At 71.2% G+C, this 461,373-nt stretch carries 375 protein-coding genes, 6 tRNA genes, 3 rRNA genes, 5 pseudogenes and 1 riboswitch (2 of these 390 running past the window's edge); of the genes and pseudogenes, 114 read left to right on the top strand and 275 right to left on the bottom strand.

Annotation, left to right across the window (positions count from 1 at the left end; translation table 11 throughout):
- The 5 genes from dxs to ACQEVM_RS09870 all read right to left on the bottom strand — a co-directional run.
- On the bottom strand, nt 1-1,844 hold the 5' portion of the coding sequence (gene dxs, locus ACQEVM_RS09890; protein ID WP_433077015.1) for a 1-deoxy-D-xylulose-5-phosphate synthase. It extends 73 nt beyond the left edge of the window; the window shows 1,844 of its 1,917 coding nt (coding positions 1-1,844); the start codon lies at nt 1,842-1,844; its stop codon lies off the left edge, out of view.
- Nucleotides 1,845-2,094: 250 nt separating this feature from the next.
- Nucleotides 2,095-3,384 carry a sugar ABC transporter permease gene (locus ACQEVM_RS09885; RefSeq protein WP_433079909.1) on the bottom strand — a complete coding sequence of 430 codons (1,290 nt, stop codon included), beginning with the start codon at nt 3,382-3,384 and terminating at the stop codon, nt 2,095-2,097.
- 26 nt (nt 3,385-3,410) lie between these two features.
- Nucleotides 3,411-4,199, bottom strand: a complete 789-nt coding sequence (locus ACQEVM_RS09880) for an ATP-binding cassette domain-containing protein (protein WP_053684862.1) — start codon at nt 4,197-4,199, stop codon at nt 3,411-3,413.
- A gap of 202 nt (nt 4,200-4,401) precedes the next feature.
- Nucleotides 4,402-5,514 carry a sugar ABC transporter substrate-binding protein gene (locus tag ACQEVM_RS09875; protein WP_433077012.1) on the bottom strand — a complete coding sequence of 371 codons (1,113 nt, stop codon included), beginning with the start codon at nt 5,512-5,514 and terminating at the stop codon, nt 4,402-4,404.
- A 117-nt stretch (nt 5,515-5,631) separates the two neighbouring features.
- Entirely contained in the window at nt 5,632-6,846 is a 1,215-nt protein-coding gene (locus ACQEVM_RS09870) for an ROK family transcriptional regulator (protein WP_433077009.1), read from the bottom strand.
- 591 nt (nt 6,847-7,437) lie between these two features.
- On the opposite strand from ACQEVM_RS09870, the gene mgtA reads away from it, so the two are divergent.
- Nucleotides 7,438-10,155, top strand: a complete 2,718-nt coding sequence (gene mgtA / locus ACQEVM_RS09865; protein ID WP_433077007.1) for a magnesium-translocating P-type ATPase — start codon at nt 7,438-7,440, stop codon at nt 10,153-10,155.
- An 82-nt stretch (nt 10,156-10,237) separates the two neighbouring features.
- Nucleotides 10,238-10,960, top strand: a complete 723-nt coding sequence (locus ACQEVM_RS09860) for an MgtC/SapB family protein (RefSeq protein ID WP_433077005.1) — start codon at nt 10,238-10,240, stop codon at nt 10,958-10,960.
- Nucleotides 10,961-10,968: 8 nt separating this feature from the next.
- Here ACQEVM_RS09860 and ACQEVM_RS09855 read toward each other — a convergent pair whose 3' ends face one another.
- The 5 genes from ACQEVM_RS09855 to ACQEVM_RS09835 all read right to left on the bottom strand — a co-directional run bounded on the left by ACQEVM_RS09855 (nt 10,969) and on the right by ACQEVM_RS09835 (nt 18,561).
- Nucleotides 10,969-11,898, bottom strand: a complete 930-nt coding sequence (locus tag ACQEVM_RS09855) for a carbohydrate ABC transporter permease (protein WP_433077003.1) — start codon at nt 11,896-11,898, stop codon at nt 10,969-10,971.
- Nucleotides 11,899-11,910: 12 nt separating this feature from the next.
- Nucleotides 11,911-12,855, bottom strand: coding sequence for a carbohydrate ABC transporter permease (locus ACQEVM_RS09850; protein WP_433077001.1), 945 nt, complete (start codon nt 12,853-12,855; stop codon nt 11,911-11,913).
- A gap of 43 nt (nt 12,856-12,898) precedes the next feature.
- A complete protein-coding gene (gene ngcE, locus ACQEVM_RS09845) occupies nt 12,899-14,350 on the bottom strand; it encodes an N-acetylglucosamine/diacetylchitobiose ABC transporter substrate-binding protein (protein WP_433076998.1) in 1,452 nt (483 codons plus the stop codon).
- A gap of 339 nt (nt 14,351-14,689) precedes the next feature.
- On the bottom strand, nt 14,690-17,404 hold the full coding sequence (gene acnA, locus ACQEVM_RS09840; protein WP_433076995.1) for an aconitate hydratase AcnA: 2,715 nt from the start codon (nt 17,402-17,404) through the stop codon (nt 14,690-14,692).
- 155 nt (nt 17,405-17,559) lie between these two features.
- Nucleotides 17,560-18,561, bottom strand: a complete 1,002-nt coding sequence (locus ACQEVM_RS09835; RefSeq protein ID WP_433076993.1) for a LacI family DNA-binding transcriptional regulator — start codon at nt 18,559-18,561, stop codon at nt 17,560-17,562.
- Nucleotides 18,562-18,760: 199 nt separating this feature from the next.
- Here ACQEVM_RS09835 and ACQEVM_RS09830 point away from each other — a divergent pair, with 199 nt between their 5' ends.
- From ACQEVM_RS09830 to ACQEVM_RS09815, 4 genes are all read left to right on the top strand, one after another.
- Complete coding sequence (locus ACQEVM_RS09830; protein ID WP_433076990.1) at nt 18,761-20,839, top strand: amidohydrolase; 2,079 nt, start codon at nt 18,761-18,763, stop codon at nt 20,837-20,839.
- Nucleotides 20,840-20,896: 57 nt separating this feature from the next.
- Nucleotides 20,897-22,426: a helix-turn-helix domain-containing protein gene (locus ACQEVM_RS09825; protein ID WP_053684679.1), complete on the top strand. Its 1,530-nt coding sequence runs from the start codon at nt 20,897-20,899 to the stop codon at nt 22,424-22,426.
- 191 nt (nt 22,427-22,617) lie between these two features.
- A complete protein-coding gene (locus tag ACQEVM_RS09820) occupies nt 22,618-23,106 on the top strand; it encodes an NUDIX domain-containing protein (protein ID WP_433076987.1) in 489 nt (162 codons plus the stop codon).
- 17 nt (nt 23,107-23,123) lie between these two features.
- Nucleotides 23,124-24,530 carry a cytochrome P450 gene (locus ACQEVM_RS09815; RefSeq protein ID WP_433076985.1) on the top strand — a complete coding sequence of 469 codons (1,407 nt, stop codon included), beginning with the start codon at nt 23,124-23,126 and terminating at the stop codon, nt 24,528-24,530.
- A gap of 22 nt (nt 24,531-24,552) precedes the next feature.
- Here ACQEVM_RS09815 and ACQEVM_RS09810 read toward each other — a convergent pair whose 3' ends face one another.
- The 6 genes from ACQEVM_RS09810 to ACQEVM_RS09785 form a co-directional block, all read right to left on the bottom strand.
- Nucleotides 24,553-26,034 carry an MFS transporter gene (locus ACQEVM_RS09810; RefSeq protein WP_433079907.1) on the bottom strand — a complete coding sequence of 494 codons (1,482 nt, stop codon included), beginning with the start codon at nt 26,032-26,034 and terminating at the stop codon, nt 24,553-24,555.
- A gap of 313 nt (nt 26,035-26,347) precedes the next feature.
- Nucleotides 26,348-27,358, bottom strand: coding sequence for an ABC transporter ATP-binding protein (locus tag ACQEVM_RS09805; RefSeq protein WP_433076982.1), 1,011 nt, complete (start codon nt 27,356-27,358; stop codon nt 26,348-26,350).
- A complete protein-coding gene (locus tag ACQEVM_RS09800; RefSeq protein ID WP_433076979.1) occupies nt 27,358-28,359 on the bottom strand; it encodes an ABC transporter ATP-binding protein in 1,002 nt (333 codons plus the stop codon). The genes ACQEVM_RS09805 and ACQEVM_RS09800 overlap by 1 nt, the downstream gene beginning before the upstream one ends.
- Nucleotides 28,359-29,345 (bottom strand): ABC transporter permease, encoded by a 987-nt coding sequence (locus ACQEVM_RS09795; protein WP_433076976.1) that lies wholly within the window; start codon nt 29,343-29,345, stop codon nt 28,359-28,361. The genes ACQEVM_RS09800 and ACQEVM_RS09795 overlap by 1 nt, the downstream gene beginning before the upstream one ends.
- On the bottom strand, nt 29,342-30,376 hold the full coding sequence (locus tag ACQEVM_RS09790; protein WP_433076973.1) for an ABC transporter permease: 1,035 nt from the start codon (nt 30,374-30,376) through the stop codon (nt 29,342-29,344). Before ACQEVM_RS09790 ends, ACQEVM_RS09795 begins: the two co-directional genes overlap by 4 nt.
- Nucleotides 30,377-30,408: 32 nt before the next feature.
- A complete protein-coding gene (locus ACQEVM_RS09785) occupies nt 30,409-32,154 on the bottom strand; it encodes an ABC transporter substrate-binding protein (RefSeq protein ID WP_433076971.1) in 1,746 nt (581 codons plus the stop codon).
- Between the two features lie 202 nt (nt 32,155-32,356).
- On the opposite strand from ACQEVM_RS09785, the gene ACQEVM_RS09780 reads away from it, so the two are divergent.
- Nucleotides 32,357-32,629 carry a DUF6400 family protein gene (locus ACQEVM_RS09780; protein WP_433076968.1) on the top strand — a complete coding sequence of 91 codons (273 nt, stop codon included), beginning with the start codon at nt 32,357-32,359 and terminating at the stop codon, nt 32,627-32,629.
- Entirely contained in the window at nt 32,616-32,873 is a 258-nt protein-coding gene (locus ACQEVM_RS09775; protein ID WP_433076966.1) for a hypothetical protein, read from the top strand. Before ACQEVM_RS09780 ends, ACQEVM_RS09775 begins: the two co-directional genes overlap by 14 nt.
- Before the next feature lie 57 nt (nt 32,874-32,930).
- On the opposite strand, the gene ACQEVM_RS09770 is transcribed toward ACQEVM_RS09775, so the two are convergent.
- From ACQEVM_RS09770 to ACQEVM_RS09730, 9 genes are all read right to left on the bottom strand, one after another.
- Nucleotides 32,931-33,641, bottom strand: coding sequence for a GntR family transcriptional regulator (locus ACQEVM_RS09770; RefSeq protein ID WP_433076964.1), 711 nt, complete (start codon nt 33,639-33,641; stop codon nt 32,931-32,933).
- Between the two features lie 55 nt (nt 33,642-33,696).
- Nucleotides 33,697-34,614 carry an ornithine cyclodeaminase family protein gene (locus ACQEVM_RS09765; RefSeq protein ID WP_433079905.1) on the bottom strand — a complete coding sequence of 306 codons (918 nt, stop codon included), beginning with the start codon at nt 34,612-34,614 and terminating at the stop codon, nt 33,697-33,699.
- Between the two features lie 23 nt (nt 34,615-34,637).
- Nucleotides 34,638-35,675: a proline racemase family protein gene (locus ACQEVM_RS09760; protein WP_433076962.1), complete on the bottom strand. Its 1,038-nt coding sequence runs from the start codon at nt 35,673-35,675 to the stop codon at nt 34,638-34,640.
- Nucleotides 35,672-36,676 carry a proline racemase family protein gene (locus ACQEVM_RS09755; protein ID WP_433076960.1) on the bottom strand — a complete coding sequence of 335 codons (1,005 nt, stop codon included), beginning with the start codon at nt 36,674-36,676 and terminating at the stop codon, nt 35,672-35,674. The genes ACQEVM_RS09760 and ACQEVM_RS09755 overlap by 4 nt, the downstream gene beginning before the upstream one ends.
- A 17-nt stretch (nt 36,677-36,693) precedes the next feature.
- Nucleotides 36,694-37,611: a dihydrodipicolinate synthase family protein gene (locus tag ACQEVM_RS09750; protein ID WP_433076957.1), complete on the bottom strand. Its 918-nt coding sequence runs from the start codon at nt 37,609-37,611 to the stop codon at nt 36,694-36,696.
- A gap of 90 nt (nt 37,612-37,701) precedes the next feature.
- Nucleotides 37,702-39,156, bottom strand: coding sequence for an NAD(P)/FAD-dependent oxidoreductase (locus ACQEVM_RS09745; RefSeq protein ID WP_433076955.1), 1,455 nt, complete (start codon nt 39,154-39,156; stop codon nt 37,702-37,704).
- Entirely contained in the window at nt 39,137-39,514 is a 378-nt protein-coding gene (locus ACQEVM_RS09740; RefSeq protein ID WP_433076953.1) for a (2Fe-2S)-binding protein, read from the bottom strand. Before ACQEVM_RS09740 ends, ACQEVM_RS09745 begins: the two co-directional genes overlap by 20 nt.
- Nucleotides 39,511-40,683, bottom strand: a complete 1,173-nt coding sequence (locus tag ACQEVM_RS09735; RefSeq protein WP_433076951.1) for an NAD(P)/FAD-dependent oxidoreductase — start codon at nt 40,681-40,683, stop codon at nt 39,511-39,513. Before ACQEVM_RS09735 ends, ACQEVM_RS09740 begins: the two co-directional genes overlap by 4 nt.
- Before the next feature lie 92 nt (nt 40,684-40,775).
- Complete coding sequence (locus tag ACQEVM_RS09730; RefSeq protein ID WP_433076949.1) at nt 40,776-43,199, bottom strand: collagenase; 2,424 nt, start codon at nt 43,197-43,199, stop codon at nt 40,776-40,778.
- A gap of 187 nt (nt 43,200-43,386) precedes the next feature.
- On the opposite strand from ACQEVM_RS09730, the gene ACQEVM_RS09725 reads away from it, so the two are divergent.
- Nucleotides 43,387-44,757 carry an aminopeptidase P family protein gene (locus ACQEVM_RS09725; protein WP_433076947.1) on the top strand — a complete coding sequence of 457 codons (1,371 nt, stop codon included), beginning with the start codon at nt 43,387-43,389 and terminating at the stop codon, nt 44,755-44,757.
- Nucleotides 44,758-44,795: 38 nt separating this feature from the next.
- Here ACQEVM_RS09725 and ACQEVM_RS09720 read toward each other — a convergent pair whose 3' ends face one another.
- The 3 genes from ACQEVM_RS09720 to ACQEVM_RS09710 all read right to left on the bottom strand — a co-directional run bounded on the left by ACQEVM_RS09720 (nt 44,796) and on the right by ACQEVM_RS09710 (nt 46,827).
- Nucleotides 44,796-45,167 carry a hypothetical protein gene (locus tag ACQEVM_RS09720; RefSeq protein WP_433076945.1) on the bottom strand — a complete coding sequence of 124 codons (372 nt, stop codon included), beginning with the start codon at nt 45,165-45,167 and terminating at the stop codon, nt 44,796-44,798.
- A 143-nt stretch (nt 45,168-45,310) separates the two neighbouring features.
- Nucleotides 45,311-45,709 carry a RidA family protein gene (locus ACQEVM_RS09715; RefSeq protein WP_433076943.1) on the bottom strand — a complete coding sequence of 133 codons (399 nt, stop codon included), beginning with the start codon at nt 45,707-45,709 and terminating at the stop codon, nt 45,311-45,313.
- Complete coding sequence (locus ACQEVM_RS09710) at nt 45,706-46,827, bottom strand: acyl-CoA dehydrogenase family protein (RefSeq protein ID WP_433076941.1); 1,122 nt, start codon at nt 46,825-46,827, stop codon at nt 45,706-45,708. The genes ACQEVM_RS09715 and ACQEVM_RS09710 overlap by 4 nt, the downstream gene beginning before the upstream one ends.
- 181 nt (nt 46,828-47,008) lie before the next feature.
- Between ACQEVM_RS09710 and ACQEVM_RS09705 the strand changes: the two genes are divergently transcribed.
- Together ACQEVM_RS09705 and ACQEVM_RS09700 are read left to right on the top strand one after the other, a co-directional pair.
- Entirely contained in the window at nt 47,009-48,619 is a 1,611-nt protein-coding gene (locus ACQEVM_RS09705; protein WP_433076939.1) for an AMP-binding protein, read from the top strand.
- A 4-nt stretch (nt 48,620-48,623) separates the two neighbouring features.
- Nucleotides 48,624-49,424: a PaaX family transcriptional regulator gene (locus ACQEVM_RS09700; protein WP_433076937.1), complete on the top strand. Its 801-nt coding sequence runs from the start codon at nt 48,624-48,626 to the stop codon at nt 49,422-49,424.
- A gap of 8 nt (nt 49,425-49,432) precedes the next feature.
- Here ACQEVM_RS09700 and ACQEVM_RS09695 read toward each other — a convergent pair whose 3' ends face one another.
- Both ACQEVM_RS09695 and ACQEVM_RS09690 read right to left on the bottom strand, forming a co-directional pair.
- On the bottom strand, nt 49,433-51,691 hold the full coding sequence (locus ACQEVM_RS09695; RefSeq protein ID WP_433076935.1) for a bifunctional salicylyl-CoA 5-hydroxylase/oxidoreductase: 2,259 nt from the start codon (nt 51,689-51,691) through the stop codon (nt 49,433-49,435).
- Between the two features lie 4 nt (nt 51,692-51,695).
- On the bottom strand, nt 51,696-52,523 hold the full coding sequence (locus ACQEVM_RS09690) for an enoyl-CoA hydratase family protein (protein WP_433076933.1): 828 nt from the start codon (nt 52,521-52,523) through the stop codon (nt 51,696-51,698).
- Between the two features lie 198 nt (nt 52,524-52,721).
- On the opposite strand from ACQEVM_RS09690, the gene ACQEVM_RS09685 reads away from it, so the two are divergent.
- Nucleotides 52,722-53,159: an ATP-binding protein gene (locus tag ACQEVM_RS09685; protein ID WP_433076931.1), complete on the top strand. Its 438-nt coding sequence runs from the start codon at nt 52,722-52,724 to the stop codon at nt 53,157-53,159.
- Nucleotides 53,160-53,249: 90 nt separating this feature from the next.
- On the opposite strand, the gene argF is transcribed toward ACQEVM_RS09685, so the two are convergent.
- From argF to ACQEVM_RS09660, 5 genes are all read right to left on the bottom strand, one after another.
- Entirely contained in the window at nt 53,250-54,272 is a 1,023-nt protein-coding gene (gene argF / locus ACQEVM_RS09680; protein WP_433076928.1) for an ornithine carbamoyltransferase, read from the bottom strand.
- Between the two features lie 115 nt (nt 54,273-54,387).
- Nucleotides 54,388-55,614, bottom strand: coding sequence for an arginine deiminase (locus ACQEVM_RS09675; RefSeq protein WP_433076925.1), 1,227 nt, complete (start codon nt 55,612-55,614; stop codon nt 54,388-54,390).
- 76 nt (nt 55,615-55,690) lie between these two features.
- A complete protein-coding gene (locus tag ACQEVM_RS09670; protein WP_433076923.1) occupies nt 55,691-56,194 on the bottom strand; it encodes a hypothetical protein in 504 nt (167 codons plus the stop codon).
- A gap of 166 nt (nt 56,195-56,360) precedes the next feature.
- A complete protein-coding gene (locus tag ACQEVM_RS09665; RefSeq protein ID WP_433076921.1) occupies nt 56,361-58,967 on the bottom strand; it encodes a polynucleotide kinase-phosphatase in 2,607 nt (868 codons plus the stop codon).
- Entirely contained in the window at nt 58,964-60,502 is a 1,539-nt protein-coding gene (locus tag ACQEVM_RS09660) for a 3' terminal RNA ribose 2'-O-methyltransferase Hen1 (RefSeq protein ID WP_433076918.1), read from the bottom strand. The genes ACQEVM_RS09665 and ACQEVM_RS09660 overlap by 4 nt, the downstream gene beginning before the upstream one ends.
- 173 nt (nt 60,503-60,675) lie before the next feature.
- Between ACQEVM_RS09660 and ACQEVM_RS09655 the strand changes: the two genes are divergently transcribed.
- Complete coding sequence (locus ACQEVM_RS09655) at nt 60,676-61,551, top strand: excalibur calcium-binding domain-containing protein (RefSeq protein WP_433076915.1); 876 nt, start codon at nt 60,676-60,678, stop codon at nt 61,549-61,551.
- A gap of 36 nt (nt 61,552-61,587) precedes the next feature.
- Here the strand turns inward: ACQEVM_RS09655 and mmuM are convergent, their stop codons facing one another.
- The 6 genes from mmuM to ACQEVM_RS09625 all read right to left on the bottom strand — a co-directional run bounded on the left by mmuM (nt 61,588) and on the right by ACQEVM_RS09625 (nt 66,387).
- Nucleotides 61,588-62,496 carry a homocysteine S-methyltransferase gene (gene mmuM, locus ACQEVM_RS09650; protein WP_433076913.1) on the bottom strand — a complete coding sequence of 303 codons (909 nt, stop codon included), beginning with the start codon at nt 62,494-62,496 and terminating at the stop codon, nt 61,588-61,590.
- Between the two features lie 14 nt (nt 62,497-62,510).
- Nucleotides 62,511-63,434: an LLM class F420-dependent oxidoreductase gene (locus ACQEVM_RS09645; RefSeq protein ID WP_433076910.1), complete on the bottom strand. Its 924-nt coding sequence runs from the start codon at nt 63,432-63,434 to the stop codon at nt 62,511-62,513.
- A gap of 264 nt (nt 63,435-63,698) precedes the next feature.
- On the bottom strand, nt 63,699-64,184 hold the full coding sequence (locus tag ACQEVM_RS09640; RefSeq protein ID WP_351373845.1) for a DUF6099 family protein: 486 nt from the start codon (nt 64,182-64,184) through the stop codon (nt 63,699-63,701).
- Between the two features lie 122 nt (nt 64,185-64,306).
- Entirely contained in the window at nt 64,307-64,678 is a 372-nt protein-coding gene (locus ACQEVM_RS09635; RefSeq protein WP_433076907.1) for a nucleotide pyrophosphohydrolase, read from the bottom strand.
- Nucleotides 64,675-65,925, bottom strand: a complete 1,251-nt coding sequence (locus ACQEVM_RS09630; protein WP_433076905.1) for an AAA family ATPase — start codon at nt 65,923-65,925, stop codon at nt 64,675-64,677. The genes ACQEVM_RS09635 and ACQEVM_RS09630 overlap by 4 nt, the downstream gene beginning before the upstream one ends.
- Nucleotides 65,926-65,991: 66 nt before the next feature.
- Nucleotides 65,992-66,387 (bottom strand): cell division protein SepF, encoded by a 396-nt coding sequence (locus ACQEVM_RS09625; protein WP_053684615.1) that lies wholly within the window; start codon nt 66,385-66,387, stop codon nt 65,992-65,994.
- Between the two features lie 226 nt (nt 66,388-66,613).
- Here ACQEVM_RS09625 and ACQEVM_RS09620 point away from each other — a divergent pair, with 226 nt between their 5' ends.
- Together ACQEVM_RS09620 and ACQEVM_RS09615 are read left to right on the top strand one after the other, a co-directional pair.
- Nucleotides 66,614-67,339: a DUF2470 domain-containing protein gene (locus tag ACQEVM_RS09620; RefSeq protein ID WP_433076902.1), complete on the top strand. Its 726-nt coding sequence runs from the start codon at nt 66,614-66,616 to the stop codon at nt 67,337-67,339.
- Between the two features lie 101 nt (nt 67,340-67,440).
- Entirely contained in the window at nt 67,441-68,358 is a 918-nt protein-coding gene (locus ACQEVM_RS09615) for an NADP-dependent oxidoreductase (RefSeq protein WP_433076900.1), read from the top strand.
- 48 nt (nt 68,359-68,406) lie between these two features.
- Here the strand turns inward: ACQEVM_RS09615 and ACQEVM_RS09610 are convergent, their stop codons facing one another.
- The 6 genes from ACQEVM_RS09610 to ACQEVM_RS09585 all read right to left on the bottom strand — a co-directional run bounded on the left by ACQEVM_RS09610 (nt 68,407) and on the right by ACQEVM_RS09585 (nt 74,257).
- Complete coding sequence (locus ACQEVM_RS09610) at nt 68,407-69,738, bottom strand: LLM class flavin-dependent oxidoreductase (protein WP_433076898.1); 1,332 nt, start codon at nt 69,736-69,738, stop codon at nt 68,407-68,409.
- Between the two features lie 101 nt (nt 69,739-69,839).
- Nucleotides 69,840-70,826, bottom strand: a complete 987-nt coding sequence (locus tag ACQEVM_RS09605; protein ID WP_433076896.1) for an ABC transporter permease — start codon at nt 70,824-70,826, stop codon at nt 69,840-69,842.
- Nucleotides 70,823-71,662, bottom strand: a complete 840-nt coding sequence (locus ACQEVM_RS09600) for an ABC transporter ATP-binding protein (RefSeq protein ID WP_433076893.1) — start codon at nt 71,660-71,662, stop codon at nt 70,823-70,825. Before ACQEVM_RS09600 ends, ACQEVM_RS09605 begins: the two co-directional genes overlap by 4 nt.
- Nucleotides 71,663-71,671: 9 nt before the next feature.
- Nucleotides 71,672-72,703, bottom strand: coding sequence for an ABC transporter substrate-binding protein (locus ACQEVM_RS09595; RefSeq protein ID WP_433076891.1), 1,032 nt, complete (start codon nt 72,701-72,703; stop codon nt 71,672-71,674).
- Between the two features lie 27 nt (nt 72,704-72,730).
- Nucleotides 72,731-73,288: an NADPH-dependent FMN reductase gene (gene ssuE / locus ACQEVM_RS09590; protein ID WP_433076889.1), complete on the bottom strand. Its 558-nt coding sequence runs from the start codon at nt 73,286-73,288 to the stop codon at nt 72,731-72,733.
- Nucleotides 73,289-73,315: 27 nt separating this feature from the next.
- Nucleotides 73,316-74,257 (bottom strand): TauD/TfdA dioxygenase family protein, encoded by a 942-nt coding sequence (locus ACQEVM_RS09585; protein ID WP_433076887.1) that lies wholly within the window; start codon nt 74,255-74,257, stop codon nt 73,316-73,318.
- 621 nt (nt 74,258-74,878) lie between these two features.
- On the opposite strand from ACQEVM_RS09585, the gene ACQEVM_RS09580 reads away from it, so the two are divergent.
- The 4 genes from ACQEVM_RS09580 (at nt 74,879) to meaB (ending at nt 81,305) form a co-directional block, all read left to right on the top strand.
- Nucleotides 74,879-76,186 carry an ROK family protein gene (locus ACQEVM_RS09580; protein ID WP_433076885.1) on the top strand — a complete coding sequence of 436 codons (1,308 nt, stop codon included), beginning with the start codon at nt 74,879-74,881 and terminating at the stop codon, nt 76,184-76,186.
- 79 nt (nt 76,187-76,265) lie between these two features.
- Nucleotides 76,266-78,125, top strand: a complete 1,860-nt coding sequence (locus ACQEVM_RS09575) for a methylmalonyl-CoA mutase family protein (RefSeq protein ID WP_433076883.1) — start codon at nt 76,266-76,268, stop codon at nt 78,123-78,125.
- The gene (scpA, locus tag ACQEVM_RS09570; protein ID WP_433076881.1) at nt 78,122-80,311 is read left to right on the top strand and encodes a methylmalonyl-CoA mutase; all 2,190 of its coding nucleotides are present in this window, start codon (nt 78,122-78,124) and stop codon (nt 80,309-80,311) included. Before ACQEVM_RS09575 ends, scpA begins: the two co-directional genes overlap by 4 nt.
- A gap of 10 nt (nt 80,312-80,321) precedes the next feature.
- Nucleotides 80,322-81,305: a methylmalonyl Co-A mutase-associated GTPase MeaB gene (gene meaB / locus ACQEVM_RS09565; protein WP_361782611.1), complete on the top strand. Its 984-nt coding sequence runs from the start codon at nt 80,322-80,324 to the stop codon at nt 81,303-81,305.
- A gap of 84 nt (nt 81,306-81,389) precedes the next feature.
- Here the strand turns inward: meaB and ACQEVM_RS09560 are convergent, their stop codons facing one another.
- Nucleotides 81,390-82,391 (bottom strand): asparaginase, encoded by a 1,002-nt coding sequence (locus ACQEVM_RS09560; protein ID WP_433076878.1) that lies wholly within the window; start codon nt 82,389-82,391, stop codon nt 81,390-81,392.
- 123 nt (nt 82,392-82,514) lie between these two features.
- Between ACQEVM_RS09560 and ACQEVM_RS09555 the strand changes: the two genes are divergently transcribed.
- On the top strand, nt 82,515-82,970 hold the full coding sequence (locus ACQEVM_RS09555) for an Lrp/AsnC family transcriptional regulator (RefSeq protein WP_351762359.1): 456 nt from the start codon (nt 82,515-82,517) through the stop codon (nt 82,968-82,970).
- A 99-nt stretch (nt 82,971-83,069) separates the two neighbouring features.
- On the opposite strand, the gene ACQEVM_RS09550 is transcribed toward ACQEVM_RS09555, so the two are convergent.
- A complete protein-coding gene (locus ACQEVM_RS09550) occupies nt 83,070-84,275 on the bottom strand; it encodes an MFS transporter (protein WP_433076875.1) in 1,206 nt (401 codons plus the stop codon).
- 111 nt (nt 84,276-84,386) lie between these two features.
- On the opposite strand from ACQEVM_RS09550, the gene ACQEVM_RS09545 reads away from it, so the two are divergent.
- Complete coding sequence (locus ACQEVM_RS09545) at nt 84,387-85,286, top strand: LysR family transcriptional regulator (protein WP_433076873.1); 900 nt, start codon at nt 84,387-84,389, stop codon at nt 85,284-85,286.
- Between the two features lie 179 nt (nt 85,287-85,465).
- Here the strand turns inward: ACQEVM_RS09545 and ACQEVM_RS09540 are convergent, their stop codons facing one another.
- The 3 genes from ACQEVM_RS09540 to ACQEVM_RS09530 all read right to left on the bottom strand — a co-directional run bounded on the left by ACQEVM_RS09540 (nt 85,466) and on the right by ACQEVM_RS09530 (nt 91,467).
- Complete coding sequence (locus ACQEVM_RS09540) at nt 85,466-87,391, bottom strand: GmrSD restriction endonuclease domain-containing protein (protein WP_433076871.1); 1,926 nt, start codon at nt 87,389-87,391, stop codon at nt 85,466-85,468.
- Between the two features lie 503 nt (nt 87,392-87,894).
- Nucleotides 87,895-89,226, bottom strand: a complete 1,332-nt coding sequence (locus ACQEVM_RS09535) for a class I SAM-dependent RNA methyltransferase (protein WP_433076869.1) — start codon at nt 89,224-89,226, stop codon at nt 87,895-87,897.
- Nucleotides 89,227-89,415: 189 nt separating this feature from the next.
- Nucleotides 89,416-91,467, bottom strand: coding sequence for an APC family permease (locus ACQEVM_RS09530; protein ID WP_433076867.1), 2,052 nt, complete (start codon nt 91,465-91,467; stop codon nt 89,416-89,418).
- 209 nt (nt 91,468-91,676) lie between these two features.
- Here ACQEVM_RS09530 and ACQEVM_RS09525 point away from each other — a divergent pair, with 209 nt between their 5' ends.
- Both ACQEVM_RS09525 and ACQEVM_RS09520 read left to right on the top strand, forming a co-directional pair.
- Nucleotides 91,677-92,345, top strand: coding sequence for a potassium channel family protein (locus tag ACQEVM_RS09525; protein ID WP_053676315.1), 669 nt, complete (start codon nt 91,677-91,679; stop codon nt 92,343-92,345).
- Nucleotides 92,342-93,004 (top strand): potassium channel family protein, encoded by a 663-nt coding sequence (locus ACQEVM_RS09520; RefSeq protein WP_351373912.1) that lies wholly within the window; start codon nt 92,342-92,344, stop codon nt 93,002-93,004. Before ACQEVM_RS09525 ends, ACQEVM_RS09520 begins: the two co-directional genes overlap by 4 nt.
- Before the next feature lie 120 nt (nt 93,005-93,124).
- Here ACQEVM_RS09520 and ACQEVM_RS09515 read toward each other — a convergent pair whose 3' ends face one another.
- The 7 genes from ACQEVM_RS09515 to ACQEVM_RS09485 all read right to left on the bottom strand — a co-directional run bounded on the left by ACQEVM_RS09515 (nt 93,125) and on the right by ACQEVM_RS09485 (nt 99,787).
- Nucleotides 93,125-93,898: a DUF3159 domain-containing protein gene (locus ACQEVM_RS09515; protein WP_433076863.1), complete on the bottom strand. Its 774-nt coding sequence runs from the start codon at nt 93,896-93,898 to the stop codon at nt 93,125-93,127.
- Nucleotides 93,899-93,901: 3 nt separating this feature from the next.
- The gene (locus ACQEVM_RS09510; protein ID WP_078998499.1) at nt 93,902-94,321 is read right to left on the bottom strand and encodes an OB-fold nucleic acid binding domain-containing protein; all 420 of its coding nucleotides are present in this window, start codon (nt 94,319-94,321) and stop codon (nt 93,902-93,904) included.
- Between the two features lie 24 nt (nt 94,322-94,345).
- The gene (locus ACQEVM_RS09505) at nt 94,346-95,026 is read right to left on the bottom strand and encodes a response regulator (RefSeq protein WP_433076860.1); all 681 of its coding nucleotides are present in this window, start codon (nt 95,024-95,026) and stop codon (nt 94,346-94,348) included.
- Nucleotides 95,023-97,713, bottom strand: a complete 2,691-nt coding sequence (locus ACQEVM_RS09500) for an ATP-binding protein (protein WP_433076858.1) — start codon at nt 97,711-97,713, stop codon at nt 95,023-95,025. The genes ACQEVM_RS09505 and ACQEVM_RS09500 overlap by 4 nt, the downstream gene beginning before the upstream one ends.
- Before the next feature lie 154 nt (nt 97,714-97,867).
- Nucleotides 97,868-98,656 (bottom strand): DUF3710 domain-containing protein, encoded by a 789-nt coding sequence (locus ACQEVM_RS09495; protein ID WP_053676263.1) that lies wholly within the window; start codon nt 98,654-98,656, stop codon nt 97,868-97,870.
- Nucleotide 98,657: 1 nt separating this feature from the next.
- Nucleotides 98,658-99,203: a dUTP diphosphatase gene (dut, locus tag ACQEVM_RS09490; RefSeq protein WP_433076855.1), complete on the bottom strand. Its 546-nt coding sequence runs from the start codon at nt 99,201-99,203 to the stop codon at nt 98,658-98,660.
- A complete protein-coding gene (locus ACQEVM_RS09485) occupies nt 99,203-99,787 on the bottom strand; it encodes a PaaI family thioesterase (RefSeq protein ID WP_267828290.1) in 585 nt (194 codons plus the stop codon). Before ACQEVM_RS09485 ends, dut begins: the two co-directional genes overlap by 1 nt.
- A gap of 58 nt (nt 99,788-99,845) precedes the next feature.
- Between ACQEVM_RS09485 and ACQEVM_RS09480 the strand changes: the two genes are divergently transcribed.
- Entirely contained in the window at nt 99,846-100,325 is a 480-nt protein-coding gene (locus ACQEVM_RS09480) for a DUF3093 domain-containing protein (RefSeq protein ID WP_433076853.1), read from the top strand.
- Nucleotides 100,326-100,362: 37 nt separating this feature from the next.
- On the opposite strand, the gene ACQEVM_RS09475 is transcribed toward ACQEVM_RS09480, so the two are convergent.
- From ACQEVM_RS09475 to ACQEVM_RS09460, 4 genes are all read right to left on the bottom strand, one after another.
- Nucleotides 100,363-101,280 (bottom strand): hypothetical protein, encoded by a 918-nt coding sequence (locus tag ACQEVM_RS09475; RefSeq protein ID WP_433076851.1) that lies wholly within the window; start codon nt 101,278-101,280, stop codon nt 100,363-100,365.
- 12 nt (nt 101,281-101,292) lie between these two features.
- Nucleotides 101,293-101,589, bottom strand: coding sequence for a DUF4193 domain-containing protein (locus tag ACQEVM_RS09470; RefSeq protein WP_053676268.1), 297 nt, complete (start codon nt 101,587-101,589; stop codon nt 101,293-101,295).
- Nucleotides 101,590-101,972: 383 nt separating this feature from the next.
- A complete protein-coding gene (locus ACQEVM_RS09465) occupies nt 101,973-103,220 on the bottom strand; it encodes a sensor histidine kinase (RefSeq protein ID WP_433076848.1) in 1,248 nt (415 codons plus the stop codon).
- Between the two features lie 5 nt (nt 103,221-103,225).
- The gene (locus tag ACQEVM_RS09460) at nt 103,226-103,879 is read right to left on the bottom strand and encodes a response regulator transcription factor (RefSeq protein ID WP_030008767.1); all 654 of its coding nucleotides are present in this window, start codon (nt 103,877-103,879) and stop codon (nt 103,226-103,228) included.
- A 250-nt stretch (nt 103,880-104,129) separates the two neighbouring features.
- On the opposite strand from ACQEVM_RS09460, the gene ACQEVM_RS09455 reads away from it, so the two are divergent.
- Nucleotides 104,130-104,315: a hypothetical protein gene (locus tag ACQEVM_RS09455; RefSeq protein WP_433076845.1), complete on the top strand. Its 186-nt coding sequence runs from the start codon at nt 104,130-104,132 to the stop codon at nt 104,313-104,315.
- Between the two features lie 94 nt (nt 104,316-104,409).
- Here the strand turns inward: ACQEVM_RS09455 and ACQEVM_RS09450 are convergent, their stop codons facing one another.
- Both ACQEVM_RS09450 and ACQEVM_RS09445 read right to left on the bottom strand, forming a co-directional pair.
- Entirely contained in the window at nt 104,410-105,213 is an 804-nt protein-coding gene (locus tag ACQEVM_RS09450) for an inositol monophosphatase family protein (RefSeq protein WP_433076843.1), read from the bottom strand.
- Nucleotides 105,214-105,237: 24 nt separating this feature from the next.
- Nucleotides 105,238-106,398 (bottom strand): ferrochelatase, encoded by a 1,161-nt coding sequence (locus tag ACQEVM_RS09445; protein ID WP_433076841.1) that lies wholly within the window; start codon nt 106,396-106,398, stop codon nt 105,238-105,240.
- 170 nt (nt 106,399-106,568) lie between these two features.
- Here ACQEVM_RS09445 and ACQEVM_RS09440 point away from each other — a divergent pair, with 170 nt between their 5' ends.
- Together ACQEVM_RS09440 and ACQEVM_RS09435 are read left to right on the top strand one after the other, a co-directional pair.
- Nucleotides 106,569-107,840 carry an MFS transporter gene (locus ACQEVM_RS09440; RefSeq protein WP_433076839.1) on the top strand — a complete coding sequence of 424 codons (1,272 nt, stop codon included), beginning with the start codon at nt 106,569-106,571 and terminating at the stop codon, nt 107,838-107,840.
- Entirely contained in the window at nt 107,773-109,119 is a 1,347-nt protein-coding gene (locus ACQEVM_RS09435; protein ID WP_433076837.1) for a D-arabinono-1,4-lactone oxidase, read from the top strand. The genes ACQEVM_RS09440 and ACQEVM_RS09435 overlap by 68 nt, the downstream gene beginning before the upstream one ends.
- A 7-nt stretch (nt 109,120-109,126) precedes the next feature.
- Here ACQEVM_RS09435 and ACQEVM_RS09430 read toward each other — a convergent pair whose 3' ends face one another.
- Nucleotides 109,127-109,984: a hypothetical protein gene (locus tag ACQEVM_RS09430; protein ID WP_433076835.1), complete on the bottom strand. Its 858-nt coding sequence runs from the start codon at nt 109,982-109,984 to the stop codon at nt 109,127-109,129.
- A gap of 538 nt (nt 109,985-110,522) precedes the next feature.
- Here ACQEVM_RS09430 and sepH point away from each other — a divergent pair.
- Nucleotides 110,523-111,533: a septation protein SepH gene (gene sepH, locus ACQEVM_RS09425; RefSeq protein WP_433076833.1), complete on the top strand. Its 1,011-nt coding sequence runs from the start codon at nt 110,523-110,525 to the stop codon at nt 111,531-111,533.
- 70 nt (nt 111,534-111,603) lie between these two features.
- On the opposite strand, the gene ACQEVM_RS09420 is transcribed toward sepH, so the two are convergent.
- Nucleotides 111,604-112,446, bottom strand: coding sequence for a sulfurtransferase (locus ACQEVM_RS09420; protein WP_433076831.1), 843 nt, complete (start codon nt 112,444-112,446; stop codon nt 111,604-111,606).
- 189 nt (nt 112,447-112,635) lie between these two features.
- Here ACQEVM_RS09420 and ACQEVM_RS09415 point away from each other — a divergent pair, with 189 nt between their 5' ends.
- Nucleotides 112,636-113,421, top strand: coding sequence for a VOC family protein (locus tag ACQEVM_RS09415; protein ID WP_433076829.1), 786 nt, complete (start codon nt 112,636-112,638; stop codon nt 113,419-113,421).
- 41 nt (nt 113,422-113,462) lie between these two features.
- Here ACQEVM_RS09415 and ACQEVM_RS09410 read toward each other — a convergent pair whose 3' ends face one another.
- From ACQEVM_RS09410 to ACQEVM_RS09395, 4 genes are all read right to left on the bottom strand, one after another.
- Complete coding sequence (locus ACQEVM_RS09410) at nt 113,463-114,113, bottom strand: thymidine kinase (protein ID WP_433076827.1); 651 nt, start codon at nt 114,111-114,113, stop codon at nt 113,463-113,465.
- 65 nt (nt 114,114-114,178) lie between these two features.
- On the bottom strand, nt 114,179-115,381 hold the full coding sequence (locus tag ACQEVM_RS09405) for an alkaline phosphatase family protein (protein ID WP_433076825.1): 1,203 nt from the start codon (nt 115,379-115,381) through the stop codon (nt 114,179-114,181).
- On the bottom strand, nt 115,381-115,977 hold the full coding sequence (locus tag ACQEVM_RS09400; protein ID WP_053676318.1) for a DUF5998 family protein: 597 nt from the start codon (nt 115,975-115,977) through the stop codon (nt 115,381-115,383). The genes ACQEVM_RS09405 and ACQEVM_RS09400 overlap by 1 nt, the downstream gene beginning before the upstream one ends.
- 51 nt (nt 115,978-116,028) lie before the next feature.
- Entirely contained in the window at nt 116,029-118,923 is a 2,895-nt protein-coding gene (locus ACQEVM_RS09395) for a GNAT family N-acetyltransferase (RefSeq protein WP_433076823.1), read from the bottom strand.
- 184 nt (nt 118,924-119,107) lie between these two features.
- Here ACQEVM_RS09395 and ACQEVM_RS09390 point away from each other — a divergent pair, with 184 nt between their 5' ends.
- A complete protein-coding gene (locus tag ACQEVM_RS09390; RefSeq protein WP_053676283.1) occupies nt 119,108-119,389 on the top strand; it encodes an HPr family phosphocarrier protein in 282 nt (93 codons plus the stop codon).
- 292 nt (nt 119,390-119,681) lie between these two features.
- Here the strand turns inward: ACQEVM_RS09390 and ACQEVM_RS09385 are convergent, their stop codons facing one another.
- From ACQEVM_RS09385 to ACQEVM_RS09370, 4 genes are all read right to left on the bottom strand, one after another.
- Nucleotides 119,682-120,347, bottom strand: a complete 666-nt coding sequence (locus tag ACQEVM_RS09385) for a GntR family transcriptional regulator (protein ID WP_433076821.1) — start codon at nt 120,345-120,347, stop codon at nt 119,682-119,684.
- Nucleotides 120,348-120,500: 153 nt separating this feature from the next.
- Nucleotides 120,501-121,301 carry a M23 family metallopeptidase gene (locus ACQEVM_RS09380; RefSeq protein ID WP_433076819.1) on the bottom strand — a complete coding sequence of 267 codons (801 nt, stop codon included), beginning with the start codon at nt 121,299-121,301 and terminating at the stop codon, nt 120,501-120,503.
- 13 nt (nt 121,302-121,314) lie between these two features.
- Nucleotides 121,315-121,473: riboswitch (cyclic di-AMP (ydaO/yuaA leader) on the bottom strand.
- A 183-nt stretch (nt 121,474-121,656) separates the two neighbouring features.
- Nucleotides 121,657-123,024 (bottom strand): M16 family metallopeptidase, encoded by a 1,368-nt coding sequence (locus ACQEVM_RS09375; RefSeq protein ID WP_433079903.1) that lies wholly within the window; start codon nt 123,022-123,024, stop codon nt 121,657-121,659.
- 20 nt (nt 123,025-123,044) lie between these two features.
- Entirely contained in the window at nt 123,045-124,388 is a 1,344-nt protein-coding gene (locus tag ACQEVM_RS09370; RefSeq protein WP_433076817.1) for a M16 family metallopeptidase, read from the bottom strand.
- A gap of 248 nt (nt 124,389-124,636) precedes the next feature.
- Here ACQEVM_RS09370 and ACQEVM_RS09365 point away from each other — a divergent pair, with 248 nt between their 5' ends.
- Both ACQEVM_RS09365 and ACQEVM_RS09360 read left to right on the top strand, forming a co-directional pair.
- Nucleotides 124,637-127,093 (top strand): DNA gyrase/topoisomerase IV subunit A, encoded by a 2,457-nt coding sequence (locus tag ACQEVM_RS09365; protein ID WP_433076815.1) that lies wholly within the window; start codon nt 124,637-124,639, stop codon nt 127,091-127,093.
- Nucleotides 127,094-127,259: 166 nt separating this feature from the next.
- Nucleotides 127,260-129,437 carry a restriction endonuclease gene (locus tag ACQEVM_RS09360; RefSeq protein WP_433076813.1) on the top strand — a complete coding sequence of 726 codons (2,178 nt, stop codon included), beginning with the start codon at nt 127,260-127,262 and terminating at the stop codon, nt 129,435-129,437.
- Here the strand turns inward: ACQEVM_RS09360 and ACQEVM_RS09355 are convergent.
- Together ACQEVM_RS09355 and ACQEVM_RS09350 are read right to left on the bottom strand one after the other, a co-directional pair.
- The gene (locus tag ACQEVM_RS09355) at nt 129,434-130,621 is read right to left on the bottom strand and encodes a CobW family GTP-binding protein (protein ID WP_433076811.1); all 1,188 of its coding nucleotides are present in this window, start codon (nt 130,619-130,621) and stop codon (nt 129,434-129,436) included. The two genes, ACQEVM_RS09360 and ACQEVM_RS09355, sit on opposite strands and share 4 nt — an antisense overlap.
- Before the next feature lie 35 nt (nt 130,622-130,656).
- Nucleotides 130,657-131,808: a citrate synthase gene (locus ACQEVM_RS09350; protein WP_433076809.1), complete on the bottom strand. Its 1,152-nt coding sequence runs from the start codon at nt 131,806-131,808 to the stop codon at nt 130,657-130,659.
- 70 nt (nt 131,809-131,878) lie between these two features.
- Between ACQEVM_RS09350 and ACQEVM_RS09345 the strand changes: the two genes are divergently transcribed.
- Complete coding sequence (locus ACQEVM_RS09345; RefSeq protein WP_433076807.1) at nt 131,879-133,138, top strand: citrate synthase family protein; 1,260 nt, start codon at nt 131,879-131,881, stop codon at nt 133,136-133,138.
- A gap of 165 nt (nt 133,139-133,303) precedes the next feature.
- On the opposite strand, the gene ACQEVM_RS09340 is transcribed toward ACQEVM_RS09345, so the two are convergent.
- The 5 genes from ACQEVM_RS09340 to ACQEVM_RS09320 all read right to left on the bottom strand — a co-directional run bounded on the left by ACQEVM_RS09340 (nt 133,304) and on the right by ACQEVM_RS09320 (nt 139,604).
- Entirely contained in the window at nt 133,304-134,911 is a 1,608-nt protein-coding gene (locus ACQEVM_RS09340; RefSeq protein WP_433076805.1) for a glycoside hydrolase family 13 protein, read from the bottom strand.
- 59 nt (nt 134,912-134,970) lie between these two features.
- Entirely contained in the window at nt 134,971-135,846 is an 876-nt protein-coding gene (locus ACQEVM_RS09335; RefSeq protein WP_433076803.1) for a carbohydrate ABC transporter permease, read from the bottom strand.
- A gap of 13 nt (nt 135,847-135,859) precedes the next feature.
- Entirely contained in the window at nt 135,860-136,834 is a 975-nt protein-coding gene (locus ACQEVM_RS09330; protein ID WP_433076801.1) for a carbohydrate ABC transporter permease, read from the bottom strand.
- A gap of 148 nt (nt 136,835-136,982) precedes the next feature.
- The gene (locus ACQEVM_RS09325; RefSeq protein WP_433076799.1) at nt 136,983-138,383 is read right to left on the bottom strand and encodes an extracellular solute-binding protein; all 1,401 of its coding nucleotides are present in this window, start codon (nt 138,381-138,383) and stop codon (nt 136,983-136,985) included.
- Nucleotides 138,384-138,593: 210 nt separating this feature from the next.
- A complete protein-coding gene (locus ACQEVM_RS09320; RefSeq protein ID WP_433076797.1) occupies nt 138,594-139,604 on the bottom strand; it encodes a LacI family DNA-binding transcriptional regulator in 1,011 nt (336 codons plus the stop codon).
- 219 nt (nt 139,605-139,823) lie between these two features.
- Here ACQEVM_RS09320 and ACQEVM_RS09315 point away from each other — a divergent pair, with 219 nt between their 5' ends.
- Complete coding sequence (locus tag ACQEVM_RS09315; protein WP_433076795.1) at nt 139,824-140,690, top strand: alpha/beta fold hydrolase; 867 nt, start codon at nt 139,824-139,826, stop codon at nt 140,688-140,690.
- Nucleotides 140,691-140,877: 187 nt separating this feature from the next.
- Here the strand turns inward: ACQEVM_RS09315 and ACQEVM_RS09310 are convergent, their stop codons facing one another.
- The gene (locus ACQEVM_RS09310) at nt 140,878-145,167 is read right to left on the bottom strand and encodes a discoidin domain-containing protein (RefSeq protein WP_433076793.1); all 4,290 of its coding nucleotides are present in this window, start codon (nt 145,165-145,167) and stop codon (nt 140,878-140,880) included.
- A gap of 229 nt (nt 145,168-145,396) precedes the next feature.
- Here ACQEVM_RS09310 and ACQEVM_RS09305 point away from each other — a divergent pair, with 229 nt between their 5' ends.
- Nucleotides 145,397-146,998 carry an ATP-binding protein gene (locus ACQEVM_RS09305; RefSeq protein WP_433076791.1) on the top strand — a complete coding sequence of 534 codons (1,602 nt, stop codon included), beginning with the start codon at nt 145,397-145,399 and terminating at the stop codon, nt 146,996-146,998.
- Nucleotides 146,995-147,702 carry a DUF7342 family protein gene (locus ACQEVM_RS09300; RefSeq protein WP_433076789.1) on the top strand — a complete coding sequence of 236 codons (708 nt, stop codon included), beginning with the start codon at nt 146,995-146,997 and terminating at the stop codon, nt 147,700-147,702. Before ACQEVM_RS09305 ends, ACQEVM_RS09300 begins: the two co-directional genes overlap by 4 nt.
- A 31-nt stretch (nt 147,703-147,733) precedes the next feature.
- Here the strand turns inward: ACQEVM_RS09300 and ACQEVM_RS09295 are convergent, their stop codons facing one another.
- From ACQEVM_RS09295 to ACQEVM_RS09285, 3 genes are all read right to left on the bottom strand, one after another.
- On the bottom strand, nt 147,734-149,326 hold the full coding sequence (locus tag ACQEVM_RS09295) for a solute symporter family protein (protein ID WP_433076787.1): 1,593 nt from the start codon (nt 149,324-149,326) through the stop codon (nt 147,734-147,736).
- Nucleotides 149,323-149,814, bottom strand: coding sequence for a DUF485 domain-containing protein (locus ACQEVM_RS09290; RefSeq protein WP_433076785.1), 492 nt, complete (start codon nt 149,812-149,814; stop codon nt 149,323-149,325). Before ACQEVM_RS09290 ends, ACQEVM_RS09295 begins: the two co-directional genes overlap by 4 nt.
- 158 nt (nt 149,815-149,972) lie before the next feature.
- Nucleotides 149,973-152,093, bottom strand: a complete 2,121-nt coding sequence (locus ACQEVM_RS09285) for a DNA gyrase/topoisomerase IV subunit B (protein ID WP_433076783.1) — start codon at nt 152,091-152,093, stop codon at nt 149,973-149,975.
- 445 nt (nt 152,094-152,538) lie between these two features.
- Between ACQEVM_RS09285 and ACQEVM_RS09280 the strand changes: the two genes are divergently transcribed.
- Nucleotides 152,539-152,775 (top strand): DUF7455 domain-containing protein, encoded by a 237-nt coding sequence (locus ACQEVM_RS09280; protein WP_030239625.1) that lies wholly within the window; start codon nt 152,539-152,541, stop codon nt 152,773-152,775.
- Between the two features lie 201 nt (nt 152,776-152,976).
- Here ACQEVM_RS09280 and ACQEVM_RS09275 read toward each other — a convergent pair whose 3' ends face one another.
- The 7 genes from ACQEVM_RS09275 to ACQEVM_RS09245 all read right to left on the bottom strand — a co-directional run bounded on the left by ACQEVM_RS09275 (nt 152,977) and on the right by ACQEVM_RS09245 (nt 163,356).
- A complete protein-coding gene (locus ACQEVM_RS09275) occupies nt 152,977-153,843 on the bottom strand; it encodes a serine protease (RefSeq protein WP_433076781.1) in 867 nt (288 codons plus the stop codon).
- 106 nt (nt 153,844-153,949) lie between these two features.
- Nucleotides 153,950-155,524, bottom strand: a complete 1,575-nt coding sequence (locus ACQEVM_RS09270) for an RNA polymerase sigma factor (RefSeq protein WP_433076779.1) — start codon at nt 155,522-155,524, stop codon at nt 153,950-153,952.
- A gap of 364 nt (nt 155,525-155,888) precedes the next feature.
- Nucleotides 155,889-156,830 (bottom strand): FadR/GntR family transcriptional regulator, encoded by a 942-nt coding sequence (locus ACQEVM_RS09265; protein WP_433076777.1) that lies wholly within the window; start codon nt 156,828-156,830, stop codon nt 155,889-155,891.
- Between the two features lie 150 nt (nt 156,831-156,980).
- Entirely contained in the window at nt 156,981-158,933 is a 1,953-nt protein-coding gene (locus tag ACQEVM_RS09260; RefSeq protein WP_433076775.1) for an ATP-binding cassette domain-containing protein, read from the bottom strand.
- Nucleotides 158,934-159,118: 185 nt separating this feature from the next.
- Entirely contained in the window at nt 159,119-159,865 is a 747-nt protein-coding gene (locus ACQEVM_RS09255; protein ID WP_433076773.1) for an NUDIX hydrolase, read from the bottom strand.
- Between the two features lie 69 nt (nt 159,866-159,934).
- Nucleotides 159,935-161,902 carry an amylo-alpha-1,6-glucosidase gene (locus ACQEVM_RS09250; protein ID WP_433076771.1) on the bottom strand — a complete coding sequence of 656 codons (1,968 nt, stop codon included), beginning with the start codon at nt 161,900-161,902 and terminating at the stop codon, nt 159,935-159,937.
- A 188-nt stretch (nt 161,903-162,090) separates the two neighbouring features.
- Nucleotides 162,091-163,356 (bottom strand): DUF4192 domain-containing protein, encoded by a 1,266-nt coding sequence (locus ACQEVM_RS09245; protein ID WP_433076769.1) that lies wholly within the window; start codon nt 163,354-163,356, stop codon nt 162,091-162,093.
- Nucleotides 163,357-163,499: 143 nt separating this feature from the next.
- Between ACQEVM_RS09245 and ACQEVM_RS09240 the strand changes: the two genes are divergently transcribed.
- The gene (locus ACQEVM_RS09240) at nt 163,500-165,659 is read left to right on the top strand and encodes a RecQ family ATP-dependent DNA helicase (protein ID WP_433076767.1); all 2,160 of its coding nucleotides are present in this window, start codon (nt 163,500-163,502) and stop codon (nt 165,657-165,659) included.
- 214 nt (nt 165,660-165,873) lie between these two features.
- The gene (locus ACQEVM_RS09235) at nt 165,874-166,503 is read left to right on the top strand and encodes a hypothetical protein (protein ID WP_433076765.1); all 630 of its coding nucleotides are present in this window, start codon (nt 165,874-165,876) and stop codon (nt 166,501-166,503) included.
- A gap of 324 nt (nt 166,504-166,827) precedes the next feature.
- Here the strand turns inward: ACQEVM_RS09235 and ACQEVM_RS09230 are convergent, their stop codons facing one another.
- From ACQEVM_RS09230 to ACQEVM_RS09220, 3 genes are all read right to left on the bottom strand, one after another.
- The gene (locus ACQEVM_RS09230; protein WP_433076763.1) at nt 166,828-167,475 is read right to left on the bottom strand and encodes a hypothetical protein; all 648 of its coding nucleotides are present in this window, start codon (nt 167,473-167,475) and stop codon (nt 166,828-166,830) included.
- A 42-nt stretch (nt 167,476-167,517) separates the two neighbouring features.
- On the bottom strand, nt 167,518-168,228 hold the full coding sequence (locus ACQEVM_RS09225; protein WP_433076761.1) for a ribonuclease HII: 711 nt from the start codon (nt 168,226-168,228) through the stop codon (nt 167,518-167,520).
- An 82-nt stretch (nt 168,229-168,310) separates the two neighbouring features.
- A complete protein-coding gene (locus ACQEVM_RS09220) occupies nt 168,311-168,913 on the bottom strand; it encodes a TetR/AcrR family transcriptional regulator (RefSeq protein ID WP_433076759.1) in 603 nt (200 codons plus the stop codon).
- Between the two features lie 141 nt (nt 168,914-169,054).
- On the opposite strand from ACQEVM_RS09220, the gene ACQEVM_RS09215 reads away from it, so the two are divergent.
- Nucleotides 169,055-170,608 carry an MFS transporter gene (locus ACQEVM_RS09215; RefSeq protein ID WP_433076757.1) on the top strand — a complete coding sequence of 518 codons (1,554 nt, stop codon included), beginning with the start codon at nt 169,055-169,057 and terminating at the stop codon, nt 170,606-170,608.
- A 97-nt stretch (nt 170,609-170,705) separates the two neighbouring features.
- Here the strand turns inward: ACQEVM_RS09215 and ACQEVM_RS09210 are convergent, their stop codons facing one another.
- The 5 genes from ACQEVM_RS09210 to ACQEVM_RS09190 all read right to left on the bottom strand — a co-directional run bounded on the left by ACQEVM_RS09210 (nt 170,706) and on the right by ACQEVM_RS09190 (nt 175,967).
- Nucleotides 170,706-172,322, bottom strand: coding sequence for a DUF4153 domain-containing protein (locus ACQEVM_RS09210; RefSeq protein ID WP_433076755.1), 1,617 nt, complete (start codon nt 172,320-172,322; stop codon nt 170,706-170,708).
- A 484-nt stretch (nt 172,323-172,806) separates the two neighbouring features.
- Nucleotides 172,807-173,721 carry an ADP-ribosylglycohydrolase family protein gene (locus ACQEVM_RS09205; protein WP_433076753.1) on the bottom strand — a complete coding sequence of 305 codons (915 nt, stop codon included), beginning with the start codon at nt 173,719-173,721 and terminating at the stop codon, nt 172,807-172,809.
- Nucleotides 173,722-173,732: 11 nt separating this feature from the next.
- Nucleotides 173,733-174,392 (bottom strand): histidine phosphatase family protein, encoded by a 660-nt coding sequence (locus tag ACQEVM_RS09200; protein WP_053676307.1) that lies wholly within the window; start codon nt 174,390-174,392, stop codon nt 173,733-173,735.
- Nucleotides 174,393-174,465: 73 nt separating this feature from the next.
- Nucleotides 174,466-175,071, bottom strand: a complete 606-nt coding sequence (locus tag ACQEVM_RS09195) for a YdbC family protein (protein ID WP_053676308.1) — start codon at nt 175,069-175,071, stop codon at nt 174,466-174,468.
- Nucleotides 175,072-175,103: 32 nt separating this feature from the next.
- Nucleotides 175,104-175,967: an arylamine N-acetyltransferase family protein gene (locus tag ACQEVM_RS09190; RefSeq protein ID WP_433076751.1), complete on the bottom strand. Its 864-nt coding sequence runs from the start codon at nt 175,965-175,967 to the stop codon at nt 175,104-175,106.
- A gap of 35 nt (nt 175,968-176,002) precedes the next feature.
- On the opposite strand from ACQEVM_RS09190, the gene ACQEVM_RS09185 reads away from it, so the two are divergent.
- Entirely contained in the window at nt 176,003-176,962 is a 960-nt protein-coding gene (locus tag ACQEVM_RS09185; protein WP_433076749.1) for a DUF1152 domain-containing protein, read from the top strand.
- A gap of 162 nt (nt 176,963-177,124) precedes the next feature.
- Here ACQEVM_RS09185 and ACQEVM_RS09180 read toward each other — a convergent pair whose 3' ends face one another.
- Nucleotides 177,125-180,013 carry a vitamin B12-dependent ribonucleotide reductase gene (locus ACQEVM_RS09180; protein WP_433076747.1) on the bottom strand — a complete coding sequence of 963 codons (2,889 nt, stop codon included), beginning with the start codon at nt 180,011-180,013 and terminating at the stop codon, nt 177,125-177,127.
- A 156-nt stretch (nt 180,014-180,169) separates the two neighbouring features.
- Nucleotides 180,170-180,685 carry a transcriptional regulator NrdR gene (gene nrdR, locus ACQEVM_RS09175; protein ID WP_267803481.1) on the bottom strand — a complete coding sequence of 172 codons (516 nt, stop codon included), beginning with the start codon at nt 180,683-180,685 and terminating at the stop codon, nt 180,170-180,172.
- A gap of 469 nt (nt 180,686-181,154) precedes the next feature.
- Here nrdR and lexA point away from each other — a divergent pair, with 469 nt between their 5' ends.
- On the top strand, nt 181,155-181,946 hold the full coding sequence (gene lexA / locus ACQEVM_RS09170; RefSeq protein WP_267827719.1) for a transcriptional repressor LexA: 792 nt from the start codon (nt 181,155-181,157) through the stop codon (nt 181,944-181,946).
- A 115-nt stretch (nt 181,947-182,061) separates the two neighbouring features.
- Here lexA and ACQEVM_RS09165 read toward each other — a convergent pair whose 3' ends face one another.
- The 5 genes from ACQEVM_RS09165 to ACQEVM_RS09145 all read right to left on the bottom strand — a co-directional run bounded on the left by ACQEVM_RS09165 (nt 182,062) and on the right by ACQEVM_RS09145 (nt 191,746).
- Complete coding sequence (locus tag ACQEVM_RS09165) at nt 182,062-184,032, bottom strand: ATP-dependent DNA helicase (protein WP_433076744.1); 1,971 nt, start codon at nt 184,030-184,032, stop codon at nt 182,062-182,064.
- 52 nt (nt 184,033-184,084) lie between these two features.
- On the bottom strand, nt 184,085-185,941 hold the full coding sequence (locus ACQEVM_RS09160; RefSeq protein WP_433076742.1) for an IucA/IucC family protein: 1,857 nt from the start codon (nt 185,939-185,941) through the stop codon (nt 184,085-184,087).
- Nucleotides 185,942-186,034: 93 nt separating this feature from the next.
- Nucleotides 186,035-186,718, bottom strand: a complete 684-nt coding sequence (locus tag ACQEVM_RS09155; RefSeq protein ID WP_433076740.1) for a GNAT family N-acetyltransferase — start codon at nt 186,716-186,718, stop codon at nt 186,035-186,037.
- A 31-nt stretch (nt 186,719-186,749) separates the two neighbouring features.
- Nucleotides 186,750-188,486 carry an IucA/IucC family protein gene (locus ACQEVM_RS09150; RefSeq protein ID WP_433076738.1) on the bottom strand — a complete coding sequence of 579 codons (1,737 nt, stop codon included), beginning with the start codon at nt 188,484-188,486 and terminating at the stop codon, nt 186,750-186,752.
- A gap of 1,940 nt (nt 188,487-190,426) precedes the next feature.
- A complete protein-coding gene (locus tag ACQEVM_RS09145; RefSeq protein WP_433079901.1) occupies nt 190,427-191,746 on the bottom strand; it encodes a diaminobutyrate--2-oxoglutarate transaminase family protein in 1,320 nt (439 codons plus the stop codon).
- A 487-nt stretch (nt 191,747-192,233) separates the two neighbouring features.
- Here ACQEVM_RS09145 and ACQEVM_RS09140 point away from each other — a divergent pair, with 487 nt between their 5' ends.
- Complete coding sequence (locus ACQEVM_RS09140; protein WP_433076736.1) at nt 192,234-193,412, top strand: trypsin-like serine peptidase; 1,179 nt, start codon at nt 192,234-192,236, stop codon at nt 193,410-193,412.
- A 219-nt stretch (nt 193,413-193,631) separates the two neighbouring features.
- Here the strand turns inward: ACQEVM_RS09140 and hflX are convergent, their stop codons facing one another.
- The 6 genes from hflX to miaA form a co-directional block, all read right to left on the bottom strand.
- Nucleotides 193,632-195,137 carry a GTPase HflX gene (gene hflX / locus ACQEVM_RS09135; RefSeq protein WP_433076734.1) on the bottom strand — a complete coding sequence of 502 codons (1,506 nt, stop codon included), beginning with the start codon at nt 195,135-195,137 and terminating at the stop codon, nt 193,632-193,634.
- A 222-nt stretch (nt 195,138-195,359) separates the two neighbouring features.
- A complete protein-coding gene (locus ACQEVM_RS09130) occupies nt 195,360-196,808 on the bottom strand; it encodes a M1 family metallopeptidase (RefSeq protein ID WP_433076732.1) in 1,449 nt (482 codons plus the stop codon).
- Between the two features lie 177 nt (nt 196,809-196,985).
- Nucleotides 196,986-199,064, bottom strand: coding sequence for a RelA/SpoT family protein (locus tag ACQEVM_RS09125; RefSeq protein WP_433076730.1), 2,079 nt, complete (start codon nt 199,062-199,064; stop codon nt 196,986-196,988).
- 140 nt (nt 199,065-199,204) lie between these two features.
- The gene (gene dapF, locus ACQEVM_RS09120; protein WP_433076728.1) at nt 199,205-200,080 is read right to left on the bottom strand and encodes a diaminopimelate epimerase; all 876 of its coding nucleotides are present in this window, start codon (nt 200,078-200,080) and stop codon (nt 199,205-199,207) included.
- Between the two features lie 93 nt (nt 200,081-200,173).
- Nucleotides 200,174-200,707, bottom strand: a complete 534-nt coding sequence (locus tag ACQEVM_RS09115; protein WP_433076726.1) for a hypothetical protein — start codon at nt 200,705-200,707, stop codon at nt 200,174-200,176.
- Nucleotides 200,708-200,812: 105 nt separating this feature from the next.
- A complete protein-coding gene (miaA, locus tag ACQEVM_RS09110; RefSeq protein ID WP_266950300.1) occupies nt 200,813-201,751 on the bottom strand; it encodes a tRNA (adenosine(37)-N6)-dimethylallyltransferase MiaA in 939 nt (312 codons plus the stop codon).
- A gap of 164 nt (nt 201,752-201,915) precedes the next feature.
- Between miaA and ACQEVM_RS09105 the strand changes: the two genes are divergently transcribed.
- Together ACQEVM_RS09105 and ACQEVM_RS09100 are read left to right on the top strand one after the other, a co-directional pair.
- Entirely contained in the window at nt 201,916-202,122 is a 207-nt protein-coding gene (locus ACQEVM_RS09105) for a hypothetical protein (RefSeq protein ID WP_433076724.1), read from the top strand.
- Nucleotides 202,123-202,145: 23 nt separating this feature from the next.
- Nucleotides 202,146-202,391, top strand: coding sequence for an antitoxin (locus tag ACQEVM_RS09100; protein WP_433076722.1), 246 nt, complete (start codon nt 202,146-202,148; stop codon nt 202,389-202,391).
- A 79-nt stretch (nt 202,392-202,470) separates the two neighbouring features.
- On the opposite strand, the gene ACQEVM_RS09095 is transcribed toward ACQEVM_RS09100, so the two are convergent.
- The 3 genes from ACQEVM_RS09095 to ACQEVM_RS09085 form a co-directional block, all read right to left on the bottom strand.
- A complete protein-coding gene (locus tag ACQEVM_RS09095; protein WP_433076720.1) occupies nt 202,471-203,178 on the bottom strand; it encodes a hypothetical protein in 708 nt (235 codons plus the stop codon).
- A gap of 131 nt (nt 203,179-203,309) precedes the next feature.
- On the bottom strand, nt 203,310-204,836 hold the full coding sequence (gene miaB, locus ACQEVM_RS09090) for a tRNA (N6-isopentenyl adenosine(37)-C2)-methylthiotransferase MiaB (RefSeq protein ID WP_433076718.1): 1,527 nt from the start codon (nt 204,834-204,836) through the stop codon (nt 203,310-203,312).
- Nucleotides 204,833-205,465 (bottom strand): maleylpyruvate isomerase family mycothiol-dependent enzyme, encoded by a 633-nt coding sequence (locus ACQEVM_RS09085; RefSeq protein ID WP_433076716.1) that lies wholly within the window; start codon nt 205,463-205,465, stop codon nt 204,833-204,835. Before ACQEVM_RS09085 ends, miaB begins: the two co-directional genes overlap by 4 nt.
- A gap of 71 nt (nt 205,466-205,536) precedes the next feature.
- Between ACQEVM_RS09085 and ACQEVM_RS09080 the strand changes: the two genes are divergently transcribed.
- The gene (locus tag ACQEVM_RS09080; RefSeq protein WP_433076714.1) at nt 205,537-206,538 is read left to right on the top strand and encodes a LysR family transcriptional regulator; all 1,002 of its coding nucleotides are present in this window, start codon (nt 205,537-205,539) and stop codon (nt 206,536-206,538) included.
- A gap of 55 nt (nt 206,539-206,593) precedes the next feature.
- Nucleotides 206,594-207,598, top strand: a complete 1,005-nt coding sequence (locus ACQEVM_RS09075) for a TAXI family TRAP transporter solute-binding subunit (RefSeq protein WP_433076712.1) — start codon at nt 206,594-206,596, stop codon at nt 207,596-207,598.
- A gap of 67 nt (nt 207,599-207,665) precedes the next feature.
- Here the strand turns inward: ACQEVM_RS09075 and ACQEVM_RS09070 are convergent, their stop codons facing one another.
- Nucleotides 207,666-208,667: an ROK family protein gene (locus tag ACQEVM_RS09070; protein ID WP_433076710.1), complete on the bottom strand. Its 1,002-nt coding sequence runs from the start codon at nt 208,665-208,667 to the stop codon at nt 207,666-207,668.
- A gap of 27 nt (nt 208,668-208,694) precedes the next feature.
- Nucleotides 208,695-209,801: a LacI family DNA-binding transcriptional regulator gene (locus tag ACQEVM_RS09065; protein ID WP_433076708.1), complete on the bottom strand. Its 1,107-nt coding sequence runs from the start codon at nt 209,799-209,801 to the stop codon at nt 208,695-208,697.
- Between the two features lie 437 nt (nt 209,802-210,238).
- Here ACQEVM_RS09065 and ACQEVM_RS09060 point away from each other — a divergent pair, with 437 nt between their 5' ends.
- Together ACQEVM_RS09060 and ACQEVM_RS09055 are read left to right on the top strand one after the other, a co-directional pair.
- Complete coding sequence (locus ACQEVM_RS09060; RefSeq protein WP_433076706.1) at nt 210,239-211,540, top strand: glycoside hydrolase 5 family protein; 1,302 nt, start codon at nt 210,239-210,241, stop codon at nt 211,538-211,540.
- Between the two features lie 49 nt (nt 211,541-211,589).
- Nucleotides 211,590-213,737: an endo-beta-N-acetylglucosaminidase gene (locus tag ACQEVM_RS09055; RefSeq protein ID WP_433076704.1), complete on the top strand. Its 2,148-nt coding sequence runs from the start codon at nt 211,590-211,592 to the stop codon at nt 213,735-213,737.
- 35 nt (nt 213,738-213,772) lie between these two features.
- Here the strand turns inward: ACQEVM_RS09055 and ACQEVM_RS09050 are convergent, their stop codons facing one another.
- Both ACQEVM_RS09050 and ACQEVM_RS09045 read right to left on the bottom strand, forming a co-directional pair.
- Nucleotides 213,773-215,212: an ATP-binding protein gene (locus ACQEVM_RS09050; protein WP_433076702.1), complete on the bottom strand. Its 1,440-nt coding sequence runs from the start codon at nt 215,210-215,212 to the stop codon at nt 213,773-213,775.
- 12 nt (nt 215,213-215,224) lie between these two features.
- Complete coding sequence (locus ACQEVM_RS09045; protein ID WP_053682267.1) at nt 215,225-215,929, bottom strand: response regulator transcription factor; 705 nt, start codon at nt 215,927-215,929, stop codon at nt 215,225-215,227.
- Nucleotides 215,930-216,247: 318 nt separating this feature from the next.
- On the opposite strand from ACQEVM_RS09045, the gene ACQEVM_RS09040 reads away from it, so the two are divergent.
- The 8 genes from ACQEVM_RS09040 (at nt 216,248) to ACQEVM_RS09005 (ending at nt 222,496) form a co-directional block, all read left to right on the top strand.
- Nucleotides 216,248-217,033, top strand: a complete 786-nt coding sequence (locus ACQEVM_RS09040) for an amino acid ABC transporter ATP-binding protein (protein ID WP_433076700.1) — start codon at nt 216,248-216,250, stop codon at nt 217,031-217,033.
- Nucleotides 217,034-217,142: 109 nt separating this feature from the next.
- A complete protein-coding gene (locus tag ACQEVM_RS09035; RefSeq protein WP_433076698.1) occupies nt 217,143-217,997 on the top strand; it encodes a glutamate ABC transporter substrate-binding protein in 855 nt (284 codons plus the stop codon).
- A gap of 83 nt (nt 217,998-218,080) precedes the next feature.
- On the top strand, nt 218,081-218,755 hold the full coding sequence (locus ACQEVM_RS09030) for an amino acid ABC transporter permease (protein ID WP_433076696.1): 675 nt from the start codon (nt 218,081-218,083) through the stop codon (nt 218,753-218,755).
- Nucleotides 218,752-219,636 carry an amino acid ABC transporter permease gene (locus tag ACQEVM_RS09025; protein WP_433076694.1) on the top strand — a complete coding sequence of 295 codons (885 nt, stop codon included), beginning with the start codon at nt 218,752-218,754 and terminating at the stop codon, nt 219,634-219,636. Before ACQEVM_RS09030 ends, ACQEVM_RS09025 begins: the two co-directional genes overlap by 4 nt.
- Nucleotides 219,637-219,805: 169 nt before the next feature.
- Nucleotides 219,806-221,392, top strand: coding sequence for an FAD-dependent monooxygenase (locus ACQEVM_RS09020; RefSeq protein ID WP_433076692.1), 1,587 nt, complete (start codon nt 219,806-219,808; stop codon nt 221,390-221,392).
- 33 nt (nt 221,393-221,425) lie between these two features.
- Nucleotides 221,426-221,512, top strand: coding sequence for a putative leader peptide (locus ACQEVM_RS09015; protein ID WP_311318651.1), 87 nt, complete (start codon nt 221,426-221,428; stop codon nt 221,510-221,512).
- 76 nt (nt 221,513-221,588) lie between these two features.
- Nucleotides 221,589-222,107 carry a cysteine dioxygenase gene (locus ACQEVM_RS09010; protein WP_433076690.1) on the top strand — a complete coding sequence of 173 codons (519 nt, stop codon included), beginning with the start codon at nt 221,589-221,591 and terminating at the stop codon, nt 222,105-222,107.
- Nucleotides 222,104-222,496: a rhodanese-like domain-containing protein gene (locus ACQEVM_RS09005; protein ID WP_433076688.1), complete on the top strand. Its 393-nt coding sequence runs from the start codon at nt 222,104-222,106 to the stop codon at nt 222,494-222,496. The genes ACQEVM_RS09010 and ACQEVM_RS09005 overlap by 4 nt, the downstream gene beginning before the upstream one ends.
- Nucleotides 222,497-222,620: 124 nt before the next feature.
- Here the strand turns inward: ACQEVM_RS09005 and recX are convergent, their stop codons facing one another.
- Together recX and recA are read right to left on the bottom strand one after the other, a co-directional pair.
- Nucleotides 222,621-223,208: a recombination regulator RecX gene (gene recX, locus ACQEVM_RS09000; protein ID WP_433076686.1), complete on the bottom strand. Its 588-nt coding sequence runs from the start codon at nt 223,206-223,208 to the stop codon at nt 222,621-222,623.
- Nucleotides 223,209-223,211: 3 nt separating this feature from the next.
- Nucleotides 223,212-224,324: a recombinase RecA gene (recA, locus tag ACQEVM_RS08995; protein WP_433076684.1), complete on the bottom strand. Its 1,113-nt coding sequence runs from the start codon at nt 224,322-224,324 to the stop codon at nt 223,212-223,214.
- Between the two features lie 402 nt (nt 224,325-224,726).
- Here recA and ACQEVM_RS08990 point away from each other — a divergent pair, with 402 nt between their 5' ends.
- Nucleotides 224,727-225,236: a DUF2199 domain-containing protein gene (locus tag ACQEVM_RS08990; RefSeq protein WP_433076682.1), complete on the top strand. Its 510-nt coding sequence runs from the start codon at nt 224,727-224,729 to the stop codon at nt 225,234-225,236.
- Nucleotides 225,237-225,341: 105 nt separating this feature from the next.
- On the opposite strand, the gene ACQEVM_RS08985 is transcribed toward ACQEVM_RS08990, so the two are convergent.
- Both ACQEVM_RS08985 and ACQEVM_RS08980 read right to left on the bottom strand, forming a co-directional pair.
- Nucleotides 225,342-226,181: a S1 family peptidase gene (locus ACQEVM_RS08985; RefSeq protein WP_433076680.1), complete on the bottom strand. Its 840-nt coding sequence runs from the start codon at nt 226,179-226,181 to the stop codon at nt 225,342-225,344.
- 281 nt (nt 226,182-226,462) lie between these two features.
- Entirely contained in the window at nt 226,463-226,915 is a 453-nt protein-coding gene (locus ACQEVM_RS08980) for a DUF3052 domain-containing protein (protein WP_053682257.1), read from the bottom strand.
- A 187-nt stretch (nt 226,916-227,102) separates the two neighbouring features.
- On the opposite strand from ACQEVM_RS08980, the gene ACQEVM_RS08975 reads away from it, so the two are divergent.
- Nucleotides 227,103-227,867, top strand: a complete 765-nt coding sequence (locus ACQEVM_RS08975; protein ID WP_433076677.1) for a Clp protease N-terminal domain-containing protein — start codon at nt 227,103-227,105, stop codon at nt 227,865-227,867.
- Here the strand turns inward: ACQEVM_RS08975 and ACQEVM_RS08970 are convergent.
- A complete protein-coding gene (locus tag ACQEVM_RS08970) occupies nt 227,818-228,909 on the bottom strand; it encodes an AI-2E family transporter (RefSeq protein ID WP_053682255.1) in 1,092 nt (363 codons plus the stop codon). The two genes, ACQEVM_RS08975 and ACQEVM_RS08970, sit on opposite strands and share 50 nt — an antisense overlap.
- 174 nt (nt 228,910-229,083) lie before the next feature.
- Nucleotides 229,084-229,278 (bottom strand): DUF3046 domain-containing protein, encoded by a 195-nt coding sequence (locus ACQEVM_RS08965; protein ID WP_433076675.1) that lies wholly within the window; start codon nt 229,276-229,278, stop codon nt 229,084-229,086.
- Nucleotides 229,279-229,359: 81 nt separating this feature from the next.
- On the opposite strand from ACQEVM_RS08965, the gene ACQEVM_RS08960 reads away from it, so the two are divergent.
- Nucleotides 229,360-230,343 carry a hypothetical protein gene (locus ACQEVM_RS08960; RefSeq protein WP_433076673.1) on the top strand — a complete coding sequence of 328 codons (984 nt, stop codon included), beginning with the start codon at nt 229,360-229,362 and terminating at the stop codon, nt 230,341-230,343.
- Here ACQEVM_RS08960 and ACQEVM_RS08955 read toward each other — a convergent pair.
- The 3 genes from ACQEVM_RS08955 to ACQEVM_RS08945 form a co-directional block, all read right to left on the bottom strand.
- Nucleotides 230,312-230,620, bottom strand: a complete 309-nt coding sequence (locus ACQEVM_RS08955; protein WP_433076671.1) for an AzlD domain-containing protein — start codon at nt 230,618-230,620, stop codon at nt 230,312-230,314. The genes ACQEVM_RS08960 and ACQEVM_RS08955 overlap by 32 nt on opposite strands.
- Nucleotides 230,617-231,318, bottom strand: a complete 702-nt coding sequence (locus ACQEVM_RS08950) for an AzlC family ABC transporter permease (protein WP_267828399.1) — start codon at nt 231,316-231,318, stop codon at nt 230,617-230,619. Before ACQEVM_RS08950 ends, ACQEVM_RS08955 begins: the two co-directional genes overlap by 4 nt.
- Nucleotides 231,319-231,432: 114 nt before the next feature.
- A complete protein-coding gene (locus ACQEVM_RS08945; protein ID WP_433076668.1) occupies nt 231,433-232,281 on the bottom strand; it encodes an AraC family transcriptional regulator in 849 nt (282 codons plus the stop codon).
- An 80-nt stretch (nt 232,282-232,361) separates the two neighbouring features.
- Between ACQEVM_RS08945 and ACQEVM_RS08940 the strand changes: the two genes are divergently transcribed.
- From ACQEVM_RS08940 to ACQEVM_RS08925, 4 genes are all read left to right on the top strand, one after another.
- Nucleotides 232,362-236,954, top strand: coding sequence for an ATP-dependent helicase (locus ACQEVM_RS08940; RefSeq protein WP_433076666.1), 4,593 nt, complete (start codon nt 232,362-232,364; stop codon nt 236,952-236,954).
- Between the two features lie 174 nt (nt 236,955-237,128).
- Nucleotides 237,129-237,806 carry a hypothetical protein gene (locus tag ACQEVM_RS08935; RefSeq protein WP_433076664.1) on the top strand — a complete coding sequence of 226 codons (678 nt, stop codon included), beginning with the start codon at nt 237,129-237,131 and terminating at the stop codon, nt 237,804-237,806.
- A 99-nt stretch (nt 237,807-237,905) separates the two neighbouring features.
- Nucleotides 237,906-238,730, top strand: coding sequence for an Fpg/Nei family DNA glycosylase (locus tag ACQEVM_RS08930; RefSeq protein WP_433076662.1), 825 nt, complete (start codon nt 237,906-237,908; stop codon nt 238,728-238,730).
- Between the two features lie 36 nt (nt 238,731-238,766).
- A complete protein-coding gene (locus ACQEVM_RS08925; protein ID WP_433076660.1) occupies nt 238,767-239,531 on the top strand; it encodes an SDR family NAD(P)-dependent oxidoreductase in 765 nt (254 codons plus the stop codon).
- 480 nt (nt 239,532-240,011) lie between these two features.
- Here ACQEVM_RS08925 and ACQEVM_RS08920 read toward each other — a convergent pair whose 3' ends face one another.
- The 8 genes from ACQEVM_RS08920 to ACQEVM_RS08885 form a co-directional block, all read right to left on the bottom strand.
- The gene (locus ACQEVM_RS08920; RefSeq protein WP_053682245.1) at nt 240,012-240,392 is read right to left on the bottom strand and encodes a helix-turn-helix domain-containing protein; all 381 of its coding nucleotides are present in this window, start codon (nt 240,390-240,392) and stop codon (nt 240,012-240,014) included.
- 109 nt (nt 240,393-240,501) lie between these two features.
- Nucleotides 240,502-241,002 (bottom strand): CinA family protein, encoded by a 501-nt coding sequence (locus ACQEVM_RS08915; RefSeq protein ID WP_433079898.1) that lies wholly within the window; start codon nt 241,000-241,002, stop codon nt 240,502-240,504.
- 65 nt (nt 241,003-241,067) lie between these two features.
- Entirely contained in the window at nt 241,068-241,736 is a 669-nt protein-coding gene (pgsA, locus tag ACQEVM_RS08910) for a CDP-diacylglycerol--glycerol-3-phosphate 3-phosphatidyltransferase (protein WP_351374152.1), read from the bottom strand.
- Nucleotides 241,733-243,223, bottom strand: a complete 1,491-nt coding sequence (gene rimO / locus ACQEVM_RS08905; protein ID WP_433076657.1) for a 30S ribosomal protein S12 methylthiotransferase RimO — start codon at nt 243,221-243,223, stop codon at nt 241,733-241,735. The genes pgsA and rimO overlap by 4 nt, the downstream gene beginning before the upstream one ends.
- Before the next feature lie 115 nt (nt 243,224-243,338).
- Entirely contained in the window at nt 243,339-244,232 is an 894-nt protein-coding gene (locus tag ACQEVM_RS08900) for a helix-turn-helix domain-containing protein (RefSeq protein ID WP_433076655.1), read from the bottom strand.
- 249 nt (nt 244,233-244,481) lie between these two features.
- Nucleotides 244,482-247,310, bottom strand: a complete 2,829-nt coding sequence (locus tag ACQEVM_RS08895) for a DNA translocase FtsK (RefSeq protein WP_433076653.1) — start codon at nt 247,308-247,310, stop codon at nt 244,482-244,484.
- 152 nt (nt 247,311-247,462) lie between these two features.
- Nucleotides 247,463-248,143, bottom strand: coding sequence for a response regulator (locus ACQEVM_RS08890; RefSeq protein ID WP_053682241.1), 681 nt, complete (start codon nt 248,141-248,143; stop codon nt 247,463-247,465).
- Nucleotides 248,144-248,417: 274 nt separating this feature from the next.
- Nucleotides 248,418-253,940 carry a HAMP domain-containing protein gene (locus tag ACQEVM_RS08885; RefSeq protein WP_433076651.1) on the bottom strand — a complete coding sequence of 1,841 codons (5,523 nt, stop codon included), beginning with the start codon at nt 253,938-253,940 and terminating at the stop codon, nt 248,418-248,420.
- Between the two features lie 248 nt (nt 253,941-254,188).
- On the opposite strand from ACQEVM_RS08885, the gene ACQEVM_RS08880 reads away from it, so the two are divergent.
- Nucleotides 254,189-256,711: a SpoIIE family protein phosphatase gene (locus tag ACQEVM_RS08880; protein ID WP_433076649.1), complete on the top strand. Its 2,523-nt coding sequence runs from the start codon at nt 254,189-254,191 to the stop codon at nt 256,709-256,711.
- Between the two features lie 141 nt (nt 256,712-256,852).
- Here ACQEVM_RS08880 and ACQEVM_RS08875 read toward each other — a convergent pair.
- The 7 genes from ACQEVM_RS08875 to thyX form a co-directional block, all read right to left on the bottom strand.
- A tRNA-Thr gene (locus ACQEVM_RS08875) sits at nt 256,853-256,925 on the bottom strand.
- 5 nt (nt 256,926-256,930) lie between these two features.
- Nucleotides 256,931-257,048 (bottom strand): 5S ribosomal RNA (rrf, locus tag ACQEVM_RS08870).
- 74 nt (nt 257,049-257,122) lie between these two features.
- Nucleotides 257,123-260,245 (bottom strand): 23S ribosomal RNA (locus ACQEVM_RS08865).
- A 290-nt stretch (nt 260,246-260,535) separates the two neighbouring features.
- Nucleotides 260,536-262,060, bottom strand: a 16S ribosomal RNA gene (locus tag ACQEVM_RS08860).
- Together the 16S, 23S and 5S rRNA genes with 1 tRNA gene alongside form the textbook arrangement of a ribosomal RNA operon.
- A gap of 617 nt (nt 262,061-262,677) precedes the next feature.
- On the bottom strand, nt 262,678-264,363 hold the full coding sequence (locus ACQEVM_RS08855; protein WP_053683878.1) for a ribonuclease J: 1,686 nt from the start codon (nt 264,361-264,363) through the stop codon (nt 262,678-262,680).
- Nucleotides 264,364-264,476: 113 nt separating this feature from the next.
- Entirely contained in the window at nt 264,477-265,376 is a 900-nt protein-coding gene (gene dapA, locus ACQEVM_RS08850; protein WP_433076646.1) for a 4-hydroxy-tetrahydrodipicolinate synthase, read from the bottom strand.
- A 198-nt stretch (nt 265,377-265,574) separates the two neighbouring features.
- Nucleotides 265,575-266,315: an FAD-dependent thymidylate synthase gene (thyX, locus tag ACQEVM_RS08845; protein WP_433076644.1), complete on the bottom strand. Its 741-nt coding sequence runs from the start codon at nt 266,313-266,315 to the stop codon at nt 265,575-265,577.
- A gap of 226 nt (nt 266,316-266,541) precedes the next feature.
- Between thyX and ACQEVM_RS08840 the strand changes: the two genes are divergently transcribed.
- Together ACQEVM_RS08840 and ACQEVM_RS08835 are read left to right on the top strand one after the other, a co-directional pair.
- On the top strand, nt 266,542-266,781 hold the full coding sequence (locus ACQEVM_RS08840; protein WP_053683883.1) for a hypothetical protein: 240 nt from the start codon (nt 266,542-266,544) through the stop codon (nt 266,779-266,781).
- 48 nt (nt 266,782-266,829) lie between these two features.
- Nucleotides 266,830-267,384: a PH domain-containing protein gene (locus ACQEVM_RS08835; RefSeq protein ID WP_433076642.1), complete on the top strand. Its 555-nt coding sequence runs from the start codon at nt 266,830-266,832 to the stop codon at nt 267,382-267,384.
- 34 nt (nt 267,385-267,418) lie between these two features.
- Here ACQEVM_RS08835 and ACQEVM_RS08830 read toward each other — a convergent pair whose 3' ends face one another.
- From ACQEVM_RS08830 to eccD, 6 genes are all read right to left on the bottom strand, one after another.
- Nucleotides 267,419-267,871 carry a hypothetical protein gene (locus ACQEVM_RS08830; RefSeq protein ID WP_433076640.1) on the bottom strand — a complete coding sequence of 151 codons (453 nt, stop codon included), beginning with the start codon at nt 267,869-267,871 and terminating at the stop codon, nt 267,419-267,421.
- Nucleotides 267,872-267,890: 19 nt separating this feature from the next.
- Complete coding sequence (gene dapB / locus ACQEVM_RS08825) at nt 267,891-268,646, bottom strand: 4-hydroxy-tetrahydrodipicolinate reductase (RefSeq protein ID WP_433076638.1); 756 nt, start codon at nt 268,644-268,646, stop codon at nt 267,891-267,893.
- Between the two features lie 81 nt (nt 268,647-268,727).
- Nucleotides 268,728-270,107 (bottom strand): M16 family metallopeptidase, encoded by a 1,380-nt coding sequence (locus tag ACQEVM_RS08820; RefSeq protein ID WP_433076636.1) that lies wholly within the window; start codon nt 270,105-270,107, stop codon nt 268,728-268,730.
- Nucleotides 270,104-272,326 (bottom strand): polyribonucleotide nucleotidyltransferase, encoded by a 2,223-nt coding sequence (locus tag ACQEVM_RS08815; protein WP_433079896.1) that lies wholly within the window; start codon nt 272,324-272,326, stop codon nt 270,104-270,106. Before ACQEVM_RS08815 ends, ACQEVM_RS08820 begins: the two co-directional genes overlap by 4 nt.
- A 286-nt stretch (nt 272,327-272,612) precedes the next feature.
- Complete coding sequence (gene rpsO / locus ACQEVM_RS08810; protein WP_433076634.1) at nt 272,613-272,900, bottom strand: 30S ribosomal protein S15; 288 nt, start codon at nt 272,898-272,900, stop codon at nt 272,613-272,615.
- 172 nt (nt 272,901-273,072) lie between these two features.
- Nucleotides 273,073-274,584: a type VII secretion integral membrane protein EccD gene (eccD, locus tag ACQEVM_RS08805; protein WP_433076632.1), complete on the bottom strand. Its 1,512-nt coding sequence runs from the start codon at nt 274,582-274,584 to the stop codon at nt 273,073-273,075.
- A 209-nt stretch (nt 274,585-274,793) separates the two neighbouring features.
- Here eccD and eccCa point away from each other — a divergent pair, with 209 nt between their 5' ends.
- Nucleotides 274,794-278,756, top strand: a complete 3,963-nt coding sequence (eccCa, locus tag ACQEVM_RS08800; RefSeq protein ID WP_433076630.1) for a type VII secretion protein EccCa — start codon at nt 274,794-274,796, stop codon at nt 278,754-278,756.
- 100 nt (nt 278,757-278,856) lie between these two features.
- Nucleotides 278,857-279,090, top strand: coding sequence for a DUF397 domain-containing protein (locus tag ACQEVM_RS08795; protein WP_053683900.1), 234 nt, complete (start codon nt 278,857-278,859; stop codon nt 279,088-279,090).
- Nucleotides 279,091-279,198: 108 nt separating this feature from the next.
- Here the strand turns inward: ACQEVM_RS08795 and ACQEVM_RS08790 are convergent, their stop codons facing one another.
- The 4 genes from ACQEVM_RS08790 to eccB form a co-directional block, all read right to left on the bottom strand.
- Nucleotides 279,199-279,504, bottom strand: a complete 306-nt coding sequence (locus tag ACQEVM_RS08790; protein WP_433076627.1) for a WXG100 family type VII secretion target — start codon at nt 279,502-279,504, stop codon at nt 279,199-279,201.
- Between the two features lie 68 nt (nt 279,505-279,572).
- A complete protein-coding gene (locus ACQEVM_RS08785) occupies nt 279,573-279,893 on the bottom strand; it encodes a WXG100 family type VII secretion target (RefSeq protein WP_433076625.1) in 321 nt (106 codons plus the stop codon).
- Nucleotides 279,894-280,106: 213 nt separating this feature from the next.
- On the bottom strand, nt 280,107-281,435 hold the full coding sequence (mycP, locus tag ACQEVM_RS08780; protein WP_433076623.1) for a type VII secretion-associated serine protease mycosin: 1,329 nt from the start codon (nt 281,433-281,435) through the stop codon (nt 280,107-280,109).
- Nucleotides 281,436-281,446: 11 nt separating this feature from the next.
- Complete coding sequence (gene eccB, locus ACQEVM_RS08775; protein ID WP_433076621.1) at nt 281,447-283,021, bottom strand: type VII secretion protein EccB; 1,575 nt, start codon at nt 283,019-283,021, stop codon at nt 281,447-281,449.
- Between the two features lie 287 nt (nt 283,022-283,308).
- Between eccB and eccE the strand changes: the two genes are divergently transcribed.
- The 3 genes from eccE (at nt 283,309) to ACQEVM_RS08760 (ending at nt 287,899) form a co-directional block, all read left to right on the top strand.
- Nucleotides 283,309-284,580 carry a type VII secretion protein EccE gene (gene eccE, locus ACQEVM_RS08770; RefSeq protein WP_433076619.1) on the top strand — a complete coding sequence of 424 codons (1,272 nt, stop codon included), beginning with the start codon at nt 283,309-283,311 and terminating at the stop codon, nt 284,578-284,580.
- Complete coding sequence (locus ACQEVM_RS08765) at nt 284,577-285,293, top strand: hypothetical protein (RefSeq protein WP_433076617.1); 717 nt, start codon at nt 284,577-284,579, stop codon at nt 285,291-285,293. The genes eccE and ACQEVM_RS08765 overlap by 4 nt, the downstream gene beginning before the upstream one ends.
- Nucleotides 285,294-285,547: 254 nt before the next feature.
- The gene (locus tag ACQEVM_RS08760; protein ID WP_433076615.1) at nt 285,548-287,899 is read left to right on the top strand and encodes an SCO5717 family growth-regulating ATPase; all 2,352 of its coding nucleotides are present in this window, start codon (nt 285,548-285,550) and stop codon (nt 287,897-287,899) included.
- 89 nt (nt 287,900-287,988) lie between these two features.
- Here the strand turns inward: ACQEVM_RS08760 and ACQEVM_RS08755 are convergent, their stop codons facing one another.
- The 9 genes from ACQEVM_RS08755 to rimP form a co-directional block, all read right to left on the bottom strand.
- Nucleotides 287,989-288,945, bottom strand: coding sequence for a bifunctional riboflavin kinase/FAD synthetase (locus tag ACQEVM_RS08755; protein WP_351380617.1), 957 nt, complete (start codon nt 288,943-288,945; stop codon nt 287,989-287,991).
- A gap of 162 nt (nt 288,946-289,107) precedes the next feature.
- A complete protein-coding gene (locus ACQEVM_RS08750; RefSeq protein ID WP_433076613.1) occupies nt 289,108-293,082 on the bottom strand; it encodes a serine protease in 3,975 nt (1,324 codons plus the stop codon).
- 478 nt (nt 293,083-293,560) lie between these two features.
- A complete protein-coding gene (gene truB, locus ACQEVM_RS08745) occupies nt 293,561-294,469 on the bottom strand; it encodes a tRNA pseudouridine(55) synthase TruB (RefSeq protein ID WP_433076611.1) in 909 nt (302 codons plus the stop codon).
- Nucleotides 294,466-294,915 carry a 30S ribosome-binding factor RbfA gene (rbfA, locus tag ACQEVM_RS08740; RefSeq protein WP_433076609.1) on the bottom strand — a complete coding sequence of 150 codons (450 nt, stop codon included), beginning with the start codon at nt 294,913-294,915 and terminating at the stop codon, nt 294,466-294,468. Before rbfA ends, truB begins: the two co-directional genes overlap by 4 nt.
- Before the next feature lie 27 nt (nt 294,916-294,942).
- Entirely contained in the window at nt 294,943-295,236 is a 294-nt protein-coding gene (locus ACQEVM_RS08735; RefSeq protein WP_053675255.1) for a DUF503 domain-containing protein, read from the bottom strand.
- Nucleotides 295,237-295,427: 191 nt separating this feature from the next.
- Nucleotides 295,428-298,559: a translation initiation factor IF-2 gene (gene infB, locus ACQEVM_RS08730; RefSeq protein ID WP_433076606.1), complete on the bottom strand. Its 3,132-nt coding sequence runs from the start codon at nt 298,557-298,559 to the stop codon at nt 295,428-295,430.
- Nucleotides 298,560-298,707: 148 nt separating this feature from the next.
- Entirely contained in the window at nt 298,708-298,995 is a 288-nt protein-coding gene (locus ACQEVM_RS08725) for a YlxR family protein (protein ID WP_433076604.1), read from the bottom strand.
- 156 nt (nt 298,996-299,151) lie between these two features.
- Complete coding sequence (nusA, locus tag ACQEVM_RS08720) at nt 299,152-300,234, bottom strand: transcription termination factor NusA (RefSeq protein WP_433076602.1); 1,083 nt, start codon at nt 300,232-300,234, stop codon at nt 299,152-299,154.
- A gap of 2 nt (nt 300,235-300,236) precedes the next feature.
- Nucleotides 300,237-300,734 (bottom strand): ribosome maturation factor RimP, encoded by a 498-nt coding sequence (gene rimP, locus ACQEVM_RS08715; RefSeq protein ID WP_267797553.1) that lies wholly within the window; start codon nt 300,732-300,734, stop codon nt 300,237-300,239.
- A gap of 277 nt (nt 300,735-301,011) precedes the next feature.
- Between rimP and ACQEVM_RS08710 the strand changes: the two genes are divergently transcribed.
- From ACQEVM_RS08710 to ACQEVM_RS08695, 4 genes are read left to right on the top strand one after another with little or no spacing between them, the layout of a single operon-like run.
- A complete protein-coding gene (locus tag ACQEVM_RS08710; RefSeq protein ID WP_433076600.1) occupies nt 301,012-301,518 on the top strand; it encodes a hypothetical protein in 507 nt (168 codons plus the stop codon).
- Nucleotides 301,515-301,973 (top strand): ferritin-like domain-containing protein, encoded by a 459-nt coding sequence (locus ACQEVM_RS08705; protein WP_433076598.1) that lies wholly within the window; start codon nt 301,515-301,517, stop codon nt 301,971-301,973. Before ACQEVM_RS08710 ends, ACQEVM_RS08705 begins: the two co-directional genes overlap by 4 nt.
- Before the next feature lie 16 nt (nt 301,974-301,989).
- Nucleotides 301,990-302,892 carry an aminoglycoside phosphotransferase family protein gene (locus ACQEVM_RS08700; RefSeq protein ID WP_433076596.1) on the top strand — a complete coding sequence of 301 codons (903 nt, stop codon included), beginning with the start codon at nt 301,990-301,992 and terminating at the stop codon, nt 302,890-302,892.
- Between the two features lie 42 nt (nt 302,893-302,934).
- A complete protein-coding gene (locus tag ACQEVM_RS08695; RefSeq protein ID WP_433076594.1) occupies nt 302,935-303,900 on the top strand; it encodes a slipin family protein in 966 nt (321 codons plus the stop codon).
- A gap of 46 nt (nt 303,901-303,946) precedes the next feature.
- Here ACQEVM_RS08695 and ACQEVM_RS08690 read toward each other — a convergent pair whose 3' ends face one another.
- The 12 genes from ACQEVM_RS08690 to ACQEVM_RS08635 form a co-directional block, all read right to left on the bottom strand.
- A complete protein-coding gene (locus tag ACQEVM_RS08690; RefSeq protein ID WP_433076592.1) occupies nt 303,947-305,641 on the bottom strand; it encodes a proline--tRNA ligase in 1,695 nt (564 codons plus the stop codon).
- A 42-nt stretch (nt 305,642-305,683) separates the two neighbouring features.
- A complete protein-coding gene (locus ACQEVM_RS08685) occupies nt 305,684-306,256 on the bottom strand; it encodes a GNAT family N-acetyltransferase (protein ID WP_433076590.1) in 573 nt (190 codons plus the stop codon).
- Between the two features lie 128 nt (nt 306,257-306,384).
- Nucleotides 306,385-307,230 (bottom strand): GNAT family N-acetyltransferase, encoded by an 846-nt coding sequence (locus ACQEVM_RS08680; protein ID WP_266950198.1) that lies wholly within the window; start codon nt 307,228-307,230, stop codon nt 306,385-306,387.
- 147 nt (nt 307,231-307,377) lie between these two features.
- The gene (gene ispG, locus ACQEVM_RS08675; RefSeq protein WP_053675232.1) at nt 307,378-308,535 is read right to left on the bottom strand and encodes a flavodoxin-dependent (E)-4-hydroxy-3-methylbut-2-enyl-diphosphate synthase; all 1,158 of its coding nucleotides are present in this window, start codon (nt 308,533-308,535) and stop codon (nt 307,378-307,380) included.
- A gap of 206 nt (nt 308,536-308,741) precedes the next feature.
- The gene (locus tag ACQEVM_RS08670; protein WP_433076587.1) at nt 308,742-310,043 is read right to left on the bottom strand and encodes a M50 family metallopeptidase; all 1,302 of its coding nucleotides are present in this window, start codon (nt 310,041-310,043) and stop codon (nt 308,742-308,744) included.
- On the bottom strand, nt 310,040-311,293 hold the full coding sequence (gene dxr, locus ACQEVM_RS08665; protein WP_433076585.1) for a 1-deoxy-D-xylulose-5-phosphate reductoisomerase: 1,254 nt from the start codon (nt 311,291-311,293) through the stop codon (nt 310,040-310,042). The genes ACQEVM_RS08670 and dxr overlap by 4 nt, the downstream gene beginning before the upstream one ends.
- A 20-nt stretch (nt 311,294-311,313) precedes the next feature.
- Nucleotides 311,314-312,576, bottom strand: a complete 1,263-nt coding sequence (locus ACQEVM_RS08660) for a hypothetical protein (protein ID WP_433076583.1) — start codon at nt 312,574-312,576, stop codon at nt 311,314-311,316.
- 115 nt (nt 312,577-312,691) lie between these two features.
- Entirely contained in the window at nt 312,692-314,644 is a 1,953-nt protein-coding gene (locus ACQEVM_RS08655; protein ID WP_433076581.1) for an acyl-CoA dehydrogenase family protein, read from the bottom strand.
- A gap of 184 nt (nt 314,645-314,828) precedes the next feature.
- Nucleotides 314,829-316,274: an aldehyde dehydrogenase family protein gene (locus ACQEVM_RS08650; protein ID WP_433076579.1), complete on the bottom strand. Its 1,446-nt coding sequence runs from the start codon at nt 316,272-316,274 to the stop codon at nt 314,829-314,831.
- A gap of 178 nt (nt 316,275-316,452) precedes the next feature.
- Nucleotides 316,453-318,033 (bottom strand): PucR family transcriptional regulator, encoded by a 1,581-nt coding sequence (locus ACQEVM_RS08645; RefSeq protein ID WP_433076577.1) that lies wholly within the window; start codon nt 318,031-318,033, stop codon nt 316,453-316,455.
- A 169-nt stretch (nt 318,034-318,202) separates the two neighbouring features.
- Nucleotides 318,203-319,726, bottom strand: coding sequence for an ATP/GTP-binding protein (locus ACQEVM_RS08640; RefSeq protein ID WP_433076575.1), 1,524 nt, complete (start codon nt 319,724-319,726; stop codon nt 318,203-318,205).
- Nucleotides 319,684-320,286 (bottom strand): hypothetical protein, encoded by a 603-nt coding sequence (locus ACQEVM_RS08635; protein ID WP_433076573.1) that lies wholly within the window; start codon nt 320,284-320,286, stop codon nt 319,684-319,686. The genes ACQEVM_RS08640 and ACQEVM_RS08635 overlap by 43 nt, the downstream gene beginning before the upstream one ends.
- A 531-nt stretch (nt 320,287-320,817) precedes the next feature.
- Between ACQEVM_RS08635 and gabT the strand changes: the two genes are divergently transcribed.
- Together gabT and ACQEVM_RS08625 are read left to right on the top strand one after the other, a co-directional pair.
- Nucleotides 320,818-322,152 (top strand): 4-aminobutyrate--2-oxoglutarate transaminase, encoded by a 1,335-nt coding sequence (gene gabT, locus ACQEVM_RS08630; protein WP_433076571.1) that lies wholly within the window; start codon nt 320,818-320,820, stop codon nt 322,150-322,152.
- Nucleotides 322,153-322,522: 370 nt separating this feature from the next.
- Complete coding sequence (locus ACQEVM_RS08625; RefSeq protein WP_433076569.1) at nt 322,523-323,134, top strand: phosphatase PAP2 family protein; 612 nt, start codon at nt 322,523-322,525, stop codon at nt 323,132-323,134.
- Between the two features lie 48 nt (nt 323,135-323,182).
- Here the strand turns inward: ACQEVM_RS08625 and ACQEVM_RS08620 are convergent, their stop codons facing one another.
- From ACQEVM_RS08620 to ACQEVM_RS08585, 8 genes are all read right to left on the bottom strand, one after another.
- Nucleotides 323,183-324,979, bottom strand: coding sequence for a chitinase (locus ACQEVM_RS08620; RefSeq protein WP_433079894.1), 1,797 nt, complete (start codon nt 324,977-324,979; stop codon nt 323,183-323,185).
- Nucleotides 324,980-325,079: 100 nt separating this feature from the next.
- A complete protein-coding gene (locus ACQEVM_RS08615) occupies nt 325,080-325,541 on the bottom strand; it encodes a hypothetical protein (RefSeq protein ID WP_433076567.1) in 462 nt (153 codons plus the stop codon).
- A 248-nt stretch (nt 325,542-325,789) separates the two neighbouring features.
- Entirely contained in the window at nt 325,790-327,208 is a 1,419-nt protein-coding gene (locus tag ACQEVM_RS08610; protein ID WP_433076565.1) for an NAD(P)/FAD-dependent oxidoreductase, read from the bottom strand.
- A gap of 21 nt (nt 327,209-327,229) precedes the next feature.
- A complete protein-coding gene (locus tag ACQEVM_RS08605; RefSeq protein ID WP_053675209.1) occupies nt 327,230-328,036 on the bottom strand; it encodes an ABC transporter permease in 807 nt (268 codons plus the stop codon).
- On the bottom strand, nt 328,036-328,965 hold the full coding sequence (locus ACQEVM_RS08600; RefSeq protein WP_433076562.1) for an ABC transporter permease: 930 nt from the start codon (nt 328,963-328,965) through the stop codon (nt 328,036-328,038). Before ACQEVM_RS08600 ends, ACQEVM_RS08605 begins: the two co-directional genes overlap by 1 nt.
- Nucleotides 328,962-330,113, bottom strand: a complete 1,152-nt coding sequence (locus tag ACQEVM_RS08595) for an ABC transporter ATP-binding protein (protein WP_433076560.1) — start codon at nt 330,111-330,113, stop codon at nt 328,962-328,964. The genes ACQEVM_RS08600 and ACQEVM_RS08595 overlap by 4 nt, the downstream gene beginning before the upstream one ends.
- A 131-nt stretch (nt 330,114-330,244) precedes the next feature.
- The gene (locus ACQEVM_RS08590) at nt 330,245-331,495 is read right to left on the bottom strand and encodes a polyamine ABC transporter substrate-binding protein (protein ID WP_433076558.1); all 1,251 of its coding nucleotides are present in this window, start codon (nt 331,493-331,495) and stop codon (nt 330,245-330,247) included.
- A gap of 47 nt (nt 331,496-331,542) precedes the next feature.
- A complete protein-coding gene (locus tag ACQEVM_RS08585) occupies nt 331,543-333,057 on the bottom strand; it encodes a gamma-aminobutyraldehyde dehydrogenase (protein ID WP_433079892.1) in 1,515 nt (504 codons plus the stop codon).
- A gap of 194 nt (nt 333,058-333,251) precedes the next feature.
- Here ACQEVM_RS08585 and ACQEVM_RS08580 point away from each other — a divergent pair, with 194 nt between their 5' ends.
- Both ACQEVM_RS08580 and ACQEVM_RS08575 read left to right on the top strand, forming a co-directional pair.
- Nucleotides 333,252-333,806, top strand: a complete 555-nt coding sequence (locus ACQEVM_RS08580) for an NADAR family protein (protein ID WP_433076556.1) — start codon at nt 333,252-333,254, stop codon at nt 333,804-333,806.
- Nucleotides 333,803-334,288, top strand: coding sequence for an NUDIX domain-containing protein (locus tag ACQEVM_RS08575; RefSeq protein WP_433076554.1), 486 nt, complete (start codon nt 333,803-333,805; stop codon nt 334,286-334,288). The genes ACQEVM_RS08580 and ACQEVM_RS08575 overlap by 4 nt, the downstream gene beginning before the upstream one ends.
- 63 nt (nt 334,289-334,351) lie before the next feature.
- Here ACQEVM_RS08575 and ACQEVM_RS08570 read toward each other — a convergent pair whose 3' ends face one another.
- Complete coding sequence (locus tag ACQEVM_RS08570) at nt 334,352-335,056, bottom strand: DUF4190 domain-containing protein (RefSeq protein WP_433076552.1); 705 nt, start codon at nt 335,054-335,056, stop codon at nt 334,352-334,354.
- Nucleotides 335,057-335,164: 108 nt separating this feature from the next.
- On the opposite strand from ACQEVM_RS08570, the gene ACQEVM_RS08565 reads away from it, so the two are divergent.
- The 5 genes from ACQEVM_RS08565 to ACQEVM_RS08545 all read left to right on the top strand — a co-directional run bounded on the left by ACQEVM_RS08565 (nt 335,165) and on the right by ACQEVM_RS08545 (nt 340,169).
- A complete protein-coding gene (locus ACQEVM_RS08565) occupies nt 335,165-336,190 on the top strand; it encodes an adenosine deaminase (RefSeq protein ID WP_433076550.1) in 1,026 nt (341 codons plus the stop codon).
- 21 nt (nt 336,191-336,211) lie between these two features.
- Nucleotides 336,212-336,901 carry a glycerophosphodiester phosphodiesterase gene (locus tag ACQEVM_RS08560; protein WP_433076548.1) on the top strand — a complete coding sequence of 230 codons (690 nt, stop codon included), beginning with the start codon at nt 336,212-336,214 and terminating at the stop codon, nt 336,899-336,901.
- Nucleotides 336,898-338,064, top strand: coding sequence for a sensor histidine kinase (locus ACQEVM_RS08555; RefSeq protein WP_433076546.1), 1,167 nt, complete (start codon nt 336,898-336,900; stop codon nt 338,062-338,064). The genes ACQEVM_RS08560 and ACQEVM_RS08555 overlap by 4 nt, the downstream gene beginning before the upstream one ends.
- Nucleotides 338,061-338,789, top strand: coding sequence for a response regulator transcription factor (locus tag ACQEVM_RS08550; RefSeq protein WP_433076544.1), 729 nt, complete (start codon nt 338,061-338,063; stop codon nt 338,787-338,789). The genes ACQEVM_RS08555 and ACQEVM_RS08550 overlap by 4 nt, the downstream gene beginning before the upstream one ends.
- Before the next feature lie 156 nt (nt 338,790-338,945).
- Complete coding sequence (locus ACQEVM_RS08545; RefSeq protein WP_433076542.1) at nt 338,946-340,169, top strand: serine hydrolase domain-containing protein; 1,224 nt, start codon at nt 338,946-338,948, stop codon at nt 340,167-340,169.
- A gap of 93 nt (nt 340,170-340,262) precedes the next feature.
- Here the strand turns inward: ACQEVM_RS08545 and ACQEVM_RS08540 are convergent, their stop codons facing one another.
- Entirely contained in the window at nt 340,263-341,441 is a 1,179-nt protein-coding gene (locus ACQEVM_RS08540; RefSeq protein WP_433076540.1) for an ABC transporter substrate-binding protein, read from the bottom strand.
- 104 nt (nt 341,442-341,545) lie between these two features.
- Nucleotides 341,546-342,985, bottom strand: a complete 1,440-nt coding sequence (locus tag ACQEVM_RS08535; protein ID WP_433079890.1) for a gamma-aminobutyraldehyde dehydrogenase — start codon at nt 342,983-342,985, stop codon at nt 341,546-341,548.
- A 170-nt stretch (nt 342,986-343,155) separates the two neighbouring features.
- Between ACQEVM_RS08535 and ACQEVM_RS08530 the strand changes: the two genes are divergently transcribed.
- From ACQEVM_RS08530 to ACQEVM_RS08505, 6 genes are all read left to right on the top strand, one after another.
- Entirely contained in the window at nt 343,156-343,659 is a 504-nt protein-coding gene (locus ACQEVM_RS08530; protein ID WP_053675186.1) for an Lrp/AsnC family transcriptional regulator, read from the top strand.
- Entirely contained in the window at nt 343,644-345,023 is a 1,380-nt protein-coding gene (locus ACQEVM_RS08525) for an aspartate aminotransferase family protein (RefSeq protein ID WP_008737612.1), read from the top strand. The genes ACQEVM_RS08530 and ACQEVM_RS08525 overlap by 16 nt, the downstream gene beginning before the upstream one ends.
- Nucleotides 345,024-345,205: 182 nt before the next feature.
- Nucleotides 345,206-345,943 (top strand): ABC transporter ATP-binding protein, encoded by a 738-nt coding sequence (locus ACQEVM_RS08520; RefSeq protein ID WP_433076537.1) that lies wholly within the window; start codon nt 345,206-345,208, stop codon nt 345,941-345,943.
- A complete protein-coding gene (locus ACQEVM_RS08515) occupies nt 345,925-347,007 on the top strand; it encodes a hypothetical protein (protein WP_433076535.1) in 1,083 nt (360 codons plus the stop codon). The genes ACQEVM_RS08520 and ACQEVM_RS08515 overlap by 19 nt, the downstream gene beginning before the upstream one ends.
- A 26-nt stretch (nt 347,008-347,033) precedes the next feature.
- On the top strand, nt 347,034-348,125 hold the full coding sequence (locus ACQEVM_RS08510) for an LOG family protein (RefSeq protein ID WP_433076533.1): 1,092 nt from the start codon (nt 347,034-347,036) through the stop codon (nt 348,123-348,125).
- An 80-nt stretch (nt 348,126-348,205) separates the two neighbouring features.
- Entirely contained in the window at nt 348,206-349,111 is a 906-nt protein-coding gene (locus tag ACQEVM_RS08505; protein WP_433076531.1) for a DMT family transporter, read from the top strand.
- 93 nt (nt 349,112-349,204) lie between these two features.
- On the opposite strand, the gene ACQEVM_RS08500 is transcribed toward ACQEVM_RS08505, so the two are convergent.
- From ACQEVM_RS08500 to rpsB, 9 genes are all read right to left on the bottom strand, one after another.
- Nucleotides 349,205-350,230 (bottom strand): ABC transporter ATP-binding protein, encoded by a 1,026-nt coding sequence (locus ACQEVM_RS08500; protein WP_433076529.1) that lies wholly within the window; start codon nt 350,228-350,230, stop codon nt 349,205-349,207.
- Nucleotides 350,230-351,846 carry an ABC transporter permease gene (locus tag ACQEVM_RS08495; RefSeq protein WP_433079888.1) on the bottom strand — a complete coding sequence of 539 codons (1,617 nt, stop codon included), beginning with the start codon at nt 351,844-351,846 and terminating at the stop codon, nt 350,230-350,232. Before ACQEVM_RS08495 ends, ACQEVM_RS08500 begins: the two co-directional genes overlap by 1 nt.
- A 53-nt stretch (nt 351,847-351,899) precedes the next feature.
- A complete protein-coding gene (locus tag ACQEVM_RS08490) occupies nt 351,900-353,003 on the bottom strand; it encodes a thiamine ABC transporter substrate-binding protein (RefSeq protein WP_433076527.1) in 1,104 nt (367 codons plus the stop codon).
- Nucleotides 353,004-353,254: 251 nt separating this feature from the next.
- Nucleotides 353,255-354,367: a 23S rRNA (adenine(2503)-C(2))-methyltransferase RlmN gene (gene rlmN, locus ACQEVM_RS08485; RefSeq protein ID WP_433076525.1), complete on the bottom strand. Its 1,113-nt coding sequence runs from the start codon at nt 354,365-354,367 to the stop codon at nt 353,255-353,257.
- A gap of 74 nt (nt 354,368-354,441) precedes the next feature.
- A complete protein-coding gene (locus tag ACQEVM_RS08480) occupies nt 354,442-355,518 on the bottom strand; it encodes a phosphatidate cytidylyltransferase (protein WP_433076523.1) in 1,077 nt (358 codons plus the stop codon).
- A complete protein-coding gene (frr, locus tag ACQEVM_RS08475; RefSeq protein ID WP_053675274.1) occupies nt 355,518-356,075 on the bottom strand; it encodes a ribosome recycling factor in 558 nt (185 codons plus the stop codon). Before frr ends, ACQEVM_RS08480 begins: the two co-directional genes overlap by 1 nt.
- A gap of 83 nt (nt 356,076-356,158) precedes the next feature.
- The gene (gene pyrH / locus ACQEVM_RS08470; RefSeq protein WP_053675272.1) at nt 356,159-356,938 is read right to left on the bottom strand and encodes a UMP kinase; all 780 of its coding nucleotides are present in this window, start codon (nt 356,936-356,938) and stop codon (nt 356,159-356,161) included.
- A gap of 162 nt (nt 356,939-357,100) precedes the next feature.
- Nucleotides 357,101-357,937 carry a translation elongation factor Ts gene (gene tsf, locus ACQEVM_RS08465; RefSeq protein ID WP_053675167.1) on the bottom strand — a complete coding sequence of 279 codons (837 nt, stop codon included), beginning with the start codon at nt 357,935-357,937 and terminating at the stop codon, nt 357,101-357,103.
- 135 nt (nt 357,938-358,072) lie between these two features.
- Nucleotides 358,073-359,011 carry a 30S ribosomal protein S2 gene (gene rpsB / locus ACQEVM_RS08460; protein ID WP_433076520.1) on the bottom strand — a complete coding sequence of 313 codons (939 nt, stop codon included), beginning with the start codon at nt 359,009-359,011 and terminating at the stop codon, nt 358,073-358,075.
- 251 nt (nt 359,012-359,262) lie between these two features.
- Between rpsB and ACQEVM_RS08455 the strand changes: the two genes are divergently transcribed.
- Nucleotides 359,263-359,724, top strand: coding sequence for a M23 family metallopeptidase (locus ACQEVM_RS08455; protein WP_433076518.1), 462 nt, complete (start codon nt 359,263-359,265; stop codon nt 359,722-359,724).
- A gap of 39 nt (nt 359,725-359,763) precedes the next feature.
- Here ACQEVM_RS08455 and ACQEVM_RS08450 read toward each other — a convergent pair whose 3' ends face one another.
- The 29 genes and pseudogenes from ACQEVM_RS08450 to proS all read right to left on the bottom strand — a co-directional run bounded on the left by ACQEVM_RS08450 (nt 359,764) and on the right by proS (nt 384,943).
- The gene (locus tag ACQEVM_RS08450; RefSeq protein ID WP_433079886.1) at nt 359,764-360,321 is read right to left on the bottom strand and encodes a TetR/AcrR family transcriptional regulator; all 558 of its coding nucleotides are present in this window, start codon (nt 360,319-360,321) and stop codon (nt 359,764-359,766) included.
- Between the two features lie 62 nt (nt 360,322-360,383).
- Nucleotides 360,384-361,220 (bottom strand): RNA polymerase sigma factor WhiG, encoded by an 837-nt coding sequence (gene whiG, locus ACQEVM_RS08445; RefSeq protein ID WP_433076516.1) that lies wholly within the window; start codon nt 361,218-361,220, stop codon nt 360,384-360,386.
- A 209-nt stretch (nt 361,221-361,429) separates the two neighbouring features.
- The gene (gene dprA / locus ACQEVM_RS08440) at nt 361,430-362,611 is read right to left on the bottom strand and encodes a DNA-processing protein DprA (protein WP_433076514.1); all 1,182 of its coding nucleotides are present in this window, start codon (nt 362,609-362,611) and stop codon (nt 361,430-361,432) included.
- A pseudogene (locus ACQEVM_RS08435) lies at nt 362,608-363,246 on the bottom strand (ATP-binding protein); the annotation flags it as partial. The pseudogene ACQEVM_RS08435 and the gene dprA, both read right to left, overlap by 4 nt.
- A 151-nt stretch (nt 363,247-363,397) precedes the next feature.
- Nucleotides 363,398-363,733, bottom strand: coding sequence for a hypothetical protein (locus tag ACQEVM_RS08430; RefSeq protein WP_433076512.1), 336 nt, complete (start codon nt 363,731-363,733; stop codon nt 363,398-363,400).
- 555 nt (nt 363,734-364,288) lie between these two features.
- Complete coding sequence (locus ACQEVM_RS08425; protein WP_433076510.1) at nt 364,289-364,921, bottom strand: DUF6262 family protein; 633 nt, start codon at nt 364,919-364,921, stop codon at nt 364,289-364,291.
- On the bottom strand, nt 364,912-367,281 hold the full coding sequence (locus ACQEVM_RS08420) for a tyrosine-type recombinase/integrase (protein ID WP_433079884.1): 2,370 nt from the start codon (nt 367,279-367,281) through the stop codon (nt 364,912-364,914). The genes ACQEVM_RS08425 and ACQEVM_RS08420 overlap by 10 nt, the downstream gene beginning before the upstream one ends.
- Nucleotides 367,282-367,526: 245 nt before the next feature.
- Nucleotides 367,527-368,498: a tyrosine-type recombinase/integrase gene (locus tag ACQEVM_RS08415; RefSeq protein ID WP_433076508.1), complete on the bottom strand. Its 972-nt coding sequence runs from the start codon at nt 368,496-368,498 to the stop codon at nt 367,527-367,529.
- 340 nt (nt 368,499-368,838) lie between these two features.
- Nucleotides 368,839-369,823: pseudogene (locus ACQEVM_RS08410) on the bottom strand (ATP-binding protein); the annotation flags it as partial.
- Nucleotides 369,823-370,065, bottom strand: a pseudogene (locus ACQEVM_RS08405) (YraN family protein); the annotation flags it as partial. The pseudogenes ACQEVM_RS08405 and ACQEVM_RS08410, both read right to left, overlap by 1 nt.
- Nucleotides 370,066-370,193: 128 nt before the next feature.
- On the bottom strand, nt 370,194-370,874 hold the full coding sequence (locus ACQEVM_RS08400) for a hypothetical protein (RefSeq protein ID WP_433076506.1): 681 nt from the start codon (nt 370,872-370,874) through the stop codon (nt 370,194-370,196).
- The gene (locus ACQEVM_RS08395; protein WP_433076504.1) at nt 370,871-371,188 is read right to left on the bottom strand and encodes a PadR family transcriptional regulator; all 318 of its coding nucleotides are present in this window, start codon (nt 371,186-371,188) and stop codon (nt 370,871-370,873) included. Before ACQEVM_RS08395 ends, ACQEVM_RS08400 begins: the two co-directional genes overlap by 4 nt.
- A gap of 93 nt (nt 371,189-371,281) precedes the next feature.
- Complete coding sequence (locus ACQEVM_RS08390; protein WP_433076502.1) at nt 371,282-373,570, bottom strand: XRE family transcriptional regulator; 2,289 nt, start codon at nt 373,568-373,570, stop codon at nt 371,282-371,284.
- Nucleotides 373,567-373,893 carry a helix-turn-helix domain-containing protein gene (locus tag ACQEVM_RS08385; protein ID WP_433076500.1) on the bottom strand — a complete coding sequence of 109 codons (327 nt, stop codon included), beginning with the start codon at nt 373,891-373,893 and terminating at the stop codon, nt 373,567-373,569. The genes ACQEVM_RS08390 and ACQEVM_RS08385 overlap by 4 nt, the downstream gene beginning before the upstream one ends.
- Nucleotides 373,890-374,918, bottom strand: a complete 1,029-nt coding sequence (locus ACQEVM_RS08380; protein WP_433079882.1) for a tyrosine-type recombinase/integrase — start codon at nt 374,916-374,918, stop codon at nt 373,890-373,892. Before ACQEVM_RS08380 ends, ACQEVM_RS08385 begins: the two co-directional genes overlap by 4 nt.
- Nucleotides 374,919-375,168: 250 nt before the next feature.
- A pseudogene (locus tag ACQEVM_RS08375) lies at nt 375,169-375,312 on the bottom strand (YraN family protein); the annotation flags it as partial.
- Nucleotides 375,313-375,426: 114 nt separating this feature from the next.
- Complete coding sequence (locus ACQEVM_RS08370; RefSeq protein WP_005311352.1) at nt 375,427-375,735, bottom strand: DUF2469 domain-containing protein; 309 nt, start codon at nt 375,733-375,735, stop codon at nt 375,427-375,429.
- A gap of 55 nt (nt 375,736-375,790) precedes the next feature.
- Complete coding sequence (locus ACQEVM_RS08365) at nt 375,791-376,291, bottom strand: NUDIX hydrolase (protein ID WP_433076498.1); 501 nt, start codon at nt 376,289-376,291, stop codon at nt 375,791-375,793.
- Nucleotides 376,281-377,045 (bottom strand): signal peptidase I, encoded by a 765-nt coding sequence (gene lepB / locus ACQEVM_RS08360; RefSeq protein ID WP_433076496.1) that lies wholly within the window; start codon nt 377,043-377,045, stop codon nt 376,281-376,283. The genes ACQEVM_RS08365 and lepB (ACQEVM_RS08360) overlap by 11 nt, the downstream gene beginning before the upstream one ends.
- A gap of 62 nt (nt 377,046-377,107) precedes the next feature.
- The gene (lepB, locus tag ACQEVM_RS08355) at nt 377,108-378,022 is read right to left on the bottom strand and encodes a signal peptidase I (protein WP_433076494.1); all 915 of its coding nucleotides are present in this window, start codon (nt 378,020-378,022) and stop codon (nt 377,108-377,110) included.
- Between the two features lie 115 nt (nt 378,023-378,137).
- A complete protein-coding gene (gene lepB / locus ACQEVM_RS08350; protein ID WP_433076492.1) occupies nt 378,138-378,944 on the bottom strand; it encodes a signal peptidase I in 807 nt (268 codons plus the stop codon).
- 82 nt (nt 378,945-379,026) lie between these two features.
- Entirely contained in the window at nt 379,027-379,737 is a 711-nt protein-coding gene (gene lepB / locus ACQEVM_RS08345; protein ID WP_433076490.1) for a signal peptidase I, read from the bottom strand.
- Nucleotides 379,738-379,781: 44 nt separating this feature from the next.
- Nucleotides 379,782-380,132 carry a 50S ribosomal protein L19 gene (gene rplS, locus ACQEVM_RS08340; protein ID WP_351754257.1) on the bottom strand — a complete coding sequence of 117 codons (351 nt, stop codon included), beginning with the start codon at nt 380,130-380,132 and terminating at the stop codon, nt 379,782-379,784.
- 133 nt (nt 380,133-380,265) lie between these two features.
- On the bottom strand, nt 380,266-381,087 hold the full coding sequence (trmD, locus tag ACQEVM_RS08335) for a tRNA (guanosine(37)-N1)-methyltransferase TrmD (protein WP_433076488.1): 822 nt from the start codon (nt 381,085-381,087) through the stop codon (nt 380,266-380,268).
- Nucleotides 381,087-381,689: a ribosome maturation factor RimM gene (gene rimM, locus ACQEVM_RS08330; RefSeq protein ID WP_433076486.1), complete on the bottom strand. Its 603-nt coding sequence runs from the start codon at nt 381,687-381,689 to the stop codon at nt 381,087-381,089. Before rimM ends, trmD begins: the two co-directional genes overlap by 1 nt.
- Nucleotides 381,690-381,784: 95 nt before the next feature.
- A complete protein-coding gene (locus tag ACQEVM_RS08325) occupies nt 381,785-382,024 on the bottom strand; it encodes an RNA-binding protein (protein ID WP_030708535.1) in 240 nt (79 codons plus the stop codon).
- 2 nt (nt 382,025-382,026) lie between these two features.
- Nucleotides 382,027-382,467: a 30S ribosomal protein S16 gene (gene rpsP / locus ACQEVM_RS08320; protein ID WP_053675137.1), complete on the bottom strand. Its 441-nt coding sequence runs from the start codon at nt 382,465-382,467 to the stop codon at nt 382,027-382,029.
- A 261-nt stretch (nt 382,468-382,728) separates the two neighbouring features.
- On the bottom strand, nt 382,729-383,328 hold the full coding sequence (locus tag ACQEVM_RS08315) for a hypothetical protein (protein WP_053675136.1): 600 nt from the start codon (nt 383,326-383,328) through the stop codon (nt 382,729-382,731).
- A 202-nt stretch (nt 383,329-383,530) separates the two neighbouring features.
- Nucleotides 383,531-384,943 carry a proline--tRNA ligase gene (gene proS, locus ACQEVM_RS08310; protein ID WP_433076483.1) on the bottom strand — a complete coding sequence of 471 codons (1,413 nt, stop codon included), beginning with the start codon at nt 384,941-384,943 and terminating at the stop codon, nt 383,531-383,533.
- Nucleotides 384,944-385,075: 132 nt separating this feature from the next.
- On the opposite strand from proS, the gene ACQEVM_RS08305 reads away from it, so the two are divergent.
- The gene (locus ACQEVM_RS08305; RefSeq protein ID WP_351754266.1) at nt 385,076-385,753 is read left to right on the top strand and encodes a methyltransferase type 11; all 678 of its coding nucleotides are present in this window, start codon (nt 385,076-385,078) and stop codon (nt 385,751-385,753) included.
- A gap of 22 nt (nt 385,754-385,775) precedes the next feature.
- Here the strand turns inward: ACQEVM_RS08305 and ftsH are convergent, their stop codons facing one another.
- From ftsH to nsdA, 6 genes are all read right to left on the bottom strand, one after another.
- Nucleotides 385,776-387,698, bottom strand: coding sequence for an ATP-dependent zinc metalloprotease FtsH (gene ftsH, locus ACQEVM_RS08300; protein ID WP_433076481.1), 1,923 nt, complete (start codon nt 387,696-387,698; stop codon nt 385,776-385,778).
- A gap of 150 nt (nt 387,699-387,848) precedes the next feature.
- On the bottom strand, nt 387,849-389,423 hold the full coding sequence (gene ffh, locus ACQEVM_RS08295; RefSeq protein ID WP_351380764.1) for a signal recognition particle protein: 1,575 nt from the start codon (nt 389,421-389,423) through the stop codon (nt 387,849-387,851).
- Between the two features lie 204 nt (nt 389,424-389,627).
- Nucleotides 389,628-392,054 (bottom strand): [protein-PII] uridylyltransferase, encoded by a 2,427-nt coding sequence (locus tag ACQEVM_RS08290; protein WP_433076479.1) that lies wholly within the window; start codon nt 392,052-392,054, stop codon nt 389,628-389,630.
- 17 nt (nt 392,055-392,071) lie between these two features.
- Nucleotides 392,072-392,410, bottom strand: a complete 339-nt coding sequence (locus ACQEVM_RS08285; protein WP_053675124.1) for a P-II family nitrogen regulator — start codon at nt 392,408-392,410, stop codon at nt 392,072-392,074.
- Nucleotides 392,407-393,744, bottom strand: coding sequence for an ammonium transporter (locus ACQEVM_RS08280; protein WP_433076477.1), 1,338 nt, complete (start codon nt 393,742-393,744; stop codon nt 392,407-392,409). The genes ACQEVM_RS08285 and ACQEVM_RS08280 overlap by 4 nt, the downstream gene beginning before the upstream one ends.
- 292 nt (nt 393,745-394,036) lie before the next feature.
- Entirely contained in the window at nt 394,037-395,527 is a 1,491-nt protein-coding gene (gene nsdA / locus ACQEVM_RS08275; RefSeq protein WP_433076475.1) for a transcriptional repressor NsdA, read from the bottom strand.
- A gap of 409 nt (nt 395,528-395,936) precedes the next feature.
- Here nsdA and ACQEVM_RS08270 point away from each other — a divergent pair, with 409 nt between their 5' ends.
- Nucleotides 395,937-396,605 (top strand): bifunctional DNA primase/polymerase, encoded by a 669-nt coding sequence (locus ACQEVM_RS08270; protein ID WP_433076473.1) that lies wholly within the window; start codon nt 395,937-395,939, stop codon nt 396,603-396,605.
- A gap of 79 nt (nt 396,606-396,684) precedes the next feature.
- Here the strand turns inward: ACQEVM_RS08270 and ftsY are convergent, their stop codons facing one another.
- A complete protein-coding gene (gene ftsY / locus ACQEVM_RS08265; RefSeq protein ID WP_433076471.1) occupies nt 396,685-397,899 on the bottom strand; it encodes a signal recognition particle-docking protein FtsY in 1,215 nt (404 codons plus the stop codon).
- Nucleotides 397,900-398,096: 197 nt separating this feature from the next.
- Here ftsY and ACQEVM_RS08260 point away from each other — a divergent pair, with 197 nt between their 5' ends.
- Nucleotides 398,097-399,569 (top strand): cytosine permease, encoded by a 1,473-nt coding sequence (locus tag ACQEVM_RS08260; RefSeq protein ID WP_433076469.1) that lies wholly within the window; start codon nt 398,097-398,099, stop codon nt 399,567-399,569.
- Between the two features lie 62 nt (nt 399,570-399,631).
- Complete coding sequence (locus ACQEVM_RS08255) at nt 399,632-400,618, top strand: LLM class flavin-dependent oxidoreductase (RefSeq protein ID WP_433076467.1); 987 nt, start codon at nt 399,632-399,634, stop codon at nt 400,616-400,618.
- 49 nt (nt 400,619-400,667) lie between these two features.
- On the opposite strand, the gene ACQEVM_RS08250 is transcribed toward ACQEVM_RS08255, so the two are convergent.
- The 4 genes from ACQEVM_RS08250 to ACQEVM_RS08235 all read right to left on the bottom strand — a co-directional run bounded on the left by ACQEVM_RS08250 (nt 400,668) and on the right by ACQEVM_RS08235 (nt 407,205).
- On the bottom strand, nt 400,668-402,098 hold the full coding sequence (locus ACQEVM_RS08250) for a sugar porter family MFS transporter (protein ID WP_433076465.1): 1,431 nt from the start codon (nt 402,096-402,098) through the stop codon (nt 400,668-400,670).
- Nucleotides 402,099-402,353: 255 nt separating this feature from the next.
- Entirely contained in the window at nt 402,354-406,127 is a 3,774-nt protein-coding gene (locus ACQEVM_RS08245) for an AAA family ATPase (protein ID WP_433076463.1), read from the bottom strand.
- A gap of 230 nt (nt 406,128-406,357) precedes the next feature.
- Nucleotides 406,358-406,573 (bottom strand): hypothetical protein, encoded by a 216-nt coding sequence (locus ACQEVM_RS08240; RefSeq protein ID WP_030227372.1) that lies wholly within the window; start codon nt 406,571-406,573, stop codon nt 406,358-406,360.
- A gap of 350 nt (nt 406,574-406,923) precedes the next feature.
- Nucleotides 406,924-407,205 carry an acylphosphatase gene (locus ACQEVM_RS08235; protein ID WP_053675108.1) on the bottom strand — a complete coding sequence of 94 codons (282 nt, stop codon included), beginning with the start codon at nt 407,203-407,205 and terminating at the stop codon, nt 406,924-406,926.
- Between the two features lie 131 nt (nt 407,206-407,336).
- On the opposite strand from ACQEVM_RS08235, the gene ACQEVM_RS08230 reads away from it, so the two are divergent.
- Nucleotides 407,337-408,314, top strand: coding sequence for a CAP domain-containing protein (locus ACQEVM_RS08230; RefSeq protein WP_433076460.1), 978 nt, complete (start codon nt 407,337-407,339; stop codon nt 408,312-408,314).
- Between the two features lie 33 nt (nt 408,315-408,347).
- On the opposite strand, the gene ACQEVM_RS08225 is transcribed toward ACQEVM_RS08230, so the two are convergent.
- A complete protein-coding gene (locus ACQEVM_RS08225; RefSeq protein WP_433076458.1) occupies nt 408,348-408,953 on the bottom strand; it encodes a flavodoxin family protein in 606 nt (201 codons plus the stop codon).
- A 129-nt stretch (nt 408,954-409,082) separates the two neighbouring features.
- Here ACQEVM_RS08225 and ACQEVM_RS08220 point away from each other — a divergent pair, with 129 nt between their 5' ends.
- The gene (locus ACQEVM_RS08220; RefSeq protein ID WP_433076456.1) at nt 409,083-409,487 is read left to right on the top strand and encodes a winged helix-turn-helix transcriptional regulator; all 405 of its coding nucleotides are present in this window, start codon (nt 409,083-409,085) and stop codon (nt 409,485-409,487) included.
- Here ACQEVM_RS08220 and mutM read toward each other — a convergent pair.
- From mutM to ACQEVM_RS08175, 9 genes are all read right to left on the bottom strand, one after another.
- Nucleotides 409,460-410,320, bottom strand: a complete 861-nt coding sequence (mutM, locus tag ACQEVM_RS08215) for a bifunctional DNA-formamidopyrimidine glycosylase/DNA-(apurinic or apyrimidinic site) lyase (protein ID WP_433076454.1) — start codon at nt 410,318-410,320, stop codon at nt 409,460-409,462. The genes ACQEVM_RS08220 and mutM overlap by 28 nt on opposite strands.
- A 131-nt stretch (nt 410,321-410,451) precedes the next feature.
- The gene (rnc, locus tag ACQEVM_RS08210; protein WP_433076452.1) at nt 410,452-411,297 is read right to left on the bottom strand and encodes a ribonuclease III; all 846 of its coding nucleotides are present in this window, start codon (nt 411,295-411,297) and stop codon (nt 410,452-410,454) included.
- Between the two features lie 19 nt (nt 411,298-411,316).
- Nucleotides 411,317-411,490 carry a 50S ribosomal protein L32 gene (gene rpmF, locus ACQEVM_RS08205; RefSeq protein ID WP_053675094.1) on the bottom strand — a complete coding sequence of 58 codons (174 nt, stop codon included), beginning with the start codon at nt 411,488-411,490 and terminating at the stop codon, nt 411,317-411,319.
- 2 nt (nt 411,491-411,492) lie between these two features.
- The gene (locus tag ACQEVM_RS08200) at nt 411,493-412,203 is read right to left on the bottom strand and encodes a YceD family protein (RefSeq protein WP_433076450.1); all 711 of its coding nucleotides are present in this window, start codon (nt 412,201-412,203) and stop codon (nt 411,493-411,495) included.
- Nucleotides 412,204-412,293: 90 nt separating this feature from the next.
- Complete coding sequence (locus ACQEVM_RS08195; protein WP_433076448.1) at nt 412,294-413,379, bottom strand: DivIVA domain-containing protein; 1,086 nt, start codon at nt 413,377-413,379, stop codon at nt 412,294-412,296.
- Nucleotides 413,380-413,482: 103 nt separating this feature from the next.
- Nucleotides 413,483-413,962 carry a pantetheine-phosphate adenylyltransferase gene (coaD, locus tag ACQEVM_RS08190; protein WP_199826417.1) on the bottom strand — a complete coding sequence of 160 codons (480 nt, stop codon included), beginning with the start codon at nt 413,960-413,962 and terminating at the stop codon, nt 413,483-413,485.
- 29 nt (nt 413,963-413,991) lie between these two features.
- The gene (rsmD, locus tag ACQEVM_RS08185) at nt 413,992-414,570 is read right to left on the bottom strand and encodes a 16S rRNA (guanine(966)-N(2))-methyltransferase RsmD (RefSeq protein ID WP_351380803.1); all 579 of its coding nucleotides are present in this window, start codon (nt 414,568-414,570) and stop codon (nt 413,992-413,994) included.
- Between the two features lie 61 nt (nt 414,571-414,631).
- Nucleotides 414,632-416,842 carry an ATP-dependent DNA helicase RecG gene (gene recG / locus ACQEVM_RS08180; protein ID WP_433076446.1) on the bottom strand — a complete coding sequence of 737 codons (2,211 nt, stop codon included), beginning with the start codon at nt 416,840-416,842 and terminating at the stop codon, nt 414,632-414,634.
- A 37-nt stretch (nt 416,843-416,879) separates the two neighbouring features.
- Entirely contained in the window at nt 416,880-418,538 is a 1,659-nt protein-coding gene (locus ACQEVM_RS08175; RefSeq protein WP_433076444.1) for a DAK2 domain-containing protein, read from the bottom strand.
- Between the two features lie 241 nt (nt 418,539-418,779).
- On the opposite strand from ACQEVM_RS08175, the gene rpmB reads away from it, so the two are divergent.
- Nucleotides 418,780-418,965, top strand: coding sequence for a 50S ribosomal protein L28 (gene rpmB / locus ACQEVM_RS08170; protein ID WP_007266795.1), 186 nt, complete (start codon nt 418,780-418,782; stop codon nt 418,963-418,965).
- Nucleotides 418,966-419,124: 159 nt separating this feature from the next.
- Here rpmB and thiD read toward each other — a convergent pair whose 3' ends face one another.
- Nucleotides 419,125-419,925: a bifunctional hydroxymethylpyrimidine kinase/phosphomethylpyrimidine kinase gene (gene thiD / locus ACQEVM_RS08165; RefSeq protein ID WP_433076442.1), complete on the bottom strand. Its 801-nt coding sequence runs from the start codon at nt 419,923-419,925 to the stop codon at nt 419,125-419,127.
- Nucleotides 419,922-420,905: a thiamine-phosphate kinase gene (locus tag ACQEVM_RS08160; RefSeq protein ID WP_053675082.1), complete on the bottom strand. Its 984-nt coding sequence runs from the start codon at nt 420,903-420,905 to the stop codon at nt 419,922-419,924. The genes thiD and ACQEVM_RS08160 overlap by 4 nt, the downstream gene beginning before the upstream one ends.
- Nucleotides 420,906-421,150: 245 nt before the next feature.
- On the opposite strand from ACQEVM_RS08160, the gene ACQEVM_RS08155 reads away from it, so the two are divergent.
- Both ACQEVM_RS08155 and ACQEVM_RS08150 read left to right on the top strand, forming a co-directional pair.
- Nucleotides 421,151-421,384, top strand: a complete 234-nt coding sequence (locus ACQEVM_RS08155) for an Lrp/AsnC family transcriptional regulator (protein ID WP_030011290.1) — start codon at nt 421,151-421,153, stop codon at nt 421,382-421,384.
- A gap of 23 nt (nt 421,385-421,407) precedes the next feature.
- A complete protein-coding gene (locus ACQEVM_RS08150) occupies nt 421,408-421,908 on the top strand; it encodes a DUF3515 domain-containing protein (RefSeq protein WP_433076439.1) in 501 nt (166 codons plus the stop codon).
- Nucleotides 421,909-422,009: 101 nt separating this feature from the next.
- Here the strand turns inward: ACQEVM_RS08150 and ACQEVM_RS08145 are convergent, their stop codons facing one another.
- From ACQEVM_RS08145 to ACQEVM_RS08135, 3 genes are read right to left on the bottom strand one after another with little or no spacing between them, the layout of a single operon-like run.
- Nucleotides 422,010-423,167: a D-alanine--D-alanine ligase family protein gene (locus tag ACQEVM_RS08145; RefSeq protein WP_433076437.1), complete on the bottom strand. Its 1,158-nt coding sequence runs from the start codon at nt 423,165-423,167 to the stop codon at nt 422,010-422,012.
- A gap of 39 nt (nt 423,168-423,206) precedes the next feature.
- Nucleotides 423,207-424,217: an NAD(P)H-dependent glycerol-3-phosphate dehydrogenase gene (locus ACQEVM_RS08140; RefSeq protein ID WP_053675076.1), complete on the bottom strand. Its 1,011-nt coding sequence runs from the start codon at nt 424,215-424,217 to the stop codon at nt 423,207-423,209.
- Entirely contained in the window at nt 424,214-424,966 is a 753-nt protein-coding gene (locus tag ACQEVM_RS08135) for a lysophospholipid acyltransferase family protein (RefSeq protein WP_433076435.1), read from the bottom strand. Before ACQEVM_RS08135 ends, ACQEVM_RS08140 begins: the two co-directional genes overlap by 4 nt.
- 241 nt (nt 424,967-425,207) lie before the next feature.
- Between ACQEVM_RS08135 and cofC the strand changes: the two are divergent.
- Nucleotides 425,208-425,807 (top strand): annotated as a pseudogene (cofC, locus tag ACQEVM_RS08130) (2-phospho-L-lactate guanylyltransferase); the annotation flags it as partial.
- Nucleotides 425,808-426,132: 325 nt separating this feature from the next.
- Here the strand turns inward: cofC and ACQEVM_RS08125 are convergent.
- The 4 genes from ACQEVM_RS08125 to leuC form a co-directional block, all read right to left on the bottom strand.
- The gene (locus ACQEVM_RS08125) at nt 426,133-426,819 is read right to left on the bottom strand and encodes an HU family DNA-binding protein (protein ID WP_433076433.1); all 687 of its coding nucleotides are present in this window, start codon (nt 426,817-426,819) and stop codon (nt 426,133-426,135) included.
- A gap of 144 nt (nt 426,820-426,963) precedes the next feature.
- Nucleotides 426,964-427,191, bottom strand: coding sequence for a hypothetical protein (locus tag ACQEVM_RS08120; protein WP_053675071.1), 228 nt, complete (start codon nt 427,189-427,191; stop codon nt 426,964-426,966).
- Between the two features lie 137 nt (nt 427,192-427,328).
- Nucleotides 427,329-427,922 carry a 3-isopropylmalate dehydratase small subunit gene (gene leuD, locus ACQEVM_RS08115; protein ID WP_433076431.1) on the bottom strand — a complete coding sequence of 198 codons (594 nt, stop codon included), beginning with the start codon at nt 427,920-427,922 and terminating at the stop codon, nt 427,329-427,331.
- Nucleotides 427,923-427,925: 3 nt separating this feature from the next.
- Nucleotides 427,926-429,350 (bottom strand): 3-isopropylmalate dehydratase large subunit, encoded by a 1,425-nt coding sequence (gene leuC / locus ACQEVM_RS08110; protein WP_433076429.1) that lies wholly within the window; start codon nt 429,348-429,350, stop codon nt 427,926-427,928.
- 184 nt (nt 429,351-429,534) lie between these two features.
- Between leuC and ndgR the strand changes: the two genes are divergently transcribed.
- Nucleotides 429,535-430,251: an IclR family transcriptional regulator NdgR gene (gene ndgR, locus ACQEVM_RS08105; protein WP_053675064.1), complete on the top strand. Its 717-nt coding sequence runs from the start codon at nt 429,535-429,537 to the stop codon at nt 430,249-430,251.
- Nucleotides 430,252-430,427: 176 nt separating this feature from the next.
- Here the strand turns inward: ndgR and ACQEVM_RS08100 are convergent.
- From ACQEVM_RS08100 to ACQEVM_RS08060, 9 genes are all read right to left on the bottom strand, one after another.
- Nucleotides 430,428-430,500: transfer RNA gene (locus ACQEVM_RS08100), tRNA-Glu, on the bottom strand.
- 21 nt (nt 430,501-430,521) lie between these two features.
- Nucleotides 430,522-430,593 (bottom strand) — tRNA-Gln (locus ACQEVM_RS08095).
- Between the two features lie 24 nt (nt 430,594-430,617).
- Nucleotides 430,618-430,690, bottom strand: a tRNA-Glu gene (locus tag ACQEVM_RS08090).
- Nucleotides 430,691-430,751: 61 nt separating this feature from the next.
- Nucleotides 430,752-430,824: transfer RNA gene (locus ACQEVM_RS08085), tRNA-Glu, on the bottom strand.
- Between the two features lie 26 nt (nt 430,825-430,850).
- Nucleotides 430,851-430,922, bottom strand: a tRNA-Gln gene (locus ACQEVM_RS08080).
- Between the two features lie 86 nt (nt 430,923-431,008).
- Complete coding sequence (locus tag ACQEVM_RS08075; protein WP_433076426.1) at nt 431,009-431,737, bottom strand: HAD family hydrolase; 729 nt, start codon at nt 431,735-431,737, stop codon at nt 431,009-431,011.
- Between the two features lie 79 nt (nt 431,738-431,816).
- Entirely contained in the window at nt 431,817-433,292 is a 1,476-nt protein-coding gene (gltX, locus tag ACQEVM_RS08070) for a glutamate--tRNA ligase (protein ID WP_433076424.1), read from the bottom strand.
- On the bottom strand, nt 433,285-434,091 hold the full coding sequence (locus ACQEVM_RS08065) for a fumarylacetoacetate hydrolase family protein (protein ID WP_433076422.1): 807 nt from the start codon (nt 434,089-434,091) through the stop codon (nt 433,285-433,287). The genes gltX and ACQEVM_RS08065 overlap by 8 nt, the downstream gene beginning before the upstream one ends.
- A 99-nt stretch (nt 434,092-434,190) precedes the next feature.
- Nucleotides 434,191-434,373, bottom strand: a complete 183-nt coding sequence (locus ACQEVM_RS08060; RefSeq protein ID WP_433076420.1) for a hypothetical protein — start codon at nt 434,371-434,373, stop codon at nt 434,191-434,193.
- A gap of 579 nt (nt 434,374-434,952) precedes the next feature.
- Between ACQEVM_RS08060 and ACQEVM_RS08055 the strand changes: the two genes are divergently transcribed.
- The 8 genes from ACQEVM_RS08055 (at nt 434,953) to ACQEVM_RS08020 (ending at nt 445,400) form a co-directional block, all read left to right on the top strand.
- Complete coding sequence (locus ACQEVM_RS08055) at nt 434,953-438,732, top strand: nitrate- and nitrite sensing domain-containing protein (protein WP_433076418.1); 3,780 nt, start codon at nt 434,953-434,955, stop codon at nt 438,730-438,732.
- Between the two features lie 9 nt (nt 438,733-438,741).
- Nucleotides 438,742-439,155 (top strand): roadblock/LC7 domain-containing protein, encoded by a 414-nt coding sequence (locus tag ACQEVM_RS08050; RefSeq protein ID WP_008739864.1) that lies wholly within the window; start codon nt 438,742-438,744, stop codon nt 439,153-439,155.
- 151 nt (nt 439,156-439,306) lie between these two features.
- The gene (locus tag ACQEVM_RS08045; RefSeq protein WP_266997214.1) at nt 439,307-439,699 is read left to right on the top strand and encodes a DUF742 domain-containing protein; all 393 of its coding nucleotides are present in this window, start codon (nt 439,307-439,309) and stop codon (nt 439,697-439,699) included.
- Nucleotides 439,680-440,264: a GTP-binding protein gene (locus ACQEVM_RS08040; RefSeq protein ID WP_266573764.1), complete on the top strand. Its 585-nt coding sequence runs from the start codon at nt 439,680-439,682 to the stop codon at nt 440,262-440,264. Before ACQEVM_RS08045 ends, ACQEVM_RS08040 begins: the two co-directional genes overlap by 20 nt.
- A gap of 292 nt (nt 440,265-440,556) precedes the next feature.
- On the top strand, nt 440,557-443,760 hold the full coding sequence (locus tag ACQEVM_RS08035) for a nitrate- and nitrite sensing domain-containing protein (RefSeq protein WP_433076415.1): 3,204 nt from the start codon (nt 440,557-440,559) through the stop codon (nt 443,758-443,760).
- Between the two features lie 10 nt (nt 443,761-443,770).
- Complete coding sequence (locus ACQEVM_RS08030) at nt 443,771-444,184, top strand: roadblock/LC7 domain-containing protein (RefSeq protein ID WP_030037347.1); 414 nt, start codon at nt 443,771-443,773, stop codon at nt 444,182-444,184.
- Between the two features lie 93 nt (nt 444,185-444,277).
- Nucleotides 444,278-444,838, top strand: a complete 561-nt coding sequence (locus ACQEVM_RS08025; protein ID WP_053675050.1) for a DUF742 domain-containing protein — start codon at nt 444,278-444,280, stop codon at nt 444,836-444,838.
- On the top strand, nt 444,819-445,400 hold the full coding sequence (locus ACQEVM_RS08020; protein WP_327278743.1) for a GTP-binding protein: 582 nt from the start codon (nt 444,819-444,821) through the stop codon (nt 445,398-445,400). Before ACQEVM_RS08025 ends, ACQEVM_RS08020 begins: the two co-directional genes overlap by 20 nt.
- Before the next feature lie 189 nt (nt 445,401-445,589).
- On the opposite strand, the gene ACQEVM_RS08015 is transcribed toward ACQEVM_RS08020, so the two are convergent.
- Nucleotides 445,590-445,793: an acyl-CoA carboxylase subunit epsilon gene (locus ACQEVM_RS08015; RefSeq protein ID WP_433076412.1), complete on the bottom strand. Its 204-nt coding sequence runs from the start codon at nt 445,791-445,793 to the stop codon at nt 445,590-445,592.
- 21 nt (nt 445,794-445,814) lie between these two features.
- Complete coding sequence (locus tag ACQEVM_RS08010) at nt 445,815-447,398, bottom strand: acyl-CoA carboxylase subunit beta (RefSeq protein WP_433076410.1); 1,584 nt, start codon at nt 447,396-447,398, stop codon at nt 445,815-445,817.
- A 265-nt stretch (nt 447,399-447,663) separates the two neighbouring features.
- On the opposite strand from ACQEVM_RS08010, the gene ACQEVM_RS08005 reads away from it, so the two are divergent.
- Nucleotides 447,664-448,278, top strand: coding sequence for a YceI family protein (locus ACQEVM_RS08005; protein WP_433076408.1), 615 nt, complete (start codon nt 447,664-447,666; stop codon nt 448,276-448,278).
- A 61-nt stretch (nt 448,279-448,339) separates the two neighbouring features.
- Here the strand turns inward: ACQEVM_RS08005 and ACQEVM_RS08000 are convergent, their stop codons facing one another.
- The 4 genes from ACQEVM_RS08000 to ACQEVM_RS07985 all read right to left on the bottom strand — a co-directional run bounded on the left by ACQEVM_RS08000 (nt 448,340) and on the right by ACQEVM_RS07985 (nt 453,387).
- Nucleotides 448,340-449,683, bottom strand: coding sequence for a hypothetical protein (locus tag ACQEVM_RS08000; protein WP_433076406.1), 1,344 nt, complete (start codon nt 449,681-449,683; stop codon nt 448,340-448,342).
- Nucleotides 449,684-449,801: 118 nt separating this feature from the next.
- Complete coding sequence (gene cimA, locus ACQEVM_RS07995; RefSeq protein WP_433076404.1) at nt 449,802-451,421, bottom strand: citramalate synthase; 1,620 nt, start codon at nt 451,419-451,421, stop codon at nt 449,802-449,804.
- A 280-nt stretch (nt 451,422-451,701) separates the two neighbouring features.
- A complete protein-coding gene (locus tag ACQEVM_RS07990) occupies nt 451,702-452,310 on the bottom strand; it encodes a TetR/AcrR family transcriptional regulator (protein ID WP_433076402.1) in 609 nt (202 codons plus the stop codon).
- Between the two features lie 30 nt (nt 452,311-452,340).
- On the bottom strand, nt 452,341-453,387 hold the full coding sequence (locus ACQEVM_RS07985; protein ID WP_433076400.1) for an agmatine deiminase family protein: 1,047 nt from the start codon (nt 453,385-453,387) through the stop codon (nt 452,341-452,343).
- A 381-nt stretch (nt 453,388-453,768) separates the two neighbouring features.
- On the opposite strand from ACQEVM_RS07985, the gene ACQEVM_RS07980 reads away from it, so the two are divergent.
- Nucleotides 453,769-455,199 carry a cytosine permease gene (locus ACQEVM_RS07980; RefSeq protein WP_433076398.1) on the top strand — a complete coding sequence of 477 codons (1,431 nt, stop codon included), beginning with the start codon at nt 453,769-453,771 and terminating at the stop codon, nt 455,197-455,199.
- A 97-nt stretch (nt 455,200-455,296) separates the two neighbouring features.
- Here the strand turns inward: ACQEVM_RS07980 and ACQEVM_RS07975 are convergent, their stop codons facing one another.
- From ACQEVM_RS07975 to ACQEVM_RS07965, 3 genes are all read right to left on the bottom strand, one after another.
- Nucleotides 455,297-456,382 carry a branched-chain amino acid aminotransferase gene (locus ACQEVM_RS07975; RefSeq protein WP_351384706.1) on the bottom strand — a complete coding sequence of 362 codons (1,086 nt, stop codon included), beginning with the start codon at nt 456,380-456,382 and terminating at the stop codon, nt 455,297-455,299.
- 230 nt (nt 456,383-456,612) lie between these two features.
- The gene (locus tag ACQEVM_RS07970) at nt 456,613-457,653 is read right to left on the bottom strand and encodes a 3-isopropylmalate dehydrogenase (RefSeq protein WP_351384709.1); all 1,041 of its coding nucleotides are present in this window, start codon (nt 457,651-457,653) and stop codon (nt 456,613-456,615) included.
- 124 nt (nt 457,654-457,777) lie between these two features.
- Entirely contained in the window at nt 457,778-457,909 is a 132-nt protein-coding gene (locus ACQEVM_RS07965; RefSeq protein ID WP_266950054.1) for a hypothetical protein, read from the bottom strand.
- Between the two features lie 761 nt (nt 457,910-458,670).
- Here ACQEVM_RS07965 and ACQEVM_RS07960 point away from each other — a divergent pair.
- Nucleotides 458,671-460,698 (top strand): phosphocholine-specific phospholipase C, encoded by a 2,028-nt coding sequence (locus ACQEVM_RS07960; RefSeq protein ID WP_433076395.1) that lies wholly within the window; start codon nt 458,671-458,673, stop codon nt 460,696-460,698.
- A 33-nt stretch (nt 460,699-460,731) separates the two neighbouring features.
- Here the strand turns inward: ACQEVM_RS07960 and ACQEVM_RS07955 are convergent, their stop codons facing one another.
- Entirely contained in the window at nt 460,732-461,286 is a 555-nt protein-coding gene (locus tag ACQEVM_RS07955) for a GNAT family N-acetyltransferase (RefSeq protein WP_433076393.1), read from the bottom strand.
- A protein-coding gene (locus ACQEVM_RS07950; RefSeq protein WP_433076391.1) for a tyrosine-protein phosphatase crosses the window boundary here: on the bottom strand, nt 461,283-461,373 show its final stretch. The gene runs 641 nt beyond the window's last position; 91 of the gene's 732 nt are visible here — the last part of the coding sequence; its start codon lies beyond the right edge, outside the window; its stop codon occupies nt 461,283-461,285. Before ACQEVM_RS07950 ends, ACQEVM_RS07955 begins: the two co-directional genes overlap by 4 nt.

Here is a 461,373-nt window from a genome sequence, read left to right as displayed (position 1 = left end):
GCGATGTCCGGGGCGGTCAGGCCGATCTCGGCCAGGATCTCCTTGCGCAGCGCGTGGTCGAGGAAGCGCTGCGGGATGCCGAAGTCCCGCAGCGGTACGTCGACGCCCGCGTCCCGCAGTGCCTGCGAGACGGCGGCGCCCACGCCGCCGGTGCGGCCGTTGTCCTCGACGGTGACGACGACCCGGTGCTGCTCCGCGAGCGGGGCCAGGGCCTCGTCCACGGGCTTGACCCAACGGGGGTCGACCACGGTCGTGGAGATGCCCTGCTTGTCGAGCAGATCGGCGATCTCCAGGCACATCGGGGCGAGCGCGCCGACGGACACGAGCAGTACGTCCGGACGGGTGACCTCGGGGGCCGGGGTGCGCAGCACGTCCATGCCGCCGATCCTGCCGACGGCCGGCACGGCCGGGCCGACGACTCCCTTGGAGTAGCGCACGACGGTCGGCGCGTCCTTGACCTCGACGGCCTCGCGCAGTTGGGCGCGCAGCTGCTCCGCGTCGCGCGGGGCGGCGAGCCGCAGGCCGGGCACGACCTGGAGGATCGACATGTCCCACATGCCGTTGTGGGAGGCGCCGTCGTCACCGGTGACGCCCGCGCGGTCCAGGACGAAGGTGACCCCGCACTTGTGCAGGGCGACGTCCATCAGCACCTGGTCGAAGGCGCGGTTGAGGAAGGTCGCGTACACGGCGAAGACCGGGTGGACCCCGCCGGTGGCCAGTCCGGCGGCCGAGGTGGCGCCGTGCTGCTCGGCGATGCCCACGTCGAAGATGCGCTCCGGGAAGGCGTCCGCGAACTTCTTCAGGCCGACGGGCTGGAGCATGGCCGCGGTGATCGCGACGATGTCCGCGCGCTCCCGGCCGAGCTTGACCATCTCGTCGGCGAAGACGGAGGTCCAGCTGGCGGCGGCCGTCTTGACCGGGAGGCCGGTGTCCGGGTGGATGACGCCGACCGCGTGGAAGCGGTCGGCCTCGTCCTGGACGGCCGGCTGGTAGCCGCGGCCCTTCTGGGTGAGGCAGTGCACGATGACCGGGCCGCCGAAGCGCTTCGCGCGCTGGAGCGCGGACTCCAGGGCCTCGATGTCGTGGCCGTCGATGGGGCCGACGTACTTCAGGCCGAGGTCCTCGAACATGCCCTGCGGGGCGATGAAGTCCTTGAGGCCCTTCTTGGCGCCGTGCAGGGTCTCGTAGAGCGGCTTGCCGACGACCGGCGTGCGCTCCAGGAGGTCCTTGCCGCGGGCCAGGAACCGCTCGTAGCCGTCCGTGGTGCGCAGGGTGGCCAGGTGGTTGGCGAGGCCGCCGATCGTGGGGCCGTACGAGCGCTCGTTGTCGTTCACCACGATGACCAGCGGGCGGTCCTTGGCGGCGGCGATGTTGTTCAGCGCCTCCCAGGCCATGCCTCCGGTCAGCGCGCCGTCGCCGATGACGGCGGCGACGTGGTGGTCATCGCGGCCCAACACCTCGTTGGCCTTGGCCAGGCCGTCGGCCCAACCCAGCACGGTGGAGGCGTGGGAGTTCTCGATGACGTCGTGCTCGGACTCGGCGCGTGAGGGGTAGCCGGACAGGCCGCCCTTGGTGCGCAGGCCGCCGAAGTCCTGGCGGCCCGTGAGCAGCTTGTGGACGTAGGCCTGGTGGCCCGTGTCGAAGAGCACCTTGTCCTTGGGCGAGTCGAAGACCCGGTGCAGGGCGATCGTCAGCTCGACGACACCGAGGTTGGGGCCGAGGTGCCCGCCGGTCTTGGAGACGGCGTCGACGAGGAAGGACCTGATCTCGGCGGCGAGCTGTTCGAGCTCCTCCTGGCTGAGCCGGTCCAGATCGCGCGGTCCCTTGATGCGGGTCAGCAGCACCCGTGCCTCCTTGCAGTTGCTTGCTGGTCTGTCGAGTCTAATGTTCCGCTCGCGACGAGCGTCATCGGGCGGTACCGGGAGGGTCACGCCTTTGTCATACCTGTACACCTGATCGCCAAATCACACATCCCAAACGGGTGTATACCCGCACAGTTGTACCCACGAATGTACGCACGAGCGCCCGGCACCACTGGAAGTGGCACCGGGCACTGTGACGGGTCTTACCGCCGGGTACTGCCTGGGACGGAGGTCAGGCGCGGCCGGCCGTCTTCTGGGTCTTGCGGGTGACCGAGTCGATCACGACCGTGGCCAGCAGGACCGCACCCGTGATCATGTACTGGATCGGCGTGGCGATGCCCTCCAGGGCCAGACCGTACTGGATGGAGGTGATGACCATGACGCCCAGGAGGGCGTTCCAGGTCCGGCCCCGGCCGCCGAAGAGGCTGGTGCCGCCGATGACGGCCGCCGCGATCACGTTCATCAGCAGGTCGCCGGCGCCGGCGCTCTGGTTGGCGGCCGCGATCTTGGAGGCCCAGAAGAGCCCGCCGACGGCGGCGAAGGTGCCGGCGATGGCGAAGACCGTGATCCGCACACGGTTCACGTTGATGCCGGCGCGACGGGAGGCCTCGACGCTGCCGCCGAGCGCGAACACCTGACGGCCGAAGGAGGTGCGGCGCAGGAGGAAGTCCGTGCCGACGAGGGCCAGCAGGAAGAGCACCACCGCGAGCGGCAGACCCTTGTACTGGTTGAACACGACGGCGGGACCGAAGGTGAACACCGCGAGGACGCCGGTGCGCAGCAGGATCTCGGTGAGCGGCCGGGCGGGGACGCCCGCAGCCTGTCGGCGCCGGTTGTCGAAGTAGGTGGCCAGGAAGTATCCGGCCACGGCCAGGGCCGCGAGGCCGTAGCCGACCGCCACGTCCGAGAAGAAGTAGGTGGTCAGCTGACCGACCACGCCCTCGGAGTCGAGGTTGATGGTGCCGTTGCTGCCGAGGATCTGCAGCATGGCGCCGGACCAGAACAGCAGGCCCGACAGGGTGACGGCGAAGGCCGGGGCCCCGATCCGGGCGAAGAAGAAGCCGTGGATCGCGCCGATGAGGGCGCCGCCCGCGACGGCGGCGAGGATCGCGAGCCACTCGTTCACGCCGTGGGTGACGGCGAGGACGGCGACGATCGCCCCCGACACACCGCTGACCGAGCCGACCGAGAGGTCGATCTCGCCGAGCAGCAGCACGAAGATGATGCCGACGGCCATCATGCCGGTGGCGACCATCGTGATCGCGATGTTGGTCAGGTTCTCGGCGCCGAGGAAGTTCGAGTTCAGGCTCTGGAAGATGCTCCAGATGACGATCAGACCGACGACGACCGGGAGGGATCCCAGGTCACCGGCCTTCATCTTGCGGCCGAACTCGCTCAGGTAGCCGGCGAAGCCCTGCTCGCGCACGAGCAGGCGGGGGTCGACGGCCGGGATGGCGTCGGCCGCCGCCGCCGGGTTGACCGGGTCCACGTGCCCGACGCGGTCGGCCGGGCCCTTGTCCAGCGGTCCGGCGGCAGGGTTCTGGGTGCTCACTTGCGGGCCTCCCCGGTGCGGGCCGCCCGGCGGGTCACGGCGTTGTCCGTGGCACCGGTGATGGCGGAGATGATCTCTTCCTGCGAGGTGTCGGCGACACTGAAGACGCCGTTGTTGCGGCCGAGCCGCAGAACCGCCACCTTGTCGGCGACGGCCTTCACATCGGCCATGTTGTGGCTGATGAGGATGACGGCGTGACCGCGTTCGCGCAGCCGCTCCACCAGGTCGAGGACCTGTGCGGTCTGCTCGACGCCGAGGGCGGCGGTCGGCTCGTCGAGGATGACCAGCTTGGGCTCGCCGAGCATCGAGCGGGCGATGGCCACGGTCTGGCGCTGACCGCCGGAGAGCGAGGCGATCGGGATGCGGACACTGGGGATCCGGATCGACAGGGTGGTCAGGAGCTCGCGGGCACGCCGCTCCATCTCCACCTCGTCGAGGATGCCGCGGCGCTTGAGCTCGCGGCCCAGGAAGAGGTTGCCGACGACGTCGATGTTGTCGCACAGCGCGAGGTCCTGGTAGACGGTCGCGATGCCCAGGTTCTGGGCGTCGTGGGGCTTGCCGATGGAGACCGGGCGGCCCTCCCACTCGATGACCCCGTCATCGATGGGGTGCACGCCGGCGATGGTCTTGACCAGCGTGGACTTGCCGGCGCCGTTGTCGCCGACGAGGGCGACCACCTCGCCGGAGTGGATCTCGAGTTCTACGTCGGTCAGGGCCTGAACGGCGCCGAACCGCTTCGAGACCCCTCGCAACGCCAGCACGGGCGCAGCGGACACATGAACCATCTCCTTCGCCGCCTGACCGGCGGGGATGTCGTGCAAAAGAGCAGGAACGCGAATGGGGGGTGGAGCGGTGGAGCGTGGGGTGGAGCGTTGAGTAAACGTTTCTGCCCGGCGCCCCGCGGTGGCGGGGAAGAGAGGGGCGGGGCGCCGGACAGGCGTGGGGGTCTGCTCGCCTCGACGACTCGAGGAGGGGAGCGACGGGGCCTTACTTCAGGCCGAGGGTGGTGCAGTTGGCCGCGTACTTGTCGCTGCAGATCTCGTCGGCCGTGTAGACGCCGTCCTTGATGACGGTGTCCTTGATGTTGGCCTTGGTGAGCGAGACGACCGGGATCAGCACGGACGGGACGCCCTTGGTGGTCGGGCTGTCGACCTTCTGGTTGATGATTCCGTCGATCTTCTCGCCCTTGGCGAGGGCGACGGCCATCTCGGCCGCGGCGGCGGCCTCCGGGGCGTACGGCTTGTACACGCTCATGAACTGCTCACCGGCGACGATGCGCTGCACACCGGCGAGTTCGGCGTCCTGACCGGTGACCGGGGGCAGGGGGGACAGGCCGGCCGCCTTGAGGGCGGTGATGATGCCGCCGGCCATGCCGTCGTTGGCGGAGTAGACGCCGACGACCTTGTCCTTGCCGATCGCGGAGAGCGCTCCCGCCATGTTGGTGTTGGCGTTCTCCGGCTTCCACTCCTTGGTGTCGTACTCCTTGCCGACGGTCACCTTGCCGTCGAGGACGGAGTGCGCGCCCTTCTTGAACAGGGCGGCGTTCGGGTCGGTGACGGAGCCGTTCATCATGACGATCTGGCCGTCCTTGGCCTTGTCGCCCAGCGCCTCCAGGAGCGCCTTGCCCTGGACCTTGCCGACCTCTTCGTTGTCGAAGGAGGTGTAGGCGTCGATCGGGCCCTCGGCGAGGCGGTCGTAGGCCACGACCGGGATGCCGGCGTCCTTGGCCCGCTTGACCGAACCGGCGATGGCCTTGGCGTCCACGGCGTCGATGATCAGGACGTTCACCTTGTTGGTGATCATCGTGTCGACCTGCGAGTTCTGCGTGGTCGCGTCCTGCTTGGCGTTCGCGTAGACGACCTCGGCCTTGCCGCCCGTGAGGTCGGCGACCTTCTTCTCGATCAGCGGCTTGTCGAACTTCTCGTAGCGCGCGGTCTGGTTCTCCGGGAGGAGCAGACCGATCTTTATCGCGTCACCCTTGGCGGCGCCCGAGTCCTTCGGCTTGTCGCCGGCCTCCTTCGCACTGCCACAAGCGGCAAGCGACACGGCCATGGCACCGGCGGCGACGGCTACGGCGGCTCTACGCATACGAGTGTTCATTACTTGAACCTCCCTGACGAGGCCGCAACACTGCGGCCGAGGTGGATGTGAGTCAACCCCGGCCGCGTTTTGCCGTCAAGGAGTGAATCCTTAACGAGATGACAACGGTGCCATCCGTTATCTAACTGAAGACATGGTCGTCAGCGTGCGCAGGCCTACCCCGTTCTCCGCCAAAAGCGTCGAATCGCCCATCTCGCTGAGGACGAGGGCCAGCGCCCCCAGCACCTCCGCACGCCCGCCCAGCGACCCCGTGAGGACCGACAGCTGTCGGGCGGCGCTGGGGATCGCGTACCTCCCCACTGATTCACGGATGGGGGCCAGCACCAGTTCACCGGCGTCGGCGAGGGAGCCGCCGAGGACCACCCGGCTCGGGTTCAGGAGATTGCACAGGCTCGCCACACCGCTGCCGATGTGCCGACCGACGTCGGTGATGACCCGACGGCAGCCCGGGTCGCCCTCGCGGGCCAGCTCCACCACCCGTTCCATCGTCAACTCCGGGCCGTGGGTGCCCTGGAGGAGGGGCAGCACGTACCGGGCCGCGGCGAAGGTCTCCAGGCAGCCCCGGTTGCCGCAGCGGCAGACCGGGCCCGACTCGTCGAGGGTGATGTGCCCGATCTCGCCGGCCGTGCCGCCGGGGCCCCGGTAGATCTGACCGTTGATCACCAGGCCCGCGCCGACGCCGCTCGCGACCTTGATGTACGCGAGGTCCTTGACCCCGCGACCACTCCCCCAGACCAGTTCCCCGAGGGCTCCGAGGTTCGCGTCGTTGTCCACGTACACGGGTACGCCCAGCCGCCGCGAGAGCTCCTGGCGGGGGTTGATGCCCGCCCAGCCCGGCAGGATCGCGGTCGAGCCCAGGGTTCCGGACTCCACGTCGATCGGGCCGGGCACGCCGAGCCCGACCCCGATGACCTTGTCCCGACCCACCCCGATGCCCTCGATCAGGCGCCCGACCAGCGCCTCGGCCCGGTCGAAGCCCTCCACCCAGGACGCGTCCACGTCCAGCGGCTCGGATTCCTCGGCCAGCACCTGGTGCGCGAGGTTCCCGACGGCCACCCGCAGGTGGGTGTGGCCGAAGTCCACGCCGATCACGATGCCCGCGTCGCCGCTGAGCGAGACGCTGCGCGCCCGCCGGCCACCGGCCGAGGTGTCGGTGACCTCGACGGTCCCGGCCTCCTTGAGCTCGCGGACGATGTTGGAGACCGTGGCCGCCGACAGTCCGGTGGTACGGGCGATCTCCGCCTGGGTCAGCGAACCCGCGAGGCGCACCGCCCGCACGACCCGTTCAAGATTCGCGCGATGCAGCGAGGACTGCGATCCGGGAGTCTGCACGACTCATCCACTCCTGCCCTTTAGCGACGGCGAGCCGTCGCCCCCCGGCCGGCAGTCGCGGCTGTGTGCTCCGAGACACCGGCGTCTCTCCAACTTGTGAACCTTAAGTCGAGCCTTTGGCCCTCCACACGTCAAGAGGCTGACGCAGCACGAAACGGCCACTACCGGTCATAAGCATGAAAGAACCCCCTCAACATCGTGCTACGGTCGCTGAGGCGCCGATCCTCTGCGGCCTTTCCGGCCGGACCGGGCGCCTCATGTGACGGCGCTATGCAAGGAGGTGTTCGGGATGAGTCCCGATCGAAGTCCTTGCCGCGCCCTCGCCGGCTGACCAGTCCGTCGACTGATCCACTTCCTCTCGTACGCACCGTCGCGGCCCCACGCCGTCACCGCGCGTCCGGCGGCCCCTCGGGCCCGCCATCCCTCCCCTTCCGCACGTCCCGGATCCCCCCGATCCCTCGACGGATGTGCGTCATCCATGCCCGTCGGCGTACCCGTGGCCGCTTCGCGCCGCCTCGCGCCGACCTGTGATCACTCCACGTGACCGCGCGGCTTCGCGCTGCCCGGACGCCGTGGAGGGAGGTATTTGCCATGACCATGCTCACCCCGCGCACCCCGACGAAGCTCGCGCCGCCGGGCCGGGCCCGCCGCGAACGCAAGGCCGCCGAGCTGGAGGCGCGCACCCGCCTCGTCGGCGAGCGGCTCGCCCAGCTCAGCGCCCGCCCCGGCGATCAGGTCCTGCGGGACCTGTCCGCCGGCCGCCACGGCCTCACCCACGACGAGGCCTCCCTGCGCCTGGAGCGACACGGCCCCAACGTCGTCGCCCGGGAGCGCGCCCCGCGCTGGTACGCCCAGTTGGCGAAGGCGTACGCCAACCCCTTCATCGCCGTCCTGGTCTTCCTGGCCGGGATCATGTACTGGCAGGACCCGGCCGACCCGGGCGTCGTCATCCTCTCCGTGATGATCGGCATCAGCGGACTGCTGCGGTTCTGGCAGGAGTTCCGATCGGGCCGGGCCGCCGACGCGCTGAAGAGGCTCGTCACCACCACCTGCGCGGTACAGCGTCGCGCCGGCGGGGGCTCGGCTCCGACCACCTTCGAGGTGCCCATGGACCGGGTGGTCCCGGGCGACCTGGTCAGGCTGGCCGCGGGCGACCTGATCCCGGCCGACCTGCGACTCGTCACCTCCAAGGACCTGATGGTCTCTCAGGCCGCCCTGTCCGGCGAGTCGTTGCCCGTGGCCAAGGCCGACACCCGCGCGGACGACCCGGGGCAGACGCTGACGCGCGACCCCGTCGAGGCCGACAACCTGGTCCTGATGGGCACCTCGGTCACCTCCGGCACCGCCACCGGGGTCGTCGTCGCCACCGGCGCCGACACCTGGTTCGGCTCGATGGCCGGCTCGCTCGTCGGCGAGCGCCCGCAGACCAACTTCGACACCGGGGTGCGCAAGGTCAGCTTCCTGCTGATCCGCTTCATGCTGGTCATGGTCCCCGTGGTCTTCATGATCAACGGCTTCACCAAGGGCGACTGGGACGAGGCGTTCCTGTTCGGCATCGCCGTCGCGGTGGGCCTGACCCCCGAGATGCTGCCGATGGTCGTCTCCGCCAACCTGGCGCGCGGCGCGGTCGCCATGTCCCGGCGCAAGGTGGTCGTCAAGCGGCTCAACGCGATCCAGAACCTGGGCGCGATGGACGTGCTCTGCACGGACAAGACCGGCACCCTCACCGAGGACCGGATCGTCCTGGACCGCTACCTCGACGTGCACGGCGACGAGGACGACGAGGTCCTGGAGTACGGCTACCTCAACGCGCACTTCCAGACGGGCCTGCGCAACCTCATGGACCGGGCGGTCATCGACCGCGTCGACGAGGCCGAGGAGGTTGTCGTCGACGCACGGTTCTCGATGGTCGACGAGATCCCCTTCGACTTCGCCAGGCGCCGGATGTCCGTGGTGCTGAACCGCAACGGCATCGTGGGCGGCGCTCGCGTCGAGCACGTCATGGTCACCAAGGGCGCGGTCGAGGAAGTCCTCTCCCTGTGCACCCACATGACGGACCGCGGTGAGAGGGTCGAGCTGACCGAGCGGCTGCGCGGTCACGTCACCCGGATCGCCGAGGACAACAACCGTCGGGGCCTGCGCGTCCTCGCCGTCGCGACCCGTACGTTCGCCGGCCCGCGCGACACCTACACGGTCGCCGACGAGGACGGGTTGACCCTGGTCGGCTTCCTCGCCTTCCTCGACCCGCCGAAGGCCGACGCGGCCCGGGCCCTGCGGGCCCTCGCCGACAAGGGCATCGAGGTCAAGGTGGTCACCGGGGACAACGACCTGGTCGCGGCGCGGGTCTGCGCGGACGTCGGCCTCGACGTCGGGCGCGTGGTGCTCGGTACCGAGATCGACGCCCTGGACGACGCCGGGCTGCGCGCGACGGCCGCCGGCACGACCGTCTTCGCGAAGGTCAACCCGGTCCAGAAGGCCCGGATCGTACGGGCCCTGCAGACGGACGGTCACACCGTCGGCTTCCTCGGGGACGGCATCAACGACGCCGCCGCGCTGCGCGACGCCGACGTCGGCATCTCGGTGGACACCGCCGTCGACATCGCGAAGGAGTCGGCGGACATCATCCTGCTGGAGAAGGACCTGACCGTCCTGGAGCAGGGCGTGATCCAGGGCCGGACCACCTTCGGCAACACGATCAAGTACATCAAGATGACCGCGTCCTCGAACTTCGGCAACGTCTTCTCGGTGCTGGTGGCGAGCGCGTTCATCCCGTTCCAGCCGATGCTCGCGATCATGCTGCTGGTGCAGAACCTGGTCTACGACATCTCCCAGTTGGCGACCCCGTGGGACCGGATGGACGAGGAGTACCTGCGCAGGCCCCGCAACTGGGACGCCAAGGGCATCGGCCGCTTCATGGTGACCATCGGCCCCGTCAGCTCGATCTTCGACATCTCGATGTTCCTGATCATGTGGCACGTCTTCGGCGCGAACAGCGAGGCCGGGCAGGCGCTCTTCCAGTCCGGCTGGTTCATCGAGGGACTGCTGTCGCAGACCCTGATCGTCCACATGATCCGCACCCGGAAGATCCCCTTCATCCAGTCCCGCGCCTCGTGGCCGGTGATGGTGATGACCGTCCTCGCGGTGCTGACCGGGCTCTGGCTGCCCTTCTCGCCGCTGGCCGGCTCGCTGGGCTTCGTGGCCCTGCCGGCGGGGTACTTCCCTTGGCTGATCGGCGTACTCCTCGCGTACTGCACGCTCACTCAGGTCGTGAAGACCTGGTACATCCGCCGGTTCGGCACCTGGCTCTGATCGACACGACCGAGGGACTCGTCACGACCGCGGAACTCGCCACGACGGCGGGAATCCGCGCGAACGCGGGAGGGAGGGGCGCATGGCGCTCGACGAATGGGTGATGGCCGGGCACCTGGCCGCCGCGCTCGGATTCGGGTCGGCGATCGGCCTGGAACGTCAGTGGCGGGCCCGGATGGCGGGCCTGCGGACCAACGCCCTCGTGGCGGGCGGGGCGGCGCTGTTCGTGCTGCTCTCGCAGTACGGGTTCATGGGCACCGTCTCCGAGGTGCAGTACGACGGCTCGCGCGTCGCGGCCCAGATCGTGTCGGGGATCGGCTTCCTCGGCGCCGGCGTGATCATGCGTGACGGGCTGAGCGTTCGGGGCTTGAACACGGCCGCCACCCTGTGGTGTTCGGCGGCGGTGGGCTGCCTGGCCGGGACCGGGATGTTCGTCCTGGCCGCCTTCGGCACGGTGGGCGTGGTGGGGGCCAACCTCCTGCTGCGCCCGCTGGGCCGGCGCCTGGACCGGCAGCCGCGCGGCGGCGCGGAGGTGGCCACCGACTTCCACTTCGAGGCCGTGTGCCTGGAGGAGGACGAGGCCCACATCCGCCGCCGCGTGGTCGACGCCCTGACCCGACCCGGCCACCAACTGCGCTCGATCCGCAGCCAGGACGGCCCGGTGCCGGGACGGGTGACGGTGTCGGCGCTGCTGACCGCCGAGGGCGAGGGGGGCCGGGCGTTGGAGGAAGCGGTCAGCACCCTCTCGCTCGACCCCTCGGTCTCGGCGGCCGGCTGGTCGGTGGTCCCGACGCCTTCCTGCTGAGAGCGGGACTACTTGAGGGTGGCGGAGGTCAGACCGGCCTGGATCTGTCGCTGGAAGGAGAGGTAGACCACCAGCATCGGGATCATCGCGATGGTCACGCCGGCGAACAGCACCGGCAGGTCCGTCTCGTAGCCCATCTGGTACTGGAGCTGGATCAGGCCCTGGGTGAGCATGTAGCGCTCGGGGTCCGATCCGCTCTGGGGCTGCATGAGCACCGAGGGCAGGATGTACTGGTTCCACTGGCCCAGGACATTGAATATCCCGACGCTGATCAGGCCGGGCTTGGCCATCGGCAGCATCACCTGGAAGAAGATCCGGGTGTCGGACGCCCCGTCGATGACCGCCGCCTCGTGCACCGCCGTGGGCAGCGTGCGGAAGAACGAGTACATGAAGAAGACGGTGAAAGGCATCGAGTAGGCGACGTACACCATGATCAGGCCCTGGTACGTGTTCAGCATGTCCAGGCGCTTGACCATGAAGAACAGCGGTACCAGCGCCAGGAACACGGGGAACATCGCCCCGGACACGAAGAAGTAGTAGATGGCCCGGTTCCCCCGGAAGGGGTACCGGGCCAGTACGTACGCCGCCATCGAGCCGAGCAGCATGGTCAGCGGGACGGAGAACACCATCACGATCATCGTGTTGGCGAAGTAGTCGCCGATGCCCTTGTCCCAGGCGCGGGAGAAGGCGTCGAGGTGCCAGTTGGAGGGCCAGCCGAGTGCCGAGCCGCCGATCTGGGAGTCGGTCTTGAAGGAGCCGAGCATCAGCCAGGCCAGCGGCAGGACGATCAGCACCGCCCAGACGGCCAGGAAGCCGTGCGAGAAGACATTGAGCGCCACGCCCTCGGACGGGGGGCTCCCGCCGTCCTTCCTGACGCGTCGGCCTCCGCCGGACCGCTCGGCCTCGCTCGTGCCGGCGGTCTTGGTCACTGTGGTCATCGTGTCTCCCGCTCAGAACTCGATGCGCTCGCGGCGGGTGGCGCGCAGCGTGACGAGGGAAAGGATCATGGTCAGGATCAGCATGACCACGCCCATGGCGCAGGCGTATCCGCTCTTGCCGAAGTAGAGGAAGTTGCGCATCAGTACCGTGGCCATGACCTCGCTGTGGTGGTCGGGTCCACCGCCGAACTGGCCCGAGGTCATGGTGGACACGAGGACGAACATGTCCATGGCGGCGATGCCCAGGTAGACCGCGGAGGTCTGCACAGAGTCCCACAGCAGGGGCAGGGTGACCTTGAAGAAGGTCTGGGCGCGTCCCGCCCCGTCGAGCAGCGCGGCCTCGTAGATGTCCCTCGGCACGGACTGCATGGCCGCGGAGAAGAGCACCAGGTAGAAGCCCACGCCGTGCCAGACGACCACCATCAGCAGGCACCAGAGCACCAGGTCGGGTTCGTTGAGCCACTCGACGGGGTGGGCCGCGTCGACGAGGCCGACCTTGGTGAGGAAGCCGTTGAGCAGGCCGCCCTCGTCACTTCGGTACACGGCGCCGAAGAGCACCGCGAGGATGGCGAGGGAGAGGACCTGCGGGAAGAAGTAGACGACCTTGTAGAGGGCCGAGCCGCGGACGCCCTTGACCCCGCCGGCCCCGCCGCGTCCGCCCGCGTTCAGCATGAAGGCGAAGAACAGGGACAGCAGGATGGTGATCGTGGGGACGAACACCAGGAGCAGCAGGTTGTGCCACAGGGCGCCTCGGAAGACCTCGTCCTTCATCAGGGCCGTGTAGTTCTCGACGCCGACGAACCGGAACGTCGGCGACTGGCCCGACCAGTCGGTGAAGGAGTAGCCGAACGTCTGGATGTACGGCCAGATGACGAAGGTCAGGTACAGCGCGAGAGGCAGGACGAGGAAGCCGGTGATGAAACCGAGCCTTCCCCTGCTCTGGGCTACTTGGCTCATGGTGTCCGTCCCTGGAGGTGCCGGGTGACCGGTGGACGCGGTGTCAGCTGCGCTTGTTGTTCTTGGCGTTCGGGCTCTTGGCGGCCTTGTCGACCGCGGCCTGGGCCCGCTTGATCCATTCCTTGGGCTGGATGCGCTTGGCCATCAGCTCGTTGGACGCGTTCTGGATGTCGGCGTCCATCTCGCTGTACCAGTCGGGGTACAGGTAGTTGAACGTGTTCGTGCCGGCTCCCTTGAGGGCGGTGACGGCCGACTGGGTGCCCGGCCGCAGCTTGACGTTCGGGTCCACGCCGTCCTTGACGACGGTGAGGGAGTTGGCCTGCTGCGCGAAGAGGGTGGACCACTCGCGGGACAGCATCGAGCGGAGGAACTCCAGGCCGCCGGCCTTGTTCGCGGCCTTCTCCGGGACGATGAACGGCTCGCCGGCGCCGGCGCGGATCGCCTCGAAGGGCAGCTTGCTGTCCGCGAGCACCGGGACCGGGAGGAACTTCATGTCGAAGTCCTCGGGGGTCTGCTTGAGCTGCTCGTTCTCCAGCCAGGAGCCGGAGGGGATGAAGGCGGCCTTGTACTGGTTCCAGGCCGTCTGGGACTCCGTGTGGGTGAGGCCGTTGGTGCCCGGCATCAGGAGGCCCTTCTCCACCACCTCGTACACGGCCTCGACCGCGGCGAGGGCGGCCGGGTTGCCCTCGAAGGCGTTCGATTCGAGGTTGTCGATCGCCTTCATGGCGTCCAGACCGCCCTTCTTGGCGATCAGGTCCATGATGACGACGTTGATGTAGTACGGGAACTTGCCCTGGTGGGCGAGGCCGCCGATGCCGGCCTCCTTGGCCTTGGCGCAGACCGCGAGGAACTCGTCCCAGGTCTTCGGCTCGGTCCAGCCCTTCTCCTTGAAGAGCTTGCCGGAGTACCAGAGGCCGAACACGGTGTAGACGTAGTTGAGGGCGACGAACTTGCCGCCCTGGGTGCCCTGTTCGACGGTGCCGGCGATGAGGACGTCGCGCACCTTCTTGCTCGGGTCGTCGAGCGAGGGCGAGTCGAGCACCTGGGTGAGGTCGGCGAGCTGACCGGCCTTGGCGAGCACGTCGATCTTGATCTGCTGGGCGCCGGAGTCGTCGACGACGTCCGGCGGGGTGCCGCCGTTGAAGCGCGGCTGGAGCTTCGCGGTGATCTCCTGGGTGCCGAGGTGGGTGCTGGTGGTGCCCCACTTCTTGTCGAAGGCCGCTTCCCAGGCCTTCGCGTAGTCGTCACCGAATCCGCCCTTGAAGACGACGACGTCCATCTTGCCGCCCTTGGCCACGCCGAAGGGGTTCTCCTTGGTGACGGCGCCCTTGGGGGCGCCGCCCTTGGGGGTCTCCTCACCGCCGGAGGCGCAGGCGGACAGGAAGCTCATCGTCGGTACGGCGATCAGGCCGAGTGCCGCGGAGCGCTTGATCAGGTTCCGGCGGCCGAGGCCCTCACCGGTGCTGTTCTCGCCGTGGGCGGAGGTGGATCCCATGCTCAAGTCCTCGCCTTCGTCAGGGGTGTGAAGGAGGGAGGGAAAACGACAGCCGCAAGCGGTAGCCGCGCATGCGGACATCGCCGCAGGTCCCCGCCGTCCCCCGGTCCGGGGCCGCTCGTTTCGCGGTGGCCCGGACGGGCACAGGTATAGTCCACTTCCGCTCGGGTGAGCAAGATCGTGCACAAGTATCTGCCCCGGCTTTTCCGAGTTGAGACCTCACCGTCACCTGCCTGGCCGATACCCGACCGCCCGGACAAGCGGAAGGGCCGCACCCCCTTGACGGGGGTACGGCCCTATGGTGCCGACTGCCGGCGGATCGCTCCGCCCGGCGCGCTATCAGCCTCGGATGAGGTTCCGGAGCACGTACTGCATGATGCCGCCGTTGCGGTAGTAATCCGCCTCGCCCGGCGTGTCGATGCGGACGACCGCGTCGAACTCCACACCGGTGTCGGTGGTCACCTTGACGGTGCGCGGGGTGGTGCCGTTGTTCAGCTCCTCCACACCGGTGAAGGCGAAGGTCTCCTCGCCGGTGAGGCCCAGCGAGGCGGCCGTGGCACCCTCGGGGAACTGCAGGGGCAGGACGCCCATGCCGATCAGGTTCGAGCGGTGGATGCGCTCGTAGGACTCGGCGATGACGGCCTTGACGCCGAGCAGCGCGGTGCCCTTGGCCGCCCAGTCGCGGGACGAGCCGGAGCCGTACTCCTTGCCCGCCAGGATGACCAGCGGGATGCCGGCGGCCTGGTAGTTCTGCGAGGCGTCGTAGATGAAGGCGACCGGCGCGCCGTCGACGGTGAAGTCGCGGGTGAAGCCGCCCTCGGTGCCCGCGGCGATCTGGTTGCGCAGGCGAATGTTCGCGAACGTGCCGCGGATCATGACCTCGTGGTTGCCTCGGCGGGAACCGTACGAGTTGAAGTCGCGGCGCTCGACGCCGTGCTCCGTGAGGTACTTGCCGGCCGGGGTGTCGGCCTTGATGGCACCGGCCGGGGAGATGTGGTCGGTGGTGACCGAGTCGCCCAGCTTGGCCAGGACGCGGGCGCCGGCGATGTCCGAGACCGGGGTGGTCTCCATCGTCATGCCCTCGAAGTAGGGGGGCTTGCGGACGTAGGTGGACTGGGGGTCCCACTCGAACGTGTTGCCGGTCGGGATCTCCAGCGCCTGCCACTGGGCGTCGCCCGCGAAGACGTCCTGGTAGGACTTGCTGAACATGTCCTCGCCGATGGCGTTCGCCACGACGTCGTTGACCTCGGCCTCCGACGGCCAGATGTCGGCCAGGAAGACCGGCTTGCCGTCGGTGTCGGTGCCCAGGGCGTCCCGGGTGATGTCCACCTTCATGGAGCCCGCGATGGCGTACGCGACGACCAGCGGCGGGGAGGCCAGGTAGTTCATCTTGACGTCGGGGTTGATGCGACCCTCGAAGTTGCGGTTGCCCGAGAGCACCGAGGTGACCGCGAGGTCGGCCTCGTTGATCGCCTTCGAGATCTCCTCGTCCAGCGGACCGGAGTTGCCGATGCAGGTGGTGCAGCCGTACCCGACGAGGTTGAAGCCCATCTTGTCGAGGTACGGGGTCAGGCCGGCCTTGTCGAAGTAGTCGGTGACGACCTTCGAGCCCGGGGCCAGGGTGGTCTTGACCCACGGCTTGCGGGTCAGGCCCTTCTCGGACGCCTTCTTGGCCACGAGCGCCGCGGCGACCATGACGTAGGGGTTCGAGGTGTTGGTGCAGGAGGTGATCGCGGCAACGGTGACGGCGCCGTGGTCGATCTCGAAGGAGGTGCCGTCGGCCAGGGTCACCGGGGTGGGCTTGGTGGGCACACCGTTGGAGGACGCGGGGGCGTCGGACGCCGGGAAGGACTCCTTGCCGGCCTCCTCGTCGTCGCTGACGTAGTTGCGCACGTCCGCGGCGAACTGCTCGGCGGCGTTCGCCAGGACGATGCGGTCCTGGGGGCGCTTCGGGCCGGCGATGGAGGGGACGACCGTGGAGAGGTCGAGCTCCAGCTTCTCGGAGAAGTCCGGCTCGGCGGCCGGGTCCAGCCACAGGCCCTGGGCCTTGGCGTACGCCTCGACGAGGGCGACCTGCTGGGCGTCACGGCCGGTCAGGCGCAGGTACTTCAGCGTCTCGTCGTCGATCGGGAAGATCGCGGCGGTGGAACCGAACTCCGGCGACATGTTGCCGATGGTGGCGCGGTTGGCGAGCGAGGTGGCGGCGACGCCCTCGCCGTAGAACTCGACGAACTTGCCGACGACGCCGTGCTTGCGCAGCATCTCGGTGATCGTGAGGACCAGGTCGGTGGCGGTGGTGCCGGCCGGCAGCTCGCCGGTCAGCTTGAAGCCGACGACGCGCGGGATCAGCATGGAGACCGGCTGGCCGAGCATCGCGGCCTCGGCCTCGATGCCGCCGACGCCCCAGCCCAGCACGCCCAGGCCGTTGACCATGGTGGTGTGCGAGTCGGTGCCGACGAGGGTGTCGGGGTACGCCTGGCCGTTACGGACCATGACCGTGCGGGCCAGGTGCTCGATGTTGACCTGGTGGACGATGCCGGTGCCCGGGGGGACGACCTTGAAGTCGTCGAAGGCGGTCTGGCCCCAGCGCAGGAACTGGTAGCGCTCCTTGTTGCGGCCGTACTCCAGCTCGACGTTCTGCGCGAAGGCGTCCTTCGTGCCGAACTTGTCGGCGATGACCGAGTGGTCGATGACCATCTCGGCGGGCGAGAGCGGGTTGATCTTCGCCGGGTCGCCACCGAGGGCCTTGACGGCCTCGCGCATGGTGGCGAGGTCGACGACACAGGGCACACCGGTGAAGTCCTGCATGATCACGCGGGCCGGCGTGAACTGGATCTCCTCGCTGGGCTGGGCCTGCGAGTCCCAGTTGCCGAGCGACCGGATGTGGTCGGCGGTGATGTTCGCGCCGTCCTCGGTACGGAGCAGGTTCTCCAGCAGGACCTTCAGGCTGTAGGGAAGGCGGGCGGAGCCCTCGACCTTGTCCAGCTTGAAGATCTCGTACGACTCGTCGCCCACCTGCAGCGTGCTGCGGGCGTCGAAGCTGTTCGCCGACACGACAGTCTCCTTCATGCATGAATTCGCGCGTATTACCGCAATCCTGCCGCCACGCCCCTTGGCCAATCCGCTAAGGTAAGGCTAAGTTAGGTAACCCTTACCAGCGGGGGCGGCTGCGGTACGCCTTCGGCAGATATCTCGATGTCGAGATAACTCTAGTACATGTCCGGGGGAAGGGACGAGGCGCGCACCCGCATGCCCGCCGGAACGGTCAGCTGGCCGGGGGATTCCGCATGCCCGGATTCCACCAACTTGACCAGCAAGGACACCGCGCATGCGGCGATCCGTTCGGGATTCAGCGTGACGGTGGTCACGGAGAGTTCTTTCTCCCCGTACACCGGATCCTCACTCGCGCAGACCAGCAACAGGTCCCCGGGGGTCCGCAGGCCGTGCCGCCGGGCCGCCGCGAGCACCTGCCTGCCGCCCGGGTCGTACACCGCGTAGACCGCGTCGGGCCGCTCCCGCGCCGCGAAGGCGCCGTCGAAGGCGTGGCCCGGCGCGTCCTCGGGGTCGAAGGGGACGACCAGCTCGGGGGCGCCCCGCTCGGCGCACCACCGGGCGTAGGCGGCGGTGACGGCCCCGGTGTAGAACTCCCGGCCGTACCCGGCGTGCAGGGCGATCCGGCGGGCTCCCGAGGCCGCGAGGTGGTCCAGCACCTCGCGGGTGGTGGCGACGTGGTCGTTGTCCACCCACGCGTCCCCGGGCCACGGGTCGGCGGGCCGGCCGTCGAAGACCACCGGCAGACCGCGCGCCCGCAGCGCCCGGAGCACCGGATCCCCGGCCGGGCTGTCCAGCAGCAGCATGCCGTCGACGGCGAGGGTGTGCCAGAGGGGATCGCCGCCCCGGGCGGCGGGCAGGGTGGTCAGGGCGTAGCCGCGGGTGTGCGCGGCCGAGGTGGCGGCGGTGAGCAGCCGGGAGAAGTAGGCGACGCCGGCGAAGTCCCAGGGCGAGCCGGCGTACGTGGTGACGGCGATGCCGAGGCTCCGGGTGAGCGGCCCGCGCCGGGTGCCGTAGCCGAGGGCTGCCGCGACCTCGCGGACCCGGCGGCGGGTGCCCTCACCGAGCCGGCCGGTGCCGCCGAGCGCGTGGGAGACGGTCGCGGTGGAGACCTCCGCGGCGCGCGCGATGTCGGCGAGTGTCGGTCCGGGGCCTGGCACGCGGACATCGTACGGAGCGGGGCGCGGCGGGTACAGGTGCGGGGGACGGGGGCGGATGCCGGGTCCGGGTGTGGGGTCCGGGTGCCGGGCAGGGGTGCCGGGGGCGGTCCTCGGCTGCGGATTCCGTTGTCCGGGGCGGGTTCCGGTTAAGGGGTTAACCACCGAGTCTCCAGGCCACCGACCGACTCTGGGAGTGGCCATGACCTCTTCATCCCTGTCCCGCCGGGGACTCCTCTCCGCCGTGGGGGCCGCCGGCGCCGCGGGCCTGCTGGGGGCCGGCCCGGCCTCGGCCGCCGGCGCCCCGTCCGCCCGGCGCGGCTCGGCGGCCCTGGTGTTCCACAACGCCCGCGTGTTCACCGGCCTGCCCGGCGGGCGGCCGGTGGAGGCGGTGGCCGTGGGACGGGACGGGCGGATCCTGGCCACCGGCAGCGGTTCGGTGGTCCGGCGTCACGCGGGCCGGGACACCGAGGTCGTCGACGCGCGCGGGAACACCGTGATGAGCGGCATCCACGACGGGCACACCCACCCGCTGGGCGCCGGGGAACGGTCGCTTCGACCCTCCCTGGAGGGGGCCGAGACCACCGTGGCCGAACTCTCGGAGATCCTGCGCGGATTCCTCGCCGACACCGGCGGCCCGGGTGCGGAGCCCGACGGCTGGCTGGTCGTGGAGGACTGGAACCCGGTCGGCCTGCTGCCCGTCGGCACTGCCCCGCACCACTCGCTGCTGGACGCGCTGCCCACCCGCCGACCGATCGCACTGGTCGGCGGCGACGGACACAACCTGTGGGCCAACAAGCGGGCCCTGGACATCGCGGGGATCACGGCGGCGACCCCCGACCCGGTGGGCGGCAGGATCGTCAAGGGGCCCGACGGACAGCCGACGGGCGTGCTCAAGGACGACGCCCAGGCACTGGTGAAACGGCACGTGCCGGAGCCCTCCCGCGCGGAACTCGTCGCGGCCTGCGCCGAGGTGCTGGGGCTGGCGGCGGCCTCCGGGGTGACGACGATGATGGACGCCCTCGTCGGGCGGCACGAGCTGGAGCTGTACCGGGCCCTGTCCGCGGCGGGGCGGCTGCCGCAGCGCATCGTGCCGGCCATCCGCCTGGAGGTGGGGCACACCAAGGATCCCGCGGCCGCCCTGGCGTACGCGCGCGGGCTGCGCCGGGAGTTCGAGGGCGTGCCGGGCCTGCGGTTCGGGATGGTCAAGGTGTTCCTGGACGGGGTCATCGAGCACCCGGCGCAGACGGCCGCCCTGTTGGAGCCGTACCTGGACGGCGACGGCCGGCCGACGGCGAACCGGGGCGAGCTGTACACGTCCGCGGCCGAGTACGGCCGGCTGACCGCGGCCTTCAACACCGCCGGGTGGCAGATGCACGCCCACGGCCTCGGGGACCGGGCGGTGCGCACCGCTTTGGACGGGTACGAGTACGCCCTCCGGGCGACCGGGCGGCGGGACCCGCGGAACGCCGTCGCGCACCTCCAACTCGTCGACCCGGCGGACCTGCGGCGCTTCGCGCGACTCGGCGTGGCCGCCTGCATGCAGCTCCAGTGGGCCGCGAAGGACACCTGGACCATGGAGGCCCTGTTGCCGTACATCGGGCCGGAGCGGCACCGGTGGATGTACCCGGCGCGCAGCCTGGAGAAGGCGGGGGCCCGTCTGACGGGCGGCTCCGACTGGCCCGTGGACGCGCTCCAGGTGTGGAACCAGCTGCGGACCGCGATCGACCGACAAGGCGCCCACGGCGCGGGCGAGCTGTACCGGAAGCTGGAGGGCCTCGGTCGGGACACGGTGCTGCGGATGCACACCTCGGGGACGGCGTGGCAACTGCGCCAGGAGGCCCTGACGGGCACGGTGGAAACGGGCAGGGCGGCGGACCTGGTGCTGCTGGACCGCGACGTGACCCGCTGCCCGGTGGCCGACATCAGCGGAACGGGCGTACGGATGACCCTGGTCGGGGGCGTGTCGCACACGACGCCGACTCCTCGGCGGGGCGGGAGGCCTCGGCGCGGGCCTCGCGCGCGCGGACCTCGCCGCGCCCGGCCTCGTACGCGGCGGTGCACGGCGGCCGACACCACGCCTGCGGGCACTGAACGAGCCCGGCCCGGCCACGCCGGGCCGGCGCAGACCACTCGAAAAGGAACAACTCCCCCATATGACGCAGGAGGAACGCGCGACACCCTCACCGTGACCGGGCGGGAGCGGCCCCCACGGCCTCCCGCTCGGCCCCTCGGGCACCGCGCGCATCCCCACGCGGGGCCGCGATCTGACGGTCGGTGACACCCGTCCGCCACACCCGACGCGATCACCATCTCATATCTGAGATACCGTGCACCCATGGCAGACGACTACCTCGTACGCATCGGCAAGCTCATCCGTGACGCCCGGCAACACCGTGGCTGGACACAGAGTCAGCTTGCCGATGCTCTCGGCACCAGCCAGAGCGCCGTGAATCGGATCGAACGCGGCAATCAAAACATCAGCCTTGAGATGATCGCCCGAATCGGTGAAGCTCTCGACAGCGAGATCGTCTCTCTGGGCTACGCGGGGCCGATGCACCTGCGCGTCGTCGGCGGGCGGCGGCTGTCCGGCGCCATCGACGTCAAGACGAGCAAGAACGCGTGTGTCGCGCTGCTGTGCGCCACGCTGCTCAACAAGGGTCGTACCGTGCTGCGGCGCGTGGCCCGCATCGAGGAGGTCTACCGCCTGCTGGAGGTACTGAACTCCATCGGCGTGCGCACCCGCTGGATCAACGACGGCGTGGACCTGGAGATCGTCCCGCCGGCCCGCCTCGACATGGACGCCATGGACGCGGACGCGGCCCGCCGGACCCGGAGCATCATCATGTTCCTGGGCCCGCTGCTGCACCGTATGGACCACTTCAAGCTGCCCTACGCCGGCGGCTGCGACCTCGGCACCCGCACCATCGAGCCGCACATGATCGCCCTGCGCCGGTTCGGCCTGGACATCACCGCGACCGAGGGGATCTACCACGCGCAGGTCGAGGCCGGGGTCTCCCCCGACCGACCGATCGTGCTGACCGAGCGCGGGGACACGGTCACCGAGAACGCCCTGCTGGCCGCCGCGCGCCACGACGGCGTGAGCGTCATCCGCAACGCCTCCTCCAACTACATGGTCCAGGACCTGTGCTTTTTCCTGGAGGCGCTCGGCGTCAAGGTCGAAGGCGTCGGCACCACCACCCTGACCGTCCACGGCGTCCCGAACATCGACGTGGACGTGGACTACTCCCCCTCCGAGGACCCGGTCGAGGCGATGAGCCTGCTGGCCGCCGCCGTGGTCACGGAGTCCGAGCTGACCATCCGCCGGGTTCCGATCGAGTTCATGGAGATCGAGCTCGCGGTCCTGGAGGAGATGGGCCTGGACCACGACCGCTCCGCCGAGTACACCGCCGACAACGGGCGCACCCGCCTGGTGGACCTGACGGTCCGCCCGTCGAAGCTCGAAGCCCCGATCGACAAGATCCACCCGATGCCGTTCCCCGGGCTGAACATCGACAACGTCCCGTTCTTCGCGGCCATCGCCGCCGTCGCGCAGGGCCAGACCCTGATCCACGACTGGGTGTACGACAACCGGGCGATCTACCTGACCGACCTCAACCGCCTCGGTGGCCGCCTCCAGCTGCTGGACCCGCACCGCGTCCTGGTGGAGGGCCCCACCCGCTGGCGGGCGGCGGAGATGATGTGCCCGCCGGCCCTGCGCCCGGCGGTGGTCGTCCTGCTGGCGATGATGGCCGCGGAGGGCACCTCGGTGCTGCGCAACGTCTACGTCATCAACCGCGGATACGAGGAACTGGCCGAGCGCCTCAACTCGGTCGGCGCCCAGATCGAGATCTTCCGCGACATCTGAGGCGCTTGCGTCCGGCCGATCGGACGCGAGCGGTTCGAGCCCCCGTTCCTCCCGCGCCGGAGGAACGGGGGCCTCGGTCGTTCTTGCGCCGTTGTCCCCCGAACCGGTGGCCGGTTTCGCGAGAGGCGTCGACGCGGCGGGCGGGGGCGGGACAATCGGGGTCCACGCCGCAAGCCGTGAAAGGGGTCCGCATGGCGAACGTCTGGCTTCCGCCCGCGGAGTACATCGAGACCATCGCGCGGGCGACCAGTTACGCCTGTCTCTACTTCACCGACGACGCGGGACGCCCGGTGCAGTTGCGGGCCACCTACGCGACGGAGACCTGGCAGTGGCCGGGCGGGAACATGGATCCCGGCGAGACGCCCTGGCAGTGCGCGGTGCGCGAGTGCCTGGAGGAGACCGGCATGGCCTTCGAGGGCGAGCCGCGTCTGCTGGCCGCGCACTTCATCTCCCACCAAGGCGCGGCCTGGCCGGCGAACCACATCGGTTTCGTCTTCGACGGGGGAACGCTCACGGACGAGCAGATCGGCGCCTTCGTCCTCGATCCCTCGGAGCACACCGAGGTGAGCGTACGGACGATGGAGGAGTGGCGGGCGACCATGACCCCCGTCAACTTCGACCGCCTGCGGGAGATCGACGCGGCCAGGCGGGCGGGCACCGTGGTCTACATGGAACGCTAGAGAGGCGGGGGTCGGTCATGGCGGCGAAGGGCATCGCGGACACCGGCGCGCCGGTGCCGCCACCGCTGCTTCCCGGGGGTGCGTTGCTCGGCTCGCTGCGGGAGCTCAGGGCGGACGCGCTCGGCACCTTCGTGCGGGCCCGCCGGGAAGCGGGTGACATCGTGCGGATCGGCGCCGGACCTCCCGGGTTGCGCACCGAGCTGTACTGCGTCTTCTCGGCGGAGGGCGTCCGGCAGGTGCTGGCCTCGCGGTCGGCCGAGTTCCGCAAGGACAACGTCTTCTACCAGGAGGTTCGGGAGGCGTTCGGCAACGGGTTGTTGACCAGCCAGGACGAGGACTACCTGCGCCAGCGCCGGTTGATCCAGCCGTTGTTCACGCGGCAGCGGGTGAACGGGTACGCGGACGCCGTCGCCGCCGAGACCCGCTCCCTGTCGGCCGCCTGGGCCGATGCCCCGGACGGGATCGTGGACGTCGGCGCCGAGATGCGGCGCCTCGCCCTGCGCACGGTGGCCAGGGTCCTCTTCGGCGCCGACGTGGACGCAGCCGTCGAGGTGGTCGACCGGTGCTTCCCCGTCATCACGGAGTACGTGTTGCGGCGCGGGTTCTCCGCCGTCGCCGTTCCCCGGACCTGGCCGACCGCGGCCAACCGGAGGGCGAACGCCGCGATGGACGACCTCCACGCGGTGTGTGATCGCATCGTGGCGGGGCGGCGGCACGGCGGCCCACACGGCCGGGACCCCGACGGCGTGGCGGCGGGGGACCTGTTGACCCTGCTCGCCTCGGCGCGGAACGCGGACGACGGGACCTTCGACGCCGGCGAACTGCGCGCCCAGGTACTGATCTTCCTGCTCGCGGGGCACGAGACGACCGCCACCTCCCTCGCCTTCGCCCTGCACCTGCTGGCCCTCCACCCCGACGTGCAGGCGCGGGCCCGCGAGGAGGTCTCCCGTGTGCTGGGCGACCGTACGCCGCAGGCCGCCGACCTGGACCGGCTCCCGTACCTCACCCGGGTCCTCAAGGAGACCACGCGCCTCTACCCGGCCGCCCCCGTCTTCGGGCGCCGGGCCCGCGCCGCCACCGTGGTCGGCGGCCATCTGATACCGGCGGGCGCCGAGGTGATCCTGGCGCCGTGGGTGACGCACCGGCACCCCGCCTACTGGCCCGACCCGGACCGCTTCGATCCCGACCGTTTCACCGAGCGGGCACAGGCCGGCCGGCCGCGCCACGCCTGGTTCCCGTTCGGTGCGGGCCCGCGCGCCTGCGTCGGACAGCACTTCTCGATGCTGGAATCGGTGCTCGCGGCGGCGATGGTCCTGCGCGAGTACGCCTTCGAGGCCGTGGACGAGGTGGTACCGGTCAGTGCCGGCATCACGTTGCGGACGCGGGGGCCGGTGCGCTGCCGGATCCGAAGGGTGGCCGGGTAGGGCGTCCGCTGCCCCGGCGGCCTCATACGGCCGTCTGGGTGTGTTTGCCCTGGAGTCGTTCCAGGTCCGAGGGGCGGACCTGGATGACGAAGAGCGCGATCAGCGCGGTGAGCAGGGTGAAGGCCGCCGCGGCCACGAACGCCGCGCTCACGCCCGAGGTGAGGACCTGGTCGCTCCAGGGTTTCGGGAACTGCTTCGTCCGCGCGAAGAACGCCTTCTGTTCCGGGGTGGCCGTGCTCAGGAAGGAGCCCACCTGGCCCTTGGCCTCGTTGCGGCTGGCCGTGCCGAAGACCGTGACCAGGATCGACAGGCCGAGCGAGCCGCCCACCTGCTGCATGGCGTTCAGCAGGCCGGAGGCGGCGCCCGACTCCCGGTTGGGGACGTTGGAGAGCGCCATCAGTGTCAGGGAGACGAACTGCATGCCCATGCCCGCGCTGAACAGGAGCATGGGGCCCAGGATGCTGCCCAGGTACGTCGAGCCGACGTCGATCTGCGTCAGCCACGCCAGCCCGCCGGCCGCGCACAGCGAGCCGGTGACCATGAACGGCTTCGGCCCGTACTTGGGCAGGAGTTGGGAGGTGGTCCCCGCCATCACCGCGATCATCGCGCTGACCGGCAGGAAGGCGAGGCCGGCCCGCAGGGGGCTGAAGCCGAGCACGTTCTGCACGAAGAGCGTCAGGAAGAAGAACATGCCGAAGATCGCGCAGGCGAAGAAGAGCATGATCGCGTAGGTTCCGGCGCGGTTCCGGTCGGCGAACATGTGCAGCGGGGTGATCGGCTGTGGCGAGCGGCGCTCGTTGGCGATGAACAGGGTCAACAGGGCGACGGCCGCGCCGAAGGACCCCAGCGTCACCGGCTCGGACCAGCCGTCCTGGGACGCGCTGATGAACCCGTAGACCAACGCGACCATGCCGAAGGTCGACAGCAGGGCGCCGGCCAGGTCGAAGTGTCCGGAGTGGCGTTCGGACTCGCGGATGACCCGGGGCGTCACGAAGGCGATGATCAGCGCGATGGGGACGTTGACGAACAGCACCCAGCGCCAGTTGAGCCATTCGACGAGGATGCCGCCGGCCAGCAGGCCGATGGCGCCGCCGCCGGCCGAGACGCCGGCGAACACGCCGAAGGCCCGGTTGCGTTCGGGGCCTTCGCGGAAGGTGCTGGTGATCAGGGCCAGGGCCGTCGGGGAGGCGATGGCGGCGCCGACGCCCTGGAGGGCCCGGGCGCCCATCAACTGCCCGGCGTTCTGGGCGAATCCACCCAACAGCGAGGCCAGGCCGAAGAGCAGCACGCCGAAGATGAACACGCGTCGGCGGCCGAGGATGTCGCCCGCGCGTCCGCCGAGGAGCAGCAGTCCGCCGAAGGTCAGCGTGTAGGCGTTGACGACCCACGAGAGGCTTTCGGTGGAGAACCCGAGGGCGGTCTGGATGTGTGGCAGCGCGATGTTCACGATGGTGATGTCGAGGACCACCATGAGTTGGCACGAGGCGATCACGAGCAGCGCGATCGTGTGCCCCCCGCTTCGGAGCCTGCCGTCGGTCCCGGCGCCGCCGGGCTGTTGGTTCGGGTCCACCTTTTCGACGCTAAGCCCGGGCGCCGGGGGCCACCACTCGAACGGCCTAGCCTATGTGACATTTCACATGCCATACGCTCCATGTCGGAGCGGGGAATCGCACCCACCGCGGACGAACCGCCAAGACCCGCGCAACCCGAACCCGCACTCCGCGTCCCGCACCCGCACCCGGCGCGGACGGGGCGAAGGGCCCGGCGCCGATCGTGTCGGCTCCGGACCCTTCGTTCTCCCTTCCCTGGGATCCCCGTCAGTCACCCGGGAAGTGACAGGCCACCTCTCGCGAGGCGGCGGACCGGAGCACGGGCCGCTCCGCCCGGCAGATCTCCCGCGCCTTCGGGCACCTCGGGTGGAAGGCGCAGCCGTCTGGCGGGGCGGCCGGGCTCGGCGGGTCGCCGAGCAGCACGATCCGCTCGCGCCGCCGCTCGGCGGCCGGGTCCGGCAGCGGCACCGCGGACAGCAGGGCCCGGGTGTAGGGGTGCTGGGGGCTTTCGTACAGGGCGCGCTTGTCGCCGATCTCCACGATCCGGCCCAGGTACATGACGGCGACCCGGTCGCTGATCCGCTTGACGACGGAGAGGTCGTGGGCGATGAACACGTACGCCAGGTCCAGCTCCGCGCGCAGCCGCTCCAACAGGTTGACGATCTGGGCCTGTACGGAGACGTCCAGGGCGGAGACGGGCTCGTCCGCGATGACCAACCGGGGGCCGGTGGCCAACGAGCGGGCGATGCCGACGCGTTGGGCCTGACCACCGGAGAACTCGTGCGGGTAGCGGTCGACGTGTTCGGGGACGAGGCCGACGAGTTCCATCAGCTCGACCGCCCTGCGCCGGGCGTCGGCCGCCGACCAGCCCTGCACGAGCAGCGGGTCGGAGATGATCCGGGCCACCGTCTGGCGGGGGTTGAGGGAGGAGTGCGGATCCTGGAACACCATCTGGAGGCTGCGCCGCAGGGGCCGAAGGGCGCCCTGGGAGAGCCGACTGATGTCCCGGCCGTCGAAGACGACACTGCCCGAGGTGGGCTCCAGCAGCCGTACGAGCATCCGGCCGGTGGTGGACTTCCCGCAGCCCGACTCGCCGACCAACCCGAGGGTCTCGCCCGCCGCGAGGTCGAAGGAGATCCCGTCGACGGCGCGCACGGGCGCCCCCCGGCGCCCGGTCACCGATCGCCTGCCGGGGAAGGTCATGGTCAGGTCGCGTACGGACAACAGGGTGTCCGCGGCGGCGTCCGCGGTCGTGGGCGTGGTGGTGGGCGTGGCCATCAGGCCACCTCCTTCGCGTGCCGGGCCCCGGTGTGGTGGCAGGCCACCGTCCGCCCGCCGGCGTGGGGCACGGGTTCCGGTCGTACTTCCGTGCACAGCGCGGTCGCCATCGGGCAGCGGGGGGCGAAGGCACAGCCCGGCGTCGGGGTCGCGGGCGAGGGCGGGGAGCCGGCGATGGCCCGCAGCGGGGCGTCGTCCGGGTCGTCGAGCCGGGGCAGCGAGTCCAGCAGCCCGCGGGTATAGGGATGGGCGGGGTCGGCGAACAGCGCGTCCACGCCCGCCCGTTCGGCGACCCGGCCGCCGTACATGACGAGCACCTCGTGGGCGACGCGGGCCACCACCCCCAGGTCGTGGGTGATCATCACGACGCCGAGGCCCCGGTCCTGCTGGAGCCGGGCGATCAGCTCCAGGATCTGGGCCTGCACCGTGACGTCGAGCGCGGTCGTCGGCTCGTCGGCGATCAGCAGGTCCGGTTCGCAGGCCAGGGCCATCGCGATCATGGCGCGCTGACGCATGCCCCCGGAGAACTGGTGCGGGTACTCCCCCGCCCGCCGGGCCGGTTCGGGGATGCCGACCTCGCCGAGCATGTCGACCGCCCGTTTGCGGGCGGCGGCCCGCCCGGACCGCAGGTGCACGCGGACGTGCTCGGCGATCTGCTCACCGACGGTGTAGTACGGGTGCAGGCTGCTCAGCGGGTCCTGGAAGATCATGGCCATCCGACGGCCGCGGATCCGGGACAGCCGTTTCTCGGACATCCCGGTGAGTTCCTGCCCGTCGAGGGCGACGGATCCGCCGACCTCCGCGCCGCGGTGCAGACCCATGACGGCGAGCGAGGTGACGGACTTGCCCGAGCCCGACTCCCCGACGATGCCGAGGGTGCGGCCGGCCTCGACGGTGAAGCCGAGCGAGTCGACGGCCCGTACGGTCCCGCGCGGGGTGGTGAACGTGACGCGCAGATCGCGGACTTCCAGCAGGGGTGGCGGTGGTGCGGGGGCGTCCATCAGTACCTCACCCTCGGGTCGACGACGGCGTACAGGAGGTCCACGGCGAGATTGGCGAGGACGATGAAGAAGGCGGCGAGCAGGGTGACTCCCAGGACCACGGGCTGGTCGGAGCTGACGAGCGCCCCGTAGAACAGCCTCCCGACACCCGGGAGTCCGAAGATGGACTCGGTGATGACGGCGCCGGCGAGGAGTCCGCCGAGGTCCATGCCGAAGATGGTGAGGATGGGGGTCATCCCGGAGCGCAGCCCGTGTTTGACCACGACGGTGCGTTCGGGCATCCCCTTGGCGCGGGCGGTGCGGATGTACGGCTCGGCCATCGCCTCGATCATCGAACCCCGGCTCTGGCGGGCGTACATGGCGGCGTAGAGCAGGGCGAGCGCGGTCCAGGGCAGGAGCAGGTTGGAGGCCCAGCCGAGCGGGTCGTCGGCGAGGGCCCGGTAGGTCGGGTAGGGCAGCAGTCCCGCGACGCGGATGACCCCGAAGATCAGCATCACCGAGGTGAAGTAGACGGGCAGCGAGGCGGCGGCGACGGCGCCGACCATGAGCGTCCTGTCGGTGGCGGTGTCCTTGCGCAGGGCGGCGGTGACCCCGGCGCCGAGACCGAGGACGAGCCACAGGACGGCCGCGCCGACGGCGAGGGAGGCGGAGACGGGGAGCCGGTCCATCAGCAGGTCCCAGACGGGCAGGGAGTTCTCGTACGAGTAGCCCAGGCAGGGGAAGTCGCAGCGGACGGCGTACTGCCCGGTGCCGAGGGTGCGGCCGGTGAAGATGCCGGCGAGGAAGTGGACGAAGCGACTCCAGACGGGCTGGTCGAGGCCGAGGTACGCGCGGACGTCGGCCAGTCGTTCGGGGCCGCAGGTCTTGCCGCAGGCCGCGGCGGCCGGGTCGGACGGCAGGACCTGGAAGATGACGAAGGTGACGGCGGCGATGGCGAGGAGCACGCCCGCGAGGGCGAGCAGCCGGCGTGCCAGGTAGAGGATCACGTCCGTCCGCCCCTCGGGTCGAGGATGTCGCGCAGGGCGTCGCCGAGCAGGGTGAAGGCGAGGACCGCGAGGAAGAGGAAGACGCTCGGGATGACGAAGTACACGGGGTCGGTCTCGTAGTAGGCCACGGACTCGGCGATCATCTGGCCCCAGGACGGGGTGGGCGGGCGGACCCCGACACCGAGGTAGCTCAGGGCGGCCTCGGTGCTGATCATTCCGGGGATCAGCAGGGTGGTGTAGGCGATGACCGGCCCGGCGACGCCCGGCAGGACGTCGCGGGTCAGGATGCGCCAGGAGCCGGCGCCTGCGACGCGGGCGGCGTCCACGTACTCGCGGTGCTTGAGGGAGAGGGTCTGGCCCCGGACCACGCGGGCGACGCCGGGCCAGCCGAAGAGGCCGATGACGGTGGTCATGAGCACGATCCGGTTGACGTCCTTGGCCACCGAGAGCATGGCGATCATGAAGATCAGGGACGGGAAGGACATGGTGAGGTCCATCAGGCGGGAGAGCACCGCGTCGACGCGTCCGCCGAAGTAGCCGGCGACGATCCCGGCGGCCGTGCCGACGGCCACCACGATGGCGGTGGCGGCGAAGGCGATCAGGAGGGAGACCTGGGCGCCGGCCACGACGCGGGCGAACAGGTCGCGGCCGGTGACGGGTTCGACGCCCAGCCAGTGCGCGGAGCCGATCCCGCCGAAGGAGCCGAGGGGTTGGCCCGCGAGGTAGGGGTCGATGGCGGACTTGTCGAACTCGTTCGGGGACCAGCCGCCGAGCGAACCCAACCAGGGGGCTCCGACGGCCATCAGGACGAAGAGGAGGACGACGCAGAGGCTGACGCGGACGGTGGGGCGACGACGGAGTTCGCGTCGGGCGAGCTGCCAGGGGCTGCTGCCCGGGGAGACGTCCTTGGTCGGGGCGGCGGCGGGTCGGGGGGCGGCGGGGCCGGGGTCGGTGAGCCGGGAGGCGGCGGATCGGGACTCGGCGGGTTGGGATGCGGCGGGTTGGGATGCGGCGACTCGGTTGTCGGTCATGGCTCGACGGGCTTCCGGGTGTCCGTCGGGCCTCAACCCCGGCTCTTGGAGGGGTCCTTGAGGCCGATCGCGGCGTAGTCGACGGTGCCGGTCCACACCGGGTGGCCGAAGGCGCCCGCGATGTTGGTGCCGATGAGCAGGGGCTTGCGCTCCAACAGGACGGGAACGGACGGGGACTTCTTCATGATCTCCGCGTCGAGTGCGATCCAGGCCCGTTCGGCCTGCCCGGCGTCGGCCATGGCGTTGATCTCGTCGATCCGCTTCATCGTCGCCTCGTCGCGGAACTGGCTGTAGTTGCCCTGGTTGCCCTTCTCCTTGACGGTGCGTCCGTCGAAGACGAAGGGGATCCAGGTGGAACCGGAGGGGTAGTCGGGGCACCAGCCCGCGAGGGTCATGTCGGGGGTGGTGGAGAGGTCGCCGATGACGTCGTAGTACGCGCCCGGGTCGATCGTGTCGATGACGACCTCGACGCCCGCCCGGGAGAGGCCCTGTTGGATGGCCTCGGCCTTGCCCTTGTCACCGGTGGAGACGGCGAGGGACACCTTCAGCTTCTCCTTGCCCGCGGCCTTGAGGAGCTCCTTGGCCTTGGCCGGGTCGCCGGCGGGCGGGATCTGGAGGGTGTCGGCCTGTCGGCCGCCGGAGAGGGCCGGGGGCAGGTAGGCGGTGGCCCGCTCGTTGAGGGCGGGGCCGCCGCCGGCCGTGACCACGGCCTCCTTGTCGACCGCGTACTGCATGGCCTCGCGGACCCGGGGGTCGTCGAAGGGGGCGCGGGAGTTGTTGAGGTGGAGCATCTCCGTACAGCCCTGGGACTCGGCGAGCAGTCGGGCCTTGACGTCCGCCTTGGGCAGGACCTTCGGCGCGCTCTCGGGCCGCATGTCGGAGTACTGGACGGCGGAGGCGTCGGCCCCCTCCCCGGCGATGATGCGGTCGTCGATCTGGCCGCCCTTGAGGCCCATCACGACGACGAAGCGGTCGGGGTAGGCCTTGCGGACGGTGTCGGTGCGGGCGTCCCAGTGCTCGTTGCGGACCAGGACCAGCTTCTTGTCCCGGTCGTACGACTCGATCTTGTAGGGGCCGGAGGAGAAGGGGCGGGCGTCGTAGCCGGTGCCCGTCTCCTTGGACCGGGGTACGGGCGCGAAGGTCGGCAGGGTGGCGGTGGCGGAGAAGTCGGCCACCGGGCGCCCCAGTTCGAAGACGATCGTGCGGTCGTCGGGCGTCTTGATCGAGTCGAGGTGTTGCCCTTGGAGCGGGCCCTTGTACTTCTCGCCGCCGGCCAGGTACCGGGCGGCGTAGTCGGGTCCGCCGGTGAGGTCGGGGGCGAAGGAGCGCTCGACGTTGTACTTGACGTCCTGGGCCCGGACGGGGGTTCCGTCCTCGTACTTGACGCCCTCCTTGAGGGTGAAGGTCCAGGTTCTGCCGCCGTCGGACGGGGTGCCGAGGTCGGTCGCGAGGTCGGGGACCAACTCGCTTCCGGCCTTGCCGGGTTCGGCCTTGAAGGTGACGAGCGTGCGGTAGAGCAGGCGGGTGCCGAAGTCCATGGTCGGCATCGTCCAGTTGCGGGCCGGGTCGAGGTGGGAGAAGTCCTGGTTGGACAGGACGGTCAGGGTGCCGCCCTTGGTCGGGGTGCCGCCGAGCGTCTTGCCCTCGTTGGCGGCGGCGGGGTTGGCGGCGGGGCCGCCGGCGGAGCCCTTGCCGCCGGCGTCGGAGCAACCCGAGGCGCCGACGGCGAGTGCCGCCACCAGAGCGGTGGCGAGGGCGAGTTGGGTGCGCTTGGTCATGGGTCACTCCAGTGAGGGGCACTCTCTACGATGTGACCGGTAACATAGTAATGTGAAATTGCACTGACAAGGGTTCGGTCACGCCGTTACCCAGCCGTGCTCAAAGGGCGTCGACAACGGACCCTCCGGGGGCCGCCGACCCGTTGTGACATGCCCCACCCCCTCTTGCCGCGAGAAGGAAGGGTTACCTAAGTTCGACCGTATGCCCCCACATGACCCCACCCCCACCAACGGCCCGGACGACCCGGCGCTCGTCGGATTCGACGTCGACCTCACCTCGCACGAGGTGCTCCGGCGGGCGCACGTCCTGGACGCCCTCGGCGACGACTGGGATCCCGTCGAGGTGCTCCGCGGCGAGGAGGCGGCCTACGACCTGCTGTACTCCGGCCTCGACGAGGAGCAGCAGCGCGTGCACGACCGGCTCGTGGCCGCCGGTGTGCTCTCCCCGCGCGGGGGCGGCCGTGCTGCCGCTTGACCCGCAGGCGGATCCCGGACGCCGCGCCTGGGTGCCCTGCCCGAGCTGCGCGGACGACCGCGACTGCGCGCCGTGCGGGCAGGGACGGACCTGTTCCGCCCACTGGCGCTACCTGCTCTCCAACAACGGGAGCCTGCTCCACCTCCAGTGCCCGGCCTGCGCCCACCTCTGGGCGCACGAGAGCGGCTTCGGCGCCACCCGCTCCCTGTGGAGCCGGGTCACCGGCGACCGCTCGCGCCCCTGACCCCCACGGGTTCGGGAGGGGCCGGCCCGCGAGGGCGGACCCCCCGGACGGGCCGCCTCAGACGCCGGAGCCGAGCCGACCCGGTGTGCGTCCCACCGGCTCGTCGCGGCCCTGTGCCCAGAGGGAGCGCACGTGGCCGAGGTGGCGGACCATGCACGCCTGGGCGGCCTCGGCGTCGCCGCTGATCATGAGGTCGAGCAGTTCGACGTGTTCCTCGGCGGAGGAGACCAGCTTCCCCGCCTCGTCCAGGCCGGTCAGGCCGTAGAGCCGGGAGCGCTTGCGCAGGTCGCCGACCGTCTCGACGAGGCGGTCGTTGCCGGAGAGGGCCAGCAGGCCCAGGTGGAAGCGACGGTCCGCCTCCAGGTAGCCGATGAGGTTGTGCTCCCGGGCGCTGGTGACGATCTCCAGCGCGATCGGGCGCAGCGCCTCCAGTTGCTCGGGGGTGGCGATCTCGGTGATCCGGCCGATGGTCGGCACCTCGATCATGGTGCGCAGTTCGGTGTACTGGTCGAGGTCGCGTTCACTGACCTCGGTGATCCGGAAGCCCTTGTTGCGGACCGGTTCCACCAGGCCCTCGCGGGCCAGGTCGAGCATGGCCTCGCGCACCGGGGTGGCCGAGACGCCCAGCTCGGCGGCGAGACCGGGGGCGGAGTACACGCTCCCGGGGCGCAGTTCACCCGCTATCAGGGCTGCTCGCAGGGCATGGCCGACCTGGTCCCGAAGTCGTTCCTGGGCCTTGATGAGACTGTGCTGCTTCAGGTCACCCATTGCGTTTTCCTCCGAGACCACTACACCAGCGGCGAGCAGAGGCCAGCGTACAATGTCACGTTGCGCCGCTCGCCCCGGCGGCCCGGAACAGGGCGACCGCCACGGCGAGATCCTCCCAGGCCATGCCCACGCTCTTGAAGAGTCGCGGGGCGTCCGCCCGGCCCGGCGGCGGGACGCGTCCCGCGACCAGGTCGGCCAGGGTGCCCGCGACGTGACCGGGCCCCAGGAGGCCCTCCGCCTCCGGGATCAGCAGGTCCCCCGCCTCGCGCAGGGCCGCCGCGCGCGACTCCACGTACACGATCGCGCGCCGCACCAGGGCGCTGTCCGTCTCCCGGGCGTCCGGCTCGTGGGAGCCGACGGCGACGACGGTGGCGCCCGGGGCGACGAGCCGGCCGTCGAAGAGGGGTGTGCGGGCCGTGGTGCAGCAGACGATCAGGTCGGCCTCCGCCACCGCGGACGCCGTGCCCGTCCGGGCCGTGATCCCGAGGGAGCGGGCGTGCGCGACCAGTTTCGCGGCGCCGGCCGGGTCGCGGGCCACCACCACGACCTTCGCCGTCCCCCGCTCGGCGAGGACGGCTTCGAGGTGTCCGTACGCCTGTGGACCCGACCCGAAGAGGACCGTGTTCGGTGGCCCCTCTCCCCGGGCCAGGTGCCGCAGCGCGAGCGCCGACACCGCCGGGGTGCGCAGGGCGGTCAGGGCGGCCCCGTCGAAGAGGGCGAGCGGGCGCAGTGTGGACCCGTCGAGGAGCAGGTACGAGCCGGTGATCCGGGGCAGCTCGCGCGCCGGGTTCCCGGGGGCCACCCCGGCGACCTTCACGCCGGCGTACCCCCCGAACGCGGCCGGCATCAGCAGCAGCTCCCCGCCGGGCACGGGCAGGGCGGTGCGGGGCGGGCAGGCCTCGGGGTCGAGCCCGGCCCGCAGCGCGTCGGCGAGGGCGTCCGCCGCACCGGTCGGGGTGAGGAGCGCGGCCATCCGCGCGGCGGACCACTGGGGGATCACAGCAGGAACCCGGTACCCAGGTCGTCGTGCGGGTCGACGGTGAAGGTGTGTTCGCCGGTGCGGTGGGCGGTGCCGGTGACCTCGGTGACCGGGGCGTCGGGGGCGGTCCCGGGCACGAGCCGGCCGGTGAACTCCGTTCCCACGATGGATTCGTGCAGCAGTTCCTCCCCCGGGCGCAGCCGCCCGTCCTGGGCCAGCAGCGCGAGCCGGGCCGAGGTCCCGGAGCCGCAGGGCGAGCGGTCGACCTGCCCGTCGGCGAAGACGGTGACGTTGCGCTGGTGCGGTCCGCGGGGGGTGTCCGGCAGTTCCTCGTGGAGGATCACCCCGTACACCCCGGAGAGCAGCGGTCCGTCGGGGTGCCAGGTGCCGGGGTGGGTGGCGAGGGCGGCCCTGATCTCCCGTCCGGTGCGGACCAGTTCGGGCAGCGCCGCGCGGGAGACGTCCAGCCCGAGGTCGCGTGCCCGGACGGTGGCGTAGCAGGCGCCCGCGTGCGCGAGGTCCACCTCGACCGGGCCCAGGGTGGTGGCCACCGGGACCTTGCGGGCGCCGATCCGGGCCGGGACGTTGCGGAAGGTGATCCCGGTGGTGCGGGCCGCCTCGCGGTGCACGGTGACGGTGACCCGTCCGGAGGGCACGTCGATGCGGACCTGTGCGTCACCGGTGTCCGGGGCGGGGACCCGGCCGCTGTCCACGGCCCAGGCGCCGAGGGCCATGGCGCCGTGCCCGCAGGCCGTGGAGTAGCCGTCCTTGTGCCAGAACAGCACCCCGAAGTGGGCGCCGTCGTCGTCCGGGGGCACCACGAACCCGCCGTACATGCCCGCGTGCCCGCGCGGTTCCCGCACCAGCAGGCGCCGTACGTCGTCCAGCGCGCCCCGGCGCGGTGCCGTCCCGGAGCCGCCGGGCCCGATGGCGGTGGCGCAGCGCTCGGCGACGGTGTCCCCGGGGATCGGCGGGAGGCCGTCGCCGACGATGCGGAAGGGTTCGCCGCCGGTGTGGTAGTCGACGGCGTGGACCGGGCGGGGCGCGGTGATCACAGGAGGAACCCTCCGGGGAAGGGGTCGGACGGGTCGAGGAAGTACTGGGCGGTGCCCGTGATCCACGCCCTGCCCGTGACGGTGGGGACGACGGCCGGGAGTCCGCCGACGGTGGTCTCCCCGATCAGCCGACCGGTGAACTCGGTCCCGATGAAGGACTCGTTGACGAAGTCCGCGCCCTGTTCCAGCAGGCCGCGGGCGTGCAGTTGGGCCATGCGCGCGCTGGTGCCCGTGCCGCAGGGCGAACGGTCGAACCAGCCGGGGTGGATGGCCATGGCGTGGCGGGAGCGGCGGGCGTCGGATCCGGGGGCGGCGAGGTAGACGTGTTTGACGCCGGCGATGGAAGGGTCCTCGGGGTGGACGGGCCGGTCGTCCGAGGCGTTGACGGCGTCCATGACGGCGAGCCCGGCGGCGAGCAGTTCGTCGCCGCGGGCGCGGTCGAAGGGGAGCCCGAGGGCGTCGAGTTCGACGAAGGCGTAGAAGTTGCCCCCGTAGGCGAGGTCGTGGGTGACGGTGCCGTAACCGGGGACCTCGACCTTCAGGTCGAGGCCGACGGCGAAGGCGGGGACGTTGGTGAAGGTGGCGGACAGGGCGGCGCCGTCCTCGACCCGGACGTCCACGCTCACCAGCCCGGCCGGGGTGTCGAGGCGGACGGTGGTGACCGGTTCGACGGCCGGCACCATGCCGGTCTCGACGAGCACCGTGGCCACCCCGATGGTGCCGTGTCCGCACATGGGGAGCAGGCCCGACACCTCGATGTAGAGCACGCCGAAGTCGGCGTCGGGTCGGGTGGGGGGCTGGAGGATCGCGCCGCTCATCGCGGAGTGTCCGCGCGGCTCGTACATGAGCAGCGTGCGGACGTGGTCGAGGTGCTCGATGAAGTGCAGCCGTTTCTGCGCCATCGTGGCTCCGGGGATCACCCCGACACCGCCGGTGATCACGCGGGTCGGCATGCCCTCGGTGTGCGAATCGACCGCGTGGTAGATGTGTCGCGTACGCATGTGGACTCCCGACGGGGCTAGTTGAGGCCTTCGGCGAGGGCCTTCTCGGTGGCGGCCCGGACCGCCGCCTCGGTCTCGCCGGTCAGCGGCAAGCGGGGCGGGCGGGTGGCGCCACCGGGGCGGCCGGCCAGGTCCATGGAGAGTTTGATGGCCTGGACGAACTCGATCTTCGAGTCCCAACGCAGCAGGCTGTGAAGGGACTTGTAGAGGGGAAGTGCGGTGTCGAGGTCGCCCGTGACGGCGGCCCGGTAGAGGGTGGCGCAGGAGCGGGGCAGGGCGTTGGGGTAGCCGGCGATCCAGCCGACGGCTCCGGCGAGGGCGAGTTCGAGGAGCACGTCGTCGGCTCCGACGAGCAGGTCGAGTCCGGGGGCGAGTTCCGCGATCTCGTAGGCGCGGCGGACGTCGCCGGAGAACTCCTTGACGGCGACGATGCTGCCGTCGGCGTACAGCCGGGCCAGCAGGGTCGGGGTCAGGTCCACCTTGGTGTCGACGGGGTTGTTGTAGGCCACGACGGGCAGGCCCGCGCGGGCGACCTGGGCGTAGTGCTCCCGTACGGCCCGCTCGTCGGCGCGGAAGGCGTTGGGGGGCAGCAGCAGGACGGAGCCCGCGCCCGCCTCGGCGGCCTGGTCGGCCCAGCGGCGGGCCTCGGCGCTGCCGTAGGCGGCGACGCCGGGCATGACCCGCTCGCCGTCGCCGGCCGCCTCGACGGCCGTACGGACGACCCGGGCGCGCTCCTCGTCGGTGAGGGTCTGGTACTCCCCGAGGGAGCCGTTGGGGACGACGCCGTCACAGCCGTTGGCGATCAGCCAGGCCACGTGTTCGGCGTAGGCGTCGTGGTCGACGGTCAGATCGTCGCGCAGGGGCAGCGCGGTGGCGACCATGATTCCGTGCCAGGGGCGGGTGCGGGCGGGCGCGGGGGTGTGCGCGTGGGTCATGAGAGCTCCCTAGTGTGGTGTGTGACATTTTACTAGTGGGCGCAGGAGGCCCACAAGGGTCCCGGGATCCCGGATCGGGGTCGATCAGCCTCAGGTCGTCCCTTTCGGATCTTGCCCGGCGCGGGTCCGGCAGGATCCGGAAGAGACGGCCTGGTCGTCGGACAGTTCGGCGAGCCGGCGCAGCGGGACCGGGCAGGACAGCGGCCTGCGGTCCGGGTCCGGGTCCCGCCCCGCGAGGGCGGCGACGGCCGGGCCGCACATCCGGCCCTGGCACCAGCCCATCCCCGCCCGGGTGAGCAGTTTGACGGTACGGGCGTCCCCCGCGCCCAGATCGCGCACCGCCTCGCGGATCGGGCCGACGGGCACCTCCTCGCAGCGGCACACCTCGGTGTCCTCCCGCAGCCATCCGGTCCACCCCGCACCCGGACGGTGGGCCGCGCCCATCGCCTCGGCGAACGCCCGCAGCCGCGCACGCTGTCGGCCGAGCGCGGCGGGGACGGGCCGGCCGGCGATCGTGTGGGCCGCGATCTCCCCTTCCACCAGGGCCAGTCGAGCGCCGCCGATGCCCCCGGTCTCCCCCGCCGACCAGACGCCGGGCACCGAGGTCCGCTGCCGCGCGTCCACCTCCAGGGCGACGGCGCCGTCCGCCCCGAGCCGGGTGGCGCAGCCCAGGCCGGTCGCCAGTTCCAGTTGCGGCACCAGCCCGTGGCCCACGGCAAGGGCATCGCAGGGGACGCGGCGGCCGGTGCCGGGCACCGGTCGCCACTGCCGGTCGAGTCGGGCCACGGTCACCGCCTCGACCCGGTCGGCGCCGTGCGCCTCGGTGACGGCGTGCCGGGTGAGCAGCCGGATCCCGTGCCGCAGCATGGCCCCGCCGTACGTGGCGGCCTCGCCGAGCTTGCCGGGGTTGCGCAGCAGTGCGGGGAGCCGTCCGGCGTACGCGGTGTAGGCGGCGGCCTCCACCACCGCCGCGACGGTGGCGCCGGCCGCCGCGAGGGACCCGGCCACGGCGAGCAGCAGCGGCCCGCTCCCGGCGACGACGATCCGCCGGCCCGGCAGCACGAGCCCGCCCTTGAGCATGGCCTGCGCACCGCCGGCCCCGATCACCCCGGGCAGTGTCCAGCCGGGGAAGGGCAGTTGACGCTCGAAGGCGCCGGTGGCGAGGAGCACGGCGCGGGCCCGGACGGCGACGGCCTCCTCCTCGGGACCGGCGACGGCGTGCAGCAGCAGCTCGGTTCCGGCGGGGACGACGGTCCACACGTGGTGGAGCGGGAGGTGGGTGATCCGGCCCGCCGACGCGTGGGCGCGCAGGGCGGCCTCGCGGGTGGCGAAGGCGGCCCAGTCATGGTGCAGGACCTCGGGGCGGGTCGCGCCGAGGTCGGGTGCGGGGCGCCGGTAGTACTGGCCGCCCGGCCGCTCCCCCGCGTCCAGCAGGGTGACGCGCAGCCCGAGGTCGGCGGCCGTGACGGCGGCGGCGAGCCCTGCGGGGCCCGCTCCGACGACGGCGAGGTCGCAGGGCGCGCCGTCAGACGCCGAGTTCGGCACGGCCGGTCCCTTCCTGGGTGGTGACGGTGTCCCCGGGGCGGGCCGGGGTCAGGCAGGCGCGCCGGTTCGGGCGCCCGTTGACGGTGACGAGGCAGTCGTGGCAGCTCCCGATCCCGCAGAACACCCCGCGCGGTGCGCCGTTCCCCCGGGTGGTGCGCCAGGCGAGGACGCCCGCGCCCCAGAGGGCGGCGGCGATGCTCTGGCCCGCGCTCGCGGGCAGTTCGCGGCCGTCGAAGCGCAGGACGTACGTGGCCCGGGGCGCGCCGCCGACCAGGTCGCGGGGCGAGCGGACGGGGCCGCGGAACAGCCGGCGCAGGGGGCCGCGCGGCGGGCGGTCGGGATCGGTGGTGCCGGTCATCGCCTGGTCTCCTTCGGTTCGCCGGTGGCGGGGCGGCCGAACCGGTCCGGGCGGAACGGGCGCGGGTCCAGCGGGGGTTCGCTCCCGGTCAGGGCCGCGGCGATCAGCAGCCCGGTGGCCGGCGCAAGGCCGATGCCGGCGCCCTCGTGGCCGCAGGCGTGCAGCAGCCCTGGGGCCCGGGGGTCGGGGCCGATCGCCGGGAGGTGGTCGGGCAGGTAGGGCCGGAAGCCGTGGTAGGTCCGCAGCACCCGTACGTCGGCCAGTACCGGGAACAGCGCCGCCGCCTGCGCGGCGAGCCGGCCCAGCGCCCGCGTGGACAGGCCCCGTTCGAAGCCGACCCGCTCCCGGGTCGCCCCGATGAGCACCGGCCCCGAGGGGGTGCCCTCGACGACCGCCGAGGACTGGAGGGCCGCGGAGCCGCTGGCCACGTCCGCGATGTAGTCGGCGGCGTACACCTTGTGCCGGACCACCCTCGGCAGCGGCTCGGTCACCAGGACGAAGCCCCGGCGCGGCAGCACCGGCAGGGTGGTCCCGGCCAGTGCGGCGATCCTCCCGCCCCAGGTGCCGGCGGCGTTGACGACGGCCGGCGCCCGCAGCTCCCGGCGGTCGGTGCGCACCCCGCACACCCGGCCGCCCTCCGTGAGCAGCCCGGTGACCTCCTCGCCGAGGTGGATCCGGGCGCCGGAGGCGGCGAGCAGTCGCGCCGCGGCCTGCGCGGGGTGGACCTGGGCGTCCTGCGGGTAGTGGAAGCCGCCCGCCTGCCCCGGGGCCAGGTGGGGTTCCAGCTCGCGCAGTTCCCCCGGTCCCACCTCGACGGCGTCGACGCCCGCGCCGCGTTGGCCCCGGGCGAAGGCGCGCAGGGCCTTCAGGGTGGTGTCGTCCGGTGCGACGACCAGTCCGCCCTTGGCCTCGTACTCCACGGCGTCCGGGAGGACCTCGGCGAGTTCGCGCCACAGCCTCGCCGACAGCAGGGCCAGGTCGAGTTCGGGCCCGGCCTCCTTGTCGGAGACGAGCAGGTTGCCCTCGCCGGCGCCGGTGGTGCCCCCGGCCACGGGGCCGCGGTCCACGACGGCCACGGAGAGTCCGGCGCGGCCGGCGTGGTACGCGCACGCGGCGCCGACGACGCCGGCGCCGATGACGACGACGTCCAGGGAGTGTCTCTGGGGCACGGCAGTAATATGTCACATTCTTCATAGGGTGCCTAGGCACTCCGGGGCCGGTCCCGCCCCCCGTTCACGACGGGACCGACCACCGGCGTCGGTCAGTCGCGCAGCGGTCCCTCACAGCTGTAGGGGGAGGTCCCCGCGACCTTGTTGGTCCAGATCTCCACCGGGCCGAAGGAGCAGTTCATGTCGGCCAGGTTGTTGGAGGCCGCGCCCGCCCGGTCGAGGAGGAAGTAGTCCACCGTCTCGGACATGTCCTTGAAGTTCTGGTCGTCGTTGCGCCAGTTCTTCAGGTTCGCGGTGATCCGGCCGGTGCACGTGAACCGGCGCTTGCCGGGCTCGCCGTTCTCCACGCAGTCCGGGGTGTTGTACGTGGCCGTCGCGAAGGTCGACTTCACCGAGGCGAGCGCGGAGTCGCGCAGCCGGTCGTTGGCGGTGAAGGTGGTGTTCGGCACGTACAGCTGGTCCACCTTGGCGATCTGCGCGTCCAGGAAGCGGTTGTAGTCGCGCTGGAGGTAGGTGTCCGCGCCGGTCCGGTGGCGCCAGGCGTCGTACGCGGCGACGTCGTCGCCCCGCAGGTGGGTGTACATCTCGCGCAGCAGCATGGGCTTCTCGGTCCACAGGAACTCGAAGAAGGTGCCGGCGTAGCTGTAGAAGCGGAAGCCGTCGCCGTCGTAGGTGGCGTTGAGCAGCTGCTCCACCGTCATCCGGGGGCCGCCGCCCGCCGTGTCGGCGATGACGCTCTTGACCAGGGACTTGCGCACGGCGATGCCGTTGTCCCGGGTGGCTCCGTCGAAGAACTCGGCCGTGCCCTCGTCCATGGCGGTCGTGCGGTCGCCCTCGTACCAGGGGCCCTCGCCGAAGAAGCCGGGGACGGCGTAGCGGCCGTTGAGGTAGTGCGTGTACTCGTGGCGGAACAGCTCCTCCAGCGTGAGGGAGGAGTCCTGGGGGACGCGACGCTGGTAGGTGTAGAAGGTGGCGCCGTTCTCGATGTAGATGCCGCCGTTGTTGGTGCCGTAGCCGGTGAGGATGGGGTGGTAGTTCTCGTAGTCGGCGCGGGAGGCGTACAGCACGATGTTCAGCGTGGTGTTGGGGTCGCCGGCGAGCGGCTGTTCGGTGCCGAGCACCCGGTGGTACTGGGACTTGACCTGCTTGCTCGCGTAGTAGAGCTGGTCGACCGTGGCCCGGTCGAGGGCGGTGCGGACCTTGATGGCGCCGTTGTCGTAGGAGTACGTGTAGGGGAAGAGCTGCTTCTCGATGTCCTCCTTGCACACCCCGTACGGCTTGCACGCCTCGTAGAAGTTGAGCCAGGAGACGATCTTGGCCCACTGCTCGCTGCCGTTGCCGAAGCCGGACCGGACCGGTTCCAGCAGGGCGCCGAGGTCGGCGACGACCTGGCTCTTGAGGGCGTCGATCTGGCCGAAGCGGCCGTACTCGCCGAGCGCGTCGCGGGCCACCCACGCGTTGCCGCCGCCCTTGAGGTGGACGTAGCCGCCGAAGGCCTTGAAGGCGGCGCGGTAGGCCGGGTCGGCGGAGACCGCGGCCTGGAAGGCGGCGTCCTGGTTGCCCGGGTAGACGCCGAGGTAGTTGACGGAGAGCGCCGCGAGGGCCGCGCCGCCCCAGGAGGCGTCCTGGCTGGTCGCGGGGTGCGCCGGATCCATGGTGGCGAGCACCTTCTTGATCAGGCCGAGTTGGTGCTGTCGCAGGCCGGGGGCGCTCGCGGCGTAGAGGGCCTCGCGCAGGGTGCGGGCGTTGGTCGGGGTGGCGTCGAAGGTGCGGGCGGCGGCGCCGAAGTCCGCGACGGCGCGGCGCATGGCGTCGACGGTCGGGGCGTCGGTGACGTCGATCTCGTCGCGGGAGTAGTCGTGGTAGGCGACGGCGTGCAGGTAGGTGAACATCTCCTCCAGGTGTGAGGAGTTGCGGCCGTCGTGGGCGGCGGCCGCGGCGGATATCCGGCGGGACACGGCCTGGACGTGGGCGTCGGACATGACCGGCGCGAGGCGGGCGTCCCAGGTCCAGATCAGGCCGCGCAGACAGCCGTCGGCGAGGACGGCCGGGTCGCCGAGGAAGTCGGCGAAACGTTCCGGCGAAAGGCCGGTGATCCCGTCGAGGGTGCAGGGGACGGCGACGGCCTGGTTCCGGGTGGTGGGCGCGGCCTGGGCGGTGGCCGCCTTGCGACTCCTCTCCGACCGCTCGCCGGCCGAGGCGGAGGCCGCGTCGAGGGGCTTCGTGGCGGGGCGCGCGGCGCCGGGGATCGCGCCCGTGTCGACCGCGAGGCCGCCGGGGGCGGTGGCGGGGGCCGGTACGGGCTCCCGGGCGTCGGCAAGGCGGTCGACCTCGTCGAAGGGGTTCGGCGCGGCGGCGCCGGGGGCGCCCGCGGCGGGGGCGCCGGCCGCGAAGGTCGCGGGAACCGTCGCGCCGTTCTCGGCCGCCCGGGTCACGGCCTGCCCGGCGGAGGCGAGGAGCGTGACCGCGACGGCGGCGGAGAGGAGAGACGTACGCACAGCTCTGTGCTGGGACACCGAGAACTCCTGGTGGGGAGGGGAGGTGGGGGAAGTGGTGCGCGAACTGCCTGCGGTGAACTGCCCTGCGTCACACGGCGTTTGACGGGGATTAACGTGCCGCGGTGTGAGCTGTAACATAGTAATGTGAAATTGCACTGACAAGACCTGTGCGACCACCAGTTCGCTTCTTCTGCAGGGAGCCCCCGTGACCGACACCCCCTCCGGCCTCCGCGTCGGCAGCCACGATCTGCCCGTCTCGCCGGAGTTGTCCCGCTTCATGGCCGCCGACTGGACGGCCACCCCGCTCCCCGACCGGGGCCTCGCGCCGGCATCCGCCGTCACCCCGGCCCGCCGCGCCCGACTCTCGGCTCGCTTCCCGGGCGAGCGACTCATCGTCCCTGCGGGCGAGTTGAAGGTCCGCTCCAACGACTGCGACCACCGCTTCCGGCCCCACAGCGCGTACGCCTGGCTGACCGGCCTGACCGGCGAGGACCAGGTGGGTCACGTGCTGGTGCTGGAACCCTCCGGTGCGCACGGGCACGAGGCCGTGCTGTACCTGCGACCCCGGTCGCCGCGCGCCGACGGCAACGAGGAGTTCTACCGGGACCGCCGGTACGGGGAGTTCTGGGTGGGGCGCCGCCCCGACCTGGCGGAGACCGAACGGCTGACCGGACTGCGCTGCGCCCACCTGGACACGCTCGGCTCACCGCCGGCCCGCGACGCCTCCCGCGATCCCGAACTCGCCTCCGCGCTTTCGGAGTTGCGTCTGGTCAAGGACGCCTGGGAAGTCGAGCAGCTGCAACGGGCGGTGGACCACACCACGGCCGGGTTCGAGGACGTCGTACGCGCACTGCCGCGCGCGTTGGCCCATCCGCGCGGGGAGCGCTGGATCGAGGGGGTCTTCGGCCTGCGCGCCCGGGCGGAGGGGAACGGCACCGGCTACGAGACGATCGCCGCGTCCGGCGCCCACGCCTGCGTCCTGCACTGGATCCGCAACGACGGCCGCCTGAACCGCGACGAACTGCTGCTGCTGGACGCGGGCGTCGAGACGGACACCCTCTACACGGCGGACATCACCCGCACCCTCCCCCTGTCGGGCCGGTTCTCGCCGGTGCAGCGCCAGGTGTACGAACTGGTCCTGGCCGCACAGGACGCGGGGATCGCGGCGTTGCGCCCGGGCGCGGGCTTCCGCGACTTCCACCGGGCCGCGATGCGGGTGATCGCGGAGGGGCTCGCCGAGTGGGGCGTCCTGAAGAACGCGGCGGGCGACCTGCACCGGCGCTACACCCTCTGCGGCAGCGGGCACATGCTGGGACTGGACGTCCACGACTGCGCGAAGGCGCGGGCCGACACCTATCCGGACGGCACATTGGAGGAGGGGCAGGTGCTCACCGTGGAGCCGGGTCTGTACTTCCAGCCCGACGACGAGACCCTGCCGGCGGAGCTTCGCGGCATCGGCGTCCGCATCGAGGACGACCTGGTGGTCACCGCGCAGGGCGCCCGACTGATGTCGGGCGCCCTGCCGAGGTCCGTGGCGGACGTCGAGGAGTGGATGGGCCGCCTCCTGGCGGGGTGAACGGGCGCCCCGGTCACCGGGGCGGGGACGGGCGGCGGCTAGTGGTTCCAGTTGTTCCGGTAGCCGCTGTCGTGCCAGTTGCCGTCGTACCCGTGGCCGCCGTCGTGCCAGTCGTCGTTCCAGCCGCCGTTGTTCCAGCCGCCGTCGCGCCACCCGTTGTCGCGCCACCCGTCGTTCCAGTTGCTCCAGTTGTTCCAGTTCGGGTCGTAACTGGCGTCGCGCCAGTTGCCTTCGTTGCGACCGCTGTCGTCCCAGCACCAGCCCGGCCGGTAGTTGCCGCGTGCGGGGTCGCAGCAGGCGGACCACTCTCCGTACCGCGAGTCGGAACACCAGTCGGTCTGCGGAAGGCTTTTTGTCGCGAGACTTGTTGTCGCGAGACTTGTTGTCGCGAAGGCGCCACTGACGGGCATCAGACCGAGCGTGAGCCCGGCCGCCCCTGTCACGGCTGCCGCAACGAACCCACGGCGCATGTCCATGCACCTCCGAGTGTTGGTGGCGAAGCATGCCAAAACGGTCTTATCCACATTCCCCCGGGTTTGGGTCGCTGTCAAAATCACGGCAGGACGGCGATGCCGTCGAGCTCGACCAGCGCCTCCTCGTCCCAGAGTCGGACCACGCCGACGACGGCCATCGCCGGATAGTCCCGCCCCGCCAACCGGCGCCAGATGCGGCCCAGTTCACCGGCGTGCTCCCGGTACGAGGCCACGTCCACCGCGTAGACGGTGACCCGGGCCAACCCCCCGGGGGTACCGCCGGCCGCCGCCAGGGCGGCCAGCAGGTTGGACAGCGCCCGCTCGAACTGTTCCGGCAGGCTCTCGCCCACGACCTTGCCGGAACCGTCCAGCGCGGTCTGGCCCGCCAGGAAGACGAGCCGGCCGCCCGTCATGGCCACGGCGTGCGAGAAGCCGGTCGCCGGGGAGAGCTCCTGCGGGTTGTGGCGTTCCAGGCTCATCCCGCCACCTCCCGGTAGAGCTCCTTCGCGATGATCGTGCGCTGCACCTCGCTGGCCCCCTCGTAGATCCGCGGCGCCCGCACCTCCCGGTACAGGTGCTCCAGCAGGTGCCCCCGCTGGAGGGCGACGGCCCCGTGCAGTTGGACCGCGTGGTCCACGACGTACTGGGCGGTCTCGGTGGCCAGCAGCTTCGCCATGGCCGCCCGCCGCGGGACCTCCGGCGAGCCGCTGTCGTAGGCGGAGGCGGCCGCGTAGACCAGCAGGCGGGCCGCCTCCACGCGGGTCGCCATCTCCGCCACCCGGTGCGCGACCGCCTGGAGGTCGGCGAGGACCCCGCCGAAGGCGGCCCGGCCGGCCGTGTGCGCCAGGGTCGCGTCGAGCGCCGCCCGCGCCATGCCGACGGCGAAGGCGCCGACACTCGGCCGGAACCGGTTGAGGGTGTCCATCGCGACCCGGAAGCCGCGCCCCGGCTCCCCCAGCACGTCCTGCGGCCCGACCGGCACCCCGTCGAAGGCCAGGGCGCCGATCGGGTGCGGGGACAGCATCTCCAGGGCCTCGCCCGTCAAGCCGGGCCGGTCGGCGGGCACCAGGAAGGCCGTGATCCCCCTGGAGCCCGAGCCCTCACCCGTTCGGGCGAAGACGGTGTAGAAATCCGCCTCCGGGGCGTTGGAGATCCAGCGCTTCTCCCCGCGCAGCCGCCATCCCTCGCCGTCCCGCTCGGCGGCCAGGGTCAGCGCGGCCGCGTCCGAGCCGGCCGCCGGCTCGCTCAGCGCGAACGCCGCCACGAGCCGGCCCGCCCGCACACCGGGCAGCCAGCGCTCCCGCTGGGCCGGGCTGCCGGCGCTCAGCACCGGGTGGGCGCCCAGGCCCTGGAGGGCGAGCGCCGTCTCCGCCTCCGTACAGCCGTAGGCGAGGGATTCCCGCAACAGGCACAGGTGCAGGGCGCCGGAGGTGAACACCCGCTCCAGCAGGCCCTCTTCACCCAGTGCCGCGAGCAGGGGGCGGTTCACCCTGCCCGCCTCCCCCTTCTCGGCCAGCGGTCTCAGCCGCTCGGTCGACAGCGCGCGCAACCGCCCGCACCATTGCTCGTCTTCCGCTTCGAGCGCGAATCCGGTCATCCGAATGTCCCCGCATCTATCGCGTCCTGTTGACTGCCGTCACCATCACGATACGCTCGTGTTGCCCACGCACGGACAGCTCCACCCCGTTCGGTTCCACACATTCGGTTCCATACAGCAGGGGCCGGCCCCCCACACCGGGGCCGGACCGTCGCAAGGGGGCGAACCCGCCTTGGAGCTCATGCCTTCCGCTCACGTCGACACCTTTGCCCGTGACCATCTGCCGGCCGCGGACGCCTGGCCGCACCTGCTCTTCGAGTTGCCCGAGCTGGCCTACCCGGACCGGTTGAACTGCGGCGCCGAACTGCTCGACGCCACCATCGACCGGTTCGGACCCGACCGCCCGGCCTTCCGCGACGGCGCCGGCGCGGTGTGGTCGTACGGGGAACTGCGCGAGCGCGTCGACCGGATCGCCCACGTCCTCACGGCCGACCTCGGTGTGGTGCCCGGCAACCGGGTGCTGCTGCGCGGACCCACCGGGCCGTGGCTCGCCGCCTGCTGGCTGGCGGTGATGCGGGCGGGCGCGGTGGCCGTGACCGTGCTGGCCGGACAGCGGTCCCAGGAACTGGCCACGGTGTGCGCGATGGCCCGGGTGGGACACGCGCTGTGCCACGTGGACGCGCTGGACGACCTGGTGAAGGCGGAGGTGCCCGGGCTGCGCGTCACCCCGTACGGCGGGGAGGCCCCCGACGACCTGCTGCGGCTCGTCCAAGGACATACGGAGCCCTTCGAGCCCGTCGAGACCTCCGCGGACGACGTGGCCCTGATCGCCTTCACCTCCGGCACCACCGGGCGCCCCAAGGGCTGCATGCACTTCCACCGGGACCTGCTCGCCGTGGCGGACACCTTCTCCCGCCACGTGCTGCGCCCCCGCCCCGACGACGTGTTCGCGGGCAGTCCGCCGCTCGGGTTCACCTTCGGCCTCGGCGGACTCGTGGTCTTCCCGCTGCGCGCCGGGGCCTGCGCACTGCTGCTGGAGCGGGCGGCCCCGCGCGCGCTGCTGCCCGCGCTGGCCGAGCACCGGGTGACCGTCCTGTTCACCGCGCCCACCGCCTACCGGTCGATGCTCGACACCCTGGGCCCCTACGACACGGGCGCCTACGACCTCTCCGCGTTGCGCCGCTGCGTCTCGGCGGGCGAGAACCTGCCCGCCGCCACCTGGCGGGCCTGGCACGAGCGGACCGGGCTGCGGATCATCAACGGGATCGGCGCCACGGAGCTGCTGCACATCTTCATCTCCGCCGCGGACGAGGACGCCCGGCCCGGTGCGACCGGCCGGGTGGTGCCCGGCTGGCAGGCCCGGGTGGTGGACACGTCCGGCCGGCCGGTGCCGGACGGCGTGCCGGGGCTGCTGGCCGTCCGCGGGCCGGTGGGCTGCCGGTACCTGGCCGACCCCCGGCAGCGGGACTACGTACGGGACGGCTGGAACCTGACCGGAGACACCTACGTACGCGACCCGGAGGGGTACTTCCGTTACGTCGCCCGCGCCGACGACATGATCATCTCCTCGGGCTACAACATCGCCGGTCCGGAGGTCGAGGAGGCCCTGCTGCGCCACCCCGACGTGGCGGAGGCGGCGGTGGTCGGCCGGCCGGACGAACGGCGCGGGCAGATCGTCGTGGCGTACACCGTCCCCCGGGACGGCGCCGTCCTCTCCGAGGACGCGCTGCGGGCGTTCATGCGCGAGGAACTGGCCCCGCACAAGTGCCCGCGCTCGTTCGTCTTCCTGCCCGCCCTCCCCAGGACCGCGACCGGGAAACTTCAGCGGTTCCGGCTGCGCGATCTAGAGTGAACCCGTGGTCGAGCAGCACACTCCGCGATCCCTGATCGTCACGTTCTACGGTGCCTACGGGCGGGCCTTCGAGGGCGCCGTCCCGGTGTCCGCGCTGATCCGCCTGCTGGGCGCGGCCGGCGTGGACGCGCCGTCCGTCCGCTCGTCGGTGTCCCGGCTGAAGCGGCGCGGCTTCCTGCTGCCCGCACGCACCGCCGACGGGGCGGCCGGGTACGAGCTGTCCCCGGAGGCCCGCCTGCTGCTGGAGGACGGCGACCGGCGGATCTACGGGTCCCCGCGCCTGTCGGAGGAGTGGCTGGTCGCGGTGTTCTCCGTACCGGAGCAGGAGCGGCACAAACGCCACCTGCTGCGCTCCCGGCTGGCCCGGCTGGGCTTCGGCTCGGTCGCGCCGGGCGTGTGGATCGCGCCCGCGCACCTGCACGGGGAAACCGGGCGCACGCTGGAGCGGCTGCACCTGACGACGTACGTGGAACTCTTCCGCGGCGCGCACCTGGGTTTCGCCGCGACCTCCGAGGCGGTGGCCCGGTGGTGGGACCTGGCCGCCCTCGCCAAGCAGCACGAGGAGTTCCTGGACCTGCACGAGCCGGTCCTGCGGGCCCTCCAGTCGGGCCCGGCCCCCACCCCCGAGGAGGCCTACCGGGGCTACCTGCTCGCGCTGGACACCTGGCGGCGGCTCCCGTACGCCGACCCGGGGCTGCCCCGCGAGCTGCTCCCGGCGGACTGGCCCGGGGACCGGGCGGCGGCGGTCTTCGCCGAGCTGCACGCCCGGCTGCGGGACGTCGGCGCGGGCTTCGTGGAGTCGTAGCCGCCGGGTCAGCCCCGGCCCGTCGGGGGTGTGCGGCTGCCGGCGCGGTAGGGGGCCGGCCAGGGGGCGGCCGGGCCCTGGTAGGCCTGGTCGGCGGCGGCGTGCAGGGTCCAGTGCGGGTCGTACAGGTGGGGGCGGCCGACCGCGCAGAGGTCGGCGCGGCCCGCGAGGAGCAGCGAGTTGACGTCGTCCCAGGAGGAGATCGCGCCGACGGCGATGACGGGGACGCCGAGGGCGTTGCGGATCCGGTCGGCGTAGGGGGTCTGGTAGGAGCGCCCGTACTCCGGGGCCTCGTCCGCCACGACCTGGCCGGTGGAGACGTCGATGGCGTCCGCGCCGCGGGCGACGAAGGCGGCGGCGATCCGTTCGGCGTCCTCCGGCGTGGTGCCTCCGGGCGCCCAGTCGGTGGCGGAGAGCCGGACCGTCATGGGGCGGTCGTCGGGCCAGACCGCGCGGACCGCGTCGAAGACCTCCAGCGGGAAGCGGAGCCGGTTCTCCAGCGGCCCGCCGTAGGCGTCGGTGCGGTGGTTGGTGAGCGGGGAGAGGAACCCGGAGAGCAGATAGCCGTGCGCGCAGTGCAATTCCAGCAGGTCGAAGCCGCAGTCGGCGGCCCGGACGGCGGCGGCGGCGAAGTCGGAGCGGATGGCCGGCAGGTCCGCGGCGTCCAGGGCGCGGGGTACCGCGGAGATCCCCGGCCGGTAGGGCAGGGCGGAGGCCGCGACCAGGGGCCAGTTGCCGTCGGGGAGGGGGTCGTCCATGCCCTCCCACATCAGGCGCGTCGATCCCTTGCGGCCGGAGTGGCCGAGTTGGACGCCGAGGGCGACGCCGGGCGCGGAGGTGTGGACGAAGTCCGTGATCCGCCGCCAGCCGGCCGCCTGTTCGGCGGTGTACAGGCCGGTGCAGCCGGGGGTGATGCGGCCCTCGGCGTTCACGCACACCATCTCGGTCATGACCAGCCCGGCGCCGCCGAGGGCGCGGGAGCCGAGGTGCACCAGGTGGAAGTCGCCGGGCACGCCGGTCCCGTCAGGCGCCGAGTACATGTCCATCGGCGAGACCACGACGCGGTTGCGCAGGGTGAGTCCGCGCAGGGTGAACGGGGTGAACATCGGTGGTGTGTGCGTGTCCGGGCAGCCGAAGTCCCGTTCCACGGCGCCGGTGAACCGCGCGTCGCGCAGCCGCAGGTTGTCGTGGGTCACCCGTCGGCTGCGGGTCAGCAGGTTGAAGGCGAACTGCCGGGCGGGCTGGTCGACGTACCCGGCGATCTCCTCGAACCACCGCATGCTGGCGGCCGCGGCCCGTTGGGTGCTGGCCACGGCGGGCCGCCGGGCCGCCTCGTACGCGGCCAGCGCGGCCGGTACGTCCGGTTCGGCCGCCACGGCCTCCGCGAGGGCCAGCGCGTCCTCGACCGCGAGTTTGGTGCCGGATCCGATGGAGAAGTGCGCGGTGTGCGCGGCGTCGCCGAGGAGGGCCACGTTGCCCTGCGACCAGCGCGCGTTGACGACGGTGTGGAAGCGGGTCCAGGTCGAGCGGTTCCCGCGCAGGGGTCGGCCTCGGAGCGCCTCGCTGAAGATCTTGGCGCAGCGGGCCGCCGACTCGTCCTCGTCGCAGAGGTCGAGGCCCGCCGCCCGCCACACCTCCTCGCGCATCTCGACGATCACGGTGGAGGCGTCGGCGGCGTAGGGGTAGGCGTGCAGTTGCATGACCCCGTGTTCGGTCTCCGCGATCTCGAACCGGAAGGACTCGAAGGCGAAGTCGGCGGCCAGCCAGACGTACCGGCAGCGGCCGGGCGTGACGCTCGGCCCGTAGTGGGCGGCGCCGTTCTCCCGGGTCGCGCTGTGCACCCCGTCGGCCGCGACCACCAGGTCGTGGGAGGCCGCGAGTTCCCGGGTGTCCGGCGCCTCGGCCCGGAAGCGGAGCCGGACCCCGAGCCCGGCGCAGCGCTCGTGCAGGATCTCCAGCAGCCGGCGCCGTCCGAGGGCGGCGAAGCCGTGGCCGCCGGAGGTCAGCAGGCGCCCGCGGTGGACGACGTCCACGTCGTCCCAACGGACGAACTCCGCACCGAGGGCGGCGTGGACGACCGCGTCGGCCCGCTCGATGCCGCCCAGGGTCTCGTCGGAGAGCACCACGCCGAAGCCGAAGGTGTCGTCCGGGGCGTTGCGCTCCCACAGCTCCACGGCGTGGCCCTGTCGGGCCAGCAGCGCCGCCGCGTACAGTCCGCCCGGCCCGCCGCCCACGACGGCGACCCGCAGGGTCTTCTCGACGGCCACGGGGCTACCTGCCCTTCCACTGCGGGGGGCGCTTGCCGGTGAAGGCGGCGTGGAACTCCGCGTAGTCGTCGCCGTGCATCAGAAGTGCCTGGGTGTTGGCGTCCAGCTCGACCGAGGCGGCCAGCGGCATGTCGAGTTCGGCGGTCAGCAGCGCCTTGGTCTGGGCATAGGCCAGGGCCGGGCCGGCGGCCAGGTGGGCGGCGAGTTCGGCGGCCCGGGTGTGGGCCTTGCCCTCCTTGGTCATCTCGCTGAGCAGGCCGATCCGCTCGGCCTCGGGGGCGCGTACGGGTTCTCCGAGCATGAGCAGCCGGGTGGCGTGGCCGAGGCCCACGACCCGGGGCAGCAGGTAGGCGGCGCCCATGTCGCCGCCGGAGAGGCCGACGCGGGTGAAGAGGAAGGCGAAGCGTGCGGTGGGGTCGGCGATGCGGAAGTCGGAGGCGAGTGCGAGGACGGCGCCGGCGCCGGCGGCCACGCCGTGGACGGCGGCGATCACCGGGAACGGGCACTCGCGCAGGGCCCGCACGACCTGGCCGGTCATCCGGTTGAAGTCGAGGAGCTGGGCGGTGTCCATGGCGAGGGTGGCGCCGATGATCTCGTCCACGTCTCCGCCGGAGCAGAAGCCGCGCCCCTCGCCGCCCAGCACGAGGGCGCGCACGGAGCGCTCACGGGACAGTTCGGCGAGCAGATCGCGCAGGTCGGCGTAGGCGCCGAAGGTGAGCGCGTTCAGCTTGTCCGGTCGGTCGAGGGTGACGGTGGCCACGCCGTCCTGCCGGGTCACCCGGAGGTGGCGCCACCGTTCGGTCGCTGGGGTGGAACCGAGGAAGGGGCTCACCCGACCGACGGTATCACCGCCTCGTGACTCCCGTCACAGAAACGCGACACCTCTCGGAGGGCGTGTCCACGCCCCGCGCCAGAGGTCCCCTCCACCGGCGGCACTGGTCCCCCACGTTTCGGACGGGGTGCCCTACGGGGCCACGTTTCGGGTTCGTATCGTTGAAACCGGGAGTTACCCGCCCCCGCCCGTCTCCCCATGGATAAGGACAGTCCCGCCTTGCCCGACCCATCCGCCTGGCGGATCGCCCTGCCGCACACGGCCGCCGCCGTACCCATCGCGCGCGCCCTGGTCCGTACCGCCCTGGCCGACGTCGAACCGTCCGCGGACAGCGACACCGCGGAACTGCTGACCGCCGAGCTGGTCGCCAACGCCGTCGAGCACACCGCGGGCCGGGCCCCGATCGAGCTGGTCGTGGAACTGCTGGCGAACGGCTGCCAGGTCGAGGTGCACGACGGCGACCCCCGGCCGCCCGGCGATCTCTCGACGCGCCGGGACGACGCGCACCCCGACCCCTGGCAGGAGCACGGCCGGGGCCTGCTGTTGATCCGCACGCTGAGTTCCGCCTGCGGCCACCGGCCCACCGGGCGAGGCAAGGCGGTGTGGTTCACGCTGCCCGCACGCCGGCACGCGTGACGGGGCGGCGCGACCACCCGGGAGGCACAGGACCGGCGCCGCGCGCCTCGGGCCCCGCGACCCGCGACCCGCGACCCGCGACCCGCATGACTATGCGGGGAGGTCCGCTCCGGGCTCGGCCAGCGTCGCGACCAGGACGGCCTTGATGGTGTGCAGGCGGTTCTCGGCCTCGTCGAAGACCAGCGAGTGCTCGGACTCGAACACCTCGTCCGTCACCTCCAGGGACTCCAGCCCGTGCCGCGCGTGGATCTCCCGCGCCACCGCCGTCCCGAGGTCGTGGAAGGCCGGCAGGCAGTGCAGGAACCGCACGTCCGGGTTCCCGGTGGCGCGGAGCACGTCCATCGTCACGGCGTAGGGGGACAGGGCCGCGATCCGCTCGTCCCAGACCTCCTTGGGTTCGCCCATGGACACCCAGATGTCGGTCACGACGAAGTCGGCCTGGGCCACGCCCTCGGCGATCTCCTCGGTGAGGGTGATCCGCGCACCGCTGCGCGCCGCGAGGTCGCGGGCCGCGGCCACCACCGACTCGGCGGGCCAGTAGGCGCGGGGCGCGACGATCCGCACGTCCATGCCCAGCAGCGCGCCGGTCACCAGGTAGGAGTTGCCCATGTTGAAGCGGGCGTCGCCGAGGTAGGCGAAGGTGATCCGCTCCAGCGGCTTGGCGCAGTGCTCGGTCATCGTGAGCACGTCGGCCAGCATCTGGGTGGGGTGCCAGTCGTCGGTGAGGCCGTTGAAGACGGGCACGCCGGAGTACGCGGCGAGTTCCTCGACGATCTCCTGGCTGTCGCCCCGGTACTCGATGCCGTCGAACATCCGGCCCAGCACCCGGGCGGTGTCCTTGACGGACTCCTTGTGCCCCATCTGGGATCCGGTGGGGTCCAGGTAGGTGGTGTGGGCGCCCTGGTCGGCGGCGGCGACCTCGAAGGCACAGCGGGTGCGGGTGGAGGTCTTCTCGAAGATCAGCGCGATGTTGCGCCCCTGGAGCAGGCGCTGCTCGGTCCCGGCCCGCTTGGCGGCCTTGAGGGCGGCGGCGAGCTCGATCAGGCCGCGGAACTCGGCGGCGGTGAAGTCGAGCTCCTTGAGGAAACTGCGGCCGGCGAGTTCGGGGGCCATGGGGACGCTCCAGGGTGACACTGACAGGGGATGCTGGAAGTCTATACGATACTCCGCATTGCTATACAGCCCACCCCGGGTCGGGCCGCCGCCCGTCGGCGTCCTCCGGTCGATGTCAGACCGGGTCCCGCTCCACCGGGCAGCTCATGCAGCGCGGGCCGCCCCGCCCCCGCCCGAGTTCGCTGCCCGGGATCTCGATCACCTCGATGCCCTCCCGGCGCAGATGGGTGTTGGTGGTGACGTTGCGCTCGTAGGCGATCACGACCCCCGGCTCCACCGCCAGCACGTTGCAGCCGTCGTCCCACTGCTCCCGCTCCGCCGAGTGCACGTCCTGGGTCGCGGTCAGCACCTTGATCGAGTCCAGTCCGAGCGCGGCCGCGATGGCCCGGTGCATGTGCTCCGGCGGGTGGTCGGTCACCTTGAGTTCGCTCGCCTCGGCTCCCGGCTCGATCGTGTACGAGCGCAGCATGCCCAGTCCCGCGTACTGAGTGAACGTATCTGCGGCCACCATCGTCATCACCGTGTCCAGGTGCATGAAGGCCCGCCGCTTGGGCATGTCCAGCGCCACGATGGTGGTCGCCGACCCGGCGGCGAACAGTCCGCGCGCCAGCATCTCCACGGCCTGCGGGGTGGTCCGCTCGCTCATCCCGATCAGCACGGCGCCGTTGCCGATGACCAGCACGTCCCCGCCCTCGATCGTCGACGGGTAGTCGGCCTGCCCCTGCGACCAATAGTGGAAGGCGCCGGAAGAGGTGAAGAGGGGGTGGTGCTTGTAGATCGCCTCGAAGTGGACGGTCTCGCGCTGCCGGGCCGGCCAGCGCATGGCGTTGATGGACACCCCGTCGTAGATCCAGGCGGAGGTGTCGCGGGTGAACAGGTGGTTGGGCAGCGGTCCCAGCAGGAAGTCGTCCAGTTCCATCGCGTGGAAGCGGACCGACACCGGCTCGGCGTGCGCGTCCAGGAACTCCCGCTTGGTCATCCCGCCGACCAACGCCTCCGCGAGCGCGTGCGCGGGCAGCCCGTCGAAGACCGACCGCAGATGGTCGGTGGCCAGCGGCCCGTACTCCTTCTCGTCGAAGACCCGGTCGAGGACGAGGTGTCTCGCCTCCGGGATGTCGAGCGCCTCCCGGAGCAGGTCGCCGAAGAGGTGCACCGCGACGCCCCGGTCGCGCAACACGTCCGCGAAGCCGTCGTGTTCCTGGCGGGCCCGCCGCACCCACAGGACGTCGTCGAAGAGCAGGGCGTCCTTGTTGCTTGGTGTGAGCCTCTTCAGCTCCAGGTCGGGCCGGTGGAGGATGACGCGGCGAAGCCGCCCGGTCTCGGAGTCGACATGGAATCCCATGCCGTACACATTCCCAGACCGGGCGGCTTTTTGACCTGGCGTCGGCTCAGCGGCCTCGGCGCAGGCCGAGAAGCCCTCAGCGCAGGCCGAGAAGCGCCGCCGGGGTACCGGTCAGCTCGGGGGCGGTCAGACCCAGCTTCGGGGTGGTGAGGCGCGGGATCCCGTAGTTGCTCCCGTCCGGCATGGCGAGCGGGGCGCCGATCACCGCGCCGGGGCTCTTGGCGAGCAGGGTGGTCGAGGGAGCCTCCACCGAACCCTCGCCGTCCGTCTCGGGGCTGCCCGCCAGGTTCGGCACCGGGGAGGTCACGAGGGTGTGACCGAGGTCGGTGCCGATCGGGACCACCGGGAGCAGTGGGGTCGGAAGCAGGTCTCCCGTGTGGTGGCGCGGGGCTTCGGGGGCGCCGACGACCGGCACCGGAACGCCGGTGGCCACACGCGGGGCGTCCACGCCCAGCGTGGTCTCGACGGCCTCGAGCGGGACGGCGACGGGTACCGCGTCGGCCAGGGCCGGGGTGGTCGCGCCGGCCGCCGCCATACAGGTCATGAGCGCCGCAATGCTTCCGCGCGCGGTCATCTTCATAGGTGAGGTTCCGTCCTTTCGGGTCGCGGACGTTCCGCTGCCCTGGATGAACGATCCCGCCGGTCGTTTTCTCGGAGTTCTCCGCGAAAGTTCCCCCATACGACCTAATTCCAGGCCGTACGGGGGCCCTTGCTTTACGCGCCGTGCGGCGGCCCGGGGCGCGGGGTCACAGCCGCGGGTCGACCGGCTCCGACTCCAGCGCGAGGACGGCGAACACCGCCTCGTGCACCCGCCACAGCGGCTCCCCGGCCGCCAGCCGGTCCAACGCCTCCAACCCCAGGGCGTACTCGCGCAGGGCGAGCGAACGCTTGTGCCCGAGGAACCGCCCGCGCAGCCGCTCCAGGTTGTCCGGCCGCGTGTACTCCGGGCCGTAGATGATCCGCAGGTACTCGCGCCCGCGCACCTTCACCCCCGGCTGGACCAGGCGCCCCTTGCCGTCCCTGGCGTACGCGACGAGCGGTTTCACGACCATCCCCTCGCCGCCGGCGGCGGTGAGGTCCAGCCACCAGTCGGTGCCCGCCCGCACGGAGGCCTCGTCGCCGGTGTCGACCACGATCCGGCCCGTGCGGCGCAACAGCCCGGTGCCGGCCGCCTCGTCGGCGGCGACGAGCCGGTCCAGGAGTGCCAGCTGCTCGTCGTGCGGCACGGCGGCCAGCGAGCGCCCGGCGACCGCCAGGACCTGGAACGGCGCGAACCGTACGCCGTCCAGCCCGTCGGTGCTCCAGCAGTAGCGCCGGTAGGCGTCGGTGAACAGGGCCGCGTCGCCCGCCCGTTCGCGCTGACGGACGGTCAACGCGGCGGTGTCCACGCCCCGGGCCCCGGCCGCCTCCAGGGCGGCGAGGGCGTCGGGGAACACGGCGCGGGAGGCGGCGCCCACGGCGGCGTACTGGTTGCGCAGCAGGCCGGTGGACTTCAGCGACCAGGGCAGCAGTTCCCCGTCGAGGAGCAGCCAGTCGGTGTCGAGTTCCTCCCACACCCCGGCGTCGGTGATCGCCCGGCGGATCCGGGTGAGCACCTCCTCGGTGACCTCGGGGTCGTGGAAGAAGGGGCGTCCGGTGCGGGTGTGGACGGAGCCCGTGGGGCCGTCCACACCGAACCGCTCGCGGGCTGCCTCGGCGTCCCGGCACACCAGGACGGTGGCGCGGGACCCCATGTGCTTCTCCTCGCACACCACCCGCTCGACACCGTCGCCGCGGTACTGCGCGAAGGCCTCGGCGGGGTGTTCCAGGTAGCCCTCCTGCCGCGAGGTGGCCGTGGGCGCCATCGTGGGCGGCAGGTACGGGAGCAGCCGCGGGTCCACCGCGAAGCGGCTCATGACCTCCAGGGCCGCCGCCGCGTTCTCCTCGCGGACGTTGACGTTGCCCAGGTGACGGGTCTCGACGATCCGGCGGCCGATGACGTCGTTCAGGTCGAGCGGGCGTCCGTCGTGTCCGCCCGGGGTCTCGGCGGCGAGCGGCCTGACCGGCTCGTACCAGACCTTCTCGGCCGGTACGTCGACGAGTTCGCGCTCGGGCCAGCGCAGGGCGGTCATCTTCCCGCCGAAGACGGCGCCGGTGTCGAGACAGATGGTGTTGTTGATCCAGGACGTGTTCGGGACCGGGGTGTGGCCGTAGACCACGACGGCCTTGCCCCGGTAGTCCTCCGCCCACGGGTAGCGCACGGGCAGGCCGAACTCGTCGGTCTCGCCGGTGGTCTCGCCGTACAGGGCGTGCGAACGGACCCGTCCGGAGGTGCGGCCGTGGTACTTCTCCGGCAGCCCGGCGTGGCAGACCACCAGCCTGCCGCCGTCGAGCACGTAGTGGCTGACGAGGCCGGCGATGAACGTGCGGACGTCCCGGACGAACTCCTCCGGCTCGCGGGCGAGCTGCTCGATGGTCTCGGCCAGGCCGTGGGTCCGCCGGACGTCGGATCCCTTGAGGTGACGGCCCAGCTTGTTCTCGTGGTTCCCCGGTACGCACAGGGCGTTGCCCGAGCCGACCATGCCCATGACGCGACGCAGGACTCCGGGACTGTCCGGGCCCCGGTCGACGAGGTCGCCGACGAAGACGGCGGTGCGGCCCTCGGGGTGGACGCCGTCCTCGTAGCCGAGTGTGGTGAGCAGGGTCTCCAGCTCGGACGCGCACCCGTGGACGTCGCCGATGATGTCGAAGGGGCCGGTGAGGTGGGTGAGGTCGTTGAAGCGCTTCTCCAACACCACCTCGGCCGTCTCCACCTCCTCGACGGTGCGCAGGACGTGGACCTTGCGGAACCCCTCGCGCTCCAGCCCGCGCAGCGAGCGGCGCAGTTCGCGCCGATGCCGCTGGATGACCTGGCGCGGCATCCCGGCCCGGTCGGGGCGGGTGGCGTTGCGTTCCGCGCAGACCTGCTCGGGCAGGTCGAGGACGATGGCGATGGGCAGCACGTCGTGCTCGCGGGCCAGCCTGACCAGCTGTCGGCGGGACTCCTGCTGCACGCTGGTCGCGTCGACGACGGTGAGGCGGCCCGCGGCGAGGCGCTTGCCGGCGATGTGGTGCAGGACGTCGAAGGCGTCCTTGCTCGCGCTCTGGTCGTTCTCGTCGTCGGCCACCAGGCCGCGGCAGAAGTCGGAGGAGATGATCTCGGTCGGCTTGAAGTGGCGGCGGGCGAAGGTGGACTTGCCCGATCCGGTGGCGCCGATGAGCACGACGAGGGACAGGTCGGTGACGGGGAGCACGCGCCCCCGGTCGGTGGTGTCGTGGTCCTCGGTGACGGTGGTGTCGTCTTCGCCGGCGGTGGTGCCGTTCTCGGTGGTCATGCTGCCTCGCCCTCCTTCGGGGTGTCGGTGCGAGTGTCGGTGCGGATGTGGGCGTGGGTGGTCCTGCCGGTGTCGGTCGCCTCGGCCGCGGCGCCGCCCTCGCGGGTGAAGACGGCCATCTGGGTCGGCGGCCCGACCTGCGGGTCCTCGTCCCCGACGGGCACGTGGGTGACGGAGTAGCCGTGCCGCCCGGCGACCCGGTCCGCCCAGGCGCGGAACTCCTCCCGGGTCCATTCGAAGCGGTGGTCTCCGTGCCGGACGTGCCCGGCGGGCAGGGACTCCCAGCGGACGTTGTACTCGACGTTCGGGGTGGTCACCAGGACCGTGCGCGGGCGGGCCGCGCCGAAGACGGTGTACTCCAGCGCGGGCAGCCGGGGCAGGTCCACGTGCTCGATGACCTCGCTGAGGACGGCCGCGTCATAGCCCGCCAGCCGCTTGTCGGTGTACGCCAGGGAGCCCTGGAGGAGGGTGAGCCGGGAACTCTGCCGCTCCCCCATCCGCTCCGGTCGCAGCCGCTTGACGGCGGTGCCGAGCGCCCGCATGGACACGTCCACGCCGACGACCTCCGTGAAGGACGCGTCCTTGAGCAGCGCCTGCAGCAACTGCCCCTGGCCGCAGCCCAGGTCGAGGACACGGGCCGCGCCGGCGGTGCGCAGGGCGCCGAGGATCGCCTCGCGGCGTCGAACCGCGAGCGGCACCGGACGCTCCTCGGTGTCCTTCGTCTCGTCCACGGCGTTGTCGATCTCCTCGACCTCGCTGCCGTCCACCTCGGCGAGACGGACCAGCTCCAGCCGTTCCAGGGCGTCCTGGGTGAGCCTCTTGTGGCGGGCGAGGTAGCGGGCGGTGATCAGCCCGTTCTCGGGGTGCCCCGCGAGCCAGCCGTCACCGGCGCGCAGCAGCTTGTCCACCTCGTCGGGCGCCACCCAGTAGTGCTTGGCGTCGTCGAGCACGGGCAGCAGGACGTACAGCTGGCGGAGCGCGTCGGCCAGGCGCAACTCGCCCTCCAGCACGAGGCGTACGTACCGGGATTCGCCCCACTCGGGGAACCGTTCGTCGAGGGGTACGCGCGTCACGCCGACGGACTCCCAGCCCAACGGGCCGAACAGCCGGCGCACCAGCTCCTCCCCGCCGCGGGCGGGCAGCGCCGGGATCTCGATCCGCAGCGGTCGGGTCTGTTCCGGCAGCTCCGGACGGGCGGGGCACTGCCCCTTGAGGGCGCTGCGGAAGACCCCGCTGAGCGCGACGGCCAGCAGCGAGGACGCCGCGTACGGACGGTCGTTGACGTACTGCGCGAGGGCCGCGTCCGGCGCTCCGCCCCGCCCCTTGCCCCGCCCGCGGCGCACGAGCGCGACCGGGTCCACCTCCAGCAGCAGCGCCGCGGTGCACTCCTCGTCCGACGCCACGGGGTAGAAGACGTGCGCGGTGCCGTGGGAGGTGGGGAACGCCTGCGCCTTCCCGGGATGCTTGTGGAGCAGAAAGCCCAGGTCGGTGGCAGGACGTGCGGCGGTACCGGTCGTGGAGATCGTCAGGAACATGCGCTCGAGTATGTGTGGATCGCGGCTTCCCGGACAACGGAATTCCGGTCGGGGGAGGCACCCCCGCCCCTGCTCGATCCGCCTTCCGTCCCATTCCCCGTACACCGGGCGGCACGTTTTGGCATTCTCGCTGCTCTGAACGCCTTTCGACCCTCGCGCATCCCGGGAGAACCATGTACCCGCCACCCCACGCCCACGCGCCCTTCCACCCCGTCAGACGGTGGTGGCAGCACCCCGCGCTGATCATCGGCGCCCTGGTCCTGCTGCCCCCGGCGGGCATCGTCCTCGCCTGGACGAGTCGTTGGAACCGGACTCAGAAGATCGTCGCCACCGTCCTGTCCGGTGTGTGGTTCCTGTTCGCGATGCTGTCGGACCCGCCGAAGGAGCCCGTGGACGACGCGAAGCCGAAGGCCGCCGCGGTCGCCACGACCTCCCCCGCCGCCACCCCCTCGGCGAGCCCGAGCCCCACGCCCACCCCGAGCGCGGAGCCCGTGATGCCGGCGGTCGTCGGCAAGCCGTTCGCCGCGGCGGAGAAGGCGGTCGAGGCCCTGATCAAGGGCGAGTTGACCGCGCGCAGCGCGTACGCGGACGTCCCCCTCCCCGCGGACCACACCACGTGGCTCGTCTGCTTCCAGGGCGTGGGCGCGGGCACGCGACTCGCCGCGGACACCGCCGGCACGGACGTCCACCTCGTCGCACCGGGCACCGCCTGTCCGGCGTCGGTCGGCGCCGTGCTCCACCCGAAGCCGGTGCCGAAGCCCAAGCCGACACCCACCGAGACCGACGACGACGCGAACGGCACGGGCTCCGGTTCCGCGTCGAGTTCGGGCTCCTCGACGACCGGAGGCGGCTCGTCCTCGACCGGTGGTGGCTCGTCGACCACGACCGGCGGCTCCTCGACCGATGGCGGCTCCTCGACCGGCGGCGCAGACGTCTCCTACCGGAACTGCGCTGCCGTGCGGGCCGCGGGCGCCGCCCCCATCCACCGGGGCGACCCCGGGTACGGCCGGCACCTCGACCGGGACGGCGACGGCATCGCCTGCGAATAGCCCTCCGGGCGGGGCGCCCTCCGCGCCCGTTGCGTCCTACCCCTCCCGCAGTCGCCCGGCCAGGGCCGCGATCCCGGCCGGGCCGATGCGGCAGCAGCCTCCGACGAGTCGGGCTCCGGCGGCCCGCCAGTCCTCCACGGGCCAGGGGGGCGGCGTGGCCGGGGCCTGCCAGGTGTCGGTGTCGGCCCGCCACACGGAGCCGTCGTTGGGGTAGGCCACGAGTGGTTTCCCGGTGGCCTCGGCCGCGACCCGCAGGGACGGCAGCACCTCCCGCGGGTCACAGCAGTTGACCCCGACCGCGATGATCCCGGGCACCCCGGCGGCCAGGGCGAAGGCCTCGGCGAGCGGCTGCCCGGCCCGGGTCCGGCCGTCGGCCGGCGTGTAGCTCAACCAGGCGCGGGCACCCGTCTCCGCCACGACCGTGAGCAGCGCCTCGGCCTCGACGGCGTCCGGGACGGTCTCCAGGGCCAGCACGTCCGGTCCGGCCGCCCACAGTGCCTCGATGCGGGGCCGGTGGAAGTCGACCAGCTCGCGGACCCCGAGGCCGTAGCGGCCCCGGTACTCGGAACCGTCCGCGAGCACCGCCCCGTACGGGCCGACGCTCGCGGCCACCCAGACGTCCCGCTCGGCGGCTTCGGCGGCAGCCGCGGCCAGCCGCACGCCGAGCCCCAGCAGGGCCGTGGTCCGGTCCCGCCCGTACCCCCGGGCGGCGAAGGCCTCGTACCCGACCTGGTAGCTCGCGGTGATCAGCACCTGGGCTCCGGCCCGCGCGTATGCCGTGTGGGCGGCCTCGATCAGGTCCGGCCGCTCGGCGAGCACCCGGCCCGTCCAGAGGCCGCCGGACAGGTCGCAGCCCTCGGCGGCGAGCTGGTTGCTCAGCCCGCCGTCCAGGAGCACGGTGGCGCCCGCCAGGGCTTCGGCGAGCGGCTCGCGGGCACGGGGCATCGGATCCGCCTCCCTCAGCCGAGCTGGGACAGTACCTGGGCGGAGATCAGCTCCAGGTGGTCCAGGTCGTCGAGGTCGAGCAGCTGGAGGTAGACCCGGGAGGCGCCGACGGCCCCGTAGGCGCCGATCTTCTCGACGACCTCGGCCGGTGAACCGGCCAGGCCGTTGGCCTTGAGCTCGTCCACCTCGCGGCCGATCGCCGCGGCCCGGCGGGCCACCTCGGCGTCGTCCCGGCCCACACAGACCACGAGCGCGTTGGAGTAGACGAGGTCGCCGGGCTTGCGGCCCGCCTGCTCGGCGGCGGCCCGGACCCGACCGAACTGCCGCTCGCTGTCGGCGATCGACGCGAACGGCATGTTGAACTCGTCCGCGTACCGGGCCGCGAGACGGGGCGTGCGCTTCGCTCCGTGACCGCCGATGAGGACGGGCACCTTGGCCTGGGCCGGCTTGGGCAGCGCCGGGGAGTTCTCCACCTGGTAGTGGGTGCCCCGGTGGTCGAAGGTGGCCCCGGGCGCGGTGGCCCACAGTCCGGTGACGATGGCCAGCTGCTCTTCCAACCGGGCCATCCGCTCCGCCGGGAAGGGAATCCCGTACGCCTTGTGCTCGTCCTCGAACCAGCCCGCGCCCAGGCCGAGTTCGACACGGCCGCCGGACATCTGGTCGACCTGGGCCACCTGGATGGCGAGGACACCGGGCAGCCGGAAGGTGCCGGCCGTCATCAAGGTGCCCAGCCGGATCCGCCTGGTCTCGCGGGCCAGGCCCGCGAGGGTGATCCAGGCGTCGGTGGGACCGGGCAGGCCGTCGGCCGACCCCATCCGCAGATAGTGGTCGGAGCGGAAGAACGCGTCGAAGCCGAGGTCCTCGGTGGCCTTGGCGACGGTCAGCAGGGTGTCGTAGCTCGCACCCTGCTGGGGCTCGGTGAAAATGCGGAGGTCCATGCTCCCATCCTGCCCCTCCAGCCCCGCCCGGGTGAATCTCCGTCAACCGGACGGTCCACCCGGACCCCGCCGGTGACCGGCCCGGACCGGGATCGACGCCCGGACGAAGCCGAACCGCCGACCCCGCGCGCCGGTCGACCCGCCCGGGAAGCCCCGCCCCCGGCAGGCCCGGCCCGGGCACCACACCGACATCCCGCCGACCCGCCGCCGGAACCCCGCCGCCGGAAAACCGTCGCCGTAACGCCGCCGCCGGAACCCCGCCGCTCAGGACACGCCCGAGGCGGAACCCCGTTCACGGACGGACATCTTGCGCAGTATCGCCCGCACCCGGTCGCTCGACTCGTCGGCGGCGTCGATGGACTCGATGCACTGCCAGTACAGACCCTCGTCGTCCGTTCCACAGGCCACCCCGACCAGTGCTATGCCGACCTCGCCGAGCAGCGCCTGGAGCCCCAGCAGCGCCTGTCGGACATCCGCCACCCCGGCCAGTTGCGCCGCTCTCGGCGGCAGCTCGGGCGTGCTGCCCTCGCCCCGCAGTGCCGCGCGGTCGAGCACTCCGCAGCCTCTGCCACCCGCTTCTCCCAGTCCCCGTGCCTCCGCTCTCAGCTCCGGCGGCCCGGTGACCGCCAGCCAGCTCCCTATCCCCTGCGCGAGCGCCTGGGCCTGCCAGGCCTCGCCCACGATGTCCCACGCAGCCCCACTCTGTGCCAGCGCGTGCCGGCCGGCCGCGATGAGCCGTACCGCATCCATATGCCGTCCCCCGTCCGCACGACATCCCACCGTTCTCCACTACCCAGAGTGAAGGCAACGAGCCAGTAAAGCCAGGGGTATTCGGAAATCTATGGACACAAACATGGTTGTGGACGACGCCATCACTCCGAAGAGTGACGATTCCGGCTCGAACCGCCCGGCGTCGGGAAGCGGAGCTCGTTCCTCTCGATCTTCGCCGCGAGCGCGTCCAGCACATCCACCCCGAGGACCTCACAGAATTGCAGCAGATACGCGAGCACGTCGGCCACCTCGTCGGCCACACGGTGCGCGCTTTCCGGCTTCTCCATGACCCTCGCCGACTGCTCGGGCGTCAACCACTGGAAGATCTCGACCAGTTCGGACGCCTCCACGCTGAGGGCCACGGCCAGGTTCTTGGGCGTGTGGTAGGGGGCCCAGTCGCGGGCCGCCGCGAACTCGGCGAGCCTTCGCTGGAGCAGGTACAGGCGCTCTTCCCGGGGTTGCGTGTCACTCATGGGACCAGGTCTACCACCGAGACGCCGGGGAGTCCGCGCGCGGTTCCCGCGCACCCCTCCCCCACGGAGGCCACCAGCCTGACCTGCCCGCGCGCACAGCAGAGCTGGGCCAGCCGCAGCAGTTCGGCTCCCTGCCGCCGGTCCATCCCGCGGTCGAGGTCGTCGGCGAGCACGGTCAGGGCCTGCCGCGCGGACAGCAGTTCGGCGGCCGGGTCCATGGCCAGCACCCCGGGTCCGGTCAGCAGGACGAGCGCCAGGGCGAGGAAGCGCAGTTCGCCCGAGCCGAGGCGGTCGAGGCCGGTTCCGGGCCTGCCGGGTCCCCGGTCCAGCAGCGCGGCGACGGAGCCGTCCGACAGGTCCCGTACGGTCAGCCCGGCCACCGGCCCGGCGCAGCCGGTGCGCGCCGCCGCGGTCAGGAGGGCGTGGCGGGTGCCGCATTCGTGACGGGTGCGGCGCAGGACGTCGGCCAGGTTCGCGCAGTCGCCGGCGAGCCGCCCGGCGCCGGGCGGGACGGCGGCCCGCATCCGCTCCGGGCGCGGGTCGCAGGGGAACACCGAGCGCAGCGCGACCACCACCTGCTCGGCGGCGGCCAGGACGCGCCGCTGTCCGGCGGTGGCCCCGGCGACGCGCAGCGGCAGCAGGGCGGTTCCCAGGCGGTCGTCCGGCAGCGGGGCGCGGGTCACGCCGACGGAGCCGCCGGTCAGCCAACTCGCCTGCACGGAGCGCCGGCCGGGGTCGCGCAGGGCCGTGCCGAGCAGGACCTGCCCGTCCTGCGCGAGCCGTTCGCCGACGACGCGCAGCGTGGGTTCGGCCTGGACGGCGAGGTCGAGCCGGACCGGTCCGGCGGGTCCGTCGACGGTGCAGCCGATCCGGAATCCGCGCCGGCGCTGGGCGTCGGGCACGGCCCGTTCGGGGACCCGGGCCGAGGGGTCGGGGAACACGGACTCCAGGGTCGCCCCGGAGGCGAGGTCGGCCAGCGCCTCGTAGGCGCTCAGGGCCTGGGACTTGCCGCTGCCGCTGGGTCCGGCGAACAGGGTGACGGGGCCGAGCGGGAAGACGGCCGAGCGGTGCGGGCCGAAGGCGGAGAGCCTCAACTCGGTGATGGCGGGCCGCTGGTGCGCGACGGGCCGCGCGGGGGCGGGATCCCCGGGGACGTCCCGGACGAGGGCTTCGGCGACGAGTGTTTCGGTGGCTGAGGTGTCGACGGCGGGGGCTTCGGCCAACCCTGTGCCCGCAGTGGCTTCCATGGGCCGGACGGTACGGCCGCCGGTGACCCCTCGGCCCCGGCGAACCGTTCCGTCGCGCGGACCTTCCTACGATCGGGGTACGGCCGCCGCGGCGATGCCCTCGACCTCGGTGCCGACCGGCGCGAGCAGGAAGACGTTCCGGTCGACCCGGTGCATCCCGCTGCCCAGCCCGAAGACGACGCCGCTGCTGAAGTCCAGGATCCGCTTGGCCACCTCGGTGTCCGCGCCCGTGAGGTCCAGCAGCACCGGGATCTGGGCGATCAGATACTCGGCCACCTCCCGCGCGTCGGCGAAGATCTGGACCCGGATCACGACGAAGCGCCGCTGTTCCGCCGCCGACGCCCCGGGGGCCGTGGGGATCGTGCGGTGGTCCACCCGGGAGGGCCACTCGTTGCGACTGCGCAGGGGGACCACCTGCGCGAGTCCCTCCCACTGTTCGTCCGTGACGTCGTACCTGCTCACCGGGCCGCCTCGGCCGTGCGCTTCATGTGCATCGGGCCATCCTCTCGTGTTTCACCCGTTCAGCCCAACACCGACACGGCGGGTGTCGGGGCGGGCCGCCGCGGGACCCGAATCTTCACCCGAACAAATCGCCGAGCCTTCGGGTCGACCCGGGCGTGGGGTACTGCCCGGGAGACGGATGGGTTAGGTTAGGCATACCTAACCTTCGGACGATGGAGAGATCCGCATGCGCATGTCCGGTGCCCCTGCCACGCCCGCCGCCGCGCCCACCGACGCCGAGCGGGTCCGGTCCATCCTGGCCGCCGCCCACTCCATGACCGTGGTCACGGACGGACTGCGCAGCGAGGTCCACCAGATGGAGGGCGAAGACCTGCTCGGTCGGCTGCACCTGCACCCGGCCGCCCCCGCCGCCGGCCAAGGGGTCACCGCCCCCGCCGAGGACCGGCCGGTCATCCGGCTGGAGTTCACCGACATCGCCCCGACCCCGGTACGGGACCGGGTGCGCGCCCGGGTCACCGTCATCGGCCACCTGCTCACCCCGTACACCGAGAACAGCGCCGAGAGCACCTGCGTGGAGTACGGCCAGGCCATCCTGGAGACGGCCGAGGGGACCTCGCACATCGGGCTGGAGGAACTGGACCAGGCCTGGCCCGACCCGCTCGCCCCGTACGAGGCCGGGATGCTCACGCACCTGCTCGACGACCACCCCGAACTGGTCACCCTGCTGCTGCGACTGGTCCGCCCGGCGCCCGCGGCCGCCGTGGTGCGCGCCCTGCCGCTGGCCCTGGACCGGTACGGCATCACCCTGCGGCTGGAGGAGGCGAACGGCCACCGTGACGCGCGGCTGCCCTTCCCCTCCCCCCTGGACGACGTCGAACAGTCGGGGGCGCAGATCCAGGCACTGCTCAGCGCGGCCCGGCGGCGCTCGCACCGCAACACCCTGCCCGCCTGAGCCCGCGCCCTACCCGAACTCCCTTGAGGAGCAGACGAGTTCCGACGGACGTCCGGGCCGTGCGGGAATAGGGAGCCACGGGACCCGGGTTGGCGATGATCATGAAAGCCATCACTTACAGCGCGTACGGACCCGCCGAGAACCTCGAACTCACCGACGTGGCGGAGCCGAGGGTCGGACCGGGCGAGGTCCTCGTCCGGGTCAAGGCCGCCGGGGTCAACCCGGTGGACTGGAAGCTCGCCCTCGGATACCTCGACCCCGTCCTGGAGGTCCGCCACCCCGTCATACCCGGCTGGGACGTCGCGGGGGTCGTCGAGGCGGTCGGCCCCGACACCTTCGACCACGCCGTCGGTGACGAGGTGTACGGCTACGTCCGCAAGGAATGGGTACAGCTCGGCACGTACGCGGAGTTCGTCTCCGCGCCCGTGCGCACCCTCGCCCGCAAGCCCCGCTCGCTGAGCTTCGAGCAGGCCGCCGGCCTCCCGCTGGCCGGCCTCAGCGCCTACCAGTCGCTCCTGCGCGTGGGGGCCGGGGCGGGCGAGACCGTCGTCATCCACTCCGCGGCGGGTGGCACCGGTTCGCTGGGCGTGCAGATCGCGGTCGCGCTGGGCCTGCGCGTCATCGGCACGGCCGGCACGCACAACCACGACTACCTGCGCGGGCTCGGGGCCGAGCCGGTGTTGTACGGGGAGGGGTTGGCGGAGCGGATCCGCGCGCTGGCGCCCGACGGTGTCGACGCGGGCCTCGACTTCCACGGCGACGGGGTGGAACTCCTCCAGTCGCTGGTCAAGCAGCGTGACCGGGTGTCCTCCCTGGCCGATCAGGAGGCCGCCGCCAAGGGCGCGCACCAGCCGTGGGTGCGGCCCGACACCGCCGACCTGACCTTCCTGGCCGAGCTGGCCGACGCCGGGCGGCTGACGGTCGAGGTGGCGCACGCGCTGCCGCTGGCCGAGGCCGCCCGGGCGTGGGAGCTGAGCGCCTCCGGCAGGACCCGGGGCAAGATCGTCCTGACCGTCTGACGGCGCACGGGCGCGCCGCCCGGCGTCGGACCCGGGCGGCGCCCCCGCTCAGGCCGTCGGCGCGAGGTGACGGTTGGCCGGGCGGGCGAGGCCGTAGTTCTCGCGCAGGGTGGTGCCGGTGTACTCCGTACGGAAGAGACCGCGCTTCTGGAGGATCGGCACGACGTGGTCGACGAACGCGGTCAGGCCCGTCGGAAGGGCCGGCGCCATGATGTTGAAGCCGTCCGCCGCGCCCTGGGTGAACCACTCCTGGAGCTGGTCGGCGATCTGCTCGGGCGTGCCGGCGTAGACCCGGTGGCCGCGTCCCGCGCCGAGCCGGGCGATCAACTGGCGCAGGGTCAGCCCGTCCCGCCGGGCCAGTTCGGCGACGAGCGTGAACCGGCTCTTGTTGCCGTTGATGTCCCGCTCCTCGGGCAGCTCGGGCAGCGGGCCGTCGAGGGGGTGGTCGGAGAGGTCGACGCCGAGCATCCCGGAGAGCTGGGCGAGCCCGTACTCGGGGACCTGGAGGTCGGTGAGCTGCTGCTCCAGCGCCTTGGCCTCGGCCTCGGTGGAGCCGATGACGGGGGCGATGCCGGGCAGGACGAGCAGGTCGCTCTCGGCGCGGCCGTACCGGGCCAGCCGGGACTTGAGGTCCTTGTAGAAGGTCTGGCCGTCGGCGAGGGTCTGCTGCGCGGTGAAGACCGCCTCGGCGTACCGGGCGGCGAACTCCTTGCCGTCCTCGGAGGATCCCGCCTGCACGAGGAGCGGGTGTCCCTGGGGTGAGCGGGGCACGTTGAGCGGTCCGGCGACACCGAAGTACTCGCCCCGGTGGGCGGCCGGGTGCAGCTTGTCGGTGTCCGCGTAGACGCCCCGCTCCTTGTCGAGGACGATCGCGTCGTCCTCCCAGCTGTCCCAGAGCTTGCCGGCGACGTCCAGGAACTCGCGGGCCCGCTCGTAGCGCAGGTGGTGGGCCAGGTGCTCGTCCTGGTTGAAGTTGCGGGCCTCGTCGACGGTGCCGGAGGTGACGATGTTCCAGCCGGCGCGACCGTTGCTGATGTGGTCGAGCGACGCGAACTTGCGGGCCGTGTGGAACGGCTCGTTGAAGGTCGTGGAGACGGTCGCGATGAGTCCGATGTGCTCGGTGACGGCGGCGATGGCCGAGAGCAGGGTCAGCGGCTCGAACCCGCCGAGGGCGTTGTGGCGGGCCTTGCCCCACAGGGCCAGGCCGTCGGCGAAGAAGATCGAGTCGAGCCGTCCGCGTTCGGCGGTGCGCGCCAGCTCCTGGAAGTAGCGCAGGTCGGTGACCCGTTCGGGGCTGCTGTCCGGGTGTCGCCAGGCGGCGTCGTGGTGACCGGCGTTCATGAGGAAGGCGTTGAGATGGAGGGTGCGGGGAGCGGTCATGTCGGTTCCTCGGGTCGGGTCGGCGCGCACGGGGCACCGCCGGGGGGGTGTGCGGGCGGCGCGGGGCGGCGGCCCCGGGCCGCCCCGCGGGGGCACCGGTGTCAGGCGGGTACGCGCCAGAGACTCAGGCGGCGTTCGATCGCGACGAGGAGCTGGTTGAACGTCAGCCCGATCGCGGAGATGGTGACGATGCCCGCGTACATCTGCGGGATCGCGAAGTTGAACTGCGAGGCGTTGATCAGATAGCCCAGTCCCGCCTTGGCGCCGATCATCTCCGCCGCGACGAGCACGAGGATCGACACCGCTCCGGCCAGCCGGATCCCGGTGAAGATCGCCGGCACCGACGACGGCAGGATCACCTTCTGGAAGAGCCTCGGCGTGGACAGGTCCATCGACCGGGCCAGCTTCACCAGGGTCGGATCGGCGTTGCCGACCGCGCTGATCGTGTTGAGCAGGATCGGCCAGACGCACGCGTAGACCACGATGGACACCTTCGAGGTCTCCCCGATGCCCAGCAGCAGCACGAACACCGGCAGCAGCGCCAGCGCCGCCGTGTTGCGGAAGACCTCCAGCAGCGGCCCGAGCAGCGCCGCGACGGGCCGGTACCAGCCGATGAGCAGGCCGAGCGGTACCGCGATCACGACCGCGATGCCGAAGCCGCCGAAGGAGCGGACCAGGCTGGCCCCGGTGTGTTCGGCGAGCTGCCCGTCCTCCAGCAGCTCCCACCAGGCCGTGGCGACCTCGCTGACCGGCGGCAGGAACGTGGCGTCGACCAGGCCGAGCCGGGGCGCCGTCTCCCACAGGGCGAGCAGGGCGAGGATGGCGGCCGAGCGCAGTACGGCGGCGCTCAGCCGGCGCCCGACGGCGGCGAGCAGGCCGCGCCCCGGGCTCCGTACGGGGGCCTTCGACGCGACCGGCTCCGTACGGGCGGCGGCCGTGCCCGCGGGGGCCGGTGTCCCGGCGGGCGCCGCCGGCTGCGCGGGTGCCCCGCCGCTCCTCTGTCCCGGGGGCCGGGCCGGGCCCTCGGTCTCCGGCGGGGTTGCCAGGCCGGTCGGGGCGGCGGCGGTGATGTCGGTTCCGGTGCTCATACGGCGACCTCCTCCTTCTCCAGTTGCCGAGCGCGGGCCACCTCGTCGTGGAGCAGGGTCCAGATCTCGTGGCGATGACGGGCGAACTCCGTGCTGGAGCGCAGGTCCTCGCCCGTGGCCCCGGTGGCACGGTCGCCGAGGTCGACCCGGACGACCTCCTTGACGCGGCCGGGGCGCGAGGTGATGACGGCGACCTTCTGCCCCAGGTACACGGCCTCTTCGATGCCGTGGGTGATGAACACGATCGTCTTGCCGGTCCGCTGCCAGATGCGCCGCAGTTCGTCCTGGAGGGATTCGCGGGTCTGCGCGTCCAGGGCCGCGAACGGCTCGTCCATCAACAGCACGTCGGGGTCGTAGGCGAGCGAGCGGGCGATGGCCACCCGCTGGCGCATGCCCCCGGACAGTTCGTGGGGGTGGCGGTCCTCGAAGCCGGTGAGTCCGACGAGGTCCAGGAACTCCCGTGCCCTCTCGGTCCGTTGCCGGCGCGTTGCCCCGGTCGCCTCCAGGCCGAACTCGATGTTTCCCAGTGCGGTGCGCCAGGGCAGCAGCGCGTACTGCTGGAAGACGATGCCCCGGTCGAGCCCGGGCCCGGTGACGGGTTCGCCGTCGAGCAGGATCCGGCCGGAGGTGGGGCGGGTCAGGCCGCCGAGGAGGTCGAGCAGGGTGGACTTGCCGCAACCGCTGGGACCGACGACGACCACGAACTCCCCCGCCTCGATCTCCAGGTCGATGCCGTCGAGGGCGGTGAACTCCTGCCTGTTACTCCTGTTTCTCCTGTTCTTCCTGTCCTTCGTCGGGAAGGTCTTCGTCACGGAGTCGAACACGATCTTCGCCATGGCAGTCGGTCAGCCCTTCCCGTTGCCGTTGAACTCGTTGGTGTAGAGGTCGGCGGCCTTGAGCCGGCCCTTCTTGACCTCGCCGCGCTCACCCAGCCAGTCGATCCAGAGCTGGAATTCCTTGTCGGCGATCCGGCCGCCCGGTTCGGCGACCCCGTACGAGCGCCAGTAGCGCAGCGTCGAGGTGTCCTCGTTGCGTCCGCGCTTCTTCACGATGTCGGTCAGCCGGGCGATGACCTGCTCGCGCGGGGTGGTGCGCGACCAGTCGATGGCCTTGCCGACGCCGGTGGTGAACGTCCTGACGGTATCGGGGTTCTCCTTGATGAAGCGTCGGGTCATCACGTAACTGCCGGCGCTGAACGCCCCCAACAGCTCGAAGTCCTTGAACAGCGGGCGTATCCCGCCCGCCGCGAGCGCCTTGTCGCGGAGCACCCCGCTGAGGACGCCGACCTCGATCTGCTTCTGGCGCAGGGCCTGTTCGGTGTTGACGGGCGGGACGACGAGGGACTCGACCTTGCCGGCGTCGGCCTTGGAGAGGCCGTTGCGCTCCAGGTAGATGTCGAGCAGGGCCTGCGCGTGGGCGCCCAGGGTGTTCATGCCGACCTTCTTGCCGATCAGGTCGCGGGCGGACCGGATCGGGCTGTCCTCCAGGACGTAGTAGCCGAGGTAGGTGTTCTCGTCGGAGCCGTAGTAGGAGATGACGGCCTGGATCTGCGCCTTGCTCGCCGCGAGTTTGACGATCGCGCCGTTGAAGGCGCCGCCGAAGTGGGTCTGGCCGGTGGCCGCGGACTGGATGTCCTGGGGGCCGCTGATGGTGTTGCCGACCCAGTCCAGGGTGAGGTTCCCGAGGTAGCCGAGGTCGGCGGCCAGCTCGGGGAGCGTGACCGCGCCCACCGAGCCCTGGTACTTGAGGGACGTGACCTGCTTGCCGGAGCCGCCGGTGGCGGTGGCCGTGCCGCAGCTCACCGCGGCCGCCGAGATGCCGAGCAGGGCGAGGAACTGGCGTCGGGAGGTGGGGGACGGGGCGAAGGCTGCGGGCATGACGGGTCCTTGTCGGTGCGTACGGGGTCAGTGAGCGGTGGTGAGGGCACCCGCGGGGGCGATGCGCAGCGCGTCGGCGAACTCGTCGACGGCCTGGTACAGGTCCAGCTCCGCCTCGGGCCGGAGCCGGTCCGGGCCTTCCCCGCGCTCGACGGCGGAGTCCAGGACGAAGCGGCCGGCGGTGACGTGCCGGGCGCCGAGCGCGGAGAGGACCGGGCGCAGGGCGTAGTCGATGGTCAGGACGTGGGCGAGGCTGCCGCCGGTGGCGATCGGCAGGACCGTCTTGCCCGCCAGGCCGTCCTGCGGGAGCAGGTCGAGGAAGGCCTTGAGCAGGCCGGTGTACGAGGCCTTGTAGATCGGGGTGGCGATGACCAGGCCGTCCGCCTCGGCCACGGCCTCCACCGCGCGGCGGATCTCGGGCTCGCCCCGGCGGGCGGAGAGCAGGTCGGCGGCGGGGAGTTCCCGTACGGCGAGGTGCGCGGTCTCGTACCCGGAGTGGGAGAGACGACGCAGCACCTGGTCGACGACCACGGCGGTACGGGAGTGGACGGAGGGGCTGCCGGTGATGGCGAGCAGCTTGGGCACGGGGCTCTCCTTGTGACGGCGGGCGGGTCAGACAGAGGCGGAGGAGGCGCCGGAGGCGATGCCGAACTCCGGGTCGGGCACGGTCTCCGGGCTGATCAGGCGCGACGGGCGTCCGTCGGGGCCGACGGGCACGTCGCCGTCGACGGTGACGCGGCGCAGGGTGCGCTCGTGGTCGTCGGAGTCGTCGACGCCGTAGTGCTGGGTGGCGCGGTTGTCCCAGATCGCGACGTCGCCGGCGCGCCACTGCCACCGGACGGTGTTCTCGGGGCTCTCGATGTGCGCCTGGAACAGGTCCCGGAGGACGCGGGAGTCCCGACCGGTGAGGCCGGTGATCCGCTGGACGAAGTTGCCGAGGAGCAGGGCGCGTTCGCCGGTCTCGGGGTGGACGCGGACCACCGGGTGCTCGGTGAGGAACGTGGTGGAGGTGAACACCTCGCGGTACTGGGTGAGGGCCTCGGGGAGCGCGTCGGGCCGAAGGGCCGCGTAGTCGTACTCGTTGGAGTGCACGGCGCGCAGGCCGTCGGCCAGGACCCGGAGCGCCTCCGGGAGGCCCGCGTAGGCGGTGGCGGTGTTGGCCCAGAGCGTGTTGCCGCCGTACGGGGGGATGGTGACGGCGCGGAGGATGGAGAAGGCGGGGTAGGCGGGGACGAAGGTGACGTCGGTGTGCCACTGGTTGGCGCGGGCGCCGTGGTCGGAGTCGATGCCGAGGGCGTACCGGCCGTCGGCGGAGGGCACGGTCGGGTGGGCGACCGGCGCGCCGAGCAACTGGGCGAACGCCTCGTGCGCGGCCTCGTCGAGGTGGTCCTGGCCGCGGAAGAAGACGACCTTGTGGGCGAGGAGGGCGGCACGGATCTCGGCGACGGTCTCGGCGGGCAGATCGCCGCCGAGGCGGACGCCGCCGATCTCGGCGCCGATGCGGCCGCCGATCCTGTCGACGGAGACAGCGGTGACAGCGGTGACGGTGGTCATGGGAACTCCCGGGTCAGAGGTTTATTTCCGCAGGGGAAGAAATGCCGGTACGCGAACGGGTCGCCCTGCGCGGCAATGGGCACGCACAGGGGACGGGGCGGAGGCGGTTCGGGCGCGGGGCGGCCTCGGCGGGCCGAGGGGTCACAGGACCCCGGAGCGGCGTCGCTCAGGCGCGGCGCGGGGCCGGAAGGCGGCCCTGACACTCGCCCGGCGCGGTACAGAAGCCGGGGGTGTGGAGCCGCGGGGCGAGGTGCTCGATCGCGGACATGGCTCGGAGCCTGTCAGCGCCCCCCGCCGGGGTCAACCCCCACCGCAGCCCCCGCCCCCACCCGCCGCCGAAACCCCGCCCAGCCGCCCTGACCTGCCGATTCCCCCCGCCGGAAACCCCCCGGGGCGCCCCGGACCCCGGCCGAAAACCATGGCCGGATTTCACGCCCCCGCAACGCCGCCGCCACGTCACCGGCCCCGGCCCCGGCCCCGACCACGACCACGAACCGCCGCCCGACCCCCACCCCCGGCCCCGCCGGTGCTTGAGGCGCCCGGCGCAGCCGGGACACACGGCAGACGACGGCAAGGCGGCCGGGCAGCGGCCCCCCGCCCGGCCGGGGTTACGGTCGCCCCATGCCCCCCACCCCCGGCGACAGCCGCGCGGCCTCCAACGCCGCCACCGTCCTGCGGACCGTCCTCGTACACGGCCCCGTCGCCCGCAGTGACGTCTCGGCGCTGAGCGGTCTCAGCCAGGCCGCCGTCTCACGCCAGACCACCGGACTGCTCCGCAGCGGCCTGCTGCGCGAACTCCCGCAGCCGGGCGGAACGGGCGAGGCCGCCGGGCCCGGCACCGCCGGCCGTCCCCGGATCCCGCTGGACCTGCACACCGGCGCCGTCGGTGGAGCGCTCGCCGCCGGACTGCACATCGGCGTGCCCGCCTCGAACTTCAGCCTGGTCGACCTCCGCGGCCACGTGGTGGCCCGCCGCACCCTCCCGCACACGGACGGACCACCGACCCCCGCCCACCTCGCGACGGAGCTGGGCCGTTTCCTCCGCGAGCACGGCCACACCACGCACGGGCACACCGGAACCACCGCAGAGCGGGCGTCGAAGCCCGCCCGCCGCCCCCTCCTGGGCGTCGGCGCGGCGCTCGGCGGCTGGATCCGCCCCGCCGAGGGGACCGTCGTACGGCACGAGGCGCTCGGTTGGTACGACAAGCCGCTCGCGGCCGAGCTGTCGGCCGCCCTGGGGTTGCCGGTGCACCTGGACAACCACGCCCGGGCCGTGGCCCGAGCCGAGATGCTGTTCGGGCACCCGTCGGCTCGCCGCAGCCTCGTGCACCTGTTCATCGGCAACGTGGTGGACGCCGCGTTCGGCATCGAGGGCACCGTCCACCAGGGCCCCGGTGCGGCTGCCGGCGACGTCGCCCACCTGCCCGTCCCCGAATCGACGGTCCGGTGCGCGTGCGGTCGTACGGGGTGCCTGCAGGCCACGGCGTCCGACACGGCCCTGGGCGCCGAGGCGGTGCGCCTGGGGATCGTTCCGGAGCCGGCCATCGGGTTGATCGTGGACGCGGCCGCCACTGGCGATCCCCGCGCCGACCGGCTGCTGCGCGGGCGGGCCCGCGCGGTGGGGCGGGCGGCGGCCCTGCTGCTGGACGTGTTCAACCCGGCGGTGCTGCTGGTCTCGGAGCTGTCGAGCATCCTGCACGAGGGCTATCTCGACGAGATCCGCGAGGCGGCGACGGCCCGGTCGCACGTCTGCGACGACCCGGCCCGGATCATCGGCCCGTACGCGGGCCCGGCGGTCCTCACCCAGGCGTCGGCGACGGTCCTGCTCGGCCCGCTGTTCCAGGACCCCGCCACCGCGCCCGTCCTCGCCGCCGCCACCGCGCCCACCGGCCTGTCCGAGATCGCCCCCCATACCCCTACTCGTGGGTAACTCACCCGCTGACCTGCGAGTGCGAGATCACATCCGGCGGTTCTGGTCTCGATTGAGCGACCCCCCTAGCATTCGAGCCATGACGGTCCTGCCTGACGACGGGCTCTCCCTGGCCGCCGAGTTTCCTGACGCGACACATGAGCAGTGGCAGCGCCTGGTTGAAGGCGTACTGCGCAAGTCGGGCAAGGAAGCCTCCGGCGAGGCAGCTGAAGACGCGTTGTCCACCACGCTTGAGGACGGGCTCCGCACCCGCCCGCTGTACACCGCACGCCCCGACGCGGAGGACACCGGCTTCCCCGGGTTCGCCCCCTTCGTCCGCGGCGGCACGCCCGAGGGCACGAGCGCGTCGGGCTGGGACGTACGCCAGCGACTCGCCGGCGGCGACCCCGTTCGGGTGAACGAGGCGGCCCTGGCGGACCTGGAGAACGGCACCACCTCCCTCTGGCTCACCCTGGGTCCCGGCGGGCTCCCGGTGGAAGGTCTCGCCCGCGCCCTGGACGGCGTCTACCTCGACCTCGCGCCCGTCACCCTCGACGCGGGCGCCGCGTACGCCGACGCCGCCCGCGCGCTGCTGGACCTGTACGCCGACCGCGGGGTGGCCCCCGAGGCCGCCCGTGCCTCGCTCGGCGTCGACCCGCTGGGGCACGAGGCCCGTACGGGTGAGCCGCTCGACCTCGCCGAGGCCGCCGCGCTCGCCCGGGAGACGGCCCCCGACTGGCCCCACGTGCGCACCCTGGTCGCGGACGCCCTGCCCTACCACGAGGCGGGCGGCAGCGCCGCCGAGGAGCTGGGGCTGTCCCTGGCCACCGGCGTCGCCTACCTCCGCGCCCTCACGGACGCCGGCATGGGCACCGAAGCGGCCTTCGGGCAGCTGGAATTCCGTTACGCGGCCACCGCCGACCAGTTCCTCACCATCGCCAAACTGCGCGCCGCGCGCCGGCTCTGGGCCCGGATCGGCGAGGCCTGCGGGGTCCCGGAGGCCGCCGCACAGCGCCAACACGCCGTCACCTCACCGGTGATGATGACCCGGCGCGACCCGTGGGTGAACATGCTCCGCACCACCGTCGCGTGCATGGCGGCGGGCGTGGCCGGCGCGGACTCCGTCACCGTGCTCCCCTTCGACCACGACCTGGGCCTGCCCGACGCGTTCGCGCGTCGCATCGCCCGCAACACCTCCACGATCCTGCTGGAGGAGTCGCACCTGGCCCGGGTGATCGACCCGGCCGGCGGTTCCTACTACGTCGAGCAGCTCACCACCGAACTCGCAGCAGCCGCATGGGAGTTCTTCCGTACGGTGGAGAAGGCGGGCGGTCTCCCCGAGGCCCTGCGGTCCGGGCTGGTCGCCGAGCGCCTGGCGGCCACCTGGGCCGAGCGTTCCAAGAAGCTCGCCAAGCGCCGCGAACCGATCACCGGCGTCAGCGAGTTCCCGAACCTGTCGGAGAAGCCCGTCGTACGCGAACCCGCGCCCGAGGGGCCGACCGGCGGACTGCCCCGCGTCCGGCGCGACGAGGCGTACGAGGCCCTGCGCGCCCGCGGTGACGCGCACCTCGCGGTGACCGGGGCCCGACCCCGGATCTTCCTGGCGGCCCTGGGGCCGGCGGCCGCGCACACCGGCCGCGCCACCTTCGCCTCGAACCTCTTCCAGGCGGGCGGCGTCGAGCCGGTGCACGACCCGGTGTCGGTGACCCCGGAGACGGCCGCCGCCGCCTACGCCGCGAGCGGCGCGGACGGCATGGCGGTGCTGTGCTCCAGCGACGCGCTGTACGAGGAGCAGGCCGAGGCGGTGGCCGCGGCCCTGCGCTCGGCGGGCGCCACGACCGTGTTCCTCGCCGGCAGGCCCGGTACCGCCGGGCAGGCCGTGGACGAGTACGTCTTCGCCGGCTGCGACGCGGTCGCCGTACTGTCCTCCGTACTCGACCGGATGGGAGTGGCCCCGTGAGCGGCATCCCCGACTTCTCCGAACTCGCACTGAACGGCGACGCGACGGCCGGTGTCTCCGAGGAGCAGTGGCGCGCCGCCGTCAAGGAGTCCACCGGCAGCGGCGCCTCCGACCTGCTGTGGGAGACGCCCGAGGGCATCGGCGTCAAGCCCCTGTACACCGGGCGGGACCTGGAGGGCCTGGACTTCCTGCGGACGTATCCGGGTGTGGCCCCGTACCTGCGCGGCCCCTACCCGACGATGTACGTCAACCAGCCCTGGACGATCCGGCAGTACGCCGGTTTCTCCACGGCCGAGGAGTCCAACGCCTTCTACCGGCGCAACCTCGCGGCCGGCCAGAAGGGTCTGTCGATCGCCTTCGACCTGCCCACGCACCGCGGCTACGACAGCGACCACCCGCGCGTGACGGGCGATGTCGGCATGGCGGGCGTGGCCATCGACTCGATCTACGACATGAGGCAGCTGTTCGACGGGATCCCGTTGGACAAGATGACGGTGTCGATGACGATGAACGGCGCCGTGCTGCCGGTCCTCGCGCTGTACATCGTGGCGGCGGAGGAGCAGGGCGTCTCCCCCGAAAAGCTCGCCGGGACCATCCAGAACGACATCCTCAAAGAGTTCATGGTCCGCAACACCTACATCTATCCGCCGAAGCCCTCGATGCGGATCATCTCGGACATCTTCGCCTTCACCTCGCAGAAGATGCCCCGGTACAACTCCATCTCGATCTCCGGCTACCACATCCAGGAAGCGGGGGCGACGGCCGACCTGGAGCTGGCGTACACCCTCGCGGACGGCGTGGAGTACCTGCGGGCCGGGCAGGCCGTGGGGCTGGACGTGGACGCGTTCGCTCCCCGGTTGTCCTTCTTCTGGGCCATCGGGATGAACTTCTTCATGGAGGTCGCCAAGCTGCGCGCGGCCCGGCTGCTGTGGGCGCGCCTGGTCAAGCAGTTCGACCCGAAGAACCCCAAGTCGCTGTCGCTGCGCACCCACTCGCAGACCTCCGGTTGGTCGCTGACGGCCCAGGACGTCTTCAACAACGTCACGCGCACCTGCATCGAGGCGATGGCGGCGACCCAGGGGCACACCCAGTCGCTGCACACCAACGCCCTCGACGAGGCCCTCGCCCTGCCGACGGACTTCTCGGCGCGCATCGCCCGCAACACGCAGTTGCTGCTCCAGCAGGAGTCGGGGACCTGCCGGTCGATCGACCCGTGGGGCGGCAGCGCGTACGTCGAGAAGCTGACCTACGACCTCGCGCGGCGGGCCTGGCAGCACATCGAGGAGGTCGAGGCGGCCGGCGGCATGGCCCAGGCCATCGACGCGGGCATCCCGAAGCTGCGCGTGGAGGAGGCCGCGGCCCGTACGCAGGCGCGGATCGACTCCGGCCGGCAGCCGGTGATCGGCGTGAACAAGTACCGCGTGGAGACCGACGAGCAGATCGACGTCCTCAAGGTCGACAACTCGTCGGTGCGCGCGCAGCAGATCGCCAAGCTGCGGCGGCTGCGCGAGGAGCGCGACGAGGCGGTCACCCAGGACACCCTGCGGGCGCTGACGAACGCGGCCGGCAGCGGCGAGGGCAACCTGTTGGCGCTCGCGGTCGACGCGGCCCGCGCCAAGGCGACCGTGGGTGAGATCTCGGACGCCCTGGAGAAGGTCTACGGGCGTCACGCGAGCCAGATCCGTACCATCTCGGGTGTGTACCGCATGGAAGCAGGCGAGTCCCCGTCCGTGGAGCGCACCCGTGCGCTCGTCGACCGGTTCGAGGAGGCGGAGGGCCGTCGTCCGCGCATCCTGGTCGCCAAGATGGGCCAGGACGGGCACGACCGCGGCCAGAAGGTGATCGCCACCGCCTTCGCCGACCTGGGATTCGACGTGGACGTCGGCCCGCTGTTCCAGACCCCGGCGGAGGTGGCCCGCCAGGCCGTCGAGGCGGACGTCCACGTGGTGGGCGTGTCGTCGCTGGCGGCCGGTCACCTGACCCTCGTGCCGGCGCTGCGCGAGCAGCTCGCGGAGGAGGGGCGCGAGGACATCATGATCGTGGTGGGCGGGGTGATCCCGCCCGCGGACGTGCCGACGCTGCTGGAGATGGGTGCCACGGCGGTCTTCCCGCCGGGCACGGTGATCCCGGACGCGGCCCACGACCTGGTGACGCGGCTGGCCGCGAATCTCGGGCACGAGCTGTAGGCGGGCGTCGATGCCGAAGATCGACATCGAGGCGTACGCGAAGGGGGTCCTCGACGGGAAGCGCGCGTTCGTCGCGCGCGCCATCACGCTCGTCGAGTCCACCCTGCCCGCCCACCGGGCGTTGGCCCAGCAGCTCCTGACGGAGTTGCTCCCCCACTCGGGGCGCGCGCGCCGGATCGGCATCAGCGGCGTCCCGGGGGTGGGCAAGTCCACCTTCATCGACGCCTTCGGCACGATGCTCACGGCACTGGGCCACCGGGTGGCGGTCCTGGCCGTGGACCCGTCCTCCACCCGCACGGGCGGCTCCATCCTGGGCGACAAGACCCGGATGGAGCGCCTCGCGGTGGATCCGGCGGCCTTCGTCCGGCCCTCCCCCTCGGCGGGCACGCTGGGCGGGGTCGCCAAGGCCACCCGTGAGTCGATGATCGTGATGGAGGCGGCGGGCTACGACGTGGTCCTCGTCGAGACGGTCGGTGTCGGCCAATCGGAGACGACCGTGGCCGGCATGGTCGACTCCTTCCTCCTGCTCTCGCTGGCCCGTACGGGCGATCAGCTCCAGGGCATCAAGAAGGGCGTCCTGGAACTGGCCGACGTGCTGGCCGTGAACAAGGCGGACGGCCCGCACGAGCGCGACGCGAAGGCGGCGGCGCGTGAACTGGCGGGCGCGCTGCGGCTGATGCACCCGGCGGACGCGGCCTGGACCCCGCCGGTCCTGACGTGCAGCGCACGGGAGTCGGCGGGTCTGGACGAGATCTGGAACCGCCTGGAGCAGCATCGCCGGCTGCTGGAGGCGGGGGGCCGGCTGGCCGCGAAGCGGGCCGCGCAGCAGGTGGAGTGGACCTGGTCGATGGTGCGCGAGGAGCTGTTGGAGCGGCTGCGCGCCGATCCGGCCGTACGCGATCTCGCGCCCGCGCTGGAGGCCTCGGTGCGGGAGGGCACCCTGACGCCCACGCTGGCGGCGGACCGGATCCTGAAGGCCTTCCACGCTTCCTGACGGGCCCGGGGCGGCGGAGCGCGGGGCCGTACGGCGAGGGGGCGGGTACGGGGATCCCCGTACCCGCCCCCTCGCCGTACGCGGTCAGGCCTCGACCAGCACCGGCCCGCCGGAGGCCAGGGCGTCGCGCAGGACCCGTACCCGTTCGCCCGGCTCGACGTCCGCGAGCAGTGCGGACAGCACGGCGATGCGCACCTGACCCGCGCGCAGCGTTCCGGAGGGGACGGCGCCGGCGGCGACGAGGTCGACCGCCCCGCCGTGCGTGTAGATCTCCGTGACCGGCCCGGCGGCGACGCGCGTGGTCAGGGCGACCAGCACGCCCCGCTCGACGGCGTCCCGTACCGCGTCGACGATCTCGGGCGTGGCGTTGCCCGCCCCGGTGCCGACGAGGACGATGCCGCGCGCGCCCGCCTCGACGGCGGCGTTCAGGAGCACCGGATCGCCGTCGGCGTGGTGCATCACCATGTCCACGCGGGGCGGCAGTTCCGGCATGGAGGGCAGGGCGAGCGGGGTCGGCCGCTGCGGGGTGCGCAGCATGGTGACCTTGCCGAAGCCGATCTTCCCGAGCAGTTCCTTCGAGGGGTCGGCGAACGCGTCCGGGGCCACGGCCTGGGTCTTCACGGTCCCGCGCGCGGCGTGCACCCGTCCGGCGAAGGTGATCAGGACGCCGAGCCCGCGGGTGGAGGCGGCTGTGAGCAGCGCGTCGTACAGGTTGCCCGGTCCGTCGCCGTCCGCGGAGCCCATGGGCAGTTGCGAGCCGGTGAAGACGACGGTGCGCGGGTCGTGGTGGTGGAGGTCGACGAGGAAGGCCGACTCCTCCAGGGTGTCGGTTCCGTGGGTGACGACGATGCCGTCGACGTCGGGGTCGGCGAGGACCTCGTGGACGGTGCGGAGCAGGGTCAGCTGGTGGGCGGTGGTGAGCCGGGGGCTGTTGACGCTGAACAGGTCCACCACCTCGACGGTGATCCCCTCGGGGAGCGGGGCGGTGGCCATCACCTCGCTGCCGTCGGCGTCGGCCGCGAAGCCGGACCCCTGCCAGCGGCTGGCTATCGTTCCGCCGGTGCTGATGACGACGATGCGTCCCATGCCCGCCCTTCCCTCACGCCTGATCGCACACAATTCCGATAAAGGCAATGATAGTAAGATCTACGCGCAATGAGATTGCCACTTTGGGCACCGCCGTAACATTCGGTGGTGGATGATTGCGCCATGGATGCCATCGATCGCGAAATCTTGCGCGAGCTTCAGCAGGACGGCCGCCTCAGCAACCAGGAGCTGGCCCAGCGCGTCGGTCTGACCCCCTCCCCCTGCATGCGCCGGGTACGCCAACTGGAACAGGACGGGGTGATCCAGGGCTACCGCGCGGTGATCGACCCCGAGGCGGTGGGCCGCGGCTTCGAGGTGCTGGTCTCCGTCGAGGTGCGGCGCGACCGCGAGGCGGTCGAGGCCTTCGAGGCGGCCCTCCAGGACATCCCCGACGTCATCGAGGCCTACCGCCTGTTCGGCAGCCCGGGCTGCCTGCTGCGCATCGCCGTCGCCGACCTGCGCGCCTACGAACGCCTGTGGATCGAACAGCTCACCGCGCTGTCCGGGATCACCGAGGTCAACTCGCAGATCATCATGAAGCGCGTCAAGGACCACACGGGCCTGCCCGTGGACCTGTGACCGCGGACCCCGGGCCGGACCGAGCGGTCAGCGGCGGAAGTCCGACGGGTCGATCGAGGCCAGCCGCTTGACGAGCGCAGTCCCCGCGCGGCGGTCGGCTCAGAGCCGGCCGCTGTCGGGGGCCCGGCCCAGGGCCGTGACCAGCAGGGCGCCGGCCGCGAGCGCGCCGCCCAGCCACATCACCGCGCTGACCCCGGCGCCGTCCGCCGCGAGGCCGCCGACCAGCGCGCCCAGGGCGATGGCCCCGTTGAACACGCCGACGAACAGCGAGGACGCCGCCTCCCGCGCGTCGGGCGCGGCGGCCAGCAGCCAGGTCTGCGTACTGACGGACACACCGCCGTAGGACAGCCCCCACACCGCGAGCAGCACACCGGCCGTCAGCACGGAACCGCCGAGCACCGGCACCAGGGCGACCGTCGCCGCGAGGACCACGCTGATCACGAGCAGGGTGGCGCGCGGGGAGCGCCCGGCACCGGAGCCCGCGGCGAAGTTGCCGATGACGCCCGCGACCCCGTACACGAGGAGCAGCGTGCCGATCAGACCCGCGCTCGCGCCGGAGACCTCCTCCAGCACGGGCCGTACGTACGTGTAGGCGGCGAAGTGTCCGGTCACCAACAGGGCCACCACCATCAGCCCGGTCCGTACCGGCGGCCGGCCGAACAACCGCATCACCCCGCTCAACCGGACCTCCTGCTCCGCGGGGAGCCGCGGCAGCAACACCGCGAGCGCCACCAGGACCACCAGGGCCAGGGCCGCGATCACCACGAACGCGGTCCGCCAGTCGGCGAGTTCACCGATGTACGTGCCCGCGGGGACGCCGAGCACGGACGCCACGGCGATACCGCTGAAGACGAGCGAGGTCGCCGGACCGATCGACTTCGGCGGCACCAGCCGTACCGCCAGCCCCGCCGCGATCGACCACACACCGCCCATCCCGATGCCGACGAGCACGCGCGCCACGACCATCACCGCGAAGTTCGGGGCCCAGGCCGCGATCAGGTTGCCGGCGGTCAACACCAACATCAACGCGCACAGCACGGTCCGCCGGTCGAACCGACCCAACAACGGGGTCAACAGCGGCGCGGACAACGCGCCGACGAGCCCGGTGATGGTCAGCGTCAGCCCGGCGGTGCCCTCGGTCACCCGCAGCGCGTCCCCGATGGGCGTCAGCAGGCCCACGGGCAGCATCTCGGACGTCACCACGGTGAAGGTCGCACTGGCGACCGCCACGACGCCCAACCAACCGCGGGTCGCCGAGCGCTCCGACACCCCGGCGGTGTCTGCAATTTCCTCAGTCTGTGCCATGCCCTCAGCCAACCCGTCGCGACCTGCGGGAACAACGGCCGATCCCTCATCCTTCGATGAGCGGGACTACTCGATCGGCCGCCGAGCGGCGGCAGTGTAGAAAGGAACACCATGAGCGGTGTGGAGATACGCGAGCTGGAGGTGTTCCTCGCCCTCGCACAGGAGTTGCACTTCGGACGGGCGGGCGAACGCCTGTACGTCTCACAGAGCCGGGTCAGTCAACTGCTGCGCTCGCTGGAGAGCCGCATCGGCGCCCCGCTCGTCGAACGCACCAGCCGCCGGGTCAGCCTGACCCCCCTGGGCGAGAACTTCCTGGCCGCACTCCGACCCGCCTACGACGCCCTGCGCGCCACCGTCGACGACGCCCGGGCCGCCGCCCGCGGCATGGGCGGCACCCTGCGCATCGGCTTCCAGGGCACCGTCGACGACTACCTCAGCCAAGCCATCGCCCGCTTCGGCGACCGCTACCCGGACTGCGCGATCGACATCGTCGAGGTCCCGCTCTCCGACCCGTTCGGACCGCTGCGCCGCCAAGAGGTCGACTGCGCGGTGGTCCTCCTCCCCGTCTCCGAGGACGACCTCGTCCTCGGCCCCGTCTTCTCCCGCCAGCCGCAGACCCTCGCGGTCTCCGTCCGCCACCCCTTCGCCGCCCGAGACACCCTGTCCGCCGAGGAACTCGCCGACTGCAGACTCATCGGCATCGACGGCACCGCCCCCGCCTACTGGCGCCAGGCCCAGGCCCCCGACCACACCCCCGGCGGCCTCCCCGTCCCCGCCGGCCCCAGCGTCAACACCCTCCAGGAGGGCCTCAGCCTGACCGCCGCCGACCGCGGCGCGATGCTCCTGTGCCGCTCCACCGCCGACTACCACGGCCGCCGCGACTCCCTGACCTTCGTCCCCGTCCAAGGCCTCCCCGACTCCGAACTCGGCCTGGTCCGCCCCCGCACCCGCCCGTCCCCCCAATCGGAAGCCTTCGCCGAAGCCCTGACGGAAGCAACGGGCACGCCCTGAACGGACCCCTGGTCCACACTCGGACCAGATCGGCCGGCCTCCGGTCGGGTGAAGGTCCCGGGCGGCGTCGGCTGGTCGGAGGTTGCCGATCCGGGCTCCGGCCCGCGTTGCGCGCTTGGCTCGGTCGCCGGCGTCGCTTAACCGACGCGTGTACGCACCCGCTCAGGGCCGAGGCCCCCCTAGCGGATGCTCTGGAGCAGATTCCCCGTGGCGGTGACCGTCCAGAACGCCCACCCGTTGCGGTTCGGATTGACTTGCGGGTTGATGGCCCGCACAACGGCGACTGCCGCTCCACTGGGCGACTCGTGCTCGCCTCGGCCGGGCCCGGAGTGAATCGTCACGATGCGTGATGAGGGATCGTAGAAGGCCTGGGTACGCCGCCCCTCGTAGATCGCATGGATCTCGATGCCGTGCTCTGTCCTGAGCCCCTGAATCCGCGCTCCAACGAGCGTGGGTGCGGTTCCGTCCTCTGCGATCACCGCCTCGTCGTCCGGCAGTTCGTCGATGTGCTGGGGGGCTGCCTGCCCGACGTAGGCAGGAAGCCCCAGCATCCCGTTGAGGACGTTGGCCAGCAGGGCTCTGCGCGCGCCCAGGAAGTCCGGGAAACGTTCGAGGGACCGCAGCTCCGGGCCGCCGGGAATCCACTGTTCGGCCAGCCGCTCGGAAGCGACGCTCTGCATGTATTCGTCGGGGAGCCTGGACGAGATCATCTTGTTCGTCTGACCGGTGATGAAAGCCAGGTTGGCCAGACTGTTCCACTCCTCCTTCGCATAAACCGACTGCACCCGAGCGCGCGGGAACACGTGATGGAACTCGATCTTCGCACCGGTGTTCATCGGCTGGTCGTTGATCGTGATGTTGGTCGCCCAGTCCCGCGCTCCGCCCCGCAGCGCGGCGATGTACAGGAGCCTGAAGAACGGATGGGTGGAGTACTTCTGCTCCAGGTCTCTGGGATGGAGAGAACTGTCGGCGGAACGGGGCCCGGAGGCCCGACGGATGAGTTCAACGAACAGGTCCTCTCCGCCCCGTGCTCGGATCAGCCTGGCCTCCGCTTCCAGCTTTCCTTCGACTTGCAGCGAGTAGTGACTGAATGCCATCGCCGTGTAAACCCACCTGCGTAGCAACTGCGCCTCACCCGGACGCAGTTTGCCGCCTCGATCATGCAACAGGAGTGCCGGCACGATCGTGAGATTGGGGGACGAGAGGATCTCGGACCGGGGAATCGAGCACTCAGCCCGCAGAAAGTCGATGGCCAGGCGCAACGCCGCTTCGGTGGCCTGCCAGGCTTCCTTCAGGGCGGCTTCGTCGACCTCCGCCCCGATGAGCTTGATGTGGTGTGCGCCGGCCCCAGCGAGAAGGCTCATGAGGCGAAGCACGGCCTCCCTGTTCAGCGCGAAGTTGCCGTCCTGTAGTTCCTGATGGAATGCATCCATGGTGTCGAGGCCGTCGGACCAACGCGCCGCGATGGCGCTGTACACGAGATCCCCCTTGGACAGCCGGCGACCGCCCTTGTTCAGGCGGGCAAAAAGCTCCGCGACCTCCTCGTAGTCATCGGACTCGTAAGTGATGACGGCGATCTGATGGTGCCGGATGTTGTTCACCTTTTGCAGCCGATGCGTCCACGCGGAAAAGCTCGGATCCGTGAGAGGCACGCCGGCGTCGTGCAGCACCTGATAGAACTGCACGTTCTCCTGCAACAGCAGCGACACGGGAAACAGCAGGGGATCCTTGCGCTGAACCGCGCTGGGATTGACGAACTCCTCGGTACGCACATCGAAGCGCAGATCGATGAGACGTCCGTCGGCCTTCGATTCCGGCCGGTACACCCAGGCCAGGGAAGTCAGCCGCTGCTGGCCGTCCAGCAAGTAAAGCGGCTGGTGCTGCGACTTGGCGGTTTGGACGACGGCAGCTGTTTTGAAGGGAACGGTCAGGTTGGTCTTCCACAGCAGCAGGGCACCGACCGGGTACCCCCGGTAGAGCGAATCGAACAGGTCCCGAACGTCGGGCCGCATCCATACGAAGTCACGTTGGATGGAGGGGATCACGACCCTGCCGGTCAGCAGGTCCTCCACCTGCGTGATGATCTTGTCGTTCGCCAATCCCATGACTCCCCCAACTCACTTGCCGGCCAGGGGGCATGCTACCGATCGCGAGTAATGCAACGTCAGGAATGTTGCAGAGCGGGCAGCCCCAGCACCCGCCCGCAGATCGCCGACCGGCCCCGATCGCAGCCCTTCAGAGCAGTCACGTCCGGTTCGCGGCCGAAGGCGGTGCACGGACGCCAACCAGCCGGCCGGGCATCCCGGGAGGCGCCACTGCGCATCGCCTGCAGACGGGGCAAGGATGCGGAAGCGGCCCGGTCACGATCGTGGCCGGGCCGCGCGGGCAGACCGCTACAACGCGGCCCGAGACGCTTCTGGTTGACGTCCCACCAGGACTCGTGCGTCGAGCGTCAAGGTGCTGGGCAATCCGATGAAACACGACGGCCGAACGTCCGCCTTGGCCAACCAGAACCGCTGTTCAGGGCGCGGCTGTTGTGGCTGTCGGCGCCCGCCTGACACCCGCCCGAATCAGGCGGGGTGGACTGCCGGAACGGAGAAGCCCCAGCTCAGGCGCCCTTCGCCACCGGCTCCAGGATCGCCACGCACTCCACGTGGTGCGTCATCGGGAACAGGTCGAAGACGCGCAGCGTGCGGACCTTGTAGCCGTTCTCCTTGAAGTAGCCCAGGTCGCGCGCCAGGGCCGCCGGGTCGCAGGCCACGTACGCGATGCGGCGCGGTGTGAGGCCGGCGATCTGCTTGACCGTCTGCTTGCCGGCGCCGGCGCGGGGCGGGTCGAGGACGACCAGGTCGCACTCGGTGATGCCGGTCTTCGGGAGGATCTGCTCGACCTTGCCCTGCTCGATCCGGACCCGGGGGAAGTCGGTCAGGTTGTGGCGGGCGTCCTCGACGGCGCGCTTCGTCGACTCGATGCCGAGTACCGCGCCGGTCTCGCCGAGGCGTTCGGCGAGCGCGCCCGCGAAGATGCCGACGCCGCAGTAGAGGTCGAGGGCCATCTCGCCCTTGCGCGGCATCAGGCCCTGCATGACGGCCTTGATCAGGGTGTCGGCGGCCTGGGGGTGGACCTGCCAGAAGCCGCCCATGCCGACGCGGTAGGTGCGGCCGTCGGCGCGCTCGCGGACGAAGGGGCGGCCGTGGACGCGGTGGACTCCGCCGTCCTTCTCCTCGACGCGCAGGACCGAGACGGGCTTGTCGAGTTCGACGAGCGGGAGCCGGCCGCCGGGGCGGGGGGTGAGGACCACCTGGCGGTCGTTCGAACCGGAGGCGGCGATGGCCTCCACCGACGCCATCTGGGGCCAGTCCTGCTGTTCGATGCCGAGTTCGCTGACGCCGGGGGCGGCGATCATGCAGTGGTCGACCGGCTCGATGTCGTGCGAGCGGTGCTTGCGCAGGCCCACCCGGCCGTCGTCGTCGATCGCGAACTGGACCCGGGTGCGCCACTGCGGTACCTGGCCGGCGGGCAGCTTGTCGCCTTCGGCGGGCATGACGGTGCCGTCCCAGCCGGCTTCCTCCGGGGTGAGGCCGGCGAGGCGCTTCAGCTGCTCGGCGACGACCTCGCCCTTGAGCCGGCGCTGGGCGCCCGGCTTGGCGTGCTGCCAGTCGCAGCCGCCGCACTTGCCGGGGCCGGCGTACGGGCAGGGGGCCTCGACGCGGTCCTTGGAGGGGTCCAGGACGGTGATGGCGTCGGCGCGCAGGAAGCGGGAGTCGACGTCGCCTTCGGTGACCTTGGCGACGACCTTCTCGCCGGGCAGGGTGTGGCGGACGAACAGGACCCGGCCCTCGGCGGTGCGGGCGATGCAGTGGCCTCCGTGCGCGACGGGGCCGACCTCGACCTCGTACTCCTCCCCGACCAGTGACTGCTTCTCGATCTGCTCGGTCATGGTGGGGAGACTCCAAAAGCTGAAAGCTGAAAAGGAACGGCCGGACGACCGACCCACCAGTTTACGTGGATCTCGTCCGGCCGTTCACCAACCCGGACCCGGGGCGTTCGCGGGCACTGCCGCGGCGATCCCGGGCGCTGTCGTGGCAGCTCCCGGGGCCCCGCAGGGCCGCTCCCGCCGCCCCGGGCCCTACTTCGCCGAGTCCTTCGGCCTCGACCGCGGGGTGTCCACCGGTCCGCGGCGGACCGCGCCCGGCGCGTTCCAGTCCTGGCGCTTCTTCGCCCGCCGCTTGGCGAGCTCCGAGGACTCCAGCTGGTAGGGCACGGAGGTGACCATCACGCCGGGTGTGAAGAGCAGTCGGCCCTTGAGGCGCAGCGCGCTCTGGTTGTGCAGGAGGTGTTCGTACCAGCGGCCGACGACGTACTCGGGGATGTAGACGCTGACGGCGTCGCGCGGGTTCTCGCTGCGCAGTCCCTTGACGTACTCGACGACCGGCCGGGTGATCTCGCGGTAGGGCGAGTCGAGGATCTTGAGCGGGACGTTGATCCCGCGCTGCTCCCAGTCGGCCTTCAGTGCCTTGGTCTCGGCCGGGTCGACGCTGATGCTGAGCGCTTCCAGGGTGTCCGAGCGGGTCAGCTTCGCGAAGGCCAGGGCCCGCAGCGTGGGCTTGTGGACCTTGGAGACGAGGACGATGGAGTGGACCCGGGAGGGGCGCACGCTGTCGTCGCTGGGGCCTTCGGCGGCGGCGATCTCGGCGGAGACGCGGTCGTAGTGCTTGCGGATGGCGGTCATCGTTCCGTAGAAGATGACCATGCCCAGCAGGGCCACCCAGGCGCCGTGCGTGAACTTGGTGGCGAGGACGACGACGAGCACCATGCCGGTGAAGAAGGCGCCGAAGGTGTTGATCGCCCGCGAGCGGTGCATGCGGCGGCGGGCGGCCTGGTCGCGCTCGGAGCGCAGGTGGCGGTTCCAGTGCCGGACCATGCCGATCTGGCTGAGTGTGAAGGAGACGAAGACGCCGACGATGTAGAGCTGGATCAGCTTGGTCGAGTCGGCGTCGTACAGCCACACGAGCAGCATGGCGGCGCCCGCGAGGAGCACGATGCCGTTGGAGAAGGCGAGGCGGTCGCCGCGGGTGTGCAGCTGGCGCGGCAGGTAGCGGTCCTGGGCGAGGATCGAGCCGAGCAGCGGGAAGCCGTTGTAGGCGGTGTTGGCGGCCAGGAAGAGGACGAGCGCGGTGGCGATGGCCAGGATGATGAAGAGGAAGCTGCCACTGCCGAAGACGGCCTCGCCGACCTGCGAGATCACGGGGTGCTGGACGTAGTCGGTGCCGACGGGGACGCCGTTGTCCAGGAGGTCGACCGGGGGGTTCTCCGCCATCTTCACGTCGGTGGCCATGGCCAGGCCGATGATCCCGCAGAACATGGTGACCGCGAGGCCGCCCATGAGGGCGAGGGTGGTGGCGGCGTTCTTGCTCTTGGGCTTGCGGAAGGCGGGGACGCCGTTGCTGATGGCCTCGACGCCGGTGAGGGCGGCACAGCCCGAGGAGAAGGCGCGCAGCAGCAGGAAGACGAGGGCGAATCCGGCGAGCCCCTGGTGTTCGGGTTTGATCTCCAGATCCGCGGTGGGCGCCTTCATCTCGTCGCCGAGTACGAGGCCCTTGAAGGCGCCGTAGGCGATGAGGACGAAGACGGCTCCGACGAACACGTAGGTCGGGATCGCGAAGAGTTTCCCGGATTCCTTGACTCCGCGCAGATTCATCAGCGTGAGAAGGATGATCATGATCATCGCCGAGAGCACCTTGTGCTCGATGACGAAATCGACGGCGGATCCCAGGTTCTCCACGCCGGAGGAGATGGAGACGGCGACCGTGAGGACGTAGTCGACGAGCAGGGCGCTCGCCACGGTGAGACCGGCTTTGGGTCCGAGGTTGGTGTTGGCGACCTCGTAGTCGCCGCCGCCGCTCGGGTAGGCGTGGACGTTCTGTCGGTAGGAGGCGACGACGGTGAACATGAGCACCACGACCGCGACCGCGATCCAGGGGCTGAAGTGGTACGCCGACACACCCGCGATCGAGAGGACCAGCAGAACCTCGCCCGGGGCGTAGGCCACGGACGAGAGCGGGTCGGACGCGAAGACAGGAAGGGCGATCCGCTTGGGGAGGAGCGTTTCTCCGAGGCGGTCGCTGCTTAGCGCCCGGCCGATCAGGATCCGTTTGGGCACGTCGGTCAGTTTGGACACGCAGAGGATCGTAAGCGTTCGAAATCCGCCTGACGAACCCCCGGCCCCTTTACAGGGCAATGAGCGGCCAATGAGGGGCTCCCTGCACCCCAAATGGTCACACTGGTGACCGCCCGTGTGTAGCTTGGGCCATGGTCTGAGACCCTGTTTAGCCAGAGCATGCAATGAGGCTGGAAACCAGCGAGCCGCTGTCAGCCGGAAGGACGGCCGTGCACATCGTCATCATGGGTTGCGGAAGAGTGGGCTCCGCCCTCGCGCAGACCCTGGAACAGCAGGGGCACACGGTCGCGGTCGTCGACCAGGACCCCACCGCATTCCGTCGACTGGGGGCATCGTTCGGCGGCCGCCGCGTCACGGGGGTCGGCTTCGACCAGGACACCCTGCGGGAGGCCGGCATCGAGGAGGCGGGTGCCTTCGCCGCCGTCAGCAGTGGTGACAATTCCAACATCATCGCGGCTCGGGTGGCCCGTGAGATGTTCGGCGTCGAGAACGTCGCCGCCCGCATCTACGACCCCAAGCGCGCCGAGGTCTACCAGCGCCTCGGCATCCCCACCGTCGCGACCGTGCGGTGGACCGCCGACCAGATGCTCCGCCGGCTGCTGCCCTCGGGCGCGGAACCGCTGTGGCGCGACCCGAGCGGCGGTGTCCAGCTCGCCGAGGTGCACACCTCCGAGGCGTGGATCGGCCACAAGGTCAGCAAGCTCCAGGAGGAGACCGGCGTACGCGTCGCGTTCCTCACCCGTCTGGGTGAAGCCACGCTGCCGACGTCCGCGACCGTCCTCCAGGAGGGCGACCTCGTCCACGTGATGATGCGTACGGACGAGATCGACAAAGTCGAGGCGGCCTTCGCCGAGGGGCCTGAGGAGGCACACGCATGAGGGTCGCGATTGCCGGAGCCGGCGCGGTCGGCCGCTCCATCGCGGGTGAGCTGCTGGAGAACGGCCACGAGGTGCTGCTGGTCGACAAGGCGCCCACCGCCATCTCCGTGGAGCGGGTCCCGCAGGCGGAGTGGCTGCTGGCCGACGCCTGCGAGATCACCTCGCTGGACGAGGCCGCGTTGCAGCGCTGCAACGTGGTCATCGCCGCCACGGGTGACGACAAGGTCAACCTGGTCGTCTCGCTCCTGGCCAAGACCGAGTACGGGGTTCCCCGGGTCGTGGCGCGGGTGAACAACCCGAAGAACGAGTGGCTCTTCAACGAGTCCTGGGGCGTCGACGTCGCGGTATCCACCCCGCGCCTGATGTCGGCCCTGGTCGAGGAGGCCGTCAGTGTCGGCGACCTCGTGCGGCTGCTGCGCTTCAGCCACGGTGACGCCAACCTGGTCGAGCTGACCCTGCCGGCCGACTCCTCGGTCGCGGGCACCCAGATCAGTGAGATCAACTGGCCCGAGGACACCTCGCTGGTCACGATCATCCGCGGCAACCGGGTCCTGACCCCGCACGGCGAGGAGACTCTGGAGCCCGGCGACGAGCTTCTCTTCGTGGCCGCCCAGGCCCGCGAGGAGCAGCTGGAGGACCTCCTCCAGGCCCGCCACTAGGTCTCGGCGTCGACGTGAGGGGGGCGGGGCGGCCGATCGGCCGCCCCGCCCCCCTCACGTCGCCTCGTCGGCTCTCATGTCGCCTCGTCGCCTCGTCGCCTCGTCCGCGCGTCCCGGCGGCTACGGCGCCCGGTGGCGTCCTTCGGTGGAGGCGTTGGCCGCCTTCGCCGCCTTGGCGGCCGCCTTGGTCTCCTTCTCGGCGGCCTCCTCGGCCTCCCACTCCGCGATCACGTCGATCGGCGGCGGCGCCTTCGCGAGGAACACCCACGTGAAGTACACGGCCAGCACCATCGGCGGGAGCTTGAGCGCGATGAGCACCCACCCCAGCTGGGTGGCGTCCCCCCACCAGTACAGCGGGAAGAGGATCGCGTACTTGGCGAGGAAGATGAGCCCCCACGCCAGGCTGGCCTTGGTGTAGGCCTTCTTGCGGCCCGGGTTGCGGGTCCGCCAGGACAGGTTCTCCTTGAAGACCGGTCCCAGGATCACGCCGAGCAGCGGGAAGCCGACCAGCGCCGAGAGGGTGAACGCGAAGCCCAGGCCGACGCCGTAGATCATGCCGGGCAGGTAGAAGCCCTTCGCGCTGCCCGTGAAGAGGGCGAAGGCCACGCCCACGCCCACGCCGAAGACCCCGCTGAAGGCGTGCTTCACGGTGTCCTTGCGCAGCAGGCGCACGATCACGAGCAGGACCGCGACGGCGCCCGCGGCGATGGCGGAGCTCTTCACGTCCTTGTTGATCGTGTAGATCATCACGAAGAGCAGGCCGGGGAGCATCGTCTCCACGGTGCCGCGGATGCCGCCGAAGGCGTCGAAGAGCGCCGCCTGCGTCACCGCCTTCTGGTCCGCCGCGGGCCCCGGCGGGTCCGCCGGCGTGGTCGGTTTGTCGAGTGACGTCACCGGTTACTGCTCCTGTCCGAGCGGTCGGAGTTCGTACTTCGGGTTGAAGAGGACCCGACGCCCATGGCTCATCGAGATCCGGCCGGAGGCGATCATGCGCCGTCCCGGCTCGATTCCCACGATCGAGCGACGTCCGAGCCACACCACGTCCAGCGGGGCCGAGCCGTCGAACAGCTCCGCCTCCAGGGCGGGAACCCCGGCGCGAGGCCGCAGGGTCACGGTACGCAGCGTTCCGGTCACCTTGACTATCTGGCGGTCGTCGCAGTCGCAGATCCGCGTGCATCCCGCGGCTTCTGCGTCCTCCTGCAGCTCCGCCGAATGCAGCTCCTCCTGCGAGGTGGAAAGCCGCTCTATCATCCGGCGGAACCGGCCCGCCGGCCTGGCCGGTTTCGCGGGCTTCTCGGGACGCGGTTCAGCACTCATACAGGAAGCGTACCGGCGCTCCCGCTACCTCTCGAAGCGGTATCCCATGCCCGGTTCGGTGATGAAGTGGCGGGGATGCGAGGGGTCCGCCTCCAGCTTGCGCCGCAGTTGCGCCATGTAGACCCGCAGGTAGTTGGTCTCCGTGCCGTACGAGGGCCCCCAGACCTCCTGGAGCAGCTGCTTCTGGCTGACGAGCTTGCCGCCGTTGCGGACCAGCACTTCCAGCAGGTGCCATTCCGTGGGGGTCAGGCGTACGTCGCGCCCCGCGCGCACCGCCTTCTTGGCGGCCAGGTCCACGGTGAAGCCGTCGGTCTCCACGATCACCTCGTCCTCGCCCGCGGCCGGCTCGGCCCGGCGCACGGCCGCGCGCAGCCGGGCCAGCAGCTCGTCCATGCCGAAGGGCTTGGTGACGTAGTCGTCGGCGCCGGCGTCCAGTGCCTCGACCTTCTCGTCGGAGCTGTGCCGGGCGGACAGGACCAGGATCGGCACACGGGTCCATCCGCGCAGCCCCCTGATCACCTCGACGCCGTCCATGTCGGGCAGGCCGAGGTCCAGGACGACCACGTCGGGGTGGCGGGCGGCGGCGAGTTCCAGCGCGCTCGCCCCGTCGGCGGCGGCGTCGACCTCGTACTTGCGCGCCTTCAGGTTGATCACGAGGGCTCGGACGATCTGCGGTTCGTCGTCCACCACGAGCACCCGGGTCATTGAGGGCCTGCCTTCTGTCGTACGGAGGGGTCGACCGGTCGATCGAACGAGTGAGAGGGAGAGGGAGAGGGAGGGAACGAGGGAGGGAACGGTTCGGGGGGAGGGCGGGACGCGGGGGACGAGGCGGCGGCGGGAGGGCCGGTCCCGACCTCGCCGTCCACGGTGACGCGCGAGGGGCCGCGCTCCCCCGTCACCGCGCGCAGGGTGAGCACCATGGTCAGCCCGCCGCCGGGGGTGTCCTCGACGTCGAGGGTGCCGTCCATGGCCTCCGCGAAACCGCGGGCGACGGCCAGGCCGAGGCCCACCCCGGCGCCCCGGGGGGAGTCGCCGTGTCGTTGGAAGGGGGCGAAGATCCGGTCCTTGGCCTCGTCGGGCACCCCGGGTCCGCGGTCCACGACCCGTACCTCGACGCGGTCGCCGAGGAAGCTGGCCGCGACCAGAACCCGCTCCCCCGCCGGGCTGTACTTGACGGCGTTCTCGACCACGTTGGCGACGGACCGCTCCAGCAGCCCCGGGTCCACGGCCACCATCGGCAGGGTCTCGGGGACGTCCAGGACCACGCTGTCCTCCGGTACGCCGCCCAGCGCCATCGGGACCACCTCGTCGAGGTCGATCTCGCGGATCAGGGGGGTGACCGTGCCGGTCTGGAGGCGGGACATGTCGAGCAGGTTGCCGACGAGGTGGTCGAGCCGGTCGGCGCCGTCCTCGATGCCTTCGAGGAGTTCGGCCCGGTCCTCCTCGGACCATTCGACGTCGTCGGAGCGCAGCGAGCTGACCGACGCCTTGATGGAGGCCAGGGGGGTGCGCAGGTCGTGGCTGACGGCGGCCAGCAGCGCGGTCCGGATGCGGTTGCCCTCGGCCATCCGGCGGGCCTCCTCGGCCTGTCCGACCAGCCGCTGCCGGTCCAGGACCACGGCGGCCTGGGCGGCGAAGGCGCCGAGCACACGGCGGTCGTCCGCGGGCAGCACGCGCCCCGACAGGGCCAGCGCCATGTGGTCCCCGATCGGCATGTCCACGTCCGCGTCCTCGGGCCGGGCCGCGGGACGCGGGCCCACGCTGCCGGCCGGGAGCCAGGGCTCGACGTCGCTCTCCCGCTCCAGCAGGGCCACCGACTCCATGGCGAAGGTCTCGCGCACCCTTTCCAGCAGCGCGTCCAGGGTGGTCTCGCCGCGCAGGACGCTGCCCGCGAGGAAGGAGAGGATCTCGGACTCGGCGCGCAGGCGGGCGGCCTGTTGGGTCCGCCGGGCGGCGACGTCCACGACGGACGCGACGGCGACGGCCACCCCGAAGAAGACCGAGATGGCGACGATGTTCTTCGGGTCGGAGACCGTGAACCGGTGCACCGGTGGGGCGAAGAAGTAGTTCAGCAGCAGCGAGCCGAAGGCCGCCGAGGCCAGGGCGGGCACGAGTCCGCCGAGCAGCGCGGCGGCCACGGTGAGCGCCAGGAACAGCAGCATCTCGTTGGCGAGTCCGGGGTCGCCGTCGATGTTGGCCAGGACGAGGGCGAGGAGGGCGGGGAAGAGCACGCCGACCACCCAACCGGCCACGATCCGGGGTCGCCCGAGGCGGGCGGCGGTGCGGACCACGGGCAGTCCGCGCCCCTTGGCGACCTCTTCGTGGGTGACGATGTGGACGTCGAGGTCGGGCCCGGATTCCCGGGCCACGGTGACGCCCACGCCCGGCCCGAAGACGTACTGCCAGGTCTTGCGGCGGCTGGAGCCGAGGACGATCTGGGTGGCGTTGACCCCGCGGGCGAACGCGAGCAGGGCGTCGGGGATGTTGTCGCCGATGACGTGGTGAAACGTTCCTCCGAGGTCTTCGACCAGGGTCCGCTGGACCGCGAGCTCCTTCGGGGAGGCCGCGGTCAGACCGTCGCTGCGGGCGATGTAGACGGCCAGGATCTCGCTGCCCGAGCCCTTGGCCGCCATCCGGGAGGCGCGCCGGATCAGGGTGCGGCCCTCCGGCCCGCCGGTGAGGCCGACGACGATCCGTTCGCGGGCCTGCCAGGTGGAGCGGATGTCGTGCTCGCCCCGGTACTGCTGGAGGTACTCGTCGGCCCGGTCGGCCACCCACAGCAGCGCGAGCTCGCGCAGGGCGGTGAGGTTGCCGGGGCGGAAGTAGTTGGACAGGGCCGCGTCGACCTTGTCGGGCTTGTATATGTTGCCGTGCGCCATCCGGCGGCGCAGGGCCTGCGGGGACATGTCGACCAGCTCGATCTGATCGGCCCGCCGGACCACCTCGTCCGGTACGGTCTCCCGCTGCCGCACGCCGGTGATCGACTCGACCACGTCCCCGAGTGATTCCAGGTGCTGGATGTTCACGGTGGACACGACGTCGATGCCCGCGCGGAGCAGTTCCTCCACGTCCTGCCAGCGCTTGGCGTTGCGCGAGCCCGGCACGTTGGTGTGCGCGAGCTCGTCCACCAGTGCCACGGCGGGCCTGCGGGCCAGCAGCGCGTCCACGTCCATCTCCGTGAACCCGGCGCCCCGGTGGGTCAGCTCCCTGCGCGGCACCTGTTCCAGTCCGTGCAGCATGACCTCGGTGCGCGGCCGTCCGTGGTGCTCGACGAAGCCGACGACGCAGTCGCCGCCGCGCTCCACCCGACGGTGGCCCTCGGAGAGCATGGCGTACGTCTTGCCCACACCGGGTGCCGCGCCGAGGTATATCCGTAGCTTGCCGCGTGCCATGCGCCCATTCTCAGGGACGTCCCCGCAGTCCACGCGCCGATGTACGGCGATGGGAGCATCCCTGACGGATCCCTGACGCGTCCGCCGGGAACGGCGGTGGGCCGCACCCCCGCGAGGGTGCGGCCCACCGACCGGTATCGACCGTCGAGCGAGGTCAGCGGACCTCGGTGATCTCCGGACCGCGTTCCAGCTGGCCCATGCCGCCGCCGAAGCGGGAGCCCTCGGGCTCCTCGGTCGTCTGCACGCCGTCCGGCACCATCTGGGCGTCGTTCGGCAGCTTCAGGACGATGGGGTCGCGGGGGGCCATGGGGCCGTCGCCGCGGAGGACGACGGTGTCCCGGAAGATCTGCTCCAGCACGCCGGCCGAATCCGGGCGCACCGCGCCCTGGCCGGAGATGACACCGCGCAGGAACCAACGGGGACCGTCGACGCCGACGAAGCGCACGAGCTGGGCGCCGGTCTGGCCGTCGGGCAGCGGCACGGGGACCTGCGCGCGCAGCTCCCAGCCCAGCGGGCCCTGGACCTCGTCGATGATGCCGCCCTGTTGGGTGATGCCCGTGGCGATCTCGTCGCGGACCTCGCCCCAGATGCCTTCCTTCTTGGGCGCCGCGAAGGCCTGCAGCTGCACGGCGCTGTCGCCGAGGACCACGGTCGCGGCCACGATCGCGTCACCGGCGACCTCGACGCGCAGCTCCATGCCCTCGACACCGGGTACGAGGATGCCCCCGAGGTCGACACGGCCGTCCTCCGGATTGCCGATCACCTCGGAAACGTCCCAGGGGCCGTCCGGCCTGGGGGCCGGCGGCAGGTTCATCCGACGCGGCTTGGCGTCGTCGTCGAGCGCCTCGGCGTCGTCCCGCTCATCGGCGCGTGCGCCGTCGACGACCTGCTCGGCCGCGCCGCCGTCCCTGACGGAGTCGTTCTTCTTGCGACGTCCGAACACGTCACTGTCCTTCCCGGTCGGTTACGACCGAAGCGTAGCCATTCCCACCCTGCTGACCAGCCTCGGATCCGGCCACGGCCGCATGACCGCCGGTGGAGCCGAAACCCCCCTCGGCCCGGGCCGAGCCGGGAAGTTCCGCCACCTCGTGGAAGCGCACCTTCTCGACCCGCTGGACAACCAGCTGGGCAATGCGGTCGAAACGCTCGAACCTGACGCTCTCGCGCGGGTCGAGATTGACCACGATCACCTTGATTTCCCCACGGTACCCGGCATCCACCGTCCCTGGGGCATTCACCAGCGCGAGGCCGCAACGGGCGGCCAGGCCCGAGCGCGGGTGCACGAAGGCGGCGTACCCGTCGGGCAGGGCGATGGAGATGCCCGTGGGCAGCACGATCCGCTCGCCGGGCGCGAGCTCGGCGGCCTCCGTGGTGACCAGGTCGCAGCCCGCGTCACCGGGGTGACCGTAGGCCGGCAGGGGCACCTCGGGGTCGACGCGGCGGATCAGCACGTCGACGCCCCGGCGGGCGTCGTGGTTGTTCTGAGACATCAGGGGTTCACCTCGAAGGCGCGTGCGCGCCTGACCTGGTCCGGGTCGGCCATCGCCGCCCGGATCTCCTCGGGCCGTCCGTTGTCGATGAAGTGGTCGACCTTCACCTCTATGAAGAGGGCGTCGGCGCGTACGGCGACCGGCCCCTCGGGACCGCCTATTCGGCCGACCGCGGAGCAGTAGATCTTCCGCCCGGCCACGGCGGTCACCTCCGCCTCCAGGTACAGCACGGTGTCCACGGGAACGGGCCGTACGTAGTCGGTCTCCAGCCGGCCGGTCACCGCGATGACGCGCAGCAGCCAGTTCAGCGAGCCGAGCGTCTCGTCGAGGGCGGTGGCGAGCACGCCTCCGTGGGCGAGACCGGGGGCGCCCTGGTGTGCCTGCTTGACGGTGAACTCGGCGGTGACGCGCACGCCCTCGCCCGCCCGTGCCTCCAGGTGGAGCCCGTGGGGTTGCCCCTCGCCGCAGCCGAAACAGTGCTCGTAGTGCGCGCCGAGGAGTTCGCCGGGGCCCGGGGCATCGGGGTGCCGGACCGGCGCCGTGGCATCGGCCGGCGGCGTCAAGGCTGTGTTTCGTCCACTCACAGCCGCTGACCTTACCCGCGCGGCGGTTCGGCGGTCGCCTCGTGGCAGGCTTGGACCCATGCAGCCCTCCCCCGCGCACCACGACGAACGCCTGACCGCTCCCCGCGCCTGGTGGGGCATCGCCGTGCTCCTCGGCATCGCGTGCGCGCTGATGCTGTTGCCGCTGGGCACGCTGCCGATGCTGCTCGGTCTGGTCGGGGGCAGTGCGCTGGCGGGGATGGTGGTGAGTTCGTACGGCTCCGCGCGCGTGCGCGTGGTGAACGGTGCGCTGGCGGTGGGTGACGCGAGGATCCCGGTGACGGCGCTGGGCGAGCCCGAGATCCTGGAGGCGGAGGAGGCGCGCGCCTGGCGCACGTACAAGGCCGACACCCGCGCCTTCATGCTGATGCGCAGCTACGTGCAGACGGCGGTCCGCGTCGAGATCACCGATCCGGCCGACCCGACTCCCTACGTGTACGTCTCCACCCGTGAGCCGCAGGCCCTGGTCGCGGCGCTTCGCGCGGCGAAGAACAGCCCCGCCGCGCCGGCGGCCGGCTGAGTCCGGGGGGTCGGGCGCGGCGCCCCGGGGGCGGTCGTCAGCCCCGTCCCTGCGCGTCCGGGCCCTCGATGGCCCTCCTGGCGGCCTCGGGGAGGGGCTGGGTGGGCCGCTCAAGGGGCGGCAAGTGCGGGAGTGCGTCCCAGGCCACGGCGCGGGTCCGCAGGTCCGCACGCACCTTCTCGGCCAGTTTCCGGGTGTCCCGACGGTTCATGACGGCGCCGACGGCGGCGCCCACCATGAACGGCATGAGGTTGGGCAGGTTGCGGAACATCCGCTTCATGATCTGTTGGCGCAGTTCGCGCTTCATCTGACCGCCGAGCGCCGCGTTCAGCGTCGTCGGCTTGGTCAGGTCGACTCCGCGTTCCTCCGTCCACGACGTCAGGTACGCGAAGCTGCGTTCTCCGAGGTTGCCCGGCGCCCGGAGTCCGTAGACCTCGTGGAGTTCGGCGAGGAGCTTCAGCTCGATCAGCGCGACCCCGGTGATCTCCGCGGCCATCTCGGCCGGCATCGCGGGCGGCACCGGAAGCATCGCCGCCGCGCCGATGCCCGCGCCGACGGCGGACGTGGCGTTCGCGGCGCCGGTGATCAGTTTGTCGGCGAGCCGATCGGGGTCGAGGTCCGGGAACTGCGCGCGCAGGGTCGCGAGGTCCCGAACCGGAACGCGCGGTGCGTTCTCGATGATTCGGTCGGTGATGTACAGGGCGGCGGCCTTCGCACCTTCGCCGCCCTTGCGCACACCGTTCTTGACGGCTTGCACCCGACGAGCCCCGAACCACTCCCGGGACTCCTCGTCGGCCGCTGTGGCCGACGGCACCGCCGCGGCGGTGTCGGAGGGCACGGCGGGTACGCCGGGGGCTCCAGGGCCCGTTGCCGGGTCCGTGGTTCCCACCTGCGTCTCCGCCGGATCACCAGACTTCCGGAAGCGTCGCTTCCGAAATGGCGTCGAGCCTGTCACGGCCGACGCCTCTCAGTCGCAGTCGCGACAGATCGGCTGACCGTTCTTCTCACGTGCCAGCTGGCTGCGGTGGTGCACCAGGAAGCAGCTCATGCAGGTGAACTCGTCGGCCTGCTTGGGCAGGACCCGTACGGCCAGCTCCTCATTGGAGAGGTCCGCACCGGGAAGCTCCATGCCTTCGGCCGCGTCGAAGTCGTCCACATCGACGTTCGACGACGACTTCTCGTTGCGCCGGGCCTTCAGCTCTTCGATGCTGTCGTTGTCAACGTCGTCGTCGGTCTTGCGTGGGGTGTCGTAGTCCGTTGCCATTGTTCGCTCTCCCCCTCTGGGATTTAGCGGTGTCTCAGCGCACGTAACGCGCGAGAGGCCGGACTTGTGCCCGACCTGAGGCGGAGATTTTGCCTCACATCAAGGTCTGTTACTCAATCGACACCCAGCCGCACGCCCGAAGGCGCATTTGGCTGGGATGACGACCGGGACCGTACACGGTCCGGGGGCCGTCTTGCACAAACGCCACCCCGTGTATTTCCCGCCATCATGGGGGCCGGAAACCCGGACGTCCCGGGCTTTCCGGCCTTCTCGGGGTCACTGAACGCACATGACCCGACACTCGACAATGTGATCGATCACACAGATCCCCTGGCCGCGACCGTTGGTCCATTCAGCCAACAGCGAACACGCGGGACCGCAGGTCACAAGGGCAACGTGACACGCATCACGAGGCCACCGCCCTCGCGGGGCGTCGCCTGGATGCGGCCGCCGTGTGCGCGGGCCACGGAGCGCGCGATCGAGAGACCGAGCCCCACACCCTTGTCACTGCCCGTTCGTTCGGTACGCAGCCGCCTGAAGGGCTCGAAGAGGTTCTCCACCTCGTACGCGGGAACAACGGGACCCGTGTTCGATACGAGCAGCACCGCGTGACCGTGCTGGACCTCGGTGGTGACCTCCACCCAGCCACCCTCCGCGACGTTGTAGCGGACGCCGTTCTGCACCAGGTTGAGGGCGATCCGCTCCAGCAGCACGCCGTTGCCCTGGACGACCGCCAGGGCGCGTTCGCCGCGGATCTCCACGCCCTTGGCGCCCGCCTCGCCGCGCGCCTGGTCGATGGCCCGCGAGGCGACCTCGGCCAGGTCCACGGGCTTGCGTTCGATTATCTGGTTGTCGCTGCGGGCCAGCAGGAGCAGGCCTTCGACGAGCTGCTCGCTGCGCTCGTTGGTGGCGAGCAGCGTCTTGCCGAGCTGCTGGAGCTCCACCGGGGCCCCCGGATCGGAGAGGTGCACCTCCAGGAGCGTCCTGTTGATCGCGAGCGGCGTCCGCAGCTCGTGCGAGGCGTTGGCCACGAACCGCTGCTGGGCCGTGAAGGCCCGCTCCAGCCGGTCGAGCATCTCGTCGAAGGTGTCGGCCAGCTCCTTCAGCTCGTCGTCCGGCCCGTCCAGCTCGATCCGCCGGGTCAGGTCGGAGCCGACCACCCGACGGGCGGTACGGGTGATCTTCCCGAGCGGCGAGAGCACCCGGCCGGCCATCGCGTAGCCGAAGGCGAAGGCGATGATGCTGAGGCCCAACAGGGCCATCAGCGACCGGCTGAGCAGGTCGTCCAGGGCGTGCCTGCGCTGTTCCAGGACGCAGGCGTTGATGGCGGCGTTGAACTGGTCGAGCGGCTGGCCCTTGCCGGCCACCCCGGGGCAGGTGTTGCTGATGACCGTGACGTCGGTACCGTCCACGATCTTGAAGGGCGCGCCGTTGCCCTCGCGCAGCGCCTGCGCCGCCAGCAGGTAGATGATCGACAGCAGCAGGATGCCGGCGATCAGGAACATCCCGCCGTACAGCAGGGTGAGCCGTATCCGGATCGTCGGCCGCAGCCAAGGGAAGGGACCCTCGGGCTGGCCGGGGTCCCAGGTGGGCTTCGGTGGCGCCGCGGCCGGCGCCGGTGTCGCTGCCATGCCCGTCAGATCCGGTATCCGGAGCCCGGCACGGTGACGATCACGGGCGGCTCGCCGAGCTTGCGCCGCAGGGTCATGACGGTCACCCGGACCACGTTGGTGAAGGGGTCGGTGTTCTCGTCCCAGGCCTTCTCCAGCAGCTGCTCGGCGGAGACCACCGTGCCCTCGCTGCGCATGAGGACCTCCAGCACCGCGAACTCCTTCGGCGCCAGCTGCACCTCCTTGCCCTCGCGGAAGACTTCGCGGCGGTTCGGGTCCAGCTTGATGCCGGCCCGCTCCAGCACGGGCGGCAGGGCCACGGTCGTACGCCGCCCCAGGGCCCGCACCCGCGCGGTGAGCTCGGTGAAGGCGAAGGGCTTGGGCAGGTAGTCGTCCGCCCCGAGCTCCAGCCCCTCGACCCGGTCGCTCACGTCGCCGGAGGCGGTGAGCATCAGGACGCGGGTGGGCATGCCCAGCTCGACGATCTTGCGGCAGACGTCGTCGCCGTGCACGAGCGGGAGGTCCCGGTCGAGCACCACCACGTCGTAGTCGTTCACTCCGACGCGCTCAAGGGCCGCGGCGCCGTCGTACACGACGTCCACGGCCATGGCCTCCCGGCGCAGGCCGGTGGCCACCGCATCGGCGAGCAGCTGCTCGTCCTCGACGACGAGTACGCGCACGTCGTTTCCTTCCTTCGAGCCCAGACGGGCACACCTGTGTTGCGTCGACCATCCTGCACGTTTCGGCGGTAAACCGGCTGTAAGGCGCCGCTCGGCCGCCTTCCCCCGGGTGGAAGTGGGGATTCCCCGGCCCCGCGAGGTTTCTGGGCCCGAGGTGCCGGGGAGGACGACTGCACACCCCGACCACTCCCTGACGGCGGACTGCCACGTGCCACCCGTCGCCGACCCATGAAGAGGGGGCGCACCCACCATGGACGCATTCACCGCAGGCCTTCTGCAGCGCATCGAGGCCACCCAGTCCGACCTCAGCAAGGCCCGTGAGACGGGCGACGACCACCTCGCGGATGTGGAACAGGCGGAGTTGGAGGACCTCCAGCGCCTGGCCGCCGAACACGGCGTACCCGTGGAACGCGGCATCTCCGTCACGGCCGCCTGATCCCACCCCGCCCCGGACCCCGACCCCGGCCGCCCACAGGGCGCCCGGGGTCTTTCCGTGGGCCCGGCCGCCGGAGCGGGCCCACGGAGGGACCTCAGTCGCGCCAGGCCTGCGCCTCGTCCAGCAGCGGTTGCAGCGAGGCGAACACGGCCGGGGTGGCCGCCAGCGCCAGTTCGCCCGAGGCGGGCCGCCCCGGGCGGCCTCCGGTCAGCGCCCCCGCCTCGCGCGCGATCAGCTCGCCCGCCGCAAGGTCCCAGGGGTTCAGCCCCCGCTCCCAGTACCCGTCCAGCCGTCCGGCGGCCACATCGCACAGGTCTACGGCCGCCGAGCCGCCCCGCCGGATGTCCCGGACCAGCGGGATGATCCGCCGGGCGACCTCGGCCTGGTGCGCCCGCCGCGCCTGCACGTACGCGAATCCGGTCGCGATCAGCGCCTGGTCCAGCGGCGCCGCCGGCCGGCACGCGAGGCGGGCGTCGCCCAGCCACGCCCCGCCGTCGAGCACCGCGTGGAACGTCTCCCCGCGCATCGGGGCCGCCACGACCCCGACCACGGTCTCGCCCCGGTACTCGGCGGCGACCGACACGGACCAGCTCGGCAGCCCGTACAGGTAGTTGACGGTGCCGTCGAGCGGGTCCACGACCCAGCGCACGCCGCTGGTCCCGGGGGTGTCCGCGCCCTCCTCGCCCAGCAGCCCGTCCTCGGAACGCCGCCGTCCGAGGATCTCGGTGATCAGCTTCTCCGCCGCGATGTCCATCTCGGTCACCACGTCGATCGGGCTGGACTTGGTCGCGGCCACCGCGAGGTCGGCCGGTCGCCCGTCGCGCAGCAGTTCACCCGCCCGGCGGGCCGCCTCCAGACCCACGTCGAGCAGCTCGGCCTTCAGTTCCGCGGAAATCATGGTGGTGCCACTCCCTGGGGTCGGTCAGGCGTACGGACTGTCCGCTCCGGCGGCGGCCGGCCGCGGGGCGCGCGCCGGGCAGCAGCCCACCGCGCACCGATCATGACTCGGGCCGAGCAGCCCCAGCGCGCACCGTTCGACCGGCACGCCGCGCTCGGCCGCGGCGCGCTCCAGCAGCAGGTCCCGTACCGCCGCCGCGAACCGCGGGTCGGCGCCGACCGTCGCCGAGCGGGCGATCGGCAGGCCCAGTTCGGCGGCCTTGGCCGTGGCCTCCGTGTCGAGGTCGTAGAGGACCTCCATGTGGTCCGAGACGAACCCGATCGGCACCATCACGACCGCCGGGGTGTCCTTCGCGCGCAGGGCCTCCAGGTGGTCGCAGATGTCGGGCTCCAACCACGGGATGTGCGGGGCGCCGCTGCGCGACTGGTAGACGAGGTCCCAGGGCAGTTCGGTGCCCGTCTCGGCGCGGACGGCGTCCGCGATCACGGTGGCCACGTCCAGGTGCTGGCGGACGTACGCACCGCCCTCGCCGTGCCCCTCCACCGGGCCGGAGGTGTCCGCCGAGGCGGTCGGGATCGAGTGTGTGGTGAACACCAGGCGCGCCCCGGCCCGCACGTCCCGCGGCAGCTCGGCCAGGGAGGCGAGCACGCCGTCGATCATCGGCTGCACGAATCCCGGGTGGTTGAAGCAGTGCCGCAGCTTGTCCACGCGCGGCAGCTCCTCCACCCCCTCCTCGGCCAACTGCGCCAGGGCGTCGGCGAGGTTCTCCCGGTACTGCCGGCAGCCGGAGTACGAGGCGTACGCACTGGTCGCGAGCACCGCGATCCGGCGGCGACCGTCGGCGGCCATCTCGCGCAGCACGTCGGTGAGGTACGGGGCCCAGTTCCGGTTGCCCCAGTAGACCGGCAGGTCGAGCCCGTGCTCCGCGAAGTCCTTGCGCAGCGCGTCCAGCAACGCGCGGTTCTGCCCGTTGATGGGGCTGACCCCGCCGAAGCCGAAGTAGTGCTGCCCGACCTCCTTGAGCCGCTCGCGCGGGATGCCGCGCCCCCGCGTCACGTTCTCCAGGAACGGAACGACGTCGTCGGGGCCCTCGGGGCCGCCGAAGGAGAGCAACAGGAGGGCGTCGTAGGGGGCGGCGAGGCCCTCTGCCGCTCGGGGGGCGCAGGCGCGGAGCTGGTCGGACATGCTCGAATCCTGCCACCCGCCGGGCCGGGCCGGGAAACGGACCCGGCGCGCCCGAGACCGAAGATCAAAGGTAAGGTCACCCTAACTTCCTGTCTGGATTTTCCCCATGCGGGCGCCTTGTCGGCGACCGTGACCAGTGGGGGCCACAGACGTCCCTTACGGAGCGCAACGTGCCCAGTCCCTACCGCGCGATCTTCGCGACCCCCGGCACCAAGGGGTTCACGGCCGCCGGCCTCATCGGTCGGATGCCCCTGTCCATGGTCGGCATCGGCGTGCTGACGATGATCACCGAGCTCGGCGGCAGCTACGCCCTCGCGGGCGGGATCACGGCGACCATCGCGCTCTCGGCCGCCGCCGTGGGCCCCCAGGTGTCCCGACTGGTGGACCAGCACGGACAACGGCGGGTGCTGCGCCCGGCGACGCTCGTCGCGGCGGGGGCCGTGACGGGTCTGCTGCTCTCGGCGGCGAACGAATGGCCCCGCTGGACCCTCTTCGTCTTCGCCGTCGTCGCGGGCTGCGTGCCCAGCGTCGGCTCGATGGTGCGCGCGCGCTGGACGGCGCTCTTCCGGGACACCCCGCAACTGCACACCGCCTACTCGTTCGAGTCGATCCTCGACGAGCTGTGCTTCATCGTCGGTCCGCCGCTCGCCGCGACCCTGTCCGCGAGCTGGTTCCCGGAGGCCGGCCCGGTGGTCGCGCTCGTCTGCCTGCTCACGGGTGTGTGGTGGCTGACCGCGCTCACCGCCACCGAGCCCGAGCCCCATCCCCGTCACCCCCAGTCGGACCGGTCCTCGGCGCTGCGCTCCCCCGGTCTCCAGGTCCTGGTCGCCACCTTCGCGGCCACCGGCGCGATCTTCGGGTCCGTGGACGTGGCGACGCTGGCCTTCGCCGAGGAGCACGGCAACAAGTCCCTCGGCGGGGTGTTCCTGGCGATCTGGGCCTTCGGATCCTGCCTCGCGGGCATCGTCTTCGGCCTGCTGCACTTCAAGGGCAAGGCCGAACCTCGGTGGATGCTGGGCATCAGTGCGATGGCCGTGAGTATGATCCCCCTCCTACTGGCCGGGAACCTTCCGTTTCTGGCCGTGGCGCTCTTCGTCTCGGGCCTCGCCATCGCTCCCACGATGATCACCACGATGGCCCTGATCGAGGCGCACGTACCTCACGCGAAGCTGACCGAGGGCATGACCTGGATCAGCACCGGCCTCGCGGTCGGCATCGCGATCGGGTCCTCCGTGGCCGGCTGGGTCGTCGACGCGGCCGGTGCGCGGACCGGGTACGTCGTCTCGCTCTCGGCGGGGGTGACCGCGGCCGCGGTGGCGTTCGCGGGATTCCGCCGGCTGACGAGGCCGGCGCAAGGGGAGGAGCCAGGCACCGATGGGGACGGCGACAGCAGGGCAGAACGGGTACGCCGGGGCGGCGAGGACGCCGGCCACGTGGCGTAACTGGGCGGGGAACGTCAGTGCCACCCCCGCCCGCGTGGTGACCCCGACCTCGGTCGGGGAGCTTCAGGAGGCGGTCCGTCGGGCCGCCGAGGACGGGCTGAAGGTGAAGGCCGTCGGCACCGGCCACTCCTTCACGGCGGCCGCCGCCACCGACGGCGTGCTGATCCGTCCGCAGTCCCTGGCCGGCGTCCGGTCCGTGGACCGCGCGGCCGGGACCGTCACGGTGGCGGCGGGCACGGTCCTCAAGGACCTCAACCAGGCCCTGGCCGGAGAGGGCCTGTCGCTCACCAACATGGGCGACATCATGGAGCAGACGGTCTCCGGCGCCACCAGCACCGGCACCCACGGCACCGGCCGCGACTCCGCCTCCCTCTCCGCGCAGATCCGCGGGTTGGAGCTGGTCACGGCCGACGGCCGACTGCTGGCGTGCTCGGAGAAGGAGAACCCGGAGGTCTTCGCGGCGGCCCGACTCGGCATCGGCGCGCTCGGCATCCTCACCTCGGTCACCCTCGCCGTGGAGCCGATCTTCTTCCTGACCGCCCGTGAGGAGCCGATGCCCTTCGACCGGGTGACGGCCGAGTTCGACGAGCACTTCGCGGAGAACGAGCACTTCGAGTTCTACTGGTTCCCGCACACCGGCAACTGCAACACCAAGCGGAACAACCGCAGCCAGGGCCCGGCCGCCCCGCCCGGGGCGGTGAGCGCATGGGTGGAGGACGAACTGTTGTCCAACGGCGTCTTCCAGGCCGTCAACTCGCTGGGGCGCGCCGTCCCGGCGGCCGTCCCCGGCATCGCGCGGATCGCCAGCCGCGCCCTGTCGGCGCGCACCTACACGGACATCCCGTACAAGGTGTTCACCAGCCCGCGCCGGGTCCGGTTCGTGGAGATGGAGTACGCGCTCCCCCGTGAGCACGTCGTCGGGGCGCTGCGCGAGCTGAAGGCGATGGTCGACGGATCCGAGCTGCGCGTCAGCTTCCCCGTGGAGGTCCGCACCGCGCCGGCCGACGACGTCACCCTGTCCACGGCGTCGGGCCGGGAGACGGCCTACGTGGCGGTCCACATGTACAAGGGCACCCCGTACCAGGCCTACTTCACCGCGGCGGAGCGCATCTTCACCGCGCACGGCGGCCGGCCGCACTGGGGCAAGGTGCACACGCGGGACGCGGAGTACCTCGCCGGGGTGTACCCGCGCTTCGGCGAGTTCACGGCGCTGCGGGACCGGCTGGACCCCGACCGGCTGTTCGGCAACGACTACCTGCGGCGCGTGCTCGGGAGCTGACCCCGGTTCAGGAGGGGTTCGGCGCGGGCCCGGTACCGGTGCTTGTCCCACCGGAACCCGATCCGGAACCGGACCCCGAACCACCGGTCGACTTCCCCGGAGTCGGGGTCGGGGTGGGAGTGGGCGTCGGTGTCGGATCGGGCTTCGGCGGCGTCGGGTCCGGGCTCGACTCCCCGGAACGGGAGGGCGTCGGGTCCGGTCCCGGGCTTTCGTCGCCGGGGGAGGTCGAGGGGTCCGGGGAACCCTTCCCGGTCCCCGGGCTCTCGCCGCGCCCGCCGTCCTGCCCGCCCTTGCCTCCGTCGCCGTCGTCGGCGCCCCGACCGGGGTCCTCGCGCGGCACGCTCGGCTTGTGGTCGGCGGCCTTGCGGGTGCCCCCGGACAGGATGGTGCCGCCACCCTGGCTGACGGAGGTGCCGGCAATCGCCTCGTAGGTGCCGAGTCCGCCGAGCGCGATGGCGAAGGCGGCTCCGGAGGCGACGGCCGTTCGCTTCCAGCCCCGCACCCGGGTGCCGTGCACGGTCGCGTCGCCGAACTCCTCGGAGGGCAGCGCCGCACCCGGCAGCAGCGAGCCGTCCGCAGCCTGGTCCTTGTGCACCACGGGCACCTGACGGGCCTTGGGGCGGGCGGTCTCGCGCAACTGATCGCCGGTACGTCGGAACAGGTGCTGGACGACGGGCCCTCCCGCGGTGGCGACCACGCTCACCACGCCGGCTCCGAGGATCGTGCCGTAGACCCCCATCTGTGAGGCGAGCAGGGCCGCCGCGACGGTGGCGGTGGAGGTGCCCGCGATCTGCGCCACGCTCAGATCGAGTTTCTTCTTCTCCGGTACCGGGTCCACCGTGTCCCGCGTCGTCTTCTGACCCATCGCCATCCCCTGCGTGCCCTGCCTCTCGCGCTTCTCCTCTTCCAGCAGTTACTGACACCTGAGCGAAACGGAAAGTTCCATTTCGGGGGATTCTGTGAAGCAAGACACCCTCAAACCGACCGGGGCGCAGGTCCCGCCGGATACCGACCGCATTCAGGGCAGCTCAACTCCCGCCGCCCGAGACAAGTTCGGCGGCGCGGCGGTCCACCTGCGTGGCCCGAATGGAGTACTGTGGCGAGCCCTGGGGCCGTCCTTCCTTTCGGATGTCCGGACTCGGGAGAGGGGGCCGGACGATGGAGAAACGGCACTCGAGACCGGCGATGCCGCGGTGTTGCACGGGTTCCTGCTGCGCACAGTAATCGTTCGGTCACTGTGCGTACCCAACAGGTAACCGTGCCATAACGGCGATCAAGGGCGCATGCCCGACACGCCGGTTTAACTCGGCAAGGTTGTGGCAGGCTGCACCCGGGCAGGCCACACTCGACTAGCGGAAGCAGCGACGCACGTGACGTCGGCAGGCACCACCCGGGAGGTCCCCATGCCCGAACTGCGTGTCGTGGCCGTCTCCAATGACGGCACACGACTGGTGCTCAAGGCTGCGGACAGCACGGAGTACACGCTTCCGATCGACGAGCGTCTCCGGGCTGCCGTACGCAACGACCGTGCGCGCCTGAACCAGATCGAGATCGAGGTGGAGAGCCACCTCCGCCCTCGCGACATCCAGGCCCGCATACGAGCCGGCGCCTCCGCGGAGGAGGTCGCTCAACTCGCGGGCATCCCCGTCGACCGGGTACGCCGGTTCGAGGGCCCCGTGCTCGCGGAGCGCGCGTTCATGGCGGAACGCGCCCGCAAGACTCCCGTGCGCCGCCCCGGCGAGAACACCGGCCCCCAGCTCGGCGAGGCCGTGCAGGAACGGCTGACGCTGCGCGGGGCCGACAAGGAGTCCGTGCAATGGGACTCCTGGCGCCGCGACGACGGCACCTGGGAGGTCCTGCTGGTCTACCGGGTCGCGAGCGAACCGCACTCGGCGAGCTGGACGTACGACCCGCCCCGCCGACTCGTCGTGGCCGTGGACGACGAGGCCCGCTCCCTGATCGGCGAATCGGACGATCTGCCCGCGGCACCCGAGCCGAGCTTCCCGTTCGTCCCGAGGATCGCGCGCCTGCCCCGCGACCGACCGCTCGACCGCGCGCTCGACCGCCAGATGGAACGCCCCGCCCCGCCGCCGGAACCGGAGGAGGAGCGGGACACCTTGACCAGCCTGCTGGAAGCCGTGCCCAGCTTCCGCGGCGACATGGTGGTTCCGGAACGCGTCGACCTGCCGGCCGAGGAACCGGAGGTCGTCGAGGAGGCGCCGGCGGCCTCCGCGGGAGCCGGCAGCGCGTACGCCGACGTCCTGATGCCGCGCACCGTGGCGGGTCACCGCGACCGGTTGACCGGCACCACCGACCGGCAGGCCGAGGCGGACGGGGTGCGCCCGGGCCGGCGCGCCGCGGTGCCGAGCTGGGACGAGATCGTCTTCGGCACCCGACGCAAGAAGCAGGAATAGCGGGAACACCCGCACGAGAAGGTCGGGGGCGCGGCATGCGCGGCGCCCCCGACCTTCCGTGTGTCCCGCTCTACGGCGTCGGGCCCGTGGCGACCGGGCGGGCCGGGTCCGAGGACCAGTCCGACCAGCTGCCCGCGTACAGCGCGGACGCGATGCCCGCGACGTCCAGGGCCAGCACCTCGTGCGCGCCGGAGACCCCCGAGCCGCAGTAGACCGCGACCGGGGCCCGGCCTGCGGCGCCGAGCGCCTCGAACCGTGCGCGCAGGGACGCCGCCGGCAGGAATCGTCCGTCCGCGTCCACGTTCTCCGAGGTCGGAGCGGACACCGCGCCCGGCACATGGCCGCCGACCCGGTCGATCGGCTCGACCTCACCCCGGTATCGCTCCCCCGCCCGGGCGTCCAGGAGGACACCCGAACGGGCCAGTGCGGCCGCCCCGTCCGCGTCGAGGACCTCCAGCGCGCCCGGGTTTGGCTTGAAATCACCCTCGGTGGGGGTGGGTGTGACGGTCGTCATCGCGCCCCCGGCCGCCGTCCAGGCCTTCGGACCCCCGTCCAGGACCCGAACGTCCGTGTGCCCCGTCCAGCGCAGCAGCCACCACGCCCGGGCCGCGGCCCAGCCCTGTCCGCCGTCGTACGCGACCACCGGCACGCCGGCGCGGACCCCGGCCCGGCGCATCACCGCGCCGAACGCCTCGGGGTCCGGAAGCGGATGCCGCCCGCCAAGTCCCGTCGCGCTCACGGGACCTGCCAGTTCGTGGTCCAGGTCCACGTACACGGCACCGGGCAGGTGCCCCGCCTCGTACGCGGGCCGCTGGTCGGGTCCGCCCAGTTGCCAGCGGACGTCCAGGAGCACCGGTGGGGCGCTTCCGGTCATTTCGCTCATCAGTTCGGAAGCCGAGAGGATCGCAGTCATGGGGCACATCTTCCTCCCCACCCCGGCACCCCGTGTAACAAGCCGGACATCAACGCGCCGCGACGGGCCGCATTGATTCGGTCATCTCTCCTCCGCTCCCGGGAAACGCGGCCCGGTCGAGGCGCGCCGAACCCCTCGGAGTGGAAGCATCACTTCGAGGACAGGACCACGACTGAGGAGACGGCTGACATGACCGAGGCAGCGAAGGCAACCAGGCGTGAGCCCGGTACACCGTGCTGGGTGAGCCTGATGGTGCACGGCCTCGGCCCCACCGAGGAGTTCTACGCCGACCTCTTCGGCTGGGACTACCAACCGGGCCCGGAGCAGTTGGGCCCCTACGTCAGAGCGGTGCTCGACGGCCGGGAGGTGGCCGGCGTCGGCGAGATGCCCCCGGACCGGGACCTCCCGGTCGCCTGGACCACGTACCTCGCCACGGACGACGCCGACGCCACGGCCGAGGCGATCCGTGCCTGCGGGGGCACGGTCGCGGTGGGCCCGCTGGACGCCGGCGTCGCGGGCCGGGTGGCGATCTGCTCCGACCCGCTCGGCGCCATCTTCGGCATCTGGCAGGCGGGCAGTCACCTCGGCACCGCGCTGCACGGCTCCCCCGGCACCCCGGTCTGGAACGAGTTGGTCACGCAGGACACCACGGCCGTCGGCAAGTTCTACGAGCACGTCTTCGGCCACGAGGCCCGCCAACACCCGGACACGACGGACGACTTCGACTACCTGACCCTGCGCCTGGACGGCCACCCGGTCGCCGCCGTGCACGGGGTGGGCCGCTCGCTGCCGCACGACCGGGGGCCGCACTGGATGACGTACTTCGAGGTCGAGGACACCGACGCGGCCACGGCCCGGGTGATCGACCTCGGCGGCCGCGTCGTCGAACCGCCCCGCGAGGGCTTCAACGGCCGACTGGCCACCGTCGCGGACCCGGAGGGGGCGGTCTTCACCCTGGTCCACTCCCGGAACTGACCCCTCGTCGCGCCCGCGGTGGCACCCGCGACGCGGGCCGCTCAGCCGTGGTTGACGGGGAGGACGTCCGGGGAGAGGGCGCCCGCGTGGGCCGCGGCGGAGGTCATGTGGCGGCGGTGGTGGCGGCGGCAGAGGACCTCGTAGCCGATCTCCTCGGCCGGGCGGTTCACGTCGCCGACCACGACCTGTTCGCCCTCCACGACCATCACGCCCCCCACCGTGCGGGCGTTGTGGGTGGCGCGGGCGCCGCACCAGCACAGGGCCTCGACCTGGAGCTGCTCGATCCGGTCGGCCAGCTCGATGAGGCGCTGCGAGCCGGGGAAGAGCCTGGTGCGGAAGTCGGTGGTGATGCCGAAGGCGAAGACGTCCATGTCGAGGTCGTCCACGATGCGGGCGAGCTGGTCGATCTGTTCGGGGGCCAGGAACTGGGCCTCGTCCACGATCACGTAGTCCGCCCGGCCGCCCTGGGACAGCTGGGCGACCAGGTACGCGTACAGGTCCATGCCCTCGCCGGCCTCGACCGCCTCCGTCACCAGACCCAGCCGCGAGGACAGCTTGCCCTCGCCCGCCCGGTCGTCGCGGGTGAAGATCACGCCTTGCAGCCCCCGGGCGGAGCGGTTGTGCCCGATCTGGAGCGCCAGTGTGCTCTTTCCGCAGTCCATCGTTCCGGAGAAGAACACCAGCTCGGGCATGGGAAGTACGGGACCTTTCGGTTCGGGGCACAGGGGTGGGCGGTGACGGTGGGGCGGCGCGTGGGTCAGGTGCGGATTTCGAGGAGGGGGACCAGTTGCTCGGCCGCGGTCATGGAGCCGTGCATGCCGACGAGCGCCGACTCGTTGGGCTCCTTGCGGGACGCGGTGATCGCGACGTCGGCGTGGGCGGCGGCGACGACGTCGCCGATCCGCCTCAGCACACGCTCGTCGCACTCTCCCGGGGCGCCGAACCAGCCGAGTTCCAGGGCCTCTTCGCGGCTCGCGATCCAGAAGCGGTCCCCGAGCACCTCGCGCCACACGGTGAGCACGTCGGCCTCGGCTCCCGGTACCGCGTAGACGTGTCGGGCCCGTCCCTCGCCGCCCAGCAGGGCCACGCCCGCGCCCAGTTCCCAGTCCTCGTCGAAGTCGATCCGCGAGTCCTCGTCGAAGGGCACGTCCACCATGCCGTGGTCGGCGGTCACGTACAGGGCGGTGCGGGGCGGCAGTTGCTCCGCCAGTCGCTGCACCAGTCGGTCGACGTACATGAGTTGACCGCGCCACACGTCGGAGTCGACGCCGTGCCGGTGACCGGCTCCGTCGAGTTCGCTGTAGTACGTGTACACGAGCGAGCGTTCACCGGCGGCGAGTTGGATGGCCGCGAGATCCATCCGCTCCTCGCCGGTCATCCGGCCGTGGAAGGTGCCGCCGCTCAGCGCGATCTTGGTGAGCGGGGTGGTCTGGAAGCCCGGCGCGGACACCTGCGCGGTGTGCACGCCGGCGGCGTCCGCGAGCTGGAAGACGGTGGGGTACGGCTGCCAGGTCTTCGGCTGGGTCCACGGCTGCCAGCGGAGCTGGTTCATCAGTTCGCCGGAGGCCGGGTTGCGCACGGCGTAGCCGGGCAGGCCGTGTCGGGCCGGCGGCAGTCCCGTGCCGACGGAGGCCAGCGAGGTGGCGGTGGTCGCCGGGAAGCCCGAGGTGATCGGGCGACCGGTGCCGCCGCGCGAACCGGCGAGCAGGGAGGCCAGGTACGGGGCCTCCTGCGGGTGGGCCTTGATCTGCTCCCAGCCCATGCCGTCGACCAGGAAGACGCAGTTCCGGTCGGCCGGGGTCAGTTCGGCGATCCCGGCGGCGAGGCCGGGAACGCCCTGTCCGGCCGCCAGGGTCGGCAGCAGGTCGGCGAGCGAACCGGTGCCGTAGTGCGGAACGGGGGCGCCGGCGAGGTCCAGCGGCTCGGGCTCGTCCCAGTTCGCGGGTACGGAGGAGAACATCAGCGGCCGGCGGCGGGCGAGGCCGCGGTGGCCTCGGACAGGGCCTGGGCGAAGACCAGGGTCTGGCGGACCGTCTCCGGGCCGTCGCCGGCCTCGCTGACCCGCAGGCTGAGGTCGTCGGCGGTGGAGTTGCCGGTGTAGCCGTGGTCGGAGTCGCAGTTCGGGTCGCCGCAGGCGGCGGGCTCCAGGTCGATGCGCGAGACCGCGCCCCAGCCGATGGTCAGCACGACCTCGCGCGGCAGGGTGCCGGCGGTGTACGACTCGGGGTTGGCGACGACGCGGCTGAGCACCACCGAGGAGATGCTGCCGAGCTTGACCGACTCGGTGGAGGTCGTCGCGTACGGGGACGGCGACCCGGCGTCGGCGGCCTGCTCGTCGGTGTGGCTCACGATGAAGCGGTTGCCGGTGAGGACCAGGACCGTGACGTGCCGGCGCACCTCGTTGGAGTCGAAGGTCGTCTCCTGGTGGACCAGGTACGACGAGATCGGCTCGCCGCCCACCGCGGCCTCCACGGCCTCGGCCACGAGGGTCGGGTAGTAGCCGCTGCGCTCGATCGCCGCGCGCAGCCCCTGGGTCGTCGTACCGGATTTCGCCATGAGGTCCATCCTAAGGCCCGTCCGGGGCGGCCGGACCGCGCCGGACCGGTCCTAGTAGCTGGGGAGGGTGCGCGGTCCGAGGTCGGTGCGGACGGGCGGGCGGGCCACGCGGACGGTGGCGCTCAGCACGGAGAGTCCCTCGGTGGCGACGACGACGGGTTCCAGGGACACCCCGATCACCTCGGGGTGGTCGTGGACCAGTCGGGACAGGCGCAGCAGCAGCTCCTCCAGGGCGGGCGTGTCCACGGGGTCGCTGCCGCGCCAGCCGAAGAGGAGGGGCGCGGCGCGGATGGACCGGAGCAGGGCGGCGGCGTCCCGGTCGGTGGCCGGGACGAGCCGGTGGGCGGTGTCACCGAGCAGTTCGGAGGGGACACCGGCGAGACCGAAGGAGAGGACGGCGCCCGCGGTGGGGTCGATGACGCTGCGCACGACGGTGTCGACGCCGCGGGGCACCATCGCCTGGACGACCGGGAGCAGCTCGGCCGGCTTGCCGAGGGCCTCGGTGAGTTCGTCGTAGGCGCGCCGCAGCTCCGCCTCGGCCGTCAGGGCCAGGCGTACGCCTCCCAGATCGGCGCGGTGGCGCAGGTGCGGGGCGGTGGTCTTCAGGGCCACCGGGTAGCCGAGCGTGCGGGCGGCCCGTACGGCGGCGCCGGCGTCGGGCGCGGGCAGGGTGGGCAGCACCCGGATCCCGTACCGGGCGAGGAGCGTGATCGCGTCCGCCTCGTCGAGGGTGATCGCGGAGTCCGCGGGGCCGGCGAGCAGGGCGGCGAGCTGCGTGGCGGCTCCGGCCTCGTCGATGTCCTCGTACTCGGGCACCTGGCCGGCGTCGGCGAGGGACCGCCGCCACTGCGCGTATCGCACGGCTTCGGCGACGGCGCGGACGGCCCGCTCGGCGGCGGGGTAGGCCGGGATCCGCCCTTCGCCGGCGGTGCCGGGTCGAGTGGCGGGGTGGGCCGTCGCAGGGGTGTCGGCCTGCCGCGGGGCGCCCGGCGGCGGGGGCGGCGTGAGGGGGATGCCCGCGACCGGGCTGGTCGGGGCCGGGGCTGTCGGGGACGGGGGGGTGGTGGCCGCCGGGGCGGTCGGCGTGATCGCGTTCGCGGGGCGGGGCGCGACGGTTCCGGCGGCCGTCGAGAGGGCCTCGGCCAGCGCGCCCAGCTCCACGTGCACCACCGCGACCGGCTTGCCCGGGTGCTCGGCGACGGCGTCGCGCAGGGCGCTCGCCAGGTCGTCGGCCGGCGCGTTCTCCCCCACCCAGGGGATCGCCGTCACGACGACCGCGTCGCAGTCCGGCGAGGCCAGGGCGTCGGCGAGGGCGGTACGGAAGTCCTGCGGCGTGGCGGCGGTGGTCAGGTCCAGTGGTGGCAGGGGCCGCAGCCCCCGGGTCAGGCAGGCGTCGTAGGTGAGCACGCCCAGCGATTCGGAGTTCCCGAGGATCGCCACCCTCGGGCCGGCGGGCAGCGGCTGACCGGCCAGCAGCAGCCCGACGTCGACCAGTTCCGTGACCGTGTCGACCCGGATGACGCCCGCCTGCCTGAGCAGTTCGGAGACGGTGGACTCGGGCAGCCGGGTGCCGGGGACCACGTGTCCGGCCGGGGTGTGCCGGCCGCCCCGGGCCACGACCACGGGCTTGACGGCGGCCGTGCGTCGGGCGAGGCGGGTGAACTTGCGGGGGTTGCCCAGGGTCTCCAGGTACATCAGGGCCACGTCGGTGGAGTCGTCGTCGTACCAGTACTGGAGGATGTCGTTGCCGGAGACGTCGGCCCTGTTGCCGGCCGAGACGAACGAGGACAACCCCTCGCCGCGCCGCAGCAGCCCCGAGAGCAGGGCGATGCCGATCGCGCCGGACTGGGTGAACAGGCCGATCCGGCCGCGCGCGGACGCCGGGGTGGGGGCCAGCGAGGCGTTCAGCTCCACGTCCGCAGCGGTGTTGATGACCCCGAACGCGTTCGGGCCGATCAGCCGCATCCCGTACGAGCGGACCTGGCGCACCAGCTCGCGCTGCCGTTGCAGCCCGGCCGGGCCGCTCTCGCCGTATCCGGCGGACAGCACCACCAGCCCCTGCACTCCGTGCTCTCCGCACGCGCGGACCGCGTCCGGGACCCGGTCCGCCGGGACGGCGACGACCGCGAGGTCGACCGGGGCGCCGATGTCGGCGACGGTGCGGAAGGCGCGTACGCCGTCGAGCAGGTCGGCGGAGGCCGCCTCGTTGACCGCGTACAGGTGGCCGTGGAAGCCGGTGTCCCGAAGGTTGCGCAGCGCCGCGGCGCCCACGCCTCCGCCGGAGCGGCTGACTCCGATCACCGCCACGGAGCCGGGGGCCAGGAGCCGCTGGACGGAGCGGGCCTCGGCGCGCTGTTCGCGGGCCCGCTGCACGGCGAGGGACTCGGCGGTGGGTTCGAGGTCGAGGGTGAGACGGACGGCGCCGTCCTCGAAGCTGCGCTTCTGCTGGTACCCGACGTCCGTGAACACTTTGATCATCTTGCTGTTGGCGGGCAGGACCTCGGCGGCGAACCGGCGGATGCCGCGCTCCCGGGCCACCGCGCCGATGTGTTCGAGGAGGGCGGAGGCGACTCCGCGGCCCTGGTGCGCGTCCTGGACGAGGAAGGCGACCTCGGCCTCGTCGGCGGGCGCGGAGGCGGGCCGGCCGTCGGGGCCGATGCGGTCGAAGCGGACGGTGGCGATGAACTCGCCGCCGATGGTCGCCGCGAGGCCGACGCGGTCCACGTGGTCGTGATGGGTGAAGCGGTGGACGTCGCGGTCGGACAGGCGGGGGTACGGGGCGAAGAACCGGTAGTACTTCGACTCGTCGGAGACCTGTTCGTAGAAGCTGACCAGGCGGCCCGCGTCCTCGGCGGTGATGGGCCGGATCCGGGCGGTGCCGCCGTCGCGCAGCACGACGTCCGCTTCCCAGTGGGCCGGGTACGAGGGGTCCGACTCGGTGGTCATGGCCACACCTTAAGGGGCGGGCCAACCGAACGGTGCGCGCGCGGCGCGTGCGGCACAGGGGGGCAAATCAGTGCAAGCTGGGGAGGGTCCAACGGCGGTGGATCCGGGCCGAAGGCCGGTTCGAGCATTCCGGGTGCCGTGAGAGACTGGTCTAGACAACCGCTAGCACCTGAAGGGCATCACCATGGCAGAGCGCCGCGTCAACGTCGGCTGGGCCGAGGGCCTGCACGCTCGTCCCGCCTCGATCTTCGTCCGGGCGACGACCGCTTCCGGCGTCCCGGTGACCATCGCGAAGGCCGGCGGCGACCCCGTCAACGCCGCTTCCATGCTGGCGGTTCTGGGCCTGGGCGCCCAGGGCGGCGAGGAGATCGTCCTCGCGTCCGAGGCCGAGGGCGCCGACGTCGCGCTGGACCGCCTCGCGAAGCTTGTCGCCGAGGGTCTCGACGAGCTCCCCGAGACCGTCTGACCCGAGACGGTCCCGACCCTTCGGGTCACACACGCGCGGCGAGGCCGCGGCCCCGGTGCGTCGGGGGCCGCGGCTTCGTCGTTTCAGGAATGCGCCGCATGGCTTCGGGAATGCGCCGGCGCGAATGCGACACGGCGCGGGACGTCGGGGCGGCCTTTACCGCACGCCGGAAATTCCGGCTCGGAATCCGCCCGCCGAAAAGAGCGGGGCGAAATCGGGCCGGCCGGAATCGGGCGGGTGATTCCGGGGCGCCGAAACCCTCCGCATATCCGTCCTTTGTATACGGGCCTTGTTAATGCGGGCCACTCGCCATGTTTACGGCAGGTTGCGAAGTCCTCACGCGCCGCCGGTGCGCCGCGGCCGCGCGCTCGGCGTGCAGGGCCGTGAGGGACCGGGCCCGCTCGGCGTCGCCGCGCGCCACCGCGTCCACGATCGCTCCGTGCTCGGCCCAGGAGTCCACGGGGCGCGTCGGGGCCTCCACCGAGAACATCCAGGCGATCTTGTGGCGCGTCTGCGTCAGCAGGGCGATCAGCCCGGGGCTCGCCGACGCCTGGGACAGCGTCTCGTGGAACCAGCCCCCCAGGGACCGCAGATCCTCCCCCTGGCCCCTCCTGGCCCGTTCCTGGCCCAGCCTGACCAGTCCGCGCAGCACCTTCAGATGCGCCTCGGTGCGTCGGCGGGCCGCCCGGGAGGCGGCGAGGGGCTCCAACAGCATCCGCAGCTCCAGGAGGTCCGAGGCCTCCTGCTCGGTCGGCTCGGCCACACAGGCTCCGGCATGTCGGCGGGTGGTGACGAAGCCCTCCGACTCCAGGGTGCGCAGGGCCTCGCGGACCGGGACGCGGGAAACTCCGTAGCGACGGGCCAGCACTTCCTCGGTGAGGCGCCCGCCGGGCCCGAAGACGCCGGAGATGATGTCGTCGCGGATTGCTGTGCATACCGCGTGCGCAGGAATTCGCAAGACCGGACCTCCGCTTGATTTCGTGACCGTGCCGCGACTCTATTGCAACACACGATAATTTCCGAGGACGGCCCCTGATGTGAAACATTTCCCGCCAACGCGAAAGGCCCCGGCTCGATGAGCCGGGGCCTTCAGCGAAGAGGTGCGAAGCGATCACACGTTGACGTCGTGCGAGCGCAGGTACGCGATCGGGTCGATGTCCGAGCCGTACTGCGAGCCGGTGCGGGCCTCGAAGTGCAGGTGCGGGCCGCTGGAGTTGCCCGTGGAGCCCGACAGGCCGATCTGCTGGCCCGGGGTGACCTGCTGGCCGACGGAGACGTCCAGCGAGGACATGTGCCCGTACTGGGTGTACGTGCCGTCGTTGTGCTTGATGACGACGTTGTTGCCGTACGCGCCGCCGTAGCCGGCCTCGACGATCGTGCCGGCGCCCACGGCGTGGACCGAGGTGCCGGACGCCGCGTGGAAGTCGATGCCCGTGTGGCTGCCGGAGGACCACATGCCGCCGCCCGCGTGGTACTGCGTGCTGACGTAGGAGCCGTCGACGGGAGCGACGAAGGTGTTGAGGCGCTTGCGCTCGGCCTCGCGGGCCGCACGCTCGGCGGCCTCGCGCTCGGCCTTCGCCTTGGCCTCGGCGAGGCGCTTGGACTCGGCGGCGCGCTGCTTGGCGTCGGCCTCGGCCTGGGCCTTCGCGGCGGTGATGTCGGCGGCGCGCTGCTGGGACTCGGCCTGGGTCTCGATCTCGCCCTGCAGGTCCTCGGCGACGACGACGGCGTTGAGGCCGGTGTCCTCCACCGTGGAGGCGGCGGGCTCGCCCGCGGCGAACGCGGGGCCGGCCAGCGTGCCCACGACGCCGGTGGTGGCGAGGGCGGCTATACCGGCGTAACCGGCGGTCTTGCGGCTCAAACGGCTGGAACCACGGTGCTTACCGGCGACACGACTGCTGCCAAACGCCATGAAGAGGTTGATCCTTTCCTTCCTTCTCGCCTACCGGGTTAGCTGACGGGTTCGGAGCAGGAAGGTCTCCTACGGGCCCCCTCTTGCGAGGCGGTCCGATTCACCCCAGGGACACATGTGGGTCCCCGGCTCCCCAGGCTCGCGCCTGACGGGGACTCGGCGATTGCTGTCCGGTGCCGCGGGTGCGGCGGGCACAACTGACGAACAGCACGGCCGACGCTAGGCGGATCATCAGGCAATCACCAAACACGTGCGCTCTTTTGTTACCTACGCCACACCACATACAAGCAACCTCACCACTAAATGGACAAAAGGGGCTCAGGCGACAAGTCGCCTGAGCCCCTTTGATTTCAGGTCAGTTGCCGACGACGCTCACTTCGCCGATCCCCAGCGCCCGCACGGGCTCGGCGATCTGCGACGCGTCGCCCACGAGGATCGTGACCAGCCGATCCACCGGGAAGGCGTTCACCACGGCCGAAGTCGCCTCCACCGTTCCCGTCGCGGCCAGTTGGGCGTACAACCGGGCCTGGTAGTCGTCCGGCAGCTCCTGCTCCACCTGGTCCGCGAGGGTGCCCGCGACCGAGGCGGCCGTCTCGAACTTCAGCGGCGCCACCCCCACCAAGTTCTGTACCGCCACGTCCCGTTCGGCATCGGTCAGACCGCCCTCCGCGAGGGTGCGCAGCACCGTCCAGAGGTCGTCCAGCGCCGGGCCGGTGTTCGGGGTGTCCACCGAGCCGCTGATGGCCAGCATGGACGCGCCCTTGCCGTCGGCGGTGGAACGCAGCACCTGCCCGAAGGCGCGCACGCCGTACGTGTACCCCTTCTCCTCGCGCAACACCTTGTCGAGGCGGGAGGTGAGGGTACCGCCGAGGCAGTACGTGCCGAGCACCTGGGCCGCCCAGACGCGGTCGTGCCGGTCCGCGCCGATCCGGCCGATGAGGAGCTGCGTCTGGACCGCTCCGGGGCGGTCCACGATGACCACGCGACCCGTGTCGTCGGCCGTCACCGGGGGCACCGGGAGCGGATCGGCGGAATTGCCGGTCCAGGCGCCCAGGGTGTCCGCCAGGATGGCGTCCAGGTCGATCCCGGTCAGGTCGCCCACGACCACCGCGGTGGCGGTCGCGGGGCGCACGTGGGCCTCGTAGAAGGCGCGTACGGCACCGGAGTCGATGCGGGCGACCGTCTCCTCGGTGCCCTGGCGGGGCCGGGAGATCCGCAGGTCGGCCGGGAACAGCTCCTTGGAGAGCTGCTTGGCGGCGCGGCGCTGCGGGTTGGCCGACTCGTGCGGGATCTCGTCGAGACGGTTGCGCACCAGCCGGTCGACCTCGCTGTCGGCGAAGGCCGGGGCGCGCAGCGCCTCGGCGAGCAGGCCGAGCGCCTTCGCCAGGCGGGAGGCGGGAACCTCCAGCGAGACCCGCAGGCCCGGGTGGTCGGCGTGCGCGTCGAGGGTCGCCCCGCAGCGCTCCAGCTCGGCCGCGAACTCCTCGGCGGAGTGCTTGTCGGTGCCCTCGGACAGGGCGCGGGCCATGATGGTGGCCACCCCGTCCAGCCCCTCGGGCTCCGCGTCGAGCGGCGCGGCGAGGTTGATCTCGACGGCGACGACCTGCTGCCCCGGACGGTGGCAGCGCAGCAGGGTCAGCCCGTTGGCGAGCGCACCGCGCTCGGGGGCCGGGAAGGCCCAAGGCCTGGCCTCGCCGGCCTCCGGCCGCGGGTGGAAGGTCATCGTGACGGCTGCGGTGTCGCTCACTGCTCCGCCCCTTCGTTCTCGTCGTTCTCGTCGGACTCGTCGGCCGCCAGGGGCTCGTACACGAGCACCGCGCGGTTGTCCGGGCGCAGTCGGGCGGCGGCCACGGCCTGCACCTCCTCGGCGGTGACGTCCAGGACGCGGCCGACGGCGGTCAGGGCGAGCTGCGGGTCGCCGAACAGCACCGCGAAGCGGCACAGTTCGTCGGCGCGGCCGGCGACCGTGCTCAGCCGGTCCAGCCACTCCCGTTCCAGCTGGGCCTGGGCGCGCTCCATCTCCTCGGCGGTGGGGCCCTCGGCGGCGAACCGCGCGAGTTCCTCGTCCACGGCCGCCTCGATGGCGGGCACCTCGACCCCGCTGGAGGTCTTCACGTCCAGCCAGCCGAGCGACGGCGCGCCCGCCAGGCGCAGCATGCCGAATCCTGCGGCCACGGCGCTCTGGTCGCGGCGGACCAGGCGGTTGTGCAGCCGCGAGGACTCGCCGCCGCCGAGGACGGTCAGCGCCACGTCGGCGGCGTCGCACTCCCGGGTGCCGTCGTGCGGCAGTCGGTAGGCGGCCATCAACGCGCGGGCCGGGACCTCCTCGACGATCTCCTCGCGCAGCTGGGCGCCCATGACCTCGGGCAGCGAGCCGTCGCGCGGCGGCTGCTTGCCGTCGTGCGAGGGGATGGAGCCGAAGTACTTCTCGACCCAGGCGAGCGCCTGCTCGGGGTCGATGTCACCGACGACCGAGAGCACCGCGTTGTTGGGCGCGTAGTACGTGCGGAAGAAGTGGCGCGCGTCCTCCAGGGAGGCGGCGTCCAGGTCGGCCATGGAGCCGATCGGTGTGTGGTGGTACGGGTGCCCTTCGGGGTACGCGAGGGCGGTGAGCCGCTCGAAGGCGGTGCCGTACGGCACGTTGTCGTACCGCTGGCGGCGCTCGTTCTTGACGACGTCGCGCTGGTTCTCCATGGACTCGTCGTCCAGGGCGGCCAGCAGCGAGCCCATCCGGTCCGCCTCCAGCCAGAGGGCGAGCTCCAGCTGGTGGGCCGGCATCGTCTCGAAGTAGTTGGTGCGCTCGAAACTGGTGGTGCCGTTCAGCGAACCGCCGGCGCCCTGGACGAGCTCGAAGTGCCCGTTGCCGGGTACGCTCGCGGACCCCTGGAACATCAGGTGCTCGAAGAGGTGAGCCAGACCGGTCCGGCCCTTGACTTCGTGGCGCGAGCCGACGTCGTACCAGAGGCAGACCGCGGCGACCGGGGTCAGGTGATCCTCGGAGAGCACCACGCGCAGGCCGTTGGCCAGCCGGTGCTCGGTCGCTGTCAGGCCGCCGGAGCCGGCCTGGGCTGTGGCCGTGTGACCCATGGGCATGTGGTCCCTTCGATCGCGATGCAGAGATTTCTGTCAGACCTGCCACTGTATGCAAGCGCGTCGACCACCGGAGAAGTTCCCGGGTTCACTCCTGGGTCGGAGTCGGCGTTGTCGGTGCCTCGGGACACAATGGTCCGCGTCACCACTGTCCGCAGGGCCGACCCAGCCTTGCGGTCACAGCCCGTCAGTCCCCGTCAGACCCCGAGTACACCCCCCTTTCATGGTTAAGGAGCCGCGCAGCGATGGCCCGCCGCAGCACGAAGACCCCGCCGCCGGAGGATTTCGAGGAGAAGATCCTCGACATCGACGTCGTCGACGAAATGCAGGGCTCCTTCCTCGAGTACGCGTACTCGGTGATCTACTCCCGCGCCCTGCCCGACGCCCGTGACGGCATGAAGCCGGTGCACCGGCGCATCGTCTACCAGATGAACGAGATGGGCCTGCGCCCCGACCGCGGGTACGTGAAGTGCGCGCGCGTCGTCGGCGAGGTGATGGGCAAGCTCCACCCCCACGGTGACGCGTCGATCTACGACGCCCTGGTGCGCATGGCCCAACCCTTCTCGATGCGGCTGCCGCTGGTCGACGGCCACGGCAACTTCGGTTCGCTCGGCAACGACGACCCGCCGGCCGCGATGCGTTACACCGAGTGCAAGATGGCCGACGCCACGTCACTGATGACGGAGTCGATCGACGAGGACACCGTCGATTTCACCGCCAACTACGACGGCCAGGAACGGGAACCGGTCGCGCTGCCCGCGGCATACCCGAACCTGCTGGTCAACGGCGCCTCCGGAATCGCCGTCGGCATGGCCACCAACATGGCCCCGCACAACCTCGGCGAGGTCATCGCGGCGGCCCGCCACCTGATCCGGTACCCGGAGGCGGACCTGGAGGCGCTGATGCGCTTCGTGCCGGGTCCCGACCTGCCGACCGGCGGGCGCATCGTGGGGCTCGCCGGCATCAAGGACGCCTACGAGAACGGTCGAGGCACTTTCAAGATCCGCGCGACCGTGGCCGTGGAGGACGTGACCCCGCGCCGCAAGGGCCTGGTCGTCACCGAACTGCCCTTCACGGTCGGCCCCGAGAAGGTCATCGCGAAGATCAAGGACCTGGTCGGCTCCAAGAAGCTCCAGGGCATCGCGGACGTCAAGGACCTCACCGACCGCTCGCACGGCCTGCGCCTGGTCATCGAGATCAAGAACGGCTTCCACCCGGAGGCCGTCCTGGAGCAGCTCTACAAGCTGACGCCGATGGAGGAGTCCTTCGGCATCAACAACGTCGCGCTGGTCGACGGGCAGCCGCTCACCCTGGGTCTCAAGGAACTGCTGGAGGTCTACCTCGACCACCGCTTCGAGGTCGTCCGGCGGCGCAGCGAGTTCCGGCGGGGCAAGCGGCGCGACCGACTGCACCTGGTAGAGGGGCTCCTCGTGGCGCTCCTCGACATCGACGAGGTCATCCGCCTCATCCGGGACAGCGACAACTCCGCGCAGGCGAAGGAACGCCTGATCGAGCGTTTCTCCCTCAGCGAGATCCAGACCCAGTACATCCTGGACACCCCGCTGCGCCGGCTCACCCGCTTCGACCGGATCGAGCTGGAGTCCGAGCGCGACCGGCTGGCCGGCGAGATCGACGAGCTGACCGGGATCCTGGACTCCGACAACGAGCTGCGCAAGCTCGTCTCCTCGGAACTGGCGGCGGTGGCGAAGAAGTTCGGCACCGAGCGCCGGACGGTGCTGCTGGAGTCGGCGGGCACGGCCATCACGGCGGTTCCGCTGGAGGTCGCGGACGACCCGTGCCGGGTCCTGCTCTCGTCCACGGGTCTGGTGGCCCGCACGGCGAACGCCGCGCCGCTGCCCGAGGAGGCGGACGGGGCCCGTGCGAAGCACGATCTGATCCTCTCCCAGGTGGCAGCGACCGCCCGCGCCGACGTGGGAGTCGTCACCTCGTACGGTCGCCTGCTGAGGCTGTCGGTGATCGACCTGCCGCAGTTGCCCGACACCCACTCCGCGCCGAACCTGGCGGGAGGCGCGCCCGTCACGGAGTTCCTGACCGGGCTGGAGGCGGACGAGACGGTGGTCTGCCTGCTCTCGCTGGACGAGTCCTCCCAGGGCCTGGCCCTCGGTACCGAGCAGGGCGTGGTCAAGCGGGTCGTGCCGGACTATCCGGCGAACAAGGACGAGCTGGAGGTCATCACCCTCCGGGAGGGCGACCGGATCGTCGGAGCGGTCGAGTTGCGCACGGGCGAGGAGGACCTGGTCTTCATCACCGACGACGCCCAACTGCTGCGCTACCCGGCGGCCCAGGTGCGTCCGCAGGGCCGCCCGGCAGGCGGCATGGCGGGCATCAAGCTCGCCGACAACGCCAAGGTGATCCACTTCTCGGCCGTGGACCCGGGCCGGGACGCCATGGTGTTCACGGTCGCGGGCTCGCACGGCACCCTGGACGACTCGCTGCTGTCGGCGAAGCTGACCCCCTTCGACCAGTACCCGCGCAAGGGACGCGCCACCGGCGGCGTCCGCTGCCAGCGGTTCCTGAAGGGCGAGGACGTGTTGGTGCTCGCGTGGGCCGGGGGCGCCCCGGTCCGGGCGTCCTCCAAGAACGGGGCCCCGGCGGCGCTGCCGGCCGTCGACCCGCGCCGTGACGGGTCGGGTACGGCGTTGCCCGCTCCCGTGGGGGCACTGGCGGGCGGCGCCCTGTAGCGGAACGCGTCGTGCGGGGACGCCCTGTGGGGCGACGCCCGCGACACGTGGCCACTGACGTGTCAGGGGCCGGGGCGTGCGGGGTGCGGGGTCTTCGGGCCGCGCACCCCGCACGCCCATGAGTGTTTTCCTGGTACATGTCGGTGGGGGCGGGAGAGCGGAACTGATGAGTCGTCGGTCGAGCGGGTTGATCGGGGTCTGGGCCGAGGCCCAGCGCCAACAGCAGCGGACCCAACTGATCCAGCAGCGCGAGGCCGAGCGCAGACAGCGCGCCCACGAACGGGACGTGGCCCGCGGGCAGCGGGAACAACAGGCCGCGTACAAGCAGCACCGTGAAACCGAGGCCAGGCGCAGGACCGAGCGCCTCGACGCGGAAGTGGCGGCCCTTCAGGGGTTGTTGGCGGCCGGCTGCCGGGCACCGGCCTTCCGCATGGCCGCCCTGGTCCGCTCCGAGCGGCTGGAGCCCTTCGACGCGGGCACACTCGCCCACCCCGTGCCGATGCCACACCTCCAGCAGTTCCAGCAGCAGAGCGGCGGCTGGGGAGCCGGCCCGAGCCGGCGGGCGCAGGCGGAGCGCGAGGCGCACGAGCAGTACACCCGGGCCTGGCAGGCGGCCCACGCGGCGGAGCAGCGGCGACAGGGACAACTGGCCTCCCACCGGCGGCAGTACGACGAGTGGGCGGCCGGGCAGCTCGCCGACGTCCGGGCGCACAACAGCGGCCTCGCCGAGTTGGCCGAGGCCCTGCGGGCCGGGGACGCCGAGGCCGCCGTGGAGTACTTCTCGGCGGCGCTGTACTCCTCCACGGCATGGCCCGAGGACCTGCCGAGACAGGTGTCCGCCGCATACGACCCGGCGGCCCGGCAGTTGGTGCTGGACTGGGAACTGCCTCGGTACGCAGTGGTCCCCGAGGCCAAGTCGGTGCGCTACGTGCCGAGCACCGACCAGGACAAGGAGACCGCCAGACCGGCCGGCCCGCGCCGGGCCGTGTACCGGGACCTCCTGGCGCAGTGCGTGCTGTTGGTGCTGCGCGAGCTGTACGCGGCGGACGAGTTCGGCGCGCTGGACTCGGTGGTGGTCAACGGTTTCGTGGACGACCACGATCCGGTGACCGGCCGGGAGGCGCAGATCGTCCTGGCCACCGTGCTCGCGGGGCGCTCCGACTTCACCGGGCTGCGCCTGGAGCAGGTCAGCGCGGTGGACTGCCTCGTCGACGGGCTGCGGGGGCAGCTGTCGACCCGGCCCGACCAGCCGGCCGGCGTACGGGCGGGCCGCAGGCCGGGAGAGGTCGGGGCGGTCGTCAGCCATGGCGGGCACGCGGGCGGCGGGGCGGAGGAGCCGGACCTCTTCACGATGGATCCCATCGCTTTCGAGAACCTGGTCGCCGAACTGTTCCGGGCGATGGGCATGGAGGCGGTGACGACCCAACGGTCCGGGGACGGCGGGGTGGACGTGGAGGCGCTGGACCCGGCCCCGATCCGGGGCGGTCGGATCGTGGTGCAGGTCAAGCGCTACCGGAACACCGTCCCGCCGACGGCGGTGCGGGACCTGTACGGCACGGTTCAGGACGCGGGGGCGAACAAGGGGGTGCTGGTCACCACCTCGTCCTTCGGACCCGGGTCGTACACCTTTGCCAACGGCAAGCCGCTGGAGTTGGTTCCCGGGGTGGACTTGGTGGACCTGCTGCACCGGTACGGGCTCCGGGGGCGTCTCGGCGGTACGGCGACCGGCGGGGCGGGACGGGCTTCGGGTTCGGGTTCGGTGTCGGCCTCGGCTTCGGAGGCGGTCACGGTCGCCGTCGCGATGCCCGCGTCGGCGTCCGCCCCGGTGCCCGCGCAGCGTACGGGCACGGCCTCGGCGGACGATCACAACATCCTCGGCATGAACTGGTCGGGCGGTGTGGCGCTGGACGTGTGCGCGCTCGTCTGCGAGGGCAACCGGGTGCTGAGCGAGGACCACTTCGTGTTCTTCAACAACCCCCGCACGCCGGACGGCTCGGTCCGCTCCCGCGAGCGGGCCGCCCCCGACAAGGCCGCGGTCGAGGTCGACTTCGACGGGCTGCCGCGCCAGGCCGACCGCCTGGTACTCGCCGCCGCCATCGACCCGGAGGTCAACCCGGACGCCGATCTGGCGGGCTTCACCGACGCCCGGATCCGCCTCCTCACGCCGGACGGCCGGGAGATCGACCGGTTGGAGGTCTCCGACGGCCGGGCGGGCGAGACCGCCCTGGTGCTCGGATCGTTTCGGCGCCGGCCGAACGGCGACTGGAAGTTCGTGATCGGCGGCAAGGGCTACCGGGGCGGTCTGGAGGACCTCCTGCGCGAGTACGGCATCGAGGTCGCCTAGCCGGCCTGGACCCCGGGCACGCCGTCGGGGCCCGGGTCGGGCTGGTCGGCAGCGGGCTCCGGGTCGGGGCCCGGGTCGGCGTCGGGCTCCGGGTCGGTGTCGGGGTCCGGCCGCTCCTCCTGCGGGGGCCGGGCCACGTAGCGCAGGACGCCCCACATGCTCTCCGGGCCCGCGAGGTGCGGTCGCGGTTCGCGGCAGGCCTCCAGTTCGCGGAGCAGGGCGGGGCCGTCCGTGCCCGAGCCGATCAGGACGAGCCGGGTCACCCTCGGTTCACCCCTCCCCCAGGGGCCGGGGGCGAAGCGGAGGAAACGGCCGACCGCGTGGACCTCGTGGCGCTCCTCGTGGCCGGGGACGCCGAAGTGGACGAAGCCCTTGATCCGGTAGAGCCCGGCGGGACGGCGGTCGAGGAAGTCGATGAACCGGCGCGGGCTCAGGGCCTGCTCGGAGACGAACTCCACGCTCTCGTAGGCGGCGTGCGCATGCCCCGTGTGGTCGCCGTGTTCCCGTTCGTCGTCCGCCGCCTCCGCCAGCAGGTCCTCGAAGGAGAGCTGGCCGCGTGTCACCGTCCAGGGGCGCGCGTCGAACAGCAGCTCCGGGTCGATCCGCCCGTGGTCCGCGCCGATCACGGGGGTGCCGGGCGCGCAGAGGCCGGCCAGTTCGGCTTCGATGCGGGCGCGCTCGGCCGGGTCCACCCGGTCGGTCTTGTTGAGCACCACCAGGTCGGCGACGCCGAGGTGGCGGTCGGTTTCCGGGTGCCGGGCCCGGGTGGCGTCGAACTCCGCCGCGTCGACGACCTCCACCATCCCGCCGTAGCGGATGGCCGGGTTCTCGCTCGCCATCAGCATGCGGATCAGTTCCTGGGGCTCGGCCAGCCCGCTCGCCTCGATGACGATGACGTCGATCCGGTGGACGGGGGCGGCGAGCTTCTCCAGGTACGCGTCCAACTCGCTGCCGTCGACGGCGCAGCACAGGCAGCCGCCGCCGAGCGAGACCATGGAGTCGCCGAGCTGCCCTGCCACCGACATGGCGTCGATCTCGATCGAGCCGAAGTCGTTGACCACCACCCCGATCCGGGTGCCGCCCCGGTTGGCGAGGAGGTGGTTGAGCAGGGTGGTCTTGCCGGATCCGAGGAATCCGGCAAGGACCACGACGGGGATGGTGGGGTGGGACTGCCTGCTGTTCACCCGGTCGATGGTAGCCGGCGTGGCACCGTGACGGCTCAGCCGAGCGACGGGACCGGTTGGGGCGGGGTCGGCCCGGTGTAGCGGGCGGCCGGGCGGATGATCTTCGAGTCGGCGGCCTGTTCGAGGACGTTGGCGCTCCAGCCGACGACGCGGGCGGCGCAGAAGGTGGGGGTGAACATCTCGCGCGGCAGTCCGCACAGTTCCATGACCACGCCCGCGTAGAACTCCACGTTGGTGTGCAGTTCCCGACCAGGCTTGAGTTCGGCCAGGATCGCCTCCACCTGCTGTTCGACCTCGACGGCGAAGTCGACCAGTGGACCGCCGAACCGGCGGGCGATGCCGCGCAGCATCCGCGAGCGCGGGTCCTCGGTGCGGTAGACCGGGTGACCGAAGCCCATGATCCGTTCGCCGGCGAGCACTCGTTCGCGGATCCACGGCTGGATCCGGTCGGTCGTGCCGATGGCGTCGAGGGTGTCCAGGGCGCGGCTCGGGGCGCCTCCGTGCAGCGGCCCGGACAGGGCCCCGATCGCCCCGGTCAGGCAGGCCGCGACGTCGGCGCCGGTGGAGGCGATCACGCGGGCGGTGAAGGTCGAGGCGTTGAACCCGTGGTCGATGGTGGAGATCAGGTACTGCTCCACCGCTCGGGCCCGGACCGGGTCGGGTTCGCGCCCGGTCAGCATGTGGAGGTAGTTGGCCGCGTACGGGAGGTCGTCGCGCGGTTCCACCGGCTCCAGCCCCTGTCCCAGCCGGTGCAGGGCGGTGAGCAGGGTGGGCACCGCGGCGCAGGCGGCGAGGGCGTCGGCGGCCCTGCGGGCGGGGTCGAGATCGTAGACCGGGCGGAAGCCGGCGGACGCACCCAACAGCGAGAGCGCGGTACGGAGACCGGCGAGCGGCCCGGACAGGGCGGTGGCGCGGGCGAGGGCGGGCAGGGCGTCGCGCACCTCGGCGGGGAGTCGGCGCAGGGGGGCGATCTCGGCGGCGAAGGCGTCCCGCTCGGCGAGGTCGGCGGGCAGCGCCCCGCGGAACATCAGGTGCCACACGTCCTCGAAGGTGCGGCCCTCCGCGAGGTCGACGGCCGAGTACTGGCGGTAGTGGTAGAAGCCTTCTCGGCCTCGGACGTCACCGAGTGCGGTTTCGGTGACCACGACTCCCGCGAGACCGCGGGGTACTTCGACGGTGGTGTTCATGGATTGACCATCGATGATGGATTGAATGCCTGTCAATGTTGATTGAATCAATCTATGTAGGGTGTGCGTCATGAATTCCGAGACCGACGAGGCGGACGGCCAGCGCCGGATCAACACCCGGGAGGCGGCGCGACTGCTCGGAGTGAAGCCCGCGACCGTGTACGCGTACGTCAGCCGCGGTCAGCTCGGCAGTCGCCGCGACCCTGTCGGGCGTGGCAGCAGCTTCGACGCGGCCGAGGTGGAGGCGCTGGCCCGGCGGAGCCGGCGCGAGGCGGCGGGCCCCACCGGGAGCCATGCCGGCGAGCTGTCCGTTCGCACCTCGCTCACGCTCATCGAGCCCGATCGCTACTACTTCCGGGGCGTGGACGCCGTCGAGTTGGCCGCGCGGCACCCCTACGAGGAGGTGGCGGAGTGGCTGTGGACGGGCTCGCTGAAGCGCGGCGCCCGGTTCGTCGCTCCCCCGGATCCGCTGGCCGCCGCCCGGCGGGCGGTGGCCGCCCTGCCCGAGCACGGCGGACCGCTGGACCGGCTTCGGGTGGCCGTCGCCGCCGCCGCGGTGGCGGATCCCCTGCGCTTCGACCTGTCCGAGGAGGCCGTACTGGGCTCCGCGCGCTGCCTGATCCCGACGCTGGTCGGCGCCCTGCCCGAGCAGGGCGCCGCCCGGTGGGCCGGCGACACGCGGCTGGCCCGCCTGTTGTGGTCGCGGCTGACGGCACTGGACCCCGACCCGGACGCGCTGTCCGTGCTGGACCTCGCCCTCGGTCTGCTGGTCGACCACGATCTGGCGGCCTCGACGCTGGCCGTACGGGTGGCCGCGTCGGCGCGGGCCCATCCGTACGCGGCGGTCTCGGCCGGACTCGGCGCGCTCGAAGGCCCGCTGCACGGCGCCGCCGGCCGGCTCGCCCACCGGATGCTGGTCGAGGTCCTGGAGCGGGGCGGAGCGGCCCCGGTGGTGTCGGAGTACCTGCGCGCGGGGCGTCGGGTACCGGGCCTGGGACATCGGCTGTACCGCGGCGAGGATCCTCGTGCCACGGCCCTGTTCGCCCGGCTGGAGGACCTGGGCCAGGCCGGCCCGGCGCTGGGCGCGGCCCGCGACGTGGCCTCGGTGATGGCCGGGCACGGCGGCGGGCTGCACGCCAATGTGGACCTGGCCCTGGCGGTGCTCACCGTGTCCTGCGCCATGCCCGCCGAGGCCGGGGAGACGGTGTTCGCGGTGGCCCGGACGGCGGGGTGGATCGCGCACGCGCTGGAGGAATACCAGGAACGGCCGCTGAGGATGCGGCCGAGCGGGCACTACGACGGCCCCCGCCCGCCGCGGCCGATGCCGTGACGGGTGGGGAGCACCGGGACGGGAGCCGGACGGCGGAGGAGCGCACGGGCCTCGGTCTCGCCGATCCGGCCGCCGGCCGGGCGATCGGCGCCCCGCCGCGGGGGCGCGCGTCGGTGTGGTCCGGCCCCGATCACCGAACCGGTGCCGGGCGGTCCGGCCGCGGCGTCAGGTCCGCAGCCAGACCGCCGTGTCCCGCGGCAGCCGCCCCGTGTCGTCCGGCACGGAGCTGCTCAGCAGGAGTCTCGTGTGATCGGGCAGCGGGACCGGGCCGTCGGACAGGTTGGCCACGCACACCAGCCCGTCGGGGCGGGAGAAGGCGAGCACCCCGGGCGGCGTGTGCAGCCACTCCAGCGAGCCCCCGCCGAAGCCTGCCGCGGCCCGGCGCAGCCCGAGGGCCGTCCGGTAGAGGGTGAGCATCGAATCCGGGTCGCCGTCCTGGCGGTCGGCGGCGTACCTCCCCCAGTCCGCGGGCTGGGGCAGCCACGGGTCGGTCCACGGCTCGGCGGTCCACGGCAGCGGCACCCGGCACCCGTCCCGCCCGGGGTCGGTGCCGCCGGACCGGAAGTGCATCGGGTCCTGGATGCGGTCGAGCGGCACCTCGACCTCCGGCAGGCCCAGCTCCTCGCCCTGGTAGACGTACACGGCGCCGGGCAGGGCGAGTGTCAGCAGGGCCGCGGCGCGTGCCCTGCGGGTGCCGAGATCGAGGTCGGTCGGTGTCCCGAAGGCCTTGGTCGCGAAGTCGAAGCCGGTGTCGGCGCGGCCGTAGCGGGTCACGGTGCGCGTGACGTCGTGGTTGCACAGCACCCAGGTGGCGGGCGCCCCGACCGGGGCGTGCTCGGCGAGGGTCTCCTCGATGGAGGTGCGCAGCCGGTCCGCGTCCCACGGGCAGCTGAGGAAGGAGAAGTTGAAGGCGGTGTGCAGCTCGTCGGGGCGCAGGTAGCGGGCGAAGCGTTCGGAGTCGGGCAGCCAGACCTCCCCGACGAAGACGGCGCCGTACTCGTCGGCGACGGCGCGCCAGGAGCGGTAGACGTCGTGGAGTTCGTCGCGGTCGATGTACGGGTGGACCTCTCCGGGCCGGGGTTCGGGTGACCGCCCCGCCAGATCGGGCAGTGCCGGGTCCTTGGCGAGCAGGGCGGCCGAGTCGATCCGTACGCCGGACACCCCGCGCTCGAACCAGAAGCGCAGCACCTCCTCGTGCTCCCGGCGGACGGCGGGGTGGCCCCAGTTCAGGTCGGGTTGCTGCGGGGTGAAGAGGTGCAGGTACCACTCCCCGTCCGGTACCCGGGTCCAGGTGGCTGCTCCGTTGAACTGTGAGGGCCAGTCCCCGGGCGGGAGTTCGCCGTGTTCCCCGCGCCCGGGCCGGAAGTGGAACAGCCCCCGCTCGGGGCTTCCCGGGCCGGCGGCGAGGGCCGCCCTGAACCAGACGTGTTGGTCGGACACGTGGTTCGGGACGACGTCGACGATGGTCCGGATGCCCAGCTCGCGGGCTTCCGCGATGAGTTTCTCGGCCTCGGCCAGTGTGCCGAAGGCGGGGTCGATGGTGCGGTAGTCGGCGACGTCGTATCCGCCGTCCGCGAGCGGGGACAGGTACCAGGGGGTGAACCACAGGGCGTCCACGCCCAGGTCGGCGAGGTACGGGAGGCGGGCCCGGACGCCTGCGAGGTCACCGGTGCCGTCTCCGTCGCCGTCCGCGAAACTGCGTACGTACACCTGGTAGATGGCGGCCGAGCGCCACCAGTCGGCGTCGCGTGCGGGGAGGGGAAAGTCAGCCACAAGGGGTCCTTTCGCAGGGGGCGGCCGGGTACGGCGATGGGCGTCCCGCGGGCGGCTGGTCAGCCCTTGAGGGAGCCTGCCGTCAGGCCGCTCATGATGTTGCGCTGGAAGATCAGGAAGATGACGAGCGTCGGGGCGGAGGCCATCGCGAGCGCGGCGATGAGATGGTTCTCGGGCACTCCCGTGGAGAGCGAGTAGATGCCGACGTTGAGCGTCTGCAGGGCCGGGTCGGGGAGGGTCAGCATCGGCCAGAGGAAGTCCTTCCACACCCCGACGATCGCGAAGATCGACACGACGCCGAGGATGGGCCGGCTCATGGGCAGGACGACGGAGCGCAGGGTGCGCAGGGCGCCCGCGCCGTCGATGGAGGCGGCGTCGAGGATCTCCTGGGGGATCGAGTCGAAGAAGCGCTTCAGCAGGAAGATGTTGAAGGCGTTGGTGACGGACGGCAGCCAGATCACCCACGGCGAGTCGAGCAGGTTCCGCTCGATGATCGGCACGTCCAGCACCGTGAGGTACTGCGGCACGACCAGGACGGTGGCCGGGATCATCAGGGTGGCGAGCATCATCCCGAGGACGGCCTTGCCGAAGACGGGCCGCAGCCTGGAGAGCGAGTAGGCGGCTGCGACGTCGAGGACGAGTTGGAACGCGAGTGCCCCGAAGGCGTAATAGAGGGTGTTGAACAGCAGCTTGGCCAGGTCCATGACCTGCCAGGCGGCCGTGTAGTTGGCGGCGTGGAGGGAGTCGGGCACCAGGGTCGGCGGGACCTCGGCGAACTCCTCGGTGCTCTTGAGGCCGTTCGCGACCATCCAGTAGAGCGGGCCGAGGAAGACGACGGTGAAACCGACGACGACCAGGCCGAGCACGGCCCGGTAGAGGAACTTCCCTCGGGCGCGGCCCAACCGGGTGGGCGAGATCAGCGTGCGCTCTGCCATGGGGGGCTCCAGGTCAGCTCTCGTTGTCGCGGCTGAGGCGGACGTACAGCGCGGAGAAGCCCGCGAGCAGGACGAGCAGGCACAGCCCCAGGGCCGCGGCGCCGCCGTACTGGTTGAAGTTGAAGGCGTACTGGTAGATGAGGACGACCACTGTGGTGGTCGAGCCCTCCGGGCCGGCGCCGCCGGTCAGCAGGAACGGTTCGACGAACACCTGCATCGTCGCGATGATCTGCATCAGCAGGAGGAGCGAGAGGATGAGTCGGGTCTGCGGGATCGTGATGTGCCAGACCTTGCGCAGCAGTCCCGCCCCGTCGAGTTCGGCCGCCTCGTAGAGCTCTCCGGGGATGCCCTGGAGCGCGGCCAGGTAGATCAGGGTCGCGCCGCCCATGTTCATCCACGTCGAGGCCAGGACCACGGAGAGCATCGCGGTGTCGGTGGACTGGAGCCAGTCCTGCGCCGGCAGGTGCAGGAACTCCAGCACCCTGTTGAAGAGGCCGTGGCCCGGGTCGTAGAAGTACTTGAACAGCAGGATCGAGGCCACCGGGGGCATCATCACCGGGAGGTAGACCAGCATGCGCAGATAGCCCTGCGCGTGCCGGAACTCGTTGAGGACGACGGCGACCACGAAGGGGACGGCGAAGCCGAAGACCAGGGCGAGCCCCGTGAAGAGCAGGGTGTTGCGCCAGGCCTGCCAAAAGCTCGGATCGTTGAAGACGTAGGTGAAGTTGTCCCAGCCCACCCAGCGGGTGGCACCGCCCTCCGTCTTCTGGAAGGCCAGCAGGAACTCCCGGACCATCGGGTACCAGGAGAAGAACGAGAAGCAGAGGACGGCGCCGATCAGGAAGCCGTGGGCCGTGAGGTTCCGCCTGACCGCCCGGCGGAACGCGTCGCGCGACGGTCCGTCGGTACGGAACTCGCGGATCCGGGTCCCCGGGTCACGGGGTCCGGCGGTCTTCCCGGTGGATCCGGGCAGGGTGGGGGCCGACATCGCCGCTCGCTCCTTGGTGGGTCGTCGCCATCGATACGCGGGACCGGCGGGGGCGGTGCCCGGGGGCGCGGGGCGCGTGCCCCCGGGGACCGCGGGCCGGGCGGGCGGCGCCGGGCCGGGGAGGTCCACCCGGCGCCGCCCGGGACGGCTACCGGTCGGCCAGCACCTGGTTGACCGCCTTCTCGGCCTCGCCCAGCAACCGGGCCGCGTCCGCGCCCTTGTTCGTGAGTACCCCGGACATCACCTTGTCGAGGACCTTGTAGACCTCCTGCGCCTTCGGCGGCTCCGCCTTGCCGGGCACCGGGTTGTCCAGGAAAGGCTTGAAGTTGGCGACCGGCATGGTGGCGCTCGCCGCCTTCAGCTCGTCGTCCTCGGCCTTGCTCGCGCCGGTGAAGAAGGCGGGCTGCGGGAGACCGACGGGCAGGCCGTCGGCCTTGCTGCGGTCGTACCGGAACTGCCCCTTGCCGACCGCGAGGGTCTTGAAGTTCAGCCAGGCGACGGCCGCCTTGACCTTGTCGGGCGAGCTGCCCTTCTTGATCATGTAGCCGTTGCCGCCGGCGAGCGTGGACGCGCCACCGGGCATCGGGCCCATGCCGAAGTTCTCGTACTCGGCGCCGAGTTGCTGGACCATGTAAGTGATGTCATCGGGTGCGGCGAGGAACATGCCGAGCTTGTCCGAGGCCATCTGCTTCTGCAGGTCGCCCCACTTCAGCAGCTGGGTCTTGCCCATGCTGTCGTCCTCCCAGCGCATGGCGTGGAGGTTGTCGACGATCTGCCGACCCGTGGCGTTGTTGAACGCGGCCTTGCCGTCGGCGCCGACGATGTCGCCGCCCAGGCCGTACATGGCAGCCGTGTAGTGCCAGCCGCCGGTGTTCTCGACGCTGTACTCGCCGTAGCCGGCGACCCCGTCGCCGAGGGCCGCGATCTTCTTCGCGCCGGCGCGGACCTCGTCCCATGTCCGGGGCGGGGTGTCGGGATCGAGGCCGGCCTGCTGGAAGAGCTTGCGGTTGACGAGCAGGCCCATCGTGTAGTTGCTGGTGGGGACGCCGTACAGCTTGCCGTCGCTCTTCAGGACGTTCAGGACGTTCTTGTCGATGTCGTCGAGCGCGGGGACCGTCTTGGGGGTCACGTACGCCGTGATGTCCTCGGCCCCGTCGTTGTCGAGCACCTGCTTCAGGTCGGTGAAGTAGGCGTAGAAGACGTCCGGTTGGGACTTGGCCTTGAGCATCGCGGTGAAGCGCGGGGGTTCCAGACACTGGCCGGGCGTCGAGCGACCCTCCACGGTGACGTTCGGGTACGTCTTGTTGAACTCCGCCACGTCCTCCTTCCACTCCTTGAGCTCGGCCGCCTTGGCCGCGGGCGGCATGCAGTCGATGGAGAGGGTGACCTCGGTCTTCGGGTCGAGCGGGGCGGAGACGTCGGTGACACCGCCACTCGGCTGCGGCTTCGGGTCGTCACCGCTGCTGCTCGTGCCACACGCCGCGAGGGCGGAAACGGCGAGCGCGGAGACGAGGGCGGCCGCGACGTTGCGGCGGACGTGGGTTCTCATCGGTGGTCCCCTTCGTGCATCAACAGAAGGCGTGGGGCGAGCGGGGCACACTCAACCACCGCCCACAGATGAACGCAATATCTCGCGCAGATTCCGGAAGGAACTGACATTGAGATGTTGGGCGGCTCGGACACGGGACGCAAAAAAGGGCTCCGGAACGTCCATGGGACGTCCCGGAGCCCTTGCCAGAGCGGACGGGGGCGGTACGGGCTACCTGCGGGGCGCCTGCGCGGTGGACCCGCGGACCACCAGCTCCGGCTCGAAGAGCAGCTCTCCGGGCTGTACGGCGGCCCCCTGGATCTGAGCCGTGAGCAGTTCCACGGCGGCCCGGCCCATGGCCTCGATGGGCTGCCGGACGGTGGTCAGCGGGGGCTCGGTGCAGTTCATGAACGCCGAGTCGTCGTAGCCGACCACGGAGACGTCCCGGGGCACGCCCAGCCCCCGGCGACGCGCGGCCCGCACGGCGCCCAGGGCCAGCGGGTCGCTCGCGCAGATGATGCCGGTGACCCCGCGGTCCAGCAGCCGGGAGGCGGCCGCGTGCCCGCCCTCCAGGGAGAACAGGGTCCGCTCCACGTGGGCGGCGGGCAGTTCGGCGCCCGCCGCGGCGACCACGGCCTGGGCGGCCACCAGCTTGCGCAGGGAGGGCATGTGGTCGGGCGGGCCCAGCACGAGCCCGATGCGTTCGTGCCCCAGGGAGGCCAGGTGTCGCCAGGCCTGCTCGACGGCGACGGCGTCGTCGCAGGCCACGCACGGGAAACCGAGGTCCTCGATGGAGGCGTTGATGAGCACCACCGGAACCTTGCGCTCGGACAGCAGCCGGTAGTGCTCGTGCGGGGCGTCGGCCTGCGCGAAGAGCCCGCCGGCGAAGACCACGCCCGACACCTGCTGCTGGAGCAGGAGTTCCACGTAGTCGGCCTCGGAAACCCCGCCGGTGGTCTGGGTGCACAGCACCGGGGTCAGCCCCTGTTGCGCCAGCGCACCCCCGATGACCTCGGCGAAGGCCGGGAAGATGGGGTTCTGGAGCTCCGGCAGCACCAACCCGACCAGCCGGGCGCGTTCGCCGCGCAACTGGGTGGGGCGCTCGTAGCCGAGCACGTCGAGAGCGGTGAGCACGGACTGTCGGGTCGCCTCCGAGACGCCCGGCTTGCCATTGAGCACCCGGCTGACCGTTGCCTCGCTGACTCCCACCTTCTTCGCCACTTGAGCAAGTCGTCGCGTCATGAGCGCAAGACTAGCGCAAGGACTGCAAGTCGCTTGCGATTCCCTTCTGGTCAGTCCGGGTCACGCGGGCCCCGTCCGGGAAGACCCCGTATCGCTGCCGGCGCCCGCTCCGCCGCACCGCACCCCGCCCGCCGGGCGGGCTCCCCGATCCGGCCGGTGGCCCGGAGCACACTGGCGGCAGAGCGCCCCGCATCCCCACGACCACCAGGAGGAACAGCCATGGCCCCGCCCGAGAAGGCCGTCCGCACCAACGGCGTCACCCTCGCCACGCAGGCCTTCGGCGACCCGACCGACCCGACGGTACTGCTCGTCCCGGGCGCCGAGGCCACCATGGACTGGTGGGACGAGGAGTTCATCGCCCGGCTCGGCGCCGCCGGCCGCCACGTCATCCGCTACGACACCCGCGACACCGGGCGCTCCACCGTCTTCCCGATCGGGGAGCCCTCGTACACCGGGGACGATCTCCTCCTCGACGCCCTCGGTGTCCTCGACGCGCACGGCGGCGCCGCGGCCCATGTCGTCGGCGTCTCCATGGGCGGCGCACTCGCGCAACGCCTGGCCGTCCTGCACCCCGAACGTGTCGTCACCCTGACCCTGATGTCCACCAGTCCCGACGGCCCCGCCGGCCCCGGCCTGCCCGATCTGCCGCCCATGGGCGAAGCCCTGGCCCGATGGTTCGCCGAGCCCCGGCCCGACCCCGACTGGGCCGACCGTGACGCGGTCGTCGCGTACTTCCTCGCGGGCGAGCACGCCTTGGCCGGTCGGATCCCCGTGGACGAGGAGCGCCTGCGCGCCACCGCCGGGCGCGCGTACGACCGCAGCCCGGTGCCGGCCGCCGCGTGCAACCACTGGAGCGTCGAGGGGGGCGAGCCCGTTCGGGCCCGCCTCGGCGAGATCACCGCGCCGACGCTGGTCCTGCACGGTACGCACGACCCGCTCTTCCCCTACGGTCACGCCGAGGCCCTGGCCCGGGAGATCCCCGGCGCCACGCTCGTCCCGCTCGCCGGGATGGGCCACCAGATGCCCGTGCCGGAGGTGTGGGACACGGTGATCCCGGCGCTCGTGCGCCACACCGCCGCCCGGTGACGGCGGGCGCGGGAGGGGCCGTCCCTCGCGGCGAGCCCGCCTCCCTCGGATCCTGCCGGGCCCGACCCCGCGTTCCGATCGCGCCCGGGCCGATCCGGGCCCCGTACACGTGCCCCGGGCCCCGTACACGTGCCCGGACGGGCGGGGCGCCCCCGAGGGAACGCCCCGCCCACCCCGGCGCCGCCCGCTACGGCAGCTGGTTGATCCTGAACGTGGAGGTCGTGTTCCGCACGTCCACGGCGTTGTCGTTCATGCGCAGGTTCCGGATCGTGACCTCGCCGACCGCCGGCCCCTGGCCCGCCTCGGGCATCTCGTTCGCCCAGAGCCCGAAGCCCGACTTGGCGTCGAATGCGTCGCCGCTCTTCTTCGCCCCGGTGATGGTGATGTCCTTGAGGATGGTGTCCTTGATCGGATTGACCGGTCGGCCTCCCACGTACTGGGTCTGGAACATGATTCCGCTGTAGGTCGGATCGACGATGTCGACGTTGTTGATCCTGATGCCCTGGAACACCTTCGAGGCCGAGAAGACCCAGATCCCGGGGAACGTCTGCGCGCCCCAGAAGTGGCCGCCGGAGCGGACGATCGAAATGTTCTCGAAGGTCGTCGGATCGGTCCCGAAGCCGTTCATCGGATACCCGAAGTCCAGGGAACTGATGGTGATTCCGGAGTAGACGAGCGTGTCCGCGATGTGGATGTTGCGGAAGGTGTTGTTGAAGCCGCCGTAGACGGCGACGCCGGCCGCCCGCCAGGTCAGGACCGTGGTCAGGTTCTCGTAGACGTTGTTCTTCATGTCCGCGCCACCCGCGTCGATCGCGGAGAACAGCGCGAAGCTGTCGTCGCCCGTGGCCCGCGCCTCGTTGTTGGTCACGAGGTTGTCGGTGCTGCCGTTGGTCATGTTGATGCCGTCGGCGAACATGTCACGGATCCGCGAGTTCTTGATGGTGATCCGGTCGGTGTTGGCACCCCAGTAGAGGCACACCATGTGCTCGTTCCAGATGTTGTCGATGGTGATGTCGGAGACGTTCGCGAAGTCGAAGACCTTGCCCGGGCCGTCGATGCGCGAGGTGTAGTTGCCGAAGTAGGCGAAGCCCGAGAAGGCCGAACCCTTCGCCGTGCCCTCCGCCCGCCAGCCGATGTCGGTGTTGTCCTGGGACGAGGGGGCCTGGAAGCGGGTGAACCACGGTCCGGCGCCGACGACCTGCACGGCCTTGCCGTACACCTGGAACTTGGAGGCCGTCTGGTAGTCGCCCGGCGGCAGGTACACGCCGACGAGCTTGCCGGTGGGGTCCATCCGAACCTTGTCCAGGGCGTTCTGCACGTCCTGGTGGGTGAAGCCGGCGGGGACCGTGTACGTCGCAGGGTCCGGGTTGGCGATGGTCGCGGCCAACTCCAGGCTGACGAAGTCGATCGCGTACGTGCTGGTGTTGGCCGCGTCCTTCTGGAGTCGGATCCTGCTGCCGGCCGGAACGGTCTCGCCCAGCAGGATGTTCGCCTCGTCGTAGATGTGGCGCGGGGCTCCGGAGCCCGGCGAGTTCCCCGGGGACGCCTCGGCGCCGTACAGCCAGGCGTACTTGGAGGTCAGCGGCAGGGCCTTCTTGAGGGTGCCGTTGACGTACACGTTGATCGTGGAGTCGATGCCGCCGCCGCCCGGGGCATCGGGGATCGAGAAACGGGTGACCAGGGTGTTGGTGGCCGCACGGGTGGTGAACTCGACGTACTCCCCCGTCGCGTCGAGGTTGACGGCCTTGCGGCCCGAGGCCTCGCCCGCGATGTCGCCGATGGTCCGGTTGGGCCCGACGACGCCCGCCCCGCCGCCGACCGCGCCGTCCTCGGCCTCGTAGGTGTCGAAGGGCATGTTCGCCCCGCGACCGACGAAGAAGGACTTGGTGGAGGTGTTGTTGGCGCGCTTGACCGGCAGCTCGTTGGAGTCGTCGGCCAGGACCACCTTCACCGTGTACTTGCCGTTCGCCGCCGGCCAACTTCCCAGTGCGATCGGCGCCGAGGAGGCACCGGCCGCGAGGGATCCGCCGAAGGATCCCGTCAGCGTACGGACGGTCGCGCCGCCCGCGTCCAGCAGCGTGAGGGTGACGCCGTGCGCGCCGGAGGCCGCGGCGGCGGTGCCCTGGTTCTTGACCGTGACGGTGAAGTCGACCGTCTGACCGGCGGACGGTGAGGCCGGCGACCAGGTGACGGCGGATGCCACCAGGTCGGAACTGTCCACCGGGCGGACCACGAGCGGGGTCCCGGTGAAGGTGTTGTTGGTGTCGTTCTGCTCGATGACCGTGTTCGCCTCGTCGACGACCGCACCGAGCGGATACGTCCCCGCGTCCCGTGCGCCGATCCCGGCGCCGACGGCGGCCGTCGCGCCGGCGGCGAGCGCGGGCACGGAGGCCGTACCGACCTTCGTGCCGCCGAGCCGGAAGGTGACGGCGGTGGCGGGGGCCGCAGCGGGCCCGCTGTTCTTGACGGTGGCCGTCAAGGTCACCGGGTCCGACTCCACCGGCGTGGCCGGGGTGGCGCTCAGGCCGGTGATCTCCAGGTCGGGATTGGGCGCGGGCACGCCGATGACCTGGAACTCCGCGATCTGGCCGTTCCCGGAACCGGTGTTGGAGGTGAAGCGCAACTGGACGTCGGCGACACGGGAACCCACCGGGATGGAGACCGTGTTGCCGCCGGACGCCGGGTTGAAGGTGTAGTCCTTCGCGGCGACCAGGCCGGTGAACCCGGAGGCGCCCTGCTCACGACCGAGGACCTGGATGTTCTGGGTGCGGGTGCCCCAGGAACCGTCCGGGTTGATCTTGAGGACCAGGCGGTCGACGTCGGCGTTGGCGCCGAGCCTCACCGTCAGCGTGCTGGGGTAGGCCCCGGCCGCGCCCTCCCAGTAGGTGCTGGTGCTGTTGTCGTTGGCGTTCTCCGCGACGAAGGTGTGGATGACGGAGGAGCCGGTGATGGGCTTGCCCACGGCCAGGTTGGAACCACCTCCCCCGCTGCCGTTGCGGGTGACGGTGTCGCTGTCGCCCGAGCGGTTGCCGGCGGCGTCCTTGGCCCGGACGAAGTAGCTGACGGTGGCGCTCGCCGGCTGGGTGTCCGTGTAGGTGGTGACGTTGCCCGCGACCGTCGTACGCAGCACGTTGTTCGCGTACACCTCGTAGCCGGTGACGGCCACGTTGTCGGTGGAGGACTGCCAGGCCAGCCTGATCTGGTCGGCGGCCGGCTCGGTGAGCGTCAGCGAGGCCGGGGAGGTCGGGGCCTGGGTGTCCCCGGTGTCCCCGGTGCGGGTGACCGCGTTGCTGTTCGGCGACTGGTTGCCGGCCGCGTCCTTGGCTCGAACGTGGTAGGTGACGTTCGCGCCGGTCGGCTGCGTGTCGGTGTAGGTGGTGACGTTGCCGGCGACGCTCGTGCGCAGCTGGTTGTCGGCGTAGACGTCGTAGCCGGTGACGGCCACGTTGTCGGTGGCGGCCTTCCAGGTGAGCGTGATCCGGCCGGTGGCCCGCTCGGTGTAGGCGAGCTCGGTGGGTGCGGTGGGAGCCTGGGTGTCACCGCTCTGCGGACCGTAGACCTCCAGCTCCGAGAGCTGCCCGCCGGGCTGTACGGAGTTCGCGGATATCCACACGCGCAGGTGGCGGGTGGTGGCGGCGTCGAAGGCGAGGGTGACGGCGTTGCCGCCCGCGGCGTTGAACTCGTACGCCTTGGAGGCGGTCAGGTCGGTGTAGTCCGAGCCGTTGACGCTGCCCTGGATCTTCAGGGTCTGGGTGCGTGCCCCCCAGTTTTCGGGCAGGCGCAGCACCACACGGTCGACGCGTACCGAAGCGCCGAGGTCCGCCTTGATCCATTGGGGCATCGCGTCGTTGACGCTCTCCCAGTAGCTGGCCGTGTTCCCGTCGTTGGCGTTGGCCGGCACGTACACCTGGGTGTTGCTGCTCGCGGTCAGGGTCTTCCCGAGCGCCAGGTTGACGGAGGACTCGCCGGGGGCGCGCACCTCCAGCTCGGAGAGCTGGGCGGCCGGCCGGCCGGAGTTCGCCGTGATGGCGATCCGGACGAAGCGGGTCTGAGTGGCCGGGAGGGTGATGGTCACCGTGTTCCCGCCGCCCTGGCCGAAGGTGTACGTGGCGGAGTTCACCAGGGTGGCGAAGGCGGTGCCGTCGGCGCTGCCCTGGACGGACAGGGTCTGGCTGCGGCTCTCCCAGGCGGCGGGCAGCTTGAGCACCACCTGGTCGACGCGGGTGGTGGCCCCCAGATCGGTCTGCACCCACTGCGGAAAGGTGCCGCCGGCGCTTTCCCAGTAGGTGGACTGGTTGCCGTCGGTGGCGTTGGCGGCGATGTAGGAGCCGTTGGTACTGCTCGCGGTCGCGGGCCTGCCCGCGGCGATGCTCGGACCGCCGGCGGCCGCGGCGGTCAGGGCGGGCCAGGTGATCATCATCAGCGCGGTGCTGAGGAGGGCGGCCAGGACCCGCCATCTCCAGTTGAGCCTTCTCATATGCCCTCGTCCCTCGACATGAGTTTTCTGAACCAGGTGAGACAGGAATTTGCGGTCTGCCGTGCGAGAGTTGCAGAGGTTTGCCGAGTCGTCTACTCCTCTGACCGCACTTTGGTGCCTTCATCACTTGCGCAAGCTGGGCGCAAATCACGCAAGGGATTTGCGTTCCCGGGAGAATTCCGCTTACGCCGAAGCCCACCTACGGTTGCTGGTCATGCGGTTCCCCCACATGAGCGCTCGGCGCCTCGGGCTGCCCAGAAGGGCCGTCTCCCAGATCCTGCTGACCCAGCTCGCCATCGCGGCCGGCGTGGCGGTCCTGGCCACCGGCCTCTTCCTGGCGCCGCTCGGTGCGCAACTGGACGACCAGGCCATGCGGCGCGCCCTGGCCATCGCCCAGAGCGCCACCGCCGACCCCTCACTGGCCGCCGACCTCCTCGATTCGGGTCCGGATGGGGACGGCCCCGTACAGTCCGCCGCCGAACGGATCCGCACCGCCACCGGCGCCGAGTACGTGGTCGTCGTCGACCTCCGGGGCATCCGTCGCTCCCACCCCGACCCGAGACGCATCGGCCTGCCCGTCTCCACCGACCCCGGCGACGCCCTGGCGGGCCGCGAGGTCATGGAGATCGACGACGGCACCCTGGGACGCTCCGCCCGCGGCAAGGTCCCGCTCCTGGCCGCCGACGGGGAGATCGTCGGCGCGGTCTCCGTCGGCATCGCCTACGACAGCGTCCGCGAGCGACTGCTGGGAGCCATCCCCGGCCTGCTGGCCTACGCGGGCGGCGCCCTGGCCGCGGGCGCCCTCGCCGCCTACCTGCTCTCCCGCCGCATCCACCGACAGACCCGCGACCTGGCCTTCTCCGATATCGCCGGCCTCCTCGCGGAGCGCGAGGCCATGCTGCACTCCATCCGCGAGGGCGTGATCGCCCTCGACCGGCACGGACGGATCCGGCTGGTCAACGACGAGGCCGCCCGGCTGCTGGGCCTCGACCCCGCCGCATCGGGCACCGTCGCCGGACGCGCGCTGGACGAGGTACTCGGCGCCGGCCGTACCACCGACGTCCTCGCGGGCCGGGTCGACGGCCGGGACCTGCTCACCGTTCAGGGGCCCCGCGTCCTGGTCGCCAACCGGATGCCCACCGACGACGGCGGAGCCGTCGCCACGCTGCGCGACCGCACCGAACTGGAACACCTCGGACGCGAGCTGGACTCCACGCGCGGGCTGATCGACGCCCTGCGCGCCCAGGACCACGAGCACGCGAACCGGCTCCACACCCTGCTCGGTCTCCTGGAGCTCGACTTGTACGAGGAGGCCGCGGAGTTCGTGACCGAGGTCGTCGGGGTGCACCGCAGCACCGCCGAGCAGGTCACCGAGAAGGTCCGGGACCCCCTGCTGGCGGCCCTCCTGGTCGGCAAGACGACCGTGGCCGCGGAGCGTGGCGTCCCGCTCCGCCTGGCCCCCTCCACGCTGCTGCCCGACCGGGTGGTGGATCCCGGCGGCCTCGTGACCATCACGGGCAATCTGGTGGACAACGCCCTCGACGCGGCGGCCGGCTCGACCGCCCCGCTGGTCGAGGTCGAGCTGCGCGCCGAGGGACGTACGGCGATCCTCATGGTCCGGGACAGTGGCCCCGGCGTACCCGCCGAGCGCCGCGAGGAGATCTTCACCGAGGGCTGGTCGACGAAACAGCCCACGGCCCACCGCGAACGCGGACTGGGCCTCGCACTCGTTCGCCGCCTCGCGGAGCGGCAGGGCGGTACCGTCCGGGCCGGCGAGAGCGCGGACGGAGGGGCGGAATTCTCCGTCGTGCTCCCGGAGGCCCTGCGATGAACGAGTCCCCGGTACACGTATTGGTCGTCGACGACGACATGCGTGTTGCCCGGATCAACGCGGCGTACGTGGCGAAGGTTCCCGGATTCCGGGTGGTCGCCCAAGCGCACTCGGCAGCCGAGGCGTTGGCCTTCCTGGACACCCACTCCGTGGACCTGATCCTCCTGGACCACTACCTCCCGGACGAGAACGGCCTCGACCTGGTCCGGCGGCTGCGCCAACGGGGCCACCACACCGACGTCATCATGGTGACGGCCGCCCGCGACCTCGCCACCGTGCAGGCCGCCATGCGTCTCGGCGCCCTCCAGTACATGGTGAAGCCGTTCGCCTTCGCCGGGCTGCGCGCCCGCCTGGAGGCGTACGGCGCCCTGCGGCGCACCCTGGAGACCGGAGGGGAGGCGGAACAGGCCGAAGTGGACCGCATCTTCGGCGCCCTGGCCTCGGCCGGCACCCCGAACGACCTGCCCAAGGGCCACTCGCCGCCGACCGCCGACCTGGTCCGCCAGGTGCTGCGCACCGCCGAGGGCCCGCTCTCCACCCAGCAGATCGCCGATCGCGCCGGCATCAGCCGTCAGACGGCCCAGCGCTACCTCAAGCTCCTGGACCGCGCGGGTCGCGTCACCCTCGCCCTGCGCTACGGGGAGACGGGCCGCCCGGAACACCGTTACGCCTGGCGCCGCTCCGATCCCGGCGCCGCGCACTGAACCGGGCGACCGTCACGGCCGACCGGGTGGGTCACACCGCCCCGGCGCCCGTCAACGAACGAACCTCCGTCTCCGCGTGCTTGCGGATGTCCGGCGCCTCCGTCGAGGTGACCGTGCCGAGCCATCCCGCCAGGAAGCCCAGCGGGATCGAGACGATCCCCGGGTTCTGGAGCGGGAAGTACTGGAAGTCCACGCCCGGGAAGAGCGACTCCGGACTGCCGGACACCACGGGTGACAGCACCACGAGCAGCACCGCCGGCACCAGTCCCCCGTAAACGGACCAGACGGCCCCGCGGGTGGTGAACTCCTTCCAGAACAGCGAGTACAGCAGCACCGGCAGGTTCGCCGAGGCGGCCACCGCGAAGGCCAAGCCCACCAGGAAGGCCACGTTCAGGTCCTGCGCGATCAGTCCGAGGCCGATCGCCGCCGCGCCGATCCCCACCGCGGCGACCCGCGCCACCGCGACCTCGCTGCGCTGCTTGGCGTGACGACGCTTGAGCGAGGCGTACAGGTCGTGCGCCACGGAAGCCGAGGACGCCAGGGTGATCCCGGCGACCACGGCAAGGATCGTCGCGAAGGCGATGGCCGCCACGAAGGCGAACAGGACCGCGCCCCCGGTGCTCTCGGCGCCACCTCCCAGGAACGCCGCCAACAGCGGAACCGCCGTGTTCCCCGAGGCGTTGGAGGCCCGCACCTGCTCGGGGCCGAGCAGGGCGGCCGCCCCGAAGCCGAGCACGATGGTCATCAGGTAGAAGCCGCCGATCAGGCCGATCGCCCAGACCACCGACCGCCGGGCCGCACGCGCGGTCGGCACCGTGTAGAAGCGCGACAGGATGTGCGGCAGCCCGGCCGTGCCCAGGACCAGGGCGAGGCCGAGACTCATGAAGTCGAAGCGGGCGGCCCAGTCACCCCCGTACTTGAGCCCGGGGTTCAGGAACTTGGCCCCGTGGCCGCTGCGTTCGGCGGCGGTGGCCAGCAACTGGTCGAAGTTTCCGTGGAAGCGCAGCAGCACCATGACCGTCAGCGTCACGGCGCCGCCCATGAGCAGCACGGCCTTCACGATCTGGATCCAGGTCGTGGCCCGCATCCCCCCGAAGGACACGTAGACCACCATCAACGCCCCGACGCCGACCACGGTCAACGTCCGTGCGCCGGCGCTCGAATTGCCCAGCAGCAGGCCCACCAGGCTGCCCGCGCCGACCATTTGTGCCACGAGGTAGAGCACGGACACCACCACGGAGGATGCCCCGGCCGCGATCCGGACGGGCCGCTCGCTCATCCGGGCGGCGACCACGTCGGCGAGTGTGAACCGGCCGCAGTTGCGGACCAGTTCGGCGATCAGGAAGAGCACGACCAGCCAGGCCACGAGGAAGCCGACCGAGTACAGCAGACCGTCGTAGCCGAAGAGGGCGATCAGTCCGGAGATGCCGAGGAAGGAGGCCGCGGACATGTAGTCGCCCGCGATGGCGAATCCGTTCTCCATCGGGGAGAACAACCGCCCACCCGCGTAGAACTCCTCGGCCGACCCGTGCCGGTTGCGGCTGACCCAGGTGGTGATGCCCAGCGTGACCGCGATGAAGACGCTGAACAGGATCAGCGCGAGGGTCTGGTGTTCGGTGGTCACCGGCCCGCCTCCCAGGTCCGGATGCGCTCCTGGTCCCGCTCCTGCTCGAAGACGGTCCAGCGCAGGTCGAGCGCGGCCCGGTCACGGCGCAGCCGCGCGTGCCGCGCGTATGCCCAGGTGAGGAGGAACGTGCTCAGGAACTGGCCCAGCCCCGCCAGCAGGGCGACGTTGATCGATCCCACCACCGGCCGGGCCATGATGCCCGGCGCCGCGGTCGCCGCGACCACGTAGGCGACGTACCAGAGGAAGAAGCCGGCGGTCGCGGGTACGACGAACCTCCGGTAGCGGCTGCGTACCTCCTGGAAGGCGGCGCTTCGCTGCACTTCCAGGTAGATGTCCGAGGCCCCGGATGCCGGCCGGTCGCCGGCGACCGGGCGCGGAGGGACCGTTTCCGCTACCTCGCCCTCCCCCCAGCCGACCGCCAACGCGTCGTACCAGGGGTCGTCGAGCCGGATCGTTCCGGCTTCACGACCATCGTGCTTCTCCACCGAACTCTCCTTGTCCGCCGCCGCATTGGCCGCGTGGTGACAAGGATGGGTGGAATCGATGTTTTCCGGACTGATGTACCGGTGCTCTTCACTCCATCAGGTGATGAAGTGAAGAGCATTGGTGTGTAAGGGCGTTCAGCGGGTGGACGCCGGCCGGGTCAGGCGTCGATGCGCGAACGGTCCAGGGTCGCGGCGGAGCTGGTGATGAACTCCTTGCGGGGAGCAACCTCGTTGCCCATGAGCAGATCGAAGACCGACTCGGCCGAGTCGAGGTCGCCGATGTTGATCCGGCGCAGCGTGCGGAAGCGGGGGTCCATGGTGGTCTCCGCGAGCTGATCGGCGTCCATCTCGCCGAGACCCTTGTAGCGCTGGATGGCGTCCTTGTAGCGGATGTTCTTGCGCTGGTACTCCAGCAGCGTCTGACGCAGCTCGTTGTCCGAGTACGTGTAGACGTACTTGTCCTGGCCCTTCTTCGGCTGGACGAGTTCGATCCGGTGCAGCGGCGGCACGGCCGCGAAGACCCGCCCCGCCTCGACCATCGGCCGCATGTACCGCTGGAAGAGCGTGAGCAGCAGGCAGCGGATGTGCGCGCCGTCCACATCGGCGTCGACGAGCAGGACGATCTTGCCGTACCGGGCGGCGTCGAGGTCGAAGGTCCGGCCCGAGCCGGCTCCTATGACCTGGATGATCGCGCCGCACTCGGCGTTCTTGAGCATGTCCGAGACCGAGGACTTCTGGACGTTGAGGATCTTGCCGCGGATCGGCAGCAGCGCCTGGAACTCGGAGTTGCGGGCGAGCTTGGCCGTGCCGAGCGCCGAGTCCCCCTCGACGATGAACAGCTCGCTGCGGTCCACGTCGTCGCTGCGGCAGTCGGCCAGCTTCGCCGGCAGCGAAGAGGACTCCAGGGCCGTCTTGCGGCGCTGCGCCTCCTTGTGCTGACGTGCGGCGATCCGGGTCCGGGCGGCCGCGACGATCTTCTCCATCACGGAGCGCGCCTGCTGCTTGTCGTCCCGCTTCGTCGAGGTCAGGAACGCCTTGAGTTCCTTCGCGACCACGGCGGCGACGATCCGGGTGGCCGCCGAGGTGCCCAGCACCTCCTTGGTCTGGCCCTCGAACTGCGGCTCGGCGAGGCGGACGGTGACGACGGCCGTCATACCCTCCATCGCGTCGTCCTTGACCACGTCGTCCTCGGCCACGCGCAGCAGCTTCGCCGAGCGCAGCACCTCGTTCACGGTCTTGGCGACCGAGCGCTCGAAGCCGGACACGTGGGTGCCGCCCTTGGGGGTGGCGATGATGTTCACGAACGACTTGACGTTGGTCTCGTACCCCGTGCCCCAGCGCAGGGCGATGTCCACGCCCAGCTCGCGGGTGACCTCGGTGGGGGTCATGTGGCCGCGGTCGTCCAGGACCGGCACGGTCTCCTTGAAGGTGCCCGTCCCGGTCAGGCGCAGCACGTCGCAGACGGCCTTGTCCTGGGCCAGGTACTCGCAGAACTCGCTGATGCCCCCGTCGAAGCGGAAGGCCTCCTCGGTCTTGCCCGCGCCGTCGATGCCCCGCTCGTCGCGGACCACGAGGGTCAGGCCGGGCACCAGGAAGGCGGTCTGGCGGGCCCGCTGGTAGAGCCCCTCCAGGTTGAGCTTGGCATCCTTGAGGAAGATCTGCCGGTCTGCCCAGTAGCGGACCCGGGTGCCGGTCTTGCCCTTGGCGATCCGCTTGACCTTGCGCAGCCCGTTGGCGGGGTCGAAGGGGCTTTCGGGCCCTTGCTCCGTGAACATCCCGGGGACGCCGCGACGGAAGCTGATGCCGTGCGTCGAGCTGTTGCGGTCGACCTCGACGTCGAGACGGGCGGAGAGGGCGTTGACCACGGAGGCGCCGACGCCGTGCAGGCCGCCGGAGGCCGCGTACGAGCCGCCTCCGAACTTGCCTCCGGCGTGCAGCTTGGTCATGACGACCTCGATGCCGGACAGGCCGGTCTTGGGCTCGACGTCCACGGGGATGCCTCGGCCGTTGTCCCGGACCTCGACGGAGGAGTCCTCGTGGAGGATCACCTCGATGTGGTCGCAGTAGCCGCCCAGGGCCTCATCGACGGAATTGTCGATGATCTCCCAGAGGCAGTGCATCAGGCCACGACTGTCGGTGGACCCGATATACATCCCGGGGCGCTTGCGGACGGCCTCGAGGCCCTCGAGGACGAGCAGGTGCCGCGCGGTGTAGTTGGAACCGTCCCGGTCTGCTCCGGACAGCAGCGCGCTGGAAGGCACGGACGTGTCGGCGGTCACGCAGTTCGCTCCTCGCTGAATTTCTTTTCTGGCCCGGTCGGGCTCAGGGGTTCATCGGTTGCCGGTCAGAGGGTACCGAGGCCTGGTAGAGCCGATGCAACGCCACCCTCGTGGCTTCCACAGCGTAGTGCAGGCCCGCACGGGTGTTCGATCCCCCGTGGGGGTGAAGCAAACATCACGTTCCCTTCCAGGCATGAACCATTTAGTGTTCGGGCACGTCCTCATGAACAACCGGCACTCAGGCCGGGGGGACTGAACTGCGACAAGCGAACGACTGACAACGCGAAACCGTAAAGCAACGCAATACGGCTCCTTCGCCGCCAACCGGCAACAGCCGGCCAGCTTCGGAAGGAAGTTTCGAAAGAAAGCCGCGAACGGGAACGTTTTCGGCCTGGTTGGATGTTGACCCTGGTACGACAGCTCGTCGAGCTAGAGAAGAGGCGACGTGACTACTGTTCTGACACCCGCGACCCCGCTGACGGCCGCTGACCGATGCGACCGTTGCGGCGCCCAGGCATATCTGCGCGTCGTCCTGCTGAGCGGCGGTGAACTGCTCTTCTGCGCCCACCACGGGCGTAAGTTCGAGCCGGAACTCAAGAAGATCGCCGCGGAAATACAGGATGAGACCGAGCGGCTCACGTCCGCTCCGGCTGCGAATGCCGCCGACACCGAGGACCGCTGACACAGGCCTAGACCTCGCATCCGACGAGCAAGGACCGGCCAGGCCGGTCGACGGGCGACACCTCTGTGACCCAGGGGTGCCGCCCGTCCTCATGTCCGCCCCGCGTTCACGTTCCACCCTCTCGTCGTCCGGGCGACCCGACGACGAGCCCCCTGCCCCCTCGCCGGGCCACACAGGGCCCGAGGAGCCCCTGGGGGCTCCCTACGGGGCCTCCAGCTCCCCGACCGGCCGCGCGGCCCTCTCAGAGCCGCTCACGAAGCCGATCAGCGGGGAGATCCGGGTGTACACGCCCGGGCTGTCGGCCCTGCCGCAGCCGCGCCCCCAGGACACGACCCCGATGAGCCGCCCCCGGGCCACGAGCGGCCCGCCACTGTCCCCCTGACAAGCGTCCTTGCCGCCACCCTTGTCCCCCGCGCACACCATGGAGGCGGCGCGGTACTGACCGTCCACGTCCCCCGGGTACGCGTCCTCGCAGACTCGGTCCGCGAGGATCTCCACACGTGCGGCCCGCAGGCCATAGGCGTAGTCGCCGAAGCCGCTCGTGTCCCCCCAGCCGTACACGGACGCCTCGGTGCCGGCCTCGTAGGCCGGGTGGCCCTTGTCCGCCATGGGGAGCACCTGATCCGCCGGCACCGCCTCCGCGAGTTCCAGAACGGCGAGATCGCCCGCGTTGCTCGCGGAGTCGTACGCCGGGTTCACCCGCGCCGCCCGCACCGCGATCTCCCGACCGTCCGTCGCACGGAGCTCCGTACGGCCCGCGATCACACGCAGGTCCGGCACGGATTCGACCGGACCGCCCAACACCTGACGCCCCAGGCAGTGGGCCGCCGTCACCACGGTCGTCGGGGCGACGATCACGCCCCCGCAGAACTGGCCGCCACGGGTACCCCCGAACCGGTCACGGCTGGCCAGGGCCACGACCCAGGGGCTGTCCGCCACCTTCACCGGCTGCCCGCCGATCACCACGCTGTCCGCGGCCGCCTGCGGCATCCGGGCCAGCGGCGCGGCTGCCGCTCCCGCCACCAGGGTCAGCGCGCCCGCCAGGGCACGGGCAAAGGGACGACGCATGAGGCCTCCTGACTCCGAGTGTTCATGACTCCACCCAGAGTGGGATGCCCGGTGGCCGTGCGCACCCGCGCGGCCACCGGACGTACGCCCCTCGGCGCCGGCCCCGTCAGTCGAGGTAGTCGCGCAGAACCTGCGAACGCGACGGGTGACGCAGCTTCGACATGGTCTTCGACTCGATCTGGCGGATGCGCTCGCGCGTGACCCCGTAGACCTTGCCGATCTCGTCGAGGGTCTTGGGCTGCCCGTCCGTCAGGCCGAAGCGCATCGAGACCACGCCCGCCTCGCGCTCGCTCAGGGTGTCGAGCACCGAGTGCAGCTGCTCCTGCAGGAGTGTGAAACTCACCGCGTCGGCCGGTACGACCGCCTCGGAGTCCTCGATGAGGTCACCGAACTCGCTGTCCCCGTCCTCGCCGAGCGGGGTGTGCAGGGAGATCGGCTCTCGCCCGTACTTCTGGACCTCGATGACCTTCTCGGGGGTCATGTCGAGTTCCTTGGCCAGCTCCTCCGGGGTGGGCTCGCGACCCAGGTCCTGGAGCATCTGCCGCTGGACACGGGCCAGCTTGTTGATCACTTCGACCATGTGCACCGGGATGCGGATGGTGCGGGCCTGGTCGGCCATGGCGCGCGTGATCGCCTGCCGGATCCACCAGGTGGCGTACGTGGAGAACTTGTAGCCCTTGGTGTAGTCGAACTTCTCGACGGCACGGATCAGACCCAGGTTGCCTTCCTGGATCAGGTCCAGGAAGAGCATGCCGCGGCCCGTGTAGCGCTTGGCGAGGGAGACCACGAGGCGGAGGTTGGCCTCCAGCAGGTGGTTCTTGGCCCGGCGGCCGTCCTCAGCGATGATCTCCAGCTCGCGCTTGAGCTTGGGCGCCAGCTTGTCGGAGTTCGCCAGCTTGTCCTCGGCGAACAGCCCCGCCTCGATGCGCTTGGCGAGTTCGACCTCCTGCTCGGCGTTGAGGAGCGGAACCTTTCCGATCTGCTTGAGGTAGTCCTTGACCGGGTCCGCGGTGGCCCCCGCCACGGCGACCTGCTGGGCCGGCGCGTCGTCCTCGTCGTCCGAGATGACGAAGCCCTTGCTCTCGCCGCCGTCCTCCTCCTCGGATTCGGACTCGGCCTTGACCGCGCCCTGGCCCTCCTCGGTCGACTCCTCGTCGGCCTCGTCGGAGCCCTTCTTGGCAGCGGTCTTCTTCGCCGCCGTCTTCTTCGCGGCGGTCTTCTTGGCAGGGGCGGTCTTCTTCGCCGCCGTCTTCTTCGCCGCGGTCTTCTTGGCGGCGGGCTCGGCCCCGGGCTCCTCCGCGAGGGCGTCCGCGCTGCCCGGTTCGGCCGGCGCCGCCTCGGGGGCTGCGTCGGTGACGGTCCGGGCGACGGTCGTCTTGGTCGCGACGGTCTTGGTGGCCGTCCGCTTGGCCGGGCTCTTCGCTGCGACGCTCTTTCGGGTGGTGCGCTTGGGCGACTCCGCGGCACTGACCATCAGCGTCACACCCTCTTCCTCGAGGATCTGGTTGAGGCTGCGCAGAACATTCTTCCACTGGGTCGCAGGAATCTGGTCAGCCTCGAAGGCACGACGCACGTCATCGCCGGCGATCTGCCCCTCGGCCTTGCCCCGCTCGATGAGCGCCATCACAGACTCGGAATCGGCGATCTCCGACGGGAGCGTACGGGATGTGCTGGCCGACACGAACAACCTCTCGGAACGATGGAAACGGCTTCCGACCCCGGGCCTGGTGGTGCTGGACCGGAGCCGACGACCACCGACTGGGGATGGGCCGGGGGCGCGGGCAGGGGCCGGGGAGCTGTACAGCACCCGCAAGGGCTGCTGTCTTCCCTCCGTCGGCCATCACCACCTAAGTCATCGCGTGACGTCGCGGAGCGTTACGCCCAATCTTCGTGGCCCGAGTCACACCACTTTTCCGCCATTGCCGCGCATACGGTCATACGCACGGATTCAAGCGCTTCGAACGACCCCGCACACGGGTGTCGCCGGGCCCGAACCGGGCCCGGCGACATGTGGTGCACCCCCGCGCCTGAGCGCGTCGAGCCCGTCAGTGCTCGCGCGGGGCCGGAACCACACGCTCGACCTCCGGATGCACCGTCAGGAGTTGACGCATGGCGTTCTCGGCACCCAGGGCATCGCCGGCGGCGATGGCCTCGACCATCCGCGCGTGGTGCGCGACGCAGGTTTCGCCGGGACGGTCGCACGCGGTGACGGGGCTGCCGGAGACCTGGAGGGCGGAGGAGACGATGCCTGACAGGTGCTCCAGCATGCGGTTGCCCGCGACCTGGATCAGCAGCGCGTGGAACTCGTTGTCCGCACGCGCGAAGGTGATCGAGTCACCCTGCCCGAGGGCGTGGCCCATGATCTCGACCATGTCGGCGAGGCGCTGCTGGATGTCGGGGCGACCGTGTCCGGCGGCGAGGCGCGCGGCCAGCGGTTCGATGGTCCAGCGGAGCTCGTTGAGCTCGCGGCGCTGATCGTCGCGCTGGGGGCCGAAGGCCCGCCATTCGATGATGTCGGGGTCGAGCAGGTTCCAGTCGGCGACCGGGCGGACCCGGGTGCCGACGTTGGGGCGGGCGCTGACGAGGCCCTTGGCCTCCAGAACGCGCAGGGATTCGCGGACGACCGTGCGGGAGACCTCGAAGCGCTGGCCGATCTCCTCGGGGACCAGGGGGCGGTCCGCGCCGAGGTCGCCTGAAACGATCATCTGGCCGAGCTGCTGGACGAGTTGGCCGTGCAGTCCGCGGCCGCGACTTCCGGTGGCCCGGCGGCCCACGCGGCTCAACTCGATGTCGGCGCCGTCCCAGTGGGGCGGTCCGACCCGGTCGGCCCCCTGGGTCTCCGCGTAGGGGTAGCGGTCGAGGTCGCCCGAGCCGGCGAGGCCGGAGTCGGCGTGGCGGGCGGCGGTCATCATGGTGTGCGCAAGGGTACTCACGAATCCTTTGTCGGTCGTGCTTCCATCACCCTTGAGGTCTTTGGTGAAAAGCACACGAAAGGGTGATCGGTGCCACCTACGCAATTGACGACTTATCGTAAAGAACCGGGCCTTTTGCGGGGAGTTGTGGTCCCGGCGGGTTGATGCGGAACGGAACGGCCACGTTGACCATCACCTCGATCCGAAACGATCATCCGCAGCCATTCACCAGCGGACCCGGCTGCGCAGTCCTGTGAACCCATAGGCGCACAACAGGACCATCAACGACAACACCAGTGCCGTGCCGACGGGTTGGGCCATCACCCGCAGGGCGCCCAGCACCAGGCGGTCCGCCTCCGGGGGCCACTGGGCCCAGGACAACTCGCGCAACCTGGAGGCGAGCCCGTCCGTCGGGTAGGCGGACGGCCCGTGCAGCGACTTGCGCACCAGCGGTACGACCATCACCGGCACCACGAGCACGGCCGCCAGACCGGCCGCCGCGGATCGGAAGACACCGGCGGCCAACACTCCGGCCCAGGCGCAGCCGATGAGCAGTCCTGCCCAACTCGCGGCCGGCGCGATCCACTCCGCCGGCCGGTCGAGCGGGCCGGAGTCGAAGACCAGTCCGAGGGCCGCGGCATCCGCGGTGACGGCCAGGGCACCGAGCAGCAGGGCGAGTACGGCGCAGACCCCGAGCTTGGCGGCGAGCAGACCCATCCGGCGCGGAACCGTGCCGCGGTCCGCCGACAGGGCGGGGTAGCGGTACTCCTCACCGAAGGCCAGGGCGCCGAGCAGCCCGGCGCCGAGCGCGGCGGGCGGCAGCGGCAAGGACTGCGGCCAGGCGGCGAGCAGCCGGTTCTGCGGGGTGTGTCCGACGCGGGCGAGGACGAGCGTGATCGCGACGGAGACGACGACGACCGCGGCCGAGGTCAGGAGCGGGGTCGCGGTGCCGAAGGTTCGCAGCAGTTCGTAGCGCAGGGGGCGCAGGGGGCCGCCCACCCGACGCACGGCGCGGGCCGATCGTCCGGAGTCGACCCGCGGGGGCCGGCCCGACCCGTCCTCGCCGGCGGCGGGGAACGGGGCGAACCCCGACCCCGCTCCGGGCCCCGTCCCCGGCTCCGGGCCCGCTCCGGCACCGAGACCCGGCGCCGCCGGTTCGACCTGCGAACCGGGTTCGACCCCGGGGCCGGCGGTGGAGCCCGCCTCGGCCGCGCCGCCCGCCTCGGCGTGGGCGGCGGCCACGGCCGTGGCGTGGGCGGCCGTACGGGCCTCCGAGCGGGCCTGCGGGACGGGCGGGACCGGCGTTCCGGCGTCTCCGATCTCGTCCGCGAGTTGGTGGACCAGCACCCCGTGCCTGAAGGCCGCCTCTCCCACCTCCGCGCAGTTGCTGCCGTAGACCGACAGGCGACTGCCGCTCTCCGCGACGATCTCCACCGCCCGTCGGGCCGCCCGGGCCTCCCGGCCCAGGACGTCCGCGAGCCGGGCCGCGTGCGGGGTGCGCACGGCGACGCGGGGACGCAGTCGGGTGCGTGCGAACTCCGCCGCCTCCTGGTCCGCGACGAGCCGGCCGGCCCTGATGGAGACGACACGGTCGGCGTTGCGGGCGGCTTCCTTGGCGTCGTCGGTGGTGAAGAGAACCACACCGCCGAGAGCGGCGTGCCCGCGCAACAGCTCGTACACCCAGTCGCGTTCGCGTGGTGAGAGACCTGCGGCGGGCTCGTCGAGGAGCAGGGTGCAGGGGTCCGCCAGCAGCGCCGCCGCGAGTGCGACGCGACGCTCCATGCCGAGCGAGAGCGAGCCGAGCCGCTGGTCGCGCAGACCGCCGATGCCGACGACCTCCAGCATGGTGTCCGCTCGCGACGCCGGAACCCCGTAGGCGGCGCACAGCATCCGCAACTGGTTGAGGACCGTTCGCGCCGGATTGCCGGGGACGTCGCCGAGCAGCACGCCGACCTCACGACCGGGGTGCGCGATCCGGTGCAGCGGACGGCCGCGGAAGTAGGTGATGCCGCGGCCCGGTTCGAGTTCGAGCATGAGTCGCAGCGCGGTGGTCTTGCCCGAGCCCGAATCACCGAGCAGGGCGGTCACGCACCCGGGGCGGGCCTCGAAGGTGAGGTCGTCCACCAGGGGCGGGAGTTCTCGACGGGGTGTACTGGTGAGTCCGATGGCCTGGAGCATCGCTTCTCTCGCGGGGTGTGAGACCGCTCTGCGGCAGCATGAGTACCGCAAGCAAGATAGCGCGATATGTCCGATTTTCAACGCATGCGGCCCTCAGGCGCGTCGGTGTCGGCGGCGTGGCCCGCGACGGCCTCCGCCCCCGGGTCCCGGCCGAGGCGGGGGCCGCTCGCCGGGGCCGTCGGACGTCAGACCTCCGGGCGCAACATGGGCGGGTTGAGCAGGGTCGCTCCGCCCGCTCGGAAGAGCTGGGCGGGTCGACCTCCCTGACGGGTCGTGGTCCCTCCCGCCGGCACCAGGAACCCGGGGGTCCCGGTGACCTTCCGGTGGAAGTTGCGCGGGTCGAGCGCCACGCCCCACACCGCCTCGTACACCCTTCGCAGCTCACCGACGGTGAACTCGGGAGGGCAGAAGGCGGTGGCCAGCGAGGAGTATTCGATCTTGGATCGCGCCCGCTCGACTCCGTCGGCGAGGATGCGCTCGTGATCGAAGGCGAGTCCGGCGGGGGCCGTCCCACCCGCCGCGAGGAGTTCGTCGACGGGGGCCCAGCGGGCGCTGTTCGCGTCGCCGCCCGCCCGAGGCGCGGGCAGATCCGGAGCCAGCACCAGGTGAGCCACGCTGACCACCCGCATCCGCGGATCGCGTTTCGGATCTCCGTACGTGGCGAGTTGTTCGAGGTGTGCCCCGTTGTCCACGTCCGGAACGGCCGGGTCGTGCGCGCAGAGCCCGGTTTCCTCGGCGAGTTCCCTGGCCGCGGCGCCGGCGAGGTCCTCGTCATCGCGTACGAAGCCGCCGGGCAGCGCCCAGCGTCCTTGGAACGGCTGCTCCCCCCGTCGGACGACCAGCGCGCAGAGCGCGTGACGCTGCACGGTGAGCACGACCAGGTCGACGGTGACGGCGAAGGGCGGGAAGGCCGACGGGTCGTAGGGCGACATGCCGCGATCATAGTCGTCTGCCTGACGATAAACAGGGCTTTGGTGATCCCGCCGACAGTGATCCGAGACTCAGCCTCCCAGTTGGAGCACATCGGCGGCCTCCTCCACCATCCCGAGGCCGAGTCGGCTGACCCTGACGCCGAACGGTTGCTCCGACACGCGCAGCCCCGAGAGCCTCAGGGAGCCGAGCGGGGCGCCGGGGAGCGGGTGCAGGGCGACCGTGCCGGCGGGGGCGTCCGGGCGGATTCCCGCGAGGGCGACCAACGCGTGGACGCCGGCGACGGCGGCCACCGCGGCCGGACGGCAGGCCGCGGGGTGCGGGAGCGGTGCGCTGCCCGTGGTGCGCTGCCCGGCGGCGTACATCTCGGGCAGCCGGTACCCGAAGGTCTCGGCCGCGTCGAGAAGTCCCCGCAACAGACCGGCGGCCTCCTTCTCGAAGCCCGCCTGGGCCAGGCCGGAGAGCGCGATGGCGCTCTCGTGGACCCGTACCGCCCCCGAGCGGTGCCCGAACGGATTGTGGCCGGGCTCTCGGCTCGACATGCTCCGCAGTCCCCATCCCGAGTCCATCGCGGGCGCTCCGAGCAGCCTGGCCAGTTGCTCGGTACGGGTCCGGTCCAGCAGGCCGGGGGCCGTCCGGCCGCCGCTCAGCAGTCCGGTGTCCAGCAGGTGCGCGACGGCGCCTGTCAGTCGAGGAAGGGGGCGGCCGTCGGGATGCAGGGCCGCGGCGGGGCGTCCGCCGTCCGGGCCGTCGATCCAGAACTCCGCCCGGAACCGCTGCCGCAGTCGGGCGGCCCGCTCCCGCCATTCCTCGGCGCCGGGCCGCCCGCACCCGTCGAGGAGGTCGGCGCCGAGCAGCGCGGCCCGGTGCACGTGGGTCTGGGTCTCGCAGCGTCGTGGCCCCGGGTCGGGGTCGGCCAGGAATCCGTCCTCCCCCAGCGCTTCGCGGAGCCATTCCAGGCAGGCCTCCGCAGCGGGCAGCAGCCGGGCCACCTCGTCCTCGGGCAGGCCCCAGAGCCGGGCCTCGGCGAGCACCGCGGGGAAGGCGAGCGTGGCCTCGGTCCCGGTACATCCGGGCGGCAACTGTGGTCCGGCCCCGCGCAGCGGTCCCGGGATCATCCCCGCTCCCGGTCCCCGCCCGTCGACCTGACTGCGGGCGAGAACCCGCAGGGTCGCCGCGGCGAGCCCGGTGCCGAGCGGCAAGGCCATCCGGGCCGCCCACAGCGACTCCGCCGGGGCCAGGCCGAGCCGCCAGGGCGCTCCCGCCGCCGCGAAGGCGTCGCCCGGCTGCTCGGGGTCCCTCAGCAGCAACGCGCCCAGGTCTTCCACGCTCGTCCGAAACCATGCCTCGGCCCTGGGGTCGTCCCCCTCCGCCCGGGCATCGGCCAAGGGGTTGGCCACTTGGCCGGCCGAGGCCCGCGTGGTGCGGTCCCGGCCGGTCCGCAGTTCGATGGTGCGGGCCTCGCCGGGGCCCAGTTCGAGTTGCCAGCGCAGCAGCCCGGTCGAGGCGAGCGCGTCGTCGGGAGCGGGTTCGGCGGTGACGACGGCCTGGGTGTCGCCGGTGCTCCAGCGCAGCCCGGCCGCGTGCACGGCGGCGGGGAGCTCGGGCCCGGCGCGGCCCGCGGCGATCACGGCCAGGTCGGCCAGGTCGGTACCGAGCGTCAGCTCCACCGGAAGGCGCACGGGCCGGCTCGCGTAGCTGCGCAGCGTGATCCGTTCGGTGCCGTCGGCGTGCCGGACGCGTTCGACGCCGATGTCGGGGTCGGGGCCGGCCTCTGCTCCGGTGCGGACCGTGGCGGTGAAGGCGGCCCGGTCGGCGCCGAGGCTGCGCCCCTGCACGGCCACCGGGTCCCGGCCGCCGACGCGCAGCACACAGCGGGAGAGGAGCCGCAGTCCTGCGCGGTACACCCCGTCGATACCCCGCCCGGTCAGTTGGCCGTGCTCGGGCGAGATGGCCAGGCACGGCGCGGCGAGACAGATGACGGCTCCGTGCACGGGCGGCAGTTCGGGCCTGCGGGCAGGTGGTACGGGGTGGGCCATGCGTCGCCTTGTCTGCGCTCCGGTCGGTTTCGCTGGGCGGCGGCGCGGCCGGTCCCCCACCACCCCACAGCTGAACGTTTTCACCCCCGCCCGGGTCACGGGCCCCGGCGGTCGCTGTCCCCGGTGTGGGTCGGGTGGATGGCCGAGGGCGTCGCGCAGTCGTCGCAGGAGAGGGCCCCGATAGCGGATCACTGTTCGCTCCTCTCGGTGCGGCGGGCTTCCCGGCGCTCGGCCTTGCTGCGCCGTCCGGGCGGGCGGCCGGCTCCGGCCGGTCGCTTGCGACGGGGCTCCCTGCGCCGCCGTTCCTCCCGCAGGCACTGCCGCAGTCCCTCCGGGTCGATGCCCTCGTTGCAGGCGTGGTGGAGCAGTTGGGCGAAGCGGTAGTCGGCGTCCGCGCGCAGGGCCAGATCGAGTGCGATGCGGGCGGTCGGTTCATCCCCGGTGGACCAGGAGACCCATCCGGCGAGGGTGAGCGGGGCCGCGGCGTGCTCGGCGTAGATCCCGACACAGCGCCGGGCCAGGGCGCGCCACAGGCGCAGCGCGGGCCCTGCCTCCTCGCCTTCCATCCATTCGGCGGCGATGTCGCGGATCTCGCGGTCCTGCAGGCCGATGATCACGGCTGCCGCCTCGTCGTGGCCCAGCAGTGCGTCGTCCCAGTCGTCCCCACCGGGTCCCGTCTCGGCCGGCGGCGGAGGCGAGGTCATGCGCCGCATGAGGGTTCGGGCCAGGGCGATGGTGTCGGCGCCGATCTCCTCGCGCGTGGCTCCGTCGAGGATCTTCGGCACCAGGGCGACAGCGGCTCGTTCCAAAGCCGCCTCCTGTTCCCTGACGGCTGCTCCGCGCAACGGGGTCAGCCTTCCCTCGATCTCCTTCAGGGAGCCCCTGACCTGGAGGCCGGCGAAGGTGGCCGCGGCGGCCATCACGGAGGTACCGGGCATGACCAGCGGGTTGCCCTCGGCCGGGCAGCAGCGCGCGTCGGGGCAGACGTAGGACCAGTAGCGGCCTTCCGAGAGGCACAGGGCCTCCAGGACGGGTACGTCCAGCGTCCCGCAGGCCAAGCGGAGCCGTTGGGCGAGGGGCCGCAACCGGGTCATCACGCGTTGTCCGCTCTCTCCGTCACGCGGGTCCTGGCAGAGGAAGACGATGATGCCGTCGGGCTTGCCACCGCGTCGTTCGCTGCCCCGGACCAGGGTTTCGGCGACCTGTCGGGCGGTTTCCTCCCATTCCGTCGGAGCGGAGGGAATCCCGACGCGCAGCCGACCGCCGAAGCGCCCGCCCGCGCCGTGGACGGCGACCATGACGAGGGAGTCGGTCGGGTGGAAGCCGAGCATGTAGGGCAGCGCGTCGGCCAGTTCCGCCGGGCTGCGCAGGGTGATCCGGGATTCGATGGACGGTCCGGACGGGCCGTTGGACGGCTGGTCGGACGGGCTTGGTACCGCGTGGTTGGTCGTCATGCGTCGACGGTCCCGTGTGGGGGAGAATCGCGAAACCCCTGTGGATAACTCCCCGAATCAGACCTAACTCGTCCAATCTTCAATATCCACAGGCCGGGGCCGGCATTGGCGCGATGTCGGCGCCATCAGGTTGCATGGGGGGCATGAACCCAGACCTGAGGTCCTCAGCCGATTCCGTACTCGCCCGCCTGGTGGGCGATCCGACGGGCACCGCTCGGCTGCGCGAGGACCAGTGGCGGGCGATCGAGGCCCTCGTCGCGCACAAGCGACGGGCGCTGGTGGTGCAGCGGACGGGGTGGGGCAAGTCCGCCGTGTACTTCGTCGCCACTTCCCTCCTGCGGGCGAGCGGCGCCGGCCCCACCGTGATCGTCTCGCCGCTGCTCGCGCTGATGCGCAATCAGGTCGAGGCCGCCGCCCGGGCCGGCATCCGCGCCCGCACGATCAACTCGGCCAACCCGGAGGAGTGGGAGGGCATCCAGGCCGAGGTCGCGGCCGGCGAGGTCGATGTCCTGCTGGTGAGCCCCGAGCGACTCAACAACCCGGACTTCCGCGACCAGGTCCTCCCCAAGCTCTCGGCCGCCACGGGCCTCCTCGTGGTCGACGAGGCCCACTGCATCTCGGACTGGGGCCACGATTTCCGCCCCGACTACCGCAGGCTGCGCACGATGCTGGCCGATCTCCCGCCGGGGGTTCCCGTGCTGGCCACGACCGCCACGGCCAATGCCCGGGTGACCGCCGACGTCGCGGAGCAACTGGGCACCGGCGCCGGCACGGACGCGCTCGTGCTGCGGGGCGCGCTGGACCGGGAGAGCCTGAGCCTCGCGGTGCTCGCCCTGCCCGACGCCGCGCACCGGTTGGCGTGGCTCGCCGACCACCTCACCGACCTGCCCGGGTCCGGGATCATCTACACCCTGACGGTGGCCGCGGCCGAGGAGGTGACCGCCTACCTGCGCCACCGCGGTCACACCGTCTCCTCGTACACCGGCAAGACCGAGAACGCCGACCGCGAGCAGGCGGAGAACGATCTCCAGGCCAACCGGGTCAAGGCGCTGGTGGCCACCTCGGCCCTGGGGATGGGCTTCGACAAGCCCGACCTGGGCTTCGTGGTGCACCTGGGGTCGCCCTCCTCCCCCATCGCGTACTACCAGCAGGTGGGCCGCGCCGGCCGCGGTGTGGAGCACGCCGAGGTCCTGTTGCTGCCGGGTCGGGAGGACGAGGCCATCTGGCAGTACTTCGCGTCCGTGGCCTTCCCGCCGGAGGAGCAGGTCCGCCGCACCCTCGACGTACTGGCCCAGGCGGGCCGCCCGCTGTCGCTGCCCGCCCTGGAACCGCTGGTCGATCTGCGCCGTACCCGCCTGGAGACGATGCTCAAGGTGCTCGACGTGGATGGCGCGGTGCACCGGGTCAAGGGCGGTTGGACCTCGACGGGAGAACCGTGGGCGTACGACGCCGAGCGCTACGCGTGGGTGGCGCGGCAGCGTTCCGCCGAGCAGCAGGCCATGCGCGACTACGCGGCGACCGACGGCTGCCGCATGGAGTTCCTGCGCCGCCAGCTCGACGACGAGGAGGCGGCACCCTGCGGGCGCTGCGACAACTGCGCCGGGGCCCGGTTCACCGCCGAGGTCTCCGGCACGGCCCTGGACACAGCCCGAGGCGAGTTGGGGCGTCCGGGCGTGGAACTGGAGCCGCGCAAGATGTGGCCGACCGGGCTCGTGGCGGTGGGCGTGGACCTCAAGGGCCGGATCCCCGCCGGGGAGCAGTCCGCCACCGGCCGGGCCCTGGGCCGCCTCTCCGACATCGGCTGGGGCAACCGACTCCGCCCCATGCTCGCCCCCCAGGCTCCCGACCAGCCCGTCCCGGACGATGTCGCGCAGGCCGTGGTGGCCGTCTTGGCCGACTGGGCGCGGGGGCCGGGCGGCTGGGCCTCCGGGACCGCGGACGCCCCCGCCCGTCCGGCGGGTGTGGTCTGCCTGCCGTCGCGCTCGCGCCCCCAGCTGGTCGGCTCGCTCGCCGCGCGGATCGCGGAGATCGGGCGGATGCCGTTGCTGGGCTCGCTCGCGTACACCGACCAGGCACCGGAGTTCGGCTTGCCTTCGTCGAACAGTGCCCAACGCGTTCGGGGACTCCACCAGGCCTTGACGGTGCCTCCGGCCCTCGCGGCGACGCTGGCCGAGACTCCGGGTCCGGTTCTCCTCGTGGACGACCGCGCGGAGAGCGGTTGGACGCTCGCGGTGGCTGCCAGGCTGCTCCGCCGTGCCGGCGCGAAGGGGGTGTTTCCGCTGGTACTCGCGCTTCAGCCGTAACGGATGCGTCATCTTCGGCGTGGCGGGGCAAGGATATGAGCGGCATACCGGCGAATTCCGGTCGGCAGCCTCAAATGCTCATTGCCCCATCCTCGCGGGCCACGCGAGAATCGGAGTGCTCCCGCTCGGCTCGCCGGCACTCTCCAGGGCCGTGCTGCGGCGCGCCCGCATCCCAGCCGTGCCCGTACGCGGGCGTGTACCCGAAGGGAGGACCGTGACCTTCGGTTTCGCCCCGACCTCCACCACGTCCCTGACAACGGCCACCGGCGGCGCCATCCGGCACGGAAGACTTCTCGAACCGGCCGAGTGGACGTCGGCGGGGGTGCCCCTGCTGACCAATCCCCGCGAGATCGTCACCGGTCTGCACGCCCGGCACGGTCCGGTGCCGACCACCGCGGTGATCGCCGTCCTCGGTCCCGACGAACGCCTGGTCGCCAGCGCATCGTTCGTCCAGCGGTCGGCCTCGGCCGACGGCTGGGAGTACCGCAACGCCCTGCTGTCGCGGTTGCGCCGGGTGCTGCCACACGACCTGCGTCGACGGACGCCGGTGCGGACGGCGGTGCTGATGTACTGCCGTGACGGCGACGAGCGGTGGACCGAGGAGGACGGGGCCTGGATGTGGGGGTTGCGGGACGCCTGCACCCTGCACGGGCTGCGTTGTGGCGCCTACATCACGCTGACCCCGGGCGGCTGGCAGGTCCTGGGCGAGGACCGTGGCGGGCGGCGGCCCGGATCGGGCTCCCGGCCGGAGCGGCTGGGCTCGACCGTGGCGGAGTTCGCCCCGATGAGCCTGCGCACCGGCGGCGGCGCGGCCGAGGCGCTGCGACGCACCGCCGCGCGCTGACAGGCGCACCACTGACAGGCGCACCGCCGGCGGGGGCCCGCGGGACCCGTACAGCCTCGATCGGGTCCGCCTACGCCGCGTGCGCGGACCCCACCGGTTCACAGACCAGTGGCCTGCGGCCCGGTGGGGTGCGCGCACGCGGACGGGCGTACGACGCGACCCACCCGGCACGACAAGGCCGTCCGGGGTGCGTGCGCACACGTCACCCACGGGCAACCCTCACGGCCGCGCCCGAGGAACCGGGCGTGCGGCGGGTGGGACCTCGGACTTCAGCGGGGCCGCCTCACGGCATGCCCCGCCCCCGTCCGTACCGACAGGCGGGCGTCAGACGCCCGCGCCCAGCAGCGAGTTGAACCGCTGCGCGTCGCCGCACACGATCAGCAGCGTGCCGGCCCGGGTGAGTGCGACCGGCAGCGTGCGGGCGGCGTCCTCGACCGATCCCCCGTTGACCGCGATGACCACGACGGGGCGGCCGGCGGCGCGCTGGACCTGCGCCGCGTCCGCGTAGAAGACGTCGTCCCCGGCGTCGTGCTGGGCCCAGTACGCGGCCTCGCCGAAGGACAGTTCGTGCGCGGCCCACGGGTGCGGGTCGCCGGTGGTGAGCACCAGGATGTCGCCGGGCGCGCGCCCGGTGTCGAGCAGCAGGTCCACGGCCTCCTCGGCCGCGTCCAGCGCGCCCTCGGCGGATGCCGGGATCAGCTGGACCTGCGGGACCGCCTCGGAGACGGACGGGACGGTGGCCTCGGGGGCCGCGGGAACGGGTCCGGGGGCGGCCTGCGCCGCGCGCTGCGCGGGCGGGGCGGGTCGGACGGGACCGGGGCGTCCGGGCCGGGGTACGGCGGCGGGACGCGGACCAGGTACGGGGCGGGGGGTCTGCGCGGTGCGGCTCGCGGCCGGCGTGACGCGGGGACCCTGGGCACTCTCGTGAATCTGAGGCTCCTCGGTTGAGAGGCTTGAGTTGACATCTTTCAAACACCGGTACGAAACGTACCGGCGGGTGGCACGTGGACGCGATCAGAAATCGAACCCGAGTTGGCCTCCGTTTTCCAGCTCCACGCTCTCCTCGCTGCGACGCACCTTTTTGAGGTGCCGCCAGCGGGGCAGCGCGTCGAGGTACGACCACGAGAGCCGGTGGTACGGGGTGGGCCCCAGCTCCTCCAGCGCCGCGCGATGTACGGGCGAGGGGTAGCCGGCGTTCGCGGCGAAGGCGAAGTCCTCGATTCCGCCGCCCTGTTCGGCCAGGTCGGCCATCATCCGGTCGCGCCGGACCTTGGCGATCACGGAGGCGGCGGCGACGGCGACGCAGGACTGGTCTCCCTTGATCACCGTGCGGACCCGCCAGGGCGAACCGAGGTAGTCGTGCTTGCCGTCGAGGATCACCGCGTCGGGCCGCACCGGCAGGGACTCCAGGGCTCGCACCGCGGCGAGCCGCAGGGCCGCCGTCATCCCGAGCGCGTCGATCTCCTCGGGAGAGGCATGCCCGAGAGCATGCGCGGTGACCCAGTCCTCCAGGACGTCGAGGAGCGCGTCGCGTCGCTTGGGGGTGAGCAGTTTGGAGTCGGTGAGTCCCGCGGGCGGCCGGCGCAGGCCGGTGACCGCCGCGCACACGGTGACTGGTCCGGCCCAGGCCCCTCGTCCGACTTCGTCGACCCCGGCTATGACCTTGGCGCCGGTGGTTGCACGGAGGGAGCGTTCGACGGCGTGGGTGGGTGCTTCGTACGGCATGGCGCCAGCAAGGTTACGCCGCCCCGCGCCCCCTGCACACCCCGCCCCGGGCCGGGGCGCGCGGCGCGACCGCCCGGCCGGTTCAGGGCCTGAGCATCGGCACCATGACGCGGTCGATCAGTTCGGCGATGTCGGGGTCCTCCCATTCGCTTCCGTACACCTTTGCGCGATACATGAACATGGCCGGGATCACGTCGGTGACGAAGGGAGCCGCCGCGTCATCACGTACGTCACCCCGCTTGATTCCGCGCTCCACCAGGTCCCGGATCAGGTCTTGGGCGGGTTCGTGCAACCCCTTCCAGATCACCCCCCGAAAGCGATCGGCATGGACGTGATCACATTCGTGAAGCACCGCGCGCAGGGCCTCACCGGCTCGCGACCTCATCACGTCACGCATCCGCACACACAGACGGTGGAGATCCTCACGAATCGATCCGTGATCCTCGATCTCACCCAGTGAAGGCAATCCGGCCCGCAGCACCTCCACGACGAGTTCCGCCTTCGACGGCCAGCGCCGATAGACGGCCGCCTTCCCGGTGCGCGCGCCCGCCGCGACGGCCTCCATCGTGAGCGCGTTCCACCCGACGGTGCTCAACTGCTCCAGGGCCGCGTCGAGAATCGCCCTTTCGAGTTCCGGCCCCCGCCTGCGCCCCGGCGCAGCCTTCGACCAGCGTGAACCCGTCATGCCCCACACCCCCCACCGCCCCGTGCGTCCGTCGCACGAATTTTCAGCCTTAGTGAACGCTTGTGTTCACTAAGTGCCGACTCCTACCGTGGACCCGCAGTGAACGGATGCGTTCACTATTTCACTTTGGGGGGATCCTCGGTGACAAGCACTCAACTGGCCACGCCCCGAATACCCGGCGCCGCCCGACATCCCGGGCGCCCGGGAGTGGCACTCGCGGTCATCGCCGCCTGCCAGCTCATGGTGGTTCTCGACGCGACGATCGTGAACATCGCGCTCCCCCACATCCAGACCGCGCTCTCCTTCTCCACCACCGACCTGTCGTGGGTGATCAGCGCGTACACCCTGGCCTTCGGCGGCCTGCTGTTGCTCGGTGGCAGGGCCGGCGACATCCTGGGGCGGCGGCGCGTCTTCATCACCGGCATCCTGCTCTTCACCCTCGCCTCGCTCCTCGGCGGCTTCGCCCAGGAGCCCTGGCAACTGCTGGCGGCCCGCGCCCTCCAGGGAGTCGGCGGGGCAATCGCCTCACCGACCTCGCTCGCCCTGATCACCACGACCTTCGCCGAAGGCCCCGAGCGCAACCGCGCCTTCGGCGTGTTCGCCGCCGTCTCGGCGGGCGGCGGCGCGATCGGCCTGTTGACGGGCGGCATGCTCACCGAGTGGCTCGACTGGCGTTGGGTCCTCTTCGTCAACGTGCCGATCGGCATCCTGATCGCCGTCCTCGCGCCGCTCTACATCAGCGAGTCCGAACGTCATCCCGGCCGCTTCGACATCGCCGGCGCCCTCACGTCCACCGGCGGCATGGCCTCCCTCGTCTACGGCTTCATCCGCGCGTCGGAGGACGGTTGGCGCGACGCGCTCACCCTCGCCTCCTTCACCGCCGCCGTCGTGCTCCTGGGGTTGTTCGTGCTCGTCGAATCGCGGGCACGTGAACCGATCATCCCGCTGAGGATGTTCGCCGACCGCAACCGCGCCGGCACCTACGTGATCATGCTCGGCCTCGCGGCCGCGATGTTCGGCATGTTCTTCTTCATCGTCCAGTTCGTGCAGAACGTGCTCGGCTTCTCCCCGATCCGTTCCGGACTCGGCTTCCTGCCGGTCACCGTCGCCATCGTGACGGCCGCCGGACTCTCGCAACGCTTCCTGCCGCGATTCGGGCCCAAGCCCTTCATGGTCCTCGGGTCCGCGCTCACCGGCGCGGGCCTGACCTGGCTGACGTTCATCCGGACGGACAGTTCCTACGTGTCAGGGGTGTTGGGCCCGATGCTCCTCTTCGGGTTCGGCATGGGGCTCAACTTCGTGACCCTCACCCTCACCGCCGTCTCCGGGGTGGCGCCGCAGGAGGCCGGCGCTGCCTCCGGACTGCTCAACGCCGCCCAGCAGGTCGGGGGCTCGCTCGGTCTGTCCATCCTGGTGACCGTCTTCGGCACGGCCGGGCGAAACGAGGCCGAAAGGCAGGTCCCCACGTTCCTGGCGCAGGCGGAGCCGGAGCAACTGGCGGCCTTCAAGGCGACCGGTCGGCTGCCCGACCCGTGGGGCGACATCGTCCTCACCCTGGGCATCTCGACCGCGTTCATCGCCGCCGTGGCAATGGCCGGGCTCGCCCTGGCCACGGCACTGTTGGTGATCCGGGTGCGCAAGAGCGACCTGGAGGCCCTCAACGGAACCGCCGAGAAGGCCGGCCCCGCGGGCTGAGCACGGCCCGACGAAGGGCCGCCGGGTGCCACGCGGCACGGCGGCCCTCCCCCGGCTTCTCCTTCGTACGCGTTCGGTACGGGTATCAGTACGACTGTCAGTACTCGCTGCGACCGCCGTACAGGCCGAGCCGTACGCAGTCGTGGGCGGTGGCCGTGACCGGGCGCGCGTCGAGGATGCGGCGGGCTCGGGACTGCGCCAGGCTCGTCGCGAACCAGGGCGCGCCCTCGGACTCCGCCAGGTCGTCGCGGACGCCGATCAGGGCGCAGGAGCGCCGGGGTTCGGGCAGGCGGTCCAGGGCGGGTGCCGCATCGGCCGACAGATGGCGGAAGTACTCCACGTCGATCTTCTTGTCCGACGTGTACCGGGCGACGTTCGTCTCGGCGATGATCCCGTCCGGGGACATCAGCCCGAAGGCCAGGACGGTCGCGGCGGCACTACCGGCCACCGCACGGGCCAGCCAACGCCCGCCGAACGCGCCGGCCGCCATGAGCAGCACGATCACGAGCCCGAGCCACAGTTCCACGGTGACCACCGACAGTCGCAGCCGGGTCAGCCCGTACGCATCCACATAAAGGTCCATCCGGCGCACCGCGGAGGCGACCACGACCAGTGTCAACACGCACAGGGTGCCCAGGACCACTCGGACGAAGCGGCGGTCGCCCGGACCGCCGCGGGGTGCCCAGCGCAGGGCGAGCGCGATGACGGCCAGAACGAACACGGTGGCCCAGAGCAACTGCCAGAAGCCCTGGCGGGCGTACTCGGCGTAGGTCAGGCCCGTACGGTCCAGGACCTTGTCGTATCCGCCGAACAGGACGGCCAGTTGCACCGCGATGAACCCCGCGAACAGCAGGTTGAGCACGACGAGCGGAAGCGCCCACTCCACGCGGGAGCGCGGCTTGCCCGGTGTCGTCGAGATGCGGTCCCAGCGCAGCGGAGCGGCGGCGGTCCGGGCGACCGACAGGGCGCAGAGCGCGCCCACCAGGAACAGGACGACGCGGAACGGGCTCTCCCCGACGGAGATGTCCGGGGTCAGACCGCCCAGCAGGTCGGCGAAGGCCGCGTCGGCCGAGGCGAACAGCGCCCCGAACACGAACAGGAGGACGACGGCCACGACCGTCGCCTTGGCGATGGGGAGCCAACGCGTACGGGCCGCGCCTCCGCCGCGCGAACGCACCCCTTCCCAGGCCCAGCCGACGCCCGTGACCGCGGCGTCGACGAAGCCGAGCGGGCTGAGCAGCACGCCCGGCCAGCGGCGGGTTCCGTGCAGGGCCAGCGCGGCCAACGAGACGGCGGCGAGGACGGCGAGCGTGGACGGCCAGGCGGAGTCGCGCAGGGCCGGGACGGCGAGCAGGGCCACGCAGCCCAGGGACCAGACCACGGTCCAGGGTCGGATCGTACGGCCGGCCGCACGGGCGGCGACGTACGCGGCGACCATGGCGGGCAGCGCGGCGAGGAGGAGACCGGGGCCGACGCCGTCGCCGAGGAAGACCGCCGTGGCGAGACCGGCGACGAGCACGGCGACCAGGGTGGCGGTGCGGATCGGAGCGGGCCGCGCGGACCGGACCCGCCGGGTCAACGACGCCTGCGCCCGCGCCGCGGCCGCGGCCTGAGCCTGGGCCTGGGCCTGGGCCTGGGCCGCGGCCTGAGCCTGGGCCTGGGCCTGCTGCCATCGCGGGCCCTGCTGCTGGGCCACCCAGATGTGCCAGGCCATGGAGTCGAAGCCCGGCGAACCGGGAGGGGCAGGCGGGGCCGCGGGGCCGGGACCGGGGCTCGCGGCGTGGACCGGAGCGGTGCCCTGAGCCGGATCGGTTCCACGGGTGGTGGCCGCCGAAGACCCCACGACGGGAGCCCCGGCGCTCGGCGCACCTGTCCCGGCCCCGGGCTCCGCGGATCGCTCGGCCTCGCCTCCGGTGGCAGCGCGTTTCGCCTTGTCGGCGTTCTCAGACATCAGGTCCCTCCCCTGTCAGCCGCCCCCGGAGTGCGGGAGTTGAGAGCGGCGAAGCGCACAGAGTAGGCCGAGGCCAGGCAGTTTTGAACATATTCAAGAAGGCCTTGTGTCAGGACCGTGACAAACCGGAGCCGCCCCCGCGCGCCGGGCGGGGCACGGGGCACAGGCACCACCCTTCGGCGGGAGAACGCGAAGGGCGCCCGAGTACCAGAGGTACTCGGGCGCCCTCGACCCGGAAGATCCGTACCTAGCGCGCCGCGTCAGGCAACCACGCGGGAAGGGCCTCGGTGCGCGAGCGCCACGCCGCCGGCAACACCGCGTCCCCCCGCGCGCCCAGTACTCCGCCGACGATCGCGCACGTCGTGTCCACGTCCCCGCCCACCTGCGCGGTGGTCCAGAACGCCCGCTCGTAGTCGTCCAGCGACCGGGCCGCCGACCACAGCGCGAACGGCACCGTGTCGTGGGCACTCGTGCGCCGCCCACACCCCAGGACCGCCGCGACCGTGGTCGCGTCGTCGTAGTCGAGCATGCCGCGCGCCCGTCGCAGTCCGGCACTGACCGCACTGCGCGGCACCAACGCGATCACCCCGTCCAACAGGTCGGCTGCCTTCGGCGGGCCGGCCGAAGCCGCCGCCAGCGAGGCGGCCGCGGCGACGGCCATCGCTCCGCAGACCGCCTCGCGGTGCTGGTGGGTGGTGTAGGCGGAGATCTCGGCCTGGTGCGTGGCCTGCTCGGGGTCGTCCGCGTACCAGGCCCCCAGAGGCGCGATCCGCATGGCGGCCCCGTTGCCCCACGAACCCTGGCCGTTGAACAGTTCGGCCGCTTGCGTGCGCCAGTCCGCGCCTTCTCGGATCAGCCGCAGCATCCGGTTCACGGCGGGCCCGTAGCCGCGGTCGAAGTCGTGGTGGTGGGCGAAGGACAGCGCGAGCGCGTCCTGGTCGATGCGCCCGTGCTCGGCGAGCACGGCCACCACGGAGCAGGCCATCTCGGTGTCGTCGGTCCATTGCCAGGGCTCGGTGCCGGCGGGGACCTCACGCCGCTTGAGCCGTGGATAGTTCACGGGAACGAAGTACTGGGAGCCCAGAGCGTCACCCAGTGCCAGCCCTCGGAGGCTGGACATGGCGCGTGCGTAGCGCCTTTCGGAAGAGGAGTCAGCGGTCATTGCGCGCCACTCTAGCCGTCCAGGTCATAAGGCTCGGGTGTGGTCCACCGTTCAAATGGGCGGTCCATGCGGTACCGGCCGTCCGAGCCGAGCAGCAGCGCGCGAAATTCCCCGTTCCCGGGGTTGGACAGGCACTCGAACTCGGCCACCGACCAGTGGAACCAGCGCATGCAGAACAGCCGCATCGTCAGCCCGTGGGTCACCACCAGAACGTTCTCCGGGTGATCCTCGGCCTCGAAGCTGCGGTAGAGGCTTTCCAGGAAGGAGCCGACCCGATCGTAGACGTCCGCACCCGATTCGCCCTGGGCGAATCGGTAGAAGAAGTGCCCGTAGGCGTCCCGGTACGCCTTCTGCAACCGCACGTCGTCACGGTCCTGCCAGTTGCCCCAGTCCTGTTCCCTCAGTCGGGGCTCCTCGCGCATCCGGACCCGGGTGGGGTCCAACCGCAGCTCACGGAAGGTCTGCAGGGTCCTGCGGTACGGGGAGACGTAGGCACTGATCGACTCGTCGCCGAAGAGTTCGCGCAGCCGTACGCCCGCCTCGGCGGCCTGTTCCCGGCCGGTCCGGGTCAGGCGCAGGGCATGGTCGGGCTCCCGCTCGTACACCGTGTCGTCGGCGTTCCCCTCCGACTCCCCGTGTCGAACAAGGACGATGCGCCGTGGTCGAACCATCCCACGACCCTATTCGGACATCTCGTCCCCCGCGCACCGGGCTCGCCGCTCACGCCTGGCGTTCGTCGTACGGTCATACCGTCCAGGAGGGTTCGAGGTCGACGACGTCTCCCGTGAGCGCCTCCACGTCGGCCTCGGTCTGGGCCCGCAGCGACAGCCGCTCCACCCGCTCCTGTCGGTACTTTCCGTGTTCGGCGGCCGCGCGCCACATCGACAACACCAGGAACTCGCGGCCCGGGGCCTCCCCGAAGAGGCCCCGGATCATGCCGGGCGAGCCGGCCATGGCCGGGTTCCACACCTTCTCCTGCATGAGCGCGAAGTGATCCACGCGGCCCTCACGTACCCGGGTGTGGGCGACCCGGACGACATCGGCGTCCGAGAAGCGCGGCTCGAAACCGGTCTTCACGTCGAAGCGGTGATCGAAGAGCGTGACCCGCGCGTCGGTGAAGGTGCCGTTCTGGGACGCGGCCAGCCTGTCGTGCGAGCGGGCCATGAAGGAATCGTAGAAGGAGCGGCTCTCCCAGAACGCGAAGACGTGCGCGACGCCTTGCCGTCCCCGGCTCCACCCGCCGCCCTGCCCCCGAAAACCCGGCTCCCCCGGAAGCCCCGCCCATTTGCGCTGCCCACGCTCGAACCCGCGTCGGTCCGTCACCGTGCAGCGAATCCACTTGACCAGCACCGCGCCATCGTACGGGCCAGGCGCGGTCCGGGTCAGTCCTCGGCGCCGAGGATCCGCACCAGTTCGTCGGCGTCCCGATCAGGCAGTCGGAGACCGAACTCGCGGTCGAGCACGGTGATCAGTTCGTCCGGTGCCACGCTCTCCCGAGCGAGGCGTCCGTCCGGATGGAGCCGGGTGAGTTCCCTCCCCACGAGAGCCACGCGCACGGAGTCCCCCGGGTACTGGACGATGACCTTGCCGACGAACGCGGAGTGCGGGTGCGAGGAGCTGTAGTGGTTCAGCACCACGTAGTCGACGGGGTGGTAGGCCTGTGGTGAGAACGCGTACAGGTCACGCCACTCCTCCCCGCGCAGCGAACGGAGCACCAGGACGCCGTCCGCCTCCTCGGAGACGGCGTACGTCCACTGCCCCTGCCGCACCTCGACCCCGGTACGCGCGAGCGGTACGGGTTCGCGCGGTCCGGGATGGCCGAACCCGGCGTCGCACAGCCACGGTTCGCCCTCGACGGTGACGACGAGAACGGCGTGCGTCACCGCGAGCAGCGTGTCACCCCGGGTGCGGTTGCGGGCCCCGCGCCCGGCGACCTCGAAGCCGATCCGCTCCAGGGCGGCGGCCAGCAGCGAGTTCTGTTCGTAGCAGTAGCCGCCTCGGCGACCGTGCACGATCTTGTCCTGCAGTGCCTTGACGTCGAGCGCGACGGGACGGCCGAGCGTGACGTCCAGGCTCTCGAAGGGAATGGCGGCGATGTGCGCCCGGGTCACTGCGTACAACGTCTCCAGGTCGGGCCGGAGTTCCCTGCCGCCCGCCCCGGTTCCCAGACCGATCCTCGACAGATAGGCGTCCAGGTCCAGCTCTTCAGAACTCCACACGTCGTCCCGCTCCCCCGCGAACTCCATGGCGCCCGATCGGCGCGCCCCGCACAATGATCGGCATGACGGCCCTCCACACCAACCCGCTCTTCGACCGTCTCGCCGATGCCGAGCGGATCCTGGTGGCCGGCGCGGGAGGCGGCTTCGACGTGTACGCGGGCCTGCCGATCGCGCTGTCCCTCCTCCACCAGGGCAAGGAGGTCCACCTGGCGAGCCTGTCCTTCAGCGCGCTCGCGGGCCTGCCCGCCGAGGACTGGATCGTGCCCGACGTCGCCGTGATCACCCCGGAAACCGCCCCGCATCAGGCGTACTTCCCGGAACGCGCCCTGGCCCGATGGCTGAAGCTGCACGGCTATCCGGCCGCCGTCCACGCCTTCCCCCTCATCGGGGTACAACCGCTCCGGGCCGCCTATCGGGCACTGATCGACCTCCACGACATCGACGCGGTGGTCCTCGTCGACGGCGGCACGGACATCCTCATGCGGGGCGACGAAGCCGGTCTCGGCACCCCGGAGGAGGATCTGACCAGCGTCGCCGCGCTGGCGGCACTGGACGACGTACCGCAGCGCCTCGTCGTCTCGGTCGGCTTCGGTGTGGACGCCCACCACGGGGTGAGCCACGCCCTCGTGCTGGAGAACATCGCGGCGCTGGAACGCGAGGGTGCCTACCTCGGGGCGTTCTCGATATCCCGCGCCACCCGTGAGGGCGCGCTGTTCGTGGACGCCGTCGCCCACGCCCAGGACCAGACCCCGGATCGCCCCAGCATCGTGAACGGCTCGATCGCGGCGGCCGTGCGGGGCGAGTTCGGGAACGTCCAGTTCACCCGGCGCACACGGTTCAGCGAACTCTTCGTGAATCCGCTGATGTCCCTGTGTTTCGCGTTCGAGCTGTCCGGACTGGCCGCCCGGTGTCTTTACCTGGACCGCATCGAGAACACCCACCTGATGCGGCAGGTCCATTCCGAGATCTCGGCCTTCCGGGACGAGACGATCACACGCCCGGCGCGCAGCATCCCGCACTGACGCCCCCGATGTCCGGCACCGAGGCGTCGCCGCCGGACCGGGACCGGTCGTCGCGCGCACGTCGAAGGGGACCGACCCACAGGTCGATCCCCTTCGCGAGCCATCGCTCAGCCGGCCGCACGGATCACGCCGGACGACCGTCCCGCGCGATCACGTCCGGTGTCAGCTGCAGCCGCTGGTGGAGCCGCAGCCCTCGCAGATGTAGCAGGAGCCGGCGCGCTGCATCTTTGTACCGCAGGAGAAGCACAGCGGGGCGTCGGCGGAGACACCCAGCTGCATCTCGACGAGTTCGGCGCTGGAGTGCGCCGTCCTCGGGGCCGCGGCCGTTCCGGCCGTGACCGGCTTCGGTGCGGGAACCGCGGCGAGCGGCGCGGACTGGGCCAGCGTCTCGGTGTCGATCTGCTCGTCGTCCAGCGGCTCGTAGGAACCGGTGTCGAGGTGACGCTGACGCTCCTCGGCGGAGTGGATGCCGAGGGCCGAGCGGGTCTCGAAGGGCAGGAAGTCGAGCGCCACGCGACGGAAGATGTAGTCGACGATCGACTGCGCCATCCGCACGTCCGGGTCGTCCGTCATACCGGCCGGCTCGAAGCGCATGTTCGTGAACTTCGAGACGTACGTCTCCAGCGGGACGCCGTACTGCAGACCGACCGAGACGGCGATGGAGAAGGCGTCCATCATGCCCGCGAGGGTCGAGCCCTGCTTGGACATCTTCAGGAAGACCTCGCCCAGACCGTCGTCCGGGTAGGAGTTCGCCGTCATGTAGCCCTCGGCGCCACCAACCGTGAAGGAGGTGGTGATCCCCGGGCGTCCCTTCGGGAGGCGCTTGCGGACCGGGCGGTACTCGATGACCTTCTCGACCGCCGCGCGGATGGTCTCCTCGGCCTTCTCGGTGACCTCGACCTTCTCCGCTTCCTTCTTCTTCGCGGAGAGGGGCTGACCGACCTTGCAGTTGTCGCGGTAGATCGCCAGCGCCTTGACGCCCAGCTTCCACGCCTCGAAGTAGATCTCCTCGATCTCCTCGACGGTCGCCGTCTCCGGCATGTTGACCGTCTTCGAGATCGCGCCGGAGATCCAGGGCTGGATCGCGGCCATCATGCGGACGTGGCCCATCGCGGAGATGGAGCGCTCGCCCATGGCGCAGTCGAACACCGAGTAGTGCTCCGCCTTGAGGCCCGGGGCATCGACGACCACACCGTGCTCGGCGATGTGGGTGACGATCGCCTCGATCTGCTCCTCCTGGTAGCCCAGGCGGCGCAGGGCCTGCGGGACGGTGCCGTTGACAATCTGCATCGAGCCGCCGCCGACGAGCTTCTTGAACTTGACCAGCGCCAGGTCCGGCTCGACACCGGTGGTGTCGCAGGACATCGCCAGACCGATGGTGCCGGTCGGCGCGAGGACGGAGGCCTGGGAGTTGCGGAAGCCGTTCTTCTCGCCGAGGCGCAGGACGTCCTGCCAGGCCTCGGTGGCCGCGGCCCAGATGGAGTTGTCCAGGTCCTGGGTGCGCGGTGCGACGGTGTTGGCGTCGGCGTGCTGCTTCATGACGCGCTTGTGCGAGTCGGCGTTGCGGGCGTAGCCGTCGTACGGACCGACGATCGCGGCCAGCTCGGCGGAGCGCTTGTAGGCGGTGCCGGTCATCAGCGAGGTGATCGAGGCGGCGAGGGTACGGCCGCCGTCCGAGTCGTACGCGTGGCCCGTGGCCATGAGCAGTGCGCCGAGGTTGGCGTAGCCGATGCCCAGCTGACGGAAGGCGCGGGTGTTCTCGCCGATCTTCTGGGTCGGGAAGTCCGCGAAGCAGATGGAGATGTCCATCGCGGTGATGACGAGCTCGACGACCTTGGCGAAGCGCTCGGCGTCGAAGGCCTGGTTGCCCTTGCCGTCGTCGTCGAGGAACTTCATCAGGTTCAGCGAGGCGAGGTTGCAGGACGTGTTGTCCAGGTGCATGTACTCGCTGCAGGGGTTGGACGCGGTGATGCGGCCCGACTCGGGGCAGGTGTGCCAGTTGTTGATCACACCGTCGTACTGGATGCCCGGGTCGGCGCAGGCCCACGCGGCCTCGGCGAGCTTGCGGAAGAGCGCCTTGGCGTCGATCTTCTCGATGACCTCACCGGTCATGCGGGCCCGCAGGCCGAACTCGGTGCCGTTCTCGACGGCCGTCATGAACTCGTCGTTCACGCGGACGGAGTTGTTGGCGTTCTGGTACTGGACGGACGTGATGTCGTCGCCGCCGAGGTCCATGTCGAAGCCCGCGTCGCGCAGGGCGCGGATCTTCTCCTCTTCCTTCACCTTGGTGGCGATGAAGTCCTCGACGTCCGGGTGGTCCACGTCCAGGACGACCATCTTGGCGGCGCGACGGGTGGCACCACCGGACTTGATCGTTCCCGCGGACGCGTCCGCGCCCCGCATGAAGGAGACCGGGCCGGAGGCGTTGCCGCCGGAGGAGAGGAGCTCCTTGGAGGAGCGGATGCGGGAGAGGTTCAGGCCGGCGCCGGAGCCGCCCTTGAAGATCATGCCCTCTTCCTTGTACCAGTCGAGGATCGACTCCATGGAGTCGTCGACGGCCAGGATGAAGCAGGCGGAGACCTGCTGCGGCTGGGGCGTGCCGACGTTGAACCACACCGGCGAGTTGAAGCTGAAGATCTGGTGCAGCAGGGCGTAGGTCAGCTCGTGCTCGAAGATCTCCGCGTCCGCGGGCGAGGAGAAGTAGTCGAAGTCCTCGCCGGCCTTCGTGTACGTCTTCACGATCCGGTCGATGAGCTGCTTCAGACCGGTCTCGCGCTGCGGGCTGCCGACCGCGCCGCGGAAGTACTTGCTGGTGACGATGTTGACCGCGTTCACCGACCAGAAGTCGGGGAACTCGACGCCACGCTGCTCGAAGTTGACCGAACCGTCGCGCCAGTTGGTCATGACGACGTCACGACGCTCCCAGCTCACCTCGTCGTACGGGTGCACGCCCGGGGTGGTGTGGATGCGCTCGATCCGCAGGCCGCTCTTGGTGGCCTTGGTTCCCTTGGCTCGGGAACCTCGTGCCGAGCTGCTCGCCGTCTCTGTCATGGCCGCCTCCCATATGCGGGCAAAAACGCCCTAAAGTGCCAGCGCTATTCCGCGGCACGGTGCTGTGTGTCTTGTATCTACGAATCTGCCCCCGGCTACCGCCGGAAGGCGCCTCGAACCGACCGGGCAGACCGCGCTGCTGTGCGGCCCGTCAGGTCAGTCGGAGGCGGAGGCGGGCACGGGGACGACCGAGGGGGTCCCTCCGGGCTCGACCTCAGGGGGATGAGGCCGCCGCTCGCGCAATTCCACGATGGCGGTCTCGAAGTCTTCGAGGGTGTCGAACGCTTTGTAAACGGATGCGAACCGCAGGTAGGCGACGAGGTCGAGTTCCTGCAACGGGCCGAGTATGGCCAGACCCACGTCATGGGTGGTCAGCTCGGCACTCCCGGTGGCGCGCACCGCCTCCTCGACCCGCTGGCCGAGCTTGGCGAGGGCGTCCTCGGTGACCGGTCGCCCCTGGCACGCCTTGCGGACGCCAGAGATGACCTTGGAGCGGCTGAAGGGTTCGGTCACCCCGCTGCGCTTGATCACCATCAGCGAGGCCGTCTCCACCGTCGTGAAGCGACGGGAGCAGTCGGGGCACTGACGGCGCCGCCGGATCGACGTACCGTCGTCCGTGGTGCGGCTGTCGACTACGCGGCTGTCGGGGTGCCTGCAGAAGGGGCAGTGCATGGTTCCCTCACCCTCCTTCTCGGCACGACTGAATCACCCCACGGAGCCCCTGAACGGCGGAGGAAACGGCCCCGCCGGGGGCTCGTGAAGCAGCCACCAGCATATGCGATGTCGGGGGCTCCGGCGGACCGGGGACCACAACTTCTGGGCGGCAGCGCTCATCCAACCACTAGATCTTGGGTTGCGGTGGATTTACATCGCTCAGCGTGTCGTGGCGCGAGCCGACCGCGATCGGGTGCCCTCGGTGCCACACTGGACGCCGGCCCGGACCCGGCGATCCAACCCGGAAGGGTACCGTAAGCAGCGAATGCGGAACCGAATCCACGTTCGACGGACGGTCTGCCTATACACCTCCCGCAGTATCCCAAGGGAACGATCCTCGGTTTTTCACTCGAACGTGTGTTTGGCGCAACCTTTCGAAAGCTACTACCGTTGTCCAGCTAGGGAGAACATTTCGAGAGGGGCCGACGTGACCACGACCGCAGACAGTGCCACCATCACTGCCCAGAACCGCTCCCAGAGCCGACTTGAGCCGGTGCATGCCATGAATGACGCAAGTCAGAATCCGGAGACGGAGCCCGCACGCCCCGCTCGCTCGCTGCCAGGGCGACCTCCAGGCATCCGCGCCGACAGTTCCGGACTCACGGATCGGCAGCGGAGGGTCATCGAGGTCATCCGCGACTCCGTGCAGCGCAGGGGATACCCGCCGTCGATGCGGGAGATCGGCCAGGCGGTGGGGCTGTCCAGCACCTCGTCGGTCGCGCACCAGCTGATGGCGCTGGAGCGCAAGGGCTTCCTGCGCCGCGACCCGCACCGCCCCCGGGCGTACGAGGTCCGCGGTTCGGACCAGCCCAGCTCGCAGCCCACCGACACCACCGGCAAGCCTGCCGCGTCGTACGTTCCCCTGGTGGGCCGGATCGCGGCCGGCGGCCCGATCCTCGCCGAGGAATCGGTCGAGGACGTGTTCCCCCTCCCCCGCCAGCTGGTGGGTGACGGTGAACTCTTCGTCCTCAAGGTCGTCGGCGACTCGATGATCGAGGCCGCGATCTGTGACGGGGACTGGGTCACCGTCCGACGCCAGCCCGTCGCGGAGAACGGCGACATCGTCGCCGCGATGCTGGACGGCGAGGCCACGGTCAAGCGGTTCAAGCGCGAGGACGGCCATGTCTGGCTGCTCCCGCACAACGCCGCGTACCAGCCGATCCCGGGTGACGAGGCGACCATCCTCGGCAAGGTCGTCGCCGTACTGCGCAGGGTCTGACCCTCGCTCCCTCAGCCAGCTCCGGGACCTACTGCGCCGGTCCCGGAGCTGCTTTGTGTCCACCTTCGCTTCCGTGGTGCCCACCGCTCCACCGCTGCCGCTTCCCCAGGTACGGCTACTTGCCGTCCGCCTGGGCGGTCGCGTCGATGGCGGCCAGCGAGCGACGGACCTGGTTCCGGTCGGTGGTGTACCAGAAGTCCGGGAGCGTGGCCCGCAGGAAACTGCCGTAGCGAGCCGTCGCCAGTCGGGGGTCCAGGACGGCGACGACACCCTTGTCGCCCGTTGCGCGGACGAGCCGACCCGCCCCCTGGGCCATGAGCAGTGCCGCGTGTGTGGCGGCCACCGCCATGAAGCCGTTGCCGCCACGTTCTTCGACCGACTTCTGTCGCGCGCTCATCAACGGATCGTCGGGACGCGGGAACGGAATCCGATCCATGATCACGAGCTGGCAGCTGGGACCCGGCACGTCGACGCCCTGCCACAGCGAGAGCGTCCCGAACAGGCAGGTCTTCGGATCCGAGGCGAAGGTTTTGATCAACTCGCCGAGCGTCTCCTCGCCCTGGAGGAGGATCGGGTGGTCGAGTCGCTCGCGCAGTTCCTCGGCCGCCGCCTTGGCGCCCCGCATGGAAGAGAAGAGACCGAGGGTGCGACCGCCGGCCGCCTCGATCAGCTCGGCGAGCTCGTCCATCATGTCGCCGCGGGTGCCCTCCCGGCCGGGTGTGGCCAGATGCTTGGCGACGTACAGGATTCCCTGCTTCGGGTAGTCGAACGGGGATCCCACGTCCAGACCCCGCCAGACGGGAGCGTCGTCGCCCTCCACCCCTTCCGGGGACAGGCCCATCGACGCGGCGACCCCGTTGAAGTCCCCGCCCAGTTTGAGTGTGGCGGAGGTGAGGACGACCGAGCGGTCCTCGAACAGCTTCTCGCGCAGCAGCCCGGACACCGACAGCGGTGCGACGCGCAGGGTGGCACCGAAGCGGTCGTGCCGCTCGTACCAGACGACGTCGTACTCGGACCCGAGGACGATCCGCTCCGCCACGCCGTGGATGCTCTCCACCGCGGCGAGAGCCTGCTTGCGCACGGCGTCCTCGTCCTGAACGGACTTGTCGCGGGTGTTGCCGATCGCCGAGATCACGTTGCGCGCGGAGTCCCGCAGGGACATCAGTGCGTAGCCGAGGTCTTCGGGGACCGTCTCCAGCCGGCCCGGGAGCGCAAGTTCCATGACGCGCTCGAACGACTCGGAGGCGGTCTGCAGGGCGTCGGCCGTCTTCTCGTCCACGAGCTTCGCGGCCCGCTTCACGGCCCGATTGACCTGCCCCGGGGTGAGCTCACCGGTCGCGACACCCGTCACCCGGGAGACCAGCTCGTGGGCCTCGTCCACGATCAGCACCTCGTGCTGCGGCAGCACCGGGGCGCCCTGGATGGCATCGATGGCGAGCAGCGCGTGGTTGGTGACGACCACGTCGGCGAGTTTGGCCCGTTCACGGGCGGCCTCGGCGAAGCACTCGGCGCCGTAGGCGCACTTCGTCGCGCCCAGGCACTCGCTGGACGAGACGGAGATCTGTTGCCATGCCTTGTCGGAGACGCCCGGCGTCAGGTCGTCACGGTCGCCGGTCTCGGTATCGTCCGCCCAGTCGCGCAGGCGCAGGAGGTCCTTCCCGAGCTTGCTGCTGGGGGCGGCCGCCTCGAACTGGTCGAAGAGGCCTTCCTCCTCGTCCTGCGGTGCGCCCTCGTGGAGTCGGTGCATGCACAGGTAGTTGGAACGGCCCTTGAGCATGGCGAACTGCGGGCGGCGCCGGAGCTGCGGATGCAGTGCCTCCACCGTTCGGGGCAGGTCGCGCTCGACGAGCTGGCGCTGGAGGGCCAGGGTCGCGGTGGCGACGACCACGCGCTCGCCGTGTGCGAGGGCGGGCACCAGGTAGCCGAGGGACTTGCCGGTACCGGTGCCTGCCTGGATCAGCCGGTGGGAGTTCTCGTCGATCGCTTCGGCAACGGCTTCGGCCATGGCCACCTGGCCGGGCCGCTCCGTGCCGCCGACGGCGGAGACGGCGGCATGCAGCAGGTCGGGGAGGGAGGGCTTCGTCATAGCACCGCCAAGCCTACGGGGCGCCACTGACAGTGCCCGCACCGACGACTGCTCACGATCGGTGAAGGGGGTTGGGAACGGTGCCGTGCGTGACGGCGTGCGGGCGGTCCGGCCGGTCGCGGTAGCCGTCCTCGTGGAGCCGGTTCCGGTTGAGACAGAGCCGGTCGATCCGCTCGCTGAGCAGGTCGAAGAGCTCGAAGCGCTCCTTGAGCTCCGGGAACCGGGACTGGTGGTGAAGGATCTCCGCCCGGACGAGGGACCAGAAGTCGTCCTCGGGGACGCCGAGCCGGTCGTCGCAGATCGCGGACAGGTAGCGGAACACGCCGATGAACAGTCCGGAGTGGATGAACTGGGTGAGGAAGGTCGGCGGCTCGGTCAGGAGGACGGCGCGGACCTCGGCGGGCATCGACGCGTGTTCGGGCAGCGGTTCGCGGCTGATGTTGATGTCGTCCACGAAGTCCTTGACCGCCAGCCGGACGGGGACGTCGTTCTCGTCGAAGACCACGATGGCGTTCTCTCCGTGCGGCGAGAAGACGGTCCCGTAGCGGTAGAGGAAGTGGAGCAGCGGCGGCAGGAGGGCGGCGAAGAGTCGCTGGAGCCACACGGTGGGGGTGAGCCCGGAGCGGGCGACCAGCTCCGCGGTGAAGGAGCGGCCGCGCGGGTCCGTGTGGAGGAGCGAGGCGAGGGTGCGGGCCCGCTCGCCGGGGGCGAGACGGCCGGTCAGCGGCTCGCGCCAGATCGCACCGAGGAGTTCCTTGTACTGGTACGGGACCTCGGGGAGCCGGTCGTAGACGGGATGGCGGACGGTGACGGACGCGACCTCGCCCAGCAGGATGACCCCGCATTCGTCGCGCAGGAAGGGGTCGGAGTCACGAAGGGAGTGGATCCATCCGGTGACGGCGGGGGCCGCGAGCGCGAGATCCGAGGGCAGGCCCCGCCAGACCATGGTGTTGAAGACGGAGAGGGGCAGTTTGACGCTGTGCCGGTCGGGGCGGGTGAGGTTGAGGAAGGTACGGATCGACTGTTGCGGGAGGCGCATGTCGAGGTCCGCGGGCAGCGGCACCAGGGCGCCCGACGCCAGGGCCGGCGCGAACAGGGGCAGCACGATCTCGTCCCACTGCCAGGGGTGCACGGGAAGGTAGAGGTAGCCGCGCGGGTCGAGGCCGCGGTCGCGCAGTACCCGGTCGAATCCGGCCCGGGTGACGGGGTCGAGTTCGGCGGAGTACAGCCGGGCGGGGTCTTCCAGACCGGCCGCGCCGCGGTACTCCGCCAGGGAGGTGTGCGCGGCGAGCCAGGGCAACCGTGTTCGGGTGCGGGCCTCGGGGGCCCAGGCGGCGGTGTCGGAGGCGGACAGTCCGATGCGGCCCTTGTTGAGGACGAGCCAGGGGTGGCCCGTCTGATGTCCTTCGAGCGCGGCGTAGTCGAGGTCGGCGAGCAGGTCCGCGGTCAGGGCGTGGTGATCGAGGCGGGCGTCGGCGGCGAGGGTGGCGCTCAGCTCGCGGACCAGGTGGCCGAGGGTCTCTCCGTCGAGTCGGAGGAGGGTGCGGGCCCGGATGAGGAACTCGTACGGATCCCCGAACGCGGTCGAGCTCTCCGTGGAGGGCGGCGGCGCGGTGAGCGTGATGGTGTCGGGGGCGACCTGCCAACTCCCGTACGAGCGCCGCCGCGCGCGGAACCCGAGACGACAGCCGTCGTCGAGGGTCAGGGTCCAGGCGTCGCCCGCGGCGGACGGAGTCGGTACGGGGCTGACGATCTCCTCGTAGGCGAATTCGCCGAGCATCTTGGCGAGCAGCGCGCGGGCCGCGAAGTCCCAGGTCGGTGCGTTGATCTCGGGCGGAGTGACCGGATGCTGGGGCGACGGGGGCAGGGCGGGCTCCGGGGAGTCGGGGGCTTCGGGAAAATTCGGCACGGGACTCCTCGGAGATCGGGAACTTTGCTGCGTGGCGCAGAGTTTTCGAAGGGAGAGGCGCGAGGCGGATGCTTCGGAGCGCTGGGGCGGCGATCAGATGAGATTGCGCAGCGCCCGCTCCCGAATCATCAGTGCCGCCCGCTTCTCGGGAAGGTCGATTTCGGCGGAATAGCGAAAGCCGGAGTTCAAGAAGGCTGATACGGAGGGGGTGTTGCGGATGTCCGGTTCGGCGATGACGCGTGTGCAACGTGGACGGTTGTCGAGCAACAGGTCGGCGACGGCGCGCAGCAAGGTGGTGCCCAGACCTCGGCCGCGGTTCGTGCCGTCTCCGATGAGCAGGTGGATACCGGTGTCGTGGGGGCGTGCCGGGTAGTGCCGGGCGAGCGGGTCAAGGTCGGCCCGGTAGATCTCCCAGTAGCTCATCGGCGTGCCGTCGAGGAGGCCGAGGCAGGGGACGCTGTGGCCGTCGCCATCGAGCTGGGCCCGCAGGTGATCGGCGGTGGTCGCGGCCGGGCCGGCGAGTTCCCAGTAGGCGGCCACCTCCGGGTCGTTCATCCAAGCCACGAGGAGGTCCAGGTCTCGACGTGGGCGCACGGGTTCGAGGCGGAAGGCTCCGGCAGCGGTGGCGACGGCGCCCCATGTGGCCGGGGAGTCGAGCAGGTCGGCCTCGGCGAGCAGGGGCCAACGCTGCGGGGAGCGACGCATCGCGCCGAGGTAGTAGCCGGTTGTGGCGAGGGCTGAACCGACGGGACCGGTCGAGGTGTCGATGGAGGGCATGGGGGCTCTTCTCCGTGTCGGTGCGGACGCGTCAGTTGTGAAGGGGGTTGGCGATGGTGACGTAGACGGACTGGGTGTCGACGGGGCCGACGAGTTCGTCGAGGCCGTCCAGGCGGGTGAGCAGGTTGGCCTTGCAGCGGAGAGTGGGTGAGTCGAGCAGTTGGGAGGGGAGCGGTCCGAGGCCCGAGTTCTTCCCGAGGAAGCGGCGGAAGGCGGCGAGGAGCACGCGTTCGTCGGCGAGGTGTTGGGAGCCGAAGGCGCCGATGAGGCCGAGCACGTTGTTGATGCCGAGGTAGTAGGCGAAGCGTTCGTCGGTGACGGCGTCGGAGACGAAGGTGTCGCTGGCGCTGCCGATGCCGGGGAGCCGGTGGTGCAGTTCCGCCCGGTGGGAGTCGCGGAAGTAGTAGCCCTGGTTGTCGCGGTAGCGGCCGCCGATCGGCCAGCCGGCCGGGTCGAGGAGTACCAGGGTGTTCTGTTGGTGCGCTTCGAGGGCGACTCCGGCGAGCGCGTCGAGGGCAAGGATCGGCAGGACCACGTGGTCGAGGTAGCGCAGGAACCACTCGGCGGCGACGGCGGGGACCGCGCGCCCGGTGGAGATGGCGAGCCCGGCGATGGTCTCGGCGAGCGGGGAGCGCACCGTGGTCCGACCGGGCCACGGGCGGGGAGTGGTCAGCGCGGCGACGCAGAGGGCGTCGTCCTCGGAGCGGAAGGGGTTGTGGCGCAGCAGCGCATCGAGTCCCGGGACGGGGGTGCCGTCGAGGGAGTCGACGGCGACCCAGGCGGGGTCGCGGACGATGTCGAAACCGGGGTGGGCCGACTGCCACTGTTCTGCGAGTCCGGCGCGCAGGAGGCGGTGAACCTCGACGCCGCGGTGGAGTTCCTTGCGGAGGTTCTCTCTGCGGGAGTTGGTGATGCGCAGGCCCAGGGACAGCTTGAGCATCGCGGGGGAACCGGGGCGGTGGACGGTGCGAATGGAGGAGGTGGGGTACCAGGCGTCACCGTACGGGCCCAGGTCGGTCAGTAGTCCGGCATCGCACAGGGCGGCCACGGCCGGGCGTTGGAGGAGGTCGCGGGCCTGCCAGGGGTGGAGCGGAAGAAGGGTGGTGCCGGTGGGTGGTTGGAGGCCGGGGGCGAGGCGGGTGAGCAGTTGGGCGGCGGAAACCGGGCGGCCTCGTTCGGTCCAGGCGGAGTCGGTGGCGAGGACGGCGGGCGCGACCGCGAACCAGTGCACGGGGAAGGAGCCGTGGAGTTCGGGTGAGTAGCGGCGCACTTCGGCTTCGGAGAGGCCTTGGCGGCTCTTCGGGGTCGGGTGCAGGGGATGGCCGAGGAGGAGCGACTGCTCGGCGGTGAGGAATCGGTCCTCGGCGACGGGGGCGGGGGCGGCGGGGCGGGCTCGGCGCTCGGTGATGAACTCCGCCGTGCGCTGGACCGAGTCGGCGACCCGGCCGACCAGATCGGCGCCACCTCGGCCGGTGCCCTCACGCGCGATGAGCGCGGCGAGGGTCACGGCGTCCAGGGCGGGGGCTTCGGCCGGGGCACCTTCGATCCGGGCGGGGGCGAAGCGGTGCCAGCCGCCCGGGGACCAGTACCGGATGGCGACGAGGACCGCCGTGCCGGATGCGGGGAGAGGGATGCGAAGCGGTGTTCCGGCGGGCCCGTCGGGGCGACCGAGGCCGCTTTCGCGGACCCAGCACCGCAGCAGGTTCTCCACCGCGGCGGTCTCGGCGGCGAGGGCCGGATCGGGGTGGTCGAGGGGATCGGGGAGCAAGGCCGATTCCGGTCCGACGGGGCCGACTCCGCCTGCTCCCGAGCTGCGGCTCCCACCCGACTGCCGTGGCACGCCGACGACGGGGGACACGGCCGTGGAGTGCGGTTCGGCCGCCGCCTCGGCCAGTGGCGGCACCTCGGTCCGGGCGGGTTCCTCGGCCCGGGCGGGTTCCTCGGCCCGGGGCCTTGGACCAACTGCGGATGTCGGGACGGGCGATGTCGGGACGGGCTGGGACGTTGGGGCGGCCTGGTAACGGTCGACTTCCGGGGCGGCCGGGATGCTGCGGTACTCCGGCACATCCGGCGCGTGGTCGGGCTCCGCACCTGCCGGCGGACCGGCCTCTGGCGCTGGGGCGGCTCCGGGGTTGAAGCCGGGGCTTGCGCTGGGGGTGGGGCTGGAACCTGGGCTGGTGCTGGTGCTGGTGCCGGGGCTTGGGCTGGGTGCTGCCGCGGGAGTGGGCAGGGGGTCCCGGTCGGGTGCGGTGCCGGAATCGGGTGGGGTCTGGCGGGTGCCCGCTGCCGGTGTCGACTCCGGCTGGGCGGGCGGGGTCGGCAGGTCGGGTGGTGAGGTGGGGGCGGTGTCTCGTACCGGGTCCGGTACGAGGTGGGGCGAGGGGGCGTCCTCGTGGGGCGCCCCCTGAATGGAGGACAACGCCTGGAACCGGCCGGGTCCGGGGTCTCCCGGGTCGACGGACCGGGCTTCAGCCGGAGCCGTTCCCGAGCCGAGCGGTGTGGGGGCGAGCCAGAGGAGCGGAGTGAGGTCTTGGCCCGTGGCCCCGTGCGCGGGCGTGCCATGTGCGGGCTGGACGGCGAGCACGGGACCGTTGCTCTGGGCCGGCCGGGCCGGGCTCGCCGTCGGGGCGGAATCCGGGGCCGGCCAAGAGGACAGGGTGGCCGACGCCTGGAGCCGCTGACCTGTCGTCGATCGCGGGGCGGGTGATCGTGTGTCAGGGCACGGGTGAGTTGAAGCCCGAACGGCCAGGGACTCAGAGCTGACCGGGGCCGGGGCTGCCGGACCAGCGGGGACAGGGGCCTGCGCGGAGCGAGCCACCGCCCAGTCCAGGGCCGCGGTAGGCGCCAGAACCGGTGCAGACCACGTCTCCGCTGCCGAGGTCTCCCGAGCGGGCGTCCCGCCCGAAACCGAGGCTCGGCCCGAGACGAACGCCCTCGAAGTCGAAGTCGAAGCAGACGTCAAAGCAGAAGCAGAAGCAGGCGTCGAGGCCGGATTCGAGGGTGAGTCGACCAGGTTCGCGGCCTCCGGGGTGCTGACCGTGTGCGTGGTCGTGACGGCCGGATCCAAGCCTCGGGGCGAAGTCGAGGGAGATGACACCCCGGTAGCCGGGGTGGTCGAAGCCGGGCCCGGGGACCTGACCGATGCGGCCGGACCCTGGGCGGCCAAGGTCGAGGCGGTCGGGGCGCCGGCCGGGTCGGGGGTCCGGGCGCCCGAGGCCGCACGGGCGAGAGGAGTGGCAGGGTGCGGAGCTTCAGGCACGGCGGCGAACGGGGCGGGGCGGGCCGCGTCGGCGCGCGGGGTGGGCTCCGGACTCTGCCGACCCGGGCCCGGGCTGAACTCCGGTCCCGGGACCTCCCCTGGGCCGAGGTCCGACCCGGGATCGCGGTCCACGACCGGATCGCAGCCCGCACTCCCGCTGAACTCCCGGGCCGGGCTCTCCCCCGGCCGGAGGGCCCAGCCCGGCCGGCGGTTCGCGCCCGGACTGGGTTCGGTGCTCGAAGCCACCCTCGGGCTGAACTCCGGGCTCGGGCTGAACTCCGGGCTCGGGCTGCGCTCCGGGCTCGGGTCGGGCGCGGGCGTGGAGGCCGGCGTCGGTGTGAGGGCCGGATCCGGCGTGAGGATCGGCGTCGGGTTGCCGGCCCACGGGGACGGGGCAGGGTGGGGGGTGGAGGGGTCCGGCATCGGGGGTCCTTGGGGTGCGGGTGGGGTCAGTGGGACCGTCGGGCGGCTGCGGCGATGGCGTCGGCCAGCCGCTCCAGGACGGCTGCGGCCTGTTCGTCGGTCAGGGTCAGCGGGGGCAGCAGACGAACCACGCAGGAGTGGCGGCCCCCGAGTTCGACGATCAACCCGCGGTCCAGGCACTCCCGGCGGACGGTGGCGGCGAGGTCCGGGGCGGCGTCCCCGGTGTCGGGGTCCACGAGTTCGACGCCCAACATCAGGCCGCGACCCCGTACGTCGCCGATGCACGGATGGTCGGCGGCCAGTGAGCGCAGGGCGGCCAGCATGCGTTCGCCCAGTACCCCGGCGCGTTCTGCGAGGTTGTTGTGGCGGACGTAGGCCAGGGTGGCGGTGCCCGCGGCCATGGCCAGTTGGTTGCCGCGGAACGTACCGGCGTGGGCGCCGGGCGCCCAGACGTCGAGTTCGGACCGGTAGACGATCACCGCGAGCGGCAGACTGCCGCCGATCGCCTTGGACAGGACCATCACATCGGGCACCACTCCCGCATGGTCCACGCCCCAGAAGGCCCCGGTGCGCCCCACACCCGTCTGGACCTCGTCTGCGATCAGCGGGATCCCGCGGGCCTTGGTGATTTCGCGCATCCGCCGGAGCCAGTCGTCCGGGGCGGGGTGGACTCCGCCCTCCCCTTGTACGGGTTCGACGATGAGCCCGGCGGGGGTGGGTACCCCGCCTTTCGGGTCGTCGAGCAGGCTCTCGGTCCAACGGGCGCCGAGCCGCGCGCCCTCGGCCCCGCCGACGCCGAACGGGCAGCGGTGGTCCTGTGGATACGGAAGCCGGGTGACCCGTACGTCGGAGGCTCCACCGGAGGCGTCCAGGGCTCCTGCGGTCATGCCGTGGTATGCGCCCGTGAAGGCCATCAGCCCGGAACGCCCGGTGGCGGTGCGGACCAGCTTGAGCGCGGCTTCGACGGCATCCGTCCCGGCCGGCCCGCAGAACTGGATCCGGGCGTCGGCCGCGAGCGCGGCCGGAAGGTTCGCGAACAGCTCGGTGGTGAAGGCGTCCTTGACCGGGGTGGCCAGGTCGAGGACGTGCAACGGTGCCCCGGAGTCGAGGACGGCGCGGATGGCTTCGAGCACGACGGGGTGGTTGTGCCCGAGGGCGAGCGTGCCCGCGCCGGACAGGCAGTCGAGGTAGCGCCGTCCGTCCGCGCCCTCGATCGTCAGGCCCCGGGCGCGTACCGGAACGATGGGCAGCGAGCGCGCGTACGTCCGGGCGGCGGACTCTCGTTGTGCCTGTCTGCGCAGGATGGTTTCGGCGGCGACGGGTCCTCTGGTTCCTTGCGGCGGGATCTGCTCCGCGGCCGCGGCCGACTCGGTGAAAGCCTCGCTCAAAGCCACGAGTGTCGGTCCTCCCGCACGGATTCTCTTCCGGATTGCGTTTCGAACATGAACGCTGCTCCCCCGTCCCCCGTACGTACCAACGACGGTGACGGCCACGGATCACGGGTGGACCGAAGATCCTTGTCCGTCGCCAAGTCCGTCGCCAAGTGCATCGCCAAGTCCGTTGCGTGGTCCGTTGCGTGGTCCTTTGTGCGGTCCGCCCCGATGCCGTCCTCGACATCCGTCCCAAATGTCCGCCGTAAGGTCTGCCGCGATGTCCTCCGAGATGTCCGAATCGAACAAGTTCCGAGGATGGTTCGACGGGCAGGAACCGTGGCCCCGGGCTGTGCCGTCCTTGGGAGCAGCGGCATAGTGGGGTGCTGCGCTTGCCGTACACCCGTGCGGCAACCGCGCTCCACCCCGTTCAACGCCTCGAAACACCAGGGGGATTTACGACATGCGACCGATCCGACCGGTCACCGCGATTCTGTGCGCGGCCGCGCTCGCGCTGACCGCCGCAGCCTGCGACCCCGGCGACGGGGAGGCCGGCGGCGACGCCAAGCCGACCGTGGCCGCGAGTCTTCCGCCCGGTGCCACGGACGGGATAACGATCCCGGACGAGCTCAAGGACAAGCTCAAGGAGCACGGCGTCGACCTGGAGAAGTGGCGGGGAGGTGCGTGGAAGAACTGGAAGCAGGAGGACTGGCTCCGCGAGGCGGGCGACTACATCAACCCGGTCATCGAGGGTCTGTGGGACCCGGACCGGATGCGTGACGCCGACAAGACTCCGCAGCCTCCGGCCGTGGACCCGGACGCCGGCAAGGACCAGGGGGTCACGGACCCGACCCCGGCGCCGGTGCGGGCAAGGGGAGCTGCGGCTCCGTACCACTCCACCATTCCGGCGTCCGGCAAGGTGTTCTTCGACGGCCCCGAGGGTTCGATGGTCTGCTCGGCGACCGTGGTGAAGGACCCTGCCCACCCGGGCAAGTCCAACATGGTCTGGACGGCGGGTCACTGCGTCCACGCGGGCAAGGCGGGCGGTTGGTACCGCAACATCGCCTTCGTGCCGTCCTACAACAACGCGGGCCAGGCGTCGGCGCAGCTCAAGGGTGCGCCGCGCGAGCAGGTCGCCCCGTACGGCGTGTGGTGGAGCGACTGGGCGCAGACCTCGGACCAGTGGATCGCTTCGGGCGGCCCGAGCGGTGGCGCGGGCGCCCCGTACGACTTCGCGGTGCTGCACGTCGCTCCGGAGAAGGGCAGTGGCAAGTCGCTGGAGGAGACGGTCGGTTCGGCGCTGCCGGTGGACTTCAACGCGCCGGCGGTGGGCAAGGTCGCGGGCATCACGGCGACGGGCTACCCGGCGGCGGCTCCGTTCGACGGCCAGCGGGCGTTCCAGTGCACGGACAAGCCCGGTCGCCTGTCGTTGAAGGCGGCCGACCCGGTGATGTACCGCATCGGTTGCACCATGACCGGCGGTTCCTCGGGTGGCGGTTGGGTCGCGGCGGGTGCCGACGGCAGGCCGGCGCTGGTGTCGAACACCTCGATCGGCCCGGCCAAGGCCGGTTGGTTGGCCGGTCCGCGCCTGGGCCCGGAGGCCAAGGGCATCTACTCCGCGGTGAGCGCCAAGTTCAAGTAGCGGGTGGGCCGGGCGCGCGGCGCCCGGCCCGACGTGGCGCGAGCACCGCGCCGAGAGCGCCGCGCGACCCCGATGCGCAGGGCATCGGGCCTCGCGCGACGGACATCACGTGACGGAGGGCCCCCGCGATGCGGGGGCCCTCCGTCACGTGATGTCGCGCCGTGTCATGCTCGCCGGTACTTCACCGACACATCCGTCGATGCTTCATCGACACACGGGTCAGTGCTTCGCCGGTACGTAGGGCGCCAGGTCCGCGGCCAGTTCCTGGTGGACGCGCGCCTTGAGCAGGGTGCCCTCCGGGGTGTGCTCCTCGGAGATGACCTCGCCCTCGGCGTGTGCCCGGGCGATCAGCGAGCCGCGGGTGTACGGCACCAGTGCCTCCACCTCGACCTCGGGCCGCGGCAGCTCGGTGTCGATGAGCGTCAGCAGCTCCTCGATGCCCATGCCGGTGCGGGCCGAGACGGCGATGGAGTGCCGCTCGATGCGCAGGAGCCGCTGGAGGACGAGCGGGTCCGCCGCGTCCGCCTTGTTGATCACGACGATCTCGGGCACGTTGACCGCGCCGACCTCGCGGATGACCTCGCGGACGGCCGCCAGCTGCTCCTCCGGGGCCGGGTGTGAGCCGTCCACGATGTGCAGGATGAGGTCGGAGTCGCCGACCTCCTCCATCGTGGAGCGGAACGCCTCGACCAGGTGGTGGGGCAGGTGCCGGACGAAGCCGACCGTGTCGGCCAGGGTGTAGATCCGGCCGGACGGCGTTTCGGCCCGGCGCACGGTCGGGTCGAGGGTGGCGAACAGCGAGTTCTCCACCAGCACGCCGGCGCCGGTGAGGCGGTTGAGCAGCGAGGACTTGCCGGCGTTGGTGTAGCCGGCGATGGCGACCGAGGGAACCTTGTTGCGCCGGCGTTCCTGGCGCTTGATGTCTCGGCCGGTCTTCATGTCCGCGATCTCCCGGCGCATCTTCGCCATCTTCTCGCGGATCCGACGCCGGTCGGTTTCGATCTTGGTTTCACCGGGACCTCGGGTGGCCATGCCGCCACCGCCGCCGCCACCCATCTGACGGGACAGCGAGGCACCCCAGCCACGCAGGCGCGGCAGCATGTACTGCATCTGCGCGAGCGCGACCTGGGCCTTGCCCTCTCGGGACTTCGCGTGCTGGGCGAAGATGTCGAGGATGAGCGCGGTACGGTCGACGACCTTGACCTTGACCACGTCTTCGAGGGCGATGAGCTGGCCGGGGCTGAGCTCACCGTCGCAGACGACGGTGTCGGCGCCGCTCTCCATGACGATGTCGCGCAGCTCGCGGGCCTTGCCGGAGCCGATGAAGGTGGCCGGGTCGGGCTTGTCGCGACGCTGGATCACGCCGTCGAGGACGAGGGCGCCCGCCGTCTCGGCGAGGGCTGCGAGCTCCGCGAGGGAGTTCTCGGCGTCCGTCACCGTGCCGGAGGTCCAGACACCGACGAGTACGACGCGCTCCAGGCGGAGCTGTCGGTACTCGACCTCGGTGACGTCTTCGAGTTCGGTGGAGAGGCCGACCACGCGCCGCAGTGCCGCGCGCTCGGAGCGCTCGAACTGCTCGCCGTCCCGGTCTCCGTCGATCTGGTGGCTCCAGGCGACGTCCTCTTCCATCAGGGCATCGGCCCGAAGGCTCTCGGTGAAGCTCTGCGGGTCACGCACGTCCTGTGCGTCCCGCGCGTCCTGGGAAGGGGAAGAAGAGGAGGTCATTGGATCCTTACGTCGATTCGTATGCGTCGCGCCCGGCAATGGCCAACGCTACCGCCGAACGTGACACAACACTGTCACGTCCAACGCGTCACACCGCCCGGTGATTCCCGGAACCCGAGCCCTGGCCCGATCAGGCCCGACCGACCGCCGCATGGCCGCCGATCGACCGCCGAGCGGCCGCCGAACGGCCTCGTTGATGGTGACATGCCCGTTCCGGGCGCGTCACACGCTTTTCGGGCCGCCCCATTCCGGGTGCCCCGGCATCGCGGGGGTGGTCATGCCGTACAGCCACGGCTTGAGGAAGGCCGTCAGGTCGCGCCCCGCCTCCTGTGATGCCAGGCGTACGAAGTCGTCCGTGCCGGCCGTGGAATCCGCGTGCTCGGACACCCAGCGGCGCTCGATCCGGTCGAAGGCCGCGACGCCGACCTCCTGGCGCAGGGCGTACAGGATCAGCGCGGCCCCGTCGTAGACCACGGGCCGGAACAGGCCGATCTTCTCGCCGGGGGCCGCGGCCTTCGGGGCGGCAGGGGGGCCGCCGGCGGCCCGCCACTGGTCGGAGCGTTGGTACGCCTCGCGCATGCGCCGCTCCAGGGAGTACTTGCCGAGCCCGTCGGCGTACAGGGCCTCGTACCAGGTCGCGTGCCCTTCGTTGAGCCACAGGTCGGACCAGGTGCGGGGGCTCACGCTGTCCCCGAACCACTGGTGTGCGAGCTCGTGGACCATCACGGACTCGACGTACCACTCCGGGTAGCCGGCGTCCCCGGAGAACAGGCCGTGCTCGAAGAGGGAGAGGGTCTGGGTCTCCAGCTCGAAGCCGGTCTTGGCCCGGGCGATCAGCACGCCGTAGTTCTCGAAGGGGTAGCGACCGACCCGCTCCTCCATCCACCGGACGTGACCGTCGGTCTTCTTCAGCCAGGGTTCCAGGCGCACCCGGTCGGCGGCGGGCACCACGTCGCGCAGCGGCAGTCCGTGCGGGCCCGTGTGGTGGACGACCTCCGAGGTACCGACGGAGACCTGGGCCAGTTCGGTGGCCATGGGGTGCAGGGTGCGGTAGGTCCAGGTGGTCGGGCCGCCCGCGCGCCGGGTCGGGAGCGCGCCCGGCAGTCCGTTGGCCACGGCCGTGAGTCCGGCCGGGGCGGTGATCCGGAAGGTGAAGTACGCCTTGTCGGCGGGGTGGTCGTTGCACGGGAAGACGCGGTGGGCGGCGTCGGCCTGGTTGGCCATGGCCAGTCCGTCCTCGGTGGGCACCCAGCCGCCGTCGCCTCGACCGCGCGGGTCACTGGTGTGGCGCACGGTGATGCTCAGCACGGATCCCTGGGTGACCGGGCGGGCGGGGGTCAGCACGAGGTCCTCTCCCACGCTCTCGAACCGCGCCGGTTCCCCGTTGACCTCGGCGGACGCCACCTGGCCGTGGGTGAAGTCGAGGTTGATGCGGTCGAGCGCGTGCAGGGTGCGGGCGCTGATGACGGTGACGGCGTCGAGCGGGGTCCGGTTGTCCTTGTACGTCAGGGACAGGTCGTACGAGAGGACGTCGTACCCGGGGTTGCCCAGCTCGGGGAAGAGCCGGTCGCCGATGCCCAGCGACCGGGGTGGGGGCAGTACGGCGGCGACGAGGGTGAGCGAGGCGGCGGCGAGCAGGGCGGCACGCAGGCGGGGGGAGGTGAGCTGCATCCCCCATCGCTTACCAGCGCCCGGCATCGGGCCGCGTACGGCGCGCGCCGGGTGCACCCGAACGAGGGCGTCCGACCCCGTGGCACGGCCGACGTGCGTTCCGCGCCCGGATTCCCGTTCCCCCGAACCCCCGAGCCCCCCGGCCCCCTGTCTTTCCGGCCTTGCCCGGCCGTCCCGCTACGCCCGGCTGACGTCGTACACGCCCGGCACGTCCCGCATCGCCCGCATCAGGGCCGGGAGCCCCGTCGCGTCGGGCAGTTGCAGGGTGTAGGAGTGCCGGACCCGCTGTTCGACGGGCGGTTCCACGGTCGCGGAGACCACCTCGACCCCCTCGCGGGCAATCGCCTCGGTCAGGTCGGCCAGGAGGTGTGGGCGGCCGAACGATTCGGCGAGCAGGGTCACGCGGCAGTCCGCGGTGGCCCGCCAGTGCACGGCGACCGAGGTACGGCCGACGGCGCGCATCTGGGCCACGGCCGGGCAGTGGACGCGGTGCACGGTGACGGCCCCGCCGCGTACGACGAACCCGGCGACGGCGTCCGGAGGTACGGGGGTGCAACAGCCGGCCAGGCGCACGGGCGCGTCCGGCAGGTCGGCGACGGCGTTCGCCCCGCCACCACGCGCCCCCACGACGGAGAGCGGGGCCCGGGCGGCGGTGGTGGTGGCGGCCGCGGAGTCGGGGTGGGTCTGGAGCCAGCCGCTGATGGCGATGCGGGCGGCCGGGGTCTTGGCGTGGTCGAGCCAGTCGGCGGCGGGCCCGGAGGAGGCGTCGTGCGAGAGCAGGAGTTGAACGGTGTCGCCGTCGGACAGCCGGGACGAGAGGGAGGTGAGGCGCCCGTTGACGCGGGCGCCGATACAGCCGTGCGCCGCCTCCCCGTACTGGGCGTAGGCGGCGTCGATACAGCTCGCCCCGCCCGGCAGGCCCAGCGTCCCGCCGTCGGCCCTGAAGACGGTGATCTCGCGGTCCTGGGCCAGTTCGGCGCGCAGCACCGTCCAGAAGGTGTCGGGGTCGGGTGCGGACTGCTGCCAGTCGAGCAGTCGGGACAGCCAGCCGGGTCTCGTCGGGTCGACCCGCTCCTCGTCGCCCTCGGCTGCCTCGGCCGGCGGGGTGGTGTACGGATTGCCGAGCGCGACCACTCCGGCCTCCGCGACGCGGTGCATCTGCCGGGTGCGGACGATGACCTCGGCGACGTGCCCCTCGGAGGTGGCGACGGCCGTGTGCAGCGACTGGTAGAGGTTGAACTTCGGGGAGGCGATGAAGTCCTTGAACTCCGAGACCACCGGGGTGAAACAGGTGTGGAGTTCGCCGAGGACCGCGTAGCAGTCGGCGTTCTCGCCGACGAGGATGAGGACCCGTCCGAGGTCGGAGCCGCGCAGTTCCTCGCGCTTGCGGGAGATGCGGTGCACGGAGACGAAGTGGCGGGGGCGGACCACGACCTCGGCGGCGATGCCGGCGTCGCGAAGGACGCCGCGCACGGAGTCCGCGATGCCGGGGAGCGGGTCGCGTTCTCCGGTGTGGGCCGCGATGAGCGCGCGGGTCTCCTCGTACTCCTCGGGGTGCAGGATCGCGAAGACGAGGTCTTCCAGCTCGGTCTTGAGGGCCTGCACGCCGAGTCGTTCGGCGAGGGGGATGAGGACGTCGCGGGTGACCTTGGCGATGCGCGCCTGTTTGTCGGGGCGCATCACGCCGAGGGTGCGCATGTTGTGCAGTCGGTCGGCGAGTTTGATGGACATGACGCGGACGTCGTTGCCGGTGGCGACGAGCATCTTGCGGAAGGTCTCGGGTTCGGCGGCGGCGCCGTAGTCGATCTTCTCGACCTTGGTGACGCCGTCCACGATGAAGCAGACCTCGTCGCCGAACTCCTCGCGTACCTGATCGAGGGTCACGTCCGTGTCCTCGACGGTGTCGTGGAGGAGGGACGCCGTCAACGTCGTTGTCTCCGCGCCGAGTTCCGCGAGGATCAGGGTGACGGCGAGCGGATGTGTGATGTACGGCTCACCACTTTTTCGCATTTGGCCGCGGTGAGAGGTCTCCGCGAGCAGATATGCGCGTCGCAGAATGGACAGATCGGCGTCCGGATGGTGGGCTCGATGGGCTTCCGCCACGTGTCCGATGGCGTCCGGAAGGCGGTCGCGGGACGTGGGCCCGAGCAGCGCCGCGCGCCCGAGCCGGCGCAGATCCAGCCTGCTCCGGCCCCGTCTACGCAGCTCAGGGCGCGCTTCGGGGTGTGCTTCGGGGTTCGTGGCCTCTGCACTCATGGGGACCTCCGGCGGCTTCGACCGGCGGTGGTGAGCATGGGGTGAGCCCTCAGGGCCGGTGCCTGATGTTACCGACCCCACCACGTGGCGCAGTCCACCTCTCGCTCAGCGTGAAACGGATCACCCCTTGGAGGGAACCTTCACGCGAAAGCCGTTTCGGTGAGCCAGGTCGGATCGAGCTCGCCCTCGGCCACGATGACGGCCGGTCCGGTCATGTCGATCCGCCCGTCGGTGTGCTCGGTGATGACGAGTCGTCCGCCGGGGAGGTCGACGGTGTACGTGACCGGTTCGCCGGTCACGGCCGGGTCGACGCCGTCGCGCCGGATGGCGGCCACGGCCACGGCGCAGGCGCCGGTTCCGCAGGAGCGGGTCTCGCCGGAGCCGCGCTCGTGGACGCGCATCGCGACGTGCCGCGGCCCCCGGTCGACGACGAACTCGACGTTGACTCCGGTCGGGTACGCGGACGCGGGGCTGAACGGCGGGGCGGTGTGGAGGCTCCCGGCGTCGTCGAGGCTGTCGACGAAGGCCACCGCGTGCGGGTTGCCCATGTTCACGTTCCGGGCGGGCCACGAGCGCTCGCCGACGGAGACGGTGACATCCCCGACGGGCAGTTCGGCGCGGCCCATGGAGACCGTGACGTCGCCGCTCTTGTCGAGGTGGACGCGCTTGACGCCGCCACGGGTGGCGACGGCGAGGTCGCCGGGCTCGACGTGGCCGGCGTGCAGGAGGTAGCGGGCGAAGACCCGTACGCCGTTGCCGCACATCTCGGCGATCGATCCGTCGCTGTTGCGGTAGTCCATGAACCACTCGGCCTCGTCGGCCAGGTGCGCCGTCTCGGGGTGGGCGGCGGACCGCACGACGTGCAGCACCCCGTCGGCCCCGATGCCGGCCCGCCGGTCGCACAGTGCGGCGACGGCGGTTGCGGGCAGGTCGATGGCGTTGTCCGGGTCGGGGACGATCACGAAGTCGTTCTCGGTCCCGTGGCCCTTGAGGAAGGAGAGGGTGCGGTGCGTCACCAGGTCATCGTACCTTCGGGGCCCCTTGCGCCCCCGGGCGGACGCCCGGTGTGCGCGGCGTGCGGGCACGACGGGGAGGGCGCGCGGACCGGCTCAGCGCAGGCGCGCGACCCGGTACACGGCCAGGGACACCAGGGCGAGGGCCATCACCGTGTACAGCGCGGCCATGCGCCAGTCGGGGCGGCGGCCGCTGCCGCGCGGCGGCAGTCCGGGCCAGGAGTGGCCGACGCGGCGCGCGGCCATCATGGCCCACCCGCCGGCGCAGCAACTGATGAGGAAGCCCAGCATGGCGACCACGGCTCCGCCGTCGCCGAACTCGAAGGCGAGGGGGAAGGCGAACATCAGGGAACCGGCGGCGGCGAGCATCACGATGGGCGCGATCTGCCAGATGCGCAGGCGGCGCTGCGGCCTCAGTTCGACCTCGAACTCGGGGCCCGAGGCGTCCAGGGCCGCGATGTCCGGGGCGTCGGGGCCGTCGGGGGTCAGCCGCGCCGGGTCGGCGGGCAGGCCGAGGGCGTCCGGGCCGTCCGACCCGACCGGCTCCGCGATCCCGTGGTGAAGCATCGGGTCCGCTTCCCGTCTGGTGTCGTCCCGCCCGGTGTCACGAGGGCCGGCCTCCATAGCCACGCGCCCTCCCCACTCGGACTTCGTACGCCGCTGTTCAGAAGTTTGATGATGGCACGCCACCGGCCCCGGTACGGGCGCACGGGGCGTCCCGATGCCATCACGTGATCAGGCTGTGACCGCTCGTTCGACCAACGACTGCGCGAGTCCGGCGAGTTCCCCGCGGTCCGCGAGGGCGCCGCTCAGCCAGTGCACGCGCGGGTCGCGCCGGAACCACGAGTCCTGCCGGCGGGCGAACCGCTTGGTGGCCCGGACCGTCTCGGCCCGCGCCTCGTCCTCGGTGCACGCGCCCGCGAGGGCGGACAACACCTGCTGGTATCCGAGTGCGCGGGAGGCGGTGATCCCGTCGCGCAGGCCCCGGGCCTCCAGGTCGCGGACCTCGTCCACGAGCCCGGCCTCCCACATCCGGTCGACCCGCAGCGCGATCCGCTCGTCGAGTTCCGGCCGGCCCACGTCCACGCCGATCTGGACGGTGTCGTAGACGGACTCGTGGCCGGGCAGGTTCGCGGTGTACGGGCGCCCGGTGATCTCGATGACCTCGAGGGCGCGGACGATGCGGCGGCCGTTGCTGGGGAGGATCGCCTGGGCGGCGATCGGGTCGGCGGCGGCGAGCCGGGCGTGCAGGGCGCCGGGGCCGCGCAGGGTGGCCTCCTCCTCCAGGCGGGCCCGCACCTCGGGGTCGGTGCCGGGGAACTCCATCGCGTCGAGGGCGCCGCGGACGTACAGCCCGGAGCCGCCGACGAGGACGGGCGTACGGCCCTGCGCGAGGAGTCGGTCGATCTCGGCGCGGGCGAGGCGCTGGTACTCGGCGACGCTCGCGGTCTCGGTGACGTCCCAGACGTCGAGGAGGTGGTGCGGGACCCCGCCACGCTCCTCCTGCGTCAGCTTCGCGGTGCCGATGTCCATCCCCCGGTACAGCTGCATGGAGTCGGCGTTGACGACCTCGCCGTCGAAATGGCGGGCCAGGGCGACGCCCAAGTCGGACTTTCCGGCCGCGGTGGGACCGACGACGGCGATGACCCGCGGGGCGGGGGCTGGATTCCTCACCGACACAGTCTCGCAAACCCGGCGGCCGGTACCCGATCGAGCTACGTGACGGGGCGTGGTCGGAATCGTTGCCCTGGCGAGGTTCCGGCCCGGCGTGCACCCGGCGGAGGCCGTTTCGGCCACGGCGGAACTTCATTCGCACGAGTAACGTTACGGGAGTAGACATGGGCGTTTTCAGCCGGTTTTTTGGCCGTAAGGAGCAGGGCTCGACCGATGAGGTCGCGTCCGCCGACCTGACGGCCACGTCCGAGGAAGCGACGGGCGGGGCGACTGGGGTGGAGGCTCCTGCGGCGACGGCCGCGGAGATTCCGCAGCAGAAGTCCGCGGAGGCTTCCCTGGACAGCGAGGCCGGCGAGGGCGCCCGTACGTAGCCATCGCCACTGAAGGGTGACCCATGGGCCTGCTGGACAATCTGAAGGCCAAGCTCGCTCCGGCCAAGGACAAGGTCGGCGACCTCGCGCAGCAGCACGAGGGCAGGATCTCCGATGGTCTGGAGAAGGTCGCGAAGGCCGTGGACTCCAAGACCAAGGGCAAGTACAGCGGTCAGATCACGAGCGGGACGGGCAAGGCGAAGGACGCCCTGGGCAAGATCGCGCACAAGGACGCACCCGGCGGGCCGACGCCGCCGGCTGCTTCCTGACGTGGTCGCCGGAGAGGGGCGCGGGGTTCGATGAACCCCGCGCCCCTCTCCCGTGCCCGGGCGGGAGCCCGGGCCTGCGTCAGGACCAGGCGGCGACGAAGTAGCCGACCCCGTACGGGGCGTCCTCGTACAGCAGCCGGCCGTCGAGGCCCGCTTCCTCGGCCGCGCCCGCCAGGACCTGCCAGGGAGCCCGCCCGGCGGCCTTGAGTTCGTGCGCGAGGTCCGCGTCCAGGGCGGCCAGCGCGGCGGTGTCGGCGGATCCGAGGGCGCGGGCGGCGGCGGCGTCGAAGCCGGCGGCCCGCTCGTCGAGGTAGCCGGGGGCCTTGAGCGTGCGGCAGGCGCTGCCGTCACCCATCACGAGCAGGGCGACGCGCGCGTCGCGGGCGGCGAGGTCCCGACCCGCGCGCAGGCACTGTTCGGCTTCGAGCGGTTCCCCGACCCCGAGCCCTTCCACAGGGGCGGCGCCCCAGCGGGCGCGGCGCAACAGCCAGGCGCCGACGGCCAGCGAGGTCGGCAGCAGGCGCGGCCCCTCGTCGCCGTCACCGAGTTGTACGTCGAATTCCACGCCGTGGCCGCAGAAGGTGCCCCGGGAGCCCTGGGGGTAGGGCCCGCGGTGGTCCTGGTCGGCGGCGCCGACGACGACCAGGAGGTCGGGTCGGGAGGCGGCGAGCACGGCGAGCGCGTCGGAGCAGGCGGTGCGGGCTTCGCCCAGTTCGGCGGCGGCGCCCGCGGCGACCTCCGGCACGAGGAGCGGCGGGGCGGGACAGACGGCGGCGGCTACGAGCATGATCCGCAGCCTAGCCGTCGCCGGCCGGGGCCGTGCGGGCTCCGCCGGCGGAGCCCGCGGTCCGCGGGGGTTCGGCGTCCGCGGGGGTTCGGTCCGGCCCGTCGGGGCCGGACCGCAGGGGCGACCGCGCGTCAGGCGGACGCCGGGGCCGCGCAGCCCGAGGTGGCGGCCGGGAGGGGGGCCGGGACTCCGAGGGTGGGGATGCCGAGCATGACGCCCGCCGGCTGCGCCGGGGCCGCGTTGCGCTTCTCCCAGGCGTCGCCCGCGCGGGTCCTGCGCACGGCCGACGTCGGGCCCTCGGCCAGCAGGTGGTGCGGGGCCGCGTACGTGATGTCCACGGTCACCACGTCACCCGGGCGCACGTCCTCGTCCGGCTTCGTGAAGTGGACGAGGCGGTTGTCGGGCGCACGGCCGGACAGACGGTGCGTGGCGCCGTCCTTGCGGCCCTCGCCCTCCGCGACCATCACCTCCAGGGTGCGACCCACCTGCTTCTTGTTCTCCTCCCAGGAGATCTCCTCTTGGAGGGCGACCAGGCGCATGTAGCGCTCCTGGACGACTTCCTTGGGGATCTGCCCGTCCATGTCGGCGGCCGGGGTGCCCGGCCGCTTGGAGTACTGGAAGGTGAACGCGTTCGCGAAGCGGGCCTCGCGCACGGCGTGCATCGTCTGCTGGAAGTCCTCCTCGGTCTCGCCGGGGAAGCCCACGATGATGTCGGTGGAGATCGCCGCGTGCGGGATGGCGGCCCGGACCTTCTCGATGATGCCGAGGAAGCGCTCCTGGCGGTACGAGCGGCGCATCGCCTTGAGGATGGTGTCCGATCCGGACTGCATCGGCATGTGGAGCTGCGGCATCACGTTCGGGGTCTCGGCCATGGCCGCGATCACGTCGTCGGTGAAGTCGCGCGGGTGCGGCGAGGTGAAGCGGACCCGCTCCAGGCCCTCGATCTGCCCGCAGGCGCGCAGCAGCTTGCTGAAGGCCTCGCGGTCCCCCAGGTCGGAGCCGTACGCGTTGACGTTCTGGCCGAGCAGGGTGATCTCGGAGACTCCCTCGGCGACCAGCGCCTCGACCTCGGCGAGGATGTCGCCGGGACGACGGTCCTCCTCCTTGCCGCGCAGCGCCGGGACGATGCAGAAGGTGCAGGTGTTGTTGCAGCCGACGGAGATGGACACCCAGGCGGCGTACGCGGACTCGCGGCGGGTCGGCAGCGTCGAGGGGAAGGCCTCCAACGACTCGGCGATCTCGACCTGCGCCTCCTCCTGGACGCGGGCGCGCTCCAGGAGGACGGGGAGCTTGCCGATGTTGTGGGTGCCGAAGACGACGTCGACCCAGGGGGCGCGCTTGACGATGGTGTCGCGGTCCTTCTGGGCCAGGCAGCCACCGACGGCGATCTGCATGCCGGGGCGCCTGGTCTTCATCGGGGCGAGCCGGCCGAGGTTGCCGTACAGCTTGTTGTCGGCGTTCTCACGGACGGCGCAGGTGTTGAAGACGACCACGTCGGCGTCGCCGTCGGAGCCCTCGGGCGCACGCGTGTACCCCGCGCCCTCCAGCAGACCGGACAGCCGCTCGGAGTCGTGCACGTTCATCTGGCACCCGTAGGTGCGCACCTCGTAAGTTCCCTTGACGTCCACTGCCGTGCTCCGGTCGCTGCTGCTGGTCATGCAACAAGGGTAGGCGGTACCCGGGAGCCCTCCGCGCCCCCGTGCAGTCGCCCGGCGGGCAGCCGGCGGCCGAAGAGGACGAGCAGCAGTTCCTGCGCGGTGCCGTGGACGGGGCGTCCGGTGCCGCGGGACCAGTCGAGGTCGTCGGCGACGAGTCGGATGCCGGTCAGGTCCACGCCGAAGAAACGCAGGCCGCGCGGGGTGACGGCGTCGAGGAGGAGGCGCAGCCGGTCCTCGGGGACCCGGCGGGGGTGATCGAGGGCGATCGTGATGTCGAGGCCGTGGACCACGTCGTGGGCGAGGGCCCCGGTGGGCCCTGCGGCCGGGGGCGTCCAGGGATGGTGGGCGTGGTCACGGAGCAGGGCGGCGAGTTCGGCGGGGGCGAGGGACGCGGCGTCTCGGCGCGCGGCGCGATCGGTCATCCGGTGCAGGCTGCCGCGTGCCGTGACCAGCTCGACGGCGAACCGGGGCAGCGAGTATCGGAAGCCCAGCGACATGTGGGCGGCGACCTCGCGGACCCGCCAGCCCGCGCACAGGCTGGGGGCGTCCCACTGGTCGGGGGTGAGGGAGTCGAACAGGTCGGCCAGTTCCCGGCGTTCGGCGGCGGTCGCGGCGGCGATGTCGGTCATGGGTCCAGGGTGGGTCGAACCTCTGCCATAAGTCCAAGCCCGGGTTCTTCTGCTCTCTAGAATGCGTGGTTATGGAACTGGCTCAGCTTCGGTACTTCGTGACGGTCGTCGAGGAGGGTGGCTTCACGCGGGCGGGCGTCCGGCTGCACGTGTCCCAGCCGGGGGTGAGCGCGCAGGTCCGGCAGTTGGAGCGGGAGCTGGGGGTGCGGCTGCTCGATCGTTGCGGACGGCGGGTGACGCCGACCGAGGCGGGGACGGCGTTGCTGTCGTACGCGCGGGCCGCACTGGCGGCGGTGGAGGGGATGCGGCGCACGGCCGACGAGATCTCGGGGCTGCTGCGGGGGCGGGTCGCGGTCGGGCTGATCCCGGGGGCGGCCGGGGCGGTGGTGGCCGGGCTGGACGTGGTGGGGGTGCTCGGCGACTTCCACGCGGCGCACCCCGGAGTGGAGATCGCGCTGTCGGAGGACACCTCGGAACGGATGCTGGCCGGTTTGTCGAGCGGGGAGCTGGACCTGGCGGTGATCGGGCCGGCCGGTGACCCGCCGCCCGGGATCGCGTTCCAGGTGGTGCTCGACCAGCCCCTGGTGGCGTTGGTGCGGGCCGGCGATCCGCTCGTGCGGGAGTCCGCGCACGGCCGGATCCCGCTGGCGGCGCTGCGCGCGCGGGCACTGATCAGTCTGCCGCGCGGGACGGGCCTGCGCGCGGTGTTGGAGCGGGCGTGCACGGAAGCCGGGTTCGCGCCCCGGGTGGACTTCGAGGCGGCGGCGCCACCCGTACTGGTCCGGTTGGCGGCGCGGGGGCTGGGGGCGGCGGTGGTGCCCGCCGGGGCGGAGGCGGGGGTCGCCGACGACCTGGTGGCGCTGCGGATCGTCGAACCGGCGCTGAGCGGTCGGGTGGCACTGGCCTGGCGGACGGGAGTCCCGCCGGGTCCGGCGGCCGCGCACCTCCTGGCCCGGCTGCGGGCGGGCCTGACGGGTGCGGCGGAGCCGGCGGGCCACGTGGAACCGGCGCCCGCCCGGACCCCGGAGCCGGCGGACGCGGCCGGCGCCGCGGCGGCGGGCCCCGGCCGCTGAGGTCCGTGCCGCTCCCGCCCGGGGGCGCGGTGGACCCGAAGGTAGGATCGCGAGCATGCCGCTCCTGCCACCCCGAGTGCCCCGGATCAGCCGGCGCCGCGCCCTGTGGGGCCTGGCGGCGGTAGTGACGGTGTTCGGCGTGCTGGCCTGGTGGCTGAGGCCTTTCGGGGAGCCGGAACTCAAGGGCGACCTCGCGTTCAGCACAGGCGTCCCCACCGGCGTCTATCACCGCTACGGGCAGCTCCTGAAGGAGGATCTCGCCGCGGACATCCCGGGTGTGAAGGTGCGGCTGGACCCCAGCGAGGGCTCGCAGCAGAACCTCCAGAGGGTGGCCGCCGGGCAGGCCGACTTCACGGTGGCCACGGCGGACGCGGTGTCCAAGTACCGGCTCGACGGGAAGCCGGGTGCGGACCGGCTGCGCGGGGTGGCGCGGCTGTACGACGACTACGTACAGCTGGTGGTGCCGGCCGGGTCCTCGGTGCAGTCGACGCGGGACCTGCGGGGCAAGCGGGTCGCGGTCGGCCAGAACGGCTCCGGCGTCCGACTGATCTCGGAGCGGCTGCTGTCGGCGGCCAAGCTGGACCCGCGCAAGGACATCACCCCGGTGTCCATAGGCATCGACACCATGCCGGCCGAGCTGGAGAAGGGGCGGATCGACGCCTTCTTCTGGTCGGGCGGGCTCCCGACGAGCGCGGTGCGCGAGCTGTCGGAGCGCTTCGAGATCCGCCTGGTGCCGCTGGGCGACCTGGTGGAGAAGCTCCAGGGCAGTGGCAGTCCCGCCCGCTACTACCGGGCGGCGGTGATGCCGCAGGACGCGTACGCACGGGCCCGCAACACCGCGGCGGTGGCCACGCTCGCCGTGCCGAACCTGCTCGTGACCCGCGAGGACACGAGCGCGGAGCTGACGGAACAGTTCACCCGGACCGTGATCGACAGCCGCGACCGGATCGGGCGCGCGGTGCACGCCGCGCAGTTGGTGGATCTGCGGACGGCGATCTATACGGATCCCTTGGACCTGCACGAGGGCGCCCGGCGGTACTACCGCTCGGTCAAGCCGTAGCGCCCGGCCGAGCCGGGAGCCCCGGTCTCGGGGCGGAGCTCCGGGGCCCGGGACGGATCGCGGGCCCTCAGGTCGAGGCGCCCTCGGGCAGCAGCATCGCCGCGGCGGCCGCCCCGATGAGCCCCGCGTCGGTGCCCAGGCTCGCCGGGACGACCTCGATGTCCTGGACGAACGACAGGGTGGCGTACGAGGCCAGGTGCCGCCGGATCGGTGCGAAGAGGGTCTCGCCCGAGGCGGCGACTCCGCCGCCGATGACAGCGATGCGGGTCTCGACCAGGGTGGCGGTGGCGGCGATGGCGGCGGCCAGGGCGCGGCCCGCCCGGTCGAAGGCGGCCTCGGCGACGGGGTCGCCCGCCCGGGCGGCGGCCGCGACGCCGGCGGCGGTGGCCTCCTGACCGTCGGCCGGGGTCCAGCCCTGGGCGAGGGCCCGGGCGGCGATGGCGGTGCCGGAGGCGAGGGACTCGACGCAGCCGTGCCCGCCACAGACGCAGGGATCCCCGTCGAAGGCAACGCTGATGTGCCCGATGTGGCCCGCGTTGCCGGTGGGACCGGGGTGGAGTCGGTTGTTCAGGACGAGGCCGCCTCCGACACCGGTGGAGACGACCATGCACAGCGCGTTGGCGTGCCCCTTGGCGGCGCCCAGCCAGTGCTCGGCGGCCGTCATCGCGACCCCGTCGCCCACCAGGACGGTCGGGATCCGGGCCCCGTGGGCGGCCAGTTCCGCAGCGATCCGGGCCTGTACGGGGAACTCCCGCCACGCGCCGATGTTGACCGGGCTGACCGTGCCCCGGGAGGTGTCCACCGGGCCCGCGCTGCCGACGCCGCAGCGGACCACCGAGGGCCACAGCGGGCTGCGTGCCAGGTCCGCGACGACCTCGGCGACGGCGGCCATCACCGCGTCGGCGCTCACCGCGCGCGGGGTGGGGCGGCGGGTGGTGGCCGTCATCGTTCCGTCCGGGTGCACCAGAGCGCCGGCGATCTTCGTCCCGCCGATGTCGATCGCCACGGTCGGGCCGGTGCCCGGGGCGGCGGCTCGAGGGGTGGAGAGGGCTGGGGTGGAACTGGTCACGGTGGCGCTCCAGGGAGGGGTCGGGACTCAGTATGCGGCCGGGGGTGGCGCCGTACTCTCGCGGGGCTCAAGTCGCGGCAGCTCGCTCTGCCGGGTGCGGGGCACACCGCCCGCGAGCACGGCCAGCAGCTCCTCGGCGGCGAGCCGCCCGAACGCGGCCGTGTCACGGACCAGGGCGGTGAGCCGGGGGTGGGTGACCCGGCAGAGCGCGGAGTCGTCCCAGGCGACGATCGAGAGCCGGCCGGGGACCGCGATGCCCAGCTCGGCGGCGACGGCGAGACCGGCCAGCGCCATCACGTCGTTGTCGTAGACCAGGGCGGTGGGTGGCTCCGGCTCGGCGAGGACCCTGCGGGTCGCGGCGGCGCCCTCGGCGTCGGAGTAGTCCGTCACCACCGAGCGCACCCGGTCCGGGCCGAGCCCGCGCCCCTCGGACCAGGTGCGCAGCGAGGCCGTCCGCCGGGCGGTGTGGGCGAGGCCGGGGAGGCCGGCGAGGTGGGTGATCCGGCGGTGGCCGAGTCCGTGGAGGTGCTCCAGCACCTGGATCATCGCGGCGGCGTCGTCGGCCCGGATGGTGGACGGCCGGCGCGCGGACGGGACGGCCGGCGGGACGGCCCGAGCCGCGGCCGGATCCGAGGGATCCGAGCCAGCGGAGTCCGACCCGGGGACGTCCGGCCCTCCCACCATCACGGCCGGCAACCCCAACCCGGCGAGGAGTTCCGGCCGCGGGTCGTCGATCCGGGGGTCGACGACGATGACCCCGTCCACCCGTCGTTCGGCCCACCACCGGCGGTACACGGCGCACTCGGCGTCCACGTCCTCCACGACCTGGAAGAGAAGCGCGATCCGCCCCGCCGACAGCACCTCCTGCACGCCGGAGACGAGTCGGAGGAAGAACGACTCCACCCCGAGGGTGTGCGCGGGTCGGGCGAGGACCAGCCCGACGGCGCCGGAGCGCTCCCCGGACAGCGCGCGGGCGGCGCTGTTGGGCTGCCAACCCAGCTCCTCGGCGATCCGACGGACACGGGCACGGGTGTCCTCGGACACCCCTGGGCGGTCGTTGAGCGCGAAGGAGACGGCGCTCTCCGACACCCCCGACCGGCGGGCGATGTCCTTGATGGTGGGTCTGCGCACCACGCCTGACTCCTCCTTCACCGCCGCGACTCCGATGGCCGGACCGTACGCGATCCGGCCCCCGGATGGCGGCCACCACCGCCGGCCGGCGGCGAGCCGAACAGCCTTGCCCGGGGCTTGCGTTCACTCCGATCGGCGCCCTACCGGATCGCGCGCACGCCCGTCAACGCCCCCGTTGTCGACGTTGGCCATTTCTCCGCCCTTTCCCCCGGACCGCGACGTTCGGTTCGCGGCTAAACCGCATTAGCGCGGGAGTCTTGATCGTCAACTCTCCCACCGTGGCCTGGACTGAAGCGCATAAGTTGCCAACTCCCCTGAAGGAGAGGGCTTTTCGGCCTCGGGTGGTTGAGATTGCCCGTACCGGACCTGTTGACTTTCCCTCGCAACGGGCGGCACGTTGTGGGGCGTCCGGTGAATTCACCTGAACTCCGGGATCATTCATGCACGAAGGCACCGCCCCATCTCACCTCCCCCGCCGGCTCCGGTTCGGCGCCAACTACACGCCGACGCGGGGGTGGTTCCACCACTGGCTCGACTTCGATCTCGACGAGGTCCGGGCCGACCTGGACTCGATCGCCGCGCTCGGACTGGACCACGTACGGGTCTTCCCGCTGTGGCCGTTGTTCCAGCCGAACCGCACGCTGATCCGCCCGCGCGCCGTCGAACAGCTCGTCGCGCTCACCGACGCCGCCGCCGAACGCGGGCTCGACGTGAACGTCGACGGCTTGCAGGGCCACCTGTCGAGTTTCGACTTCCTGCCCGCCTGGACCGGGACCTGGCACCGGCGCAACATCTTCACCGACACCTGTGTGGTGGAGGCGCAGGAGGAGTACCTGCGCACGCTGGCCGCCGCCCTCGCCGACCGACCGAACTTCCTCGGCATGACCGTGGGCAACGAGATCAACCAGTTCTCCGACGCACCGCACCCCGACCCCGACCGGATCACCCGGGCGCAGGCGCAGCGGTGGCTGGAGCGGATGCTGACCGCGTGCGAGAAGGGGGCTCCGGGGCGGTTCCACCTGCACGCCGAGTACGACGCGGCCTGGTACCGGGACGGGCACCCCTTCACGGCGGCGCAGGCGGCCCGGCTGGGCGCGGCCACGGCCGTGCACTCGTGGGTGTTCAACGGCACCGCCCAGCGCCACGGGCGCACCGGGACGGCCACCGAGCATCACGGCGCCTACCTGGTCGAACTGTCCAAGGCCTGGGCCGCGGACCCGCACCGCCCGGTGTGGCTCCAGGAGGTCGGGGCGCCCGCGCCGCTGGTCCAGCCGGAGCACGCGGCGGAGTTCACCGAGGCGACCGTGGCCAACGTGCTGGACTGCCCGGACGTGTGGGGCGTGACCTGGTGGTGTTCGCACGACGTGTCCCGGGACCTCGCGGACTTCCCGGAGCTGGAGTACGGCCTCGGATTGCTCACCAACGACCGTCGGGTCAAGCCCCAGGGGGCGGCCATCGCCCGGATCGCCGAGTGGTGGCGGGGTCGGGAGCACCGCCCGCCCGTCCGGTCCACCGCGCTCGTCGTGGACGTCGGCGGGGCGCTCACCGCGCCCGAGCGGTCGGTGTGCGCCCCGGGCGGGACCTTCTTCGAGGCCTGGGCCGCGCTCACGGCCCAGGGGGTGCGCCCCGCGGTGGTCCTGGCGGAACACGCGCAGGACCGGGCTCACTTGTCCGCGCGCGGCATCACCGAGGTGCTGCGCGTGACCGAGGTGACCGACGTGACGGAGGTGACCGAGGACTGACCGAGCGCCCCTTCCGCAGCTCCGCCTCCCCTCCGCAGAGGAGCCCCGCATGTACGAGCCCGATCACGGTGTCGACCCGCGCACTGCCCCGCTCCCCCGCAGGTCCCCCGCCCGGCCGACCCGGCGGGTCGTGCTCGCCGCCGGGGTGGGGATCGCCGCCGCGCCGGCGTGGTCCGCACGGGCCACGGCCGCCGGGGAGGAGCCGACCGGCGGGCCGACGCCCCCGCCGGATCTCGCCGCGTACGCCTCGTACTGGTTCCCGGACTCGCTCCCGGAGGGGACCCCCGGCCCGGGGATCATCTGGCGCTCCCTGAGCGGGTGGAGTCCCGCCTCGGATCCCGACCTGGCCCACAACACCGCGACGGTGCCCCTCGCGCGCCGCTTCACACCGGTGCCGCCGCATCCCGACGCCCGGGTCGGGCAGGCCCGGATCTCCTCGCTGGTGTCCTTCGGGCCGACCGCGGGGAACCCGTCGCAGGGTTCCGCGACAGCCGACCACTACGCGCTCACGCACTGGGCGTACATCGACGAGTTGGTCTTCTGGGGCGGGTCGTCCGGCGAGGGGATCGTGCTGGCCCCGAACGCGCCCGTGGTCGACGCGGCCCACCGCCACGGGGTCCGGGTGCTGGGCAACGTGTTCCTGCCGCCCGTCGCGTACGGCGGTGACCTGCGCTGGACCCGCGACCTGGTGCGACGGGACGCGTCGGGCCGGTTCCCGATCGCGGAGCAGCTCGTGCGGGTGGCGCGGACGTACGGGTTCGACGGCTGGTTCGTCAACGCCGAGACCGACGGCGGCGACAGCGCGCTCGCGAGCCGAATGCGGGGGTTCCTGCGCGCCCTGCGGGCGGCGGGTGAACCGCACGGGCTACGCGTCACCTGGTACGACGCGATGAACACCACCGGTCGGGTCGGGTGGCAGGGGGCGCTGAACGCGCTGAACCGGGACTTCTTCGAGGACCGGTTCGGGACGGTCTCGGACGGCGTGTTCGTGGATTTCCGCTGGACGGCCCGGACCCTCGCGCAATCCGGGGCCCTCGCCGAACGACTGGGCCGCAGCCGTCACGAGCTGTGGGCGGCGGTCGACACCGAGTCCCGCGGCTGGAACGCGGACGTCGACTGGGACGCGATCGTTCCGCGCGGGCGGGACCACGTCGTCGGCATCGGGCTCTACCGGCCCGAGTGGACGCGCAACCACCTCACCGACCGGTCCCCGGGCGCCTTCCACCGGGCCGACGACCGGTTCTGGACGGGCGAGTCCCTGGACCCGGCCCGCCCCGCGCCGGAGAGCGGCTGGCGCGCTCCCGCCACGGTCGTCGCCGACCGCTCCACCGTCGCCGCCCTCCCCTTCGGCTGCTCGTTCAACACGGGGCACGGGGAGCGCTGGTACGAGGCCGGCGAGGTCATCTCGTCGGCGCCCTGGAACCGGCTCGGCCTCCAGGACGTGCTGCCCGGGCGGCGCTGGGTGGTCGACACCGACGGCCCGCGCCCCTCGGTCACCCTGGACTTCGACGAGGCGTGGCGCGGCGGCTCCAGTCTCCTGGTCGACGGCGTCCTGACCGCACCCGCCGCCGTCGGCCTGCACACCACCCGGCTGCCCCTGACCCGCACGACGGTCCTGGACCTGGTCCACGCCCGCGCCCCGGGCGGTGTCCCGGTCACCGTGGAGGTGGGCGTCGCCCTGCGCGAGCCCGCCGCCCCGGGCGAGCCGGTCCCGTACACCTGGTTCGGGGTCGAGGACCCCGGCTCCGGTACGGGCTGGCGTTCCGGCCGGGTGGATCTGGGGACGCGGGCCGGGAGAACCGCGTACGCCCTGGCCGTACGGATCACCGCTCGCGGGTCCGGACCGGTGCGCTGGCGGCTCGGGGCCCTGTCGGTCCACGACACCGCCGCTCGGCGCGGGCCCGCCGCCCCGAGCGGGCTGCGGGTGGACGCGTCGGCCCAGCGGGACGGCGAGGCCTCGGTCCGCCTGTCGTGGGGCCGCGCGCCCGGGGCGATCCGCCACCACGAGGTGTACCGCCTGCTGCCGGACGGGACCCGCCGCTTCCTCGGCGGCACCTGCGGCGCGGCCCTGCACCTGCCGGCCGTCACCCGCGCCGGACGGGAACGCGCGGCCGGCTTCGAGGTACGGGCCGTGGACGAGCTGTACACGCTGTCCGACCCGGCCCGCACCACCCTGACCTGGGACGATCCCGAGTGATCCGCCCTGGCTGGGCTCTGTCGTCGAAGCGGGCCCTACCGGCGCCACTTCGGCGGCAGGGCCTGGTCCGCGTGGGGGTCGGTGTGCGGGACGGCCACCGTCACCCGCAGTCCGTGCGGCGGGTTCGTCTCGTACGCGAGGGACCCGCCGCCGGAGGCGAGCAGGGCGCGGGAGATGGACAGGCCCAGACCGGATCCCTTGACGTTCTGGTGGCGTCCGCTGCGCCAGAAGCGGTCGCCGACCCGCAGCAGCTCCTCGGGGGTGAGTCCGGGGCCCCGGTCGGCGACGGTGACGAGCGCGGAGCGCCCCTCGGTGGAGACCTCGACCTCGACGCGCTCTCCCCGGGGGGTGAACTTGAGGGCGTTGTCGATGACGGCGTCGAGGGCGCTGGACAGGGCGATGGGGTCGGCCCAGCCGGTGACGGCCTCCGGGCCGGGCTCGGTGAGCTCCACGCCCTTCTCCTCGGCGAAGGGGCGCCAGGCGGTGACCCGCTCGGCGGCCAGCCCGCCGATGTCGATCAGGCGGATCTCGGCGGCGGCGTGTTCGGCGAGCGCCAGGTCCAGCAGGTCGTCGAGGACCTGGGTCAGGCGTTTGCCCTCGGTGCGCACGGAGGCGATCTCCTCGTTGCCCTCGGGCAGTTCGAGGGCGAGGAGTTCGATCCTCAGGAGCAGCGCGGCGAGCGGGTTGCGCAGTTGGTGGGAGGCGTCCGCGACGAACGCCCGCTGCTGCTCCAGCACCTCTTCGACGTTGTCCGCCATCTCGTTGAACGAGTGGGCCAGTCGTCGCAGTTCCGGCGGTCCGCTGTCGGCCGCGACCCGGGAGTTCATCTTGCCGGTGGAGATGCCGTGGGCGGCGGCGTCCAGGGTCTGGACGGGCTTGAGCACCCAGCTGGTGAGCCGCAGCGCGGCTCCGAAGGCGACCAGCATGGCGGCGGCGAGACCGCCCGCGATGAGCAGCCAGCCCTGGAGGATCCGGCCCCGCATCTGGTCGGTGGGCGATTCGGTGGCGACGACGGCGACGACGTCGCCGTCGAGGACGACCGGGGAGACGACGAGGAGCCTGCCGTCGGTCTGCCAGGGCCACACCTGGCCCGGGTCGTGGCTGCGCCGTCCGGCGAGGGCCTCCTCGAAGGCGCGGCGCCCCTCCCTGGACTCGGGGAGCTGCCACCAGCCGGGAGCGCGGGCCATGGCGTTGTCGTCGCGGTAGAAGATGCCGACGCGGATGCCGTACAGCTCCTGGTAGCGGGCGAGTTCCAGTTGGAGGGTGTCGCGGCGTTCGTCGGCGCCGGTGGAACCGGAACCCTCGGCGTCGATGACGAACTGGGCGAGGGCGGCGAAGCGGGCGCTGTCGTCGATCCGGTCGACCACGACCCGCTGCTGCTGTCCGGCGGCGAGGCTGACGGCGAGCGGGAAGCCGAGCGCCAGCAGGACGCCCGCCATCAGGACGACGAGGAGCGGAAGCAGTCGGGCACGCACGAGCGGACCCCGCTAGGGACCGGCCGGGGTGACGAGCCGGTAGCCCACACCGCGGACGGTCTCGATGAGTGCGGGCATGCTCAGCTTGGAGCGCAGCGAGGCGACGTGGACCTCCAGGGTCCGGCCGGTGCCCTCCCAGCTGGTGCGCCACACCTCGCTGATGATCTGTTCGCGGCGGAAGACGACGCCGGGCCGCTGTGCGAGCAGGGCCAGCAGGTCGAATTCCTTGCGGGTGAGCGGTACGTCGGCGCCGTCGACGATGACCCGGCGGGTGGGCAGCTCGATGCTGACCGGACCGAGTCGGACGATGGCGGGGGCGCCGGTACCGGTGGCGGCGGCCTCCTCGGAGGCGCCGGTGCGCCGGGCGACGGCGTGGATCCGGGCGAGGAGTTCGCCGGTGTCGTAGGGCTTGACCACGTAGTCGTCGGCGCCCATGTTCAGGCCGTGGATGCGGGAGCGCACGTCACCGCGCGCGGTGACCATGATCACGGGGGTGGCGGTGCGCTTGCGGATCTTTCCGCAGACCTCGTAGCCGTCCTGGTCGGGCAGGCCCAGGTCGAGCAGGACCACGCCGAAGGGCGGGGCGTCGGCCGGCAGGAGCGCCTGCAGCGCCTCCTCGCCGTTGCGGGCGTGGGTCACCCGGAAGCCGTGCCGGGCGAGGATCGCGGACAGCGCGGCGGCGACGTGGTCGTCGTCCTCGACGAGCAGCAGTCTCACTGCGTCACCCTTCCCTCGTCCGTCCCGTCCGGTCGGCGGGGTGGCGCCGCGGCGGCGGTTTCATTGCGGCGTCATGTCGGTTTCATGGCCACCATGCATCCACGCTGATGCAGAGTCCCACGTCAAGGGACTTCCGCTCCCGCGAGTCTTCCGTTATGCACCCGGTACGAGTACCGGGGCGCCACCGCGGGCATCGCGCACGGAGCGTATCCGGGCGAGGCCGGATCGTTATGCTCAATTCTCCCTCAGATGTGATGACGGTGTGCGCGCCTCGTCACTACTGTCCTCCCAACCGACGGAGGACGGAGCGAGAAGCCGATGAGCGGAGTATCAGTGACCAAGGACGTACAGGACGCGGCGGCTGCCGCGGACAGCCTGGTCGTACTGAGCAACGTCAACAAGCACTTCGGCGCGCTGCACGTGCTTCAGGACATCGATCTGAGCATTGCCCGCGGTGAGGTCGTCGTGGTGATCGGTCCCTCGGGATCGGGCAAGTCCACGTTGTGCCGGACGATCAACAGGCTGGAGACCATCGACTCGGGAACCATCACGGTCGACGGCAAGGAACTACCCTCCGAGGGCAGGGAATTGGCGCGACTGCGAGCCGATGTCGGCATGGTCTTCCAGTCGTTCAACCTGTTCGCGCACAAGACGGTCCTGCAGAACGTCATGTTGGGCCAGATGAAGGTCCGCAAGACGAACGCGGCGGAGGCGACGGAGAAGGCGAAGGCGCTGCTCGACCGCGTCGGCGTCGGTTCCCAGGCGGACAAGTACCCGGCGCAGCTCTCCGGTGGTCAGCAGCAGCGCGTGGCCATCGCCCGCGCGCTGGCGATGGACCCGAAGGTGATGCTGTTCGACGAGCCGACGTCGGCTCTCGACCCGGAGATGATCAACGAGGTGCTGGAGGTCATGCAGCAGCTCGCCCGGGAGGGGATGACCATGGTGGTCGTCACGCACGAGATGGGCTTCGCCCGCTCCGCCGCCAACCGGGTCGTCTTCATGGCCGACGGGAAGATCGTCGAAGAGGCGGTGCCCGAGCAGTTCTTCAGCAACCCCCGCAGCGACCGCGCCAAGGACTTCCTGTCGAAGATCCTGCATCACTGACGGTTTCGTCTGGTAGTGATCCGGTGTCAGAACCCTGACACGACCGGGCCCGCCGACGCGACACGTCTCGCTCGGCGTTCAACCACGTCTCACCCGAGGGAAGTTCACCATGAAGCTTTACAAGGCCGGAGCGGCCGTCGCCGCGGCCGTGGCTCTCGCCCTGACCGCGACCGCCTGTGGCGGCAGCGGCGACAAGGCGTCCGGCGACGCCGGTTCGAGCGGTGGCGCCAAGAAGGACAAGGTCGTCATCGGCATCAAGTTCGACCAGCCCGGCATCGGGCTGAAGACCCCGGACGGCAAGTTCACCGGTTTCGACGTCGACGTGGCGACCTACGTGGCCAAGGAACTCGGCTACCAGCCCGACCAGATCGAGTTCAAGCAGGCCATCAGCGCCGAGCGCGAGAACCTGATCTCCAACGGTGACGTGAAGTTCGTCGTCGCGAGCTACTCGATCAACGAGAAGCGCAAGGCGAAGGTCGACTTCGCCGGCCCGTACCTCCTCGCGCACCAGGACCTGCTGGTCCGCGCCGACGACACCTCGATCACCAAGCCCGAGGACCTGAACAAGAAGAAGCTCTGCTCGGTCACCGGCTCTACCTCGGCGCAGAACGTCAAGGAGAAGCTGGCCCCCGAGGCCGACCTCAAGCAGAACGCCGGCTACTCCGAGTGCCTGACCGCCCTGGAGAGCAAGGCCGTCGACGCCCTGACCACGGACAACTCCATCCTGGCCGGCTACGCCGCCCAGGAGAAGAACAAGGGCAAGTTCAAGCTGGCCGGGCTGAGCCTGAGCAACGAGAACTACGGCATCGGTCTGAAGAAGGGCGACAAGGACCTCCAGACCAAGATCAACGCCGCGCTCAAGAAGATGGTCGCGGACGGCGCCTGGGAGGCGGCCGTGAAGACGAACTTCGGCCCCGCCGGCTACAAGAACGAGCCTGCCCCGCAGATCACCGAAGGCAGCTGATTCCTCGGTGAGGAGCGTCGCCGCCCGCCTGCCGCGGGCGGCGGCGCCCCTCACCGGCCATCCTGGGGAGAGCGCAGGGCAACGTGTTCGACTTTCTTGATTCCGGGCAGTACGACGTGCTCGGAGCCTTCTGGGTGACGGTTCAGCTCACCCTCTACTCGGCGATCGGGTCCCTCATATGGGGCACCGCCCTGGCGGGAATGCGGGTCAGCCCGGTTCCGCTGATGCGCGGCTTCGGCACCACGTACGTCAACGTGGTGCGCAACACCCCGCTGACCCTGGTGATCATCGGCTGCTCGCTGGGTCTCAGCGAGACCCTCGGCATCACCTTGGGCGGCACCACGTTCAAGGAGACCGGTTTCCGACTGGCGGTCCTCGGACTGACGGCCTACACCGGCACCTTCGTCTGTGAGGCACTGCGCTCGGGCATCAACACGGTGCCCGTGGGCCAGGCCGAGGCGGCGCGCGCGCTGGGCCTGAGCTTCTTCCAGGTGCTCCGGCTGATCGTGCTCCCCCAGGCCTTCCGGGCGGTCATCGCGCCGCTCGCCAACGTACTGATCGCGCTCACCAAGAACACCACGGTGGCCGCGGCCATCGGCGTGGCCGAAGCGGCCCTGCTGATGAAGGAAATGATCGAGAACGAGGCCGACGCGCTCTTCGCCGTCTTCGGGGTCTTCGCCCTGGGCTTCGTCCTGCTGACCCTGCCCACCGGCCTGCTGCTGGGCTGGGTGGCCAAGCGAGCGGCGGTGAAGCGATGACGTCCGTGCTGTACGACGCACCGGGTCCGAAGGCGAAGTCCCGGAACTGGATCTACTCCGGCGTCTTCCTCGTGCTCCTCGGCCTCGCCCTGTGGTGGGCGCTGGGACTCATGGCCGACAAGAACCAGCTCGACGCCGAAAAGTGGAGCCCCTTCGTCACCGACGGCCAGATCTGGACGACGTTCCTGATCCCCGGCCTGCTGGAGACCCTCAAGGCCGGCGTGATCGCCATGGTGATCGCCCTGCCGCTGGGCGCCCTGCTGGGCATCGGCCGGCTGTCCGACCACGCCTGGGTCCGGATTCCCGTCGGCGCGTTCGTCGAGTTCTTCCGCGCCATCCCGGTGCTCATGCTGATGCTGTTCGGCTACGCCCTGTACGTCCAGTACACGGGCGTGTCCTCCGACGTCCGCCCGCTGTACGCGGTGGTCACGGGCCTGGTCCTGTACAACGCCTCGGTCATCGCCGAGATCGTCCGGGCGGGCGTGCTGTCCCTCCCGAACGGGCAGACCGACGCCGCCAAGGCGATCGGCATGCGCAAGGGCCAGACCATGGTCCACGTGCTGATCCCGCAGGCCGTCACCGCGATGCTGCCGGCCCTGGTCAGCCAGCTGGTCGTGATCCTCAAGGACACCGCGCTCGGCGGCACGCTGCTCGGCCTCGGCGAGCTGATGTCGATGTCCCGGCAAATCTCGGCGAACTACAGCAACACGATCGCGACCTTCGTGGTGATCGCCCTGATCTACGTCGCGGTCAACTTCGCCCTCACCAGCATCGCGTCCTGGCTGGAGAGCCGGCAGCGCAAGTCCAAGCGGGGCACCGGCGCCGTGGTCCCGGCACAGGTCGACGACATGGCCACCGGTGCGAACAGTGGTGGCGCCTGACCGACGGGTCGACTGACACCAAGTCAGTCATGGTGCGTAGCCTGTGTGGTGCGGCGGAGACCTTCCGCCGCACCACACCGCGTTGCGCCGACGAGTGTCACTTGACGCAGGCACTTCCAGTCGGTTGCATACGTTGTGTGATCACATACCGGACATCGGGAGCCGCGTCATGGACCCGGTGATCGTCGTCGGCGCGGGCCCCGTCGGGCTCGCGCTCTCCCTCGCGCTGGCCGGCGCGGGCGTACCCACCGTCGTACTCGACGAGGGCCCGGGCAAGGACGACCCGCGCCCCGCCCGCTCCGTCGTCCTGCACGCCGACACCGCCGCCATGGCACACCGACTCGGCTGTACGACGCTGCGCGACGAGGGCGCCCACTTCGCCGCGTGGCGCACCATGCGGCGCGGCCGGGACTCGCGCCGGATCACCTTCGAGGACCATCCGGCCCCGCTGCACCTGCCCCAGCACGCCCTGACGCGCGGACTGCGCGACGCCGCCGGCGCGCACCCGCTGGTCCGGCTGGTGACCGACTGCCGGCTGGACGCCCTGGAACAGGACGAGCGCGGCATCACCGCGCACACCCGGGGCGGCGAGACGACCTGGTGGCGCGGCAGCCACCTCGTGGGCTGCGACGGGGCCCGTTCCACCGTCCGCAAGCTGCTCGGGATCCGCTTCCCCGGCCGGACCGCCGTGGAACGGCACGCGGTGGCCGCGCTCCGTACCGAACTCCCCTGGCCCGGCGAGGCGTTGCTCCACCGCGGCGCGGACCACGAGGTCACCGCCCGCCCGCTGCCCGACGGGGTGTGGCGACTGGACTGGCTGCTCCCCTCGCGCGGCGAACTCGTCACCCCGGACGCCCTGGTGACCCTCATCCGGGACACCCTCGCGGCGTGGTGCGGGGGCACGACTCCCCCGTACGACCTGATCGACACCGGAGTGCACACCCTCCACCACCGGCTCGCCCGGCGCTGGCGCGACGGCCGGGCCTACCTCGCGGGAGACGCGGCGCACCTGCTGGGCGCGCTCGGCACCCAGGGCGTCGAGGAGGGGCTGCGGGACGCCGAGAACCTGGCCTGGAGGCTGGCGGTGGCCTGGCACCAGGGTGCCTCCGAGGTTCTGCTCGACGGGTACGAGGACGAGCGGCGCAGGGCGGTCGCCGCCCGGTTGCGCGCCGCCGACCAGGCGATGCCGGCGCTGCGCGGCGGGGGCGGCCTGCGCCCCTACCTCCCCGGTGCGGCACGTTCCGCCGAGGGCCTGCTCACCGACGGCCACCTCGGCCGGGGACCGCTGGGCGCGGAGCCCGCGTACGCCCCGCCGGTGGCGGTACGGGAGGTCCCGACGGCCACGGAACCGGGCGGCCCGGTGGCCGACGTCCCGGTGACCGCGCCCGACGGCACCACCGTGCCGTTGCGCGACCTGCTCGGGCGGGGCCGGCTGCTGGTGCTCCTCGTCGCCCCGGGGACCGGGGTCTGGGACCGCCGCCACTGGCTCGGCGCCGGTCTGATGCCCCGGCTCGCGGCGGCGGTCAGCGCGCTCCCCACCCGTGCGGACCTGCTGGTCGCGGACAGCTATCCGGGGGCTCCGGCACACACCGTGCTGCTGGTGCGGCCGGACGGGCACCTGGCGGCGACCTTCGCGGGGGTCCGGCCGGCGGAGCTGTACGAGGCGGCGGACGCCGTCCGCGGCGGGGCGCCCGAACCGGCGCGCGCGCCCTCGATCACCCCGGCCGTGACCACTCCCACCTCCGTGATCGATTGACCGGTCTCCCGCTCACGTGCTTGACTCGCGGACATGACCGGCAACGACGTACGCCTGTGGCGGAGGGTTCACATGGACCTGCTCCGCTACGCGGGCTGCGTGTGTCGCCCTTCCTGTTGATTCGCCCTTTCTCCCGCGCGCCCCGTGCCCTTCCGGGCCCGCGCGCACCTTCGCGAACCTCCAGGACGGTCACTCCATGTCTTCCCCCACCCTGATCTCGGCCGGTCCGACGACCGCCGAGCTTCTCGACTTCGCGCTGCGCACCGCGGCGGACCCCGAGATCGTGGGCTCGCTCCCGCTCGACCCCGAAGGCCGTACGTGGGTACGGCTGGACGGCCCCGGCGGCAGCGAGGCCTGGCTGATCGGTTGGCCTCCGGGCACCGGCACCGGCTGGCACGACCACGCCGAATCGCGGGGCGCGTTCGCCACCGCTCGCGGCCGGCTCACCGAGCGCTCCCTGGCCGTCCGCCTTCCCTCCGAGGGCTGGAAGTCCCTGGAACTGGCCCCCGACGTGGACCGCAGGCGCGATCTGACGGCGGGCACGGGTCGCGGCTTCGGCCTGCACCACGTGCACGAGGTGCTCAACGAGTCCCCGGCCGAGCACGCCGTCTCCGTCCACGCGTACTACCCGCCGCTCCCGTTGATCCGCCGCTACAGCCGCAGCGGGCAGGTCCTGCGGCTGGAGCAGGTCGAGCGTCCGGCGGACTGGCAGTGAGCGCCGCGCCGGAGGGCATCGACGCCCTCGTCGACCGCCTCAGGACCACCTACGCCCGGGTCTCGCCGGAGCAGGCGTACGCCGCCTCCCGCGAGGGCTCGCTCCTCGTCGACATCCGGTACCAGGCGTTGCGCGAGCGCGACGGTCTGATCCCGGGCGCGCTGGTCGTCGAGCGCAACGAACTGGAATGGCGCCTCGACCCCCAGGGGTCGCACCGACTGCCCGAGGCGACGAGCCATGACATCGAGGTCGTCGTCATCTGCAACGAGGGCTACGCCTCCACCCTGGCCGCGGTCTCCCTCCACGCCCTGGGGCTCCACCGGGCGACGGACCTGACGGGCGGCTTCCAGGCCTGGAGATCGGCCGGCCTCCCCACCACCGCCGTCTGACGCGCCCTCGCACGCACCGGCCCGGGCGGCGCCGGCCCGGCCTGCACATGCGGGCCGCCGGCCCGCTCCCGGCCGCCGCGCCGGCCCGCCGCCCGTCCCTCCGAGGGCAGGGCCGGGGACCGGTTCAGCCTCCGGGGTACTCCGATGCGTCGACGTCGTCGACGTCCTCCGTCTCCAACGCGCGGCGGACCACCCGCAGGGCCATGCCCTCCGGGTACCCCTTGCGGGCCAGCATCCCGGCGAGGCGCCGGATCCGCTTGTCCCTCTCCAGGCCCCGGGTCGAGCGGAGCTTGCGCTCGACGAGCTCCCGGGCCGTCTCCTCCTCCTGCTCGGAGTCCAGCTGTTCCAGCGCCTCCTGCACGAGGGTGGCGTGCACTCCCTTGGTCCGCAGCTCCTGCGCGAGCGCCCGTCGCGCCAGACCCCGACCGCGGTGGCGGGACTCCACCCAGGCACCGGCGAAGGCGGCGTCGTCGATCAGGCCCACCTCCTCGTACCGGGAGAGGACCTCCTGTGACACCTCCTCGGGGATGCCCCGCTTCTCCAGGGCGTCCGCGAGCTGCCGCCTGGTTCGCGGCATCCCGGTGAGCAGGCGCAGACAGATCGCCCGCGCCTGCTCCTCGGGACTCTGGGGCGGCAGCGCATCGCGGGCTTCGCGACCGCCCTCCCGGCGGCCCTCCCGACCGGCTCCGCCGCCCCTTTCCTGCTCCCGCACGGGTCAGCTCTTGGCTACGGCGGCCTTGGCCGTCGTCTTCGCCTTCGATGCCGGGGCGGGAACGGCCGCGGCGTCGGCGGGGGCGTCCGCGCCGGTCTCGGCGGGGGCGTCGGCGTCCTTGCGCACGCCCACGCCCAGCTTCTCCTTGATCTTCCGCTCGATCTCGTCGGCGAGGGCCGGGTTGTCCTTCAGGAAGTTGCGGGCGTTCTCCTTGCCCTGGCCGAGCTGGTCGCCCTCGTACGTGTACCAGGCGCCGGCCTTGCGCACGAAGCCGTGCTCCACGCCCATGTCGATCAGGCCGCCCTCGCGGCTGATGCCCTGGCCGTAGAGGATGTCGAACTCGGCCTGCTTGAACGGCGGCGCGACCTTGTTCTTGACGACCTTGACGCGGGTGCGGTTGCCGACGGCGTCCGTGCCGTCCTTCAGGGTCTCGATACGGCGGATGTCGAGACGCACCGAGGCGTAGAACTTCAGCGCGCGACCACCGGTGGTGGTCTCCGGCGAGCCGAACATGACGCCGATCTTCTCGCGGAGCTGGTTGATGAAGATGGCGGTGGTCTTGGACTGGTTGAGGGCACCGGTGATCTTCCGGAGCGCCTGGCTCATCAGTCGGGCCTGGAGACCCACGTGGGAGTCACCCATCTCACCCTCGATCTCGGCGCGCGGCACGAGCGCCGCGACGGAGTCGATGACGATCAGGTCGAGGGCACCGGAGCGGACCAGCATGTCCACGATCTCCAGCGCCTGCTCGCCGGTGTCCGGCTGGGACAGGATGAGGTTGTCGGTGTCGACGCCGAGGGCCTTGGCGTACTCGGGGTCCAGCGCGTGCTCGGCGTCCACGAAGGCGACGGTGCCGCCCGCCTTCTGGGCGTTGGCCACGGCGTGCAGGGTCAGGGTGGTCTTACCGGAGGACTCCGGTCCGTACACCTCGATCACACGGCCGCGGGGAAGCCCGCCGACGCCCAGGGCGATGTCCAGCGCGGTCGACCCGGTGGGGATGACCTCGATGGGGTCGTTCGGCTTGTCGCCGAGGCGCATGACCGCACCCTTGCCGAATTGCCGTTCAATCTGTGCGAGAGCGGCGTCGAGAGCCTTCTCGCGGTCGGTGCCTGCCATGGGTTCCACCCGATTTGCTTGAGTCGATCGCTTCACGCCATTGACGCTAACGCCTGCCACTGACAATGCGCTCCCACGCACTGCTCAGCTGTGGATAACTCATGAGAATGGATGTTCGATTTCCCTGTCAAGCGCACCACGCCACCCCGCCCCGCTCCCCTCCGACCTGCCGTGACGGCCGGCCCGAACGGGAGGAGGGTTCGCCGGCCCACCCCTCGGCCGTGCCGGCGAACAAGGATTCGGAAGCACCCGCTCCGGCGCGCCCGGCACACGCGGTGGGCCGGCGGGCGGGGCGACGGGCAGGGCGACGGATCATCCGTCGGACGAGCGCAAGACGGTCGGGCCCCCGGCAGGCGGCGGCCCGGGGGCCTCCCATCCGGGTCCGGTCATTAGGCTCGCGGCATGGCCAACGATCTCGGATTCACGTGTTCACGCTGCGGCGAGCACCACGCGGAGCTCCCCCTGAGCTACTCGACACCGGCGCCCGAGGCCTGGAACCCCGGCTTCGAGGCCGATCCGGACAGCACGCTGTCGTCGGAGCAGTGCGTCATCCAGGGCCGGCACTTCTTCATCAGGGGCCTGATCGAGATACCCGTGGTCGACAGCGGCCAGGTCTTCTCGTGGGGCGTCTGGATCTCGCTCAGCAAGGACAACTTCGGCCGCGCCCTCGACCTGTGGCACACGGAGGGCCGCGAGGCCGAGCCGCCGTACTTCGGCTGGCTCAGCACGGAACTCGCGCTCTACTCCCCCGGCACGGTCAACCTGAGGACCACCTGCCACACGCGCCCGGTGGGGCGGCGCCCCTTCATCGAGCTGGAGCCCACCGCACACCCCCTCGCCGTCGAGCAGCGCACCGGGATCACCCTCGACCGGGTCCGCGAGATCGCCGCGGCCGTGCTGCATCCGGCCTGACCGGCCCGGCGGCGACGCGGCAACGCCCGGGCGGCGACGCGCGACCGCCCGCCCCCGCGCGCACCGGTACGACGGCGGACGCGGCGACGGGCGGTCGCGGGAGCGCTACGGCTTGGGCAGCGCGCAGCCGGGGCGGTTCAGGTCGATCACGTTGCCGGGGCCTATGCAGGGGACGATCGTGTAGGTCTCCTGGGCGTAGTTGATGCCCCGACGGACCGTCACGTTGCCGTTCTGGTCCACCTCACACGGGTTGTTGTCGGTGCACCGGCCGCCGTCCTCGTTGCCGGTGTTGTTGACGGCGACGACCTTGCCCGTCGTCGTGTCGATCACCGGCGAGCCCGAGGTGCCGCCGATGGTGTTGCAGGCCGAGGTGTAGCGGACCGAGTCCTTCCAGGTCCACTCGCCCTCCTTGAGCCGGTAGGCGAACCCGTCGACGTTGCAGCTGTAGGTGCGCTTCCAGTACCCCGACACCACCTTGATCGCCGAGCCCTGCACCGGGCGCACGTCGTTGAGGGTGAGCGCGCCGATGCCGTACTGGCTCTGTATCTGCGCGTAGGTCTTGGTGAGTTGGTAGATCGACACGTCCGTGTCGGTCATCGTGCCGTACGCGATCTTGCTTGCCCTGAGGGTCGCCACCTTGGAACCCGAGGCGTTGAGCAGCGAGAAGGAGCGGTTGGACGCCCGGTCCTTGACGACCTCGCCGGCCGCCGGGAAGCCGGTCTCCAGGCAGTGTCCGTTGGAGAGGACCAGGGCGGGGTCGTTCGGTTGGGAGGCGGGGGCGCGGACGACGGAGCCGGAACAGTTGCTGAGCGCGACCGTTCCCGCGAAGGTGACCGCGACGGCCGGGGCCGCCTTCTCCTCCAGGGGTACGGAGGCCACGGCCGGGGCCGCCGCCGCTCCGATCAGGAGCGCGGAGAGCAGGGCGCCGGCGAGAGGCTTGTTCACGTGGGGGGTTCCCCTCTCGAATCGAGGGCTGGGTTCGCCCGTGACAATGCGACCGAAGATCCTTCGGTTGTCATGCGCATTGTTAAGAGGTCGCGAGCAACCCACAAGAGGGCGTGACGAGTCGGCGAAAGGCGTTATCACCGAAGGGGTGGCCGGATCCGAACCCCCGCACCCCGCACGACCCCCCGCACCCGACACGACGCGGCCCGACACGAAAGACCGGTCGATCCTCCCCTGGGGCGGATCGACCGGTCACGGGACGAACGTCGCCGCCGCCCGCCCTACCTCCGGGACTTGGGGGTGGTGAGCCTGGCTCCGGCCCAGCGCTTGGTCACGCTGACGGGCCGGGCCTGCGAGAGGCCGGCCGTCGTCACGGCCTCGGCGATGTCGCTCGGCTCGACGTGCCCGTCCAGCCCGACCTTCGGGGTGAGGAGCCAGATCACGCCACCGTCCTCCAGCAGGGCGATGCAGTCGACGAGCCCGTCGGTGAGGTCGCCGTCCTCCTCCCGGAACCACAGGAGGACGACGTCCACGACGTCGTCGTAGTCCTCGCCGACCAATTCCTGGCCGATGACCCGCGCGATGCCCGCGCGCAGCTCCTCGTCGACGTCGTCGCCCAGGCCGATCTCCTGGACGACCTGGCCGGGCTCGAATCCGAGCCGGGCCTCGGGGCCGCCCGTCCGCTCGTCTTCCGATGTCGTCACTGCGGTCTCCTCCACTCCGGGCGCGCCCATCGCGCACGTGCGTAACGTAGCCGATCCGATACGGAACGTGGCGCGCCGAACGCGGCAGTCGGCCCTGCGGACACCCCGGACCTTCCCCGATCCGACCGTCCGCGACCCCGGGTCGAAGCCCCGGACGGTCGAGCGAGTGACAACCCATGGTTGACAGTCGCTCGACTGTCAACCTACGGTTGCCTCCATGACGAACCCTCCCGTGGAACCCGTTCGCATGACCAATCCGGTACGCCTCGACGACCTCATCGAGGCCATCAAGAAGGTCCACTCCGACACCCTGGAGCAGCTCAGCGGCGCCGTCGTCGCCGCCGAGGCGCTCGGGGACGTCGCCGATCACCTCATCGGCCATTTCGTCGACCAGGCCCGCCGCTCCGGCGCCTCCTGGACCGACATCGGCCGCAGCATGGGCGTCACCCGCCAGGCCGCCCAGAAGCGCTTCGTCCCCAAGAGCGACAAGGGTGACGGCGCCGACGGAGACCTCGACTCCGCGCAGGGCTTCGCCCGTTTCACCCCCCGCGCCCGCAACGTCGTGATGACCGCGCAGAACGAGGCCCGTGCCGCCGGCAACACCGAGATCCGCACCGAGCACCTGGTCCTCGGTCTGCTCGCCGACCCGGATTCGCTCGCCGCTCAGGCCCTGCGGGCCCAGCGGGTCGCGACGGACGACGTCCGCGCGGCCGCCGGCGCCGCGCTGCCGGAGGCCGTCGCGGAGGTACCCGACCTCGTCCCCTTCGACGCCGGCGCCAAGAAGGCCCTGGAGCTCACCTTCCGCGAGGCCCTGCGGCTGGGCCACAACTTCGTCGGCACCGAGCACCTCCTGCTCGCCCTGCTGGAGCTGGAGAACGGCGAGGGCGTGCTGAGCGGCCTGGGCGTCGACAAGGCCGGCGTCGAGGCGACCGTCACCGAAGTCCTGGCAGCCGTACTCGCCGACGCGGACGGGAAGAAGTAGACGCGTCCGCGCCCTCCGTCAGCTCGTACCGCTTCACGTACGCGCCGAGGAAGGCCTGGAGCGTGGCGACGGCGGGAATCGCGATGAGCGCCCCGACCGCGCCGAGCAGCGCGGTGCCCGCGATGACCGAGCCGAAGGCGACCGCCGGATGGATGTCCACGGTCCGCGACGTCAGCTTGGGCTGGAGCACGTAGTTCTCGAACTGCTGGTAGACCACCACGAACCCGAGGACGTACAGCGCGTACCAGGGGTCGATCGTGAAGGCGATCAGCATCGGCAGCGCGCCCGCCAGGTAGGTGCCGATGGTGGGGATGAACTGGGACACCAGCCCCACCCACACGGCGAGGGCGGGCGCGTAGGGCACGCCGAGGACCGCGAACAGGATGTAGTGCGCGATCCCGGAGATCAGCGCCATCAGCCCGCGCGAGTAGAGGTACCCGCCCGTCTTGGCGACGGCGATCTCCCAGGCGCGCAGCACCTCCGACTGCTTGCCGGGCGGCAGCACGGAGCACAGCGCACGCCGCAGCCGCGGACCGTCGGCGGCGAAGTAGAAGGAGAACAGCCCGATCGTCAGCAGCCTGAAGAGTCCGCCGAGGACGGTGGCGGACACGTCGAGCACGCCGGTCGCACTGTTCTGCACGTACTTCTGCAACCAGTCCGAGTGCAGCAGGCTGTCCTGGATCGACAGCCGGGACAGTTCGGTGTGGAAGGTGTCGTTGATCGATCCGATCACCGAGTCCAGGTACTTCGGGAAGCCCTCCACCATGTCCACGATCTGCCCGGCCAGCATCGAGCCGAGCAGCGCGACGAATCCCGCGGTCGCGACGAGAACGCCCAGGTAGACCAGGAAGGTGGCGAACCCGCGGCGCATGCCGCGGGCCGCCATCCGCGCCACCGCGGGCTCTATCGCGAGGGCGAGGAAGAAGGCGATCAGAATGTTGACGAGCAGCCCGATGAGCTGATGGAAGGCCCAGCTGCCGAGCTGGAAGCAGGCGACCAGGGCCAGTACGAGGATCACCGCGCGCGGCAGCCACCGCGGCATCCGCGCCTCGGCCGGGGGGCCTGCGGGCGACGGCACCCGGCCCGGGCCGCCGTCACGCGGCCGGCCTCCGGGATCGGCGGGGGCCGGCGCGGGCTGTTCGGTCGTCTCTTCTGTCGCTGCCACGCCGCCCAGTCTGTCCCACCTGCGGCGCTCGCGAGGAAACGGGCGTGCGGCTCAGCGCAGCGAGGCCGGCACGTCCATCGCCGCGCACACCGCGCGCCACACGTCCCTGGCCTCCCAGCCGGCGTCGAGGGCCTGGTGCACGGTGCGCCCGCCGAGTTCCGTCATGACGTGGTCCCGCGCGAAGGAGTCCGCGTAGCCCGCGCCGAAGTGCTCGGCCATCCGTTCCCAGAAAATCGTCAACCGCATGCCACCAGTATCGCGCCCCGGAGAGTGCACCGACCGCGTTCGGGCCCCGCCGCCGCATCCGTGCGCCCTACGGTTTCACGCATGCCCGGAGACGAAACTTCCTCGCCGGCCCCGGCGGCCGCACCGGCCCCGACCGCCCCGCTGGCCCGTGCCGAGCAGTTCATCTGGCTCACCGCCCGGGTGCTGGAGCAGCGCCGGTTCGCGTTCCACTTCCTCGGCGGGGACGCCGACGCGGTGGACGCCGCCCTCGGCGCGTACCTGGGCGAGGACGGGGGCTACGGTCACGCGCTGGACCCGGACCTGCGCGGCCCGCTGAGCCAGCCCCTGCACACCGCGCACGCCCTGCGCGTCCTCGACGCCCTGGGCCGCTGCACGGGCCGGCGCATCGAGCGGCTCTGCCGCCACCTGACCCTGGTCTCCACCCCGGAGGGCGCGCTCCCCCTGGTCTTCCCGGCCCCGCGCGACTACCCGACGGCCCCCTACCACCCGATGCGCGACGACCCCCCGAGCGAGCTGCTGACCACGGGGCCGATCGTCGGCCTCCTCCACCGCAACCGGGTCTGGCACGCGTGGCTGTTCCGCGCCACGGACTTCTGCTGGGACCGGGTCGAGACCCTGCGCCACTCGCATCCGTACGAGATCCAGAGCGCGGTCGCCTTCCTCGACGGGGCGCCCGACCGGGGGCGCGCGGCGGCGGCCGCGGACCGGCTGGGGCGGCTGGTGCGGGAGCGGGGGCTCGTCGTGCTGGATCCGGAGCGCCGCGAGGAGCAGCCTCCGGCGGCGGGCTACGCGCCGGGCGAGCGGTTGTTCCCGTACGACTTCGCGCGCCGGCCGGAGTCGCTGGCGCGGGGGTGGTTCACCGACGCGGAGATGGAGCGCGCCCTGGGCTTCCTCGCGGCCGAGCAGCAGCAGGACGGCGGCTGGCCGGTGCGTCGCAGGGCCTGGGCGCCGGGCAGCTCCCTGGAGCGGCGGCCCATCGCCACGGTGGAGGCGCTGCTGACCCTGCGGGCGTACGGCCGTCCGCTCGCCCCGGTCACCCGGTCAGGGCCCGCAGCCCCGCAGTGACGAGGACCGCGGCCCCGACCACCACCAGGAACGGGGCCCGCAGCAGCAGGGCGACCCCGGCGGCGGCCAGCCCGGCGGCCCGGGCGTCCAGCACCAGTTCCTGCCCGGTGCTGAAGGTCTGCTGGGCGGTGAGCGCGGCGAGCAGGGCGACGGGCAGCAGCGCGGCGAGTTGGCGTACCGAGGGCCGTTCCAGGGCCTCGGCGGGGACGAGGAGACCGGCGAGTTTGACCGCGTAGCAGCCGACGACGGTCACCACGATGGCGATCCAGACGTTCACGAGCGGCGTCCCTTCATCCACAGCACGATCGGCGCGGCCAGCGCCGCGACCAGCACGGGCACCCCGGAGGGCAGCACGGGCAGCAGACCCAGTCCGAGCACCAGGGCGAGGGCGGCCACCGCCCGCTCGGTGGAGGTCTTCAGCATCGGCGCGAGCAGGGCCAGGAACACGGCGGGCCCGGCGGCGTCCAGGCCCCACACGCGGGTGTCCCCGATGGCCTCGGCGCCGAGGGCGCCCAGCAGCGTGGTCAGGTTCCAGAGGGCGTACAGGGTCAGCCCGGTCACGGTGAAGCCGAGGCGGGCCGACTTCCGGTCGGGCTGGGCCAGGGCCACGGCGGTGGTCTCGTCGATCACCCAGTGCGCGGCGAAGGGCCGTACCGCCTTGGGGAGGGCCAGCAGCTGGGACAGCCGCAGCCCGTAGAAGGCGTTGCGGGTGCCGAGGAAGAAGGCCCCGGCTGCGGCGGTGAACGGGTTCCCTCCCGCCGCCAGCGCCCCGACCAGCGCGAACTGCGAGGCGCCGGTGAACACCAGCAGGCTCAGCACACAGGCCTGGAGCACGCTGACGCCCGCCCCGGCCGCGGTCACGCCGAACGCGAATCCGGACAGCCCGACGGCCACGCCCACACCGAGGGCGTCCCGGATGACGGCCGCCCGCGGCTTGTCGGCGACCCCTTCGTCGGGGGCCTCTCGTATCACCATCTGATGTTCTCCCACCCCGCGAACCTAAGCGGGGAGGGACAGCCCGGTCTTGTACGTTCTTGCGGCCCGGATCCCCGTGCCCCCGTCCTTCGAGCCCCGGGCACGGACCACTGCCTACGGGACGGGGCCCCAGGCGGCCCGTTCCCGCCGGTAGGCGCCCGGGGGCACGCCCACGATCCGGGTGAAATGGCGGTTCAGGTGCGGCTGGTCGGTGAAGCCGACGGCGACCGCCGCCTCGGCCGGCGGGGTGCCCGCGTCCAGGAGCCGGCGCGCCCGGCGGACCCGGGCGTCGGTGAGCCAGGTGTGTGGGGGCATTCCGTACCGCTCCCGGAAGGCCCGCAGCAGGGCGAACGGGCTCGTGCCCAGTTCCGTCGCGAGCCGCTCCAGCGAGGGCGGCTCGGCCATCCGGTCCTCCAGGACGCTCCGGGCCCGTTCGGCGTCCGAGGCGCCCGCCCGGCGCGACTCGCGGGCAGGCAGCGGTCCGGCGTGCCGGGTCAGCATCCGGGCGACCGCGCCCCGCAGCAGGGTGTCGGCGGCCAGCGCGTTGCCGGCCTCGGCGGCCCGGTGCACCTCGGCGATCACCCGGGAGGTGTGCGGATCGGTGACCATGTCGACCGTGAAGCCCGGCGTTCCCCGCAGGGTGCCGATCTCGGCGGCGACCTCGGTGATCAGCTCCCGGGACGGGTAGAGGGTGGCGTACGCCCAGCCCTCGGGAACGCCGGCGCGGGCCGTGTGCGGGACCTCGGGGTTGATCAGGACCACGCTGCCCGGGCCGGCGCGCAGGGTGGTGCCGGGCAGGCCGATCTCCTCGATGCCGCCGGTGACGGCCGCGATGACGTACCCGTCGTGGGCGTGGCGCGGGAAGGTGTGCCGTACGTAGTGGGCGCGCAGCAGGTCCAGGCCCGGCAGCTCCGCGTGCTGCCAGTGCCGTGCCCATTCCCGGCGGCCCTCGTCCGTGCCCATCCCCCCATTCTGCGCCCCGGGAACGCGGCACGTTTGCGCAGGTCCGACCGGTTGTCAGTGGCCGGGTGCACGATGGGGGCATGTCCGGTAGCGCGCTCGACTCGTTCTCCCCCGCGACCCGCTCGTGGTTCACGGGGGCCTTCGACACGCCCACGGCCGCGCAGGAGGGTGCCTGGCGGGCCATCGGGGCCGGATCGGACGTGCTCGTCGTGGCGCCCACCGGCTCCGGGAAGACCCTGGCGGCCTTCCTGGCCGCCCTCGACCGGCTGGCGTCCGTCCCGCCGCCCGCCGAGCCGAAGAAGCGCTGCCGGGTGTTGTACGTGTCGCCGCTGAAGGCGCTGGCCGTCGACGTGGAGCGCAATCTCCGCAGCCCGCTGACCGGCATCCGGCAGGAGTCCGTCCGGCTGGGATCGCCGGAGCCGGACATCCGCGTCGGCATCCGTTCCGGGGACACCCCGCCCGCCGAGCGCCGGTCCCTGGTGGCCCGACCGCCGGACATCCTGATCACCACCCCCGAGTCCCTGTTCCTGATGCTGACCTCTGCCGCCCGGGACGCCCTGGCGGGCGTCGAGACGGTGATCCTGGACGAGGTGCACGCGGTCGCGGGGACCAAGCGCGGCGCCCATCTCGCCCTGTCCCTGGAGCGGTTGGACGAGCTGCTGCCGCGTCCGGCCCGCCGGATCGGGCTGTCCGCGACGGTCCGCCCGGTGGACGAGGTGGCCCGGTACCTGGCGCCGCGCGGCAAGGTGGAGATCGTCCAGCCGCCCTCGACGAAGGAGTTCGACCTGTCGGTGGTCGTCCCCGTCCAGGACATGGGCGAGTTGGGGGGCTCCCCCGCGTCCGAGGGCAAGGACGGCGGGGACAAGCCGTCCATCTGGCCGCATGTGGAGGAGCGGATCGCGGACCTCGTCCAGGCGCACCGCTCGACGATCGTGTTCGCCAACTCCCGCCGGCTCGCCGAGCGGCTCTGCAACCGGCTCAACGAGATCGCGTACGAGCGCGCCACGGGCGAGAAGCTGCCCGAGGACGCCCCGCCCGCCGAGATCATGGCCCAGTCGGGGGCGGCGCGGGGCGCCCCGCCGGTGCTGGCCCGCGCGCACCACGGATCGGTGTCGAAGGAACAACGGGCGCTGGTCGAGGAGGACCTGAAGGCGGGCCGACTGCCGGCCGTGGTCGCCACGTCCAGCCTGGAACTGGGCATCGACATGGGCGCGGTGGACCTGGTGGTGCAGGTCGAGTCCCCGCCCTCGGTGGCGTCCGGGCTCCAGCGCGTGGGCCGCGCCGGCCACCAGGTGGGCGCCGTCTCCACGGGTGTGGTCTTCCCCAAGTACCGGGGGGACCTGGTGCAGGCGGCGGTGGTCACCGAGCGGATGCGCACCGGCGCGATCGAGGCGCTGCGCGTCCCGTCCAACCCGCTCGACGTCCTGGCCCAGCAGCTGGTGGCCATGACGGCCATGGACACCTGGCAACTGGACGACCTGCTGGCCCTGGTGCGGCGGGCCGCGCCGTTCGCGGCGCTGCCCGACTCGGCGTTCACGTCGGTCCTGGACATGCTGGCGGGCCGCTACCCGTCGGACGCGTTCGCCGAACTGCGACCGCGCGTGGTGTGGGACCGGGTCGCCGGGACGATCACCGGCAGGCCGGGCGCGCAGCGGCTGGCGGTCACCTCCGGCGGCACGATCCCGGACCGGGGGCTGTTCGGCGTCTTCCTCGCGGGCGCGGACCCGAAGAAGGGCGGCGGCCGGGTCGGCGAGCTCGACGAGGAGATGGTCTACGAGTCGCGCGTCGGGGACGTCTTCACCCTGGGCACCAGCTCGTGGCGGATCGAGGACATCACCCGGGACCGGGTCCTGGTGTCGCCCGCCCCGGGGGTGCCCGGGCGGCTGCCCTTCTGGAAGGGCGACCAGCTGGGCCGCCCTCTCGAACTGGGCCGCGCCGTCGGAGCGTTCCTGCGCGAGCTGGGCGCCCTGAGCGACGCGGACGCCCGCCTGCGCCTCCTGGCGGCCGGCCTGGACACCTGGGCCTCGGACAACGTCCTCGCGTACCTCTCCGAGCAGCGCGAGGCCTGCGGCCACGTGCCCGACGACCGCACCATCGTGGTGGAGCGGTTCCGTGACGAGCTGGGTGACTGGCGGGTCGTGGTCCACTCCCCTTTCGGTGCGCAGGTGCACGCCCCGTGGGCGCTCGCCCTCGGCGCCCGCCTCGCCGAGCGGTACGGGATGGACGCGCAGGTCATGCACGCCGACGACGGCATCGTGCTGCGCCTGCCGGACGCCGACCTCCTGAGCATGGACCTGCTGGACCACGACCCCGCGCAGCCCGACCGGTCCTTCGAGTTCGACGACGAGAAGGCCCCGCTGGGAGCCGCCGACGTCGCCTTCGACCACGGCGAGATCAACCGGATCGTCACCGACCAGGTGGGCGGCTCGGCCCTGTTCGCCTCCCGGTTCCGCGAGTGCGCCGCCCGCGCCCTGCTGCTGCCGCGCCGCAATCCGGGCAAGCGCACCCCGCTGTGGCAGCAGCGCCAGCGCGCCTCGCAACTCCTCCAGGTGGCGTCGGAGTTCGGTTCCTTCCCGATCGTGCTGGAAGCCGTACGGGAATGCCTCCAGGACGTCTTCGACGTGCCCGGTCTGACCGAGCTGATGGGGGACGTCGAGGCGCGCCGGGTCCGCCTGGTCGAGGTCACCACGCCCGAGCCCTCGCCGTTCGCCCGCTCCCTCCTCTTCGGCTACGTCGCCCAGTTCCTGTACGAGGGCGACTCCCCGCTGGCCGAGCGCAGGGCCGCCGCGCTCTCCCTGGACTCCCGGCTGCTCGCCGAACTCCTCGGCCAGGCGGAACTGCGCGAGCTGCTCGACGCCTCGGTGCTGGAGGAGTTGGAGCGGGAGCTCCAGTGGCTCACCGAGGACCGCCGGGCCAAGGACGTCGAGTCGGTGGCCGACCTGCTGCGCATGCTGGGCCCGCTGACCGACGCCGAACTGGCCGAGCGCGGCGCCGAGTCGTCCTGGGCCGGTGAACTCGCCGCCGCGCGCCGGGCCATCCGGGTAAGGATCGGCGGAGCCGAGCACTGGGCCGCGATCGAGGACGCCGGCCGGTTGCGCGACGCCCTGGGCACGGCGCTCCCGGTCGGGGTGCCCGAGGCGTTCACCGAACCGGTCAAGGACCCGCTCGGCGATCTCCTGGCGCGGTACGCCCGCACCCACGGACCGTTCACCACGGCGGCGGCCGCCGCCCGCCTCGGCCTGGGCGGGGCCGTCACCGACGGCGCCCTGCACCGGCTCGCCGCGTCGGGGCGGGTGGTCCAGGGCGAGTTCCATCCGGCGGGCATCGGTCAGGAGTGGTGTGACGCGGCCGTGCTGCGCCGGCTGCGTCGCCGCTCGCTGGCGGCGCTCCGGCAGGAACTGGAGCCCGTACCGCCGACGGCGCTGGCCACGTTCCTGCCGCAGTGGCAGCACCTGGGCGGGACCCTGCGCGGGATCGACGGCCTGGCCCGGGCAGTGGAGCAACTCCAGGGGGCGCCGGTACCGGCCTCCGCACTGGAGCGCCTGATCCTGCCCTCCCGGGTCGCGGGCTACACCCCGACCCTGCTGGACGAACTGACCACCACCGGCGAGGTGATCTGGGCCGGCGCCGGGGCGCTGCCCGGCAAGGACGGCTGGGTCTCCCTCTACCTCGCGGAGACGGCGCCCCTGCTCCTCCCGCCGGCGCATCCGCTGGAGACGACCCCGATCCACCAGGCCGTCCTGGACGCCCTCTCCGGCGGGTACGGCCTGTTCTTCCGCCAGCTCACCGAGGCCGTGCGGGCCGGGCACCCCGCCGTCTCGGACGCCGAACTCTCCTCCGCCGTCTGGGATCTGGCCTGGTCGGGCCGGCTGACCAACGACACCCTGGCCCCGCTGCGGTCCCTGTTGGGTTCGGGGCGCACGGCGGGGGCCACCGCCCATCGGGCGCGGCGCACCGTCCCGCGCGGCCGCTACGGCACCCTCGGCGCCACCGTGTCCCGTACGGGCCCGCCCACGGTCTCGGGCCGCTGGTCCCTCCTGCCGACGCACGCCCCGGACCCCACCCATCGGGCCCACGCCCTGGCACGCACCCTGCTGGACCGGCACGGGGTGGTCACCCGGGGCGCGGTAGCGGCGGAGGGGGTGCAGGGCGGCTTCAGCGCGGTCTACCGGGTCCTTTCGGCCTTCGAGGACAGCGGTCAGGCCCGCCGGGGTTATGTGGTCGAGGGTCTGGGTGCGGCCCAGTTCGCGATGGACGGCGCGGTGGACCGGCTGCGGGCGGCCGAGCGCACCCCGCCTCCCCTGGCGGCGGTGGTCCTGGCCGCCGCCGACCCGGCGAACGCGTACGGCGCCGCCCTGCCGTGGCCGGAGCCGCCGGGCGACGCGACCCACAAGCCGGGCCGCAAGGCCGGTTCCCTCGTGGTCCTGGTCGACGGTGAGCTCACCCTGTACCTGGAGCGGGGCGGCAAGACCCTGCTGGCCTGGCCCCCGGGGGACGACCCGCGCCTCACGGCGGCGACGACCGCGCTCGTCTCGGCCTCACGCGCGGGCACCGTCCCCGACCTGACGGTGGAGCGGATCAACGCCGCCGCGGCCCTGACCTCGCCCCTGGGGTCGGCCCTGGAGGCGGCCGGCTTCCATGCGACCCCGCGGGGCCTGCGGCTGCGCAACTGATCTCCACGAAACGGACCCAAGTGTGCCGTTCTTGTATTGAACACGTCACGAGACCCCGCCCACCTGGCAATCGCGGCCATTTGTGCGTTATCAAGATCGCATAAGGCATCGCGTTCGGCGCGATGCCCGCCACACATCCAGATGCCCGTCGCACATTCATGGGGGACGAGAACAGTGAGCAGCATAGGCACCCGCGGGACCGCGGTCGGCTTCATCGGCCTGGCGGTCGTCGGCCTGGCCCTGACCGGCTGCAAGAGCGGCAACGAGGAGAAGGACCCGGCGCCGGCGACCTCCCCGTCCGCCGCCCAGCCCTCCAAGTCCACGGAGCCCGACACGAGCGCCACCCCGTCGGCCGGAGGCGGAGACGCACCGGCCCCCGGGACCGCGGGCACCGCCAAGTCCGGCCAGAGCTTCAAGATCGGCGAGGCGGCCACCGTCCCGTTCAGCTACGGCACCGACAAGGGCGGCACCATCGCCCTCACCGTGACCGGCATCGAGCAGGGCCAGCCCTCCGACCTCGCCGCGCTCAAGCTCGGCGACAAGGCCAAGGGGATGGTTCCGTACTACATCCGCTACTCGGTCAAGAACGTCGGCACCACCGACCTGTCGCACACCTCCGTGAGCCACATCAGGGGCCTGCTCCCGGACGGCAGCGAGGCGCAGAACATCTCGATCATCGGCACGTTCGAGAAGTGTGACGACGACTCGCTGCCGCGCGACTTCACCAACGGCAAGTCGCAGACCAGCTGCGCCGTCGCCCTGGCCCCCTCGGCCCAGACCAAGGTGGTCGGCGCCGAGTACTGGGGCGAGCCCTACGACTCCCCGGACGGCAAGGGCCTCACCTGGAAGTAGGCCCCACCCCACTCGGGCCCCTGCGGCGAACGGCCGCGGGGGCTCGCCGCGCACCGGGCCGCGGCAGCAAATCACCGCCCGGAGACCGACAATGGGCCCATGCCCGAAGGAGACAGCGTCTGGCGTGCGGCGGCCCGCCTCCACGAGGCCCTGGCCGGGAAACGGCTCACCCGCTCCGACCTCCGCGTCCCCCGCTTCGCCACCGCCGACCTCACGGGCCGCACCACCCTCGACGTCATCCCCCGCGGCAAGCACCTCCTGGCCCGCTTCGAGGGGGGCGACGGAGACGACGGCCTCACCCTCCACACCCACCTCCGCATGGACGGCGCCTGGCACGTCTTCCCCGCGGCCGCGAAGTGGCACGGGGGCCCCGTCCACGAGATCCGCGTCGTCCTCGGCACCACCGAGACCGTCGCCGTCGGCTACCGCCTCCCCGTCGTGGAACTGATCCGCACCGCCGACGAGGAACGCGTCGTCGGCCATCTCGGCCCGGACCTCCTCGGCCCGGACTGGGACGCCGCGCGGGCCGCCGCGAACCTCCTCGCCGCCCCCGACCGCCCCCTCGGCGAGGCCCTCCTCGACCAACGCAACCTGGCCGGCATCGGCAACATCTACAAGTCCGAGCTGTGCTTCCTGGCCCAGGTGACCCCCTGGACCCCGGTGGGCGCCCTCCCCGACCCCGAGGTCACGACCGTCCGGCTCGCCGGGGCCGCGCACCGGCTCCTGCGCGCCAACGTCGGCGAGCGCGGCGGCCGTGACGGCCACCGCAACACCACCGGCAGTCGCCGCCCCGGCCAGGACCTGTTCGTCTACGGCCGCCTGCGCCGCCCCTGCCTGCGCTGCGGCACCCCGGTCCGCGAGGCCCGGCAGGACGACCGGCCCACCTATTGGTGCCCGAGCTGCCAATCCGGCCCGACCCCGTAGTTGACGGTCCGTCAGTTTCAGTCGTACGGTCCCGACATGCCCACAGCCTCGTACGACCTCACCGGCCGCACCGCGCTGATCACCGGCGCCGCGAGCGGCATCGGCCGTGCCACCGCCGTGCTCCTCGCCGAGGCCGGCGCGGCCGTGCACTGCGCGGACCGGGACGCGCACGGCCTTCGGGAGACCGCCGACCTGGTCGCCGAGGCCGGCGGACGGGCTACCGTCCACGCCCTCGACGTCACGGACCGCAGCGCACTCCGGGCGGCCGTCGCGGCTGCGGGCCCCCTCGACATCACGGCCGCCATCGCCGGGATCATGCACACCAGCAGCGTCCTGGAGACCACCGACGAGGACCTCGACCGGGTCCTGGACATCAACTTCAAGGGGGTCCTGCGCACCTGCCAGGAATCCGCCCGCGCCATGATCGCCACCGGCCGCCCCGGCTCGATCGTCACCATGGCCTCCGGCGCCGTGGACGCCGCCCAGCCCGGTCTGCTCTGCTACAGCGCCGCCAAGGCCGCCGTCGTCCAGCTGACCAAGACCCTGGCCACCGAGACGGGCCCGCACGGCATCCGAGTCAACGCCGTCGCGCCGGGGTGGATCCGCACCCCCATGACCGGCCGCCACGGGGCGAGGGCGCAGGAGCAGACCGAGGCGATGATGGTCCGGATGTCCCCGCTCGGCCGGGTCGGCGAGCCCGAGGACATCGCGCAGGCCGTGCTCTACCTCGCCTCGGACGCCTCGTCCTTCATGACGGGCCAGATTCTTCGCCCGAACGGTGGAGTGTCGATGCCCTGGTAGACGCCGGACCGGCGGGCACGGCCGGGATCCTGACGACCGGCGCGACGGTTCCCCCGTCCCCCCGTCCCCCCTTCCGGCGCGCCCGCTCGGGCCTTGGGACGCAGTGCACCGGCAGGAGCCCCAGCCCCCAGCCGCCGACCGCCACCGCACCCTCCACGGGTCCGGACTCCGCGGGTGCCAGGGCCAGCCGCAGCACGGCCCACCACCACAGCACACCCACGGTCAGCGCAAGGGGTATCAGTAGCCGCCGCACGGCTGCCTCCCGGGAGGCGGGGATCCGGACGCGCCCATCCTCCCGCACCCCCCTGCCCACCGCACCCAGAACGACCCGGCACGCTCCTGCGGAACACGTGAGGCACGGAGTACGTGAGGCACGGAGCACCGAGGCACGGGCCCCGGCGGCGAGGGGCACACAGCAAGGAACCCCACCCGATGCATCTCGCACCGACCGGGGCTCCAGCCACACTCACACGCTTGGACTCACGCGGCTACGACGTTCACCGCTTCCACGGGGGCCTTGATGGTCACCCGTTCCGTGGTTCCCGCGACCGAGGTCACGGAGACCGAATTGAGCATCGGGCGCACCGGTGCCGGCACCGGTTCGCTTGCCGCGGCCGACTGCGCAAGCTCTGCCAACGACAGTTCGTCGCTGACTTCCCGCATCAGCTCGGACATCCGTACGTCAAGCGCGTCGCAGATCGCGGAGAGCAGCTCGGAAGATGCCTCCTTCTGCCCCCGCTCCACCTCGGAGAGATAGCCGAGCGAAACTCGGGCGGACGAGGAGACCTCGCGCAGAGTACGGCCCTGGCGCTGGCGCTGCCGACGCAGCACGTCACCCAGCAGGCGACGGAGCAGAATCATCGGTGGCTCCCTCCTCTGACCGTGTAGCCGTAACCTTCACGCCCCACCGTACCGCCTCGCGCCGCGGCCGTGCGGGGAGCTATGTCGTGTTCACTCAGGGCTGCAAACATCAAATCCCCCCGTTCTGTTCCGTATCCTGCCCCCGCAGATTCTCGCGGAGTTCGCTCGAGAGGAGTTCGAGCACTGTCCGTGCACTCTCCCTACGGATTTCCGTACGGGAGCCGTTCAACCACAGCCGGGCTGTTTTCCTGCCGACGGGTCCCACCACGGCGATGAAAACCGTTCCCACCGGCTGCCCGTCCTGCGGGTCCGGACCGGCCACTCCGGTCGTCGCGATCCCCCACGAGGCCCCCGTGATCCGTCGGACGCCGGCGGCCATCTCCAGTGCCACCTGGGCGTTCACGGCGCCCTCGGCGGCCAGCAGATCGGCGTCCACTCCCAGGATCCGGTGTTTGAGCACGGTCGCGTACGCGGTGACCGAGCCGCGGAAGGACTTGGACGCTCCGGGGACGGAGGTGATCCCCGCGGCGACCATGCCGCCGGTGAGGGACTCCGCGACGGCGACGGTCTGGTCACTCTCCGCGAGCAGCCGCAGTACGTCTCCGGCCATCTCGACGACCCCGGCGCCGGCTTCCGCCGCACCATCGGCCACCGAAAAATCGCCCGCGCCGTCCGTCACCTCGCGGCCCGCTCCACGGCCAGCTCCGCGGCGAGGCCCTTGCGACGCAGTACGACGGCCTGCCGGATGTAGTCCAGGCCGGTGACGACGGTCAACACGACCGCGACCGCCATCACCCAGAACCGCAGGGTGGCCAGCGGTCCGGTCAACGCGAGGACGTACATGCCCACGGCCGTCCCCTGCGCGAGGGTCTTCATCTTGCCGCCCCGGCTCGCCGGGATGACCCCGTAGCGGATCACCCAGAAGCGCATGAGCGTGATCCCGAGTTCCCGCCCGAGGATGACGCCGGTGACCCACCAGGGCAGGTCACCGAGCCAGGAGAGACAGATGAGCGCCGACCCCATGATCGCCTTGTCGGCGATGGGGTCGGCGATCTTCCCGAAATCCGTGACCAGGTTGTACGTCCGGGCGAGGTGCCCGTCGAAGATGTCCGTGATCATGGCCACGGCGAACGCCGCCCACGCCCACGCCCGCCAGACGGGGTCGTATCCCCCGTCGGCGAGCAGCAGCAGGACGAATCCCGGCACCAGCACGAGCCGGATCATCGTCAGGATGTTGGCGATGTTCCACAGGCCCGCCTCATGGACGGCCGTAGCCCCGACCTTCGCGCCGGGTGCCGGCCGGCGGCCGGTCCCGCCCGCCGCAGACGCCGGGACTCCGGTCATCCGGCCGCCTCCTCAAGATCCAGGCCCAGGGGCTCCGCGACCAGGTCGACACCGAGGGTGCCGACCACCTTTGCCGTGACGATACGCCCGGGGACCAGACCCGTGCCGTCCGTGAAGACCACCTGGCCGTCCGTTTCGGGGGCCTGGTGGGCGGCGCGCCCGTAGGCACCCTCGCCGTCCTCGTCCACGGACTCGACGGACTCCACGAGGACCTCCAGGGTCTCGCCGATCCGCTCCTCCGCGCGCTGCGAGGTGAGCTCCTCGGCGAGCCGCTGCATGTGCGCGAGCCGCTCCGCGATGGTGTCCTCGTCCAGCTTGCCGTCGTAGGTGACGGCTTCGGTGCCGTCCTCGTCCGAGTAGCCGAAGACGCCGATGGCGTCGAGCCTCGCGTGGGTGAGGAAACGCTCCAGCTCCTTGAAGTCCGACTCCTTCTCGCCGGGGAAACCGACGATGAAGTTGGACCGGACGCCCGCCTGCGGGGCCTTGGAGCGGATCGTGTCGAGCAGTTCCAGGAACCGGTCGGTGTCACCGAAGCGGCGCATGGAACGCAGCACGTCGGGGGCCGAGTGCTGGAAGGACAGGTCGAAGTACGGGACGACCTTGGGGGTCGAGGTCAGCACGTCGATCAGCCCGGGCCGCATCTCGGCGGGCTGGAGGTAGCTGACGCGGACGCGCTCGATGCCCTCCACCTCGGCCAGTTCCGGCAGCAGGGTCTCCAGCAGGCGGATGTCGCCCAGGTCCTTGCCGTACGAGGTGTTGTTCTCGGAGACCAGCATGATCTCCTTGACGCCCTGTTCCGCGAGCCAGCGGGTCTCGCCCAGCACGTCGCTGGGACGGCGCGAGATGAAGGAGCCGCGGAAGGACGGGATGGCGCAGAAGGAGCAGCGCCGGTCGCAGCCGGAGGCCAGCTTGACGGAGGCGACGGGGCTCTTGTCCAGACGGCGGCGCAGGGGTGCGCGGGGCCCGGAGGCGGGTGCGAGCCCGTCGGGCAGGTCGGCCGGCGCCTCGGCGACCGGTTCCTGCGCGTGGCCGGGCAGGGCCACCTCCGCGTCCTGGCGGGCCGCCGGGCTGATCGGCAGCAGCTTGCGCCGGTCGCGGGGGGTGTGCGAGGCGTGGACGCCACCGTTGAGGATGGTCTGGAGGCGGTCGGAGATGTCGGCGTAGTCGTCGAATCCGAGCACGCCGTCGGCCTCGGGGAGCGCTTCGGCGAGTTCCTTGCCGTAGCGCTCGGCCATGCAGCCGACGGCGACGACGGCCTGGGTCTTGCCGTGATCCTTGAGATCGTTGGCTTCCAGCAGGGCGTCTACGGAATCCTTCTTGGCGGCTTCGACGAAGCCGCAGGTGTTGACGACGGCTACGTCCGCATCGGCGGCGTCCTCGACGAGCTCCCAGCCATCCGCCGCCAAGCGGCCTGCGAGCTCCTCCGAGTCCACCTCGTTACGGGCGCAGCCAAGAGTGACAAGGGCGACGGTACGGCGTTCGGGCATGGACTCAAGACTACTTCGTCCCGGCGGCGGCCCCCGCCCCACGTCCCACCACGGCAGGATCCCCGGGACGCGGCGCGGCGTCCCGGGGATCCGGAGGTGCTTGTTCCGTAGGGGTTCAGCCCGCCTGGGCCTGGCCCTCGCGGGGGTCGTTCTTGGTGTAGGTGAGACGTTCCACTTGACCCGCCTGGAAGGTGTCCTTGATCTCCTTGCCGTTCACGAAGAGGTGTACGGCCCCGGCGTCGCCGAGTACGAGGTCGATGGACTCCTTGTCGGTGAAGGTCTTCGAGTCACCCTGCGCGAGAGTGCCGTCGAACAGGAGTCGGCCGTTGTGGTCCTTCGCCGAGATCCAGCTCTCGCCGGTGTCGGCCGTCAGGACCACTGTGACGAGGTCCTTGGGCGCGGCCGCGATGGCGCTGTCCGAGGGCTCCGGCTTGGGGGCCTTCGGGCTCTGCGACGGCGAGGCGGCCGGCTTCCCGGCCTGCTTGGGGGCGGGCTTCGGGGAGGCGGTTCCCTCCGCGACGGGTCGCTTGCCCTTCTCGTCGCCACCGCTGAAGGCGGTGAAGCCCACGAAGCCGATCACGGCGACGATGGCGGCGACCATGGCGGCGGTCCAGTTGGGCCGCTGCCGTTCGGGACGGATCCGCTCGGCTTCGAACATCGGCGCGGCGGGGGTGGGTGCCGGCCGGCCGCCGTGAGCCGCGTCGTACGCGTCGACCAGAGGTTCCGGATCGAGGCCCACGGCGCGGGCGAGGGTACGGATGTGACCGCGGGCGTAGACGTCGCCGCCGCACCGCGTGAAATCGTCTTCTTCGATCGCGTGCACGATCGGGATGCGCACGCGGGTGGTGGAACTGACCTCGTCGACAGTGAGCCCGGCGACGATCCGGGCCTTCTTGAGGGCCGTCCCGATGGACGGTCCTTCGACGGGACGTTCGACGATGCGGTCCTCGGACCGGTCGTCGGTCGAAGGCCGCTCTTCTTCGGGGGAGTTGGCGTTGCCGATGGACACGAGGGCGCCTTTCGAGCGTGTAGCCACCTGCTGGATTACCAGTCTAGGGGGGTGACGAAAGGGTGGAGCAACCGGAGGGTGGACTCCCTACGCCATCCGAATGGTGATCCGAATCGCGCGGGGATTCCGCAGCGGTGCGTGACGGGTGGAACAGGTGAAACGGGTGGGACGACCCCGCGCCGAGGGCGCGGGGCCTGCGTCTCCCTCAACTTGACGCGCGCCGAGGGGAAACGGTTGCCCGACCATTTGTTACGGGTGGGACTCGCCTCGGATGACGGCCAGGACCTCGTCCAGCTCGTCCGGTTTCACCATCACGTCGCGGGCCTTCGACCCCTCGCTGGGGCCGACGATCCCGCGCGATTCCATCAGGTCCATGAGGCGTCCGGCCTTGGCGAAACCGACCCGCAGCTTGCGCTGGAGCATCGAGGTGGAGCCGAACTGGGTGGAGACGACCAGCTCCGCCGCCTGGCACAACAGGTCCAGGTCGTCGCCGATCTCCTCGTCGATCTCCTTCTTCTGCTTCTGCCCGACCGTGACGTCGTCGCGGAAGACGGGGGTCATCTGCTCCTTGCAGTGCTGGACCACCCCGGAGATCTCCTCCTCGGTGACGAAGGCACCCTGGAGACGGACCGGCTTGTTCGCGCCCATCGGCAGGAACAGCCCGTCACCCTTGCCGATCAGCTTCTCGGCACCGGGCTGGTCCAGGATGACCCGGCTGTCCGCGAGCGAGGAGGTGGCGAAGGCGAGCCGCGAGGGCACGTTCGCCTTGATCAGGCCGGTGACCACGTCCACCGAGGGCCGCTGGGTGGCGAGCACCAGATGGATGCCGGCCGCTCGGGCCAACTGGGTGATCCGGACGATCGAGTCCTCGACGTCGCGCGGCGCGACCATCATCAGGTCGGCGAGCTCGTCCACGATCACCAGCAGATACGGGTACGGGGTGAGCTCCCGCTCGCTGCCCGGCGGCAGTTTGATCTTGCCGTCGCGGATGGCCTGGTTGAAGTCGTCGATGTGCCGGTACCCGAACGCGGCGAGGTCGTCGTAGCGCAGGTCCATCTCGCGCACGACCCACTGCAGGGCCTCGGCGGCCCGCTTGGGGTTGGTGATGATCGGCGTGATCAGGTGCGGGATCCCCTCGTACGCGGTCAGCTCCACCCGCTTGGGGTCCACCAGCACCATCTTCACCTCCTCCGGCGTGGCCCGGATCATCACCGAGGTGATCAGGCAGTTGATGCAGGAGGACTTGCCGGAGCCGGTGGCGCCGGCGACCAGGACGTGCGGCATCTTGGCGAGGTTGGCCATGACGTAGCCGCCCTCGACGTCCTTGCCGAGTGCCACCAGCATCGGGTGGTCGTCCTCGGCCGCGTCCGCGAGGCGCAGCACGTCGCCGAGGTTGACCATCTCGCGGTCGGTGTTCGGGATCTCGATGCCGACCGCCGACTTGCCCGGGATGGGGCTGATGATCCGTACGTCCGGCGAGGCCACGGCGTAGGCGATGTTCTTGGCCAGCGCCGTGATCCGCTCGACCTTCACGGCCGCGCCCAGCGTCACCTCGTAGCGGGTGACCGTCGGGCCCCGGGTGAAGCCGGTGACGGACGCGTCGACCTTGAACTCCGTGAAGACGTTGGTCAGCGAGGCGACGACCGCGTCGTTGGCGGCGCTGCGGGTCTTGCCGGGACCGCCGCGCTCCAACAGGTCCAGCCGGGGTTTGACGTACGTGATGTCGCCGCGCAGCTGGAGCTGTTCGGAGCGCGGCGCGAGCGATCGGGGTTCCGGCGACGCCTTCGTCAGGTCCGGTACGGACAGGGTCCCGGAGGCCGCGGCGGTGGTGTCGTGCGGGCGCTCGGCGGGCGTGGGCACGGCTGCCGGAGCGGACGCGACCGCCGCGGCGGGTTCAGGAGCCGCGGGCCTCGGGGCGGGTGCGGGGTCGGGGAGGGCTGCGGGCCGCTCACCGCGCGCGGGCGGCACGGGAGTGGTGAGCTCCGCGCCCGCGGGGTCCGGGGAGATCCCCTGGGTGAGGTCCGCGACCAGCGGGGAGGGCGGCATTCCGCCGTAGACCACCCCGTCCAGTGCGGCGGCCGCCGCGGCCGCCACGTCGACGGCGTCCATGCCGGTCCTGGGCGCGGAGCGCCTCGGTCGGCGGCGCCTGGCCAGCGCGGCCTCCTCGGCGGCGTCGGCGGGATCCAGCGGTCCGGCGGGCTCCTCCGCCCCGGCACGGGCCCGCCAGCGCTCGGCGTCGTGCCGGTCGGCGGGCTGCTCCGCGTCCCCGTAGTCCTCGTCGTACTCGTTCGGCGCGATGATCCCCAGCCGGATCCCGAGCCGCCGCAGCCGCTGCGGGATCGCGTTGACCGGCGTGGCGGTGACCACGAGCAGGCCGAAGACGGTGAGCAGTACCAGCATGGGCACGGCCAGCGGCGCGCCCATGGTGAAGATCAGCGGCTTGGAGGCGGCCCATCCGATGAGCCCGCCCGCGTTCTGCATCGCGGTGGTGCCCTCGTCGCGGCCGGGTGCCCCGCAGCCGATGTGGACCAGGCCCAGGACGCCGATCACGAGCGCGGACAGACCGATGCCGATCCGGCCGTTGGCGTCGGTCTGCTCGGGGTGCCGGATGAACCGCACGGCCATCACGCCGAGCAGGATCGGTACGAGCAGATCCAGTCGCCCGAAGGCACCGGTGACCAACATCGTGACCAGATCGCCGACGGGACCGCTCAGGTTCGACCAGGTTCCGGCGGCGACGATCAGCGCGAGGGCGAGGAGCAGCAGCGCGAGGCCGTCCTTGCGGTGCGCGGGGTCGAGGTTCCTGGCGCCCTGGCCGACACCGCGGAAGACGGCGCCGACCCCGTGGGCGAGGCCGAGCCAACAGGCGCGCACCAGCCGCACCACGCCCCCGGTCGGGGACGGTGCGGGCTTGGCCGGCACCTTCTTGACCGGGGCGCGGCGGGCCGCCGCGACCTTCTTCGCGGGCGGCTTGCGCGCGGGAGCGGTCTTCTTCGCCGGGGCCGCCGTCCGGCCGGTGCGGCCCTTCGCGGTGCCCGCAGCGCGCTGGGAACCCTTGCCGGACGTACTTGAGGCCATGGGGGCGAGGTTACCGGTGCGCACGCCGGTGGACGCGCGTGCCCACCCCTTCACCCGTTCGTGTCGCCGCGGTCGGCGGCGCTTTGACGCACCACCAGACCTGACGCACAGCCAGGCGGGCCCGCACCGCGGCCCCGGGGGGGGCGACGCCCTCAACCCTGGGCGGGCAGTACCGCCGCTCCGCCGCCGGTCCCCGGTTCGAGCGCGTCCAGCGCTCTGCGCAGCCCGGTCAGCTTGCGTTCCAGATGCGCCGCGGTCGCCACCACGGCCGCGTCGGCGGATTCCTCGCCGAGTTGCTTCGTCAGCGCCTCGGCCTGTTCCTCGACCGCCGCGAGCCGCGCGGAGAGTTCGGCCAGCAGGCCGGCCGTCTCCTTGCTGCCGTCGCCGTTGGTACCCCCGCCCTCCAGTTGGAGTCGCAGCAGCGCCGCCTGCTCCCGCAGCTGGCAGTTCTTCGTGTACAGCTCCACGAAGACCGACACCTTGGCGCGCAGCACCCACGGGTCGAACGGTTTCGAGATGTAGTCGACCGCGCCCGCCGCGTAACCGCGGAAGGTGTGGTGCGGACCGTGATTGATCGCGGTGAGGAAGATGATCGGGATGTCCCGGGTCCGTTCCCGCCGCTTGATGTGCGCGGCCGTCTCGAAACCGTCCATGCCCGGCATCTGCACATCCAGCAGGATGACCGCGAAATCGTCCGTCAACAGCGCCTTGAGCGCTTCCTCCCCGGACGACGCCCGGACCAGTGTCTGATCGAGCGCGGAGAGGATGGCCTCCAGCGCCAGCAGATTCTCCGGCCGGTCGTCGACCAGGAGGATCTTGGCCTTCTGCACCATGCCCTGTCCTCCTCGCCCCGGCATGGGGCCTCCCCGGCTCCGGGCACCGGCCTGTGCGCCGGGCCCCGCCCCAGAGGACGGCATCCTTGCGCCGTCCGTCCTTGTGCCGGTCATCGTAGCCCCAGTCCCGAGATCGCCACACCCTGTCACCAAGATGTCACTGTGCACGAAGCAGAAACGGTGTGGGAGAGCAGAAGGTTCCCCGCATCCCGTCCTCCCACACCGTTACGGCCACACTGAGTCAACAATTGATATCAGGGTTGTCGCCCAATGATCACTTCCCACGCATCCACTGCTCCATCACCGACAGCAGGTAGTCGGGTTCAACCGGCTTGGTGACATAGTCGGAAGCGCCGGAATCGATCGCCTTCTCCCGGTCGCCCTGCATCGCCTTCGCCGTCAGCGCGATGATCGGCAGACCCGCGAACTGCGGCATCCGCCGGATCGCCGAGGTCGTGGCGTACCCGTCCATCTCCGGCATCATGATGTCCATCAGCACGACCGTGACGTCGTCGTGCTGCTCCAGGACCTCGATGCCCTCCCGCCCGTTCTCCGCGTACAGCACCGACAACCCGTGCTGTTCCAGGACGCTGGTCAACGCGAAGACGTTGCGCACGTCGTCGTCGACGATGAGCACCTTCTCGCCATGGAAGTCGTACGTGCGCGGAACCACCGGGAGTTCGTCCTCGGCACTGCCCCACCCGTCCTGGCCGTCGGGCTGCCCGGGAACCGCCGTACGCGGCTCCAGGTCGCTCAGCGACTTGCGGCGCCGCCGGAACAGCGAGGCCGGGCCGCTTTGCTGACCGCCCCCGCCCACCTCGGCCGCCGGCAGCGCGGGCGGCGCCGACCGGTCAGGGGCCTGCGGTGCGGGTGCGGGCGCCGCGGGCAGCGCCGGTGCGGGCCGCGCCTCCTCGACGGGCTTGCGGTACTCCCCGCGCGCGCCACCGGGCGCCGGCGGCGCGTACCCCTGCGGCGGCAGCTCGCTCGGGTGCAGCGGCAGGTACAGCGTGAAGGTCGAGCCCCGACCGGGCTCGCTGGCCGCGTGGATCTCACCGCCCAGCAGGCGGGCGATCTCCCGACTGATGGACAGCCCGAGCCCCGTGCCTCCGTACTTCCTGCTGGTGGTGCCGTCCGCCTGCTTGAACGCCTCGAAGATCACCAGCATCTTGCTCGCCGCGATCCCGATCCCGGTGTCGGTCACCGAGAACGCGATCAGGTCCGCGTCCGCCTCGCGCAGCGAACCCGCCTCCAGCAACTGCTCCCGGATCGCCGTCGGCACGTCCGCGCCGGCGGGCCGGATCACCAGTTCCACCGCCCCGCCGTCGGTGAACTTCACCGCGTTGGACAGCAGGTTGCGCAGGACCTGGAGCAGCCGCTGCTCGTCGGTGTGCAGGGTCGCCGGGAGCTCCGGGGACACCCGTACCGAGAAGTCCAGGCCCTTCTCCGCGGTCAGCGGCCGGAAGGTGGCCTCCACGTAGTCCACGAGCTGGACCAACGCGATCCGGGTCGGCGAGACGTCCATCTTCCCGGCCTCGACCTTCGACAGGTCGAGGATGTCGTTGATCAGCTGCAGCAGGTCGGAACCCGCGCCGTGGATGGTCTCCGCGAACTCCACCTGCTTCGGCGACAGGTTCTCGTCCGCGTTGTCGGCCAGCAGCTTCGCCAGGATCAGCAGCGAGTTGAGCGGGGTCCGCAGCTCGTGCGACATGTTCGCCAGGAACTCGGACTTGTACCGCATCGACACCGCGAGCTGCTCGGCGCGCTCCTCCAGGACCTGCCGGGCCTCCTCGATCTCGGTGTTCTTCACCTCGATGTCGCGGTTCTGCTGGGCCAGCAGCTCCGCCTTCTCCTCCAACTCGGCGTTCGCCGCCTGGAGCGCCTTCTGCCGGTTCTCCAACTCATCGGAGCGCTCTCGCAGTTGCTCGGTCATCTCCTGCGACTGCTTGAGCAGCATCTCCGTCTTGGAGTTGACGCTGATCGTGTTGACGCTCGTGCCGATCATCTCGGCGATCTGACTCAGGAAGTCCTTCTGGATCTGCGTGAACGGGGTGAAGGAGGCCAGCTCGATCACACCCAGCACCTTCCCCTCGAACAGCACCGGCAGCACGATCACGTGCGCCGGCGGCGCCTCGCCCAGGCCCGAGGAGATCCTCAGGTAGCCGGGCGGGGTGTTCTCGACGAGGATCGTCCGCTTCTCCTCCGCGACCGTCCCGATCAACCCCTCGCCCGGCCGGAACGAGATCGGCATCAGGCCGCCCGCGTACGCGTAACTGCCGCGCATCCGCAGCTCGTACGAGCCGTCCGCGCCACCCTCCGTCCCGAACTCGGTGGTCCCCCCGGCCGGCAGCGCCAGGAAGAAGGCGCCGTGCTGCGCGGAGACCACGGGGGTCAGTTCGCTCATGATCAGCGAAGCCACGTCGTCCAGCTCCCGGCGTCCCTGCATCAGTGCGGAGATCCGGGCGAGGTTGCCCTTGAGCCAGTCCTGCTCCTTGTTGGCCAAGGTGGTGTCGCGGAGGTTCACGATCATCGTGTTGATGTTGTCCTGGAGGACCTGGATCTCGCCGGCCGCGTCCACGTCGACCTTCAGGCTCAGGTCCCCGCGGGTCACCGCGGTGGCCACGGCCGCGATCGCCCGCACCTGCCGGGTCAGATTCCCGGCCATCTCGTTCACGGACTCGGTCAGGTCCCGCCAGGTGCCGTCCACGTCGCGCACGCGCGCCTGGCCGCCGAGGATGCCCTCGGTGCCCACCTCGCGGGCCACCCGGGTCACCTGGTCGGCGAACGAGGACAGCTGGTCGACCATCGTGTTGATGGTGGTCTTGAGTTCCAGGATCTCGCCGCGCGCGTCGATGTCGATCTTCTTGGTCATGTCGCCCTTGGCGATGGCGGTCGTGACCATGGCGATCTGCCGCACCTGACCGGTGAGGTTGGACGCCATGAAGTTCACCGAATCGGTGAGGTCCTTCCACGTCCCCGACACGCCGGGCACGTGCGCCTGACCGCCCAGCCGCCCCTCGGTGCCCACCTCGCGGGCCACCCGGGTCACCTCGTCGGCGAACGAGGACAGCGTCTTGACCATCGTGTTCACGGTGTCCGCGAGCTGCGCGACCTCGCCGCGCGCCTCGACCGTGACCTTCTTCGTCAGATCGCCGTTGGCGACCGCCGCCGAGACCTGCGCGATCCCGCGCACCTGCGCCGTCAGGTTCCCGGCCATGGTGTTGACGTTGTCGCTGAGGTCCTTCCAGATGCCGGTCACGCCCCGCACCCGGGCCTGGCCGCCGAGGATGCCCTCGGTGCCCACCTCACGCGCCACTCGCGTCACCTGCTCCGCGAAGGACGACAGTTGGTCCACCATCGTGTTCACGGTGGTGACGAGCTCCAGGATCTCGCCCTTGGCGTCAACCGTGATCTTCTTCGACAAGTCGCCCATCGCGACCGCCGTGGTCACCTCGGCGATGTTGCGCACCTGCGAGGTCAGGTTGTTCGCCATGAAGTTGACGGACTGCGTGAGGTCCTTCCAGGTGCCGGAGACACCCTTCACCTCCGCCTGGCCACCGAGAATGCCCTCCGTGCCCACCTCGCGGGCGACGCGGGTCACCTGCTCCGCGAAGTTGGACAGCTGGTCGACCATCGTGTTGAGGGTGTTCTTCAGCTCCAGGATCTCGCCCCGGGCGTCCACGTCGATCTTCTGCGAAAGATCACCACGCGCCACCGCCGTCGCGACCTGCGCGATGTTGCGCACCTGCGAGGTCAGGTTCCCGGCCATGCCGTTCACCGAGTCGGTGAGGTCGCGCCACACCCCGGCCACGCCGGGCACCTGCGCCTGACCGCCCAGCCGCCCCTCGGTGCCCACGTCCCGGGCCACCCGGGTCACCTGCTCCGCGAAGGCCGAGAGCTGGTCCACCATCGTGTTGATGGTGTTCTTCAGCTCCAGGATCTCACCCCGGGCGTCCACGTCGATCTTCTGCGACAGGTCACCGCGCGCCACCGCCGTGGTCACCTGGGCGATCTGCCGCACCTGGGACGTGAGGTTGCCGGCCATGAAGTTGACGGAGTCGGTGAGTTCCTTCCAGGTGCCGGACACCCCCTCGACCCGCGCCTGACCGCCGAGCCGCCCCTCGGTGCCCACGTCCCGCGCCATCCGCGTGACCTGGTCCGCGAACGAGGACAGCTGGTCCACCATCGTGTTCACGGTGTTCTTCAACTGGAGCATCTCGCCGGAGACGTCCACGGTGACCTTCTGCGACAGGTCGCCGTTCGCGACCGCCGTCGTCACCTGGGCGATGTTGCGGACCTGCCCGGTGAGGTTGCGGAAGGCGGTGTTCACCGAGTCGGTGAGGTCCTTCCACGTCCCCGCGGCCCCCGGCACCTGCGCCTGGCCGCCCAGCTCGCCCTCCACGCCGACCTCGCGGGCCACACGCGTCACTTCCGCGCCGAAGGACTGGAGCTGGTCCACCATCGTGTTGACGGTGTTCTTCAACTCCAGCATCTCGCCGGCCACGTCGACCGTGACCTTCTGCGACAGGTCGCCGTTCGCGACCGCCGTCGTCACCGTCGCGATGTCCCGCACCTGCGTGGTGAGGTTGCGGAAGACCGTGTTCACCGAGTCGGTGAGGTCCTTCCACGTCCCCGCCGCCCCCGGCACCTGCGCCTGGCCACCGAGCGTTCCCTTGGCCCCGACCTCGCTGGCCACGCGCGTGACCTCGTCGGCGAAGGTCCGCAGCGTCTCGGTCATCTGGTTGATCGTTTCGGCCAGCTGCGCCACCTCGCCGCGCGCGCTGACCCGCACCTTCTGCGACAGGTCGCCGTTCGCGACGGCCGTCGTCACCTGGGCGATCCCCCGCACCTGGGCGGTCAGGTTCCCCGCCATGGTGTTGACGGAGTCGGTCAGGTCCTTCCAGACGCCCGCGACCCCGGGCACCTTCGCCTGGCCACCGAGTTCGCCTTCCGTACCCACCTCCCGGGCGACGCGGGTCACCTCGGAGGAGAACGACGACAGCTGATCCACCATCGTGTTCACGGTGTTCTTCAACTGGAGCATCTCGCCGGCCACGTGCACCGTGACCTTGCGCGACAGGTCGCCCTTGGCGACCGCCGTCGTGACGAGAGCAATGTCACGCACCTGGGCGGTGAGCCGGTACGCCATCGTGTTGACGGAATCGGTCAGGTCCTTCCAGGACCCGGACATCCCGCGCACCTGGGCCTGACCACCGAGCTTGCCCTCGGTGCCCACCTCCAGCGCCACACGCGTCACCTCGTCGGTGAACGCGGACAGCTGGTCGACCAGGTTGTTGACCGTACGCCCGACCTTGAGGAACTCCCCGCGCAGCGGATGCCCGGCCCCGTCGGCCGTCTGCGTCCGCAACTCCATCCGCTGGTCCAGATCGCCCTCGGCGACCGCCGACAGCACCCGACCCACCTCGGACACCGGCCTGGCCAGATCGTCGACCAACTGGTTCGAGGCGTCGATCGCGGCTGCCCAGGAGCCCTCGCAGGCGCCTGTTTCCAGCCGTTCGCCGAGCTTCCCCTCGCGGCCCACCATCCGCCGGACCCGGGACAGCTCGCCGGTCAGGTGCAGATTCCGGTCGGCGACCTCGTTGTAGACGGCGGCGATCTCCGCCATCACGCCCTCGCCGGACACCGTCAGCCGCTTGCGGAAGTTCCCGTCCCGCATCGACACCAGGGCCGTGAGCAGCCTGTTCAGAGCGGCGGTATCGACTTCCGTCGTACCGCTGCGTCGAGAGCGTCCCCCCTTGGGGCGCGTTCCCGTACGCCGCACCGCTGCGCCAGACTCCACCGTGTCCCTCCCGAAAGGGTCGACCACTGTTCCACCGGATTTCCGAACAACCACAACCCGGCTCTTCTATCCACAACCTGGCTGTTCAAGCCTGCCCAGTGTTTCACCCTGTCCGAACCAGGCCATAACACTTCGGCACCATCGCACACCGGTCGTACCCTGCGAGTGGAATCCAGGACGACGGCACCACGGGAACCGCGAAGGTAAGTAACCTGGCACCCGATGTCCAACCGCGTCGAAGGAGTCTTGTGATCACGGCACGGGCGGCTGCCAGTTTCGATCCTCTAGGGCGTTCGGTCGCCGCTGCCCGCGGGTTCGTCCGCGACACCCTCCACGGCTGGGGCTTCGCGGACATCGTCGACGACGCGGTGGTGCTCACCAGCGAACTCGTGACCAACGCCGTGGTCCACGCCGGCACCCGGGCCGAGGTCCTGTGCCTGCGTGCCGAGGAGGGCGTGCGCGTCGAGGTCGCCGACAGGTACCCGGAGCGTGAACTTCCGCTCCAGCACCCCGGAGAGCGCCCGTACGCCGATCCCGACCGGGAGAACGGCCGCGGCCTCATGCTGTGCGCCGCACTCGCCACCCGCTGGGGAGTCGAGTACACGGCCACCCACAAGCACGTCTGGTTCCGGCTGGACCTTCCGGACCGTCCGGTCGGTACCCGCTCCGCCGGGCCCGTCGTCCCCGACCAGCTGCTCCCCCTCGCCGACAGCCGGGTCCGTGTCGCCGTCCTCCAGATCGACGCCGCCGACACCGTCTCCGCCTGGAACGAGGACGCCGAGCACATCTTCGGGCATCCCTCGGAGAAGGCCGTCGGACGCCCGCTCGCCGAGCTCGCGGCCTGGCCACAGACTCCCGGTACCGGTACCGGCATCGCCGAGGCCCTGCGACTGTCCCGCTGGGAGGGCAGCTACGGCATTCGCGGGGCGGACGGTCGCGTCATCCCCGTCTACGCCTCCCACTTGCGGGTCCGTGACGCCCACGGCGAACCGTCCATCGTCTGTCTGCTCGTGCACGACGACGAACGCGCCCTGCTCCAGAGCCCCTTGCGGGTCCCTTCCGACGGCTCCCAGCTCAACGAGGCGCGACTGCCCGACCCCTTCGAGATGTTCATCGGTTCGCCGGCACCCGACGATCTCGACGGACTGCTCCAGCGCACCGTCGAACGCGCCCGCGACATGCTCGACGCGGACTCGGCCTTCCTGCTGCTCGCGACCGACGACGAAACGGAGTTGGAGGTCCGTGCCACCACCGGACTCCCCTCGACCCGGCAGCGGTTCGCCCGCGTTCCGGTCGAGGCCGGCACCAATCGGTACGGCTCGGCGCGCATGCCCGCCGTCCACGACGACCTCTCCGCGGTCCCGGGCGCCGTCCCGCTCCTGGAGGCCACCGGCATGCGGTCCGTGGTCACCGTTCCGCTCAAGGTCGAGGGCCGGCTGACCGGTTCCCTGGGCGTGGCCACCGAGTACCCGGGCCGCTATTCCAACGAGGACGCCCTGCGGCTGCAGTTCGCCGCGGACCGGATCGCCCTCGCCGTGGAGTCGGCCCGCCTGGGCGAACTCGAACGTCTGCGGCGCGGCTCCCTCTCCTTCCTCGTCGAGGCTTCCGACCTGCTGGCCGGCACCCTCGACCGGGACCAGACCCTGGCCCTCATGGCCCAGATGACGGTGCCGACGCTGGCGACCTGGTGTGCCGTCTACACGATCGCCGACCAGACCTCCGATCCATACCTGTCGTACGTGCTCCACGAGGACGAGGAACGCATCGACGGGCTCAAGGACCTGCTCTCGCAGGTCAGTCCGCCCGAGCCGGTCCGTGAGGCGGGCGCCCGCCCGTGGCCCGACGCGTCCTTGACGGTGGGCGGCGAAACGGTCGTCCTGCCCCTGCTGGCGCGCAACCGTGTGATCGGGATGCTCACGCTCGGCCGGCCGAGCGAGGAACACTTCCGTCAGGAGATCCTCGAACTCGCCGACGACCTGTCCCGCAGGGCGGCTCTCGCCCTCGACAACGCGCGCCTGTACTCCGAGCGCACCGCCATCAGCCGCTCCCTGCAACGCAGTCTGCTGCCGCCCGGTTCTCCCGCGATCCCCGGCATGGAGGTCGAGGTCATCTACCGTGCTGCGGGCGAGGGCAACGAGGTCGGCGGCGACTTCTACGACGTCTTCCCGATCCGCCCCGGTGTGTACGGCTTCGCCATCGGCGACGTCTGCGGTACCGGCCCGGAGGCAGCCGCGGTCACGGGTCTCGCCCGTCATGCCCTGCGCCTCCTGGCTCGTGAGGGCCTCGGTGGCCCGGCCGTCCTGGAACGACTGAACGCGGCCATTCTCGACGAGGGCGCCCGCAGCCGCTTCCTCACGCTTCTCTACGGGGAACTCCATCCCCAACCCAATGGCGGCGCCTTGATGAAGGTGGTCTGCGCGGGTCATCCGCTGCCGCTGCGCCTGCGCCCGAGCGGCGAGGTCACCCCTGCGGCGGACCCGCAGCCCCTGCTCGGTGTCATGGAAGACCTGGAGCTCTACGAGCAGACCCTCACGCTGGATCCGGGCGATGTCCTGCTCTGTGTCACGGACGGCATCACCGAACGCCGCGAGGGCACGCGCATGCTCGGCGACGACGGCCTCACCGAGGTTCTCACCACGTGTACCGGCCTCACCGCGGGCGCGGTGGCCTCGCGGGTCCTGAGGGCAGTCGAGCGCTTCGCCGCGGAGCCCGCCTCGGACGACATGGCCATCCTCACCTTCCGGGTGCCGCACCAGCGCGAAGGCGAGTAACGCTTCCCTCCGTCAGGGCCGGCCCGTTTCACGGCGCCGGCCCTTTCTGCGTCCGGCCGGCTGCATGCAAAGGCCTGGTCCGACGAAAAGCCTCGGGAACGCAAAAAGGCCCCCGCCATGAGGCGGGGGCCTTTTTGATTGAGCCCTTTAACGGAATCGAACCGTTGACCTTCTCCTTACCATGGAGACGCTCTACCGACTGAGCTAAAAGGGCGGGTTGTTCGGCGGCGTCCTACTCTCCCACAGGGTCCCCCCTGCAGTACCATCGGCGCTGAAAGGCTTAGCTTCCGGGTTCGGAATGTAAACCGGGCGTTTCCCTAACGCTATGACCACCGAAACACTATGAAGTTAACCAACCGGATATGAACACAGTTCGTTACTTCAGAACTAACACAGTGGACGCGAGCAACTGAGGACAAGCCCTCGGCCTATTAGTACCAGTCAGCTCCACCCGTTACCGGGCTTCCACATCTGGCCTATCAACCCAGTCGTCTACTGGGAGCCTTACCCTCTCAAGGAGGTGGGAATACTCATCTCGAAGCAGGCTTCCCGCTTAGATGCTTTCAGCGGTTATCCCTCCCGAACGTAGCCAACCAGCCATGCCCTTGGCAGGACAACTGGCACACCAGAGGTTCGTCCGTCCCGGTCCTCTCGTACTAGGGACAGCCCTTCTCAATATTCCTACGCGCACAGCGGATAGGGACCGAACTGTCTCACGACGTTCTAAACCCAGCTCGCGTACCGCTTTAATGGGCGAACAGCCCAACCCTTGGGACCGACTCCAGCCCCAGGATGCGACGAGCCGACATCGAGGTGCCAAACCATCCCGTCGATATGGACTCTTGGGGAAGATCAGCCTGTTATCCCCGGGGTACCTTTTATCCGTTGAGCGACGGCGCTTCCACAAGCCACCGCCGGATCACTAGTCCCGACTTTCGTCCCTGCTCGACCCGTCGGTCTCACAGTCAAGCTCCCTTGTGCACTTACACTCAACACCTGATTGCCAACCAGGCTGAGGGAACCTTTGGGCGCCTCCGTTACTCTTTGGGAGGCAACCGCCCCAGTTAAACTACCCATCAGACACTGTCCCTGATCCGGATCACGGACCGAGGTTAGACATCCAGCACGACCAGAGTGGTATTTCAACGGCGACTCCACAACCACTGGCGTGGCTGCTTCAAAGTCTCCCACCTATCCTACACAAGCCGAACCGAACACCAATATCAAACTATAGTAAAGGTCCCGGGGTCTTTCCGTCCTGCTGCGCGAAACGAGCATCTTTACTCGTAGTGCAATTTCACCGGGCCTATGGTTGAGACAGTCGAGAAGTCGTTACGCCATTCGTGCAGGTCGGAACTTACCCGACAAGGAATTTCGCTACCTTAGGATGGTTATAGTTACCACCGCCGTTTACTGGCGCTTAAGTTCTCAGCTTCGCACGCCCGAAAGCGCACTAACCGGTCCCCTTAACGTTCCAGCACCGGGCAGGCGTCAGTCCGTATACATCGCCTTACGGCTTCGCACGGACCTGTGTTTTTAGTAAACAGTCGCTTCTCGCTGGTCTCTGCGGCCACCCCCAGCTCACGGAGTAAATCCGATCACCAGTGATGGCCCCCCTTCTCCCGAAGTTACGGGGGCATTTTGCCGAGTTCCTTAACCATAGTTCACCCGAACGCCTCGGTATTCTCTACCTGACCACCTGAGTCGGTTTAGGGTACGGGCCGCCATGAAACTCGCTAGAGGCTTTTCTCGACAGCATAGGATCATCCACTTCACCACAATCGGCTCGGCATCAGGTCTCAGCCTTAATGAGGGACGGATTTGCCTACCCCTCGGCCTACACCCTTACCCCGGGACTACCACCGCCCGGGTTGGACTACCTTCCTGCGTCACCCCATCGCTTACCTACTACCACCTTGGATCGGCGGCTCCACCACTTTCCTTTCCCCGAAGGGTCCGGAACGGCTTCACGGCCTTAGCATCAGAGGATTCGATATTGGGCGTTTCAAAGCGGGTACCGGAATATCAACCGGTTGTCCATCGACTACGCCTGTCGGCCTCGCCTTAGGTCCCGACTTACCCTGGGCAGATCAGCTTGACCCAGGAACCCTTAGTCAATCGGCGCACACGTTTCTCACGTGTGTATCGCTACTCATGCCTGCATTCTCACTCGTGAACCGTCCACAACTAGCTTCCGCTGCTGCTTCACCCGGCACACGACGCTCCCCTACCCATCCCAGCGGGCGTTGGCCCTATTGCTGAAATGACACGACTTCGGCGGTACGCTTGAGCCCCGCTACATTGTCGGCGCGGAATCACTTGACCAGTGAGCTATTACGCACTCTTTCAAGGGTGGCTGCTTCTAAGCCAACCTCCTGGTTGTCTCTGCGACTCCACATCCTTTCCCACTTAGCGTACGCTTGGGGGCCTTAGTCGATGCTCTGGGCTGTTTCCCTCTCGACCATGGAGCTTATCCCCCACAGTCTCACTGCCGTGCTCTCACTTACCGGCATTCGGAGTTTGGCTAAGGTCAGTAACCCGGTAGGGCCCATCGCCTATCCAGTGCTCTACCTCCGGCAAGAAACACACGACGCTGCACCTAAATGCATTTCGGGGAGAACCAGCTATCACGGAGTTTGATTGGCCTTTCACCCCTAACCACAGGTCATCCCCCAGGTTTTCAACCCTGGTGGGTTCGGTCCTCCACGAAGTCTTACCTCCGCTTCAACCTGCCCATGGCTAGATCACTCCGCTTCGGGTCTAGAGCGTGCAACTCAATCGCCCTATTCGGACTCGCTTTCGCTACGGCTTCCCCACACGGGTTAACCTCGCTACACACCGCTAACTCGCAGGCTCATTCTTCAAAAGGCACGCAGTCACGACTGTATGTGCAAGCACATACAGCGACGCTCCCACGGCTTGTAGGCACACGGTTTCAGGTACTATTTCACTCCGCTCCCGCGGTACTTTTCACCATTCCCTCACGGTACTATCCGCTATCGGTCACCAGGGAATATTTAGGCTTAGCGGGTGGTCCCGCCAGATTCACACGGGATTTCTCGGGCCCCGTGCTACTTGGGAGATTCTTAAGCAAGCCGCTGATGTTTCGTCTACGGGGGTCTTACCCTCTACGCCGGACCTTTCGCATGTCCTTCGACTACATCAACGGTTTCTGACTCGCCGACCGGCCGGCAGACCGATCAAAAGAATTCCCACAACCCCGCATGCGCAACCCCTGCCGGGTATCACACGCATACGGTTTGGCCTCATCCGGTTTCGCTCGCCACTACTCCCGGAATCACGGTTGTTTTCTCTTCCTGAGGGTACTGAGATGTTTCACTTCCCCTCGTTCCCTCCACACTGCCTATGTGTTCAGCAGTGGGTGACAGCCCATGACGACTGCCGGGTTTCCCCATTCGGACACCCCCGGATCAAAGCTCAGTTGGCAGCTCCCCGGGGCCTATCGCGGCCTCTCACGTCCTTCATCGGTTCCTGGTGCCAAGGCATCCACCGTGTGCCCTTAAAAACTTGGCCACAGATGCTCGCGTCCACTGTGTAGTTCTCAAGCAACGACCAGTCACCCATCACCCCACCAGACAAGCTGGCGAGTTCACTGGGGCCGGCATCGCGAAGATACAACCTTACGGCCGTACCCTCAGATACCCAACAACGTGCCAGGCACGACCCTCCGCCACCATCACCGCTTTCCACGCCCGAGGGCAGTACTTGCAGAATGCTTTGGAAGACCGTGCCAAATAATCAACGTTCCACCCATGAGCTGACCGTGCAGAACATTTGTCTGCAATCGGTACTGTGCTCCTTAGAAAGGAGGTGATCCAGCCGCACCTTCCGGTACGGCTACCTTGTTACGACTTCGTCCCAATCGCCAGTCCCACCTTCGACAGCTCCCTCCCTTACGGGTTGGGCCACCGGCTTCGGGTGTTACCGACTTTCGTGACGTGACGGGCGGTGTGTACAAGGCCCGGGAACGTATTCACCGCAGCAATGCTGATCTGCGATTACTAGCAACTCCGACTTCATGGGGTCGAGTTGCAGACCCCAATCCGAACTGAGACCGGCTTTTTGAGATTCGCTCCACCTCACGGTATCGCAGCTCATTGTACCGGCCATTGTAGCACGTGTGCAGCCCAAGACATAAGGGGCATGATGACTTGACGTCGTCCCCACCTTCCTCCGAGTTGACCCCGGCGGTCTCCTGTGAGTCCCCATCACCCCGAAGGGCATGCTGGCAACACAGGACAAGGGTTGCGCTCGTTGCGGGACTTAACCCAACATCTCACGACACGAGCTGACGACAGCCATGCACCACCTGTATACCGACCACAAGGGGGGCACTATCTCTAATGCTTTCCGGTATATGTCAAGCCTTGGTAAGGTTCTTCGCGTTGCGTCGAATTAAGCCACATGCTCCGCTGCTTGTGCGGGCCCCCGTCAATTCCTTTGAGTTTTAGCCTTGCGGCCGTACTCCCCAGGCGGGGAACTTAATGCGTTAGCTGCGGCACCGACGACGTGGAATGTCGCCAACACCTAGTTCCCAACGTTTACGGCGTGGACTACCAGGGTATCTAATCCTGTTCGCTCCCCACGCTTTCGCTCCTCAGCGTCAGTAATGGCCCAGAGATCCGCCTTCGCCACCGGTGTTCCTCCTGATATCTGCGCATTTCACCGCTACACCAGGAATTCCGATCTCCCCTACCACACTCTAGCTAGCCCGTATCGAATGCAGACCCGAGGTTAAGCCTCGGGCTTTCACATCCGACGTGACAAGCCGCCTACGAGCTCTTTACGCCCAATAATTCCGGACAACGCTTGCGCCCTACGTATTACCGCGGCTGCTGGCACGTAGTTAGCCGGCGCTTCTTCTGCAGGTACCGTCACTTTCGCTTCTTCCCTGCTGAAAGAGGTTTACAACCCGAAGGCCGTCATCCCTCACGCGGCGTCGCTGCATCAGGCTTTCGCCCATTGTGCAATATTCCCCACTGCTGCCTCCCGTAGGAGTCTGGGCCGTGTCTCAGTCCCAGTGTGGCCGGTCGCCCTCTCAGGCCGGCTACCCGTCGTCGCCTTGGTGGGCCATTACCCCACCAACAAGCTGATAGGCCGCGGGCTCATCCTTCACCGCCGGAGCTTTTAACCCCCACCCATGCAGGCAGGAGTATTATCCGGTATTAGACCCCGTTTCCAGGGCTTGTCCCAGAGTGAAGGGCAGATTGCCCACGTGTTACTCACCCGTTCGCCACTAATCCACCCCGAAGGGCTTCATCGTTCGACTTGCATGTGTTAAGCACGCCGCCAGCGTTCGTCCTGAGCCAGGATCAAACTCTCCATGAATGTTTACCCGTAATCGGGTGCACACGCAATTAGAGCGGGCCGATCATGTCGGAATAAGACCGATCGACCACTGCGTCCTCGCTGTGTAATCGCCTGCAAGCACCACAACCCGAAGATTGCGACCTCACAGGTCTTTTTCAAAGGAACCTCATCCACCGAAATGGACGGGGTATCAACTTTTGGCGTTGATTTTTGGCACGCTGTTGAGTTCTCAAGGAACGGACGCTTCCTTTGTACTCACCCTCTCGGGCTTTCCTCCGGGCGCTTCCTTCGTTCTTGCGTTTCCGACTCTATCAGAGTCAGTCTCGCTTGTTCTCCGCCTTCCAGGTTCTTCGCTTTCGCGTTTTCCCTTTCCGGCGATTCCAACTCTATCAGAACATTTCCGTGTCGTTTCCGACTTGGATTTGAATTCGATGGCCGTTGGAGGGCCTTTCCCTTTCGGGTGGATCAGACTTTATCAGGTGTCCCTGAGTGTTTGATTCCCACCCGCCCGCATCGACGGTCGGGCACACGTGTGTGCCTGGGTGCCGTGCGAGGTGGAGACGTAAACGTACTGGAGCGGGGCCCCCGGATGCAAATCCGGTTGCCCCGCTCCGACGCGGGCGCTACGACGAGGCTCAGACCTCGACGACGACCGGAAGGATCATCGGGCGGCGGCGGTAGCCGTCCGAGACCCACTTGCCCATGGTGCGGCGGATGAGCTGCTGGATCTGGTGCGGCTCGGCCACGCCGTCGGCGCCGGCGCGCGCGATGGCTTCCTCGATCTTCGGCAGGACCGCGGCGAAGGCCGAGTCCTCGATGCCGGAGCCTCGGGCCTGGATGTTCGGGCCGCTCACGACCTTGCCCGTGGTGCTGTCGACCACGACGTAGACCGAGATGATGCCCTCGTCGCCGAGGATGCGGCGGTCCTTGAGCGAGGCCTCGGTGACGTCGCCGACCGAGAGGCCGTCCACGTACACGTAGCCGGCCTGGACCTTGCCCGAGATGCGGGCCTTGCCGTCGATCAGGTCGACGACCACGCCGTCCTCGGCGATGACGATCCGGTCCTTGGGGACACCCGTCATCGCGCCGAGCTCGGCGTTGGCGCGCAGGTGCCGCCACTCACCGTGGACCGGCATCAGGTTCCGCGGCTTGCAGATGTTGTAGAAGTACAACAGCTCGCCCGCGGAGGCGTGACCGGAGACGTGCACCTTGGCGTTGCCCTTGTGCACGACGTTGGCACCCCATCGGGTCAGGCCGTTGATCACGCGGTAGACCGCGTTCTCGTTGCCCGGGATGAGGGACGACGCCAGGATCACCGTGTCGCCGGGGACGATCCGGATCTGGTGATCGCGGTTCGCCATCCGGGACAGGGCCGCCATGGGCTCGCCCTGGGATCCCGTGCAGACCAGGACGACCTCGTGGGCCGGCAGGTCGTCGAGGGTCTTCACGTCCACGACGAGGCCCGGCGGGACCTTCAGGTAGCCCAGGTCGCGGGCGATGCCCATGTTGCGGACCATCGAACGACCGACGAAGGCGACACGACGGCCGTACTCGTGGGCCGCGTCGAGGATCTGCTGGATGCGGTGCACGTGGCTGGCGAAGCTGGCCACGATGATCCGGTTGTGGGCGTTCGCGAAGACCGTGCGCAGAACGTTGGAGATCTCGCGCTCGGGCGGGACGAAGCCCGGGACCTCGGCGTTCGTCGAGTCCGAGAGGAGGAGGTCGATGCCCTCTTCGCTCAGACGCGCGAAGGCGTGCAGGTCGGTGAGGCGCTTGTCCAGCGGGAGCTGGTCCATCTTGAAGTCACCGGTGCAGACCACCATGCCGGCGCCGGTGCGGATGGCCACGGCCAGCGCGTCCGGGATGGAGTGGTTGACGGCGATGAACTCGCAGTCGAAGGGGCCCAGGTTCTCGCGCTCGCCTTCCTTCACCTCGAGGGTGTAGGGGCGGATGCGGTGCTCCTGGAGCTTCGCCTCGATCAGGGCGAGCGTCAGCTTGGAGCCGATCAGCGGGATGTCCGGCTTCTCCCGGAGGAGGTAGGGGACGGCACCGATGTGGTCCTCGTGACCGTGCGTGAGGACGATGCCCTCGATGTCGTCGAGGCGATCCCGGATGGACGAGAAGTCCGGCAGGATCAGGTCGATGCCCGGCTGCTCCTCTTCGGGGAAGAGAACGCCACAGTCGACGATCAGCAGGCGACCGTCGAACTCGAAGACGGTCATGTTGCGGCCGATCTCACCGAGGCCGCCCAGGGGCGTGACCCGGAGGCCGCCCTTGGGGAGCTTCGGCGGCGGGCCCAGTTCGGGATGCGGGTGGCTCAAAAGTGTCTCCTCACCACACGCGCCACGTACCTCGTAGGCACGTGGCGCGCATGTCATTCGTGCACTTGCTTATGCGGTTTCGGATGGTGCTTGTTCAGTTGTGAAGTCTGTTGTCAGAGCTGTACCCCGCCGGCGGCAAGATCGATCTTGAGCTGCGCCCTCTCCTCGGCGGTCAGCTCGACGAGCGGGAGCCGCAGCGGGCCGGCGGGTAGGCCCTGCAGGCCGAGGGCGCCCTTGGTGGTGATGACGCCCTGCGTGCGGAACATGCCGGTGAAGACGGGGAGCAGCTTCTGGTGGATCTCGGTGGCCTTCTGGACGTCGCCGCCCAGGTGGGCGTCGAGCATCGCGCGGAGCTCGGGGGTGACCACGTGGCTGACCACGGAGACGAATCCGACCGCGCCGACCGAAAGGAGGGGCAGGTTCAGCATGTCGTCGCCGGAGTACCAGGCCAGACCGCTCTGGGCGATGGCCCAGCTGGCGCGGCCCAGGTCACCCTTGGCGTCCTTGTTGGCAACGATACGGGGGTGCTCGGCCAGTCGGACGAGGGTTTCGGTGTTGATCGGGACACCGCTGCGGCCGGGGATGTCGTAGAGCATGACGGGCAGCTCGGTGGCGTCCGCGATGGCCGTGAAGTGCCGGTAGAGGCCTTCCTGCGGCGGCTTGCTGTAGTACGGCGTCACCGCGAGCAGGCCGTGGGCGCCGGTGCGCTCGGCCTGGCGGGCGAGTTCGAGGGTGTGTCGGGTGTCGTTGGTGCCGATGCCCGCCACCACGTGGGCGCGGTCGCCGACGGCTTCGAGTACGGCTCGTACGAGGTCGTTTTTCTCCGCGTCGGTGGTGGTCGGCGACTCACCGGTGGTGCCGTTGATGATCAGGCCGTCGTTGCCTGCGTCCACCAGGTGGACGGCGAGCCGCTGCGCGCCGTCGAGGTCGAGTGCGCCATCAGCCGTGAACGGCGTGATCATGGCGGTGAGGACCCGCCCGAAGGGGGTCTGCGGAGTCGAGATCGGAGCCATGGGTAACACGCTACTCGCTGCCATGCTCGCGGTGTCCCCTCGGGGGACGTGAACCGAGTGTTGGAGCCCGGCACTGCCTGCTCGGGGGTTCAAGCAGTGCCGGGTCCGTTTGATCAGCCTAGATGAACTTTACGAAACGCCGCAATACGGACACTTGGGACTTGGGCCGCACATCTGTGCGCCGGCGTGGCTCCGGCCTTACGGGGCAACGCGACCGTTCGCGTTGTACGCGGCGTACGTGAGCGGCATGAGACCGGCCCAGTGCCGCTCCATCTTCTCGCCGACCATCTCGATCTCCCGCTGCGGGAAGGACGGGGTGGTCGCCAGTTCGTGCTGGGTGCGCAGGCCGAGGAAGTGCATCAGCGAGCGCGCGTTGCAGGTGGCGTACATCGAGGAGAAAAGTCCGACCGGCAGGACCGAACGGGCAACCTCCCGGGCCACGCCCGCCGCCAGCATCTCCTGGTAGGCCTGGTAGGCCCGGACGTACGAGTCCTCCATGACGCGGCTGGTCAGCTCCTGCTGCGCGGCGGTTCCCTCGACGAAGACGTACTTGCCCGGGCGGCCCTCCTGGATCAGTTTGCGATCCGTGTCCGGGACGTAGAAGACCGGCTCCAGCTCCCTGTAGCGGCCCGATTCCTCGTTGTAGGACCAGCCGACGCGGTGCCGCATGAACTCGCGGAACACGAAGATCGGGGCGCTGATGAAGAAGGTCATCGAGTTGTGCTCGAAGGGGCTGCCGTGGCGGTCGCGCATCAGATAGTTGATGAGGCCCTTGGAGCGCTCGGGGTCCTTCTGCAGCTCCTCCAGGGACTGCTCGCCCGCCGTGGAGACACGGGCGGCCCACAGCACGTCGGAGTCGGCGGCGGAGTGCTTCACCAGCTCCACCGTCACGTCACTGCGGAAGCTGGGTTTCAGGTCTGAAGCGGCGTTCTCGCTCACCGGGGGTCCTTCCGAACGGTATTACCTGGGGCGCGCCCACTCTACGGCGCGGGGAACGGCTCGATTCCCGCGCCGGCGCGGTGGCGGGGTCACCCGTACAGCTGACGCTCCGCCATGCGATTCGGCGAATGTTCCGATTTGCGGCACGGATCGGGGACTTCGGACGTCTTACCTGGAGAACGCACCACGTGGCCCGCGGGCCCTGACCGTGAGGAGAGTGCCTCCCATGTTTCGCCGGCGCGAACCCGTCCCCTTCGCCTTCGTCGCCGAGGCCGACCGATTCCGCAGTAACGTCACTCCACCGCCGCGAGAGAGTCTGGCCAAGACCCAGATCGCCGCCCGTACGCTGGTCGGACTGACCGTGGTGGCGGGGCTCGTCGGCTCGCTGCTCTTCGGCATGCCGGCACTGCAGCCGCACAAGGCGCCCCAGAAGTCACAGCAGTCGGAGGCGTCCGAGGGGCGGTAGCCTCACGGGCACAGCCCAACCGAACGTGCATGTGAGTGAGGTCCAGCCGTGCCCCTGCCCTTCTTGACGGCCGACGGCGTCTTCGACGCGCACGAAGAAGAGACACTGCCCCACGACGATCCCGACCGTTGGCGTCGGCCCTACCGTCCCGGCCCCTGGCGGGTCGCCGTCGCGGCGCTGCTGCTGCTGCTCTCCGCCTTCATGCTCCTGGCCACGATGATCGTCGCCTTCGCGGGCACCTGGGGCGGGGCTCTGCTCTCCCTGGCGGCCGCACTCGCCGTGGTCGGGGCCACCCTGCGCCTGCTGCGCATGGGTGTCTGGGTGAGCCGCACGGGACTGCGCCGGGTGGGCTTCTTCGGAACGCGCTCGGTCGCCTGGAGCAAGATCGACAGCATTCGCACCGTGCAGCAGCCGGTGCGTTGGCTCGGACTGCCGAGGACCGTGCAGGGTCAGGCCCTGACCGCGGCGGCGCGCGACGGCGCCGAACTGCCGGTCCTCCTGACCGACCACAACGCCGATTTCCTGGCCCGGTCCGAGGCTTTCGACCGGGCCGCCGGGATGGTGGAGGCGTGGGCCGACCAGTACCGGGCCGTTCCCGCCTGAGTCGTCGCCGGCGCACGTGGAGCCCGTACGGGGATCAGACCTGTACGGGCTTTCCGTCGTGCAGGGCGATGGCGCGCTGCATGGCCTTGCGGGCCCGCGGGGTGTCGCGGGCGTCGTGGTAGGCCACGGCGAGCCGGAACCAGCTGCGCCAATCGCCCGGCGCGTCCTCGGTCTCGACCTTGCGGCGCGCGAAGACCTCGTCGGCGGAGTCCCGCAGGATCCGCCCGTACTGGTCCCGCTCCAGCTCGTCCACCGGCAGGGCGCCCTCGGCCTCCAGCTCGGCGGCGAGCTGGTTGGCCTTGGTGACGAACCGCGTGTTCTTCCAGAGGAACCAGATGCCGATGACCGGCAGGATCAGCACGGACAGGCCCATGGTGACGGTGAGCCAGGTGCCGTGCCGGATCAGCATCAGGCCTCGGCTGCCGACCAGGACGAAGTAGACGACCAGGACGGCGGCCGTGAGGAAGTAGGTGATCTTCGCGCGCATGGGTACTACTGCCTGCTCATCAGCCGAGGTCGAGGAAGTGTTCCAGGCCGAAGGTGAGGCCCGGGGTCTGCGTCACGCGGCGCGCGCCGAGCAGGATGCCCGGCATGAAGCTGCTGTGGTGCAGGGAGTCGTGACGGATGGTGAGGGTCTCCCCCTCGCCGCCGAGGAGCACCTCCTGGTGGGCCAGCAGGCCGCGCAGGCGGATGGCGTGCACGGGCACGCCGTCCACGTCCGCGCCGCGGGCGCCGTCGAGGGCGGTGGCGGTGGCGTCGGGCTGGGCGCCCAGACCGGCTTCGGCGCGGGCGGCCGCGATGAGCTGCGCGGTGCGGGTGGCCGTGCCCGAGGGCGCGTCCACCTTGTTGGGGTGGTGCAGCTCGACGACCTCGACGGACTCGAAGTAGCGGGCGGCCTGGGCGGCGAACTTCATCGTGAGGACGGCGCCGATGGAGAAGTTGGGGGCGATGAGCACCCCGGTCTCCGGGGAGCCGGCGAGCCAGGTGTTCAGCTCGGCCAGGCGCTCCTCGGTCCAGCCGGTGGTGCCGACGACGGCGTGGATGCCGTGCCGGACGCAGAAGTCGAGGTTGTCCATGACGGCTGCGGGGGTGGTCAGCTCGACGACGACCTGGGCGCCGGCGTCGGTCAGTGTCTCCGGCTTGTCCCCGCGGGTGAGCGCGGCGACCAGTTCCATGTCCTCGGCGGCCTCGACGGCCTTGACCGCCTCGGCGCCGATGCGCCCCTGGGCGCCGAGAACCGCGACCCGCAGCTTGCTGCTCATGCTCGTGCTTCCTTCGCTTCCATGTCACGGGGCCGGGTGCCGGCCGGCCGTGGCGGGCCGGCACCCGCGATCCCCAGGATCTCAGGCCACCGCTTCGTCGAGGCGGGCGGCCTGCTTCTCCTTCAGCGGTCCGATCACGGCGAGGGACGGCTTGTGGGCCAGCACGTCCTGCGCGACGGCCCGGACGTCGTCCGGGGTCACGGCCGCGATCCGGGCCAGCATGTCGTCGACCGACATCTGGTCGCCCCAGCACAGCTCGCTCTTGCCGATCCGGTTCATGATGGCACCGGTGTCCTCCAGGCCGAGGACCGTGGAGCCGGACAGTTGGCCGACGGCTCGCCTGATCTCCTCGTCCGTGAGCCCGTCCGAAGCGACCTTGTCCAGCTCGTCCCGGCAGATCCGCAGCACGTCGTGGACCTGGCTGGGCCGGCAGCCGGCGTACACGCCGAACAGACCGGTGTCGGCGAAGCCCGAGGTGTACGAGTACACGCTGTAGGCGAGGCCGCGCTTCTCCCGGACCTCCTGGAACAGCCGGGAGGACATGCCGCCGCCGAGCGCCGTGTTCAGCACGCCCAGCGCCCAGCGGCGCTCGTCGGTGCGGGCGAGGCCGGGCATGCCGAGGACCACGTGGGCCTGCTCGGTCTTGCGGTTGACCAGCTCCACGCGGCCGGCGGTGCGGATCCGCTTGGTGCCGCCGCGCGGGCCGATCGGCTCGGCGTCGGTGCGACCCGGTGCGCCCGCCTTCTCGAAGGCGGCGCGGACCTGACGTACGACCTTGTTGTGGTCGACGTTGCCCGCCGCGGCCACGACCAGGTGGGTCGGGTCGTAGTGCTTCTTGTAGAAGCGGCGGATCCGGTCGGCGCCGAGCGCGTTGATCGTCTCCACGGTGCCGAGGACGGGACGGCCCAGCGGGCTGTCGCCGAACATGGTCTGCGCGAACAGGTCGTGCACGCAGTCGCCCGGGTCGTCCTCGGTCATCGCGATCTCTTCGAGGATGACGCCGCGCTCGGCGTCGACGTCCTCCTCGCGGATCAGCGAGCCGGTCAGCATGTCGCAGACCACGTCGATGGCCAGCGGCAGGTCGGTGTCGAGCACCCGTGCGTAATAGCAGGTGTACTCCTTCGCCGTGAAGGCGTTCATCTCCCCGCCGACCGCGTCGATCGCGGAGGAGATGTCGAGGGCACTGCGCTTGTCGGTGCCCTTGAAGAGGAGGTGCTCCAGGTAGTGCGTGGCGCCGTTGAGCGTGGGCGTCTCGTCCCGGGAGCCCACGTTCGCCCAGATGCCGAAGGTGGCGGAGCGGACGGAGGGCAGCGTCTCGGTGACGATGCGCAGTCCGCCGGGCAGGACGGTGCGCCGGACGGTGCCGATGCCGTTCTGCCCCTTGAGCAGGGTTTGGGTACGGGCGACGGCCCGCCCCTCCGAAGAGGGGCGGGCCGTCACACGGGAACTACGCGACGTCACTTGTCGGAGTCGTCCTTGTCAGCGTCGGCGTCGGCCGCTTCGCCATCGACCACGGGGACGAGGGAGAGCTTGCCGCGGGAGTCGATCTCGGCGATCTCGACCTGGACCTTGGTGCCGACCGCGAGCACGTCCTCGACGTTCTCCACGCGCTTGCCACCGGCGAGCTTGCGGATCTGCGAGATGTGCAGCAGGCCGTCCTTGCCGGGCATGAGGGAGACGAAGGCACCGAAGGTGGTGGTCTTGACGACCGTACCCAGGTAGCGCTCGCCGACCTCCGGCATGGTCGGGTTCGCGATCTGGTTGATCGTGGCGCGGGCGGCCTCGGCGGCCGGGCCGTCGGCGGCACCGATGTAGATGGTGCCGTCGTCCTCGATCGTGATCTCGGCGCCGGTGTCCTCCTGGATCTGGTTGATCATCTTGCCCTTGGGGCCGATGACCTCACCGATCTTGTCCACCGGGATCTTGACGGTGATGATCCGGGGGGCGTTGGGGGACATCTCGTCCGGCGTGTCGATCGCTTCCATCATCACGTCGAGGATGTGGAGGCGGGCGTCGCGGGCCTGCTTGAGGGCGGCGGCCAGGACCGAGGCCGGGATGCCGTCGAGCTTGGTGTCCAGCTGGAGCGCGGTGACGAACTCCTTGGTGCCGGCGACCTTGAAGTCCATGTCGCCGAACGCGTCCTCCGCACCGAGGATGTCGGTGAGGGCGACGTAGTGGGTCTTGCCGTCGATCTCCTGGGAGATCAGACCCATGGCGATGCCGGCGACGGGGGCCTTGAGGGGCACACCGGCGTTCAGCAGCGACATGGTGGAGGCGCAGACCGAGCCCATGGACGTCGAGCCGTTGGAGCCGAGGGCCTCGGACACCTGACGGATCGCGTAGGGGAACTCCTCGCGGGTCGGGAGTACCGGCACGATCGCGCGCTCGGCGAGCGCGCCGTGGCCGATCTCGCGACGCTTCGGCGAACCGACGCGGCCGGTCTCGCCGACGGAGTACGGCGGGAAGTTGTAGTTGTGCATGTAGCGCTTGCGGGTCACCGGGGAGAGGGTGTCCAGCTGCTGCTCCATGCGGAGCATGTTGAGGGTGGTGACGCCCAGGATCTGGGTCTCGCCACGCTCGAACAGCGCCGAGCCGTGCACGCGCGGGATGGCCTCGACCTCGGCGGCGAGGGTACGGATGTCCGTGATCCCGCGGCCGTCGATGCGGACCTTGTCCTTGATGACGCGCTCGCGCACCAGGGCCTTGGTCAGGCTGCGGTAGGCGGCGGAGATCTCCTTCTCGCGGCCCTCGAAGGCCGGGAGGAGCTTCTCGGCGGCGATCTCCTTGATGCGGTCCAGCTCGGCCTCGCGGTCCTGCTTGCCCGCGATGGTCAGCGCCTGGGAGAGCTCGCCCTTGACGGCGGCCGAGAGGGCCTCGTACACGTCGTCCTGGTAGTCCAGGAAGACCGGGAACTCGCCCTCGGGCTTGGCGGCCTTGGCGGCCAGGTCGGCCTGGGCCTTGCAGAGGACCTTGATGAAGGGCTTCGAGGCGTCGAGGCCGGCGGCCACGACCTCCTCGGTCGGCGCCTCGGCGCCGCCCTTGACCAGGGCGATGGTCTTCTCGGTGGCCTCGGCCTCGACCATCATGATCGCGACGTCGCCGTCCTCCAGGACGCGACCCGCGACGACCATGTCGAAGACGGCGTCCTCGAGCTCGGTGTGCGTCGGGAAGGCGACCCACTGGCCGCGGATCAGCGCGACGCGGACGCCGCCGATCGGGCCGGAGAAGGGCAGGCCGGCCAGCTGGGTGGACGCGGAGGCGGCGTTGATCGCCACGACGTCGTACAGGTGGTCGGGGTTGAGCGCCATGATCGTCGCGACGACCTGGATCTCGTTGCGCAGGCCCTTCTTGAAGGACGGGCGCAGCGGGCGGTCGATCAGGCGGCAGGTGAGGATCGCGTCCTCGGAGGGCCGGCCTTCGCGACGGAAGAAGGAGCCGGGGATCTTGCCGGCCGCGTACTGCCGCTCCTCGACGTCCACCGTGAGGGGGAAGAAGTCGAGCTGGTCCTTGGGCTTCTTCGACGCGGTGGTGGCGGACAGCACCATCGTGTCGTCGTCCAGGTAGGCAACGGCGGAGCCGGCGGCCTGGCGGGCCAGACGGCCCGTCTCGAAGCGGATGGTGCGGGTGCCGAAGGAACCGTTGTCAATGACGGCCTCGGCGTAGTGGGTCTCGTTCTCCACTAGCGATATCTCCATTTTCGTCGTCTCCGTCCGCCACCCGTGTGGTGACGGACGGTGTTGGAGAAGCGCTCCTTGCGTGCGGGCCGGTCTTCGATCGAAGCACCCGGTTCGTTGCCCTCGCTGGGCTTTCCGGATGCCACTACCGAGGACCGGCGGCGTAGGGAGGGCGCTCCTCCTCTTCGGTTGTGCGCGTGTGCTTCCAGACTACAAAGCGTGTGGTGCGTCGCGCACGTACAGCAAAGGGAGCGGCCCCCTCAGTATGGGAACCGCTCCCTTCACAGCGTCTTTACTTGGCGCCGGCCGCACCGCGGCGGATGCCGAGGCGCTCGACCAGCGTACGGAAGCGCTGGATGTCCTTCTTGGCCAGGTACTGCAGCAGGCGGCGACGCTGGCCGACCAGGATCAGCAGACCACGACGGGAGTGGTGGTCGTGCTTGTGGGTCTTGAGGTGCTCGGTCAGGTCCGAGATGCGACGGGAGAGCATCGCGACCTGAACCTCGGGGGAGCCGGTGTCGCCCTCCTTGGCACCAAATTCTTCGATGATCTGCTTCTTCGTAGCGGCGTCGAGCGGCACGCGTACTCCTCGTTCGGGTCTTCGTGGCCACCGAGTGCCCCAGGTCGAATTCTCTGGGGATCTTCCGTGACTCGGGAGGCGGGGTCCGCTGAGCGCAGCTTCCGGAAAGTCTCCGGGAGCGCGTACACAAACGGCCGTCACACAGCGTACCAGGCTGCCGGGACTCGCCTTGTCAGCCGGTGAGGGCGCGGGCCCGGGAGTAGACGTCGAGCACGGCCAGGGTCAGCGGGACCAGGCTGAGCAGCACTGCGGCCTCGGTGAGGTCGAGCATCCGTCCCCAGAAGGGTGACAGGCCCTTGCGCGGGATGACAAGCGCAATACCGGTGAGGAGGACGGCGCCGGCGGCGACGGCGGCCGAGAGCCAGATCGTACGGAGGTCCGGGTCGCCGCGGTCGCCGTGGAGCAGGAGCTCTGCGACGAGGTCGGCCGGCGGGTGCAGGGCCAGGCCCAGGACGAGCAGGGCCACGGCGGCGAGGCCGGCGGCGAGGGCGCACACCACCTGTGAGGTGTGGCGGAAGAGCCGGGCCCGGAGCAGCATGGCGAGGCCGGTGGTCAGGGCGAGCAGCCGGCCCCAGGTGTCGTCGGAGAAGCCGAGGACCGCGGCGGCGCCCACGGCGACGGCCGCGCAGCCGCCGACGAGGCCGAGCAGCATCTCGTGACCCCGGCGGGCCTGGACGGCGATGGCCTCGGCGTCGAGGGCGGCCGGGTCGCGCCGGACCTCGGCGGCGGGATCGGTCGGGGCGCCGGTGGGCCGGGGCTCGTGGCGGTCGGGGATCTCGTGGTCGCCTGCGGAGCTCTGCGGGGCGGCGTAGCCGATGGGCAGGCGGGCGAAGCGGGCGGAGAGGCCGGGGAGGAAGGCGACGAGGCCCACGGCGGCGGGGGCGCAGACGGCGGCCGTGGCGGTGGCGGAGGCTTCGGTGGCGATGGCCGCGAAGGCGGCGAGGGTGCCGGCGGCGGCCAGGAAGGTGGCCGCGACGAAGGGGGCGTCTCCGTTCGGGGTGAGGGCGACCAGGGCGACGGCGGCGACGAGGGCGCAGACGCAGCCGAGGAGGAACTGGAGGCGGCCGGGTCCCTGTCCGGCGGCGGGGGCGACGATGCCGGAGCCGGCGATCAGCAGGTGCGGGAGGGCGGCGAGGCCGAGGGCGACGGCGGAGCCCCGGTCGCCGTACACCCGGGCGCGGACGCCGGCGGTGGCGACCAGCAGGACGGCGCCGGCGCCGGCGATGACGCCGGGCAGGCCGTGCATGTCGTGGCGGACCGGGTCGGCGTACCAGAGGACGAAGCCGAGCAGGATCAGCAGGACGGCGGCGCCGGCCAGGCCCGCGCCGCGCAGCATGTCGTCGCTCCAGCGGTGGCGGTCGCGGACGACGGCCGAGGCGACGGCGTCGGAGACGTCGTCGAAGACGGCGGGCGGCAGGGACTCGGCGAAGGGGCGCAGGCTGAGCACCTCGCCGTCGAGGACCTGCTGGGCGGCGAGGGTGCGGGCGCCGTCGAGGACGACGCCCGAGCGGCGTACGAGGTGGAAGCCGGTCGGTGCGCCGACGGGCTGGGTCTGGCCGGTGAGGCGCAGCAGTTCGGGGTAGACGTCGGCGACGGCGATGTCCTCGGGGAGGGCCACGTCTATCCGGCTGTCCGGGGCCACGACGGTGACCCTGCAGAAACCCGTCGCCTCGGCCGTACTCACCTGTGTGACCCCCCTGGTTGGCGTGTCCGACCCTGCATGTGCGCGGGTCGAGTTCGCGGTTGCGCATGCCGCGCGCGGTCACCCTACCGGGCCGCCGCGGGAGGGTCGGCAAGTAGGATCGCCGTCGCGCGGGGGAGTCCCCGTCCGTGTCCGGGACTTGGGGGCGCCGGTTGCGGCGTCCCGTCCGTTTTCAAGGGATTGATGCTCCGGTGAGCCAGATCGTCGTGAAGCGCCCGCCCCGGGCGCTACCGCCCGAAGTCCCTTCGGACGAACTGAGGCTGGAGGGACCGCCGGAGCTGCCGCGCGGGCAGCAGGAGGGCATGCTGATGCAGCTCTTGCCGATGCTCGGCATGGGTTCGTCGGTCGTCTTCTTCTTCATGCCGGGTGCGGCGCCGTTCATGCGGATCATGGGCGCGCTGATGCTGGTGTCGACCGTGGGCATGGTGATCGCCCAGCTGGTGCGTCACCGGCGCGGTACGCAGGGGCAAATGGCGGATGTGCGCCGGGACTACATGAAGTACCTGGCGCAGACCCGGCGGCAGGTACGCAGGACGGCGCGGGCGCAGCGCGACGCGCAGTTGTACCTGCACCCGGCGCCGGAGCAGTTGTGGTCGGTGGTGGCCGAGGGATCCCGGCTGTGGGAACGGCGGGTCGGGGACGCGGACTTCGGGCAGGCGCGGCTGGGGTTGGGCGCGCAGCGGTTGGCGACCGCGCTGGTGGCTCCGGACACGGCGCCGGTGGACGAGCTGGAGCCGCTGACGGCGGGCGCGATGCAGCGGTTCCTGCAGGTGCACTCCTCGTTGGACGGGCTGCCGATGGCGGTGTCGATCCGGGCGTTCTACCACGTGACGGTGTCCGGGGAGGCGGAGTCGGCGCGCGGGACGGCGCGGGCGTTGGTGGCGCAGTTGACGACGTTGCACTCCCCCGAGGACCTGATGGTGGCGGTGGTGGCCGCGCCGGGTGCGGTGCCCTCGTGGGACTGGACGAAGTGGTTGCCGCACACGCAGGTGCCGGGTCAGGTGGACGGGGCCGGCACGAAGCGGCTGTTCGGTGACGACCTGGGCGAGCTGGAGGGGTTGTTGGCGTCGCGGCTGGAGGGGCGGCCGCGCTTCAGCCGTGAGGTCTCCCCCGTGTTGGACCAGCCGCACCTGCTGGTCGTGCTGGACGGGGGCATCGTGCCGCCGGATTCGGTGTTCGCGGCGGTGGAGGGCCTCCAGGGGGTGACCGTCGTCGAGGTGGTCGCGGGCGAGCTGGACGAGCCGCGCGGCGGCTTGTCCGTGGTGGTGCGGCCGGGTCGGTTGCGGCTGGAGTCGGGCGCCGGCGTCGCGTACGAGGGCGCGCCGGACACCCTGTCGTTGCCGGCGGCGGAAGCCCTGGCCCGGCAGTTGGCGCCGCTGCGCACGGGTGGCGGTGACGAGGACGAGCCCTTGTTGGCGAATCTCGACTTCACGGACCTGCTGAACCTGGGCGACGCGGCCTCGATCGACGTGTCGCGGACGTGGCGGCCCCGGTCGGCCGGTGAGCGGTTGCGCGTGCCGATCGGTGTGGGCGAGGACGGTTCCCCGGTGATGCTGGACCTCAAGGAGGCCGCCCAGGAGGGCATGGGCCCGCACGGTCTGTGCGTGGGTGCGACCGGTTCCGGGAAGTCGGAGCTGCTGCGGACGCTGGTGTTGGGTCTGGCGGTCACGCACACCTCGGAGACGCTGAACTTCGTCCTCGCGGACTTCAAGGGTGGTGCGACGTTCACGGGCATGGGGCAGATGCCGCACGTGGCGGCCGTGATCACCAACCTGGCGGACGACCTGACGCTCGTGGACCGCATGGGCGACTCGATCCGCGGCGAGTTGCAGCGCCGGCAGGAGCTGCTGCGGTCGGCGGGCAACTACGCGAACGTCAACGACTACGAGAAGGCGCGGGCGGCCGGCGCGCCGCTGGAGCCGTTGGCCTCGCTGGTGTTGGTCATCGACGAGTTCTCCGAACTGCTCACGGCGAAGCCCGACTTCATCGACATGTTCATCCAGATCGGTCGCATCGGGCGTTCGCTGGGCGTGCACCTGTTGTTGGCGTCGCAGCGGCTTGAGGAGGGGAAGCTGCGCGGGCTGGACACGTACCTCTCGTACCGGGTGGGTCTGCGGACGTTCTCGGCGGCCGAGTCGCGGACCGCGATCGGGGTGCCCGACGCCTACCACCTGCCGTCGGTGCCGGGTTCGGGGTACCTGAAGTTCGGTACGGACGAGATGACCCGCTTCAAGGCGGCGTACGTGTCGGGCACCTACCGTTCGGGCGGGCCCGACCTGTCGGTGGGGCTGTTCCCGTTGGAGCGGCGGCCCGTGCGCTTCACGGCGGCGCCGGTGCCGGTGGTGTACGCGGCGCCGGACCCGGCGTACCTGGCGGCGCAGGCGGCCGCGCAGGGGGAGGACGCCCTGGCGGACACCGTGCTGGACGTGATCGTGGGTCGGCTGGAGGGTCAGGGCGTGCCGGCGCACCAGGTGTGGCTGCCGCCGCTGGACCAGGCGCCGCCGCTGGACCAGTTGCTGCCGGCCCTGGCCCCGTCGGCGGAGCGCGGGTTGCACGCGCAGGGGTACACGCGGCCCGGCGGGCTCGTCGTGCCGCTCGGCCTGATCGACAAGCCGTTCGAGCAGCGGCGTGAGGTGTTGTACCGGGACTTCTCCGGTGCGGCGGGCCACATGATGGTGGTGGGCGGTCCGCAGTCGGGCAAGTCGACGCTGATGCGGACGTTGATCTCCTCGTTCGCGTTGACGCACACCCCGCGCGAGGTGCAGTTCTACGGCCTGGACTTCGGCGGCGGCAGCCTCTCGTCGGTCGCGGAGCTGCCGCACGTGGGCGGGATCGCCTCGCGGCTCGATCCCGAGCGGGTGCGCCGGGCGGTCGCGGAGGTCGCGGGCATCCTCGATCGGCGCGAGGAGTTCTTCCGCGCCAACGGCATCGACTCGATGGGCACCTACCGTCGGCGGCGCGCGGCGGGCGAGCTGCCCGGCGAGGCGTGGGGCGACGTGTTCCTGATCGTCGACGGGTGGGGCGGCTTCCGTACCGAGTACGAGGGCCTTGAGCCGGTCGTCACGGACATCGCCGCCCGCGGTCTGGGATACGGGATCCACGTGGTGGTGACGGCCGCGCGCTACATGGAGGTGCGGTCCGCGCTGAAGGACCAGATGTTGAGTCGGCTGGAACTGCGGCTCGGCGACGTCATGGACTCCGAGTTCGACCGGCGGGTCGCCGCGAACGTCCCCACGGGGATGCCGGGTCGCGGTCAGGTGCCGGAGAAGCTGCACTTCCTCGGCGCGCTGCCGCGGATCGACGGTTCGCACACCGCGCAGGACCTGTCGCAGGCCACGGCGGCGTTCGTGGCGGCGGTGAAGGGGGCGTGGACGGGGGCCTCGGCTCCGGGCGTGCGGCTGCTGCCGCGGCTGCTCCACGCCGATCAGCTGCCCAAGGGCGGGGAGTACCCCTCGCGCGGGATCTCGATCGGCGTCGGGGAGACGGACCTGGAGCCGGTGTTCGTCGACTTCGAGACCGATCCGTTCTTCCTGGTCTTCGGCGAGAGCGAGTCGGGCAAGACGAACCTGCTGCGGCTCATCGCCCGGCAGATCGCCGACCGGTACACCCCCGACCAGGCCAAGCTGGTGGTCGGCGACTACCGGCGTGGGCTGCTCGGTGCGCTGCCGGAGGAGCACCTGCTGGAGTACGCGCCGATGGCGAGTTCCCTCCAGATGCACATGGAGGCGCTGGGCGGGGTGTTCTCCCGGCGGCAGCCGCCCGACGACGTGACCCCGCAGCAGTTGCGGGACCGCAGTTGGTGGACGGGCCCGGACGTCTTCATCATCATCGACGACTACGACCTGGTCGCGACGAGTCAGGGCAATCCGCTGGCCGCGCTGGTGGAGTTCCTGCCCTTTGCCCGGGACACGGGCGTCCGCTTCATCGTCGCCCGGAACTCGGCGGGGGCCTCGCGTTCCCTGTACGAGCCCTTCATGCAGCGGATCAAGGAGCTGGGGGCGCAGGGTGTGGTGCTGTCGGGTGATCCTTCCGAGGGCGACCTGATCGGCAGTGTCCGGCCGCGTCCGATGCCACCGGGCCGGGGCTACTACTCCTCGCGCAAGCGGGGCACGTCGTTGGTTCAGATCGGGCGGTTGCCGAACTCCGCGGTGTGAGGTCGGCCCGAGAAGTCGAATCGCTCCCCCGCCCGCGGCGCCGGCGTCGATAATCGGGCCGGAACGCTGCACCGCCGTCGTACGAAGGGAAGGCCGCACCATGGGGTCCCAGCAGGAGAAGGACGAGCTGTACGCGCTCGACATCAGCGGCGTCGAGTGGGAGGGCCCGCCCGGGACGAGTCCCGACGAGGAGCGGGTCGAGATCGCCAAGCTGCCCGAGGGGGCGGTGGCCATGCGGTCATCGCTGGACCGGGAGACGGTGCTGCGGTACACGGCGGCCGAGTGGGAGGCGTTCGTGCTCGGCGCCCGGGACGGCGAGTTCGACCTGCGCTGACGCCGGCGGGCGTCGGGAGACGCGAACGGGGCGCGCCCGGTGCGGGCGCGCCCCGTTCGGGCGTTCGAGGTGGGGCCCGGTGTCGGCCGGCGGCTACCGGCTACCGGCTCAGTAGGCCTCGGTGAACAGGCGCGAGGCCTTCACGTCGGTGGCGCGGTAGTCGCCCTTGCCGGCCTCGATGAGCTTGGCGACGGTGTCCAGCTGCTTCTGCATGTGGTCCGCCGCGGCCTTGTACTTCGCCTGGAGGGTCACGTACTCGCGGTGGGCCTCACCGTCCCACGTGTCGGTGACGACCTTGACGGCCTGCTCCATCTCGGCCAGGTCCTTGACGATGTTGCTCGACACGATCCGGATGCGGTCCGCCATCTGCTGGACCGTCTCGTACCGGACCCGGGTGTGGCCGGGGTCAACCATGGGCTTCTCCTTCGCGCTGGGGCATGACGGGCGGCGGGGGCGTGACCGTCGCCGCCGGCGACGCCGGGTCAGATGTTGTTCAGAGCGGACTTGTTGGCGGCGGCGAAGGTCGCGCGCACGTCCTCGTCCTGGGCGTTGCTCAGGTTCTTGGTCTGCGAGATCGCGTGGTGCAGGACCCCGAGCAGGCGGCGGATCTTGTCGTGGTCCGTGTTGATGTCCTCCTGCGCCTTGGCGAATCCGCCGGCGCCCACACCGGTCCAACCGGCGCTCACCGTCGCGACGATGTCGGCCAGTTCACGGGACTGGGTGGTGACGGCCTGGGCCGTCTCGGAGATCTTGTTGGCCGCCTTGACGACCGGATCGTCCGCGAGTCCGAAATTGTTCGTCATCCGAAGCTCCTCACTTCTCAATTCGCCGGCAGAACCGGCGGACTGCGTGGCGGAGCGGACGTTCCCGGCGCGGCGTGGAGCCGCTCATCTCGGAAGTCCCCCTCCGCTTCACGCGATCCCCCGATCACAGTCGTGAAGCTCGGCGTCACTCTAGCCACTTCACCTCACCGGCCCAACACCGGTGTCCCGCGGCTTTCATGGGCCCGTGACCGTTCACTGCAAACGGCGGCGCCGGGCGTCGCGGATGACGGTGGCGGTCCCCGCGATGACACCGATGAGGACCACGCCGATCCCGAGAGCGTACGTGCCGAGGCGCACCTGCCGTTCCTGCGCCGTCTCGGCGAGACTCAGTCGCGCGACCTCCGGGGCGGCTGCGGGGGGCGGTCCCGGGTCCGGGACGGGGGCCTTGGGGGGTTCGCTGTCCTGGGTGACCGCGCGGACCGGGTCGACGACCCCCCAACCGACGTAGTCGTCGCGGCCGTTGACGGAGCGCTCGGCGGTGTTCTGGATCTGCCAGACGATCTGTTGCGGGGTCCAGTCCATGTGCTCGGCGCGCAGCAGGGCGGCCAGGCCGGCGACGTACGGCGCGGAGAAACTCGTCCCGTTGTCGATGCACTGGCCGAAGCCCGGGACGGTGGAGACCATGTCGACGCCGGGGGCCGCCACGCCGACGAAGTCGCCGGGTTGGGAGAAGGAGGCGCGCTCGTTGTTGCGGTCGGAGGAGGCCACGGCGAGCACGCCGGGGAAGGCGGCCGGGTAGGTCTTGCGCTTCTGTCCGCCGAGGCCGTCGTTGCCCGCCGAGGCGATCACCACGACCTTGGCGTCGACGGCGCGCTTGACGGCCTTGGCGAGGTCGGAGTCCGGGCCGAGCTGGGCGTCGGTGTCCTGCGAGATGTTGATGACGTGTGCGCCCTTGGACAGGGCGTGGTCGATCGCCTTGGCGAGGGTGGCGGCGTTGCCGTTGCCCTGGCCGTCGTTCTGCCGGATGGGGATGACGGTGGCTTCGGGGGCGAGGCCGACGAAGCCGGTGCCCTCCTGGGGGCGGGCCGCGATCAGTCCGGCGACCTTGGTGCCGTGGCCCACGGTGTCGGCGGTGCCGTCGCCGCCCTTGGGGTCGACGAAGTCCTTGCCGGCTGCGATGTCGAGGGCTCCGCCGAGCTGCGGGTTCGCCCGGTCCACACCGGTGTCGATCACCGCGACGCGGATGCTCGTCCCGTCCTCGGCCTTGCCCTTGGTCCGAGCCCAGAGGGCGTCGAGGAGCAGCCGTTGCAGGGCCCACGGGCGATCGGCGATCTGCTTCTTCATGGGGAAGGTGCACTCACCGGCTCCGGAGACCCGGGAGGGGTGCGAGGCGTACGTCGCAGACGCGGGGGACGCGGCGTACGAGGGCCGGGGCGCGGCGGAGGCGCTCGCGCCGGGGATCGTGACGAGCGCGAGGGCGGCGGCGAGGAGCGCGGCCCGAGCGGCCCCGCGCGCCGGACCGGGTCGCGGGGTCCCGGCGGCACGGGGTGCGCGGGGGCGTCGCATCGGCGTTTCGGGCATCGGCGGCGTCCTCACGAGCCCTGCGGCTGGCGCGCGGAGTTGGCGTCCAGCCGTGGCCCCTTGGAGAGGAACTCGGACCACGCGATGGGCACCATGGCCGGCGTGACGGCGCCGTAGCCGAGCCGGATCTGCGCCTGGCCGGCCTCGGGACGGCCGTCGGCGGACGGGTCCTTCGGGGCGCCGGCGCCGATCTTCGACTGCTCGGCGTCGCTGTCTCCGTTGGCCTGTACGGCGTAGCGCAGGCCGGTGTCGGTGACCAGGAAGAGGGAGCCCCCGGCGGTGGTCTGCCGGCCCTGGGTCTGGGTGTAGAGCAGACCGGAGCCGGGGGTGACGTACGAGCTGGTGCCGCTGGCGGTGATGTCGAGGGGGAAGCCGGTGCCGGCCCAGGTGCTGAGGGTCTGGTTGCCCTGGCCGTCGACGGACCGCAGGACGTTGCAGACGGTGTCGCGCCGCTCGGTTCCCTCGGCGGCGCCGGCGGTCGGCGCGACGCGGTTGATCTGGGGGCCGCGTCGCTGCGGCCATCTGGCCTCGTTCTTGAACGGGGTGGCGTCCGGGGTGAGGGACTGGAGGTCGATCTCGCGGGCCTTGCCGTGCATGTCGAGGGCGTCGGTCGCCGGCGCGGAGATCAGCAGCCAGGCCACGAACTCCGATACCGGGGCGACCCGTCCGGGCAGGACCACGTAGTGCTGGGTGCCGGAGCCGGTCTGGGCGGTGAGCACCATGCCGACCTTGTTGTCGGCGGTGGCCAGGCCCTGCACGTTCGCGTTGGCGTCGGGCGTGCCGGGCAGTTGCGGGAAGGCCAGGTCGTCGCCGGGGTTGAGGGTGGCCAGCCACTGCTCGGTGACGGGCTGCGGAACGGCTCCGGTGCCGACCAGGGCGGTGGTGAGGGTGCCCGCGTCCGGTCCGCCCTCGGGGAACCGGTACTTGGTGCCGCCGGCGTCGACCAGGTAGCGCTCCTTGGCGCCCCCGGTGTTGCGGACGTAGAGCAGTTGGCCGCCGGTGACCTTGCCGGGGCCTTCCACCCGGCCCGCCTCGCGTTCGGCGAGGACGAAGGCGGCGGTCTGCACCGCCTTGCCGTCGCCGCCCGGCTGTTGACAGACCGCCCAGCGCTTGGCCTTGCCGGCGTCCGCGGCGGTGGGCAGCCGGTCGGGGGCGTAGGGGATGCCGATGATCGGGCCGCGCGGCGGTTTGCCCGCGTCGAGGATCTTGTCGTCGATCGGGACGACCTTGAACTTGGAGGGGTCCAGGAGGAGTCGGGCGGAGGCCAGGTTCAGCACCGGGTGCAGCCGCGTCTGCGCCTTGCCGTTGATCTTGGTGGACAGGACCACGTAGCGGGTCGTGGATTGTTTGCCGACGATCACCGTGGCGCCCGGCTCGTCCCAGCCCTTGGGCGCCTGCGGTTTGAACATGCCCCAGGCGCCGAAGCCCGCCAACACCAGCGCCCCGACGATCACTCCGGGCAGGACGGCGCGCAGCGGCCTGGGTGCTCCCTCCTCGGTGCCGGTGGCGGACGGTTGGAGGAAGGCAGCCACCGTACGCCGCTTCGCAAAGGTGTACGCGTTGAGCTCATCACGTCGTGATGCCATGGCCGCCTGCTTCTCCCCGCACGGCCCGGTCGGTGAGTACGGTCCCCGAGCCTCGATTGTCTGACCGGGCACCTACTATGCCTCTTGCCGGAGGCCACGCACGGGGCGGGTAGGCTCTGTTGGCCATTCGACACCCCCGTTCAAGACCCCTGGACCGCGCGATTTCAGGCGCCTTGCGGCATCAGGGCCTGTCGGGGCGGATCGAGGGGATTTCCGGATTCGGGCGGCGAGACCGCACGGCACCGGACGTACGGGGTCCGACCCCGGGATGGGGAGGTGCGCGAGTGATGGCCACCGCGACGCAGTCGCAGACGGCCCCGGCCGCACCCGCGGACGATGGGGTGACACCGCATCCGAGGTCGGGTCCGGGGCGGTTGGGTCCGTTCCGATTGCAACAGCTCGTTCTGCTCCAGGTCGCCGCGGCGGCGCTGTTGGTGGCGTGGGTGGTGGAACCGCTGCTGCTGATGCCGGCCGGCGCACTCGCGACGGTCCTGGTGGTGCTCGCGGTCGTGCGTCGGCGCCGGCGGTCCCTGCCGGAGTGGCTCGCCGGCTCCCTCGCGCTGCGGGCCCGCCGGGGCCGGGCCGCCGCCTTCGCCGTGCCGGCCGGGACCGAACCGGGACTGGCCCCGCTGGTCGAGGCCGATCCGGCGCTGCGGACCCTGACCTTCGGGGGCCGTGACCGGCGGCCGGTGGGGATGGTGGGCGACGGGACGTTCCTGACCGCGGTCGTGCAGGTGGACACGGACGCCACCGCGCTGCGGCCGGACCGGGGTGCGCGACCGCTGCCGCTCGGTCTCGTACGGGACATCCTCGAAGTGGACGGGATCCGCCTGGAATCGGCGCAGTTGGTGCAGCACACCCAGCCGGCGCCGGCGCCGCACCTGCCGGCACGGTCGATGGCCGCGCTCAACTACGCCCCATTGCAGGCCCGCACCGGCACGCCCGCGGTGCGATTGACGTGGATCGCGCTGAAACTCGACCCGGAGCTGTGCCCCGAGGCCGTCACCGCGCGCGGCGGTGGGCTCGGCGGCGCCCAGCGTTGTCTGGTGCGGGCCGCCGACCAGTTGGCGAGCCGGCTGACGGGGGCCGGTTTCCGCGCCACGGTGCTGACGGAGCAGGAGCTGACGGGCGCGCTGGCGACGTCCTCGTGCGCGAACCCGATGGCGATCACCCAGGCGGGCCGGTCGGCCGGGTCGGGTCGGCGCACGGAGGAGACCTCGCGGACCTGGCGCTGCGACGACCGCCGGCACACCACCTACTGGATCGGCCGCTGGCCGCGACTGGGCGGTTCCGGGGCGCCGCTCCCCCGGTTCGTGGCGTTGCTGACCTCCCTGCCGGCCCTGGCGACGAACTTCAGCCTCACGATGGCCCCCGCCGGGCGACAGGGCGTCACGTTGACCGGGCACGTACGGGTGACGGGGCGCAGTGACGAGGAACTGGTCGCCGCCCGGCGCGAGCTGGAGCGGACGGCGCGGGGTGTGCGGGCCGACCTCGTACGGCTGGACCGGGAACAGGTGCCGGGGCTGCTGGCCTCGCTGCCGCTGGGAGGCGCGCGATGAGGGGTACGGGTGCCCTGCGGGGCGGCTTCGGGCTGGTCGGCCCGCGCCGGGAGCGGCACGTGCTGCCGGCGGCGGAGCTGGACCTGCTGGCGCTCCCCGTCGGGGACGACGGGGTCGTCATCGGGGTGGACGCCGAGGGCAATCCGGCGGTGCTGGGCGTCAACCGTCCCACCCCGTACGAGGTGACGCTGATCGGCGGTCTCTGGACGGCGCAGGTGCTGGCGTTGCGCGCGGCGGCGACCGGGGCGCGGGTCGCGGTGGAGACCGGGCGCGCGCCGGTGTGGGCCGGGCTGGCACGGGCCGCCGGGGGCGGGCAGCAGTGCTTGACCCTCCACGAGGTGGGCCGGGTTCCGCCGCAGGGCGCGTCCGCGGGCAGCCCCGTCCTGGTGATCCGGGACTGCGGGATGAGACCCCCGCGCGGCCGGGTCGTGGCGGGGCCGTGGCAGTCGGTGCTGACCCTGCTGCCCTACTTGAGCCCGACGGCGCCCCGGCTGCTGCGGAACTCCTCGGTGGTGGGCGTGCAGCGGGTCTCTCCCGACGAGGCGACGCAGATCGGGCGCCTGATGGGGTTGCCGGCCGCGGCGGTGGACTCGCTGCCGACGCTGGGTGACGGGGTCACGCTGTGGTGTACGCCGCAGGACCGCACGTTCGTGATGACGCAGGGCACGGACACGGAGATCGGGCTGCTGGGTCCGGCGCGGCGGATCGACTGATCCGGCGCGGCGCGAAGTGCGGGGAACGGGCCGCGGTTGGCGTGCCACGGGACGTCCGGGGCTCTCCCCGGATGGGGTGAGCGGGTACCGATGACGGTTGCTCAGCGCCCGGCCGGCCTGTAGGCAGGGACGTGGTGCGCCCCCGGTCCGCGAGCCCCGCCGCGGCGGGCCGCGCGAGGGGGCGCCATTAGGCTGAGTGAGGGCGCGGCGTCGAGGTGGGCGCCTGTGCGGTGTTCGACATACCAGGAGGACCAGTGAGCGGCGATCGGAACGAGAGGCGCGGCGGGACGTGGGACGTCCCGACGGACGATCAGTCCGACGCGGAGCCCGAGGTGACGGGCGAGTTCACCATCGACTACACCCCGCCGGCCTGGTACACGCAGGGTGCGCCGTCGGCTCCGGCGACGCCGGTACCGGGGCTGCCCGAGGGCAGCGGGTTCGAACCCCACCGCCCGTCGGACGTGGTCTCGCCCTCCACGATGCGGATCGCACCGCCCGCGCCGCACCGCCCGGCCGACGAGCAGGGCGCGCCCGCCGCGTTCACGACGCGGGCCGAACCGACGTCCGCGCCGGCGTCTCCCGAGCCGCCCCGCGTCGACGCGGCGCCGTTCCAGGAGCCCCCGGCGCACGAGCCCCGGGCTTCCGCTCCGGCAGGTCCCGGTGCGGCGGCGGCGTACCCGGAGCCGGGCGAGGCGTCCGTTCCGGCGGTCGCGCCCGAGCCGGCGCCCGCGTACCCGGGCCTCCCCGCCGAGCCCGTCGTGGCCCCGCCCGCGCCCGAGGCGGCGCCGCTAGAGCCCGCGGCCTCGGCCCCCGCGCCGGCCCCGGTCGCCCCGCCCGCGCCGGTGGCCCCGCCCGCGACAATCGCGATGACGCCGGAACCGCCGGCGCCGCCGTACGCCGCTCCCGCGCCGGAGCCGCACCAGGGCCCCGCGTCCGCACCGGCTCCGGTACCCGCGCCGGTCGAGGCGCCCGAACCGGCGCCGGTCGAGCAGGCGGTGTCCGCCGCGCCCGCCGACCACGTGTACCCGCAGGCTCCGGTCGCCGCCCCCGTCGACGCCGCTCCGCCGGCCGGGCCCTACCGGGACCCCGCGCCGCAGGCCCCCTTCGCAGAGCCCGCGCCCGGGCCGTACGCCCCGCCCGCCACCCCCGCGGAGGCGCCGGCGCCCGTCGCGGAGAACCCGTACGGGGGGCCCGGTGGGGCGGTTCCGCAGCCGCCCGCCTTCGGCGCGTCCGGTGCCCCGCAGGGCTACGGCTTCCCGCCCGCCCCCGCCGACCGGCAGCCGCCCCCGGCCCCGCCCGAGGGGTACGGCTTCCCTCCCCCCGCGCCCACGCCGGCTCCGGCTCAGCCGCAGCCCCAACCGCCGCAGCCGCAGCCGCAGCCGCAGCCGCCCTACGGTGACCCCCGTTCGGGCGCGCAGTGGCCGAACGGCCCCCAGCAGCCCTCGTACCCGTCCGGCCAGGCCGGCGGTGGGGCGCCGCTCGGCTACACCGCCGCCGTCGAGTTGTCCTCCGACCGTCTGTTGCGGGCCAAGCAGAAGCCCAAGCCGACCCGTTCGGGCTTCCGGTTCGGCGGCAAGGCGGCCGAGGCGGAGCGCCTGCGCAAGCTGGAGCTCATCCGTACGCCGGTCATGTCGTGCTACCGCATCGCCGTCATCAGCCTCAAGGGCGGCGTCGGCAAGACCACGACGACCACCGCGCTCGGCGCGACGCTCGCCACGGAACGCCAGGACAAGATCCTGGCCATCGACGCGAACCCCGACGCCGGCACCCTCGGCCGGCGGGTGCGCCGCGAGACCGGTGCGACGATCCGGGACCTCGTCCAGGCGATCCCGTACCTGAACTCGTACATGGACATCCGCCGGTTCACCTCGCAGGCCCCTTCCGGCCTGGAGATCATCGCGAACGACGTGGACCCCGCCGTCTCGACGACCTTCAACGACGAGGACTACCGGCGTGTCATCGAGACGGTGGGGCGCCAGTACCCGATCGTCCTGACCGACTCGGGCACCGGGCTCCTGTACTCCGCCATGCGCGGTGTCCTCGACCTGGCCGATCAGCTGATCATCATCTCGACACCGTCCGTGGACGGCGCCAGCAGCGCGAGCACCACCCTCGACTGGCTCTCCGCCCACGGTTACGCCGATCTCGTGTCCCGCTCCCTCACCGTCATCTCGGGGGTCCGCGAGACCAGCAAGATGATCAAGATCGAGGACATCGTCCAGCACTTCGAGACCCGTTGCCGGGGCGTGGTCGTGGTGCCCTTCGACGAGCACCTCTCGGCCGGCGCGGAGGTGGACCTCGACCTGATGCGGCCGAAGACGCGCGAGGCGTACTTCAACCTCTCCGCGTTGGTCGCCGAGGACTTCGTCCGCGCGCAGCAGCAGGCCCCGCAGAACCACTGGGGCGCCCCGCAGGCCGCCCCGGCCCCGCAGGCCCCGGGGCCGTACCAGCAGCAGGCGCCCCACCAACAGCCGCCCGCCCCGCAGCCGTACGACCGGGCGTACCCGCAACCCGGTCAACCCTGGCAGCAGCCCGGGCCGTCCGGGCAACAACCGCCGCAGCCGCCGCAGCCCGGTGGCCCGCCGCGCGACCCCCGGCTCGGCTGACGCCGGCTCGGGCGCACCGGGCGGTGAACACGAAGGGCCCGTACCGTCCTCGGACGGTACGGGCCCTCACGTCATGCGTGCGGCGGGGTTCAGCGCTCCGCGTCGTAGGCGTCGGTCAGCACACGCGCCCGCTTCACGTCGTCGGCGATGGCCTCCAACAGCCCGTCCAGCGACTCGAACCTGGCCATGCCCCGCACGTACGCGAGGAAGTCCACGGCCACGTGCATCCCGTACAGGTCCAGCCCGATCCGGTCGATCGCGTACGCCTCGACGGTCCGTTCGGTGGCGTCGAACTGCACGTTCGTCCCCACCGAGATCGCCGCCGGCATCCGCTCGCCGTCCGCCGTCAGCCAGCCCGCGTACACCCCGTCCGCGGGGATCGCGGTGTGCGGCTGGGTCTCGACGTTGGCCGTCGGGTAGCCGAGTTCGCGGCCGCGCTGCGCGCCGCGCACCACGACGCCCTCGACCCGGTGCGGGCGGCCGAGGATCTCGGCCGCGCCGTCCATGTCGCCCTCGGCGACGAGCCGGCGCGCCAGCGTCGAGGAGAACGGCACCCCGCCGCCCGCCTCGCCGCGTTCCACGAGGTCCACGACGTCGACCTCGTAGTCGTACGTGGCGCCCAGCTCGCGCAGGAAGTCGACGTTCCCGGCGGCCTTGTGGCCGAAGCGGAAGTTCGGCCCCTCGATGACCGCGCGGGCCTGCAACTTGTCGACCAGCACCTTCACGATGAAGTCGGCCGGGGACAGCTGCGAGAACTCCGCCGTGAACGGCAGGATCAACAGCGCGTCCACCCCGAGACCGGACATCAACTCGGCGCGTCGGTCGTAGGGCGCCAGGATCGGCGGGTGGCTGCCGGGCCGCACGACCTCGCTCGGGTGCGGGCTGAAGGTGACGACGACCGACGGGAGGCCCAGCTCCCGGGCCTTGGCGACGGCACGCCCGATGATCAGCTGATGCCCCCGGTGCACACCGTCGTAGGAGCCGATGGTGACGACGCTGCGTCCCCAGTCCTGGGGGATGTCCTCCAAGCCACGCCAGCGCTGCACTGTGACCGCTCCTCGCCCGAACCCGTATGGTCCCTGTCCTGATGCCGATTGCAGGTCTAAGACTGCCATGCCGCCGGCCGGGGGTCCGCATCGGCATCGGGCCGGCTCCGCCCCGCGCGACGTGACGCCGGGCGCGGGATGACACCGGGAGCCGGCCCCGCGTCACGTGATGTCGGGAGCGGCCCTGCTGAGCGTCTCGACCGTACGTCTGGCGCCCGGCCCGAGCAGCGCTGCGGCCTCGGCCCCCGATTCGCCCAGCCAGCGCGCGACGAGACTCCCGAAGACCGGATCGGCGCGGGCGAGCTCCACCGTCCGCTGCTCGAACACCGCCGGGCCCCCCGGCGTCCCCAACAGCCGGCGGCCCGTACGCCGCAACAACTCGCGGGTGCGTTCCTCCGGCCGCACCCCGACCCAGTCGGCGAGCGCCCCGAGGAAGGCGTCGAGCACCACCGGGTCGCTCTCCTCCCGCAGCAGTACGTCGGCCAGGTCGCCCCGGAGCACGGAGGAGCCCTTCCCGCCGGGCGCGGCCAGCACCCGGGCCAGGGCGACCCGGACCCCCGTCGGGGCGGTCCGCAGCAGGTCGAGGACCAGCGGGCGGAGCACGGGCGACGCGGTCAGGCCCTGGTCGAGGCGCCGGTCCACGAACACGGCCGCGTGCGGGGCGTCCCCGGGGTGCCGCGCGAGGTGCTCCCGTACGAGGTCACCCGCGCGGCGGGCCAGCCCCGGCGTGGTGAGCGCGGCCAGGGCGCGCACCACCTCGCCGTCGGCGCGGGCCCGCAGGGCGACGAAGACGGCGTCCGGGTCGGGCAGCACGGGCAGCGCCGCGACCAACGCCGACGCGGGAAGCCGGGCACCGCCCTCGGGGTCGCGGAAGCAGGCGAGGGCGTCGGGCAGGTACCGGGCCCGCACCTGGGGGTCGCGGAGCAGCATCCCGAGGGCGCTGCCGTGCAGGGTCGCGTCGGCCGGCCGGGCCAGCAGCGCCTGCGCGGCGCGGCGCAGCAGCTCGCGATCGGCGGGGGCGCGCACGTGCGGGGCCGTGGTCAGTCCGTACGCGGCGGCGGCGACCCTGCGTCCGGGCCGTTCGTCGTGGGCCCAGCGGTCGACGGCCCGGCACAGGGCGGAGGGCTCGTCCTCGGCGAGCACGGCGAGCAGTTCGTCGGCACGCGGATGGGCGGCCGCGACCAGGGCCTCCGCCAGCTCGTCGACGGCGAGGGCGCGGTGGGTGTGCAGCAGGGCCTGGGCGGCGGTGGCGACGGTGGCTCCGGGGCGTCCGCGCAACCGGCGTTCGTCGGTCAGCCAGCCGCAGAGCAGCGGCTGGACGAGCCGCGGGTCACGGGCGAGCCGTCGGGCCGCGGCCTCCAGGTAGCGGTGGTCGCAGGGCAGCAGCCGGCGCAGCAGGTCGAGGCGGTCGGACTCGGACAGCCGGAGCCGGTTCCAGAACCAGCCCTCGAAGTCGCCGGGGCCGGTGCGGGCCACGTGTTCGGCGAGGGCGTGCAGGACGGGCAGGTACGGCGTGGCGTCGGGGACCCGCAGCAGGCTGTCGCGAAGCAGGCGGGCCGCCCACCAGACCCGGTCGGCCCGGCCGGCCTCCCCGGGCGGGGGCCGCTCGCGCTCCCCCTGCGTCCGCCCTTCCGCTTGTGACTCCGGTTGCGGATCCGGTTGCCGGTCCGGTTGGCGGTCCGCTTCGGCTTCCGCGAAGGAGTTCAGGGCTTCCACCAGCCGGGTCAGCGCGCCTCGGATCCCGGTCGGCGAAAGCCTGAGCAACGCCTCCAGGACGGTGCCGACGCGGTGGCGGGGCACGGGCGGGCCCGTCGTGGCGGGGCCGAGGTGCACCAGGGCGTTCAGAGCGGTCGGAACGTCGAGGTGTCCGGCCTGGAGCCAGTCGGACAGTTCCTCGTGTGCGAAGCGGTAGCCGTTCCCGGCGGGGACCAGCAGGCCCTCGGCGAGTACGGCCGAGGCCCAGCCGGTCCGCCAGGGGAACAGCTCCTCGAAGGCGGCCCGGTCCAGCTCGCCCTGCCCCGGCCCGAGGCAGCGGCGGGCGGCCTCGTGAACCCGCCCGGCGACCCGGGCGGCGAGCCGCCGCACACCGGGCCCGTGCACACCCGGCCCGTGCGCGCCGCGGCCGGGGTGACCGTGGCTGCGTGCCCCGGGGGCGCCCCGTTCCTCCGCGTCCGGGTCCGCACCGCACACCGAGCCGGTCAGGGCCGACACCCCGTCGCCGCCCGCCGTGTCGGGGCCGGACGGGACCCCCGCACCGCGGAGCCGGGACCCGGCCGCACCGAGACCGCCGAACCAGCCGGGTCCCGATCCCCCGGTCCCGCCGGTACCCGGGGGTGTGGCCGGGGCGCCGCCCTGGCCCGGCTCCGACGGCCCGGCGCCCGAGGCCGCGATCCGCACCGCCACCCGCAGCGCCGACAGGTCGAGGTGCGCGGCGAAGACCTCGTCGCGTCCGGGCCGCCCCGCGGTGACCTCGGCGGCCCGGATGTCGGCGAGCAGCCGCAGGGTGAGGGGGTGCCGGGCGTCGGCTTCCCGTACCGCGTCGGCGGGGATGCCGAGGCGGGCGCGGGCGGTCCGCGCCTCCTCGGGCGTCAGGTCGCCGACCGGCAGTGCGGGCGGCAGCCGTCGGGCCGGGCGGGCGGGGGTGTGGAGTGCCTCGGGCGGATAGAGGCCGCCGGCCCGCTCCCAGTACTCCGGTCGGGCGGCGACGACCAGCCGGGCACCGATGTCGTCGAGCCAACGGGCGGTGGCCTCGGCCCAGGGCGCCTGTCGTGGGGCCTGGCGCGGGGACGCCTCCTCCGGGGCGTCGAGGACCACGAGCAGCGCGCACCCGGCGTCGGCGGCCAGCCGTGCGATCCGCTCGGCGGTGCTCGCGGCCCCGGGGGCGGCGCCGGGCGCCGGAACCGGTCCGGTCACGGCCGTCCCGGCGCGGCCCGCGGGGCCCGGGCGCCCGGAGAGTCCCGGGAGCGGTTCGACGGTGCCCGCGGCGCACGCCCGGTCGCGGCGACCGGCGTCGGCGAACGGGGCGAGGGCCGCGAACGGGGCGAGACCCGCGGCCGAGCCGAGGCCCGGTCCCGGGGCGGCGGCCACGACCGTCTCGGCTCCGGCCATCGCGGCGCACTCCGGGGAGGTCACACGTGCCGTCCCCACCACGGTTCCCGCCTCCGCCTCGGGTTCCGTCCGCGCCTCCGCACCGGCGGCGACGATCCGCCGCGCCGCGGCCAGCGCCCGCGCCGCGGCGTCGGCCAACGAGGAGTCTGCGGGGCGCAGATCAGCCCCGCGGAGCCAGAGCGTGGGCGCCGGCCGGGCCCCGCGGGCGCGGTGCGCGGTCAGGACGGCCAGCGCCGTGGTCCGGCCGGTGCCGGGGGCGCCGACCAGCCCGAGGACGGACCGGTCCGAGGCGGTGAAGGCGGCCAGTTCCGCGGCGATCTCGGGGCGCTCGACGGGTTCCGGCCCGTCGGCGGTGAGCGCGGGGGGCAATGTGGTCGCGGTGAGTTCCAGCGCGCCGGCCAGGTTCAGGTCGGCGCCGTGTCCGGGCACGGTGGCGGCGTTCCGTTCCAGCAGGGCGGCCAACGGGCCGCCCGGGTCGGCCTCGGCCGCCCCGCGCAGGGGGATCGCGAAGCCGGCGGAGCGGTGCTCGGCGTGCAGAGCGGTGCCCACCACCGCGAGCACCGCTCCGGTCTCGGCGTCGAGCACCGGCCCTCCACAGGCTTCCCCGCCCAGCTCCAGGGCGTCCCGGCCGGCCGTGCCGATCGCCAGCTCCACCGTGGCGGGCAGGACGTGGAACCGGTCCGTCGCGGTGTACGTGACCTCCGCGCCGGCCGCGAGCACGCGCGCCTGTCGCCACCCCCGCGCGGGGATCCGTACGTAGGTCCCGGGAGTGATCACCGAGCGTGCCCCGATCGGCAGGGGACGCAGCCCCAACCCGTCGGTGCGTACGAGGGCGAGCGCGAGCCACGGCAGGGGGGTCACGTCCCCCGCCTCGGCGAGCCACGTGCGTTCCCCGGGGCCGTGCAGCACCACCCGGGCCAGGCCGTCCACGGCCTCGTGGCTGGTGATCACCGTGCCGCGGTCGTCCGCGACGAAGCCGCTGCCCCGCACCCGCCCGGCGAGATCGCAGATCCTGACGAGCTCCGTCATTGCCGCACCACTCCCCCGCCGTACCCGTGTTCATGACGTTAGGCAGGTGAAGATCAGCGGGAAAAGCACGCGAGGCGAAAGCGCCCCCTTACGCTCCCTCCATTCACTCCGAGCGCCTGCTCGGACGGGTGAATAAAGCACTCCGGGTGGATAGAGAGCTACCCGAGGGGGGTCGTGGAGCGGTGAGCGGCGGTTCTTGTGCCCTCGCCGCTCCACGACAAGGCCGCTCCACGACACACTCGCGCGACCCGGAACCCGGTCTCCGAACGGGCCGCCCGCCGGTCACCGCGGACGAACGGTCATCACGGACGAACGATTCACCACGGGAGAGCGGTTCACCACGGGAGAGCGGACCGACAGGCGGAAGGCCCCGGCAGAAGGGGAAGCCCCCGGCAGACGAAAGGCCCGGCCCGCCGTGCGGCCCGAGGGCCGTACGAACGCACCGGGCCGAACCGCCCGTTCCGCGGACGTCCGTCCGTCAGACGAACACCGCGAGCGACTTCGCCTTGCCGCCCTTGCTCTCCACGAGCCCGAGCAGCCGATCCTGCGGACCGTAGACGGCGACCGTCTTGCCGTCCTCGTACTCCTCCGGCATCTCGATCCGCACGCCGTTGGCGAGCAGACCGGCGCGCCGGTCGTCCAGGTCCCACCGCGGGAAGGCCGCGGCAGCGGCCTCGCCGATCGGCATGACGGTCAGCTCCTCCTGGAGCTGGTCGAGCGTCCGCGCCCGGTCGAGCTTGTACGGGCCCACCCGGGTGCGTCGCAGCGCCGTCAGGTGGCCGCCGACGCCGAGGTCGGCGCCCAGGTCGCGGGCGAGGGCCCGGATGTACGTACCGCTGGAGCAGACGACGGAGACGACGAGGTCGACGACCTTGGTGCCGTCCTCGGCCTCGGCGTCCCGCATGTCGTACACCTGGAAGGACGAGATGGTCACGGGTCGGGCCGGGATCTCGAAGTCCTCGCCGTCCCGGGCGCGCTTGTACGAGCGGACGCCCTTGATCTTGATGGCGCTGACCTTGGACGGGACCTGCATGATCTCGCCGGACAGCTTGGCGATGCCGGCGTCCACGGCCTCGCGGGTCACCCCGGACGCGTCGGCGGAGGAGATGATCTCGCCCTCGGCGTCGTCCGTGAGGGTGTCCTGCCCCAGCCTGATGGTGCCGAGGTACTCCTTCTCCGTCAGCGCGAGGTGGCCGAGGAGCTTGGTGGCCTTCTCGACGCCGAGGACGAGCACGCCCGTGGCCATCGGGTCGAGCGTGCCGGCGTGGCCCACGCGACGGGTCTTGGCGATCCCGCGCATCTTGGCCACCACGTCGTGCGAAGTGAAGCCGGACGGCTTGTCGACGATGACAAGGCCGTCCGGCGTCTTCCCTGCGTCGGTGCTCATTCCGCGGTTGCGTCCTCGTCGTCCTCGTCCGGCTTCTTGTACGGGTCGGCCTCACCGGCGTACTTCGCGCCGGAGGAGACCTCGCGCACCTGGGCGTCGGAGGCCCGCGCCTTGTCGAGGAGGTCTTCGATGGTCTTGGCGTTCTCCGGGAGGGCGTCCGCCACGAAGGTCAGGGTGGGCGTGAACTTGGTTCCCGCCGCCCGGCCGACCGCGGAGCGCAGTACGCCCTTGGCGCTTTCGAGGCCCGCCGCCGCACTGGCCCGGTCCTCGTCGTCACCGTAGACCGTGTAGAAGACCGTGGCCTCCCGCAGGTCGCCGGTGACCCGGGTGTCCGTGATGGTCACGTGCGTACCGAGGCGGGGGTCCTTGACACCGCGCTGCAGCTTCTCGGCCACCACCTCCCGGATGAGGTCCGCCAGCTTCTTCGCCCGCGCATTGTCGGCCACTGGTCCGTCTCCTTCTTTGTCTTGCAGTCAGTCTTCATCACCGTGGAGCCGCCGTCGTACCGACAGCAGTTCCACTTCAGGACGTGCCGCGACCAACCGCTCGCAGCGGTCCAGTACGTCAGACACGAACCCCGCGTCCCCACTCACCAGGGCGACCCCTATGAGGGCCCTGCGGTGCAGGTCCTGGTCGCCCACCTCTGCCGCGCTCACGGAGAACTTGCGTTGGAGCTCGGCGACGATGGGCCGGACGACGGAGCGTTTCTCCTTCAGCGAGTGAACGTCGCCGAGGAGCAGATCGAAGGACAGAGTCCCCACGTACATGCAGTTCCGGATGTCCCGCCGGTGCGGGTTCGGTGGCCTGCCGGCCTACGCGCGGCAGGATCACCAGAACCGTACACGCAACGGCCGGGGCCGATCGACGGATATTCCGCCGACCGGCCCCGGTGCTACTCGTACGGCCTTTCGGCCGTACGAGCCTTACGCCTTACGACACGGTGCGAACCGCCTCGCGCTTACGCGCGGGGCTTCTCGCGCATCTCGTACGTCGCGATGACGTCGTCGATCTTGATGTCGTTGAAGGAACCGAGGTTGATACCGCCCTCGAAGCCTTCGCGGATCTCGGTGACGTCGTCCTTGAAGCGGCGCAGACCGGAGATGGTGAGGTTCTCGGCGATGACCTTGCCATCGCGCAGGAGCCGCGCCTTGGTGTTGCGCTTGACCTCGCCGGAGCGGATGAGAACACCCGCGATGTTGCCCAGCTTGGACGAGCGGAAGATCTCGCGGACCTCCGCCGTACCGAGCTCGACCTCTTCGTACTCCGGCTTGAGGAGACCCTTCAGGGCCGCCTCGATCTCCTCGATGGCCTGGTAGATCACCGAGTAGTAGCGGACGTCGACACCCTCGCGGTCCGCCATCTGCGCGGCGCGACCGGCCGCACGGACGTTGTAACCGATGACGATGGCGTCGGAGCCCATCGCCAGCGAGATGTCGGACTCGGTGACCGCACCCACACCGCGGTGCAGGACCCGGATGTCGACCTCTTCACCGACGTCGAGCTGGAGCAGCGAGGACTCGAGAGCCTCGACCGCACCGGACGCGTCGCCCTTGATGATGAGGTTGAGTTCCTGGACCAGACCGGCCTTGAGCACGGAGTCGAGGTCCTCGAGGGACACACGACGGACGCGCTTGGCGAAGTTGGCGTTGCGCTCTCGCGCAGCACGCTTCTCGGCGATCTGACGGGCCGTACGGTCCTCGTCCACGACGAGGAAGTTGTCGCCGGCGCCGGGGACGTTGGTGAGACCCAGGACCAGGACGGGGGTCGACGGACCCGCTTCCTCGACGTTGTTGCCCTTGTCGTCGAGCATGGCGCGCACTCGGCCGTAGGCGTCGCCCACGACCATCGTGTCGCCGACGCGGAGGGTACCGCGCTGCACGAGGACGGTCGCGACGGCACCGCGACCACGGTCGAGGTGGGACTCGATCGCAATACCCTGAGCGTCCTGCTCCGGGTTGGCACGCAGGTCGAGCGAGGCGTCGGCGGTGAGGACGACGGCCTCCAGCAGGGAGTCGATGTGCAGACCCTGCTTGGCGGAGATGTCGACGAACATCGTGTCGCCGCCGTACTCCTCGGCGACGAGACCGAACTCGGTGAGCTGACCGCGCACCTTGACCGGGTCCGCACCCTCGACGTCGATCTTGTTGACCGCGACGACGATCGGGACGCCGGCGGCCTTGGCGTGGTTGAGCGCCTCGATCGTCTGCGGCATGACGCCGTCGTTGGCCGCGACCACGAGGATCGCGATGTCGGTCGACTTGGCACCACGGGCACGCATGGCGGTGAACGCCTCGTGACCCGGGGTGTCGATGAAGGTGATCTTGCGCTCTTCACCGTTGACCTCGGTACCGACCTGGTACGCACCGATGTGCTGCGTGATGCCACCGGCCTCGCCCGCGACGACATTCGTCTTGCGGATGGCGTCGAGCAGTCGGGTCTTACCGTGGTCGACGTGACCCATGACGGTCACGACCGGCGGACGCGGCATGAGGAATTCCTCGCCGCCCTCGTCCTCGCCGAACTCGATGTCGAAGCCCTCGAGGAGCTCGCGGTCCTCTTCCTCCGGGCTGACGATCTGAACCGTGTAGTTCATCTCGCCGGCCAGCATTTCGAGGGTCTCGTCGGAGACGGACTGCGTGGCGGTGACCATCTCGCCGAGGTTCATCATCACGGCGACGAGCGACGCCGGGTTGGCGTTGATCTTCTCCGCGAAGTCGGTGAGGGAGGCACCGCGCGACAGGCGAACGGTCTCGCCCTGGCCGCGCGGCAGCATCACGCCGCCGACCGACGGGGCCTGCATGGCCTCGTACTCCTGGCGCCTCTGACGCTTGGACTTGCGACCACGACGGGCCGGACCACCGGGACGACCGAAGGCGCCCTGCGTGCCACCACGGGCACCGGGACCACCGGGACGCCCGCCGAAGCCGGGACGACCGCCGCCACCGGCACCGGCCGGACCGCCACCGAAGCCGCCGCCACCGGGACGGGGGCCACCGAAGCCGCCACCGCCGCCGGGACGCGAGCCCGGACCGGCCGGACGACCGGCGAAGCCGCCGCCCGCGGGACGACCGGCGCCGCCGCCGGGACGGGCACCGCCCGCACCGGGACCACGGCCACCGGGGCCGCCGCCGGGACGCGGACCGGGACCACCGGCAGCGGGACGCTGCGGCATCATGCCCGGGTTGGGACGGTTACCGCCGGGAGCACCACCGGGACGCGGGGCGCCGCCCTGCGGACGAGGCATGCCGCCCGGGGTGGGGCGGGCGCCGCCCTGACCCTGGGGACGCGGGGCGCCACCGGGGCCGCCCTGCGGACGGGGAGCACCCTGGCCGCCGCCGGCGCCGGGGGCACCGGGACGGGGAGCGCCGGCCGGACGGGGCGCCTGCGGGCGCGCCATGCCGGTGGAGCCACCAGAGGTGAACGGGTTGTTGCCCGGACGGGGACCGGCCGGACGGGCGCCCTGCGGACGCGGGGCACCGGCACCGCCGGCGGGACGCTGGGACGGACCGCCGGGGGCGGAACCGGCCGGGCGCGGGGCGCCGGGACGTGCGCCGGACTGACCGCCCTGACCCTGGGCCGGACGCTGCTGCGCCGGACGGGGGCCGGGGGCGGCCGCGGCGGGACGCTCGGTGCGCGCCGGGGCGGCCGGGGCCGCCGGAGGCGCGGAGAACTCGGTCGCCACGGGAGCCGCCGGAGCGGGCTTCGGGGCGGCCGGAGCCTTGGGACCGGGACGCGGGCCGGATGCGGCCGGAGTCACCGGGGCGGGGGTACTGGCGGCCGGAGCCTCGGCGACGACCGGCTTGGGGGCCGGTGCACCGGGCTTCGGGGCGGCAGGACGTGCCGCAGCGGCCGGGGAGGGCGCTGCGGGCTTGGCGGGCGCTGTCTTGCGGGGCGCGCCGGGCTTTGCAGCGGACTTGCCGGCGTTGCCGCCGGGCCCCTGCAGTGCGTCAGTCAACTTGCGTACGACAGGCGCCTCGATCGTCGAGGACGCCGAACGTACGAATTCACCGAGTTCTTGGAGCTTGGCCATGACGACCTTGCTCTCTACCCCGAACTCCTTGGCGAGTTCGTATACCCGGACCTTAGCCACTTCGCTCCTTTTAGGTCCGGGTTACGCCGGACCGTCGCTACTTCATGGGCGTACTCATCGCGTACTCATCGAGTGCTCATCGCAATCTCGACCTACTTCCAACTCGCGAGGTACCTGACCGCACGGGGTATCCGTGCCGTACTACTTCTTACGGTGTCGCCCCGGCCTCACCGGCCACGGCTTTGCGCAGTGTCGCCGTGTCGAGCGTTCCGGCGGACCTGAGGGCCCGGGGGAACGCTCTGCGGCGGACCGCCTGGTCGAGGCAGACCACGGCGGGGTGCACGTAGGCACCCCGGCCGGGCAGCGTACCGCGAGGATCGGGGACGCATTCGTCCTCGACCGCCACGATGCGCAGCAGATCGCTCTTGGCCGCTCGCTCCCGACACCCCACACAGGTGCGTTCGGGGCATGCGCGGGCTTGCGTCCGGCCAGACACGCCTAAGTCTACCTCCCCGCACCGACCTCACCCCTTCGGGCGAAAAATCGAACGGATGTCGTTGTGATTCACGTGGATCCCGGAGGACCCACAGGTCAGGGACCCCGACCTGCGGGGTCCCTGTCTACCGGCCGAAAACCACCGACCGGTAGTGGTTTATTCCCCGCGCCGGTCGGAGTGGCGGTCCGCACCACGGTCGCCGCCGCGGTCCCGGTCGCCGCCGCGGTCCCGGTCGCCGCCGCGGTCGCCGTCCCGGTCCGAGGGGTCCTCGGTGTCCGGACGGATGTCGATGCGCCAGCCGGTGAGCCGCGCGGCGAGGCGGGCGTTCTGGCCCTCCTTGCCGATGGCCAGCGACAGCTGGTAGTCGGGCACGGTCACGCGGGCGGAACGCGAGTCCCAGTCGACGACCTCGACCTGGCTCACCCGGGCGGGTGACAGGGCGTTGGCGACCATCTCCGCCGGGTCGTCCGACCAGTCGACGATGTCGATCTTCTCACCGTGCAGTTCGGCCATCACGTTGCGCACGCGGCTGCCCATGGGGCCGATGCAGGCGCCCTTGGGGTTCAGGCCGGAGCGCGTGGAGCGGACGGCGATCTTGGTGCGGTGGCCGGCCTCGCGGGCGATGGCCGAGATCTCGACGCTGCCGTCGGCGATCTCCGGGACCTCCAGGGCGAACAGCTTCTTCACCAGGTTGGGGTGGGTCCGCGAGAGGGTCACGGACGGGCCGCGGACGCCCTTCGCGACACGCACCACGTACGCCTTCAGGCGCAGCCCGTGGGTGTACTCCTCGCCGGGGACCTGCTCCTGCACCGGCAGGATGGCCTCCAGCTTGCCGATGTCGACGAGGACGTTCTTGGGGTCCTTGCCCTGCTGGACGACGCCGGTGATGACGTCGCCCTCGCGGCCGAGGAACTCGCCGAAGGTCAGGTCGTCCTCGGCGTCGCGCAGACGCTGGAGGATCACCTGCTTGGCGGTCGTCGCGGCGATCCGGCCGAAGTCCGACGGCGTGTCGTCGAACTCCTTGGGCTCCTGGCCCTCTTCGAGATCCTTCGGGTCTTCCGTCGCCCACACGACCACGTGACCATTGGTGCGGTCGAGCACGACGCGGGCGCGGCGGAAGCTGCCCTCGGTGCGGTGGTACGCGATGAGGAGGGCCGACTCGATCGCCTCGACGAGCAGGTCGAAGGAGATCTCCTTCTCCCGGACCAGACCCCGTAGGGCACTCATGTCGATGTCCACGACTACGCCTCCTCTTCCTTCTTGTCCTTGCGGTTGAACTCGATCTCGACACGCGCCTTGACGATGTCGGTGAATGCGATGCGGCGGGTGGTCGCCTTGCGGCCCTTCACACCCGGTACTTCGAGGTCCATGCCCTCGTCGTCGACGTCGAGGATGCGGGCGATCAGTTCCCCGCTCTCGACCGACTGGAACTTCACGAGACGGCCGATCGCCCGGATGTAGTGACGGTGCTCGGTCAGCGGGCGGTCCGCGCCCGGCGAGCTCACTTCGAGGACGTACTCGTCCTCGCCCATCACGTCGCTCTCGTCGAGCAGATCGGAGACCTCGCGACTCAGCTCGGCACAGGCGTCCAGTTCCACACCCTCATCGGAATCCACGATGATCCGCAGCATCCGGCGCTTGCCCGCCTTGGACGTCTCGATGTCTTCGAGGTCCAGGCCCTTGGCGGTGACCAGCGGCTCCAGCAGTCCGCGCAGCCTGTCGCTCTGGGTGGTGCTCATCCGGGTGACTCCTCGGCCGCGTGTGCTGTTGTGGTTTTCTGTCGCGTGTCAGGTCAAAGGGTATCCGGTCGCGGAGGGTGTTGCCGTCCGCGCTCCGGGACGGGCCCCGGGTACCTTGATCACACCCGCCCCGCCGTCACCTCCGGAGGACGTCACCGTGCCCTGGACCACGCCACGCCCGCCCTCCGCACCCGTGCGGACCTCGGGTTTCCCGGAGCCGGCGGAGCCCGCCGGTCCCCCGCGTCCTTCGCGCGCAACACGCCCCTCGCGGCGCAGCGTGCTCGTCACGGCCGTCGGCGCGGGCGGCGCCGCACTGCTCAGCGGGTGCTCGGGGGGTGACGACTCCTCCGGTGCGAGCACCGAAGTCTCACTCGAACGGCGGATGCGGGAGGGTGCCGTTCGTGACAGCGAGGATCTGCTGGAACGTTACGACAGGACCATCGCCGCCCATCCGGACCTGGCCGGGCGGCTGGGACCGCTGCGCGCCTCCGTCGCGGCGCACCCCGCCGCCCTGGCGTTCGTCGAACCCGGCCGGTCGGACGAGCAGCGGGCCTCCCCTTCGCCCTCCGCCTCGGCCACGCCGTCGCGCTCCGGAGAGCCGGTTCCGCCCAAGGCCGCCGACGCCCTGGCCGAACTCGCGGACGCCGAGCGGAGCCTGGCCCAGACCCGGACCGTCGCGCTGGCCGGCGCCCCCGGGGAGCTGGCCCGGCTGCTGGCCTCGGTCGCGGCCTGCGGTGCGGTCCACGCGTACCTGCTCACCTCGAACCCGGGAGCCCGACCGTGAAGCCCGAGCCCTCCGCGACGACCCGCCCGTTGGAGGCCGCGCAGTCCGCGTTGGCCGCCGAGCACGCAGCCGCGTACGCCTACGGGGTGATCGGCGCGCGCATCGCGGCGGCGCGCGCACCCGAGGCCCGCGAGGCGTACGGGCAGCACCTGGCGCGGCGTGACTCGCTCGCCCGGACCGTGCGTGACCTGGGCGGATCCCCCCGTCCGTCGGAGGCCGCGTACGCCCTGCCGTTCGAACTGGGCACCCCGGCGGACGCCGAGCGGCTCGCCGGTGACGTCGAGGACCGGGTGGCCGGTGCCTACTCCGATCTGGTGCGGGCCGCCGACGGCCCGTTGCGCCGCGAGGCGGCCGACGCGTTGAGCGCCGCGGCGGTCCGCGCGGCGCGCTGGCGCGGTGTCGGCGTAGCCTTCCCTGGGCTCACGGAACGTTCGGAGCGAGCCCAGACCAGCTGAAAGGGATCACGCACGCATGGCTTTCGAACCGCCGCAGCGGCTGGTACGGGCGCTCGGCGAGACGCCGGAGACGACGCGGGACACGGACTGGCTGGGGCGGTTGCCCCGACTGACCGAGGAGGCGCTGACCCGGCGTGAGGTGGCCGCGCAGCGGGTGCAGGCCCCGGGCGGTCGCAGCAGTCTGGTGGTCCTCGTCCGGTACGCCGACGGGACCCCGGCCGCGCTGAAGCTGGCGCCCCCCGGGGCGCGGCCCGACCGGGAGCTGGCGGCGCTCGCCCACTGGGGCGGGTTCGGGGCCGTACGGGTCCTGGACTCGCGGTACCACGAGGAGGACGGGGCGCTGCTCCTGGAGCGGCTGCATCCGGAGGTGTCGCTGCGCTCGCTGCCCGAGGCGAAGGCGCTGCTGGAGGCGTCGGGCACGCTCCGGCGGCTGTGGGTGGCCCCGGGGGCCGATCACCTGTGGGAGACCGTCGCGCAGCGCACGGACCGGCAGGCCGAGGCGCTGCGGAAGGCTCCCCCGGAGGTCGAGGCGCTGGCCGCGACGGCCCTCGCGCTCCGCGAGGAGCTGACGGCGGCGCCGGGTGAGGAGCTGCTGCTGCACGGGAACTTCCGGCAGGGCAAGGTGCTGGCCGGGGAGCGGGCGCCGTGGCTGACGGTCGGTCCCGACCCGGTGGTCGGCGAGCGGGCCTACGACCTCGCGCGGCTGGTCAGGGACCGGCTGGAGGACCAGGTCGCCTCCTCGACGGGGGCGTCGGGCGCGCGCCGGCGGGTGAACAAGCTGGCCGACGCGTTGGACGTGGACCGGGAGCGGCTGCGGGGCTGGGCGGTGTTCCGCGCGGTGGAGTCGGGGAACCGGGCGCTGGCCGCCGGGCGCCGTCGGGACGCCGAGCTGTTGTTGGAGTTCGCGGCCTGGTTGTAGGGCATAACGTACATAGGTGCATATGTACGGCAGGGGGCCGTCATGGTCGAGGAAGTGCTGACAGCGGCTGTCGCCGCAGGCGTGGGAATCATGGTGTACCTGGGCGTCGCCGCCCGGGTGGTGAAGCAGTACGAGCGGGGCGTGGTGTTCCGGCTCGGCCGGCTCCGGGAGGGTGTCCGGGGCCCCGGCTTCACCTTCGTTGTCCCGGGCGTGGACAAGCTGCGCAAGGTGAACATGCAGATCGTGACGATGCCGGTGCCGGCCCAGGAGGGCATCACCCGGGACAACGTCACGGTGCGGGTGGACGCGGTCGTCTACTTCAAGGTGGTCGACGCGGCCGACGCGATCATCCAGGTCGAGGACTACCGGTTCGCGGTCTCGCAGATGGCCCAGACCTCGCTGCGGTCCATCATCGGCAAGTCGGACCTGGACGATCTGCTGTCCAACCGGGAGCAGCTGAACCAGGGACTGGAGCTGATGATCGACAGCCCGGCGATCGGCTGGGGCGTCCAGATCGACCGGGTCGAGATCAAGGACGTCTCGCTGCCGGAGACCATGAAACGGTCGATGGCCCGGCAGGCCGAGGCGGACCGCGAGCGGCGGGCGCGCATCATCAACGCGGACGCGGAGCTCCAGGCGTCGAGGAAGCTGGCCGAGGCGGCCGAGGTGATGTCGGAGCAGCCGGCGGCGCTGCAACTGCGGCTCCTGCAGACGGTGGTGGCGGTGGCGGCGGAGAAGAACTCCACGCTGGTCCTGCCGTTCCCGGTGGAACTCCTGCGCTTCCTCGAACGCGCGGCGCCCGCCCCCGCGCCCTCGGGGTCGCCCGTCGCACCGGAAGGGGCGCCGGCCGCCCCGCCGGCGGACACGGCCATCGAGCCGGGCGCGGCCCCGACCCCGACCCCGACCATCGAGCCGGGCGCGACACCGACCCCGACCCCGACCATCGAGCCGGGCGCGGACCCCGACGCGCCCCCGGCCCTCGACCCGCCCCCGGCCGAACGCGACTAGCCGGGGCGCGGATCGCCCGCCGGGGCACCGCGCCCCGGCGGGAGCTTCACGTCAGGCGGGCCAGCGCCTGCGCCAGCGGGAGTTCCTCGCGGGTGCCGTCCCGGCGGTTCTGGAGTTCGACCACCGACTCGGCCGAGCGGCGCCCGGCGACCAGGATCCACGGCACGCCGATCAACTCCGCGTCGGTGAGCTTGACCCCGGGCGACAGCCCCGGCCGGTCGTCCAGGAGGACCCGCCGGCCCGCGGCGGCGAGCGCCTCGGCGGCTTCCGTGGCGAGCGCCAACGGTACGGCCTTGCCCGCCGCGACCACGTGGACGTCGGCGGGTGCCACCTCGGCGGGCCAGCACAACCCCCGTGCGTCGGCCGTCTGTTCGGCGAGCGCCGCGACCGCCCGGGAGACGCCGATCCCGTACGAGCCCATCGTGACCCGGACCGGCTTGCCCTGGCTGCCGAGCACGTCGAGCCCGAAGGCGTCGGCGTACTTGCGGCCCAGTTGGAAGATGTGGCCGATCTCGATCGCGCGGTCCAGGCGGAGGCCGACACCGCAGAGCGGGCAGGGGTCGCCGGGCTTCACGACCACCACGTCGAGGTACCGGTCCACCTCGAAGTCCCGTCCGCAGACCACGTTGCGGGCGTGCGTGTCGGGCTTGTTGGCGCCGGTCACCCATGAAGTGCCGGGCGCGACACGGGGGTCGGCCAGGTAGCGGACCTTGTCCAGGCCCTGGGGGCCCACGTAGCCGCGCACCAGGTCGGGCCGGTCCGCGAAGTCCTCGGCCGTCACCAACTCCACGACGGCCGGGGCGAGATGCTCGCCCAGCTTCCCGAGGTCCACCTCGCGGTCCCCCGGTACGCCGACGGCCACGATCTCGCCGTCCACCTTCACGAGGAGGTTCTTCAGCGTCGCCGAGGCGGGTACGCCCAGGTGCGCGGCCAGCGTCTCGATGGTGGGGGTGTCGGGGGTGGGGATCTCCTCCGGCGGGGCGTGCTCGCCGGCCACCGGCTCCAAGGCGAAGGTCACCGCCTCCGTGTTGGCCGCGTAGTCGCAGGACGGGCAGTCGGCGAAGGTGTCCTCGCCCGCCTCGGCCGGGGCGAGGAACTCCTCGGACGCGGAGCCGCCCATCGCTCCCGAGACCGCGGAGACGATCCGGTGGTTCAGCCCGAGCCGCTCGAAGATCCGCCGGTAGGCGGCGCGGTGGAGGGCGTAGGACTCGGCCAGGCCTTCGTCGCTCACGTCGAAGGAGTACGAGTCCTTCATCTGGAACTCGCGACCGCGCAGCACCCCGGAGCGCGGCCTGGCCTCGTCGCGGTACTTGGTCTGGATCTGGTAGAGCATGACCGGCAGGTCCTTGTAGGACGTGCACTGGTCCTTCACCAGCAGGGTGAAGATCTCCTCGTGGGTGGGGCCGAGGAGGTAGTCCGCGCCCTTGCGGTCCCTGAGGCGGAAGAGCAGGTCGCCGTACTCCGACCAGCGGCCGCTGACCTCGTACGGCTCCTTGGGCAGCAGCGCGGGGAGGAGGACCTCCTGGGCCCCGATCGCGTCCATCTCCTCGCGGACGACGCGCGAGACGTTGTCCAGGACCCGCTTGCCGAGCGGCAGCCAGGTCCACACCCCGGCGGAACTGCGCCGGACGTAGCCGGCGCGGACCAGCATGCGGTGACTGAGGGTCTCCGCGTCCGCGGGGTCCTCGCGGAGGGTCTTGGCCATGAGGCGGGACATGCGCTGCACGTGTTGCGTTGACATGACGGGAGGCTATCGGGGACCGGCGCGGGGTCCGAAACGAATTCAGCGCCGGCGCAGGGGCAGCGGGGCGCCCATGACGGCGTACGGCAGGCTCGCGCTGGGGAAGTGCACCCGGCGGGCGAGGTCCGTGTATCCGAGGGCGCGGTAGAGGCCGCGGGCGGGGCTCTCGGTGTCGATGGCGGACAGGATCGAGCGGGGCTCGGCGGCGGTGTCGGTGATCCGCGTGATCAGGGCGCGGCCGACGCCCCGGCCCTGGAATCCGGGGTGCACGTGGAGTTCGGTGATGACGAAGGAGTGGTCGAGCCAGCCGTCGTGACCGCCGGCGCGCAGGTGCGGTTCGACGACGGTGGACCACCAGTGGTCGCGGTCGTTGGGCATGCCGTACACGAATCCGGCGAGCGCGCCGTCCTCGGTGAACGCCCCGAGGGCGCGGGCGCCCCGGCAGTCCATGTGCCGCTGGACGATGTGGCGCCGGATGCCGACCTCGTCGTCGCTGAGCCCGAACGCGACGGCTTGCACGCGCAGGGCCTCGTCCACGCGGGCGGCGAGGTCGAGGGCGGTGATGCGGAGTCCGGCGGGCCGGTCGGGGTCGTCGCCCTCGGAGGTAGGCAGCATGCCGTGACCTTACTCGGGGGTACCGGCGAGGGATACGTGGCCTCTCCGCGGGCGGCCCGCCCCGCGCGGCGCCGACGCCCCGGCTTCCGCGGGAGGGACCGCTGCGGGTGGAGCGGGCCGGGGGCGGGTCAGAAGAGCACGCTCATGAACGCGCCGACCTCGCGGAAGCCCACGCGGCGATAGGAGGCCCGGGCGGCGGTGTTGAAGTCGTTGACGTAGAGGCTGACCACCGGGGCCACGTCGCGCAGCGCGTACTCGACGACGGCCGCCATGCCGGTCTCGGAGTGCCCCCGGCCGCGGAATTCGGGGTCGACCCAGACGCCCTGGATCTGGCAGGCGCGGGGGGTGGCGGCGCCGATCTCCGCCTTGAAGACGACCTTGCCGTCCTCGACGCGGGCGAAGGAGCGGCCGGAGCCGACGAGTTCGGCGACCCGGGCCTGGTAGAGCAGGCCGCCGTCCCCGGCGAGCGGGGAGATGCCGACCTCCTCGGTGAACATCGCCACGCAGGCGGGCATGATCAGGTCCAGTTCGTCCTTGCGGATCCGGCGGACCAGGGGATCCGCCCTGACCTCGGTCGACGGCTGTTCGATGACCATGAGGGGTTGGCGGGAGCGGACGTCCCGGGCAGGGCCCCAGCTGGGCTCCAGGAGCTGCCACAGCAGCCGGGTGGCCTCGGCCGGGCCGACGATGGAGGAACAGCGGCGGCCGGTGCGGCGGGCCCGGTCGGCGAAGGCGCGTACGGCGTCGGGTCCGGCGCAGACGGGGACCAGGTTGGCTCCGGCGTAACAGAGGGCCTGGAGCGCGCCGTCGGTGTACCAGCCCCACATTTCGCCACCGAGGCGCCACGGGTCGAGCCCGGCGACCTGGACGCGCGAGGTGACGAAGGCGTTCTCGACGGGGTCGCGTCCCAGGACCGCGAGCGCGGCGTCGAGATCACTGGGCTCAAGGACCCGGGTGGTGGTCTGCGTCAACACTGGGGCCTCACCATGCAAGTCTGCTGATCCCCGAACTGTACCCGGCGTCGCATGAGGATGCCTGGTCCCACGGGTCACGAAAAAGCCCCGACCCCACCCGCGAGCTGCGGGAACGGGTCGGGGTCTCCGTGGTGACGGCGGGGTCGCTCAGACGCCGATGGCGACGGTGGGTTCGCCGGACGGGATGCCGTCCTTCTCCATCTGCTCGGCGATCTTCAGGGCCTCCTCGATGAGGGTCTCCACGATCTTCGACTCGGGGACGGTCTTGATGACCTCGCCCTTCACGAAGATCTGGCCCTTGCCGTTGCCGGAGGCGACGCCCAGGTCGGCCTCGCGGGCCTCGCCGGGGCCGTTGACGACGCAGCCCATGACGGCGACGCGCAGCGGGACCTCCATGCCCTCCAGGCCCGCCGTGACCTCCTCGGCCAGCTTGTAGACGTCGACCTGGGCCCGCCCGCAGGACGGGCAGGAGACGATCTCCAGGCGGCGGGGCTTGAGGTTCAGCGACTCCAGGATCTGGTTGCCGACCTTGATCTCCTCGACCGGCGGGGCGGAGAGGGAGACGCGGATGGTGTCGCCGATGCCCTCGGAGAGCAGGGCGCCGAAGGCGACGGCGGACTTGATGGTGCCCTGGAAGGCGGGGCCGGCCTCGGTGACGCCGAGGTGCAGCGGGTAGTCGCAGGCGGCGGCGAGCTGGCGGTAGGCGTTGACCATGACGACCGGGTCGTTGTGCTTGACCGAGATCTTGATGTCGCCGAAGCCGTGCTCCTCGAAGAGGGAGGCTTCCCACAGCGCGGACTCGACGAGCGCCTCGGGGGTGGCCTTGCCGTACTTCTTGAGCAGTCGGGCGTCGAGGGAGCCCGCGTTGACGCCGATCCGGATCGGGGTGCCCGCGGCCTTGGCCGCGTGCGCGATCTCCTTGACCTTGTCGTCGAACTGCTTGATGTTGCCGGGGTTGACGCGGACGGCGGCGCAGCCGGCGTCGATCGCGGCGAACACGTACTTCGGCTGGAAGTGGATGTCGGCGATCACCGGGATCTGCGACTTCTTGGCGATCACGGCGAGCGCGTCGGCGTCGTCCTGCGTCGGGCACGCCACACGGACGATGTTGCAGCCGGAGGCGGTGAGCTCGGCGATCTGCTGGAGGGTGGCGCCGATGTCGGAGGTGCGGGTCGTGGTCATCGACTGCACCGAAATGGGTGCGTCTCCACCGACGGCCACGGAACCGACCTGGATCTTGCGACTGACCCGTCGGACGGCGAGCTTCGTCGGCACGGACGGCATTCCGAGAGAGATGGCAGTCATCTGCTGTGCAACCCCAAGGTGTGGATCAAGGTCCCGAGATCGGCGGGCTCCAGGCTTCGAGATTACGCCAATCAGCACGGGACCCGTGCATCGCCGGGGGTGCGCCACCCGAACGCGAGGGGCCGGGCACGATGTGTGCCCGGCCCCCTACGCATGGTCGTACGACTTTCGCATGAGCGGTCGATCCGCAGATCGGACCGGACGCGTCAGGTGATCTTGATCGGGTTCACCACGTCGGCCACGAGCACCAGCAGGGTGAAGCAGACGAAGACTCCCGCGACCACGTAGGCCAGTGGCATCAGCCGCGCCACGTCGAACGGACCGGGGTCCGGCCGGCGGAAGACGCGGGCCACGTTGCGGCGTACCGACTCCCACAGCGCGCCCGCGATGTGACCGCCGTCGAGCGGCAGCAGGGGCAGCATGTTGAACAGGAACAGCGAGAGGTTGAAGCCCGCCACCAGGTTCAGGAAGATCACCAGGATGTGGGTGGGCGGCAGGTCCAGGGTGAAGATCTCGCCGCTGACCCGGGCGGCGCCCACGATGCCCATGGGGCCGTTCACGTCGCGCTCGGCCCCGTTGAAGACGGAGTTCCACAGAGCCGGGATCTTGGACGGGAGCGCGACCAGGGACTCGACCCCGGACTCCATCATGTCGCCCATGCGGGAGACCGCCTGCGGGAAGGACTGCTCCACGTAACCGCTGGCCGGCGCGAAGCCGAGGAAGCCCGCGGTGACGTACTGGTCCTTGACGTACTCGCCGCGACCGTCGGTCTTGGCGACCGTGTTCTCGATCAGGGTGGGCTTCAGGTCGACCAGTCGGCCCGCGCGCTCCACGGTGACGGTGGCCGGGCCGACGGTGGCGCGGATGTCCTTCTGGAGCGCCGACCAGTCGTCGACCCTCCTGCCGTTGAACGCGACGATCTTGTCGCCCTGCAGCAGGCCCGCGGCCTTGGCGGGGGCCACCGGGTCGCCGGCGGCGCACTTGTCGCGCTTCTCGCTCTGCTGGAGCACGCAGTCGGACACGCTGCTGACCACGGTGGTCTGGGTGTTGACGCCGAAGGTCATCAGCGTGGCCAGGAAGATCGCCACGGCCAGGACCAGGTTCATGAACGGCCCGGCGAACATCACGATCACGCGCTTCCACGGCTTGCGCGTGTAGAACAGCCGCGTCTCGTCGCCGGGCTGGAGCTCCTCGTACGCGGCGGAGCGCGCGTCCTCGATCATCGAGCGGAAGGGCGACGTCGAGCGGGCGGTGACCTTGCCGTCCTCGCCGGGCGGGAACATCCCGATCATGCGGATGTAGCCGCCCATCGGGATGGCCTTGATCCCGTACTCCGTGTCGCCCTTCTTCCGCGACCAGACGGTCCTGCCGAAGCCGACCATGTACTGGGGCACGCGGATGCCGAACATCTTGGCCGTGGAGAGGTGGCCGAGTTCGTGCCAGGCGATGGAGACCAGCAGGCCGACCGCGAAGACGACCACACCGATCAAGGTCAGCAGTATCGTCATGCGCTCGCCTCCACGGCGGCGCGTGCCGCCATCTCCCGTGCCCGGGCCCTGGCCCAGGTCTCCGCTTCAAGGACGTCCCGGACGGTCAGGGAAGTTCCCGCCTCCGGCGTTCCGTGCTCATCGACCACAGCCGAGACCGTATCCATGATTGCTGTGAACGGCAGCCGACCGGCCAGGAAGGCGGCCACGCACTCCTCGTTCGCCGCATTGAACACGGCCGGGGCGGAGCCGCCCAGGGCGCCCACGTGGCGGGCCAGTCCCACCGACGGGAAGGCCTCGGTGTCCAGGGGGAAGAACTCCCAGGTCGACGCCTTGGTCCAGTCGAACGCCGGGGCCGCGTCGGGGATCCGCTCGGGCCAGCCGAGGCCGATCGCGATCGGACCGCGCATGTCCGGCGGGGTGGCCTGCGCCAGGGTGGAGCCGTCCGTGAACTCGACCATCGAGTGGACGTGGGACTGCGGGTGGACGACGACCTCGATGCGGTCGAAGGGGATGTCGTAGAGCAGGTGCGCCTCGATGACCTCCAGCCCCTTGTTGACCAGGGTCGCCGAGTTGATGGTGATGACCGGGCCCATGGCCCAGGTGGGGTGCGCCAGCGCGTCCTGGACGGTGACGTGGGCCAGTTCGGCACGGGTGCGGCCGCGGAAGGGGCCGCCGGAGGCGGTGACCACGAGCTTGCGCACGTCGGCCCGGGTGCCGGCGGCGAGCGCCTGGAACAGCGCGGCGTGCTCGGAGTCCACCGGGATGATCTGGCCGGGCTTCGCCAGCGCCTTGACCAGGGGACCGCCGACGATCAGCGATTCCTTGTTGGCCAGGGCGAGGGTCCGGCCGGCCCGCAGGGCGGCGAGGGTGGGCGCGAGGCCGATGGAGCCGGTGATGCCGTTGAGCACGGTGTGGCACGCGGACGCGGCCAGTTCGCTCGCCGCGTCGGGACCGGCCAGGATCTCCGGCAGCGGCTCGCCGCCGCCGTACTGGGCGCTCAGCGCCTCTTTCAGGGCCGGTACGGCGTCCTCGTCGGCCACGGCGACCGTGTCGACCCGCAGCAGCCGGGCCTGCTCGGCCAGCAGCGCGACGCGCCCGCCGGCGGCGGACAGCGCCGTCACGCGGAAGCGGTCCGGATGGCGCAGGGCGAGGTCGATGGCCTGGGTCCCGATGGACCCGGTCGACCCGAGGATGACGATGTCCCGGCGGCCGACCGCGGGGTCGAAGAGGAGGTGCGGATCGGCGAGGGGGGCTGGGCTGTCGCTCATGCTCCCATTGTTGCCGCAACTCAGGCGCGGTTGGACACGGAGTCCCCTTGAATCACGCCGGCCAACAACTCCGGCAGCGTCCCGGCGAAGTCGGGGAGCGCCCGGGCGGCCCGCCACCAGGCGTCCGCGTCCGCGCCGAGGGCCTCGGCGAACAGCCGGTCCGCCTCGGCGCGGGCCGCGTGGACGGCCTCGGGACGGTCGTGGCGGTCGGGGTGGTCGATGTCGCCGAGCCAGTGGTCCTCGTCCAGGGCCCAACAGGCGGGCACCTTGTGGCGGATCACGTCGGCCCCGGTGAGCAGGCCCCGGTCGAGGCAGTCACGGACCCATCGGATGTCCTCGCTGACCTGCTCCATCGGCACGGCCAGGCTGACCAGGGCCAGTTCGCGTTCCACCCCGCCGACCGGTTCGGGGCCGGTGTGGGCGCCGGCGGGCGGGGTCTCCCGCGCGGCCACCAGCTCGACCAGTTCGGGCAGCGGGCCGTCGAAGCCGACGGCGTGCCGGCTCAGGATCGGCCACCAGCGCGGGTCGTCACCCAGGGTGGGGCGCAGCACCCGGCGCACGGCGGACCGGACCTCGGCCTGTTCGGGCACGTTCCAGCGCAGCCCGCCCGGACCGGCGGGCAGGTTCGCCAGGAGCAGGGTCCGCTCGGCGGGAGCCACTCGGGAGACCAGCTCGTCGCAGGTCAGGAGCCCCATCCGGACGGCCCGTACGGCGGGGCGGTACCAGCGGCGCCCGTACGTCTCCCCCGGCGTGCCGGCGAGCAGCGCGACGGACACGTCCAGGGGCAGGGCGCCGACCAGGAGCAGCGCCTCGATCGCGCCGGGCGGCAGCGGGTCGCGGGCGTGCCGGGCGCGCAGCAGCTCGGGGTCGAGGGTGTGCGGCAGCCGCAGCAGGGTGAGGGGGAGTCGGGGGCGGGCGCCGTGCGCGCGCAGCAGCCCGATCAGTTCGTCGGTGTCCAGCGGGCCGGGGCCGACGCCCAGGGCCGCGAGGAGTTCCGGGCCGGGCGCGGGGCGGGCCGCGTACCGCGCGGGTCCGGGCAGACCCGGCAGCGGGCGCCCGAACACGCGCGGGTTGCGGGCGACGGTCCGTCGGTCCTCGTCGCCGCCGTGCCGCAGCACGAGCGTGACGAGGGAGGCGGGCAGGTACTCGTCGCGGAGCAGGTACTTGCGGGTGGTGTCGTCCAGCCGGCCCGTCAGGTCGGCCGTGACGGGGTCCGGTGCGTGGCGCAGCAGGTGTGCCACGCACCAGGCCAGCCGTCGGCTGTGACGGTCTTCCTCGGCCATCGCCATCGTTCCCGTCCGCCTCGTGCTCGTGCCGGTACTCGTCCTGTGCGCGGGGCCGGTCACTCGGTCGTTCGGATCGCTCCTCGTGGTCCGGGCCCGCCTTGATCCTCGCAGGTCAGCGCAGCGGGCGGTGGACGTTTTCGCGGGTGGACGGGCCCGGTGTGGCGTCGGCGATCCACGGGCCGTCGCCCGAGGGGTCGAGGATGCCCTCCTCCAGCCAGGTGTAGGTGCCGGACAGCACGCCGGCGACGACCTTGCCGTCCAGGTCGTCGGTGTTGGACCAGAGCCGGCCGAAGAGTTCCTCGACGCGGATCCGGGACTGCCGGCAGAAGGCGTCGGCGAGTTGGTAGGCCTCGCGGCCGTGGTCGCCGGTCGCCCGCAGGTGCTCGGCGCGCACACAGGCGGCGCTCATCGCGAAGAGTTCGGCGCCGATGTCCACGATCCGGCCGAGGAAGCCCTGCTTCGTCTCCATCCGCCCCTGCCAGCGGGACATGGCGTAGAACGTCGATCGGGCGAGTTTGCGGGAGGTCCGCTCGACGTAGCGCAGGTGGGTGGCGAGGTCGGGGTGGCCGTCGGGGTGGAACTCCCGGTAGGTCCCCGGCACCTGACCGGCCCCGGTGGCCAGCCTGGGCAGCCAGCGCGCGTAGAACCCGGCCGCCCGGGCGCCGGCCTTCGCCTTGTCGCCGATCGCCTTCTCGGGGTCGATGAGGTCGCCGGCCACCGACAGGTGGGCGTCCACCGCCTCCCGCGCGATGAGCAGGTGCATGATCTCGGTCGAGCCCTCGAAGATCCGGTTGATGCGCAGATCGCGGAGCATCTGTTCGGCGGGGACGGCCCGCTCGCCGCGGGCGGCCAGCGACTCGGCCGTCTCGAAGCCGCGTCCGCCGCGGATCTGGACCAGTTCGTCGGCCATCAGGCAGGCCATCTCGGAGCCGTACAGCTTCGCGAGGGCGGCCTCGATGCGGATGTCGTTGCGGTCCTCGTCGGCCATCTGGGAAGCGAGGTCGACCACGGCCTCCAGGGCGAAGGTGGTGGCGGCGATGAAGGCGATCTTGGCGCCGACCGCCTCGTGCCGGGCCACCGGCCGACCCCACTGCTCGCGCACGCCCGACCACTCGCGGGCGATCTTCAGACACCACTTGCCGGCGCCGACGCACATGGCGGGCAGCGAGAGGCGTCCGGTGTTCAGGGTGGTGAGCGCGATCTTCAGACCGGCGCCCTCGGCGCCGATCCGCTGGGTCGCGGGGACCCGCACCTGATGGAAGCGGGTGACGCCGTTCTCCAGACCGCGCAGGCCCATGAAGGCGTTGCGGTGCTCGACGGTGATGCCGGGCGAGTCCGCCTCGACCACGAAGGCGGTGATCCCGCCCCGGTGGTTCTCGCTCTTCGGCACCCGGGCCATGACGACGAGCAGGTCGGCGACCACCCCGTTGGTGGTCCAGAGCTTCACCCCGTCGAGGAGGTACCCGTCGCCGCTCTCGTCCGGTACCGCCGTGGTGGCCAGTCGCGCCGGGTCGGAGCCCACGTCGGGTTCGGTGAGCAGGAAGGCGCTGATGGCGGTGGTGGCGCAGCGGGGCAGGTAGGTGTCCTTCTGCTCCCGGGTGCCGAACATCTTGAGGGGCTGGGGGACGCCGATCGACTGGTGGGCGGAGAGCAGGGCCCCGATGGCGGGGCTGACCGAACCGACGAGTGCGAGCGCCTTGTTGTAGTACACCTGGGTGAGGCCGAGGCCCCCGTACTTCGGGTCGATCTTCATCCCGAGTGCGCCGAGTTCCTTCAGTCCGCGCACGGTCTCGTCGGGGATCCTGGCCTCGCGTTCGATGCGGGCCCCGTCGATCTCGGTCTCGCAGAACTGCCGCAGCCGGGCCAGGAAGGCCTCGCCGCGCCGGACGTCCTCGTCGGCGGGCTGCGGATGGGGGTGGATCAGGTCGAGCCGGAACCGCCCGAGGAAGAGTTCCTTCGCGAAGCTGGGCTTGCGCCAGTCCTGTTCCCGGGCCGCTTCCGCGACCTGCCGTGCCTCGCGCTCGGTCACCTTGGGCTGAGTGCCGCTGGGCTGTGTTGCGGACATGAGAGGGGACTCACCTCGCCGCCGAAGTCGGTTGACTTTCCGGATACCGGTCGGTGCTACCTGGTGAGTGGTACCCGTTTCGTGCGCCCTGAAAAGGGGCGTCCGGCCGGGTGGGCGAAAAGGAGACGGCCGGAGCCCCCGCACAGTGGGCTCCGGCCGTCGGCTCGTGGCGGTACGAGTGCGCTCAGATGTCCAGGCCGGTGAGGACCAGGACCCGCTCGTACGTGTAGTCGTCCATGGCGTAGCGGACGCCCTCGCGACCGACACCGGACTGCTTGACGCCGCCGTACGGCATCTGGTCGGCGCGGTAGGACGGCGCGTCGCCGACGATCACACCGCCGACCTCCAGCTCGCGGTGCGCGCGGAACGCGACCTGGATGTCACGGGTGAACACGCCGGTCTGCAGACCGAACTTCGAGTCGTTGACGGCGGCGAAGGCCTCGTCGACCCCGTCGACCTTCCGCAGCGTGAGGACCGGCCCGAAGACCTCCTCGACGGCGAGCGTGACACCGGCCGGCAGGTCGGCGACGACGGTGGGCTCGTACGAGGCACCCTCGCGCTTGCCACCGGTGAGCAGCTTGGCGCCGGCGGAGACGGCCTCGTCCACCCAGGACTCGACGCGCTGGGCGGCGGCCTCGGAGACGAGCGGACCGACGTCGGTCGCGGAGTCGGACGGGTCACCGGTGACCTGCGCCCGGACCTTCTCGACGACCTTCTCGACGAGGCGGTCGTAGACGGAGGCGTCGGCGATCACGCGCTGCACCGAGATGCAGGACTGGCCGGCCTGGTAGTTCGAGAAGGTCGCGATGCGGGTCGCGGCCCATTCGAGGTCGGCCTCCGAGGACCAGTCGGCGAGGACGACGGCCGCGGCGTTGCCGCCGAGCTCCAGCGTGCAGTGCTTGTGGGGCACCGACTGCTGGATGGCGTAGCCGACCGTGTCGGAGCCGGTGAAGGAGATGACGGGCAGGCGCTCGTCCTTGACCAGGGCGGGCATCTTGTCGTTCGCCACGGGCAGGACGGACCAGGAGCCGACCGGCAGGTCCGTCTCGGCGAGCAGCTCGCCGAGGATCAGGCCGGAGAGCGGGGTGGCCGGGGCCGGCTTCAGGATGATCGGCGCGCCGACGGCGATGGCGGGGGCCACCTTGTGGGCGCACAGGTTCAGCGGGAAGTTGAACGGCGCGATGCCGAGCACGGGACCCTTGACGAAGCGGCGGGTCAGCGCGAGGCGGCCGACGCCACCGGCGTCGGTGTCGAGGCGCTGGGCCTCTCCCCCGTTGAAGCGGCGGGCTTCCTCGGCGGCGAAACGGAACACGGACACCGCACGGCCGACCTCACCGCGCGCCCACTTGATGGGCTTGCCGTTCTCGGCGGAGATCAGCTGGGCGATCTCCTCGGTGCGCTCGGCGAGCCGCTTGGACACGTGGTCCAGGGCGGCGGCCCGTACGTGGGCGGGGGTCGCGGAGAACTCCGCCGTCACGGCGTGCGCCGCGGCCACGGCCTCTTCGACCTGTGCGTCGGTCGGCACGCTGACGGAGCCGACCAGGCGACCGTCCCACGGGGAGTGGACGTCGAAGCTGTCCTCGCCGGTGGCCAGGCGGCCGGCGAGCCAGAAGGCGTGGGTGGAAGTCATGCGAATCCCGGCCCTTCGGAGTTGTGCGGTGGGGGTCCTTGTCCCCACCACCGTAGGACTCCGCGGAGGATTCGTTGTTTGTCCGGCATGGAGTACACGGAGGTCGACCCGCGCCGCTTTGTCAGTGTCGGGGCCGCTCGCGCGGGCCGGGCGCCACTCGCCACTCTGCCGAGCCGGCCTAGGAGACGGTCGAGGCGGCCTTCAGGGCGAGCCAGAGTTCCATCCGGACGTCCGGGTCGTCCAGCGAGCGGCCGAGGATCTCCTCCACCCGCTTCATCCGGTACCGCAGCGTGTGCCGGTGCACGCCCAGGTCCACCGCCGCCGCGTCCCACTGGCCGTGCCGGGAGAGCCAGGCCTGAAGCGACGCCACCAGGTCGCCCCGCCCCTTCGCGTCGTGTTCCCGCAGGGCCCGCAGAGTGCCGTCCGCGAAGGCCCGTACCGCGTCGTCGGCCAGCAGCGGCAGCACCGACCCCGCCGCCAGGTCCTCGTGCTCCACCATCGCCCGGCCGCGCCGCCTGGCCACGGCGAGCGCCTGGTCCGCCTGTTTGAAGGCCGCCGCCACTCCGGCGGGTCCGGCCGTGCCCGACAGTCCGATCACCAGTTCGTCGGGCTCGGGCCCGGTCGTGTCCCGGCCGCGCCGCGCCTCCAGCAGTTCCGCGTGCTCCGCGCAGGCCCGTGCCGCGGAACCCGCCTCGGCCGCCAGGACCACCAGCCGCCCCTCCTCGGGCACCACCAGCAGCGCCTCGCCGGTACGGGCCGCCGCCGACTCCACCGCGTCGGCCAACTGGGCGAGGCCCTCCGGTTGGGCCGTCCCCGTCAGGGCCGGCTCGGCCACCACGATCCGGAACGGGGACTCCAGGAGCGCCCCGTACAGATCCCCGGCGACGGCCAGCGCACGCTCCGCCTCGCCGACCATCAGCATCCGCAGCACGGCGGCCCCCAGCCGGGACTCCGCGTCGTGCAGGGAACGGGACCGCTCGGTGGTGAGTGTCAGCAGGGCCACCGCCGAGTGCACGGCGTACCGCTCCGCCGTGCCCAGCGGGGCGCCGGTGCCGACCGCGAGCGCGCCCCGCGCCCGCCGCCCCGTACCCAGCGACTGGAGTTCGACGCGGTCGTCGGAGCCGCCCACCACCGCGCTCGCGGGCGCCGGCCGCTCCCGCAGCCGCTCCACGTCCGGGGTCAGCCGGGCCGCCCGGCGGGCCGCCCAGTCGGGGGCCGCCGCGACCACCGCGCCCGAGGTGTCGTACAACGCGGCCCATCCGTGTACGTGCGCCGCCAGCTTCGTCAGGAGTTCGGCGGGGCCGTCGGCCGACAGGGCGGCGCGGGTCAGCTCCCGCTGCGCCTCGAAGCCGGCCGTCACGGCCCGGTACTGGTCTGCCGCGAGGGCCGCCGAGACCGCCTTGCTGATGGCGAGGAACGGGGTGCGGCGCGGCACCTCCAGCAGCGGCAGGTCCTCCGCCGCCGCCGCCTCGACCAGGGCCCGGGGGATCGCCTCGTAGTTGACGCCGATCGCGAAGCCGATGCCGACGACGCCGGAGGCCGAGAGCCTCCGTACGTACCGCCGCATCTCCTCGGGGTCCTCCGCGTCCAGTTTCATCGCGGTGATCAGCAGCAGTTCGCCGCCCTCCATGTAGGGGACGGGGTCGGCGAGCTCGCTGACGTGGGCCCAGCGCACGGGCGTGTCGAGGCGGCCCTCCCCCGCCCGGACGCTGAGCTTGAGCGCCGAGTGCTGGACGAGCGAGGCGAGGGTGAGCGGCATCGGGTACCAGGGGCCTTAGACGGAGGAGTGGGGCGGCGGGAAGGCCGGGCACGGAGCGGGGGGTGGGTCGCCGTGTCGGGCACGGAGCCTGTCACCGGGTCGGGCGAAGGGTATTTCGCCGTGTCGTATGAACGACTCCCCTCGATTCTGCCACCTCGTACGGGTCCGCTCAGCTCGATCCGGCCAGCCTGACCAGCAGGGGCGCGGCCCGCTCCCCCCGGACCGAGGTCAGCGAGAGCACGGCGTGGTCCGGTGGCACGGCGTGCGCCAGGTCGGACGCCGACCAGCGCTCGCGCTCCACCTGCCGCACGGTCACCGCGTCCGTGGTCACGGCCTTGCCCGTGACCAGCTTCCGGAAGGCGTGGATGGCCCGGGTCAGCGGCTGGTCGGCGAAGACCGTCCGGTGGGTGACGTCCCGCGTCTCCACCCACTCCGTGCCCCAGGCCTCGGCGAACCGCTTCCCGTCCCAGGTGGTGACCCCGGAGAAGGCCATCCGACAGCCCACCGCGCCCAGCAGCGGGGTCCGCAACCCGTCCGGCACGTCGTCGAGGGTGCGCAGCGTCAACAGCACCCCCGCGTTCGCCGACCTCAGCCGCTGCACCCCGCGCACGGTCTCCGGGGTCAGGGTGTGCGAGGCGTCGTCGAAGGCGAGGAACGCGAAGAGCGAGCGGTCCGTGCGGGCCGCGACGGAGGCGTTGAACTGGGCGAGCAGCAGCCGTGCCAGCATCCGCGACGCGCCGGCGTGCCCCCGCTCGGGCAGGTCCACCCGGACCCGGATCGGATGCTCCATCGCCCGCACCGAGAACGGCCGGCTCTGTCCGGAGGTGTCGAAGAACCCGTGGAAGGCGGGCCGGTCCAGCAGGGCCAGCCGGTCCGCGAGCGCCGGAGCGGGATCGCCCGGGGCCCCGCGCTGCCGGCTGCGGGCATCGAGCTCGCGCAGCATCGCGGGCTGCCCGGCGGCCTCCAGCTCCCGGCGCAACGCGTCCGACGCGTCGCCGGCGGGGTCGAGGAGGTCGCGCAGCTCCGGCACGGAGGGGAAGCGCCCGCGGGCCGTGTGGAACGGCCCGAGCAACTGGGCGAGGGCCGTCGCGGCGCGCCGCACCTCGGCCCCCGGGACGTCCCCGACGAACGCCTCGGCGAGCAGACCGGCCGCCTCGTCGGGGTCGGTGGCACCGCCGTACAGGTCGAGGTCGTGGACGGACTCCGGATCGCCGATCCGGACCACGATGTCGTACGCCGAGTCCGGGCCGAGCCGGGCACCCGCCGAACCGACGGCGACGACGGCCGCCTGCCCGGCCAGCGCCTGGAGCGCCAGGGCCTCCACCACGGGGCGGACCAGGTGACGGGTCTTGCCGGAGCCGGAGGGCCCGACGGCCACCAACGAGGTGCCGAGCACCTCCGGATCGAGGGCGAGCGCGGTCCCGCGCCGGGCCCAGGGATTGCGCTCCCCGTCCTCCACCGTGCCCAGCAGCACCTGCCGGGTCAGCAGATCGTGCCGCGCGGCCCGCACGGGCAGGTCCCGCGCCCCGGAGGGATGCACACAGGCCCCCGCGCCGTTGCTCCGAACCGCGTCGGCGAAGGCCCGCGCACGCGAGGGATCGACGCGCACGGACTCCCAGGCACGGCGGATCCGGGCGTAGTCCACGTCGTTCATCCGCCCGGCCCCGATCTCCCCGCCCAGCCGATCGGCCACCTCCCCGAGCCCGGCGCCGCGGATCTCGCTGAAGGCGACGGGGTCTTCGGGGGTGGGGGGGCGACCTGCGTGGACGGACTATCCGCATCCGTCACCGGTACAGGCCCGCGGCCCAGTCGAACGAAGAAGACGATTACGGGAGCCGCGGCCACCACGTACACGAGGCAGACGACCAGTTTCTTCAGGCCGTCACTCATGTCCTTGTAGGGAAGGTGATCCGCCAAGAGGCCCAGCACCGTCAGCGTGTTCGTGAAGATCAGCATCAGGACGAACCACGCCCCCACCAAGGCCCCCGCAGCCCTCGCGCGGCCCCCGCGAGCCCCCACGAGGCGGTCGAACGCAAGACGCCACGACCCGAGCCTGCTGAACCACACCACCAATCCGGCGGTGAGCAGAAGCATGTACGCCTGAAAACCGGCGGCACCCCGGCCGTCGACCGGGTCACCGCCCAGCTCCCACCAATCGTTCGGGGTGAAGAGCTTGAGCGGGACGTCGAAATAGGGGATGTAGCCGTTGGTCAGTAGCGACCACAGCAGTACGCACGCCAGGAACGAGATCACCGCCCCGGTCAGCAGCGCGCGGTCCGTCGCCGGATCGGTACGGCCCGTCTGGCGTGGTTGATGTCCGAAGCGCCAGACACCCGGCTCGGCCTTCGGGCGCGGTGTGCGCGCCCAGTCCGCCAGCGGGGCGCCGGCCGCGTGCCCGGCCCCCGCCCCAGGCGCGTGGGTCGGTTTCGGGGGGACTCCCGGCGGGCCCGCCGGTCTCGGCACGTGGTCCGCGCGGAGCGACTGTCCCTCGTACGCACCGTCGGTGTTCATGAACCCCTGCCCCCTGCCCGTTCACTGCGCTGCGCTGCGCGCTCAATCTAGTGGCCGCGGGCGCCCCGGGGCCCGTACCCCGTCATGATCCACACGACACGCGCCGTCGCAGCGGCAGTGCCGTCCCGGACACGCGCCGCGGCCGCCCTATGGCCGTCCCGGACAAGGACACGCGCGCACCACTCCCTAACGGAGCATGCAGGACCACCGTCCCCGGGCCTAGCCTGCGGACAAAGACACAAGTGCGTCCGAAAACACCCCCAGGAGCCCCCTATGACCGCTGTCCCGCAGGAGCGCCGCATCGTCACCGCGATCCCCGGCCCCAAGTCGCAGGAACTGCAGGCTCGCCGCCTGGCGACGGTGGCCGGTGGCGTGGGCTCCGTGCTCCCCGTCTTCACGGCCCGCGCGGGCGGCGGCATCATCGAGGACATCGACGGCAACCGCATGATCGACTTCGGCTCCGGCATCGCCGTGACCTCGGTGGGCGCCTCCGCCGAGGCGGTCGTGCGCCGCGCCTCCGCGCAGCTCGCCGACTTCACCCACACCTGTTTCATGGTCACGCCGTACGAGGGTTACGTAGAGGTCTGCGAGGCCCTGGCCGAGCTGACCCCGGGCGACCACGCCAAGAAGTCCGCGCTGTTCAACTCCGGCGCCGAGGCCGTCGAGAACGCGGTCAAGATCGCCCGCTCGTACACCAAGCGTCAGGCCGTCGTCGTCTTCGACCACGGCTACCACGGCCGTACGAACCTGACGATGGCGCTGACCTCGAAGAACATGCCGTACAAGCAGGGCTTCGGTCCGTTCGCGCCCGAGGTCTACCGCGTCCCGGTCGCCTACGGCTACCGCTGGCCCACCGGCGCCGAGAACTGCGGCCCCGAGGCCGCCGCGCAGGCGATCGACCAGATCAGCAAGCAGATCGGCGCCGACAACGTCGCCGCGATCATCATCGAGCCGGTCCTCGGCGAGGGCGGCTTCATCGAGCCGGCCAAGGGCTTCCTCCCGGCGCTGGTGAAGTTCGCCAACGACAACGGCATCGTGTTCGTCGCGGACGAGATCCAGTCGGGCTTCTGCCGTACCGGCCAGTGGTTCGCGTGCGAGGACGAGGGCATCGTCCCGGACCTGATCACCACCGCCAAGGGCATCGCGGGCGGCCTGCCGCTCGCCGCGGTGACGGGCCGCGCCGAGATGATGGACTCCGTGCACGGCGGTGGCCTGGGTGGCACCTACGGCGGCAACCCGGTGGCGTGCGCCGGCGCCCTCGGTTCGATCGAGACCATGAAGGAGCTCGACCTCAACGCCGCGGCGAAGAAGATCGAGTCCGTCATGAAGACCCGCCTGACGGCCATGCAGGAGAAGTACGACATCATCGGCGACATCCGCGGCCGCGGCGCCATGATCGCGATCGAGCTCGTCAAGGACCCGGTCTCCAAGACCCCGTTCCCGGAGGCCGCCGGCGCGCTCGCCAAGGCCTGCCACGCCGAGGGCGTGCTCGTCCTCACCTGTGGCACCTACGGCAACGTGCTCCGCTTCCTCCCCCCGCTCGTCATCGGCGAGGACCTGCTGAACGAGGGCCTGGACGTCATCGAGGCCGCATTCGCGGGCATCTGAGCGATTACCCGAACACAGTGACCCACCCCTACCGGCGGTAACGGTCGGACACTGTGAAGAACGTGTGGGGGGCCGATGGCGGGAGCGCGATCCCGCTGCCGGCCCCCTTCGGGTTGGCGTACGGTTTCTGCAGATGAGTGAGACACCCCGCTCACGGGAAACCGAGGGCGACACCAGTACCGGGCTTCCCCAGCGCCGTATTGGGCATGCGTTCGCGCACACTCCTCACCGATCGGACAGCCGTTCGCCCCAAACCCCCCGGGGCGCCCGGCAACCCGATCCGGGCGGCCGTCCCGGAACCATCCCCCCTGTTCCGGGACGGCCGGCCACTTCTCTCGCGCCCTTCGGAGCCCTCTGCGCCCTCTGCGCGGTGCTCTTCGCGCTCATCACCTGGCAGGTTCTCGTCTCCGGGCCGCTGCTGGTACCCGACGAGGAGTTCAGCCGCGCCGTCGTCCGCACGGTCCCCGACTCCGTCACCGAGCGCCTCTCGGACCTCGGCAACATCCCGGTCGCCCTGCCCGTCCTGGCCCTGGCGATGGCGTACGCCGCCTGGCGCGGCCGTCGCCGCGCCGCCCTGACGGCGGGGCTGGCCATGATCGCGGTGCCCGCGCTGGTCGTGCCCCTCAAGGAGTGGACCGCCCGACCGGGCCCCCTGGAGCCCTGGGCCGCCGGCTACTTCCCCTCCGGCCACACGGCCACCTCCCTCGTGGCGTACGTGGGCGCGGCCCTGCTGATCGCCCCGTACACGCGGCGGCGCTGGCCGGTGCCCCTCGCGCTCGCCCTGACCGCGCTGACGGCGGTGGGCCTGGTCCTGCGCGGCTTCCACTGGCCGTTGGACGTGGTGGCCAGCGTCTTGATGTGCACGCCCCTGCTGCTCGTCGTCCGCCGGGCGGCGCGGACCGGCGGACGACGGGAAGCCGACGGACAGCACGACCACGAGACCGACGGAGAGGTCGACGGAGAGGTCGACCGGGCCGGCTGAACCCGAGCCGGAAGAGCTGCTCGGGCCGCCGAACCCCGCATCCGCCCGTCAGCCGCCGAAGTACCCGTCGAAGTTCCGGGAGAACTCCCAGCCCCCGAAGCGGTCCCAGTTGATCGACCAGGTCATCAGGCCGCGCAGGGCCGGCCAGGTGCCGTGGGTCTGGTAGGTCCCGCAGTCGGTCTTCCTCGTCAGGCAGTTCAGCGCCTTGTTCACCTCCGCCGGCGAGGTGTGGCCGTTGCCCGCGTTGGTCGTCGCCGGGAGGCCGATGGCGACCTGGTCCGGGCGCAGGGCCGGGAAGACCCGGGCGGTGTTCCCGGCGACCGGGAAGCCGGTGAGCAGCATGTCGGTCATGGCGATGTGGAAGTCGGCGCCGCCCATGGAGTGGTACTGGTTGTCGAGGCCCATGATCGAGCCGGAGTTGTAGTCCTGGACGTGCAGCAGGGTGAGGTCGTCGCGCAGGGCGTGGATGACCGGGAGGTAGGCGCCGGCGCGCGGGTCCTGGCCGCCCCAGGGGCCCGAGCCGTAGTACTGGTATCCGAGTTGGACGAAGAAGGTCTCGGGGGCCATGGTCAGGACGAAGTCCGGGCCGTACTTGGCCTTGAGGGTCTTGACGGCGGAGATCAGGTTGACGATCACCGGGGTGGTGGGGGCGCGGAAGTCGGTGTCGCCGGTGGCCAGGGAGAGCGAGTGGCCCTCGAAGTCGATGTCGAGGCCGTCGAGCCCGTACTCGTCGATGATCCTGCCGACGGAGGAAACGAAGGTGTCGCGGGCGGCCGTGGTGCCCAGTTGGACCTGGCCGTTCTGGCCGCCGATGGATATCAGGACCTTCTTGCCGGCCGCCTGTTTGGCCTTGATGGCCGCCTTGAACTCCGCGACCGATTCGACGTTCGGGCACTCGGTGACCGGGCACAGCGAGAAGCGGATGTCGCCCGAGGTCACCGAGGTCGGTTCACCGAAGGCCAGGTTGATGACGTCCCACGACGCGGGCACGTCCGCCATCCGCACGTAGCCGGAGCCGTTGGCGAAGCTCGCGTGCAGGTAGCCGACCAGGGCGTGGGCGGGCAGTCCCGGGTTGCCCGGGTCGCCGCCTCCCCCACCGGTGGTGGTCACCGTGACGGGGGCGCTCTTCGGGGACTCGCCCGCCGCGTTCACCGCGCTGACCTGGAAGGTGTAGGCGGTGGACGCGGTCAGGCCGGTGATCGTCGCCGAGGGTCCGGTGACGGTCAGCGCGGCGGCGCCCGCGCGGTGGACGCGGTACGACGTGGCGTTCTGCGCGGCCGCCCAGGAGAGATTCACCGCGCTCGACGAGGCGGCGGACGCGGTGAGGCCGGTGGGGGCGGCCGGGGGCTGGGGTTGGGTCTGGCCCGGGTCCGGGCCGACGAGGGTGACGTCGTCCGTGAAGTGGGCCGGCTGGCCGTACCAGCCGTGCGTGTACACCGTCACCGAGGTGGTGGCGGCGCCCGTGCGGAAGGTGGTGCTCAACTGCTTCCAGGCGCCCGGGCTCTGCGTCCAGACGGACACGTCGGTGGTGCCGGTCCCGGACGCGCCGAGGTAGACGTACGCGCCCTGCACCCAGGCGCCGAGCGTGTACGTGGAGTCCGGCTTGACGGTGACGGTCTGGGCACAGCGCGCGTTGTCCTGGCCGGCCGGGGTGGCCTTGAGGGCGGAACTTCCGCCGTGGACGGGGGCGGTGACGGCCGCGGCGCCGCCGCCCGGGCAGTTCCAGCCGTCGAGTCCGGCCTCGAAGCCACCGTTGCGTGCCAGATCGGTGTCGGCGGCCGCGGCCGGCGGGCCCGCGGCGAGGAGACCGGCCACCGCGAGGGCGGCGGCCGTAAGGAGGGACAGGGTTCCGTTGGCGACCCTGCGGGGTCCGCGCACAACTGCCTCCGGTACATGGGGGGATGGAGGGGAGCGGCGCCCAAGATGGTCCAGACCAATGCTCTTGTCAAGGTGTCCGGCCCTCCTCCGCCGCGGCCGGCGCCGCCGCCTCGTGCATCGCGAGTTCCAGCACCGCCGGGTCGGTGAGCGTCCCGCGGCCGTCCGGGAGCACCACCCAGCGGACCCCGCCGGTCGCCCGGCCCGGGTACGGAACGACGATCCAGGCGCCGTGCCCGGCCCCCCGCACCCCCGTGCCGAGCCAGCGGGAGGCGGTGCCGGCGGGCACGAAGAAGCCCAGCCTGGACTCCGCGTCGGCGAGCACCGGGCCGGGCCGGTCGATGAGCAGGGTCAGTACGTCGAGGGTGGCCTGCCCCAGCGCCCCCGGCAGGATCAGCACGTCCCAGCGCCGGCCGGCGGGCAGGAGCGCGACCCCGAAGGGGTTGCGCTCCCATTCCCACCGGCAGGCGTCGGGATCCGGTGCCACCGACACCAGCCACTCGACTGCCGTTTTGTCCTCGGGGATCGTCATCGCCCGGTCTCCGTTCGCTGTCGCTCGGTGAAGGGTTCTCACCGGGAGAGAGCGGGGCGGGACTCGGCTATGACGCGGGTTTCGTCACCCCGTGGCAGTGAAGCGGGTCACACGTCGATCGACGCGTGCGCCGGGCGTGCGGTCCCCGATCAACCGACAACCCGATCAACGGATCGACGCATCAATGGATCAATGGATCGCCGGGTCGCCGGGTCGCCGGGTCGACGTCCGGCCCTGCCGGCAGCGGTTCAGCTGTCGAATCCCAGACCGAGGCGGTCCAGCGCCTTGAGCCACAGGTTCCGCCGTCCGCCACGTGCGTCCGCCCGGGCCAGCGACCACTTCGTCAGCGTGATCCCGGTCCAGGCGAACGGCTCCGGCGGGAACGGCAGGGGCTTCGACTTCACCATCTCCAGCTCGGTGCGCTCCGTGGTGGCGCCGTCCAGCAGGTCCAGCATCACGTCGGCGCCGAAGCGGGTGGCCCCCACCCCGAGTCCGGTGTAGCCGGCCGCGTAGGCGACCTTGCCGGAGTGTGCGGTGCCGAAGAAGGCGGAGAAGCGCGCGCAGGTGTCGATCGCCCCGCCCCAGGCATGGCTGAACTTCAAGCCCTCCAACTGCGGGAACGCCGTGAAGAAGTGCTGCGCGAGCTTCAGGTAGGTCTCGGGGCGGTCGTCGTACTCGGAGTCGAGGCGACCCCGGTAGGGGTAGATGGCGTCGTAGCCGCCCCACAGGATGCGGTTCTCCGGGGTGATCCGGAAGTAGTGGAACTGGTTGGCGCTGTCGCCCAGGCCTTGCCGGTTCGTCCAGCCGATGGCCTTGAGCTGGTCGGCCGTGAGCGGTTCGGTCATCAGCGCGTAGTCGTACACCGGGACCGTGAGGGGGCGGATCCGCTTGACCAGCGAGGGGAAGATGTTGGTGCCCAGGGCCACTCGGCGGGCGAAGACCCGGCCGTAGGGGGTGCGGACGGCCATCCCGGCGCCCGAGGGGGCCAGGGAGAGACCGCGGGTGTTCTCGTAGATCCGTACGCCCAGGTCCGTACAGGCCTTCTTCAGGCCCCACGCGAGCTTGGCGGGGTTGAGCATCGCCACCCCGTCGGTGTCCCACAGGCCCGCGAGGAAGGTCGGCGAGTCCACCTCGGCGCGCACCTCGTCGCGGTCGAGCCAGCGCGCACCGCCCGCCAGGCCCAGCTTCTGCGCCTCCTCGTGGAGTTCGCGCAGTTCCTCGACCTGGTGGGGCTCGGTGGCGACGTCGATCTCGCCGGTCCGCTCGAAGTCGCAGTCGATGCCGTACCGGGCGATGGCCGCCTCGATCTCGTCGAGGTTGCGGGCGCCCAACTCCTCCAGCTTGGCGAGTTCGCCGGGCCAGCGGGCCATGCCGTTGGCGAGGCCGTGGGTGAGGGAGGCGGCGCAGAAGCCGCCGTTGCGGCCGGAGGCGGCCCAGCCCGCCTCCTTGGACTCGATCAGGACGACGTCCCGCGCGGGGTCGCGCTCCTTGGCGATGAGCGCGGTCCACAGGCCGCTGTAGCCGCCGCCGATGACCAGCAGGTCGCAGGCCTCGTCGGAGGTCAGCGCCGGCAGCGCGGCCGGCTTGCCGGGGTCGTCCAACCAGTACGAGACCGGCAGTGCTGCGGAAAGGGATTGAGCAACGCTTCGCATGGCGACTGGGGCCATGGCTTCCAACTCCCTACAGAGTTACTTGGGCTGTGCTTTCTTGCGGCGGTTCCCGACCATCTGGCCGGTGAGCACCACCAGCACCGCGATGACGAACATCGCCGTGCCGATGACGTTGATCTGCACGGGCGTACCGCGTTGGGCCGATCCCCACACGAACATGGGGAAGGTGACGGTGTTGCCCGAGTTGAAGTTGGTGATGATGAAGTCGTCGAACGAGAGCGCGAAGGACAGCAGCGCGCCCGCGGCGATCCCGGGGGCCGCGATGGGCAGGGTGACCCGCAGGAAGGTCTGCACCGGGCCCGCGTAGAGGTCGCGGGCGGCCTCCTCCAGTCGCGGGTCCATCGACAGGACGCGCGCCTTGACGGCGGCGACGACGAAGCTGAGGCAGAACATGATGTGGGCGATGAGGATCGTCCAGAAGCCCAGCTGGATGCCCATGTTGAGGAAGAGGGCGAGCAGCGAGGCGGCCATCACGATCTCGGGCATGGCCATCGGCAGGAAGATCAGCGAGTTGACGGCGCCGCGCCCCCGGAAGCGGTAGCGGACCATCGCGAAGGCGATGGCGGTGCCGAGGCAGGTCGCCGCGAGGGTGGACCAGAGCGCGATCTGGAGCGACAGCGAGAGCGAGCCGCACAGGTCGGCGACGCCGCAGGGGTCCTTCCAGGCGTCGAGGGAGAACTCCTGCCAGGCGTAGTTGAACCGGCCGGCCGGGTTGTTGAAGGAGAACACGGTGACGACGATGTTCGGCAGGATCAGGTAGGCGAGCGTGCCGAGGCCCGCGATCACGACGAGGTTGCGGCGGAGCCACGTGGTGGTGGTGCGCATCAGACCAGGTCCTCCGTCCCCGCTCGGCGGATGTAGATGGTGACCATGATCAGCACGATGGCCATGAGGATGAACGACAGCGCGGCCGCCGTCGGGTAATCGAGGATCCGCAGGTACTGCGACTGGATGACGTTGCCGATCATCCGGGTGTCCGTGGAGCCGAGCAGTTCCGCGTTGACGTAGTCGCCGCTCGCGGGGATGAAGGTGAGCAGGGTCCCGGAGACCACGCCCGGCATCGAGAGCGGGAAGGTGACCTTGCGGAAGACCGTGGCGGGTCGGGCGTAGAGGTCCCCGGCGGCCTCGTGGAGGCGGGTGTCGATCCGCTCCAGGGAGGTGTAGAGCGGAAGGATCATGAAGGGGAGGAAGTTGTACGTCAACCCGCAGACGACTGCGAGCGGCGTGGCCAACACCCGGTCGCCCTCGGTCATGCCCAGCCAGCTGGTGACGTCCAGGAAGCCGACGCTGTTGAGGACGTCCACGACCGGGCCGCCGTCGGCCAGGATCGTCTTCCAGGCCAGGGTGCGGATCAGGAAGCTGGTGAAGAACGGGGCGATCACCAGCACCAGCAAAAGGTTTCTCCACCGGCCCGCCTTGAAGGCGATCAGATAGGCCAGCGGGTACCCCAGCAGCAGGCACAGGGCGGTCGCGGTACCGGCGTACAGCAGGGAGCGCAGGAACTGCGGAAGGTAGTCCGCGAAGGCGTCCCAGTAGGTCTGGAAGTGCCAGGTGACCTGGAAGCCCTCCTCCAGGGAGCCCGTCTGCACCGAGGTCGAGGCCTGGTAGACCATCGGCAGCACGAAGAACACCAGCAGCCACAGGATGCCCGGCAGCAGCAGCCAGTACGGGATCAGGCGCTTGCGCAGCGACGGCTTGTGGACCGGGGGTTCGGTCGGGGCGGGCGCCTGGGGCGGCGCGACGGTGGTGGTCACGCGGACTCCTCGACCGTCTCGATTCCCGCGTCGATGTCCTGGGCGGCGTCGAGGCCGAAGGTGTGCGCCGGGTTCCAGTGCAGGATCACCTCGGCGCCCGGGACCAGGCGGGCGTCGCGTTCGATGTTCTGCGCGTACACCTCCAGCTCGGGGCAGACCCGGCTGTCGATGACGTACTGGGTGGACACCCCGATGAAGGAGGAGTCCGCTATGCGGCCCGCGACCTTGTTGCGGCCGGCGCCTATGGTGTGTTCCTCGTCCGCGGGTACCAGGGAGATCTTCTCGGGACGCACCCCGACCAGCAGCTTCTCGCCGGCGCGGGGTGTGGTCGAACATCGCGCGCCGGGCAGCCGGAGCTTCGTGCCGGCGCTCGACACGACGATGTCCGCGGAGCCGGCCTCCAGCACCTCGGCCTCGATGAGGTTGGAGGTGCCGAGGAAGTTCGCGACGAAGGTCGTCTTCGGGTTCTCGTACAGCTCGGCGGGGGCGCCGAGCTGCTCGACCCGGCCGCCGTTCATCACCGCGACCGTGTCGGCCATGGTCATGGCCTCCTCCTGGTCGTGCGTGACGTGCACGAAGGTGATGCCGACCTCGGTCTGGATCCGCTTGAGTTCCAGCTGCATCTGGCGGCGCAGTTTGAGGTCGAGGGCGCCGAGGGGTTCGTCGAGGAGCAGCACCTGGGGGTGGTTGATGAGCGCGCGGGCGACCGCCACGCGCTGCTGCTGGCCTCCGGAGAGCTGGTGCGGCTTGCGCCCGGCGAACTGGCCCAGCTGGACCAGCTCCAGCATGTCGTCGACCTGCTTCTTGACGGACTTGATGCCGCGGCGGCGCAGCCCGAAGGCGACGTTCTCGCGGACGTCGAGGTGCGGGAAGAGCGCGTAGCTCTGGAAGACGGTGTTGACCGGGCGCTTGTAGGGCGGCAGGTCGGTGACCTCGCGGTCGCCGAGGCTGACGGTGCCGGTGGAGGGCTCCTCCAGTCCGGCGATCATGCGCAGGGTGGTGGTCTTCCCGCAGCCCGAGGCGCCGAGCAGCGCGAAGAAGGAGCCCTGGGGGATGGTGAGGTCCAGCGGATGCACGGCGGTGAAGGAGCCGTAGTGCTTGCTGATCCCGGCGAGGCGGACGTCGCCGCCCGCGGTCTTGTCAGTCATGGGTCGCGGCCTTCGGTGGTGGTGTTCGGAAGGGTGCGGGAATCGCGGGTGCCGGTGGCGGCCGGTACGCGAGGGTGCCGGCGCCGCCGTGGCTGCGTGCCGGTTCCGGTGCCGGGGGGCGGCGGGTGCGGTCAGGCGCCGATGAGCTTGGCGAACTTCTCCTCGTACGCCGTCTCTTCCTCGGAGCTGAGGGAGCGGAAGGCGTGGGACTTGGCGGTCATCGCCTTGTCCGGGACGATCAGGGTGTTCTCCGCGAGTTCGGAGTCGATCTTCGCCAGCTCGTCCTTGACGCCCTCGACCGGGCAGACGTAGCTGATGTACGCGGCCAGGCGGGCGGCGACCGGGAGTTCGTAGTAGTAGTCGATGAGCCGCTCGGCGTTGGCCTTGTGCCGGGCCTTGGTGGGAACGAGCAGGTTGTCGCTGGAGGTGATGTACCCGGCCGCGGGGATCGCGTACTTGATGTCCGGGTTCCCGGCCTGCAGCTGGATGACGTCGCCCGCCCAGGCGAGGCAGGCGGCGAGGTCGCCCTTGTCGAGGTCGGCGGTGTAGTCGTTGCCGGTGAAGCGCCGGATCTGCTTCTTGTCGACGCCCTTCTGGAGTCGACCGATGGCCTGGTCGTAGTCGGCCGTGGTGAAGTTCGCCGGGTCCTTGCCCTGGTCCAGGAGGGTCATGCCGACGCTGTCGCGCATCTCCGTCAGGAAGCCGACCCGCCCCTTGAGGGTGGGGTCGTCGAGCAGCTGGGTGACGGAGTCGACCGTCTTGCCGCCGGTGGCCTTGGAGTTGTAGGCGATGACGGTGGAGATGCCGGTCCACGGGTAGCTGTGGGAGCGGCCCGGGTCCCAGTCGGGGCTGCGGAACTGCGGGGAGAGGTTGGCGTAGGCGTGCGGGAGGCGGGAGGCGTCCAGCTTCTGCGCCCAGCCGAGTCTGATGATGCGCGCGGCGAGCCAGTCGGTGACGACGATCAGGTCGCGGCCGGTGTCCTGGCCGGCCGCGAGCTGCGGGCGGATCTTGCCGAAGAACTCGACGTTGTCGTTGATGTCCTCGGTGTACTTGACCTTGATCCCGGTCCGCTTGGCGAACTCCTCCAGGGTGGGACGGCTCTTCTCGTCGTCGCTGGTGTCCATGTACTCGGTCCAGTTGGAGAAGTTGATCTCCTTCTCCTGTTCCGAGCGGTCGTCGGACGCCGCCGCCGTGCCGTCCTGCCGTTGGGCGGGCGGGATCCCGCAACCGCTCAGGGCCGAGAGGCCTCCGAGGGTGAGCGCCCCGACTCCTGAGGCGCGCAACAGCGAACGGCGGGTGAGGGCGCCGCGCCCGCTGGTGAGGCTGCGCCGTATCGCGTTGAGTTGCGGCGCCGAGAGACGCTCGGGCTCGAACTGCTCCATGGACTGTGCCCTTTCGGGTGGCAGGGCCGCCGGCGGCGGCGTCGTGACTATCGGTCCCCGAAGATCGTGCGGTGCCAGTCCTTCGCGGCGACCGCGGTGTTGTCGTACATCACATGCTTGACCTGCGTGTACTCCTCGAAGGAGTAGGAACTCATGTCCTTTCCGAAGCCACTGGCCTTGTAGCCCCCGTGAGGCATCTCGCTGATGATCGGGATGTGGTCGTTGACCCACACGCAACCCGCCTTGAGTTCGCGGGTGGCCCGGTTGGCCCGGTACAGGTCCCGGCTCCAGGCGGAGGCCGCGAGTCCGTACGGGGTGTCGTTGGCCAGTGCGAGGCCCTCGTCGTCGGTGTCGAACGGCAGGACCACGAGGACCGGTCCGAAGATCTCGGACTGGACGACCTCGCTGTCCTGGGCCGCGCCGGAGATCAGGGTCGGTCGGTAGTACGCCCCGCCGGCCAGGTCTCCCCCGGGGCTCTCGCCGCCGGTGACGACGGTGGCGTAGGAGCGGGCGCGGTCGACGAACCCGGCGACCCGGTCGCGGTGGGCGTGCGAGACCAGCGGGCCGAGGTCCGTGGTGGGCGCGAAGGGGTCTCCGACGCGGACGGTCTCCATCAGCTCGGCGACCCGCGCGACGAAGGCGTCGTGCAGGGAGCGCTGGACGTACGCGCGGGTGGCGGCGGTGCAGTCCTGGCCGGTGTTGATCAGGGAGGCGGCGACGGCGCCGTGCGCGGCGGCCTCCAGATCGGCGTCGTCGAAGACGAGGAAGGGGGCCTTCCCGCCGAGCTCCAGGTGGAGCCGCTTGACGGTGGCGGTGGCGATCTCGGCGACCCGCTTGCCGACGCCGGTCGAGCCGGTGAACGAGGTCATGACGACGTCCGGGTGTCCGACGAGGTGCTCCCCGGCCTCCCGGCCGGCGCCGGTGACGATGTTGATCACGCCGTCGGGCAGGCCCGCGTCCTTGGCCGCCTGGGCGAACATCAGCGAGGTCAGCGGGGTCAGCTCGGCGGGCTTCAGCACGATGGTGTTGCCCGCGGCGATGGCCGGGAGGATCTTCCAGGCGGCCATCTGGAGCGGATAATTCCACGGGGCGATGGAGCCGACCACCCCGATGGCCTCGCGGCGCACGTAGGAGGTGTGGTCGCCGGAGTACTCGGCGGCGGCCTGCCCCTGGAGGTGGCGGGCGGCGCCCGCGAAGAAGGCGGTGTTGTCGATGGTCCCCGGTACGTCGAACTCGGTGGACAGCTTGAGCGGCTTGCCGCACTGGATCGACTCGGCGTGGGCGAAGTCGTCGGCCTGCTCGGCCAGTACGGCGGCCAGCCGGTGCAGCGCGTCCGAGCGCTCCCCGGGGGTGGCGGCGGACCAGGCCGGGAAGGCCCTCTTGGCGGCGGCCACGGCCTCGTCCACGTCCGCGGTGCCCGCGAGTTCGTAGGTGAGGACCTCGTCGCCGGTGGCCGGGTCGATCACGGTGTGTGACTGACCGGAGGTGCCGGCCCTGAGCCTGCCGTCGATGTACTGCGCGCCGTCCGCGAAGCGGTCCTTGACCTGGAAGCGGTTGCCCATCACGCTCTCACGCTCTCCGTAGCTACAGTTCGGACTACAGCCCGAATTGAGTGCCGATCCTGACAGAGGCAAGGGCCTCGGCCAAGTGATTCCGTTGTTGCCTTTTGATTACGCGACGGAATCGGTCGACCATGTGTCGAGGCGCGCCGGAAATCCCGTACGAAGTGTCCGTGGCGACTGCCAGACTCGCGTGCATGGAGATGATCGACGCATTGATCAAGCAGGTCAGCCGGGGTGAACGACCGAAGTTCCTGCCGTTCTGGGGGCACCGACCGCGCCCGGGCGGGACGCTCGGCCCGAGCTGCCTCAGCCAGTGGTGGCCTTCCGCTTTCACTGTGGGTGAGGTCCGGTACGCGACCGCGGAGCACTGGATGATGGCCGGCAAGGCCAGGATGTTCGGGGATGCCGAGGCGGAGCGTGCCGCGCTGGAGGCGGGCACCCCGGCCGAGGCGAAGAAGGCCGGGCGCCTCGTGCGCGACTTCGACGACGCCGTCTGGGAGCGGGAGCGGTTCGCGCTGGTCGTGGAGGGCAGCGTGCACAAGTTCGGCTCCGATCCGGCGCTGCGCGGGTACCTGCTGGGCACCGGGAACCGGGTGCTCGTGGAGGCGAGCCCGATGGACCGGATCTGGGGCATCGGGCTGGCGGCCGACGACGAGCGGGCCCTGGACCCGGCCCGGTGGCGCGGGCTGAACCTGCTCGGCTTCGCCCTCATGGAGGCCCGGGACCGGCTGCGGACGGACGCCGCGTGACGGGTCCGGGCATACCCGGCCGACGCCGGGTCGCCGCGGTGATCATCCGGGACGGCTGCGTGCTCATGGTGCGGGAGCGGGGCACGGGACCCACCGGCCGGCACGACGGACCGGAGTACTGGACGCTGCCCGGCGGCGGCCTGGAGACCGGGGAGGAACCCGAGGAGGCGGTACGGCGCGAGGTGGCCGAGGAGGTCGGCCTGCGCGCCCTGGACGTGCGGTTCGCGTACGAGGCGCCCTACCCCTCCGGCCGGACCGCCTGCTACCGCGTGGACGTCGCGCCCGGCGAGCCCCGCCTCGGGGTCGACGAGGACCTGGCGTGCGACTGTCCCCGAATGGTGGGGCTGATCTGGGTCCCCCTGTCCCGCGGGACCGGGAGCGATCCGGGCGGCGACGGCGACGGAGACGGCGGCCCGGAGGCCGGGGAGGACGGCGACGCGGTCGTCATGGTGCCGACGCTGCTGATGGCGGCGCGGGTCTGAGCGTCGACAACCGGGTCCCCCGCCGGGCTCCCGCGCCCGGTCCCCCACCGGCGTCGACGGGGGTCATATTCGCTCCTGGACCCCGGTGTCCTCGTACGGCCCTTCGCGGTCGACGTCGTCGAAGGTCGGGCCGATGAGGAAGGCCGCGGTCACCAGGACGCCGATCACGATGCCGACGGAACCGAGGATGACACCGGCCAGCGCGAGCCCGCCGTTGCCTGCCTCACCCCGGTTCGCCTTGCCCCGGCCGAGCGCGCCGAAGACGATCCCGGCGATGCCGAGCGCGATGGGCCCGACCATGGTCGGGCAGGCGAGGACCGAGAGCAGGCCGAGCACGAACCCCGTGATGGCGAGGCCGTTGCTCGGCGGGGTCGGCACGGGGGACCAGGGTGTGTAGGGTGCGGGCCGCCCCGGCAACCAAGCCCCGGGGTGGCCGTATCCGGCGGGATCGGGCTGCGCCGGATACCCGTACGCGGGACCGGGAGCCTGCCCCCAGGACCCGACGGGGCCGGTCGGCGCGGTCGCGCCGAAAGCCTGCTCGGCCGCGCCGAAAGGCGTCGCGGCCGTATCGAAAGGCGTCGCGGCCGTGTCGGCGGGCCGGGGAGCAGCGTCGAAGGGCCGGGGCGCAGTCGCACCCGGCACGCCGGCGATCGTCGGCTGGTCGTGCACACCCGCGTCCCCCGGCGCGCCGCGTCCCTTGCCCAGGTCCACCGCCGGTCGTTCGGGCGGTGCCCACGGGTCGGACGGTTCAGGGCTCTGGTCGGTCATACGGCACCCCCCTCTCGTACGGCCATGCTAAGTGCTGCCACCGACACTCCCCGGGCCTGCCTACGATGAAGCCGACCTGCCCGAACCCGTGTCCTCCCGGAGGCACCCATGCCCGACCTGCACCCCTTCATCGCGGGGCTTCCCAAGGCCGAACTCCACGTCCACCACGTCGGCTCGGCTTCCCCGCGCATCGTGGCCGAGCTCGCCTCCCGGCACCCCGACTCGAAGGTCCCCACCGACCCCGAGGCGCTCGCCGACTACTTCACCTTCACGGACTTCGCCCACTTCATCGAGGTCTACCTGTCCGTCGTCGACCTGGTCCGCACCCCCGACGACGTGCGCACGCTGACCTTCGAGGTCGCCCGCGACATGGCCCGCCAGAACATCCGCTACGCCGAGCTGACGATCACCCCGTACTCCTCCACCCGCCGCGGCATCGAGGAGAAGGCGTTCATGGAGGCCATCGAGGACGCCCGCAAGGACGCCGAGGCGGAACTCGGGGTCATCCTGCGCTGGTGCTTCGACATCCCCGGCGAGGCCGGCCTGGAGGCCGCGGCCGAGACCACCCGCCTCGCGGTCGACCTGCGCCCCGAGGGCCTGGTCTCCTTCGGCCTGGGCGGTCCGGAGATCGGTGTCCCGCGCCCCCAGTTCAAGCCGTACTTCGACCGGGCCCGGGCGGCCGGCCTGCACAGCGTGCCGCACGCCGGCGAGTCCACCGGGCCGGAGACCGTCTGGGACGCCATCCGCGAGCTGGGCGCCGAGCGCATCGGCCACGGCACGACCTCCGTCCGGGACCCCGAACTGCTGGCCTACCTCGCCGAGCACCGGATCGCGCTGGAGGTCTGCCCGACCTCGAACATCGCCACCCGCGTGGTGACCGACATGGACGCGCACCCGGTCAAGGAGATGGTCGCCGCGGGCGTGCTCGTCACCATCAACAGCGACGACCCGCCGATGTTCGGCTCCGACCTCAACAACGAGTACGCGGTGGCCGCACGGCTCCTCGACCTCGACGAGCGCGGTCTGGCGCAGCTGGCCAAGAACGCCGTCGAGGCCTCCTTCCTCGACCCGGAGGGCAAGGCGAGGCTCACCGCGGAGATCGACACGTACACCGACACGTGGTTGGCCTCCTGACGCCCGAGCAGAATGGGGTGCATGCGCACCCTGACTGCCGTCGGCCACCGCGGCGACCCCTACCGTGTCCGCGAGAACACCCTCGACTCGATCCGCTCCGCCTTCGCCCGGGGGGCGGACGCGGTCGAGATCGACGTCCGACTCACCCGTGACCGGGTCCCGGTCCTGCTGCACGACGAGACGCTCCAGCGGCTGTGGGGGCATGACGTGCGGCTCGACGCCGTCACGGCTCCCCAGCTCAAGGAGCTGACGCGGGGTGGGATCCCCACGCTGCGCGATGCCTTGATGGCGGCGGGCGCGGGCCGGGTCATGGTGGACCTTCCGGGCGCGGACGCCGACACGGTGCGGACGGTCGTGGACCAGGTCCGCGAGTGCGGGGCGCGCGACCGCACGTACTACTGCGCGGGCCCGGAGTCGATGCTCGCGGTGCGGGCCGCCGACCCGGGCGCGGAGATCGCGCTGACCTGGACCACCCTGTCGCCGCCGCGCCGGGTGCTCATCGACGCGGTGGCCCCCGCCTGGCTCAACTACCGCTTCGGGCTCGTCGACCGGGAGTTGACCGACGCCCTGCACCGGGACGGGCTGCTCGTGTCGGCGTGGACCGCCGACACGAAGCGGTCGATGCGCGCCCTCGTCGCGGCGGGGGTCGACTCCATCACCACCAACCGGGTGGACGCGCTGACGGCGGTGCGGGCCGAGCGGCGTCGGTGATACGTGCCTGGGGCGAACGCGTCCGCCGGGCCGACCCGCGGTGGCAGGACCTGGGGCTGACGCTGCTGGTGCAGTCGGCCGTCACCATGCCGTTCCTGGTGCCCCGCGATCCCGGACTGCCGGTCGCCGACTGGCCCTCCTACGGGATGACCACGCTCGCGGTGCTGCCGCTGATCTGGCGTCGCCGGGCGCCGGTGGCGGTGTTGGTCGCCGTCCTGCTCGCGGGCGGCCTCTACGAACTCGCGCTGGACGGGCCCGGCCAGCCGCTGCCGTACGCGGGGCTGATCGCCTACTACACGGTGGCCCTGCTGTGCACGGCCCGGGTGCGTCTGCTCGTCGCGCTGCTGACGGTCGTGGTGATCGTGGTGTCGGTGGGCTGGAACACCGGGACCATGCGGGAGTTACTGTTCACCCTCTTCGTCTCGGCCGCCGCCTACGCACTGGGTCGGCTCCAGGTCACCCGGCAGGCGTACACGCGGGCCGTCGAGGAGCGGGCCGCCGAACTGGAGCGGGCGAACCTGATCGAGGCGGAGCAGGCCGCGGCCCGGGAACGGGCCCGGATCGCACGGGAGATGCACGACGTCCTCTCGCACGCGGTCAGCATCATGATCGTGCAGGCCGAGGCCGGTCCGGTGGCGGTGCGCAGGGCGCCGGAGCGGGCGGAGGCCGCCTTCGACGCCATAGCGGACACCGGCCGCGAAGCGATGGCCCAACTGCGCGCGATGTTGGGCGTGCTGCGGACGGACGAGGTCGCACCGCGCCGCCCGCAACCGGGCATCGGGGAACTGGACGGGTTGCTCCGGCGGGTGCGGGCCGGCGGGCTCGCCGTCTCGTACGAGCTGACCGGCGTGGTGCGTCCGCTGCCCGCCGGGCTGGAGGCGACGGTGTACCGGGTGGTCCAGGAGGCCCTGACGAACGTGGTCCGGCACGCCGGGGCCTCGATCGCGGCGGTACGTCTGCAGTACGGGGCGGGGGACCTCGCGGTGGAGGTGACGGACGACGGACGGGGGCCGGACGGTTCTCCGGGCGGGCACGGGCTGATCGGCATCCGGGAGCGCGCGGCCGCCCACGGCGGAACCGTCGAGTCCGGTCCGGGGGCGGACCGGCGGGGGTTCCGGGTACGGGTGGTCCTTGTAACGTCGGCTCCGGAGGTGGGGAGTTGACGATCCGTGTGGTGGTGGCCGACGACCAGGAACTGGTGCGCAGCGGCTTCGCGATGATCCTGGACGTCCAGGACGACATCGAGGTCGTGGCCGAGGTCGGCGACGGCGCGGCGGCGGTGTCGGCGGTGCGTGACCTGCGGCCGGACGTGGCGCTGCTGGACGTGCGGATGCCGGTGCTGGACGGCATCGAGGCGTGTCGGATGATCACGGCGCGGACGGCGTGCCGGACGGTGATGCTGACGACCTTCGACTCCGACGAGTACGTGTACGAGGCCTTGCACGCGGGCGCGAGCGGGTTCCTGCTGAAGGACGTGCGGCGGGACGATCTGGTGCACGCCGTACGGGTGGTGGCGGCCGGCGAGTCCCTGCTGGCGCCTTCGGTGGCACGGCGTCTGATCGAGGAGTACACGGCGGTGACGGCGCGACCGGCGGCCGGGTCGGCTCTGTCCGCCGAACGACTGGGGGTGCTGACGGCGCGGGAGCGGGAGACGCTGCTGCACCTGGGGCGGGGGCTGTCCAACGCGGAGATCGCGGGGGCGCTGACGGTCAGCGAGCACACGGTGAAGTCCCATGTGGGGAACGTCTTGGCGAAGTTGGGGCTGCGGGACCGGATCCAGGCGGTGATCTGTGCCTACGAGACGGGCCTGATCGCGGCGGGAAGGCGGTCCGCCGACGCGGTCTCCGCCTCCGCATCCGCATCCGGGGTATCTCCCTCCGGAGAGTGAGTCGGCGGCATCGTCCTCCCCCGCGGTGGTGAGTTGTCGTACCGCTGAAGACCCCTCTTGTCGGGGATCCGCAACCACCCCTGTGACCAGCAACATTGAGGTCATCGGGGCGGAGGTCGCCCGGAGACTCGACAAGGGGATCCCACCATGAAGATCATGAACGCAACGACCCGCACCGTGATCGCGACGGCGCTGGTGCTGGGTGTGGCGGCCGGCCCGGCCGTTGCCCACGCCGCGCCGCCGTCCCCATCTGCGACCACGCCGGCGGGCGCGCCGGCGCCCCGCACGACCCCCACGGCCCCCACCATCGCCACGCCGCCCGACGCGGTGGCGCTGCGCGCCGCCATCGCCGGCGTCGGAGCGGACCACAAGGACGCGACGGCCGCCCTGGTCCGGGTCGGCGGCACGAGCGGCAGTTGGCGGGGCGGCGCGGGCGTGGCGGATGTGCGTACCGGGCGGGGGGCCCTGGAGCAGGGCCGTTTCCGGGCCGGTTCGGTGACCAAGACCTTCACGGCGGCGGTGGTGCTCCAGTTGGCAGCCGAGGGCAAGGTCGATCTGGACGCGCCGGCGCGGCGGTACCTGCCGGCGGCCTTTCCCCCCACCTTCAAGAGCGACCCCACGGTGCGGGAGCTGCTGAACCACACGAGCGGCATCCAGGCGGCCGACGGCCCGGGCGGCTCCTTCGAGGCCCAGTGGGAGCACCGTTTCGACGTGACGGATCCGCGGCAGCAGATCGCCCATGCCCTGGCCAAGAAGCCGGAGTTCGAGCCGGGCGAGGCCCAGCACTACCTGAACATCAACTACACCGTGCTGGGCGTGCTCATCGAGGAGGTGACGGGCACCTCGTACGAGGCCTCGGTCACCCAGCGGATCCTGCGGCCCCTCGGACTGCGTCAGACGTCGTTCCCGGGGCGGACACAGACGCGAATCCAGGGACCCCACAACCACGGCTACCAGGCGGTGCCGCGACCGGACGGCACGAGGGAACTGCGGGACGTCTCGGTGTGGAACAGCTCCGACCGGTGGGCGGCCGGCGACATCATCTCGACGACCGCCGATCTGGAGCGCTTCACCGTGGCTCTGTTCAGTGGCCGGATCGTACCCGGGTCCCGGTTGGAGGAGATGTTCACGGTGCCCGAAGTCGACGACTTCGTGACCGGGAAGAAGGCCGTCCTGACCGCGGGGATGTCGAGGATCGTCCTGCCGGGCGGCACGGTGGCCTGGGGCAAGACCGGCGGCCGGCACGGTTACACCACGGGGATGGGCGCGACCCGCGACCTCTCCCGGACCCTCGTCTACTCGGTCAACTCCACGGACGCCAAGGGACCGGACATGAACCCGGTGGCCCTCGGCATAGCGATGGCCGCCTTCACCGAGTAGCGGTCCACCCACCGGGGAGACCGGCCCGGGCGGAGACCGGCCGAGGCGGACGACGGTCGATGCGGACGTCCTCGTCAGAGGCCGACGAGGGCCTCAGAGACCGACGATGGCGTTCCAGCGCTTGGCGAAGGAGCGGCGTTCCACCGAGGAGATGTCCCGGGCCACGACGAGACGTCGGCGCATCTCGTCGTCGGGGAAGATCAGCGGGTTCTCGGCCAGTTCCGCGGTCTCCTTGTCGTCGGAGCCCGCGAGCACCTCGCGGGCGGCCGGGACCGGACAGACGTAGTTGACGGACGCCGCGAGCCGGGCGGCCACCGCCGGGTCGTAGTAGTGGTCCACGAGGGCCTCGGCGTTGGCCTTGTGCCGCGCCAGGTTGGGGACGAGCAGGCTCTCGGCCCAGAGTTCGGCCCCTTCTTCGGGCACCACGAACTCGATGTCGGGGTTGTCGGCCTGGAGTTGGATGACGTCGCCGGAGTAGGCCTGACAGGCCAGGACGTCCCCCTTGCTCAGGTCGGAGGTGTAGTCGTTGCCGGTGAAGCGGCGGATGTGCCTCTTCCTCACCATGCGCTCGACCTGATCGCACATGCGGTGGAAGTCCGCCTCGGTCCAGCGGGTGACGTCCACGCCGTCGCCCTGCATCAGCAGGGCGAAGGATTCGTCGAGCCCGGAGAAGAGCGTCACCTTGCCCGCGAGGTCGGGCTGCCAGAGGTCCTTGACGGACTTGAGCTCCCGGCCCAGGGCCTTGCGGTTGTAGGCGATGCCGGTGATGCCCGACTGCCAGGGGACGGTGTGCAGCCGGCCCTCGTCGAAGGCGGGGGAACGGAGCTGGGGATCCAGGTACTCGGCGACATTCGACTGGGCCGAGCGGTCCATCTTCTGGGCCCAGCCCAGATGAACGAAGCGGGCGGCCATCCAGTCGCTGACCACCACGAGGTCGTGGCCGGTCTCCTGGTGGTTCATGAGCGCCGGACTGATCTTGCCGAAGAACTCGTCGTTGTCGTTGATCTCCTCGGTGTACCGGACCTCGATGCCGGTCTTCCGCGAGAACTCGTCCAACGTCGGCCGGCGCGCCTCGTCCTCCTCGTCGGTGTCGATGTAGAGCGGCCAGTTGGAGAAGGCGAGACTTCGGTCCCGGGCGGATCGGTCCGGCCCCTCCCGCCGGTCTTCGGGGACGAAGGCGGCGGGAACTCCGCAGGCGGTGAGCGCGGCCGGCAGGACCACGGCGCCGAGGCCGCGCAGCGCCGAGCGCCGGGAGAAGGCGAGTTCAGGCATGGCCACAGCCTCGGGCAACGCGAAGGGGCGGACAATAGACAACGTGTCTACTGCCCGCCCCCTCAGCGCTGTGCGCTGATCAGTGCGGTCGCCGCGGCGAGTGGTCAGCCGTCGAGCGAGGTCATCACGTGCTTGATGCGGGTGTAGTCCTCGAAGCCGTAGGCGGAGAGGTCCTTGCCGTAGCCGGACTTCTTGAACCCGCCGTGGGGCATCTCGGCGACGAGCGGGATGTGGGTGTTGATCCACACGCAGCCGAAGTCGAGGTTCTTGGACATGCGCATCGCGCGGCCGTGGTTCTTGGTCCACACCGAGGAGGCGAGGGCGAACTCGACGCCGTTCGCGTACTCCAGGGCCTGGGCCTCGTCCGTGAAGGACTGCACGGTGATGACGGGGCCGAAGACCTCGTTCTGGATGATCTCGTCGTCCTGCTTCAGGCCGGACACCACGGTCGGGGCGTAGAAGTAGCCCTTCTCGCCGACCCGGTGGCCGCCCGCCTCGACCTTGGCGTGGGCGGGGAGGCGCTCGATGAAGCCGGCGACCTGCTTGAGCTGGTTCGGGTTGTTGAGCGGCCCGTACAGCACGTCCTCGTCGTCCGGCTGGCCGGTCTTGGTGTCCGAGGCGGCCTTGGCGAGCGCGGCCACGAACTCGTCGTGGATCGACTCGTGCACCAACACGCGGGTGGCGGCGGTGCAGTCCTGACCGGCGTTGAAGTAGCCGGCGACCGCGATGTCCTCGACGGCCTTGGCCAGGTCGGCGTCCTCGAAGACCACGACGGGGGCCTTGCCGCCGAGCTCCAGGTGGACGCGCTTGACGTCCTTCGAGGCGCTCTCGGCGACCTGCATGCCGGCGCGTACCGAGCCGGTGATGGAGGCCATGGCCGGGGTGGAGTGCTCCACCATGGCCTTGCCGGTCTCCCGGTCGCCGCAGACGACGTTGAAGACGCCCTTGGGCAGGACCGAGTCGATGATCTCGGCCATCAGCACGGTGGAGGCCGGGGTCGTGTCCGAGGGCTTGAGCACCACGGTGTTGCCCGCGGCGATGGCCGGGGCGAACTTCCACACGGCCATCATCATCGGGTAGTTCCACGGCGCGACCTGGGCGCAGACTCCGACCGGCTCACGGCGGACGATCGAGGTCATCCCGTCCATGTACTCGCCGGCCGAGCGGCCCTCCAGCAGTCGGGCCGCACCCGCGAAGAAGCGGATCTGGTCCACCATCGGCGGCAGCTCCTCGCTGGCCGTGAGGCCCAGCGGCTTGCCGGTGTTCTCCGACTCGGCGGCGACGAGCTCGTCCGCGCGCGCCTCGAAGGCGTCCGCGATCTTGAGCAGGGCCTTCTGCCGCTCCGCGGGGGTGGTGTCGCGCCAGCCCGGGAAGGCCGCGGCGGCGGCGGCCATGGCCGCATCCACATCGGCCTGGCCGGACAGGGGTGCGGTGGCGTACGCCTCGCCGATGGCGGGGTTGACCACCTCGGTGGTCCGCCCGTCGGCGGCGTCCTTGAACTCCCCGCCGATGTAGTTGCGCAGACGACGCAGTTCGGTGGTCACTACAGCCACTCTCCTGATCACATGTCCAACGATTGAGACGATTCCCCAAGCCTAGCCTCTCGGCCGACGCTTTCGACAGAGCCAGACACCCCCAACTACGAAATCCGTGCAATCGAAGACGCTGAACAACGAATTTCATCGGTTATGCCTTGCGGAACAGACGACTCCTCGTGCACAGTGAGGTCGTGGTCAGTCGAAGCGCAGATTCCAGGAACAGACAACCGTCCCCTTCGGTCGATGCTGTGTCCCTGGCGATCATCGAGCAACTGCAAGAGGACGGACGCCGTCCCTACGCAGCCATCGGCAAGGCCGTCGGCCTGTCCGAGGCAGCCGTGCGCCAGCGCGTACAGAAGCTGCTCGACCAGGGCGTCATGCAGATCGTCGCCGTAACGGACCCGCTCACCGTGGGCCTGCGGCGCCAGGCAATGGTCGGCATCAACGTCGAGGGCGACCTCGACCCGGTGGCCGACGCACTGACCTCGATGGCCGAGTGCGAGTACGTGGTCATGACCGCGGGCTCGTTCGACCTGATGGTGGAGATCGTCTGCGAAGACGACGACCACCTGTTGGAAACGATCAACAAGAAGATCCGCGCGCTCCCCGGCGTGCGATCAACCGAAAGCTTCGTTTACCTGAAGCTGAAGAAGCAGACCTACATGTGGGGAACCCGATAACCGTGAGCCAGGACCTCTCCAAGACCGCGTACGACCACCTGTGGATGCACTTCACCCGCATGTCGTCCTACGAGAACTCCCCCGTCCCCACCATCGTCCGGGGCGAGGGCACCTACATCTGGGACGACAAGGGCAAGCGCTACCTCGACGGTCTCGCCGGACTGTTCGTGGTCAACGCCGGTCACGGCCGCAAGGAACTGGCCGAGGTCGCCTACAAGCAGGCGCAGGAACTCGCGTTCTTCCCCATCTGGTCGTACGCGCACCCCAAGGCCGTCGAGCTCGCCGAGCGCCTCGCCCACTACGCCCCCGGCGACCTGAACAAGGTCTTCTTCACCACCGGTGGCGGCGAGGCCGTCGAGACCGCCTGGAAGCTGGCCAAGCAGTACTTCAAGCTCCAGGGCAAGCACACCAAGTACAAGGTGATCTCCCGCGCGGTGGCCTACCACGGCACCCCGCAGGGCGCCCTGTCCATCACCGGTCTGCCGGCCCTGAAGGCCCCCTTCGAGCCGCTGGTCCCCGGCGCGCACAAGGTGCCGAACACCAACATCTACCGCGCCCCGATCTTCGGCGACGACCCGGAGGCCTACGGCCGCTGGTGCGCCGACCAGATCGAGCAGGAGATCCTGTTCGAGGGCGCCGACACCGTCGCCGCCGTGTTCCTGGAGCCGGTGCAGAACGCCGGTGGCTGCTTCCCGCCGCCGCCCGGGTACTTCCAGCGGGTCCGCGAGATCTGCGACGAGTACGACGTCCTGCTCGTCTCCGACGAGACGATCTGCGCGTTCGGCCGCCTCGGCACGATGTTCGCCTGTGACAAGTTCGACTACGTGCCGGACATGATCACCTGCGCCAAGGGCATGACCTCGGGCTACTCCCCGATCGGTGCCTGCATCATCTCGGACCGCCTCGCGGAGCCGTTCTACAAGGGAGACAACACCTTCCTGCACGGCTACACCTTCGGCGGCCACCCGGTCTCCTCGGCGGTCGCGCTGGCCAACCTCGACATCTTCGACAAGGAAGGCCTCAACCAGCACGTGCTGGACAACGAGGGCGCCTTCTTCTCGACGCTGAAGAAGCTGCACGACCTGCCGATCGTCGGCGACGTCCGCGGCAACGGCTACTTCTACGGCATCGAGCTCGTCAAGGACAAGGTCACGAAGGAGTCCTTCACGGACGAGGAGACGGAGCGCGTGCTCTACGGCTTCCTCTCCAAGGCGCTCTTCGAGAACGGCCTGTACTGCCGCGCCGACGACCGTGGCGACCCGGTCATCCAGCTGGCCCCGCCGCTGATCGCGGACCAGGGCACCTTCGACGAGATCGAGGGCATCCTGCGCTCGGTGCTCACGGAGGCGTGGACCAAGCTGTAGGCAAGGTCCGCGACAGGCGGTAAAACGTCCGAAGCACACGGCCCGGATCGCCCGTTCGAGTGAGAACGCGGGGGTCCGGGCCGTGTGCTGTCACCATCCAAGACGTTCATCTCTTTACATCTCATTGCGGCGCCAGTGACCGAACCGGCTCCGCTTCGTTCCCCCGGACGGAGGTGTACGCCATGGTGGCTCCGGCAGACAATGATGTGCTCTGGGCGCGGTCCCTGCACTACTCCCACAGCGGTTCACCAGGCCTCATCGGCGTCTCCATCGGCGTCCGCCAAGGCGAGATCCTGGCCGTGACCGGCCCCCGCGGAAGCGGCAAGACCACCCTGCTGCGCTGCCTCCTCGGACAGCTCGTGCCCGAACAGGGCGAGGTCTGGTTCAACAGCGTCCCCGTGCACACCATGGGAGCCGCGGTCCGCGAGCGGTTGCGCCGCGACCGGTTCGGCTGGATCGGCCCCGAGCCGGGGCTGCTGCCCGAACTCAAGGTGTGGGAGAACGCCGCACTGCCGCTGCTCCTCGCCGGCGCCCCGCACCGCGCCGCCAAGAGCGCCGCCTGCGAATGGCTGGATCGCCTCGACATCGGCGGCTTCGCCCGCAAGCGCCCCGGCGCCCTCACCCGAGCCGAGTCACAGCGGGTCGCCCTGGCCCGCGCCCTGGTCAACGAGCCCACGGTGATCTTCGCCGACGAGCCGACCGCCTCCCTGCACCGCACCGAACGCGCCCTGCTCCTGCGCACCCTGACCACGGCGGCCCGCTCGCACGAGATCTCCGTACTGCTGGCCACCCACGACGAGGAGGTCGCCGGCGTCGCCGACCGGCGGATCGAGCTCCTCGACGGACGCCCGGCCGCGGTCGCGGCCACCGCCGACCCGCTCACCACGGAGGACCAGGCCTCGTGCTCGCTCTCCGCCTAGCCCGAGGCTCCCGGCCGCTGGTCCAGCTGCGCCGGTTGCTCGTCGCCACCGCCGCCGCCGGTACCGGATTCCTGCTGCTGTACGTGCTGGTCGGAGCCTTGGCCCGACCCGCCGGATCGTTCCCTCGGCTGCTGTGGGCGCTCGTGCCGCTCGCCGTCACCGTGCAGTTCGCCGTCGCCGTGGCGCGAACCGACCCCGCGACCCGACCCCGGGAGGGAATGGACGCGGTCGGCCTGGGTCCCGTACGGCGCACCCTCGTCGCGGCGATCTCCACCGCCGTCGCCTGCGCCCTGGGCAGCGCCGTGGCCCTGGCCGCGTTCCTGCACCTGCGGGGCGACCTCGGCGGCCTGCCGTTCGACGGGGCCGGCGCCCGGCTGCTGCACGCCGAACAGCCGCTGCCGGTGGCGGCCGCCCTGACCCTGCTGGCCCTGGTCCCCCTCGCCGCCTCGGCGGCGGTGGCCCTCTCCCTGCGCTCCCGCCCCCCGCTGGCCGGGCTGTCCCCGCAGAGCGGGGTCCCCTGGGGGGTCGCCCTCACCGCTTCCGGCCTGACCGTCGAGACCTACGCCGGACGGGGCAGCGCCGCCGTGCCGACCGGCTGGGCCCTGATCGCGATGGGGCTCGCCCTCGCCGGACCGGGCGTGGCCTTCGCCTGCGGAACCCTCGTGCAGGCCGTCCGCCCGGGCGCGCTCCGGCTGCTCGCCGGGCGCAGCCTCCAGGAGGAGGCGCCCCGCCTGGGCCGGCCGCTCGGAGTGCTGTGCGCGATCGGCGCGGCCGGGCTCACCACCCTCGCCGTGCGCGACACCGACGGTTTCCTGCCGCCGCTCGGTCCGCTGACCGGCCCGGCCGCCGTACTCGTGGCCCTGTGCGCGGCTGCGACTCTCCTCACATCCGCGGTCGAATCCCGGCAGTCCCGCACCGCCGCCCGGGACACCCTGAACGACCTGGGAACCCCCGGAACGGTGCTGCGTACGGCCGTCACCGTACGCGCGACTGCCCTGCTCGCCGTATGCGTATCCCTCAGTTGGGGTGTGGCGCAACTGACGTCTCTCGCGTTGACCCGCTGACTGACGCAGCCCTTAGTGTGGGCCGAATGGTCAACCCAGACATCGAGATCGAGACGCTCGCCGAATTCGACCAGGTCGCCGCTCGGGGTTCCCTGAGCGGCTACCGGGTCCAGTCGGTCAACCTGCTGGAGCGGACGTTCGCGCTGCTGTCGGCCGACACCTCGGCCGCCGTGTTCCTCGGCTGCGCCATGGAGCCCGACGCCTCCGCGAAGGTCCGCGCCGACGGCGCCCTGGTCTTCCCGCCGGTGCCGGACCTGCCGTTCAACCCCTACCGGGGACTGCTCTACACCGCGGACGAGCTGTTCACCGGCCTGCGGGAGGGCTACGAGGTCACCCCTGACGCCCAGGCGTACGCCTGGTTCCAGGAGACCAAGGCCGACGGCGACATCTACGCCTCGATGCTGCGTTCCATCCACGACGACGCCGTCTCCGACGCCCTGGACGAGCACCTCGCCGGTGCCCGGGTGGTGGGAGTGATGGGCGGCCACGCCATGGCCCGCGGCGGTACGGACTACCTGGGCGCGGCGGAACTCGGCCGGACCCTGTCCCGGTCCGGGCTGACCGTGGCCACCGGCGGCGGCCCGGGCGCGATGGAGGCCGCGAACCTCGGCGCCTACCTCGCCCCCGCCCCCGACGAGGCGCTGCCGGAGGCGTTGGAGATGTTGGCCAAGGCGCCTTCCTTCACGCCGTCCGTGTCCGACTGGGCGAGAGCGGCCTTCGCCGTACGGGAACGCTGGCCCGAGGGCGGCGACTCGGTGGGCATCCCGACCTGGTTCTACGGGCACGAGCCGCCGAACCCCTTCGCCGGCCACATCGCCAAGTACTTCGCGAACGCCACCCGTGAGGACGGACTGCTGGCGCGGTCCACCGCGGGCGTGGTGTTCCTCCCGGGCGCCGCGGGAACGGTCCAGGAGATATTCGACAACGCCACGCCGAACCACTACGAGTCGCGCGGCGAACCGACCCCGATGGTCCTGGTGGACCGCGCCCACTGGACGGAACACCTGCCGGCCTGGCCGCTGCTCCGGGCCCTGGCGCGCGGCCGGTCCATGGAGTCGAGGATCGCCCTGGTGGACTCGGTGGACGAGGTGCCGGCGGCACTCGCTTCGATGCGCTGACCCGACGAGGCAACTTCCCGGCCGATTCGCACGTCTGGAAGAGGTACCGCAAAACCTGCCAGACGTGAACGGAGCCCTCTGTGCTCATAGGCCTGCTGACCGCCATCGCGGCGTCCATCTGCTACGGCACGGGATCCGTCCTGCAAGCCGTCGGCTCGCGCCGGGCGGCCCGGACGTCCCCGGCCGCGGCCGGGGTGACCGCGCACGGCGGACCGAACCTGTCCTCGACCGCGAAGGCGGCGATGACCTGGGAGTTCATCGTCGGCACGATCCTGGACTTCGTGGGCTTCGGCCTGGGCGCGCTCGCGGCGCGTCTCCTCCCGCTGTTCCTCTCCCAGACCGTGATCAGCGCCAACCTCGTGATCACCGCCGTGCTCAGCGTGAAGATGCTGGGCATCCGGCTCACCCGCAAGGAGTGGACCTCCATCGGGGTCGTCTGCGCGGCGCTCGTGCTGCTGGCGACGGCCGCGGGGCACGAGGGCGGCCATCACGCGCCGATGTCCACGCACTGGTGGCTGCTCGCGATCACCCTGCTGATCATCGTGGGCGGCACGGTGGCGGTCCGGTTCCTCGGCGGGCGGGCCGCGATCCTGGCCGGTCTGCTGTCGGGCCTGGCCTTCGGCGCGCTGGGGGTCGGCGTTCGCATCCTGAACGGCGTCGAGCCGTTCGGCCTGGGCGCCCTGCTGTCCGACCCGGCCCTGTACGCGATCCTCGTGGCGGGCATCGGCGGCATGTACCTGCACACGGTGGCCCTCCAGATCGGGTCCGTGAACGGGGCCACCGCCGCCTTGGTGGTCGGCGAGACGGTGCTTCCGGGCGCCATCGGCGTCCTCCTGCTGGGCGACGCCTCACGGCCCGGCCTGGCGTGGCTGGCGGTGCTGGGCTTCGTCCTCGCGGTGACGGGCGCCGTGGCGGTGGCCTGGTACGGCAATCACGACGGAGCCGAGGCTCCGGCGGAGTCCCCGGACCCGGTGCCGGTCGCGTAGTCGCCGTACGCAAACCCCTCCGGGACCACCGCCCCCGGATCCACCGCCCTCACGGGACGGCGGATCCGGGGGCGGACCCGTGTCCGCGCCCGCTCAGCGCTCGTCGGGCAGGACGACGACCTCGCCGGGGGTGAACGTCACCGCGACGCGGTCCCCCACGACCGGTGCCCCGACCGGTCCGCACTCGGCCTCCAGCGGCGGCCCCGACTCGGGTCGCAGCAGCAGTGCCACGTGGGTCCCCCGGAAGGTCCGCGACTCCACGACGCACGGCAGTCCGTCAGTGGTCAGCGTCACTCCGGCGGCGCGGACCAGGAGCAGACGCTCCCCCTCCGGCGAGCCGTCCGGCACCGGGACCTTGCCCCAGGGGGTGGCCGCGGCGCCGCCCGACACCGTGGCCGGGACCACGTTCTCGAAGCCCAGGAACCGTGCCACGAACTCCGAGGCCGGCCGCTCCCACACCTCCAGCGGGGTTCCCACCTGCGCGATCCGCCCGTCCCGCATCACCACGACCCGGTCGGCCAGCGCGAAGGCCTCCCCCTGGTCGTGGGTGACCGCCAGGACGGTCGTCCCCAGTCGGGAGAACAACCCCTGGAGTTCCACCACCAGCCGTTCGCGCAGTCCCCGGTCCAACTGGCCCAGCGGTTCGTCGAGCATCAGCAGGCGCGGGGACGGGGCGAGCGCCCTCGCCAGCGCGACCCGCTGCTGTTCGCCTCCCGACAGCGACGCGACGGCTCGACGCCCGGCTCCGGGGAGTCCGACCAGGTCCAGCAGTTCCTCGACCCGGCCCGCGCAGGCGTCCCGCGAGGAACCCCGCATCCGCAGCCCGAAGCCGACGTTGCCGGCCACGTCGCGGTGCGGGAACAGTTGGTGGTCCTGGAACATCAGGCCCACCCCGCGCCGGTGCACCGGCACCGCGGCCTGGTCCGCGCCGTCCAGGAGCACGCGTCCGGCCGAGACCGGCTGGAGCCCGGCGACCACCCGCAGCAGCGTGGACTTCCCGCTGCCGCTCGGCCCCAGCACGCAGACGATCTCGTGCTCGGCGACCTCCAGGTCCACGGCGTCCACGACGTCGCGCTCGCCGAAGCGGACCGACACCCCGTCCAGCCGAAGCAGCGTCATCAGAACTCTCCCGAGGTCTTGTCGGGTCGCAGCCGCTCCAGCACCAGCAGGGACACCGCGCACACCAGCATCAGAATCGTGCTCAGGGCCATCGCCTGCCCGTAGTTCAGTTCTCCGGCCCGCCCCAGCAGCCGCGCCACGGCCACGGGCAGCGTGGGGCTGTCGGCCCGTGCGATGAAGACGGTCGCCCCGAACTCGCCGAGCGACACGGCGAAGGCGAAACCGGCCGCGATCAGCAGAGCCCGTCGCACGAGCGGCAGGTCCACTTCCCGCCAGGCCCGCAGCGGCGAGGCGCCGAGCACGCCCGCCGCCTCCCGCAACCGGCCGTCGACGGCACGCAGCACGGGCAGCATCGTCCGCACCACGAACGGCACTCCGACCAGGGCCTGCGCCAGGGGCACCAGGATCCACGAGGTGCGCAGGTCGAGCGGGGGCTCGTCCAGGGTGATCAGGAATCCGAAGCCGACCGTCACGGCGGACACCCCGAGCGGCAGCATCAGCAGCGCGTCGAAGCCCCGTACGAAGCGCCCCGCGCGCCGGGTCAGCGCAGCGGCCGCGAGACCTCCGATGAGCAGGGCGATGGCGGTGGCCGCCAGCGCGTACCGCAGGGAGTTCCCGATGGCCTCCAGCGGCGGGACCAGGAACGTCCCGCCGCCCGCGCCCTCGTCCGCCAACGCCCGGTAGAAGTCGAGGCCGTACCCGCCGGGAGCGTCGAAGGACCGTTCCACCAGGACGCCCAGCGGCAGCACGATCAGCAGCGCCACGGTCAGCAGCACCCCGCCCAACAGGGCCCGCTGCGCGAGGCCCTTGGGCCGGTGCGCGGTACGGGCCGGGTCCACGAGCCGCAGCGCCGTCTCCCGCTTGCGCACGGTCCAGGCGTGCACGCACAGGATCAGTCCGACGGCTGCGAACTGGACCATCGTCAACACGGCGGCCGTCGACAGGTCGAGCAACTGCGCGGTCTGCCGGTAGACCTCCACCTCCAGGGTGGCGTAGGAGGGCCCGCCCAGGATCTGCACGACACCGAAGGAGGTGAACGTGAACAGGAAGACCATCAGCGAGGCGGCGGCCACGGCCGGCCCGAGCGCGGGCAGCGTCACCCGCCGCCAGGCCGCGAACCGTCCGGCGCCCAGCACCCGGGCGGCCTCTTCCTGTCGCGGGTCGAGCTGCGCCCAGAGCCCGCCCACCGTCCGTACGACGACCGCGTAGTTGAAGAAGACGTGGGCCAGCAGGATCGCCCAGACGGTGGTGTCGAGTCGCACACCCCAGGTCTCGTCCAGCAGCCCGTTCCGCCCGACGAGCGCGAGGAAGGCCGTGCCGACCACCACGGTCGGCAGCACGAACGGAACCGTGACCACTGCCCGCAGCAGTTGCTTGCCCGGGAACTCGAAGCGCGCGAAGACGTACGCGCCGGGGAGCGCGATCAGGAGCGTGAGCGCCGTCGACGCGAGCGCCTGCCAGGTGGTGAACCACAGCACGTCGACGATGTCGGGCCGGCCCAACACCTCGCCGATCCGGCCGAACTGCCAACCGTCCTCGGTCTTGAGCCCGCGCCCGACGATCGCGGCGACGGGGTAGGCGAAGAACAGCCCGAAGAAGACGAGCGGGAGCGCCATCAGGCCCAGCCTGACCAGCGTGGCCCGCGTCCCCTCCTTCGGGCTCACCCGTCCTACTTCACGACGAGCGAGGACCATGCCTTGACCCACTGCTCACGGTTCTTGGCGATGGTCTCCGGCGCGACGTTCTCCGGCTTCTCGATCACCACACCGTGCTTCGTGAAGACCTCCGGCAGCGCCGCGTTCTTGACGACCGGGTTCACGAACATGTTCAGGGGCATGTCTTCCTGGAACTTCTTGCTGATCAGGAAGTCGAGGAGGGCCTTGCCCCCCTCCTCGTTCTTCGCACCCTTCAGCAGGCCCGCGAACTCGATCTGGCGGAAGCAGGTGCCGGTGGAGACACCGGTCGGGGCCTCGGTCGGCTTCGGCTCGCCGTACAGCACCTCGACCGGCGGGCTGGAGGCGTACGAGACGACCAGCGGGCGGTCGCCCTTGGCCTTCTTGCCACCGGCGGAGCCGGAGAACCGCTCGTTGTAGGCCTGCTCCCAGCCGTCGACGACCTCGACGCCGTTGGCCTTCAGCTTGGTCCAGTAGTCCTTCCAGCCGTCCTCGCCGTACTTGCCGACGGAGGCGAGCAGGAATCCGAGGCCCGGGGAGGAGGTCGCGGCGTTCTCGGTGACCAGCAGGTCCTTGTACTCCGGCTTGATCAGGTCGTCCAGCGTCTGCGGCGGGGCGATCTTCTTGTCGGCGAAGTACTTCTTGTCGTAGTTGACGCAGATGTCACCGGAGTCGATCGGGGTGACCCGGTGCTCCTTGTCGAGTACGAACTCGGGCTTGACCTCGGCCAGGCCCTTGGCTTCGTACGGGGTGAAGATGCCGTTGTCGAGGGCGCGCGACAGCAGGGTGTTGTCCACGCCGAAGAAGACGTCGCCGCGCGGGGAGCCCTTCGTGAGGATCTCCTGGTTCAGGGCGGCGCCGGCGTCCCCGGACTTCAGCTTCTTGACCGTGTAGCCGCTCTGCTGCTCGAACTCCTTGAGGACCGCGTCGCTGACGTTGAAGGAGTCGTGGGAGACGAGCGTGACCGTCTTGGACTTCGGGGCGTCGCTCGCGCCCGCCGACGGCTTGTCCTTGGTCCCGCCGTCGCCGCAGGCGCTGAGGGTGCCGACGCCGAGCGCGGCCACGAGCGCGAGGCCCGCGTACTTCCTGGTGGTGCTCACTGGTGAATTCCTCCTGGGATGTCCAGGAGAAGACGCGGCCCTGCCCGGCGCTCTGTGGAGCGGACGCCGGGCAGGGCGCAACAGCTTGAGTGGTGACCGAACTTCCTACCCCGAATGACCGGGGCGAGGTTCAGAGGGTCTGCGGTGACGGTTACCGCACTCTCAGCGCTGTGGCGCTCCCCTGTCGGAATATGAAATTTGTTCGGCCACAGAGTACCCCGTGGCCGAATGTGACCGACCGGAAACGGAACCTAGCGCTCCGAGGCGGCCAGCTGGCCGCACGCGCCGTCGATCTCCTGACCGCGGGTGTCACGGACGGTCACCGGCACCCCGTGGCGGGCGATGGCCTCGACGAAGGCCTTCTCGTCCTCGGGACGCGAGGCCGTCCACTTCGAGCCGGGGGTCGGGTTCAGCGGGATCAGGTTGACGTGCACGCGCTTGCCCTTGAGGAGCTTGCCGAGGAGGTCACCACGCCAGGCCTGGTCGTTGATGTCGCGGATCAGGGCGTACTCGATGGAGATGCGACGGCCGGACTTCTCCGCGTACTCCCAGGCCGCGCCCAGCACCTCGCGCACGTTCCAGCGGGTGTTCACGGGGACGAGGGTGTCGCGCAGCTCGTCGTCGGGAGCGTGCAGCGACACGGCGAGACGGCACTTGAAGCCCTCGTCGGCGAACCGCAGCATGGCCGGGACCAGGCCGACCGTGGAGACGGTGATGCCGCGCTGGGACAGCCCCAGACCGTCGGGCTCCGGGTCCGTCAGCCGGCGGATGGCGCCGACGACCCGGTTGTAGTTGGCCAGCGGCTCGCCCATGCCCATGAAGACGATGTTGGACAGCCGGGCCGGCCCGCCGGGGACCTCGCCGTCGCGCAGCGCGCGCATGCCGTCCACGATCTGGTGCACGATCTCGGCCGTGGACAGGTTGCGGTCCAGACCCGCCTGGCCGGTGGCGCAGAACGGGCAGTTCATCCCGCAGCCCGCCTGCGAGGAGATGCACATGGTGACCCGGTCCGGGTAGCGCATCAGCACGGACTCGACGAGCGTGCCGTCGTGCAGCTTCCACAGGGTCTTGCGCGTGGTGTCGTCGTCGCACGAGATGTGCCGCAGGACGTTCATCAGGTCCGGCAGCAGCTCCTGGCGGAGCTTCTCCCGCGAGGCGGCCGGGATGTCCGTCCACTCCGCCGGGTCGTGCGTGTACCGCGCGAAGTAGTGCTGGGAGAGCTGCTTGGCCCGGAACGGCTTCTCACCGATCGCGGCGACCGCCTCGCGGCGCTCGGCCGGGGTCATGTCGGCGAGGTGCCGGGGCGGCTTCTTCACCCCGCGAGGGGCGACGAAAGTGAGCTCTCCCGGAACAGGGCGGGCCATGGCAGGTACTCCTCGTAAGACGAAAGGCGCGCCGCAGAAGCAGCACGCCTTTCAAGAGTAACCGGAGGCCGGTGTCAGCCGGTGCCGACGAAAGCGGCCAGCAGCAGCCACACCACCGGAGCGGTCGGCAGCAGGGAGTCGAGCCGGTCCATGATCCCGCCGTGTCCCGGGAGCAGGGTCCCCATGTCCTTGATGCCCAGGTCCCGCTTGATCATCGACTCGCCGAGGTCGCCCAGCGTGGCACTGACCGCCACGGCCAGCCCCAGCAGCAGGCCCTGCCACCAGATCCCGCCGTCGACCAGGAACTCCATGCACAGCGCGCCGGCCGCCATCGCGAAGGCCACCGCCCCGAAGAGCCCCTCGCGGGTCTTCCCGGGGCTGATGCGCGGCGCCAGCTTGGTCTTGCCGAAGCGCCAGCCCACCGCGTAGGCCCCGGTGTCACTGACCACGGTCAGGACCAGGAACGTCGCCACCCGCTGCGGACCGTCGTCGGCGGCGAGCAGCATCGTGACGAAAGTCGCCAGGAAGGGGACGTAGAACGCGGCGAAGACGCCCGCCGTGACGTCCTTGAGGTAGTCCTCGGGCGGTTCGGTCATCCGCCAGACCAGGACCGCGAGCGCGGTCAGGGCCATGGCGACCCAGGCTCCCTCGGCCCCCCGGACGTATCCGGCGATGATCATGGCGGCGCCACCGACCGCGAGCGGGACCAGCGGCGCCTTGATGCCCTTCTTCTCCTGGAGCCGGGAGGTGAGCTCCCACAGCCCCACGACGACCGCGACGACGACGACGCCGACGAAGACCGCCTTGACGATGAAGAGGGAGGCGAAGATCACCGCACCGAGGCCGACGCCGACCCCTATGGCGGCACGCAGATCACGCCCCGCACGCTTCTTCGGCGGTGGGGGCGAGGGGTCCTGCGGTGCCTGCGAGGGCGGAGGTGGGGGGCTGGGCATGGGCTCCTGCGGCGGCGTCTCGTCGCGGAAGAGGGGGCCGCCTGCGGCGGCGGCCCCCCGATCGCGTGCTTCCCGGTCGTCGAAGTCACGGCCGGCGGCATCGGGCACGATGGGCATGGGCCGAGTCTGCGGGCCCGCCTGCGCATCGTATGCGGGACCCGCCGGAACCGGCTCCGGCTGCCAGGAAGAGTCGTTCATCAGACTTCGAGGAGCTCGGCTTCCTTGTGCTTCAGCAGCTCGTCCACCTGCGCGACGTACTTCGCGGTGGTGTCGTCGAGCTCCTTCTCGGCGCGGCGCACCTCGTCCTCGCCGGCTTCCTTGTCCTTGACGAGCTTGTCGAGGGCGTCCTTCGCCTTGCGGCGGACGGCGCGGATGGAGACCTTGGAGTCCTCGGCCTTGGTGCGCGCGACCTTGACGTACTCCTTGCGGCGCTCCTGCGTCAGCTCGGGGAAGGTCACCCGGATGATGCGGCCGTCGTTGCTCGGGTTGACCCCGAGGTCCGAGTCGCGGATGGCCTGCTCGATGTTGCGCAGCGCGGACGCGTCGAAGGGCGTCACGACCGCCATGCGCGGCTCGGGCACGGCGAAGGAGGCGAGCTGGTTGATGGGCGTGATGGCGCCGTAGTACTCCGCCACGATCTTGTTGAACATCGCCGGGTGCGCACGTCCCGTGCGAATCGCGGCGAAGTCTTCCTTGGCGACGACGACGGCCTTCTCCATCTTCTCCTCGGCCTCGAGGAGGATTTCTTCGATCACCACGTGCTCCTGCATGTTGAATGGATGGTTCAGGCGGGCGGGGCGGGCCGGTCCGCGGCGTGCGTGGACCGGCGATGCGGAGGTCAGGCCCGGGTGCCCTGGTCGCTCACGAGCGTGCCGATCTTCTCACCCTTGACGGCGCGGGCGATATTGCCCTCGGCGAGCAGTTCGAAGACCAGGATCGGCAGCTTGTTGTCGCGGCAGAGCGTGATGGCCGTGGCGTCGGCGACCTTGAGGTCCCGGGACAGCACCTCGCTGTACTCCAGCGCGTCGAACTTCACCGCGTCCGGATTGGCCTTCGGGTCGGAGTCGTAGACCCCGTCCACACCGTTCTTGCCCATGAGCAGGGCTTCGGCGTCGATCTCCAGGGCGCGCTGGGCCGCCGTGGTGTCGGTGGAGAAGTACGGCATGCCCATGCCGGCGCCGAAGATGACGACGCGCCCCTTCTCCAGGTGCCTCACGGCACGCAGCGGGATGTACGGCTCCGCGACCTGGCCCATGGTGATGGCGGTCTGGACGCGGCTGTCGATGCCTTCCTTCTCCAGGAAGTCCTGGAGGGCGAGGCAGTTCATGACGGTGCCGAGCATGCCCATGTAGTCGGACCGCGCACGGTCCATGCCGCGCTGCTGCAGCTCGGCGCCGCGGAAGAAGTTGCCGCCGCCGATGACGATCGCGATCTCCGCGCCGTCTCGGACAACGGCCGCGATCTCGCGGGCGATGGCGTGCACGACGTCAGGGTCGACGCCCAGTCCGCCGCCGCCGGAGAAGGCCTCACCCGACAGCTTCAGCATGAAGCGCCGGCCCTTCTTCTCGTGGTCGCTCTTGTCGTCGGAAGCGGTGTGGGTGTCCACGCCCTGATTCATGGAGATCTCCTCGTGCACATACGAAGAAGGCCATTGCCGGTGGGTCCTCGCGGTTCCCTCTACGGCAATGGCCTCCTCGTCAGATCTGCGGTCGTCCTGCGCAAGCGTGGACGACTGCTTCAGACCCTACCGGGGTCCGGTGTCCGTCGCGTACGGACGGACTCAGATGCCGACCTTGATGCGGCTGAAGCGCACCAGGGTGACACCGGCCTCGTCCAGAACCTTCTGGACGGACTTCTTGTTGTCCAGCGCGTACGGCTGGCCGAGCAGGGTGGCTTCCTTGAAGAAACCGTTGACGCGACCCTCGACGATCTTGGCGATGGCAGCCTCGGGCTTGCCCTCCGCGCGGGTGATCTCCTCGGCGACGCGACGCTCGGACTCGACCTTCTCGGCCGGCACGTCTTCCTTGGCGAGGTACTGCGGGGCGAACGCGGCGATGTGCTGCGCGACGCCGCGAGCGACCTCGGCGTTCTCCTTGTCGAGCTCGACCAGGACGCCGATCTGGAACGGCAGGTCGGGCATCGTGCGGTGCATGTACGCCGAGACGTAACCGCCGGTGAACTGCGCGAAGCGGTCCAGGACGATCTTCTCGCCGAGGTTGGCGTTGGCCTCGTCCACGAACGCCTGGACGGTCTTGCCGGGAGCGATCTCGGACGCGAGCAGCGCCTCGAGGTCGGCCGGGGACGTCGCGGCGATGTGGGCGGCCAGCTCGTTGGTGACGGCCTGGAACTTGTCGCCCTTGGCGACGAAGTCCGTCTCGCACTTCAGCTCGACGAGGACACCGGAGGTGTTGTCGTCGGCGATCAGGGAGGCGACGGCACCGTTCTCGGCAGAACGGCCCTCGCGCTTGGCGACGCCCTTCTGACCCTTGATGCGGAGCGCCTCGATGGCCTTGTCGACGTCGCCGTCGGACTCGACCAGTGCGTTCTTGCAGTCCATCATGCCGACGCCGGTGAGCTCGCGGAGCTTCTTGACGTCAGCGGCGGTGTAGTTCGCCATGAGTCTGTGATTCTCTCTCGAAGTCGTAGATCTACGGGTGAACGGCGGAGGAGTCGCGCTTGTGGCGCGGCTCCCCCGCCGTCATCGTCCGTGCTGGGAGTGCCCGGCGCGTGAACGCCGGGCGCTCTCAGTGGGTCAGGCCTGCTCGGCGTCGGCGGCCGGAGCGTCGGCGGCCGGAGCCTCGACAGCCTCGGCGTCCGCGGCCGGGGCCTCGGCGGCCGGAGCCTCGACGGCCTCGGCGGCGGGGGCCTCGGCAGCGGCCTCGGCCGGAGCGGCCTCGGCGTCGTCAGCCTTCTTCTCGCCCTCGAGGAGGTCGCGCTCCCACTCGGCGAGCGGCTCGGCGGCGGCCTTCTCGCCCGGCTTCGAGTCGCCGGTCGCGGCGCCGGAACGGGCGATGAGGCCCTCGGCGACGGCGTCGGCGATCACGCGGGTGAGCAGGGTGACGGAGCGGATCGCGTCGTCGTTGCCCGGGATCTTGTAGTCGACCTCGTCGGGGTCGCAGTTGGTGTCGAGGATCGCGACGACCGGGATGTGGAGCTTGCGCGCCTCACCGACGGCGATGTGCTCCTTCTTGGTGTCGACGATCCAGACGGCGCTGGGAACCTTCGACATCTCGCGGATACCACCGAGGGTCTTCTCCAGCTTGATCTTCTCGCGAGAGAGGACCAGGAGCTCCTTCTTGGTGAGACCCGAGGCTGCGACGTCCTCGAAGTCGATCGCCTCAAGCTCCTTCAGACGCTGAAGGCGCTTGTAGACGGTCGAGAAGTTGGTGAGCATGCCACCCAGCCACCGCTGGTTGACGTACGGCATGCCCACGCGCGTCGCCTGCTCGGCGATGGCTTCCTGAGCCTGCTTCTTGGTACCGACGAACATGATGGAGCCACCGTGCGCGACGGTCTCCTTCACGAACTCGTAGGCGCGGTCGATGTACGACAGCGACTGGAGCAGGTCGATGATGTAGATGCCGTTGCGCTCCGTGAAGATGAAGCGCTTCATCTTCGGGTTCCAGCGGCGGGTCTGGTGACCGAAGTGGACGCCGCTTTCCAGCAGCTCCCGCATCGTTACGACGGCCATGGCCATCTCCTTGTTTTCTCGGTTTGGTTCCTGACGCCCCGCCGCGCCCTGCCCCCTGAGAGGGGACCGAGAGACGCTTTCACGTGGCCTGACCGGCCGGTGCTGGGGCGTGCGAAGTCGACCCGGTGACCCGGATCGCCACAAGAAGTGTACGGGACCCGGCGGTATGCCGGGTGACGCGTTTGTCCACACCGACCCGGCCGTCCACAGGCCCCGGCAAGGTCCGACGGCCGCCCGGCACGCTGGCCCGCATGACGACACTGCTGTTCACACTGCTGCTCACGTTGTCCCAGGTCATCACCCCGGGAGTGCGCCCGCTGCCGCCCCCGCTGGTCGTGGCCCGGTGGTGGGACCCACCGCCGACCCCGTACGCCGCCGGACACCGGGGCGTGGACCTGGCGGCGCCGGTGGGCGCGGAGATCAGGGCCTCGGGTACCGGCCGGGTCCACCACGCCGGGCCGGTGGCGGGACGAGGGGTCCTCTCGCTCACCCTCCCGGGCGGGCTGCGCACGACGTACGAGCCGGTCCGACCGCTCGTCGCCGAGGGGGAGGAGGTCGTGGCGGGGCAGGTGGTGGGGGTCCTCACCGAGGGCGCCCACTGTCCGCTTCCCTGCCTGCACTGGGGTCTCCTGGCCGGCGAGACCTACCTCAACCCGCTGGGGCTGCTCCCCCGGCCGACCCCCCGGCTGCTTCCCGATCCCGGTGGGCCGTGACGCGCAGGCCGTGACCGGGGGTCATGCACCCCGAGGGTCTCAGCCCCGGACGCCCCGCAGCGCCATGGCGACGGCGGCGTCCGTGACCACGACCGGGTCCTCCGCGGCGCCCAGCTCGATCCGCCGGACGGCCGCGTCCACGACGCCCTGGAGCAGCATCGCCGCGAGGCGGGGTTCGGCGTGCCCGAGGCCCGCGAGCGCCTCGACGATCATCGCGACCAGCCCGCCGTGGGCGGCGCGGATCTTCTCGCGCGCGCCGGCGTCCAGCTCACTGGCCGAGATGGCGACGACCGCGCGGTGGCGCCGGTCGCCCACGAGCCCCAGTTGGCTGCGGACGTAGGCCTCGATCTTGGCTTCCGGGGACTCGGCGGCGGCCATGGCCGCCTCGATCTCGGCGGCCCAGACGGGGAAGTCCACCGCGCACAACTCTTCGACGACGGCCGCGCGCGACCGGAAGTACTCGTAGACGGACGACCGGGCGAGGCCGGTCCGCTCCGCCAGGGCGGGGAAGGTCAGCGCCTCCGTACCGCCTTCGGACAGCAGGGAACGCGCGGCGTCCAACAGGGCGCCGCGCTGCATCGACCGGTGCTCGGCCACGGAGGCCGCTCGAATCCTGGGCACACGACCACTCTACGGACGTCCCGCAAGGGCCGGCCCCGTCAGCGCCCCACATCCGCCAGCTTCGCCCGAAGCTGGAGAACCGACTTGGTGTGGATTTGACTGACCCGACTCTCGGTGACGCCCAGCACGTTGCCGATCTCCGCGAGCGTGAGGCCCTCGTAGTAGTAGAGGGTCACGACGGTCTTCTCCCGGTCCGGGAGGGTGTTGATGGCCCTGGCAAGCAGCCTGCGCAGTTCGCGGTCCTCTGCGACGGCGACCGGGTTGTCCGCGGCGTGGTCCTCCAAGGTGTCCATCAGGGAGAGTCGGTCGCCGCCCTCCCCGCCCACGTGCAGGAGTTCCTCCAGGGCGACCACGTTGGCGAGGGACAACTGGCTGAATACGGTGTGGAGTTCCTCGACCGCGATGCCCATCTCTCCCGCGACCTCGTGTTCGGTCGGGGTGCGCCGCAGTTGGGCCTCCAGCGTGGCGTAGGCCCGCTCGACGGCCCGCGCCTTCTGCCGGACGGAACGCGGGATCCAGTCGAGGGCCCGGAGTTCGTCGATCATCGCGCCGCGGATGCGGGTGATGGCGTACGTCTCGAACTTGATGGACCGTTCGATGTCGAACTTCTCGATGGCGTCGATCAGCCCGAAGACTCCCGAGGAGACGAAGTCGGCCTGTTCCACATTGGGCGGCAGGCCGACGCTGACCCGGCCCGCGACGTACTTGACCAGCGGCGAGTAGTGCAGGATCAACTGCTCCCGCAGTCGCTCGTCACCGGAGTCCTTGTACGAGCGCCACAGCACCTCCAGGGACGAGGGCGCGGTGGACCGCACGCTGCCGCGGGCAGCGGGGGGCGCCGCAGCGCGGTCAGACCCTGAGGTGTGCTGGGGCATGCTTCGCCTTTGCCGGAGCCGGATTCGTTGGGAGCGTAGCGTGACGGAAGTGTCGCGGTGCGCGAAGAGTACGGGATCCCGCGCGGCCGTCGGGGCGCCCCGACCGGCACGGGCGGCTCCGGACCGGCGCCTCGCGCACGGTCCCGGCGACTGCCAACCGGAACACCGCGTCTCTCATCGGCTTCACTCTTTCACCGGAACGCCCCAGGTCAATGACCGCCTCGCCGGGTGGTGTCGGTTTGTGCGCCTCCTCTCGACCCCCGCATGGTCAACTGCCAGCCGTCGCCCTGCCGTTCGACGAACCCCAGAGAGTGAAGTTCGTACAGTCTGCCGATGACTTCATCGGTACCGGCGCCCGCGGCGACGGCGACCTCCTCCGGCGGCACGGGCCGGTCCGCCGGCAGGGCTTCGAGCACCCGCGCCGCGCCCGGGTCCAACAGGTCCCGGGCGAGCACGGGTCCGCGCCGCTCGGGAGCCAGCTCCCCCATGCCGCCGACCAGCTCGATCACCTCCGCGGCGTCGGTGACGAGCACCGCCTCGCCGCGCAGGAGTTCGTGCACGCCGGCGGAGAGTCCGCTGGTGGCCGGGCCGGGGGTGCCCATGGTGAACCGGCCGAGCGCCTGGGCCCGTCGGGCCGTGACCAGTGAGCCGCTGCGGTGGGCCGCCTCGATGACGACCGTGCCCCGTGTGAGGGCGGCGACGACCCGGTTGCGCAACACGAACCTGCTCGGGGTGGGATGACTGCCGGGCGGCAGCTCGCCCAGGATCAGCCCCTGGCCGGCGATCCGGCCGAGGAGCCCGGCGTGCCCCTTCGGGTACGCCACGTCCACCCCGCAGGCCAGCACCGCGGCCGTGGCCCCGCCCGAGGCGAGGGCGCCGCGATGGGCCGCGCCGTCGATGCCGTACGCGGCTCCGGAGACGACGACCCAGCCGCGCTCGGCGAGCCCTGCCGCCAGGGTCTGCGCCATGTGGGCCCCGTACGGGGTGCACGCGCGGGCCCCGACCACGGCGACGGAGCGCAGCGCCCAGGTCCGCAGGTCCGGCCCGCCCCGGAGCCAGAGCCCCACGGGCCGTGCGTCGCCGAGGTCGTCCAGTTGGGTCGGCCACTGCGCCGACCCCGGGCAGACGAACCGCACGCCCGCCCCTACGGCGGTCTCCAGGTCCCGCAGGGGGTCGGCCAGGGCGGCCCGTCTGCGGTACCCGGCGAGTCGCTCGGGCCCCACCCCGGGCGGCGCCCAGGTTCCCGGCTCGGGGTCGGTCAGCCGCCGCATGAGTTCCGCGGCGCCGAGCTCCCGGAGCATGCGCCCGCCGTGCGCGTCCCCCGGTTCCAGCACCCGGGTCAGGGCGGCCCGCGCCGGCATCTCCGCCTCGGTTTCCTCCTCCCCGGTCATGACGCGACCCCCGCAGTCCGCGTGGCCCCGCGGGCGATTCCGGTACGCAGTTCCAGCGCGACGGCCACGTCCGACGCCTCGGGGCGGTCCCGACCCCGCAGGTCGGCGACGGTCCAGGCGACCCGGAGCACCCGGTCCAGCCCCCGCGCCGTCAACAGGCCGCGTTCCAGGTCCTGCTCGGCCTGGACCAGCGCGCCCGGCGCCGGCTGCCAGCGGGTGCGGAGCTGGTGGCCGGGGACCTCGGAGTTGAGCCGCCACGGGGTCTCCGCGAGCCGGGTGGCGGCGCGGTCCCGGGCCTCACCGACCCGGGCTGCGACCACCGCGCTGGACTCGCCCCGGCCCGCCGCGCCCAGGAGGTCGCGGCGGCTGACGGGCTCCACCTCGACCCGCAGGTCCACCCGGTCGAGCAACGGTCCGGAAAGCCTGGCCTGGTAACGCCGGATCACCGAGGACGGGCATTCGCAGCCTCCCCCGCGCACGGTGTGTCGGCCGCAGGGGCACGGGTTGGCCGCGAGCACCATCAGGAACCGGGCCGGCAGCCTTACCACTCCGGCGGCCCTGGCGATGACCACGTGCCCCGCCTCCAGCGGCTGCCGCAGGGCGTCGAGCGCCTTGACCCCGAACTCGGCCGCCTCGTGCCCTTTTCCGACCGCTCACATGTCAGGGTCGGGACTGAACTGCGGTTTTGCGTCACGGACATGCCCGGGACGGGCTGCAGCACCGTCTATGGAGGTCGTCGGGTCGGTGGGGCGAGCGCCATACTCCCGCCCCACCGACCCGTCCGAGTCAGCCGTCGCGCCCAGGCTCGGGGATGGCCTCCGGGTCCTGCCGGATCAGCTCGATGACCTCACCCCCGGAACCGGACGGAGCCGTGGCGGCCTGGTCCTGCGGGTTCACCACGGCCTGGATCCAGGTGGTGGCCCGCGTCTTGATCATGCGGCGGACCGTCGTGGCCCCGTGGATCAGCGCGTGGGCCACGCCGAGGGCGCCCACGACCACGATCGTCCCGGCCGCCGCGAGGGCCGGGTTAGACGCCGCCTCCTGGAGGGAAATGATCCCGGCACCGGTGACGAGCACGCTCCCGCCGACGTAGGCGGGCGGGATGCGGGTGGCGCCACTCATATCGAAGAGTTTCACATTAAAGCCTTCCGGATTGAACTGTCTGTCGAACGACCGCGCCGGCCACCCGGGGCAGGGCAAATACAGTCACGTCGCGGTCACGGAGAGCTTAGGTGGAATCAGGTGGCGGAAATCAAGAGCTGTCCGCCAGGCGTGAACCTTTGTAACGAAAAGGGAACACCTATAGCGCCCTCCGTCGATCTCTGGTAGGGCGCTGCAGGGTGCTCGTTTTCAGTTTTCGATCTGACTGCTGAGACTTGCCCTTGCCCCGGGTGACCAGCGTTCAGATCTGTGAGACAGACATGCGTCAATCTGCTTGGCTTCAACACAGCAAGGACAGTTGTCCTCATTGCATTGCAGGTGAGTCTAAGACCAGGGCGATATTTCACGCAACCATTGTCGGAAATGTCTTCTGTGGCAGCCGTCTGACCAGGGCGTATACCTTCAGCCTCGGCTCGCAGGATGCTGCGTTCCGGCACTCACTTGAAGCGAAGTGAGCAACAGGCATTGATGCCTGCCGCGAGCAAGGTCGATGGGCCCCTGACCTGGGTGTTTGCCTCACTGCCCCATGGCTGGCGGGCTGGGTTTGGCTTCGTCTTGGGTTGAGCTATGACCACGCAACGAGCTGTTGGTCAGCAGTTGTGTCTCCAAGTCAGCGATCCGCCGGTCAGCAAAGCGACTGTTGGAACGAGCTCCTTCGAGCCGTTCCTGGAGCTTGCGATGCTCCTGAGTGAGCTGATGAACGCGACGCTTGAGGGTGACGTTCTCGCTGGTCAGAGCCTGGACAGACTCACCCGACACCATCTGCTCAGCGTCGCGGATCTGTCCCATCAGCTCACCGATCTGCTGTCGCTGAGCATGCACTTCTTTCTGTGTGCGAGTCAGCTCTGCCTCTGCGTTCAGAGCCCGTTCTCTCCACGTAGCCTCGATCCGGTTGTGGGTCTCTTCCGACGCCTGGTCGTGCCGGCTCTTACTGACTGCAACCGCGTTGTGAACCAGAGTTCGGGCGGCCGGATTGTCGTAGAGGAACGTGGACGACACATTCGCCCGGCTGGCGATGGCCCGGACGGTGATCCGACTGCGTTCTCGACGTAACTGGGCAATGGCCTTCTCAACCTGCCCAAGCTTGTCTCGGGTCTGCTGACGCCGGGCAGCGATGGCTGCCCCGGTTTGTTCGGGTCTCACCGGCATGAGGGCTCCTGGTGATCGTCGGTGTCCGCGGCCTCGGCGTGGCGGGCGAGCTCGTTGGCCCGGAAGGCGGTGGCCCAGACCCGACCGAAGTAGTCCTGGGGCCGGCGGAGGTCGAGCGCGAGGGCCTCCTTGAGCAGGCCGACAGCCTCCAACGCCTTCTCCAGGCCGTCAATCGCGCGGGCAGTGGGCTCAAAGGTGTCGTGAAGGAAGTCCGCAGTGGCCGGATCGGGAGCGCGTTCGGCGAGCATTCGCCACTGTTCACGCTTGCGATGCCAGTAGACGAGGTCGGCCCCGGATAGAACGAACTCACGGCAGTTGTGGCAGTCCATGTTCCAGGGACACGCATCGCCGTTGACGACAGGCTGGAATGTGCAGAATCCGCCCTCGGCAGGAGTCGACCGGCGTGTGAGATCGATTGCCAGAGCTTCGGCTGCTTCGCGGCTCATGGGACCGCCGTCGGACAAGACGAGGCCGGGCTGGGCTGCCCCGGGACCCCCGACCCAGACTGCCTGAAGGGCCTGATCGAGCTTCGGGTCGGTGTTTGCGAGGTGGACGTAGTGCTCAGCCATTGCATCGGAGACATGGCCCAGATAGCGCCTGACGTGGGTGAGATTAGCCCCGTTCTTGATCAAATTCGTGGCTAGCGTGTGACGCGCCTGATGGGCCACCGCGTACTCAACATCGAGGCCGCCCACCCACTCGCTGAACAAGGTCTGGAACCATCCGTAACTCACGCTCTTGACGCCGGTTCGGTTCGTAGTCCGCCGCGGGAACAGAGCGATCTCGTGGCGCTCAGCCTTGGTCGGTGGGCGCCCGTGCCGTTGCCTGAAGCGGGCCACGGACTTGTCCTGACGCATCTTGATCCGCTGGCAGATCCGCTCTGAGATGCGAATCCCCTCGTCCAGTTGCCCGACCTTGGTCTGGTCATGCCAGAGGATCGGCAGGTTCCGATAGCGGCCGATGCACTCCAGTCGCAGGTTGAGTACCTCGCTGGCACGGCGGCCGGTAACGATGATCGCTTCCCAGATGTCGCGCAGTCCGCGGTCCTCACCGTCCAAAGCGTCGAGGACTCTCAGATTGGCCTCGTCCGCCAGTGCCCGTGCCACGTCATCAGAGAACGGCCTGCGGCGTCCCGACGGACTGGCTCCTCCCCGAGGCAACGCAACGATGAACGCGCGGTCGAGCCCGATCCTCTCCGTAGCCCCCGAGTCCATGGCGGTCCTCAGGATGCGGCGTGTTCCGTCGAAAATTCGGGACACCTGGGCCTGATTGACGTCCACTGGCCCAGCGGCACCGTGGTCCACCCGATGGTGGATGCCGAGGGGTTGCAGCCCGTGCGTGGCCCGATGACGCTGATCTGCAACGAAGCTGACCATGTGGTCCCGCGTCAGCACTGTGGGATCGTGGCCCCCGCTAGGAGCTTGGGCTTCAAGGTAGGCACTGAACTCGGTGCATGCGCGTCTCGTGGCGGCCAGTGGGCCCAGGCTGCGGGGTGGATCGGTCGTCAGCCGGACGTCTAGCCAGTCCCAGAGCAGGTCACGCAGCCAGCGCTGCGAGACAGTCGAGATGTCGAAGTAGCTTCCGCCGGCCGCGAAGCGGACTCCGAAGTGGTCGAGCTCGATGTAGCCAATGTCCTTGGTGTCCTGCCGCGTGAAGTAGACCACCCGCAGATGGCGGAGGATGGCTCGGGTGATGCTGCCCAGGTGATTCGCGATTACTTCGATGTCGAGGTCAGCCAGTGAGTCGACGTCCTGCCGGCGGCACTCGATAGCGAGCCTCTGCACAACGTTCAGGGGCCAGTGGGCTCCCTCCGCGGGGCCTTGGGCGTGATGGAAGAGCCCCCACTTAATCTCCGCGCGGACAAGTGGCCGCAGGCCCAGCAGGTTCAGAGTTCCATCCGTCCTACTGATCGCCTCCTGCTGGGTGCACCAGCGCCGGAAAGCGGTCTCGTCTGTGTATCTGACCTTGGCAGGAGGGTCTCCAGGGCGGCGTTTGTTCCAGTCCCTCAGCTTCTCGGCACCTCCTGGCTTCCCCTCTCCGACGTAGCGGTGGAGGTGGGGCGGACACAGACCGATCCAGTGGGCTCCGGGATGTGTGCACGCTGGCACCTTGCACTTACCGAAGTCGGGATAGGGCAACTGCCCCGGCAGCCAGATGTCGAAGCCATCCGGCAAACCCAGTCCACGCTGGCGAGCGGCCCATTTGGCAAGGTTCTTTGCGTGCAGGTAGCAAAGCCCATCCCCGCTGTAGGACGGCGCATGAGGACAGATATGGCACGGCCCCTCCAGCACGCGCCCGCCCCGGGGAACCAAGGGCTGGGCTTTGCGAAGGAACTCGGTGATGTCGCCGCTCTCGCGCATCACGGCGGACCACTCCGCCTGGTGCGCGTGGCAGAAGTCCCGCCAGGGACTGCGCGTTCTCTCGCACTCAGGCACCGGACAGTCCCATCCGTAGACAGGGTGGTCGCGAGCTACATGCATCACGTCGTCACGAAATATCGGATCGAAGGAGGGGGCCGCGACCAGAGCATGGAGGATCTCTAGCCGGTCCGGAGTTGTGCGAGTCTCAGCAGCGCGATTGACAGTGAGCTGGAGCAGCGGAGTCTTCACAGAGACTCTCCCCAGGCAGCCTCCAAGGCAGCACTGAACTCTGCGGAGTGGAGGTCCGGATGTCCGTAGACCTCATCGACCATCTGCGCCGACGCCCAGTTGCCGACCACCTTGGCCACCATCGGATCGTTGGAAATCTCCAGGATGTCGTTGGTGATCTGGTGCCGGAAGGCCTGGGGCTTAATCCGTCCGGGCAGATCAGCACGGTGTCCGGCCCGCCTCAGCATGCCGCGGGCCGCATCAGCCGACCAGGGATCGCCCTGGTTCGGGCCGGCCAACTGAATCAGCAGCATGCCGTGGTCGGCGGCGTTCGTCGCGTATTCGGTCGTCATGTACTTGAAGTAGCTGCTGATCATGGCGGGGCTGACGCGGTAGATCTCTCCACCCGTGATTACCCCGTCGACCAGCTTCCAGTCCGGCTTGATCTTCGCGGCGGCTCGGTTGGGGTTGCCCCAGCGATGGCAGACATGCAGGTGAGGGCTCTTGCATTCGCCGCAAGCCGCGTTCTCCCGTAGATGCAGATCGACCAGGTGCAGACCCGTCAGGCCCCCAATCCGCAGGCTCGTGTCGGACAACCACCGCACGACCAACTCGTCGCGAGCGGTGTTCACGACCTCCAGCAGCCCAGGCTTGGCTCCGTCCGGCAGCATCTTGGGATGCCGGCGGCGGGGTAGCCGCGACGGCGCCAGGGGGTTAGCGGGCATTGTGGTCTTCACATGCCCCAGGAAGGCCCGCCGGCGGTCCGCCTTGGTTGGCAACCTCGCGCCCGAGAGCGCCGACCTCAGTTCCTCGTTCACACCGCTGCTAGCGCAGCTGTGGAGGTAGAAGCCCTTCAGGCACGCGGCGGCGACCTGGAGGGCTGACGCGCCGTACGACTTCTTCGGCGGCATCCGCCACGGCTGTCCAAACGGCATCGGAACCCTCGCCCCCACCGCACCCATGTAGCGGTGCAGGTCGAGCAGCTTCAAGGTCTCGGTTGCCAGGCCTTCACGGACCCGCCACCGCAGATGATCCACCAGCGAGTAGGCGTACGTCCTCTGTGAGCCCGAGCCCTCGAACGATCTGAGATATGAATCCGCCTCCCCATCGACCGAGCCGTCAGGCCTCAGGATCGTGTATGTCTGCCCCCCGCCCGCCCGCATCAATGCCTGAACCCTCAGATCTCCAAGAACCACCCGGCTTCTCGCCACAGCTCTCCCATCCCAGCCCACGTGACAGAGACAACTGATGCGATCGGTAAATCGGCGCGGAATGGCTCTCAGGTAGGCCCGAACGGGTGATGCGGACACTTGAAGCACGGTTGGAAAAGTCCAGGAAGAGCACCCCCCCGGTGGGCCAGGGACACCGCCCCGGGCCTGGGCACCCCGGCCCCGCCGCCGACCAACGACTGCATGGTCGCGGAGTGGTGGGGCGCGCAGTACGGGGGCCTGGCGACGAGCGGTTCGCCGGGCGGGAGGATTCCCGCGACCGAGTGGACGGCCGTCACCTCCAGGGAGTCCTGTCGGGTGAGCGGCGGCAGGATCCAGGGCAGCCGCTCGGCGAGCATCGTCTTGCCGGCGCCCGGGGGGCCGCTGAGGAACAGGTGGTGTCCTCCGGAGGCCGCCACCTCCAGGGCCCGACGGGCGGCGTGCTGTCCGGCGACGTCGGCCAGGTCGGGACGGTCGGAGCCGTCCCCGCCGGCCTGGGAGATCCCGCTGCCGAGCCCTGCGCCCGGCACGAGCAACCCGGCCAGCATCGGATCGGGCCGACCGGCCGGTTCCGGCTCCTCCTCGGGGACCTCCCCGTCGGTGAGCACGGCGATCAGTTGGCGCAGGCTGCTGACGCCGAGGACGGAGACGTCCGGGACGAGCATGGCCTCGGCCGCGCATTGTCGGGGCACCACCACCTGCCGGTACCCGGCCTCGGCGGCGGCGAGCACGGCGGGGAGGATCCCACGCACCGGGCGGACCCGGCCGTCGAGTCCCAGTTCGCCGATGAGGACGAGGTCGGCGATCACGTCCGGTTCGACCACCTCGGCGGCGCCGAGCACCGCGACCGCCACGGCGAGGTCGAAGCCGGCTCCCGACTTGGGGACGGAGGCCGGACTGAGTCCGACCGTCAGCTTCTTCTGGGGCCACTGGGCCCCGGAGTTCACGACTGCGGCCCGGACTCGATCGCGGCTCTCCACCAGGGTCTTGTCGGGCAGTCCGACGAGGGTGAAGGCCGCGACCCCCGGTTCCAGGTCGGCCTGGACCTCGACGACCACACCCTCGACGCCCACCAGGGCGACCGAGCAGGCCCGTGCGAATCCCATCAGGCCACCCCCCGGACGTGCTCCACCACGGGCGCGCCGCGCCTCGGCAGCAGGACGCCGACCAGATCGATCCGCACGCCGCCCGGAGGCGGTCCGCCGTGGTCGGCGAGCCAGCGCCCGGCGAGCCGTCGGAGCCGCTCGGCCTTGGCCGGCCGCACGGCGGCCATGGGGTGTTCGAAAGGGGGGTGTTCGGGCGGGCCGGCCCTGCGTGTCTTGACCTCGCACACCACGAGGGCGTCGCCGACCGGTGAAGGGTCGGTGTTTCAGGCATGCACTATTCGTCGGGTGCGTGACCCCCGTTCACTGCGCCTTGTGGAACAAGGAGAAGCCCGCCTCACGCAGTGAGGCGGGCACGAGTTGGGACGCGGACCTACTTCTTGGCTGGCTCTGGCCTGTCAGCCTCGGGCGGTTCGATCCCCCGGATTGTCCGAAGCCACCGAGTGAGTCCGAAGACGCCAGCCCCAACGAGCCCGCATGCTTGTGAGCCTTCCAGCAGCAGCGTGTTGAGGCCGTTCTTCCACTGGATGTAGATGGCCATGCTGCCCACGATGGCGGTGATGAAGCCGTTCGTGCGGATATTCGACCGCAGCAGCCAGTCGACGGGTGCCCAGAGCGGTCGAACCAGATCACGCAGGCGCATCTTCATCGCGGCAACGAGAAGGCCGAACGCATGCCGCCGCTGCGCCTTCGGGCTCAGCACGTGCCCGCTTTCTGCGTGCCCGTCGAAATCAGCGCGCCATGCCTGGCTTCGACGCTCGCCGGCAAGCTTGGCGGCGAGGAACGCTGTGCCGCGAGTCAGCCGGGCTCCAAACTTAGGCCGCCTGGAGCGGACCACGTGGCCGCGCCGCTTCTCCCGCTTCTCCTCCTCCCCCATGGCCATGGACCTTCTGAGCATGACCAGGGTGGACGCCATAGTCGCGGTCATACTCATGGCCCTGTCGTCGAACCAGGCGTTGGGCTCCCACAAGAACAGCCCCGTCACCCACGCCACCATCGCCGCAACCATGACGGCGGCCATGGTGAGGTCGAAGATCACCCCCCAGCGCTTCACGCAGCTCCCCCCGCGAGGGACTGGTGCCAGCCGCGCCGCGCGCGTCGGGCGGCCAGAGCTGCCTGCGCCTGGGCGCGTCCGGTGCCGGTGAGCTCCCAGAAGCGGCGAGCGGGCCGACCGGGGTGAGGGCCAGTTTCATCCCGAGAGGTGACCCAGCCGATCTCCTGGAGACGATCGAGGATCGGATAGACCGTGCCGGAGCCAAGATCTGCATCCATGCAGATGCTCAGGCCCCAGGGAGGGTCGTCGCTGGTGGCCGCCAGCAACACCTCCAGCACGCCGATGGTCGGCTTCGTGAGCCGTGGAGTGGTCATGAATCGAGTGAACCACCAACCGGACCATATGTCGAGTACGAGTTTCGTACTCGACATATGGTCGACTGGGATTCGGCTCCTTCCTGTGGGTTTCTAGTCGGCCTTCTCGCAGGCTGCGAGGTAGTCAGCCCAGCTGTTCTGGGCGTACTGGGCCCAGGCGTAGGTGGTGCTGGGATGGATGCCGAAGAGGTCGCTGACCACGATCGGCGGGAGCTCGCTGATCGCCTCCATCAAGGCCGTGTTCCGCGCGCCGATGCCCGGCAGGCCGTGCCGCCGCATGTAGCTGTTGACCGTCGCGGGACTCCGGGGCCGGCTCGGCGGCCGTCCGGGGAAGAGGAAGCCCGGTGTGCCGTCGTGCGGCTGTTGGAGCACGGAGGTGCGGCAGCTGGGGCTGGCGATCTGCCGCTCGATCAAGACGGCGAGCCGGGGCGGAACAAGGACGGGGTTCCGGTCGAGCGTGAGGTAGGCGTGCTCGTCGTCCCGGCTGAAGCGGTCGGTCGTCAGCTGGACGATTCGTGTGGTCGCCAGGGCATAGAGGCTGGTCAGGGAGCCGATGATGCGGGCTTCCAGGGGCAGGCTCTCGTCGTTGAGGCAGCGTCGGAGTTGTTGGTCGAGTTCGTCGCTGGCCAGGAACCGCGAGGGGAAGCTGTACTTCTTCCCCGGGATCACGACTTTGCCCGTCAGGCGCCGGGCGACGGCCCAGCGGATGAAGGCCGCGGCAGAGCGGCGTTGAGTGGGGTGGGTGGTCATCCAGAGGTCGAGGTTTTCCTGCCGGAGATCGGCGAGGGTGATCGTGTTTTCGTCCAGCCAGGTCAGGAACTTGATCGCGGTGCGGATGTCGCTGCGGTCGACCTGGGCGGCCCCGGCGTTGTAGGGGCCCTTGTCCGCCCGGCGCCGGGCGTCCCGCAGGACGCTCCATTCGGCGAACGGGCGGATGAGGCGGGCCTGGTGCGGGGGCAGATCCGCGAGGGCGTCCCGTGCCCAAAGACGCAGGCGGGCGTAGTACTCCTGGCGGTGAGGCAGGACGCCCGCCGCGACGAGGAGTTCGCGGATATAGAGAGTGCTCCAGTCCTGGGGCAGGCCGTCGAGAAGGTCGTGGCTGATCTCGCGGTGCTGTGCGGCCAGGCCCGCGAGCATGCGGGCGGAGTCGCTGCGGCGGATCCAGACGAGCACGGACCAGGGTTCCTGGGCGGCGCCGAGCTGTTGCGCGAGCGGCTGGAGCTGGGGGTGGAGGGTGCCGTCCTCGTCCCTGAGGAGGTCGTGGATGCGGTCCTTGGCGATGCAGCGGGTGCATGAGCCGTCGGAGTAGATGTCTCCGGGGAAGCCGCAGCGGCGGCAGGCGAAGTCGATGTCGGTGCCGCAGCAGGGCCCGCAGATGTTCACCCCGCTGTTTGAGCGCCCGACAAGCGTGCGAAGGGTGCCGCACTGTCCGCAGGGGGCCGGGGTTCGTTTGCGGCGGTTGTAGCAGGTGTCGCAGAGGGTGCCGAGGGGCCAGTTGACCTTCACTGGCCTCGTCTTGCCGCAGTCGGCGCAGGGCAGCGACCGGCGCGGCCGGCAGGTCGCGCAGTAGAACTCCCCGTCCCGGCGGGTGAAGCCGTGGCGGACGCGTCCGCAGACCGTGCAGGTCCCTTTGGGTCCGCGGTAGCAGTCGACGCAGACCGACGGCTGGTCCTCGTTCGCCCGGACGCTGATCGGCCTGACCTGCTGGCAGGTGTCGCAGAGCCGGGCCGGCGAGTCGTAGCACCGCTGGCAGACCGGGCCCTCGCCGGTGAGGGCGTGCGCCGGGCGCCGCTCTTGGCAGCGGACGCATTCGTGTTCGGGGTGGGGATGACATTTCTGGCAGAGGAAGGCGCCGTCCTCGCGGCGGGCGGCCGGCGGGCGCTCGCGCCCGCAGCCTGCGCAGTTCTTGAAGAACAGGGGATCGCCGCGGTAGCAGCGGCGGCAGATCGGCCCGTCGTCGCGGTGGGTGACGATGTGGCCGTCCTGGCCGCAGCGGCCGCAAGGACGCAGCTCGGTCCGGCCGACGCACCAGTCGCAGCAGCGGCCCTCCGGGGCGTTCCGGGAAAGCCTGAAGCCGGTGCGGTGGCAGCGGGCGCAGGCCAGCTGCGTGACGGTGTCGCCGTGCCCGGCGGCGTCGAGGTGCTGAAGGAGGCGGACCACGTGGACCGGGCAGTGCGGGGATGGCTCGGTGAGCGCGTTCGGGTGCCCGGCGAAGTAGTCGTCCAGAATCCGGGCCGCGGCGGGTCCCCATGCCTTCGTCTTCTCCAGGGCGGCCCATGCCGCCTCGGCCGTCAGCGCCGGGCCAACCACCCGCTGGAGGTAGGCAATCAGCCGGGCCCGGACCTCGACGAGCTCGCGCCGGCGCCGCTCTTGGTGGTTCACGACTGCCCGGGGCGGCGGACCACGGTGCGGCGAGGCGTGATCGGCGTCGGGCCCGTCTCGCCGCCCGCGGTCTTGCGGACCTGGGCGTTCACGACCTCGGGCTTGATCAGATCATTCGGGGTGCAGTCGAGGATGTCGCAGAGCGCGACGAGGGTGTCCATGCTCATCCGCTGGGGCGGCTGGGTCACCAGCCGGTAGACCTGCTCACGCGAGAGCTTGACCCCCCGTTCCGCCAGCAGCGGCACCAGGTCGGTGGTCTGGAACATCTGCCGGTCGGCCATCAGGTTCCGCAGCTGCCACTGGTAGCCCATCTTCTTGATCACGAGGTCACGTTCCAGTCGTTGCCCAGCCGGTTCCGCATCGACGTCTCCAGCAGCTGGTTGCGGTACTCGTTCGAGACGCCCATGTAGATCGCCGTGGTCGAAGCGTGGGAGTGGCCGACCTGTTCCTGCACGAACCGGGCTGGGTAGCCGAACTCGGTCAGGTGCGTGATGTAGCTGTGCCGCAGGCAGTGCAGGTCGAGGTCATCGTCCAGTCCGGCGTCCTCGCGGGCCTGCACGAACGCTTCATTGATCGACCGCGGAGAGAGACGCCCGGCCCGCTCGGTCACCCAGAACGCCGGGTGGCGGCCCGGAGAGAACTGCGGCCGGATCTCCGTCACCCACTCGCGCAGCAGGTCGACGACCCAGTCCATCTCGGGGACGGTCAGCACCGTGCGGCGCTTGGGCGGCGCCCCCTTCGACGACTTCCCGAAGCGGACCATCATGCTGCCGAACCCGGCGAACCTCGGGGCCTTCGGGTTCCGCCGTAGGTCGACGAGGTCCAGCTTCGAGGACTCCGTCCGGCGCGTCCCGAACGCGTAGATGGTCTTGATGACCGCCGCGTCCCGCAGCGCGGTCAGGCCGCCCTTGCGGCCCTGGCCCCGGATCTTGCCCGGCCGGGCGTCCGCCGCGTCGAAGAGTGCCTGGATCTCGTCGTAGGTCAGCGGGCGCCGCCGGGGGTCGCCCTCGTAGTCGACCGTGTGAAGGACCGAGTTGCCTTCGTGGAAGATCTCCTGCGGCACCTCCCCGAACCGCTCCGAGCAGGCTTCGAGCCACCCGTAGCGGGAGTCCAGGAGGTACTCCAGGAACAGCCCGATCGTCACCTCGTAGCTACGGGCCGTGGACATTTGGATCGGCTTGCCCCCGCTTCGCAGGTGGGCGATGAACGCCTCGCCGTCCGCCGGGGTCCACTGCCACGGGTACTGGCCGCTGAACTCCTCGAACCGCTCGATCAGCCGCAGGCGCGGGTCGATCGTCGACGACTTCAGGAACCGGGCCGACTGCTGCCGGGCCCAGCCCTCCTTCATCGCCGTGAAAACCGCCGGCTCCGGGTCGAGGTGTACGACGTTCCGTGCCAGCAAAAGACGCGCCGAACCCGGCGCAGCAGTAGCCACACACCCGTTGTATCCAACGCAACATTGTTGGGCTGAATAGTCGAGCCGCAGGTCACCTGAACAGGTGACCTGCGACCGCACCGAGGACCCCCGGCCACGACCAGCGCAAACACCGGCCTCAACCGAGGCGGGAATGTTGCATCAGATGCAATTCATCCCGTTTGTCCCGCGCGACGATGTCGATCTCCCCGCTGCGGCATCGCCAGTTCCGCGCGATCACCGTCATCCCGGTCTCGACCAGCCGGCGCACCGCCAGCTCCTCGCCGTACCGCCCCAATGCCTGCTGTGCCACGCTCTTCGCGTTCATCCGGCACCACCTCCGGCACCGACGATCCCGCGTCCCCGCCCACCGAGTGGATCTTGGTGGACAACCGGGGGATTGTGGAGAACCCCGCCACCCACAGGGGTGACGGGGCGCCCGTCAGCTGCCCGGGAGTTCGAGGTCGCTCTTGTTGAGCTCCTCGATGTTCACGTCCTTGAAGGTCAGCACCCGTACCTGCTTCACGAAACGAGCCGGCCGGTACATGTCCCAGACCCAGGCGTCGGCCATCGAGACCTCGAAGAAGACCTCCCCCTGAACCGAGTGCACCTGCATCTCGTAGTCGTTGGTGAGGTAGAAACGGCGTTCCGTCTCGATCACGTACTTGAACAGCCCGACGACGTCGCGGTACTCCCGATAGAGCTTCAGCTCCATCTCGGTCTCGTACTTCTCGAGGTCCTCGGCGCTCATGGCATGTTCCCCTTCAGCCGTGCGTCCCCCTATTGTGCGCCAGGCCCCCGCGCCCCTAAACGATTTCCGGGGCCAGGACCACCGGCGTACCCGGAGGACCGTCGTCGAGCAGCCTACGGAGCAGCTCGGCGAGTCTGGTCGGGTACACCGTCTCACGTGCCGTGAGAAGTTCCTCGGAGGTCCACCACCTGGCCTCGATCACGCTGCGGCGCTCCAGCTCGGTGAGCCCGCTCATGTCGGTGTCCGTCCGGGTGGTCCGGGCGAGGAAGTACCACTCGTCCTGTTCCCAGCGCCGCCCGTCGAAGGGGAACGCGCAGTGGCGTCGCCACAGCACCGGCCCGAGGTCCACCTCGGTGATCCCGGTCTCCTCGGCGAGCTCCCGCAGCGCGGCCTCCTCCCGGCTCTCCGCCCCCTCCAGGCCCCCGCCCGGGGTGAACCACCAGTCGTCCGACGGATCGTCCGGTTCGAAGCCGTGCAGCAGCAGGATCCGGTCCTCGGGGTCGAGCAGGATCACCCGCGCCACCCTGCGCGGGCCTTCAACCTGCTCAGCGGGCATCGGACCGCTCCCGTCGCCCGCGCCCGAGGACCCGCGCGAGGGGCCCGTACGCCGCGCCCAGCACCACGAGGGCGGCGCCGATCACGATGGCGGCCACCTGGAGCCGCAGCGGTCCGGGCGACGACACGCCGCCGGCCAGGGGTCGGTACGCCGTCGGTCGCTCCAGCATCGTCATGGAGGGCCACGCCCGCGCGTCCACCCGGCCGTTGACCGCCGAGCGGGGCACCGTGCCCTGACCGGCCTCCTGGAGGTGTGCGCGGGAGTCCAGCGAGCCGGCCCGCCGGTCACCCAGCAGGAAGAGGTTGCCCTCGGGGACCGTCACCTCGAACGGGGTGTCGGAGGCCGCCCTGGCCGGCGCGGGCGCGCCGTCGAAGGTCGTTGCGGGCTTCGAGTCGTCGATGTACGGCTCGTCCAGCTCCCGCCCGTTCACGGTGAGCCGACCGCCCTCGCCGCAGCACTTCACGGTGTCGCCGCCGACACCGACGACCCGCTTGACCATGGGGGTGTCGCTCCACAGCGAGTCGGTGAAGATCACCACGTCTCCGCGCCGCACCTCGCCGCCGTCGATCCGCTGCGCGAGCACCCGGTCCCCCGGGTGCACGGTGGGCACCATCGAGTCGGTCGGCACCGTGTACGGCTGGTAGACCACGGCTCCCCAGACGAAGCCGCCCAGGAAGAGCACGAAGCCGATGGCCACGGCGATTCCCGACAACACGTTGCCGAGACCGCCGCGGCCATCGCTGCCACCGCTCATGTTTTGTGTTCCGCCCATTCCAGCGCCCCCACACCTCGGAGATCGGTGACCTGGGCGGCACCCTACCGGGCGGTACGGCCCTTGGTCAGCCTCCGCCGACGCCACATGACCAGCGGAACCGCGCCGGTGAGCCCCAGCGCGGCGGGACCGAGCCCGACGGGCGCGAGGCCGGTGGCCCCGAGGCCGAGGGCCGTCGCCTTGGCCTGGTCGCCGATGCCCGGCTGGTCGAAGGTGTCCGGGACCGGGAGGGTGGACCAGCGGGTGACCGGCCAGGCCACGACCACGGCCCGCCCGACGACGTCCTCGACCGGAACGAACCCGCGCGTCGAGTCCTGCTGGTGGTAGCGGGAGTCCTGGGAGTTCTGCCGGTGGTCGCCCATGACCCAGATCGAGCCCTTCGGGACGACGAGGGGGCCGAAGGGGAAGTCGTCACAAGGGGTGTTGCCGGGGAAGATGTACGGCTCGTCCAACTCCTTGCCGTTGACGACGACAGGCCCCCCCTTCTTGCACTCGACCGTGTCCCCGCCGATGGCGATGGTCCGCTTGATCAGGTCCTTCTCGTCCGCGGACGGCATCAAGCCGATCTTGCTGAGCGCCTGCTGCATGAAGTTGGGCTCCGGGGTGGCCTCACCGGACAGCCAGTTCGCGGGGTCGTGGAAGACGACGACCTCACCGCGCTCGGGCTCCGAGCCGAACCACGGGGTCAACTTGTCCACCAGTACCCGGTCGCCCCGCTGCAGGGTGTTCTGCATCGAGTCGGACGGGATCGAGAACGCCTGCACCAGGAAGGTCTTGATCAGCAGGGCCAGCAGCAGGGCGATACCGATGAGGAGCGGCAGCTCCTTCCAGAACGAACGCTGCGGGCGCTCTTCGGCGCCCTCGTCCTCCGCGTCCTTCGCGAACTCGGCATCGCTCCCCACGGCGTCGTCCGGCCGCTCCTCGCCCTCGTCGCGTCCGGATCGTGCGCCTACCGCCACATCCCCCACATCCACTCCCTCAGATCGGAAATCACCGCCCGTGCCGGATCGGGAACGGGCCCTCCCCTCCCCTAACGAGCGGGAGTTCCCTAAGGCTCGGGAGACCGAGGACACACTATGCGACCGGCGTGCCCCGACGACGCCCACGAGGCCCGCGCCGTCCGCGTCGTGCCTGATCGGGGACCGTGAGGAAGGTCGCCGGCTGCTCCAGCCTGCGCCAGTGGTCGTAAGGCCAGGCGATCACCACGGCTTCCCCGACGACCCCGTCCTCGTCGATGGTGCCCTCGAAGCCCTCGTCGAGGTGGAAGCGGGAGTCCGCGGAATTCGCGCGGTGGTCGCCCATCACGAACAGCCGGCCCTCCGGCACCCGGACCGAGAAGCGGATCTCCGAGGGGGCGTTGCCCGGGTTCACGTACGGCTCGTCGAGCGGCGCGCCGTTGACGGTGATCCGCCCCTTGGTGTCACAGCAGGTGACCGTGTCCCCGCCGACGCCGATGACGCGCTTGATCAGGTCCTGTTCATCGGCGGAGGGCAGCAGTCCGATGAAGGTCAGGACCTCCTTGACCTGCTTGACCACGACGGGGTCCTTGGGCGGCCGGGTGGCCTCTCCCTTGAGCCAGCCCCCGGGGTCCTTGAACACGACGACGTCGCCCCGCTCGACCTTGGATCCGAACCACGGCGTCAGCTTGTCGACCAGGACCCGGTCTCCGATCCGGATCGTCTGCTCCATCGAGCCCGAGGGGATGAAGAAGGCCTGTACGAGGAAGGTCTTGAGGAGCAGCGCGATGAACAGGGCCACCACGACGAGCAGCGGCACCTCGCCGACCCGTCGGGTCCGTCTGCGTCTCTTGACCCGACGCGCGAGCCGGCGGCGTTCGGCGCGGCTGCCCCCGTCGGGCTCGCGCACGGGCGTCGTGGGCACCGGACCCCGCACCGGCGCGGGTCTCGACGGCGCCTCCACCCAGTGCTCGGGTTCCCGGCGGCCTCGGCCGCGTCGTCGCCGGCTACCCATGTCCGCCGCCCGCGGGGCCCGTGGCGCCCCAACGCGAGAGCGGCCAGCCGATCCAGTCGGCCCGCCCGATCACCCTCTCCACCGGCACCATCCCCCCGCCCGGCTCCCCCAGGTGGTCCCGGGAGTCCCGGGAGTGGGAGCGATGATCACCCATGACCCACAGGGTCCCAAGGGGTACGACGACCCGGAAGGGCACCTTCGAGGCGGTGTCCCCCGGGTACAGGTAGGGCTCGTCGAGCGTGGTGCCGTTGACCCGGATCCGACCGCCCGCGTCGCAACAGACCACGTCGTCACCGCCCACCCCCACCACCCGCTTCACGAAGTCGGTCTCGGACGGGTCCCCGACGCCCAGTGCGGACGCCGCGCCTCGCAGGCTCTCGCCCATCGAGCCGGATCCGGCCCCCTCGGGTACGAAGGAGCCCCTGCCGTCGAAGACGACGAGGTCCCCGCGCCGCGGCTCGTCGCCGAACCGGTAGGCGAGCTTGTTGACCAGCACCCGGTCACCGACCCGGAACGTCGGCTCCATCGATCGGCTCGGGATCAGGAAGGGCTGTAGGACGAAATTGCTGAGCAGCAGCAGGAAGACCGTGCAGACCACACCGAGCAGTCCGACCCGCTTCCACGAGAACGCGAAACGCGACCGCCCCTCCCCCTGATCGGGGGAGGAGTGGCCGCGTCGTGTGAGCTCTGCTTCGGTGTCCATCGGGTGCGAGCCTATCCGGCCCGCCCCTGGACCCGGAGATGAGATCAGCGGTCGCGCTTCTCCTTGATCTTCGCGGCCTTGCCGCGGAGCTCACGGAGGAAGTACAGCTTGGCGCGACGCACGTCACCGCGGGTGACGATCTCGATCTTCTCGAAGATCGGGGAGTTCACCGGGAAGGTGCGCTCGACACCGACGCTGAAGGAGACCTTGCGAACGGTGAAGGTCTCGGAGACGCCGGCGCCCTGACGGCGGATGACGACACCCTTGAACTGCTGGATACGGGAGCGGTTGCCCTCGATCACGCGGACGTGCACGTTGATCGTGTCACCGGGGCGGAAGGCCGGGACGTCGGAGCGGATCGAGGCGGCGTTGACGCCATCGAGCAGGTGAGACATGTGCTTCGTCTGCTTTCTTCGCACGGCGCCACAGGTCGCCGAAGCGGGTTTCCGGAGAGAATTCGGGAGCCGCGTCACTCGACGGACGACGATCCCCCTGTGGCAGGGGCGCCCGCGAGCACACAGCAGCCGCCTATTCTTCCACGGTCTGCGGCCTGAGCCAAAATCGGCCGTCGGCGGAGAGTTTCCAGCCGAGGGCGCCGAGCATCTCCCTGTCCTTCTTGTCGAAGGCGGACGCCTCGCAGCGCTCGATGAGGTCGGGGCGGTTCGCGGCGGTGCGACGGAACGCCTCGTCGCGGCGCCAGCGCGCGATCTTCCCGTGGTGGCCGCTCAGCAACACGTCCGGGATTCCCCGGCCGCGCCACTGCGGGGGCTTCGTGTAGACGGGCCCCTCCAGCAGGTTGGCCATGTCGCCGGGGGCGAAGGAGTCGTCGCGGTGCGACTCGGCGTTGCCGAGGACGCCGGGAAGCAGCCTGGCCACGGCCTCGGTGACGACCAGGACGGCCGCCTCGCCGCCCGCCAGGACGTAGTCGCCGATGGAGACCTCGTACACCGGCAGGCGCGTCGCGTACTCGTCCATGACGCGGCGGTCGATGCCCTCGTAGCGGGCCGGGGTGAAGATCAGCCAGGGTCGCTCGGAGAGCTCGACGGCGAGTTCCTGGGTGAAGGGCCGGCCGCTGGGCGTCGGGACGACGATCACCGGGCCGTGCGCGCCGGCCTCGTAGCCGTCGGCGAGCGCCGCGTCCAGGGCCTCGCCCCAGGGGTCGGTCTTCATGACCATGCCCGGGCCGCCGCCGTAGGGGGTGTCGTCGACCGTGTTGTGGCGGTCGTACGTCCAGTCCCGCAGGTCGTGGACGTGGACGTCGAGCTGCCCGCGGGCCCGGGCCTTGCCGACGAGGGAGACGTTCAACGGCTCCAGGTACTCGGGGAAGATCGTGACGACGTCGAGTCGCATCAGGCGTCTGCCCCGGGAGCGGCGGCCTGGCCGTCCTCGTCAATCCTGTCGTCCGCGCCGTCCTCGTCGTCGCGCGCGGAAGCGATCACCGCGCGGTCGTCGATCAGCCCGGGCGGCGGCGTGATGACGCAGCGCTGCTCTTCCAGGTCGATCTCGGCGACGATCTCCTCCACGAAGGGGATCATCACCTCGGTGCCGTCGGGCCGTTCGACGATGAACAGGTCCTGCGAGAGCAGGTGGGAGATCTCGGTGATCCGACCGACCTCGGTGCCGTCCTCCAGCACCACGTCCAGGTCCATCAGCTGGTGGTCGTAGTACTCGTCGGGCTCTTCCGGCAGTTCCGCCGGGTCCACGTCCGCGATGAGCAGGGTGTTCCGCAGCGCCTCGGCGCCCGTGCGGTCCTTCACCCCGGCGAAACGCAGCAGCAGCCTGCCGCTGTGCACCCGGCCCGTCTCGATGGTCAGCGGACCCGCGGACGCCGGTTCGGTCTGGAGCACGGCGCCGGGTCCGAGCCGCAGTTCGGGCTCGTCGGTCCGTACCTCGACGGTGACCTCACCCTTGATCCCGTGGGCGCGGCCGATCCGCGCGACTACCAGCTGCACTGTGTGTCTCTCCTGTTCAGACGACGACGGGCCGGGGAGGGCACGTATGCCCTCCCCGGCCCGTGCCGGTGATTCACGCTTTCAACGGACAGGTCTCAGCGGACCTGGTCCACGTCGACGAGGTCGACGCGGATCCCCCGGCCGCCGATGGCGCCCACGACGGTGCGCAGAGCACGTGCGGTGCGGCCGTTGCGACCGATCACCTTGCCCAGATCGTCCGGGTGGACCCGGACTTCCAGCACCTGCCCGCGGCGCAGGTCGCGCGAGGCGACCTGCACTTCGTCGGGGTTGTCCACAATGCCCTTCACGAGGTGCTCAAGAGCCTCCTCGAGCATGCTCAGGCCTCGGTCGACTCGGCGGTGGCCTCAGCCTCGTCCGCCTTCTTGTCGGCCTTCTTCGCCTTCTGCGTGATGGCCTCGCCCTTGGTCTCGCCGATGCCCTCGAGGGCCTTGGCGAACTCGTCGAACGTGCGGCGCTTGCTCTCCTTGGTCTCCGGCTGCAGCAGCGGCGCGGGGGCCGGGAGGCCCTTGTGCGCCTGCCAGTCACCGGTCAGCTTCAGGATGGCGAGCACGGCCTCGGTGGGCTGGGCGCCGACCGAGAGCCAGTACTGCGCACGCTCGGCGTTGACCTCGATGCGCGACGGGTTGTACGTCGGGTGGTACAGACCGATCTCTTCGATCGCACGACCATCGCGGCGGGTGCGCGAGTCGGCGACGACGATGCGGTAGTGCGGCTGGCGAATCTTGCCGAGGCGCTTGAGCTTGATCTTGACTGCCACTGGAGTGGTGTCTCCTGAACTTGACGTGGTTGGGCACATGAGATGCCACGTGGGGTTGCGGTACTCGGGTGCCCGATGGACGCGTCAGCCGGAGGAGAGAGGGGTCCTATGCGACTGTCGAGTACAGCTAGCCATTGTGCCACATGCCTGCGGCGCTTCCTCTCGGGGAGCGGTGATCGGTGGCACGCGGGCGCGCGGCACCGATGGCCGCCGCCACCGGGCGGAGGCCGCACCGGGCCCGTACGGGCCCGGTGGGTGTCTTCAGGAGGCGGCGGCCGAGACGGCCACCTCGGGAATGCGGAACGGTTTCATGCAGCCCCCGCAGACGATGGGCGCCTGGGCCAGGACGGACGGGACGACCCGCACGTTCCGGCCGCAGTCGCAGACCGCCTTGACCCGCACGCCGCCACCGGACGAACCGTGACGGGCGGCCGGTCCGCGGAAGCTGCGCTTGGTGTCGGCGGCGGTGGCGACCGTGTGTGCTTTCAGCGCGCGGTGCAGCCGCTCGATGGTCGGGCGGTAGCGCCGCTTCGCCTCGGGGTTGAGCGAGACCAGGGAGAAGCCGCTGCTGGCGTGCGGCTCCTCGGAGTGGTCCAGCCCCATCTCCTCGGCAATAGCGAGGAATCTGCGGTTGTGGTAGCGGCCGGCCCGCGAGGTGTCGCGGACTCCACGGGCGGCTGCGATGCCGTGGACTGCCTCGTGCAGCAGTCGCTCGAAGGAGAGCTCGGCGCCGCAGGCGGACGAGGACTCTCCGATCAGGGACTCGGGCGCGGCAAGGTCAGGCAGCTCGGGGTGGTACCGCTGAATATCGGCCCACGCCTGCGCCAGCTCTGCGGCGAGAACAGGTGGTGTCGTGCTCACGTCGTGACAACGAGCCGGGGTGCCCCGGTGTTCCGATTCCGGGCCATTCCAAATTTTTTGCACGTACCAGTCAGTTCAGTCTCATGCGTCCTGACGAGGACGGGTGCGCATATCCCCGGAGGAGTCGGTACGTAACGAGGCCCAACGACAGCCGCCCCCGGTGCGCGGCGCGGGGCCGCACGCCCGGGGGCGGGTCGGTGGATCAGTACGAGCGCGCGACGATCGCGAGGGTTCCCGGGGCGTCGTCCGTCTGCGGAACCGACCCGTCGGGGGCGATCAGGCAGCGTACGGAGACGGCCTGTTCGGCCAGCTTGGCCTCGCCCTCGGGGCCGAGGTCGGCCCACGGGATGCGGGCCCAGCCACCGGCGATGGCGGCCTCGGCGGCCTCCTCGATGGTCGCCACGTCGGAGGTGCGGGCCTCGCGGCGCTCGCGGGACTCGCGCAGCAGCTGCGCCTGGTCCTCCTCCAGCACCTTGGGCAGCAGGTCGAGCAGCGCGGAGATCTGCACGGCCTCCTTGCCGCCCGGGATCCGGCGGGCGAGCATCGCGGTGCCGGCCTCCAGGTCGCGGGGGCCGATCTCGATGCGGACCGGTACGCCCTTGAGCTCCCAGTCCACGGCGCGGCGGCCGAAGGGGGTGTCGACGCGGTCGTCGACCTGCACGCGGATGCCGGCGGCCTTGAGTTGGGCGCCCAGCTCGCGGACCTTGGTCACGGCCTCGTCGCCCTTGATCGCCATGACGACGACCTGGACGTGCGCGAGGCGCGGCGGGACGCGCAGGCCGTTGTCGTCGCCGTGCGACATGATCAGGCCGCCGACCATGCGGGTCGAGACGCCCCACGAGGTCTGCCAGACCAGCTCCTGCTTGCCTTCCTTCGACAGGTACTGCGTGTTGAAGGCCTTGGCGAAGTTGGTGCCGAGCTCGTGGCTGGTGCCCAGCTGGAGGGCCTTGCCGTCGCCCATCATGCCCTCGAGGGTGAGGGTGTTGATGGCGCCGGCGAAGCGCTCCTTCGCGGTCTTGCGGCCGAGCACGACGTCGATGCCGAGCACGTTCGTCATGAAGTCGCCGTAGACGTCCGTGTGGATGCGGGCCGCGTAGTCGCGGGCGTCCTCGTAGGTGGCGTGGGCGGTGTGGCCCTCCTGCCAGAGGAACTCGCTCGTACGGAGGAACACGCGCGGGCGCATCTCCCAGCGGACCACGTTGGCCCACTGGTTGATCAGCAGGGGCAGGTCGCGGTAGCTCTGGACCCACTTCGAGAAGTAGTCGTTGATGATCGTCTCGGAGGTGGGGCGGACGACGACCGGCTCGTCGAGTTCCTTGCCACCGCCATGCGTGACGACCGCGAGCTCGGGGGCGAAGCCCTCCACGTGCTCGGCTTCCCGGGTCAGGTAGGACTGCGGGATGAACAGCGGGAAGTACGCGTTCTGGGCGCCCGCGTCCTTGATGCGCGCGTCCATCTCCTGCTGCATCCGCTCCCACAGCCCGTAGCCGTACGGTCGGATGACCATGGTGCCGCGTACCGGACCGTTGTCGGCCAGCTCGGCCTTGTTGATCAGATCCTGGTACCAGCGGGGGAAATCCTCCGCCTGGGGGGTGAGAACGGGTGCCTTTGCCATGGCGCGAATGGTACGGCGCCGGGCACGCGATGCGTGAATCGGGTGGCTCGTTCCTCTGGACGCGGGGGCGAATGGGGAGTTCCCTGGCAACGGGGGCCAGGGGGCGACAAAGGAATCAGGAGCGCTCTTTCGATGACACCGACGCCGACGGCGACGCTCGTCGCCCGGGACTGGGCGGAGATCCAGGAACGGATGCTGGTACCGCTGTACGAAGCCGTCTACGAACGGCTGGAGGTCGGGCCGGGCGACCGGCTGCTGGGCCTCGATTGCGGGGCCGGACTGGCCCTGCTGTTGGCCGCGGGGCGGGGAGCCCTGGCCACGGGCGTGGAGGCGGACCCGGCGCGCCGGGCGCTGGCCCGTGAGCGGCTGTTGGAGGTGGTCGCCGCTCCCCCGGCGTCGCCGGCGCGTCCGTACGACGTCGTGCTGGCCTTCACGCCCCGCCCGCGGGATCTGACGGCCGCCCTGTCCGCGGTGCGGCGGGGCGGTGTGGTGGTGCTGGCCGACTGGGGTCCGGCGGAGCGGTGCACGGTGCCGGCCGTACTGGGCGGCGGGCCGGCCCCGCGGGACCTGGACGCGATGGTGGCGTCGGCCGGACTGGTGCCGGACGGGTCGGGTCGGGTGTTCTGCCCGTTCGGGTACGCGGACGTGGACAGCGCGGTGCGCGGGCTGCTGTCGACCGGGATGTACGAGCACGCGGACACGGCCCAGGTCGAGAAGGAACTGGCCGAGGCGCTTCACCCGTACGAACGAGCCGACGGGTCGGTCTGGTTGCCGAACATCTTCCGGTACGTGGTCGCCCGGACGGCGTAACGGGCCGGGTCGTGTGTCCCGGCTACTTGTGGAGGCGCGCGATGCCCGCCGCGGCGTAGGCGGCGGGCTCGTCCAGGGTCTCGTTCGCGAGCAGCGCCGCGGCGAGCGCGTCCAGCTTGTCGCGGTTCTCGCGCAGCAATCGGCAGGCGTCCTCGTAGCACTCGTCGACGATCCGTCGCATCTCGTGGTCGACGGCGTCGAGGGTGGCGGGCGCCGCGAGGAGGCCGTACGGGCTCTGCGCGTCCGACGGGATCGCGGTGAGCCGGCCGATCCGCTCGCTCATGCCCCAGCGGCCCACCATGCCCCGGACGATGTTGGTGACCTGTTCGAGGTCGTTCTCCGCGCCCGTGGTGATGACCGCGTACACCACCTGCTCGGCGGCCATTCCGCCGAGCGCGCCGATGACGCGGCCCCGCAGGTACTCCTCGGTGTAGGCGTACCGGTCGGCGTCAGGGGTCGAGAGGGTGACGCCGAGCGCCCGGCCGCGCGGCACGATGGTGATCTTGCGGACGGGGTCGGCGCCCGGCTGGAGCATGCCCAGGAGCGCGTGGCCGCTCTCATGGTAAGCCGTGCGGCGACGCTCCTCGTCGGGCATGACCAGGGGCCGTTCGGCGCCGAGTTGGACCTTCTCCAGGGCGTCGGAGAGGTCGGCCTGGGTGACCGCGTCCTGTCGGCGCTTGACCGCCAGCAGGGCGGCCTCGTTGGCCAGGTTGGCCAGTTCGGCGCCGGTCATGCCCGGGGTCGTACGGGCCACCTGGGCGAGGTCGACGCCGGGCGCGAGCGGGATCTCGCGGGTGTGGATGCGCAGGATGGCCTCCCGGCCGGCCTTGTCGGGCGGGGAGACGACGACGGTGCGGTCGAACCGGCCGGGGCGGGTCAGGGCGGGGTCGAGGACGTCCGCGCGGTTGGTGGCGGCGAGGACGACGACCCCCTCCGAGCCGGAGAAGCCGTCCATCTCGGTGAGGATCTGGTTGAGGGTCTGTTCGCGCTCGTCGTGGCCGCCCATGGCGGCGCCGCCGCCGCGCGCGCGGCCGATGGTGTCGATCTCGTCGATGAAGATGATCGCGGGGGCCACCTTGCGGGCCTCGGAGAAGAGTTCCCGTACCCGGGAGGCACCGACGCCGACGATCATCTCGATGAACTCGGACGCCGAGGCGGAGAAGAAGGGCACCCCGGCCTCGCCCGCGACGGCGCGGGCCAGCAGCGTCTTTCCGGTGCCGGGGAGGCCGGCGAGGAGGACCCCGCCGGGCATGCGGGCGCCCAGCTTGCGGTACTCCTGCGGGTTCTTCAGGAAGTCGACGACGTCGTTGAGTTCGCCCTCGACCTCGTCGATGCCGGCCACGTCGTCGAAGGTGGTGCGTCGGGCGCCGGTCTCCAGTTCCACGGGCTTGGGCGGCGCCTTGCGGCCGAGCCCTCCCATGCCGCCCATGGCGGAGCCCATCCGTCGGGCGATGAACATCCACAGGACGACGAGCAGGAGGATGGGCGCGAGGGAGATCAGCAGGTTGGCGAGGAAGCTGCGCTGTTCGACGACCGGGGAGGCGGTGACGGTGACGCCCTTGGCGGTGAGGTTCGACCACAACCGGTCGTCGGCGAAGGCGGGCCGCTGGGTGACGAACTTCGTGTAGTCGCCGTCCCCGTCGGGGGCGGGCTGCTTGTTCTTCAGCTGCCCCTGGATGGCGTCGCCCTTGGAGTAGATCTTCGAGACGTTGCCGTCGGCGACCTGTTTGCTGAACTCCGTGTACGAGATCGTCGGCTCGTCGCCCTCGTTGAAGAACGACAGCACGAGGTTGGTCAGCAGGAAGAGGATCAGCGCGGTGAGGACCAGCCCGCGCCAACCGCCGGGCATCCCCCTCTTCGGCGGCGGTGGGGTGGGCGGGGCACCCTCGGAGCGCCAGGGGGTGTCGGCCCGGTCGCGCGGCGGTGCGGGGGTGGGGCTGGGCACGGGGCCTCCTTCTGCCGTCCTCCCGCCCGACGATAAGCGACATGCCTGATCATTGCGCCCCGACGGCCGGGCGCCGGGCACACGGAAGGGCCCCGGCCGCATCCCCGGCCGGGGCCCTCCTCGTACGCGTCGCGCGGTGCCGTCAGGCGGTCACTTCATGAACTTCTTGAACTCGTCCGGGAGGTCGAAGTCCTGGCCGGGCTGAGCACCGCCGGCCGGCAGACCGAACGGGTTGCCGGCGGCGGCCGGCTCGCCCGCCTGCGGACCCTGCTCGCGCCGGGCCGCGGCCGCGGCCTCCTCTTCCTTGCGCTTCATCGGGTTGCCGCTCTTGCGCTTGCCCTTGGCCTGCTTGACCTGCTTCTTCTGCCGGCCGGGTCCGCCACCCATCCCGGGGATGCCGGGCATGCCGGGCATCCCGCCGCCCTGGGCCATGCGGGACATCATCTTGCGGGCCTCGAAGAAGCGCTCGACCAGCGACTTGACGGCGCTGACCTCGGCGCCGGAGCCCTTGGCGATGCGGGCGCGGCGCGAGCCGTTGATGAGGTGCGGGTCCTGGCGCTCGGCCGGGGTCATCGACTTGATGATCGCGGCCATCCGGTCCACGTCGCGCTCGTCGATGTTGTTGATCTGGTCCTTGATCTGGCCCATGCCCGGCAGCATGCCGAGGAGCTTGGAGATGGAGCCCATCTTGCGGACCTGCTCCATCTGGGCCAGGAAGTCGTCGAGCGTGAACTCCTTCGGCCCCTTCGCCAGCTTGGCCGCCATCTTCTCGGCCTCGGCCTGGCTGAACGTCTTCTCGGCCTGCTCGATCAGGGTGAGCATGTCACCCATGTCGAGGATCCGGCCCGCCATGCGGTCGGGGTGGAAGGCGTCGAACTCGTCGAGCTTCTCGCCGTTCGAGGCGAACATGATCTGCTTGCCGGTGACGTGCGCGATGGAGAGCGCGGCACCGCCTCGGGCGTCGCCGTCGAGCTTGGAGAGCACGACGCCGTCGAAGCCGACGCCGTCGCGGAAGGCCTCCGCGGTGTTGACCGCGTCCTGGCCGATCATGGCGTCGACGACGAAGAGGATCTCGTCGGGGCTGACGGCGTCGCGGATGTCCGCGGCCTGCTGCATCAGCTCCTGGTCGATGCCGAGGCGACCGGCGGTGTCGACGACGACCACGTCGTACTGCTTGGTACGGGCGTACTCGATCGAGTCCTTGGCGACCTGGACCGGGTCACCCACGCCGTTGCCGGGCTGGGGCGCGTAGACGGCGACGCCGGCGCGCTCGGCCACCACGGAGAGCTGGTTGACGGCGTTGGGGCGCTGGAGGTCACACGCCACGAGGAGCGGGGCGTGGCCCTGCCCCTTCAGCCACAGGCCGAGCTTTCCGGCGAGGGTGGTCTTACCGGCGCCCTGGAGACCGGCGAGCATGATCACCGTCGGGGCGGTCTTGGCGAAGCGCAGCCGCCGGGTCTCGCCACCGAGGATGGAGACCAGCTCGTCGTTGACGATCTTGAGGACCTGCTGGCCCGGGTTCAGGGCCTTGGAGACCTCTTCGCCGCGGGCGCGCTCCTTGACGTTCGCGATGAAGGAGCGGACGACCGGGAGGGCGACGTCGGCCTCGAGGAGGGCGATACGGATTTCCCGCGCCGCAGCGTCGATGTCCTGCTCGGAGAGGCGACCTTTGCCCCTGAGGGACTTGAAAGTCGAGGCAAGGCGGTCGGAAAGCGTATCGAACACGGTGGTCGCGATTCCTCAGGTCGGGGGCGTGTGGTCGCCCCCCAGGGTATCGGGCCTCGGGACGGATGTGCCCCCGGCCGTCCCAAGCGGTCGGGGGCCCGCCGGCGCACGGGCGGGGAGCAGGGGCGATGCGCTCGATCGGCGGCGGCGCGCGGCCCCCGCCGGGGTCCGCGGAGGGCTCTCGGGCGAGGGCGGCGGCGGGTGTCAGCGCAGCGCCGCCTCCACCTCGGCGGCCAGCGCAGCCGCCGGGGCCGGCTGCAGCGGCTTGCCGTCGGCGTCGACCACGTACAGGGAGTCCACCGCGTTGGCGCCGAGCGTGGAGACGTGGGCGCTGCGGACGCGGACGCCCGCGGACTCCAGCGCCCGCCCGATCCGGTGCAGCAGTCCGACCGCGTCGGGCGCACGCACCTCCAGGACCGTGGCCAGCGAGGAGACGTCCGGAACCACGGTGACCCGGGGCGGGGGCGGGACCACTCCGCGCCGCCGGGGGTAGGCGGACTCGCGCTCGGCCAGTTTCGCCGGCACGTCCAGGGAGCCGTCCAGCGCCCGGATCAGGTCGGTGCGCAGTCGTGCCGTCTCCGGCAGGGCCCCGTACTCGGCGGCGACCCGCCAGCGCAGCACCAGGACCTCGCCCGGCAGTTCCGACAGCTCCAGGGAGCGCAGGTCGGCGGCCCGTACGGTCAGCCGGTGCAGGGCCAGTACGCCGGCCGCCGCGGGGAGGACCCCGGACTGGTCGGGGACGGCGACGACGAGTTCGACGCCGACGGCGTCCTCCTCCTGGCGGGCGTGCAGCGCCAGTACCGGTTCGCCGGTGCGCAGCGCCTCGACCGCGAGGCGCTCCGCTTCGGTGGAGGGGATCTCCGGTTCGGTGGCGGCGGGCGGCGCGCCGCGCAGGACGGCCGCGGCGCGGGCGACGAGGTCGGCCACCAGGGAACCGCGCCAGGCGCTCCAGGCGGCCGGCCCGGTGGCGAGGGCGTCGGCCTCGGTGAGCGCGTGCAGCAGTTCCAGGGTGCCGGTGGAGCCGACGGCCTCCGCGACGGAGCGCACGGTGGCGGGGTCGTCGAGGTCGCGCCGGGTCGCGGTGTCGATCAGCAGCAGGTGGTTGCGGACGAGGACGCCGAGGACGGCGGTGTCCGGGGCGTCGAAGCCCACGCGGGTGGCCACGTCGCGGGCGATGGTCTCGCCGGCGACGGAGTGGTCGCCGGGCCACCCCTTGCCGATGTCGTGCAGCAACGCGGCCATCAAGAGCAGGTCGGGGCGGCTCACCCGGCGGGTCATCTCGGAGGCGCGGACGGCGGTCTCGACCAGGTGCCGGTCCACGGTCCAGGTGTGCACGGGGTTGCGCTGGGGCCGGCACCGGACCCGTTCCCAGTCGGGCAGCAGTCGTGTGATCAGCCCTTCCGCTTCGAGGGCCTCCCACACTCCGATCGTGGGCTCCCCGGCCCCGAGCAGCGTCAGGAGCTGTTCGCGGGCCTCGGCGGGCCAGGGCACGGGCAGGGGCTTCGCCTGCGCCGCGAGCCGGCGCACGGAGTGCGGGGACACGGGCAGGCCGGCCTGGGCGGCGGCGGCGCCGAGCCGCAGCGCGAGCACCGGGTCCCGTTCGGGGCGCGCGGCCAGTGCCAGGACGGCCTCGCCGTCGGACTCCACGACCCCTTCGGCCAGCGGGGCGCGAGCCGACTCGGCCGGGCCCCGGCTCCCCAGCAGCCCGCGCAGGCGGGGGCGGGCGGAGCGGGCGCGCAGCACGCGTCCGACCTCCCGCCAGGTGACGTCTCCGGCGTACGCGACGACCCGCGCGGCCTCGTACACCTCGCGCAGCAGGGCGTCGGCGTCGAGCAGGCCGAGCCGCTCGGCGACCTGGTCCTGTTCCTGGAGGGAGAGCCGGTCGGTGGCCCGGCCGGTCACCAGGTGCAGGGCGTCGCGGGTGTCCAGCAGCTTGCGTCGGGCCTCGGCGAGGCCCTCGCGGGGGGCGTCGGCGAGCCAGGACGCGGCGACGGCCCGCAGCGCGGTGAGGTCGCGCAGACCGCCGCGCGCCTCCTTGAGGTCGGGTTCGAGCAGGAAGCGCAGCTCGCCGGCCCGGTCGGCGCGCTCGCGGCACAGGGTGTCCAGTTGCGGGAGCCGTTTGACGGCCTGGTTGCGCCAGTCGGCCAGTACGGAGGTGCGCAGGCCTGCGAGGAGTCCGGCGTCCCCGGCGACGGGCCGGGAGTCGAGCAGTCCGAGGTGGACCTTGAGGTCCTCGGCGGCGGTCTTGCGGGCCTCCGCCGGGGTCCGTACGGAGTGGTCGAGGGCGACGCCGAGGTCCCACACGGGGTACCAGAGGCGGTCGGCCAACGCGCTCAGCGCGCGGGGGTCGGCCTTGCCGTCGTGCAGGAGCAGCAGGTCCAGGTCGCTGCGCGGGGAGAGTTCGCCGCGCCCGTAGCCACCGACGGCGACCAGCGAGGCGCCTCGTACGCCGGTCTCCCGCACGGCCCGGGCGAAGAGCGCCCGCAGCCAGTCGTCGGTCAGTGCGGCCAGGGCGGAACGCCGGGAAGGCCCGGACCGCGACTCCTCCTGGAGGAGTCGCAGCCGGGCCGCGGCGTAACCGCTGGGTCCCGAGTCGGCCGGTTCGGTCGTGGTCGCGTCCACACTCGTCACCCAGGGTCTCCCGTCGCCTAGAGCGCGTCAGCGCCGCGCTCGCCGGTGCGGACCCGGATGATCGAGTCCACGGGGACGCTCCACACCTTGCCGTCACCGATCTTGCCGGTGTGGGCCGCGGTGACGAGCACATTCATCACGTCGTCGGCCGCGTCGTCCTCGACGACCACCTCGATGCGGATCTTCGGTACGAGGTCCACGGTGTACTCGGCGCCGCGGTAGACCTCCGTGTGGCCGCGCTGGCGGCCGTACCCGCTCGCCTCGGAGACCGTGAGTCCCTGCACCCCGAAGCGCTGGAGGGCTTCCTTGATCTCGTCGAGCCGGTGGGGCTTGACGATCGCGGTGATCAGCTTCATGCGTCAACCTTCTTGGTCGCGGCGGCAGCGGGGGAGGCGGTTCCGCGCGAGGCTCCGCCACCGGCTCCGCTGAAGTCGTATGCGGTCTCGGCGTGCTCGACCTGGTCGATGCCGGAGACCTCGACGTCCTCGGTGACCCGCATTCCGATCGTCTTGTCGAGGAGGAAGGCGAGGATCGCGGACGCCACGAGAGAGTAGGCCAGGACGGAGAAGACTCCGATGGCCTGCTTGCCGAGTTGTTCGAGGCCGCCGCCGTAGAAGAGGCCGGCGACGTCGGACTGGACCCCGCCGGTGGCGAAGAATCCGACGAGCAGGGAGCCGACGATGCCGCCGACGAGGTGGACGCCGACCACGTCGAGGGAGTCGTCGTAGCCGAACTTGTACTTCAGGCCCACGGCCATGGCGCACAGCACACCGGCGATGGCACCGACGGCGATGGCACCGAGCGGGGAGACGGCGCCGCCGGACGGGGTGATGGCGACGAGGCCCGCGACGGCGCCGGAAGCGGCGCCGAGGGTGGTGAAGGAGCCGTGGCGCAGCTTCTCGTAGGCGAGCCAGGCGAGCATGGCGGCGGCGGTGGCGACCTGCGTGTTGACGAACATGACCGCGCCGACGCCGTCGTCGTTGCCGAGCCAGGAGCCCGCGTTGAAGCCGAACCAGCCGAACCACAGGAGGCCGGCGCCGAGCATCACGAGGGGGAGGCTGTGCGGGCGCATCGGGTCCCTCTTGAAGCCGACGCGCTTGCCGATGACCAGGATGACGCCGAGGGCCGCGGCGCCGGCGTTGATGTGGACGGCGGTGCCGCCCGCGAAGTCGATGACGCCGAGTTCGAAGAGCCAGCCGCCCGCGCCCCACACCCAGTGGGCGACGGGGAAGTAGACGACGGTGACCCACAGGGCGCTGAAGAGGGCCCAGGCGCTGAACTTGACGCGGTCGGCGAGGGCGCCGCTGATCAGGGCGGGGGTGATGACGGCGAACATCAGCTGGAAGACGGCGAAGACGTACACCGGAATCGTGTAGCCGTCCCACAGCTCGGTGATCCCGATGCCGCTGAGGCCGACGTAGTCGGAGTTCCAGCCGATGAGGGAGCCGGCGTCGGTGCCGAAGGCGAGGCTGAATCCGTAGAGGACCCAGAGGATCGTGACGATCCCGAGGCTGATGAAGCTCATCATCAGCATGTTGAGACTGCTCTTGACGCGGACCATGCCTCCGTAGAAGAAGGCGAGTCCCGGGGTCATCAGCATGACCAGGGCGGAGCAGATGAGCATGAACCCGGTGTTCGCGGCAGACAGCGTGGGGGCGTCTGCCGCGAGGGTCGTGATGGCTGATGCCATCGGCGTCTCCTCGTCGTCGGTACGTTCGCGTGCGGGCGATCGTGAAAACCTGAGCGGCGTTAAGGGGCTGGCCGGTTATTGGCCCTGAGATTCGCGCAGGGGGGTTTCCGGCGGCGCCACTGCGTGTTTCACGCCGATGACGAAGAGGTCGTGCGTGTTACGCCTCCATGAACGAGCGGAAGCGCGAAACCGGCCGCGGCGGTGACCCGGGAGACCTGGCTGGGGGAGCCTGATCGGGCTTCACGGGGTGCGTTGCCGCGGCCGGTGCCTTGGGGGACGGCCGTCAGGGCCGTCAGACGGCCTCCGCGGCCTCGGGGAGCCGGGCGGCGAGGACGTCCGTCAGTCGGACCACCTCGGCGACGTCGCCGTACTCACGCGCGGCCTGGTCGACGGTCTTGCGGAGCCGGGTGTTCACCCTTTCGGACCGCACTTTTCGCGCCACGTCGAGGGCTTGGTCCACGAGGACGGCCGCCTGCTCGGGCTCGCGCCGGAGCAGGTGGACGGTGGCCATCCCGACGAGGTTCAGGGCGTACGAGCGCTGGTGCTCGTCGTCCTTGGCGAAGAGTTCCACGGCCCTCGCCATGACGGGTTCGGCGAGGGAGGCGTAGGTGGGGCTGCGGCCGGCGACGTAGGCCAGGTCCCGGTACGAGTGGGAGTTCTCGCCGTTCAGCTCCGCCTCGGAGAAGAAGCGGATCCAGTCGGGCTCGGGCTCGCTGCCGAAGGCGAGGTCGGAGAAGGTGTCCTCGGCCATCCGGACGGCGCGCTTGCAGCGGCTGGGCTGGCCCATGTTGGCGTAGGCGCGGGCCTCCATCGCATACAGCATGGCCTGGGTCCGGGGACCGGCGCAGTCGCGGCTGCCGTACTGCGCGAGGTGGATGAGTTCCAGGGCGTCGTCGGGCCGCCCGAGGTGGATCATCTGGCGGCTCATGCCGGAGAGGATGTACGAGCCGAGCGGCTTGTCCCCGCCCTCCTTGGCCGCGTGCAGGGCGAGGACGAAGTACTTCTGCGCGGTGGGGTGCATGCCGATGTCGTAGCTCATCCAGCCGGCGAGCTCGGCGAGCTCGGCGGCGACCTTGAAGAGCCGCTTCATGATCGGGGCGGGGTGGTTCTCCTGGAGCAGGTCGGTGACCTCGTGCAGCTGGCCCACGACGGCCTTCCGGCGCAGCCCGCCGCCGCACTGGGCGTCCCACTGGCGGAACATCACGGTGGTGGCCTCGAGCAGGTCGAGTTCCGGTTCGGACAGCCGGGGCGGCCGGTGGCCGCCCGTCGAGCCGCCCCCGGTACGCGATCCGGGGTCGGCGGCCGGGACCGGGACGAGCCAGCGCTGCATGGGCTCGATGAGCGCGGGGCCGGCGGAGAGGGCGAGCGAGGTCCCGAGGAAGCCCCGGCGCGCCAGCATCAGGTCGCTGCGGGAGAACTCGCTGAGCAGTTCCACGGTCTGCGGGCCGGCCCAGGGCAGGTCCACGCCGGACACGGAGGGGGTCTGGTGGGCGGTGCGCAGGCCGAGCTGCTCGATGGCCACGACGGAGCCGAAGCGTTCGGAGAACAGCTCCGAGAGGATGCGCGGGACGGGTTCGCGGGGTTGCTCGCCGTCGAGCCAGCGGCGGACGCGCGAGGTGTCGGTGCTGATGTGGTGGGCGCCCATCTGGCGGGCCCTGCGGTTGACCTGACGGGCCAGTTCCCCCTTGGACCAGCCACTGCGGACGAACCAGGAGGTCAGCTGCTCATTGCGATCGGCAGCCTCCGACGACTCGCTCGTTCCGCTTGCGCCGTTGCCGCTCACAGGAACGCCCCCATCCGTTCAGCATCCTCATCACGAAACCCTGGCTCGGAGCGCTGGCGCGACCGGGGACCTTCACAGGTCCTTCACGCTTTGCCTCCGGCATACCCACGAACGGGTCTGCCCTCCGGGCTCGTGTACCGAAAGTAATCCTACGATCACCCCCACCGCGAGGTCGATTCCAGAAACGCCACCATTCGCCACCCCTTCGAATGAACTCGCCACCGGCCAGGCGCGATTCACTTGACAGGCAGGCGAAACGGAATGGTTGGACGGGAGTGCACTGGGGGCGCGCGCCGCGAGGAGTGCGCCGGTCGCCCCCCTCCCGGAGTGGCTCCCGGGGCCGGCCCACAGGAGGTCTCGCCGACGTCGTAACCACCGACGCGTTCGACCCGTTGGAGGGGGCATGGGCATGGGCTTCACGATCGGCGGCAGCCGCGGCACCAAGGAGTTCCTTTCCGGCGCTCGGCGCCGCGGCCGGACCTCGGAGTGCACGACGGTGGCGGAGTACACCGGCCTGTGGGGCTGGGAGGCGGTCCCCGGCGCCCGGGCGGCGGCGCCCGCCGCCGAGTGTTCCTGCGGTCATACGAATTGCGGTGCGCCCGGGGCGCATCCGCTGGACTTCGCACCCACCGTCCCGGCGGGCGCCACCCTCGACGAGGTCACCGAGATCTGGGGCGAGTACCCCGGCGCCGCGATCATGCTCCCCGTCGGTCGGTGTTTCGACGTCATCGAGGTCTCCGCGGAGGCCGGGCGGCGCGCGCTGGTCCGGCTGGAGCGGATGGGGCTCCCACTGGGCCCGGTCACCGTCACCCCCGACGACCGGGCGCAGTTCTTCGTGGCCCCCGGGGCCGCCGCCGAGCTGCCGCAGTTGCTGTACCGGATGGGCTGGGACGACGCCGATCTCGACCTGCGGGCCCTCGGCCGCGGAGCCTTCCTCACCGCCCCGCCCTCCGACCGCGCGGGGCTCGGACCGGCCGGCTGGCTTCGGCCGCCCGCGCTCGACTGCGTGGGCGGGCCGCCGCAGGCCCGGCTGCTGCTGGGGACGCTCGCGTACATCTGCCACCGCCTGCGGCGCTGAAGGTCGTACGCGTGACAGTGCCCCCGCATCCGGTCGGATGCGGGGGCACTGTCACGCGTACGACGGCGGAGCGGGTCGCTCAGTCGCCGATCAGGGCGTCCACGAACGCCTCCGGCTCGAAGGGGGCCAGGTCGTCCGGCCCCTCGCCGAGACCGATGAGCTTGACCGGTACACCCAGCTCGCGCTGGACGGCGACGACGATGCCGCCCTTGGCGGTCCCGTCGAGCTTGGTCAGCACGATGCCGGTGATGTCCACGACCTCGGCGAAGACGCGCGCCTGGGTCAGGCCGTTCTGGCCGGTGGTGGCGTCCAGCACGAGCAGGACCTCGTCGAGCGGGCCGTGTTTCTCCACGACGCGCTTGACCTTGCCGAGCTCGTCCATGAGCCCGGTCTTGGTGTGCAGCCGACCGGCGGTGTCGATCAGCACGACGTCCGCGCCCTCGGCGATGCCCTCCTTGACGGCGTCGTAGGCGATCGACGCCGGGTCGCCGCCCTCGGGGCCGCGAACGGTCCGGGCGCCGACCCGGTCCCCCCAGGTCTGGAGCTGGTCGGCGGCGGCGGCACGGAAGGTGTCCGCCGCGCCGAGCACGACGCTGCGGCCGTCGGCGACGAGGACGCGGGCCAGCTTGCCGGTGGTGGTGGTCTTGCCGGTGCCGTTGACGCCGACGACCATCACGACGGCCGGGGTGTCGACGCCGCTCTCGGTCTTGACGGCGCGGTCGAAGTCGGTGCCGACCAGGGTCAGCAGCTCCTCCTTCAGGAGGGTGCGCAGGTCGGCGGGGGTGCGGGTACCGAGCACCTTGACCCGCTCGCGGAGCCGGTCGACCAGTTCCTGGGTCGGCACGACGCCGACGTCGGCGATCAGGAGGGTCTCTTCGACCTCCTCCCAGGTGTCCTCGTCGAGGTGCTCGCGGGAGAGCAGCGTGAGCAGCCCCTTGCCGAGCGAGTTCTGCGAACGGGAGAGCCGTGCGCGCAGCCGGACCAGGCGGCCCGCGGTGGGCTCGGGCACCTCGATCTCGGGTGCCGCGACCACGGGGTCCTCGACGGCGACCGGGGAATCGGTGGCCGCCTCCGCTTCGGGGAGGGTGACCTCCTCGATCGTGCGGCGCGGCTCTTCCGCCGTGGGGGCGGCGTCCTCGCCCACCTGCGGTTCGGTGGGCGGGGCAGTGATGGTCGGCGGGCCGGGCGGCGCCGTGGGGGGCAGCTGCTTCTTCTTGCGGCTGCCGACCACGAGCCCGCCGACCACGACGACCGCGACCAGGGCGATGACTACAGCGAGAATGAGGATGTCCATAACCCCACCAGTATCGGCCACGGCGCGCGGCACGGGCGGACCCGCGCGGGCGGCGCCGCGGAGCGTGGCCGGATGAGGTGCGGCCCTCGCCGACGAGCCCTTCGGCGCTCCCCGCCGGGCATTACTCCGCTATTTGTGATTTTCGCGGCGAAACTACGATGATGTACCACTCCCCCCACATCCCCACGGAGTAGTGCATGCCTGCCAAGCCCACTGCCGGTGCGACGGAGACCGCCCAGGAGACGGCGGTCGAGACCCGCGGACTGGAACCCGTACCGGACGACGAACGCGGCGGACGGGTCCGCGAGCTCGTCCCGACCTGGGTCGCCGCCAACATCAGCGTGCTGCTGTTGACCATGGGCGCGGGGCTCGTGATCTTCAACAAGCTCAACATCTGGCAGGTCCTCGTCGTCGCCGTCGCCGCGCCCGTCCTCTCGTACGGGATCGTCGGCCTGATATCCATCGCCGGCAAGCGCGGCGGGGCGCCGGGCATGGCGCTCTCGCGGGCCGTCTTCGGTCAGCGCGGCAACCTCTTCCCCGGCGCGCTGATCTGGGTGGCCCGCTGGGGCTGGGAGACCATCAACGCGGTCAGTGGTGCCTACGCCGTGCTGACCGTCCTCGACCTGGTCTTCGGGATCAAGAGCAACACCGCCCTGATCGTCGTCACCCTGCTCTTCTTCGTGGGCTGCACCTTCGTGGTCTCCGGTCTCGGCATCAACGCGCTGCGCGTGTGCTCGAAGTGGTCGACGTACCTGTTCGGGGCGTTCAGCGTGCTCGTCCTCGGCTACCTGGTGTTCGACACCGACTGGGCGGCGGTTCTCGACAAGCCCGCCGGATCCACCGCGATGATGGTCGCGGGCATCGGCACGATCGCCGCCGGCGGCATCAGCTGGGTCCCGTCGGGTCCGGACTTCACGCGCTACCTGCCGCGGACCGCGTCCTCGAAGGCCATGGTCGGCGCGACGATCGGCGGCGCGGGGATCGTGGTCCTGCCCATGGTGCTGATGGGCGCGGTGATGGCCGTCGGGACCCCCGACCTGGCTTCCGCTCAGGACCCGGTCTCCTTCATCGGCGAGTTGCTGCCGATCTGGATCGCGGTCCCGTACCTGCTCATCGCGGTGGTCGGGATGCTGCTGATCAACTCGATGTCGATGTACTCGGCGGGCTTCACCGCGCAGACCCTCGGCATCAAGGTCCCGCGTGCCTGGGCCGTCAGCGTCAACGCGGTCATCAGTCTGGTCTTCGGGTTCCTGCTGATGGTCGTCGCGACGAGCTTCTTCGGCTCGTTCATCTCCTTCCTGACGCTGCTGGCCGTGGCCTTCTCCGCGTGGATCGGCGTCTTCGGCGTGGACATGCTGCGGCGCAAGTCCTACGACGGGCGCGCACTGCTGGACACCACGGCCGGCAGCGCCTACTGGTACAAGGGCGGCTACGCCTGGCAGGCGATGACGGCCTGGGGCATGGCTCTGGCGGTGGGGCTGCTGTTCACGAAGGTGGACTGGTTCAGCGGCCCGCTCGCCTCGACCTGGATCGGGCAGAACGGTCTGGGCTGGGTCGCCGGCATCGTCACGTCGGGCGCGCTGTACGCCGCCCTGCCCCGCACCGCGGCGCCGCGGTCCGCGTCGGTCGAGGCCGAGGAGCCGGTGCCCGCCGGGACCCTGGGCAACTGACGCCACGTCAGCTAACGTCCCCCTTCGCCCGCCCACCACATCCGGCGAAGGGGGACCTCTCCATGACCGTCACCGTGGCCCGTTTCAACCTCGTCGACCCGAACGGCACCCCGGAAACCCTCTCCGCCCGGTACAAGGCCGCGCTGGAGATGGCGAAGTACGCGGACGACCGCGGGATCGACACCGTCCAGACCGAGGAACACCACGGCACCGGGAACAACTGGATGCCCTCGCCCTTCCTCTTCGCGGGCGCGGTGTTCGGCGCCACCCGCCGCATCGCGGTCACCGTCTCCGCGATCATCGGCCCGCTCCACGACCCCCTGAAGGTGGCCGAGGACATCGCCGTGCTCGACCTGCTGAGCGGCGGGCGCCTGGTCACCGTCGCGGGCATCGGGTACCGGCCCGAGGAGTACGAGCAGCACGGCGTGGAGTGGGGTCGGCGCGGCAGGCTCCAGGACGAGCTGCTGGAGACCCTGTTGAAGGCGTGGACCGGCGAGCCGTTCTCCTTCCGCGGCCGGACCGTACGGGTCACCCCGCGACCGTTCACCCGGCCGCACCCGCTGCTGCTGGTCGGAGGCAGTTCACGGGCGGCGGCGCGGCGCGCGGCGCGGCTGGGGCTGCCCTTCTTCCCGAGCGCCCACCTGCCGGAGTTGGAGGCGTACTACCAGGAACAGCTCGCGGAGCACGGCACGGAGGGCTTCTGCATGATGCCCGCCGCGCAGACGCCGCTGCTGCACGTCTCGGAGGATCCCGACCGGGCCTGGGCCGAGTACGGAGAGCACTTCCTGCACGAGGCCGGGACGTACGCGTCCTGGCAGTCCAAGGACATCGTCAGCGCCGTGCGTTCGGGCGCGCATTCGGTGTCCGAGCTGCGCGCGGAGGGTGTGTACCGGATCCTCACCCCGGACGAGGCGGTCACCCACGCCCGAGCCGCCGGCGAGGCGGGCAATCTGGTGCTGCACCCGCTGTGCGGCGGGATGCCCGTCGACGAGGGGTGGCGCAGCCTTCAGTTGCTGTGCGAACAGGTACTGCCCCGGCTCAAGAGCTGAGCGGGGGCAGTACCTGTCGGAAGAGGAGAGGGGGTGTTGGCGGGGGTGGTTACCCCATCTCCTCCAACGCCTTGCCCTTGGTCTCCGGCACCCACTTGAGGATGAAGGGGATCGAGAGCAGGGCGAAGCACGCGTAGATGACGTAGGCGCCGGACAGGTTCCAGTCCGACAGCGACGGGAACGAGACCGTGATGACCCAGTTGGCGATCCACTGGGCGGCGGCCGCCACGCCGAGGGCGGCGGCGCGGATGCGGCCCGGGAACATCTCGCCGAGCAGCACCCAGACCACCACGCCCCAGGAGAGGGCGAAGAAGAGCACGAAGAAGTTGGCGGCGATGAGGGCCACCAGGCCCTGGGTGTGCGGCAGGGTGATGTCGTCCCCGGTGCCGGACCGGAAGGAGAAGGCCCAGGCGGCGAGCGAGAGGGAGATCGTCATGCCCACGGAGCCGATGAGGGCGAGCGGCTTGCGGCCGATCCGGTCGACCAGCAGCATCGCGATCACGGTACCGATGATGTTCACGACGGACGTCTCGAAGGAGTACAGGAACGAGGAGCTCGCGTCGATGCCGACCGACTGCCACAGCGAGGAGCTGTAGTAGAAGATCACGTTGATGCCGACGAGCTGCTGGAAGACGGAGAGGCCGATACCGATCCAGACGATCGGCAGGAAGCCGAAGCGACCGCCGAGCAGGTCCTTGAAGGTCGACTTGTGCTCCGAGTGGATGGCGTTGTCGATCTCGCGGACGCGGGCGTCGGCGTCGATGCGGTCGCCCTCGACCTCGCGCAGGACGGTCTTGGCCTTCTCCATGCGGCCGACCGAGACGAGGAAGCGCGGGGACTCCGGGATGACGAAGGACAGCAGGCCGTAGAGCACGGCCGGGATGACCATGACGCCCAGCATCCACTGCCAGGCCTCCAGGCCGCCGATCTCTCCGCGCTGGTCGCCGTCGGCGAGGTTGAGGATGCCCCAGTTGACCAGCTGTGAGACGGCGATGCCGATGACGATCGCGGCCTGCTGGAACGAGGCGAGCCGGCCGCGGTACGCGGGCGGGGAGACCTCGGCGATGTAGGCGGGGCCGATCACGGAGGCCATGCCGATGCCGAAGCCTCCGATGACGCGCCACATGGCGAGGTCCCAGAGGGCGAAGGGCAGGGCCGAACCGAGGGCGCTCGCGGTGAACAGGACGGCCGCGATCTGCATGCAGCGGATACGGCCGATCCGGTCGGCGAGGCGGCCGGCGGTGGCGGCGCCGAAGGCACAGCCGATCAGCGCGGCGGCGATCACCTGGGCGAGCACCGCGGAGCCGACGTCGAAGCGGTCCCGAATCGCCTCGACGGCGCCGTTGATGACGGAACTGTCGTAACCGAAGAGGAAGCCGCCCATGGCGGCGGCCGCGGTGATGAAGATGACGTGCCCGAGGTGGTCGGGGTGGCCCGCGCCTCCCCCGCCTGCCGCGGGTGCGTTCGCTGTGCTGGTCAAGGTGCGCTCCTGGGCCCGGCGCCGACGGCGGGCAGCGTGGGGGGTGTTGGTACTCGTGTCGTCGCCTGATCGTGTTCCTCCAGTGGGGCACATCAAACAGTGCACCACCACCTGAACATCAAGGCGACAGAGGAGAGCTTATGACTTCACTTCCTGAAGTCAATAGAAGATGAAGAACCCGTTTCACGCAGATGAATGCCCACGATCGAGTGAACCGAGAAGGCTTTGCGTTCACCTATTGAATGATGAAGGTCTCTAGCGGAGCCGCTGGCTGATCACTTTGGACACTCCATCTCCCTGCATGGAGACGCCGTACAGGGCATCGGCGACCTCCATCGTGCGTTTCTGATGAGTGATCACGATCAGCTGCGAGCTCTCCTGGAGTTCCTCCATGATCCGGATCAGCCGCTGCAGGTTGGTGTCGTCCAGAGCCGCCTCGACCTCGTCCATGACGTAGAACGGACTGGGTCGGGCCTTGAAGATGGACACCAGCAACGCGACCGCGGTCAGCGAACGCTCGCCGCCCGACAGCAGCGACAGCCTCTTGACCTTCTTGCCCGGCGGGCGCGCCTCCACGTCCACGCCGGTGGTCAACATGTTGTCGGGGTCCGTGAGGATCAACCGTCCCTCCCCACCGGGGAACAGCCGCGAGAACACCCCCTCGAACTGACGCGCCGTGTCCCGGTAGGCCTCGGTGAACACCTCCTCGACCCGCTGGTCGACCTCCTTCACGACCTGGAGCAGATCGGCCCTCGTCTTGCGCAGGTCCTCCAGTTGCTCGCTGAGGAACCTGTGCCGCTCCTCCAGCGCCGCGAACTCCTCCAACGCCAACGGATTGACCTTCCCCAACTGCTGGTAGGCGCGTTCGGCCGCCTTGAGCCGCTTCTCCTGCTGCACCCGGACGTACGGTCCCGGCCGGTTCCGCGGGTGCTCCGGGTCCTCCGGCAGCTCCTCGCCCTCGGCGGCCGGCGACGGCGGCACCGGCTGGTCGGGGCCGTACTCGGCCACCAGCCCGGCGGCCTCCACCCCGAACTCCTCCAGGGCGCGGCCCTCGACCTGCTCGATCCGCAACCGCTTCTCGGCTCCGAGCACCTCGCCCCGGTGCACGGAGTCGGTCAGCTTGTCGAGCTCCCCCTTGAGGTCGCGACCCCGGCCGCGGGCCTCGGCGAGCTCCCGTTCGCGCACCCCCTTGGCCTGCTCGGCGCCGGCGCGCTCCGCCTCGGCCCGACCGATCGACACCTCCAGATGGGCCAGGAGCTGTCGCGCTCCGTCGGCCACCGCCCGACCCACCTCGGCCTCGTGGGCCAGCCGCTGCCGGCGGCGTTCGGCACGGGTCCTGGCCTCGCGCTCGGCCCTGGCGCCGCGGTCGAGCGCTTCCGCCCGCCCGGCCAGTCCCTTGACCCGTTCCTCGTGGGTCCTGAGCTGGAGCCGCGCCTCCATCTCGGTCTGTCGCGCGTTGGCCCCGTCGGCGGCGAGCCGGTCCCTGGCCGAGGTGTCCGGTTCCTGGTCCACCGGCATCTCCTCGGCGACCGCGAGCCGTTCCGCGCACTCCTCCACCTCGGTGCGCGCCTGCGCCAGCGCGCCCTGCGCCGCGGTCGCGGCAGCGACGGCCCGTTCGGCCTCGCCCGCCGCGCCCTTCGCCTGCCCCGCGAGCCGGCCCAGCTGCTGCGCGACCCCGGCCCTGGCCCGCTCACCCTCCCTGCGCCGCTCGGCCAGCTCCTCGACGAGCCGGACCGCCTCCTGCCGGTCGGCGTGGGCGCGCTCCTTGGCCTCGGCCAGTCGGGCGCACTCCTCCTCCAACCGCGCCAGCTCGGCCGCGGCCTCGTCCACGGCGGCCCGTACCTCGATGAGGCTCGGCGCCCCGGCGGATCCGCCGTGCGCGAGATGGGCTCCCAGGACGTCCCCGTCGGCGGTGACCGCCACCAGGTCGGCCCGCTCGGCCACCAAAGCCTCGGCCTCGTCCAGGGTCGCGACGACGACGTACTCCCGCAGGGCCCAGGCCACGGCCCGCACCACACCAGGGTCGCCCGTCACCAGGCTCCCGGCCGGTACCCCGAGCATGCGCGATCCGACCGCCGTCGAGGCCGACACGGACTGCGGAGCGGTCGGAGCGGGCACGTGAGCGGCGGCCGGGGCGGGAAGATCCGCCACCGGAACGCCGGTCGGGGAGGACAGCGCACCCGGGGCGGAGGCCGAAACGGAATCCGACGCCTGGACGGCGGTCGAACCCGGGCCGGCGCTCTGGCCCGGCAGGCTCCCCTCGCCGGCCGGTCGGCCGGTCGGATCCACGGCCTGGCCCGGCAGGACGGTCGCGGACTCCGGGGCGATCAGGAAGGTGACCCGCCCCGCATCCGTGTCCCTCAGGTGCCGGATGGCATCGGCCGCCACCCCCGCCGAGGTCACGGCGAGCGCGTCGGCCGCCGCGCCCAACGCGGCCGCGACCGCCACCTCGTGCCCCGGCGCCACCGTCACCCGTTCGGCCGCCGGGCCGAGCAGCCCGTCCAGCCGTTCGTGCGCGCCGAGCAGGGTGCCCGTGCCGTCCTTGCGCCGCAGCGCCGGCGCCAACGCGTCCCGTCGGGCCGTCACGGCCGCCCGGGAGCGTTCCGCCGAGGTCAGTGCCTCGCGCGCCGCCGACAGGGCTGCCTCGGTTTCCGCCAGCCGGGACCGCGCAGCCTCGTGCTCCCCGTCGACGGCCGGGTCGTCGAGGGCTCCGACCTCCTCGGCCAACGCCTCGTACTCGGCCTGCGCGCGCGCCGCACGGGTCTCGGCGTCGTCGCGCGCCGCCTCCAGCCGTTCGATCTCCGCCTGCGCCGCGCCCGCCCTGGACCGGGCCGCGCCGAGCCGGCCGGTCAGCCGGGCCAACCCCTCGCGCCGGTCGGCGACGGCCCGCGCCGCGTCCCGCAGCCGCCGTTCCTCGTCGGCCAGGGACCGCTCCAGCTCCGCCCGGTGCTCGACGGTGTCCTCCAGCGCCCGTGAAGCCGCCTCCAGAGCGGCCGTCAGTTCGGCTTCCTGCTCACGGATGCGTGCCGCCTCGCGCTCCATCTCCTCGGGATCGCGGCCGTGCCGCTCGTCCTCCGACGGCGCCGACGCGCTCTTGACCCGCGCCTGTGCCAGGGAAACGGTTCCGCGCACCCGTTCGGCCGACTGGGAGAGTTCGTGCCAGGTCTGCTGGGCCCGTTGCAGCCGGGGCGCGAGTTCCCGTACCGCCTCCTCCAGCTCGGCCTCGCGTCGCAGCGCGCCCGCCAGCTCCCGCTCGGCCGCCTCCTTGCGTTCCTTCAACGCCGCCTCGTCCGCGATCTCCGCGTCCAACGCGCCCTTCAGGGTGACCAGGTCATCGGCGAGCAGCCGCAGTCGCGCGTCCCGCAGGTCGGCCTGGATCACGGCGGCCCGGCGGGCCACCGCCGCCTGGCGTCCGAGCGGCTTGAGCTGTCGCCGCAGTTCGTCGTTGAGGTCCTGCACGCGCGCGAGGTTGGCCCGCATCGCGTCGAGCTTCCGCAGCGCCTTCTCTTTCCGCTTGCGGTGCTTCAGTACGCCGGCTGCCTCCTCGATGAACGCGCGGCGGCCCATCGGATCGGCGTGCAGTACGGAGTCCAGTTGGCCCTGTCCGACGATGACGTGCATCTCGCGGCCGATGCCGGAGTCGGAGAGCAGTTCCTGGATGTCGAGCAACCGGCAGGTGTCGCCGTTGATCTGGTACTCGCTGCTGCCGCCGCGGAACATGATCCGCGTGATGGTGACCTCGGCGTACTCGATCGGCAGCGCGCCATCGGAGTTGTCGATGGTCAGCGAGACCTCGGCGCGCCCCAGGGGAGGCCGACCCGTCGTGCCGGCGAAGATGACGTCTTCCATCTTCCCGCCGCGCAGGGACTTCGCCCCTTGTTCGCCCATGACCCAGGACAGCGCGTCCACCACGTTGGACTTGCCCGATCCGTTCGGGCCGACGACGCAGGTGATCCCCGGCTCGAAGCGCAGGGTGGTCGCGGAAGCAAATGATTTGAAGCCACGCAGGGTCAGGGACTTGAGGTGCACGCCGCCGGACTCTACCTTTCACGTTCGGTTTCACCCATGAAGGTGCAGGGCAGATCAGACGTCAAAGGAATCAACCCCCCCACCTGGCCCAATGATGCGGCCGGGCGGGACGGTCGGCGGGTGAGGGGCCGGCGGTGCGAGGAGGAGCCGGCCGTGAAAGAAAGAAGGGACGCCGGAGCGTCCCTTGCAGATCAAACGGGGCTGGAATCGAGCGACGAGTGAAGCGCGGATCAGGTGAGCGCAGGCTCCGCCTGGGGTACGTCGAGGTCGATGCTGTCGAGCAGCGAGTCTCCGTGCTGAGCGGCGGCCGCGTTCAGTGCGTCGTTCTCGGACTGGATTCGTCCGAGCTCGGACTCGAGGTCCTGGACGCGCTGCTGAAGCCGTCGCATCTCGGCGAGGAGTCGCGGGTCGGAACCGCCGACGTAACCGAGAAGCGCCTTTGCCATGATGGATGGTCCTCCACACTGAGTGACCGACCGAGAGCGGTGTGGGTCGTGAGGGAATCGCACCCGCGGATGTCCGGCAGCGACTGACAGTCACTGCGCTTACTACTGCCAACACTGCCAAACAGCTCAGGTGCGCGGGGCTTCCAGCGTCTCACCAAAAAGTTTGACGGTCAACACGATCACGCCCCGTATCGGCGGGCGGCCCGGCGCTCGCCTGCGGCGCGGAGATCATCCTCATCTCCGAGCCTTCCACGGATCACGATCGACGGCAACGGCTCCGCGACGAATGCGCAGTTCCGACCGTGTGTCGACCATCCAGAGATCTGATCAGTACATGATCAGTCGATCCGTCAGCGGATCGCGAATCCGTCGTAGCCACCGCGCGGTGTGCCCCAGATCTCTGTCACCCCGTCCACTCGGCCGGGCGTGTCGGCGGACCGCAGCCAGTCCAGCAGCCGGTGGCAATTCTCACGTTGACCTTCGGCCACCACCTGTACTCGACCGTCGTCCAGGTTGAGCGCGAAGCCGACCACCTCGCCGATCTCCAGAGCATTGGCCCTGGTGAACCAGCGGAAGCCCACTCCCTGTACACGGCCGCGCACCCATGCGGTCAGCCGGACTTCTTCATTCATGCGTGAACGCTAACCGGGGCGCCCGATTCGCGGCACATCGCCCCCCGGGTCCCATGGCGTACAGTCCCGCTCCAATGAGCTCATCCGTTTGGGCGAGCAAACATGGACCGTTGAAGGAAGGCACGACGCCGATGGGACGCCACAAACTCCCCGCTCCGCCGCGCGGCGAAGGCGGCAAGCGCGGCACCGCCGTCCGCATCGGCATCGTGGGTGTCCCGGTGGCCCTGCTCCTCGGCACGACGGCGGTCGTCACGACCGGCATCGTCCCCGTCGGCGACTCCTTCCCCTATGTCGGTACGGACGCGGGCTCGAAGACGCAGGCCAAGGCCTCACCGTCCGCTCGTGACGAGAACGCGGTACAGGGGCAGGGTGGCCTCGCCGGTCTCCAGGGCCGCGCCTCCACGCCCGCCGCCCCGGACAGCGCCACGCCGGCCCGGCCGTCGTCCCCGTCCCCCTCGGCCTCGACCTCGTCGGCGCCCACCCCGACGCCGACGCCGCAGTCCCCGACGCCGAAGCCCTCCGCTTCGACGAAGGCACCGGAACCGGAACCGGTCAAGCCCCGACCCGTGAAGCCGGAACCGGTCAAGCCCCTGCCCGTGAAGCCGGAGCCCGTGAAGCCGGAGCCGGACAAGCCCGCCGCCCCCGCCCCGAAGCCCGACCCCGAACCGGCGCCGACCGGCAAGCCGTCGACCCCCGCGCCGAAGCCCACGGCGCCCGCACCCTCCGGCGGGCACTCCGCCGAGGAGGCGGCCGTCCTGACGCTGGTGAACCAGGAACGCGCCCAGGCGGGCTGTGGCCCGGTCCGGGCGAACCCGCCGCTCGCGACGCTGGCGGGCGCGTTCAGCAAGGACATGGCCGTACGGGGCTTCTTCGACCACACCGACCCGGACGGGAACACCCCGTGGAAGCGGGCCGACAACGCGGGCATATCAGGCCTCGGCGGCGAGAACATAGCCCGCGGCCAGGGTGACGCCGACGCGGTGATGAAGGCCTGGATGAACAGCCCGGGCCACAAGGCGAACATCCTGAACTGCGAGTTCCGCACCCTGGGCGTCGGCGCCTACTTCGCCGACGGCGGCCCGTGGTGGACCCAGGACTTCGGCTTCTAGGAGCCCTGTTCCCGGACGACCGCCGCCCGCCGACTACCGCGCGGCGAGCGCGGCGCGGCCCGCCAGGACCACGCGGGTGTGCTCGGCGACGCGCCGGCCGAGGTGCTCGGCGGTGGCGATGTCCGACTTGTGGACCGCTTCGGGGCCCTGGTCGGCGTTGGTCTGGGCGGCCGCGCCGGAGAAGAAGCCGAGGCGGTTCAGGTCGTACTCGGAGCCGGTGGTGGAGTTCCAGCCCGGCTTCAGCCCCAGGTTGACCCAGCTCATCGCGTGCTGCGCGGCCAGCGTCTGGAAGAACTGCAACGTGTGCATCTTGTCGCCGCTCTTCGAGCCGGAGTTGGTGAAGCCCGCGGCGACCTTGTCCTGCCACACGTCCCCGAACCAGCGCTTCGAGGTGGCCTCGGCGAAGACGTGAAAGGCGCCCGATGCGGTGCCCATGTACGTCGGAGAGCCGAAGATGATCGCGTCCGACGCGTCCAGCAGTGCCCACTGCGCGTCGTCGATCTCGTCGACCTTGACGAGGTGGACGGTCGCGCCGGCATCGGCTGCTCCCGCCCGGACGGCCTCGGCGACGACCGCGGTGTGGCCGTATCCCGAGTGGTAGGCGACCGAGACGACGGGGGTGGGCGTGATGTCGGACATGGTGGTTCTCCCTCAAGGATGGGGCTCGGTGGGTCGCGTCGGGACACGACGGCGACGACCGAAAGAGAATCACTAACTTTTCGAAAGCGCAAGCAGACAGTAAGCGCTACCCGAGGGTACGCTTGTGCCATGGAGACCCCTGTTCGTACGGACGCGCCCTCATCGGAACTGCCTTTCGATGTCTTCGCCCGCACCTGCCCCTCCCGGGAGACCCTGGAGCACGTCACCGGACGCTGGGGCAGTCTGACCGTGGGCGCCCTGCGCGACGGCGCCTGTCGCTTCAACGAGTTGCGTCGCCGTGTGGACGGCGTCAGCGAGAAGATGCTCTCCCAAACCCTGCACGCGCTGGAACGTGACGGCATAGTCCACCGCGAGGCGCAGCCCACGAACCCGCCCCGCGTCGACTACGAACTCACTCCCCTGGGCCACCAGGTCGCCGACCGACTGCTCGCCCTGATCCACTTCCTCGAGGGCAGCATGCAGCAGGTGCTGACCGCCCGGGCGTCCTACGACGCGGCCCGCGGCGGTCGCTGACAGCGCGGGCAGAAGTAGCTCGACCGGTTCATCCACGGCCGGCGGCGCATCGGGGTCCCGCAGCGCCGGCACGGCTCGTCCTCCCGGCCGTAGGCGTCGAGCGAGCGGTCGAAGTAACCGGACTGCCCGTTCACGTTGACGTACAGGCTGTCGAAGCTGGTCCCGCCGACGGCGAGCGCCGCGTTCATGACGTCACGGACGTGGGAGAGGAGTTCCGCGCTCCGGGGGCGCGTGAGCGTGGCGGTCGGGCGCTCGTAGTGAAGCCGGGCACGCCACAGGGCCTCGTCGGCGTAGATGTTGCCGACCCCGCTGATGAGCGACTGGTCCAGCAGGGCCCGCTTGACCGTGGTCCGCTTGGCACGCAGGGCGAGATGGTAGGCGGCTTCGGGGAAGAGCGGATCCAGGGGGTCACGGGCGATGTGCGCGATGACGTCGGGGAGCCCGTCGGGGGTGTTCTCGTGCAGGGACAGGCCGCCGAAGGTCCGCTGGTCCACGAAGCGCAGCTCGGTTCCGGTCGCGTCGTCGAAGCGCACGCGGATCCGCAGGTGCTTCTCGTCGGGGGCGCCGATCGGCTGCACCAGCAGTTGACCGCTCATGCCGAGGTGGCCCAGCACCGACAGGTCCCGTTCCACGAGCGGCAGCCACAGGTACTTCCCGCGTCGCTGCGGCACCCCGACGGTCTCCCCGGTGAGGCGGGCGGCGAAATCGGCGCCGCCGCCCGGGTGCCGCCGTACGGCTCGGGGGTGCAGCACCTCGACGGACTCGATGGTCCGCCCGGCCACCCAACGCTCCAAACCGCGCCGCACCACTTCGACTTCGGGCAGCTCGGGCACGGTGTTCCTCCGGGAGGCGACGGGGCTGGACGCTTCGCCGAGCCTACCGGCCGCCCTCGGTGGGCCCGGGAACGGGACCGCCCCCGCCCCTCCGGAGAGGGGCGGGGGCGGGGAACATCCCGAAGGAAGGGTCAGACGCCCGGCGACGGTTCGACGGGCGTCGGCGCCCCGCCGTCCTCGGTCGCGGCCGGAGCCACGACCTCTGCCGGAGCGGCTGCGGCAGCGGCTGCCGCCGCGATCCGCTCGTCCGCCGCGGCGCGGATCCCGCGCCACGCGGACTCGGCCGCCTGCTGTTCCGCTTCCTTCTTGCTGCGGCCGGTGCCGGTGCCGTACGAGACACCACCGACGCGAGCGGCAGCTGTGAAGGTCTTCTCGTGGTCCGGACCGGTCTCGGTGACCAGGTATTCCGGTACACCAAGGCCTTCGGCCGCCGTGAGCTCCTGGAGACTGGTCTTCCAGTCCAGGCCGGCCCCGAGGTTGGAGGACTTCTCGATGAGCGGGTCGAAGAGCCGGTGAACCAGCTCCGAGGCCGCGTCGAGGCCCTGATCGAGGTAGACCGCGCCGATCACCGCTTCAAGGGTGTCGGCGAGGATGGAGGCCTTGTCCCGGCCACCCGTGCCCTCTTCGCCCCGGCCGAGCCGGATGAAGGAGCCGAGTTCGAGGCCACGCCCGACCTCCGCAAGTGCGCGCGAGTTGACCACAGCGGCCCGCAGTTTGGCCAGTTGGCCTTCCGGCAGGTCCGGATGGGTCGTGTACAGCGTGTCCGTGACCACCAGGCCGAGCACGGAGTCCCCGAGGAACTCCAGGCGCTCGTTGGTGGGCAGACCGCCGTTCTCGTACGCGTACGAGCGGTGGGTCAGTGCACGCACCAGAAGGGCGGTCTCGAGTTGGTACCCGAGCCGCCCTTCCAGAAGCACGTGGGACGAGGCCGCGTTGTTACTGTCTGCCTGCTTCTCAGCGTTGGACAGCTCAGACATTGCGCCTCTCACCAGCCGCTCAGACCTCGAGAACCTGGCGCTTGTTGTAGGTGCCGCAGCTCGGGCACGCAATGTGCTGGAGCTTCGGCTCCTGGCAGCGCTCGCACGAAACCAGGTTGGGGACCGCAGCCTTCCACTGCGACCGGCGGTGGCGCGTGTTGCTGCGCGACATCTTCCGCTTCGGAACAGCCACGGCTACTTCTCCTGCTTCTCGGCGGCGCTCTGAACTCCGTCAGATGCAGTGCCGCTCATGTTGTCCTTCTCGTCGTCCTGATCGGTCACGACGAGTTCCTGCAAGGCCGCCCAACGGATGTCGACGGCCTCATGGTGGTGGTCCGGGTCGTCGTTCAGGCTGAGCCCGCAATCGGGGCACAGTCCGAGACAGTCTTCTCGGCACACCGGCTGCAGCGGCAGTGCGAGCACCACCACATCGCGCAGCAGGGGTTCGAGGTCGAACAAGCCGTCCTCGAGGAAGAGTGTGTCCTCGTCGTCCTCGGCGTCGTCGGCCGGTTCCGCCTTGGAGCGGCTCCGGTCGTCGGCGTCAGGGTACGAGAACATCTCCTGGAAGTCCGCCTTGAGCTCGCGCCCGACAGACTCCAGACACCTTACGCACTCCCCCACGGCCGATGCACGGGCGGTGCCTGTGACAAGCACCCCTTCCATGACCGACTCCAGGCGGAGGCTGAGCTTCAGCGGGGCGCCTTCCGGTACCCCGATGACGCCGGCGAGACCGAGGTCCGCCGGTGCCGCGATCTCACGGGACAGCCGCTGCATGGCACCAGGACGCCGCCCCAGCTCGTGCGTGTCGAACACGAGGGGGTTGTGGTGGTCGAGGCGGGTATTCAGGGCCGTTCCTGCTTTCACAGATCGTTGAAGATCAAAGTCTCTGCCGCTCACGGGCAGCATGGATCGCGGTGCATACGCGCGACCGAACAGCCAGGATACCCGCCGCCCCGCTCTGAGCCCAATCCGGCCCCGAGAGCGACCGGAGCCCCTCTAGCGTCCCTGCTCGTACTGCCGCAACTGGTTCAGGTCGATCATGCTCGTGTCGAAGAAGCTGGTCTCGTCGAGCGCGGGCTGCCGGGGAACCTGCTCTTCGTGGTGTTGCCCGCCCTGGTGCTGCTGGTCCTGGTAGGACGGGACCTGCTGCTGGTAGGCCCCGTACGGGTCCGGCTGCTGCTGGTAGGAGCCGGCGTAGGGATCGGGCTGCTGCTGGTAGCCGTACGGGTCCTGGTACGCGGCGTACGCGTCCTGCTGGTGGGCCGCCGGCTGCTGGTAGGAGTAGCCGTCGTACACGGGCTCCTGCGGCATCGGCGCCTGGACCTGGGCCGGGATCACCGGGGCCGCCGGCTCGGCCAGACCGGCCAGGAAGTCCGCGTCGCTCGACGAGCGGCCCTGCTGGAGGCCCGCCGCGTCCTGGGCGGCCATGTGCGCGCCGAGGTCGTCCGCGGGCGCGCGCCCGAGCAGCTTCTGGCGACCGCGCCCCACCGCCTCCAGGGTCTTGGACAGCACCGCCTCGAAGGTCGCCAGCTTGGTGTCCACGTAGGCGTCGGCCTGCTCGCGCCGGATCTGCGGATCCGGGCTGGGCTCGGGGGCGTCGTGGTCCGCGGGGTCCTCGTGGACGCCGCCCGCGCCCGGGCCGCGTCCCAGCAGCTTCTCCCGGCCGCGGTCCACCGAGCCGATGGTCTTGCTGAGCACGACCTCGAAGTTGGCGAGCTTGCTGTCGACGTAGTCGTCCGCCTCGGCCCGGACCTCCTCGGCCTCCCGGCGTGCGTCCGCGAGGATCCGGTCCGCCTCGGCCTGCGAGCGGCGCGCGACCTCCGTGTCGGAGATGAGGGAACCCCGTTGGGCGTGCGCCGACTCGATGATCCGGTCCGCCTCCCGGCGGGCCTCCTCGACCATCTGCTCCCGGCCGCCGATGAGCTCCCGCGCCTGTGCGAGCGATCCGGGCAGGGCCTCGCGCACCTCCTCGAGCTGCGCGAGCAGCTCCGCGCGATTGATCACGCACGAGGAGGACATGGGCATGGACCGGGCGCCGCCGACGGCCGCGACGATCTCGTCGAGCTTCTTCTGCACGTCCATGGGGGCTCGCACTCTCTCGGCCTCGGGCGGTTCCCGAGTCGGACCCGACGACTGTAAGGCCCCGGGGTGCGCGGCCGGGCGGGACCGGGGTGACAACGACCCGTCAGCGGTCGCGCAGTCGCTCCAGCAGGGCGGCGTGCACATGCGCCGGCAGCAGGTGGGCTACGTCGCCGCCCCAGGTGGCGACCTCCTTGACCAGGGAGGACGACAGGAAGCTGTAGGTGGGGTTGGTCGGCACGAACAGCGTTTCGACGCCCGACAGTCCCATGTTCATCTGGGCCATCTGCAGTTCGTAGTCGAAGTCGCTGACGGCGCGCAGGCCCTTGACGATGGCCGGGATGTCCCGCTGCTTGCAGAAGTCGACCAGCAGTCCGTGGAAGGACTCGACCTCCACGTTCCCGTAGTCGGCCGTCGCCTCCCGGATCAGCTCGATCCGCTCCTCGACGGTGAACAACCCCTGCTTGGACTGATTGATCATCACGGCGACGTGGACCACGTCGTAGAGCCGGGAGGCCCGGCCGATGATGTCGAGGTGTCCGTTGGTGATGGGGTCGAACGACCCCGGACAGACGGCGCGGCGCAACTGAATTCCCTCGCTCCCCGGTGCGGGCATCATGAGTTTTCGCTGGTGAAGGCGGCGCGACCGTACCAGAGGGTCCCTTCGCCGTACTTCCGTGAGCGGAGCGGTTCGAAGCCGTCGGGCCACGGGAAGGCGCCGCTCCTGGTGCTGCGTTCCACGGTGACCAGTGCGTCGTCCGTGAGCCAGCCATTGGACCGGAGTGTGAGGAGGATCTCCCGGAGTTCCTCGTGGTCCACGACGTACGGCGGGTCCAGGAAGACGATGTCGTAGGGGTCCTCGTGGAGCGGGACCGCCACGATCTGTTCGGCCCTGCCCGACCGGAATTCGGCGCCGGGCAGGCCCACCGACGTGATGTTGTCCTTGATCGCCTTGGCGGCCTTGGCGTCGGGCTCGACCAGCAGGGCCCGTTCGGCGCCGCGGGAGAGGGCCTCCAGCCCCACCGCTCCGGAACCCGCGTAGAGGTCGAGCACGCGGGCGCCCTCGACGCCGTGCAGGGACTCCCAGGTGGAGAAGAGCCCTTCGCGCATCCGGTCCGAGGTCGGGCGGGTGCCGGTGCCGGGCGGCACGGTCAGCCGTCGCCCGCCGGCGCTGCCGGCGATCACGCGGGTCATCTGGGGTCCTTCGGTGGGGAGACGGAGAAACGTTCAGCGGTTCAACGATAGGTCGTCGTCCTCAGCCCTTCTCCAGGTACTGCTCGCGCTCGGTGTCCAGCAGGGCGTCCAGGGCGGTTCGCAGGCCGGGCAGGTGCGCCAGCTCGGGGTCCTCGGCGACCACGCGGGTGGCCTCCTCGCGGGCCTGGGCGATGACCTCCTCGTCCTCGATGACGGCGAGCATGCGCAGCGAGGAGCGGACGCCCGACTGGGCCTGCCCCAGCACGTCGCCCTCGCGCCGCTGCTCCAGGTCGATCCGGGAGAGTTCGAAGCCGTCGAGGGTGGCGGCGACGGCCGCGAGCCTGGCGCGGGCGGGGCTCGCCTCGTGCATCTCGCTGACCAGCAGGCACAGCCCGGGTGCCGAGCCGCGGCCGACGCGGCCGCGCAACTGGTGGAGTTGGGACACCCCGAACCGGTCCGCGTCCATGATCACCATGACCGTGGAGTTGGGGACGTTCACCCCGACCTCGATGACGGTGGTGGCGACCAGCACCTTGACCTCGCCCGCGGTGAAGCGGCGCATGACGGCGTCCTTTTCCGCGGGGTCCATCCGTCCGTGGAGCACCTCGACGCTCAGCCCGGCGAGCGGGCCCCGGGCGAGCTGGTCGGCGATCTCCAGGACGGCCAGCGGGGGTCGCTTGTCGCCGTCCTCCTCCGCGGCCTTCTTCTTCTTGGGCTCGTCCTCGCCGTCACCGATGCGCGGACAGACGACGTAGGCCTGGTGGCCGTTCTCGACTTCCTCCCGCACCCGTTCCCAGGCGCGCGCGAGGAAGTGCGGCTTGTCCTTGGCGGGCACCACGTGGGTGGCGATGGGAGAGCGGCCGGCGGGCAGCTGGTCCAGTACGGAGGTCTCCAGGTCGCCGAAGACCGTCATCGCGACCGTGCGCGGGATCGGGGTCGCGGTCATGACCAGCAGGTGCGGGGGCTGTTTGCCCTTCGAGCGCAGCGCGTCGCGCTGTTCGACGCCGAAGCGGTGCTGTTCGTCGACGACGACCAGGCCGAGGTCGTGGAACTGCACCTTGTCCTCGATCAGGGCGTGGGTGCCGATGACGATGCCGGCCTCGCCGGTCACCAGGTCCAGCAGCGCCCGGCGCCTGGCCGGCATGCCCATGGAGCCGGTGAGCAGGGTGACCTTGGTGCCCTGGTCGGATCCGCCCAGCAGGCCGCCCTCGGCGAGTTCGCCCATCATCTCGGTGATGGACCGGTGGTGCTGTTGGGCGAGCACCTCGGTGGGCGCGAGCATCGCGGCCTGTCCGCCCGCGTCGACGACGGCGAGCATGGCCCGCAGCGCGACCATCGTCTTGCCGCTGCCGACCTCGCCCTGGAGCAGGCGGTGCATGGGGTGGTCGGTGGCGAGGTCGTCGAAGATCTCCTTGGAGACGGTCCGCTGGCCCTCGGTGAGGGTGAAGGGGAGCTTCGCGTCGAAGGCGTCGAGGAGTCCGCCCGGGCGGGGCCGGCGCGGGACGGCCGGGAGTTGGGAGTCGGCGTGCCGGCGGCGGGCGAGGGCCACCTGGAGGACGAACGCCTCGTCCCACTTGAGGCGTTGGCGGGCGTCCTCCACGTCGGCCTTGGTGGTGGGGCGGTGGACCTTCAGCAGGGCCTCGGTGAGCGGGACCAGGCCGCGGCCCTCGCGCAGGGCGGCGGGGAGCGGGTCGACGGCCTCGGGGACGCCGGGCAGTACCGCGTCCACGCACTTGGCGATCTTCCAGGACTCCATCTGCTTGCACGCCGGGTAGATCGGGATGAGTCGGCCGGCGAAGGCGGCGGCGGCGTCCGCGCCGCCGGTGTCGTCCGTGTCCTTGCCGAGCGGCTCGTAGGCGGGGTGGGCGAGCTGGAGCTTGTGGTTGAACCGGGAGACCTTGCCCGCGAACATCGCGCGGCTGCCGGGCAGCAGGTCCTTGTGCGGCTTGTGGACACCGGAACCGAAGAAGACCAGCTGGAGCCGGCCGCTGCCGTCCGTGATGGTGACTTCGAGGCGCTTCCCGCCGCCCCGACCGCCCTGGTAGGTCAGCAGGCGCGCGTCGGCGACCTGCGCGACGACCGTGACGTGCTCGTCGAGCTGGTCGCCGAGGTCCGCGAGGGAGGTCAGCTCGCCGCGCTCGGCGTACCGCCGGGGGTAGTGGTGCAGCAGGTCCAGGGCCGTGTGCAGGCCGAGGTGCTCGGCCAGCACCTTGGCGGTGGCGGGGCCGAGGGTCTTCTTGAGGTCTTCGTCGAGCGCGGGCACGTGTTCCATTGCACACCATGGCGCCGACAAGCCCGTCCTTCGACCCTTATTCGACGCCGATGAGCAGCGGGGCCGAGTACCGCCCGCCCCGGTAGGTGACCGTGTCGACGGCCAGGTGGCCGTGTTGTACGTAGGCCTCCAGGCGGGCGGCGAGGGCGTCCGGGACGTCCTCGCCGAGGACCAGGGTGACGAGTTCGCCGCCGGAGCCGAGCATGCGGTCCAGGACGGCCTCGGCGGTCTCCGGCAGGCCGGGGCCGATGACGGCGACGTCGCCGTCGATGAGCCCGAGGACGTCCCCGGCCTGGCAGATGCCGGCGGAGGTGAAGGACTGCCGTTCCGCGACGGCGAGTTCCCCGTAGCGGGTGGCTCCGGCCGCCGCGGTCATGGCGACGACGTCCTCGTCGAAGCTGGCGTCCGGGTCGTGCACGGCGAGCGCGGCCAGGCCCTGGACCGCCGAGCGGGTGGGGATCACGGCGACCCGGACACCGTCGGCGCGGGCCTGTTCCGCCGCGGCCGAGGCGGCGGCCCGCCACTCGGAGTCGTTGGGCAGCAGCACCACTTCGCGGGCGTGGGCCCGGCGGATGGCGTCGACCAGGTCGGCGGGTGCCGGGGGCGCGTCGGGGCGGGCGAGGACGGTGGTCGCGCCCGCCTCCCCGCACAGTCCGGCCAGTCCTTCGCCCGGTACGACGGCGACCGCGGCCCGCTGGGCGCGCGGGACGCCGGCCCGGCGTCGTTCGTCGCCGAAGTGGGTGATCCGGATCCGGTAGGGGCGTCCGGCGACGACGCCGGCCTCGACGGCTGCGCCCGGGTCGTCGACGTGGACGTGGACGTTCCAGAGCCCGTCGCCGCCGACCACCACGAGGGAGTCGCCGAGTCCGTCGAGGCGGGCGCGCAGTTCCCCGACGGCCGGTTCGCCGGCCTCCAGCAGGTAGATCACCTCGTACGCGGGCCCACCGTGCTCCTCGGCGCACGGCTCCGGCGGTCGGGGTACGGGCACGGCCCGGCCGCGGATCGGTTCGGCGGCGGGTTCCCGGCCGGACAGCGCCTGCCAGAGGGCGCCGAGCACGGCGACCAGTCCGCAGCCCCCGGCGTCGACCACCCCGGCCCGGCCCAGCGCGGCGAGCTGCCCCGGGGTCTCGGCCAGGGCCGCGCGGGCTCCGTCGTAGGCGGCGCGGGCCACGTCGGCGGCGGTGCCCGCGGCGGCGTGGCCGGCTTTGGCCGCGGCGGCGGCGACGGTGAGCATGGTCCCCTCGACGGGGTGCGCGACGGCCTGGTACGCCTCCTCGGCGGCCCGGGTGAGGGCCCGCGCCAGGAGGGGGCCGGGGTCGCGTCCCTCGGGTTCGGCGCCGAGCACGTCGGCGACGCCGCGGAGGAGTTGGGCGAGGATCGTCCCGGAGTTGCCCCGGGCGCCCGTCAGGGCGCCGTGGGCGTAGGCCCGTACGGCCTCGGGCAGGGACAGGGGGACGGGCGCGGGCGGCGTGGTGTCGGTCACGTCCGCGGAGGCCGACGCGAAGGCGGCCGCCAGCTCGCGGGCTGCCGATTCGGCGGTCAGGTAGAGGTTGGTGCCGGTGTCCGCGTCGGCGACGGGATAGACGTTGATCGCGTCGATGTCCTCGCGGGCCCGGCCCAGGGCGGCCAGGGCGAGCGAGCTCCAGGTGCGCACCGCTTCGGCGTCGAGGGTGTGCGGCTGAGGCTCGTAAGGCACCGGGCGTTCCTCCTTGTGCGGGCCGGGGTTCACCGCAGGGTAGCCAAGGGTGGCCGGCGCCTCGGGACCGCGGGGCGTGGTCGGCGGGCGCCATGGTAGTTTTCTTGGACCGGCACAGACGTTGTATGCTGCTCCGGTTGCCCGATGAGAGTCGGGCCATTCCCCCGGCAAACCACTTCGGATCTCTGATTCCGGTGCGCCGGATTCACTGTAAGTGCATCTGAAGTCTTTGGAGTGACCTGTGGCTGCCAACTGCGACGTTTGCGCCAAGGGGCCGAGCTTCGGCAACAACATCTCCCACTCGCACCGCCGCACCTCGCGTCGCTGGAACCCGAACATCCAGCGCGTCCGTGCCGTGGTCAATGGGACGCCGAAGCGCCTCAACGCCTGCACCTCGTGCATCAAGGCCGGCAAGGTCTCGCGCTGACGCCTCACGTCGTAGCGCAGCCCTTTCCGGTTGCCAAGAAGGCCGGTCCACCTGGTGGGCCGGCCTTTTGCCTTGCCTGAAGCGAGCGCGGGCCTTGCCCGGGCGAGCACGGAGAGCTCCCGGGACCCCGTCGAGGGTTCCCGGGAGCTCTTCGCGCGTTCAGGCCCGCCGGCGCCAGGCGTGGTCCACGGGGCCGATGCCGCCGCCGAGCGCGAAGCCGGCGGCGATGGCCCCGGTGACGTACTCCTTGGCCGCGGTGACGGCCCCGGGGACGTCGAGTCCCTTGGCGAGGCCCGCCGCTATCGCGCTCGCGAGGGTGCAGCCCGTGCCGTGGGTGTGCCGGTTGTCGTGCCGGGGTGCGCGCAGCCACCGCTCGTCGGCGCCGTCGGTGAGCAGGTCCACGGCCTGGTCGCCGTGGGCCCGCAGGTGTCCGCCCTTGATCAGCGCCCACCGGGGGCCGTGACCGAGGATCGCGTCGGCGGCCCGCCGCATGTCGTCCTCCGTCTCCACCACCAGGCCGGTGAGTCGGGTCACCTCGTCGAGGTTGGGGGTGGCCACGGTGGCCCGCGGCAGGAGTTCCTCGCGTACGGCGTCCAGCGCCGAGTCGGCGAGCAGCGCGTCCCCGTGCTTGGAGACGCCGACGGGGTCGACGACCGCCGGGGCCGGGGTGCCGGCCAACAGTTCGGCGACCGTCTCCACCAGCGACGCGGAGGACAGCATCCCGGTCTTGACGGCCTGGACGCCGATGTCGTCCACCACGGCCCGGTACTGGGCCGTGACGGCTTCCGCGGGCAGTTCCCAGGCCCCGTGGACGCCGAGCGAGTTCTGGGCCGTCACGGCGGTCACCACGCTCATCCCGTGCACGCCGAGCGCCAGCATCGTCTTGAGGTCGGCCTGGATGCCCGCTCCGCCGCCGGAGTCCGATCCGGCGACGGTCAGGCACAGCGGCGGACGCCTCATCGCGCGGGCTCCTCGGCGGCCGGGTCGGCGCCGAAGTGGTCCCAGCCGCCGGTGCTGGTCCAGGGCGCGCCGTCCACGGTCACCTGGGGGGCGGCGGAGCGGTTCTGGACCTCTCCGATGACCTTCCAGCGGGCGGGCAGTTTCACGTCGGGCGGGAAGGTGGCCACGATGGCGTGGTCCTCTCCCCCGGTCAGCACCCACTGGAGCGGATCCACGCCGACGGCCTGGCCGATGTCGTGCATCTGGCTGGGGATGTCGACGGCCGCCGAGCGCAGGTCGATGCGCACCTTGCTGGCCTCGGCGATGTGACCGAGGTCCGCGACCAGGCCGTCGCTGACGTCGGTCATGGCGGTGGCGCCGAGTCCGGCGGCGGCGGGGCCCGCGTGGTACGGCGGTTCCGGGCGCCGGTGCGCCTCGACGAAGGCCCGCGGGGAGCGGAAGCCGCGCGAGAGGACCGCGAAACCGGCCGCGGACCAGCCCAGCCAGCCGGTGACGGCCACCACGTCGCCGGGCTGGGCGCCGGAGCGCAGCACGGGCTCGTGGTTGCGCAGGTCCCCGAGGGCGGTGATGGCGACGGTGATGGTGTCGCCCCGTACGACGTCGCCGCCGACCACGGCCGCGCCCGCGACCTGGCATTCGTCGCGGATGCCGTCCATCAGCTCGGTGGGCCAGGTGACCGGCAGTTCCGCCGGGACGACGAGGCCGAGGAGCAGTGCGGTCGGCACCGCGCCCATCGCCGCGATGTCGGCGAGGTTCTGCGCGGCGGCCTTGCGGCCGACGTCGTAGGCCGTGGACCAGTCGCGCCGGAAGTGCCGGCCCTCCAGCAGGATGTCCGTGCTCGCCACGACCCGCCGGTCGGGGGCCGACACCACCGCGGCGTCGTCGCCGGGTCCGAGCCGGACCGCCGGGGTGGTGGTGAGCCGTGAGGTGAGCTCTCGAATGAGCCCGAACTCCCCCAGCTCGCCCACAGTGCCCTTCATCGCTGTGCCCCTTCTTGCCCAGTCCGCTTGCGGTCGCGAGCCGTCACAGCTCTGGGTACCGTCAACAGATACGTCAACTTCTGCTCTCCGTGCGCCTCGCCGTGCGTGGAGCCGACCTCTCGGGTCTCCCCGTGACGCTCGGCGACGCGGTACCGTGGCGTCCCTTCTTCCACGGGCCCACCCGATGTCCCCGGGCCCACCCGAAGATTAGGGGAAATGATCCTCGTGGCCGCCCTGGAGGTTCCGTGGTACAGGCGTACATCCTCATTCAGACCGAGGTGGGCAAGGCGTCGTTCGTCGCCGAGTCCATCGGCCAGATCCCGGGGGTGATCCAGGCCGAGGACGTGACGGGCCCGTACGACGTGATCGTGCGCGCCCAGGCGGACACCGTCGACGATCTCGGCCGCATGGTCGTCGCCAAGGTGCAGCAGGTGGAGGGGATCACCCGCACCTTGACCTGCCCGGTGGTCCATCTGTAGCCCCCGTCTACTCTTGGCCGGTGATGTCCCTCCACCGCCGGCCCCTGCGTCTACTGGCCCTTCCCGCGTGCGCGGTCCTGCTGGCTCTCGCCGGCTGTTCCTCGGGCGATGCCGAGGCCCGGGTGGATCCGCCGCCCACGCCGCCCGCCGACGTCGCGGGGCTCTGTGCGGCACTGCACGAGGAGCTCCCGGAGAAGGTGGCCGGCCTGGCGCGGACCACCACCCGGCCCGAGTCGGATCTGACCGCCGCGTGGGGCGGCTCGGCGATCGTACTGCGGTGCGGTATCCCCAAGCCGCCCAAGATGTCGGATCCGAAGCAGGACGGCGTCGAGGTCAACGGAGTCGGATGGTTGCTGGAGAAGCTTCCCGCCGACGAGGACGGCGGTTTCCGGTTCACCACCGGGGCGCGGCTGGCGTACACGGAGGTCCGGGTCGACAAGGAGCATGCCACGGATGCGGGGATGCTGGTCGATCTCTCCGCGGCCATCGCCAGGACCGTGCCCGTGGGCATCTCCTCGTACTGAGTCGTCCGGACCGTCCCCGCCGGGCGGTCTCCCCCGCTCATGATGACCGCCCGCCGGGATCCCCGGCGGGCGGTCGTCGTGTGCGTGCGGTCGGGCCGGCGCTAGCGCAGCCCGGTGGAGCGGCGCAGGGCCGCCTGGATCAGGCGGTCCACCAGCTCCGGGTACTCGATGCCCGACTCCTGCCACATGCGCGGGTACATGGAGATCGGCGTGAAGCCCGGCATGGTGTTGATCTCGTTGATGACGAAGGTGCCGTCCTCCGTGAGGAAGAAGTCGGCACGCACCAGACCCTCGCAGGACGCGGCGTCGAACGCCTCGACGGCGAGCCGGCGCACCTCGGCGGTCTGCTCGTCGGTCAGCGGCGCCGGGACGATCCCGGAGGCGGAGTCGATGTACTTCGCCTCGAAGTCGTAGAAGTCGTGGCTGGAGACCGGCGGGATCTCGGCGGGGACGCTCGCGCGCGGCCCGTCCTCGAACTCCAGCACCCCGCACTCGATCTCGCGGCCGCGCAGCAGCGCCTCCACGATGATCTTCGGGTCGTGGCGGCGGGCCTCCTCGATGGCGGCGTCCAGGCCGGACGCGTCGTCCACCTTGGTGATGCCGATGGAGGAGCCCGCGCGGGCGGGCTTCACGAACAGCGGCCAGCCGTGTTCGGCGGCGAAGTCCAGGACCTTGGCGGTGGCGGCGGACCGGTCGGCCTCCCACTCGCGCGGGCGGACGGTCACGTACGGGCCGACGTTCAGCCCGAAGGACGTGAACACCCGCTTCATGTAGTCCTTGTCCTGGCCGACGGCCGAGGCGAGGACGCCCGAGCCGACGTAGGGGATGCCGGAGAGCTCCAGCAGGCCCTGGAGAGTGCCGTCCTCGCCGTACGGGCCGTGCAGCACGGGGAAGACGACGTCCACCTCGCCGAGGGCCTTGGGAACGGCGCCCGGCTCGGTGTAGACGACCTCGCGGTTGGCCGGGTCGACGGAGAGGACGACGCTGCCGTCCACGGAGTCGGCCAGGTCCTCGACGCTCGGGAGCACCCGCTCGGCGATGGCCATGCGGGAGGGCTCGTCGGCGGTCAGCGCCCACCGGCCGTCCGTGGTGATGCCGATGGGCAGCACCTCGTACTTGGACCGGTCGATGGACCGCAGCACGGCGCCCGCCGTGACGACCGAGATGGCGTGTTCCGAGCTGCGGCCGCCGAACACGACGGCCACGCGGGGCTTGCGGCCCTGCTGCTCAGGGGTCTGGGGGAGGTTCTCGCTGCTCATATCGCCACGAGAGTACCCGCTCAGACGTCCGGAATGGAGTCAGCGCCGTTCCGGTTTGGCGCTGCGTCCCATGAGTTCCTTGAGCGCGACCAGCGTGGGCTTCCCGTGGTGCACGATGTCGACCACCGTGTCGGTGATCGGCATGTCCACTCCGTACCGGCGTGCCAGATCCGCCACGGACTGGCAGGACTTGACCCCCTCGGCGGTCTGCCGGGTGACGGCGATCGTCTCCTCCAGGGTCATCCCGCGGCCCAGGTTGATGCCGAAGGTGTGGTTGCGGGAGAGCGGCGAGGAACAGGTGGCGACGAGGTCGCCGAGACCCGCGAGGCCGGAGAAGGTGAGCGGGTCGGCCCCCATCGCGAGGCCCAGGCGGGTGGCTTCGGCGAGGCCTCGGGTGATGAGCGAGCCCTTGGTGTTGTCGCCGAGACCCATGCCGTCCGCGATGCCGACGGCGAGGCCGATGACGTTCTTGACGGCGCCGCCGAGTTCACAGCCGATGACGTCGGTGCTCGTGTACGGGCGGAAGTACGGGGTGTGGCAGGCGGCCTGGAGGCGGCGGGCCACGGCGTCGTCGACGCAGGCCACCACGGAGGCGGCGGGCTGGCGGGCGACGATCTCGCGGGCCAGGTTGGGGCCGGTGACCACGGCGACGCGCTCGGCGGGGACCTTGGCCACCTCCTCGATGACCTCGCTCATCCGCTTGGCGGTGCCGAGTTCGATGCCCTTCATCAGGGACACGAGCACGGTGTCGGGGGCCAGCAGGGGCGCCCACTCGGCGAGGTTGCCGCGCAGGGTCTGGGAGGGCACGGCGAGGACGGTGAAGTCGGCGCCGCGGGCCGCCTCGGCCGGATCGGTGGTGGCCCGGATGTTGGCGGGGAGTTCGACGCCGGGGAAGTAGTCCGGGTTGGTCCGGTCGGTGTTGACGGCGTCCACCAGCTCCTGGCGGCGCCCCCACATCGTCACCTCGCAGCCGGCGTCGGCGAGCACGACGGCGAAGGCCGTGCCCCACGAGCCGGTTCCGAACACGGTTGCCTTCACGGGACCTGTCACTTCTTGCCCTCCCCCGCGGCGTTGCGCCGCTGCTGCGCCCTGGCTTGGCGATGGTCGTACGGCTGCGCGGGCGCGCTTTCGCCCCGCAACTCCTCCAGCAGCTCGGTGATGGCCGCCATGATGACCTCGGTGACCTCCTTGAGCACGTCCGGGGTGGGTTCCCGGCCGTAAAAGGCGGAGAGGTCGACGGGCGGTCCGGCGAGCACCTGGAGGGTCTTGCGCGGGAACAGCCGGAGCTTGTCGGTCTTCGCGTAGGGCGGCATCGCGAGATTCGCGCCCCATTGGGCCACCGGAATGACCGGGGCCTTGGTGATCAGTGCGACGCGGGCGGCGCCGGTCTTGCCGGCCATCGGCCACATGTCGGGATCGCGGGTGAGGGTGCCTTCCGGGTAAAAGGCAACGCATTCACCGCTCTCGATGGCCGCCACGGCCGCCCTGAATGCGTCGAGGGCGTTGGTGCTCTCCCGGTACACGGGGATCTGACCGGAACCACGCAGGATCATGCCGACGAAAGGCACCTTGAAGAGGCCGGCCTTCGCGAGCAATCGGGGCACCCGGCCGGTGTTGTACTGGAAGTGCGCGTACGAGAGCGGGTCCAGATACGAGTTGTGATTGACGGCGGTGATAAATCCCCCGTCGACCGGAATGTGCTCCATTCCCCGCCAGTCCCGCTTGAAGAGCACTACCAGCGGCGGTTTCGCGATGACCGCCGCCAGGCGGTACCAGAAGCCGATTCTGCGGCGGGACACTCGAACACCTTCCTCTAGGACCGGTGCGCGGCTTGGGCACCTCGTCGGCCGGACAAGTGTGGCCCCAGGCCCGGTCTCTGTCGAGAACACCGTACGCCCCGCTCACACCGCACGGCCTCCCCTCTGCCCGGGTGGAGGCGACAATGGGCCCACTGATGACCTGGCCATGACCTGACGATGGCTCGAGCGCGCGCGGGAGCGCACCGGAGGGGAGGAGGGCGCCACGAACGCCGTCTGGAGTCTGGTCGTCCCGTTGAAGCCGCTGGCGCTGGCCAAGAGCCGTCTCGCGGCGGCCGTCGGGGGCTCTCGCCCGGGGCTGGCACTGGCCTTCGCGCAGGACACCGTGGCAGGGGCGCTGGCCTGCGCGGCCGTCGCGGATGTGGTGGTCGTCACGGACGACTCCGTGGCGGGCCGGGAACTGGCCAGGCTGGGCGCGCGGATCGTCCCGGACGCCCCCGGCGCCGGCTTGAACGCCGCCCTGGCCCACGGGGAGCGGGCGGTGCGGCGGCGGCGGCCCCGGGCGGCGGTGGCCGCCATGAACGCCGATCTCCCCGCCTTGAGACCGCCCGAATTGCTACGCGTGCTCGACGATGCCTCGAAATTTCCCCGGGCATTTCTGGCGGATGCGGCAAGAATCGGGACGACGTTGCTTTCGGCTGCTCCGGACGTGGAATTGACGCCCTCGTTCGGCGGCCCGTCCCGGGCCCGCCATTTCGCCTCGGGGGCGGTGGAAATCTCCCTGGCGGACGTCGACAGCGTGCGCCGGGACGTGGACACCGCGGCGGATCTGCGAACGGCCCTCACGCTCGGCGTGGGGCGTCACACCGCCCGATACAGTGCCGGTATGCAGGCGACCGCGTACACGTACGACTCCCAGACCCGCAGTGGCAGCGTGCTGCTGGACGACGGCACCCCGATGTCCTTCGAGGCTCCGGCCTTCGACGCGGGCGGCCTGCGGCTGCTGCGCCCCGGGCAGCGGGTGCGCATCGAGACGGACGGCGAGGGCGGGACCCTGCGGATCACCCTGATCACGCTCCAGACCTTCTGAGGTCCCCGCCTCCCGCCTCCACGGCCGTCCCCGGCGGGGGGTTTCGCCTCCGGACAGCACCGCGGGCCGGCTTCCCCCCGCGGGGGAAGCCGGCCCGGCGTGTGTGTGACTCCCGCCCCTACTTCTTGCGGGCGGTCGTCTTCTTCGCGGTGGCCTTGCGCGTCGCCGTCTTCTTGGCGGGCGCGGTCGTCTTCGCGGTGGCCTTCTTGGCCGCCGGAGCGGTCTTCTTGGCGGTGGCGGTGGTCTTCTTGGCCGCCGGGGTGGCCTTCTTGACCGCGGTCGCCTTCTTGGCCGTGGCGGCCTTCTTCGCGACGGCGGTCTTCGCGGCCGTCTTCTTGACGGTCGCCGTGGCCTTCTTGGCCGTGGTCTTCTTCGCGGTCGCCTTCTTCGCGACCGTGGTCTTCGCGGCGGCCTTCTTGGCGGTGGTGGCCCTCTTGGCCGCGGCCTTCTTGACCGTGGCGGAAGCGCCGCCGGACAGGCTGCCCTTGGGGGCCTTCTTCACGGCCACCTCGTCGCCCTTGGGGAGCTTCTTGGTACCGCTGACCAGGTCCTTGAAGCCCTGACCGGCCCGGAATCGGGGAACCGAGGTCTTCTTGACCCGGACGCGCTCACCCGTCTGCGGGTTGCGGGCGTAACGGGCCGGGCGGTCGACCTTCTCGAACGAGCCGAAGCCCGTGACCGAGACCCGGTCGCCCGCGACCACGGCGCGGACCATCGCGTCCAGTACCGCGTCGACAGCGTCCGCGGCCTGCTGACGGCCGCCCAGCTTGTCGGCAATCGCTTCTACGAGCTGCGCCTTGTTCACGTCTTCCCCTTCGGAGACTTCGCCAGAACGAATGTGTTCAAGCTTATTTCGCACGTTAGGCGGATATATACCGCAAATCAAACACGAAACGGGCTAATCACCCTAGTGCCGCAACGTTGTAGGCCGTTACGGAGTTCCTTCGCATCAGTCGCCTTCAGGGAATCGACCCTCGTCGAGGTCCTTCATCAACCTGTCCAGGCGCCTTGCCGCATCGGCCAGATCATGCTTCGACGCGGCCGTGACGACCAACAGCTTCCGGGACAGCGCCATCCTTACGCCCTCCGGGACTTGCAGTGAGCGCACCCTTGTGTGTGCTTCTTTCAATCGGTCCGCGACGAGTTCGTAGAGCTCAAGTTGACTGTCGCGTTCCATGCACAGATTGTGCCATCTGGGGCGAGTTGTCGCCTCACGGGGCCTCAACACACGGCTGTGCCCCCCGCCGGAGGGCGAGGGGCACAGTGTTGTCGATGTGATGGCCCGAAGGCGAATAAGCGCTGATCAGGCTGGAATCAGGCCCGAATCGTGCGGGGCTTGTGGCCCGGCCGGGTGCTTTCGTACGTGGCGATGTCGGCTTCGTTCTGAAGGGTGAGCGAGATGTCGTCCAGCCCCTCCAGCAGCCTCCAGCGGGCGTTGTCGTCGAGTTCGAACTCGGCCTCGACGCCCTCCGCTCGGACCCGGCGATCGACCAGGTCGACCGTGATCTCGGCCTCGGGGTCGGCCTCGGTGAGCTGCCAGAGCCGTTCGACGGTCTCCTGCGGCAGGACCACGGTCAGCAGGCCGTTCTTCAGCGAGTTGCCGCGGAAGATGTCGGCGAAGCGGGAGGAGATGACGGTTTTGAAGCCGAAGTTCTGCAGGGCCCAGACGGCGTGCTCCCGCGAGGAACCGGTGCCGAAGTCGGGGCCGGCGACCAGGACGGTCGCGCCGGCGCGCTCCGGGCGGTTCGTGACGAACTCCGGGTCCTTGCGCCAGGCCTCGAAGAGCCCGTCCTCGAACCCGTCGCGGGTGATCTTCTTCAGCCAGTGGGCCGGGATGATCTGGTCGGTGTCGACGTTGCTGCGGCGCAGCGGGACGGCCCGGCCGGTGTGGGTGGTGAAGGCTTCCATGGTTCAGACTCCGGCGGTCGCGTCGGCGGCGGACAGGTCGGCGGGCGAGGCCAGATGGCCCAGCACCGCGGTGGCCGCGGCCACCTGCGGGGAGACCAGGTGGGTGCGTCCGCCCTTGCCCTGCCGGCCCTCGAAGTTGCGGTTGGAGGTGGACGCGGAGCGCTCGCCGGGCGCCAGTTGGTCGGGGTTCATGCCCAGACACATCGAGCAGCCCGCGTGCCGCCATTCGGCGCCGGCCTCCTTGAAGACCTTGTCCAGGCCCTCCTCGACGGCCTGGAGGGCGACCCGGACCGAGCCCGGAACGACCAGCATCCTTACGCCCTCGGCGACTTTGCGGCCCTCGATGATGCCGGCGACGGCCCTCAGGTCCTCGATGCGGCCGTTGGTGCACGAACCTACGAAGACGGTGTCGACGTTGATGTCGCGCAGCGGCTGTCCGGCGGTCAACCCCATGTATTCCAGGGCCTTTTCGGCCGCGTTCCGCTCCGAAGCGTCCTCGTACGAAGCAGGGTCGGGGACGTTCGCGGAGAGCGGCGCGCCCTGGCCCGGGTTGGTGCCCCAGGTGACGAACGGGGACAGCGCGGCGGCGTCGATGACGACCTCCGCGTCGAAGACCGCGTCGTCGTCGGTGCGCAGGGTCTGCCAGTACGCGACGGCCGCGTCCCAGTCCTCGCCCGCGGGCGCGTGGTCGCGGCCCTGGAGGTAGTCGAAGGTGGTCCGGTCCGGGGCGATCATTCCCGCGCGGGCGCCGGCCTCGATCGACATGTTGCAGATGGTCATCCGGGCTTCCATCGACAGCTTCTCGATGGCCTCGCCGCGGTATTCCAGGATGTAGCCCTGACCGCCGCCGGTGCCGATCCGGGCGATGATCGCCAGGATCAGGTCCTTCGCGGTGACGCCCTCGGCCAGCGCGCCGGTGACGGTGATCGCCATCGTCTTCGGGCGGGCCAGCGGCAGCGTCTGGGTGGCGAGGACGTGCTCGACCTGGCTGGTGCCGATGCCGAAGGCCAGCGCGCCGAACGCGCCGTGGGTGGAGGTGTGGGAGTCGCCGCAGACCACGGTGGTGCCGGGCTGGGTCAGGCCCAGCTGCGGCCCCACGACGTGGACGACACCCTGCTCGACGTCGCCCAGCGAGTGCAGGCGCACACCGAACTCGGCGCAGTTCTTGCGCAGCGTCTCCAGCTGGGTCCGGGAGACCGGGTCCGCGATCGGCTTGTCGATGTCGATGGTGGGGGTGTTGTGGTCCTCGGTCGCGATGGTGAGGTCGAGGCGCCGCACCTTGCGGCCGGCCTGCCGCAGGCCCTCGAACGCCTGCGGGCTGGTCACCTCGTGCAGGAGGTGCAGATCGATGAAGAGCAGATCGGGCTCGCCCTCCGCGCGCCGGACGACATGGTCGTCCCAGACCTTCTCCGCGAGTGTCCTACCCATCGCTTTCCCTCCGGCCGGCCGGTTGTGCCGGCGCTTATTAGAGATCCGGTGCGCCTGATCGTCCGTACCCCACGCGCCGGACCGAGGCTCGGACCCAGTGGTTCGTGGACCCGCACATACAGACTCGCTGTTTCTTGGAAAAATTGAACTTGCGTTTCACAGTGTGAGACGCGAATATCGTTTCATGGACAACTCTAGCGGCGTCGGCGTTCTCGACAAGGCAGCTCTGGTACTGAGCGCACTGGAGTCCGGTCCGGCCACCCTCGCCGGGCTGGTCGCGGCGACAGGGCTCGCACGACCCACGGCACATCGCCTTGCCGTGGCACTGGAACACCACCGGATGGTGGCGAGGGACATGCAGGGACGTTTCATCCTCGGTCCGCGGTTGGCAGAGCTTGCCGCCGCGGCCGGTGAGGACCGCCTGCTCGCGACGGCCGGACCGGTGCTCACCCACCTCCGTGACGTGACCGGGGAGAGCGCGCAGCTCTACCGGCGTCAGGGCGACATGCGCATCTGCGTGGCCGCGGCCGAGCGGCTGTCGGGCCTGCGGGACACCGTCCCGGTGGGCTCCACGCTCCCGATGAAGGCCGGTTCGGCGGCGCAGATCCTGATGGCCTGGGAGGAGCCCGAGCGGCTCCACCGCGGGCTCCAGGGCGCGCGATTCACGGCGACGGCGCTCTCGGGCGTACGGCGCCGCGGCTGGGCGCAGTCGATCGGTGAGCGGGAGCCCGGCGTGGCCTCCGTGTCGGCGCCGGTGCGCGGACCCTCGAACCGGGTGGTCGCGTCGGTGTCGGTCTCCGGGCCCATCGAGCGCCTGACCCGACACCCGGGGCGGATGCACGCCCAGGCCGTCATCGACGCGGCCGCCCGCCTGTCGGAGGCCCTGCGCCGAACCGGCTGACCCCTTTCCGACTTCCCCCACTCCCCCGGGTCCGGGGGCGCGTACGACGCCGCACACGTCCTGTACACGCGCCTCCGGGCCCGCATTCACGAGGCGCCGGCGTGGCGGTCGCGCGAACCGACGCCGGACATGCGAAGAGGCCCTCCGCGATGAACGCGGAGGGCCTCTTCGATGCGTACCCCCGACCGGATTCGAACCGGCGCTACCGCCTTGAGAGGGCGGCGTGCTAGGCCGCTACACAACGGGGGCTAGCTGTACTTCGGTGCTGCGCTGGGCTACCAGGACTCGAACCTAGAATAAGAGAACCAGAAACTCTCGTGTTGCCAATTACACTATAGCCCAAAGGTCTAGACCAACTAGACACAGTACCCCCGACCGGATTCGAACCGGCGCTACCGCCTTGAGAGGGCGGCGTGCTAGGCCGCTACACAACGGGGGCCCTAGCGATCCTGCATCAAAACATCCGGGTGCGACCCTGGAGATCTCGCGGGAAGGATCTGTACCCCCGACCGGATTCGAACCGGCGCTACCGCCTTGAGAGGGCGGCGTGCTAGGCCGCTACACAACGGGGGCAAGCACTGCGTTACTTCTGCACTGCGCTGGGCTACCAGGACTCGAACCTAGAATAAGGGAACCAGAAACCCTCGTGTTGCCAATTACACTATAGCCCACCAAAACTCAAGCCCTTGCGGCACTTTCGTTTGGTTAGCGCCCCCGTCCCGGCCTTTCGGCCCGCTCGGGCGGCGCAGAAAGAACATTACCGGATGCCTGACCGTGCTCCAAAACGGGTATCCGCGGCCAGCAGCGCGGGCAGCCGCCCGAGTCCGTCGATCCTGTGTACGCCCTCGGGCCCCGGGCCCGCGTCGCCCCGACGGTCGAGCCACACCGCCGTGAGGCCCGCGTCACGGGCGCCGCGGGCGTCGATCTCGGGCTGGTCCCCCACGTACGCGACCTCGCCCGGCGGCAGTCCGAGCGCCTCGCACGCCTTCAGGAAGGCCTCCGCGGCGGGCTTGCTGACGCCCAGTTCGGCGGCGCAGACCAGCACCTCGAAGCGTTCGCGCAGGCCGAGCCGGCGCAGCTTGGGGTCCTGGTTGGCGACCGAGGAGTTGGAGAGCACGCCGTGCCGGTACCCGTCGGCGAGGGCGTCCAGCGCGGGCACCGCGTCGGGGAACAGGGTCCAGGCGGCCCGGTAGTGGTCGACGTACCGGTCGAACCAGTCGTCGCTCTCGGGGCCGCTCATCTCGGGCCGCTCCAGGAAGTCCCGCACCCGGTCCCGGCGCTGCTCCCGGAAGGTCACCCGGCCCGCGGCGAAGCGGTCCCAGTGCCGTTCGGTGAGACGGCGCCACAGCGCGAGCGCCTCGGCCTGCGAGCCGTACCGCGCTTCCAGCCCCTCGTCGGCGAGGTGCGCCGCGAGGCCGGCCGTGTCCGCGCCGGTGTAGTCGAAGAGGGTGTCGTCGATGTCCCACAGCACAGCACGGATCGGCATACGGCCGAGGCTACGCCGAAACGCCCCGGGGGCGGCAGCCCTGTGCGGCTGCCGCCCCCGGGGGACGTACGGGTGGTGCCTACGCGGCGAGCCTGGCCAGGGTCGCGTCGATGCGGGCCAGCGAACGCTCCCTGCCCAGGATCTCCAGCGACTCGAAGAGCGGCAGGCCCACCGTGCGGCCGGTGACGGCGACGCGGACCGGGGCCTGGGCCTTGCCGAGCTTGAGACCGTGGGTCTCGCCGGCGGTGAGCACGGCCTGCTTGAGGGACTCGGGGTCGCTCCAGTCGGCCGTCTCCAGGTTGGCGCGGGCGGTCGTCAGCAGGGCCGCGGGCTCGCCCTTCATCGCCTTGTCCCACGACGCCTGGTCCTCGACCGGCTCCTTGCGGAACAGGAAGTCGACGTTGGCCGTGATGTCGGACAGCACGGTCACCCGGGTCTGGGCGTACGGCGCGATGCGCTCCCAGGCCTCGGCGTCGAAGTCCTCGGGGGCCCAGTTGGCGTGCGGGGCCTCCAGCCACGGAGCGCAGGCGGCCGCGAAGGCCTTCGGGTCGAGCAGCCGGATGTGGTCCGCGTTGATCGACTCGGCCTTCTTGAGGTCGAAGCGCGCCGGGTTGGCGTTGACGTCCGGGATGTCGAACTTCGCGACCATCTCCTCGATCGAGAAGATGTCCTGGTCCTTGGAGAAGGACCAGCCCAGGAGCGAGAGGTAGTTCAGCAGGCCCTCGGGGAGGAAGCCGCGCTCGCGGTACAGGTTGAGCGAGGACTCCGGGTCGCGCTTGGAGAGCTTCTTGTTGCCCTCGCCCATGACGTACGGCAGGTGGCCGAACTCGGGAACGCGCTGCGCGACGCCCAGCTCGATCAGCGCCCGGTAGAGCGCGATCTGGCGCGGGGTGGAGGACAGCAGGTCCTCGCCGCGGAGCACGTGCGTGATCTCCATCAGCGCGTCGTCGACCGGGTTGACCAGGGTGTACAGCGGGGCGCCGTTGGCCCGGACGATGCCGAAGTCGGGCACGTTCTCGGGGGCGACGGAGATCTCGCCGCGCACCAGGTCGGTGAAGGTGATCGTCTCGTCGGGCATCCGGAAGCGGACGATCGAGGTGCGGCCCTCGGCCTCGTACCCGGCCACCTGCTCGGCGGTCAGCTCGCGGCAGTGGCCGTCGTAGCCGGACGGCTTGCCGGCCGCACGCGCGGCGTCGCGGCGCGCGTCGAGCTCCTCGGTGGTGCAGTAGCAGTGGTAGGCGTGGCCGCCGTCCTGGAGCTTCTTCGCGACGTCCGCGTAGATGTCCATGCGCTGTGACTGGCGGTACGGGGCGTGCGGGCCGCCGACCTCGGGGCCCTCGTCCCAGGTGAAGCCGAGCCAGCGCAGCGAGTCCAGCAGCTGGCCGTAGGACTCCTCGGAGTCCCGGGCCGCGTCGGTGTCCTCGATGCGGAAGACGAACGTGCCGCCGTGGTGGCGGGCGAACGCCCAGTTGAAGAGAGCGGTCCGGACCAGGCCCACGTGCGGGTTGCCGGTCGGGGAGGGACAGAAACGTACGCGGACGTTCGCGTTAGCCACGCTTGATCACCTTGTTGGTGAGAGTGCCGATGCCTTCGATGGTGACGGCGACCTCGTCGCCGACGTTGAGGGGTCCGACTCCGGCCGGGGTCCCCGTGAGGATGACGTCGCCCGGGAGCAGCGTCATGGCCTCGCTGATGTGCACGACCAGGTCCTCGATGGAGCGGATCATGTCGCCGGTGCGGCCGAGCTGGCGTTGTTCGCCGTTCACGGTGCACTGGATGGTCAGGTCGGTCGGGTCCAGATCGGTCTCGATCCAGGGGCCGAGCGGGCAGGAGCTGTCGAAGCCCTTGGCCCGCGCCCACTGCTTCTCGCGTCGCTGGACGTCGCGCGCGGTGACGTCGTTGGCGCAGGTGTAGCCGAGGATCACGTCCTTGACGCGCTCCTTGGGGACCTCGCGGCACATGCGGCCGATCACCACGGCGAGCTCCGCCTCGTGGTGGAGTTCCTCCGAGAAGGAGGGGTACGTGATGGGGTCCCCCGAGCCGACCACCGAGGTGGAGGGCTTGAAGAAGGTGATGGGGGCTTCCGGGCGGCCGTCGGCGTCCACGAGGGAGTGGCCGAGCTCCGCCGCGTGCTCCGCGTAGTTGCGGCCGATGGCCACGACCTTGTTGGGGAGCACGGGCGGCAGCAAGCGGACCTTGGCGAGCGGGACCTTGACCCCGGAGAGCTCGAAGTCCGCGAACGGGATGCCCTTGATGATGTCGAGGACGAGCGTCGATTCGTCGCCGGGGGCGGTGCTGCCCTCGACCGCGCCGAACGCGACGTTTCCATCGATCGAGAACCTGGCGATGCGCACGTGCTGCGTCTGCCCCTCTGTCTGCCGGCCTGCTGGAGTCTGCGGACTCCAGGCTAACGCGGCGGGCAGCGGGGCCCCGCTTCTTCTCTTCGTCCGCGACTACTGCGCGGCGGCGACCGGCGCGTCCATCAGGATCGTGCGCCGCGGGTTCGCGGTCTGGGCCGGAAGCTCGACGGCGTGTTCCGCGACCGGCGGCACCTGGAGCTCCTCGGCGTCCTTGAGGTGCGCGAGGGTGGTGCGGCGGGGGTTGGCTATGTTGCGGATCAGGGTCGTCGTCTTCATCGGAGTTCGGGGCCTCGGCTCGCTCGTCGGGTGATGGTTGTCGGATGCGCCAAACCCTGGCGCCAACCCTGCAAGGGGCAAGGCTAAACATCTGAATCCCCGGCTGAACCGGGAAGTAATGGCCACGGCTGTGTGAGTTTGCTCACCCATGACCTGGCATTACGGGCATAACGGGCAGTCAATTCCACTTCGCGAAACGGACATTGCGCCACTGAATGCGGCATTCCGCTCCTGATCATGAGGACTGGGACACCTTGCCGGCCACGGTGTTTGGTCGGCGTAAGTCCGGTTTTTCCCGGTACCGGTACCACATCGCGTAGCGGCTCACTCACGGGCCGTGACCGGCTCGCCGACCCGACGCGCGCACCTTGTTGGAGATCCTCCACTGTGCTGGAATTCGCGGGACCGCCGCGGGAATCAGCCGGCGCGCAGGTGGCGCGACTCAGCGCCGAGCGCGGCGGCAAGGAGAGGGAGACGCGCCGGTCACCGACGACCACCATGGGGCCGTCAGTGCCCCACGACTCGACACCGTCCCACCGGTCACCCGGCGGGACGCCTGGTCCAGAGGTTGCGACGCTAGTGCAGGGACGATTCAAGAGGGATGGCAGCGCTGCGGCGGAGCAGGAGCCGCGCGGCGGGACCGACCGTGGCTCCTCGCCCCAGCACGCCCAGAACCGCGGGCCGGCTGTCGAGGGTGCGAGCTCCGACGCCTCCGCCACGGTGAAGGCGAAGGGTCGTGCGAAGCCCAAGGGCTTGGCCAAGGCGAAGGGCAAGAGCGAGTCGGCCGCCGGGCAGGACGTGGCGATACCGAAGGCCCCCACGGGGTCCGGTTCCCGCCTCGCCATGCAGAACTGGCGCATCAGCACGCGACTCGTGTCGCTGCTGACCCTGCCGGTCGTCGCCGCCACCACGCTCGGTGGCTTCCGCATCAACGACTCGTTGAACGACATCGCACAGCTCGACCACATGCAGCTGCTGACGACCATGACCCGGCAGGCCACCAACCTGGCCGCCATGCTCCAGGAGGAGCGGGACAAGTCGGCGGGTCCGCTGTCGGTCGCCGCCAAGGACCCCGCCAAGGTCGGCACCGCCAAGCCCAACTCGCTCGTCCAGGGCGTCCGTGACCAGACCGACGCCGCCGCCGAGGCCTTCGCCGCGGCGACCGACAAGGTCAGCCTCACGGAGGACAAGGACGAGACCCTCAAGTCGATCCGCAACAACATCCTGCAGATCGGCCGCCAGCTCACCGGCATCGAGGACATCCGCAAGAAGGCGTACGACAACGGCGCCCAGCAGACCGTCACCGAGTACAACGCGCTGATCGTCTCGCTCCTGTCCCTCTCGCAGGACATGGCCCAGGCCACGTCCAACCCCGAGATGATCAAGCGCACGCGTGCCCTGGCCTCCTTCTCCTCGGCCAAGGAATACGCCTCGATCCAGCGCGCGATCATCGCCGCGTCGCTCCCCGAGAGCGGGGCCACGACCGGCACGCTCAAGGAGAACGACCGCCTGTACGCGCTCTCCGCGCTCCGCGGCGAGAGCCAGTCGAAGAAGACCTTCGAACTCGTCTACCAGGGCCGCTCCGAGGAGCTCACCGCGTCCCTCGGCGACGGCAACCCGGAGATCAGCAAAGCGGACCACTACACCCGCCGCGTGCTGTCCACCGAGGGCCAGTTCGCCAAGGAGCAGCAGTACCGCTCCTGGATGGACTGGTACGACGCCGACGGCACCAAGCTCCAGGCCATGAAGACCATCGAGCTGTCGCTCCTGGAGGACATGGAGCAGAAGGCCCGCGAGCTCAGGAACGAGTCGCAGCAGGACGCCATCATCAACGGTGCCCTGATCTTCCTCGTCCTCGGTGTCTCCCTCGTCGGCGCCTTCGTCATGGCCCGGTCCATGATCCGGTCGCTGCGGCGTCTGCAGGACACCGCCACCCGGGTCGCCCAGGACCGACTGCCCGAGCTGGTCAAGCAGCTCTCCGAGTCCGACCCGCAGGACGTGGACACGTCCGTGGAGTCGGTCGGTCTGCACACCCGTGACGAGATCGGCCAGGTGGCCGCGGCCTTCGACGACGTGCACCGCGAGGCCGTCCGCCTCGCCGCCGAGCAGGCCCTCCTCCGGGGCAACGTCAACGCGATGTTCACCAACCTCTCGCGCCGCTCCCAGGGCCTCATCCAGCGTCAGCTCTCGCTCATCTCCGAGCTGGAGTCCCGCGAGGCCGACCCGGACCAGCTGTCCTCGCTCTTCAAGCTCGACCACCTCGCGACCCGCATGCGCCGTAACGGCGAAAACCTCCTCGTCCTCGCGGGCGAGGAGCCGGGCCGCCGGTGGACCCGCCCCGTCCCGCTCGTCGACGTGCTCCGCGCCGCGGCGTCCGAGGTGGAGCAGTACGAGCGCATCGAACTCTCGTCGGTGCCCGGCACCGAAGTCGCCGGCCGTGTCGTCAACGACCTCGTGCACCTCCTCGCCGAGCTGCTGGAGAACGCCACGTCGTTCTCCTCCCCGCAGACGAAGGTCAAGGTCACCGGTCACGCGCTGCCCGACGGCCGGGTGCTGGTCGAGATCCACGACACCGGCATCGGCCTCTCCCCCGAGGACCTCGCCGCGATCAACGAGCGGCTCGCGTCGCCGCCGACCGTGGACGTCTCCGTCTCCCGCCGCATGGGCCTGTTCGTGGTCGGTCGCCTGTCCCTGCGACACGGCATCCGCATCCAGCTGCGTCCCTCCGACTCGGGTGGTACGACGGCCCTCGTCATGCTGCCGGTCGACGTCGCCCAGGGCGGCAAGAAGCCGGCCCCGATGCCCGGTCAGGGCGGCCAGGGTGGTCCGCAGGGCGGCCCCGGCGGTCAGGGTTCCGTTCCCGGTGGGAACGCCCGTCCCCCGGTGGGCGCCGGCCAGCAGCGCGGCCAGGTCTCCGGCGGCGGGCCGCGTCCCGCACTGCCGGGACGCGACGGCTCCGCCGGTCAGGGTTCCCAGCAGCAGCGTGCGCAGGGTCCGGGTCAGGCGCCGCAGGGCGGCCCCGGCACCCGTCCGCAGCAGGGCGGGGCACCGACCCGCCCGCAGGCCGGTCCCGGCGCGCCGAACGGCCAGGCCGGTCCCTTCGGCGGCCCGGCCCCGCTGCCCGGGCGTACGCCCGGCGCCACGACCGGTGGCCCGCAGGGGCGTCCGGGGCAGACTCCCTCCGCCTTCCCGCAGGGCAACGGGTTCGAGCGTCCGCAGCAACCGCAGCCCCAGCAGGCTCCGCAGCAGCAGGACGGCCGACACTCCGCCGCCCCGGCGCCGACCCAGCGCAAGCGGCCGCAGTTGCCGCCGCGCGCCGGTGCGCCGCGTCCGGAGCTCCCCGGCACCGGTACGTCTCCCACCGGTATCCCGCAGGGCACCAGCTGGGGTGCGGGTCAGGGTGGCCAGGACGTCCCGCGCGGGCACGACGAGCTCTCGGGCCCCGGCGCGACGGCAGAGTTCGCCCGCCCGGACTACGACGCCCCCTTCCCGCAGGCCACCGGCGGCAACCCCGCCAACAGCACCACCGGCCAGTTCGAGCGTCCCGACGTGCGCGGTCCCCAGGACCCGTCCACCACCGGGCAGTTCGAGCGTCCGGAGCTGCGCGGGCCCGCCGACCTGACCGGCCCGGCCTCGACCACCGGCCAGTTCGACCGACAGGACTTCCAGGCGCCGCGCAGCGGTGGCCCCGGGGTGGGCGGCTACAGCCGCCGGCACCAGGCCCCGCAGCAGGGCACCGGCTACCCGGCCGCTCCCTCGCCGGTACCGGCTCCGCGCCCGGAGGCGCCGAGCCTGCCGCAGGCTCCGCAGCCGGAGGCCCTGCCGCCGGCCCGGAACCAGGGTGAGGCGCGCAGCCCGATCTTCGACACGCTGGAGTCGAACTGGTTCCGTCAGGAGGGCGAGCAGCCCGCCGACCAGGGACCGGCCGTGCCCCAGCAGCCGCAGCAGAGCGCCCCGTCCGCGCCGGCTCCGCAGCGCACGCAGCCCCAGCTGCCGCAGCGGGGCCAGGAGCCGGCGGCCGACGCCGCCGCGACCGGCGCCATGCCGACCGTCAGCTGGCGTTCGTCGCCGAACGACGAGCTGATGCGACAGGCCGAGCGCGTGCGCCAGCCCGCCGCGGGCGGCATCACCACCTCGGGGCTGCCCCGTCGGGTTCCGCGAGCGAACCTCGTGGCCGGCACGGCGCAGCAGCAGGCCGAAGCCCAGGCAGGCAGCCCGCAGGTATCGCGTGCCCCGGACGAGGTCCGAGGCCGTCTCACCAACCTCCGCCGCGGTATCCAGCAGGGGCGTCAGGCCGGCACCACCGGCCCCGCGACCGGCAGTTACCACGTCGACCCCACTTACCAGCAGGAGCGTTAGTTGAGTTCGATGAGCCAGGCGGCACAGAACCTGAACTGGTTGATCACCAACTTCGTGGACAACACCCCTGGGGTGTCCCACACCGTGGTGGTCTCCGCCGACGGACTCCTTCTGGCGATGTCGGAAGGTTTCCCGCGCGACCGCGCCGATCAGCTGGCGGCCGTGGCCTCCGGTCTGACGTCGCTGACCGCCGGCGCCTCCCGCATCTTCGAGGGCGGCGCCGTCAACCAGACGGTCGTCGAGATGGACCGGGGATTCCTTTTCCTCATGTCCGTGTCCGACGGATCCTCGCTGGCCGTTCTCGCGCACCCCGAGTGCGACATCGGCCTCGTGGGCTACGAGATGGCCCTCCTCGTGGACCGCGCCGGCAGTGTCCTCACCCCGGACCTGCGCGCGGAGCTGCAGGGAAGCCTGCTCATCTGACTGCCAGACTCCCGGCCGGACGGTACTTCCGGCCGGGAGCACGGGGCCCGTGCCCCGGAATCCAGTACCCCCGACAGGCCGTCATCACGTCCCCCCACCGGCCGCCCTGTCAGACGGCACGCTGACCACTGCTGTCCAGCCCGGAGGATCAATGACCCCGCCCCCCGCCTACCCCGATTCGTACGGAGATTCGTACTCGGAAGGCGACCAGCCGCTGGTACGTCCGTACGCGATGACCGGTGGCCGGACCCGGCCGCGCTACCAGCTCGCCATCGAGGCGCTGGTCAGCACCACGGCCGATCCGATGCACCTTTCCGGCCTGCTGCCGGAGCACCAGCGCATCTGCACGCTGTGCCGCGAGGTGAAGTCGGTCGCGGAGGTCTCCGCACTTTTGTCGATGCCGCTCGGTGTCGCCCGGATCCTCGTCGCCGACCTGGCGGAGGCCGGAATGGTGGCCATCCACCAGCCGGGCAATGGAGAGGCCGGCGGAACGCCGGATGTAACGCTGCTCGAGAGGGTTCTCAGTGGACTTCGCAAGCTCTGACGGCGGAGCGGCTCCTCGCTCCACCACCTCCGCGAAGATCGTGGTGGCCGGCGGCTTCGGCGTGGGCAAGACCACGTTCGTCGGCGCGGTCTCCGAGATCAACCCGCTGCGCACCGAGGCCGTGATGACGTCCGCGAGCGCGGGCATCGACGACCTGACCCACACCGGGGACAAGACGACCACCACGGTCGCCATGGACTTCGGCCGCATCACCCTGGACCAGGACCTGATCCTGTACCTCTTCGGTACGCCGGGTCAGGACCGCTTCTGGTTCATGTGGGACGACCTCGTGCGGGGCGCCATCGGCGCGATCGTCCTGGTCGACACCCGCCGGCTCGCGGACTGTTTCCCCGCCGTCGACTACTTCGAGAACAGCGGCCTGCCGTTCGTCGTGGCGCTCAACGGCTTCGAGGGGCACCAGCCGTACACCCCGGAGGAGGTCCGCGAGGCGCTGCAGATCGGCCCGGACGCGCCCATCATCACCACCGACGCCCGCCACCGCGCGGACGCCAAGAGCGCGCTCATCACGCTCGTCGAGCACGCGCTGATGGCGCGGCTCAAGTAGCACGGAAATCGTGGCCGCGTGTGAGGGCGGGTTGTGTCATACGACACGGCCCGCCCTTCTCGTTCATAACGTTTCGACAGAGAATTGAGGCCGGCCGGGCACAGGGTGCGGTCACCCGGTGCCGCTGTGCTCACAACTGGCCCCGCATTTGCAGCCCCTCGCTCTTTATGTCCGATTTATGTGGGGCATAAGGCTCTGGGAATGGCCGATTTCAACTGTTTGGAACACGGCCGTTAACCGTGCTGGAATTCAACGAACTAGCTAGTAGCACCGCCGAGAGGTTGTTGGTCGAGTGAGGCGAAGCAACTCGAGCCCCGCGGATGAACCCGCGCGTGGCAACTTCACCCCGCCGCCGCGAGCGGCCGCGTCGCCCGTCGACGTGCCCGTTGACCCACCCGCGAGCAGCGGCAGCACCAGCAGATTCTCGCCCCGCAACTGGCGTGTGCCGACCCGACTGAACGCCATCCTCCTCGTACCCGTCCTCGTCGGACTGGTCATGGGCGGCTTCCAGGTCAAGGGTTCGGTCGACAGCTGGAACGAGGCCAAGGACGCGGAGAAGACCGCCCGTATCGTCCAGGCGGCCTCCGAATACGGCCAGGCGCTCCTCAACGAGCGAGACATGACCGCCCAGCCGCTGCTGCGCGGCGACCGCGGCAGCGAGGTCGTCACGAAGGCGTACGCGGCCACGGACGCGGCGAAGGCCAAGTTCGCGGACGCGGCGAAGGACCTCCCGAAGAACCAGGGCCTGGAACGGCGCCTGGAGCTCTTCCGTCAGGAGGAGCCCAAGCTGGAGCAGGTCCGCAAGACGGCCTACCTGGCGGCGCCCGAGTCGGCGAAGAAGAACCTCCCCAACGCGCTGGGCCCCATCCCCACCGAAGAGGGGTACGTGCTGGTCCAGCACTACCTGATGCAGTTCTCCAACGAGCTGGGCCTGGGCACCGGCAACGTGACCAGCTACGGCCGCATGGTCTACGCGATCGAGCTGGCCAAGGCGGCGAACTCCCTCCAGCGCTCCGTCGGCACCCACCTGCTGGTCCGGCCGAGCGAGAGCGAGGACATCCGCAAGTCCCAGCTCGTCGCCTTCTCCTCGTACGCCTACCTCGAAGAGATCGCCATCGGCGAGTACGTCGCGGCCGGCACCGACGCGGACACCAACCGCCTGCGCGACGTCATGGGTCAGAAGTCCCAGGAGGGCGCCCAGAAGCTCGCCGCGGCCAAGCAGGCCGCCGAGCAGGCGGGCACCACCTTCAAGACCCCGCCCGTGGTCAACGGCTCCGTGCTCACCGGCATGACCGAGGCGATAGCCTCGGGCGAGAAGAACACGCGTCTCGCCCAGAACGGCACCACGGCCCAGGCCTGGCAGGCCGCCGCCACCGCCAAGTTCGACGGCTACGCCGAGATCGAGAAGGAACTCCTCGGCAAGGCCGTGCAGGACGCGGTCGCGGTCTCCGACGAGTCCCGCAACGACGCCATCCTCACCGGCGCCATCGTGGTCGTGGCCCTGCTCGCCGCCTTCATCCTGGCCGGCATGATGGCCCGCCAGATGGGCCGCGCCATGCTCCACCTGCGCACCTCCGCCTTCGACATCGCCGAGCAGCGCCTGCCGATGCTCGTCGACCAGTTGTCGCGCACCGATCCGGGCAAGGTCGACACCCGGGTGTTGCCGATCCCGATCGACTCCCAGGACGAGATCGGCGAGGTCGCCCGCGCCTTCGACCAGGTCCACCGGGAAGCGGTCCGGCTCGCCGCGGAGCAGGCGCTCCTGCGAGGGAACGTCAACGCGATCTTCACGAACCTCTCCATGCGCAACCAGTCGCTGATCGAGGGCCAGTTGACCCTCATCACCGACCTGGAGAACAACGAGGCCGACCCGGACCAGCTGGAGAACCTCTTCCGCCTGGACCACCTGGCCACCCGCATGCGCCGCAACGGCGAGAACCTCCTCATCCTCGCGGGTGAGGAGCCGGGCCGCCGCTGGGACCAGCCGGTCCCGCTGGTCGACGTGCTGCGCGCCGCCTCCTCCGAGGTGGAGCAGTACGAGCGCGTCGAGCTGTCGGGCGTCTCGGAGGCCGAGATCCACGGCCAGGCCGTGACCGACCTCGTGCACCTGCTCGCCGAGCTGCTGGAGAACGCCACCACGTTCTCCTCCCCGCAGACCAAGGTCCGTGTCAACGCCACCCGTCTGCCCGACGGCCGCGTCATGATCGAGATCCACGACAAGGGCATCGGTCTCACCGCCGAGGACTTCGCGGACATCAACCACAAGCTGGCCAACCCGCCGACCGTGGACGCCGCGATCTCGCAGCGCATGGGTCTGTTCGTGGTCGGCCGGCTGGCGGACCGCCACAGCATCCGCGTCCAGCTGCGCCCCTCGGGCGAGGCGGCCGGCACCACCTCGCTGGTCATGCTCCCCGACGCCATCACCCACGGTGGCGGTGGCGAGGGCGTGCCGGACGACGACTTCACGGTCTCGCAGATCATCCCGGAGCAGCAGGCCCTGCAGGCTCCGAAGATGCGCACGGCGGCCGAGCTGGGCTTCGACGACTCCCGCTACGACGCCCAGGGCGGCCAGGGAGCCGACGGACAGGGCGCCGACCCCGTGGGCCGGTCCCTGGGCCAGCAGGAGCGCCGGGCGGCATTGGCCGCCCAGGTGGGCTACCCGCAGGACCAGCAGTACCCCGATCAGGCCGAGCAGTCCTCCCAGGACTATCCGGAACCCCAGCCTGAGCACGGGTACCAGCCGTACCAGGGCTACGAGCAGCAGCCCGAGCCGGGCTACGCCCCGGGGTACGAGGGCGGGCAGCCCCAGCAGCCCCAGCAGTCCTACGAGGCTTACCCGCAACAGGGATACGCCTATCCGGAAGCCGAGTACCAGGACCAGCGGCAGGACGCCCCGTCGTACGATGGTGGCTTCGAACCCCAGTCCCAGCAGGCGGAGTGGCCCGAGCAGAACACGTACTCGGGTGGCTACCAGCAGGGCTACGGGACCGAATCGGAATCCACGCCCGCTCCCGAACCGGCCCCGGAACGCGTAGGCTTCGACCGTCCGGGCGCCGCCGACACCGGTCACAAGATGACCGGAGCGGGCCTGCCGCGCCGCGGCAGCCAGCAGCAGTGGCAGCCGGCACAGCAGGAAGCGGAGTCCACCGGATCCCTCTTCGAGCAGCGGCCGCAGCGTCAGCAGCCCGCCGCCGCCCCGAAGGCGGACGAGGAAGGCCCTGAGGCCTGGCGTTCGAACAACGACGAGCGCTGGCAGCAGGCCGCCAAGCTTCGTGAGCCGAAGGCGGGCGGGGTCACCCCGTCCGGTCTCCCTCGGCGGGTGCCCAAGGCCAACCTGGTCGAGGGTGCTGCGGAGACGACCCCGCAGGGCGGCCCCCAGGTCTCCCGCGCACCGGAGGACGTCCGTGGCAGGTTGAGCAACCTGCGACGCGGTGTCCAACAGGGACGCAGCGCGGGTTCCGAGCAGTCAAGTAACAGCTATGACCAGGAGCGTTAGTGTGAGCCCGATGAGCCAGGCGGCACAGAACCTGAACTGGTTGATCACCAACTTCGTGGACAACACCCCTGGGGTGTCCCACACCGTGGTGGTCTCCGCCGACGGACTCCTTCTGGCGATGTCCGACGGATTCCCGCGCGACCGCGCCGATCAGCTGGCGGCCGTGGCCTCCGGTCTGACGTCGCTGACCGCCGGCGCCTCCCGCATCTTCGAGGGCGGCGCCGTCAACCAGACGGTCGTCGAGATGGACCGGGGATTCCTTTTCCTCATGTCCGTGTCCGACGGATCCTCGCTCGCGGTGCTCGCGCACCCCGAGTGCGACATCGGCCTGGTGGGCTACGAAATGGCCCTTCTTGTGGATCGAGCAGGCAGTGTCCTCACCCCGGACCTGCGTGCGGAGCTGCAGGGAAGTCTGCTCAACTAGCAGACAGGCAGTGCGTTTCGCGTCATCGCACCATAGGGTGCGGTGGCGCGGTTCCACAGGGAGTACTGCGTTCTTGGAGTCGGAGGAGGAAACGTGACAACACCCGGAGGACATCCTTATGGCGGCGCGCAGCAGCCGCAGGGTGGGCACGACCAGAACCGCTTCAACTTCCCCTCCACTCCCAGCCGGCCCGCGCCGGAGCACAACCCGTACCAGCAGCAGCCTTCGTACGGCCAGCCCCAGCAACCCCAGCAGCCCTACCGGCCTTCGCAGCGGCCCTCGCGCTCCTCGCAGCCGCAGGCCCCGAAGGCCCACAACCCGCTGGTGCGTCCGTACGCCATGACCGGCGGCCGTACCCGGCCGCGCTACCAGCTCGCCATCGAGGCGCTGGTCAGCACCACGGCCGATCCCGCGCGGCTGCAAGGGCAGTTGCCCGAGCATCAGCGCATCTGCCGTCTGTGCCAGGAGATCAAATCCGTCGCGGAGATCTCGGCACTCCTCTCCATTCCTCTTGGTGTCGCCCGCATCCTCGTCGCCGACCTGGCGGAGGCGGGCCTTGTCGCCATTCACCAGCCCGGCGGCGACGAGTCTGCCGGCGGCCAGCCAGACGTGACACTGCTCGAAAGGGTGCTCAGTGGACTTCGCAAGCTCTAACGGCGGAGCGGCTCGCTCCACCACCTCCGCGAAGATCGTGGTGGCCGGCGGCTTCGGCGTGGGCAAGACCACGTTCGTCGGCGCGGTCTCCGAGATCAACCCGCTGCGCACCGAGGCCGTCATGACCAGCGCCTCCGCCGGAATCGACGACCTCACCCACACCGGTGACAAGACGACGACCACGGTCGCCATGGACTTCGGCCGCATCACCCTGGACCAGGACCTGATCCTGTACCTCTTCGGTACGCCGGGTCAGGACCGCTTCTGGTTCATGTGGGACGACCTGGTACGCGGCGCGATCGGCGCCGTGGTGCTCGTGGACACCCGCCGGCTCGCGGACTGTTTCCCCGCCGTCGACTACTTCGAGAACAGCGGCCTGCCGTTCGTCGTGGCGCTCAACGGCTTCGAGGGGCACCAGCCCTATACGCCGGAGGAAGTCCGCGAGGCCCTGCAGATCGGCCCGGACGCCCCGATCATCACCACCGACGCCCGCCACCGCGCGGACGCCAAGAGCGCGCTCATCACGCTCGTCGAGCACGCGCTGATGGCGCGCCTGCGCTAGCGGTTCCGCTGAAGGCACGAGAAGGGCCCCTCACGCTCCGTCGGAGCGTGAGGGGCCTTTTCCGCGTCTCCGCGGCTCGCGGGCCACACAGGAGCCGTACGTGCGCTCTCCGCGGTGTGTCCGGGGTGCGCGAGAGCGCCGGGGCGGGGCCCCGGCGCTCTCGGTGAACCGTGTGACGTGCCGCGCGTACTAGCCGCGCCAGCTGTGCGGGGCGTGGAAGCCGGGGCTGCGTTCCAGGCGGCGCCAGCCGGCCTGGGTGCGGGCGATGCGGGCGGAGGCCTCGGCGGGGGTGGTGGCGGCGCGGGCGAGGAGGATCGCGGTGATCGCGGCGAGTTCCTCGGGGGCGGCGTTGCCCTTCTCGACCTTCAGCAGGGTGTCGGCGGTGATGCTCATCGGTGGCAGGTCTCCTTCGTGTTACTGAGGCGGGTTGCCGTGCTTGCGCGACGGCAGGTCGGCGTGCTTGGTGCGGAGCATCGCGAGGGCGCTGACCAGGACCTCGCGGGTCTCGGCGGGGTCGATGACGTCGTCCACGAGGCCGCGTTCGGCCGCGTAGTACGGGTGCATCAGCTCGGCCTTGTACTCCTTGACCATCCGGGCACGCATGGCCTCGGGGTCTTCGGCGTCGGCGATCTGCTTGCGGAAGATGACGTTGGCCGCGCCCTCGGCGCCCATGACGGCGATCTCGTTGGTGGGCCAGGCGTAGGTGAGGTCGGCGCCGATGGACTGGGAGTCCATGACGATGTAGGCGCCGCCGTAGGCCTTGCGCAGGATCAGCGAGATGCGCGGGACGGTGGCGTTGCAGTAGGCGTAGAGCAGTTTGGCGCCGTGGCGGATGATGCCGCCGTGTTCCTGGTCGACGCCCGGCAGGAAGCCGGGGACGTCCAGCAGGGTGACGATCGGGATGTTGAAGGCGTCGCAGAGCTGGACGAAACGCGCGGCCTTCTCTGACGCGTGGATGTCCAGGACGCCGGCGAGGTGGCCGGGCTGGTTGGCGACGATGCCGACGACCTGGCCGTCCAGGCGGGCGAGGGCGCAGATGATGTTGCGGGCCCAGCGCTCGTGGATCTCCAGGACGTCGCCGTCGTCGACGAGTTCCTCGATGACCTTGAGCATGTCGTACGGGCGGTTGCCGTCGGCGGGGACCAGGTCCAGGAGCACGTCGGAGCGGCGGTCGCGGGGGTCGTCGCTCTGGTGGACCGGCGGGTTCTCGCGGTTGTTGGAGGGGAGCATCGTGATGAGGTAGCGGACCTCGGAGATGCAGGTCTCCTCGTCGTCGTACGCGAAGTGCGCGACGCCCGAGGTCTCGGCGTGGACGTCGGCGCCGCCGAGGCCGTTCTGGGTGATCTCCTCGCCGGTCACCGCGCGGACCACGTCCGGGCCGGTGATGAACATCTGCGAGGTGTCCCGGACCATGAACACGAAGTCGGTGAGGGCCGGGGAGTAGGCGGCGCCGCCGGCGCAGGGGCCGAGCATGACCGAGATCTGCGGGATGACGCCCGAGGCCTTGGTGTTGCGCTGGAAGATGCCGCCGTAGCCGGCCAGCGCCGAGACGCCCTCCTGGATGCGGGCGCCCGCGCCGTCGTTGAGGGACACCAGCGGGGCACCGGCCGCGATGGCCATGTCCATGATCTTGTGGATCTTCGTCGCGTGGGCCTCGCCCAGCGCACCGCCGAAGATCCGGAAGTCGTGCGCGTAGACGAAGACCGTACGGCCCTCGACCGTGCCCCAACCCGTGATCACACCGTCGGTGTAGGGCTTCTTCCCCTCCAGGCCGAAACCCGTGGCCCGGTGCCGACGCAGCTGCTCGACCTCCTTGAACGAACCCTCGTCGAGCAGCAACGCGATCCGCTCGCGGGCGGTCAGCTTGCCCTTGGCGTGCTGCGCCTCGGTGGCCCGGTCGCTCGGGCCGCGGCGGGCCTCGTCGCGCAGGGAGTGCAGCTCGGCCACGCGCCCGCGGGCGTCCGTCGGCTCGCTCGGGGTCTGGTCCACAACGGTCATGTACCGACCTTACGAAGTGACGGGGTCAAAACCCTCCGTTGGTTCCGCACAGTCTCCGGAGTCATCCGCTGTGAGGCCCGGACAGAACCGCCGAACGATGCAAGGACTCCACCAGCCGGGGCGCTGGGCCTTTGTGGGGATACGACAAAACGACAGGACACACCCTCCAGAAGTTGAAATTTGAACGGAATAGGCCTAGCGTCAATCTCGTTGAACGTTAAACAACCAGGTGCGGCAGGTCCGCACCCCCACCAAGGAGGAAGTCATGGGTCTCTTCACCCGCCGCAGCCAGGACACCGACGCCGCGTCGTCGCTCGCCACCCTCCCGGTGGACCCGGCGCTCGCCGCCCTCACCGGTGACTACGTCATCGACCCCGCGCACAGCAGCATCGGCTTCACCGTCCGGCACGCGATGGTCACCAACGTCCGCGGCTCCTTCGCGGAGCACGAGGGCGGCCTGCACCTGGACGGCGCCGACCCGTCCCGCTCCACCGCCTCCATCGACGTGAAGATCGCCTCCGTCGACACCGGCATCGCCGACCGCGACGGCCACCTGCGCAGCGGCGACTTCTTCGACGCCGAGGCCTTCCCGCTGATGACCTTCCGCTCCACCGGCGCGGCCCAGCTGGGCGGGGACGCGTACCGGATCACCGGCGACCTGACGATCAAGGACGTCACGCGTCCGCTCTCCATCGACCTGGAGTTCAACGGCTCCGCCACCGACGTCTACGGCAACGAGCGCGTCGGCTTCGAGGGCTCCGCCGAGATCCTGCGCTCCGACTGGGGCCTGACCTGGAACGCCGCCCTGGAGACCGGCGGCGTGATGGTCAGCGACAAGGTGAAGCTGACCTTCGACATCTCGGCCATCAAGCAGGCCTGACCCCGCCCCGAGAGGGGACGGGGCCGGGGGGAGGGAGACGGACGCGCGGGTCCGGGGGTGGCTAGAAGCCGCCCCCGCCGTCGAAGCCGCCGCCCCCGTCGAAACCGCCACCGCCGCCGAAGTCCCCGCCCCCGAAGTCGGACGGGTTGAAGTCGGCGCCGGAGACGTCTCCCCCGTCGTAGCCGCCGCCCGCACCGCCGAAGTCCGCGGCGTAGGCCGGGGTCGACATCATCGAGCCGAGCATCGTGCCCATCAGCAGGCCCGGCAGCATGCCGCCGCCGAAGTACCCGCCGGCCCAGGGACCGTACGCCGGGCCCGCGTCGTAGTAGGGGCGCGGCCCGCGCTCCGTGTCGACGGTGCGGACCGCCGGGTCCAGGCCGTCGCGCAGCCGCACGGCGTCCGCCTCGCAGACCGGCACGGTACGGGCCGTCCCGCCCGCCGGGGCCCAGTTCGCGTCCTGCGTGCTCGGCCCGTGGCGCGGGTCGAAGAAACAGGGCGAGCGGCGCTCGGGCACCTGCCTGCCCTGCCGGCGCGCGTCCAGGCAGGCGAGCGCGTACCGCCCGTCCTCCAGCGCCTGGGTCACACCCTGCACCTCGTCGGGGCGCTGGACCGAGGCCATGATCTGCTTGGCCTTCTCGTAGGAGTCCAAGCCCTGTTCGTAGTCCTTGCGCATCGCGTCGTCCGCGCCGGGCTCGCCGGGGTGGAAGTCGAGCCGCTCCAGCTCCTCGCCGAAGGCCGTGATGTCCTCGTCGACGACCACGCCGAGGCGTGCGATGGCCTCGCGCCGCTCCTCTTCCTTCCGCTTCCGGTTGCGGCGGACCAGCGCGTAGGCGCCGCCACCGCCGACCACGGCCACCACACCGAGGGTGATCAGCCCGCCGACCGGGGCGCCGTCGTCCGCGGCCGCGCCGCCCCAGGAGGCGGGGGCGTTCCCCTTGACCTGGGTGAGGGCCTGGTCGACGAAGTCGTTCAGCTGGGTGTTCGCGTCCACCGGGCCGCCGACCTTGACGGACGAGGTGAGGTTCTGGACGGCGTTCCTCGGCATCACCCTCGGGTCGGCGCCGGCGTCGAAGCCCTCGCCGAGCCGGACCGCGTAGAGACCCGTGATCCCCGTCTGGGCACGGACGGCGGCGAGCAGGCCCCGCTCGGGGAACGCCGCGCCGGCGGGGAGGACGGCGACGAAGACCGGCTTCCCCGCGTCCTTGATCCTCTTCGCGAGGGCGTCCGCCTGCGCCGCCGAGAGCTGGGCACGCGCGCCGGGATCGACGTAGACCGGGCCCTCCTTGAGGGCCTCCCCGACGGCACTGACCCCGGTGGCGGCCGACGCCTGCGGGGCGACCACGAGGGCCGCCGCGGACAGGCCCAGCAGCAGACCGGAAAACACGGAAACGAGCCTGGTCCTCATGGTCACGACGCTACCCGAATCGCCCCTTTTCCGTGTGAGCGGGGCATAAGCGCCGGCCGTGCACCCCGTCGCCGTTCGGGTCCGGACGGTCCGGACCCGAGGCGGTCGGTCGGGGCCGCTACTCGGCCGGTTCGACGCCCGCGCGCAGCAGGCCGTACGTGAAGGCGTCCTCCAGGGCCTGCCAGGACGCGGCGATGACGTTCGTTCCGACGCCGACCGTGGACCACTCGCCGGCGCCGTCCGTCGTGGCGATCAGCACGCGCGTGGTGGAGTCGGTGCCGTGCTTGCCCTCCAGGATGCGGACCTTGTAGTCGATCAGCTCGAACTTGGCGAGCTGCGGGTAGAACGGCTCCAGCGCCACCCGCAGGGCCCGGTCCAGTGCGTTGACCGGGCCGTTGCCCTCCGCCGTCGCGACGATCCGTTCGCCCTTGGCCCACAGTTTGACCGTGGCCTCGTTGGCGTGGGTGCCGTCCGGGCGGTCCTCGACGATCGCCCGCCAGGACTCGATCCGGAAGTACTTGCGCGCCCGGCCCTCGGCCTCGGCCCGCAGCAGCAGTTCGAAGGAGGCGTCGGCGGCCTCGTAGGTGTAGCCCTGGAGCTCCCGCGCCTTGACCCGCTCCACGACCCGGGAGATCAGGGCGCGGTCGCCGCCGAGGTCGACGCCGAGTTCCTTGCCCTTGAGCTCGATGGAGGCGCGGCCCGCCATGTCGGAGACCAGCATCCGCATGGTGTTGCCGACCCGCTCGGGGTCGATGTGCTGGTACAGGTCGGGGTCGACCTTGATGGCCGAGGCGTGCAGGCCGGCCTTGTGCGCGAAGGCCGAGACGCCGACGTACGGCTGGTGCGTGGACGGGGTGAGGTTGACGACCTCGGCGATGGCGTGGGAGATCCGGGTCATCTCGGCGAGCGCGCCCGCGGGGAGCACCGTGCGCCCGTACTTGATCTCCAGGGCGCCGACGACGGGGAAGAGATTGGCGTTGCCGACGCGCTCGCCGTAGCCGTTGGCGGTGCACTGGACGTGGGTGGCGCCCGCGTCGACGGCGGCCAGGGTGTTGGCGACGGCGCAGCCGGTGTCGTCCTGGGCGTGGATGCCCAGGCGCGCCCCGGTGTCGGCGAGGACCGTCGCGACGGTGGCGGAGACCTGCGCGGGCAGCATGCCGCCGTTGGTGTCGCAGAGGATGACGACGTCGGCGCCGGCCTCGTGGGCGGTGCGGACGACGGCCTTCGCGTACTCGGGGTTGGCGCGGTAGCCGTCGAAGAAGTGCTCGCAGTCGACGAAGACCCGGCGTCCCTGCTCGACGAGGTGGGAGACGGTGTCCCGGACCATCTCCAGGTTCTCGTCGAGGGTGGTGCGCAGTGCGAGCTCGACGTGCCGGTCGTGGGACTTGGCGACCAGGGTGATCACCGGGGCGCCGGACTCCAGCAGGGCCCGCACCTGGGGGTCCGCGGCGGCGGAGCCGCCGGCCCGGCGGGTGGCGCCGAAGGCCACGAGGCGGGCGTGCTTGAAGTCGATCTCGGCACGGGCGCGGGCGAAGAACTCGGTGTCGCGGGGGTTGGCGCCGGGCCAGCCGCCCTCGATGAAGCCCACTCCGAAGTCGTCCAGGTGCCGCGCGATGGTCAGCTTGTCCGCGACCGTGAGGTTGATGCCCTCACGCTGGGCGCCGTCGCGCAGGGTCGTGTCGAAGACGTGGAAGCTGTCGTCGGGGCCCGCCGGCGCAGTCGGCTCTGTCGTCGTCATGCTGGTCTGACTCCTGTCGGATGAGTGGTTCCGGAGACCGGGGATCCACTGCCCCCATCATCGCGCGCCGCCCGCTCCCGGCAGGAATGGAGCCGGGAAACGAAAAGACCCCTCGCGGGTGCGAGAGGTCTGCGCGCGGGTCTGGGGCACTGTGGCCGCCGTCCGTGGGTTCTCCACGGCTCAACGGTCACTGCGGACCGGCGCGCTGCTGTCCATAATCATGAGCTGAGCAGGCACGTCCGCAGTGTGACACAAGGGGCCGCGCCCGCGGACCGACGTCTCACGATACGAGCGCCTCGTCCAGGAACTCGGTGACGTGTTCCAGGATGTCGCCGCGCCCTATCCCGGGCAGGCCGACGGCGACCTGGATGCTGAACCCGTCGAGCAGGGCCCTGATGCGGGCGGCGAACCGGTCGGCGTCCACCGCGCGGAACTCGCCGCGCGAGATGCCCTCGGCGAGCAGCGCGACCAGGTCCCGGTGCCAGGCTCCCTCGATGGCGGCCTGCCGCTCGCGTTCCGGGGGGCCGGCGTTCTGCGAGCGGTTCCAGACCTCCAGCCACAGGGTCCAGTGCGGATCGCGCGCGGCCTCGGGCACGTACAGGTCGACGTACGCCTGCACCCGCTCGCGCACCGGGCCGCGGCGGGACAGCAGGGCCCGGCGTTCGGCGCCGAGGGAGGCCTCGCTCCACTCCAGGGTCTGCAGCAGGAGTTCGTCCTTGCTGCCGAAGTAGTAGAGGAGGTGGCCGCTGCTCATGCCCACCTGGCGGCCGAGACCGGCCATGGTGAGGCCTTCGAGGCCGCGCTCGGCGATCGTGGCCATGGCGGCGACGAGTACGTCCTCGCGCGGCGGCGCGTTCTTCCGCGCCGCCCGTACTCCACCCGCCACCATGGACCACTCCTCGAAACCGTTCGCCGCGGGTCAGACCTTCGGCTGTTGCTGGGTGATGCAGTGGATACCGCCACCCCCGGCGAAAATCGTACGTGCGTCAACCAGTGTCACGGTCCGCTCGGGGAACAGACCCCGGAAGATCTCCGCGGCTTCCTCGTCGCGCGGGTCGTCGAAGGAGCAGAGCACCACGCCGTCGTTGCAGAGGTAGTGGTTGATGTACGAGTAGTCGACCCACTCGCCGTCCTCCTCCAGCACGGTCGGCGCCGGGATCTCCACGACCTCCAGCAGCCGGCCCCGCGCGTCGGTGGACGCGCGCAGGAGGGCGGCGATGGTCTTGCAGCGCTCGTGGTCCGGGTGGGCCGGGTCGGGCTGGCTGTGGACCATGACCACGCCGGGCCGGGCGAAGGCGGCGACGATGTCCACGTGGCCCTGGGTGCCGTAGGTGCCGTAGTCGCCGGCCAGGCCGTAGGGCAGCCAGATCGCCTTGGTCGTGCCGAGGTGGGCGTGGATCTCCTCCTCCACCTGCCGGCGGGTCCAGTCGGGGTTGCGTCCGGCGCCGAGCTGCACGGTGTCGGTGAGCAGCACGGTGCCCTCGCCGTCCACGTGGACGGCGCCGCCCTCGTTGACCAGGCGGGTGCTGTAGGTGCGGGTGCCGGCCAGGTCGGAGACGTGGCGGGCGATCTTCTCGTCGTGGCCCCAGCGGGCCCACGTCTGGGCGCCCCAGCCGTTGAAGGTCCAGTCGACGGCGGCGAGTCCGCCTGCGCCGTCGGTGACGAAGGTCGGGCCGATGTCCCGCATCCAGGCGTCGTCCAGCTCGCGCTCGACCAGCTCGACGTCGTCGCCGACGATCGCGCGGGCGCCCTGCGCGTCGCCCGGGGAGACGACGAGGGTCACCGGCTCGTACGCGCGCACGGCGCGGGCGACGGCTCCCCAGGCCTCGCGGGCCTCGGCGAGTTCCTTCTCGTCGGTGAAGGTCGGGTTGGGGCTCGGCCAGGCCATCCAGGTGCGCTCGTGGGGGGTCCACTCGGCGGGCATCCGGAATCCGTGGGCGGCGGGCTTGTCGGCAGCGTCAGTCATGGAGGGTCCTTACTGGCTTACAGGAAGTACAGGCGGTTGAGGGAGACCGAGGCGGCCGCTTCGGAGCGCAGGGGTTCTCCGTCGAGGGAGACGAGGCCGCTGCGCGCGTCCACATCGACCGCGCCCACCCGGGAGTTGAGCGCACACTCGCATGCCGTGGGCCCTGGCCGGTTCCGCGGCGCCGCGGAGCAGCAGCCGGTCGCGCTCGGTTGGGGTCAGCCGCACGCCGATCCACCACCTTCGGGGTCGATGGGTTAGAGCATCACTCTAACTCTTCATTTACCGGCCAGGAAGGATTGACCGGAGAGCAGGGGCTGAGTCACATTGAATGTCGCTCAAACCTTTGCGAACCACCCCCCGCCCTGCCAAGGGAGTTCCCCCATGCCCATCGAACAGCGCGGAGTCGACACCATCCCGGAGGAGGAGCGGACGAGCGGTCCCCGTGACCTGATCTCGATCCTCCTCGGCTCCAACCTCTGCCTCGGTGTGATCGTCTTCGGCTGGCTGCCCCCGTCCTTCGGACTGGGGCTGTGGCCCTCGGTGACCGCGATCGTGACCGGCACCGTCGTCGGGATCGCCTTCACCGCCCCGCTGGCGCTGGTCTCCCTGCGCACCGGCACCAACCTGTCCACCTCCAGCGGGGCCCAGTTCGGCGTGCGCGGTCGACTGGTCGGGTCCGTGGTGGGCCTGCTGCTCTCCCTCGGCTACACGGCGCTGACCCTGTGGATCGGCGGCGACGTGATGGTCGGCACCCTGTCCCGGCTCACCGGGCTGCCGGACACCGGCCTCTCACGGGCCGTGATGTACGGCGCACTGGCCGCCTGCACCGTCGTCGCGGCCGTGTTCGGCTACCGGCTCCTGCTGCGGATGAGCAAGATCCTGTCCGTCGCCATGGTGGTCCTGCTGGCCGTCGGCGTCCTCGCCTACGCCCCCGATTTCACCGCCGCCGCACCGCCGGAGACCGCCTACCTCCTCGGCTCCTTCTGGCCGACCTGGCTGCTCGCCGCCGTCGCCGCCGGTCTCAGCGGTCCCGTCGCCTTCATCACCCTGCTCGGCGACTACACCCGCTACATCTCCCCCGCCCGGCACGACTCCCGCAAGGTGCTCCGGTCCACCGCCCTCGGCCTCCTGGTCGGCCTGCTGGTCCCGCAGCTCTTCGGCACGTACACCGCCCTCGCCGCGCGGGCCGGCGCCGAGTACGCCGGGCCGCTGGTCGACGCCTCGCCGTTCTGGTACCTGATCCCGCTGCTGGTGGCCGCCGCCGCGGGTTCCGTGGGCAACGCCGGGCTGATGCTCTACTCCATGGGCCTCGACCTGGACGCGATCGTGCCCCGGGCCACCCGCACGACCGCCACCCTGGTCGCGGCCGGCGTGGCCACCGCCTTCGTGTTCGTCGGCTCCTTCGAGTGGGACGTCCAGTCCGCGATGACCTCGTTCGTGCTGCTGCTCACCGCGCTCGGCACCCCGTGGGCGGTGATCACCCTGATCGGCCACGCGCGCTGCCGCGGCACGTACGACCCGGACGCCCTCCAGGTCTTCAACCGCCGTTCGGTGGGCGGGATCTACTGGTACCGGGGCGGTTGGAACCCGGCTGCCACCGTCTCGTGGGCGGTCGGCGCGGGCGTCGGCCTGCTCGCCGTCACCACCCCCTTCTACGAGGGACCTCTGTTGGCCCTGACGGGCGGCGTGGACTGCTCCTTCGTCCTGTCCGGCCTGGCCGGCGGCCTCGCCTACACGGCCCTCACCCGGCGGAACGCGGCCGTCCCCGCGCCGGCCGCCGATGCCGCCGCCGACGAGCCGGTCGCCGCTTAGGCGCCCCGGCCCCCCCTGTACGGCGAGAGGCCCGCACCCCGGATCGGGTGCGGGCCTCTCGCCGTACGTCGTCGAGCGCGGACCAGTCGAGCGCGGACTATCCGAGCGGGTGCATCCAGCCGTGGCGGTCGGCGGTGTGGCCGGTCTGGAGGTCGAGGAGCGCCTTGCGGAGCTTCATGGTGACCTCGCCGGGCTCGCCGGTGCCCTGCGTCCAGTTCGCGCGGCCGGACTTGACCGAGCCGACGGGGGTGATGACGGCCGCGGTGCCGCAGGCGAACACCTCGGTCAGGGTGCCGTTCTCGTTGTCGCGCTTCCAGTCCTCGGTGGTGATGCGGCCCTCCTCGGCGGTGTAGCCGAGGTCGCGGGCGATCGTGAGGAGGGAGTCGCGGGTGATGCCGGGGAGGAGCGATCCGGTGAGTTCGGGGGTGACGATGCGGTCGCCGTACACGAAGTACAGGTTCATCCCGCCCATCTCCTCGATCCAGCGGTGCTCGACGGCGTCCAGCCAGACGACCTGGTCGCAGCCGTGCGAGGCCGCCTCGGCCTGGGCGACGAGGGAGGCCGCGTAGTTGCCGCCGGTCTTCGCCGCACCGGTGCCGCCCTTGACCGCGCGGACGTAGTCCTCGGAGAGCCAGACGGAGACGGGCTTGACGCCACCGGGGAAGTAGGCGCCGGCGGGCGAGGCGATGACCATGAAGAGGAACTCGTTGGCCGGGCGGACGCCCAGACCGACCTCGGACGCGAACATGAACGGGCGCAGGTACAGCGAGGCCTCGCCGGAGTCCGGAACCCAGGCGCGATCCTGCTTGATGAGCGCGTCGCAGGCGGCGATGAACAGCTCCGAGGGCAGCTCGGGCATGGCCATGCGGCGGGCGGAGGCCTGGAAGCGGTCCGCGTTGGCCTCGGGGCGGAAGGTGGCGACGGTGCCGTCGGGCTGCTTGTAGGCCTTGAGGCCCTCGAAGATGGTCTGCGCGTAGTGCAGGGTCATGTTCGCCGGGTCCATCGACAGCGGCGCGTACGGGACCAGCTCTGCGTCGTGCCAGCCGCGACCCTCGGTCCACTTGATCGTCACCATGTGGTCGGTGAAGTGGCGGCCGAAGCCGGGGCTGGCCAGGATCGCCTCGCGCTCCGCGTCGGACAGCGGGTTCGAGGAGGGCTTGAGCTCGATCGTGGGCGTCGTCATGAGTGCTTGTCCTTCACCGGTTTTGTAGGGCGGACCGCGCTCACGGCGTACTAGGACGTCCGAGCATCCCCGCATTCCGCGGCCTCGCGTTCGATTATCGCGCGCACGGAGGCTTCGGTGAAACAGGGAGTTTGCGGCCCAGGGGAGATGGTGGCACCCGGGGCCGCACAGGAGAAGCCGCCGGGTGCGGTGGTCGCGACCCGGCGGCTTCCTGAGACGGGGTTGCCGGGTCAGCCGGCTACTCGCGCGGCGAGGGCGTCGCCGATCGCCTCGGTGGAGCGGAAGGTGCCGTCGCGCTCGGCCAGGTCGGCGGAGACGGCGTCCTCGATGCGGGCGGCCTCGGCCTCGTGGCCGAGGTGGCGCAGCAGGAGGGCGACGGAGAGGATCGTCGCGGTCGGGTCCGCCTTGCCGGTGCCGGCGATGTCCGGGGCGGAGCCGTGGACGGGCTCGAACATGGACGGGAAGGCGCCGGTCGGGTTGATGTTCCCGGAGGCGGCCAGGCCGATTCCGCCGGTGACGGCGGCGGCCAGGTCGGTGAGGATGTCACCGAAGAGGTTGTCCGTGACGATGACGTCGAACCGCTCGGGCTGCGTGACGAAGAAGATCGTCGCGGCGTCGACGTGCAGGTAGTCGGTGGTGACCTCGGGGTACTCCTGGCCGACCTTGTCGAAGATGTTCTTCCACAGGTGACCCGCGTACACGAGGACGTTGTTCTTGTGGACCAGCGTCAGCTTCTTGCGGGGGCGGGCGTCGGCCCGCGCGTAGGCGTCACGGACCACGCGCTCGACGCCGTACGCGGTGTTGAGGCTGACCTCGGTCGCCACTTCCGCGGGGGTGCCGGTGCGCAGCGAGCCGCCGTTGCCGGTGTAGGGGCCCTCGGTGCCCTCGCGGACCACGACGAAGTCGATCTCCGGGCGGCCGGCGAGCGGGGTGGCCGTGTTGGGGAAGAGCTTCGACGGGCGCAGGTTGACGAAGTGGTCGAAGGCGAAGCGGAGCTTCAGCAGCAGACCGCGTTCCAGGACGCCGGAGGGGACCGAGGGGTCGCCGATGGCGCCCAGCAGGATCGCGTCGTGGTGCTTCAGCGCTTCGAGTTCCGCGTCCGGGAGGGTCTCACCGGTGCGGTGCCAGCGCCGGGCGCCGAGGTCGTACTCCTTGGTCTCCAGCTTCACATCCTGGGGCAGGACCGCGGTAAGGACCTTGAGGCCCTGAGCCACGACTTCCTGGCCGATGCCATCACCGGGGATCACTGCGAGATTGATGCTGGTCGACATGGGAAAACCGTACTCTCTGTCCCAGCCCTCAGACATATTGCGTCCACCATCTGGACATCGGTGAACGCAACACGTCCGGGCCCGGGTGTGTTCGGAAGGCCGCCCACAGGGGCGGCCGATGTGCTCAGTGGCCGGTCGAGCCGCCGTTGTCGCGGCGGTCCAGGGCGCGCTGGAGGGCGGCTGCGGCGTTCTTGCGGTCGGCTTCCGCCTGGGAGGAGTGGCGGACGCGGCGGACTGCGGGGGTGTGACGGGTCATGGTGATCGACTCCTTGAGATCACGGCGTGGCGGGGCCACGGATGAGGGGTTCCTTCAAGGCGCCGGAAGAGGCGGGGAGCGGTGCGCCGCAGGGGTTGCCTGCCAGGGGCGCGCGCTCTCGACCGCCATTCGCCGGATCGGCGAGACGTTCGGCTCCTACAAAGCTAGGCCAGGTCCCGCTGTATGTCTCCGCAATTACTCGGACTTCCTACTATCTGAGACGGGAATCCCCCGCGAAGGCCCCCCGAACAGGCCCCCCGAGGGTCCGTTTCCGTCCTCGTTCGCACGGATTTCCCTGATCAGGGCTCTGTCGGCGAGGAGGGAGGCGGATTCCGCCCGCGTGACGCATCCCACGCGCCCCTTGGGCCGTTCGGGGCCCGGATCGGTGGGTGCGGGGCCGCCGGTCGTTCCCCGCGATCCCTTCGAGGTCGTACACGAGTGGCCGCACCCGGGCGGGGCATTGGTTCGTGATCACACCAATCCGCGGGAGGAGTCGGAGGGCTTCCCGGTCCCGCATCCGCGCAGTGGTGGGGTGGGCAGCGAAACCACCGCTGTCCAGGGCATCGGCCGGACGATGAACGTTGTCCGGGGATGCCGCGCGGGGACGATCCGGGCAGGATGTCGGCCCGTCTCGGGGGCCGATTCCGGCCACCCGGAAGTTCACCGAACTCTTACCGCACGGATGTAGACCTTTGGCGCGGGTCCGGCCACCCTTGCGCTCAATGTGCCGACGGGGCACGCGAGTTGGAGGCGAGCAGTCAGTGACACCGATCAGCCGCAGGGGTTTCGTGGGAATCGGCGCCGGACTGGTGGCGGGCGCCGGACTGCCCGCGGTCGTCCCGACCTCGGCGGCCGCGGCCGCCGCGACCGGCACGATCACCGACGTCAAGCACGTGGTGATCCTCATGCAGGAGAACCGCAGCTTCGACCACTACTTCGGCAGGCTGAAGGGCGTCCGCGGCTTCGGCGACCGCGCCGCCGGAAACCTCCCGGGCGGCTGGGGCATGTTCAACCAGCCGAACTGGGGCGGTCGCCAGTACCCGTGGAATCTCAGCGCCACCCCGCCGGCGGGCGGGGTGGACGGCGCGACCCTCGCGCAGTGCACCGGCGACCTCCCGCACAGTTGGACCTCGCAGCACGCGGCCTGGAACAAGGGCCGGATGGACAACTTCGTCCTCGGTGTCGGCAACACCCGTACCCTCGGCCACCTCGACCGGGGCGACATCCCCTTCCACTACGGGCTCGCCGACCACTACACGATCTGCGACGCGTACTTCTGCTCCGCCCTCAGCGCCACCGGCCCCAACCGCACCTTCCTGTGGAGCGGCAAGGTCGATGCGGGCAGCAAGGACGGCGGTGACGAGTCCGGGCTGACCTGGGAGACGTACGCGGAGGCGCTCCAGCGGGCCGGGATGAGCTGGAAGGTCTACCAGAACGCCCAGGACAACTACGGGGACAACGGCCTGGCCTACTTCCGGAAGTTCGCCGACGCGGCCCCGGGCAACCCGCTGTGGGATCGCGGCATGGGCTCCGTCCCCAAGGTCACCGGTTCCACCCCCGACGACATCGCGGCCGCGATCCGCGCCGACGTCGTCGCCGGGACCCTCCCGCAGGTGTCCTGGGTCGTGGCGAGCGAGGCCTTCTCCGAGCACCCGTACGCGCCGCCCGGGGACGGCGCGCACTTCGTGGACCTGGTCTACCGGGCGCTGGCCGCGAACCCGGAGGTCTTCGACTCCACCGTCCTCTTCCTCAACTACGACGAGAACGACGGGTTCTTCGACCACGTGCCGCCGCCCGTCGCTCCGCCCGGCACGCCCGACGAGTACCTCGACGGTCTCCCGATCGGGCTCGGCTTCCGCGTCCCGATGCTGGTGATGTCCCCGTGGACCCGTGGTGGCTGGGTCAGCTCCGAGGTCTTCGACCACACCTCCGTCCTGCGGTTCATGGAGACCTGGACGACGGCCCTGGGCACCCCCGCCACCTGTCCGAACATCAGCGCCTGGCGCCGCAGGGTCGTGGGCGACCTGACCGGCGTCTTCGACTTCGCGCGCCCCGTCCACGGCGTTCCCGCCGGCCTGCCCTCGACCGCGAAGGTCATCGGCCAGGCCACCTGCGCCCCGCTGCCCAATCCCGCCCCGCAGAACAACGCGCTGCCGACGCAGGAGACCGGCACCCGCCCGGCGCGGGCCCTGCCGTACCAGGTGAACGGCAACCTGGACCGCTTCGAGTTCGGGGCCGCCGGGAAGATCCTGGCCTGGTTCTCGATGTCCAACCTGGGCGCGCACGCGAAGCGGCCGGCGCACTTCTCGATCCACCCGCACCAGCACCGGGACACGACGCCCTGGCAGTACACGGTGGACCCCGGCACCACCTCGACGGACTGGTTCAGCGTCGGCCTCGGCAGCGGCTCGGGCAAGTACGACATCTCGATGCACGGGCCGAACCGTTTCCTGCGCCGTTTCATCGGCGACGCGTCCAAGGCGGGCGGGGGGATCGAGGTCGCGGCGCGCTTCGCGGTGGAGCCGGGCACGGGCAGGACCGCCGTGTACTTCAAGATGACCAACACCTCCGCGGCGGCGGTCACCTTCACGATCCGTTCCGACGCCTACCGCACGGACGGCCCGTGGACGTACAAGGTCCCCGCGAAGTCCTCGCGCGAGGACTTCTTCAACGCGGTCGCCTACAACGGCGGTTGGTACGACTTCACGATCCTGGCCGACTCCGACGGCACCTGGTCGCGCCGCTACACGGGCCACGTCGAGTACGGGGCGCCGAGCGTCTCGGGCTGAGCGGCCCGCGCCCGCGCCGACCCCGACAGGGCCTCAGAGCACGTCCCCGTCGCGCCAGTCGAAGTCGAGCCGCCCGGTGGGGTCCAACAGGGCCCCGCCGGGCGGTGCCCAGAAGTAGGTGGAACCCTCCTCGTCGGCGAGTCGCTCCGGCCCGGCCGGGCCCAGCGTCCCGATCCGCCCGCCCCAGACCCGCCAGCCGCGCCCCGCGTAGAGGGCGGCGCCGTCCTCGGAGGCGGACAGCGCGCCCAGCTCGTAGGCCCGCCCGATCACGCCCTCCAGTTCGGTCATGACCCGCGCGGCGAGACCGCGGCGGCGCCGGTCGGCGCGTACGGCCACCGCCTCGACGTACCCGGTCCGCAGGGCCCGACCTGCGTGCACGACCCGGCGTTGCACCACGCTGCCGTGCGCGATCAGCACGCCGTCCTCGCGCACGAGGACGTGCATCCCGCCGAGCGCGTGCTCGAAGTCCTCGTCGGCGAAGTCGCCGTCGAACGCGTCGTCCAGCAGGGCGCGAATCTCGCCGAACTCCGTCGTGCCCAGTTCGCAGGTGTGCCGCAGCAGGACGTCACCGTTCGTGTTCGCCGTCATCCGGCGACGGTACCAACGCCCCGGAGGCGGTCGGCGAGCCTTTCCAGCGTGCCCGTGTCGAGTCCGGCGTCGAGCAGGTAGGCCCGG

The sequence above is a fragment of the Streptomyces sp. CA-243310 genome (genome assembly GCF_050936775.1).
Taxonomy (GTDB): Bacteria; Actinomycetota; Actinomycetes; order Streptomycetales; family Streptomycetaceae; genus Streptomyces.
Note: the sequence above shows the minus strand (reverse complement) of the source record. Positions and strands in the feature narration are given on the sequence as shown.

What these genes read in the sequence shown, in the direction of transcription:
- ACQEVM_RS08840 (WP_053683883.1), top strand. Translation starts at nt 266,542, where the DNA reads ATGTTTCGCCGGCGCGAACCCGTCCCCTTCGCCTTCGTCGCCGAGGCC.
- leuC (WP_433076429.1), bottom strand. Translation starts at nt 429,350, where the DNA reads ATGGGTAGGACACTCGCGGAGAAGGTCTGGGACGACCATGTCGTCCGG.
- ACQEVM_RS09470 (WP_053676268.1), bottom strand. Translation starts at nt 101,589, where the DNA reads ATGGCAACGGACTACGACACCCCACGCAAGACCGACGACGACGTTGAC.
- dapA (WP_433076646.1), bottom strand. Translation starts at nt 265,376, where the DNA reads ATGGCTCCGATCTCGACTCCGCAGACCCCCTTCGGGCGGGTCCTCACC.
- ACQEVM_RS07965 (WP_266950054.1), bottom strand. Translation starts at nt 457,909, where the DNA reads ATGACCCGTCACACCCCCGCAGTCCGCCGCGTCCGCCACTCCTCCCAG.
- ACQEVM_RS09825 (WP_053684679.1), top strand. Translation starts at nt 20,897, where the DNA reads ATGGCAGACGACTACCTCGTACGCATCGGCAAGCTCATCCGTGACGCC.
- ACQEVM_RS08590 (WP_433076558.1), bottom strand. Translation starts at nt 331,495, where the DNA reads ATGGAGCAGTTCGAGCCCGAGCGTCTCTCGGCGCCGCAACTCAACGCG.
- ACQEVM_RS09010 (WP_433076690.1), top strand. Translation starts at nt 221,589, where the DNA reads ATGTCTTCCCCCACCCTGATCTCGGCCGGTCCGACGACCGCCGAGCTT.
- ACQEVM_RS09710 (WP_433076941.1), bottom strand. Translation starts at nt 46,827, where the DNA reads ATGACCGGATTCGCGCTCGAAGCGGAAGACGAGCAATGGTGCGGGCGG.
- ACQEVM_RS09585 (WP_433076887.1), bottom strand. Translation starts at nt 74,257, where the DNA reads ATGACCACCGTCACCGCTGTCACCGCTGTCTCCGTCGACAGGATCGGC.
- ACQEVM_RS09165 (WP_433076744.1), bottom strand. Translation starts at nt 184,032, where the DNA reads ATGACGAAGCCCTCCCTCCCCGACCTGCTGCATGCCGCCGTCTCCGCC.
- ispG (WP_053675232.1), bottom strand. Translation starts at nt 308,535, where the DNA reads ATGACTGCCATCTCTCTCGGAATGCCGTCCGTGCCGACGAAGCTCGCC.
- ACQEVM_RS09550 (WP_433076875.1), bottom strand. Translation starts at nt 84,275, where the DNA reads ATGGCACAGACTGAGGAAATTGCAGACACCGCCGGGGTGTCGGAGCGC.
- ACQEVM_RS08685 (WP_433076590.1), bottom strand. Translation starts at nt 306,256, where the DNA reads ATGCTGCCTACCTCCGAGGGCGACGACCCCGACCGGCCCGCCGGACTC.
- ACQEVM_RS08670 (WP_433076587.1), bottom strand. Translation starts at nt 310,043, where the DNA reads ATGACGATACTGCTGACCTTGATCGGTGTGGTCGTCTTCGCGGTCGGC.
- ACQEVM_RS09140 (WP_433076736.1), top strand. Translation starts at nt 192,234, where the DNA reads ATGCGACCGATCCGACCGGTCACCGCGATTCTGTGCGCGGCCGCGCTC.
- ACQEVM_RS09855 (WP_433077003.1), bottom strand. Translation starts at nt 11,898, where the DNA reads ATGACCACAGTGACCAAGACCGCCGGCACGAGCGAGGCCGAGCGGTCC.
- pyrH (WP_053675272.1), bottom strand. Translation starts at nt 356,938, where the DNA reads ATGAATCAGGGCGTGGACACCCACACCGCTTCCGACGACAAGAGCGAC.
- ACQEVM_RS08510 (WP_433076533.1), top strand. Translation starts at nt 347,034, where the DNA reads ATGGTCAACCCAGACATCGAGATCGAGACGCTCGCCGAATTCGACCAG.
- ACQEVM_RS09575 (WP_433076883.1), top strand. Translation starts at nt 76,266, where the DNA reads ATGACGGTCCTGCCTGACGACGGGCTCTCCCTGGCCGCCGAGTTTCCT.
- ACQEVM_RS08060 (WP_433076420.1), bottom strand. Translation starts at nt 434,373, where the DNA reads ATGAAGACGACGACCCTGATCCGCAACATAGCCAACCCCCGCCGCACC.
- ACQEVM_RS09480 (WP_433076853.1), top strand. Translation starts at nt 99,846, where the DNA reads ATGCAGCCCTCCCCCGCGCACCACGACGAACGCCTGACCGCTCCCCGC.
- ACQEVM_RS09765 (WP_433079905.1), bottom strand. Translation starts at nt 34,614, where the DNA reads ATGGCCGCGCTCCTCACCCCGACCGGTGCGGCGGACGCCCTCGCCGAC.
- ACQEVM_RS09130 (WP_433076732.1), bottom strand. Translation starts at nt 196,808, where the DNA reads ATGCAGCTCACCTCCCCCCGCCTGCGTGCCGCCCTGCTCGCCGCCGCC.
- ACQEVM_RS09805 (WP_433076982.1), bottom strand. Translation starts at nt 27,358, where the DNA reads ATGGCCACGCCCACCACCACGCCCACGACCGCGGACGCCGCCGCGGAC.
- ACQEVM_RS09605 (WP_433076896.1), bottom strand. Translation starts at nt 70,826, where the DNA reads ATGAGCACCGGAACCGACATCACCGCCGCCGCCCCGACCGGCCTGGCA.
- ACQEVM_RS09430 (WP_433076835.1), bottom strand. Translation starts at nt 109,984, where the DNA reads ATGGGTCAGAAGACGACGCGGGACACGGTGGACCCGGTACCGGAGAAG.
- lepB (WP_433076490.1), bottom strand. Translation starts at nt 379,737, where the DNA reads ATGGACACCGAAGCAGAGCTCACACGACGCGGCCACTCCTCCCCCGAT.
- ACQEVM_RS09880 (WP_053684862.1), bottom strand. Translation starts at nt 4,199, where the DNA reads ATGGTTCATGTGTCCGCTGCGCCCGTGCTGGCGTTGCGAGGGGTCTCG.
- ACQEVM_RS09395 (WP_433076823.1), bottom strand. Translation starts at nt 118,923, where the DNA reads ATGACCACCGAGTCGGACCCCTCGTACCCGGCCCACTGGGAAGCGGAC.
- ACQEVM_RS08150 (WP_433076439.1), top strand. Translation starts at nt 421,408, where the DNA reads ATGTCCCTCCACCGCCGGCCCCTGCGTCTACTGGCCCTTCCCGCGTGC.
- ngcE (WP_433076998.1), bottom strand. Translation starts at nt 14,350, where the DNA reads ATGGGATCCACCTCCGCCCACGGCGAGAACAGCACCGGTGAGGGCCTC.
- ACQEVM_RS09820 (WP_433076987.1), top strand. Translation starts at nt 22,618, where the DNA reads ATGGCGAACGTCTGGCTTCCGCCCGCGGAGTACATCGAGACCATCGCG.
- ACQEVM_RS09015 (WP_311318651.1), top strand. Translation starts at nt 221,426, where the DNA reads ATGACCGGCAACGACGTACGCCTGTGGCGGAGGGTTCACATGGACCTG.
- ACQEVM_RS09410 (WP_433076827.1), bottom strand. Translation starts at nt 114,113, where the DNA reads ATGCCCGAGCTGGTGTTCTTCTCCGGAACGATGGACTGCGGAAAGAGC.
- ACQEVM_RS08925 (WP_433076660.1), top strand. Translation starts at nt 238,767, where the DNA reads ATGCCCACAGCCTCGTACGACCTCACCGGCCGCACCGCGCTGATCACC.
- ACQEVM_RS08480 (WP_433076523.1), bottom strand. Translation starts at nt 355,518, where the DNA reads ATGAACGACTCTTCCTGGCAGCCGGAGCCGGTTCCGGCGGGTCCCGCA.
- ACQEVM_RS08005 (WP_433076408.1), top strand. Translation starts at nt 447,664, where the DNA reads ATGGGTCTCTTCACCCGCCGCAGCCAGGACACCGACGCCGCGTCGTCG.
- ACQEVM_RS09075 (WP_433076712.1), top strand. Translation starts at nt 206,594, where the DNA reads ATGCCGCTCCTGCCACCCCGAGTGCCCCGGATCAGCCGGCGCCGCGCC.
- ACQEVM_RS09400 (WP_053676318.1), bottom strand. Translation starts at nt 115,977, where the DNA reads ATGGCGAAATCCGGTACGACGACCCAGGGGCTGCGCGCGGCGATCGAG.
- ACQEVM_RS08980 (WP_053682257.1), bottom strand. Translation starts at nt 226,915, where the DNA reads ATGGGCGCGCCCGGAGTGGAGGAGACCGCAGTGACGACATCGGAAGAC.
- ACQEVM_RS08280 (WP_433076477.1), bottom strand. Translation starts at nt 393,744, where the DNA reads ATGGCATCAGCCATCACGACCCTCGCGGCAGACGCCCCCACGCTGTCT.
- ACQEVM_RS08285 (WP_053675124.1), bottom strand. Translation starts at nt 392,410, where the DNA reads ATGAAGCTGATCACCGCGATCGTCAAGCCCCACCGGCTCGACGAGATC.
- rnc (WP_433076452.1), bottom strand. Translation starts at nt 411,297, where the DNA reads ATGTCTGAGCTGTCCAACGCTGAGAAGCAGGCAGACAGTAACAACGCG.
- ACQEVM_RS08695 (WP_433076594.1), top strand. Translation starts at nt 302,935, where the DNA reads ATGGTCGAGGAAGTGCTGACAGCGGCTGTCGCCGCAGGCGTGGGAATC.
- ACQEVM_RS09545 (WP_433076873.1), top strand. Translation starts at nt 84,387, where the DNA reads ATGAGCGGTGTGGAGATACGCGAGCTGGAGGTGTTCCTCGCCCTCGCA.
- ACQEVM_RS08920 (WP_053682245.1), bottom strand. Translation starts at nt 240,392, where the DNA reads ATGATTCTGCTCCGTCGCCTGCTGGGTGACGTGCTGCGTCGGCAGCGC.
- ACQEVM_RS09035 (WP_433076698.1), top strand. Translation starts at nt 217,143, where the DNA reads ATGAAGCTTTACAAGGCCGGAGCGGCCGTCGCCGCGGCCGTGGCTCTC.
- ACQEVM_RS09330 (WP_433076801.1), bottom strand. Translation starts at nt 136,834, where the DNA reads ATGTCGGCCCCCACCCTGCCCGGATCCACCGGGAAGACCGCCGGACCC.
- ACQEVM_RS09800 (WP_433076979.1), bottom strand. Translation starts at nt 28,359, where the DNA reads ATGGACGCCCCCGCACCACCGCCACCCCTGCTGGAAGTCCGCGATCTG.
- ACQEVM_RS08325 (WP_030708535.1), bottom strand. Translation starts at nt 382,024, where the DNA reads ATGCTCGAGGAGGCTCTTGAGCACCTCGTGAAGGGCATTGTGGACAAC.
- ACQEVM_RS09085 (WP_433076716.1), bottom strand. Translation starts at nt 205,465, where the DNA reads ATGACCGACATCGCCGCCGCGACCGCCGCCGAACGCCGGGAACTGGCC.
- ACQEVM_RS08975 (WP_433076677.1), top strand. Translation starts at nt 227,103, where the DNA reads ATGACGAACCCTCCCGTGGAACCCGTTCGCATGACCAATCCGGTACGC.
- ACQEVM_RS08520 (WP_433076537.1), top strand. Translation starts at nt 345,206, where the DNA reads ATGGTGGCTCCGGCAGACAATGATGTGCTCTGGGCGCGGTCCCTGCAC.
- rplS (WP_351754257.1), bottom strand. Translation starts at nt 380,132, where the DNA reads ATGTCTCACCTGCTCGATGGCGTCAACGCCGCCTCGATCCGCTCCGAC.
- ACQEVM_RS09445 (WP_433076841.1), bottom strand. Translation starts at nt 106,398, where the DNA reads ATGTCCGACCAGCTCCGCGCCTGCGCCCCCCGAGCGGCAGAGGGCCTC.
- ACQEVM_RS08785 (WP_433076625.1), bottom strand. Translation starts at nt 279,893, where the DNA reads ATGACGAACAATTTCGGACTCGCGGACGATCCGGTCGTCAAGGCGGCC.
- ACQEVM_RS09510 (WP_078998499.1), bottom strand. Translation starts at nt 94,321, where the DNA reads ATGAGTGCTGAACCGCGTCCCGAGAAGCCCGCGAAACCGGCCAGGCCG.
- ACQEVM_RS08430 (WP_433076512.1), bottom strand. Translation starts at nt 363,733, where the DNA reads ATGAGTGGCGCCACCCGCATCCCGCCCGCCTACGTCGGCGGGAGCGTG.
- ACQEVM_RS09325 (WP_433076799.1), bottom strand. Translation starts at nt 138,383, where the DNA reads ATGAGAACCCACGTCCGCCGCAACGTCGCGGCCGCCCTCGTCTCCGCG.
- ACQEVM_RS07985 (WP_433076400.1), bottom strand. Translation starts at nt 453,387, where the DNA reads ATGACTGACGCTGCCGACAAGCCCGCCGCCCACGGATTCCGGATGCCC.
- ACQEVM_RS09315 (WP_433076795.1), top strand. Translation starts at nt 139,824, where the DNA reads ATGGCCCCGCCCGAGAAGGCCGTCCGCACCAACGGCGTCACCCTCGCC.
- truB (WP_433076611.1), bottom strand. Translation starts at nt 294,469, where the DNA reads ATGAGCACCGACGCAGGGAAGACGCCGGACGGCCTTGTCATCGTCGAC.
- rpsB (WP_433076520.1), bottom strand. Translation starts at nt 359,011, where the DNA reads ATGGCCGTCGTAACGATGCGGGAGCTGCTGGAAAGCGGCGTCCACTTC.
- leuD (WP_433076431.1), bottom strand. Translation starts at nt 427,922, where the DNA reads ATGGAAGCCTTCACCACCCACACCGGCCGGGCCGTCCCGCTGCGCCGC.
- recG (WP_433076446.1), bottom strand. Translation starts at nt 416,842, where the DNA reads ATGGAACACGTGCCCGCGCTCGACGAAGACCTCAAGAAGACCCTCGGC.
- trmD (WP_433076488.1), bottom strand. Translation starts at nt 381,087, where the DNA reads ATGCGACTCGACGTCGTCACGATCTTCCCCGAGTACCTGGAGCCGTTG.
- ACQEVM_RS09675 (WP_433076925.1), bottom strand. Translation starts at nt 55,614, where the DNA reads ATGGGATTCCATGTCGACTCCGAGACCGGGCGGCTTCGCCGCGTCATC.
- ACQEVM_RS09740 (WP_433076953.1), bottom strand. Translation starts at nt 39,514, where the DNA reads ATGACCGGCACCACCGATCCCGACCGCCCGCCGCGCGGCCCCCTGCGC.
- thiD (WP_433076442.1), bottom strand. Translation starts at nt 419,925, where the DNA reads ATGAGGCGTCCGCCGCTGTGCCTGACCGTCGCCGGATCGGACTCCGGC.
- ACQEVM_RS09100 (WP_433076722.1), top strand. Translation starts at nt 202,146, where the DNA reads ATGGGCCTGCTGGACAATCTGAAGGCCAAGCTCGCTCCGGCCAAGGAC.
- ACQEVM_RS09780 (WP_433076968.1), top strand. Translation starts at nt 32,357, where the DNA reads ATGCCCCCACATGACCCCACCCCCACCAACGGCCCGGACGACCCGGCG.
- ACQEVM_RS09220 (WP_433076759.1), bottom strand. Translation starts at nt 168,913, where the DNA reads ATGACGGGTTCACGCTGGTCGAAGGCTGCGCCGGGGCGCAGGCGGGGG.
- ACQEVM_RS09755 (WP_433076960.1), bottom strand. Translation starts at nt 36,676, where the DNA reads ATGCGTACGCGACACATCTACCACGCGGTCGATTCGCACACCGAGGGC.
- ACQEVM_RS09180 (WP_433076747.1), bottom strand. Translation starts at nt 180,013, where the DNA reads ATGACAGAGACGGCGAGCAGCTCGGCACGAGGTTCCCGAGCCAAGGGA.
- ACQEVM_RS09360 (WP_433076813.1), top strand. Translation starts at nt 127,260, where the DNA reads ATGAGTCGTCGGTCGAGCGGGTTGATCGGGGTCTGGGCCGAGGCCCAG.
- ACQEVM_RS09630 (WP_433076905.1), bottom strand. Translation starts at nt 65,925, where the DNA reads ATGGAAGCCACTGCGGGCACAGGGTTGGCCGAAGCCCCCGCCGTCGAC.
- ACQEVM_RS08270 (WP_433076473.1), top strand. Translation starts at nt 395,937, where the DNA reads ATGGGCTTCACGATCGGCGGCAGCCGCGGCACCAAGGAGTTCCTTTCC.
- ACQEVM_RS09620 (WP_433076902.1), top strand. Translation starts at nt 66,614, where the DNA reads ATGCGCATGTCCGGTGCCCCTGCCACGCCCGCCGCCGCGCCCACCGAC.
- ACQEVM_RS08050 (WP_008739864.1), top strand. Translation starts at nt 438,742, where the DNA reads ATGAGCCAGGCGGCACAGAACCTGAACTGGTTGATCACCAACTTCGTG.
- ACQEVM_RS09595 (WP_433076891.1), bottom strand. Translation starts at nt 72,703, where the DNA reads ATGCCCGCAGCCTTCGCCCCGTCCCCCACCTCCCGACGCCAGTTCCTC.
- ACQEVM_RS09465 (WP_433076848.1), bottom strand. Translation starts at nt 103,220, where the DNA reads ATGGCAGCGACACCGGCGCCGGCCGCGGCGCCACCGAAGCCCACCTGG.
- ACQEVM_RS08370 (WP_005311352.1), bottom strand. Translation starts at nt 375,735, where the DNA reads ATGAGCGCCGAGGACCTCGAGAAGTACGAGACCGAGATGGAGCTGAAG.
- ACQEVM_RS09720 (WP_433076945.1), bottom strand. Translation starts at nt 45,167, where the DNA reads ATGCCCGTCAGTGGCGCCTTCGCGACAACAAGTCTCGCGACAACAAGT.
- ACQEVM_RS09705 (WP_433076939.1), top strand. Translation starts at nt 47,009, where the DNA reads ATGCCTTCCGCTCACGTCGACACCTTTGCCCGTGACCATCTGCCGGCC.
- ACQEVM_RS09345 (WP_433076807.1), top strand. Translation starts at nt 131,879, where the DNA reads ATGAATTCCGAGACCGACGAGGCGGACGGCCAGCGCCGGATCAACACC.
- ACQEVM_RS08930 (WP_433076662.1), top strand. Translation starts at nt 237,906, where the DNA reads ATGCCCGAAGGAGACAGCGTCTGGCGTGCGGCGGCCCGCCTCCACGAG.
- rimP (WP_267797553.1), bottom strand. Translation starts at nt 300,734, where the DNA reads ATGAGCACCACCCAGAGCGACAGGCTGCGCGGACTGCTGGAGCCGCTG.
- argF (WP_433076928.1), bottom strand. Translation starts at nt 54,272, where the DNA reads ATGGCCCCCGAACTCGCCGGCCGCAGTTTCCTCAAGGAGCTCGACTTC.
- ACQEVM_RS09435 (WP_433076837.1), top strand. Translation starts at nt 107,773, where the DNA reads ATGGGGACGGCGACAGCAGGGCAGAACGGGTACGCCGGGGCGGCGAGG.
- ACQEVM_RS07975 (WP_351384706.1), bottom strand. Translation starts at nt 456,382, where the DNA reads ATGACGACGCCCACGATCGAGCTCAAGCCCTCCTCGAACCCGCTGTCC.
- ACQEVM_RS09655 (WP_433076915.1), top strand. Translation starts at nt 60,676, where the DNA reads ATGTACCCGCCACCCCACGCCCACGCGCCCTTCCACCCCGTCAGACGG.
- ACQEVM_RS09455 (WP_433076845.1), top strand. Translation starts at nt 104,130, where the DNA reads ATGGACGCATTCACCGCAGGCCTTCTGCAGCGCATCGAGGCCACCCAG.
- ACQEVM_RS09210 (WP_433076755.1), bottom strand. Translation starts at nt 172,322, where the DNA reads ATGGCCTGGCACATCTGGGTGGCCCAGCAGCAGGGCCCGCGATGGCAG.
- ACQEVM_RS08565 (WP_433076550.1), top strand. Translation starts at nt 335,165, where the DNA reads ATGCCCGACCTGCACCCCTTCATCGCGGGGCTTCCCAAGGCCGAACTC.
- ACQEVM_RS07970 (WP_351384709.1), bottom strand. Translation starts at nt 457,653, where the DNA reads ATGTCGACCAGCATCAATCTCGCAGTGATCCCCGGTGATGGCATCGGC.
- ACQEVM_RS08225 (WP_433076458.1), bottom strand. Translation starts at nt 408,953, where the DNA reads ATGTCCGACATCACGCCCACCCCCGTCGTCTCGGTCGCCTACCACTCG.
- ACQEVM_RS09185 (WP_433076749.1), top strand. Translation starts at nt 176,003, where the DNA reads ATGACGGCCCTCCACACCAACCCGCTCTTCGACCGTCTCGCCGATGCC.
- recA (WP_433076684.1), bottom strand. Translation starts at nt 224,324, where the DNA reads ATGGCAGGCACCGACCGCGAGAAGGCTCTCGACGCCGCTCTCGCACAG.
- gabT (WP_433076571.1), top strand. Translation starts at nt 320,818, where the DNA reads ATGACCGCTGTCCCGCAGGAGCGCCGCATCGTCACCGCGATCCCCGGC.
- ACQEVM_RS09715 (WP_433076943.1), bottom strand. Translation starts at nt 45,709, where the DNA reads ATGAGCCTGGAACGCCACAACCCGCAGGAGCTCTCCCCGGCGACCGGC.
- ACQEVM_RS08830 (WP_433076640.1), bottom strand. Translation starts at nt 267,871, where the DNA reads ATGCGCGCGAAGATCACCTACTTCCTCACGGCCGCCGTCCTGGTCGTC.
- eccE (WP_433076619.1), top strand. Translation starts at nt 283,309, where the DNA reads ATGGCCACCGCGACGCAGTCGCAGACGGCCCCGGCCGCACCCGCGGAC.
- ACQEVM_RS08605 (WP_053675209.1), bottom strand. Translation starts at nt 328,036, where the DNA reads ATGCGCACCACCACCACGTGGCTCCGCCGCAACCTCGTCGTGATCGCG.
- ACQEVM_RS08960 (WP_433076673.1), top strand. Translation starts at nt 229,360, where the DNA reads ATGCCCGGAGACGAAACTTCCTCGCCGGCCCCGGCGGCCGCACCGGCC.
- ACQEVM_RS09790 (WP_433076973.1), bottom strand. Translation starts at nt 30,376, where the DNA reads ATGACCGACAACCGAGTCGCCGCATCCCAACCCGCCGCATCCCAACCC.
- ACQEVM_RS08380 (WP_433079882.1), bottom strand. Translation starts at nt 374,918, where the DNA reads ATGAAGGAGGGCTGGGCCCGGCAGCAGTCGGCCCGGTTCCTGAAGTCG.
- ACQEVM_RS08255 (WP_433076467.1), top strand. Translation starts at nt 399,632, where the DNA reads ATGACCGTCACCGTGGCCCGTTTCAACCTCGTCGACCCGAACGGCACC.
- ACQEVM_RS08230 (WP_433076460.1), top strand. Translation starts at nt 407,337, where the DNA reads ATGGGACGCCACAAACTCCCCGCTCCGCCGCGCGGCGAAGGCGGCAAG.
- ACQEVM_RS09520 (WP_351373912.1), top strand. Translation starts at nt 92,342, where the DNA reads ATGAGGGTCGCGATTGCCGGAGCCGGCGCGGTCGGCCGCTCCATCGCG.
- ACQEVM_RS09415 (WP_433076829.1), top strand. Translation starts at nt 112,636, where the DNA reads ATGACCGAGGCAGCGAAGGCAACCAGGCGTGAGCCCGGTACACCGTGC.
- ACQEVM_RS09770 (WP_433076964.1), bottom strand. Translation starts at nt 33,641, where the DNA reads ATGGGTGACCTGAAGCAGCACAGTCTCATCAAGGCCCAGGAACGACTT.
- ACQEVM_RS08045 (WP_266997214.1), top strand. Translation starts at nt 439,307, where the DNA reads ATGACCCCGCCCCCCGCCTACCCCGATTCGTACGGAGATTCGTACTCG.
- ACQEVM_RS09635 (WP_433076907.1), bottom strand. Translation starts at nt 64,678, where the DNA reads ATGAGTGACACGCAACCCCGGGAAGAGCGCCTGTACCTGCTCCAGCGA.
- dapB (WP_433076638.1), bottom strand. Translation starts at nt 268,646, where the DNA reads ATGAGCAGCAAGCTGCGGGTCGCGGTTCTCGGCGCCCAGGGGCGCATC.
- ACQEVM_RS09205 (WP_433076753.1), bottom strand. Translation starts at nt 173,721, where the DNA reads ATGACCGCTGACTCCTCTTCCGAAAGGCGCTACGCACGCGCCATGTCC.
- ACQEVM_RS09245 (WP_433076769.1), bottom strand. Translation starts at nt 163,356, where the DNA reads ATGACGACCAACCACGCGGTACCAAGCCCGTCCGACCAGCCGTCCAAC.
- ACQEVM_RS09260 (WP_433076775.1), bottom strand. Translation starts at nt 158,933, where the DNA reads ATGCTCCAGGCCATCGGACTCACCAGTACACCCCGTCGAGAACTCCCG.
- ACQEVM_RS09875 (WP_433077012.1), bottom strand. Translation starts at nt 5,514, where the DNA reads ATGAACACTCGTATGCGTAGAGCCGCCGTAGCCGTCGCCGCCGGTGCC.
- pgsA (WP_351374152.1), bottom strand. Translation starts at nt 241,736, where the DNA reads ATGACCGGAGTCCCGGCGTCTGCGGCGGGCGGGACCGGCCGCCGGCCG.
- hflX (WP_433076734.1), bottom strand. Translation starts at nt 195,137, where the DNA reads ATGACCTCCTCTTCTTCCCCTTCCCAGGACGCGCGGGACGCACAGGAC.
- ACQEVM_RS09250 (WP_433076771.1), bottom strand. Translation starts at nt 161,902, where the DNA reads ATGGCCCACCCCGTACCACCTGCCCGCAGGCCCGAACTGCCGCCCGTG.
- ACQEVM_RS09025 (WP_433076694.1), top strand. Translation starts at nt 218,752, where the DNA reads ATGACGTCCGTGCTGTACGACGCACCGGGTCCGAAGGCGAAGTCCCGG.
- ACQEVM_RS08000 (WP_433076406.1), bottom strand. Translation starts at nt 449,683, where the DNA reads ATGAGGACCAGGCTCGTTTCCGTGTTTTCCGGTCTGCTGCTGGGCCTG.
- rlmN (WP_433076525.1), bottom strand. Translation starts at nt 354,367, where the DNA reads ATGGCCCGCCCTGTTCCGGGAGAGCTCACTTTCGTCGCCCCTCGCGGG.
- ACQEVM_RS09645 (WP_433076910.1), bottom strand. Translation starts at nt 63,434, where the DNA reads ATGGACCTCCGCATTTTCACCGAGCCCCAGCAGGGTGCGAGCTACGAC.
- ACQEVM_RS08595 (WP_433076560.1), bottom strand. Translation starts at nt 330,113, where the DNA reads ATGACTGACAAGACCGCGGGCGGCGACGTCCGCCTCGCCGGGATCAGC.
- ACQEVM_RS08425 (WP_433076510.1), bottom strand. Translation starts at nt 364,921, where the DNA reads ATGCCGGTGAGACCCGAACAAACCGGGGCAGCCATCGCTGCCCGGCGT.
- ACQEVM_RS07990 (WP_433076402.1), bottom strand. Translation starts at nt 452,310, where the DNA reads ATGGTGGCGGGTGGAGTACGGGCGGCGCGGAAGAACGCGCCGCCGCGC.
- ACQEVM_RS09850 (WP_433077001.1), bottom strand. Translation starts at nt 12,855, where the DNA reads ATGAGCCAAGTAGCCCAGAGCAGGGGAAGGCTCGGTTTCATCACCGGC.
- ACQEVM_RS09350 (WP_433076809.1), bottom strand. Translation starts at nt 131,808, where the DNA reads ATGAACACCACCGTCGAAGTACCCCGCGGTCTCGCGGGAGTCGTGGTC.
- nrdR (WP_267803481.1), bottom strand. Translation starts at nt 180,685, where the DNA reads ATGCACTGCCCCTTCTGCAGGCACCCCGACAGCCGCGTAGTCGACAGC.
- ACQEVM_RS08120 (WP_053675071.1), bottom strand. Translation starts at nt 427,191, where the DNA reads ATGGAACGCGACAGTCAACTTGAGCTCTACGAACTCGTCGCGGACCGA.
- ACQEVM_RS09225 (WP_433076761.1), bottom strand. Translation starts at nt 168,228, where the DNA reads ATGCCGTACGAAGCACCCACCCACGCCGTCGAACGCTCCCTCCGTGCA.
- ACQEVM_RS08395 (WP_433076504.1), bottom strand. Translation starts at nt 371,188, where the DNA reads ATGACCACTCCACGGCTCACGAAGCCGACCATCGGCGTGCTGGAGGTG.
- ACQEVM_RS08795 (WP_053683900.1), top strand. Translation starts at nt 278,857, where the DNA reads ATGGGGTCCCAGCAGGAGAAGGACGAGCTGTACGCGCTCGACATCAGC.
- ACQEVM_RS09600 (WP_433076893.1), bottom strand. Translation starts at nt 71,662, where the DNA reads ATGGCGAAGATCGTGTTCGACTCCGTGACGAAGACCTTCCCGACGAAG.
- ACQEVM_RS08500 (WP_433076529.1), bottom strand. Translation starts at nt 350,230, where the DNA reads ATGACGCTGCTTCGGCTGGACGGGGTGTCGGTCCGCTTCGGCGAGCGC.
- ACQEVM_RS09365 (WP_433076815.1), top strand. Translation starts at nt 124,637, where the DNA reads ATGGCCCGCCGCAGCACGAAGACCCCGCCGCCGGAGGATTTCGAGGAG.
- ACQEVM_RS09240 (WP_433076767.1), top strand. Translation starts at nt 163,500, where the DNA reads ATGAACCCAGACCTGAGGTCCTCAGCCGATTCCGTACTCGCCCGCCTG.
- dxr (WP_433076585.1), bottom strand. Translation starts at nt 311,293, where the DNA reads ATGAGCGACAGCCCAGCCCCCCTCGCCGATCCGCACCTCCTCTTCGAC.
- ACQEVM_RS09370 (WP_433076817.1), bottom strand. Translation starts at nt 124,388, where the DNA reads ATGGGTCACACGGCCACAGCCCAGGCCGGCTCCGGCGGCCTGACAGCG.
- ACQEVM_RS09305 (WP_433076791.1), top strand. Translation starts at nt 145,397, where the DNA reads ATGAGCGCTCGGCGCCTCGGGCTGCCCAGAAGGGCCGTCTCCCAGATC.
- ACQEVM_RS09660 (WP_433076918.1), bottom strand. Translation starts at nt 60,502, where the DNA reads ATGTTCCTGACGATCTCCACGACCGGTACCGCCGCACGTCCTGCCACC.
- tsf (WP_053675167.1), bottom strand. Translation starts at nt 357,937, where the DNA reads ATGGCGAACTACACCGCCGCTGACGTCAAGAAGCTCCGCGAGCTCACC.
- lepB (WP_433076496.1), bottom strand. Translation starts at nt 377,045, where the DNA reads ATGAGCGGTGGCAGCGATGGCCGCGGCGGTCTCGGCAACGTGTTGTCG.
- ACQEVM_RS08030 (WP_030037347.1), top strand. Translation starts at nt 443,771, where the DNA reads ATGAGCCAGGCGGCACAGAACCTGAACTGGTTGATCACCAACTTCGTG.
- ACQEVM_RS09405 (WP_433076825.1), bottom strand. Translation starts at nt 115,381, where the DNA reads ATGTTCTCCTCCGTACCCGCGAACTGGGACGAGCCCGAGCCGCTGGAC.
- ACQEVM_RS08010 (WP_433076410.1), bottom strand. Translation starts at nt 447,398, where the DNA reads ATGACCGTTGTGGACCAGACCCCGAGCGAGCCGACGGACGCCCGCGGG.
- ACQEVM_RS08160 (WP_053675082.1), bottom strand. Translation starts at nt 420,905, where the DNA reads ATGAAGGGCACTGTGGGCGAGCTGGGGGAGTTCGGGCTCATTCGAGAG.
- ACQEVM_RS09830 (WP_433076990.1), top strand. Translation starts at nt 18,761, where the DNA reads ATGACCTCTTCATCCCTGTCCCGCCGGGGACTCCTCTCCGCCGTGGGG.
- ACQEVM_RS09390 (WP_053676283.1), top strand. Translation starts at nt 119,108, where the DNA reads ATGGCAGAGCGCCGCGTCAACGTCGGCTGGGCCGAGGGCCTGCACGCT.
- ACQEVM_RS09255 (WP_433076773.1), bottom strand. Translation starts at nt 159,865, where the DNA reads ATGTCGCCCTACGACCCGTCGGCCTTCCCGCCCTTCGCCGTCACCGTC.
- ACQEVM_RS09300 (WP_433076789.1), top strand. Translation starts at nt 146,995, where the DNA reads ATGAACGAGTCCCCGGTACACGTATTGGTCGTCGACGACGACATGCGT.
- ACQEVM_RS09125 (WP_433076730.1), bottom strand. Translation starts at nt 199,064, where the DNA reads ATGAGTGCAGAGGCCACGAACCCCGAAGCACACCCCGAAGCGCGCCCT.
- ACQEVM_RS08585 (WP_433079892.1), bottom strand. Translation starts at nt 333,057, where the DNA reads ATGGGCAACCGCTTCCAGGTCAAGGACCGCTTCGCGGACGGCGCGCAG.
- ACQEVM_RS08580 (WP_433076556.1), top strand. Translation starts at nt 333,252, where the DNA reads ATGGAGATGATCGACGCATTGATCAAGCAGGTCAGCCGGGGTGAACGA.
- ACQEVM_RS08615 (WP_433076567.1), bottom strand. Translation starts at nt 325,541, where the DNA reads ATGACGATCCCCGAGGACAAAACGGCAGTCGAGTGGCTGGTGTCGGTG.
- mycP (WP_433076623.1), bottom strand. Translation starts at nt 281,435, where the DNA reads ATGCCCGAAACGCCGATGCGACGCCCCCGCGCACCCCGTGCCGCCGGG.
- ACQEVM_RS08945 (WP_433076668.1), bottom strand. Translation starts at nt 232,281, where the DNA reads ATGGGCACGGACGAGGGCCGCCGGGAATGGGCACGGCACTGGCAGCAC.
- ACQEVM_RS08915 (WP_433079898.1), bottom strand. Translation starts at nt 241,002, where the DNA reads ATGGCCGGAGACGTACTGCGGCTGCTCGCGGAGAGTGACCAGACCGTC.
- ACQEVM_RS09685 (WP_433076931.1), top strand. Translation starts at nt 52,722, where the DNA reads ATGGATAAGGACAGTCCCGCCTTGCCCGACCCATCCGCCTGGCGGATC.
- ACQEVM_RS09555 (WP_351762359.1), top strand. Translation starts at nt 82,515, where the DNA reads ATGGATGCCATCGATCGCGAAATCTTGCGCGAGCTTCAGCAGGACGGC.
- ACQEVM_RS09580 (WP_433076885.1), top strand. Translation starts at nt 74,879, where the DNA reads ATGCCCCCCACCCCCGGCGACAGCCGCGCGGCCTCCAACGCCGCCACC.
- ACQEVM_RS09055 (WP_433076704.1), top strand. Translation starts at nt 211,590, where the DNA reads ATGTACGAGCCCGATCACGGTGTCGACCCGCGCACTGCCCCGCTCCCC.
- ACQEVM_RS08895 (WP_433076653.1), bottom strand. Translation starts at nt 247,310, where the DNA reads ATGGCCTCAAGTACGTCCGGCAAGGGTTCCCAGCGCGCTGCGGGCACC.
- ACQEVM_RS09200 (WP_053676307.1), bottom strand. Translation starts at nt 174,392, where the DNA reads ATGGTTCGACCACGGCGCATCGTCCTTGTTCGACACGGGGAGTCGGAG.
- dprA (WP_433076514.1), bottom strand. Translation starts at nt 362,611, where the DNA reads ATGACCGGGGAGGAGGAAACCGAGGCGGAGATGCCGGCGCGGGCCGCC.
- ACQEVM_RS08015 (WP_433076412.1), bottom strand. Translation starts at nt 445,793, where the DNA reads ATGAGCATCACCGCCGACACCCTGCTGAAGGTCGAGAAGGGCAACGCC.
- ACQEVM_RS08950 (WP_267828399.1), bottom strand. Translation starts at nt 231,318, where the DNA reads ATGGTGATACGAGAGGCCCCCGACGAAGGGGTCGCCGACAAGCCGCGG.
- ftsY (WP_433076471.1), bottom strand. Translation starts at nt 397,899, where the DNA reads ATGGACATCCTCATTCTCGCTGTAGTCATCGCCCTGGTCGCGGTCGTC.
- ACQEVM_RS09610 (WP_433076898.1), bottom strand. Translation starts at nt 69,738, where the DNA reads ATGACCGCTCCCCGCACCCTCCATCTCAACGCCTTCCTCATGAACGCC.
- ACQEVM_RS08305 (WP_351754266.1), top strand. Translation starts at nt 385,076, where the DNA reads ATGACACCGACGCCGACGGCGACGCTCGTCGCCCGGGACTGGGCGGAG.
- ACQEVM_RS09505 (WP_433076860.1), bottom strand. Translation starts at nt 95,026, where the DNA reads ATGACCCGGGTGCTCGTGGTGGACGACGAACCGCAGATCGTCCGAGCC.
- ACQEVM_RS09380 (WP_433076819.1), bottom strand. Translation starts at nt 121,301, where the DNA reads ATGGCGTTTGGCAGCAGTCGTGTCGCCGGTAAGCACCGTGGTTCCAGC.
- ACQEVM_RS09785 (WP_433076971.1), bottom strand. Translation starts at nt 32,154, where the DNA reads ATGACCAAGCGCACCCAACTCGCCCTCGCCACCGCTCTGGTGGCGGCA.
- ACQEVM_RS08145 (WP_433076437.1), bottom strand. Translation starts at nt 423,167, where the DNA reads ATGAGCAGCGAGAACCTCCCCCAGACCCCTGAGCAGCAGGGCCGCAAG.
- ACQEVM_RS08990 (WP_433076682.1), top strand. Translation starts at nt 224,727, where the DNA reads ATGGCCAACGATCTCGGATTCACGTGTTCACGCTGCGGCGAGCACCAC.
- ACQEVM_RS09320 (WP_433076797.1), bottom strand. Translation starts at nt 139,604, where the DNA reads ATGACGCGACGACTTGCTCAAGTGGCGAAGAAGGTGGGAGTCAGCGAG.
- rimO (WP_433076657.1), bottom strand. Translation starts at nt 243,223, where the DNA reads ATGCCCGAACGCCGTACCGTCGCCCTTGTCACTCTTGGCTGCGCCCGT.
- ACQEVM_RS08455 (WP_433076518.1), top strand. Translation starts at nt 359,263, where the DNA reads ATGACGACACTGCTGTTCACACTGCTGCTCACGTTGTCCCAGGTCATC.
- mgtA (WP_433077007.1), top strand. Translation starts at nt 7,438, where the DNA reads ATGACCATGCTCACCCCGCGCACCCCGACGAAGCTCGCGCCGCCGGGC.
- ACQEVM_RS09560 (WP_433076878.1), bottom strand. Translation starts at nt 82,391, where the DNA reads ATGGGACGCATCGTCGTCATCAGCACCGGCGGAACGATAGCCAGCCGC.
- ACQEVM_RS09060 (WP_433076706.1), top strand. Translation starts at nt 210,239, where the DNA reads ATGCACGAAGGCACCGCCCCATCTCACCTCCCCCGCCGGCTCCGGTTC.
- ACQEVM_RS09670 (WP_433076923.1), bottom strand. Translation starts at nt 56,194, where the DNA reads ATGAAGATGACCGCGCGCGGAAGCATTGCGGCGCTCATGACCTGTATG.
- ACQEVM_RS08545 (WP_433076542.1), top strand. Translation starts at nt 338,946, where the DNA reads ATGAACGCAACGACCCGCACCGTGATCGCGACGGCGCTGGTGCTGGGT.
- ndgR (WP_053675064.1), top strand. Translation starts at nt 429,535, where the DNA reads ATGGACAACTCTAGCGGCGTCGGCGTTCTCGACAAGGCAGCTCTGGTA.
- ACQEVM_RS09275 (WP_433076781.1), bottom strand. Translation starts at nt 153,843, where the DNA reads ATGCGTCGTCCCTTTGCCCGTGCCCTGGCGGGCGCGCTGACCCTGGTG.
- ACQEVM_RS08075 (WP_433076426.1), bottom strand. Translation starts at nt 431,737, where the DNA reads ATGCCGATCCGTGCTGTGCTGTGGGACATCGACGACACCCTCTTCGAC.
- ACQEVM_RS08560 (WP_433076548.1), top strand. Translation starts at nt 336,212, where the DNA reads ATGCGCACCCTGACTGCCGTCGGCCACCGCGGCGACCCCTACCGTGTC.
- ACQEVM_RS08610 (WP_433076565.1), bottom strand. Translation starts at nt 327,208, where the DNA reads ATGGCCCCAGTCGCCATGCGAAGCGTTGCTCAATCCCTTTCCGCAGCA.
- ACQEVM_RS08260 (WP_433076469.1), top strand. Translation starts at nt 398,097, where the DNA reads ATGCCTGCCAAGCCCACTGCCGGTGCGACGGAGACCGCCCAGGAGACG.
- ACQEVM_RS08420 (WP_433079884.1), bottom strand. Translation starts at nt 367,281, where the DNA reads ATGCGCGAGAGCGGCGACATCACCGAGTTCCTTCGCAAAGCCCAGCCC.
- ACQEVM_RS09375 (WP_433079903.1), bottom strand. Translation starts at nt 123,024, where the DNA reads ATGACCTTCCACCCGCGGCCGGAGGCCGGCGAGGCCAGGCCTTGGGCC.
- ACQEVM_RS09155 (WP_433076740.1), bottom strand. Translation starts at nt 186,718, where the DNA reads ATGCCCTCCATCGACACCTCGACCGGTCCCGTCGGTTCAGCCCTCGCC.
- dut (WP_433076855.1), bottom strand. Translation starts at nt 99,203, where the DNA reads ATGTCTCAGAACAACCACGACGCCCGCCGGGGCGTCGACGTGCTGATC.
- ACQEVM_RS08750 (WP_433076613.1), bottom strand. Translation starts at nt 293,082, where the DNA reads ATGACGGAGCTCGTCAGGATCTGCGATCTCGCCGGGCGGGTGCGGGGC.
- ACQEVM_RS08655 (WP_433076581.1), bottom strand. Translation starts at nt 314,644, where the DNA reads ATGTCCGCAACACAGCCCAGCGGCACTCAGCCCAAGGTGACCGAGCGC.
- ACQEVM_RS09535 (WP_433076869.1), bottom strand. Translation starts at nt 89,226, where the DNA reads ATGACCGAGCAGATCGAGAAGCAGTCACTGGTCGGGGAGGAGTACGAG.
- ACQEVM_RS08220 (WP_433076456.1), top strand. Translation starts at nt 409,083, where the DNA reads ATGGAGACCCCTGTTCGTACGGACGCGCCCTCATCGGAACTGCCTTTC.
- ACQEVM_RS09750 (WP_433076957.1), bottom strand. Translation starts at nt 37,611, where the DNA reads ATGACCCACGCGCACACCCCCGCGCCCGCCCGCACCCGCCCCTGGCAC.
- ACQEVM_RS08650 (WP_433076579.1), bottom strand. Translation starts at nt 316,274, where the DNA reads ATGACTTCCACCCACGCCTTCTGGCTCGCCGGCCGCCTGGCCACCGGC.
- ACQEVM_RS08790 (WP_433076627.1), bottom strand. Translation starts at nt 279,504, where the DNA reads ATGGTTGACCCCGGCCACACCCGGGTCCGGTACGAGACGGTCCAGCAG.
- ACQEVM_RS08365 (WP_433076498.1), bottom strand. Translation starts at nt 376,291, where the DNA reads ATGCCCGCTGAGCAGGTTGAAGGCCCGCGCAGGGTGGCGCGGGTGATC.
- ACQEVM_RS09615 (WP_433076900.1), top strand. Translation starts at nt 67,441, where the DNA reads ATGAAAGCCATCACTTACAGCGCGTACGGACCCGCCGAGAACCTCGAA.
- ACQEVM_RS09500 (WP_433076858.1), bottom strand. Translation starts at nt 97,713, where the DNA reads ATGGCACGCGGCAAGCTACGGATATACCTCGGCGCGGCACCCGGTGTG.
- meaB (WP_361782611.1), top strand. Translation starts at nt 80,322, where the DNA reads ATGCCGAAGATCGACATCGAGGCGTACGCGAAGGGGGTCCTCGACGGG.
- ACQEVM_RS08765 (WP_433076617.1), top strand. Translation starts at nt 284,577, where the DNA reads ATGAGGGGTACGGGTGCCCTGCGGGGCGGCTTCGGGCTGGTCGGCCCG.
- ACQEVM_RS09815 (WP_433076985.1), top strand. Translation starts at nt 23,124, where the DNA reads ATGGCGGCGAAGGGCATCGCGGACACCGGCGCGCCGGTGCCGCCACCG.
- ACQEVM_RS08660 (WP_433076583.1), bottom strand. Translation starts at nt 312,576, where the DNA reads ATGGCCGAGGAAGACCGTCACAGCCGACGGCTGGCCTGGTGCGTGGCA.
- ACQEVM_RS09095 (WP_433076720.1), bottom strand. Translation starts at nt 203,178, where the DNA reads ATGCTCGTAGCCGCCGCCGTCTGTCCCGCCCCGCCGCTCCTCGTGCCG.
- ACQEVM_RS09105 (WP_433076724.1), top strand. Translation starts at nt 201,916, where the DNA reads ATGGGCGTTTTCAGCCGGTTTTTTGGCCGTAAGGAGCAGGGCTCGACC.
- ACQEVM_RS08540 (WP_433076540.1), bottom strand. Translation starts at nt 341,441, where the DNA reads ATGCCTGAACTCGCCTTCTCCCGGCGCTCGGCGCTGCGCGGCCTCGGC.
- ACQEVM_RS08195 (WP_433076448.1), bottom strand. Translation starts at nt 413,379, where the DNA reads ATGGACGTGCAGAAGAAGCTCGACGAGATCGTCGCGGCCGTCGGCGGC.
- ACQEVM_RS09640 (WP_351373845.1), bottom strand. Translation starts at nt 64,184, where the DNA reads ATGGATGCGGTACGGCTCATCGCGGCCGGCCGGCACGCGCTGGCACAG.
- ACQEVM_RS09040 (WP_433076700.1), top strand. Translation starts at nt 216,248, where the DNA reads ATGAGCGGAGTATCAGTGACCAAGGACGTACAGGACGCGGCGGCTGCC.
- mmuM (WP_433076913.1), bottom strand. Translation starts at nt 62,496, where the DNA reads ATGCCCCGTGCCCGCGAGCCGCTCGCCGAAGCCCTGGCGGGCGCCACC.
- whiG (WP_433076516.1), bottom strand. Translation starts at nt 361,220, where the DNA reads ATGCCCCAGCACACCTCAGGGTCTGACCGCGCTGCGGCGCCCCCCGCT.
- eccB (WP_433076621.1), bottom strand. Translation starts at nt 283,021, where the DNA reads ATGGCATCACGACGTGATGAGCTCAACGCGTACACCTTTGCGAAGCGG.
- ACQEVM_RS08965 (WP_433076675.1), bottom strand. Translation starts at nt 229,278, where the DNA reads ATGCGGTTGACGATTTTCTGGGAACGGATGGCCGAGCACTTCGGCGCG.
- ACQEVM_RS09860 (WP_433077005.1), top strand. Translation starts at nt 10,238, where the DNA reads ATGGCGCTCGACGAATGGGTGATGGCCGGGCACCTGGCCGCCGCGCTC.
- ACQEVM_RS09420 (WP_433076831.1), bottom strand. Translation starts at nt 112,446, where the DNA reads ATGACTGCGATCCTCTCGGCTTCCGAACTGATGAGCGAAATGACCGGA.
- ACQEVM_RS08690 (WP_433076592.1), bottom strand. Translation starts at nt 305,641, where the DNA reads ATGTCAACGCAACACGTGCAGCGCATGTCCCGCCTCATGGCCAAGACC.
- ACQEVM_RS08645 (WP_433076577.1), bottom strand. Translation starts at nt 318,033, where the DNA reads ATGCCGCTCACCCTCGCCTCGCTCGTCCAGCACTCGGCGCTCAAGCTC.
- rsmD (WP_351380803.1), bottom strand. Translation starts at nt 414,570, where the DNA reads ATGACCCGCGTGATCGCCGGCAGCGCCGGCGGGCGACGGCTGACCGTG.
- ACQEVM_RS08495 (WP_433079888.1), bottom strand. Translation starts at nt 351,846, where the DNA reads ATGGCGCTCCCGCTCGTCTTCTTCGGGCTGTTCTTCGCCTACCCCGTC.
- sepH (WP_433076833.1), top strand. Translation starts at nt 110,523, where the DNA reads ATGCCCGAACTGCGTGTCGTGGCCGTCTCCAATGACGGCACACGACTG.
- miaB (WP_433076718.1), bottom strand. Translation starts at nt 204,836, where the DNA reads ATGACCAGCAGCAGCGACCGGAGCACGGCAGTGGACGTCAAGGGAACT.
- ACQEVM_RS09310 (WP_433076793.1), bottom strand. Translation starts at nt 145,167, where the DNA reads ATGAGAAGGCTCAACTGGAGATGGCGGGTCCTGGCCGCCCTCCTCAGC.
- ACQEVM_RS08970 (WP_053682255.1), bottom strand. Translation starts at nt 228,909, where the DNA reads ATGCCGCGGTGGCTGCCGCGCGCGGTGATCCTCGTACTGGCCCTGGTC.
- ACQEVM_RS09450 (WP_433076843.1), bottom strand. Translation starts at nt 105,213, where the DNA reads ATGATTTCCGCGGAACTGAAGGCCGAGCTGCTCGACGTGGGTCTGGAG.
- ACQEVM_RS08570 (WP_433076552.1), bottom strand. Translation starts at nt 335,056, where the DNA reads ATGACCGACCAGAGCCCTGAACCGTCCGACCCGTGGGCACCGCCCGAA.
- ACQEVM_RS09190 (WP_433076751.1), bottom strand. Translation starts at nt 175,967, where the DNA reads ATGGAGTTCGCGGGGGAGCGGGACGACGTGTGGAGTTCTGAAGAGCTG.
- ACQEVM_RS07980 (WP_433076398.1), top strand. Translation starts at nt 453,769, where the DNA reads ATGCCCATCGAACAGCGCGGAGTCGACACCATCCCGGAGGAGGAGCGG.
- proS (WP_433076483.1), bottom strand. Translation starts at nt 384,943, where the DNA reads ATGGCAAAGGCACCCGTTCTCACCCCCCAGGCGGAGGATTTCCCCCGC.
- ACQEVM_RS08235 (WP_053675108.1), bottom strand. Translation starts at nt 407,205, where the DNA reads ATGAATGAAGAAGTCCGGCTGACCGCATGGGTGCGCGGCCGTGTACAG.
- ACQEVM_RS08890 (WP_053682241.1), bottom strand. Translation starts at nt 248,143, where the DNA reads ATGGTGCAGAAGGCCAAGATCCTCCTGGTCGACGACCGGCCGGAGAAT.
- ACQEVM_RS09335 (WP_433076803.1), bottom strand. Translation starts at nt 135,846, where the DNA reads ATGGCAGAGCGCACGCTGATCTCGCCCACCCGGTTGGGCCGCGCCCGA.
- ACQEVM_RS07955 (WP_433076393.1), bottom strand. Translation starts at nt 461,286, where the DNA reads ATGACGGCGAACACGAACGGTGACGTCCTGCTGCGGCACACCTGCGAA.
- ACQEVM_RS09540 (WP_433076871.1), bottom strand. Translation starts at nt 87,391, where the DNA reads ATGGGATTGGCGAACGACAAGATCATCACGCAGGTGGAGGACCTGCTG.
- ACQEVM_RS09080 (WP_433076714.1), top strand. Translation starts at nt 205,537, where the DNA reads ATGGAACTGGCTCAGCTTCGGTACTTCGTGACGGTCGTCGAGGAGGGT.
- ACQEVM_RS08735 (WP_053675255.1), bottom strand. Translation starts at nt 295,236, where the DNA reads ATGTACGTGGGGACTCTGTCCTTCGATCTGCTCCTCGGCGACGTTCAC.
- ACQEVM_RS08700 (WP_433076596.1), top strand. Translation starts at nt 301,990, where the DNA reads ATGGCTTTCGAACCGCCGCAGCGGCTGGTACGGGCGCTCGGCGAGACG.
- ACQEVM_RS09020 (WP_433076692.1), top strand. Translation starts at nt 219,806, where the DNA reads ATGGACCCGGTGATCGTCGTCGGCGCGGGCCCCGTCGGGCTCGCGCTC.
- cimA (WP_433076404.1), bottom strand. Translation starts at nt 451,421, where the DNA reads ATGACGACGACAGAGCCGACTGCGCCGGCGGGCCCCGACGACAGCTTC.
- ACQEVM_RS08240 (WP_030227372.1), bottom strand. Translation starts at nt 406,573, where the DNA reads ATGGCAAAGGCGCTTCTCGGTTACGTCGGCGGTTCCGACCCGCGACTC.
- ACQEVM_RS08940 (WP_433076666.1), top strand. Translation starts at nt 232,362, where the DNA reads ATGTCCGGTAGCGCGCTCGACTCGTTCTCCCCCGCGACCCGCTCGTGG.
- ACQEVM_RS08200 (WP_433076450.1), bottom strand. Translation starts at nt 412,203, where the DNA reads ATGCTGCCCGTGAGCGGCAGAGACTTTGATCTTCAACGATCTGTGAAA.
- ACQEVM_RS09665 (WP_433076921.1), bottom strand. Translation starts at nt 58,967, where the DNA reads ATGACCACCGAGAACGGCACCACCGCCGGCGAAGACGACACCACCGTC.